Source organism: Cryptosporangium arvum DSM 44712 (assembly GCF_000585375.1).
GTDB lineage: Bacteria > Actinomycetota > Actinomycetes > Mycobacteriales > Cryptosporangiaceae > Cryptosporangium > Cryptosporangium arvum.
On the sequence record NZ_KK073874.1, the window covers coordinates 6,601,165 to 7,062,537 of the forward strand.

406 protein-coding genes and 3 pseudogenes (2 of these 409 cut by a window edge) are annotated in these 461,373 nt (G+C 71.7%); 186 read left to right on the forward strand and 223 right to left on the reverse strand.

Annotation, left to right across the window (positions count from 1 at the left end; all coding sequences use genetic code 11):
• Window positions 1–1,239, forward strand: partial view of an RNA polymerase sigma factor gene (locus CRYAR_RS49835; protein WP_245620529.1) — the 3' portion only. 363 nt of this gene lie to the left of the window's left edge; 1,239 of the gene's 1,602 nt are visible here — the last part of the coding sequence; the start codon falls outside the window, past its left edge; the stop codon is at window positions 1,237–1,239.
• A gap of 35 nt (window positions 1,240–1,274) precedes the next feature.
• On the opposite strand, the gene CRYAR_RS43855 is transcribed toward CRYAR_RS49835, so the two are convergent.
• The gene (locus tag CRYAR_RS43855; RefSeq protein ID WP_051571132.1) at window positions 1,275–1,868 is read right to left on the reverse strand and encodes a hypothetical protein; all 594 of its coding nucleotides are present in this window, start codon (window positions 1,866–1,868) and stop codon (window positions 1,275–1,277) included.
• Between the two features lie 652 nt (window positions 1,869–2,520).
• Here CRYAR_RS43855 and CRYAR_RS30320 point away from each other — a divergent pair.
• The gene (locus CRYAR_RS30320; protein ID WP_169745097.1) at window positions 2,521–3,393 is read left to right on the forward strand and encodes a helix-turn-helix domain-containing protein; all 873 of its coding nucleotides are present in this window, start codon (window positions 2,521–2,523) and stop codon (window positions 3,391–3,393) included.
• 169 nt (window positions 3,394–3,562) lie between these two features.
• Window positions 3,563–3,748 (forward strand): DUF397 domain-containing protein, encoded by a 186-nt coding sequence (locus tag CRYAR_RS46140; RefSeq protein ID WP_084701123.1) that lies wholly within the window; start codon window positions 3,563–3,565, stop codon window positions 3,746–3,748.
• Window positions 3,749–3,760: 12 nt separating this feature from the next.
• Here CRYAR_RS46140 and CRYAR_RS50960 read toward each other — a convergent pair whose 3' ends face one another.
• Entirely contained in the window at window positions 3,761–3,943 is a 183-nt protein-coding gene (locus CRYAR_RS50960; RefSeq protein ID WP_084701125.1) for a DUF397 domain-containing protein, read from the reverse strand.
• A 294-nt stretch (window positions 3,944–4,237) separates the two neighbouring features.
• On the opposite strand from CRYAR_RS50960, the gene CRYAR_RS30325 reads away from it, so the two are divergent.
• On the forward strand, window positions 4,238–5,788 hold the full coding sequence (locus CRYAR_RS30325) for an amino acid permease (RefSeq protein ID WP_035856727.1): 1,551 nt from the start codon (window positions 4,238–4,240) through the stop codon (window positions 5,786–5,788).
• A 115-nt stretch (window positions 5,789–5,903) separates the two neighbouring features.
• Here CRYAR_RS30325 and CRYAR_RS30330 read toward each other — a convergent pair whose 3' ends face one another.
• From CRYAR_RS30330 to CRYAR_RS43865, 4 genes are all read right to left on the reverse strand, one after another.
• A complete protein-coding gene (locus tag CRYAR_RS30330; RefSeq protein WP_035868154.1) occupies window positions 5,904–6,107 on the reverse strand; it encodes an EF-hand domain-containing protein in 204 nt (67 codons plus the stop codon).
• A 14-nt stretch (window positions 6,108–6,121) separates the two neighbouring features.
• Window positions 6,122–7,327: a cellulase family glycosylhydrolase gene (locus tag CRYAR_RS43860; protein ID WP_051571133.1), complete on the reverse strand. Its 1,206-nt coding sequence runs from the start codon at window positions 7,325–7,327 to the stop codon at window positions 6,122–6,124.
• A 147-nt stretch (window positions 7,328–7,474) separates the two neighbouring features.
• On the reverse strand, window positions 7,475–7,948 hold the full coding sequence (locus CRYAR_RS30340) for a hypothetical protein (protein WP_035856728.1): 474 nt from the start codon (window positions 7,946–7,948) through the stop codon (window positions 7,475–7,477).
• Window positions 7,949–8,040: 92 nt separating this feature from the next.
• Complete coding sequence (locus tag CRYAR_RS43865; protein ID WP_051571134.1) at window positions 8,041–9,948, reverse strand: cutinase family protein; 1,908 nt, start codon at window positions 9,946–9,948, stop codon at window positions 8,041–8,043.
• Window positions 9,949–10,442: 494 nt separating this feature from the next.
• On the opposite strand from CRYAR_RS43865, the gene CRYAR_RS30350 reads away from it, so the two are divergent.
• On the forward strand, window positions 10,443–11,381 hold the full coding sequence (locus CRYAR_RS30350; protein WP_035856729.1) for an exopolyphosphatase: 939 nt from the start codon (window positions 10,443–10,445) through the stop codon (window positions 11,379–11,381).
• Here the strand turns inward: CRYAR_RS30350 and CRYAR_RS30355 are convergent.
• On the reverse strand, window positions 11,378–12,490 hold the full coding sequence (locus CRYAR_RS30355) for a winged helix DNA-binding domain-containing protein (RefSeq protein WP_035856730.1): 1,113 nt from the start codon (window positions 12,488–12,490) through the stop codon (window positions 11,378–11,380). The genes CRYAR_RS30350 and CRYAR_RS30355 overlap by 4 nt on opposite strands.
• A complete protein-coding gene (locus CRYAR_RS30360) occupies window positions 12,487–14,301 on the reverse strand; it encodes a substrate-binding domain-containing protein (protein ID WP_035856731.1) in 1,815 nt (604 codons plus the stop codon). The genes CRYAR_RS30355 and CRYAR_RS30360 overlap by 4 nt, the downstream gene beginning before the upstream one ends.
• Before the next feature lie 154 nt (window positions 14,302–14,455).
• On the opposite strand from CRYAR_RS30360, the gene CRYAR_RS30365 reads away from it, so the two are divergent.
• The gene (locus tag CRYAR_RS30365) at window positions 14,456–20,194 is read left to right on the forward strand and encodes a diguanylate cyclase (protein ID WP_035856732.1); all 5,739 of its coding nucleotides are present in this window, start codon (window positions 14,456–14,458) and stop codon (window positions 20,192–20,194) included.
• Here CRYAR_RS30365 and CRYAR_RS30370 read toward each other — a convergent pair.
• The 3 genes from CRYAR_RS30370 to CRYAR_RS30380 form a co-directional block, all read right to left on the reverse strand.
• Window positions 20,182–22,389, reverse strand: a complete 2,208-nt coding sequence (locus tag CRYAR_RS30370) for a molybdopterin-dependent oxidoreductase (protein WP_035868169.1) — start codon at window positions 22,387–22,389, stop codon at window positions 20,182–20,184. The genes CRYAR_RS30365 and CRYAR_RS30370 overlap by 13 nt on opposite strands.
• 91 nt (window positions 22,390–22,480) lie before the next feature.
• Entirely contained in the window at window positions 22,481–23,341 is an 861-nt protein-coding gene (locus CRYAR_RS30375; protein WP_051571135.1) for a TIGR03620 family F420-dependent LLM class oxidoreductase, read from the reverse strand.
• 47 nt (window positions 23,342–23,388) lie between these two features.
• Complete coding sequence (locus CRYAR_RS30380) at window positions 23,389–25,674, reverse strand: putative bifunctional diguanylate cyclase/phosphodiesterase (RefSeq protein ID WP_051571136.1); 2,286 nt, start codon at window positions 25,672–25,674, stop codon at window positions 23,389–23,391.
• Window positions 25,675–25,866: 192 nt separating this feature from the next.
• On the opposite strand from CRYAR_RS30380, the gene CRYAR_RS30385 reads away from it, so the two are divergent.
• The gene (locus tag CRYAR_RS30385; protein WP_035856734.1) at window positions 25,867–26,886 is read left to right on the forward strand and encodes a saccharopine dehydrogenase NADP-binding domain-containing protein; all 1,020 of its coding nucleotides are present in this window, start codon (window positions 25,867–25,869) and stop codon (window positions 26,884–26,886) included.
• Here the strand turns inward: CRYAR_RS30385 and CRYAR_RS30390 are convergent.
• Together CRYAR_RS30390 and CRYAR_RS47630 are read right to left on the reverse strand one after the other, a co-directional pair.
• Entirely contained in the window at window positions 26,879–28,660 is a 1,782-nt protein-coding gene (locus tag CRYAR_RS30390) for an endonuclease/exonuclease/phosphatase family protein (protein ID WP_051571137.1), read from the reverse strand. The two genes, CRYAR_RS30385 and CRYAR_RS30390, sit on opposite strands and share 8 nt — an antisense overlap.
• 288 nt (window positions 28,661–28,948) lie before the next feature.
• Complete coding sequence (locus CRYAR_RS47630) at window positions 28,949–29,101, reverse strand: hypothetical protein (protein WP_157018181.1); 153 nt, start codon at window positions 29,099–29,101, stop codon at window positions 28,949–28,951.
• 276 nt (window positions 29,102–29,377) lie between these two features.
• On the opposite strand from CRYAR_RS47630, the gene CRYAR_RS30400 reads away from it, so the two are divergent.
• On the forward strand, window positions 29,378–30,133 hold the full coding sequence (locus tag CRYAR_RS30400) for a tyrosine-protein phosphatase (protein ID WP_035856736.1): 756 nt from the start codon (window positions 29,378–29,380) through the stop codon (window positions 30,131–30,133).
• 178 nt (window positions 30,134–30,311) lie between these two features.
• Here the strand turns inward: CRYAR_RS30400 and CRYAR_RS30405 are convergent, their stop codons facing one another.
• Both CRYAR_RS30405 and CRYAR_RS30410 read right to left on the reverse strand, forming a co-directional pair.
• The gene (locus CRYAR_RS30405; protein WP_035856737.1) at window positions 30,312–31,508 is read right to left on the reverse strand and encodes a GNAT family N-acetyltransferase; all 1,197 of its coding nucleotides are present in this window, start codon (window positions 31,506–31,508) and stop codon (window positions 30,312–30,314) included.
• 32 nt (window positions 31,509–31,540) lie between these two features.
• On the reverse strand, window positions 31,541–32,380 hold the full coding sequence (locus tag CRYAR_RS30410) for an SDR family oxidoreductase (RefSeq protein WP_035856738.1): 840 nt from the start codon (window positions 32,378–32,380) through the stop codon (window positions 31,541–31,543).
• 99 nt (window positions 32,381–32,479) lie between these two features.
• Between CRYAR_RS30410 and CRYAR_RS30415 the strand changes: the two genes are divergently transcribed.
• Window positions 32,480–32,848 (forward strand): winged helix-turn-helix transcriptional regulator, encoded by a 369-nt coding sequence (locus CRYAR_RS30415; RefSeq protein WP_051572258.1) that lies wholly within the window; start codon window positions 32,480–32,482, stop codon window positions 32,846–32,848.
• A gap of 91 nt (window positions 32,849–32,939) precedes the next feature.
• Here CRYAR_RS30415 and CRYAR_RS30420 read toward each other — a convergent pair whose 3' ends face one another.
• The 6 genes from CRYAR_RS30420 to CRYAR_RS30445 form a co-directional block, all read right to left on the reverse strand.
• Entirely contained in the window at window positions 32,940–34,217 is a 1,278-nt protein-coding gene (locus tag CRYAR_RS30420; RefSeq protein ID WP_035856740.1) for an ABC transporter substrate-binding protein, read from the reverse strand.
• Window positions 34,218–34,255: 38 nt separating this feature from the next.
• Window positions 34,256–35,317, reverse strand: a complete 1,062-nt coding sequence (locus tag CRYAR_RS30425; protein ID WP_035856741.1) for a branched-chain amino acid ABC transporter permease — start codon at window positions 35,315–35,317, stop codon at window positions 34,256–34,258.
• A 5-nt stretch (window positions 35,318–35,322) separates the two neighbouring features.
• Window positions 35,323–36,189: a branched-chain amino acid ABC transporter permease gene (locus CRYAR_RS30430; RefSeq protein ID WP_035856742.1), complete on the reverse strand. Its 867-nt coding sequence runs from the start codon at window positions 36,187–36,189 to the stop codon at window positions 35,323–35,325.
• Entirely contained in the window at window positions 36,189–36,905 is a 717-nt protein-coding gene (locus CRYAR_RS30435) for an ABC transporter ATP-binding protein (protein WP_035856743.1), read from the reverse strand. Before CRYAR_RS30435 ends, CRYAR_RS30430 begins: the two co-directional genes overlap by 1 nt.
• Entirely contained in the window at window positions 36,905–37,657 is a 753-nt protein-coding gene (locus CRYAR_RS30440) for an ABC transporter ATP-binding protein (protein WP_035856744.1), read from the reverse strand. Before CRYAR_RS30440 ends, CRYAR_RS30435 begins: the two co-directional genes overlap by 1 nt.
• 93 nt (window positions 37,658–37,750) lie before the next feature.
• Entirely contained in the window at window positions 37,751–40,456 is a 2,706-nt protein-coding gene (locus CRYAR_RS30445) for a helix-turn-helix transcriptional regulator (RefSeq protein WP_035856745.1), read from the reverse strand.
• An 84-nt stretch (window positions 40,457–40,540) separates the two neighbouring features.
• Here CRYAR_RS30445 and CRYAR_RS30450 point away from each other — a divergent pair, with 84 nt between their 5' ends.
• Window positions 40,541–41,638: an ABC transporter permease gene (locus CRYAR_RS30450; protein ID WP_035856746.1), complete on the forward strand. Its 1,098-nt coding sequence runs from the start codon at window positions 40,541–40,543 to the stop codon at window positions 41,636–41,638.
• On the opposite strand, the gene CRYAR_RS30455 is transcribed toward CRYAR_RS30450, so the two are convergent.
• Window positions 41,612–42,694: a magnesium and cobalt transport protein CorA gene (locus CRYAR_RS30455; protein WP_084701129.1), complete on the reverse strand. Its 1,083-nt coding sequence runs from the start codon at window positions 42,692–42,694 to the stop codon at window positions 41,612–41,614. The genes CRYAR_RS30450 and CRYAR_RS30455 overlap by 27 nt on opposite strands.
• Before the next feature lie 4 nt (window positions 42,695–42,698).
• Window positions 42,699–43,595, reverse strand: coding sequence for a LysR family transcriptional regulator (locus tag CRYAR_RS50390; protein WP_035856748.1), 897 nt, complete (start codon window positions 43,593–43,595; stop codon window positions 42,699–42,701).
• 116 nt (window positions 43,596–43,711) lie between these two features.
• Here CRYAR_RS50390 and CRYAR_RS30465 point away from each other — a divergent pair, with 116 nt between their 5' ends.
• On the forward strand, window positions 43,712–44,455 hold the full coding sequence (locus CRYAR_RS30465) for an SDR family oxidoreductase (RefSeq protein ID WP_035856749.1): 744 nt from the start codon (window positions 43,712–43,714) through the stop codon (window positions 44,453–44,455).
• Here CRYAR_RS30465 and CRYAR_RS30470 read toward each other — a convergent pair.
• Together CRYAR_RS30470 and CRYAR_RS30475 are read right to left on the reverse strand one after the other, a co-directional pair.
• Window positions 44,450–45,172, reverse strand: coding sequence for a lysophospholipid acyltransferase family protein (locus CRYAR_RS30470; protein WP_051571140.1), 723 nt, complete (start codon window positions 45,170–45,172; stop codon window positions 44,450–44,452). The genes CRYAR_RS30465 and CRYAR_RS30470 overlap by 6 nt on opposite strands.
• Before the next feature lie 38 nt (window positions 45,173–45,210).
• On the reverse strand, window positions 45,211–45,546 hold the full coding sequence (locus CRYAR_RS30475; protein ID WP_051571141.1) for an STAS domain-containing protein: 336 nt from the start codon (window positions 45,544–45,546) through the stop codon (window positions 45,211–45,213).
• Window positions 45,547–45,709: 163 nt separating this feature from the next.
• Here CRYAR_RS30475 and CRYAR_RS30480 point away from each other — a divergent pair, with 163 nt between their 5' ends.
• Window positions 45,710–46,471, forward strand: coding sequence for a tyrosine-type recombinase/integrase (locus CRYAR_RS30480; protein ID WP_035868191.1), 762 nt, complete (start codon window positions 45,710–45,712; stop codon window positions 46,469–46,471).
• Here the strand turns inward: CRYAR_RS30480 and CRYAR_RS30485 are convergent.
• On the reverse strand, window positions 46,436–47,422 hold the full coding sequence (locus CRYAR_RS30485; RefSeq protein ID WP_211247715.1) for a LacI family DNA-binding transcriptional regulator: 987 nt from the start codon (window positions 47,420–47,422) through the stop codon (window positions 46,436–46,438). The genes CRYAR_RS30480 and CRYAR_RS30485 overlap by 36 nt on opposite strands.
• 173 nt (window positions 47,423–47,595) lie before the next feature.
• On the opposite strand from CRYAR_RS30485, the gene CRYAR_RS30490 reads away from it, so the two are divergent.
• From CRYAR_RS30490 to CRYAR_RS30505, 4 genes are read left to right on the forward strand one after another with little or no spacing between them, the layout of a single operon-like run.
• Window positions 47,596–48,891, forward strand: coding sequence for an ABC transporter substrate-binding protein (locus CRYAR_RS30490; protein WP_035856751.1), 1,296 nt, complete (start codon window positions 47,596–47,598; stop codon window positions 48,889–48,891).
• 2 nt (window positions 48,892–48,893) lie between these two features.
• On the forward strand, window positions 48,894–49,826 hold the full coding sequence (locus CRYAR_RS30495; protein WP_035856752.1) for a carbohydrate ABC transporter permease: 933 nt from the start codon (window positions 48,894–48,896) through the stop codon (window positions 49,824–49,826).
• Entirely contained in the window at window positions 49,823–50,629 is an 807-nt protein-coding gene (locus tag CRYAR_RS30500) for a carbohydrate ABC transporter permease (RefSeq protein WP_035856753.1), read from the forward strand. Before CRYAR_RS30495 ends, CRYAR_RS30500 begins: the two co-directional genes overlap by 4 nt.
• Window positions 50,630–50,640: 11 nt before the next feature.
• On the forward strand, window positions 50,641–52,491 hold the full coding sequence (locus CRYAR_RS30505) for a glycoside hydrolase family 127 protein (protein ID WP_035856754.1): 1,851 nt from the start codon (window positions 50,641–50,643) through the stop codon (window positions 52,489–52,491).
• Here CRYAR_RS30505 and CRYAR_RS30510 read toward each other — a convergent pair.
• The 6 genes from CRYAR_RS30510 to CRYAR_RS30530 form a co-directional block, all read right to left on the reverse strand.
• Entirely contained in the window at window positions 52,484–53,938 is a 1,455-nt protein-coding gene (locus tag CRYAR_RS30510) for a serine hydrolase (protein ID WP_157018184.1), read from the reverse strand. The genes CRYAR_RS30505 and CRYAR_RS30510 overlap by 8 nt on opposite strands.
• 167 nt (window positions 53,939–54,105) lie before the next feature.
• Window positions 54,106–54,360 (reverse strand): hypothetical protein, encoded by a 255-nt coding sequence (locus CRYAR_RS30515; protein ID WP_035856755.1) that lies wholly within the window; start codon window positions 54,358–54,360, stop codon window positions 54,106–54,108.
• A 69-nt stretch (window positions 54,361–54,429) separates the two neighbouring features.
• Window positions 54,430–54,699: a hypothetical protein gene (locus CRYAR_RS30520; RefSeq protein WP_035856756.1), complete on the reverse strand. Its 270-nt coding sequence runs from the start codon at window positions 54,697–54,699 to the stop codon at window positions 54,430–54,432.
• Window positions 54,700–54,873: 174 nt separating this feature from the next.
• Window positions 54,874–55,842, reverse strand: a complete 969-nt coding sequence (locus tag CRYAR_RS30525) for an aldo/keto reductase (RefSeq protein WP_169745098.1) — start codon at window positions 55,840–55,842, stop codon at window positions 54,874–54,876.
• Window positions 55,843–55,909: 67 nt separating this feature from the next.
• A complete protein-coding gene (locus CRYAR_RS47635) occupies window positions 55,910–56,050 on the reverse strand; it encodes a hypothetical protein (protein ID WP_157018186.1) in 141 nt (46 codons plus the stop codon).
• 159 nt (window positions 56,051–56,209) lie between these two features.
• Window positions 56,210–57,049 (reverse strand): LLM class flavin-dependent oxidoreductase, encoded by an 840-nt coding sequence (locus tag CRYAR_RS30530; protein ID WP_084701133.1) that lies wholly within the window; start codon window positions 57,047–57,049, stop codon window positions 56,210–56,212.
• 52 nt (window positions 57,050–57,101) lie between these two features.
• Here CRYAR_RS30530 and CRYAR_RS51355 point away from each other — a divergent pair, with 52 nt between their 5' ends.
• From CRYAR_RS51355 to CRYAR_RS47640, 8 genes are all read left to right on the forward strand, one after another.
• Complete coding sequence (locus tag CRYAR_RS51355) at window positions 57,102–58,757, forward strand: GNAT family N-acetyltransferase (RefSeq protein WP_084701134.1); 1,656 nt, start codon at window positions 57,102–57,104, stop codon at window positions 58,755–58,757.
• A complete protein-coding gene (locus CRYAR_RS30540; protein WP_035856759.1) occupies window positions 58,754–59,731 on the forward strand; it encodes an amino acid ABC transporter permease in 978 nt (325 codons plus the stop codon). The genes CRYAR_RS51355 and CRYAR_RS30540 overlap by 4 nt, the downstream gene beginning before the upstream one ends.
• 11 nt (window positions 59,732–59,742) lie before the next feature.
• Window positions 59,743–60,495, forward strand: a complete 753-nt coding sequence (locus CRYAR_RS30545; protein ID WP_035868203.1) for an amino acid ABC transporter ATP-binding protein — start codon at window positions 59,743–59,745, stop codon at window positions 60,493–60,495.
• A 34-nt stretch (window positions 60,496–60,529) separates the two neighbouring features.
• Window positions 60,530–61,486, forward strand: coding sequence for an ABC transporter substrate-binding protein (locus CRYAR_RS30550; RefSeq protein WP_035856760.1), 957 nt, complete (start codon window positions 60,530–60,532; stop codon window positions 61,484–61,486).
• A 43-nt stretch (window positions 61,487–61,529) separates the two neighbouring features.
• The gene (locus CRYAR_RS30555) at window positions 61,530–61,886 is read left to right on the forward strand and encodes a hypothetical protein (protein ID WP_035856761.1); all 357 of its coding nucleotides are present in this window, start codon (window positions 61,530–61,532) and stop codon (window positions 61,884–61,886) included.
• Window positions 61,879–62,274: a hypothetical protein gene (locus CRYAR_RS30560; RefSeq protein WP_035856762.1), complete on the forward strand. Its 396-nt coding sequence runs from the start codon at window positions 61,879–61,881 to the stop codon at window positions 62,272–62,274. The genes CRYAR_RS30555 and CRYAR_RS30560 overlap by 8 nt, the downstream gene beginning before the upstream one ends.
• Window positions 62,275–62,363: 89 nt before the next feature.
• Window positions 62,364–65,144: an ATP-binding protein gene (locus tag CRYAR_RS30565; RefSeq protein ID WP_035856763.1), complete on the forward strand. Its 2,781-nt coding sequence runs from the start codon at window positions 62,364–62,366 to the stop codon at window positions 65,142–65,144.
• A gap of 99 nt (window positions 65,145–65,243) precedes the next feature.
• Window positions 65,244–65,408, forward strand: coding sequence for a hypothetical protein (locus CRYAR_RS47640; protein ID WP_157018188.1), 165 nt, complete (start codon window positions 65,244–65,246; stop codon window positions 65,406–65,408).
• A gap of 199 nt (window positions 65,409–65,607) precedes the next feature.
• Here CRYAR_RS47640 and CRYAR_RS30570 read toward each other — a convergent pair whose 3' ends face one another.
• The 4 genes from CRYAR_RS30570 to CRYAR_RS30585 all read right to left on the reverse strand — a co-directional run bounded on the left by CRYAR_RS30570 (window position 65,608) and on the right by CRYAR_RS30585 (window position 70,185).
• Window positions 65,608–67,062: an ATP-binding protein gene (locus CRYAR_RS30570; protein WP_035856764.1), complete on the reverse strand. Its 1,455-nt coding sequence runs from the start codon at window positions 67,060–67,062 to the stop codon at window positions 65,608–65,610.
• Between the two features lie 12 nt (window positions 67,063–67,074).
• Window positions 67,075–68,742, reverse strand: coding sequence for an NAD(P)/FAD-dependent oxidoreductase (locus CRYAR_RS30575; RefSeq protein ID WP_035856765.1), 1,668 nt, complete (start codon window positions 68,740–68,742; stop codon window positions 67,075–67,077).
• Between the two features lie 73 nt (window positions 68,743–68,815).
• Window positions 68,816–69,313 (reverse strand): NUDIX domain-containing protein, encoded by a 498-nt coding sequence (locus tag CRYAR_RS30580; protein ID WP_035856766.1) that lies wholly within the window; start codon window positions 69,311–69,313, stop codon window positions 68,816–68,818.
• Between the two features lie 14 nt (window positions 69,314–69,327).
• Window positions 69,328–70,185 (reverse strand): NAD-dependent epimerase/dehydratase family protein, encoded by an 858-nt coding sequence (locus tag CRYAR_RS30585; protein ID WP_035856767.1) that lies wholly within the window; start codon window positions 70,183–70,185, stop codon window positions 69,328–69,330.
• Window positions 70,186–70,253: 68 nt separating this feature from the next.
• Between CRYAR_RS30585 and CRYAR_RS30590 the strand changes: the two genes are divergently transcribed.
• Window positions 70,254–70,667: a MarR family winged helix-turn-helix transcriptional regulator gene (locus tag CRYAR_RS30590; RefSeq protein WP_035856768.1), complete on the forward strand. Its 414-nt coding sequence runs from the start codon at window positions 70,254–70,256 to the stop codon at window positions 70,665–70,667.
• Between the two features lie 46 nt (window positions 70,668–70,713).
• Here the strand turns inward: CRYAR_RS30590 and nagA are convergent, their stop codons facing one another.
• From nagA to CRYAR_RS30630, 8 genes are all read right to left on the reverse strand, one after another.
• Window positions 70,714–71,826, reverse strand: coding sequence for an N-acetylglucosamine-6-phosphate deacetylase (gene nagA / locus CRYAR_RS30595; RefSeq protein ID WP_035856769.1), 1,113 nt, complete (start codon window positions 71,824–71,826; stop codon window positions 70,714–70,716).
• On the reverse strand, window positions 71,823–72,644 hold the full coding sequence (locus CRYAR_RS30600) for an N-acetylmuramic acid 6-phosphate etherase (RefSeq protein WP_051571145.1): 822 nt from the start codon (window positions 72,642–72,644) through the stop codon (window positions 71,823–71,825). The genes nagA and CRYAR_RS30600 overlap by 4 nt, the downstream gene beginning before the upstream one ends.
• A 29-nt stretch (window positions 72,645–72,673) precedes the next feature.
• Entirely contained in the window at window positions 72,674–73,684 is a 1,011-nt protein-coding gene (locus CRYAR_RS30605) for an SIS domain-containing protein (protein ID WP_035856771.1), read from the reverse strand.
• Complete coding sequence (locus tag CRYAR_RS30610) at window positions 73,681–74,496, reverse strand: carbohydrate ABC transporter permease (protein ID WP_035856772.1); 816 nt, start codon at window positions 74,494–74,496, stop codon at window positions 73,681–73,683. The genes CRYAR_RS30605 and CRYAR_RS30610 overlap by 4 nt, the downstream gene beginning before the upstream one ends.
• Entirely contained in the window at window positions 74,496–75,434 is a 939-nt protein-coding gene (locus CRYAR_RS30615) for a carbohydrate ABC transporter permease (RefSeq protein WP_084701136.1), read from the reverse strand. The genes CRYAR_RS30610 and CRYAR_RS30615 overlap by 1 nt, the downstream gene beginning before the upstream one ends.
• Window positions 75,435–75,501: 67 nt before the next feature.
• Window positions 75,502–76,800, reverse strand: a complete 1,299-nt coding sequence (locus tag CRYAR_RS30620; RefSeq protein ID WP_051571147.1) for an extracellular solute-binding protein — start codon at window positions 76,798–76,800, stop codon at window positions 75,502–75,504.
• Between the two features lie 104 nt (window positions 76,801–76,904).
• Window positions 76,905–78,356, reverse strand: a complete 1,452-nt coding sequence (locus CRYAR_RS30625; RefSeq protein ID WP_051571148.1) for a glycoside hydrolase family 3 protein — start codon at window positions 78,354–78,356, stop codon at window positions 76,905–76,907.
• Window positions 78,353–79,105, reverse strand: coding sequence for a GntR family transcriptional regulator (locus tag CRYAR_RS30630; protein ID WP_211247719.1), 753 nt, complete (start codon window positions 79,103–79,105; stop codon window positions 78,353–78,355). Before CRYAR_RS30630 ends, CRYAR_RS30625 begins: the two co-directional genes overlap by 4 nt.
• 93 nt (window positions 79,106–79,198) lie before the next feature.
• On the opposite strand from CRYAR_RS30630, the gene CRYAR_RS30635 reads away from it, so the two are divergent.
• Together CRYAR_RS30635 and CRYAR_RS30640 are read left to right on the forward strand one after the other, a co-directional pair.
• Window positions 79,199–80,371, forward strand: coding sequence for a serpin family protein (locus CRYAR_RS30635; RefSeq protein ID WP_035868218.1), 1,173 nt, complete (start codon window positions 79,199–79,201; stop codon window positions 80,369–80,371).
• Window positions 80,368–81,543: a serpin family protein gene (locus CRYAR_RS30640; protein ID WP_035856775.1), complete on the forward strand. Its 1,176-nt coding sequence runs from the start codon at window positions 80,368–80,370 to the stop codon at window positions 81,541–81,543. Before CRYAR_RS30635 ends, CRYAR_RS30640 begins: the two co-directional genes overlap by 4 nt.
• Here CRYAR_RS30640 and CRYAR_RS30645 read toward each other — a convergent pair.
• Window positions 81,540–82,913 carry an NADP-dependent succinic semialdehyde dehydrogenase gene (locus CRYAR_RS30645; RefSeq protein ID WP_035856776.1) on the reverse strand — a complete coding sequence of 458 codons (1,374 nt, stop codon included), beginning with the start codon at window positions 82,911–82,913 and terminating at the stop codon, window positions 81,540–81,542. The genes CRYAR_RS30640 and CRYAR_RS30645 overlap by 4 nt on opposite strands.
• A gap of 159 nt (window positions 82,914–83,072) precedes the next feature.
• On the opposite strand from CRYAR_RS30645, the gene CRYAR_RS30650 reads away from it, so the two are divergent.
• The gene (locus tag CRYAR_RS30650) at window positions 83,073–83,885 is read left to right on the forward strand and encodes a serine hydrolase (protein WP_035856777.1); all 813 of its coding nucleotides are present in this window, start codon (window positions 83,073–83,075) and stop codon (window positions 83,883–83,885) included.
• Here CRYAR_RS30650 and CRYAR_RS43870 read toward each other — a convergent pair.
• Window positions 83,882–85,747: a sensor histidine kinase gene (locus tag CRYAR_RS43870; RefSeq protein ID WP_051571150.1), complete on the reverse strand. Its 1,866-nt coding sequence runs from the start codon at window positions 85,745–85,747 to the stop codon at window positions 83,882–83,884. The genes CRYAR_RS30650 and CRYAR_RS43870 overlap by 4 nt on opposite strands.
• Window positions 85,748–85,805: 58 nt before the next feature.
• Here CRYAR_RS43870 and CRYAR_RS30660 point away from each other — a divergent pair, with 58 nt between their 5' ends.
• Window positions 85,806–86,771, forward strand: coding sequence for an LLM class F420-dependent oxidoreductase (locus tag CRYAR_RS30660; protein WP_035856778.1), 966 nt, complete (start codon window positions 85,806–85,808; stop codon window positions 86,769–86,771).
• Between the two features lie 31 nt (window positions 86,772–86,802).
• On the opposite strand, the gene CRYAR_RS30665 is transcribed toward CRYAR_RS30660, so the two are convergent.
• On the reverse strand, window positions 86,803–87,360 hold the full coding sequence (locus CRYAR_RS30665; protein ID WP_063725791.1) for a methylated-DNA--[protein]-cysteine S-methyltransferase: 558 nt from the start codon (window positions 87,358–87,360) through the stop codon (window positions 86,803–86,805).
• A gap of 119 nt (window positions 87,361–87,479) precedes the next feature.
• Between CRYAR_RS30665 and CRYAR_RS30670 the strand changes: the two genes are divergently transcribed.
• The 4 genes from CRYAR_RS30670 to CRYAR_RS30685 all read left to right on the forward strand — a co-directional run bounded on the left by CRYAR_RS30670 (window position 87,480) and on the right by CRYAR_RS30685 (window position 91,819).
• Window positions 87,480–87,971, forward strand: coding sequence for a cation:proton antiporter regulatory subunit (locus CRYAR_RS30670; protein WP_035856779.1), 492 nt, complete (start codon window positions 87,480–87,482; stop codon window positions 87,969–87,971).
• 127 nt (window positions 87,972–88,098) lie between these two features.
• A complete protein-coding gene (locus CRYAR_RS30675) occupies window positions 88,099–89,313 on the forward strand; it encodes a cation:proton antiporter (protein ID WP_035856780.1) in 1,215 nt (404 codons plus the stop codon).
• A gap of 29 nt (window positions 89,314–89,342) precedes the next feature.
• Window positions 89,343–91,184, forward strand: a complete 1,842-nt coding sequence (locus CRYAR_RS43875; RefSeq protein ID WP_051571151.1) for a PAS domain-containing sensor histidine kinase — start codon at window positions 89,343–89,345, stop codon at window positions 91,182–91,184.
• Between the two features lie 272 nt (window positions 91,185–91,456).
• Window positions 91,457–91,819: a hypothetical protein gene (locus CRYAR_RS30685; RefSeq protein WP_035856781.1), complete on the forward strand. Its 363-nt coding sequence runs from the start codon at window positions 91,457–91,459 to the stop codon at window positions 91,817–91,819.
• Between the two features lie 7 nt (window positions 91,820–91,826).
• On the opposite strand, the gene CRYAR_RS30690 is transcribed toward CRYAR_RS30685, so the two are convergent.
• Entirely contained in the window at window positions 91,827–92,510 is a 684-nt protein-coding gene (locus CRYAR_RS30690) for a hypothetical protein (protein ID WP_035856782.1), read from the reverse strand.
• Window positions 92,511–92,527: 17 nt separating this feature from the next.
• Here CRYAR_RS30690 and CRYAR_RS43880 point away from each other — a divergent pair, with 17 nt between their 5' ends.
• Window positions 92,528–92,908, forward strand: a complete 381-nt coding sequence (locus CRYAR_RS43880; RefSeq protein WP_051571152.1) for a hypothetical protein — start codon at window positions 92,528–92,530, stop codon at window positions 92,906–92,908.
• Between the two features lie 773 nt (window positions 92,909–93,681).
• Window positions 93,682–94,908, forward strand: a complete 1,227-nt coding sequence (locus CRYAR_RS30700; protein WP_157018190.1) for a coiled-coil domain-containing protein — start codon at window positions 93,682–93,684, stop codon at window positions 94,906–94,908.
• Window positions 94,909–95,385: 477 nt separating this feature from the next.
• On the opposite strand, the gene CRYAR_RS30705 is transcribed toward CRYAR_RS30700, so the two are convergent.
• The gene (locus tag CRYAR_RS30705) at window positions 95,386–97,038 is read right to left on the reverse strand and encodes an ATP-dependent DNA ligase (RefSeq protein WP_035856785.1); all 1,653 of its coding nucleotides are present in this window, start codon (window positions 97,036–97,038) and stop codon (window positions 95,386–95,388) included.
• Between the two features lie 124 nt (window positions 97,039–97,162).
• Here CRYAR_RS30705 and CRYAR_RS30710 point away from each other — a divergent pair, with 124 nt between their 5' ends.
• The 3 genes from CRYAR_RS30710 to CRYAR_RS30720 all read left to right on the forward strand — a co-directional run bounded on the left by CRYAR_RS30710 (window position 97,163) and on the right by CRYAR_RS30720 (window position 100,176).
• Window positions 97,163–98,641 carry an MFS transporter gene (locus CRYAR_RS30710; protein ID WP_084701138.1) on the forward strand — a complete coding sequence of 493 codons (1,479 nt, stop codon included), beginning with the start codon at window positions 97,163–97,165 and terminating at the stop codon, window positions 98,639–98,641.
• Window positions 98,642–98,798: 157 nt separating this feature from the next.
• Window positions 98,799–99,590: a site-2 protease family protein gene (locus CRYAR_RS30715; protein ID WP_211247720.1), complete on the forward strand. Its 792-nt coding sequence runs from the start codon at window positions 98,799–98,801 to the stop codon at window positions 99,588–99,590.
• Window positions 99,591–99,747: 157 nt separating this feature from the next.
• Window positions 99,748–100,176 carry an STAS domain-containing protein gene (locus CRYAR_RS30720; protein WP_051571153.1) on the forward strand — a complete coding sequence of 143 codons (429 nt, stop codon included), beginning with the start codon at window positions 99,748–99,750 and terminating at the stop codon, window positions 100,174–100,176.
• A gap of 50 nt (window positions 100,177–100,226) precedes the next feature.
• Here CRYAR_RS30720 and CRYAR_RS30725 read toward each other — a convergent pair whose 3' ends face one another.
• Window positions 100,227–101,420, reverse strand: a complete 1,194-nt coding sequence (locus CRYAR_RS30725; RefSeq protein WP_051571154.1) for an ATP-binding SpoIIE family protein phosphatase — start codon at window positions 101,418–101,420, stop codon at window positions 100,227–100,229.
• 268 nt (window positions 101,421–101,688) lie between these two features.
• Entirely contained in the window at window positions 101,689–102,630 is a 942-nt protein-coding gene (gene ligD, locus CRYAR_RS30730) for a non-homologous end-joining DNA ligase (protein WP_035856789.1), read from the reverse strand.
• 82 nt (window positions 102,631–102,712) lie between these two features.
• Here ligD and ku point away from each other — a divergent pair, with 82 nt between their 5' ends.
• From ku to CRYAR_RS30745, 3 genes are all read left to right on the forward strand, one after another.
• On the forward strand, window positions 102,713–103,684 hold the full coding sequence (gene ku / locus CRYAR_RS30735; RefSeq protein WP_035856790.1) for a non-homologous end joining protein Ku: 972 nt from the start codon (window positions 102,713–102,715) through the stop codon (window positions 103,682–103,684).
• A gap of 94 nt (window positions 103,685–103,778) precedes the next feature.
• Window positions 103,779–104,201, forward strand: a complete 423-nt coding sequence (locus CRYAR_RS30740) for an STAS domain-containing protein (RefSeq protein ID WP_084701142.1) — start codon at window positions 103,779–103,781, stop codon at window positions 104,199–104,201.
• Window positions 104,202–104,280: 79 nt separating this feature from the next.
• Window positions 104,281–104,682, forward strand: coding sequence for a ChaB family protein (locus CRYAR_RS30745; protein WP_035856791.1), 402 nt, complete (start codon window positions 104,281–104,283; stop codon window positions 104,680–104,682).
• Window positions 104,683–104,725: 43 nt separating this feature from the next.
• On the opposite strand, the gene CRYAR_RS30750 is transcribed toward CRYAR_RS30745, so the two are convergent.
• Together CRYAR_RS30750 and CRYAR_RS30755 are read right to left on the reverse strand one after the other, a co-directional pair.
• Window positions 104,726–105,010, reverse strand: coding sequence for a DUF3618 domain-containing protein (locus tag CRYAR_RS30750; RefSeq protein WP_035856792.1), 285 nt, complete (start codon window positions 105,008–105,010; stop codon window positions 104,726–104,728).
• Complete coding sequence (locus tag CRYAR_RS30755) at window positions 104,986–105,429, reverse strand: phage holin family protein (RefSeq protein ID WP_063725947.1); 444 nt, start codon at window positions 105,427–105,429, stop codon at window positions 104,986–104,988. The genes CRYAR_RS30750 and CRYAR_RS30755 overlap by 25 nt, the downstream gene beginning before the upstream one ends.
• Before the next feature lie 264 nt (window positions 105,430–105,693).
• Here CRYAR_RS30755 and CRYAR_RS30760 point away from each other — a divergent pair, with 264 nt between their 5' ends.
• From CRYAR_RS30760 to CRYAR_RS30770, 3 genes are all read left to right on the forward strand, one after another.
• Window positions 105,694–106,134 (forward strand): ATP-binding protein, encoded by a 441-nt coding sequence (locus tag CRYAR_RS30760; protein ID WP_051571155.1) that lies wholly within the window; start codon window positions 105,694–105,696, stop codon window positions 106,132–106,134.
• 97 nt (window positions 106,135–106,231) lie between these two features.
• On the forward strand, window positions 106,232–107,104 hold the full coding sequence (locus tag CRYAR_RS30765; protein WP_084701146.1) for an RNA polymerase sigma factor SigF: 873 nt from the start codon (window positions 106,232–106,234) through the stop codon (window positions 107,102–107,104).
• 75 nt (window positions 107,105–107,179) lie between these two features.
• Window positions 107,180–109,102, forward strand: coding sequence for an acyl-CoA dehydrogenase family protein (locus CRYAR_RS30770; RefSeq protein WP_035856794.1), 1,923 nt, complete (start codon window positions 107,180–107,182; stop codon window positions 109,100–109,102).
• Here the strand turns inward: CRYAR_RS30770 and CRYAR_RS30775 are convergent.
• On the reverse strand, window positions 109,084–109,878 hold the full coding sequence (locus tag CRYAR_RS30775) for a TrmH family RNA methyltransferase (RefSeq protein WP_035856795.1): 795 nt from the start codon (window positions 109,876–109,878) through the stop codon (window positions 109,084–109,086). The genes CRYAR_RS30770 and CRYAR_RS30775 overlap by 19 nt on opposite strands.
• 295 nt (window positions 109,879–110,173) lie before the next feature.
• On the opposite strand from CRYAR_RS30775, the gene CRYAR_RS30780 reads away from it, so the two are divergent.
• The 5 genes from CRYAR_RS30780 to CRYAR_RS30800 are packed head-to-tail and all read left to right on the forward strand — an operon-like array spanning window position 110,174 to window position 114,443.
• Window positions 110,174–110,809, forward strand: coding sequence for a maleylpyruvate isomerase N-terminal domain-containing protein (locus tag CRYAR_RS30780; protein ID WP_051571156.1), 636 nt, complete (start codon window positions 110,174–110,176; stop codon window positions 110,807–110,809).
• A complete protein-coding gene (locus tag CRYAR_RS30785; RefSeq protein ID WP_169745099.1) occupies window positions 110,806–111,975 on the forward strand; it encodes a sensor histidine kinase in 1,170 nt (389 codons plus the stop codon). Before CRYAR_RS30780 ends, CRYAR_RS30785 begins: the two co-directional genes overlap by 4 nt.
• Window positions 111,972–112,628, forward strand: coding sequence for a response regulator (locus CRYAR_RS30790; protein ID WP_035856797.1), 657 nt, complete (start codon window positions 111,972–111,974; stop codon window positions 112,626–112,628). Before CRYAR_RS30785 ends, CRYAR_RS30790 begins: the two co-directional genes overlap by 4 nt.
• Window positions 112,629–112,680: 52 nt before the next feature.
• Window positions 112,681–113,223, forward strand: a complete 543-nt coding sequence (locus CRYAR_RS30795; RefSeq protein ID WP_035856798.1) for a helix-turn-helix domain-containing protein — start codon at window positions 112,681–112,683, stop codon at window positions 113,221–113,223.
• Entirely contained in the window at window positions 113,220–114,443 is a 1,224-nt protein-coding gene (locus tag CRYAR_RS30800; RefSeq protein ID WP_035856799.1) for an MFS transporter, read from the forward strand. The genes CRYAR_RS30795 and CRYAR_RS30800 overlap by 4 nt, the downstream gene beginning before the upstream one ends.
• Window positions 114,444–114,455: 12 nt before the next feature.
• On the opposite strand, the gene CRYAR_RS30805 is transcribed toward CRYAR_RS30800, so the two are convergent.
• The 4 genes from CRYAR_RS30805 to CRYAR_RS47650 form a co-directional block, all read right to left on the reverse strand.
• Complete coding sequence (locus CRYAR_RS30805) at window positions 114,456–115,544, reverse strand: SPFH domain-containing protein (RefSeq protein WP_157018192.1); 1,089 nt, start codon at window positions 115,542–115,544, stop codon at window positions 114,456–114,458.
• Window positions 115,544–115,924, reverse strand: coding sequence for an NfeD family protein (locus CRYAR_RS30810; RefSeq protein ID WP_051572264.1), 381 nt, complete (start codon window positions 115,922–115,924; stop codon window positions 115,544–115,546). The genes CRYAR_RS30805 and CRYAR_RS30810 overlap by 1 nt, the downstream gene beginning before the upstream one ends.
• Before the next feature lie 121 nt (window positions 115,925–116,045).
• Window positions 116,046–116,867, reverse strand: coding sequence for a DUF3097 domain-containing protein (locus CRYAR_RS30815; protein ID WP_035856805.1), 822 nt, complete (start codon window positions 116,865–116,867; stop codon window positions 116,046–116,048).
• A gap of 214 nt (window positions 116,868–117,081) precedes the next feature.
• Window positions 117,082–117,228 (reverse strand): GPGG-motif small membrane protein, encoded by a 147-nt coding sequence (locus tag CRYAR_RS47650; RefSeq protein ID WP_157018194.1) that lies wholly within the window; start codon window positions 117,226–117,228, stop codon window positions 117,082–117,084.
• A 105-nt stretch (window positions 117,229–117,333) separates the two neighbouring features.
• On the opposite strand from CRYAR_RS47650, the gene CRYAR_RS30820 reads away from it, so the two are divergent.
• Complete coding sequence (locus tag CRYAR_RS30820) at window positions 117,334–118,128, forward strand: hypothetical protein (protein WP_035856807.1); 795 nt, start codon at window positions 117,334–117,336, stop codon at window positions 118,126–118,128.
• Window positions 118,129–118,219: 91 nt separating this feature from the next.
• Here CRYAR_RS30820 and CRYAR_RS30825 read toward each other — a convergent pair whose 3' ends face one another.
• The 6 genes from CRYAR_RS30825 to CRYAR_RS30850 form a co-directional block, all read right to left on the reverse strand.
• Complete coding sequence (locus tag CRYAR_RS30825; protein WP_051572266.1) at window positions 118,220–119,194, reverse strand: ferrochelatase; 975 nt, start codon at window positions 119,192–119,194, stop codon at window positions 118,220–118,222.
• A gap of 130 nt (window positions 119,195–119,324) precedes the next feature.
• Entirely contained in the window at window positions 119,325–120,104 is a 780-nt protein-coding gene (fabI, locus tag CRYAR_RS30830) for an enoyl-ACP reductase FabI (protein ID WP_035856811.1), read from the reverse strand.
• A gap of 18 nt (window positions 120,105–120,122) precedes the next feature.
• Window positions 120,123–120,827 carry a 3-oxoacyl-ACP reductase FabG gene (gene fabG, locus CRYAR_RS30835; protein WP_035856812.1) on the reverse strand — a complete coding sequence of 235 codons (705 nt, stop codon included), beginning with the start codon at window positions 120,825–120,827 and terminating at the stop codon, window positions 120,123–120,125.
• 63 nt (window positions 120,828–120,890) lie between these two features.
• The gene (locus tag CRYAR_RS30840; RefSeq protein ID WP_035856814.1) at window positions 120,891–121,841 is read right to left on the reverse strand and encodes a VWA domain-containing protein; all 951 of its coding nucleotides are present in this window, start codon (window positions 121,839–121,841) and stop codon (window positions 120,891–120,893) included.
• Entirely contained in the window at window positions 121,838–122,833 is a 996-nt protein-coding gene (locus CRYAR_RS30845) for a DUF58 domain-containing protein (protein WP_084701997.1), read from the reverse strand. The genes CRYAR_RS30840 and CRYAR_RS30845 overlap by 4 nt, the downstream gene beginning before the upstream one ends.
• Before the next feature lie 5 nt (window positions 122,834–122,838).
• Window positions 122,839–123,951, reverse strand: a complete 1,113-nt coding sequence (locus tag CRYAR_RS30850) for an AAA family ATPase (protein ID WP_051571158.1) — start codon at window positions 123,949–123,951, stop codon at window positions 122,839–122,841.
• 194 nt (window positions 123,952–124,145) lie between these two features.
• On the opposite strand from CRYAR_RS30850, the gene CRYAR_RS30855 reads away from it, so the two are divergent.
• Genes CRYAR_RS30855 through CRYAR_RS30865 form a run of 3 tightly spaced genes read left to right on the forward strand, consistent with a single transcriptional unit; the run spans window position 124,146 to window position 126,570 of the window.
• Entirely contained in the window at window positions 124,146–124,355 is a 210-nt protein-coding gene (locus CRYAR_RS30855; RefSeq protein ID WP_035856815.1) for a hypothetical protein, read from the forward strand.
• A gap of 35 nt (window positions 124,356–124,390) precedes the next feature.
• The gene (locus CRYAR_RS30860) at window positions 124,391–124,897 is read left to right on the forward strand and encodes a PH domain-containing protein (protein WP_035856816.1); all 507 of its coding nucleotides are present in this window, start codon (window positions 124,391–124,393) and stop codon (window positions 124,895–124,897) included.
• 29 nt (window positions 124,898–124,926) lie between these two features.
• Complete coding sequence (locus CRYAR_RS30865) at window positions 124,927–126,570, forward strand: PH domain-containing protein (RefSeq protein ID WP_051571159.1); 1,644 nt, start codon at window positions 124,927–124,929, stop codon at window positions 126,568–126,570.
• A 79-nt stretch (window positions 126,571–126,649) separates the two neighbouring features.
• Here CRYAR_RS30865 and CRYAR_RS30870 read toward each other — a convergent pair whose 3' ends face one another.
• Both CRYAR_RS30870 and CRYAR_RS30875 read right to left on the reverse strand, forming a co-directional pair.
• On the reverse strand, window positions 126,650–127,789 hold the full coding sequence (locus CRYAR_RS30870) for a phosphatase PAP2 family protein (protein WP_211247723.1): 1,140 nt from the start codon (window positions 127,787–127,789) through the stop codon (window positions 126,650–126,652).
• 46 nt (window positions 127,790–127,835) lie between these two features.
• A complete protein-coding gene (locus CRYAR_RS30875) occupies window positions 127,836–128,612 on the reverse strand; it encodes an SIR2 family NAD-dependent protein deacylase (protein ID WP_035856817.1) in 777 nt (258 codons plus the stop codon).
• A 166-nt stretch (window positions 128,613–128,778) separates the two neighbouring features.
• On the opposite strand from CRYAR_RS30875, the gene CRYAR_RS30880 reads away from it, so the two are divergent.
• Together CRYAR_RS30880 and CRYAR_RS30885 are read left to right on the forward strand one after the other, a co-directional pair.
• Window positions 128,779–129,270: a thioesterase family protein gene (locus CRYAR_RS30880; RefSeq protein ID WP_051571160.1), complete on the forward strand. Its 492-nt coding sequence runs from the start codon at window positions 128,779–128,781 to the stop codon at window positions 129,268–129,270.
• On the forward strand, window positions 129,267–130,082 hold the full coding sequence (locus tag CRYAR_RS30885) for an MBL fold metallo-hydrolase (RefSeq protein ID WP_035856818.1): 816 nt from the start codon (window positions 129,267–129,269) through the stop codon (window positions 130,080–130,082). Before CRYAR_RS30880 ends, CRYAR_RS30885 begins: the two co-directional genes overlap by 4 nt.
• Window position 130,083: 1 nt before the next feature.
• On the opposite strand, the gene asnB is transcribed toward CRYAR_RS30885, so the two are convergent.
• A complete protein-coding gene (gene asnB, locus CRYAR_RS30890; protein WP_035856819.1) occupies window positions 130,084–132,015 on the reverse strand; it encodes an asparagine synthase (glutamine-hydrolyzing) in 1,932 nt (643 codons plus the stop codon).
• 88 nt (window positions 132,016–132,103) lie between these two features.
• Here asnB and CRYAR_RS30895 point away from each other — a divergent pair, with 88 nt between their 5' ends.
• The 5 genes from CRYAR_RS30895 (at window position 132,104) to CRYAR_RS30915 (ending at window position 138,457) form a co-directional block, all read left to right on the forward strand.
• Window positions 132,104–133,573 carry an aminopeptidase P family protein gene (locus CRYAR_RS30895; protein WP_035856820.1) on the forward strand — a complete coding sequence of 490 codons (1,470 nt, stop codon included), beginning with the start codon at window positions 132,104–132,106 and terminating at the stop codon, window positions 133,571–133,573.
• Window positions 133,574–133,646: 73 nt separating this feature from the next.
• Entirely contained in the window at window positions 133,647–134,084 is a 438-nt protein-coding gene (locus CRYAR_RS30900) for a hypothetical protein (RefSeq protein ID WP_035856821.1), read from the forward strand.
• 36 nt (window positions 134,085–134,120) lie between these two features.
• Window positions 134,121–134,525 (forward strand): hypothetical protein, encoded by a 405-nt coding sequence (locus CRYAR_RS30905; RefSeq protein ID WP_035856822.1) that lies wholly within the window; start codon window positions 134,121–134,123, stop codon window positions 134,523–134,525.
• A 479-nt stretch (window positions 134,526–135,004) separates the two neighbouring features.
• Entirely contained in the window at window positions 135,005–137,785 is a 2,781-nt protein-coding gene (locus tag CRYAR_RS30910; RefSeq protein WP_035868274.1) for an aconitate hydratase, read from the forward strand.
• 99 nt (window positions 137,786–137,884) lie between these two features.
• Window positions 137,885–138,457, forward strand: coding sequence for a TetR/AcrR family transcriptional regulator (locus CRYAR_RS30915; protein ID WP_035856823.1), 573 nt, complete (start codon window positions 137,885–137,887; stop codon window positions 138,455–138,457).
• On the opposite strand, the gene CRYAR_RS43885 is transcribed toward CRYAR_RS30915, so the two are convergent.
• Complete coding sequence (locus tag CRYAR_RS43885; RefSeq protein WP_084701154.1) at window positions 138,454–139,182, reverse strand: SAM-dependent methyltransferase; 729 nt, start codon at window positions 139,180–139,182, stop codon at window positions 138,454–138,456. The genes CRYAR_RS30915 and CRYAR_RS43885 overlap by 4 nt on opposite strands.
• A gap of 152 nt (window positions 139,183–139,334) precedes the next feature.
• Between CRYAR_RS43885 and CRYAR_RS30925 the strand changes: the two genes are divergently transcribed.
• The 3 genes from CRYAR_RS30925 to CRYAR_RS30935 all read left to right on the forward strand — a co-directional run bounded on the left by CRYAR_RS30925 (window position 139,335) and on the right by CRYAR_RS30935 (window position 143,567).
• Window positions 139,335–140,732 (forward strand): peptidoglycan-binding domain-containing protein, encoded by a 1,398-nt coding sequence (locus CRYAR_RS30925; RefSeq protein WP_035856824.1) that lies wholly within the window; start codon window positions 139,335–139,337, stop codon window positions 140,730–140,732.
• A 216-nt stretch (window positions 140,733–140,948) separates the two neighbouring features.
• Complete coding sequence (locus CRYAR_RS30930) at window positions 140,949–141,170, forward strand: hypothetical protein (RefSeq protein WP_035856825.1); 222 nt, start codon at window positions 140,949–140,951, stop codon at window positions 141,168–141,170.
• A gap of 51 nt (window positions 141,171–141,221) precedes the next feature.
• The gene (locus CRYAR_RS30935; protein ID WP_084701156.1) at window positions 141,222–143,567 is read left to right on the forward strand and encodes a bifunctional polysaccharide deacetylase/glycosyltransferase family 2 protein; all 2,346 of its coding nucleotides are present in this window, start codon (window positions 141,222–141,224) and stop codon (window positions 143,565–143,567) included.
• On the opposite strand, the gene CRYAR_RS30940 is transcribed toward CRYAR_RS30935, so the two are convergent.
• On the reverse strand, window positions 143,532–145,400 hold the full coding sequence (locus CRYAR_RS30940) for an ABC transporter ATP-binding protein (RefSeq protein ID WP_051571162.1): 1,869 nt from the start codon (window positions 145,398–145,400) through the stop codon (window positions 143,532–143,534). The two genes, CRYAR_RS30935 and CRYAR_RS30940, sit on opposite strands and share 36 nt — an antisense overlap.
• Before the next feature lie 57 nt (window positions 145,401–145,457).
• Here CRYAR_RS30940 and CRYAR_RS30945 point away from each other — a divergent pair, with 57 nt between their 5' ends.
• A complete protein-coding gene (locus tag CRYAR_RS30945) occupies window positions 145,458–146,243 on the forward strand; it encodes an exodeoxyribonuclease III (RefSeq protein WP_035856826.1) in 786 nt (261 codons plus the stop codon).
• Between the two features lie 53 nt (window positions 146,244–146,296).
• On the opposite strand, the gene CRYAR_RS30950 is transcribed toward CRYAR_RS30945, so the two are convergent.
• Window positions 146,297–146,989: an enoyl-CoA hydratase/isomerase family protein gene (locus CRYAR_RS30950; protein WP_051571163.1), complete on the reverse strand. Its 693-nt coding sequence runs from the start codon at window positions 146,987–146,989 to the stop codon at window positions 146,297–146,299.
• Window positions 146,990–147,126: 137 nt separating this feature from the next.
• On the opposite strand from CRYAR_RS30950, the gene CRYAR_RS43890 reads away from it, so the two are divergent.
• Window positions 147,127–148,914, forward strand: coding sequence for a hypothetical protein (locus CRYAR_RS43890; RefSeq protein WP_051571164.1), 1,788 nt, complete (start codon window positions 147,127–147,129; stop codon window positions 148,912–148,914).
• A gap of 107 nt (window positions 148,915–149,021) precedes the next feature.
• The gene (locus CRYAR_RS47655) at window positions 149,022–149,948 is read left to right on the forward strand and encodes a hypothetical protein (RefSeq protein WP_035856827.1); all 927 of its coding nucleotides are present in this window, start codon (window positions 149,022–149,024) and stop codon (window positions 149,946–149,948) included.
• Window positions 149,949–150,326: 378 nt separating this feature from the next.
• On the opposite strand, the gene CRYAR_RS44675 is transcribed toward CRYAR_RS47655, so the two are convergent.
• A complete protein-coding gene (locus CRYAR_RS44675) occupies window positions 150,327–150,770 on the reverse strand; it encodes a hypothetical protein (protein WP_157018197.1) in 444 nt (147 codons plus the stop codon).
• Between the two features lie 50 nt (window positions 150,771–150,820).
• Window positions 150,821–152,422 (reverse strand): ABC-F family ATP-binding cassette domain-containing protein, encoded by a 1,602-nt coding sequence (locus tag CRYAR_RS30970; protein ID WP_035868298.1) that lies wholly within the window; start codon window positions 152,420–152,422, stop codon window positions 150,821–150,823.
• Between the two features lie 190 nt (window positions 152,423–152,612).
• Between CRYAR_RS30970 and ypfJ the strand changes: the two genes are divergently transcribed.
• The 8 genes from ypfJ (at window position 152,613) to CRYAR_RS31010 (ending at window position 158,186) form a co-directional block, all read left to right on the forward strand.
• Window positions 152,613–153,494 (forward strand): KPN_02809 family neutral zinc metallopeptidase, encoded by an 882-nt coding sequence (gene ypfJ, locus CRYAR_RS30975; RefSeq protein WP_035856828.1) that lies wholly within the window; start codon window positions 152,613–152,615, stop codon window positions 153,492–153,494.
• Window positions 153,495–153,583: 89 nt separating this feature from the next.
• Complete coding sequence (locus tag CRYAR_RS30980) at window positions 153,584–153,823, forward strand: hypothetical protein (protein ID WP_035856830.1); 240 nt, start codon at window positions 153,584–153,586, stop codon at window positions 153,821–153,823.
• The gene (locus CRYAR_RS30985) at window positions 153,820–154,755 is read left to right on the forward strand and encodes an ABC transporter ATP-binding protein (RefSeq protein ID WP_035856831.1); all 936 of its coding nucleotides are present in this window, start codon (window positions 153,820–153,822) and stop codon (window positions 154,753–154,755) included. Before CRYAR_RS30980 ends, CRYAR_RS30985 begins: the two co-directional genes overlap by 4 nt.
• Window positions 154,752–155,504 (forward strand): ABC transporter permease, encoded by a 753-nt coding sequence (locus tag CRYAR_RS30990; protein ID WP_035856832.1) that lies wholly within the window; start codon window positions 154,752–154,754, stop codon window positions 155,502–155,504. Before CRYAR_RS30985 ends, CRYAR_RS30990 begins: the two co-directional genes overlap by 4 nt.
• Window positions 155,505–155,512: 8 nt before the next feature.
• Window positions 155,513–156,715 carry a sensor histidine kinase gene (locus tag CRYAR_RS43895; protein ID WP_063725948.1) on the forward strand — a complete coding sequence of 401 codons (1,203 nt, stop codon included), beginning with the start codon at window positions 155,513–155,515 and terminating at the stop codon, window positions 156,713–156,715.
• Window positions 156,712–157,317 carry a response regulator transcription factor gene (locus tag CRYAR_RS31000; RefSeq protein ID WP_035856833.1) on the forward strand — a complete coding sequence of 202 codons (606 nt, stop codon included), beginning with the start codon at window positions 156,712–156,714 and terminating at the stop codon, window positions 157,315–157,317. The genes CRYAR_RS43895 and CRYAR_RS31000 overlap by 4 nt, the downstream gene beginning before the upstream one ends.
• Before the next feature lie 66 nt (window positions 157,318–157,383).
• Window positions 157,384–157,956 carry a DUF2975 domain-containing protein gene (locus tag CRYAR_RS31005; protein WP_035856834.1) on the forward strand — a complete coding sequence of 191 codons (573 nt, stop codon included), beginning with the start codon at window positions 157,384–157,386 and terminating at the stop codon, window positions 157,954–157,956.
• Window positions 157,956–158,186 carry a helix-turn-helix domain-containing protein gene (locus tag CRYAR_RS31010; RefSeq protein WP_035856835.1) on the forward strand — a complete coding sequence of 77 codons (231 nt, stop codon included), beginning with the start codon at window positions 157,956–157,958 and terminating at the stop codon, window positions 158,184–158,186. Before CRYAR_RS31005 ends, CRYAR_RS31010 begins: the two co-directional genes overlap by 1 nt.
• A gap of 5 nt (window positions 158,187–158,191) precedes the next feature.
• Here CRYAR_RS31010 and CRYAR_RS31015 read toward each other — a convergent pair whose 3' ends face one another.
• A complete protein-coding gene (locus tag CRYAR_RS31015; RefSeq protein WP_035856836.1) occupies window positions 158,192–158,842 on the reverse strand; it encodes an acVLRF1 family peptidyl-tRNA hydrolase in 651 nt (216 codons plus the stop codon).
• Window positions 158,843–158,907: 65 nt separating this feature from the next.
• Between CRYAR_RS31015 and CRYAR_RS50395 the strand changes: the two genes are divergently transcribed.
• On the forward strand, window positions 158,908–159,033 hold the full coding sequence (locus tag CRYAR_RS50395) for a hypothetical protein (RefSeq protein WP_281174639.1): 126 nt from the start codon (window positions 158,908–158,910) through the stop codon (window positions 159,031–159,033).
• Between the two features lie 30 nt (window positions 159,034–159,063).
• Window positions 159,064–160,278 carry an MFS transporter gene (locus tag CRYAR_RS31020; RefSeq protein ID WP_035856837.1) on the forward strand — a complete coding sequence of 405 codons (1,215 nt, stop codon included), beginning with the start codon at window positions 159,064–159,066 and terminating at the stop codon, window positions 160,276–160,278.
• Window positions 160,279–160,300: 22 nt separating this feature from the next.
• Here the strand turns inward: CRYAR_RS31020 and CRYAR_RS31025 are convergent, their stop codons facing one another.
• From CRYAR_RS31025 to CRYAR_RS31060, 8 genes are read right to left on the reverse strand one after another with little or no spacing between them, the layout of a single operon-like run.
• Window positions 160,301–160,654, reverse strand: coding sequence for a metal-sulfur cluster assembly factor (locus CRYAR_RS31025; protein WP_051571166.1), 354 nt, complete (start codon window positions 160,652–160,654; stop codon window positions 160,301–160,303).
• Window positions 160,651–161,112: a Fe-S cluster assembly sulfur transfer protein SufU gene (sufU, locus tag CRYAR_RS31030; protein ID WP_035856838.1), complete on the reverse strand. Its 462-nt coding sequence runs from the start codon at window positions 161,110–161,112 to the stop codon at window positions 160,651–160,653. The genes CRYAR_RS31025 and sufU overlap by 4 nt, the downstream gene beginning before the upstream one ends.
• Window positions 161,113–161,125: 13 nt before the next feature.
• Complete coding sequence (locus tag CRYAR_RS31035) at window positions 161,126–162,400, reverse strand: cysteine desulfurase (RefSeq protein WP_035856839.1); 1,275 nt, start codon at window positions 162,398–162,400, stop codon at window positions 161,126–161,128.
• Complete coding sequence (sufC, locus tag CRYAR_RS31040; RefSeq protein ID WP_035856840.1) at window positions 162,397–163,164, reverse strand: Fe-S cluster assembly ATPase SufC; 768 nt, start codon at window positions 163,162–163,164, stop codon at window positions 162,397–162,399. Before sufC ends, CRYAR_RS31035 begins: the two co-directional genes overlap by 4 nt.
• Window positions 163,161–163,490 carry a non-heme iron oxygenase ferredoxin subunit gene (locus CRYAR_RS31045; RefSeq protein ID WP_035856841.1) on the reverse strand — a complete coding sequence of 110 codons (330 nt, stop codon included), beginning with the start codon at window positions 163,488–163,490 and terminating at the stop codon, window positions 163,161–163,163. The genes sufC and CRYAR_RS31045 overlap by 4 nt, the downstream gene beginning before the upstream one ends.
• The gene (sufD, locus tag CRYAR_RS31050; protein WP_035856842.1) at window positions 163,490–164,650 is read right to left on the reverse strand and encodes a Fe-S cluster assembly protein SufD; all 1,161 of its coding nucleotides are present in this window, start codon (window positions 164,648–164,650) and stop codon (window positions 163,490–163,492) included. Before sufD ends, CRYAR_RS31045 begins: the two co-directional genes overlap by 1 nt.
• Before the next feature lie 52 nt (window positions 164,651–164,702).
• On the reverse strand, window positions 164,703–166,169 hold the full coding sequence (gene sufB / locus CRYAR_RS31055; RefSeq protein ID WP_051571167.1) for a Fe-S cluster assembly protein SufB: 1,467 nt from the start codon (window positions 166,167–166,169) through the stop codon (window positions 164,703–164,705).
• Between the two features lie 37 nt (window positions 166,170–166,206).
• Window positions 166,207–166,854 (reverse strand): helix-turn-helix domain-containing protein, encoded by a 648-nt coding sequence (locus tag CRYAR_RS31060; protein ID WP_035868308.1) that lies wholly within the window; start codon window positions 166,852–166,854, stop codon window positions 166,207–166,209.
• 272 nt (window positions 166,855–167,126) lie between these two features.
• On the opposite strand from CRYAR_RS31060, the gene CRYAR_RS31065 reads away from it, so the two are divergent.
• Window positions 167,127–167,951 carry an AAC(3) family N-acetyltransferase gene (locus CRYAR_RS31065; RefSeq protein ID WP_211247726.1) on the forward strand — a complete coding sequence of 275 codons (825 nt, stop codon included), beginning with the start codon at window positions 167,127–167,129 and terminating at the stop codon, window positions 167,949–167,951.
• 38 nt (window positions 167,952–167,989) lie between these two features.
• Here the strand turns inward: CRYAR_RS31065 and purU are convergent, their stop codons facing one another.
• Window positions 167,990–168,850: a formyltetrahydrofolate deformylase gene (gene purU / locus CRYAR_RS31070; RefSeq protein ID WP_211247727.1), complete on the reverse strand. Its 861-nt coding sequence runs from the start codon at window positions 168,848–168,850 to the stop codon at window positions 167,990–167,992.
• Between the two features lie 74 nt (window positions 168,851–168,924).
• On the opposite strand from purU, the gene CRYAR_RS31075 reads away from it, so the two are divergent.
• Window positions 168,925–169,881 carry a COX15/CtaA family protein gene (locus CRYAR_RS31075; RefSeq protein WP_084701162.1) on the forward strand — a complete coding sequence of 319 codons (957 nt, stop codon included), beginning with the start codon at window positions 168,925–168,927 and terminating at the stop codon, window positions 169,879–169,881.
• Complete coding sequence (locus CRYAR_RS31080) at window positions 169,881–170,450, forward strand: hypothetical protein (RefSeq protein ID WP_157018199.1); 570 nt, start codon at window positions 169,881–169,883, stop codon at window positions 170,448–170,450. Before CRYAR_RS31075 ends, CRYAR_RS31080 begins: the two co-directional genes overlap by 1 nt.
• Here CRYAR_RS31080 and CRYAR_RS31085 read toward each other — a convergent pair.
• From CRYAR_RS31085 to CRYAR_RS31095, 3 genes are read right to left on the reverse strand one after another with little or no spacing between them, the layout of a single operon-like run.
• Entirely contained in the window at window positions 170,437–171,357 is a 921-nt protein-coding gene (locus CRYAR_RS31085) for an oxidoreductase (RefSeq protein WP_035856844.1), read from the reverse strand. The genes CRYAR_RS31080 and CRYAR_RS31085 overlap by 14 nt on opposite strands.
• 11 nt (window positions 171,358–171,368) lie before the next feature.
• Complete coding sequence (locus CRYAR_RS31090) at window positions 171,369–171,707, reverse strand: hypothetical protein (RefSeq protein WP_035856846.1); 339 nt, start codon at window positions 171,705–171,707, stop codon at window positions 171,369–171,371.
• Between the two features lie 37 nt (window positions 171,708–171,744).
• Window positions 171,745–172,662, reverse strand: a complete 918-nt coding sequence (locus CRYAR_RS31095) for a heme o synthase (protein ID WP_425389401.1) — start codon at window positions 172,660–172,662, stop codon at window positions 171,745–171,747.
• A 306-nt stretch (window positions 172,663–172,968) separates the two neighbouring features.
• Between CRYAR_RS31095 and tkt the strand changes: the two genes are divergently transcribed.
• The 5 genes from tkt to pgl all read left to right on the forward strand — a co-directional run bounded on the left by tkt (window position 172,969) and on the right by pgl (window position 179,952).
• On the forward strand, window positions 172,969–175,098 hold the full coding sequence (gene tkt, locus CRYAR_RS31100; RefSeq protein ID WP_035856847.1) for a transketolase: 2,130 nt from the start codon (window positions 172,969–172,971) through the stop codon (window positions 175,096–175,098).
• Between the two features lie 15 nt (window positions 175,099–175,113).
• A complete protein-coding gene (gene tal, locus CRYAR_RS31105) occupies window positions 175,114–176,223 on the forward strand; it encodes a transaldolase (RefSeq protein WP_035856848.1) in 1,110 nt (369 codons plus the stop codon).
• Between the two features lie 183 nt (window positions 176,224–176,406).
• A complete protein-coding gene (gene zwf, locus CRYAR_RS31115; protein WP_084701168.1) occupies window positions 176,407–178,122 on the forward strand; it encodes a glucose-6-phosphate dehydrogenase in 1,716 nt (571 codons plus the stop codon).
• Window positions 178,119–179,105 carry a glucose-6-phosphate dehydrogenase assembly protein OpcA gene (locus CRYAR_RS31120; RefSeq protein ID WP_035856850.1) on the forward strand — a complete coding sequence of 329 codons (987 nt, stop codon included), beginning with the start codon at window positions 178,119–178,121 and terminating at the stop codon, window positions 179,103–179,105. The genes zwf and CRYAR_RS31120 overlap by 4 nt, the downstream gene beginning before the upstream one ends.
• A gap of 79 nt (window positions 179,106–179,184) precedes the next feature.
• Window positions 179,185–179,952 carry a 6-phosphogluconolactonase gene (gene pgl / locus CRYAR_RS31125; protein WP_035856851.1) on the forward strand — a complete coding sequence of 256 codons (768 nt, stop codon included), beginning with the start codon at window positions 179,185–179,187 and terminating at the stop codon, window positions 179,950–179,952.
• A gap of 43 nt (window positions 179,953–179,995) precedes the next feature.
• On the opposite strand, the gene CRYAR_RS31130 is transcribed toward pgl, so the two are convergent.
• The 5 genes from CRYAR_RS31130 to CRYAR_RS48235 all read right to left on the reverse strand — a co-directional run bounded on the left by CRYAR_RS31130 (window position 179,996) and on the right by CRYAR_RS48235 (window position 183,518).
• Window positions 179,996–180,337, reverse strand: a complete 342-nt coding sequence (locus CRYAR_RS31130; RefSeq protein WP_035856852.1) for an RNA polymerase-binding protein RbpA — start codon at window positions 180,335–180,337, stop codon at window positions 179,996–179,998.
• A gap of 77 nt (window positions 180,338–180,414) precedes the next feature.
• A complete protein-coding gene (gene secG, locus CRYAR_RS31135; RefSeq protein WP_035856853.1) occupies window positions 180,415–180,657 on the reverse strand; it encodes a preprotein translocase subunit SecG in 243 nt (80 codons plus the stop codon).
• A 197-nt stretch (window positions 180,658–180,854) separates the two neighbouring features.
• Window positions 180,855–182,117, reverse strand: coding sequence for a HAMP domain-containing sensor histidine kinase (locus tag CRYAR_RS31140; RefSeq protein ID WP_051571171.1), 1,263 nt, complete (start codon window positions 182,115–182,117; stop codon window positions 180,855–180,857).
• Window positions 182,114–182,776: a response regulator gene (locus tag CRYAR_RS31145; protein WP_035856854.1), complete on the reverse strand. Its 663-nt coding sequence runs from the start codon at window positions 182,774–182,776 to the stop codon at window positions 182,114–182,116. The genes CRYAR_RS31140 and CRYAR_RS31145 overlap by 4 nt, the downstream gene beginning before the upstream one ends.
• A gap of 88 nt (window positions 182,777–182,864) precedes the next feature.
• Window positions 182,865–183,518, reverse strand: a complete 654-nt coding sequence (locus CRYAR_RS48235; RefSeq protein ID WP_051571172.1) for a slipin family protein — start codon at window positions 183,516–183,518, stop codon at window positions 182,865–182,867.
• 436 nt (window positions 183,519–183,954) lie between these two features.
• On the opposite strand from CRYAR_RS48235, the gene CRYAR_RS31155 reads away from it, so the two are divergent.
• Window positions 183,955–184,857 (forward strand): hypothetical protein, encoded by a 903-nt coding sequence (locus CRYAR_RS31155; protein ID WP_035856855.1) that lies wholly within the window; start codon window positions 183,955–183,957, stop codon window positions 184,855–184,857.
• Here the strand turns inward: CRYAR_RS31155 and dxs are convergent.
• Together dxs and CRYAR_RS31165 are read right to left on the reverse strand one after the other, a co-directional pair.
• Window positions 184,831–186,744: a 1-deoxy-D-xylulose-5-phosphate synthase gene (gene dxs / locus CRYAR_RS31160; RefSeq protein WP_211248032.1), complete on the reverse strand. Its 1,914-nt coding sequence runs from the start codon at window positions 186,742–186,744 to the stop codon at window positions 184,831–184,833. The genes CRYAR_RS31155 and dxs overlap by 27 nt on opposite strands.
• A gap of 150 nt (window positions 186,745–186,894) precedes the next feature.
• Entirely contained in the window at window positions 186,895–187,995 is a 1,101-nt protein-coding gene (locus CRYAR_RS31165; RefSeq protein WP_211247728.1) for a sugar ABC transporter substrate-binding protein, read from the reverse strand.
• Between the two features lie 246 nt (window positions 187,996–188,241).
• On the opposite strand from CRYAR_RS31165, the gene CRYAR_RS31170 reads away from it, so the two are divergent.
• Window positions 188,242–189,423, forward strand: coding sequence for an ROK family transcriptional regulator (locus CRYAR_RS31170; RefSeq protein ID WP_051571173.1), 1,182 nt, complete (start codon window positions 188,242–188,244; stop codon window positions 189,421–189,423).
• Between the two features lie 3 nt (window positions 189,424–189,426).
• On the opposite strand, the gene CRYAR_RS50400 is transcribed toward CRYAR_RS31170, so the two are convergent.
• Window positions 189,427–190,785, reverse strand: coding sequence for a class I SAM-dependent RNA methyltransferase (locus CRYAR_RS50400; RefSeq protein ID WP_035856858.1), 1,359 nt, complete (start codon window positions 190,783–190,785; stop codon window positions 189,427–189,429).
• On the reverse strand, window positions 190,782–192,782 hold the full coding sequence (locus CRYAR_RS31180) for an APC family permease (protein WP_035856859.1): 2,001 nt from the start codon (window positions 192,780–192,782) through the stop codon (window positions 190,782–190,784). Before CRYAR_RS31180 ends, CRYAR_RS50400 begins: the two co-directional genes overlap by 4 nt.
• Before the next feature lie 89 nt (window positions 192,783–192,871).
• Between CRYAR_RS31180 and CRYAR_RS31185 the strand changes: the two genes are divergently transcribed.
• Window positions 192,872–193,543, forward strand: a complete 672-nt coding sequence (locus CRYAR_RS31185) for a potassium channel family protein (RefSeq protein WP_035856860.1) — start codon at window positions 192,872–192,874, stop codon at window positions 193,541–193,543.
• Window position 193,544: 1 nt separating this feature from the next.
• A complete protein-coding gene (locus CRYAR_RS31190) occupies window positions 193,545–194,219 on the forward strand; it encodes a potassium channel family protein (protein ID WP_035856861.1) in 675 nt (224 codons plus the stop codon).
• Here CRYAR_RS31190 and CRYAR_RS31195 read toward each other — a convergent pair.
• The 6 genes from CRYAR_RS31195 to dut all read right to left on the reverse strand — a co-directional run bounded on the left by CRYAR_RS31195 (window position 194,208) and on the right by dut (window position 199,900).
• A complete protein-coding gene (locus CRYAR_RS31195) occupies window positions 194,208–195,071 on the reverse strand; it encodes a DUF3159 domain-containing protein (RefSeq protein ID WP_051571174.1) in 864 nt (287 codons plus the stop codon). The genes CRYAR_RS31190 and CRYAR_RS31195 overlap by 12 nt on opposite strands.
• Window positions 195,068–195,463, reverse strand: a complete 396-nt coding sequence (locus CRYAR_RS31200) for an OB-fold nucleic acid binding domain-containing protein (protein WP_035856862.1) — start codon at window positions 195,461–195,463, stop codon at window positions 195,068–195,070. Before CRYAR_RS31200 ends, CRYAR_RS31195 begins: the two co-directional genes overlap by 4 nt.
• Window positions 195,464–195,602: 139 nt before the next feature.
• Window positions 195,603–196,277, reverse strand: coding sequence for a response regulator (locus CRYAR_RS31205; RefSeq protein WP_035856863.1), 675 nt, complete (start codon window positions 196,275–196,277; stop codon window positions 195,603–195,605).
• Complete coding sequence (locus CRYAR_RS31210; protein ID WP_035856864.1) at window positions 196,274–198,727, reverse strand: DUF4118 domain-containing protein; 2,454 nt, start codon at window positions 198,725–198,727, stop codon at window positions 196,274–196,276. The genes CRYAR_RS31205 and CRYAR_RS31210 overlap by 4 nt, the downstream gene beginning before the upstream one ends.
• Before the next feature lie 65 nt (window positions 198,728–198,792).
• The gene (locus CRYAR_RS31215; protein ID WP_035856865.1) at window positions 198,793–199,425 is read right to left on the reverse strand and encodes a DUF3710 domain-containing protein; all 633 of its coding nucleotides are present in this window, start codon (window positions 199,423–199,425) and stop codon (window positions 198,793–198,795) included.
• Window positions 199,426–199,429: 4 nt separating this feature from the next.
• Entirely contained in the window at window positions 199,430–199,900 is a 471-nt protein-coding gene (dut, locus tag CRYAR_RS31220) for a dUTP diphosphatase (RefSeq protein WP_035856866.1), read from the reverse strand.
• A 118-nt stretch (window positions 199,901–200,018) separates the two neighbouring features.
• On the opposite strand from dut, the gene CRYAR_RS31225 reads away from it, so the two are divergent.
• Window positions 200,019–200,501, forward strand: a complete 483-nt coding sequence (locus CRYAR_RS31225; protein WP_035856867.1) for a DUF3093 domain-containing protein — start codon at window positions 200,019–200,021, stop codon at window positions 200,499–200,501.
• Between the two features lie 3 nt (window positions 200,502–200,504).
• On the opposite strand, the gene CRYAR_RS31230 is transcribed toward CRYAR_RS31225, so the two are convergent.
• Both CRYAR_RS31230 and CRYAR_RS31235 read right to left on the reverse strand, forming a co-directional pair.
• Window positions 200,505–201,353, reverse strand: a complete 849-nt coding sequence (locus CRYAR_RS31230) for a hypothetical protein (protein WP_169745101.1) — start codon at window positions 201,351–201,353, stop codon at window positions 200,505–200,507.
• Window positions 201,354–201,542: 189 nt separating this feature from the next.
• Entirely contained in the window at window positions 201,543–201,845 is a 303-nt protein-coding gene (locus tag CRYAR_RS31235; RefSeq protein WP_035856868.1) for a DUF4193 domain-containing protein, read from the reverse strand.
• Window positions 201,846–202,326: 481 nt separating this feature from the next.
• Between CRYAR_RS31235 and rsgA the strand changes: the two genes are divergently transcribed.
• Complete coding sequence (gene rsgA / locus CRYAR_RS31240; protein WP_051571175.1) at window positions 202,327–203,100, forward strand: GTPase RsgA; 774 nt, start codon at window positions 202,327–202,329, stop codon at window positions 203,098–203,100.
• A 93-nt stretch (window positions 203,101–203,193) separates the two neighbouring features.
• The gene (locus CRYAR_RS31245; protein WP_169745102.1) at window positions 203,194–203,694 is read left to right on the forward strand and encodes a LytR C-terminal domain-containing protein; all 501 of its coding nucleotides are present in this window, start codon (window positions 203,194–203,196) and stop codon (window positions 203,692–203,694) included.
• Here CRYAR_RS31245 and CRYAR_RS31250 read toward each other — a convergent pair.
• Complete coding sequence (locus CRYAR_RS31250; protein WP_035856869.1) at window positions 203,691–204,497, reverse strand: inositol monophosphatase family protein; 807 nt, start codon at window positions 204,495–204,497, stop codon at window positions 203,691–203,693. The two genes, CRYAR_RS31245 and CRYAR_RS31250, sit on opposite strands and share 4 nt — an antisense overlap.
• 331 nt (window positions 204,498–204,828) lie before the next feature.
• Here CRYAR_RS31250 and CRYAR_RS31255 point away from each other — a divergent pair, with 331 nt between their 5' ends.
• Both CRYAR_RS31255 and CRYAR_RS46170 read left to right on the forward strand, forming a co-directional pair.
• Window positions 204,829–206,325 carry an RNA polymerase sigma factor gene (locus CRYAR_RS31255; protein WP_035868353.1) on the forward strand — a complete coding sequence of 499 codons (1,497 nt, stop codon included), beginning with the start codon at window positions 204,829–204,831 and terminating at the stop codon, window positions 206,323–206,325.
• A 521-nt stretch (window positions 206,326–206,846) separates the two neighbouring features.
• Window positions 206,847–207,041, forward strand: coding sequence for a DUF7455 domain-containing protein (locus CRYAR_RS46170; RefSeq protein WP_035856870.1), 195 nt, complete (start codon window positions 206,847–206,849; stop codon window positions 207,039–207,041).
• A 133-nt stretch (window positions 207,042–207,174) separates the two neighbouring features.
• On the opposite strand, the gene CRYAR_RS31265 is transcribed toward CRYAR_RS46170, so the two are convergent.
• Window positions 207,175–208,929: a DEAD/DEAH box helicase gene (locus CRYAR_RS31265; protein WP_245620533.1), complete on the reverse strand. Its 1,755-nt coding sequence runs from the start codon at window positions 208,927–208,929 to the stop codon at window positions 207,175–207,177.
• Window positions 208,930–209,169: 240 nt separating this feature from the next.
• Between CRYAR_RS31265 and CRYAR_RS31270 the strand changes: the two genes are divergently transcribed.
• On the forward strand, window positions 209,170–210,357 hold the full coding sequence (locus tag CRYAR_RS31270) for a YihY/virulence factor BrkB family protein (RefSeq protein ID WP_051571178.1): 1,188 nt from the start codon (window positions 209,170–209,172) through the stop codon (window positions 210,355–210,357).
• On the opposite strand, the gene CRYAR_RS31275 is transcribed toward CRYAR_RS31270, so the two are convergent.
• A complete protein-coding gene (locus CRYAR_RS31275; protein ID WP_035856872.1) occupies window positions 210,330–210,563 on the reverse strand; it encodes a DUF3039 domain-containing protein in 234 nt (77 codons plus the stop codon). The two genes, CRYAR_RS31270 and CRYAR_RS31275, sit on opposite strands and share 28 nt — an antisense overlap.
• Before the next feature lie 78 nt (window positions 210,564–210,641).
• Here CRYAR_RS31275 and CRYAR_RS31280 point away from each other — a divergent pair, with 78 nt between their 5' ends.
• Both CRYAR_RS31280 and CRYAR_RS31285 read left to right on the forward strand, forming a co-directional pair.
• Window positions 210,642–211,616, forward strand: coding sequence for a pseudouridine-5'-phosphate glycosidase (locus CRYAR_RS31280; protein WP_425389402.1), 975 nt, complete (start codon window positions 210,642–210,644; stop codon window positions 211,614–211,616).
• A gap of 21 nt (window positions 211,617–211,637) precedes the next feature.
• The gene (locus tag CRYAR_RS31285) at window positions 211,638–212,531 is read left to right on the forward strand and encodes a carbohydrate kinase family protein (protein ID WP_035868361.1); all 894 of its coding nucleotides are present in this window, start codon (window positions 211,638–211,640) and stop codon (window positions 212,529–212,531) included.
• 16 nt (window positions 212,532–212,547) lie between these two features.
• Here CRYAR_RS31285 and CRYAR_RS31290 read toward each other — a convergent pair whose 3' ends face one another.
• The 3 genes from CRYAR_RS31290 to CRYAR_RS31300 form a co-directional block, all read right to left on the reverse strand.
• Window positions 212,548–212,964: a DUF3099 domain-containing protein gene (locus tag CRYAR_RS31290; protein ID WP_063725950.1), complete on the reverse strand. Its 417-nt coding sequence runs from the start codon at window positions 212,962–212,964 to the stop codon at window positions 212,548–212,550.
• Window positions 212,965–213,068: 104 nt separating this feature from the next.
• Entirely contained in the window at window positions 213,069–213,782 is a 714-nt protein-coding gene (locus tag CRYAR_RS31295) for a GNAT family N-acetyltransferase (RefSeq protein WP_051571180.1), read from the reverse strand.
• Window positions 213,779–214,360 (reverse strand): HhH-GPD-type base excision DNA repair protein, encoded by a 582-nt coding sequence (locus tag CRYAR_RS31300; RefSeq protein WP_035856874.1) that lies wholly within the window; start codon window positions 214,358–214,360, stop codon window positions 213,779–213,781. The genes CRYAR_RS31295 and CRYAR_RS31300 overlap by 4 nt, the downstream gene beginning before the upstream one ends.
• Window positions 214,361–214,437: 77 nt before the next feature.
• Between CRYAR_RS31300 and CRYAR_RS31305 the strand changes: the two genes are divergently transcribed.
• The 3 genes from CRYAR_RS31305 to CRYAR_RS31315 all read left to right on the forward strand — a co-directional run bounded on the left by CRYAR_RS31305 (window position 214,438) and on the right by CRYAR_RS31315 (window position 218,169).
• Window positions 214,438–215,919: a DUF7782 domain-containing protein gene (locus tag CRYAR_RS31305; RefSeq protein WP_051571181.1), complete on the forward strand. Its 1,482-nt coding sequence runs from the start codon at window positions 214,438–214,440 to the stop codon at window positions 215,917–215,919.
• A complete protein-coding gene (dtd, locus tag CRYAR_RS31310; protein ID WP_035856875.1) occupies window positions 215,916–216,338 on the forward strand; it encodes a D-aminoacyl-tRNA deacylase in 423 nt (140 codons plus the stop codon). The genes CRYAR_RS31305 and dtd overlap by 4 nt, the downstream gene beginning before the upstream one ends.
• Before the next feature lie 109 nt (window positions 216,339–216,447).
• Window positions 216,448–218,169, forward strand: a complete 1,722-nt coding sequence (locus CRYAR_RS31315; RefSeq protein ID WP_157018203.1) for an RNA polymerase sigma factor — start codon at window positions 216,448–216,450, stop codon at window positions 218,167–218,169.
• Here the strand turns inward: CRYAR_RS31315 and CRYAR_RS31320 are convergent.
• Together CRYAR_RS31320 and CRYAR_RS31325 are read right to left on the reverse strand one after the other, a co-directional pair.
• The gene (locus CRYAR_RS31320; protein ID WP_051571182.1) at window positions 218,155–219,084 is read right to left on the reverse strand and encodes a M56 family metallopeptidase; all 930 of its coding nucleotides are present in this window, start codon (window positions 219,082–219,084) and stop codon (window positions 218,155–218,157) included. The two genes, CRYAR_RS31315 and CRYAR_RS31320, sit on opposite strands and share 15 nt — an antisense overlap.
• Window positions 219,085–219,093: 9 nt before the next feature.
• Window positions 219,094–219,468 (reverse strand): BlaI/MecI/CopY family transcriptional regulator, encoded by a 375-nt coding sequence (locus CRYAR_RS31325; RefSeq protein ID WP_035856877.1) that lies wholly within the window; start codon window positions 219,466–219,468, stop codon window positions 219,094–219,096.
• Window positions 219,469–219,807: 339 nt separating this feature from the next.
• Here CRYAR_RS31325 and sigB point away from each other — a divergent pair, with 339 nt between their 5' ends.
• On the forward strand, window positions 219,808–220,899 hold the full coding sequence (gene sigB / locus CRYAR_RS31330) for an RNA polymerase sigma factor SigB (protein ID WP_342673836.1): 1,092 nt from the start codon (window positions 219,808–219,810) through the stop codon (window positions 220,897–220,899).
• Window positions 220,900–222,122: 1,223 nt separating this feature from the next.
• Here sigB and CRYAR_RS31335 read toward each other — a convergent pair.
• Window positions 222,123–225,035 (reverse strand): bifunctional acetate--CoA ligase family protein/GNAT family N-acetyltransferase, encoded by a 2,913-nt coding sequence (locus CRYAR_RS31335; protein ID WP_084701184.1) that lies wholly within the window; start codon window positions 225,033–225,035, stop codon window positions 222,123–222,125.
• A gap of 1 nt (window position 225,036) precedes the next feature.
• Window positions 225,037–226,257, reverse strand: coding sequence for an acetoin utilization protein AcuC (locus tag CRYAR_RS31340; RefSeq protein ID WP_211247730.1), 1,221 nt, complete (start codon window positions 226,255–226,257; stop codon window positions 225,037–225,039).
• A gap of 311 nt (window positions 226,258–226,568) precedes the next feature.
• Here CRYAR_RS31340 and CRYAR_RS31345 point away from each other — a divergent pair, with 311 nt between their 5' ends.
• Window positions 226,569–227,225 carry an iron-dependent transcriptional repressor DtxR gene (locus tag CRYAR_RS31345; RefSeq protein WP_051572277.1) on the forward strand — a complete coding sequence of 219 codons (657 nt, stop codon included), beginning with the start codon at window positions 226,569–226,571 and terminating at the stop codon, window positions 227,223–227,225.
• Window positions 227,226–227,313: 88 nt separating this feature from the next.
• On the opposite strand, the gene CRYAR_RS48240 is transcribed toward CRYAR_RS31345, so the two are convergent.
• From CRYAR_RS48240 to CRYAR_RS31360, 4 genes are all read right to left on the reverse strand, one after another.
• Window positions 227,314–227,475 (reverse strand): hypothetical protein, encoded by a 162-nt coding sequence (locus tag CRYAR_RS48240; RefSeq protein ID WP_169745103.1) that lies wholly within the window; start codon window positions 227,473–227,475, stop codon window positions 227,314–227,316.
• Window positions 227,476–227,567: 92 nt separating this feature from the next.
• The gene (locus CRYAR_RS31350; protein WP_157018205.1) at window positions 227,568–228,224 is read right to left on the reverse strand and encodes a hypothetical protein; all 657 of its coding nucleotides are present in this window, start codon (window positions 228,222–228,224) and stop codon (window positions 227,568–227,570) included.
• A gap of 76 nt (window positions 228,225–228,300) precedes the next feature.
• Entirely contained in the window at window positions 228,301–229,551 is a 1,251-nt protein-coding gene (locus CRYAR_RS31355) for a DUF4192 domain-containing protein (RefSeq protein ID WP_157018208.1), read from the reverse strand.
• A 112-nt stretch (window positions 229,552–229,663) separates the two neighbouring features.
• A complete protein-coding gene (locus CRYAR_RS31360) occupies window positions 229,664–230,287 on the reverse strand; it encodes a serine/threonine-protein kinase (RefSeq protein WP_051571183.1) in 624 nt (207 codons plus the stop codon).
• A gap of 422 nt (window positions 230,288–230,709) precedes the next feature.
• On the opposite strand from CRYAR_RS31360, the gene CRYAR_RS31365 reads away from it, so the two are divergent.
• Window positions 230,710–231,684: an NAD-binding protein gene (locus tag CRYAR_RS31365; RefSeq protein ID WP_051571184.1), complete on the forward strand. Its 975-nt coding sequence runs from the start codon at window positions 230,710–230,712 to the stop codon at window positions 231,682–231,684.
• Between the two features lie 2 nt (window positions 231,685–231,686).
• Window positions 231,687–233,792 carry a RecQ family ATP-dependent DNA helicase gene (locus CRYAR_RS31370; protein ID WP_035856882.1) on the forward strand — a complete coding sequence of 702 codons (2,106 nt, stop codon included), beginning with the start codon at window positions 231,687–231,689 and terminating at the stop codon, window positions 233,790–233,792.
• Between the two features lie 57 nt (window positions 233,793–233,849).
• Here CRYAR_RS31370 and CRYAR_RS31375 read toward each other — a convergent pair whose 3' ends face one another.
• The 6 genes from CRYAR_RS31375 to CRYAR_RS43905 all read right to left on the reverse strand — a co-directional run bounded on the left by CRYAR_RS31375 (window position 233,850) and on the right by CRYAR_RS43905 (window position 241,374).
• Complete coding sequence (locus CRYAR_RS31375) at window positions 233,850–234,566, reverse strand: HNH endonuclease family protein (protein WP_035856883.1); 717 nt, start codon at window positions 234,564–234,566, stop codon at window positions 233,850–233,852.
• Between the two features lie 42 nt (window positions 234,567–234,608).
• Window positions 234,609–235,529 (reverse strand): DUF4184 family protein, encoded by a 921-nt coding sequence (locus CRYAR_RS43900; RefSeq protein WP_084701186.1) that lies wholly within the window; start codon window positions 235,527–235,529, stop codon window positions 234,609–234,611.
• 70 nt (window positions 235,530–235,599) lie between these two features.
• On the reverse strand, window positions 235,600–238,455 hold the full coding sequence (locus CRYAR_RS31385) for a vitamin B12-dependent ribonucleotide reductase (protein ID WP_035856884.1): 2,856 nt from the start codon (window positions 238,453–238,455) through the stop codon (window positions 235,600–235,602).
• A gap of 189 nt (window positions 238,456–238,644) precedes the next feature.
• The gene (gene nrdR / locus CRYAR_RS31390) at window positions 238,645–239,169 is read right to left on the reverse strand and encodes a transcriptional regulator NrdR (RefSeq protein WP_035856885.1); all 525 of its coding nucleotides are present in this window, start codon (window positions 239,167–239,169) and stop codon (window positions 238,645–238,647) included.
• 195 nt (window positions 239,170–239,364) lie between these two features.
• Complete coding sequence (locus CRYAR_RS31395; RefSeq protein ID WP_035856886.1) at window positions 239,365–240,693, reverse strand: B12-binding domain-containing radical SAM protein; 1,329 nt, start codon at window positions 240,691–240,693, stop codon at window positions 239,365–239,367.
• A gap of 33 nt (window positions 240,694–240,726) precedes the next feature.
• Entirely contained in the window at window positions 240,727–241,374 is a 648-nt protein-coding gene (locus CRYAR_RS43905) for a LysM peptidoglycan-binding domain-containing protein (protein WP_157018210.1), read from the reverse strand.
• A gap of 378 nt (window positions 241,375–241,752) precedes the next feature.
• On the opposite strand from CRYAR_RS43905, the gene lexA reads away from it, so the two are divergent.
• Window positions 241,753–242,550 carry a transcriptional repressor LexA gene (gene lexA, locus CRYAR_RS31405; protein ID WP_035856887.1) on the forward strand — a complete coding sequence of 266 codons (798 nt, stop codon included), beginning with the start codon at window positions 241,753–241,755 and terminating at the stop codon, window positions 242,548–242,550.
• Between the two features lie 70 nt (window positions 242,551–242,620).
• Here the strand turns inward: lexA and CRYAR_RS31410 are convergent, their stop codons facing one another.
• Entirely contained in the window at window positions 242,621–244,798 is a 2,178-nt protein-coding gene (locus CRYAR_RS31410; RefSeq protein ID WP_035856888.1) for a hypothetical protein, read from the reverse strand.
• A gap of 238 nt (window positions 244,799–245,036) precedes the next feature.
• Window positions 245,037–246,512, reverse strand: coding sequence for a GTPase HflX (hflX, locus tag CRYAR_RS31415; protein WP_084701188.1), 1,476 nt, complete (start codon window positions 246,510–246,512; stop codon window positions 245,037–245,039).
• Window positions 246,513–246,850: 338 nt separating this feature from the next.
• On the opposite strand from hflX, the pseudogene CRYAR_RS31420 reads away from it, so the two are divergent.
• Window positions 246,851–248,265 (forward strand): annotated as a pseudogene (locus CRYAR_RS31420) (NAD-dependent malic enzyme); the annotation flags it as partial.
• 248 nt (window positions 248,266–248,513) lie between these two features.
• Here the strand turns inward: CRYAR_RS31420 and CRYAR_RS47660 are convergent.
• The 6 genes and pseudogenes from CRYAR_RS47660 to CRYAR_RS31450 form a co-directional block, all read right to left on the reverse strand.
• On the reverse strand, window positions 248,514–248,921 hold the full coding sequence (locus tag CRYAR_RS47660; RefSeq protein ID WP_051571188.1) for a hypothetical protein: 408 nt from the start codon (window positions 248,919–248,921) through the stop codon (window positions 248,514–248,516).
• A 40-nt stretch (window positions 248,922–248,961) separates the two neighbouring features.
• Window positions 248,962–249,795, reverse strand: coding sequence for an inositol monophosphatase family protein (locus CRYAR_RS31430; RefSeq protein ID WP_035856891.1), 834 nt, complete (start codon window positions 249,793–249,795; stop codon window positions 248,962–248,964).
• 1,388 nt (window positions 249,796–251,183) lie between these two features.
• Window positions 251,184–252,038: pseudogene (dapF, locus tag CRYAR_RS50975) on the reverse strand (diaminopimelate epimerase); the annotation flags it as partial.
• A gap of 49 nt (window positions 252,039–252,087) precedes the next feature.
• On the reverse strand, window positions 252,088–253,029 hold the full coding sequence (gene miaA, locus CRYAR_RS31440; RefSeq protein ID WP_051572281.1) for a tRNA (adenosine(37)-N6)-dimethylallyltransferase MiaA: 942 nt from the start codon (window positions 253,027–253,029) through the stop codon (window positions 252,088–252,090).
• Between the two features lie 347 nt (window positions 253,030–253,376).
• On the reverse strand, window positions 253,377–254,216 hold the full coding sequence (locus CRYAR_RS44685; RefSeq protein WP_035856892.1) for a class III extradiol ring-cleavage dioxygenase family protein: 840 nt from the start codon (window positions 254,214–254,216) through the stop codon (window positions 253,377–253,379).
• Between the two features lie 117 nt (window positions 254,217–254,333).
• Window positions 254,334–254,987 (reverse strand): hypothetical protein, encoded by a 654-nt coding sequence (locus tag CRYAR_RS31450; RefSeq protein ID WP_035856893.1) that lies wholly within the window; start codon window positions 254,985–254,987, stop codon window positions 254,334–254,336.
• Window positions 254,988–255,342: 355 nt separating this feature from the next.
• Here CRYAR_RS31450 and CRYAR_RS31455 point away from each other — a divergent pair, with 355 nt between their 5' ends.
• Both CRYAR_RS31455 and CRYAR_RS31460 read left to right on the forward strand, forming a co-directional pair.
• A complete protein-coding gene (locus tag CRYAR_RS31455) occupies window positions 255,343–256,524 on the forward strand; it encodes a DUF349 domain-containing protein (RefSeq protein ID WP_035868398.1) in 1,182 nt (393 codons plus the stop codon).
• A 32-nt stretch (window positions 256,525–256,556) separates the two neighbouring features.
• Window positions 256,557–257,528 (forward strand): TAXI family TRAP transporter solute-binding subunit, encoded by a 972-nt coding sequence (locus CRYAR_RS31460; RefSeq protein ID WP_051571190.1) that lies wholly within the window; start codon window positions 256,557–256,559, stop codon window positions 257,526–257,528.
• On the opposite strand, the gene CRYAR_RS31465 is transcribed toward CRYAR_RS31460, so the two are convergent.
• Genes CRYAR_RS31465 through miaB form a run of 3 tightly spaced genes read right to left on the reverse strand, consistent with a single transcriptional unit; the run spans window position 257,507 to window position 261,211 of the window.
• A complete protein-coding gene (locus CRYAR_RS31465; RefSeq protein WP_051571191.1) occupies window positions 257,507–259,000 on the reverse strand; it encodes a sensor histidine kinase in 1,494 nt (497 codons plus the stop codon). The genes CRYAR_RS31460 and CRYAR_RS31465 overlap by 22 nt on opposite strands.
• A gap of 3 nt (window positions 259,001–259,003) precedes the next feature.
• Complete coding sequence (locus tag CRYAR_RS31470) at window positions 259,004–259,711, reverse strand: response regulator transcription factor (RefSeq protein ID WP_035856895.1); 708 nt, start codon at window positions 259,709–259,711, stop codon at window positions 259,004–259,006.
• A 3-nt stretch (window positions 259,712–259,714) separates the two neighbouring features.
• The gene (miaB, locus tag CRYAR_RS31475) at window positions 259,715–261,211 is read right to left on the reverse strand and encodes a tRNA (N6-isopentenyl adenosine(37)-C2)-methylthiotransferase MiaB (RefSeq protein ID WP_035856896.1); all 1,497 of its coding nucleotides are present in this window, start codon (window positions 261,209–261,211) and stop codon (window positions 259,715–259,717) included.
• 131 nt (window positions 261,212–261,342) lie between these two features.
• Between miaB and CRYAR_RS31480 the strand changes: the two genes are divergently transcribed.
• The 4 genes from CRYAR_RS31480 to CRYAR_RS31495 all read left to right on the forward strand — a co-directional run bounded on the left by CRYAR_RS31480 (window position 261,343) and on the right by CRYAR_RS31495 (window position 264,646).
• Window positions 261,343–262,101, forward strand: a complete 759-nt coding sequence (locus CRYAR_RS31480) for an amino acid ABC transporter ATP-binding protein (RefSeq protein ID WP_051571192.1) — start codon at window positions 261,343–261,345, stop codon at window positions 262,099–262,101.
• A gap of 34 nt (window positions 262,102–262,135) precedes the next feature.
• Window positions 262,136–263,011, forward strand: coding sequence for a glutamate ABC transporter substrate-binding protein (locus tag CRYAR_RS31485; protein WP_035856897.1), 876 nt, complete (start codon window positions 262,136–262,138; stop codon window positions 263,009–263,011).
• Window positions 263,012–263,084: 73 nt separating this feature from the next.
• Window positions 263,085–263,729, forward strand: coding sequence for an ABC transporter permease subunit (locus tag CRYAR_RS31490; protein ID WP_169745180.1), 645 nt, complete (start codon window positions 263,085–263,087; stop codon window positions 263,727–263,729).
• A complete protein-coding gene (locus CRYAR_RS31495) occupies window positions 263,726–264,646 on the forward strand; it encodes an amino acid ABC transporter permease (RefSeq protein ID WP_051571193.1) in 921 nt (306 codons plus the stop codon). Before CRYAR_RS31490 ends, CRYAR_RS31495 begins: the two co-directional genes overlap by 4 nt.
• Before the next feature lie 41 nt (window positions 264,647–264,687).
• Here CRYAR_RS31495 and rny read toward each other — a convergent pair whose 3' ends face one another.
• From rny to CRYAR_RS31525, 5 genes are all read right to left on the reverse strand, one after another.
• Window positions 264,688–266,442 (reverse strand): ribonuclease Y, encoded by a 1,755-nt coding sequence (gene rny, locus CRYAR_RS31500; RefSeq protein WP_211247734.1) that lies wholly within the window; start codon window positions 266,440–266,442, stop codon window positions 264,688–264,690.
• Between the two features lie 1,810 nt (window positions 266,443–268,252).
• Complete coding sequence (locus CRYAR_RS49215; RefSeq protein ID WP_211247735.1) at window positions 268,253–268,771, reverse strand: regulatory protein RecX; 519 nt, start codon at window positions 268,769–268,771, stop codon at window positions 268,253–268,255.
• Window positions 268,772–269,235: 464 nt separating this feature from the next.
• Entirely contained in the window at window positions 269,236–270,282 is a 1,047-nt protein-coding gene (gene recA / locus CRYAR_RS31515) for a recombinase RecA (protein ID WP_035856901.1), read from the reverse strand.
• Window positions 270,283–270,489: 207 nt separating this feature from the next.
• Window positions 270,490–270,684, reverse strand: coding sequence for a DUF3046 domain-containing protein (locus CRYAR_RS31520; RefSeq protein ID WP_035856902.1), 195 nt, complete (start codon window positions 270,682–270,684; stop codon window positions 270,490–270,492).
• A gap of 53 nt (window positions 270,685–270,737) precedes the next feature.
• Window positions 270,738–272,057, reverse strand: coding sequence for an aminotransferase class I/II-fold pyridoxal phosphate-dependent enzyme (locus CRYAR_RS31525; protein ID WP_035856903.1), 1,320 nt, complete (start codon window positions 272,055–272,057; stop codon window positions 270,738–270,740).
• Window positions 272,058–272,092: 35 nt separating this feature from the next.
• On the opposite strand from CRYAR_RS31525, the gene CRYAR_RS31530 reads away from it, so the two are divergent.
• The 5 genes and pseudogenes from CRYAR_RS31530 to CRYAR_RS31550 all read left to right on the forward strand — a co-directional run bounded on the left by CRYAR_RS31530 (window position 272,093) and on the right by CRYAR_RS31550 (window position 283,307).
• Complete coding sequence (locus tag CRYAR_RS31530; protein WP_035856904.1) at window positions 272,093–273,361, forward strand: bifunctional pyridoxamine 5'-phosphate oxidase family protein/GNAT family N-acetyltransferase; 1,269 nt, start codon at window positions 272,093–272,095, stop codon at window positions 273,359–273,361.
• Window positions 273,362–274,140: 779 nt separating this feature from the next.
• Window positions 274,141–279,097, forward strand: a pseudogene (locus CRYAR_RS31535) (ATP-dependent helicase).
• A gap of 833 nt (window positions 279,098–279,930) precedes the next feature.
• Window positions 279,931–280,626, forward strand: coding sequence for a response regulator transcription factor (locus CRYAR_RS31540; RefSeq protein ID WP_051571195.1), 696 nt, complete (start codon window positions 279,931–279,933; stop codon window positions 280,624–280,626).
• On the forward strand, window positions 280,623–281,672 hold the full coding sequence (locus tag CRYAR_RS31545) for a HAMP domain-containing sensor histidine kinase (protein ID WP_051571196.1): 1,050 nt from the start codon (window positions 280,623–280,625) through the stop codon (window positions 281,670–281,672). Before CRYAR_RS31540 ends, CRYAR_RS31545 begins: the two co-directional genes overlap by 4 nt.
• Before the next feature lie 69 nt (window positions 281,673–281,741).
• Window positions 281,742–283,307: a DUF4153 domain-containing protein gene (locus CRYAR_RS31550; RefSeq protein ID WP_157018212.1), complete on the forward strand. Its 1,566-nt coding sequence runs from the start codon at window positions 281,742–281,744 to the stop codon at window positions 283,305–283,307.
• Here CRYAR_RS31550 and CRYAR_RS31555 read toward each other — a convergent pair.
• Complete coding sequence (locus tag CRYAR_RS31555; protein WP_035856906.1) at window positions 283,304–284,218, reverse strand: hypothetical protein; 915 nt, start codon at window positions 284,216–284,218, stop codon at window positions 283,304–283,306. The genes CRYAR_RS31550 and CRYAR_RS31555 overlap by 4 nt on opposite strands.
• 130 nt (window positions 284,219–284,348) lie before the next feature.
• Between CRYAR_RS31555 and CRYAR_RS31560 the strand changes: the two genes are divergently transcribed.
• Window positions 284,349–285,143 (forward strand): Fpg/Nei family DNA glycosylase, encoded by a 795-nt coding sequence (locus CRYAR_RS31560; protein ID WP_035856907.1) that lies wholly within the window; start codon window positions 284,349–284,351, stop codon window positions 285,141–285,143.
• Window positions 285,144–285,146: 3 nt separating this feature from the next.
• On the opposite strand, the gene pspM is transcribed toward CRYAR_RS31560, so the two are convergent.
• The 7 genes from pspM to rimO all read right to left on the reverse strand — a co-directional run bounded on the left by pspM (window position 285,147) and on the right by rimO (window position 290,835).
• Complete coding sequence (pspM, locus tag CRYAR_RS31565) at window positions 285,147–285,986, reverse strand: phage shock envelope stress response protein PspM (RefSeq protein ID WP_169745105.1); 840 nt, start codon at window positions 285,984–285,986, stop codon at window positions 285,147–285,149.
• Window positions 285,987–285,989: 3 nt separating this feature from the next.
• Window positions 285,990–286,853: a PspA/IM30 family protein gene (locus CRYAR_RS31570; RefSeq protein WP_035856908.1), complete on the reverse strand. Its 864-nt coding sequence runs from the start codon at window positions 286,851–286,853 to the stop codon at window positions 285,990–285,992.
• 170 nt (window positions 286,854–287,023) lie between these two features.
• Window positions 287,024–287,623: a TetR/AcrR family transcriptional regulator gene (locus CRYAR_RS43915; protein ID WP_051571198.1), complete on the reverse strand. Its 600-nt coding sequence runs from the start codon at window positions 287,621–287,623 to the stop codon at window positions 287,024–287,026.
• Between the two features lie 13 nt (window positions 287,624–287,636).
• The gene (locus CRYAR_RS46190) at window positions 287,637–288,050 is read right to left on the reverse strand and encodes a helix-turn-helix domain-containing protein (protein WP_157018216.1); all 414 of its coding nucleotides are present in this window, start codon (window positions 288,048–288,050) and stop codon (window positions 287,637–287,639) included.
• A gap of 198 nt (window positions 288,051–288,248) precedes the next feature.
• The gene (locus tag CRYAR_RS31585; protein WP_035856909.1) at window positions 288,249–288,728 is read right to left on the reverse strand and encodes a CinA family protein; all 480 of its coding nucleotides are present in this window, start codon (window positions 288,726–288,728) and stop codon (window positions 288,249–288,251) included.
• Window positions 288,725–289,309, reverse strand: a complete 585-nt coding sequence (gene pgsA, locus CRYAR_RS31590; protein WP_035856910.1) for a CDP-diacylglycerol--glycerol-3-phosphate 3-phosphatidyltransferase — start codon at window positions 289,307–289,309, stop codon at window positions 288,725–288,727. The genes CRYAR_RS31585 and pgsA overlap by 4 nt, the downstream gene beginning before the upstream one ends.
• A 29-nt stretch (window positions 289,310–289,338) precedes the next feature.
• Window positions 289,339–290,835, reverse strand: a complete 1,497-nt coding sequence (gene rimO / locus CRYAR_RS31595; protein WP_035856911.1) for a 30S ribosomal protein S12 methylthiotransferase RimO — start codon at window positions 290,833–290,835, stop codon at window positions 289,339–289,341.
• A gap of 244 nt (window positions 290,836–291,079) precedes the next feature.
• Between rimO and CRYAR_RS31600 the strand changes: the two genes are divergently transcribed.
• A complete protein-coding gene (locus tag CRYAR_RS31600) occupies window positions 291,080–292,072 on the forward strand; it encodes a helix-turn-helix domain-containing protein (RefSeq protein WP_245620731.1) in 993 nt (330 codons plus the stop codon).
• Here CRYAR_RS31600 and CRYAR_RS31605 read toward each other — a convergent pair.
• A complete protein-coding gene (locus CRYAR_RS31605; protein WP_157018218.1) occupies window positions 292,034–292,735 on the reverse strand; it encodes an HAD family hydrolase in 702 nt (233 codons plus the stop codon). The genes CRYAR_RS31600 and CRYAR_RS31605 overlap by 39 nt on opposite strands.
• Before the next feature lie 282 nt (window positions 292,736–293,017).
• On the opposite strand from CRYAR_RS31605, the gene CRYAR_RS31610 reads away from it, so the two are divergent.
• Entirely contained in the window at window positions 293,018–293,674 is a 657-nt protein-coding gene (locus CRYAR_RS31610; protein WP_169745106.1) for a peptide deformylase, read from the forward strand.
• Here the strand turns inward: CRYAR_RS31610 and CRYAR_RS43920 are convergent.
• Window positions 293,653–294,615, reverse strand: a complete 963-nt coding sequence (locus tag CRYAR_RS43920; protein ID WP_281174641.1) for a nucleoside-diphosphate kinase — start codon at window positions 294,613–294,615, stop codon at window positions 293,653–293,655. The genes CRYAR_RS31610 and CRYAR_RS43920 overlap by 22 nt on opposite strands.
• A gap of 494 nt (window positions 294,616–295,109) precedes the next feature.
• Here CRYAR_RS43920 and CRYAR_RS31620 point away from each other — a divergent pair, with 494 nt between their 5' ends.
• Window positions 295,110–295,661 (forward strand): hypothetical protein, encoded by a 552-nt coding sequence (locus CRYAR_RS31620; RefSeq protein ID WP_157018222.1) that lies wholly within the window; start codon window positions 295,110–295,112, stop codon window positions 295,659–295,661.
• A 3-nt stretch (window positions 295,662–295,664) separates the two neighbouring features.
• Here CRYAR_RS31620 and CRYAR_RS31625 read toward each other — a convergent pair whose 3' ends face one another.
• Window positions 295,665–298,226, reverse strand: a complete 2,562-nt coding sequence (locus CRYAR_RS31625) for a DNA translocase FtsK 4TM domain-containing protein (RefSeq protein ID WP_035856914.1) — start codon at window positions 298,224–298,226, stop codon at window positions 295,665–295,667.
• Between the two features lie 157 nt (window positions 298,227–298,383).
• Between CRYAR_RS31625 and CRYAR_RS48245 the strand changes: the two genes are divergently transcribed.
• Window positions 298,384–298,521, forward strand: coding sequence for a hypothetical protein (locus tag CRYAR_RS48245; RefSeq protein WP_169744970.1), 138 nt, complete (start codon window positions 298,384–298,386; stop codon window positions 298,519–298,521).
• Between the two features lie 68 nt (window positions 298,522–298,589).
• Here the strand turns inward: CRYAR_RS48245 and CRYAR_RS31630 are convergent, their stop codons facing one another.
• The 5 genes from CRYAR_RS31630 to CRYAR_RS31650 form a co-directional block, all read right to left on the reverse strand.
• Window positions 298,590–300,308: a ribonuclease J gene (locus CRYAR_RS31630; protein WP_051571202.1), complete on the reverse strand. Its 1,719-nt coding sequence runs from the start codon at window positions 300,306–300,308 to the stop codon at window positions 298,590–298,592.
• Window positions 300,305–301,219 carry a 4-hydroxy-tetrahydrodipicolinate synthase gene (gene dapA, locus CRYAR_RS31635; RefSeq protein WP_035856916.1) on the reverse strand — a complete coding sequence of 305 codons (915 nt, stop codon included), beginning with the start codon at window positions 301,217–301,219 and terminating at the stop codon, window positions 300,305–300,307. Before dapA ends, CRYAR_RS31630 begins: the two co-directional genes overlap by 4 nt.
• A gap of 44 nt (window positions 301,220–301,263) precedes the next feature.
• Window positions 301,264–302,022 carry an FAD-dependent thymidylate synthase gene (thyX, locus tag CRYAR_RS31640; protein WP_035856917.1) on the reverse strand — a complete coding sequence of 253 codons (759 nt, stop codon included), beginning with the start codon at window positions 302,020–302,022 and terminating at the stop codon, window positions 301,264–301,266.
• Window positions 302,023–302,060: 38 nt separating this feature from the next.
• A complete protein-coding gene (locus CRYAR_RS31645) occupies window positions 302,061–302,609 on the reverse strand; it encodes a DUF2752 domain-containing protein (RefSeq protein ID WP_051571203.1) in 549 nt (182 codons plus the stop codon).
• 73 nt (window positions 302,610–302,682) lie between these two features.
• Complete coding sequence (locus CRYAR_RS31650) at window positions 302,683–304,074, reverse strand: winged helix-turn-helix domain-containing protein (RefSeq protein ID WP_157018224.1); 1,392 nt, start codon at window positions 304,072–304,074, stop codon at window positions 302,683–302,685.
• Between the two features lie 56 nt (window positions 304,075–304,130).
• On the opposite strand from CRYAR_RS31650, the gene CRYAR_RS31655 reads away from it, so the two are divergent.
• Entirely contained in the window at window positions 304,131–304,697 is a 567-nt protein-coding gene (locus CRYAR_RS31655; protein WP_035856918.1) for a GNAT family N-acetyltransferase, read from the forward strand.
• On the opposite strand, the gene CRYAR_RS31660 is transcribed toward CRYAR_RS31655, so the two are convergent.
• The 15 genes from CRYAR_RS31660 to rimP form a co-directional block, all read right to left on the reverse strand.
• Window positions 304,694–305,056 carry a TFIIB-type zinc ribbon-containing protein gene (locus CRYAR_RS31660; protein WP_035856919.1) on the reverse strand — a complete coding sequence of 121 codons (363 nt, stop codon included), beginning with the start codon at window positions 305,054–305,056 and terminating at the stop codon, window positions 304,694–304,696. The genes CRYAR_RS31655 and CRYAR_RS31660 overlap by 4 nt on opposite strands.
• 68 nt (window positions 305,057–305,124) lie before the next feature.
• On the reverse strand, window positions 305,125–305,592 hold the full coding sequence (locus tag CRYAR_RS31665; RefSeq protein WP_035856920.1) for a hypothetical protein: 468 nt from the start codon (window positions 305,590–305,592) through the stop codon (window positions 305,125–305,127).
• Entirely contained in the window at window positions 305,589–306,332 is a 744-nt protein-coding gene (gene dapB, locus CRYAR_RS31670; protein ID WP_035856921.1) for a 4-hydroxy-tetrahydrodipicolinate reductase, read from the reverse strand. Before dapB ends, CRYAR_RS31665 begins: the two co-directional genes overlap by 4 nt.
• A gap of 2 nt (window positions 306,333–306,334) precedes the next feature.
• Window positions 306,335–307,645, reverse strand: a complete 1,311-nt coding sequence (locus CRYAR_RS31675; RefSeq protein ID WP_035856922.1) for an insulinase family protein — start codon at window positions 307,643–307,645, stop codon at window positions 306,335–306,337.
• A complete protein-coding gene (locus tag CRYAR_RS31680; protein ID WP_035856923.1) occupies window positions 307,642–309,873 on the reverse strand; it encodes a polyribonucleotide nucleotidyltransferase in 2,232 nt (743 codons plus the stop codon). The genes CRYAR_RS31675 and CRYAR_RS31680 overlap by 4 nt, the downstream gene beginning before the upstream one ends.
• A gap of 210 nt (window positions 309,874–310,083) precedes the next feature.
• Window positions 310,084–310,353 carry a 30S ribosomal protein S15 gene (gene rpsO / locus CRYAR_RS31685; RefSeq protein ID WP_035856924.1) on the reverse strand — a complete coding sequence of 90 codons (270 nt, stop codon included), beginning with the start codon at window positions 310,351–310,353 and terminating at the stop codon, window positions 310,084–310,086.
• 156 nt (window positions 310,354–310,509) lie between these two features.
• Entirely contained in the window at window positions 310,510–311,511 is a 1,002-nt protein-coding gene (locus CRYAR_RS31690) for a bifunctional riboflavin kinase/FAD synthetase (RefSeq protein WP_035856925.1), read from the reverse strand.
• Window positions 311,512–311,580: 69 nt separating this feature from the next.
• The gene (gene truB, locus CRYAR_RS31695) at window positions 311,581–312,468 is read right to left on the reverse strand and encodes a tRNA pseudouridine(55) synthase TruB (protein ID WP_084702004.1); all 888 of its coding nucleotides are present in this window, start codon (window positions 312,466–312,468) and stop codon (window positions 311,581–311,583) included.
• Window positions 312,465–313,520 carry a DHH family phosphoesterase gene (locus CRYAR_RS31700; protein ID WP_051572285.1) on the reverse strand — a complete coding sequence of 352 codons (1,056 nt, stop codon included), beginning with the start codon at window positions 313,518–313,520 and terminating at the stop codon, window positions 312,465–312,467. Before CRYAR_RS31700 ends, truB begins: the two co-directional genes overlap by 4 nt.
• A gap of 86 nt (window positions 313,521–313,606) precedes the next feature.
• On the reverse strand, window positions 313,607–314,113 hold the full coding sequence (rbfA, locus tag CRYAR_RS31705; RefSeq protein ID WP_063725795.1) for a 30S ribosome-binding factor RbfA: 507 nt from the start codon (window positions 314,111–314,113) through the stop codon (window positions 313,607–313,609).
• A gap of 22 nt (window positions 314,114–314,135) precedes the next feature.
• Window positions 314,136–314,432 carry a DUF503 domain-containing protein gene (locus tag CRYAR_RS31710; protein ID WP_035856927.1) on the reverse strand — a complete coding sequence of 99 codons (297 nt, stop codon included), beginning with the start codon at window positions 314,430–314,432 and terminating at the stop codon, window positions 314,136–314,138.
• A gap of 64 nt (window positions 314,433–314,496) precedes the next feature.
• Window positions 314,497–317,601: a translation initiation factor IF-2 gene (infB, locus tag CRYAR_RS50405; RefSeq protein WP_084701208.1), complete on the reverse strand. Its 3,105-nt coding sequence runs from the start codon at window positions 317,599–317,601 to the stop codon at window positions 314,497–314,499.
• A 104-nt stretch (window positions 317,602–317,705) separates the two neighbouring features.
• The gene (locus CRYAR_RS50980; protein WP_084701210.1) at window positions 317,706–318,047 is read right to left on the reverse strand and encodes a DUF448 domain-containing protein; all 342 of its coding nucleotides are present in this window, start codon (window positions 318,045–318,047) and stop codon (window positions 317,706–317,708) included.
• An 8-nt stretch (window positions 318,048–318,055) separates the two neighbouring features.
• Complete coding sequence (gene nusA, locus CRYAR_RS31725; protein WP_035856929.1) at window positions 318,056–319,111, reverse strand: transcription termination factor NusA; 1,056 nt, start codon at window positions 319,109–319,111, stop codon at window positions 318,056–318,058.
• A complete protein-coding gene (rimP, locus tag CRYAR_RS31730; protein WP_051571204.1) occupies window positions 319,108–319,614 on the reverse strand; it encodes a ribosome maturation factor RimP in 507 nt (168 codons plus the stop codon). The genes nusA and rimP overlap by 4 nt, the downstream gene beginning before the upstream one ends.
• A 129-nt stretch (window positions 319,615–319,743) precedes the next feature.
• Here rimP and CRYAR_RS31735 point away from each other — a divergent pair, with 129 nt between their 5' ends.
• Window positions 319,744–320,295 carry a twin-arginine translocation signal domain-containing protein gene (locus CRYAR_RS31735; RefSeq protein WP_063725796.1) on the forward strand — a complete coding sequence of 184 codons (552 nt, stop codon included), beginning with the start codon at window positions 319,744–319,746 and terminating at the stop codon, window positions 320,293–320,295.
• Between the two features lie 31 nt (window positions 320,296–320,326).
• Window positions 320,327–320,764 carry a ferritin-like domain-containing protein gene (locus CRYAR_RS31740; RefSeq protein ID WP_035856932.1) on the forward strand — a complete coding sequence of 146 codons (438 nt, stop codon included), beginning with the start codon at window positions 320,327–320,329 and terminating at the stop codon, window positions 320,762–320,764.
• A 47-nt stretch (window positions 320,765–320,811) separates the two neighbouring features.
• Here the strand turns inward: CRYAR_RS31740 and CRYAR_RS31745 are convergent, their stop codons facing one another.
• Together CRYAR_RS31745 and CRYAR_RS31750 are read right to left on the reverse strand one after the other, a co-directional pair.
• Window positions 320,812–321,525, reverse strand: coding sequence for an HAD family hydrolase (locus CRYAR_RS31745; protein WP_035856933.1), 714 nt, complete (start codon window positions 321,523–321,525; stop codon window positions 320,812–320,814).
• A 41-nt stretch (window positions 321,526–321,566) separates the two neighbouring features.
• Complete coding sequence (locus CRYAR_RS31750) at window positions 321,567–322,760, reverse strand: MFS transporter (RefSeq protein ID WP_035856934.1); 1,194 nt, start codon at window positions 322,758–322,760, stop codon at window positions 321,567–321,569.
• A gap of 119 nt (window positions 322,761–322,879) precedes the next feature.
• On the opposite strand from CRYAR_RS31750, the gene CRYAR_RS31755 reads away from it, so the two are divergent.
• A complete protein-coding gene (locus CRYAR_RS31755) occupies window positions 322,880–323,578 on the forward strand; it encodes a hypothetical protein (protein ID WP_035856935.1) in 699 nt (232 codons plus the stop codon).
• A 13-nt stretch (window positions 323,579–323,591) separates the two neighbouring features.
• Here the strand turns inward: CRYAR_RS31755 and CRYAR_RS31760 are convergent, their stop codons facing one another.
• On the reverse strand, window positions 323,592–324,302 hold the full coding sequence (locus tag CRYAR_RS31760) for a VIT1/CCC1 transporter family protein (RefSeq protein ID WP_035856936.1): 711 nt from the start codon (window positions 324,300–324,302) through the stop codon (window positions 323,592–323,594).
• Window positions 324,303–324,339: 37 nt separating this feature from the next.
• Here CRYAR_RS31760 and CRYAR_RS31765 point away from each other — a divergent pair, with 37 nt between their 5' ends.
• Window positions 324,340–325,167: a YaaA family protein gene (locus tag CRYAR_RS31765; RefSeq protein WP_051571206.1), complete on the forward strand. Its 828-nt coding sequence runs from the start codon at window positions 324,340–324,342 to the stop codon at window positions 325,165–325,167.
• Window positions 325,168–325,180: 13 nt separating this feature from the next.
• Here the strand turns inward: CRYAR_RS31765 and map are convergent, their stop codons facing one another.
• The 6 genes from map to CRYAR_RS50985 all read right to left on the reverse strand — a co-directional run bounded on the left by map (window position 325,181) and on the right by CRYAR_RS50985 (window position 330,086).
• Window positions 325,181–326,032 (reverse strand): type I methionyl aminopeptidase, encoded by an 852-nt coding sequence (gene map, locus CRYAR_RS31770; protein WP_035856937.1) that lies wholly within the window; start codon window positions 326,030–326,032, stop codon window positions 325,181–325,183.
• Window positions 326,033–326,106: 74 nt separating this feature from the next.
• Window positions 326,107–326,940 carry a sirohydrochlorin chelatase gene (locus tag CRYAR_RS31775; protein ID WP_051571207.1) on the reverse strand — a complete coding sequence of 278 codons (834 nt, stop codon included), beginning with the start codon at window positions 326,938–326,940 and terminating at the stop codon, window positions 326,107–326,109.
• Window positions 326,937–328,193, reverse strand: coding sequence for a sulfate adenylyltransferase subunit 1 (locus CRYAR_RS31780; protein WP_035856938.1), 1,257 nt, complete (start codon window positions 328,191–328,193; stop codon window positions 326,937–326,939). The genes CRYAR_RS31775 and CRYAR_RS31780 overlap by 4 nt, the downstream gene beginning before the upstream one ends.
• Window positions 328,194–328,195: 2 nt before the next feature.
• The gene (cysD, locus tag CRYAR_RS31785) at window positions 328,196–329,131 is read right to left on the reverse strand and encodes a sulfate adenylyltransferase subunit CysD (RefSeq protein WP_084701212.1); all 936 of its coding nucleotides are present in this window, start codon (window positions 329,129–329,131) and stop codon (window positions 328,196–328,198) included.
• Complete coding sequence (gene cysC / locus CRYAR_RS31790; RefSeq protein ID WP_051571208.1) at window positions 329,128–329,655, reverse strand: adenylyl-sulfate kinase; 528 nt, start codon at window positions 329,653–329,655, stop codon at window positions 329,128–329,130. Before cysC ends, cysD begins: the two co-directional genes overlap by 4 nt.
• Before the next feature lie 335 nt (window positions 329,656–329,990).
• Window positions 329,991–330,086 (reverse strand): putative leader peptide, encoded by a 96-nt coding sequence (locus CRYAR_RS50985; protein WP_342673837.1) that lies wholly within the window; start codon window positions 330,084–330,086, stop codon window positions 329,991–329,993.
• Window positions 330,087–330,199: 113 nt separating this feature from the next.
• On the opposite strand from CRYAR_RS50985, the gene CRYAR_RS50990 reads away from it, so the two are divergent.
• The 4 genes from CRYAR_RS50990 to CRYAR_RS31805 all read left to right on the forward strand — a co-directional run bounded on the left by CRYAR_RS50990 (window position 330,200) and on the right by CRYAR_RS31805 (window position 334,496).
• Entirely contained in the window at window positions 330,200–330,292 is a 93-nt protein-coding gene (locus CRYAR_RS50990) for a putative leader peptide (RefSeq protein ID WP_342673838.1), read from the forward strand.
• 114 nt (window positions 330,293–330,406) lie between these two features.
• A complete protein-coding gene (locus CRYAR_RS31795; RefSeq protein WP_035856940.1) occupies window positions 330,407–332,074 on the forward strand; it encodes a nitrite/sulfite reductase in 1,668 nt (555 codons plus the stop codon).
• A 160-nt stretch (window positions 332,075–332,234) separates the two neighbouring features.
• Entirely contained in the window at window positions 332,235–332,930 is a 696-nt protein-coding gene (locus CRYAR_RS31800; protein WP_035856941.1) for a phosphoadenylyl-sulfate reductase, read from the forward strand.
• Window positions 332,931–332,987: 57 nt separating this feature from the next.
• The gene (locus CRYAR_RS31805) at window positions 332,988–334,496 is read left to right on the forward strand and encodes a S1C family serine protease (RefSeq protein ID WP_051571209.1); all 1,509 of its coding nucleotides are present in this window, start codon (window positions 332,988–332,990) and stop codon (window positions 334,494–334,496) included.
• Between the two features lie 159 nt (window positions 334,497–334,655).
• Here CRYAR_RS31805 and CRYAR_RS31810 read toward each other — a convergent pair whose 3' ends face one another.
• On the reverse strand, window positions 334,656–336,017 hold the full coding sequence (locus CRYAR_RS31810; RefSeq protein ID WP_035856942.1) for an acyltransferase family protein: 1,362 nt from the start codon (window positions 336,015–336,017) through the stop codon (window positions 334,656–334,658).
• Between the two features lie 71 nt (window positions 336,018–336,088).
• Here CRYAR_RS31810 and CRYAR_RS31815 point away from each other — a divergent pair, with 71 nt between their 5' ends.
• The 7 genes from CRYAR_RS31815 (at window position 336,089) to CRYAR_RS31845 (ending at window position 343,437) form a co-directional block, all read left to right on the forward strand.
• Window positions 336,089–336,583 carry a YbaK/EbsC family protein gene (locus tag CRYAR_RS31815; protein WP_035868463.1) on the forward strand — a complete coding sequence of 165 codons (495 nt, stop codon included), beginning with the start codon at window positions 336,089–336,091 and terminating at the stop codon, window positions 336,581–336,583.
• A 37-nt stretch (window positions 336,584–336,620) separates the two neighbouring features.
• On the forward strand, window positions 336,621–337,328 hold the full coding sequence (locus CRYAR_RS31820) for a DUF3291 domain-containing protein (protein WP_035856943.1): 708 nt from the start codon (window positions 336,621–336,623) through the stop codon (window positions 337,326–337,328).
• Between the two features lie 5 nt (window positions 337,329–337,333).
• Complete coding sequence (locus tag CRYAR_RS31825) at window positions 337,334–337,879, forward strand: GNAT family N-acetyltransferase (protein WP_035868467.1); 546 nt, start codon at window positions 337,334–337,336, stop codon at window positions 337,877–337,879.
• On the forward strand, window positions 337,876–338,646 hold the full coding sequence (locus CRYAR_RS31830; RefSeq protein WP_035856944.1) for a carotenoid biosynthesis protein: 771 nt from the start codon (window positions 337,876–337,878) through the stop codon (window positions 338,644–338,646). The genes CRYAR_RS31825 and CRYAR_RS31830 overlap by 4 nt, the downstream gene beginning before the upstream one ends.
• On the forward strand, window positions 338,643–339,764 hold the full coding sequence (locus CRYAR_RS31835) for a glycosyltransferase family 2 protein (protein ID WP_051571210.1): 1,122 nt from the start codon (window positions 338,643–338,645) through the stop codon (window positions 339,762–339,764). Before CRYAR_RS31830 ends, CRYAR_RS31835 begins: the two co-directional genes overlap by 4 nt.
• Window positions 339,765–339,826: 62 nt before the next feature.
• Window positions 339,827–341,923 (forward strand): Hsp70 family protein, encoded by a 2,097-nt coding sequence (locus tag CRYAR_RS43925; protein WP_051571211.1) that lies wholly within the window; start codon window positions 339,827–339,829, stop codon window positions 341,921–341,923.
• 23 nt (window positions 341,924–341,946) lie between these two features.
• A complete protein-coding gene (locus CRYAR_RS31845; RefSeq protein ID WP_035856946.1) occupies window positions 341,947–343,437 on the forward strand; it encodes a phytoene desaturase family protein in 1,491 nt (496 codons plus the stop codon).
• Here CRYAR_RS31845 and metF read toward each other — a convergent pair.
• Window positions 343,434–344,345, reverse strand: coding sequence for a methylenetetrahydrofolate reductase [NAD(P)H] (metF, locus tag CRYAR_RS31850; protein ID WP_035856947.1), 912 nt, complete (start codon window positions 344,343–344,345; stop codon window positions 343,434–343,436). The genes CRYAR_RS31845 and metF overlap by 4 nt on opposite strands.
• Window positions 344,346–344,383: 38 nt before the next feature.
• Between metF and CRYAR_RS31855 the strand changes: the two genes are divergently transcribed.
• From CRYAR_RS31855 to CRYAR_RS31885, 7 genes are read left to right on the forward strand one after another with little or no spacing between them, the layout of a single operon-like run.
• Window positions 344,384–345,478: a polyprenyl synthetase family protein gene (locus CRYAR_RS31855; RefSeq protein ID WP_035856948.1), complete on the forward strand. Its 1,095-nt coding sequence runs from the start codon at window positions 344,384–344,386 to the stop codon at window positions 345,476–345,478.
• A 51-nt stretch (window positions 345,479–345,529) separates the two neighbouring features.
• Entirely contained in the window at window positions 345,530–346,900 is a 1,371-nt protein-coding gene (locus CRYAR_RS31860) for a Tat pathway signal sequence domain protein (protein WP_157018228.1), read from the forward strand.
• Between the two features lie 43 nt (window positions 346,901–346,943).
• A complete protein-coding gene (crtI, locus tag CRYAR_RS31865; protein WP_035856950.1) occupies window positions 346,944–348,431 on the forward strand; it encodes a phytoene desaturase family protein in 1,488 nt (495 codons plus the stop codon).
• A 13-nt stretch (window positions 348,432–348,444) separates the two neighbouring features.
• Window positions 348,445–349,923, forward strand: a complete 1,479-nt coding sequence (gene mptB / locus CRYAR_RS31870; protein WP_157018230.1) for a polyprenol phosphomannose-dependent alpha 1,6 mannosyltransferase MptB — start codon at window positions 348,445–348,447, stop codon at window positions 349,921–349,923.
• The gene (locus CRYAR_RS31875) at window positions 349,910–350,851 is read left to right on the forward strand and encodes a phytoene/squalene synthase family protein (RefSeq protein ID WP_035856951.1); all 942 of its coding nucleotides are present in this window, start codon (window positions 349,910–349,912) and stop codon (window positions 350,849–350,851) included. Before mptB ends, CRYAR_RS31875 begins: the two co-directional genes overlap by 14 nt.
• Window positions 350,848–351,294, forward strand: coding sequence for an AraC family transcriptional regulator (locus tag CRYAR_RS31880; protein WP_035856952.1), 447 nt, complete (start codon window positions 350,848–350,850; stop codon window positions 351,292–351,294). Before CRYAR_RS31875 ends, CRYAR_RS31880 begins: the two co-directional genes overlap by 4 nt.
• Window positions 351,291–351,743 (forward strand): VOC family protein, encoded by a 453-nt coding sequence (locus CRYAR_RS31885; RefSeq protein ID WP_035856953.1) that lies wholly within the window; start codon window positions 351,291–351,293, stop codon window positions 351,741–351,743. The genes CRYAR_RS31880 and CRYAR_RS31885 overlap by 4 nt, the downstream gene beginning before the upstream one ends.
• Here the strand turns inward: CRYAR_RS31885 and CRYAR_RS31890 are convergent.
• The 3 genes from CRYAR_RS31890 to CRYAR_RS31900 are packed head-to-tail and all read right to left on the reverse strand — an operon-like array spanning window position 351,688 to window position 352,669.
• The gene (locus tag CRYAR_RS31890) at window positions 351,688–351,996 is read right to left on the reverse strand and encodes a lycopene cyclase domain-containing protein (protein WP_035856954.1); all 309 of its coding nucleotides are present in this window, start codon (window positions 351,994–351,996) and stop codon (window positions 351,688–351,690) included. The genes CRYAR_RS31885 and CRYAR_RS31890 overlap by 56 nt on opposite strands.
• On the reverse strand, window positions 351,993–352,316 hold the full coding sequence (locus CRYAR_RS31895) for a lycopene cyclase domain-containing protein (RefSeq protein WP_035856955.1): 324 nt from the start codon (window positions 352,314–352,316) through the stop codon (window positions 351,993–351,995). The genes CRYAR_RS31890 and CRYAR_RS31895 overlap by 4 nt, the downstream gene beginning before the upstream one ends.
• Window positions 352,313–352,669, reverse strand: coding sequence for an Rv2175c family DNA-binding protein (locus CRYAR_RS31900; protein WP_035856956.1), 357 nt, complete (start codon window positions 352,667–352,669; stop codon window positions 352,313–352,315). Before CRYAR_RS31900 ends, CRYAR_RS31895 begins: the two co-directional genes overlap by 4 nt.
• A 204-nt stretch (window positions 352,670–352,873) precedes the next feature.
• On the opposite strand from CRYAR_RS31900, the gene pknB reads away from it, so the two are divergent.
• The 6 genes from pknB (at window position 352,874) to CRYAR_RS31930 (ending at window position 359,038) form a co-directional block, all read left to right on the forward strand.
• Window positions 352,874–354,850 (forward strand): Stk1 family PASTA domain-containing Ser/Thr kinase, encoded by a 1,977-nt coding sequence (gene pknB / locus CRYAR_RS31905; RefSeq protein WP_035868474.1) that lies wholly within the window; start codon window positions 352,874–352,876, stop codon window positions 354,848–354,850.
• Between the two features lie 27 nt (window positions 354,851–354,877).
• Window positions 354,878–355,738, forward strand: a complete 861-nt coding sequence (locus CRYAR_RS31910) for a deoxyribonuclease IV (protein WP_035856957.1) — start codon at window positions 354,878–354,880, stop codon at window positions 355,736–355,738.
• 209 nt (window positions 355,739–355,947) lie between these two features.
• The gene (aroF, locus tag CRYAR_RS31915) at window positions 355,948–356,979 is read left to right on the forward strand and encodes a 3-deoxy-7-phosphoheptulonate synthase (protein WP_035856958.1); all 1,032 of its coding nucleotides are present in this window, start codon (window positions 355,948–355,950) and stop codon (window positions 356,977–356,979) included.
• Between the two features lie 151 nt (window positions 356,980–357,130).
• Window positions 357,131–357,313, forward strand: coding sequence for a (2Fe-2S)-binding protein (locus tag CRYAR_RS31920; protein ID WP_035856959.1), 183 nt, complete (start codon window positions 357,131–357,133; stop codon window positions 357,311–357,313).
• Between the two features lie 126 nt (window positions 357,314–357,439).
• Window positions 357,440–357,919, forward strand: a complete 480-nt coding sequence (gene bfr, locus CRYAR_RS31925; protein ID WP_035856960.1) for a bacterioferritin — start codon at window positions 357,440–357,442, stop codon at window positions 357,917–357,919.
• Window positions 357,920–358,012: 93 nt separating this feature from the next.
• Entirely contained in the window at window positions 358,013–359,038 is a 1,026-nt protein-coding gene (locus CRYAR_RS31930; RefSeq protein ID WP_157018232.1) for a GDSL-type esterase/lipase family protein, read from the forward strand.
• Between the two features lie 68 nt (window positions 359,039–359,106).
• On the opposite strand, the gene CRYAR_RS31935 is transcribed toward CRYAR_RS31930, so the two are convergent.
• From CRYAR_RS31935 to CRYAR_RS31945, 3 genes are read right to left on the reverse strand one after another with little or no spacing between them, the layout of a single operon-like run.
• Window positions 359,107–360,342, reverse strand: a complete 1,236-nt coding sequence (locus CRYAR_RS31935; RefSeq protein ID WP_035856961.1) for a hypothetical protein — start codon at window positions 360,340–360,342, stop codon at window positions 359,107–359,109.
• 58 nt (window positions 360,343–360,400) lie between these two features.
• Window positions 360,401–361,384, reverse strand: coding sequence for a threonine aldolase family protein (locus CRYAR_RS31940; protein WP_035856962.1), 984 nt, complete (start codon window positions 361,382–361,384; stop codon window positions 360,401–360,403).
• The gene (locus CRYAR_RS31945) at window positions 361,381–362,706 is read right to left on the reverse strand and encodes a class II 3-deoxy-7-phosphoheptulonate synthase (RefSeq protein WP_035856963.1); all 1,326 of its coding nucleotides are present in this window, start codon (window positions 362,704–362,706) and stop codon (window positions 361,381–361,383) included. The genes CRYAR_RS31940 and CRYAR_RS31945 overlap by 4 nt, the downstream gene beginning before the upstream one ends.
• An 85-nt stretch (window positions 362,707–362,791) precedes the next feature.
• On the opposite strand from CRYAR_RS31945, the gene CRYAR_RS31950 reads away from it, so the two are divergent.
• Both CRYAR_RS31950 and CRYAR_RS31955 read left to right on the forward strand, forming a co-directional pair.
• On the forward strand, window positions 362,792–363,934 hold the full coding sequence (locus tag CRYAR_RS31950) for a hypothetical protein (RefSeq protein WP_157018234.1): 1,143 nt from the start codon (window positions 362,792–362,794) through the stop codon (window positions 363,932–363,934).
• A 29-nt stretch (window positions 363,935–363,963) separates the two neighbouring features.
• Window positions 363,964–364,350, forward strand: a complete 387-nt coding sequence (locus CRYAR_RS31955) for a phage holin family protein (protein WP_035856965.1) — start codon at window positions 363,964–363,966, stop codon at window positions 364,348–364,350.
• Here the strand turns inward: CRYAR_RS31955 and CRYAR_RS31960 are convergent.
• On the reverse strand, window positions 364,347–365,375 hold the full coding sequence (locus tag CRYAR_RS31960) for a 6-phosphofructokinase (RefSeq protein WP_035856966.1): 1,029 nt from the start codon (window positions 365,373–365,375) through the stop codon (window positions 364,347–364,349). The genes CRYAR_RS31955 and CRYAR_RS31960 overlap by 4 nt on opposite strands.
• Before the next feature lie 105 nt (window positions 365,376–365,480).
• Window positions 365,481–366,017, reverse strand: coding sequence for a polyadenylate-specific 3'-exoribonuclease AS (locus tag CRYAR_RS31965; protein WP_035856967.1), 537 nt, complete (start codon window positions 366,015–366,017; stop codon window positions 365,481–365,483).
• 243 nt (window positions 366,018–366,260) lie between these two features.
• On the opposite strand from CRYAR_RS31965, the gene CRYAR_RS31970 reads away from it, so the two are divergent.
• Window positions 366,261–367,214 (forward strand): glucosyl-3-phosphoglycerate synthase, encoded by a 954-nt coding sequence (locus CRYAR_RS31970; RefSeq protein ID WP_035856968.1) that lies wholly within the window; start codon window positions 366,261–366,263, stop codon window positions 367,212–367,214.
• Window positions 367,215–367,382: 168 nt separating this feature from the next.
• Window positions 367,383–369,578 carry a SulP family inorganic anion transporter gene (locus tag CRYAR_RS31975; RefSeq protein WP_035856969.1) on the forward strand — a complete coding sequence of 732 codons (2,196 nt, stop codon included), beginning with the start codon at window positions 367,383–367,385 and terminating at the stop codon, window positions 369,576–369,578.
• 58 nt (window positions 369,579–369,636) lie between these two features.
• On the opposite strand, the gene uvrA is transcribed toward CRYAR_RS31975, so the two are convergent.
• Window positions 369,637–372,573, reverse strand: a complete 2,937-nt coding sequence (gene uvrA / locus CRYAR_RS31980; RefSeq protein ID WP_035856970.1) for an excinuclease ABC subunit UvrA — start codon at window positions 372,571–372,573, stop codon at window positions 369,637–369,639.
• Between the two features lie 176 nt (window positions 372,574–372,749).
• On the opposite strand from uvrA, the gene CRYAR_RS31985 reads away from it, so the two are divergent.
• The 18 genes from CRYAR_RS31985 to CRYAR_RS32070 all read left to right on the forward strand — a co-directional run bounded on the left by CRYAR_RS31985 (window position 372,750) and on the right by CRYAR_RS32070 (window position 398,036).
• Complete coding sequence (locus CRYAR_RS31985; RefSeq protein ID WP_157018236.1) at window positions 372,750–373,403, forward strand: MBL fold metallo-hydrolase; 654 nt, start codon at window positions 372,750–372,752, stop codon at window positions 373,401–373,403.
• Window positions 373,404–373,973: 570 nt separating this feature from the next.
• The gene (locus CRYAR_RS31990) at window positions 373,974–375,854 is read left to right on the forward strand and encodes an N-6 DNA methylase (protein WP_051572286.1); all 1,881 of its coding nucleotides are present in this window, start codon (window positions 373,974–373,976) and stop codon (window positions 375,852–375,854) included.
• Window positions 375,851–377,812, forward strand: a complete 1,962-nt coding sequence (locus tag CRYAR_RS31995; protein WP_035856973.1) for a type I restriction-modification system subunit M — start codon at window positions 375,851–375,853, stop codon at window positions 377,810–377,812. Before CRYAR_RS31990 ends, CRYAR_RS31995 begins: the two co-directional genes overlap by 4 nt.
• Window positions 377,809–379,074, forward strand: a complete 1,266-nt coding sequence (locus CRYAR_RS32000; protein WP_051571216.1) for a restriction endonuclease subunit S — start codon at window positions 377,809–377,811, stop codon at window positions 379,072–379,074. The genes CRYAR_RS31995 and CRYAR_RS32000 overlap by 4 nt, the downstream gene beginning before the upstream one ends.
• 1 nt (window position 379,075) lies before the next feature.
• Entirely contained in the window at window positions 379,076–382,111 is a 3,036-nt protein-coding gene (locus tag CRYAR_RS32005) for a type I restriction endonuclease subunit R (RefSeq protein ID WP_035856974.1), read from the forward strand.
• 22 nt (window positions 382,112–382,133) lie between these two features.
• Entirely contained in the window at window positions 382,134–383,669 is a 1,536-nt protein-coding gene (locus CRYAR_RS32010; RefSeq protein WP_035856975.1) for a serine/threonine-protein kinase, read from the forward strand.
• Between the two features lie 263 nt (window positions 383,670–383,932).
• Window positions 383,933–385,684: a sensor histidine kinase gene (locus CRYAR_RS32015; protein WP_035856976.1), complete on the forward strand. Its 1,752-nt coding sequence runs from the start codon at window positions 383,933–383,935 to the stop codon at window positions 385,682–385,684.
• Window positions 385,675–386,352, forward strand: a complete 678-nt coding sequence (locus CRYAR_RS32020) for a response regulator transcription factor (protein WP_084701218.1) — start codon at window positions 385,675–385,677, stop codon at window positions 386,350–386,352. The genes CRYAR_RS32015 and CRYAR_RS32020 overlap by 10 nt, the downstream gene beginning before the upstream one ends.
• A gap of 92 nt (window positions 386,353–386,444) precedes the next feature.
• On the forward strand, window positions 386,445–388,208 hold the full coding sequence (locus tag CRYAR_RS32025; RefSeq protein WP_035856977.1) for a sensor histidine kinase: 1,764 nt from the start codon (window positions 386,445–386,447) through the stop codon (window positions 388,206–388,208).
• 187 nt (window positions 388,209–388,395) lie between these two features.
• Entirely contained in the window at window positions 388,396–390,024 is a 1,629-nt protein-coding gene (locus tag CRYAR_RS32030; RefSeq protein WP_169745108.1) for a hypothetical protein, read from the forward strand.
• A 135-nt stretch (window positions 390,025–390,159) separates the two neighbouring features.
• Window positions 390,160–391,488 carry an MSMEG_0569 family flavin-dependent oxidoreductase gene (locus tag CRYAR_RS32035; protein ID WP_157018240.1) on the forward strand — a complete coding sequence of 443 codons (1,329 nt, stop codon included), beginning with the start codon at window positions 390,160–390,162 and terminating at the stop codon, window positions 391,486–391,488.
• Window positions 391,485–392,294, forward strand: a complete 810-nt coding sequence (locus CRYAR_RS32040) for an amidohydrolase family protein (protein WP_035856980.1) — start codon at window positions 391,485–391,487, stop codon at window positions 392,292–392,294. Before CRYAR_RS32035 ends, CRYAR_RS32040 begins: the two co-directional genes overlap by 4 nt.
• An 8-nt stretch (window positions 392,295–392,302) precedes the next feature.
• A complete protein-coding gene (locus CRYAR_RS32045) occupies window positions 392,303–392,830 on the forward strand; it encodes an MSMEG_0572/Sll0783 family nitrogen starvation response protein (RefSeq protein WP_035856981.1) in 528 nt (175 codons plus the stop codon).
• 1 nt (window position 392,831) lies between these two features.
• Window positions 392,832–393,884 (forward strand): MSMEG_0568 family radical SAM protein, encoded by a 1,053-nt coding sequence (locus tag CRYAR_RS32050; protein ID WP_035856982.1) that lies wholly within the window; start codon window positions 392,832–392,834, stop codon window positions 393,882–393,884.
• Window position 393,885: 1 nt separating this feature from the next.
• A complete protein-coding gene (locus CRYAR_RS32055) occupies window positions 393,886–395,280 on the forward strand; it encodes an MSMEG_0567/sll0787 family protein (RefSeq protein ID WP_035868485.1) in 1,395 nt (464 codons plus the stop codon).
• Window positions 395,277–396,113, forward strand: a complete 837-nt coding sequence (locus tag CRYAR_RS32060) for a carbon-nitrogen hydrolase family protein (RefSeq protein ID WP_035856983.1) — start codon at window positions 395,277–395,279, stop codon at window positions 396,111–396,113. The genes CRYAR_RS32055 and CRYAR_RS32060 overlap by 4 nt, the downstream gene beginning before the upstream one ends.
• Window positions 396,114–396,123: 10 nt before the next feature.
• Window positions 396,124–396,948, forward strand: a complete 825-nt coding sequence (locus CRYAR_RS32065) for a carbon-nitrogen hydrolase family protein (protein ID WP_035856984.1) — start codon at window positions 396,124–396,126, stop codon at window positions 396,946–396,948.
• Entirely contained in the window at window positions 396,945–398,036 is a 1,092-nt protein-coding gene (locus CRYAR_RS32070) for an MSMEG_0565 family glycosyltransferase (protein ID WP_035856986.1), read from the forward strand. The genes CRYAR_RS32065 and CRYAR_RS32070 overlap by 4 nt, the downstream gene beginning before the upstream one ends.
• 3 nt (window positions 398,037–398,039) lie before the next feature.
• Here the strand turns inward: CRYAR_RS32070 and ppk2 are convergent, their stop codons facing one another.
• From ppk2 to CRYAR_RS32115, 9 genes are all read right to left on the reverse strand, one after another.
• A complete protein-coding gene (gene ppk2, locus CRYAR_RS32075; RefSeq protein WP_051571217.1) occupies window positions 398,040–398,948 on the reverse strand; it encodes a polyphosphate kinase 2 in 909 nt (302 codons plus the stop codon).
• A gap of 75 nt (window positions 398,949–399,023) precedes the next feature.
• Window positions 399,024–400,217: an ATP-binding protein gene (locus CRYAR_RS32080; RefSeq protein WP_051571218.1), complete on the reverse strand. Its 1,194-nt coding sequence runs from the start codon at window positions 400,215–400,217 to the stop codon at window positions 399,024–399,026.
• Window positions 400,214–401,233 carry a SpoIIE family protein phosphatase gene (locus CRYAR_RS51360; protein ID WP_157018242.1) on the reverse strand — a complete coding sequence of 340 codons (1,020 nt, stop codon included), beginning with the start codon at window positions 401,231–401,233 and terminating at the stop codon, window positions 400,214–400,216. Before CRYAR_RS51360 ends, CRYAR_RS32080 begins: the two co-directional genes overlap by 4 nt.
• Window positions 401,230–401,652, reverse strand: coding sequence for an ATP-binding protein (locus CRYAR_RS32090; protein WP_035856988.1), 423 nt, complete (start codon window positions 401,650–401,652; stop codon window positions 401,230–401,232). Before CRYAR_RS32090 ends, CRYAR_RS51360 begins: the two co-directional genes overlap by 4 nt.
• Entirely contained in the window at window positions 401,636–402,007 is a 372-nt protein-coding gene (locus tag CRYAR_RS32095) for an STAS domain-containing protein (protein WP_035856989.1), read from the reverse strand. The genes CRYAR_RS32090 and CRYAR_RS32095 overlap by 17 nt, the downstream gene beginning before the upstream one ends.
• Complete coding sequence (locus CRYAR_RS32100; protein WP_051571219.1) at window positions 402,000–403,178, reverse strand: PAS domain S-box protein; 1,179 nt, start codon at window positions 403,176–403,178, stop codon at window positions 402,000–402,002. Before CRYAR_RS32100 ends, CRYAR_RS32095 begins: the two co-directional genes overlap by 8 nt.
• 49 nt (window positions 403,179–403,227) lie before the next feature.
• The gene (locus CRYAR_RS32105; RefSeq protein ID WP_051571220.1) at window positions 403,228–404,649 is read right to left on the reverse strand and encodes a purine-cytosine permease family protein; all 1,422 of its coding nucleotides are present in this window, start codon (window positions 404,647–404,649) and stop codon (window positions 403,228–403,230) included.
• Window positions 404,650–404,660: 11 nt separating this feature from the next.
• Window positions 404,661–405,602 carry an isopenicillin N synthase family dioxygenase gene (locus CRYAR_RS32110; RefSeq protein WP_051571221.1) on the reverse strand — a complete coding sequence of 314 codons (942 nt, stop codon included), beginning with the start codon at window positions 405,600–405,602 and terminating at the stop codon, window positions 404,661–404,663.
• Window positions 405,595–406,053 (reverse strand): nucleoside deaminase, encoded by a 459-nt coding sequence (locus CRYAR_RS32115; protein WP_035856990.1) that lies wholly within the window; start codon window positions 406,051–406,053, stop codon window positions 405,595–405,597. Before CRYAR_RS32115 ends, CRYAR_RS32110 begins: the two co-directional genes overlap by 8 nt.
• A gap of 77 nt (window positions 406,054–406,130) precedes the next feature.
• Between CRYAR_RS32115 and CRYAR_RS32120 the strand changes: the two genes are divergently transcribed.
• Window positions 406,131–407,648: a PucR family transcriptional regulator gene (locus CRYAR_RS32120; protein ID WP_035856991.1), complete on the forward strand. Its 1,518-nt coding sequence runs from the start codon at window positions 406,131–406,133 to the stop codon at window positions 407,646–407,648.
• On the opposite strand, the gene CRYAR_RS32125 is transcribed toward CRYAR_RS32120, so the two are convergent.
• Together CRYAR_RS32125 and CRYAR_RS32130 are read right to left on the reverse strand one after the other, a co-directional pair.
• A complete protein-coding gene (locus CRYAR_RS32125) occupies window positions 407,629–408,627 on the reverse strand; it encodes a TerC family protein (protein ID WP_035856992.1) in 999 nt (332 codons plus the stop codon). The genes CRYAR_RS32120 and CRYAR_RS32125 overlap by 20 nt on opposite strands.
• Before the next feature lie 82 nt (window positions 408,628–408,709).
• Window positions 408,710–409,675: a TerC family protein gene (locus CRYAR_RS32130; RefSeq protein ID WP_051571222.1), complete on the reverse strand. Its 966-nt coding sequence runs from the start codon at window positions 409,673–409,675 to the stop codon at window positions 408,710–408,712.
• 321 nt (window positions 409,676–409,996) lie between these two features.
• Here CRYAR_RS32130 and CRYAR_RS32135 point away from each other — a divergent pair, with 321 nt between their 5' ends.
• Window positions 409,997–410,293, forward strand: a complete 297-nt coding sequence (locus CRYAR_RS32135) for an antibiotic biosynthesis monooxygenase (RefSeq protein WP_035856993.1) — start codon at window positions 409,997–409,999, stop codon at window positions 410,291–410,293.
• A gap of 220 nt (window positions 410,294–410,513) precedes the next feature.
• On the opposite strand, the gene CRYAR_RS32140 is transcribed toward CRYAR_RS32135, so the two are convergent.
• Both CRYAR_RS32140 and uvrB read right to left on the reverse strand, forming a co-directional pair.
• A complete protein-coding gene (locus CRYAR_RS32140) occupies window positions 410,514–411,719 on the reverse strand; it encodes a cellulase family glycosylhydrolase (RefSeq protein ID WP_084701220.1) in 1,206 nt (401 codons plus the stop codon).
• A gap of 915 nt (window positions 411,720–412,634) precedes the next feature.
• Window positions 412,635–414,821: an excinuclease ABC subunit UvrB gene (gene uvrB, locus CRYAR_RS32145; protein WP_084701222.1), complete on the reverse strand. Its 2,187-nt coding sequence runs from the start codon at window positions 414,819–414,821 to the stop codon at window positions 412,635–412,637.
• A 522-nt stretch (window positions 414,822–415,343) separates the two neighbouring features.
• Here uvrB and CRYAR_RS47665 point away from each other — a divergent pair.
• Entirely contained in the window at window positions 415,344–416,225 is an 882-nt protein-coding gene (locus CRYAR_RS47665) for a GNAT family N-acetyltransferase (RefSeq protein WP_157018244.1), read from the forward strand.
• Between the two features lie 368 nt (window positions 416,226–416,593).
• Window positions 416,594–417,967 (forward strand): sugar transferase, encoded by a 1,374-nt coding sequence (locus CRYAR_RS32150; RefSeq protein ID WP_211247743.1) that lies wholly within the window; start codon window positions 416,594–416,596, stop codon window positions 417,965–417,967.
• Between the two features lie 81 nt (window positions 417,968–418,048).
• Here the strand turns inward: CRYAR_RS32150 and CRYAR_RS32155 are convergent, their stop codons facing one another.
• The 3 genes from CRYAR_RS32155 to CRYAR_RS47670 all read right to left on the reverse strand — a co-directional run bounded on the left by CRYAR_RS32155 (window position 418,049) and on the right by CRYAR_RS47670 (window position 422,032).
• Complete coding sequence (locus CRYAR_RS32155) at window positions 418,049–419,038, reverse strand: GNAT family N-acetyltransferase (RefSeq protein WP_035856996.1); 990 nt, start codon at window positions 419,036–419,038, stop codon at window positions 418,049–418,051.
• A gap of 339 nt (window positions 419,039–419,377) precedes the next feature.
• Window positions 419,378–420,943 (reverse strand): sugar transferase, encoded by a 1,566-nt coding sequence (locus CRYAR_RS32160; protein ID WP_084701226.1) that lies wholly within the window; start codon window positions 420,941–420,943, stop codon window positions 419,378–419,380.
• 948 nt (window positions 420,944–421,891) lie between these two features.
• Window positions 421,892–422,032: a hypothetical protein gene (locus CRYAR_RS47670; protein WP_157018246.1), complete on the reverse strand. Its 141-nt coding sequence runs from the start codon at window positions 422,030–422,032 to the stop codon at window positions 421,892–421,894.
• 214 nt (window positions 422,033–422,246) lie between these two features.
• Between CRYAR_RS47670 and rfbB the strand changes: the two genes are divergently transcribed.
• The gene (gene rfbB, locus CRYAR_RS32170) at window positions 422,247–423,242 is read left to right on the forward strand and encodes a dTDP-glucose 4,6-dehydratase (RefSeq protein ID WP_035856999.1); all 996 of its coding nucleotides are present in this window, start codon (window positions 422,247–422,249) and stop codon (window positions 423,240–423,242) included.
• A 1,233-nt stretch (window positions 423,243–424,475) separates the two neighbouring features.
• Complete coding sequence (locus CRYAR_RS46205) at window positions 424,476–426,083, forward strand: glycosyl hydrolase family 28-related protein (RefSeq protein ID WP_169745109.1); 1,608 nt, start codon at window positions 424,476–424,478, stop codon at window positions 426,081–426,083.
• 870 nt (window positions 426,084–426,953) lie between these two features.
• Here the strand turns inward: CRYAR_RS46205 and CRYAR_RS32180 are convergent.
• From CRYAR_RS32180 to CRYAR_RS32215, 9 genes are all read right to left on the reverse strand, one after another.
• Window positions 426,954–427,469, reverse strand: a complete 516-nt coding sequence (locus tag CRYAR_RS32180; RefSeq protein WP_157018248.1) for a hypothetical protein — start codon at window positions 427,467–427,469, stop codon at window positions 426,954–426,956.
• Between the two features lie 665 nt (window positions 427,470–428,134).
• The gene (locus CRYAR_RS43930) at window positions 428,135–429,049 is read right to left on the reverse strand and encodes a glycosyltransferase (RefSeq protein WP_169745110.1); all 915 of its coding nucleotides are present in this window, start codon (window positions 429,047–429,049) and stop codon (window positions 428,135–428,137) included.
• Window positions 429,050–429,051: 2 nt separating this feature from the next.
• Complete coding sequence (locus CRYAR_RS46210; protein ID WP_169745111.1) at window positions 429,052–429,978, reverse strand: glycosyltransferase family 2 protein; 927 nt, start codon at window positions 429,976–429,978, stop codon at window positions 429,052–429,054.
• Between the two features lie 35 nt (window positions 429,979–430,013).
• Window positions 430,014–431,498 carry a polysaccharide biosynthesis tyrosine autokinase gene (locus tag CRYAR_RS32190; protein ID WP_084701234.1) on the reverse strand — a complete coding sequence of 495 codons (1,485 nt, stop codon included), beginning with the start codon at window positions 431,496–431,498 and terminating at the stop codon, window positions 430,014–430,016.
• Window positions 431,498–432,913: an O-antigen ligase family protein gene (locus tag CRYAR_RS32195; RefSeq protein ID WP_169745112.1), complete on the reverse strand. Its 1,416-nt coding sequence runs from the start codon at window positions 432,911–432,913 to the stop codon at window positions 431,498–431,500. Before CRYAR_RS32195 ends, CRYAR_RS32190 begins: the two co-directional genes overlap by 1 nt.
• Window positions 432,914–433,022: 109 nt before the next feature.
• Window positions 433,023–434,159, reverse strand: a complete 1,137-nt coding sequence (locus CRYAR_RS46215; protein ID WP_084701236.1) for a glycosyltransferase family 4 protein — start codon at window positions 434,157–434,159, stop codon at window positions 433,023–433,025.
• A gap of 15 nt (window positions 434,160–434,174) precedes the next feature.
• Complete coding sequence (locus tag CRYAR_RS32205; protein ID WP_035857005.1) at window positions 434,175–435,065, reverse strand: glycosyltransferase family 2 protein; 891 nt, start codon at window positions 435,063–435,065, stop codon at window positions 434,175–434,177.
• Window positions 435,058–436,221 (reverse strand): lipopolysaccharide biosynthesis protein, encoded by a 1,164-nt coding sequence (locus CRYAR_RS32210; protein ID WP_035857006.1) that lies wholly within the window; start codon window positions 436,219–436,221, stop codon window positions 435,058–435,060. Before CRYAR_RS32210 ends, CRYAR_RS32205 begins: the two co-directional genes overlap by 8 nt.
• A gap of 1,357 nt (window positions 436,222–437,578) precedes the next feature.
• Window positions 437,579–438,079 (reverse strand): GbsR/MarR family transcriptional regulator, encoded by a 501-nt coding sequence (locus tag CRYAR_RS32215; protein WP_211247744.1) that lies wholly within the window; start codon window positions 438,077–438,079, stop codon window positions 437,579–437,581.
• A 93-nt stretch (window positions 438,080–438,172) separates the two neighbouring features.
• Here CRYAR_RS32215 and CRYAR_RS32220 point away from each other — a divergent pair, with 93 nt between their 5' ends.
• Both CRYAR_RS32220 and CRYAR_RS32225 read left to right on the forward strand, forming a co-directional pair.
• Entirely contained in the window at window positions 438,173–439,060 is an 888-nt protein-coding gene (locus CRYAR_RS32220; RefSeq protein ID WP_035857007.1) for an ABC transporter ATP-binding protein, read from the forward strand.
• Window positions 439,057–440,724: an ABC transporter permease gene (locus tag CRYAR_RS32225; protein WP_035857008.1), complete on the forward strand. Its 1,668-nt coding sequence runs from the start codon at window positions 439,057–439,059 to the stop codon at window positions 440,722–440,724. The genes CRYAR_RS32220 and CRYAR_RS32225 overlap by 4 nt, the downstream gene beginning before the upstream one ends.
• A gap of 22 nt (window positions 440,725–440,746) precedes the next feature.
• Here the strand turns inward: CRYAR_RS32225 and coaE are convergent, their stop codons facing one another.
• Window positions 440,747–441,637, reverse strand: coding sequence for a dephospho-CoA kinase (gene coaE / locus CRYAR_RS32230; protein ID WP_051571225.1), 891 nt, complete (start codon window positions 441,635–441,637; stop codon window positions 440,747–440,749).
• A 70-nt stretch (window positions 441,638–441,707) separates the two neighbouring features.
• Window positions 441,708–443,216, reverse strand: coding sequence for a 30S ribosomal protein S1 (rpsA, locus tag CRYAR_RS32235; protein ID WP_035857009.1), 1,509 nt, complete (start codon window positions 443,214–443,216; stop codon window positions 441,708–441,710).
• Window positions 443,217–443,568: 352 nt separating this feature from the next.
• On the opposite strand from rpsA, the gene CRYAR_RS32240 reads away from it, so the two are divergent.
• Complete coding sequence (locus tag CRYAR_RS32240; RefSeq protein WP_051571226.1) at window positions 443,569–444,426, forward strand: class I SAM-dependent methyltransferase; 858 nt, start codon at window positions 443,569–443,571, stop codon at window positions 444,424–444,426.
• Between the two features lie 64 nt (window positions 444,427–444,490).
• Here the strand turns inward: CRYAR_RS32240 and pgfA are convergent, their stop codons facing one another.
• Window positions 444,491–445,459, reverse strand: coding sequence for a cell envelope lipid trafficking protein PgfA (pgfA, locus tag CRYAR_RS32245; RefSeq protein WP_035857010.1), 969 nt, complete (start codon window positions 445,457–445,459; stop codon window positions 444,491–444,493).
• Between the two features lie 157 nt (window positions 445,460–445,616).
• Here pgfA and CRYAR_RS32250 point away from each other — a divergent pair, with 157 nt between their 5' ends.
• Together CRYAR_RS32250 and CRYAR_RS32255 are read left to right on the forward strand one after the other, a co-directional pair.
• Window positions 445,617–447,521 (forward strand): hypothetical protein, encoded by a 1,905-nt coding sequence (locus CRYAR_RS32250; protein ID WP_035857011.1) that lies wholly within the window; start codon window positions 445,617–445,619, stop codon window positions 447,519–447,521.
• Window positions 447,518–449,065 carry an acyltransferase family protein gene (locus CRYAR_RS32255; protein WP_051571227.1) on the forward strand — a complete coding sequence of 516 codons (1,548 nt, stop codon included), beginning with the start codon at window positions 447,518–447,520 and terminating at the stop codon, window positions 449,063–449,065. The genes CRYAR_RS32250 and CRYAR_RS32255 overlap by 4 nt, the downstream gene beginning before the upstream one ends.
• Before the next feature lie 51 nt (window positions 449,066–449,116).
• On the opposite strand, the gene CRYAR_RS32260 is transcribed toward CRYAR_RS32255, so the two are convergent.
• Entirely contained in the window at window positions 449,117–453,442 is a 4,326-nt protein-coding gene (locus tag CRYAR_RS32260; protein WP_051571228.1) for an alpha-(1->3)-arabinofuranosyltransferase, read from the reverse strand.
• Window positions 453,439–454,143 carry a methyltransferase domain-containing protein gene (locus CRYAR_RS32265; RefSeq protein ID WP_035868524.1) on the reverse strand — a complete coding sequence of 235 codons (705 nt, stop codon included), beginning with the start codon at window positions 454,141–454,143 and terminating at the stop codon, window positions 453,439–453,441. The genes CRYAR_RS32260 and CRYAR_RS32265 overlap by 4 nt, the downstream gene beginning before the upstream one ends.
• 160 nt (window positions 454,144–454,303) lie before the next feature.
• On the opposite strand from CRYAR_RS32265, the gene CRYAR_RS32270 reads away from it, so the two are divergent.
• The gene (locus CRYAR_RS32270) at window positions 454,304–455,422 is read left to right on the forward strand and encodes a glycosyltransferase (protein ID WP_157018252.1); all 1,119 of its coding nucleotides are present in this window, start codon (window positions 454,304–454,306) and stop codon (window positions 455,420–455,422) included.
• A gap of 245 nt (window positions 455,423–455,667) precedes the next feature.
• On the opposite strand, the gene CRYAR_RS47675 is transcribed toward CRYAR_RS32270, so the two are convergent.
• Together CRYAR_RS47675 and CRYAR_RS32275 are read right to left on the reverse strand one after the other, a co-directional pair.
• Window positions 455,668–455,817 (reverse strand): DUF2613 family protein, encoded by a 150-nt coding sequence (locus CRYAR_RS47675; RefSeq protein WP_157018254.1) that lies wholly within the window; start codon window positions 455,815–455,817, stop codon window positions 455,668–455,670.
• 110 nt (window positions 455,818–455,927) lie between these two features.
• On the reverse strand, window positions 455,928–457,799 hold the full coding sequence (locus CRYAR_RS32275; RefSeq protein ID WP_051571229.1) for an MmpA family trehalose lipid delivery protein: 1,872 nt from the start codon (window positions 457,797–457,799) through the stop codon (window positions 455,928–455,930).
• Between the two features lie 80 nt (window positions 457,800–457,879).
• Here CRYAR_RS32275 and CRYAR_RS32280 point away from each other — a divergent pair, with 80 nt between their 5' ends.
• Entirely contained in the window at window positions 457,880–459,133 is a 1,254-nt protein-coding gene (locus tag CRYAR_RS32280) for a polysaccharide biosynthesis protein (RefSeq protein WP_051571230.1), read from the forward strand.
• Between the two features lie 72 nt (window positions 459,134–459,205).
• Here CRYAR_RS32280 and CRYAR_RS32285 read toward each other — a convergent pair whose 3' ends face one another.
• Window positions 459,206–460,597, reverse strand: coding sequence for an alpha/beta hydrolase (locus CRYAR_RS32285; RefSeq protein WP_035857013.1), 1,392 nt, complete (start codon window positions 460,595–460,597; stop codon window positions 459,206–459,208).
• Between the two features lie 106 nt (window positions 460,598–460,703).
• Here CRYAR_RS32285 and CRYAR_RS32290 point away from each other — a divergent pair, with 106 nt between their 5' ends.
• The gene (locus CRYAR_RS32290; RefSeq protein WP_063725797.1) at window positions 460,704–461,198 is read left to right on the forward strand and encodes a YflT domain-containing protein; all 495 of its coding nucleotides are present in this window, start codon (window positions 460,704–460,706) and stop codon (window positions 461,196–461,198) included.
• A 134-nt stretch (window positions 461,199–461,332) separates the two neighbouring features.
• On the opposite strand, the gene polA is transcribed toward CRYAR_RS32290, so the two are convergent.
• Window positions 461,333–461,373, reverse strand: partial view of a DNA polymerase I gene (gene polA / locus CRYAR_RS32295; RefSeq protein ID WP_035857014.1) — the end only. The gene runs 2,638 nt beyond the window's last position; the window shows 41 of its 2,679 coding nt (coding positions 2,639–2,679); its start codon lies beyond the right edge, outside the window; its stop codon occupies window positions 461,333–461,335.

Below are 461,373 nucleotides of genomic sequence, written 5' to 3' on the forward strand. Positions count from 1 at the left end.
CGCGCCGTCGGCGGTCTGACCACCGCCGAGATCGCCGCTGCCTTCCTCGTGCCGGAAGCGACGATGGCGCAGCGGATCTCCCGGGCGAAGGCCCGCCTTCGCGGAGCGGAGTTCGCGTTGCCGCCGCCGGAGTCCCGGGCCCAGCGGCTGTCGGTCGTGCTGCGGGTGCTGTACCTCATTTTCAACGAGGGCTACGTGGCGACGGCGGGTCCGGCCCTCCACCGCGCCGACCTCACCGCCGAAGCGATCCGCCTGACCCGCGCGGTCCGAGCCTCGATGCCGCCCAGCCGGGCCGCGAGCCTCGCGAACCGAGCCGACACCGGCCGTCCACCCGCCCCCACGGAGACCGGCAAGACCGGCAAACCAGGCGACCCGGCCGAAGGGATCGGCGACCCGGCCGGAGGGCTTCACGACCCAGCCGGCGGTCGCGGCGACCCAGCCGGCGGTCGCGGCGACCCAGCCGGTGGTCGCGGCGGCCCAGCCGGTGGTCGCGGCGGCCCAGCCGGTGGGTCCCATGGCACGGCCGATGGGCGCGAAGGCGCGGCAGCCGAGCTCGAAGGTGGGGCCGGGCAGCGTGGCGGCACGGACCGGCGGCTCGGCGGGGCGGCCGGGGAGGTCGACGGCGATGACAGCGGAGCCGGCGGCGCGGCCCGAGGGGTCGCCGCTCCGAGCAATGGCCTCGGCGGCGTGGCCGGGGAGGTGGCGGGGCTGCTCGCGTTGATGTTGCTGACCGAGGCGCGGCGGCCGGCGCGCCTCGGCGTCGACGGGGAGCTCGTACCGCTCGCCGACCAGGACCGCCTGTCCTGGGACGGCGCCCTGATCGCCGAGGGCGTCGCGCTGCTGACCGAAACCCTCCCGGTCGCACCGCTGGGCCCCTACCAGCTGCAGGCGGCGATCGCCGCGGTGCACGCGGAGGCGCCGTCCGCGGACGAGACCGACTGGCCGCAGATCGTCGCGCTGTACACGCTGCTCGAACGGTTCGAACCGGGCCCGATGGTGACGCTCAACCGGGCGGTGGCCGTGGCCCAGGTGCACGGCCCCGAAGCCGGCCTGCACCTCCTGGAGACGCTGCGGCCACAGTTGGATCGTCACCACCGTTGGCACGCCGTGCGAGCCCACCTGCTGGAGCTCGCCGGCGACCCGTCCGGCGCGAGGGAGTCCTACCGCGAGGCCGCCCGCCGCACCCTCAGCCGTCCCGAACAGCGCTACCTGAACACCCGCGCCTCCCGCCTGACGTGATCGAAGGCCGGCGCGAGCCTCCGACCACCCGGCGATCATCCGTGCTGCATGTCGTCACCCGCGTCCGACCACGGCGCGACCTCCGCGCCCGGCGGGAAGCTGACCGGACGGCGCACGACGTGCACCGTGACCAGCTGACGATGGCGCGCGTTGGCCGTCACCGTGATGTGCCGCGCCCAGCACGCCGATCGCAGGATCGCTGCCGCCGCCTCGACGTGACGCTCACACACCCCGGCTGGGCACCAGAGCATGACCGCTTCGCCGTACGGCATCGGGCGGGTCCACAGCAGCGCCGGTAATCGACCGCTGCGGTTGTGCACCCACGCCTGCGCGAGCCCGGTGCGCACCCGGTGCGCCGTGACCACGCACAGAACGGGCGCCGACACGGCTCGCCGTAACGGTGGGATCGCCGCCACCAATACGCCGACGACCGCCGCACCCAGCAGCATCAGCACGCCCGCGCCGGTGCGATAGCCGTACCACCCGCATATCGAAATCCCGAGAAACAGCAGCACCTCGTACCGCCACCGCCAGAGCACCGTGGTGGGCAGCGGACGCCGGACCCGGTCCGGCAGCGGACTGTACTGCGGAGGCTCGCCGGGCGGCGGCACCTGGAACGACGTGCTCACCGTCCACCCCCGACGCCGGAACCGACCGGCCGCCGCACGTGCACTCGCACACGCAGGCGCTCGGCCTCGTCGGGCGGCGGCACCAGCGCCCGAGCGCGCCGGGCGATCCGCGGGTCCCGATAGCGCCGGCCGAGCCCTCCGTGAGTGCGCCGGATTTCCCATCCCGCGGCCCGCGCGGCGAGATCCTGGCGACGGAACAACCAGTCACCGATGACGACCATTCTGTTGTGGAGTCGACCTAGTACTCGGCCGACTCCACGGGTACCGTTGGACACGGCGAACCCCTTTCATTGGCTGGGAAGCCTGGAATGGACGAGCGCCGTGGGCTGGGCCGATGCTGCAACATCGGCTCAGTCACTTTTCTGCGCTCGCCGGAGAAGCCAGAGGCACGGACCACGACGTCATTCCGCGCCGATCGAGGGTAGACGTACCTATCACCCCCCTGCCGCGAACCGGAGCGACGTCTCAGCTCCCCCGCCCGCTCGGGGAAGTGGACTACAGTCGGTCGATTCGCCCACCCTCATGGTGAACTCACGAGTAGCCATTGGCAAGTGCCGCGGCAATTGACATGGCAATTGCAACTCCCGGGCGGCAAGAGCACGATAGGGTCGTGCAGCGTGCAACAACGGCTGACACAGTCCCGGAGAAGGCCATGAGTGCCGAGCCACCGGGCGGCGCGCCCGCGCTCCGGCGGCTGGAAGTAGCCGCCGCCTTGCGCCAGCACCGCAAGGCCGCCCGAATGACCACCGCCGAGGTCACCCGACACCTGGGCTTCAGCTACTCGAAGCTCAGCCGCCTCGAGACCGGCGATCGGCGAATCCGCCCCGAAGATCTCGAGCGTCTCTGCGACCTCTACGGCATCGACGTCGAGGAACGCCACCGCCTGGCCACGCTCGTCGACGAGAGTCACCAGACGAGTCAGTGGCAGAACTTCGACACGTTCCAGAGCGACGAAGCCGATTTCATGGAGCTCGAGCAGGCGGCGTACCGCATCGACGACTACAAGTCCTCCGCGGTCACCACGCTGCTTCAGACCCGCGCGTACTCACGGGCGTACTACGGGCAGCTGAACCCGCATCTCCCAGCCGACATTCTCGATGCACGCGTCGCGACGCGCGACGTCCGGCGGAGCGCCATGTTCGCGCGGAGTCCACTCCCGACACTCAACTTCATTCTCGACGAGGCGGCCGTCCGCCGCCTCGTCGGAGGCCCGGCGACGATGGCGGAACAGGTCGACCACCTGGTGCGACTGGCCGGCCACGAGCAGATCTCGATTCAGGTGTTGCCATTTGCTTACGGTGCGCACATCGGAATGGACAGCCTGTTCGCGATCCTGTCATTCCGTGAGGCGATTCGGGATCGTGTCTATGTGGACGGCCTCGCGCCGCAGCAGTACTTCACCGAGGCCAAAGAACTCGAACGGTATCGCGCCGCATTCGATCAGCTCAGCCGGCACGCACTCGACCGATTCGCGAGTCGCGAGTTCCTGAAGGCGATCCGGAACGACATCGACACCCCGGAGTGAGACCCGCCCCTACCCACGCGCCCGGGTGCTGATGTGACAGGATGCGCGGGGCGTGACCTACGAGACAGCTCTGCCAGAAGTTTTGGTGTGCGTAAACCGGGGTAAATGCCCCAAAGGTACGCAAACTAGGGCTGCGGAGACAGACACGGTGACAAGCGTCGACACGACCATGGCCGGATGGCGCGCTGCCGCAGGGTGCGCACAGGGAAATTGTGTCGAGGTAGCCCCGCTATCGGGCGTTGTCGGCCTTCGCGACGGCAAAAACCCCACCGGACCGGTTCTCGCCTATCCCCCGCTCGCCTGGAGCGCATTCATCACCGCCGCGAAGACCGGCGCTTTTGACATTCCGCGATAAAACGCAGCCGATTCAGGCTTCAGCGGCCTTGATCTCACGCACGAATGCCGCCCAGGCCTCCGGCGAGGCACTGAGTACCCGACCATTGCTGTCGCGGACATGCACCACGTCGCGCGCGCTTCGAACTTCGACGCAGTTCCCCTGGGAACACCGGCGCGCGGTTCGCCACCCTGCACTCAAGTAGTTGGTCGGCACAAAGGCCCCCGATCGACGTCATGCGCCGCGTCTCCACGCGCCTCACTGAGCCCGGATCAGCGAACGGCTTGCCGACTCTGAACAATCAGTGGAACAGGTACGCGCCGCACCACGCAAGTGGGTACGTGTCGGCTGTATCACCATGTTCTGCCGCCCCTACGGAATCCTGCTCGCAGCCGACGTCCCACAAGTGCTTCCGTACGCTCAAGTGACCCGCTATAACGCATTGAGCGGCGCGTCCGGTTCCGGCACGCCACTGAACCCTCGCAGTCCCCCGCTGTATGAGGAGGCGTTATGGCCGTCGCTGACGAGCACTCCGACGAAGCGAGACTCGCGGAACTGGGCTACAAACAAGAACTTCGCCGGACCTGGTCCGGATTCTCCAACTTCGCGATCAGCTTCTCGATCATCTCGATCCTGGCCGGCTGTTTCACCACCTTCGCCCAGGCGTGGAACAACGGTGGGCCGATCGCGATCTCGCTCGGATGGCCGCTGATCAGCGTCTTCATTCTCATCATCGGGCTCTGTCTGGCCGAGATGGGCTCCGCGTACCCCACCGCGGGCGGGATCTACTGGTGGGCGGCGCGGCTCGGTGGGCCGGCGGCCGGCTTCTACACCGGCTGGTTGAACCTCGTCGGCCTGATCGCGGTGACGGCGAGCGTCGTCTACGCCTGCGCGGGGTTCTGGAACATCACGTTGACGCTGTTCTGGCCGGGCTGGGCGGACTCGTTCGGCGGGGACGCGCTGAACCAGCAGTTCTTCTGGTTCGCGATCCTCATGGTGCTGGTCTGCGTGCTGAACATCTTCAGCTCGCACCTGCTGGCGCTGATCAACAACGTCAGCGCCGGGTGGCACGTGGTCGGGGCCGCCGTGATCATCGTCGTGTTGCTCGTCGCGTCCAAGGGCCATCAGGACGCGAGCTTCATCTTCACCGAGCGCATCAACAACTCCGGCTTCGGCGACCAGTCCTTCTGGTTCTACGTGCTGCCGCTGGGCTTCCTGCTCACGCAGTACACGATCACCGGCTTCGACGCGTCCGCGCACATGTCGGAGGAGACCCAGGCGGCGTCACGCACCGTCGCCCGGGGCATCTGGACCAGCATTTTCTACTCCGCGATGGGCGGCTGGCTGCTGCTGCTCGCGTTCCTGTGGGCCGCGAAGGACGTCGGCTTCATCAACTCGCCCGACAACGGCTACGGCGTCGGCAGCGTGATCGCGATCTTCTCCTCGGCGTTGTCGCCGGCTCTGTTCAAGCTGGTCATGGTCATCGCGACGATCGGGCAGGTGTTCTGCGGCATCGCGGCGATGACGAGCCTGTCACGGATGGGCTACGCGTTCAGCCGCGACGGCGCGGTGCCCGGTCGCACGATCTGGAGCAAGGTGTCGCCGAAGACCGGGGTGCCGGTCAACGCGGTGCTCGGCGGCGCGGCGGCCGGCGTGCTCATCACGCTTCCCGCGCTCTACAAGAGCCCGGCCGGCATCCCGGTCGCGTTCTACGCGGTGGTGAGCGTGGCGGTCATCGGGCTGTACCTGGCGTTCCTCATCCCGATCTACTACCGGCTGCGCGCGGGCCAGAAGTTCCAACCCGGACCGTGGAGCCTCGGCAACAAGTACCGCTGGATGAACGTCGTCGCCGCGGTGGAGATCGTCGTCATCAGCATCTACTTCTGCCTGCCGATCGTGCCCGGCGGAGTGCCGTTCAGCGACGGCTTCAGCTGGTTCGACGTCAACTACGCGCCGATCGTGACCGGTGCGGTGCTGCTGGCGATCACGGTCTGGTGGTTCACGTCCGCGAAGACGTGGTTCACCGGTCCACGCCGGACGATCGACGAAACACCGATGTAGCCGAACGGGCCGGGGAGTCCCTTGACGTCCCCGGCCCATGGCTTCCGTTGTCGCTCTGTATCGAGGATGCCTCGATCACTCGTTGTCCTCGATCAGCTACCGGACGCAGCCAATGTCATCGCGCCGACATGTACGCGGTGAACTCCTCCAGCGAGATCTTGCCGTCGCCGTCGGCGTCGACCCGCGCCACCGCGGCCGCCGCGTCCTCCTCGGTGATCGGGTCGCCGAGAACTCCGGTCACCTGGACCAGCTCGGCGGCGGAGATCAGACCGTCGTTGTCCAGGTCGATCAGGCTGAATGTCGTTGAATAGTCAGTCACGACGCACACCCTAATCAACGCGAGGGCGTGGATTCCCGCATCGACTTGAGCATCTTCAGCTGCTCGTGCACGGTGCCGTCGGCCTCGAGCAGGCGGTAGCCGTACTGGTGGGCCGAGATGCCGCTGGCCGGCCGGTAGGCGGTGTAGACGGTACCGACCTGGACCTGCGGGTACTGCGCGGCGGCGAGCTTGAACGAGCGGACCATGTAGTCGCCGGCGATGTGGTCGTTGGCCACACCGAACAGCCAGGTCTGCTTGATTCCGGTGTTCGGGTGCACGGAGGTGCCGAACTCGGTCCACCAGATCGGCTTGGTGCCGTCGCCGTGGGCCTTCATCGCCGCGATCACCGCGGGCATGTTCGTGATGCGCGACTTGCCGGTGATGTCGGTCGACTCCGGAGCCTTGGTCTGGTTGCCCTGGTAGGGGTGCACGGCCATGATGTCGAAGGCGCCCTTGGCCCCGGCGGCGTACGCGGCCTTGATGAACACGTCGTCGGTCTGCGCGGTGCCGCCGAAGATCACCGGCACGGCCTTGTTACCGGCCTTGATGCCGGCGTACGACGCCTTGAGCACGGCGACGAACCGCTTGACGCGGGCGTCGGCGTCGGCGATACCGGTGAACTCGACCAGGTTGGGCTCGTTCCAGACCTCGATGCCGGCGATGCGCGCGCCGTACGTCTTGGCCATGAACGTCATCCAGGGCTTGATCGCGTTCGGGTCGGTCGGCAGCTGCATGAGGTTGCTGCCGGTGCCCGGACGCGCCCACTCCGGCGACTGGTGCAGGGTCAGGAAGACCTTCATGCCCTTCGCGCGGATGCGGTCGATCGCGATGTTCAGACGCTTGTTGTGCCAGGAGCTCGCGGTCGGCGCGGCCTTGGTCGGCTGGCTCGCCGACCAACCCATGTCGACGCGGACGATCTGCACCTTGTTGGCGGCCAGCGCGTTGAGGTGCTTGTCGAACATCGCGTTCGGGGTCTGCCCGTTCCAGTACATCTCCCACATCGCGTGCATCTGCACGCCCAGCTGCGGAACCTTGGTGGCCGTTGCGGCCGGCTTGGCCTCGGCGGCCACGACGGCCAGGGTCTTCTTCTTTTTCTTCGCCGAAGCGTCGGCGGTGGGCTTGGTGGTCATCGCCGTGGTGGCCGCCTGCGCGGTGCCGCCGATGGCGCCTCCCACCAGGCCACCCACGGCCATGACGGCGGCTACCAGCTTCAGCTTCATCCTCGCCCCTCAATTCATCCTTGACTGCCTCTCGATAGACAAGTTCGGCAGGTTCGGTTGCGAAGAGAGAAGCTCGACGGGAGTAGGACGGTTGCCGGTCCGGTGGACAGGCCCGGCGGGAGCGAATCGGGTGCGGGAGCGGTGCGGCTACCGCGATTCGACGGTCAGCGTGACGTCATAGCTTTCGCCCTGCTGGACGGTGAGCGTCAACCGCATGCCGTCGCCGGACGCCTCGGCCGTGCACAGCGGGAACGCTCCGGTCCGGTCACCGGTCGGTCGGCAGTCCCCGTCGACGCCGGGGCTCTCCCAACCGGCGGACTCGATCGAGCGCCGTAGCTCGCCGGGGGTCGGCGGGCGCTCCGCCTGCCAGCGCCGGACCGAGATCGGGCAGCCCGTGTCGAGGCAGCCCGCCCCCGCGCGGTCCTCGATCTCGACCTGCCACCAGCCGGCCAGCGGCCGGAAACGGTTCGCCGCGCTGACGACGTCCGACTCGCCACCGCCGCCGAGCGTGAACACCGCGCCGCCGACCCCGACGGCCACCACGGCCATCGACGTCGCCGCGGCGAGCATCCACGAGCGGTAACGCGGTTCCACGTCGATCGCGTGCCGGGCCTGGCTCATGCTGTCTCCTGCTCCCCCGTACCCGCGTCACCTGTATAGCAACGCCTCTTCAATGAGTTACGTAGCGAACGCGCTGGGTGTTCATTCCGGTCTTAGAAACCGCGTGAGCGGCGGTGTCGGCCGCCCCGACGGGGCCGCACGCCGAGCGTCAGGAGCGTGCCCGCGGTGGCCAGCAGCAGCGCCGCGGCTGTCGCGACCAGGCCGGACTCGAGCTCCGGGTCCGCGTCGGCTGCCCGCGGAGCCGCTACCGCCCGGTTCGGGCGTCCCCCGGCCGCCCGCTGCCCCGTTGGTACCGCCGTGAACCGCGAGGACCCGGCTCCGCGCGGTACGGCCACCGCCGGTGCGCTGCCGCCGAACTCGTTCACCGCCTCGACGGTCAGCGCGGTGCTGCGATCGGGGAGACCGGGCAGGTCGGCCTGCCGCGCCGAGCCCGGGACGTGGGCGAGCAGCCGTCCGGTGGCGTCGTGGACCCGCCACGCGTCGACGCGGCCGGTGGTGGCGCCGGGCGTCCACCGCACGATCGCGCCGTCGGGCCCGTAGGCGGCGCGGACGGTCACGGCCGACGGCCCGGACGGGAGCCTGCGACCCAGCCCGACCCGGTCGACGTGCACCGCCGCGCTCGTGAGCAGCTGCGCCCCGTCGGCGGCCTCGACGCCGACCCGGACCCGCCCGGTGAACGGCTCCGGATAGCGGTGCTCCACGACCGGCCGGCGCGTGGCGCGGTCGACGGCCCCGTCGCCGTCGAAGTCCCAGCGGTACGTGGCGCCCGGCACGCCCGCGACCGCGAACGTGACCGCGCTCCCGGGGCGCGTCCAGTACTCGTCGAGCAGCAGCGTGGAGGCCGTTGCGCCGCGGGGCGGCTTCGGCGTCGGCGTGGCCCGCGTCGGCGGTCCGGTTTCCGTCGGCGCCTCCGGCGCTATCGACGCCACGGAGCCGGACGCGGCGGGACGGTCGCCACCGGCCGCCGGCGTACCCGCACCGGACGCGGTGGGACCGTCGCCGTCGGCCGCCGGCGTACCCCCGCCGGACGCGGTGGGGGGTTGGGGCGTCGGGGGCGGCTCCGCCGACGGCGCTGGGTCGCCCGGCGCCGTCGGCGCGTCAGCGGCCCGGTCCACGGCCACGTCGATGCCCCGGCCGCGATCGCCGAGCAGGCCGCGCACCGCCTCCGCCGCCTCGCGCGCCGCCTGGTCCACCGCCCGCCCCGGCCCGGCGTACCGACCGTGCGTCGAGCGCAGGAAGTCGGCGAGGTTGCTGTTGCAGATCGGATCGTCCCGGTCGCACCACGAACCGGTCCGGTTCGCCAGGTCCGCGGGAACGTACGGTGTGCGCGCGTCGAGGATGCCGTTGTCGGTGTAACAGCTGGCCGTGCCCCGGCGCCACGGCGAGAGCGACGTGCCGCGGCAGCCCACCGGGAAGATTCCCCGCCCCTCCGGGAGCGACAGCTTCGGGTCGCCGAAGAGGCCGACGAACGCCACCCGGTCGCGCAGCTCGCGGCCCATTCCGGCCACCGTGTCGCCGACGACCTGGGCACCCTGCGAGTAACCACCGAGCACCAGCCGCTCGGTGGGGCAGGTCCGCACCCGCTGGGCCAGGTAGGCCCGCAGCTCGGTCACGCCCGCGGCCACGCTCGCCCGGTAGCGGTGGCCCTCGTTCCCGGTCCAGAACGCGCCGGCGTCCAGCAGGTTCGCGAACGCGTCGCTACTGTCCACGCCGACGCCGACCGCCGGATACCGCGCCCCGCCGTAGGCCGCGGAGCCCAGCTCGTAGGCGGTGGCCCGGACGGCGTCACCGAGGCGCTCGGAGAGCGCACGAAGGAACACCGCGCTCTCCCGCTGCGCGAGGTGCTGGCCCGAGCCCCGGGCGAACACGACCGCGACCTCGCCGCAGCCGGGGTTACCGGCGATCGCCGGCGCGGGGCCGCCGGTCAGCACGACCGCGGCGAGCAGGGCGACGACCGCGAGCGCCCGGAGGCGCCACGTGTGAGGGGAGAGCGCAGACACGACCTACCTGGTTCGCCGAGGGGTGGCTAACGGAACAGGTGGGCCGGCTGGCCAGGGAATTACCCAGCCGACCCGCGGCAGCTTATGGCGCCTCGAGCGGCCAATACCCCCGCATCCCTTCCCCTGTTCGGCGCGGAAAATCGCGTCGCACGATCGATTCGTACCGGCCCGGACGGAGGATGGGCGGACGCCAGCAGGCCCGTTAGCTGGGGATATATCCGGCCGGACAGCGACGAACGTCGCTTGTGTCCATCAGCTATCCGTAACTCAGCGCAATTTCCGGCACATCATTCCCGGGCCCCCGCCAGTCCCAGAAGAATCACTGATCTCACGTATTTGAATTGCCGGGAATTGCAAATACACCCGCGCTCTCCGCCTCCCCGGGTGGGGCTCCGGCCGGACCACCCGGCGACCGCGCCGGGAGAAACGTTCAAGCCTCCCGCCCCGCTGCCGATCTGGTCGAAGATAGGAACTGGCGTTCCCGAGGGGCTCTCATGTCGTACCGCCTGGTGACCCGTAGCGACTTCGACGGCCTGGTGTGCGCGGTGCTGCTGCGCCAGCTCGACCTCGTCGACGAGATCACGTTCGTGCACCCGAAAGACGTCCAGGACGGGACGTTCGAGGTCAGTGACCGCGACATCCTCACCAACCTGCCGTACGCACCGGGCGCCCACCTGGTCTTCGACCACCACCACTCGGAGACGCTCCGCAACAGCGGTGACGCCGAGAACCACATCATCGACCCCGACGCGCCGTCGGCGGCGCGGGTCGTCTACGACCACTACGGCGCCAGTGAGCGGTTCCCGATGGTCTCGGCCGAGATCATGGACGCGGTCGACCGCGCCGACTCCGCGCAGTACGACATCAAGGAGGTGCTCGACCCGACCGGCTGGACGCTGCTCAACTTCCTGATGGACAGCCGCACCGGGCTGGGCCGGTTCCGCCAGTTCCGGATCTCGAACTACCAGCTGATGATGAAGCTCATCGACGCCTGCATCGAGCACCAGGACGTCGAGGACATCCTCGACCTGCCCGACGTCGCCGAGCGCGCCGATCTCTTCAACGCCCACCACAAGTTCTTCGTCGATCAGCTCAACCGCGTCGGCACGATGCACGGCGACGTCGTCGTGCTCGACCTGCGCGACGAGGAGACGATCTACGCCGGCAACCGGTTCCTGGTGTACGCCCTCTACCCGCAGGCCCGGGTCTCGATCCACGTCATGTGGGGACGCCAGAAGCAGAACACCGTGCTCGCGGCGGGCAAGTCGATCCTCGACCGCACGTCGCCGGTGGACATCGGTTCGGTGATGCTCAAGTACGGCGGCGGCGGGCACGTCGCCGCCGGTACCTGCCAGGTGCCGCACGAGGACGCCGAGCGGGTGCTCGCCGAGGTGATCGACGCGATCAGCGCGCCGCGCACGGTGTCGGTCTAGGGCGCCGCACCCACGACGTACTCCCGGCGGGACGCATCGGCCGCCGCGAACGCCGTCAACTCACGGCCCTCGGCCTCGATCGCCTCCGCATCCGACGCCGACCAGGGCGCCAGCGGCCGCACGGTCAGCGTGATGCCGCCGCGCTCGCGGGTGAGCACCCAGACGCCGCGGACCTCACCGTCGATCAGGATCGTGCCCGGCAGCTGACCGTTCTTCGTGAACGTGCGCTCCCGGGCCGCCGCCGTCTCCGGCGTCTGGAAGCGGGTGCGCCGCGCGTAGGACAGGTGCAGGTTGTCGAAGTCGTAGAGGAACCGCACCGGCGCCGGGGTGTCCTCGCCGGGCCGGGGCGCGTCCGGCACGTCGAACATTTCCACCCCCTCGTCGTCGGTGTGGACGACGAGACCGGGCCGGAGCCGCTCGAAGACCTCACGCAGCCGGGTGAGCCCCGACCAGACCTGCGCGTCCTTCACCCCGGCCGGGCCGAACGCCGCGAGGTACCGCAGCACCAGTGCGTCGGGGCTCGCGGCCGGCACCGGCGTCTCGAGCCACGCCTCGGCGGTGGTGTGCGCGATCGGGCCGCTGATGGGCCCCGACCCGCCCCAGCTCCCGCGCGGCGGCACCTGGATCAGCGTGAGGTAGCCGCGCACCGCGTACGACAGCGCGTGCGGGTCGTGGTCCGGCCAGCGTTCGGCGAGGTGCTTCTCCAGCGCCGCGAACGTCAGCGGCTGCTCCTCGAGCAGCGTGCGGCCGAGCGCGGTGAGCTCGTCCAGGTCGACGCCCTCAAGTTTCCGCCGGTACTGGGTGAGCGACGCCCGGACGATCATCGGTTGCAGCAGCGGACGCCAGGCCAGGCAGTCCCGCGCCGACACCAGGTGAATGGTGGAGCGCTGCAGCGCCAGCCGGACGACGCGCCGCTCGGTGAGCGCGGCCGAGACCTCGAGGGCCGAGAGCCCGGCGACGCGGGCCCAGAGCCCGTAGTACCAGGAGTGCGGTGTCTGCGCCTGCAGCCCCGCGACGCGTTCGACGGCGGCGTCGACCGGGAGTTCGGCCCGTTCGAGCAGGAGCTGCCGGGCGAGCGTGGCCCGGTTGAGCGCGCGCCGCGAGATCACTGCGGCGCCAGCGTCGACAGGAAGATGCGGTCGATGTCGCTCCCGCTGTCGGCCCGATAGGCCTTGCCGCCGACCGCGGCGGTGATGACGCGCAACTCGTTGAGGTCGGCGTCGCTGCCGAAACCGATCGCGATGACCTGCACCGGACGGTCGGGCTTCATGACCTGGCGCAGCCGCTGCACGAGCTGCGGGCGGGTCAGGCCGCCGTTCTTCTCGTTCCGGCCGTCGGTGAGGATCACCAGCAGGTTGAGCCGGCCGGGCTGCCAGTTCTTCTGCACGTACTGGTAGGCGGCGAGCGTCGTGTCGAACAGACCGGTGGCGCCCTTCGGGGTCAGGTCGCGGCGGATCGCGGTCTCCAGCGCCGCGCGGCGGGGCGTCTTGTCCGGCAGCGCGCCGTTGATCGGCCCGATCGGCACCAGCTGCCGGTAGTCCTTGGCCCCGTCCTGCTTGGTCGAGAACCGCCACAGGCCCACGCCCGACTCCGGGCTGAACAGCGCGATGGCCCGCAGACAGGCTTCCTGCACGACCCGGATCCGGGTCGTCCTGCCGTCCGGAGCCGGGTCGGTCATCGAACCGGACGTGTCGACCGCGGCCAGCACGTTCGACTTGCGCTGCAGCGCCGACCAGAACACGACGGTCTTGGTCATCGCCTCGTCGCTGGGCAGGCCGCGTGCGTCGTCGGAGACCGGGCCGCCCATCCCCAGCACCGGCTGCAGATCCCGGGAGTAACGGGTGGTCCGCTCCGGGTCGCGGAAGCCGGCCCGCCCGTAGGCCCGGCGCCCGGCGTCGCTCCGGAGCACCTCCAGGAAGCTGGCCGCGATCTTCTGGCGGACCGGGTCGACCCACGACGCGGCGAGCGTCACGTACGGGTAGTCGGCGAAGACCGTTCCCTCGGTCGGCTGGACCGCGGCCAGCGGCACCGCCGGGTCGGCCCGGTCGTACGCGGCGACCTGCTGCTCGGTGGCCGGGAAGAGGCCGGCCTCGGCGAGCAGCGTTCCCGGGTCGGTCGTCGCGCGCAGCCGGGCCAGGAACGCCGCCGACGTCGGCTGGTCGAGGGTGTTGGCCCGCGAGAGCATCAGCGCGTTGTGCAGCTCCTCTTCGCTGACCTGCCCGTTCATGTCGGCGTCGACGACCGAGAGCAGGGTGCCGAGCGCGGCCGTCGACTGGCGCGGGTCACCGACGCCGAGGCGCAGCGCCCCCCACTCCGGACGGCCGAAGTCGCTCCAGGTCGCCCCGTTGATGCGCTGCAACCCCAGTTTCGTCCAGGAGATCGGCTGCCTCGGCCAGCCGAGCGCGCTGGCCATCGGCCGCGGAGCGGCGAGAACGACCGGCGAGGACGCCACGCTCGGACGGTTGTAGGCGAACAGGCGGCTCATCCCGGGCCGGGCGGCGGCGCTGGTGATCCACGTCGAGGAGTCGGGCATCCAGACGTCGACCCGGTTCCCCACGGCCACGCCGTTCTGGCTGGGTGTCAGCGCCTGGCCGACCGCCGCGGACTCCTGGCCGCGAACCAGGATCTCCCCGCAGTGCCCGTCGAAGTTGTGGTCCTCGCGCTGCCAGGCGGAGGCCAGCCCACGTACGACGTCCTGCTGATCGGGCGAGGTCACGACCGAGAGCACCACCGGATCGCCGGTGCACTCGCCGGAGCGGCGCACGTAGGCGAACGTGAGCGCGCCGAAGACGAGGACGAGCACGATCGCCGCGGCCAGCCACGGACGTGCCCACCAGCGGCGGCCGCCCGGACGGGACGCCGCCGTGACGGACGCCTGTTGGCGGAGAACCACCGCGCTGCGGTGCCGACCACGCGCCATGAGCGGGAAGGTACCCGATCCGCTCGCATCCGGACCAGAGGCGGACAGCTACCGAATCCCAATAGAAACAGGGGCAACTTCCTCGTCTGTAACTCCACGATCGCGACCGAGTCGGTACGCTCCGAGCGCCAACAGCGAGCTATCGGGAGCGCGGGTGTCGCTCGACCGCCACGACGACGCGGGCGTCCTTCTGGGGTTGGACCGCCTGCGTGCGATCGCTGCGACGCCGGACGAGGCGGACGCACCGACCCTCACCGTGCCCCGGGAACCGGTGCCGGCGCCCCGGCCCTCGCTCGAGGCGCCCACCGGTGGCGTCCCGATCGTGGAGATCCGCGAACCCGACACGCGCGCGGCCGCCGCCGCGAAGGCCACCCAGGCCTCGGCCGGCTACGAGATCCTCGGGGAACTCGGCCGTGGGAGCCGCACGGTCGCCTACCGGGTCCGCCGGGGAGACGGCGTCTACGCGATGAAGATCGCCCGCGAGCGCCCACCCGCGGCCGCCGACCCGGACGCGGACGCGAACGACGCGGGCGAGCGGGCGTTCCGGCGCGAGGCCGCGCTGCTCGCCTGCATCGCGCATCCCGGTCTCGCACGGGTGCACGAGGTCGGCACCGCCGACGGGCGTCCCTACCTGGTCATGGACCTGGTCGAGGGCGACCGGCTGCCGCAGGTGCTCGCCGACGGCCCGCTCGACGTCGGCACGCTGCTGGCGATCGGTGTCGACGTCGCCGACGCGCTGGCCGCCGCCCACCGCGCCGGGCTGGTGCACCGTGACATCAAGCCGGAGAACATCCTGGTCCGCAACGGCGTCGGGCACGTCGCGCCGCAGGCCCGCCTGATCGACTTCGGCATGGCCTCGCGGCTGGGCGCGCCACCGGACGGCACGGTCGCGGGCACGATGCTCTACTGCGCTCCCGAGCAGTCCGGCATGCTGCACCGGCCGGTCGACGGCCGAGCCGACCTCTACGCGCTGGGCGCCGTCCTGTTCGAGTGCGCCACCGGCGCCCCGCCGTTCGCGTCCGACGACGTCGGCGCGCTGCTGCGGATGCACGCGACGGTGCCGCCGCCGGATCCGCTGGTGACGCGCCGCGACCTGCCGTCGGCGCTCGGCGCGGTGATCCTCCGGCTGCTGGCCAAGGACCCCGACGACCGGTACCAGAGCGGCGCGGGCCTGGTCGCCGACCTGCGGCGGATCGCGTCCGGGGCGGACCGGTTCACGCTCGGCACCGACGACCAGCCGGTCGTGGTGAAGTCGGAGAGCCCGCTGGTCGGCCGCGACGCCGAGCTCGGCGCGCTGGCCGCCCGCTGGCAACGCGTCCGCGACGCCGCGACCGGCGGCAGCCGCACCCCGAACCACGACCTCCGCAGCCCCACCGCGGACCACGATTTCCGGCTCCACGCCGCGGACCAGCGGCAACGACTCCGGGACACCGCGGCGGGCAGCCCGCAGGCGGGCGGGGCCGTGCTGGTCACCGGCCCGCCGGGCAGCGGCAAGAGCCGGATCACGGCCGAGCTCACCGGCGCGGTCACCGCGAACCGCGGGCTGGTGCTCTCCGGCAAGTGCGACCCGGACGCCTCGCTCCCGCTCGCCCCGTTACGGGCCGCGCTCGACGACTACGTCGCCACCGTGCGCGCGCTGCCCCCGGCCCGTCGGGTCGCCGCCGCCGTCGACCTCACCGCGGCCGCGGGCCCGGCCGCCGCGCTGCTGCACGGCCTGTCCCCCGCGCTCGGGACGCTCCTCGACGCCGCTCCCCCGCTCGCCGACGAACGGGACCAGCCGCTCTCCGGAGCGGTGGCCGGGTTCCTGGCCGCGCTGGCGCGCTCGGCCGGCGGTCTGGTCCTGCACCTGGACGACCTGCACTGGATGGACGACGCGACCGGCCGGGTGCTGCGCCGGCTGGCCGACGAACTGCCGGACGCCCCCGTCCTCGTGCTGGCCACCTGCCGCGACGACCCCGGCCACGCCGCCGAGCTGGCCACCGTGCGCAACGCGCTCGGGCCCGCGCTGGACCTCACGGTCCGGCTCGAACCGCTGGCCCCGGCGGCCATCGCCGAGCTCGTCTTCGGCATGACCAGCGGCATCCGGATCGACTCCCCCACCGCGACCGCGCTGGCCGCACGGAGCGACGGCAACCCGTTCACGCTGCTGCAGTTCCTCACCGCGATCGTCGACGCCGGGCTGGCCCGCCCGTCCTGGGGAACCTGGCAGATCGACCCCGACCTGCTGCACGACGTCGAGCTGCCGCTGGACGCCGTCGAGCTCGTCCTCGACCGGCTGCGCGGGCTGGACGAGGAGAGCCGGCAGCTGCTGGGCATCGCGGCGGCGCTCGGCCCGCACTTCGATCCGGGTCTGGTCGCCGAGGTCGGGCGCATCGCCCGCCGTCGCGCGATCGAGGTCGCCAGCGCGGCGGCCTGGCGGCACCTGCTGGAACGCCGCGACGGCGACAACTTCCAGTTCCTGCACGACCGCATCCGCGAGGCCCTGCTGGCCCAGTTCGACCCGGCGGCGCTGCGCGGCGTCCACGCCCGGATCGCCGATGTGCTCGCCGGTCAGGACCAGTCCGTGCCGGCCACCGTCTACGCCCGGGCGCGGCACCGTCAGCTCGCCGACGACGGCTCGCCCGACGTCGACCTCTTCGAAGCCTGTGCCGTGGCGGGCCGGCTGGCCCTCACCGAACACGCACCGGACGAGGCGGTGGGTTTTCTCGAAGCGGCCGCGTCGGCCGCGGCGCGCGCCGGTCTCATCCCCGACGCCGCGTTCCTCCTGACGCTCGGCCGCGCCCAGCACCGCACCGGTCGCTTCCGGGAGGCGCTGGGGACGCTCGAGATCGCGCAGCGACGTGCCGCCGACCCGCTCGAGCGGGCCCGGGTGCTCGCGCTGGCCGCGCAGGTCCACGACAGCACGTGGGCCACCGATCGGCAGGTGAGCGCGGTCGACGAGGCGCTCGCGGTACTCGACCACCCGCTGCCGGAGAACCCGTTCGTGCTGGTGGCGTCGGCCGTCGGTACGGCGCTGCTGGGTTGCCTGATGAGCGTGGTGCGGATCGGGTACGGCGGCGCGCGCGGCCGGCAACGCGAGCTGTACGGGTTGCTGACCGAGCTCTACGACATCGGGGCGCTGGCGTACGCCCGGCAGCTGCGTCCGACGGTCGCGCTCGCGTTCACGCTGCGCGGAGTGTTCCTCACCGCGCGGATCGGCCGGGGCCAGGAGAGCGCCCGGATGAGCGTCGCCGCCGCGCACCTGGCGTTCGTGGCCGGGCTGCGCCCGGTCGGGCGGTGGCTGACCCGGCGCGCGCACCGCACCGCCGCGTGGGTCGGTGACCCGCAGCTGATCGCGTTCGTCGATTGGCTGGAGGCGCTCGACCGCCACTTCTTCGGCCTCGACCAGGGCGAGCGGATCCGCGAGGTGCTGGCCGGGCGGGCCCGGTGGCTCGACGCCGGTCGCCGCATCGACCTGCTGTCGGTGCTGTGCTGGGACACGCTGCTGCGCGGCGACGTCACCGGCGCCGAGGACGTGTTCGCCCGGCGGCAGGCGCTCGTCGAGGCCAGCGACGGGGCCGGTGCGCTGAGCACCACCGTGCACGCGTGTCACGTCGGGTTGCTGGCGTTGCAGGGGCGCCCCGCCGAGGCCGCGGCCCAGCTCGAACGGGTCCGCGCCGGCGGTACCGGCACCCGGTGGGAACGCGTCGACGTCAGCTACGCGGCGATGCTCGCCGAGGTGGAGCAGGGCGACTGCGGTCCCGCGTTCGACCGGGCCGCCGCCGACCTCGCCGACACCGGGGTGCCGTGGTGGTGCCTGATCCCGATCCAGCGCGGGCTGTTCGTCTACCAGGCCTACGGGCGGGTCGAGCAGCTGCGGGCGGCGCCCGACCCGGAGCGCCTCGCGCGCGCCCGGGCCGCCGTCCGGGTGCTCCGGCTGGTGGCCAACACCGCGCTGCTGCGCGCGCACTACCGGGTCGTGCGGGCGGCGCTGCTGCTCGCCGAGGGACGCGCCGACGGGGCGCTGCGCGCGCTCAACGCGGCCGAGCCGGCGATCCGCGCGGTCGACGCGCCGCTGGTGGCGTTCGAGGCGGCCCGGCTGCGGGCCCGGGCGTTGCGGTGGCAGGGCGTCGACGGGGAGAGCGAGCGGCAGGCCCGCTACGCGCTCACGCTCGCCGCGGGGCAGCGCTGGCCGCACCGGGCCCGGCAGGTCGCGGCCGAGTTCGACCTCGAGGACACCGGCCGGCTGAGCCTCACCCAGGCGCGGTCGAGCGAGGGCGTCGCGGTCAGCCTGTACCGGCAGCGGCTCGACGCGATCCAGCAGGTCGGGCTGGCCGCGTCGCGGGTGCTGCACCCGTCGCAGGTGGCGGCGATCGCGCTGGACGAGACGATCCGCATCCTCGGTGCCGAACGCGCGTTCCTGTTCCTGGTCGACGACGCCGGGCAGCTGCGCCCGCACGGTGGACGCGACGCCGCCGGAACCGACCTCGGCACGCTCACCGGCTACAGCGCGACGCTCGTCGAGCGGGCCTGGCAGACGCGGACCGCGCTCGTGGTCACCGGAACCGAGGAGGGCGCCGCGCTGGGCGCGGAGAGCGTCGTCCTGCACGGGCTGCGCAGCATCATGGTCGCGCCGATCCTGCTCGAACCCCGGCTGCTCGGCGTCGTGTACCTCGACAGCCGGGTCGCGAAAGGCATCTTCACCGCCGACGACGTCGGGGTGCTGAGCGCGATCACCACCCACGTCGCGGTCGCGCTGGAGACCGCGCGGGCCGCGCAGCTGGAGGTCGCGGTCTCGGCCGCGCACCGCCAGCGCGATCTGGCCGAGACGCTGCGCGACGCGCTCGCCGCGATCACCGGCATCCTGGAGCCGACGCCGGAGCAGGTGCTGCGCCGGTTGCTGACCGTCGTGTTCGGAGTCGTCGGCGGCGACAGCGCCTGGCTGGTGCAGCCCACCGCCGCGCCGCCACTGATCTGGGTGCGCGCCGCGACGCGGACCGGACGCCACCACCGCACCGACGACCTGGCCGCGGTGTTCGCCGCCGTGGCCGACGCCGACGAGCCGGGCGCCGACGACTCGGGGCTCGGGGTGCCGACCGGTTCGCACCCGGTGGCGATGGACGCCGACGGGCGGCTCGCCCGGCTGCTCGCGGCCGACGAGCCGGTGATCAGCCGGGTGGACGCGCCCCGCCTGGTCACCGACGCGCTGCCGGACGCACGCTGCTGGCTGGCGCTGCCGTTGGTCGCCCGGGGTGAACACCTGGGCGTGCTGCTGTTCGCGACCGGCGCGGAGAACGACTACGACGACGGCGTGGCCGAGATCGCCGGTGCGCTGGTGGGCCAGGGCATGGTGGCCTACGAGAACGCGCGGCTGTTCGCCGAGGTACGGCGGCTCGCGACGATCGACGGACTGACCGGGGTGGCCAACCGGCGGCACTTCTTCGAGCTGGCCGTGCAGGACGTCGAGGTCAGCCGCCGGGACGGTGCGGCGAGCTGGCCGGTCGCGGCGATGATGATCGACATCGACCACTTCAAGCGGGTCAACGACGAGCACGGACACCAGGTCGGCGACGAGGTGATCCAGGTCGTGGCGGCCCGGCTACGCAAGAACGGCCGTGGGCTCGGGCTGCTCGGGCGGTACGGCGGCGAGGAGTTCGTGCTGACGCTGCGCGCCGGAGCGGTGGAGGCCGCGCGGGTGGCCGACGAACTGCGTGCCGCGGTGGCCGACGAGCCGGTGCCCACCAGCGCCGGGCCGGTTCCGGTGACGATCAGCCTCGGGGTCACCTATCTGCGCGACGGCGACCTGGAGGGCGATCCCAGCGCGGACGCGCTGGTCAGCACACTGCTCCGGCGGGCGGACCGGTGCCTCTACCTGGCCAAGCACGCGGGCCGCAACCGCGTTCACGTGGGGTAGCCCACCTCCACGGTGAAGCCGTTGAGCACGGCGGTTCCGCTCAGGGCGTCCAGGTGCGTCGGGTCGGTGAGCGCGTTCGCGTTGACCCCCTCGGTCTGCGCGGCGACCCGCAGCCTCGTGCCCGGCAGGCCGTGACCGAAGCCGTGGGGCAGGCTGACCACACCGGGCATGATCGACGCGCTCGGCTCCAGCACCGTGGTCACCGCGCCGACCCGGGAGCTCACCCGCACCGGCTGACCGGGTTCGAGGCCGAGCCGGGCGGCGTCGTCGGGATTCATCTGCAGGGTGCACCGGTTGGACCCCCCGGCCAGCCCGCTGACGTTGTGCGACCAGCTGTTGTTCGTCCGCAGGTTGCGGCGGCCGACCAGCACGAACCCGTCGCGCCGGGCGTCGAGGCCGGACCGCAGCCGCGCCACGTCGGCGACGATCGGCGCCGGCGCGAGCTCCACCCGGCCCGACGCGGTGGCCAGCACGGCGTCCAGGGCCGGCTCCAGCGGGCCCAGGTCGAGGCCGTGCGGGGCGTCCAGCAGGGCCCGCAGTGACAACCCACCGGGGCGGGCGCCGAACGCGTCGCCGAACGAGCCGAGGCGCAGCATCAGGTCGAGACGACGTTCGGTGCCGTCGGCACCGGTGAGCTCGGCGGCCAGCGCGACCGGATCACGACCGTGCACCGGGGACGAGGGGTCCGCGACCGCGCGGGCCAGCGCTCCGCCGATCAGGCCCTCGTCGAGCTGGGCCGGGTCGGCGTCGGCACCCTGGCCGGCGGCGATCAGCGCGAGCCGGGCGAGGATCTCCGACTCGTTCGGACGGTCGGCGGCGCGCTCGAGGACGGGTGGGGAGTACCGGGCGACCCGCCGCACCGCGAAGCCGAGCAGCGCGACGTCGTAGTGGCCGGACTCGAGGATGCGCGCGGGCGGGAGGACGACGTCCGCGTGGCGCGTGGTCGCGTTCAGGTACGGGTCGACGCTGACCAGGAAGTCGAGCGTCGCGATCGCCCGGTCGAGCCCCGGACCGTCGGGGGTGGACAGCACCGGGTTGCCGGCCACCGTGACCAGCGCGCGGACCTGGCCCTCGCCGGGCGTGCGGATCTCGTCGGCCAGCGTGGCCACCGGGAGCTCGCCGATCACCTCCGGCAGGTGCCGGACCCGGCTGTGCCAGCGACCGGTGCGGAACGGCTTGCGCCACCGGGTGCGCCCGTGCGGCGGCATCCCGAACATGCCTCCGCCCGGCCGGTCGAGGTTGCCGGTCAACGCGGTGACGACGTCGACGAGCCAGCTCGTCAGGGTGCCGAACTCGGCCGTGGACGTGCCGACGCGGCCGTAGACGACCGCGGTGGACGCCGCGGCGAGCTCGCGGGCGAGCGTCGCGATCTCCTCGGCCCGGACGCCGCACACCCCGGCGACCGCGGCCGGCGGGAACTCCTTCGCGAGCGCGCGGAGCTCGTCGACGCCGGCGAACCGGTCGTCGGCAGTGGTCAGCTCCTCGTCGAAGAGCGTGTGCACGATGCCGAGCAGGAGGTAGGGATCGGTGCCGGGCCGGATGAACAGGTGCCGGTCGGCGAGGGCCGCGGTGCGGGTGCGGCGGGGGTCGACGACGACGAGCCGGCCGCCGCGTGCCTTCAGTGCCTTGAGCCGGCCGGGGAAATCAGGCGCGGTGCAGAGGCTGCCGTTGGATTCCAGCGGGTTCGCGCCGAGCATCAGCAGGTAGTCGGTACGGTCGAGATCGGGCACCGGGATCGCGGTGGGGTCACCGAACATCAGCCCGGCCGAGACGTGCTTGGGCAGCTGGTCGACGCTGGCGGCGGTGTAGACGTTCGTCGTTCCCAGCGCCTTGCGCAGCGCCGGGAGGTAGAGCTGACCGCCGAGCGTGTGCGCGCTGGGGTTGCCGACGTAGAGCGCCACGGCGTCGCGCCCGTACGCGGACGCGACCCGGCCGAGCCCCTCCTCGACGGCCGCGAACGCCTCGGCCCAGGTGGCGGGCTCCAGCACGCCGCCGCGCCGGACGAGCGGCCCGGTGAGGCGATCGGGGTCCTGGTCGAGCTCGCCGAGCGTCGCGCCCTTCGGACAGAGGAAGCCGCGGCTGAACACGTCGTCCCGATCGCCCCGGACGCGGACGACGTCCCGGCCCTCGAGCGTGATCTCGAGGCCGCAGACGGCTTCGCAGAGCGGGCAGGTGCGGTACGCCGTGCGGGTCAAGTCGACCACCTCCGGACCACAGTCTGGACCGACCCACCGACAAAATCGCCGGTGTTCGGCGAACACCGGCGACTTCACCGATCCACCGGCGTCAGAGCAGCGCGGCCGCCAGGGTGCGGAACGCCTCCCGCGGGAACTCGGGGCGATCGACGCCGAGCACCTGGATCGTCACCTCGTCGGCACCGGCTTCGTAGTGCTTCTCCAGCCCGGCCACGACCTGCTCGGGTGTGCCCCACGGGATCAGCGCGTCGACCAGCCGGTCGCTGCCCCCGTCGGCGAAGTCCGCCTCGGTCCAGCCGAAGCGCAGCAGGTTCTGGGTGTAGTTCGGCAGCGTCAGATAGCCCGCCGTGTACTCCCTCGCGACGGCGCGCGCTCGCTCGGCGTCGGCTTCGAGGACGACCGCCACCTCGGGCGCGAGCAGCGCTCCGGGCCCGAGCGCCGCACGGGCCTCCGCGGTGTGTTCGACCGGGATGAAGTACGGGTGCGCTCCGCGCGACCGGTCGCGGGAGAGCTCGAGCATGCGCGGCCCGAGCGCGGCGAGGACGCGCTGTTCGGGGGCGACTCCGGCGGCGTCCAGCGCGTCCAGGTACTCGACCATCTTGGAGTAGGGCTTCCGGTACTGCCGGTCGTCGTTGTCGACGACCACCGCGTGGCTCGTCCCGAGCCCGAGCAGGAACCGGCCGGGGTGGTCCCGTTCGGCGTCGGCGACGAAGCCGGCGACGTCGGCCGGGTCCGAGTGCCAGATGCTGAGGATTCCGGGGGCGATGCCGATCCGCTTCGTCCCGTCGAGAAGCTCCCGGAAACGGGGCGGAACGCCGTCCCGGAAACCGGCCGAGAACCAGATCCGGGTGTATCCCAGCTCTTCGAGTTCGACGGCGGTCTCGAGAACGGCGTCCCGATCCTTGGAGGCGAGGAAGTAGGGCTGCCAGACACTCACGAGTCGTTCTGCCATACCCCCGACAGTATTACCGGAGTCCGGTGAACGAAGGGCGACGGAACTCAGAGCACGGACACCAGCGGGAACGTGGTCGCGGGAGGCCTCGGGCCGCCGGGCTGGGGTTTGCCGAACAACCACCCCTGCAGACGGTCGGCGCCCGCGGCCACCAGCGCCTGCGACTGTTCCTGGGTCTCCACGCCCTCGGCGACGACCTCCAGCCCCAGCGTGTGCGCGAGGTCGATGCAGGCGCGGGCGATCGCGGCCGCGGCCGGGTCGTCGAGCTTCGCGGTCAGCGACCGGTCGAGCTTGAGTTCGGTGGCCGGCAGCCGCTGCAGGTACGACAGCGCCGAATAGCCGGTGCCGAAGTCGTCGATCGCGACGCCGACGCCGGCCCGGCGCAGCGCCGCGAGGACGTCCCGGCCGGTGTCCAGGTCGCCGATCGCGACCTGCTCGGTGATCTCCACGGTCAGCGCGGAGGGTGGCAGGCCCCGCCTGGACAGTCCGTCCAGGATCTCCTCGACGAGGGCCGGGTGGAGCAGGTCGGAGGCGGCGAGGTTCACCGAGACCTGCACGGTCGAACCCGCCCGCCACCACCGGGCGGCCTGGTTCAGCGCCAGGTCTATGACCCGCCGGGTGAGGAACGGCGTCAGCCCGGTGCGCTCGGCGAGCCCGAGGAACTGGTCCGGCGCGATCGTCCCGTGCAGCGGGTGATGCCAGCGCACCAACGCCTCCACGCGGGGCGGCGCGGTCACGTCGGTGGCCACCAGCGCCTGGTAGTGCAGCTCGAGCGCTCCGTGCGGCGCCACCCCGGACGTCGTGCCGGTCAGCATCGCCCGCAGCTCGGACGCCCGCTCCAGCGAGTCGCGCTGCCGGTCGGGGCCGAGCGAGTCGTAGCGCACCCAGCCGCGCCGCTCGGTCTTCGCGCGGTACATCGCGGTGTCCGCGCAGCGCAGCAGCTCGAGCGTGCGCTCGCCGACGGTGCGGCCGACCGGCGCGTCCCCCTCGACCGCGATGCCGATGCTGACGTCGGTCGGCACCACGATGCCGCCGACCGGGAGCGGGCTGCGCACCGCGGCCAGCAGACTCTCGGCGAGCTGCTCGACCGCACCGTGCGCGGTGAGCACGGCGAACTCGTCGCCCCCGAGGCGCGCCAGCAGGTCGTCCGACTCGAGCGCGCCGGCCAGCCGGGGGGCGAGCGCCGCCAGGAGCTGGTCGCCGACCTGGTGCCCGAGGCCGTCGTTGACCTCCTTGAACCGGTCGAGGTCCAGCAGCAGGATCGCGTGCGTGCGACGGGTGTCAGCGGCCAGCGCCTCCTCGACGCCGCGGAGGAACCCGCGCCGGTTGTAGAGACCGGTGAGCTCGTCGGTGATCGCCAGCCGGTGCTGTTCGCCCGCGTCGAGCAGCGCGCGGACGCCGAAACCGACGCGCGCCAGCGCCGCCAGCACGCAGAAGGCCGCCAGTATTTCGGCCACCGGCGGCTGCTCGGTGAGCGCGCCGACGACGAGCACGATCACCGCCGACCCGGCGCACAGCAGCGGAGCGAGCAGTGTCCGCAGGTCGATCGGGCGGTCGGCCATCCGCCGGGAGCGCTGCCAGGCCGACGCCGCGAGCAGCAGGCCGATCACGCCGGCGAGCTGGTCCACCCGCTCGACGTCCGCACCCCCGTCCGCGAGCACGCGGCTGACCAGGCCGTTGGCGACGGCGAACACGAGAACGGTCGCCGAGAGCAGCCGCCAGCGGTTGTCCAGGCGCCAGCCGGCCAGCGCCGCGATCGAACCGATCATCCCGACCAGCACCATGGTCAGCGCCGGGTACCCGAGCGTCACGATCGCGTCCAGCGGCGACACGCCGGTCCAGTTCAGCACCGAGCGGCCGAGCACCAGCGCCATCACGGCCGCACCCAGCGTCCCCGCGACGACGGCGTCCCAGACCCGGACCGCCCCGACGCCACCGACGAGCGGCCGGGACAGCAGCCAGACGGCGAGGCCCAGCAGCGGTAGCGGGGGCAGCCAGAACGCGTCGGCGAGCGAGAACGACGGGAGCGGGTCACCGGAGGAGAGAAGCCGGTCCCAGACGACGTACCCGGCCCCGTTGAAGGCCGCGACCGCGGCGATCAGCGCCCAGGCCACGCGCTGGGACGGCATCAGGACGCAGCGCAGGCCGACCAGAACGGCGCTGGTCAGCAGGATGATCTCGATCAGGGCCCAGGACGACCAGAGGTGCAGGGGCGAGCGCTCGCCGTGCCCCGTCCAGACCCAGCCGAGGTGGACGACGAGCGCGGTGCCGAGCAGCGCGCAGACCCAGCGGACGGCCCGGGCGACGACTACCGCCCCGGGGCGCTCGGCCATGGCTGATCTCCTCCGGCTCCGGGCGCCGGGGGCGGCCCCTCGTCATCTGGAGTCGTCCGAATCGGCCCCGACCTGAGACGTCCGGACAGGATACGACGGCTATCCCCAGCGAGGTGAACGGTGACTACCTGAAGGCGTTCGATTGGCGTAGCGTAACTTCGAACACGCGTTCGAAAACAACGGGGAGCGCCCATGTCTGCGGTACCGATCGCCGTGTACGGCGCCACCGGCCACACCGGCCGGGTGGTGGCCACCGAACTGCTGGCTCGCGGTCATCCGGTCGTCCTGGGCGGGCGGGACGCCGCCGGCCTGATCGAGTTCGCCACCGATCTGGGCGAAGGTGATCGGGTGACGGTCCGGCCGGCCGCGCTCGACGACCCGGAGGCGTTACGCGCGCTGGCCGCCAGCGCGCCGGTGCTCATCCACTGCGCCGGGCCGTACGCGCTCACCGGCCCGCCGGTCGTCGCCGCGGCCATCGACGTCGGCACCCACTACATCGACCACGCCGTCGAGGTGCACCACGTCCAGGACCTGTTCGGGTCCTACGCCGGGGCCGGGGTGCAGATCGTGCCCGGGATGAGCTTCTACGGCGGCCTCGGTGACCTGCTGGCCGCGCTCGCCGCGGACGGCCTGGAGAACGTCGAGAAGGTCACGGTCGGCTACGCGGTGAGCGGCTGGCGGATGACCACCGGCGCTCGCCGCACCGCCGATCTGCTGATCAACGAGGTCGAGCGGATCACGTTCACCGAGGGTGCCCAGCGGGTCGGCCCGCTGCCGATGTACACCACGACCTACGTCTTCCCCGCTCCGCTCGGTCCGCGGATGATGATCGGCCCGTTCCCCACCGGCGACGCCGTGACGATCCCGCGGCACGTCCCCACCGCCGAGGTCGAGGTGCTGCTGACCGCGACGACGTTCACCGAGCCGCAGGTCTTCACGTCCGAACACGTCGACGACACCGAGCGCGCCGCGACCGCGTTCACGGTGGCGGCCGAGGTGGTCGCGGGCGGCGTTCACCGCACCGCCCACGTCACCGGTCACGACATCTGGTGGGCGGGCGCGGTGGCGTCGGTGGAGGCCGCGCTCGACCTCGCGTCGGACCACCACCGCGGGCCGAAGACCGGCGTCCACAGCCCGGCGGAGGCTTTCCCCGCCGGGCCGTTCCTGCGACGTCTGGAGGAGCTCGGTGCGTTCGTGCTCGCCGTCAGCTGACCGTCAACCGCACCAGCTGCGGGTCGTGGTCGCTGGCCTGATCGGCGTACTCGGCGTTGACGTGCACGACGTCGTAGGAGTACGCCCGCGCCGCCGCGCGGCTGAGCAGGATGTGGTCGAGCACCTGCGAGTTGCCGTCGAAGACGTAGGTGTACCGCTCGGCCACCGGCAGGGTCGCCGGCAGGTCCACCAGTTGCGAGCCGGCCAGCGTCTTCACCGTCGGGGAGAACTCGAAGTCGTTGAGGTCCCCGACGACCGCGATGCGGGCCTGCGGATCCTTCGCCAGCAACTGCTTCACGAACGTGTTCACCAGCGCCGCCTGCCGGCCGCGCTTGGCCGCCGACGACTGCGCCGGGGGCTGGAACCGGCCGAACAGCGGCTGGTCGCCCCCCTTGGAGACGAAGTGGTTCGCGATCACGAAGACCGACCGGCCGCGGAACACGAACTCGCCGGCCAGCGGCTTGCGGCTGTCGGCCCAGGCGGTGTCGGCCGGGGCGATCCGGCCCGGGTTGAGCGACAGGTGCCCGGCGCTCGTCACCGCGACCGGCGTGGCCGCGTCGCCGGCCGGTGCGCTCGCGAACGACACGCCCCGGCTCGCCGCGTACAGGAACCCCACCCGGATGTTGCCGCCCGGCTCACCACCGTCGGCGTTGTTCACCGGGTCGATCTGGCGGTACGCGTAGGCCGGGCCACCGGCGGCCGTGATCGCCGCGATCAGCGCCCCGTACGTGCGGTCGGCGGCCACCGTTCCGTCGTTGGTGGCCCCGGTGTTGTCCTGTACCTCCTCCAGGGCCAGGATGTCGGGCGCGCGCAGGTTCCCGACGATGATCGACGCCAGCCGGGCGAACTTCGCCGGTGGGTCGTTCGGGTCCAGGTTCTCGACGTTGAACGTGGCCACCGAGACCTCGGCCGCGGAGTCGGCGCGGGTCGTCTCGGGGGCTTTCGTGCCGGTGAAGGACACGGCCGCGGTCAGGATCACCTTGAAGTTGCCGAAGCCGTAGCTCACCACGCCCTCCGCGGGCCGGGCCGCGGTGGCACCGACGTCGGCTTTCGGCGGCGCGAAGCCGAGCCCGTCGTCGAGGATGATCCGTTCCGGGTTCGCGTCGTCCGGCCGCACCACGATTCCGCCCCGGACGCTCCGCGGGCCGGCGCCGCGGCCCCGGTCGCCCAGCACCGGCAGTTCGTTGAACGAGTTCGTGGGGCCCACCGCCACCGCGCCGCCGACCCGAACCCGCATCGACTCCAGCGACTCGTAGAAGTCGATGCCGTCGGTGGCCGGGTCGAATTTCCCGCCGGCCTCGACGTCGCCCTTCGCGTCGTCGTCGATCACGGTCGTCGGGGGGCGCCGGCCACCGGCACCGAGCACGGTCGGCGCGGGCAGCGGGTTGCCGGCGGAGGTGACGGTGACGGTCGGCGTCGTCAGCTCGGTGGTCGTCAGGTTGGCGGTGCCGTCGGCACCGCCCGGCCGGAACTCGGTGACGGTGCCCTCGACGGTGACCGCGTCGCCGACCGCGACGGTCGGCGCCGTGCCGGTGAACACCAGGATCGCCTCGGACGTGCGCTGATCCCGGTCCGGCCGCGGGTCCTGCAGGTAGAAGCCGTTGGACGCCTTCGCGGTGACGACGCCCGGAACACTCACCACGGTGCCGCGCAGCGGCGAGACGTGGGCGGTTCCCTGCACGTCGTGGATCCGTGTTGCGGTCGCGGCCTGCGCGGGTGCGCTCACGAGCACACCGCCCACGAGCACCAGGCCCAGAGCAGTTCGTCTCAACATGCGGGTATTACGCCATACCAGTTCCGGACAAGCCCGCACATCCGCGAACTGTTGGCCTAATGGACTATCAGCTCTGGGAATCCGGACACGGGAACGACTGGCCGCACCAGTCACACACTCCGCCGGCCGGAACGTGCAGCCGGCGGAGGGTTTCCCGGGCCGCGGCCCGCTCCGCGGCCAACTCCTCGAGCGTCAGCCCCGCATCCAGCTCGTCACCGGGACGGGTCCCCCACCCGTCCGTCCGGCGCCGATCGTCACCACCGCTCATCACGCCACCGCTCTGGACCGTCAACGGCCCGGCGCCATCGCGACGAGCAGGGCGGGCACCAGCCGCACCAGCCATCGGAGGTCACCCCCCGGCACACCGACCGCGGTCGCGGCGTCCAGTTCGGCGGCGTCCACGACCGCCTGGCGCCCCGGCACCGGGCGACGGCGTGTCACTCGCGCGCGGTCGTCCTTTCCGGAGGCTGATCTGACCAATTCCACCAACACCGTGGTTTCGCGGTTCTCCATGGCGTTTTCCCCCTGGATCTCGACCCTCTCTCCTGGCTTAACGAGACCCTCGGCTCAGAGCGACGATCAACTCGGTCGTTTGACCCAGAAATCTGGTCGAGGTGTCCGTTGAGTGATCAACATTGCTCTGAACGGAGGAACGGCACCACCGTGCACACCCCCAGTCGTACGGTTGACCCGGTCGTGCGGGCGAGAGGGGCACCGATGGCGGAGCGCGTCGTCACGTTGGAGGGCGCGAGCAACGTCCGCGACCTCGGTGGTCTGCGTACCGCCGACGGGCGCCGCACCCGGTTCGGCCGGCTGTACCGCTCGGACTCACCGTCCGAACTCACCCCCGACGACGTGCGCGCGCTGGTCGACGACCGGGGGCTGCGGCACGTGGTGGATCTGCGCTCGCGCGAAGAGGTGGAGCGCGACGGTCCCGGCCCGCTCGAGCGCGCCGGTCTCGCCTACGCCAACCACTGGATGAGCAGCGACCCCGGGGTCGGCCAGGTCGTGCCGGAGATCATGCGCGGCAACCTGTCCGGCCACTACCTGGGCTACCTGGGTTCGGGCGCCGAGCGGGTGGTCGCCGCCGCGCGGTTGCTCGCCGACCCCGGCAACCACCCCGCGCTCGTGCACTGCGCGGCCGGCAAGGACCGCACCGGCACCCTCGTCGCGCTCCTCCTCGACGCGGTGGGCGTGCGCCCCGAGGAGATCGCGGCCGATTACGCGCTGACCGACGCGAACATGGGCGCGGTCTTCGAGCGTGTCGTGCGCCGGCTCGAAGCGTCCGGCGGACCCCTGCCGACGGTGAGCCGTGATCTGCCCGACGAATCCCGGCGTGCCCGCGCGGAGACGATGGCCGAGTTCCTCGACCAGCTGACGACGGTGTTCGGGGGTGGGGCGGGGTGGCTTCTCGCTCACGGCTTCCCCGACGAGGAGCTGACGCGGTTCCGCACGGCGTTTCTCGGTGATTGACGGTGGTCGGGCGTCGTCCGGCCGGGCGCGCCGCCAGGCTCGGTGCGTGTGCGTCGGGCGGGGGCCGCGGCTATGTCACGAAGGCGCCCGGGGTGGCGCTCGGCGTGCCCGGGGGCTTGGCGCGGGTGGCTCTCCCGACCACGAGCTGGCCCCGTTCCGTGGCCGCGCTGGACCCGATTCAGAAGAACGTGCCGCAGAACGGGGCGGTCGCCGTCGCGAAGAGATCGTCGGCGGTCGGTACCAGCGACAGATCGCCGGTCACACGGCCCGCCGCGGCGAGTTGACGCCAGCTCGTCCCCCCGAGATACACCGCTCCGAGCGCGGCGACATCCACCGTGAGCTGGGGCTCCGCGGTCGTGGGCTTCGCGCCGGGCGCGCCGATCCAGTACGACCCCGCGTTCGGCGCCACGACCTCGTCCACGACGCCCACCACGACCTCGCCGGAGCCCCGATACGTCCGCGCGGCCAGTGCCGCACCCACGTCGACGAGGCGGAGCCAGATCTCGTCCTCGATCGACTCGCTCCGTACCGGCCGTTCGTCGACGAGCATGACGCGTAGCGGGTCGTCCAGCGCGAGCCCGTCGAACTTCACGGTCTCGACCAGGTCGATCGAGAACAGGTAACGCAGCAGCGAGGCCCGCGCGGTCCCGTCGGCCGTGACGAGGTCGTCGACGACTACCGACTCCTCGTCGCCGGCCGGGTGGTACCTGACGTATCCGGTCTCGGCGCCGGGCGGCCCGCACACGGCCACCATGGACGGCTGCTTCGCGTCGAGCACCCGTAGCCGCCGGACCGTCCACCACTCGCCGGTCCGGGAGATCGCGCCCGTCCAGGACGGGTCGATCCGCTCGTAGATCTCCCGTTGCAGCGTCCAGGCGTCGGCGGGGCGGGCGAGCCGCACGACCTCACCCCCGGCCACGCCGGGGCGCAGCACCGCCCGGCGGGACGCCACCGCGGCGACCTCGAGGCGCCCGGCCACCCCGTAGCCGTACCGCTCGTAGATGCCACCTTCGGCGGCTCGGAGCGTCGCGATCGCCACGCCCCGCTGCCGGGCGTCGGACAGCTGGGCGTTCATCAGGGCGCGCGCCACCCCGCGGCGGGTGTGGGTCGGCAGGACGCCGACCCGGGTCACCGCGGCGTGCGGCAGCCGCGCGCCGCCCGGCACGACGACGTGGGTGGTGTAGGACGCGGCCGTGCCCACCAGCTCGCCGTCGAGGTAACCGCCGAACGTGCGGCCCGGTTCGCTGATCTCGGTGGCCCGGCCCGGGAGCGGCGGCAGCCCCACGAGCGCGATCCGGAACACCTCGAACGCGGCTTCGACCTCCTCCGGCGTCTCCAGGATCCGGACGGTCGGAGTGGCGGCATCAGAACGCACACCGCCACTCCATCATCTGCCCGGCGGAAGTGTCACGCCGATTTCAGCGCGGCCGCGACGGCCTCGGAGAGGGTGGTCGGGGCGCGGCCGATGAGGCGGTGCAGGTCACCGCTGTCGACGAACAGGTCGCCGATCGACAGGCCGTGGTCGGCGTTGGCGAGCACCGCGGCGAACGGCGCGGGGACGCCGAACCCGGTGAGCGTCTCCGCGTACTCGGCCTCCGCCAGGTTCTTGTAGACGACCGTCCGGCCGCTCTGGCGGCTGATCTCGGCCGCGAGCTCCGCGAGCGTGAACGCCTCGTCGCCACCCAGCTCGTAGGTCGAGCCCGGGGTCGGGTCGACGAGCACCGCGGCCGCGGCGGCGGCCAGGTCGGCCCGGGTGGCGCTGGACACCCGGCCGTCGCCGGCGGCGCCGAGGATCGCGCCGGTCGCGAGGAACTGCTCGATCTGACCGGTGTGGTTCTCCAGGTACCAGCCGTTACGCAGGAACACGGACGGGATGCCCGACGCGGCGATCGCCTGCTCGGTCGGCGCGTGCTTGCCCGACATCAGCGTGAGGCTGCTGGTGTCGGCGCGCAGGCCGCTGGTGTACACGATCAGCCCGACGCCGGCCGCGCGGGCGGCGTCGACCACGTTCGTGTGCTGTTCGAGCGTGTCACCGGAGATGAACAGCAGTTTGTCGGTGCCGGCGAAGGCCGGGGCCAGGGTCTCGGGGCGGTCGTAGTCGGCCTCGACCACGCGGACGCCGAGGTCGGCGGCTTTCGAGGGGGTCCGTACGGCGGCGGTGATCTCACTCGCCGGGACGCCCCGGTCGAGCAGCTCGGCGATGACCAGACGGCCGAGGTGGCCGGTTGCGGCGGTGACGGTGATCACGACGTTCTCCTCTGACGAACCAATCGATCACCCCTAGCTTGTACTAACTTTTCGAAAGTGCAAACTGCGAGTGAGTACACTCGCGGTGTGGACGACGACATGCACGAGCTGGTCGCGGACGTGTTCGCGCGTGGCTGCACGTCGCGGAAGACGCTGGAGAGCATCACCGGCAAGTGGGGTGTGCTCGCGCTGGTCGCGCTGCGCGAGGGCGCCTACCGCTTCAACGCGCTGCGCCGCCGGGTCGACGGGGTGAGCGAGAAGATGCTCGCCCAGACCCTGCAGACGCTCGAGCGCGACGGGCTCGTGCACCGCGAGGTGCTGGCGACGATCCCGGCGCGGGTCGAGTACACGCTGACGCCGCTCGGCACCGAGATCTCCGAGCAGCTGTTCGCGCTCGTCCAACTGCTCGAAGCCCGGGTCCCCCAGGTCGCCGAGGCCCAGGCCACCTACGACGCCCGGCCCAAGTAGGCCCCGGGCACCAGCAGACACCCGGCCCACCAGGCCCCGGGCGACCGCGGACGCCCGGCCCGGATCGGGCCGGGCGTCAAGAAAACACCGCTCAGGCGGACGGGATACCGCTCGCCGGCGGAGCCGCCGGCGTGCCGGTGTAGGGCTCGACCGGCCCACTCCCCGTGTCGGTGACGTACGGGGTGTCGACGAGCGCCTGCTTACCACCCTTGATCACCGAGATCTGGGTGCCGCTGAACCCGGAGTGGTCGTCCTTCGAGTACCGCATCGGCACCAGCGACGGACCCTCGAACCCACCCTTCTCGATCGCCGAGAGCAGGCCCTCGCGCGTGAGGTCCTTGCCCGCCGCCTGCAGTGCCTGCACGAACGTGTAGCCGACCGCCATGCCGAAGAGCGTGTTGACCTCGAACGCGGTGTTGCCGTTGTACTTGGCGTTGACGTCCTTGAACAGCTTCGTCCAGGGGTTCGCCTCGTCCAGCGGGCTGGGCAGGTACCCCGAGGTCACGTAACCCTCGAGCAGGAGCGGCGCCGGCTTGCCGAGCAGCGCGGACAGCCCGACGAAGTCGCCGCCGACGCTGCTGCCGACCCACTGGGCCCGGTAGCCGAGCTTCGCGGCGGTCCCCAGCGTGAGCGCGGTGAACGGGGTGATCGTCGCGAGCACGTTGACCTGGCACCCGGCCGCCTTCAACGCCCCCACCTGCGGTGCGACGTTGGTGTTCGTCGGGACGTAGTTCTGCTTCGCGGCCACCGGCCCGAGCACGGTCTCCACGCCCTTCAGAGCGTCGGCACCGAAGTCGTCGTTCTGGCCGAAGAAGCAGACCTTCCGCCCGGGGAACGTCTTCTTGACGTAGTTCGCCAGCACCTTCGACTCGGTCACGTAGTCCACGTTGAACCCGAACGTCGACGGGTACTTCGACGGCTGGTTGAACAGCGCGCTGCCGGACGAGACGAACAGGTCGGGCACCTTGTTGGTCTTCAGGAAGTCGAGCACCCCGCCGTGCGTGGGGGTGCCGAGCCCGTTGAGGATCGCGAAGACCTTGTCCTGCAGGACGAGCTGACGCACGACCTCCTGCGTCTTCGCCGGGTTGTAGGCGTCGTCGACGACCTTGTACTCGATCTTGCGGCCGTTCACGCCGCCCTTCTCGTTGACGTAGTCGAAGTACGCCTTGGTGGCGGCGGAGATCTTCGAGTAGCCCGCGGCGGCCCGTCCGGTGAGCGGCTGGTGCGTGCCGACGAGGATCGTGGAGTCGGTGACGCCGGGCACGGCGGCGCCGTTCCCGCCCGGCGAGTTCTCGGCACAGGCCGCGCCGGTCAGTACGAGCGCCAGCGCGGCGGTGACGGCGACACCGCGCCGTAGTCGTCGAGGCATTGTCGACCTCTCTCTGGGATGGGGGTGGGACAGCGGCGTCACGCGCCGCCACGCAGGCGGCGGAGGGCGCGGCTGACGAGCGCGTCGAGACCGCCCGGCGCCGTCGTCATCACGACGATCAGGGCCAGGCCGAAGATCGCGAGCGGAAGCGTGCCCTCCAGGCGTTGCTGCAACGCCGGGTCGGCGTCGAGACCGCGGGTGGCCCAGTCGGCAAGCGGCTGCAGCGCGACCAGCACGATCGCGCCCCACACCGCACCCCGGAGGCCGCCCAGCCCGCCGAGCACGATCGCGAGCATCAGGTTGAGCGAGAGCGTCAGCCCGTACGCGCCCGGCGAGACGCTCTGCGCGAGCAGCGCGAACATCCCGCCGCCCAGGCCGGCGCCCGCGGCCGAGAGCACGAAGGCCAGCACGCGCACCCGTCCGACGTGGATCCCGGCGAGCGACGCGGCCACCTCGTCGTCGCGGACGGCACGCAGGGTCCGGCCGAACCGGCTCCGGACGAGGTTCGCCAGCAGCAGGAGCACCACCGCGGCCCCGAGCAGCGTGATCCACGCCTGCCAGCGTTCGAACGGGAAGTACGCGCCCAGCGACGCCGGAGCCGGCGAGACCGCGAACGTGAGCCCGGCGTCGCCGCCGAACAGGCCGTCGAACGTGGTGGTCACGGCGGGGACGGCGACCGCGACCGCGAGCGTCGCCCCGGCCAGGTAGGGGCCGTGCAGGCGGGCGGCGGCGACGCCGATCACGGCGCCGAGCACGGTGGCCACCAGCACCCCGGCGAGCAGCGAGAGCAGGAACGGGAGGCCCGGCGTCAACGCCACCGTGTACGCGCCGGCGGCCATCAGCGCGCCGTGCCCGAGCGAGATCTGGCCGGTGAATCCGGTCAGCAGGATCAGGCCCGGCAGCACGCACAGGTACGCGCCGATCGTCGCCAACTGGTAGTTGCGGAACGGCTCGATCTGGTAGGTCGCGATCACCACGACCACCCCGACCACGGTCGCGATCAGCACGTGACGTAGCAGCGTGTTGCCGCGCCGCACGGTCGCGGCCCGGGTACGCGGAGGCACCGAGGTGACCCTGGCCGTGTCCGTGGAGTTCGCCATCCCGCTCACACCCGCCTCGCCGAAGGAACCGCGAACAAGCCGCCCGGCCGGACCAGCAGCACCACCACCAACAGCCCCAGCACGGCCAGTGGGGTGGCGTCGCTGCGGACGTAACCGCCGACGTAGGACAGCAGCACGCCGACGATCAGCCCGCCCAGCACCGCACCGGCCGGGCTGTCCAGCCCACCCACCACCGCGGCCGTGAACGCGGCCACGAACACGTCGTCCATCGCGGTCGGGTGCAGCCCCAGTTCGGTGGGGACGACGAGCAGCGCGGCCAGCGACCCGACGACCGCGGCCAGCACCCAGCCGAGCGTCCGCATCAGCGCGACGTCGACGCCGAGCAGGCGGGACACCTCGGGCGCGAACGCCGACGCCCGCATCCGCAATCCCAGCGGGGTCCGGGTGAACAGCCAGGTCAGGACGGCCAAAAGAACACCGACGACGCCGAAGACGAAGACGTCGTACGGGGAGACCCCGGCGAACACCGCGTTCTGGCTGAACGGCGCCGGGAACGCCAGGTACTCGTTCGTGTAGATCATTCCCAGCACCGCCTGCATCAGCAGCACCAGACCGATCGCCACCACGATCGCGTTCAGCGGTGGCGCGTCGTGCACCCGCCGGGCCACGACCAGCTCGATCACCGCACCGAGCAGCGCGGCACCGACGAGCGCCGCGGCGAACCCCAGCCAGTAGGAGCCGGTCGCGCCGGAGACCGAGTACGCGATGTAGACGGTGGCGACCGCCATCGCCCCCTGTGCGAAGTTCACCACCCGGGTCCCGCGCCAGATCAGCACCAGCGCGAGCGCGAACGCCGCGTAGATGGCTCCGCGGGTGACCCCGTCCATCGTCAGAAAGAGGAAACGATCCATCAGAACCCCAGGTAGGCGTGGCGGAGATCGTCGTCGTCCTGCAGCCGGGCGGCGGGCGCGGACATCACGACCTCGCCGACCGACAGCACGACGCCGTGGTCGGCGATCGACAGCGCGCTCCGCACGTTCTGCTCGACCAGCAGCACGCTCAGACCGGTGTCCGCGCACCGCCGCGCCAGCAGCGCGAGGATCTGCGCGGTCACCCGCGGCGCCAGGCCGAGCGACGGCTCGTCGAGCAGCAGCAGGGACGGCCGTGCCACCAGCGCCCGGCCGACGCTGAGCATCTGCCGCTCTCCGCCGGACAGCTGGTGTCCCACGCTGCGCCGGCGCCGCGCCAGCGGCTCGAACAGCTCGTACACCTCGGCCAGCGCGGCCCGCGCGTCCGGCCGGTCGCGGCGCCAGAGTCCACCGAGGCGGAGGTTCTCGTCGACGGTCAGCTCGGCGACCACCCCGCGCCCTTCCGGCACGTGCGCGATCCCCCGCCGGACGAGCTTCTCCACCGCGACGCCACGCACGTCGGCGCCGTCGAAGACGATCCGTCCGCCGGTGGGGCGGATCAGGCCGGAGAGCGTGCGCAGCAGCGTGGTCTTACCCGCGCCGTTCGCGCCCAGCACCGCCAGGATCGCCCCGCGCTCGACGCTCAGCGAGACGTCACGCAGCACCTGGACCGGGCCGTAGCCGCAGCTCAGGTCCTCCACCTCGAGCAGCGGCGCCATCAGGACGCCACCCCCAGGTAGGCCTCGGTGACCCGGTCGTCGGCCTGGATCTCGGCCGGTGTCCCGTCGGCGATCCGCTTGCCGAAGTCGAGGACGACGATCCGGTCGCAGACCGACATGACGAGGTCCATGTGGTGCTCGACCAGCAGGACCGCGCAGGACAGCGAGCGGATCAGCTCGGCGAGCTCGTCGACCTCGTCGGATCCGAGGCCACCGGCGGGTTCGTCGAGCAGCAGCAGCCGGGGCCGGGTGACGAGCGCGCGGGCCAGCGCCACCTTCTTCTGCACCGCGTACGGGAGCGCACCCGGGAGACTGGCCGCGGCCGCGCCGATGCCCAGCGATTCGAGCGCTTCGCCGGCGAGACCACGCAGGTGACGTTCGTCGCGGTCGGAGCGCGGAAGGCCGAACAGCGCGGCGGCGAACCCGGCCCGCGACCGGCGGTGCGCGCCGATCATCACGTTCTCCAGCACGGTGAGGCCGGCGAACAGGCCGAGGCCCTGCAGCGTACGTGAGATTCCGGCGGCGGCCAGGCGGTCCGGGCGGGGACGGAACGGCTCACCGTCCCAGCGCACCGTGCCCGCGGTGGGGCGGACGAAGCCGCACACGACGTTGAAGAGCGTGGTCTTGCCGGCGCCGTTCGGGCCGATCACCCCGACGACCGAGCCCGGGGAGACCTCGACCGAGACGTCGTCGAGCGCGACCAGCCCGCCGAACCGCACGCCGACGCCCTGCACGGACAGTCCACTGTTCACCGGCGTCCCCTTCGTCGTCGTCGACGACGAAATACTCGGTGACCAGCGCACTTACCCGCATCGGCGATATCGCCGGTGTAGGTATCGCCCGAATTATCCGGTGAGTAGCCGCACCAGCTCGACCCGGGAGCGCACGCCGAGCTTCACGAAGATGTTGCGCATGTGGTGGTCGACGGTCCGCGGGCTCAGATAGAGCTGCGCGGCCACCTCGCGGTTGGTGGCGCCCTCGGCGACGATCCGGGCGATCGTGAGCTGCTGCGCGGTGAGCGCACCCTCCAGCCGGGTCTCGACCGGGCGGACCGGCTCACCGGTCGCCCGCAGCTCGGCCCGGCTCTGCTCGACCCAGGCCGTGGCTCCGAGCCGGTCGAACGTGTCGTGGGCGGAGCGCAGCGGGGTCCTGGCCGCCGACGGACCCCGGCGCCGGCGCAGCTCGCGTCCGTAGAGCAGCTCGGTACGCGCGTGCTCGAAGTCCGAGTCGCCGAGCTGGTGCAGCCGGATCGCCTCCCGGTAGGCGTCCTCGGCGTCGTCCGGGTCGGTGGCGGTGAGCGCCTGGCAGCGGGCGAGCAGCGCCCGGGCCGCGGTGCTGCCGGTGCTCGTGGCCCAGCGGCCGAACAGCTCGGTGGCCTCGACCGCGCCGGCCCGGTCGCCGCACCGCACCGCGGCCTCGACGAAGTGCGGGGCGGTGAGCACGCGCCCGGTGACGTACCCCGGCCCGCCGCCGGCGGTGGCGACCGCGCGCAGCCGCCCGGCGGCGTCGGCGGCCCGGCCGGCGGACAGGTCGCGGTGCGCCAGCGCCCAGGACGACATCGAGTGCGGCATCGCCAGGCCCCGCTCGGCCGCGATCGCGGTGGCGGCCTGGGCGTGACGCAGGCCGGCGTCGTCGTCGCCCTGGAACATCGAGAACAGCGCGAGCAACGAGCGGTGGAACGCGACCGAGTTGTCCAGGCCGGCCTCCTGGGCGAGCCGCAGGCCCTCCTGGGCCGACGCCAGCGCGCCGTTGTACCGCCCGAGCCAGAGCTGCGCGAACGTGGCCAGCTCCAGCGTGCGCGGCACCAGGGCGAGCTGGCCGCGGGCCCGGGCCACGGCGCCGGACCGTTCGGTGAGCCCGAGCGCCAGCGACTCCTCGCCGAGCATCAGCGCCGCGAGCGTCCCCCAGTTCATCGCGGTCGGGTCGTCGGTGCGCGGCACCAGGTCGACGACGTTGCGCAGGCGTCGGACGGCCTCGCCGTGGCGTCCGCGGAACAGCGCCATCATCCCGGCGGCGTACTCGAACATCAGCTCGCGCTCGGGGGGGTCGCCGCCTTCGCGCAGCGCGAGGACACGCAGCGAGATGTCGACGTACCGCCGCAGGTTGCCGGTGAGGAAGCTCGCTTCACCGGCGTGCAGGAGCGCGACGACCGCGGCGGTGCGGTCGCCTGCCGCGAGGCGGTCGGACGCGCCGAGCAACGTCTCGTGGGCGGCCGCCGGCGACCCGGCACGCAGCTCGATCTGGCCGCGGAGCAGGTCGCGTCGCCCGCCGGTGGTGACCGCGGCCGGCGCCGGGCGCAACCGCGTGAGCAGCACCCCGGCGCGGTGCGGACGCCCGGCGAGCCAGGCGTCGCGGGCCGCGGCGAGCAGCAGCTCGGCGCCGTTCGGGCTGAGCTCGGCGGCCCGCTCGGAGGCGAGGGACGCGGCGGCGTGGTCGCCGCGGTCGCGGACCTCCTCGGCGACGTCGGCCAGTTCCCGCGCGAGCGGCTCGGAGGGTTCGGCCGCGGCCAGGTGCCAGAGGCGGCGCAGCCGGTGCTCGGGCACGGACCCACCCAGCGCGCCGGCGATCCGCCGGTGCACGGCCCGCCGCCGCTCCGGCGACACCCCGCGGTAGACCGAGCCCGCGACCAGCGGGGTCCGGAACCGCATCCGCCCGTCCACCACGTGGACGATTCCCGAGGCCTCCGCCGCGTCGACCGCCTCGGCCGAGAGCTCGGACACGGTGTCCAGGTCGAGGCCCTCCGGGTCGGCGGCGAGGAGGAGCAGCAGCTCGCGGGTGGCGTCGGGCAACGCGCGCAGCCGGGTGTCGTAGGCGCGGCGGATGCGGCTGCCGCGCGGGAACTCGACCGGGAGCGGCGCCCGCCCCCGGGCCTGCTCGACCGAGAGCGCCCCGGCCACCTCACGCAGCGCGAGCGGCGCGCCCGCGCACAGCTGCACCAGTTCGATCGCCACGTCGGGGCTCAGCCCGGCCGACGCGATCAGCTCCGCACCGGCCGCGACGTCCAGGCCCACCAGCGGCAGCCGCTCGACCCCCGGCAGCACCGGCCCGGTCGCCGCTCCACCGGCCGGGTCGGTCGCGGCCGCCAGCACCACCACGTTCGCCGACGCCACCCGCCGCGCCGCGAACGCGAGCACGTCGCGCGACGCCGTGTCGATCACGTCGACGTCGTCGACACGCACCAGCACCGGCTGCCTGCGCCCGGCGAGCACCAGCAGGTTCAGCACCGCGACGCAGAGCGCGAACCGCGGCACGTCCTCGCCGGTCTCCAGCGCGCGGCGCAGCACCGCGGCCTGCGCGGGCGGCAGCTGGTCGAGGTCGGCCGCGAGCGGCATCAGCACCTGCTGCACGGCGGCGAACGGCAGATCGGTCTCGGCCTCGACCCCGGCCGCCTCGAGCACCAGGAACCCCGGTGCGGGCGTCCGCAGCAGCGCGGTCTTGCCCGACCCCGGCGCACCATGGATCAGCAGCGCACCGCCTCCGGAGAGGGCTCGCGCCCGCTCCAGGAGCGCGGCGATCCGACGCAGTTCCCCGCCTCGCCCGACCAGACTCATAGCGAGGATTGTTACCTGCCGGTAATGGCGCCGTCCCCCACTCCGGGAAAGCCTCACTGTCACAAAAATGGGTAAAAGTGATTTATGAGCACACCGATCACCTCGGCCCGGCAATTCCGCCGCATCGCGGCGACGGTGGCCACCATCGGGGTGCTCGTGCAGCTCCTGCTCACCAGCTACTACCTCGGCATGGCACACGCGCCGAAGCCGCACCACCTCCCGGTCGGCCTGATCGCCTCCGACGCCCAGGCGCGTGAACTGCACACCGAGCTCAACGCCACCGGCAGCTACCGGGTGACCCGGTTCGACACCGCCGCCGAACTCGAACGGGCGACGAGACGCCGCGAGGTCTACGGCGGCCTCGACGTCTCCGGAGCCACCCCTCACCTCTACCTCGCCACCGCGGCCGGACCGTCCGCGGCGAACGTCCTGAAGACCACGTTCACCGCCGTCCTGCAGAAGCGGACCGCCGCCGTCGTCGCGACGCTCGGGACGCCGGTGCCGCTCCAGACCGTGCGGGTCCTCACCACCCCGGGCACCGTCACCGACGTCGTGCCGCTGCCCGCCGACGACCGCAACGGCGGGTCGCTCGGCATGCTCGTGCAGGCGCTCGCGCTCGGCGGCACGGTGGCCTCGCTCGGGCTCGGGCGCCTGATCCCGCGGGCCCGGCGGTCCTGGCGGCGCGGCGTGGGGCACGTGACGACGCTCGTCGTCTACGCGCTGGCGTCGGCGGCGATCGTGCTCTGGTCGATGAGCTGGTTCGGCGTCGGCGCGGACGCCGACCACGCCACCCTCTACTGGGGCTTCGGCCTGGTGTCGCTGGCGATCACCGGCTCGACGGCCGGGCTGGTCGCGCTGATCGGCCCGGCCGGCGCCGCCGCCGGGTTCCTCTACTTCACGATCGGCACCGTGATCTCGGGTGCGAGCATCCCGCCGGAGTTCCTGCCGACCTGGGGCCAGCACCTCGGGCAGGCGCTGCCGACCGGCGCCGGCACCCAGTACGTCCGGGACAGCCTGTACTTCCCGGACGCGCCGCTGGGGCACCCGCTGCTCGTGCTCGCGCTCTACGCCGGGCTCGGCACGCTCGCCGTACTGATCACGAACGCGCTCCCGAACCGCTCGGACCGCACCGCCGAACTCCCGATGCCGGGGACGCTAGAGCCAGTCGTTGCGTCGAAATAGGGCCCAGAGCACGACGCACAGCGCGGCCAGCACGCCCAGCACCATCCAGAACCCGTACGGCGAGCTCGCACCGGGGATCCGCTCGAAGTTCATGCCGTAGAGCCCGGCCACCGCGGTCGGCAGCAGCGCGATCGCCGCCCAGGCCGAGATCCGGCGCATGTCCTCGTTCTGACGCATCGCGGTGCGGTTCTGCCGGACGCTGACCTGCGCCAGGTCGGCCTGCAGGACGTCGGTGAGCAGGCTGTCGTAGTTGTCGATCGCGTCGGCGACCCGCATGAGGTGGTCGTGCACGTCGCGGAAGTAGGGCCGCAGCGGGGCGTCGGAGGTGTCTGACAGTTTCACCACCGCACCGGCCAGCGGCTTCACCGCGCGGCGGAACTCCAGCACCTCACGCTTGAGCTTGTAGATGCGCTCGGCGTGGTCGTGCTCGTCGCCGCCGAACACCTGCGACTCGATGTCGTCGATGTTCTCGTCGATGCCGTCGATCGCGTCGGTGTAGCCGTCGACGGCCAGGTCCATGATCCGGTGCAGCACGCCGATCGGGCCGTGCCGGCTGACCTCCGGATCGCCGTCGGCCAGCGCCCGGGCGCGCGCCGGCACGTCGGTCTCGCCGTGCCGGACGATCACCACGAACCGCGGCCCGACGAACAGCGCGAGCTCGGCGACGTCCACGACCTCGTCGGCGTCGACGTAGCGGACGGGTTTGACGATCGCGAACAGGATCTCGCCGTACTGCTCCAGCTTCGGCCGCTGGTGCGCGCGGACGGCGTCGGCGACCGCGAGCGGCGGCAGCGCGAACCGCTCCGCGACCTCCTCGAACTGCTCCGCGGTGGGGTCGCGGAGCCCGATCCAGACGAAGCCGTGCCGCTCACGCAGTGCCCGCGGGGTGTCGCGCAGCGGGATCCGCCCCGGCTTGCGGACGCCGTCGACGTACCGGCCGCAGTCGACGACCGCGTGCTCGGCCGGCCGGCCGGGCTCCGGTGTTACCGGGGCGACCGCCGCGGACGGCGTCGGATCGAGGAACCGCGCCAACCGGCGGAACGCTGACGCACGCATCGGCTCAGAATAGGACCCCGTGTCCGGCGCGGTTCAGGTGCTCGCGGGCCGACTCGGTGAAGGCGTCGACGAGCGGCTCGCGGTCCCCGACGCGCGCGGCGACGACGACCTGGAACGGGTCGAGACCCTCGATCGGGATCGTGACCAGGTCTTCCCGCAGCGTGCTGCGCCGATCGCCGGCCGGGCGGATCGCCACCGCCTCCCCGTCCGCGACCCGCTCGAGTTTGGTCTCCCAGCCGTCGATCCGCGGCGGGGTGTCGGGGCCGGTACGCCCCGGCTCGAGGCGCCAGAACGTGTTCGCGGGCATCGAGGTGACCGGGCACGGGAGCAGCGGCTCGTCCGCGTAGTCGGCCGGGGTGACCGACGTCCGGCCGGCCAGCCGGTGGAACACCGGGACGACGAGCACGGACGGCTCCTCGTAGAGCACGGACACCCGCAGATCGCCGATGGGGAACGGGAACGGGATCCGCCCGACCAGGACGTCGACGCTCCCGTCGAGCAGAGCGGGATGCGCGTCGCACCAGTTCAGGTGACGGATCGCGACCCGGGCCTCCGGATGGCGGCCACGCAGGTCACGCACCGCGGGCGTCACGACGATGCTCTCGATCGTGCCGACGGTGAGCGTGCGCACCGAGGCCCGCGCCGCGCGCGCCGCCCTGGCCGCCGAGCGCAGCAGCGCGTCCGCCTGCGGGAGGAACGCCCGCCCCGCGTCGGTCAGGCGTGAACCGTGCGGCGTGCGGTCGAACAGCCGGGCCCCGAGGCGCTGCTCCAGACGCTGGATCTGGCGGCTCAGCGCCGGCTGCGCGACGTGCAGCTCGGCCGCCGCCCTCGCGAAGTTCTGATGCCGTGCGACGACCGTGAAATACCGCACGAGTCGCAGATCGAGATCGATGTCGGGCACCTCATCGAATCTACCGCCATGCCCGGGCGGCAAGACGGGTTGCGCAACGGGTCTTGGACGGTCCCGGGCCGGCGGGCGTTGACTCGGCAGCACGTAGGCGAGGGAGGACGTCCGACATGGGCACGTACGAGGGAAAGAACGTCGTCGTCATCGGCGGCAGCAGCGGGTTCGGCCGCACGACGGCGGCGGCGCTCGTGGACGGCGGCGCGCGCGTCCTGATCACCGGGCGCACCGGGGCGACGCTCGACGCCGCGGTGGAACGACTGGGTGCCGGTGCGGTCGCCGTCCGGAGCGACGCGGCGTCGCTCACCGACATCGACGCGCTGGCCGACCGGGTCAAGACCGAGTTCGGCACGATCGACGCGCTGTTCGTGAACGCCGGCGTCACGCACTTCGCGCCGTTCGAGGCGACCACCGAGCGCGGCTACGACGAGGTGTTCGCGATCAACGCCAAGGGCCCGTACTTCACCGTGCAACGGTTGGCGCCGCTGCTGAACCCGGGAAGCGGGGTGGTGCTGACCACCTCGGTGGTCAACGTCGTCGGCTACCCGATGGTCAGCGCGTACGCCGCGACGAAGGCGGCGCTGCGCTCGATGGCACGCAGCCTCGGGCGCGAGCTGCTGCCGCGCGGGATCCGGGTCAACGCGGTGAGCCCGGGCCCGATCGACACCGGCATCCTGGACCGGCAGCTACCGCCGGACCTGGTCGCGCCGACGAAGGCGCAGATGGTCGCCGACAACCCGATGGGCCGGTTCGGCGAGGAGGACGAGATCACCAGGGCGGTGCTGTTCCTGGCGTTCGACGCGACGTTCACGACCGGCGCCGAGCTCGCCGTGGACGGCGGCGCCTCCCAGCTATGAGTCCCGGCCGGGCAGCTGAGCGTCCACTCCGGTGTACTCCTGGCCGGAGAGCGACTGGATCACGGCCATCAGCTCGTCGGTGCGCCGGCGCAGCGTCTCCCGGTCGGGCTCCTCGGTGCCCCAGTCCATCGGCGGGGCGAACCTGATCGTCACCCGCCCCGGGCGGGGGAACTTCGCCCCGGGCGGGGCCAGCTCGAACACGCCGACCGTGCCGCACGGAACGACCGGCGCGCCGCTCGCGGCCGCGATCCGGGCCAGCCCGGTGCGGCCGCGGTAGAGACGACCGTCGCGGGTGCGGGTGCCCTCCGGGAAGATGCCGACGACCCGGTCCTCGCGCAGCAGCCGCACCGCGGTGTTCAACGCGGCGTCACCGGCGGAGGCCCCGCCCCGGATGACGGGCACCTGTCCGGTCGCGGTGAAGAAGTACCGCTTCCAGCGGCCGCGGACCCCGGGCTCGGTGAAGTACTCGTGCTTGGCCAGGAAGCTGATCCGGCGCCAGCGCACGACCAGCGGCAGGAACAGCCAGTCCAGGTACGACACGTGATTGCAGGCCAGGATCACCGGACCCCGGGTGGGCACGTGCTCGATGCCCTCGACGCGCGGCCGGAAGTAGAGCGTCATCGGGAGCGTGAGCAGGGCTTTGAAGACCCAGTACAGGTAACCGCTGCGGTCGACCGGGGCCTGGGCGACCGGGGCGGGCGGCGAGTCGGCCGACATGGGGGTGCGGTTCAACCTTTCACGGGGGCAACGCCACCTTACAGGTAGTGCTCCAGGCCGGCGACGCGTAGCGCGATCCGCGCGGGACGCGAGGCCGCGTCGATCGCCGCGGCCCGGCCGGCCGCCCGCACCGCGTGCTGGACCCGGACCAGGAACGCCATGCCGTGCGAACCGAGGAAGTCGACGTCGGCCAGGTCGAGCCGGACGTCGGCCGGTTGAGCGGCGACGACGTCGGCCACCACACCGTCCAGGCGCGGCGCCAGCACGGCGTCGACCGCGCCGGACAGCCGGATCGACACCCGCCCCGGATCGGCCTCGACCGCGACCGCGCCGGGGCGTTCCTCCGGCAGCGTGAACCGAGGGCTGCCGTTCACGCCGGATGCATCCTCCGACCACGCGGCTGAACCCACTGCCGGCCTCCGCTCGGTGTCATCCGTTATCCGGTACATCTCGCGTAGGATACTCGCTGTGGCCTCGAAATCGCGGGGTTCACACCCAACACGTTATCCGGTACATCTGAGACGGCGGTGATCGGTGATGACCGATGGCGTCACCGTCGATTCGGCCGTCGAGTCATATCTGTCGTCACCGCAGCTCGCGAACGAGAACACCAACCGCGCGTACCGCAGCGTGCTCGACCGGCTGGCCGGCTTCCTCGGTGGCCACCGCCCGCTCACCGAGATCGGCGAGGAAGAGCTCACGGTCGCGATCCGCGGTCTCTGGGGCAGCGCGGCCGCCGCGACCTGGAACCGCAACCGGTCGGCCGTCTCGGGGTGGCTGGCCTGGTGCCGCGCGCTCGGCCAGGACGCGCCCACGCTCTCCGACGAGGTCGAACGACGGCCGGACGAGAGCGAGCCGGCCGCCGTCCTGGCCCGGGAGGTCATCGAGGAACTCCTCGCCCGCCCCGAGCTCCCGGTGCGCGAGCGGGCGCTGTGGCGCCTGCTCTACGAGTCGGGCGGGCGGGTGTCCGATGTGCTGGCCCTCAACATCGAGCACCTCGACCTGCGCCGGCGCCGCGCCGGCAGCCTGCACTGGGGTGAGGGCACCGCGTTCCTGCTCCCCCGGCTGATCGAGGGGCGCTCGCGCGGCCCGCTGTTCCTCTCCGAGCGGCGCCCGCCACCGGCCCGGCGCCCGGCCCGGTCGGAGCTCTGCCCCTACACCGGCCGGGCCCGGCTCGGGTACGACCGGGCCCGCATCCTGCTCGACCAGTACACCCGCACGGCGGACGGCCGGCCGGGCTGGGACCTGCTCCAGCTGCGCCGCTCAGCCCTCGCGCACCGGTCCGGCGATAGCGGTTGATTCACGCAGCACCAGCCGGCACGGCCGCACGTGCCGGCCCGGCGCCGGCTCCCCGTTGATCGCGGCCAGCAGCAGGTTCGCCGCCGCGCGCCCCAACCCGTCCAGATCCATGTCGACGCTGCTCAGCGGCGGTTGGCTCGCGGTCACCATGGTGTCCCAGTTGTCGAAGCCGATCACCGCGACGTCCTCGGGCACCCGCCGCCCGGCGGTCCGCAGCGTGTCGACGACCCCGCGGGCGATCTGGTCGCTCCCGGCGAACACGGCGTCGAACGCCGTGCCCTCCGCGAGCAGCATCGCGCCGGCCTGACGTCCCCACGCCTCGCTCCACTCGCCGAAGAGCGGCGGCCGGACCAGCGCCGTCTCCGCCGCGGACGCCCGGACCCGCGCTGACGAGTGGTGCTCCGGCCCGGTGACGTGCACGATCCGGCGCCGCCCGATCGCACGCAGGTGCTCGATCGCTCTGCCCGCCCCGCCGGCCTCGTCCGGCACCACCGAGCAGTCCGCCGGGTCGGTCGAGCTCACGAACGCGTACACCACGGGCACCGGCAGGTCCGGGGCGAGCGGCGGCCGGGCCTGGGCCCGCCGACCGGTGACCACGATCCCGTCGACGCGCCGGGTCAGCAACGTCCGCAGGTAGTACTGCTCGCGGATCGGGTCGTCGCGCGCGTCGCACAGCAGCACGGACATCTGGCCGGCGCCGAGTGCGTCCTCGGCGCCGAGCATCAGCGGGATGCTGAACCGCCCGATGCTGTCGGTGGTGATCATCCCGACCGTGTAGGTGCGGCCGACCTTCAGCGTCCGGGCCACCGCGTTGGCCTCGAAGCCGAGCCGGTCGGCGGCGTCACGCACCCGCTGCCGGGTTTCCGCCCGGAGCGTGCCGCGGTCGTTGAGCGCTTTGGACGCCGTACCCACCGAGACCCCGGCCGCCGCCGCGACGTCCCGAATCGTCACGAGTCGATCAATTTTCCGCACGCGTTTCCTCCGCCGGGCTCGGGCGATCCCGCCAAGAGGCTACTTCATGCCGTTGACACGCCGAGAGGACCGTCCCTATGGTTTCGGCAATCGGTTTCCGAGTTTCCGAATGTTAACGCTCACACGCCCGGCCCCACGTCCAAGGAGGCACGATGGGCCAGCCCCGCCGATTACTGCTCACCAGCGTCGCCGCACTCGCCCTGCTGTTCAGCGCCGCGTGTCAGAGCGCCGGTGACACCACCTCCTCGTCCGACACCAGCGCGAAGGACGACGGCGCCACGATCACGATGTGGACCCGCTCACCGACGGCCGCGTTCACCCAGACGCTCATCGACGCGTACAACAAGTCGCACCGCAACCAGGTCGAGCTGACCGTGATCCCGGCCGACACCTACCAGCAGAAGGTCGGGTCGGCGAGCGGCGCCGAGCGGCTGCCCGACATCCTGGCCACCGACGTCGTCTACGCGCCGAACTACGCCTCGAAGGGCGTCTTCCAGGACCTCACGAAGCGCGTCGGGACGCTGTCGTTCCGGAACACGCTGGCCCCGGCACACATGAAGACCGCGACGTACGAGAACAAGATCTACGGCGTTCCGCACGACATCGACCTGTCCGCGGTCTTCTACAACAAGGTGCTGTTCCGGAAAGCCGGCCTCGACCCCGAGAAGCCCCCGACGACACTCGACGAGCTCTACCGGGACGCGAAGAAGATCGACGCGCTCGGCGGGGGCGTCGACGGCTACTTCTTCGGCGGCGCCTGCCCGGGCTGCACGCTGTTCACGACCTGGCCGATGATCTGGGCCTCCGGTGACACCGTCCTCAACGAGGAGGGCACCGCGTCCACCGTGGACAACCCGGCCGCGGCGAAGATCTACGCGCTCTACCGGAAGATGTACGCCGAGGGGCTGGTTCCCAAGGCGGTCAAGAACGAGGGCGGCCCGACCTGGGTGCAGGCGTTCGGCGAGGGCAAGATCGGCATCCAGCCGCTCGGCGCCACCGCGCTGCAGACGTTCACGGAGGGCCCCGGCCTCGAGATCGGCGTCGCGCCGATCCCCGGCCTCACCGGCGGCGAGAGCTCGTTCGTCGGCGGCGACGTGGTCGGCATCAGCTCCAACAGCACGAAGGCCGCGCAGGCCTGGGACTTCATCTCCTGGACGCTGTCGGAGCAGGCGCAGGTCGAGGTCATCGCGAAGAACAAGAACATCACCGTGCGCAGCGACCTGGCCGACAACACGTACGCCCGGCAGGACCCGCGGCTGAAGGTGTTCAACGACCTCGCGGGCAAGGGCCGGACACCGATCTCGGTGAACTTCGGCAAGACCTACAACGACCCCAACGGCCCCTGGACCGCGACGATCATCGACGCGGTGTTCGGCACCGGGAGTTCGGCCGACGCGCTGAAGAAGCACAATCCGAGCATCACCGAGTCGCTGGCCTCGGGCGGCTGACCGTGGTTTCCGTGCTCCCGTCCCGCCCGGCCACGGGCGGGACCCGGACCGCCGCGCCCGGGCGGCCGACCTCCGGGCTCGCCCGCCGCCGCCAGCGGCTGGGCTGGCTCTACTCGGCGCCGATGGCCGCGGTCGTCGTCCTGTTGTTCCTCCTGCCGCTCGGGCTCATGGTCTGGATGTCGTTCAACCACTGGCCGCTGCTCGGCGCGTCGGCGCCCAACGGCGTGGAGAACTACCGGGCGCTCTCCGACCCGCTGTTCGTGCGTGCGCTCCGGTTCACGGTGAAGTACACGGTGGTCACGACCGTCGTGCTGAGCCTGGTCGCGTTCGGGATGGCGTTGCTCGTGCAGGAGGCCCGGCCCGGCGTCGGGTTCTTCCGCACGATCTACTTCCTGCCGGCCGCGGTCGGCCTCGGGTCGGCGAGCCTGCTGTTCTACGGGCTCTACAACACCGGGGACTCGCCGCTGAACACCCTGCTCGACTCGATCGGCGTCGGCCCGGTCGACTGGCTCGGGACGAACGACAGCGCGCTGCTGTCCACGGTCGGAATGATCACCTGGCGCTTCGCCGGTTTCTACATGCTGATCCTGCTGACCGGCCTGCAGGGCATCAGCCCGACGCTGTACGAGGCCGCACGCACCGACGGCGCCACCCGCTGGCAGACGATGCGCCACGTCACGCTGCCGCTGCTGCGCCCGACGCTCGCGCTGATGCTCGTCCTCTCGGTGACCGGCTCGCTGCTGGCGTTCGAGCAGTTCTTCATCCTGACCGGGGGTCGCCACGACACGACGACGCTGGCGGTCGACATCTACCGGGAGGCGTTCCTCTCCCAGGACCTCGGACGCGCGGCGGCGGTGTCGGTGGCGCTGCTGCTGGTGCTGATCCTGATCAACGGAGCGCAGCTGCGGCTGCTGCGGCGGAAGGACGCGTCATGAGGCGGGCCGGCTACTACTCGACGTCCACGGCGCTCGGAATCCTGTTCCTGTTGCCGATGATCTGGACGGTCTACCAGTCGCTGCACGGCGTCCGGGCCGCGGACGGGCAGGACGGCTGGGGCGTCGCGAACTACGAGCGGATGGTCGGCTACGGCGACGGGATCGGCTCGTACGTGCTGAACACCACGGTGGTCGCGCTGGTGACGGTGACGCTGACCGTCGTGATCACCACGCTCGGCGGGTACGCGGTCGCGCGGCTGTCGTTCCGTGGCAAGAACCTGTTGTTCCTGCTGACGCTGGCGATCCTGATGGTGCCCTACACCACGATCCTGATCCCGCTCTACATCGTGCTCGGCTGGTTCGGGCTGCAGAACTCGCTGATCGGGCTCGGCCTGGTGCTGGTGATGTTCCAGCTCCCGTTCGGCCTATTCATGATGCGCAACTCGTTCGAGGCCCTGCCGTCCGAACTGGAGGAGGCCGCGCTCATCGACGGGTGCTCGATCGGCGGCGCGCTGCGCCGGGTGCTGCTGCACGGGGTCGCGCCGGGCATGGTGACCGTCGCGCTGTTCTCGTTCCTCGCGTCCTGGAACGAGTTCGTGGCTCCGCTGATCTTCCTCACCGACGGCAGCAAGTTCACGTTGCCGGTCGCGCTGTACAACCTGCAGTCCGGGAACCTGGGCTCGATCGACTTCGGTGCGCTGCAGGCGGGGGTGGTGACCGCGGCGCTGCCGTGCGTCGCGGTCTTCCTGCTGCTCCAGCGCTACTACGTCAGCGGCTTCAGCGCCGGCGCACTCAAAGGCTGAAGGGATCGCCAATGAACGGACCCGCCGCACCGACCACCGGCTCGCTGCACCCGCTGGGCCTCGACGCCGTCACGCTGGACCCGGAGGGGCTGCTCGGCGCGTGGCAGGAACGCAATGCCGAACAGACGCTCCCCCACTGCGCCGAGCAGCTGGAGAGCGCGGGCAACCTCGCCAACCTGCGCCGCGTGGGCACGACCGACGGGGCGTTCCAGGGCATGTGGTTCGCCGACTCCGACGTCTACAAGACGCTGGAGGGCGCGGCCTGGGAGCTGGGCCGCCGGCCGGACCCCCGGCTGCGGGCGTTCCTCGACGAGACGGTCGCGCTGCTCGAGAACGCCCAGGACGACGATGGGTACCTCAACTCGTACTTCCAGACCGACCACCGCGACGAGCAGTGGGCCGAGCTGGTGTGGAGCCACGAGCTGTACTGCGCCGGGCACCTGATCCAGGCCGCGGTGGCGGCCGCGCGGGCCGGGGTCGGTGAGCGGTTGCTGCCGCTGGCCCGGCGGTTCGCCGACCTGCTGGTGACCCGGTTCAGCGCGGTCGAGGGCGTCTGCGGGCACCCCGAGATCGAGACCGCGCTCGTCGAGCTCTACCGGGTCACCGGCCACCGGCCCTATCTGGACCTGGCGGCCCGCTTCGTCGATCTGCGTGGCCGCGGCCTGCTCGGCGACGAACCCAAGTTCGGCGCCCGGTACTACCAGGACCACGAGCCGGTACGCGATGCCGACGAGGTCACCGGCCACGCCGTCCGGCAGCTGTACCTGCTGGCCGGCGTCGTCGACGTCGCCGTCGAGACCGGGGACGCCTCCCTGCTGAAGGCCGCGACCCGGCTGTGGGAGTCGGCGTTCGAGACGAAGACGTACCTGACCGGCGCGCACGGATCCCGGCACCGGGACGAGGCGTTCGGCGACCCGTACGAACTGCCGCCCGACCGCGCCTACGCCGAGACGTGCGCGGCGATCGCCAGCTTCTCCTGGAACTGGCGGATGCTGCTGGCCACCGGCGGTCACCGGTACGCCGACGAACTCGAGCGCGTGCTCTACAACGGCGTCGCGGGCTCGACCGCGCTCGACGGACGCCACTTCTTCTACTCCAACCCGCTGCAGCTGCGCACCGGCCACGACGGCTCCCACGAGGACGCGCCGTCGCAGCGGCTGAGCTGGTACTCCTGCGCGTGCTGCCCGCCGAACCTGGCCCGGCTGGTCGCGTCGCTCCAGTGCCACGTGGCCACCACCACCGACGCGGGTGTGCAACTGCACCTGTACGCCCAGGGCCACCTCGGAACGACGCACGGAGAACTCGTCGTGAGCACCGACTACCCCTGGGACGGCCGGGTGACGATCACCGTCAGCCCGTCGCAGCCCGGTGCGACCTGGACGCTCGCGCTGCGGATCCCGGGCTGGTGCTCGTCGGCGACGCTCGACGGCGAACCGGTCCCCGGGGGGTACGCCGAGGTCACCCGCGCCTGGCAGCCCGGCGACACCGTCCGGCTGGACCTGCCGATGCCGCCGCGTTTCGTCGCCGCCCATCCCCGCGTCGACGCGGTCCGCGGGTGCGCCGCGCTGCTGCGCGGTCCGCTCGTCTACTGCCTCGAACAGGCCGACCTGCCCACCGACGTCCTGATCGACGACGTCCGGGTGGACGCCGCGGCGCCGGTGGAGGTGGTGGCCGGGGCGGCGGACCAGATCGCGCCGGTCGTCCTCCGGGTGGGCGGGCACCACCGCCCGTCGGACGCGACACCGCTCTACGGCGCGGCGCCCGCGGCGGCGGAGGTGGACGTCGAGCTCACCGCGGTGCCGTACCACCTCTGGGCGAACCGGTCGCCGGGGCCGATGCGGGTGTGGATCCCGGTCACCTGAGCTCGGCCGTGGGGCGGCCGGCGGTCTTGGTCATCAGCGCGTCGATCTCGGCGCCGAGCGTCGCGAGCTTCTGGGTGTAGCGGCAGGCACCGCCGTACGCGCCGACGAAGTCCACCCACGTGCAGCCGAGGTTGGAGAACACCGACACGACGTACCGCCGGGGCGCACGACCCGGCAGCGCGGTGACGATCCCGGCGTCCGCGCCGGCGCTCGGCACCAGGCCGGTCTTGTGGGCGAACTCCACCTCGGCGTCGGCGGCGCACCGCCGGACGTCCCCGCCGTACCTGCGGTCCTCGACCTCGACCTCGCCGGTCTCCGGATCGACCCAGCGGCTCGGCACGGACTGCGGGATGCCCCGCGCCGGGTAGTCCCGCCCGCACCAGTTCGCGGTGGAGAGCGCCTGGTTGAGGCCCTGCTCGGTGAGGTCGCGGTGGATGACCGCGCGGGACTCGCGGCTGAGCGTGCCGATCGTCACCGGCGCGCCTTTCGGGGTGGTCCACAGCGTCCCGGGCGCCTCGGTGAACAGCAGGAGCAGCCGGGCGGTGTCCAGCGCGGTCATCGTCAGACCGTCGAACGACCAGCCGCCGCCGTCGGCCGCGTCGGTGTCGACGACCCGGAGGGTCGTCAGCCCGAGCGAGCGCAGCGTCGCGTTCAGCGGATCGACGCCGTCGCGCTGGTGCATCATCATCAGCAGCGCACAAGTGGCGCTGTTGCTCGAGTACGTGAGCATCGCGTCGAGCCATTCGGACACCCGGTGCGTGCCGGGCTTGGCCCCCTCGGGGCAGCTGGCCTTACGCGGCTTGTAGTCGTACACCTCGTCGAACTCGACGCCGCCCCGGTCATGCAGCCGGCCGACGCCGAACGCGACCATCAGCTTGAACACCGATGCCGGGTACGGCGCCATGAACTCCAGCGGCGCGCCGCCGCGCCCGGACAGGATCGGCTCGGCCGACCCCTTCGCGGCCCAGATGTCGTTGCTCCAGTGCGTCCAGCGCACGCCCGGCGCGGCCAGGTCGCGGGTGACCGGCACGGCGACGCCGTTCGGGTAGTCCTGGGAGAGCAGCGTGTTCGCGGCCGCGACCGGGCGGCCGGCGTCGTCGAGCTCGATGACGGCCACGTCGACGTTGGGCACCGCGGGCGGGCGCTGCCCGGTCTTCGTGTGCACGACACCGTCGAAATCCTGCGCGTCGACGATGTCGCGGAGCCGCCGTCCGAGCCACTTCGAGCGGGCGGCGTCGGGCCCGGCCGTGCCGGTGCCGGGGCTCGGCGGCCCGCTGGGCCGGGGGTTCGCCGCGCCGGGGCTCGCCGGCGCGAGCGGGGCGGCGGCGCTGCGCGCGGTGTCGTCGGGCGCGTCGCCGGACTCGCAGGCGGTGATCAGCCCGCTTCCCAGTACGGCACCGGCCAGCACCGAGGCGAGTACTGGGACCAGCCGTCGCGTCCGGCGCATGGAGCGTATTGAACCAACGGGAACGCGAGTTCGCGGCGGAACACACCGACACTTAACGCAGATGCGACAAAAGCCGAGCGGCCGGGGGTGATGGATTCACCCCCGGCCGCTCCCGGCTGGTGCGGCGCTCTGCCCAGCGCTACCGGCCCGGGATGGGAACTGCGGTCTCAGGCGTAGACGTTCAACGTCGTACCGGTCGTGGCCTGGACGAGCGCGGCGTGCTGGCGGGCGGCCTCGGCCTCCCGCGCTTCCTGTGCCGCGACCCGCTGCTGTGCGCCCGCCTCCGCGATGGCGCGCACCGCGTCACTTTTCTGCTTCTGCGCGATGGCGGCCTGGTCGCCCTGGCCCTCCATCGCACTGCGGACTAAGGCGTAGGCGGCGGGACGGGGGTCGGAGACGCTGCCGATGGCAAAGCTGGACATTCGAGGCTCCTCGGAACAGGGTCGGGTGGTGGTCGGCGCCGGCGGGAGCGGACTCCCGCCGGCACCGCGTCAGGTGTAGACGTCGAACTGGACGCGGGACTTGGCCTGATTGAGTTCGGCCTGGTCCTTCGCCACGGCTGCTCTCGCCGCTTTCAGTTCGGACGTCGCCTGCTGCGCAGCCATAGCCTTCTTCTCGGCATCGGCCTTGCGCTCCTCGACCTGCTGCTGGTCAGCCTTGACGGCTCGGTTCGCCTCGTCAACGCGTGCGCTGTTGCCCGTCGACCGGGCCGGGGCGAACAGACTCGATAACGAAACCGCGCCTACGGTGCCTACGGACATCAGAACCTCCTCGGGGCAAACCGGCCTTCGGCATCCGTGCCAGCGATCCGGTCGTTGCAACAGAGGTGTCGGCACCCCGAAGAGGTGGATGAGAAGTCGTTCCGGGAATTTTTCGTCGACCAGGTCACGTCGGCCCGGCCGACGAGGCGGGCTCCACCGATCGGCGGAGGCCTTCTACCCGGCAGTAACTTCGACGTCGTGCGGCGCTCCGATCGCCCGGAGCCGAGCCGCGGTGTCCTCGTCGAGGCTCTCCGCGAGCTCGAGCGCGGCGACGTCGGCCTGGATCTGGTCGGGCCGGGTCGCGCCGAACAGCACCGCGGCCACCGCCGGGTTGAGCAGCGGGAACGCCAGCGCCAACGCGGCTGGTGCGACCTCGAGCTCAGCGGCCAGCGCCGCGACCTCACGCCCGGCGGCCACCGCGTCGGCCCAGCGGGGATCCCCGGCCGCCTCCGGATGGCGCCCGGCCGGCGCCCCGGCCTCACCGTACTTACCGGTGAGCACGCCGCCGGCCAGCGCGTAGGAGGCGACGACGGCGGTGTTCGCGGCGTTGAGCGCCCGGATGAGCTGGTCGTCCTCGACGACGTCCCGCTGCACGAGGCTGTACGGCAGCTGGGCGGCGGCCGGGGCGGGGCTCCGGGCCATGTCGGCGATCTGCGCCGCCTCCAGCACCTGGTCGGCGGTCCAGTTCAGGACGCCCCAGGCGCGGGCCTTGCCGACCTCGATCAGCCCGCCGATCTGCTCCATCGCCGCGTCGAGCGGCAGCCCGGCCGGGAGCGACTCGGCGTAGATCACGTCCACGTGATCGAGCCCCATCCGCCGCAGCGAGGCGTCGAGTTCGGCTGCGGCGTCCTGCTCGGGCCAGAACTCCCACCAGAGTTTGTTCGCGATGACCACGTCGTCCCGGTCCCACCCGGACGCGCGGAACACCTCACCGAACACGATCTCGGAATACCCGGTCGGGAGCGGCGCGGACCCGGTCTCGTCGTCGTACCGGGCGTCGTCCAGGAACGTGATCCCCGCTTCGCGGGCGGCCTGGAGCACCGCGACTCCCGCGTCGCGCGGGATTCGCTCGAACGTTCGCCACGAACCGAGCGCGAGCCGGCTCACGGTCAGCCCGGAGGCCCCCAGCGATCTGGTCGGCATGTTCATCCTGCTCAGATTACCCTCGGTAAATTCTCAACCTCGGCGCACGGGGGTACGAAACGGGCTATCAGGGCGTACCGGTCGATGCCGGGGCTTCGGCCGGCGCCGGTCCGAGGTCTTCGGCCAACCGGCCTTCCATGCGGGGCAGTGCGGTGAGCATGGCGCCGACCACGGCGGCGAGGGCCACCAATAACAGGACGATGAACATTCCGCCTCCCGGCAACGGCTGCGGCCCGGCGCCGCGTTCGGGACCTGGTTACCCCGTCCCCGGGAATCAATACCTATCCCTGGCGTGTCCACCCATCTCCGGCGCGTCGGCCGGAACCGTCCAATCCGGACATCCCACCGGTCGCTCCGGTCGCTCCGGTCACCCGGCCGCGACGAGCGCCCTGGCCCGTTCGAGTGCGCGCACCCGGGGAACGATCTCCTGGGCGAACACCGGCAACTCCACTTCCGGATCGGCCGGTTCGAGCACGATCAGCCCGGCCCCCGACCGCCCGTAGTCCGCCAGACGCTCCGCGACCTCGTCGAGATCCACCGCTCCTCGACCGGCGGCGCCGAGGTCGAGCGGGACCGTGACGCCGAAGCCGACCTCGCGGCCGACGGCGGCCGCCGCGCCTTCCAACGCGGCGACCTGGGCCGGGACCTCGGTCCGGGCCGATCCGGGGTGGAGGAACCAGTCGCCGATGCGGGCGGCGAGCGGCTGGGCGGCACGCCAGCCGCCGGAGACCACAATCTCCGGCGCGACGCCGGGCCGCACGCTCGGCCGCAGCCCACGCGCGCGGAAGTGCCGACCGTCCACGTCGACCGACTCCCCGCGCCACAACCCGCGGACGATCCGCGCGAACTCCTCCGCGCGGCGGTCGTCGGGGTGCGGCCCGCTGCGCAGGTCGATCGCGAACCGCCCGCCGGAGACCCGCGCCGCGACCGCGCCGAAGCGGGCGAGCAGCGCCGGGTGCCAGGCCGCCACCGAGATCGGCGCGACGACCGTGAGCCGCCGCGCGGCCCCGAGCAGGGCCAGCGTGGTCTCGCTGGACAACCCGGCGTCACCACCGCTGAACACGTAGTCGAGGCCGAGGATGTCGGCGAGAGCGGTGAGCCGGCGGGCCTGGGCCACGGCGGCGTCACGATCGACCGAGGGCGAGAGCTGCGGCCGACCGGTGCGACCGACGGACAAGCGGACACCGAAACTCAGGGAAACTGCCATGTCCTCACGGTAGCAACAATTCCTATCGATTCAATAGGGATAGGGTGACGGCATGTCCTTGACGCGAGTCGTCCTCGTCGGCGCCGGACCCCGGGGAACCGGTCTGCTCGAGCGCCTCACCGCTCTCGCCCCCGCCCGGTTACCCGGACGCGATCTGCAACTGGACGTCGTCGACCCGTTCCCGTTCGGCAGCGGGCGACTCTGGCGCGCCGACCAGCCCGAGGTGTGGAGCCTCGACGACACGTTCCCGCTCGTGGACGGTCCGGCCGTCCGGGCGTGGGCCGCCGCCAATCCCCGGGTACGGACCCCGCAGCCCGGGGAGCCACTGGCCCGCGCGCTCGTCGGCGACTACCTGACCTGGGCGTTCTGGCGCACGGTCCGGCTCGCTCCCCCGCGCGTGGCGGTGCGGACCTACCGGGCGTCCGCGGTGGACCTGGACGAGCGGGGGGTCGTGCTCGACACCGGCAGCGTGCTGCCCGCCGACGTCGTCCTGCTCACGCAGGGCCGGCCGGGCTCGCTCCCGACCCCCGACCAGCGCGCCCGGGCGCGCTTCGCCGACCGCTTCGGACTGCGGTACGAGCGGCCGCGCGCCGGCGACCCGGCCGCGCTCGACCAGGTGCCCGCCGGCACCGACGTCGCCGTACGGGACGCCGGGACGCTCACCGGCGACCTGGTCGCGCTGCTGACGCTCGGGCGCGGCGGCCGTTACGCCGACGGCGAGTACCACCCGACCGGCCTCGAACCACGCCTCCGGCTACTGCCGCCCGAGCATCCACCATGGACCGACGAGCCCCGCCCCGGCGACGCGTGGCCCCACCGCCGCGCCGCCCTGACCCGCGCCGGCGTGCTCACCTCCGGCCACACCGTGCGGCTCGACGTCGGCCGGAGGGCCTTCGTTCTCGACGACGGCACCGCCGTCCGCACGCTGGTCGAACCGGACATCGGAACCGGCGAGCCCCGCCGGAGCGACGACGCGCTGCTGCGCGCGCTGGCCGCCCGGGGCGAACTGGCCGGTTGGAGCGGCACCGGCGCGCTGCTCGACCGCACCGGCCGGGCCCATCCGCGGCGGTTCGCGTTCGGTCCGCTGCCGGGCCCGGCCGGGCCCCGGGGCGAGAACGACGCGGCCGCGCGACGGGTGCTCGATCTGCTCGCCGCGGTGCCGCCCCGCCGCACCGCGCGGGCCACCACCGCGATCGAAGTGCGGAGGGTACCGCTCACCGACCCCGACGTCGTCCCGATGTTCGCCGAGCTCACCGAGGAGTACGCGGCCCGGTACGGCCATCGCCACGATCTCTACGCGCTGCCGGACGGCGAGTTCGACCCTCCCCACGGGACGCTGCTCGTCCTGCGCGAGCACGGCAAACCGATCGCCGGCGGCGCGTTCCGGCGCTACGACGAGGACACCGCCGAGCTCAAGCGCATCTGGACCCACACCGATCACCGGCGCCGCGGGCTGGCCCGGCGTGTCGTCGCGGAACTGGAGCGGGTGGCCGGGGAACTCGGCTACCGGCACGTCTACCTCACGACCGGCCCCCGGCAGCCCGAGGCGCGGGCGCTCTACCTGGCCGCGGGCTACACGCCGGGCTTCGACACGGCCGCAGATCCCGAGTCGGTGGGCCCGCTGGCGTTCCGCAAGAACCTCGCTATCCCCATCTATCCGGTAGGTATTGACGAGATTGGAGAAACTCCCGTACGGTCCCGCCCATGAGCGCGCCAGCACCGACAAAGCCCGCGCCGATCGACGAGATCAGCGCGCTCCGGGTCGTCCCGGCCCGGCATCCGTGGCGCTGGGTGGCCACGGCGATCGTCGCGGTCCTCCTCGCGATGGCGATCAACGCGCTGATCACCAACCCCGCCTGGGATTGGCCGACGGTCGGCGAGTTCGTCCTCAACGCCTCGATCCTCGAAGCCGTCCGGCTCACCGTCGTGCTGACGCTGCTCGGCGTCGGGATCGGGTTCCTCCTCGGCACCGTGCTCGCGCTGATGCGGATCTCACGCAGCCCCCTGCTGCAGGCGGTGAGCTGGACGTACATCTGGGTGTTCCGGTCGGTGCCGCTGATCCTGCAGCTGCTGTTCTGGTACAACCTCGCGATCCTCTACAACGAGATCCGCTTCGGCGTCCCGTTCGGACCGTCGTTCTTCGGCGTCGGCACGATGGAGCTGATCCCGCCGGTGGCCGCGGCCGCACTGGGGCTCGCGCTGCACCAGGCCGCGTACTCGGCCGAGATCGTCCGTTCGGGGTTCCTGTCCGTCGACGCCGGGCAGCTCGAAGCCGCGGCCGCGCTGGGCATCCCACGCAGCCGCCAGGTGTGGCGGATCATCCTGCCCCAGGCGATGCGGACGATCATCCCGACCGCCGGCAACGAGATCGTCGGCATGGTCAAAGGCACGTCGGTGGTCTACATCATGGCGTTGCCCGAGCTCTTCTACCAGGTGCAGGTCGTCTACACACGCAACGGCCGGGTGATCCCGCTGCTGCTCGTCGCCACGGTCTGGTACCTGGTGCTCACCACGGTGCTCACGATCGTCCAGTACTACGTCGAGCGGTACTACGCCCGGGGCTCGGCCCGCGCGCTGCCCCCGACGCCGCTGCAGCGGGTCCGGCGTTCGGTCGCCGAGGTCCGGGCCCGGGCCCGCCGTCGCCGCGAACAGGGCGAGTTCCTCTCCGGCGGTGCCCGGTGAACGACGAGGTGATGGTGCGCGTCCGCGGGGTCCACAAGAGCTACGGCGCGCTCGAGGTCCTGAAGGGTGTCGACCTCGACGTGCGTACCGGCGAGGTCGCCGTCGTGCTCGGGCCCTCCGGCTCCGGGAAGTCGACGCTGCTGCGCAGCATCAACCACCTGGAGAAGGTCGACCGCGGGTACGTCAGCGTCGGCGGCGAACTCGTCGGCTATCGGCGGGCCGGGCTGAAGCTGCACGAGCTCAAGGAGCGGGAGATCCTGAAGCAGCGCACCCAGATCGGGTTCGTGTTCCAGAGTTTCAACCTGTTCCCGCACCTCACCGCGTTGGAGAACGTCGCCTACGCGCCGGTCGCGTCCCAGGGGCGGCCCCGCCGGGACGTGCTGCCGCTGGCCCGGTCCCTGCTCGAGCGCGTCGGCGTCGGCGACAAGGCCGACGCCTACCCGCGCCAGCTCTCCGGCGGGCAGCAGCAGCGGGTCGCGATCGCCCGCGCGCTGGCCCTGCAGCCGCGGCTGGTGCTCTTCGACGAGCCGACCTCCGCGCTCGACCCCGAGCTGGTCGGCGAGGTGCTCGACGTGATGCGCGACCTGGCCCGCAGCGGCACCACGATGATCGTGGTCAGCCACGAGATCGGGTTCGCCCGCGAGGTCGCCGACACCGTCGTCTTCATGGACGACGGGCGGATCGTCGAGCAGGGGCCGCCGTCGGAGGTCCTCGGCGCGCCCCGCCACGAGCGCACGAAGGCCTTCCTCGCCAAGGTCCTCTGAGTCCGTCCCCCACCCCCGTCGCAAGGAGACCTCCATGTCCCGTGCCCGAATACTCGCCGTCGTGCTGGCGCTGCCGCTGCTCGCGCTCACCGCGTGCGGCGGGTCCGACGCCTCGGCCGGAGCCGGTGAACCGTCGGCGTCGGCGGCGGCCGTCAACATCGGCCCCGACCAGAAGCGGGTCCGGACCGAGAAGGTCGACACGATCGCGAAGCTGCTGCCGGCGGCGATCGTCGCCGAGGGCACCCTGACCGTGGGCACCACCGGCGACGGCACGCCGCCGCTGTCGTTCCGCGCCACCGACGACAAGACCGTGATCGGGGTCGAGCCCGACATCGCGCAGCTCGTCGCGGACGTGCTCGGTCTCGACCTCGACCTGCAGACCACGTCGTGGGAGAACCTGTTCCTGTCGATCAAGACCGGTCAGTACGACGCCGGGTTCTCGAACATCACGGTCACCGAGGAACGTAAGGAGATCTACGACTTCGCGACCTACCGCGTCGACACGCTCGCGTTCGAAGCGCTGAAGTCGAAGAAGCTGAAGATCTCCGGCCCCGCGGACGTCGCGGGCCTGACCATCGGCGTGAGCCCGGGCACCAACCAGGAAGAGGTGCTGCGCCGCTGGGACGAGCAGAACACGAAGGCCGGAAAGAAGCCGGTCAAGTTCCAGTACTACCAGAAGGCGGCGGACTTCTTCCTCGCGCTGCAGTCCGGCCGGCTGGACGCGTACCTCGGCCCGAACCCGACGCTGGCCTACCACGTGGTGACCAACCCGCTGTTCGAGATCGTCGGCAACGTCAACGGCGGCGGCACGATCCCGGCGCAGATCGCCGCGATGACGAAGAAGGGCAGCGGGCTGGTCGAGGCCTACAGCGCGGCCCTCGACGAGGTGATCAGGAACGGCAAGTACGCCGAGGTCCTGAAGCGCTGGGGGCTGACCAACGAGGCACTGCCGAAATCCGAGGTCAACCCGCAGGGCCTGCCGAAGAGCTGACGACACCGCGTAGTAGGTTCAGCCCGGAGATCAGGGAGGGCACGTGGTCGACGGGCTGGCCACCGCGGTCACGGTCGTGGCGCTGCTGCTGGCGGCGTGGGCGTTGATCGAGGTCATCCGCGGTAGAGCGCCACACCGGCCGCTGCTGGCCGGGGTGGCCGCGTTGGAAGCGCTGCTGGTCGTGCAGGCCGTCGTCGGCTTCGTGAAGCTGGCCACCGACCGCACGCCGGACGAACTGGCGACGTTCGTCGGGTACCTGATCGCGTCGCTGATCATCCTGCCGGTCGGGTACTTCTGGGCCTGGTCGGAGAAGAACCGCTCGGCGACCGCGGTCGTCGGGGTGGCGTGCCTGGTGATCCCGGTGCTCGTGGTGCGGATGAATCAGGTGTGGAGTGCCTGAACCGCAGACCGCCCACGGGCCCGGACGCGTCCTCGTCGCCGTCTACGGGCTGTTCGCGCTCGCGGCCGGCGCGCGGGCCGGGGTCCAGCTCGCGACGAAGTTCTCCGAGGCCCCGATCGCGTACCTGCTCTCGGCGCTCGCCGCGCTGGTGTACGTCGCGGCCACCGTGGCGCTGGCCCGGCAGTGGTGGCGCGCCGCACTGGTGTGCTGCTCGATCGAGCTCGTCGGAGTGCTCGCGGTGGGCACCGCCAGCCTCCTCCTCACCGAGGATTTCCCGGACGCGACGGTCTGGTCGGATTACGGCAGCGGCTACGGGTTCGTCCCGCTCGTCCTTCCGATACTCGGACTGATCTGGCTATGGCGTACTCGGCCGGACCGGCGAGCGTAACCCTCGACGGTTTGGCCATCGTCCATACAGGTTCCTAAGCTGGCTGGGTTCGGCTCCACCTCCGTCGTTGTCGCGCCCCGGGGAGCACGATGGACACCGCCAGACGCTCGTTCGTGGGACGCGCCCCGGAGCTGGCGCTCCTGGCCGAGGCGTGGGCTTCGACGCGCGCAGGCAGCCCGCGCGTCGTCAGCGTCACGGGGTTCCCGGGCACCGGCAAGTCGCGTCTGGTCGAGCACTTCGCCGGCGGCTGCCCCGGGGTCACCACGATCTCGGTGTCCGCCGACGAGAACGAGGTCGACCTGCAGTGGGAGGTCCTGCGTCAGGTCGTCTCCCGGCTGCCCGAGCCCGGCACCGCCGAGTCGATCCACACGCTCGACCCGCAGGCCAACCCGGTGTTCGTGGGCGAGGCACTCGCCGCCGACCTGCAGCGCGCCGCGCCGACCCTGCTCGTCGTCGACGACGCGCACTGGGCCGACCGGGCGTCGATCGAGGCCATCCGGTACGCCGCCCGCCGGCTCACCACCGCCGCGGTGATGGTGGTGGTGCTCCACCACCCGGCCGGGTCGGTGCGGCGCATCCCGGACGGGCGCCCCAACCCCGGCCTGCCCGACGGCTGGCGCCGGATGGTGGAGTCCGATCGCGGCGTGGAGCTGCCGCTGGCCGGGCTCGCCCCCGACGAGCTGATGCAGCTCGCCGCGCAGGCCGGCCGGTCCGGGCTCTCGCCGGCCGCCGCGTCCCGGCTCTGGCGTCTCACCGACGGCAACCCCTTACACGTCCGTCACCTGCTCCCGCAGCTCTCGATGCGCACGCTGGCCGCGGACAACAACCCGCTGCCGGCCCCGCACTCGATCTCCGCGACGATCGCCTCCCAGCTGGCGACCTGCCGGGCCCCCGCCCGCGAGCTCGTGTCGGCGGCGGCCGTGCTGGGCGAGCGGTTCCGGCTGAGCGACGCCGCCGCGGTGGCCGAGCTGTCCGGCACCGCGCTGAGCGGCGCGATCACCGAGGCGCTCGAGGTCGGGCTGGTGGCCGAGGTGCCGAACAGCGGCGGGCTGGAGTTCGTGTTCGCCGATCGGCTCACCCGCTCGTCGCTCTACCACGACCGGGCGCTGGCCCACCGCCAGGAGCTGCACCGGCGGGCCGCCCGGCTGGGCGGCCCGGCCGCACTGGACCACCGGCTGGCCGCGGCGGCCGGTGGTCCCGACGAGGCGCTCGCCGACGACACCGAGCGGGCCGCGCGGGAGCGGTGGCGCCGCGGCGACCTGACCGTGGCGGCCGCGCTGTACCGCCACGCGCTGGAGCTGACGCCCCGCGGGCCGGTGCGCTCCGGCCGGGTGCTCACCACCGTCGAGGCGCTGATCGTCGCCGGTGACGCCGCCGGCGCCCAGGACTACGAGATCGACGTGCTGGCCGCGGCGCCCGGCCCCTGGCGCGACTACGTCGCCGGGTACCAGCTGTTGCTGGCCGGCCGCATCACCGGCGCGAAGGACCAGCTGGAATCGGCCCTCGCCGCGGTCCGGGCGGGCACCGAGCCGGAACCGGGGGCGCCCGCGCTCGGCGACCTGCACGCGCGGATCGCGGCGCAGCTCGCGATCATCGGGATCCTGACCCTCGACTACCGGGAGATGATCCGGTACGGCGAGGAGGCCGTCGGGGCTCCGGCCACCGAACCGTGGGTGGCCGCGTACACCCGCTTCTCCCTCGCGATCGGACTGACGCTCTCCGGCCGGGCCGAGGACGCGATCGAGACGCTCGTCGACGCCGACGCCCCCGGCGCGGCCGGTGCGCTCGACGCGCTCTGCGCCCGCGGCATGATCGCGCTCTGGACCGACCGCCTCGCCGACGCCGACCGTGACCTCCGCCAGTCCGTCGCCCGCGCCACCGCCGGCGAGGCGCTCCGCATCGGGCAGGCGCTGGGCTTCCTCGCCGAGGTCGAGTACCGGCGCGGTGAACTGGCCGACGCCGCGCTGCACTCCGAACTCGCGCTCGGCGACGCCGAGGAGAACGTCCGGATCTGGGAGTTCGCGATCCTGCACGCGCTGGCCAGCTATCCGCGTGCGGCCCGCGCCGAGTGGGCCGCGGCCGAGACCCACGTGCGGTCGGCCGCGCACTGGGCCAACCTGGTCGGCGCCGGCAGCGGGCTGGCCTACGCGGCCGGCGGGTTCGCCGCGATCGCCCAGGCCAAGGACGACCCGGTCGCCCTGCTCGCGGCGGCCACCGACATCGAGAAGCACTACGACTCGCAGGAGCCGGGCACCCACCTGTTCGGACCGCTGCGCGCGGACGCGCTGGCCCAGCTCGGCCGGCCGGAGGACGCCGACGAGGCCCTGGACGCCTACCTGTCCCGGCTGGCGCGCCCCGACCGCCGCTCGGCTCTGCTCGGGGTCGCCCGAGTGCGGGCCCGCATCGCGCTGGCCCGCGGCCGGGCCGAGGAGGCGCTGGCCGAGTGCACCGAAGCGCTGGCGCTCGCCACCGAGGTCGGGCTGCCCCTGGAGGTGACCCGGGTCAACCTGCTGACCGCGCACTGCCTGGCCGCACTGGACCGGCCGGCACCGGCGGTGGCCGCGCTGCGTACCGCGTTGCTGCAGGCCCGCGCGCTCGGCGCCACCGCCTACGTCGACCAGGCCACCGGGGCCGCCCGCGGGCTCGGGCTGTCGATCGAGACGCCGGAGGCGGTGTTCGCCGGGCTGACCGCGACCGAACGTGGCATCGCCGGGCTCATCGGCGCCAACCGCACCAACAAGCAGATCGCCGCCGAGCTGTCGCTGAGCGTCAAGACCGTCGAGGGTCACCTCACCGCGATCTACCGGAAGCTCGGCGTCGACGGACGGCTCGAGCTGCGTGAGCTCGCGACCCGGCCCGCGGCCGGATGACCAAGGGTTGGTGACCCCAAACCCCAGGGTCGTCCCCGGAAGACAACGCGGGGTCCGATTTTTTACGCTGTCTCGCCAGTAGCAGCTACGGGGGGCGGAATGCGTCTCATCATTGAGCTAAGCCAAACCCCGCAGGGACGGCTCGAGGGCAGCGTCGCGCGCCCGGATTCGGTCGACGAGCTGCAATTCGAGGGGATCGTCGAGTTGGTCGGGGTGCTGGAGCAGCATCTCCGCGCGCCGGGCACCGGCACCGAACCAGGGTGAGCGGCCGGAAAGTCCGGGGTCGCCCCCGGTTACGCGCAGTCCCCTCGTCACCGTAGGTTTCCAAGCACACCACACCGGGTCCGGAGCAACAGCTGGGGCCGTTGGCGCTCCGGCTCGGTGGGTGGGGGGTGGTGTTCCGGCCCGGGGGGGCCGGCCTGTTCGGTGGACGCCGGCGTCATCGGCGTCCACCGTTCGGGCGTTACTGGGAGACCGCGGCGCCCCGCGTCGGCTCGGTCCGGGGCAGGCACACGATGAAGCGGGTGTCCCCCGGGACGCTCTCCACGCTCAAGTCACCGCCGTGCCGGTTCACGACGATCCGCCACGAGATGTCGAGCCCGAGCCCGGTGCCCTCGCCGACGCCCTTGGTCGTGAAGAACGGCTCGAAGATCCGCTCCTTGATGTCGTCCGGAACCCCGGACCCGGTGTCGCAGACCTCGACCTGCACCGGGCTGTCGGGGTCCTCCGGGCGGCGCAGGCTCGTGCGGATCGTCAGCGTGCCCTTGCCGTTCATCGCCGCGATCGCGTTGACGATGAGGTTCGTCCAGACCTGGTTGAGCTCGCCGGGGTAGGCCGGTACCTGCGGGAGCGTCCGGTCGTATTCCTTGACGACCGTGATGTCCTTCTTGTTGATCTTGCCGGAGAGCATCACCAGCGTGCTGTCGATGCCCTCGTGGACGTCGATCCACTGGTGCGGTGCCCGGTCCAGCTGGGAGTACTGCTTGGCCGCGGTGACCAGCTCGGAGATGCGTCCCGACGCCTGCGAGATCTCCATCATCAGCTGCTCGGTCTCGAGCGTGTAGCCGATCCAGTGCAGCGCGCTGTCCAGGTGTTTGCCGCCGAGCCGCCCCTCGGCGTCGTCGAGCCAGTCGACGTCGATACCGGCGGCCACGAGCGTCGGCGCCAGGTCCCAGGCGAACGGGACGTCCCGCTCCTCCAGCCAGTCGCCCATCTCGTCCTCGCGGTCGTTGGTCTCGACCGGGGTGAGTTCCTTCGCCTTCGCGCACCGCTCGACGGCGTCTTCCTGCAGGTCGACGAGGACCGCGAGCCGCTCGCGGGGGATGTCGCCGCGGGCCAGCGCCGCGAGCTTGTGGCGGGACTTCGCCACGCGCTCACGCAGCAACGACGCCGCCCGTGCGGTCGCGGCCGCCGGGTTGTTGAGCTCGTGGGTGAGCCCCGCGGTCAGCGAGCCGAGCGCCTGCAACTTCTCCCGCGAGCCGACCGTCGCCTGGCTGGCCTGACCGCCGTAGTACAGGCCCTCCAGCAGGTGGACGGTCATCGGGAACCAGGTGGAGACGACCGTCGCCCAGTCCTCGGCGGAGAGGACGAAGAACCGCGCCGTGGTCAGCGCGCTCACCGTCTGCAGGTACCGCTGCGGCACCCGGTCGCCCAGGTAGGCCAGGTAGGCACCGGCGTAGGACCCGGCCTTGTCGGTGCGCGAGATCTCCACCCGCGCACCGCCGACCGTGCGGCTCAGCTTCACCGTCCCGGAGAGCAGGACGAAGAAGCAGGTCGCCGGGTCGCCCTCGGCGTACACGGTGCCGGGCTCGTGCTCCTCCACGGCACCGTGTTCGGACAGCCACGCCAGCTGATCGGCGTCGAGTGCCTCGAACAGGAACAGCTTCTGGAGCTCTTCTGGGCTCACCCGGTCAGCCATCGCGGTGTCCTCCTACGAACTCAGGTAGCGGTGAACGAGCGTCACCGCCATGGCGCCTTCGCCGACCGCGGACGCGACCCGCTTCACCGATTGCGACCGGACGTCTCCCGCGACGAAGACACCCGGAACGCTCGTCTCCAAGGGGAACGGATCGCGGTCGGCATTCCATCCCTTCGGCCGCGCCCCGTCGTCGCCGAGCAGGTCGGTGCCGGCCAGCACGAAACCGGCCTCGTCACGCACCAGCACGCCGTCCATCCAGTCGGTGAGCGGAGCGGCGCCGATGAAGACGAAACAGAAGCCCGCGTCGACCGGCTCGATCTCGCCGGTGTCCTCGTTCTTCAGGTCGATCCGCTGCAGGCGGCCCTCCCCGAGGCAGGCGCACACCGTCGTGCGGGTCTGCACCTGCACGTTCTCGATCTCGGCGAGCTGCTTGATCAGGTACGCCGACATCGATGCCTCGAGGTTCGCGCCGCGGACGACGAGGCGCACCTTCGACGCGTGCCGGGAGAAGAACACCGCCGCCTGGCCGGCCGAGTTGGCGCCGCCGACGATCACGACCTCCTGCCCGGCGCAGGCCGGGGCCTCCACCGCCGCGGACCCGTAGTAGACGCCGCGCCCGGTCAGGTCGTCGATTCCGTCGGCCTGCAGCCGCCGGTAGGAGACGCCGGTGGCCAGCACGACCGCGTGCGCCGTGATCTCGGTGCCGTCCTCGAACTTGACGCCCCTGGCCGAGCCCTTGACGACCAGCTCGCAGGCCTTGCGGGTGGTCAGGATCTCGGCGCCGAACTTGATCGCCTGCCTGCGGGCACGGTCGGTCAGCTGCGCGCCGCTGACCCCGTCGGGGAAGCCCAGGTAGTTCTCGATGCGTGAGCTCTGGCCGGCCTGGCCGCCGGTGGCCTGCTGCTCGACCAGGACGGTCCTTAACCCCTCGGAGGCCGCGTAGACCGCGGCACCGAGCCCGGCCGGCCCGCCGCCGACGATGATCACGTCGTAGAACTTCTCGGTCGGGTTGGTCGCGAGCCCGACCCGCGTGGCCAGTTCGTTCGGCGAGGGGTTACGCAGCACCTCGCCTTCCGGCGTGACCACGAGCGGGATGACGTCGGGCTCCTGCGGGTCGGCGTCGGCCGACTCGAGCAGCCGCCGCCCCTCCGAGGAGTCGGCGAGGTACCAGCGGTAGGGCACCTGGTTGCGGGCCAGGAAGTCACGCAGCTCGAACGAGCCCGGTGAGAACTGGTGCCCGACGACCTTGATCTCCTCGACCGGCGAATCGCCGGCGGCCTGCCAGGTGGCGATCAGCGCGTCGACGATCGGGTAGAGCTTCTCCTCGGGTGGGTCCCACGGCTTGAGCAGGTAGTGGTCGACGTCCACCACGTTGATCGCCTGGATCGCGGCGTCGGTGTCGGCGTACGCGGTCAGCAGCGCCCGGCGGGCCCGCGGGAACAGGTCCATCGCGGCTTCGAGGAACTCGATGCCGTTCATCTGGGGCATCCGGTAGTCGGCGAGGATCGCCGCCACCCGGTCGCCGCGCAGCTTGATCTCCTTGAGTGCGTCCAGCGCCTGCGGGCCGGAGTCGGCCCGCATCACCCGGTAGTCCTCGCCGTACCGACGCCGCAGGTCGCGCGCCACGGCGCGCGACACAGACGGATCGTCGTCGACGGTGAGCAGGACCGGCTTGCCCATCAGCCCTCCCGGACACGCAGGGCGCCGGCGCGCCCTGACCGGTCCTTAGTCTGCCCCGTCGCGGGAGCAGACGCTATCGAGGCCAGCCGGTCTGTTCCCCGACCAGGTCCCGGAGCCGGCCGAACAGTAGTTTCGCCTGGCCACGGGCGTCCGCGATGATCGCGTCCTGCTCGCTCAGGTCGGCCTCGGCACGCCAGACGAACGGATGGTCGGTGGTACCCGCGGTGCCCGAGGCCGCGAACGCGACGAACTGGTGGTCGACGTGCACGTGCGCGGCGTCCGTGTGGCGGTCCGGGCCGACCGGGATCTCGACGGTCCACCACGGCGGGGACACCGGCCGGTGCGGGTACCCGTCGGGGTACCGCTCGTGCCGCGGTGGCAGCAGCGTCGCGGTGAGCCCGGTCTCCTCGGCCACCTCACGCAGCGCCGCCTCGGCCGGGGTCTCGTCGGGCTCGACGTGGCCGCCGGGCGGGATCCAGACCCCGAGCCGCGGGTGGAAGACCAGCCCCAGGCAGTACCGCCCCTCGACGAGCCCGAACGTGAAGACCGTCGCGGTCGCCTCCTTGATCACCGCACGAACGCTACTCAGCGCGAATTCCCCGCCCGCAACCACTCCACGTAGTCGGCGACGGCCGCGTCGAGTCCGAAGGCGGGGCGGTAACCGGTGTCGCCGGTCAGCCGCGAGATGTCGAGGCGGGCCGCCGCCGGGCGAGGGCCGGGGCGGAGCGCCACGGCCGCCTCGGGGACGGCGGTGCGCAGCGCCTCCGCGAAGCGCGCGTTCGTGACGGCCACGCCGCCGCTGACGTTGTAGATGGTGTGCCGCAGGCTCGGCGCGGTAGCCAGGAGCGCGAGCGCACGTCCGCAGTCACGCGCGTAGCCCAGGTCGATCGCGTCGTCGGCGTACGCGTCCGGCGCCGGTGTTCCGTGTACCGCGGCGTGCACCAGCGCCGGCACGGCCATGAACGGCGACGACGGCCGGCCACCCGGCCCCCAGATCGCCCCGATCCGGGCGTGCACCGCGCCGTCGACCGCCAGCGGTGCCAGGATCTCGGAGGCCCTCTTCGACGCCGGGACGGCGAACGGCGCCCCCGGCGGCAACGGCGCGTCCTCCCGCCAGACGGGCCCGGGTACCCCCCCGTAGACGCCGATCGTGCTGGCGAACACGACCCGGCCGACGCCCCACTCGGCCGCGACGGCGGCGACGTTCAGCGTGGCCGCGAGATTAGCGCGGAGTTCATCGGCGACCGGCACCGACGAGAGGTGAACCGCGGCGAGATGAACGATGCCGGTGATCGGATACTTCTCGCCCAGTGCGCGTAACGCGTCCAGCTCGGTGCAGTCCGCCTGCGCACGCCCGGCCGGAAGGCATTCCGCTCCGAGGTCGCGCAGCGCGGCCACGGTGTGGGACCCGATGAAGCCCCGCCCGCCGGTCACCAAGATCATGGCCCGCTCCCTTCATTAGCTAGCTAACGTTAGCGGGCTAATGAACTGCGGGGCAATACGCTCCGGACATGACCGACCTCCTCCGGCTGTTCACCCGGGCGCACAAGCTGCTGCAGGCCGCATCGGACGAGGCGATGAGCGCGCACGGTGTCCGGGTGGGGCAGAACCTCATGCTCGAGGTGTTGTGGGCCGACGACGGGCTGACGCCGGGCGAGTTGGCCGGGCGGCTGCGGGTCAGTACGCCGACCGTCGTGAACGCCGCGACCCGGATGGAGGCGGCCGGGCTGATCACGCGTCGGCGTGACGACGTGGACGCTCGTCTGGTGCGCCTCTTCCTCACCGACGCCGGGCGTGCGGCCGAGAAACCCGTCGGGGCCGCCCGGGCCGCCCTCGCCCAGCGCGTCACGGCCGAGCTGACACCCGAGGAGCGCGCCGCGACCGAGTCGGCCCTGACCAAAATCATCCGGGCCCTCGACGGCTGACCGGGCTTTCGCGCGAGGGCGGAGGGCCGGTCAGCCGTCGAGACCCCTAGATCCAGTCGCCGGCACGCATCACGCGGGAGAGCTCGAGCGCGTCGTCGAGGACGACCAGGTCCGCGTCGAGGCCCGGGGCGATCGCGCCGCACACTCCCCCGAGGCCGAGCAGGCGCGCGGGGGTGCCGGAGGCCGCGATCGAGGCGTCGACGATGTCGAGGCCCACGTCGGTGACCGCCCGGCGCACCGCGACGTCCATCGTCAGCGTGCTGCCGGCCAGCGAACCGTTGCGCGCCAGCCGCGCCTCGCCGTCGCTGACGACCACGTCCTGGCCGCCCAGCACGTACGTGCCGTCGCCCATGCCGGTGGCGTCGATCGCGTCGGTGATCAGCACCAGCGGGCTCCGGAGCAGCAGCCGCGCGGCCGCCGGGTGGACGTGCACCCCGTCGTTGATCAGCTCGCACGGCACGCCGACGTCCAGCGCGGCCGGCACCGGGCCGGGTTCGCGGTGGTGCGCGCCACGCATCCCGTTGAACGCGTGCGTCACCAGCGACGCCCCGCGCTCGAACGCGGTCAGCACGGTCTCGTAGCCGGCGTCGGTGTGCCCGACCGCGGCGACGACCCCGGCCGCGACCAGCTGGTCGATCAGCGCGAGCCCACCGGGCCGCTCGGGCGCCACGGTGACCACGCGCACGTGCCCCCGCCCGGCCTTGAGCAGCTCGGCCGCCGCGTCGGGGGTGGGGTCGAGCAGGTGGGCCGGGTTCTGCGCGCCGCAGCGGGCACCGGCCAGGAACGGCCCCTCCAGGTGCGCTCCGACGACCCCGGTGCCGGCCTCCGCCGCGTCGGCCACCCAGCCCAGCTGCGTGACGAGCGCGTCGATCGGCGCGGTGACCAGCGAGACCAGCGTGCGGGTGGTGCCGCGTGACCGGTGGTAGGCGACGCCGGCCGCCAGGTCGTCGGCCGACGCGGTGAAGTCGTGTCCGCCGCCGCCGTGCACGTGCAGGTCGATGAACCCCGGCAGCAGCCAGCCACCGCCGAGGTCGACGACCTCCCCGTCGGGGTGGGCGCCCGACCCCACCGCGTCGATCGTCGAGCCGGAGAGCGAGACCCAGCCCGGCTCCAGGACGCCGGTGGGCGTCACCACCCGGGCGCCGGTCAGGACGGTCATCGGGACGCCGCCATCGCCGCGCGGAGCGTCCGGTGCCCGGCGGCCAGCGCCGCCGCGTCGTCGGGGCCGAGCCCCGAGCTCAGCACCAGCACCGCCGCCCTGGCGTTGCCGCCGCACTCGTCCAGCACACCCAGCGCCTCCGAAGCGTCGCAGCCGACGATCTCGGCGACCAGCCCGGCGCTGCGCAACCGCAGTTTCGCGTTGGCCGGGACGACGTCGATCATCACGTCGCCGTGGACGCGGCCCAGGCGCACCATCGCCGCCGTCGTCAACGCGTCGAGCAGCAGTTTCTGCGTGGTACCGGCCGTGAGCCTGGTCGAACCACGCAGCGCTTCGGGCCCCATCGGCACCTCGATGGCCACGTCGGCCGCCTCGGCCAGCGGGGACGAGGCCACGGTCGTCACCGACACCACCGACGCGCCCAGCTCCCGGGCCGCCGCCACCGCCGCGAGCGTGTACGGCGTCCGGCCGCTGGCGGCGACCGCGACGAGCGTGTCGCCCGCGCTGAAGCCGGTGTCGAGGAGGTCGGCGCGCCCGGCGTCGGCGTCGTCCTCGTCGCCGTCGGTACCGGTCAGCCCACCGGGGCCGCCGCCCGCGGTGCGTGCGGCCACCCGGTCGACGGCGAGGCCGAACGTGCCCGGCAGCTCCGCGGCCTGCAGCACCGCGAGCCGGCCGGACGTGCCGGCGCCGATCAGCACCAGCCGGCCGCCGCCGGCCATCCGGGCGGCGATCAGCTCGGCGGCCTCCGCCACCCGGGGTGCCGCCGCGCGGACCGCGGGCAGCACCCGCGCCTCGGCGTCGAAGAGCCGCTCAGCCACACCGAGAGCGGACAACTCATCAAGCGGGATCATCGAGTGTGGGTCACTTTCGACAGGCCACGCGGGCGGTCCGGGTTCTCGCCCCGGTCGAGGGCGATCTGACGGGCGAGCCGCTGCAGCGGCAGGATGTCGAGCACCGGGGAGAGTTCCGCCGGAACCCCGTCCCGGACCACGGGAAGGTCGTCGCCGACGACGAGCACGTCGGCCCCGGACTCACGCAACCGGGCCACGACCGGCGCCACGGCGGAACCGCCGGCGTCCGGCGTCGCGACCGCGATCACCGGCACCCCGGAGTCGATCATCGCGAACGGGCCGTGCAGCAGGTCGGCGGTGGAGAACGCCAGCGCCGAGAGGTAGCTGGTCTCCATCAGCTTGAGCGCGGCTTCCCGGGCGGTCGGGTACCCGAACCCGCGGCCGGTGGTGACCAGCCGCTCGGCGAAGCGGTACCGCGCCGCGGCCGTCTCCACGCCGCCATCGAGCGTCGCGGCCGCCGCGGCCGGCAGCGCCGAGGCGTCCGCCGCCGAGCCACCCAGCAGGAGGTAGAGCGCCAGCAGTTCCGCGGTGTAGGTCTTGGTGGCCGCGACCGCGTTCTCCACCCCGGCACGCACGTCGACGCCGAACTCCGCCGCGGCGGCCAGGTCGGACGCCGGGTTGTTCGTCACCGCGACCGTGGTCGCGCCGCACTCCCCCGCGACCGTCAGCGAGTCGACCAGGTCCGGCGAGGCACCGGACTGGCTCACCCCGAGGAAGAGCACGTCACGCAGGTCGGGACGACTGCCGTACAGCGTCATCGAGGACGGGGACGCCAGCCCGGCGGGCAAGCCGAGCCGCGTCTCGATCAGGTACTTCGCGTAGAGCGCGGCGTGGTCGCTGGTGCCGCGGGCGGCCAGCATCACGAACCGCGGGGCCCGGGCCCGCACGGCCGCCGCGACCTCGCCGATGGCGTCCGCCGACGACAGCAGCGACGCGAGGATCTCCGGTTGCTCGCCGATCTCGGCGGCCATCAACGCACCAGGCGCGTTATTTGTCACGAGTGTCATCCTTTCACCGCGCCTGCGGTGAGCCCACCGACCATCCGGCGTTGAACGATCAGGAAGAAAATCAGCACCGGCAGCGTGAACAGGACCGACCCGGCCATCGCGCCGCCCCAGTCGTCGCCGAACGCGGTGCGGAAGGTCGCCAGCCAGACCGGCAGCGTGTAGTGGTCCTCGTTGCGCATGAACACGAACGCGTACAGGTACTCGTTCCAGGCGGTGATGAAGCCGAAGATCGACGTCGCGACCAGGCCCGGCCCGAGCAGCGGCAGCACCACCCGCAGGAACGCCTGCCAGCGCGTGCAGCCGTCGACGAGCGCGGCCTCCTCGAGCTCGGCCGGCACCGCGGCGACGAACCCGCGCAGCGTCCAGATCGTGAACGGCAGGATCGAGACGAAGTACACCAGGATCAGCGCGGGCAACCGGTCGAGCAGGTCGAACTGCCGGAAGACCAGGAAGTACGGGATGAACAGCGCTTCGAACGGCGCGAGCTGCACGGCGAGGATCAGCACCAGGTAGGCCTTGCGCCCCCGGAACCGGAACCGGGCCACCGCGACCGCGGCCAGCAGCGCGGTGATCGTCGAGAGCGCGACCGCGCTCAGCGTGACGAACAGGCTGTTCCGGACGTAGTTCCAGAAGCCCGGCCGGGTGACCGCGGTGACGAAGTGGTCGAACGTCCCGTCGGTCGGGACGAACACCGGCGGGTCGCTCTGGATGTCGATCGTCGGCAGGAACGCCGTGCGGATCATCCAGTAGGCGGGGAACGCGAAGAAGACGATGACAACGACGCCGAGCGCGTTGGGCCAGACCTTCCGCATCAGTCTTCCAACTCCGTTCGCAACATGTGGCGCAGGTACACGACCATCACGACCGCGAGGATCGCCACCATGACGACGGCACCGGCGGCCGCCAGCCCGTACCGGCTGGACGCGATGCCGACGTCGTAGAGGTAGATCGGCAGCGTCACGGTCTGCCCGTCGGGCCCGCCCTGGCGCACCGCCCAGACCTGGGTGAAGACCTTGAAGTCCCAGATCGTCGAGAGGAACGCGAGCACGAACAGGATCGGGCGCAGGATCGGCACGGTCACCGCGCGGAACGCCCGGAACCCGCTCGCGCCGTCCATCCGCGCGGCCTCGTAGTACTCCTCGGGGATCGTCAGCACGCCGGCCTGCACGGTGAACGCGACGAACGGCACGGCCTGCCAGACGATGATGATCACGATGACGCCGAACGTCGAGATCCCGCTCGCGAACCAGTCGTGGCCCGGCGTGCCGAGCAGGAAGTTCACGACGCCGTAGGTGGAGTCGAACATCCACTGCCAGAGCGTCGTCGCGGTGACGATCGGGATGGCCCAGGCCAGCACCAGCGAGATCGACACCGCGATCGTCATCTTCCGGCCCAGCTTCACCAGGAGCAGGCCGATGCCGGTGCCGAGCACCATCGTCAGGCCGACGCAGACCGCGGTGAACGCGACCGTGCGCCAGACGACCTGCCAGAACTCGGGGTCGCCGAGGATCTCGGTGTAGTTGTCGACGCCGGTCCAGATCGTCACCCGGCGGACGAGCTCGCCGAAGCCGAGCTGCTGGAACGACATCCGGAACAGCAGGAAGACCGGGTAGGCGAAGAGCGCGCCCAGCGCGATCAGGCTCGGGACCAGCAGGAGGTACGGCAGTGGCTCACGACGGCCGCGGGCGCGGACGGCCGGTGGCTTCGCGTCCACCTCGGGACTCGGCCGCACCACAGTCGGTGTGCTCATCGGCACCTCCTCTCACAACAAGGGGCCGCCGGGCTCCCCCCGTGAGGAGCCCGGCGACCGGCTGGCGTTACTTGGCCTTGGCCATCGTGTCGGTGATCGACGTGCTGGCTTCCTTCGACGCGGTGGCGACGTCGGTGCCGCGCAGCACCTTCGTCATCGCGTTCTTGATCGGGTTGGTGCCGCTCTCCACCGCGGCCCAGGCCGGGGTGACCGGCGTGACCTTGCCGCCGTTGGTGGCGGCCGCGGCCATCACCTTGGCCGCCTCGTTGTCGCCGTAGATGGTGTCGCCGAGGTTGGTCAGCGCCGGCACGACGCCGTTCGAGGCCAGCTTGGTCTGGTACTTGTCGCCGAGCATCAGCTTCAGCCAGTCGGTGGCCGCGTCCACGTTCGGGCTGGCCGCGGCGACGCCGAGGTTCGAGCCGCCGAGGAAGACCGGCGCCGGGCCGGACGGGCCGGGGATCTCGAACGTGCCGATGTCGTCCTTCAGCTTCGGGTCACCGCCGTCGGGGGCGGTCGCGGTGCCGATCTCCCAGGGCAGGCCGATGAACATCGCGACGTGACCCTTGGCGAACACCGTCGACTGCTGCGGGTTGGCCTCGTCCTGGTCGGCCGGGGCCTTCGACAGCTCCTTGTAGATCCGGGCGTAGTCGGCGAAGCCCTTCTGGGCCTCGGGGCTGTCGAGGGTGCCGGTCCACTTGCCGCCGTCGTCCTTCGCGACGTCGCCGCCGTTGGCCCAGACCCAGCTCAGCAGCGTGTACCAGGACTGACCGGGCAGGTAGAGCGCCTGGAACTGCTTGTCGGCCTTATTCGCGGACTGCAGCTTCTTGCCGGCCGCGATGAACTCGTCGATCGTCTTCGGCGGCGCGGTGATGCCGGCCTTGGTGAACATGCTCTTGCGGTAGACGACGATCCGGTTGGCGGCGTAGAACGGCGTCGCGAACGTCTTGCCGTCGTTCTCGCCGGTCGCGGCGAGGCCCTCGAGCCAGTTCTTGCCGTTCAGGTCGTCCTTGGACTTCGACAGGTCGGCCAGCGCGCCGGACTCGACGAAGCGCGGGGACTGCGTGTTGCCGAGCTCCACGATGTCCGGCGGGTTGTTGCCGGCCAGCGCCGTGGTGAGCTTGTCCTGGATCCCGTCCCACTGCTGGACCTGGTAGTCGACGGTCCAGCCCTCGTGGGCCTTGGTGAACTCGGTGTTGATCTCGTCGACCAGCGCGTCCGGCGCGGAGCCGGTCATCAGCCAGACGGTGAGCTTCTTGGTCCCGCCGCCGTCGCTGCCGCCGTCGTCGCTGCTGCTGCAGCCCGACAACGCCAGGGACGCGGCGACCAGGGTGGTGAGCCCCACGGTCAACGCTCGGCGAACGCGCACGTCGCCTCCTCATTCTGGATTGGGTCCGGCCAGTGGTCCATACCGGTCTAGCCCGGGACTGTGGCACGGCCCACAGTGGGCGTCAAGACATCAGTTCGGTAACGCTACGGACGGTGAGTGACGCCCGTGAGCAGCTCGGCCGCTACCTGCAGGTTCGGCCGTCCGGCACCGCCGACGAACACGCGCTGTCCGTGCGCCGTGACGTCCGGACGGGGCAGGCCGATCTCGACGAGCACCGCGTCGGGACGCTGTCCGGACAGGACGTGCCAGGCCTTCTGCTGCCAGGGATGACGGGCCACGTCCCGGCCCACGACGACGAGCGGACGCCCCTGGGCGGCGGTGAGCACGTCGGACAGCCCCGAGTTGTCGGTGAGCCGGTGGACCGCGTGCGGTGCGACGCCACGGTCGGCGAGCGGGCCGGCCAGATCCCAGTACGCCTCGCCGACCGCGAGGTTCGGTGTCGCCCGGAGCTCGACGACGACCGGCGGGCCGGTGAGCGTCGGATCACCGAACACCAGGGCCGCCCGTCGGGCCGCCTCCAGCCCCGGATCGGAGTCCGCGGGCACGCCGCCGGGGTCGGGGGCCTTGCGGACCCAGGCGAGCAGGGCCTCGACGCGCTCGGCGGCCTCCTCCAGGCGGCGCAGCGGGAGCGCGCCGTCGTCGACGGCGGCCCGTACCGCGGTGCGAACCTCCCGGTAGAGCCCTTCCCCGCCGATCGCGCCGAGGCAGAGTGCGTCCGCGCCCGCCCGGAGCGCGGCGACGGCGCCCGGGCCCAGCCCGACCCCGTCCTTGATCGCGCCCATGTCGAGCGCGTCGGTCACGATGACGCCCGGATAGCCCAGCTCGCCGCGCAGGACGTCGGTGAGCAGTTTCGGGCTCATCGTGGCGGGCCGGTCGTCGAGCGCCGGGACGACGACGTGCGCGGTCATGATCGACCGCACCCCGACCTCGATCGCGGCGACGAACGGCGGCAGGTGGACCCGGCGCCACTCCGCCTCGTCGCAGTCGACCACCGGGAGCCCGTAGTGCGAGTCCGAGCGGGTGTCGCCGTGCCCGGGGAAGTGCTTGGCGCAGGCCGCGACGCCGGTGTTCTCCATCGCCAGCACCCAGGTCGCGGCGTGCCGGCTGACCAGGTCGGGATCGGCGCCGAACGAGCGGACACCGATCACCGGGTTCTCCGGCACCGAGTTCACGTCGACGTCGGGGGCGAGGTTCCAGCCGATGCCGGCCGCACGCAGCCCGGCCCCGATCCGGGTGGCGACCGCGCCGGTCAGCCCCTCGTCGTCGGCGGCCCCGAGGACGTAGTTGCCGGGCACCGGGCTGCCGTTGCGGTAGTGCACCCGGGTGACGTCGCCGCCCTCCTCGTCGACCGCCAGCACGACGTCGGAGTCCTGGTGCAGCAGCGCCGCCAGCCGGGCGGCGTCGGTGTCGCTCCGCAGGTTCTGTCCGTAGAGGACGACTCCCCCGAGGCCGGGCGCGGCGCGGCGGAACCACTCCGGCGGGTCCGGCTCCTCGAAGCCGACCAGCAGCGTCTTGTCGATCAGGTCCTCGATCACGTGCCGCCTCCCGGTGGGTCGATGTCGAGCGAGGCACGCAGCTGGTACCGGTCCGCGCGGTAGGTCGAGACGACGTACTCGACCGGCACCGCACCGGCCCAGGAGCGACGCTGCAGCCGCAGCACCGCGCTGCCGGGCGCGAGGCCGAGCAGCTCGGCGTCGCCGCGGTCGGCGATGCCGGCTTCGATCACCTGGTCACCGCGGTCCAGCGCGAGCCCGTACTCCTGCGCGAGCAGCTGGTACAGCGACCGGTCCTGAAGGGACTGATCGAGCAGGCCCGGCACCAGCCGCGCCGGCAGGTGCGAGCGTTCCAGCGCCATCGGGACGCCGTCCGCGGTACGCAGCCGCTCGACGACGTAGAGCGGCGCCCCGGCCTCGACGCCGAGCTCGCGGGCGACCGCGGCCGGTGCGTCGATCGAGCGGCGGCCCAGGTCGCGCGCGCCGGGGATCATCCCGCGGGCCCGCATGTCCTCGCTGAACGACGTCAGGCGCAGCGGCATGACGATCTTCGGCCGGGCCACGAACGTGCCCCGGCCTTGGACCCGGTACAGCTTGCCTTCGCTGACCAGGTGCTCGATGGCCTGCCGGGCGGTCATCCGGGACAGCCCGTACCGGGCGGCCAGCTCACGCTCGGACGGGACCGGGGCGTCGACGGTGAGTTCGCGCTCGATCAGGTCGAGCAGGATCTCGCGCAGCTGGTAGTACTTCGGCACCGGGCTGCGCGCGTCGATCTGCGCGGGTGGGTTCACGGCGGTCAGAATGCCCTCCGCTCGGCCGTCGAGGTGGTCTGGCCCGGACTAGACCACTTCGGGGAGGTGGCCGTCAAGGGCGAGACTGGGGCGATGGGTTCCCCGAACGCGGTCGCGGCGTACGCGGCCCGACTGCATGCCGCCCTCGGCTCCTCCCACCACGTGGCGTCGCCGCTCGGCGCGTGGCTGGTGCTCGCGCTGGCGGCGCCGGCCGCGACCGCCGCCGAGCGCGGCCCGCTCGAGGAGGCGCTGGGATCACCGGTCGACGAGGCGGCGGCGCGGGCCGCGGCACTGCTCGCGAAACCGCATCCGCTGGTCGCCGCGGCCGCGGCGGTCTGGAGCCGGGGCCGGACACCGGCGTCCGACGCCTGGATCGCCGGGCTCGGCGCGGCGGTCGAGCGGGGCCCGATCCCCTCGCCCGCCGAGGCCGACGCCTGGGCCCGCGAGAACACCAGGGGCCTGATCGACCGCTTCCCGCTGACGCTCGACCCCCGGACCGTGCTCGTGCTCGCCTCGGCGCTCGGCACCGACGTGTCGTGGACCGTCCCGTTCGAGACCACACCGGCCACCGCGCTCGGCGACTCACCCTGGACGGTGTCCACGGCGCTGCGCGCCCCGGCCGGGCACGACGTCCGGATCGTGGCCGACGACGAGGCCGGTGACGTCGCCGTGCACAGCGCGGAGGCGAACCCGGTCGAGGGCTGGAGCGACGGGCTGCGTGTCGTCTCGGTGATCGGCGCGCCGGACGTGGCGCCGGCGACCGTGCTCGCCGCCGCGCACCGGGCCGCGCTGCACGGCGTCCGCGCGCACTCGCTGTTCGACCTGCCGCTCGGCGACGGCCACGCCTGGACGATCACCGAGGAGCAGGCGCCGGTGCGCACGGAGTCCGGCCGCGACGAGGCGTACGACGCGGTGCTGCCGGCCTGGACGGCGTCCTCCGACCACGACCTCCTCGCCGACGCGAGCCTCGGGTTCGACGCCGCGGGGACGGCGGTGGCGCGGCTGTTCGGCTCCGCGCTCGACGTGGCGGCCCGGCAGGTCGCGCGGGCCGAGTACACCCGGGTCGGGTTCCGGGCCGCCGCGGTGACCGCGATGGCCTGGATGACCAGCGCTCCCCCGCCGCCGCGCCCCGGTGTGCTGCGCACCGCGACGGTGCGCTTCGGGCGGCCGTACGCGGTGGTGGCGGTGGCCCGGCAACCGGAGGGGCCGTGGCACGGCCTCCCGGTGTTCTCCGCCTGGGTGGCCGACGCGGCCGAGGCGTCATGACTTTTCCGGACGCGATCGCGGCGTACGCGGAGAAGCTGCACGCCACGATCGGGGACGCCCACCACGTGGCGTCGCCGCTGGGCGCCTGGCTGGTGCTCGCGCTGGCCGCGCCCGCCGCGACCGGCCACGTCCGCCGGTCACTGGAGAGCGTCCTCGGCGAACCGGCCGACGCGGCCGCTGCCCGGGCCGGTGAGCTGCTCGAACACCCCCACCCGGCGGTCGCGTCGGCGGCGGCGCTGTGGACGCGCGAGGACGTCAGGACGCCGACCCTGCGGGCCTGGGAGGACGGGTTGAGCGCGGCCGTCGAGCGGGGCGCGGTGCCCTCCCCGGAAGGCGCCGACCACTGGGCCGCGGACCGGACCCGCGGGCTGATCGAGCGGTTCCCGCTCACGGTCGGCCCGGAGACGCTGCTCGTGCTGGCCTCCGCGCTGGCCACCGACGTGTCGTGGCGGGTGCCGTTCACCACCGCTCCGGCGGCGTCGCTCGGTGGCCCGTGGGGCGGCCGCGTCACCACCGTGCTGCACGCGTCCACCGCCCATGAGGCGTCGATCGTGTCCACCCCCGAGGCCGGCGACGTCGCCGTGCACGTGGTGCGCAGCTCCGACGCCGAACCGCTGCTGGTCACCTCGGTGATCGCGGCCCCGTCGGTCCCGGCGGCCGCCGTGTTCCGCGCGGCCCACCGGATCGCGATCGACGGACCGGTCGCGGACCGGTCGCTGTTCGACCTCCCGCTCGGCGAGGGCCACGCCTGGACGCTCACCGAGGAAACGGCGCCGACGCTCGCTCCCGACGGCCGCGACCAGCGCTGCCTCGCGACGCTGCCGGCCTGGTCCGCGCGGAGCCGGCACGACCTGCTCCGCGACCGGCGGACCGGGTTCGGCGACGCGGTCGCGGCCCTGGCCCCGCTGCTGCCGCCGCAGCGTGACGGTGTCGGGGCCGACGCCGTGCAGAGCGCGAGGGCCGACTACTCCCGCGTCGGTTTCCGGGCCGCGGCGGTGACCGCGATCGCGATGCGGGCCGGCGCGCCGCGACCCCGGCCCGGGGTCCGGCGCACCGCCCACCTCCGGTTCGGCCGGCCGTACGCGGTCGTCGCGGTGGTGGGCGGGCAGGCGGGTCCGTGGCACCGGGTGCCGGTGTTCTCGGCCTGGGTGGCCGAGCCGGTCGACGCTTAGCCGACCCAGACGGTCTTCACGTTGCAGAACTCACGAATGCCCTGCGCGGAGAGCTCACGCCCGTACCCGGACGTCTTGATCCCGCCGAACGGCAGCTCCGGGTATGAGGTGACCATGCCGTTCACGAACACCGCGCCGGCCTCCAGGTCGTTCACGGCCCGCTCCTGCTCGACCGGGTCGGTGGTCCAGACGTTGGACCCGAGGCCGAAGTCGGTGCTGTTCGCGATCGCGATCGCCTCCTCGTAGCTCGACGCCCGGTACACCCCGGCGACCGGCCCGAACACCTCCTCGCGGTACATCCGCATCTCGGGGGTGAGGTCGGCCACGACGGTCGGCGGGTACCACCAGCCCGGCTGGTCGGGCGCGGTGCCGCCACACAGCACCGTCGCGCCCTGCGACACCGCGTCCTGCACGAGCTCGGTCACGTCGGTGCGACCCTGCTCGGTGGCGAGCGGTCCCACGTCGGTCTTCTCGTCCATCGGGTCACCGACGGTGAGCGCGGCCATCCGGTCGACGAACGCGGCGGCGAACGCGTCGTAGACGTCGGTGTGCACGATGAACCGCTTCGCGGCGATGCACGACTGGCCGTTGTTCTGGCAGCGTGCGGTCACCGCGACCGCGGCGGCCCGCTCGATGTCGGCCGACGGCAGCACCACGAACGGGTCGCTGCCGCCGAGCTCGAGCACGGTCTTCTTGAGCTCGCGCCCGGCGATCGCGGCGATCGAGCGGCCCGCGCCCTCACTGCCGGTGAGCGTCGCCGCGACGACGCGCTTGTCGCTCAGCACCGCCTCGACCTGGTCCGAGCCGATCAGCAGCGTCTGGAACGCACCCTCCGGGAACCCGGCCCGGGAGAACAACTGCTCCATGAACAACGCGGTCCGCGGGACGTTCGACGCGTGCTTGAGCAGGCCGACGTTGCCGGCCATCAGCGCCGGGGCGGCGAACCGCATCGCCTGCCAGAGCGGGAAGTTCCACGGCATGACCGCGAGCACCGGGCCGAGCGGCTGGTAACGCACGTAGGCCTGGCGCGCTTTCACGGCGGCGGGATCGGTGGGTTCGTCGGCGAGGAACGCCGGCGCGTGCTTGGCGTAGTACCGGCACGCGACCGCGCACTTGGCCACTTCGGCCTTCGCCGCGACGAGCGTCTTGCCCATCTCGACGGTCATCGTGCGGGCGATCTCGTCGCGCTCGGCGTCCAGAATGTCGGCCGCGGCCCGGAGCCACGTCGCACGCTGGTCGAACGTGGCGGACCGCAGCGCCGCGAAGCCCTCGACCGCCCGGGCCAGGCGCTCGTCGATTTCGGCTTCGGTCAGCGGTTCGAAGGATTGCAGAACCCGGCCGTCGGTCGGGTCGATCGTCGCGATCGGCACCGTGCCACCTCCCCTTTTCCGGTATGCGCGCAGCAATACCCGTTTTCGCGGCGGGATTCCCCGAAGCCGACCCGCCGCGAGTGGTTCTCACTTTTGGTACAAATCGGCATTAGCGTGACTTTCAAGGACTTGAGAGACGGCTCTTCCCGGAGGGTAACCGTGCACGTCCGCCTGTCGATCTGTCTTCTCGTGGCCACCCTGCTGGGTGGCCTGCTCGTCGCCGTGAGCCCCGCGTACGCGGACGGCTGCGTCGACGACGCCACCGGCTTCGACTGTGACTTCGCCGAACGGGTGCGCCGCGCCGACGCCTATCTGGAGACCCGGCCGGGCTACACCGGCCTGGCGGTCTCGGACGGCTGGCGCAACCGGGTCTGGCGCAACGAGTACGCCGACCGTCCGATCTACGCGGCGTCGACCGCGAAGCTCGCGATCGCGCTGGACATCCTGATGCGACAGCACCGCGGCGAGATCGAGCTGACCACCGCGGACGCGCACTGGCTGTACACCGCGCTGGTGAGCAGCAACAACGCGGCCGCGAACCACCTGTGGAACCGCTACGGCGGCGCGTCGATGGTCTCCCGCTGGGCGTCGTACGGGATGACCGACACGGGATTCGTGCCCGGCCTCGCCCGGCACTGGGGGTCGATGAAGACGACCGCGGCCGACCTGCGGCGGCTGGTGCGCTACGTCGTCCGGGAGACACCGGACGAGGTGCGCCGGTACCTGATCGCGCGGATGCGCGGCGTCGCCGGGAACCAGCAGTGGGGTGTGTGGGCGGCCGGTTCCGGCTGGATCCGCGGCAACAAGAACGGCTGGTTCCGCTACCGGGCCGGGTGGGTGATCAACTCCGCCGGATGGGTCGGCGCCCACCAGCGTTACCTCGTCGCGGTGATGGCCGACCAGCGCGCGAAGGGCACCTACGCGAGCGGCGTCGAGACGACGTCACGCGTCAACGAGATCCTGTTCCGCTAGGCCGGTGGGTCGGGCAGCGTGAACCAGAACACGCTGCCGCCGCCGGGGTCCGGCTCGACGCCGATCGCCCCGCCGTGCCGCTCGACGATCTTGCGGCAGATCGCCAGCCCCAGGCCGCTGCCGGAGAACTCGCCGCTGCCCGCGCCCCGGTGGAACGCGTCGAACACGCCCTCGCGCTCCTCCGGCGGGATGCCGATCCCCTGGTCGGCCACCTCGATCCGCCAGGCCCGCTCGCCCCGCCGGGCCCGCACGCTCACCCGCGGCGGCCGTCCGGGCGCGGTGTACTTGACCCCGTTGCCGATCAGGTTGTCCAGCACCTGGCGCAGCATGCCGGGGTCGCCCGAGACCACCGGGAGCTCGCCGACCGTCACCCGGTGCGGATCGGGTTCGAGGCGGTCGGTGCGCTCCGCGATCACCTCGGCGACGAGCAGGTTCAGGCTCACCTGCGTCCGGTGGAGCTCGACGTGTTCGGCGGTGGCGTACTCCAGCAGGTCGGTGAGCATCCGGTCGGTGCGTGCCACCGCCGAGCGGGCCCGCCCGAGGAAGTCCCGGCCCTGGTGGCCCAGCTCGTCGGTGGCCTCGTCGGCGAGCACCTCGAGGTAGGCCGACGCCGCGGTCAGCGGGCTGCGCAGGTCGTGCGCGGCCACGCCGGCGAACCCGGCCAGCTCCCGTTCCCGGCGGCGGAGCTCGACCTCGACCTCCTCGCGCCGGGCGACGTCGGCGCGCAGGGCCGCGGTCGCGTGCTGGACGTCGACCAGAGCACGGTCACGGGAGCGGGTCAGGACGCCGACCAGCGAGGCGAGCAGCAGGCCGATCAGCGTGCCCGCGACCAGGACCACCGTGTCCAGGGTCCCGTCGGGCTGGACGAACGAGTCCATCGGCGCCACCGAGAGCAGCCAGGTACGCCCGGCGACCGTGACCCACCGGTGCTCGATCCCGTCGGCCCGCCAGGTCGTGGCCGGCGCGGGGGTCGGCGTCGCGCCGGCGGCGTCCGCGCGGCCCGCGGCGCCGATCGTGGTCAGCAGGTCGTCGCCGCCGCGCGGCCAGCTCGCGACCCGGCGGGCCTTCGTGCCTTCGACGTCGCGGAGCTCGACGCGGACCTGGCCGGCGGCGGCACGGCGCAGCGTCCGCTCGAGGAAGTCCTGGCCGCGCATGCCCATCACCAGCCAGCCGCGCGGTTCGCCGGTCCCGGCGTTGCCCGCGAGCCGGACCGGCGAGGCGACCACGAACGACGACTGCCGCTGCGCGGGCGGCAGCGTCTCGGCGTCCTTGGTCAGCACGTACGTCCGGCTGGCGATCGGCCGGCCGAGGCGCATCGAGGCGTCCATCGCGTCCCGGGCCGGGGCGATCCGGGCGACGTCCCGCCCGACGCGCGCGGTCGACCCGTCGAGCGTCCGGTTGAGGACGACGTAGCGGTGCGGCAGCGCGAGCGCGGCTCCCACGGCGTCGGGGACCAGCGCGTCGGACTGGACCCCGGGGCTCCAGTCGGTGGCCAGGTCAGGGAGCTCGGCCGACGCCGAGGGCATCACGAGCGAGACCGACGACGCACCGTAGAGGCGGTCGGCGCTCAGCCCGGACATGATCGCCACGAAGTCCTCACCGGTCAGGCTGGTCTGCGCGCTGATCGCGGCGGTCAGATCGGTCATCGTGTCGACGTACCGGTTGGCCTCGGCGGTGATCGCCGCCTCGACGCCGGTCGCCTGGCGCTCCAGCAGCGTCCGGGCCCGCCGCTGCTCGGACTGGTGCAGAACGCCGGTGACCAGCAAGGTCACGCTCAACCCGAACACCGCGACCACGACCGGGAGCGAGGCCCAGTGCGGCAGCCTCGCGTGACGCCCGACCACGGCCGGATAAACGGACATATGCGTAGCTTAACGACATTCGCCCGGGCTCGGAACGGACGCTGCTAGCGTCGCGCGCGTGCCTCGCTGGGGATTGACCTTGCCGCTGGACTCCGTGCCGCTGCACCGCCACCGCGCGGTGATCGAGGCGGTGACCGACCTCGGGTTCACCGACGTCTGGTCGGCCGAGACCGCGGGCTCGGACGCGTTCGGCCCGCTCGCGCTGTTCTCGACGTGGTCGTCGTCGCTGCGGTTCGGCACCGCGGTGGTGCCGGTCCAGACCCGCGGCCCGGCGCTGATCGCGATGAGCGCCGCGACGCTCGCCGACGCCGCCCCCGGCCGGTTCGCGCTCGGCATCGGCGCGTCGTCGCCCGCGATCGTCGAGTCGTGGAACGGGATCCCGTTCGAGCAGCCCTACCAGCGGGTGCGCGACACGCTGCGGTTCCTGCGTCGCGCGCTGGCCGGCGAGAAGATCGACGAGGAGTTCGAGACGTTCGCCGTGCGCGGGTTCCGGCTCGCACGGGTACCGGAGGTGTCACCGCCGATCCTGCTCGCGGCGCTGCGGCCGGGGATGCTGCGGCTCGCCGGGCGGGAGGCCGACGGCGTCATCCTGAACTGGCTGGCGGCGACCGACGTGCCGACCGCGCTCGCGGAGGTGGGGGCGGACACCGAGGTGGCGGCGCGGATCTTCGTGTGCCCGTCGACCGACCGGGAGTACGTCGGCGCGCTCGGACGGCGGCTGATCTCGTCGTACCTGACGGTGCCGGCGTACCGGGCGCAGCACGAGTGGCTCGGACGGGGCGACGTGCTCACGCCGATGTGGGACGCCTGGAGCGCGGGCGACCGAGCCGCCGCCAACGCCGCGATCCCGGACGAGGTGATCGACGCCCTGATCGTGCACGGCACCCCGGACGAGTGCCGCGCGCACCTGCGTGCTTACGCCGACGCCGGCGTCACCACCCCGATCGCCGCCCTGCTCCCCACCCCCGGGATGACCACCCCGGAAGGCCTGCTGGCCGCTGTTCAGGCGGTTGCTCCGGCCTGAGCCCTGGGCTGGGGACGTGAGGCGCGGACCGCTAGAACAGGACGTCGGGGACGGCGCCTTCCAGGGCCAGCAGCCGGCGTTTCATCTCGAGGCCGCCGCCGAAGCCGTGCAGGCTGCCGTCGGCGGCCAGCACCCGGTGGCACGGCACGATCACCGGCACCGGGTTCGTGGCCATCGCGCGGCCGACCGCCCGTGCCGCGCCGAACTCGCCCTCGACGTCGGCGTCGCCCACCCGGCGGGCGAGCGCGCCGTAGCTGATCGTCTCCCCGTAGCCGACGCCCGCGTACAGCGCTTCCCGAACCTCGCGGGCGTAACCGCTGCTCAGGCGCCAGTCGATCGGCACCGTGAAGCGCCGAAGACGACCGGCGAAGTACGCGTCGAACTCACCCCGGACCCGCTCCACCGGGCCCGGCAGCGGGCCCTCCGTCAGCCCCGGCAGCCCGGCCGCCGCCTCCTCCGCGGCCGCGAGCCCGGCGAGCCCCACCGCGAGCACGCCGCGCGGCGTGACCAGCACACCGAGCGGCCCGATCGGCGTCGTCAACTCGACGGCCGCGCACGTCTCGGGCTCGACCCGAGGTTCACCCGTCACGCGCCGCAACGTACCGCTCCCCTCCGACAGTCCTGCTCAGAGGCGCCGGCGGTGCACGATAAGCTGACGGACAAGTGTCGGGTCGGGGGGCCGCGGGGGCAATGAGCCGGAGGACGAGGATGAGTGCGCGGGTAGAGCAGCGAGCCCTCCCCGGGATCGGCGTCGTGCAGGACGTGGTGACCAAGTGCGGTCGCCGCATCGGCGTGCTGACCCACCGGGACGGACATCGCGAGCTCGTCGTGTACGACGTCGACGACCCCGACGCCGCCAGCGAGACCGTTCCGCTCACCGGTGACGAGGCGAACGCGATCGCGGAGCTCCTCGGGGCGCCCCAGCTGGTCCGGCACCTCGCCGAGATGCAGGAGCAGGTCATCGGAGTGCTCACCGAACAGCTGCCGATCCTCAAGGGGTCGGCGTTCGCGGGGCGCCCGCTCGGTGACACCCAGGCCCGCACGCGCACCGGCGCCTCGATCGTCGCGGTTCTCCGGCAGGGCGAGGTCATCGCGTCGCCCGGGCCGTCGTTCGTGTTCGAAGCCGGCGACTCGATGGTCGTCGTCGGTACTCGGGAGGGTGTCGACGGCGTCGCGTCGATCCTCCGCGGGGACGCCTGAGCGTTCCCGGGAAAAACAACGACACAGGTAGGAACGAGCCACCCGTCCGGGGTGGCCATGTAGCTATGCCGCGGCCGACGAGGGTCCGGGCAACCAAGAACTGCACAAAGTACGACGAGGGAGGCCGGTGCATTCCTCCGCGACGTTGTTGATCGAGGTCGGCGGGATCCTGCTCGCGCTGGCTCTGCTGGGCAGAGCCGGCCGACGCGTGGGCTTGAGCCCCATCCCGCTTTACCTCCTCGCGGGTCTGGCATTCGGCCACGGCGGCCTGGTGCCGCTCTCGTCCAGCGAAGAGTTCATCGAGGTCGGCGCCGAGATCGGCGTCGTGCTGCTGCTGGTCACGCTGGGGCTGGAGTACACCGCCTCCGAACTCGTCAGCAACGTCCGCGCGGCGGCCCCGGCCGGTCTCGTCGACGCGCTGCTGAACGCGATCCCCGGCGCGCTCCTGGCGCTGGCGCTGGGCTGGGGGGTGGTCGGCGCCGTGGCGCTGGCCGGCGTCACCTGGGTGTCGTCGTCGGGCGTCATCGCGAAGACGCTCAGCGACCTGGGGCGGCTCGGTAACCGCGAGACGCCGATCGTGCTCAGCGTGCTCGTGATCGAGGACCTGGCGATGGCTCTCTACCTGCCGATCCTCACCGCGCTGCTGGCCGGTGTCGGGTTCGCCAAGGGGTCGGTCGTGCTCGGCATCGCGCTCGGCACGGTCGCGGTGGTGCTCGTGCTGGCCCTGAAGTTCGGCGACTGGATCACAAAGCTGGTCTCCGCCGACGACGCGGAGGCGCTGCTGCTCGGCGTCCTCGGCCTGACGTTGCTGGTGGCCGGCATCGCGTCGGAGCTGCAGGTGTCGGCCGCGGTCGGCGCGTTCCTGGTCGGCATCGCGCTCTCCGGCGAGGTGGCGCACTCGGCGACCGCGCTGCTCAGCCCGTTGCGTGACCTGTTCGCCGCGGTGTTCTTCGTGTTCTTCGGGCTCTCCACGGCGCCGGAGACGATCCCGCCGGTGCTGCTGCCCGCGCTCGGCCTGGCCGCCGTCACGATGGGCACGAAGGTCCTCACCGGCTGGTACGCCGCCCGCCGGGCCGGCATCGCCTCGAAGGGCCGGCTGCGCGCCGGGCTCGCGCTCATGCCACGCGGCGAGTTCTCGATCGTCATCGCCGGTCTGGCCGTCGCCTCCGGGGTCGACGAGCAACTGGGCGCGCTCGCCACCGCGTACGTCCTGATCACGGTCGTGTCCGGCCCGCTGCTCGCGCGCCTGTCCGACCTCGACCGCTCGAAGCGCCCGCCCCGCCGGCTCTTCACCCGCAAGCGGGTGGAAACTGCGCCGGTTCCGCAGCCAGCCGTCGACTAAAACTCGCGAAACACCCCATAATCGCCGGTATGACCGAACCGGTCCGGGTCGGGGCCCGGGGCGCCGCGCTGGCGGCTGCGGTGGCGGCACTGGGGGTCGCGCTCTCGGTGCTGGCCGCCGGCGGGCTCCGAGCGCTCGAGCAGCGCGGGCTCGACCGGGTGTCCGAGCAGCGCGCGGTGGCCGCCCGCGCCGCGACCGCCGCCGGAATGCGCCGGTACACCGACTCGGCCCGGCAGGCGGCCGCGGCTCTGGGCGCGCTCGGAACGCTCGACGCCACCGGGTTCAGCGCGGTGACGTCGACGCTGGCGAACCTGCCCGGCGTCAGCGGCGTGAGCGTGGTCGTGCCGGCCGCGATCGCGCGGAAGTCCTGGCCCGGGGTGCGGCTGGACCCGGCACGCAGCGCGGCCGACCACTACTACGCCGTGCTCGACCGTCCGCTCGACGGCACGCTCCCCCGCGCCGGCCGTGATCTCGGCGGCGTGCCCCAGGCCGCGGCGACGCTCGGCTCGGACGTCGTCGTCTCCGACCCGTACCCGGCGTCGTCCGGCGCCGCGCTCGCCGTGGCCGCACCGATCTCGCGCACTCGCGGCTGGGTCGTCCTCGGCCTCGACCGCGACGACTTCCTCGCCGCGACACGCCCCGCCGTCACCGGCGCGCCGGTGGATTCGCATTTCGACGAGGTCGTGCTCGCGACCGGCGCGTCGCTGAGCGTGCTGGCCGGCCTGTTCGCCTACCTCCTGGCGCTCGGCCGGGCCCGCGACCGCGCCCGCCTCGCCGCCGCTGCCGCCGACCTCCAGCGCACCGAACGGTCCGCCCGCCAGCAGGCGACGCTGCTCCACGCGGTGCTGACGAGCATCGACGAGGGCGTCGCGGTCGCCGACGAGGACGGCACCGTGGCGCTGCTCAACCCGCCGGCCCAGGCGATGCTGGCCGAGGCGCCCAACGGCGTCTACCGCGTCGACGGAGTCACCCCCTACCCCGGGCCCGACCTGCCGTTGCGTCGCGCGCTCACCGGCGCGGCCTGCACCGACGAGTTCCTGGTGCGCAGCTCCGCCCGCCCCGACGGCGTCCGCGTGCGGGTGGGGGCGCAGCCGCTCGACCTCGGGTCGGACCGGCCGGGCGCGCTCGCCGTGTCCCGCGACGTCACCGCGCTGCGTGCGCACGAGGCCGACCTCACGGCCTTCGCGGGGATCGCGGTGCACGAGCTCCACGCGCCGCTCACGGCCGTCCTCGGCTACCTCGACCAGGCCGGCCCCACCCTGAGCGGCGATCGGCTCGCCCGGGTCCGGGCCGCCACCGAGCGGATGCGCCGGCTCGTCGACGACCTGCTCGCCTACGCGGCCACCCGCGACGCCGACCTGCGCCTGACCGACGTCGACCTGGACCGGCTGGTGACCGAGGCACTCACGGTGGTGCTGCCCGCGGCCGGTACCCGCGCCCCGCACGTCATCGTGCGCAGGCTGCCGCCGGTGCGTGGTGACGCCCACCTGCTCCGGCGGCTGTTCGCCGGGCTGCTGGGCAACGCGTTGAAGTACACCCCTCCGGACGAGACGCCGCGGATCGCCGTCCGCGCGCACGCCGTGCCGGGCGGCGAGTGGATCCGGGTGGAGATCGCCGATCACGGCATCGGCATCCCGGCCGGCCGCCACGCGCAGCTGTTCAGCCCGGGTGACCCCGGCACCGGTCTCTACCCGGAGAGCGACCTGACGCTGGCGATCTGCCGCCGTATCGTCGAACGCCACCACGGCACGATCGCCGCGACCGACAACGCCGGTGGCGGCACGATCGTCCGGTTCACGCTGCCGGCCGCGCCGGACGCCGGACACGTCGTCGACGTCGGAACGCACCTGGTGGGAGCGGTCGCGGGGTGAGCAGGGGCACCCCCGACGCCGGTCACCGGCTCGACCAGCGTTCACACCGCAGCGCGACGGCGTGGTAGCAGGTATGGTTGGTAGCGGGTCCCCATCGCGAGGCCGCGACCCCCACTAGACGGCGCGCCGGCCGTCCTCGAGAAGCCGAAAGGCAGAGCTCAGCCGCTCCCGTGATCGAACGGGCTGTTTCCACGGCGGCATGCCGGCGCACCGAAGCATCGACCCGAAGGGACGATATGTCCTCAAGCCCGTCTGCACCACCCAAACCGGCCATGCTCTTCCTGGCACCGCCGAGCGACCCGTCCGCAGACGGTGACGACTCCACGGTCTACGCCGAAACCCCGCCCGTCCAGCGTCAGCGCAGCGCCGCCACGGGCCGTTCGGACGCCGGCCAGCGGCGTCGGCCGCAGTCCTCCGGCAAGAGCGCGGAAGCCGTGCGGATGACCCGTGGTGCGCGGCGCTCCGCCACTGATTTCGGGATCACCGACGCCGAGGTGGCCGAGGTTCTCGCGTCGCCGGCCCGGGTCTCACCCGAGCAGGACAACCCCGACCGCACGCGGTTCTCCGGCAGCGGGCTGACCGTCGTGACCGGCGCCGACGGCACGGTTCTGCACGTCTCCCGACGCCGCTCCTAGCCGGATCTCAGTCGAGCACGACCTCGATCTCGTCGCTCAGCCGGGCGCCGAGCTGCAGGTCGAGCTTGTCGCCGCTCCAGAAGCTGCCCGGGTCGTACGAGTCCGAGGCGCGGCTGGTCGGCAGCAGACCCATGGCCTGGTAGGTCAGGGCGACGACCTCGGCGCAGTACGCGGACTCCAGCGCGTTGTCGAGGCGCTGTTCCTCGGTGCGCTCGATCCCCAGCGCCTCGCGGCCCTTGGCGCTGACCGCCCGGACGCGCTGACGCGTGCGCCCGCGGGCCCACCGCCCGGCGAGGCCCGCGGTGGACGGGAACGGGGTGCCGTCCAGGCGGGCGATCGTGCGCAGGACCGCGTCCTCCATCGGGCGGGTCACGTCGGCGTCGAGCTGGCGCAGCCAGGCCCGCTGGCCGTAGCGGTTGCCCCAGACCCGGACGGCGTCCGCGAGCACGTGCAGCTGGACGCCGCGGACGTGCGCGCCGGCCCACATGTCGGGCAGCGAACGGCCCAGCTCGGCGTGCCACATCAGCGGCGGCATGTCGTCGAGCGTGACCGCCATGCCGACGTGGTTCACGGGCGCGTTCGTGAGCGTCTGGATCGCCCGGTCGGCGGCGGTGCGGCCGCGGAAGAGCCACAGATCGCCGGTGCGAGTGGCGTCGACCGCCTCGGTCAGGGTCATCCGGGTGCCGGGCATGCCGATAGCCTAGGCAGATGCGTCTGTGGAAGGTGATCGGCCTCGCGGGACTGGCCGGTGTCGCGGCGACGGGTGTCGCGGTGGCGCGGGCGGAACGTCGGCGGAGGGCGTACACGCCCGAGGAGATCAGAGCGCGGCTGCATCTCCGCATCGAGGAGGCGTCGGGCGCCGACGACGTCCCGGCGGGCCCTGGCGGCTCCGGGCCCGCTCCCGAACCGGCGTCGCGCGGGCGCGAGGCGTACCGCACGGTCACCGGTCGCCTCCGCGCGTTGCGCGACCGCGCCACGGAAGCGTCCGGCCCGCGCCCCGGCCAACTCGACGCGCTACGCGAACGGGTGGTACGCGGCGGCGGTCACGACGCCGGCCGCCGTCCGGGTCGGCACCGGGGTTCCCGGTAGCTCCCGTGGATCGTTCGCTCGAGACGGATTCTGTCGCCCCCGCTGGTGCCCCGGCTCCTCGTGCGGAGCCCGGTCCGGACGCCGGCGCCCGGCCCGACAGTGATCCGGCCGCCGGTGTGCCGGTTGGTCGCCAACCGGCCGCGCCCGGGGGTGGCTCGGCCACAGCCCTGGGCGGAGGCGAGTCCGGTGGGATGGCCCTGCGTGGCGTGGGCTCGGGGGCGCAGGCTCCGAGCCCCGTGGGCTCGGGGTCGCGGGCTTCGAGCCCCGTGGGCCCGGGGTCGCGGGCTTCGAGCCCCGTGGGCTCGGGGTCGCGGGCTTCGAGCCCCGTGGGCTCGGGGTCGCGGGCTTCGAGCACCGTGGGCTCGGGGGCGCGGGCTCCGGTCGGCGGCGGCCCGATGGTCGAGGGACCGGTCGGTGGCCGCTCGGCCGCTGCCGCGGGAGAGCCGAGCGGTCGACGCCCGGAAACGGCGTCGGCGCTCGGCGACCGCGCGGCCGCCGGAGCTTCGGGCGATGGCCGGCCGGACACGGCGCCGTCGGCCGGCGCGGGGGCGGGCGGTCGGGGGATCAAGTTGTGCCGGTACCCGGGGTGCGAGCGATCGGCGGCTCCCTCGTCGGGGCCGGGGCGGGCCCCGGAATACTGCGCGGATCCGGGGCACAACCGCGCCGCGGCGTTCGCGGAGCGGCGGCGGCGAGCGCTCGACCAGTCGGCGGCGGCGGCCGCGGAGGACGTGGCTGCGGTCGCCGATCGGCCGGTCACCTCCGCCGGTGAACGCATGGAGCGGGCAATCGAACGTTTCGCCGCCGCGGCCACGGAGCTGCGCTCGCTCGGCGACCGCGTGCTCGACGATCTGCGCGTCGGCCGCGACCCGGCCGCGGTGGTCACCGAGGTGAACGCGGTGCGCGCGGCGTCGGACGCCGCGGTGGCCGCCGCCGAGGCACGCACGCTGCAGGTGGAGCACGCCGCCAGCGAGATCCGCGCGGCCCGGCGCCGCGCCGACGCCGCGCTCGACACCGCGCTGAGCCGGGTCGACGAGCTGACCGGCGAACTCGCGTCCGTCCGCGACGAACGCGACCAGGCCACGAGCGAACGCGATGCCGCCGACGAACGGGCGGCCGCCGCGGAAACGTCCGAGAGCCGGCATCGGTCCCGGGCCGAGGCCGCCGAGCGCGAAACCGAGTCCCACCGCACCGCCGCCACCGACGCCGAGCGCCGCGCCGCCCTGGCCGAGGAGCGCACCGGCCATGCCGAGCAGGCGCTGACGCTGCTGCGCGACCAGGTCGACCGTCTCCGCTCCGACCTGGACAGCGCCCAGCACCGCGCCGACACCGCCACCACCGCCCACCGCGACGCCGAACGCCGCGCCGAACGAGCCGAAACCGACCTTCACCACTCCCGCGCCGAAGCCGAGCGCGCCGAAGCGGAAACCGCTCGCGCCCGCCTCGAAACGGAACACGCACGAGCCGACGCCACCCGCCTCGCAGCCGAACTCGACCGCACGAAGGGGGAACTCGGCGGCACGAAGGCGGAACTCGATCGCACTCGAGCGGACGCCGAGCGAACGACGGCGGAACTCGACCGCGCCCGAGCGGATACCGAACGAACGACGGCGGAACTCGATCGCATGCGGGCGGATACCGAACGAACGACCGCTGAGCTCGACCGCGCGACAGCGGAACTCGACCGCGCGCGAGCGGACACCGAACGGACGACGGCCGAGCTCAATCGTGCGAAGGCCGACACCGAGCACGCCACCGCGGACGCGGCCCGCGCCGAAGCGGAAGCGGAACGGCTCCGCGCCGCCGCGGCCGAGACGACGACCCGATCCCGCGCCGAATTGACCTCCGTCACCGCCGAACGCGACGCGCTCCGCGCCCAGCTGGCGGCCGCCGCCGAGCACGCCGAACAGCGCCTCACCGACCTCCGCGCGTCCTATGCCGAACGCCTGGCCGAGTACCGCGCCGACCGCGACGCCGCCCTCCGCGCCGCCCGCCCCGACTAGAGCCGCCCCGACTAGAGCCGCCCCCGAGGGCCACGGCGCACCCTGAGCCCGCACGACAGCCGACCCGCACGACAGCCGACCCCATCGGCGTTGCTCAACGGCAGCCGGCCCGGCCTTGGCCGCGGCTAATCGCGGCCCGAACCGCACCGCCGTGGCCGGAGATCACACCGCCGTGGCTCACACCGCACCGCCGTGGCTCACACCGCACCGCCGTGGCTCACACCGCACCGCCGTGGCTCACACCGCACCGCCGTGGCGGCCCAGACCCCCCGCCCTAACCGCACCGGCCATGGCCCAGGCTGCGGCCCTAACCCAGACCCGCAGCCCGAACCCGTCGCCCCACCCCGGGCCGCGGCCCGAGCACCCCGCTCGGGCTCGGGCTCGGGCTCGGGCTCGGGCTCGGGCTCCGGCTCCGGCTCCGGCTCCGGCTCCGGCTCCGGCTCCGGCTCCGGCTCCGGCTCCGCCGGCTCCGAAAGCCTACGAACCGTGGATCGCCTGCACCGCCTCCAAGGTGTCGGCCTCGGCTACCGGCTTGTCGGTGCGGTATCCCTTCACACGCGCGAACCGCAGAGTCACTCCCCCGGGATACCGCGTACTCGCCTGCACCCCGTCGAACGCGATCTCCACCACCAGCTCCGGCCGCACGTACACCGTGTACGCATCGCGGCTCACGGCGCGTTCCAGCAGGTACTCGGTCTGCCACTTCAGCATCGCGTCGGTCATGCCTTTGAAGGTCTTGCCGAGCATGACAAAACCGCCCGCCTCGCCCACCTGGCCCGACGCGTCGCGGGCGCCGAGGTGCAGGTTCGACAGCCAACCCCGGCGGCGCCCGTGGCCCCACTCGGCGGCGAGCACGACCAGATCGAGCGTGTGCCGCGGCTTCACCTTCCACCAGCCGCCCCCGCGCCGCCCGGCCGCATAGGGCCGGGCCAGCGACTTCACCACGACCCCCTCGTGCCCCCTGGCCAGCGTCGCCGCCACGAACGCGGCCGCCGCCTCGGACCCGGCACCACCCCCGGAACGACCGCCACCTGGCTCCAGGCCCGCCGGCCCGGCGCCGTCCGGCTCCCCGTCCGCAGGATCGGCGGGCGCCCGACCCTCGTCGGCACCGGACTCGGGAACCAGCACGCGGCGGACGACGCTCTCGGCCGGCGCCACCGCCGACAACGCGGCGAACCGGTCGCCCGCCGGGCGGTCGAGCAGGTCCTCGCCGTCGAGGTGCAGCGCGTCGAACAACACCGCCGCCAGCGGGATCTTCTCGCGCGCGGTGGCGACGTCGGCCCGGCTCCCGACCCGAGACGCCGTCACCTGGAACGGCTCCGGCCGCCCGTCGGGCCGCAACGCGATCGCCTCGCCGTCGAGCACCGCGGTGTGCACCGGCAACGCCAGCGCCGCCTCGACGACCTCGGGCACCCGCGCGGTGATGTCGTCGAGGCTGCGGGTGACGACCAGGACGTCGGAGCCCGACCGGTGCACCTGCACCCGCGCGCCGTCGAGCTTCTCCTCGACGGCCGCGGCGCCGGAGCGCGCGAGCGCCTCGGCGAGATCTTCGGCCGGCTGCGCGAGCATCGGCGCCAGCGGCCGCCCGACCTCCAGCCGGAAGGCCGCCAGCCCGGACGCGCCGTCGCGCAGCGCCGCCTCGGCCACCGCACGCAGGTCGCCGCGCAGCAGCAGGGCCCGGCGCAGCGCGGCCAGCGGCAGCCCGGTGGCCGCCGCGACCGCGTCGATCATCACGCCGGCCAGCGCGCCCTGCCGGACCTCACCGACCAGCAACGCACGCAGGAACGCCTGCTCCTCGGACGTGGCCCGGGCGAACAGCTCCGCCAGCGCCGACCGCCGCGCCGCCTGCGACCCGGGCCCGGCGAGCCCACCGATCTCGGCGAAGCGCGCGTCGACCTCGCGCACGGTGAGCGCCGGCTCGCCGGCCGCGGACGGCGGCAGATCACGCAGCGACGCCCAGCCGACGCCGATCTGGCGCTGCCGCAACTCACCGCACAGCCAGGCGACGCCCGGCACGACCTCGTCGCCCGAGAGCTGACGCAGCACCACCGCCAGCCGCTCGGCCTTGGCCTTGCGTGAACTGACCGCGGCGACGTCACGCCCGGCCGCGGCGACCTCCGCGAGAAGCATGGCTCATTAGAACCCCACCCACCGACAGAAAGCCGGAACGCCCGGCGACGCCCGCTAGTTCCGCCAGGATTCGCCGCAGATTTCGTTGGGTAGAGCAACTCCCAGTTCCCTGGGGAGGTGGACGATGGCGTCAACTGAGACGGAGCCGGAAGCGAGAACCTTCCGGAGTCTGGTGCCGGCACGAATGGACCGCCTACCGTGGTCGCGCTTCCACTGGCTGGTGGTGATCGCGCTCGGTGTGACCTGGATCCTCGACGGTCTCGAGATCCAGATCGCGTCCACGGTGGCCGACAAGCTCACCGAGGACGGCGCGCTGGGGCTGAGCGCCCAACAGGTGACGCTCTCCGCGTCGGTCTATCTGTTCGGTGAGGTCGTCGGCGCGCTCTGGTTCGGCCGGATGGCCGACCGGCTCGGGCGTCGCAAGCTGTTCCTGATCACGCTGACGCTCTACCTCGTCGCCAGCGGTCTGACCGGGTTCTCGTTCACGTTCTACGAGTTCCTGCTGTTCCGGTTCCTGGCCGGCATGGGCATCGGTGGTGAGTACGCCGCGATCCACTCCGCGATCGACGAGCTCATCCCGTCGCACTACCGCGGCCGGGTCGACCTCGCGATCAGCGGCACGTACTGGGGTGGCGCCGCGCTGGCGTCGGCCGCGCAGATCGTCTTCCTGAACCCCGACTTCTTCTCCGACAACATCGGCTGGCGGCTGGGCTTCTTCCTCGGCCCGCTGATCGGTCTGGCGATCTGGCCGCTGCGCCGGCACATCCCGGAGAGCCCGCGCTGGCAGATGACGCACGGCTACCAGAAAGAAGCCGAACGCACGGTCGACGAGATCGAAGCGCGCATCAAGGCCGAAGGCAAGCACCTCCCGGACGTCCCGGACAGCGAAGCCTCCGAGGTCAAGCCGCATCCGCCGGTCACCTATCGGCAGATCGCGCAGGTGATGATCAAGCAGTACCCGAGCCGCACGATCCTCGGGTTCACGCTGATGACCACGCAATCCTTCCTGTACAACGCGATCTTCTTCACGTACGCGCTGGTGCTGGGCACGTTCTACGACGTCGATTCCGGCACGATCCCGTACTTCTTCTTCCCGTTCGCGATCGGCAACCTGATCGGCCCGCTGGTGCTGGGGCCGTTCTTCGACACGATCGGGCGGCGGAAGATGATCGGGGGGACGTACGTGTCGTCCGGCATCCTGCTGGCGTTCACCGGTTACCTGTTCTATGCCAACGTCCTGACCGCGGTGACGCAGACGATCCTGTGGTGCGTCATCTTCTTCATCGCGTCGGCGGCGGCCTCGGCGGGGTACCTGACGGTCAGTGAGATCTTCCCGCTGGAGCTGCGGAGCCAGGCGATCGCGTTCTTCTTCGCGATCTCCCAGTTCTTCGGCGGGGTGATCGCGCCGTGGCTGTTCGGCCAGCTGATCGGTGACGGCGAGAGCCGCGGGCCGTTGTTCGGCGGTTATCTGCTCGGCGCCGGGCTGATGATCGTCGGTGGTTTCGTGGCCTGGTTCCTGGGGGTGGACGCCGAGCGCAAGTCGCTCGAGTCGATCGCGAAGCCGCTGGGCATCGTCAAGACCCGGGTCGCCGAACCGAACTGATCGACCGCGTGAAGGGGCGGCTGCCGGGGAACGGTAGCCGCCCCTTTTCCGTCGAAATAATGACCCCGTACCGGGGGTAGCGACCCCGACCTGACGGGCAGAACGTGCATCAGCGAGGCAGGATGGTCACGAAAGGGCCACAGCGCGAGGGAGAACAGTGACGACCGGAGAGCCGGTACGCCAGCGGCCGGGGGCCTCGGTGAGCCGGTGGCCCAGCCCGATCTTCGTCGGATTGGTGCTGGCCACGGCGGTTTCCGGATGGGCGCTTTGGAACCGCAGCGGGCCGACCGGCCTGACCGCGTTCGTGTTCGTCGCCTGCGCCTGGGTCGTGTCGCTCTGCCTGCACGAGTTCGCGCACGCGATGGTGGCGTTCCGGAGCGGCGACCGCACGGTGGCCGAGCGCGGCTACCTCACGCTCGATCCGCTGAAGTACACCCACTTCGCCTACAGCATCCTGCTGCCGCTGTTGTTCGTGCTGCTCGGCGGCATCGGCCTGCCCGGTGGGGCGGTGTTCATCGACCGCCGTTACCTGCGTAGCCGGCTCGCCAACAGCCTCGTCTCGCTCGCCGGGCCGATGACGAACATCCTGCTCGCTGCCGTCCTGGCGGTCGTGTTCACGACGTTCGCGCCGAACGACATGCTGCACGTGGAGTTCTGGGGCGCGTTCGCGTTCCTGACCTTCCTGCAGGTGACCGCGGCGGTGCTGAACTCGCTCCCGGTGCCGGGGCTGGACGGGTTCGGCGTGATCCAGCCCTACCTGTCGAACAAGGTGCTGCGGAAGGTCGCGCCGGTCGCGCCCTACGCGGTGCTGCTGCTGTTCGTGCTGCTGTGGATCCCGCCGGTGAACCAGGCGTTCTTCAGCATCGTGGGGTGGTTCCTGGCGCTGCTGGGCATCCCCGAGGTGTACATCGCCCTCGGGCAGAGGCTCTTCCAATTCTGGATGGGGTGAAATCTCCATCCTGGGATCGAATTCTGGGTCTACTGAGAGAAAGATAGGGGAGGCACGATGACGGTCCGTTACGCGATTAGACTGCCCGCGTGACCGATCCCGGGGACCGGCAGCAGGACAGGCAAGAATCGGGAACCGTAGAGGAAGGTCGGGTTCCATGCGTGAGCGTCAGGGTCGGGCCGTAGGGGCGAGGAGCGCCGCCCGGTCCAAGCCGGAGAGTTTCGGCCGGCTGCGGGTCACCGTCGACGACCGCGAGCACTACGCCTTGGTCACCGTCGCCGGCGAGGTCGACGTCACCACCGGCTCGCAGCTGCGTGATCCGCTGCACGAGCTGGTCGAGCAGCGCAAGCACCGGCACGTCGTCGATCTGCGCGAAGTCACCTTTCTCGACTCGACCGGGCTCGGCATCCTGGTCAGTGACCACAAGAGACTGCGCGACCGCGACGGCTCCCTGCACGTCGTGGTCACCACGCCCGGCATCGTCGCCCGGGTCTTCCGCCTGACCGGCGTGGACCGCGTGGTCCCGCTCGTGACCACGATCGAGGACGCCGAGAAGGCCCTGGGCCTGAGCGCGGCCGGCGGCTGACAACCGGGCCCGCGACGGCTAGGTCCGCCTAGCCGTCGTAGGCCCGGGAGCTAGCCGGCCGCCTCGAGCGTCGGCTCGTTGGGCTCGTCGTCCGTGGTGCGCGGGGGTGCGTTCAGGTCGAACTCGGCCCAGACCGCCTTGCCGCCCGGCACCGCGCGGGCACCCCAGCGGGCCGCCACCCGGCGCACCAGGAACAGCCCGCGGCCGCTCTCGGCGTCGGCGTCGGCGATGCGTGGCCTTGGCATGGCCGGCTCGCGGTCGAACACCTCGATCACGATGCGGCTCGCCGAGCGGCGCAACCGCAGCTGTTCGGCCGCGCCGCCGTAGAGCAGCGCGTTCGCGACCAGCTCGGAGACCGCCAGCACGATGTCGTCACGCACCAGAGGCGTCAGCTGCCAGGTGCTGAGCACGCCGTAGCAGAACGCGCGCGCCCGGCGGGTGGGGTCCTCCCCCTCGCCGAGTTCCAGCTCGATCACCCGCACCGGCCCGACCGTCAGCCCGGTGGGCCACCCGGCGGCCAGCACGCTGCTGCCCGGAGCGGCGCCCACGACGACGTCGGCGACCGCGACCGGGTCGTGCACACCCGTGCCCAGCGCGCCGGCGACCGCGGGGGCCACCGCGTCGACGGCCGCGGACCGCCGGTGGGTGTCGAGCGAGAAGCCGCCGACGGCGTACTCCTCGTCGTCGGCGAGCGCACCCGGCAGCGCCACGACGACGCTCCCGCCCGGCGGGATCGCCACGGTCTGCTCGCCGTAGGACGCGTTCATGCTGACGAATCCGCCCAGCGGGCCACCCTCCGGCGCGGGCGGCGCCACCGCCGCCCCCTTCACCGAGCAGATCACCGGCCCCGGGTGCCCGGCCTGGGCGAAGCAGAACGCCCCGTCCACCGGGTCGAACACCCCGTAGAGCAGGCGGGCGCGGAACGGCTCCTCCCACTCGGCCACCAGGCCGTCGAGCTGCCCCAGCGCCTCGGCGGGCGCCAGATCGACCCGGGCCATCGCCCGGACCGCCATCCGCAACTGCCCGGCGAACCGCACGGCCGCGTCGACGCTCGGCGCGGTGCCGTCCGCGAGCACGCGCCCGGAGATCAGCACCGTGCGGCCCGCGGCCGCGGGCAGTGCCTCGCACCACGCGCTCGGATCGGCGACCCGGCGTTCGACCACCAGGTCACCGTCGGCCGGGGCGTCCAGGGAGGGCACGGGGCTGCCCGACAGCGTCGGCGAGACTGCGTCGACCGGCGTCATGATCGCGCTCCGTGCACGGCCAACTCGCCACTGGTCATGGTCAGGGTCTCCTCCTGTACCGAGCGTGTTCTCACGCCGACCTCCGGTTGCCACCCAGCCTAATGGCCCGCGCCGGCGAACCTGTCGGACGTCCCCCGCCCGGCCGACCGACCGAGCCGTCCGTTTGGAGGCCGCGTGCCCGCCGTGACCGCTGCGTCACGGAGGGAACGGCTCGGATTATCCTCGCCGAGACCGCCCGTGCAAGAGCCCTCCACGCGTTCGCACCCGTTCAACGACGCGGCAGCGCCGGGCGTTCACGGGTGAGCAGATCGAGAAACAGATCACCGTCGTCGGCCGCGCGCGCCAGCACGTCGCCGAACGTGAACACGAGCTCCTCCGGGCGTTCGCAGGCAGCCACCTCGTCCCACCGCAACGGGGTGGAGACGGTCGGCGCGGGCCGCGCCCGCAGGGAGTACGGCGCGACCGTGGTCTTCGCGGTGTTGTTCTGGCTCCAGTCGATGAACACCTTGCCGGGGCGCACGGCGCGGCGCATGACCGACGTCACCCGGGTGGGGTCCTCGTGTTCGAGCTGCTGGGCGACGGCCTTCGCGTAGTCCGACGTGCGCCCGGGCTCGGCCGGCTTGATCGCCGCGTAGACCTGCATGCCCTTGGAACCCGACGTTTTGGCCACCGCGGTCAGCCCGTCGTCGTCGAGCACCTCACGCAGGCGCAGCGCGACCGCACAGCACTCGACGACGGTGGCCGGCGCGCCCGGATCGAGGTCGAACACCAGCAGATCGGTGCCGCGGACGCCGCCGCGCGGGCCGACCTGCCACTGCGGGACGTGCAGCTCGAGCGAGGCGAGGTTGGCCAGCCAGACCAGCGTGGCCAGCGCGTCGCCGTCGTCCGGCGGCAGCACGACGTAGTCGATCTCGTCGCGGTTCTTCGTGCTGCCGGGGGCGGGCAACCGTTCGGTGCGGACCCAGTCGGCCGCCCCGTTCGGCACGTTCTTGGCGAAGAAGCCCTGGCCCGCGACACCCTCGGGGTACCGCTTGAGAGAAAGCGGACGACCTGCCAAATGAGGTATCAGAACGGGCGCGATCCGCGAGTAATAGTCGATCACCTCGCCTTTCGTGGTACCCGTCTCCGGGTAGAGAATCTTGGAGAGGTTCGACAAAGCGAGCTGACGTCCGGCCACGGCGACCGTGGTCGTTCCCGAAGCTTTCGCCACGCCGACACCTCCACGCTGGACTTCCCCCCGGCGGTAAACGCAGAGTGGATTCGAGCACATTTACCCACAGGGGGCACCAGCCATGCGTGCGATCTGGAAGGGCGTCGTCTCGTTCGGGCTCGTCACGATCCCGATCAAGCTGTTCTCCGCCACCGAGCAACACGACGTCCAGCTCCGGCAGGTCCACGCGGCCGACGGCGGCCGCATCCGTTACCGGCGGGTGTGCGAGGCCGAGGGCGTGGAGGTCCCCTACAGCGAGATCGCCAAGGGGTACGAGCTGCCCGACGGGCAGGTCGTCGTCCTCGACGACGCCGATTTCGAGAACCTGCCGATCGCCTCCGGGCGCAACATCGACGTGCAGAAGTTCGTCCCGACCGAGCAGGTCGACGGCCTGTACCTGTCCAAGGGCTACTTCCTGCAGGCCGACGGGCCGGGCGCGAAGCCGTACGTCCTGCTCCGCGAGGCGCTGGAGAAAGCGGGCACGGTCGCGCTGGTGAAGGTCGCGCTCCGGCAGCGCGAGGCGCTGGCGCTGCTGCGCCCCTACGGCGAGGTACTGCTGCTGCAGACGATGCTCTGGCCGGACGAGATCCGCGACCCGGCCGAGCTGGCTCCGGACTCCGACATCGCGGTCCGCCCGCAGGAGATGCAGATGGCGGAGTCCTACATCCAGACGCTCACCGGCGACCTCGACATGGACGAGTTCACCGACGACTACGCGGTGGCGCTCCGCGAGGTCGTGGACGCCAAGATCCAGGGCCACGAGGTGGAGCAGCCGGAGGCCCCGGCCGAGGGTGGCGGCGCCGTGCTGGACCTGATGGCCGCGCTGGAGGCCAGCGTGGCCGAGGCCAAGCGGGCGCGCGGCGAGACCGTGGAGGAGAGCCGCCCGGCGGCCAAGAAGGCGCCGGCGAAGAAGGCCGCACCCCGCAAGGCGGCGCCGAAGAAGGCCACCACGGCCAAGAAAGCCCCGGCGAAGACCGCGGCGAAGAAGACCGCGGCGAAGTCGACGGCCAAGAAAACCGCCACGAAGGGCACAAGCCAGCGCAAGACCGCTTGAGTCACTGCGGTTTACTCCCGAGTGCCTTCCGGCCTCTGCCGCAGCGATGCGGCGTCCGGGCTAGGGTTCAGGGCAGCGATGGAGGGAGTACGTAATGGTCGACCCCGCTGGTTCGGCGGTCCCGCAGCGAAACGGTGCCGCGACCGGTGCGCTCGGAGACGCGACGGACGCGGTTCTGTCGGTGGAACAGGTTCCACCGTCGGACGACGGGCGGCAGGTAGTACGGGTCGGCGGCGAGATCGACATGCTCACCGCACCCCGGCTCCGTGACGCCCTGACGCCGGTCGTGGCGATACCCGGTTCGGACGTGGTGCTGGATCTCGACGCGGTGACGTTCCTCGGCTCGAACGGCCTGGGCGTCCTCGTGGAGCTCTCCCAGCAGGCCGAGACGGTCGGGACGAAGTTCCGGCTGGTCTGCGCGAACCGTACGGTGAGCCGCCCGCTCACTCTCACCGGCCTGGACCAGGTGCTCGACTTCTACGAGTCGTACACCGATCTGCCGCCGGCCGGGAGCTGAGCTCGGTCCTCGGGCGTTTTGTCACCGATGCCACGGGCAAACCCTGTGGCATCGGTGTATTCGTCCCGAGGAGGTAGTGATGCCCGGCCGTCAGGAGTTGCCGTCCACGCTCAAACGCTCGCCGAAGAAGGCGCAGGAGACGTGGATCCAGACGCACGACTCGGCCGTCGAGCAGTACGGCGAGGGCGAACGGGCCCACCGCACCGCGTTCGGTTCGGTCAAGCACTCGTTCGAGAAGGTCGGCGACCACTGGGAGCCGAAGAAGCGCAAAGGCCCTTCCGACAAGCAGTCGGAGAAGACCGGCGCGGCCGCCCGGCGCGGCGGCAAGACCGAGGAGGGCGTCGACGCCAACGCGTCGAAGACCCATCTGCGTGAGGTCGCCCGCAGGCTCGAGATCCGCGGTCGCTCGACGATGACCAAGAGCGAACTCGTCGACGCGATCAAGAAGGCCAACCGCAGGAAGACGGCCGCCGCACGCTGAAAAGGCGGGGCTCCTCGAGAGGGGCCCCGCCTTCAGCGTTCGTTCATCGCCGGGCGCGGACCCGCCAGACGACCGTGACCAGCGTGAGCACGGTGAGCCCCGCGCCGACGCCGAGCAGCGCCGGCCGGCTGAGCACCTGGTCCCGGCCGTTGCGCAGCAGCGGTCCCACCGAGGCGAGCGTGCCCTGGGCCCGCTGCGTGAGCTTTTCGGTCTGACGAGCGACCACGGCCTTCGGGCGGACCCGGCCCACCAACTCGTCCACGTCCCGCCGCAGTTGCTCGCGGGCGAACGCGATGTCGCGTTCTAAATCTTCCGGTCGCGGACCCACCGCACATCCTCCTTCACCGCTTCGATCGCCTGCGTCGGGACGGGCTTGACCCGGCGCAGGCGCAACGCACCGAACAGGCCGGCGATCCCCGCGATCAGCGCCCAGACCCCGGCGACGATCAGCGCGGCCCAGTAACCGGCCATCACCTCGCGCAGCGCGTACACGGCGGCGAGGGAGAGCAGCGGCACGATCATCAGGCCGGCGGCCGCCGCGACGGCCAACCCGGCCACACCCGCGACGGCCTTCTTCGCTTCCTGGGCCACCTCGGCCTTCGCGAGCGCGATCTCGGCCTTGACCAGGCTCGAGACGCCCGCGGCGACGTCGTTGACCAGCTGCCCGATCGAGGGTTCCCGGGCCCGCTCCACCGCCGGCCGCGGGGTGGACCCACTGTTGCTCCTGGTACTGGTATCCGACGTCACCACTGCATCCTCCCCACCGCAGCCACCCGCCCGAACCGTGCCGGTCGAGGCGCGCACGCTGTACCCGCCAGCCAGCACCGTCAACCGGAACGTGCCAGGAACCACCCTCCCACGGATCGGGCGCAATGCTCACCGCGTACGGCCCGACGCCCCGGCGAACCCGCGAGGGCGGTAGGTTCGGGCCTGCGAGGCCTGGGTAAGGCCCGCGTGTGCGCCCCGGGTCCCCGCCCGGGGTTTTGGATGGAACAGCAAGGAGCGAGCTTGATGGCGGTGCCCGAACGGACCAGCTCGGAGCCCGTTGAGGCCCCACCCGTTTCCGACGATGCGGGCAGCGACATCGAACTGACCCTGCCCGCCGACCCGGTGCACGTCCCCGTCGCGCGCGCGCTCGCCGCCGACCTGGCGGTCCGCCTCGACTACGACCTCGACGAGGTGTCCGACCTGCGGATGGCGGTCGACGAGGCGTGCGCGGAGCTGGTGGCCAAGGCCGCAGCGCCCGGCCGGCTGCGGTGCGTCTTCCGGGCCGACGAGCACGCGCTGCGGGTGTCGGTCTCGGCCACCACCAAGGACGGCACGGTGCCGGGCCAGAACACGTTCGGCTGGCGGGTGCTGACCGCGCTCGTCGACGAGGTGAAGACGTGGACCACCGACGGGAACGTCGTCCACATCCAGCTGGTCAAACACCGGCTCGAGGCGCACGCGTGAACGAGCGTTCCCCCGGCACCACCGAGCGCTCGCGTGAGGTCCGGCCGGCCGAGTCGCCACGCGGTCACGCCGGCTCCGACCGTAGGGGGGAACCGGCGTGACCGCGCCGCAGAGCGAACAGCCGAGCGTCGAAGAACCGGCGGCGGTGAAACCGGACGAGGCCGAGGTCGACATCACCGAGGTGGCCGACAACGAGGTCGCCGACGCCCGATCGGAGTCCCGCCGGGAGGCGGCCGCGCTGTTCGCGGAGCGCGACACGCTGCCCGAGGGCTCGCCCCGCCGGCAGCAGATCCGCGACCAGCTCGTCACCATGCACCTGCCGCTGGTGCGGCACCTGGCCCGGCGGTTCAACAACCGGGGCGAGCCGCTGGAGGACCTGGTCCAGGTCGCGACCGTCGGCCTGATCAACTCGGTGGACCGGTTCGACGCCGAGCGCGGCGCCGACTTCCTCTCCTACGCGGTGCCCACCGTCGTCGGCGAGATCAAGCGGCACTTCCGCGACCACGGCTGGGCGGTGCGGGTGCCGCGTCGCCTCAAGGAGCTGCACCTGTCGCTGACCGCGGCCACGGCGGAGCTCTCCCAGCGCAACGGACGGGCGCCGAACGCCTCGGAACTGGCCGAGCACCTCAAGCTCTCCCGCGAGGAGGTGCTGGAGGGCCTGGAGGCCGCGAACGCCTACCGCAGCTCGTCGCTCGACGACCCGGTGCGCGGCGACGGCGAGATGCCGTCGCTGGCCGAGACGCTCGGCGACGAGGACGCGGCGCTCGAGCACGTCGAGTTCCGGGAGTCGCTGCAGCCGCTGCTGGCCCAGGTGCCGCCGCGCGAGCGGAAGATCCTGATCCTGCGCTTCTTCGGCAACATGACGCAGTCGCAGATCGCCGAGCGCATGGGCATCTCGCAGATGCACGTGTCGCGTCTGCTCTCCCAGACCCTCGTCAAGCTCCGCGAGAGGCTGCTCGTCGACGAGTAGGTGTGGCGCACGTCACCCGTTCGGGGCACAGTAGCTACCGGTAGGTAACTACTGTGCCCCGGAACGGAGACGTCCATGACGACTGCCCCCACCGAACGGGAATCCCGCCAGGTCGCCGAAGCCGCACGTCAGACCGAGTGGACGAAGCCGAGCTTCGCGAAGGAACTGTTCCTCGGCCGGTTTCCGCTCGACCTGATCCACCCCGAACCGAAACCGAGCGACGAGGCCCGGAAGGTCGGCGAGGAGTTCCTCGCCCGCCTGACGCCGTTCCTGGCCACGGTGGACGCGGCCGCGATCGAACGCGACGCACGCATCCCCGACGACGTCCTGACCGGGCTGATGGAGCTCGGCGCGTTCGGCATGAAGATCCCGGTCGAGTACGGCGGCCTCGGCCTCACCCAGGTCTACTACAACAAAGCGCTGATGCTGGCCGGCTCGGTGAACCCGGCGATCGGCGCGATGCTCTCGGCGCACCAGTCGATCGGCGTCCCGCAGCCGGTCGTGCAGTTCGGCACCGAGGAGCAGAAGCGGGAGTTCCTCCCCCGCTGCGCCACCCGCGCGATCAGCGCGTTCCTGCTCACCGAGCCCGACGTCGGCAGTGACCCGGCCCGGCTGGCGTGCGCCGCGGTTCCGGACGGGGACGACTACGTGCTCGACGGCGTCAAGCTGTGGACCACGAACGGCGTCGTCGCGGAACTGCTCGTCGTGATGGCGCGGGTACCCAAGAGCGAGGGGCACCGCGGCGGCATCACCGCGTTCGTCGTCGAGGCCGACTCCGCGGGCATCACGGTGGAGAACCGCAACGCGTTCCTCGGCCTGCGCGGCCTGGAGAACGGCGTCACCCGGTTCCACCAGGTGCGGGTGCCGGCGGCGAACCGGATCGGCCGCGAGGGCGAAGGGCTCAAGATCGCGCTGACGACGCTGAACACGGGCCGTCTCTCGCTGCCCGCGATCTGCGCCGGCACCGCGAAGTGGTCGCTGAAGATCGCCCGGGAGTGGAGCAACGCGCGTGAGCAGTGGGGCCGCCCGGTCGGCCGGCACGACGCGGTCGCCGGCAAGATCGCGTTCATCGCCGCGACCGCGTTCGCGCTGGAGGCCGTGCTGGATCTGACCAGCCAGCTCGCCGACGAGAAGCGCAACGACATCCGGATCGAGGCCGCCCTGGCCAAGCTGTACTCGTCGGAGATGGGCTGGTTGGTCTCCGACGAGCTGGTGCAGATCCGCGGCGGGCGCGCGTACGAGACCGCGGAGTCGCTCGCCGCCCGGGGCGAGCGGGCGGTACCGGTCGAGCAGGCGCTGCGTGACCAGCGGATCAACCGCATCTTCGAGGGCTCGACCGAGATCATGCACCTGCTGATCGCGCGCGAGGCGGTGGACGCCCACCTGTCGGTGGCCGGTGACATCATCGACCCGGACGCCTCGCTGGGCGACAAGGGCAAGGCGGCGGCGCAGGCGAGCAAGTTCTACGCGGGCTGGCTCCCCACGCTGGCCGTCGGCGCCGGCCAGCTCCCGACGTCCTACTCGGAGTTCGGGCCGCTCTCCCGGCACCTGCGCTTCATCGAGCGCGCCAGCCGCAAGCTGGCCCGGCAGACGTTCTACGGCATGTCGCGCTGGCAGGGGCGGCTCGAGCACCGGCAGCGGTTCCTGGCTCGCATCGTCGACATCGGAGCGGAGCTGTTCGCGATGAGCGCGGCCTGCGTGCGTGCGGCGTCGACGAAGGAAGCCGGACCGCCGCAGCGGGGAGCCACCGCGATGGAGCTGGCGGACGCGTTCTGCCGCCAGGCCACCGTGCGGGTCGACGCCCTGTTCGAGGCGCTCTGGACCAACAGCGACGACACCGACCGGATGCTGGCCGAGCGGGTGCTCGACGGCCGGTACCAGTGGCTGGAGGAGGGTGTCCTCGACCCGTCGGACGACGGGCCGTGGATCATGCCTGCTCCCCCGGGGCCCTCCGAGAAGGAGAACGTGCGGCGCGTGGTTCAGCCGCCGAGTTCGTAGCAGGCGACGGCCGCCGCGGTGGCCACGTTGAGGCTGTCGACGCCCCGGTGCATCGGAATGCGCACCCGGGCGTCGGCGGCCGTCAGCACCGTGCCGGACAGGCCGGGCCCCTCGGCGCCGAGCAGGAGCGCCGGCCGTTCCCGCTGCTGGGGGCTCAGCTCGCGCAGGCTGGTCGCGCCCGGATCGGGGGTGAGGGCAAGCAGCGTGAACCCGGCCTCGCGGATGCTCTCCAGCGCCGTCGGCCACGGGTCCAGGCGGGCGTAGGGCACCGCGAAGACCTCGCCCATGCTCACCCGGACGCTGCGCCGGTACAACGGGTCAGCGCACGAGGGGCTGAGCAGGATCGCGTCCATGCCGAGCCCGGCTGCGACGCGGAAGATCGCGCCGACGTTCGTGTGCGTGTTGACGTCCTCGAGCACCAGGACACGCCGGGCGGCCGCGAGCAACTCCGCCGACGCGCTCGGCGCCGGCCGGTGCACCGACCCGAGCACACCGCGGTGGACGTGGAAACCGGTGATCGCCTCCAGCACCGTCGGCGTCGCCGCGTAGAGCGGCGCCCCCGGCGCGATCGTGTCGACCTGGTCGACCCGTTTGGCGTCGACGAGGATCGAGCGCATGCGGTAGCCGGCCCGCACCGCGCGTTTCAGGACCAGCTCGCCCTCGGCGATGAACAGCCCGTGCGGCGGCTCGAACGCCTCGCGCAGCGCCACGTCGGTGAGCGCGCGGTAGTCCGCGATCCGCGGGTCGTCGGGGTCGGTGATCTCGATGTGTGTCATGCGGTGCTCTCGGGACGTGGACCGGTGCGGACGACGGCGATCAGGCGGTCACGGGCGGCGGGGTCGGCCGCGGTGCGCTCGCGGTCGGGCACCCGGCCGGCAGCGCCGTGACGTCGGCGCCGGCAGCGGCGGCCGGCAGCCGGTGGCGTCGGCGGCCGCGTTCGATGTCGAACGCGCGACCCCCTCCGGGACGAACGGGATGGCGATGCCGAACATTACCGGAGGTGCCGGTACGGCCGCCCGCTGCCCACAACGCCGAGCTCACCGGGGTCGACCAGCGGCTACCCTCGGCGCGGTGACGATAGCGCTCAGCGAGGCCAAGGACGCGTTCGAGACCGCGGCGGTGGACCTCGCCGCCTTCCTGGACGGGCGCACCGACGACGACCTGCTCGCGCCGAGCCGGTGCCGGGGCTGGGTCGTCGCGGACGTGATCGCGCACCTGCACCTCGGGCTGAGCGAGATGATGACCGGCTTCGCGTACCGGGTGGACGGTCCGCCGGACACCGACTTCCGCACCTACTGGTCGGGGTATCCGCAGCCCGACCCGGACGCCGCTGTCGCGCAGATCCGGTTCGCCCGGCTGCTCGCGTCGGCCTACGGCCGCCCCACCGGCCTGCTCGACCACGTCCGTCCGACGCTCGACGCGCTGCGCCGTTTCGTCGCGCAGGCCGACGACGGGTGCGTGCGGTTCCAGGGGCACGTGCTCCCGCTCGGCGACTTCGTGGCCACCTGGGTCGTCGAGATCGTCGTGCACCACCTCGACGTGCTGGTCGCGCTGCCGGGGCCACCGCCGGAGCTCACCCTCGCCGTGCGCACGCTCGACGGGCTCCGCGGGGACCTCGCCCGGCCGGCCGACTGGGACGATCTCACGTACGTATTGGCCGGTTCCGGACGGATTCCGGGGCCGAAGGGGTATCCCCTGCTGGGGTGACTAGGCTGCCGGGCATGTGGGAGTCGGCTCGGCGTCGGGTGCTGCGTCCCTGGCGAAGCCTGGGAGTCCTGACGCGCGACACCGTGCTCGCGGCCGGCCTGCTCGGCGTCGCGTACCTGCCGACGGCGAACGGCCTCGGCATGGACCTGGCGGAGTTCTCGGCCCACCGGCCGGCCGACGTGTTCGCGACCGTGCTGATCGTCGCCATGTGCGTGCCGCTGGTCCTCCGGCGCACCGCGCCGATCGCCTGCGCCCTGCCGGTGTTCCTCGCCACCGGGATCCACCAGAGCCTCACGTACCCGCGCAACGCGGCGAGCGTCGCCGTCCTGGTCGCGCTCTACAGCCTGGGCGCCTACCAGCTGCGCCACCGGCGGGTGCTGGCGGTCGTGCTGACCGCGGCGTACGTGGTGTTCGTGCTGGTGCTCATGCGGGGCGGGTCGGACGAGCCGGCGTTCTCGTTCGTGACGTTCTACGGCGTGCTCCTGGTGGCGTTCGTCGCCGGTGACTGGATGCGCAGGCAGCGGAACACCGCCGAGGCGCTGCGGACGGCGAGCGTCGCCACGGCGCTCGCCGCCGAGCGCGCGGTGATCGCCCGGGAGCTGCACGACGTCGTCACCCACCACGTCACCGCGATGGTGGTGCAGGCCGACGCGGCGGCCTTCCTGATCGAAGCCAAACCGCAGAAGGCGGCCGAGAGTCTGTCCACGGTGAGCGGCACCGGCCGGCAGGCACTGACCGAGCTGAGAGCCCTGTTGCAGGTGATCGACCCGGCCGAGGACGCCACCCGCGAACCGGCCGCCGGAAAACTGGAGGACCTGATCGAACGCACCCGCGCGATGGGCCAGCCGATCGAGTTCGTCACCGACGGCGGCGAGGTGACCCTGGCGCTGCACCGGGTGGTGCAGGAGGCGCTGACCAACGCCGTGAAGTACGCCAACGGGTGCCCGACCTCGGTCCGCGTCGAGCGCTCGTCGTCGGCCGTCACGGTCGAGGTGACGACCACCGGCACGGCCACGATGGCCGGCGGCGCGAGCTCGAGCGGGCGTGGTCTGACCGGCCTGCGTGAACGGGTCGCGGCGTTCGGCGGCACGTTCGACGCCGGTCCCACCGCCGACGGTTTCCGGGTACTGGCGTCGATCCCGGCGGCGGCGGAGGTGGCGGCATGACTCGCGTATTGGTCTGTGACGACCAGGCGCTGATCCGCACCGGCTACGTCACGATCTTCGACGCCCAGGACGACTTCGAGGTCGTCGGCGAGGTGGGCGACGGCGCGGCGGCGGTGACGGCCGCGCGCGACCTGCGCCCCGACGTCGTCGTCATGGACATCCGGATGCCGGTGCTCGACGGCATCGAGGCCACCCGGCAGCTGGCCGGGCCCGACGTCGCCGATCCGATCCGGGTGCTCGTCGTGACGACGTTCAACCTCGACGAGTACGTCTACGAGGCGCTGCGGGCCGGGGCGAGCGGGTTCCTGCTCAAGGACTCCCCGCCGGCCGAGCTGGTCGGGGCGGTACGCACGATCGCGGCCGGGGAGGCGCTGGTGGCGCCGTCGGTCACCCGCCGGCTGATCGGCCACTTCGGAGAGCGCCTGCGCCCGGTGGACGCCGGCCCGGCGCGGCCCGACGTGCTCGCGCCGCGGGAGGCCGAGGTCCTGACGCTCATCGCGCAGGGCATGTCGAACGCCGAGATCGCGGCGGCGCTGGTGCTCAGCCACGAGACCGTGAAGACGTACGTGTCGCGCATCCTCACCAAGCTCGACCTGCGCGACCGGGTGCAGGCCGTGGTGTACGCGTACCGGAACGGGATCGTCAGCGCCTGAGTTCCCAATAACTGTTTGACACCCGCGGCCGTCGCGGCCCATAGTTTCCAACATGTCTTTGGAACCGGATCGAGTCACCGTGCTCCGGGTAGCCGCGCACCCCCTGCGGCTGCAGATCCTGTCGTTGCTCACCGGCGCGGCCATGACCGCGACCGAGGTGGCCGACGAACTCGGGATCACCCACGCCAACGCCAGCTACCACCTGCGCAAGTTGCTGGTGCTGCCGTCCGTCGTCGTCGACCACGAGGGCGGCCCCGGCCGGGGCGGCCGCAAGCGCTACCGGTACGACGTCTCCCGTGAGCGTCCGGCCGGCGCCGCGAGCGGTCCCCGCTCCCCCGACGAGGTCGACGCCCAGCGCGGCGCCTACCTCGTGCTCGCCGAGGAGCTGAGCCGGCGGGCCGGCCTGCTGGCCCCCGACGGGCCCGGCGCCCAGACCGACGCCGAGGTCTGGGTGGCGCCGGAGGACTGGGAGCGGGTCGTGACCGCCGTGCGCGAGGCGTCCTACGCCCTGCACGAGGCGGCGAAACCGCCGCGCTCCCCCGGCACGGTGCGGGTCAACGCGACGGTCGCGCTGTTCCGGATGGTGCAGCCGTGAACCCGTTGCGTCACGCGTCGTACCGGCGGCTGCTGACCGGGCGCACGATCACCACCGCGGGCAACGCGGTCGCCCCGATCGCGCTGGCGTTCGCGGTGCTCGACCTCACCGGGTCGGTCTCGATGCTCGGGCTGATCGTCGGGGCCCGGTCGTTGGCGAACGTCGCGTTCCTGCTGCTGGGGGGCGTGCTCGCCGACCGGCTCCCCCGCCCGCTGGTGCTGGTGGGCTCGAACCTGCTGAGCGGTCTCACCCAAGCCGTGGTGGCGGTCCTGGTGCTGATGGACGTCGCCCACGTGCCCGTGCTCGTCGTACTGTCCGCGCTCAACGGGGCGCTCGCGGCGCTCAGCCTGCCGGCCACCGCCGCGCTGACCCCGCAGACCGTGCCGGGCGACGTGCTCCAGCAGGCCAACGCGGTGATGCGGATCGGGGCGAACAGCGCGCTGATCGTCGGGTCGGCGGCCGGCGGTGCGCTCGTGGCGTTCGTCGGGCCCGGCTGGGGGCTGGCCGTCGACGCCGCCTCGTTCGTCCTGGCCGGCCTGGTCTTCGTCGGCCTGCGGGTGCCGCGGGTGGCGTCGGAGCCGAGCGGGAACGTCGTCGCGGACCTGCGCGAGGGCTGGGGCGAGTTCACCGCACGCACCTGGCTCTGGGTGGTCGTCGTCGCGTTCACCGTGATCAACGCCACGATCGGCGCGATGCAGGTGCTCGGCCCCGCGGTCGCCGACGACACGATCGGGCGCGGCGGCTGGGGCATGGTGCTCGCGGCGCAGACGGCGGGCTTCGTGGTCGGGGGCGTGGTCGCGCTCCGCACGCGGTTCCGGCGCCCGCTGCTGGCCGCGATGCTGTTCATGTCCCTCGAGTCGTTCTTCCTCGTGGGGCTGGGCGTCGCGCCCTACCTGCCGCTCCTGCTCGGGCTGGGGTTCCTCACCGGCATCGGCGTCGAGCAGTTCAGCGTCGCCTGGGAGACCGCGATGCAGCAGCACGTCCCGGCCGACAAGCTGGCCCGGGTGTACTCGTACGACATGCTCGGGTCGTTCCTCGCGATCCCGGTCGGCGAGGTCGTGGCCGGGCCGATCGCCGGGGGCGCCGGGGTGAGCGCGACGCTGCTCGGCGCCGCCGCGCTGAGCTTCACCGCCGCGGTGACCGCGGCGTTCGTGCCCAGCGTGCGGCGCCTTCGCCGAATGGAGACGACCGCGCCGGTGGAGGCGCGGTCGTCCTCGTGACCGGTGCGGCGGTTACGGGCGCTCGAGCCCGAGCGCGCCGCTCGTGCCGCCGGGCGTGCTGCTCGTGGCGTCGGCGACGGCTTGGGCCGCTGCCCGGGCCGCGGCCTCGGCTTCGGCCTCGGCCGCCGCGGTCTGCTCGGGCGTCGCCGCGGTCGACCGGGCCGGGGGCGCGGGCGGTGCCGGAGGCGCCGGCGGCTTCGGGACGATCCCGTTCTCCGACGCGGCCGCGCCCGGGTTGAACGCGCGGCCGAAGCCGTCGAGGGCCTTGCCGAGCTCGGCCGGCACGATCCACACCTTGTTCGCGCTGCCCTGCGCGATCTGCGGCAGCATCTGCAGGTACTGGTACGACAGCAGCTTCTCGTCGGGGTTGCCGGCGTGGATCGCGGCGAACACCGTCTCGATCGCGCGGGCCTGGCCCTCGGCGGTCAGCACCCGCGCCTCCCGGTCACCCTGCGCCCGGAGGATCGCCGACTGCTTCTCGCCCTCCGCGGTGAGGATCTGCGACTGCTTGACGCCCTCTGCGGTCAGGATCGCGGCCCGCCGGTCACGCTCGGCGCGCATCTGCTTTTCCATCGAGTCCTGAATCGAGTGCGGCGGGTCGATCGCCTTCAGCTCGACCCGGTTGACCCGGATGCCCCACTTGCCGGTGGCCTCGTCGAGCACGCCGCGCAGCTGACCGTTGATCTGGTCGCGGCTGGTCAGCGTCTCCTCGAGGTTCAGACCACCGATGACGTTGCGCAGCGTGGTGACCGTGAGCTGCTCGATGGCCTGGATGAAGTTGGCGATCTCGTAGGTCGCCGCCCGCGGGTCGGTGACCTGGAAGTAGATGACCGTGTCGATGCTCACGACGAGGTTGTCCTCGGTGATCACCGGCTGCGGCGGGAACGAGACGACCTGCTCGCGGAGGTCGATCAGCGGCCGGACCTTGTCGATGAACGGCACGACGACGGTGAGGCCGGGCGTCAGCGTCCGGCTGTAGCGACCCAGTCGTTCGACGACGGCCGCGCGCGCCTGCGGAATGATCCGCACCGCGCGGACCAGCACGAACAGGACAACCAGGATGATTATGGCGAAGACTATGAGCAGCGCGGCGCTGTCCATCAGGGCACCCTCCAGACGAGCGCGGTCGCGCCCTTCACTTCCACTACCTGGACCGTCTGGCCAGGTTCGATCACCTGCGTGCTGTCGTAGGCGCGAGCGGTCCACTGCTCGCCGCCGATCTTGACCAGCCCGTGGTGCTCGTCGACGGCTTCCAGCACCAGTGCGTTGGCGCCTTTGACCGCTTCGATGCCGTGTTTCACCGGATCCTGGGCGACGTCGAGTTTTCGTTTGGCCAGCGGACGGACGACAACCAGCGACGCCACCGAGACCAGCGCGAACACCAGCGCCTGCACGAGCAGCGGGCTACCGACACCCGCCGCGGCCGCAGCCGCCAGCGCACCACTGGCGAACATGACCAACACGAGGTCGAGAGAGAACATCTCGGCAACGAGCAGCCCGACACCGACGATCAACCAGATCACCCAAGCGCTCACCCTTTGAGCATCCCACGCTTGTGCACAGTGGCAACTTCACGCTTTGATGACGAAAAAGACGGTCAGATCACGCGTCGCCGTAAACGTCGGCCGTGACGTGGTCGATGAGACGCTCGACCGCGCCGAGGAGCTCCGTCTCGAGATCGGCGTAGCTGTGCACGCTGCGCTGGATCCGGCGCCACATCTCCTGGGGGTCCTCGACGCCCAGAGCGTCGCACACGCCCTGCTTCCAGTCCTGGCCCTTCGGGACCGTCGGCCACGCCCGGATGCCCACCGCGGCCGGCTTCACCGCCTGCCAGATGTCGACGTAGGGGTGGCCGGTGATCAGCACGTGCGGCGAGCCGACCTCGGCGACGATGCGGCTCTCCTTGCTGCCCGGCACCAGGTGGTCGACGAGCACGCCGAGCTTGCGGTGCGCACCCGGGGAGAACGCGCGGATCAGCCCGGGCAGATCGTCGATGCCGTGCAGAGGCTCGACGACGACGCCCTCGATCCGGAGGTCCTCACCCCAGACGCGTTCGACGAGCGCCGCGTCGTGCACACCCTCGACGTAGATGCGGCTGGCCTTCGCGACGCGGGCCTTGGCTCCGGTCACCGCGATCGAGCCGGACGCGGTCCGCTGCGGGGTGACCGGGGCGCTCGACGCCGGGCGGGTCAGCGTGACCGGCTCGCCGTCGATGAGGAACGCCGCCGGGCCGAGCGGGAACATCCGCCGGTTGCCGTACCGGTCCTCGAGGGTGACCGCATCCTTGGCGCAGGAGATCACGGCACCGCAGAAGCCGGAGTTGGCCTCCTCGACGACGAGGTCGGCCTCGGCCTCGACGGTCGGGACCGTGCGGCGTTTGCGCCAGTTCCCCGCGAGCACGTCTCGGTAGTCCTTGCTGCGCACGGGCCGCACCGTAGCGAACCCCGGCGCGCTACGCCCGCAGGCGCGCCGGGAGCCGCCGAGGTCCGGTGTGGACACGAAAGATCCCCCGGGCGGCTGGGTGCCGCCGGGGGATCGGAGTGGGGGTTGGGGGTTGTGGGGATGGGGGAATCGGCCCCGCAGGGGGTCGAGGGGGCGCCGTGTCCTAGGGCCGGTCAGGCCGGCCGGAGGACACGGCTCAACCGAAGATGCTGTAACCGCCGGGGCCGACGAGGAGGCCGACGACGATGAGGACGATGCCCCAGAGGAGGTCGCCCCGGACGATCCGGAAGATGCCGTAGATCACGAGGATCGCCGCGATGATGGTGAGCAGGATGCCGATCATGCGGGATTGGTTACCGGTGCAACGGAACTCTAAACCGGGCCCACATCACGCTTACCGAACGCCGTCCCGGGGCATGGTTCGAAGTCCGCCGGATAGGCTCTTCGGGTGCTCCCCCGCAGCTCCGACCAGCAGGCCCCCGCCCCTCCGGGCCGGCGCAGCGCCACGCTCGCCGCCTGGGCCCGTGCGTGGCGCGCCGGCCTGGTCTCGTTCGACGAGGTCCTCGACGAGACGACGGGTGACGAGGAACACCTCGTCCGCCATCCGGACGGCAGCGAAGAAACACTTTCGTCCGCATTGGTGGGTTTTTCGACAGTGCCCCCGGACGAGATCCGCGTGGTGCTCCCGGCCGCCGGTGACCCGCGCGGTCTGCCCGGCCCCGGTCCGTTCACCTCCGCCGCGCTGCTCGCCGGCGAAGGCGTCGTCCTGGGAACGTCCGGCCTCGTCCCGGAGGCCGAGCTCCACCCGCACCTCGACCCGGCCGACCGGTGGGCGGGCACGTGCTGGCTGGCCCATCCGCTGCCGGCGACGCCGGTACCGGCCGAGTCGATCACGCTGGCCGAGGCCGACCACGACCTGTCGATGGCGCTGACCGAGGCCATCGGCGCGCTCCGCGACCTCGACGTCGCACGGCTGCCCCCCGGCCTGGCGAAGGGGCTCGCCTCCCTGCGCGGCTCCGAGGGTGCGGGCCCGGAGCTCCCGGTGGGCTACAGCGCCCGGGCCCGGCGCCTCTCCGCCCGCGCGACGACGATCGCCGGAGTACTCACGCTCGCGTCCACCGACACGTCCGGCGCGGCCGTGAACGCGTTCGAGGCCGCCGCCCGCGACGCCGCGTTCCGCCCGCTGGCCACCGCCGCGCGCCGTGCTCGCGCCGCGGCGATCAACTCCCCCTTGGAGCGCTAGCCCGCTGTTCTCCGGGCCCACCACGAGTGTTCGGGCCTACCCGGGCCGCCCTCGGCCCGACGAGCCGTCGTCGGGCCGAGAACCCGCAGCCTCAGCGCGCGGCGGTCGGGCGGCGCACCGGGGCCGGGCAGCAGCTCGTGCCGCACGACGGCCCGGACGCGTCCCACGGGGCCAAGCGGCGCCCCGACGACGACGCGAACAGCCGCTCGGTCACCAGTTCACGCACCATCGCGACAAAGCGCGGGTCGGTGCCGGGCGTCGCGGCCCTGGCGAACCCGAGTCCCAGCTCCGACGCCGTCTCGGCCGCCTCGTTGTCGAGGTCCCAGATCACCTCGAGGTGGTCGCTGACGAACCCGATCGGGCTCACGACCACGTCGGTCACCCCCTGCGCGGCCAGCGTGCGCAGGTGGTCGTTCACGTCCGGCTCGAGCCACGGCACCTGCGGCGGCCCGCTCCGCGACTGCCACACGAGATCCCACGGCAGGTCGGGCGCGGCCGCGGCCGACACCAGCCCGGCCACCGTCCGCAGCTGGGCGGAGTACAGCCCGCCGTCCGGCCCGGCCGCCGCGTCCATCGAGGTCGGGATGCTGTGCGCGGTGAACACCAGCCGGGTGTCACCCCGGGAGGACAGCGAGGTCAACGCGGCCTTCACGGCGTCCACGTGGGGCTCGACGAACCCCGGGTGGTCGTAGAAGTGACGCAGCTTCTCCACCGCCGGGGCGCCGTCGCCGACCTCGGCCCGCGCGGTCACGATGTCGTCGCGGTACTGCCGGCACGACGAGTACGACGAGTACGCCGACGTCGCGAACGCCAGCGCGCGCTGGACGCCGTCCGCGCGCATCTGGCGCAGCGTGTCGGCGAGCATCGGGTGCCAGTTGCGGTTGCCCCAGTACAACGGCAGATCGATGCCGTGGGCCGCGAACTCCTTGCCGAGCGCGGCGAGCAGCTCGCGGTTCTGTTCGTTGATCGGCGAGACACCACCGAAGTGCTGGTAGTGCTCGGCGACCTCGGCCAGCCGAGCGGCCGGGACACCCCGGCCGCGGACGACGTTCTCGAGGAACGGCATCACGTCGTCCGGCCCTTCCGGGCCGCCGAAGGAGAGCAACAGCACAGCGTCGTACGCACCGGTCACGCGTCGATCCTCCCACCACGTGGGAGGATCGGCGCGCCGAGCACTCCGGAGCGTGACCGCCGTCTCAGAGCGCGCCGAAGCCCACCGCGTGGAACCCGCCGTCCACGTGCACGATCTCGCCGGTGGTCGCCGGGAACCAGTCCGACATCAGCGCCACGCACGCGCGGGCGGCGGCCTGCTGGTCGTTGAGGTCCCAGCCCAGCGGAGCCCGCGGACCCCACGCCTCTTCCAGTTGGTTGAAGCCGGGGATGCTCTTCGCCGCGATCGTCCGCAGTGGGCCGGCCGCGACCAGGTTCGCCCGGATCTTGCGCGACCCGAGGTCACGCGCGAGGTACCGGTTGGCCGACTCCAGGCCGGCCTTCGCCACGCCCATCCAGTTGTAGGCCGGCCACGCCTGGGTGGCGTCGAACGTCAGCCCGACGAGCGAGCCGCCGGTCTCCGGGATCAACGGGAGCGCCGCCTCGATCAGCGACTTGTACGAGTACGTCGACGCGTGGATCGCGGTCGCGACGTCCTCCCAGGGCGCGTCCATGAACGGCGCGCCGAGGCAGGAGGCCGGCGCGAAACCGATCGAGTGCAGCACCCCGTCCAGGCCGTCGACGTGCTCGCGCAACCGGTCCGGCAACGTCGCGAGATCGTCCGCCGACGTCACGTCCAGCGGGATGACCGGGGCGGGCGAGGGCAGCCGCTTCGCGATCCGCTCCACCAACGACAGGCGCCCGTAGCCGGTCAACACGACGGTCGCGCCCTGCTCCTGCGCGAGGCGGGCCACCGAGAACGCGATCGAGGCATCGGTGATCACACCGGTGACGAGGATGCGCTTACCTTCCAACAAGCCGGACACCCGGCCCCCTTTCGAGAGTTAGTGGCCCATACCTAGGCCGCCGTCGACCGGGATCACCGCGCCGGACACGTACGCGGCCGCGTCCGAGGCCAGCCAGGTGACCGCGCCGGCGACCTCGGCCGGCTGGGCGTAGCGCGCCAGCGGGACCTGGGCCAGGATTTCCTTCTGCCGCGCCTCGGGCAGCTCCGCGGTCATGTCGGTCTCCACGAAACCGGGCGCGACGACGTTCGCGGTGATGTTGCGCGACCCCAGCTCGCGCGCGATCGAGCGGGCCATCCCCACCAGGCCGGACTTGGACGCCGCGTAGTTCACCTGGCCCGCCGAACCGGTCAGGCCGACCACCGACGAGATGAAGATGATCCGCCCGAACCGCTTGCGCAGCATCTTCGACGACGCGCGCTTCGCGACCCGGTACGCCCCGGTCAGGTTCGTGTCGACCACCCGCGTGAACTGGTCCTCGGACATGCGCAGCAGCAGCGTGTCGTCGGTGATGCCGGCGTTCGCCACCAGCACCTCGACCGGGCCGTGCGCCTCTTCGACGGCCGCGAACGCGGCCTCGACCTGCTCACCGTCGGTGATGTCACAGTGGACGCCGAACAGCCCCTCCGGCGCGCCGGATCCCCGGTGCGTGATGGCCACCTTGTCGCCCTGTGCCGCGAACGCCTGGGCGATCGCCAACCCGATCCCCCGGTTACCACCCGTGACGAGAACGCTGCGAGACACCGAACCTCCAGTAGCTTCTTCAACCGCGCCCGAGGCTACCGGTGACCGACTCAGCCCCGCAGGTCAGGGCAGCCGCGAAGTCCACAGCAGGCTCATCGCCGCGCCCGCGAACCCGAAGATCAGCGCCGCTCCGACGAACCACTGCGTGATCTCCCGCGGCGTCGTCCGGTAACCGATCGAGCTGCCCAGGTCCCGGTAGACGTCCTTGAGCTGCTGCGCGGTCACCGCGGAGTAGAAGCGGCCGTCGGTCTGCTGGGCGATGGCCTGCAGCGCGTCCCGGTCCACCGGCACCGGCGTCCGGGTGCCGTTCAGGTCGACGATGCCCTCCTGGGTACCGAACGCGATCGTCGAGACCGGCACCTTCGCGGTCGACGCGGCCTTCGCGGCCTCCTCGTTCGGCCGGCCGTACGTGGTGTAACCGTCGGAGAGCAGGACGATCCGCGCCGGCGGCGCACCGCTGGCCCCGTCCGCGGGCACCGACTGGACGGCCTGCAGCGAGGCGTAGATCGCCTCGCCGATCGCGGTCGACTCCTGCAGCTCCAGCCCGTCGATCGCGGACTTGATCTGCGAGTGGTCCTTCGTCGGCGACACCACGACCGTGGCGCTCTTCGCGAACGAGACGAGCGACAGGTTGTAGCTCTCCGGCAGCTCCTCGACGAACTGCTTCGCCGCCGCCTTGGCCGCCGTGATCCGGTCCGGGTCGACGTCGGTGGCCTGCATCGAGAGCGAGACGTCGAGCGCGAGCACGATCGTCGCGCGCTCCAGCGGCTGCTTGACGTCGGTCGACGGCTTGGCCATCCCGAGCGCCAGCACCAGCAGGCACAGCAGGAACGCGGTCGCACCCAGGTGACGCCGCCAGCCGGGTGCCTTCGGCGCCACCGACTTGAGCAGCGCGACGTTCGTGAACCGGACCGCGTACGTCCGCCGGTGCAGCTGCACCCAGACGTAGGCGGCGGCCAGCAGCGCCACCGCCACGAGCAGGAGCAGCCACCACGGGTTGAGGAAACGGATCATCGGGTGGTCCCCCTGCTTCGCCCGCGCCGTTGCGCGGCCACGAACCGGACGATGTCGAGCAGCCAGTCGGAGTCGGTGGCCAGCCGGAGGTGCGCCGCACCGGCCCGGCGCAGCGCACCCGCGATCGCGCCCCGCTGCGTCGCGGCCGCGTCCGCGTAGGCCTTCCGCACCTTCGCGTCGGTCGAGACCTCGTGCACGGCGCCGCTCTCCGGGTCGACGACGGTCAGCACGCCGACCGCGGGCAACGAGAGTTCACGCGGGTCGACGATCTCGATCGCGAGCACGTCGTGCCGGACGGCCAGCTTCTTCATCGGCCGCTCCCACGCCGGTTCGCCGGGCGAGTCGGACTGCACGATGTCGTCGGTGAGGAAGTCCGAGATCACGACGGCCTGCCCGCGCCGGCGCGGGGGCCGGTTGAGCGCGTCGATCGCGTCGGCCAGATAGTTCGCGTGGTCGGCGGTGCCGCCGGCCGGTGCGCGGGGCGTCAGCGCGACCCGGCGCAGCATGCCGTGCGCGTTCATCCGGCCGGGCCGGGCTGCCAGCCGCTTGAGCGACTCACCGTTCGTCACCACCGCACCCACCCGGTTGCCGCCCCGGACGGTGAGGTGCCCGATCGCCGCGGCCGCCGCGATCGCGAGGTCACGTTTCTCGCACCGCGCGGTGCCGAAGTCCAGGCTGGCCGAGAGGTCGACGCAGAGCCAGGTCTCGAGCTCGCGGTCGGAGATCGTCTGCCGGACGTGCGGCACGGTGGTGCGTGCGGTCACCGGCCAGTCCATCCGGCGGACGTCGTCACCGGCGCGGTATTCGCGGCTCTCCCCCGCCTCGCTGCCGGGCCCGGGCAGCAGCCCGAGGTAGTCGCCGAGCAGCAGCCCGTCGAGCTTGCGCGTGATCGTCAGCTGCAGACGCTTGAGCACCGCCTCGGCCGCCGCGGTCTCCGCGACGAGATCCGCCGCGGGTGCCTGCGCCTGCGGCGCGGCCGCGCGCCGGGCCAGCCGAATCACGCCGGCCGCTCCCCGGCGTTGCCGGACGCCGTGGGCCACGAGGCCGGCTGCTGCGCGGCGAACGACGCCACCGGCACGGCCGGCGACCCGGGCGCCGACGACATCGGCCGCGGGTCGGCCTGCTGGCGCGGCGAGACCGTCGGCAGCGGCACGGTCTCCAGCACCCGCTGGACGATGTGCTCCGGCGGAACCCCGTCGGCGATCGCGTCGTAGGAGAGCACCAGGCGGTGACGCAGGATGTCGGGCGCCAGGTCCACGACGTCCTGCGGGAGCGCGTAGTCGCGCCCGCGCATCAACGCGAGCGCCCGGGTGGCGGCCACCAGCCCGAGCGACGCCCGCGGCGAGGCACCGTAGGAAATCCACTGCGCGACGTCGGGCAGCCCGTGCTCGGCCGGCGTACGGGTGGCGAGCACCAGGCGCACCGCGTAGTCGACTAGCGCGTTGTGCACGAACACGTTGTCGGCCGTGGTCTGCAGCCGGATCAGCTCCTCGGGGCTGAGCACCGTCTCCGCGGCCGGCGGGTTGACCCCCATCCGGTAGACGATCTCGCGCTCCTCCATGTCGGTGGGGTATCCCACCACGACCTTCATGAGGAACCGGTCACGCTGGGCCTCGGGCAGCGGGTAGACACCCTCCTGCTCGATCGGGTTCTGCGTGGCCAGCGTCAGGAACGGGTTGGGCAGCTTGTAGGTCTGCCCGCCGATCGAGACCTGCCGCTCGGCCATCACCTCGAGCAACGCGGACTGCGCCTTGGCCGGCGCCCGGTTGATCTCGTCGGCCAGCAGGAAGTTCGCGAACACCGGGCCGAGCTCGACGTCGAACGCCTCGCTGCTCGGCTTGTAGATGCGGGTGCCGAGGATGTCGGCCGGCACCAGGTCGGGCGTGAACTGGATGCGGGCGAACGTGCCGCCCACCACCCGGGCCAGCGTCTCGACCGCGAGCGTCTTCGCCACGCCGGGTACGCCCTCCAGCAGGCAGTGCCCGCGGGCGAGCAGACAGACCAGCATCCGCTCGACCATTCGGTCCTGACCGACGATGACCCGCTTGACCTCGAACAGGGTCCGCTCGAGCTGGGTCGCGTCTTCCGCCGGTGTGTGCTGCTCGGACACCGATCGCCTCCGCCAGGTTCTCGTCCGCCGGGTTTGTCGGCTCCTACTCTGCCAGGCGAAAGCGACTGGTCGCCGTTCGCGGCACCGACTGACCAATCGTGAACAGAATTCGGATCTGGACAGCGCCTGCACGGCGCGGTGTAAGATTCAGGCGACGTCAGGCGGCTTCCCCCGTGGTCGCCTGGCGTCGCTTTGTGTCTGGGGGAAATTTCGTGGACGACGTGGTGTGCAGCGCCAAGGGGTGTCGGCAACCGGCGCAGCATCTGATCGTCTGGCGCAACCCCAAACTCCACACCGCGGACCGCCGCAAGACCTGGGTCGCCTGCGACGAACACCGCGAACACCTGTCGAACTTCCTCGACCTGCGCGGTTTCCTCCTCGGCGTCGAGCCGCTGGCGCGCTGACGGCCGTATTCGGCGTTCACCACTAGGCTGAACCCATGGCGGCCCCCGTATCGACGAACCCGGCGCTCTGGCCGGAAGACGCTCCCTGGCAGCCGGTCAGCCCCCGCCTGGCCTGGGTCCGGCGCGCCGGGCTGCTGACCCTGCTGGTGCCGATCGTCGCCGCCGTCGCCTCGACCGCGATCTGGACCGACGTCACCTGGCTCCCGTGGACGATCGCCGTCCTCGGCCTCGGCGCGATCGGCTGGGGTCTGGCCGCGGTCAGCCGCAGCGTGCGGTCCTGGGGGTACGCCGAGCGCGACGACGACCTGCTGGTGCGCCACGGCATCCTCGTCCGCCGGCTGTCGGTGGTGCCGTACGGGCGGATGCAGTACGTCGACGTGAAAGCCGGGCCGCTCGAACGGGCGCTGAGCATCGCCACCGTCCAGCTGCACACGGCGGCCGCCGCCTCCGACGCGGCGATCCCCGGTCTGCCCACCGAGGAGGCCGCCCGCCTCCGCGACCGCCTGGCCGCCCTCGGCGAGGCCCGGGCCGCGGGCCTGTGACCGGCCCCTCCCCGACCGGCCCGGGTAGCGTGCCTTCTCCGGCGGGGCCGGGGCCGGCGCTCGCTCCCGAGGCGGTCGACGGTGAGTTCCGGCGGTTGCACCCGCTGAGCCCGTTGATCCGGGGCGCGCGGGGCATCGGTGTGGTCGGCGCGCTCGTCTCGTACCAGGCGTGGGGTTCCGCGGGCTGGCGCGCGGTCGCGATCGCGGCGGCCGTGATCGTGCTCGGCTGGTTCGTCGTCGCCTGGATCGCCTGGCGCTTCACCGGCTTCCGGGTCGCGTCGCGCGAACTGCACGTCCGCGACGGCATCCTCTCCCGCCGCCAGCGCACGATCCCGCTGGAGCGCGTCCAGGCCGTCGACGTGGTCCGGCCCGCGCTGGCCCGCCCGTTCGGGCTGGCCGAGGTACGGATGGAGGTCGTCGGCGGCGGCAAGGACGCCGAAGCGCCGCTCGCCTACCTCACGATCGGCGAGGCCGAACGGCTCCGGGTCCACCTGCTCCGGCTCGCCGCCGACGCGGGCGCACCCGCCCGCGCGGTCGCGTCCCCCGAGGGCGACGCCGAGCAACCGGCCGACGCCCCGGCGGTGACCACCGCGGTCGGCGGACTGTTCAAGGTGAACCACAAGCTGCTGATCCTCTCGCAGCTGCTCACGTTCAACACGCTCTCGGCCCCGCTCCTGCTGGTCTTCCCGATCCTGGAGTTCACCAGCGAGGACCCGTCGACCGCGACCGTCTTCACGTTCGTTTCCGGCATCGTCGGCCTGATCCAGGTGCCGGTGCGGCGGCTGCTCGGCGAGTGGGGGTTCACCGTCGGCCGCGACGCCGACGGGCTGCGCGTCCACCGGGGCATGCTCGACGTGCGGAACCAGACCGTGCCGATCTCGCGGATCCAGGCGGTGCGGATCCGGCGGCCGCTGCTGTGGCGGCCGTTCGGCTGGGTGCGGATCGAGATCGACGTCGCCGGGTACGGCGAGGGCGGGCAGCAGGAGAGCGGACGCAGCGCGCTCGTGCCGGTCGCGTCGGCCGAGGAGGCGTTCGCGGTGCTGCACGCCGTGCTCCCGGCGGTGCCGGCGGCCGGGCCGGACGCGCTCGGGCTCACGCCGGCGCCGCCGCGGGCCCGCAAGCGCGCACCGTTCCAGCACCGCCGCCTCGCGTACGCGATCACCGACGTCGCGCTGGTGACGCGGTCCGGGTGGCTGACCGCGCGGCACGACGTCGCGCTGTTCGCCCGCGCGCAGAGCGTCCGGATCTCACAGGGGCCATGGCAGCGGTCGCTGGATCTGGCTTCGGTGCACCTCGACCCGGCCGGCGGTCACACCACGCCGACGGTGCTCCACCAGGCCACCGCGGACGCCGGGTACGTCGCGACCCGGCTGGTGGACCTGGCCAGGGCCCACCGCACCCCCGCCCCGGTGACGGCAACCCCGGCCGAGCCCCCGTCCCCGGCCACCGCCGTGGCGAGCCCCACCCCCGCGGAGCCCGCCACGAACCCGGAGCCCACGGAACAGTCCGCGCCTCCCGAGCCCACGGAACAGCCCGCGCCCGCGGAGTCGGCCGGACCCGATCGGAACGGCGCAGCCGGGGAACCTGCCGCACCCACGATCCCCGAGGGGTCCGCCGAGCCCGCTGCGGCCGATCGGGATTCGGCCGCGGAGCCTCCGACCGCGTCGCGCTGAGCCGGAGCTCGATCAGGGTCGTCGCCGGGCCGGTCGCGCCCGTGCGACGCCGGCCACCCCCGGACGGGTGCGAGGCGCGTCAGTCCGTAGTGGAGCGTTTGACCGGGTCGGCGGTCTCCGCCCGCGGAGCGGCAGTCTCCTCGTGGGGGATCGCCGGGGCGGCGCCCACCTCGGCCGCCGCGGCGTCCGCGGACACCGCGTCGCTCGCGGCCGGAGCAGCCGGAGCCGCCGCCCGGAGCAGGGACTCGGCCGCCTCCCCGACCCGGCGCCCGCTGCGCCGGGCCCACCACCGCTCGCCGAGCCACACCACCAGGTACACGATCCCGACGTACGCGTACCCGACGATCGCGTCGATGATGTAGTGCTCACCGGTGTACACGAGCGTCAACGACATCAGCACCGGGTACGCCAGCAGCAGCGGGATCCAGCGCTTCTTCACGCGGGTCAGGAAGAACGCCACCGCGCACATCGCGAACGCCGAGTGCAGCGACGGCATCGCCGCGACCGGGTTCGACATCGACTGCCCGACCGCCAGCAGCTTCGAGCCGCCGTGCAGGCCGATGGCCTCCCAGCCCCGCCCGGACATCCGGACGACCTCCTGGGCGATGTACCCGTGCTCGTGCGCCCACCACGGCGGCGCGGCCGGATAGACGAAGTACGTGATTAGCCCGGCGGCGGTGAGCGTGAACCAGCGACGCATGAACGCGGCCCACCGCGGCCGGCTGCGGAACCACAGCACGGCCGCGATCGTCAGGCACACCACGAAGTGCGAGAAGTACGTGAACGACGCCAGGACGTCCCACCAGTGGATCTGGTCGGCGTCGTAGAGGTGCTCCTGCGCCCAGAGCGTCGGCAGGGTGCCGCCGAACAGCCACTCGTCGGCGTGGATCATCTCGGTGACGTGCGGCGCCGTGCCGTTGTCGGCCAGGCCGCGGCTGAAGTCGTACGCGACGAGCAGCAGGACGATCGGGATCCAGTCCCGCGCGAACCCGAGGTGGTAGCGCCACGGCTGCTCGGGCCGGAACGCGATCGTGCCCATCCAGAGCCAGATCGCGGCGAGCATCGGGTCGGTGGGCAACCCGACGAAGTACCAGTACACCGCGAACGCGACGACGAACACGGGCACCGACACCCGGCGGCTGGAGAACAACTCCCGCAGACGACTCCTCGTCTCGGGTTTCGGCTCCGGCGGCTGGGTGGCGGTGTCCTCCAAGATCACCCGGACGAGGGTACAGCCGCCCGGCACCTCACCGGACGGCCGGAGTTCACCCCGCGGACGCCGCCCGGGACGATCCGCCCCCGACCAGACGCGGGAGCAGCGTGCCGAGCGGCTCGGACAGCTTCGCGTCCGCGACCTCGTCGTACGGGGTCGGTTCCGCGTTCAGGATCACGATCTTCGCGCCCTGTTTCTTGGCGACGTCGATCAACCCGGCGACCGGCTGCACCGACAGCGAGGTACCGATCGCGAGGAAGAGATCACAGTCCGCGGCCGCGGCCCGGGCTTTCGCGAACACCTCGGGTACCAGCGGCTGACCGAACGAGATCGTGCCCGCCTTGAGAATGCCGCCGCAGCGCAGGCAGGCCGGGTCCTCGTCGCCGCCGGCCACGCGCTCGAGCGTGTCGGACATCGCGAACCGGGAGCCGCAGGAGAGGCATTCCACCTCGTAGAGCGACCCGTGCACCTCGATCACCAGGTCTTCGCTGGTGCCGGCGAGCTGGTGCAGCCCGTCGATGTTCTGAGTGATCACCGCGCGTAGCCGACCGCCGGCCTCCAGATCGACGAGCGCGTAGTGCGCCGCGTTCGGTCTGGCCGTCCAGGCGGCGTGCGCCCGGCGGATCTGCCAGGCCTCCCGCCGGATATCGGGATCGGACACATAGTCCCGCAACGTAAACAGGCGCTGAGCGCCCGGATTGCGGGTCCACAAACCGTTTGGTCCACGAAAGTCTGGAATGCCGCTATCGGTACTGATTCCCGCACCTGTCAGTGCGGTCACCCGATTTGCGTCCGCGATCCAGCCCGCGACCGCCTGCCCGTCCCTCATGCGCACAAACGCTATGCGTACACGACGCCGAGGGCCAGCCGTACGTGCGTGTCCGGTGGACGTCAGTCACCGAAATTTCTGTGCGGAGACTACTCCGGACGCCGCGCGGGACCGAGCACCCGCCTCCCGCGGGTCGCCGGCCGGCCCACCGAATAGGCTTCGCGGCATGTACCTGCCGCTGGGGCTGACCGGTCGTGCCGCACTCACGGTGACCGACGCCGACACCGCGGCGGCCGTCGGGTCCGGTGACGTCCCGGTGCTCGCGACGCCCCGGCTGCTCGCGCTGGCCGAGGCCGCCACCGTCGACGCTCTCCGGGAGGCCCTGCCGGCGGAGACGACGTCGGTCGGCGTCCGGGTGGAGCTCTCCCACCGGCTGCCGACGCCGATCGGCGCGACGGCGACCGCGACCGCGACGCTGGAGACGGTCGACGGCCGGGCACTGCGGTTCGCCGTGGTGGTCCACGACGACGTCGAGGCCGGGTACCCCGACGACCAGGGCGACGCTCCGGACGGGCGGGTCGTCGCCGAGGTCGCGGTGGAGCGCGCGGCGGTCGACCGCGCCCGGTTCCTGGCCCGGCTCCCGGTGGCCGGGCGCTCCGACGATCAGGATCCGGCCGGCCGCGGCGCGGTCCCGGCCACGGACGAGGGAGTGCGATGACCGACTGGGTCGAGGTGGCCGACCGGGTGCTGGTGTGGCGCCAGCCCGTGCTGGACGTCAACGCGGTGCTCGTGGTCGGCGGCGCGGGCGCGCTCGTCGTCGACACGCTCTCGACGCACGCGCAGGCGCGGGAGCTGGCCGACGCCGTCCGCCGCGTCACCCCGCTGCCCTGGCGGGTCGTCAACACCCACCACCACTTCGACCACTGCTACGGCAACGCGGTGCTGGCCCCGGACGCCGGCACCGAGATCTGGGCCCACACCGAGTGCGTCGCCCGGTACGAGCGCTGGATCGCCGCCGACGGGGGCGCGGCCCGGGTGGCCGAGGTGGCCGCCGAGTACGCGTCGATCCCGGACGTGGGCGGGGTCACGCTGCGCGGCCCGAACCGTCAGGTCTCCGGCGAAGCCACGCTCGACCTCGGCGACCGTGCCGTGGGCCTGCGCCACCTCGGCCGCGCCCACACCGACAACGACCTGGTGATCGTGGTGCCCGACGCCGACGTGGTGGTGGCCGGCGACATCGTGGAGAACGGCGCGCCGCCCTCGTTCGACGACTCGTGGCCGCTGGAGTGGGCCGGTACGGTCGCCGCGCTCGTGGAGCTGGCGCCCGGCACGGTGGTTCCCGGCCACGGCGTCGCGATGAGCCTGGCCGAGGTCCGGGCCCAGCACGCCGACCTGACCGCGCTCGAGTGGGCCTGCCGGGATGGTTGGCGCGACCACGCGCCCGCCGCCGAGGTGGCCGCGAAGGCGCCCTTCGGGTCCGAGCTGGCCGTCCAGCGTGCCTACGACTTCCTGAACGGCCAGCTGCAGTGAGTTAGCGCTGGCGCACGGCCCGCTTGGTCAGCAGGGCGGACTCGGCGGGCGCCGGGCGGGGGTCGATGCGTCCCTCGACGAAGATCGAGTGCCAGACGCAGAACACCAGCACGGTCCACACCTTGCGCGAGTTGTCGGCCTCCCCCGCCCGGTGCGCCTGCAGCAGCTGGTCGACGTACTGCAGGTCGAGCAGGTCGTCGGCCTTGGAGTCGGCCAGGATGCCGCGGGCCCAGTCGTACATGACGCCCTTGAGCCACACCCGCGTCGGCACCGGGAAGCCCAGCTTCGGCCGGTTGACGATCTGCGGCGGCACGACCTGCTCGAGCGCCTGCCGCAGCGCGAACTTCCGGATGCCCTTGCTGGTGACCTTCAGCTCCTGCGGGATCTTCCGCGCGACGTCGAACACGCCGATGTCCAGGAACGGCACGCGGCCCTCGAGCGAGTGGGCCATCGTCATCCGGTCGGCCTTGACCAGGATGTCGCCGCGCAGCCAGGTGAACAGGTCGATGTACTGCATCTGGGTGACCTCGTCGAGGTACGCCGCGTCCCGGTAGTGCTGCTCGGTGACGTCGGTGTACTGGAACGCCGGGTCGTAGTGGCGCATGAGCTTCTGCTTCTCGGCCTCGGTGAACATCCGCGCGTTGCCGTAGTAGCGCTCGGCCAGCGGCGTCGTGCCGCGCTCCAGGAAGCTCTTGCCCTTCACGCCCTCGGGGATCACCTTGCTGACCGCGCGCAGGCCCTTCTGCAGCGGATCGGGCAGCGACGTGATCGGCTTGAGCGAGAGCGGTTCGCGGTAGATGCCGTAACCGCCGAAGAACTCGTCCGCGCCCTCGCCGGAGAGCACGACCGTCACGTGCTCGGAGGCTTTCTTGGCGACGAAGTACAGCGGCACCAGCGCCGGGTCGGCGACCGGGTCGTCGAGGTGCCAGACGATCCGCGGCAGCGAGTCCATCATGTCGTTCGCGGTGATCAGCGCGGGGATGTTGCGCACGCCGAGCCACTTGGCCGACTGCTCGGCGACCGTGATCTCGGAGTACCCGTCGACCTCGTAGCCGGCCGTGAACGTCAGGATGTCGGGCTTGTGCTCGCGGGCCAGCGCGACGATCGCGGTCGAGTCGATGCCGCTGGACAGGAACGACCCGACCGGCACCTCACTCTGCAGGTGCAGGCCGACCGATTCGCGCAGCACGTCCCGGATCTCGGCGTAGAGCCGCTCGGGGCTGTCGGTCGGCGTCGGCCGGAAGTCGGGCTTGAAGTAGCGGTTGCGGGTGACCGGCTGCCCGGGCTTCCAGGTCAGCGACTCGCCGCACTCCAGCCGCTGGATGTCCTTGTGCAGGGTGCCGGGCTCCGGCACGTACTGCAGCGTCAGGTAGTAGGAGAGCCCGGCCGGGTCGAGACCGCTGTCGCCCGACGCCGCGGCGTGCGAGAACGGCAGCAGCGCCTTCTTCTCACTGGACACGTAGATGCCGGTCTCGGCCGTGATGTAGTGCAGCGGCTTGATACCGAACTGGTCGCGGGCGGCGAACGCGGTGCGCTCGAACCGGTCCCAGATGATGAACGCGAACATGCCGCGCAACTTGCCGACGAACTCCGGGCCCCAGTAGTGGTACGCGGCGACGATCGCCTCGGTGTCGCCCTCGGTGGCGAAGCTCGCGCCGACCTCGGACAGCTGCTTGCGCAGGTCGAGGTAGTTGTAGATCTCGCCGTTGAACGTGATGACGTACCGGCCGTCCGCGTATTCGAGCGGCTGGTGGGAGTTCTCGACGTCGATGATCGAGAGGCGCTTGAAGCCGAGGACGACGTCGTCGCCGGAGACCACGACGCCGGTCTCGTCGGGCCCGCGGTGGTGGATGCTCTCCAGCGCACTGGCGAGGCCGTTGCGGCGATGGGAGGCGTCGCCACAGGCGCTGACGTAGGTGAGCAGTCCGCACATGGCGGCTATTTTTCCACTGTCCGCCCACTCCGTCCGCGCGCGGGCACGGGCTACTCGATCGCCGCAGGTGCACGGTACTTTCGAGGGCATGACCGAGAATCAACTCGAGGGCGAGCTGGCCGAGACCGACCCGGCGGTCACCACCGCGAGCCACGATCTCCCGGTCCCCGAGCGGCTGGCGGAGTTCATGCGCACCGGGTGGGCCGATCCGGTCGCCGGTCCGCGCGAACCCGACGCCGCCGCCGCGTTCACCGCCGCGCGCCGCGCCCGGCTGGCCGAGCGCTTCCCGGGCGAGACGCTCGTCGTACCGAGCGGCACCGCGAAGGTCCGCAGCAACGACTCCTCCTACGAGTTCCGCCCCGGCTCCGACCTGGCCTGGCTCACCACCTGCTACGAGCAGGACGCGGTCCTGGTCGCCGGCCCGGGCGGCGCGACGCTCTACGTCCGGGTCCGGGCGTCGCGGGAGTCCGACGAGTTCTTCCGCAGCCGCGGCGGTGAGCTCTGGGTCGGGGGGCGCCGGACGGCCGGCGAGTGGTCGGCCGCGCTCGGCGTGGAGACCGTGTCGCTCGACGGGCTCGACAAAGCGTTGCGCGAGCTCGATCCCGCCACCACCCGGGTGGTGCGCGGCTACGACGCTCAGGTCGACGCCGCCGTGGCCGCCACCGACGACGGGCTGCGTGACGGGCAGCTGGTCGCCGCGCTCAACGAGCTGCGGCTGGTGAAGGACGAGTGGGAGATCACCCAGCTCCGGGACGCCGTCGACGCGACCGTCCGCGGCTTCGCCGACGTCGTGCGCGCGCTGCCGGCCGACCGCGAGTCCTCCGAGCGCCTGGTCGACGGCGTGTTCGGGTTGCGTGCCCGGCACGACGGCAACACGATCGGGTACGGCACGATCGCCGCCGCCGGCGCGCACGCCTGCACGCTGCACTGGTGGCGCAACGACGGCGTCTGCCGCCCCGGTGAGCTGCTGCTGCTCGACGCCGGTGTCGAGAACCGGCACCTCTACACCGCCGACGTCACCCGCACCCTGCCGGTGAGCGGGCGGTTCTCGCCGGTCCAGCGCCGGGTCTACGACACCGTGCTGGCCGCGCAGGAGGCCGGGATCGCGGTGATCCGTCCGGGTGTGTCCTGGCGGGAGATCCACCGGGCGTGCATGCGGGTGATCGCGGGCGCGCTCGCCGACTGGGGGCTGCTGCCGGTACCGGCGGCCGAGTCGCTCGACGACGAGGTGGGGCTGCACCGCCGCTGGACGCTGCACAGCTCCGGGCACATGCTCGGGCTCGACGTCCACGACTGCGCGAAGGCGCGGGCCGAGACCTATCTGGATGGTGTGCTGGCCGAGGGCAACGTCCTCACCGTGGAACCGGGCCTCTACTTCCAGCCCGACGACCTGACCGTGCCGGCGGAGTACCGCGGCATCGGCGTCCGCATCGAGGACGACGTGCTGGTGACCGCGGACGGCGCGGAAGTGCTCTCGGCGGGGCTGCCCCGGGCGGCCGACGACGTCGAGGCGTGGATGGCGTCCGAGCGGGCCGCCGGGGTCCGTCTGCCCGGTTGACCGACGGGTTCCAGGTTAAGGATGGCGTAGGAACCCGCACAGGATGGGGTCTGCGAGCCCCGGACGTGGTCAGATGGAGAACGTGCGTGCCACGTCCTGGGCCCTTCCGGTCCTCTCCGTAGTCTCCCTGCTCGTGATCGGCGGTTCGGTCGCCTACGCGGAGGCGACAAATGCCAAACCGCACGTCACCGAGGCGGCGGCCGACGCCGAGGACGCCTCGGAGGCCGATCCCGCGGCGGGTGACCCGGCTGCGGCCGCGTCGTTTCAGCTCTGCGCGACCGGCAAGTACGCCACCTACGTCGTGCTGCCCGACGACGGCAACAAGAAGAGCGCGACCGCGCAGCCCGGCAAGTGCGTGACGCAGGCCCTCGCGGACGAGGAGGAGCACAGCGTCAAGATCTACGGCCTCGAGGGCACGACGCCGTTCGAGGTCGGCGAGGACGAGATCGGCGCGGACGGCAAGGTCACCGCGATCGGCACGATCGAATCGCCCGATTACACGGTGGAATAAACGTTCATTGGTGTATGAAACGGGCACGCTGATGGTGTGCGTACCTGTGCTCTGCTGACCGTGCTGGTGCTCGCGGCGTGCTCGTCGACCCCGCGGGAGGCTCCGGAGCCGTCGTCGGCCGCTCAGCAGCAGATCTCGGCGTCCGCGTCGGCCTCCCCGACCGGAACCCGGTACGGGAGTCGGTTCACGCTCTGCGCCCGGGGCTCGTACGCGAGCTACGCGGTGTTCCGCGACAGGTCCCGCTCCCAGACGGTGACGCCCGGAAAGTGCACGACGAAGGCTTTCGCCCTGGAGGACGGCCCGCACCGCGCCTATCTCTACGGCATCGACGCAGGCCTGGACCGCGCGTTCCTGATCGGCACCGACTGGTTCGGCAGCGACTACGACGCCAACCTCCAGACCACCGGCACCCCCGCCGACCCCGACTGGTCCGAGTTCTGACCCCTCGACGGGGTGGCGGCGGCCGCTGCGCCGAACGAGCGGGCGTCCGGCCCGAGCGGGAGATCCGCCGACGACCCGGGCCCCGCCGACCCGTCGGCACGGTGCGGCACGCGACCTTCCGGGCGGATCTCCCGTGGCCCGTCGAGGCGATCGGGAGCGCCCGGGCGCCGTGACCGGGCGCGAGGCGCGCTCGGTCGCCACGACGGTGGAGCGGGACGACTCGGCCCGGGCCGGCACGCGTCGGACGCGGACGGGCCGGGCTCCCGCCCGGTCGGCGTAATCATCGCGGTGAACCGACAGAAGCCAGGTCGAGTGGGTAAGCCGAATACAAGACGTCGGCCGCATCGGGTACTATGCAAGACGGACGTACGGTTTTAATGCCAGAGGCCAGCCGCCTGCAGCGGAGCGTGACCGGTAGGCGAGACTGGCGACGAGAACCGACGAAGGAGTGCGACGTGTCAGAGGGCTCCCCCCCGCGCATCGACAGTTTCGGGTCGGCCGGCTCGCTCACGGTCGGCGACGAGAATTATGAGATCTTCCGGCTCAGCGCCGTCGAAGGTCTCCAGGACAAGATCGCGAAGCTTCCGTACTCGCTGAAGGTCCTGCTCGAGAACCTGCTGCGGACCGAGGACGGCGCGAACGTCACCGCCGATCACATCCGCGCGCTGGCGAACTGGGATCCGCAGGCCGAGCCGGACACCGAGATCCAGTTCACGCCCGCCCGGGTCGTGATGCAGGACTTCACCGGCGTTCCGTGCGTGGTGGACCTCGCCACGATGCGCGAGGCCGTCGCGGAGCTCGGCGGCGACCCGGCGAAGATCAACCCGCTGGCGCCGGCCGAGCTGGTCATCGACCACTCGGTGATCGCCGACGTGTTCGGCGCGCCGGACGCGTTCGCGCGCAACGTCGATCTGGAGTACCAGCGCAACCTCGAGCGCTACCAGTTCCTGCGCTGGGGCCAGGGCGCGTTCAACGAGTTCAAGGTCGTGCCGCCGGGCACCGGCATCGTGCACCAGGTGAACATCGAGCACCTGGCGCGCGTGGTCATGGTCCGCGGCGAGGCGAAGACCGCCTACCCCGACACCTGCGTCGGCACCGACTCGCACACCACGATGGTCAACGGGCTGGGCGTCCTGGGCTGGGGCGTCGGTGGCATCGAGGCCGAGGCCGCGATGCTCGGCCAGCCGGTGAGCATGCTGATCCCGCGGGTCGTCGGCTTCAAGCTGAACGGCGAGCTGCCCGAGGGCACCACCGCCACCGACCTGGTGCTGACGATCACCGAGATCCTGCGCAAGCACGGTGTGGTCGGCAAGTTCGTCGAGTTCTACGGCGAGGGTGTCACCGCGGTGCCGCTGGCCAACCGGGCCACGATCGGCAACATGAGCCCCGAGTTCGGCTCCACCGCCGCGATCTTCCCCATCGACGCCGAGACCGTGAACTACCTGCGGCTGACCGGGCGTCCGGAGCAGCAGCTGAAGCTGGTCGAGGCCTACGCCCGCGAGCAGGGCATGTGGCACGACCCGTCGGTCGAGCCGGTGTTCTCCGAGTACCTCGAGCTGGACCTGGCGACGGTCGTCCCGTCGATCGCCGGCCCGAAGCGCCCGCAGGACCGGATCGTGCTGGCCGAGGCGAAGTCCCAGTGGCGCGGCGACATCCGCACCTACGTCGACGACGTCGCGCAGTACGGCCCGGCCGACGAGGCCTCCGAGGAGTCTTTCCCGGCGTCGGACTCGCCGGCGAACGGGCGCAACACCGAGGCCGACAAGCCGCACCACGGCGCACCGGGGTCGGAGCGCCCCTCGAAGAAGACCTCGGTCACGATGGCCGACGGCACCACGTTCGAACTCGACCACGGCGCGGTGACGATCGCCGCGATCACGTCGTGCACGAACACCTCGAACCCGTCGGTGATGATCGGCGCGGCGCTGCTGGCCAAGAAGGCCGTCGAGCGCGGCCTGACCCGCAAGCCGTGGGTGAAGACGACGCTGGCCCCGGGTTCGAAGGTCGTCAGCGACTACTACGACCGCGCCGGGCTCACGCCGTACCTCGACAAGATCGGGTTCAACCTGGTCGGTTACGGGTGCACGACGTGCATCGGCAACTCGGGCCCGCTGCAGGACGAGATCTCCGCGGCGATCAACGAGGCCGACCTCGCGGTGTCCGCGGTGCTCTCCGGCAACCGTAACTTCGAAGGCCGGATCAACCCCGACATCAAGATGAACTACCTGGCGTCGCCGCCGCTGGTCGTGGCGTACGCGCTGGCCGGTTCGATGGACATCGACATCACCACCGAGCCGCTGGGAACGGGGTCGGACGGCAAGCCGGTGTACCTGAGCGACATCTGGCCCTCGCCGCAGGAGGTCGAGGAGGTCATCGCCTCCGCGATCCACAGCGAGATGTTCTCGCGTGACTACGCCGACGTGTTCGCGGGTGACGAGCGCTGGCAGAACCTGCCGACGCCGACCGGCAACACGTTCGAGTGGGACACCGAGTCGACGTACGTCCGCAAGCCCCCGTACTTCGAGGGCATGCCGGAGAAGCCGACGCCGGTGACCGACATCGACGGCGCCCGGGTGCTGCTGAAGCTCGGCGACTCGGTGACGACCGACCACATCTCCCCCGCCGGGGCGATCAAGGCGGATTCGCCGGCCGGTAAGTACCTCACCGAGCACGGCGTCGAGCGGCGCGACTTCAACTCGTACGGATCGCGGCGCGGTAACCACGAGGTGATGATCCGCGGCACGTTCGCGAACATCCGGCTGCGCAACCAGATCGCTCCCGGCACCGAGGGTGGTTTCACCCGGGACTTCTCCGCCGACGGCTCGGTGACGACCGTGTACGACGCCGCGCAGAACTACGCGTCGGCCGGTACGCCGCTGGTCGTGCTGGCGGGCAAGGAGTACGGCTCGGGGTCCTCGCGTGACTGGGCGGCCAAGGGCACGGCGCTGCTCGGCGTGCGTACCGTCATCGCCGAGTCGTACGAGCGCATCCACCGCTCGAACCTGATCGGCATGGGTGTGCTGCCGCTGCAGTTCCCGGCCGGGGAGTCGGCCGAGTCGCTCGGGCTGACCGGCGAGGAGACGTTCTCGGTCGCCGGCGTGACGGCCCTGAACGACGGCTCGACGCCGCGCACGGTGAAGGTCACCACCGACACCGGCGTGGAGTTCGACGCGGTCGTGCGGATCGACACGCCCGGCGAGGCCGACTACTACCGGCACGGCGGCATCATGCAGTACGTGCTCCGCAGCCTGCTCGGCTGATCGTCTTTACTGGAGGGGCCCCGCCGTCGGCGGGGTCCCTCGCTTTGTAAACCAGACGTACGGATTGCAAGAATTCGAGTCGGCTGTCACGATCGGTTCATGCCCAAGGTCAGCCAGCTGCACCTCGACGCCCGACGGCAGGAGATCCTCGCCGGCGCCAGGGCCTGCTTCGCCCGCCACGGGTACGAGGGCGCGACCGTGCGGCGCCTGGAGGAGGAGACCGGTCTCTCCCGGGGCGCGATCTTCCACCACTTCCGCGACAAGGAATCGCTGTTCCTCGCGGTCGCCGAGGACGACGCCGCCGAGATGGCCGCGGTCGTCGCCGAGCAGGGTCTCGTGCAGGTGATGCGCAACCTGCTCGACGACGAGTTCAGCCCCGAGCAGGCGGGGTGGCTCGGCACGCAGCTCGAGGTCTCCCGGCGCCTGCGCACCGACAAGGACTTCGCGGCGCGCTGGGCGGCCCGGTCCGAGGCGATCTCCCAGGCCACCCACGACCGCCTGGTACGCCAGCGCGAGGCCGGCGTCCTGCGCGAGGACGTGGACCTGCAGACGCTCCAGCGGTTCCTGGAGCTCGCCCTCGACGGCCTGGTGCTCCACCTGGCCATGGGCCGTCCCGCCGGCGAGCTGGGCACGGTCCTGGACCTCGTGGAAGAGGCCGTCCGGCGCCGTTAGCGGCGCGCCTGGATCACCGGTCCCCCGACGTCCAGGCCGTCCTTGACGACGAAGCCCGCGTCGGTGAGCTCTTCGCGGAGCTCGTCGGGCGTCACCGGCCAGGTGTAGAACTCGGTCTCGGCCTCGGAGACGACCTCACCCTCGGCGTCGAGCACCGTGTACCGGTACTCCCACCACTGCCGCTGGCCGGCGGGCTCTCCGCGCACCGACCCGACGACCGTGTGCGTCCCCACGGTGGCCCGGCCGAGCTCACGCGGCTGCTGCACGACCGGCTCGGTCAGCCGCGGCTCGTCGAGCAGGAACAACCCACCGGGGACGAGCGCGTCACGCACCCGCTCCCAGATGTCGGGCCGGTACGGCGGCGGGAACGCCGGGCTGGTGTCGAGGCAGACGGCCAGGTCGGCGAACTCCGCGACCGTGAAGCGCTCGGCGTTCTCCGGCAGCACGGTGGTGCGTGCGCGCAGGGCCGGATCCGCCGCCAGCCGGGCGTAGAGCGCCGTGCGCATCCCCACCGACGGCTCCACCGCCACGATCGGTACCTCGGGCACCTCGGCGGCCAGCGCGGCCAACGCCGACCCGGTGCCGGCGCCCAGGTCGAGGACACCGTGGGTGACCTCGCTCCCGACCGCCGCGAGCAACGCCGACGCCCTGGCGGCCGACCGCTCCGCGTGCAGCAGGTCGTAGTACTGCGCCGCAGCCGCGTACCCGTCCACCCCGGCCCCCACCCTTCAGCTTCGACCCATCTGTGCGGACCCTAAGCGCAGCGTGCGGCCCGGCGGCAGGCCCGATCCCAAATCTTGAGGCAGTCATAGGGCTGCCCGCCCGATTCGTCCGGTTGTCGTGACGCTCGGTGAGCACACGGGAGTGCGACGGGTGCGTGACCGCCGTTCGGTTCAGCCCGCACCCGTCCGGCGCCGACGAGGTCACCGTGACGATCTCGACGACTCGCCGCCGTGTCCGTGCCCTCGGAGCCGCGCTCGCCCTGTCCGTGGCCACCGGCCTGGGCGTCGCCCCGGTCGCCGCGGCCGCCGCGACGCCGGCCGCGAAGACCCCGGCCGCGCCGGCGAGCCTGCCGACCGGCATCGAGGCCCTGGCGCCGTACGTGGCGCAGTCGTCCTGCGAGTGGGTCGACAAGCCCGGCTCGATCGCGCTCGGCACGCTGCTCAAGACCACGTACCCCGACACGTCGTACGGCGTCACGCGCGGCTGCACCGGGACGATGAACAGCGAGCACTACGACGGTCGCGCCGTCGACTGGATGAACTCGATCCGCAAGCCGACCCAGGCCGCGCAGGCCACCGCGGTGCTCGACTGGCTGTTCGCCACCGACGCCGCCGGCAACAAGTTCGCGAACGCCCGCCGGCTCGGCGTCATGTACGTCATCTGGGACGGGAAGATCTGGGGCAGCTACAACCAGGTCTGGAAGCCGTACTCGACCTGCGCGTCGCACCCCGAGGCCGGGTGGGACACCACGTGCCACCGCGACCACGTGCACTTCAGCCTCTCCTGGGCCGGCGCGATGAAGCGGACCTCGTACTGGACCGGGTCGGTCGCGGCGAACGACTACGGGCCGTGCCGGACGTCGGACCTCAACTACGCGGCGCCCTACCGTGGAGTCAACCCGACCCGGTGCGCCTCGTACGCGAAGCTGACCGCTCCCGCGGGGTCGGGCGCCGCCTACGCCGGCCTGGTCAAGTTCTCCGGCGCGCAGTTGCAGGCCGGTGCGAGCGGCAACGCGGTGAAGGCACTGCAGACCGGGCTGGGGCTCAGCGCCGACGGGTCGTTCGGAGCGAGCACGACCGAGGCCGTGACGCAGTTCAAGTCGACGCACGGGCTGCCGGCCAACGGTGTGGTCGACGCGGCGACCTGGCGCGTGCTGCTGGCCGCGCTCAAGCCCGGCGCCCCGGCCGCCAAGCCCACCACGCCGGTGGCCCCGGCGACGCCCGCGGCAAGCCCTCCGAAGCCCGCCGCGAGCCCCGCGAAGCCCGTCTCGAGCCCCGCGAAGCCCGTCTCGAGCCCCGCGAAGCCCGCCGCGAAGCCTGCCGCGGGCCCGGCGAAGCCCGCCAACGCGCTCGCCCAGTACCGGAACACGACGCTGAAGGTCGGCTCGAGGGGTGCGGCCGTGACCGCGCTGCAGCGGCGGCTGAAGCTGCCCACCGTGACCGGCACGTTCGCCACCAAGACCCAGAACGCGGTGAAGATCTTCCAGCGGACGCACCGCCTGCCGGTGACCGGCGTCGTCAACCGGGCCACCTGGATCGCCCTCGGCGCGTAGTACGTCACTCAGGGTAGCGAAAGTCGATCCGTCCGGACGTATCAGGCCTCCGAACAGCTAGCGGCACGGCACCGGAATGACGAGGAGTAGCGCACCTTAACGGTAAGCTGACGAGGATATGTCAGCATTCGGATCCGAGCGGGTGACGGTTTTGGGCGCTTTGTTAAGCCTGTGAGTCCGATTAGCACGGTTCATCACGCTTCTAGGCTTGATCCCATGGACCGCACTGAACTACTCACCGTCACTCATGGCCCCGTCTTCGTGGACAGCTCCGGGCGCCGTGCCCGCCGGTTACGGATCCTCGCGGTGGTGCTCTGCCTGGCCTTCGTCGCCGCGTTCGGCGTGCTGGCCGGCGGGCTGTTCGGCTCGTCGGTCGACCTCTCGACCGCGATGCCGACGCCCACCGCGTCGGTGACCGCGAGCGCGACCGCGAGGTAGCCCGGGCCCGGGTGTGGCGGCCGTGACCCGCCCGCCGACCGAAGGACTGCGATGCCCCGGTCCGACCGCCTCGACCCCGCCGAGCCGTCCGGCCCGTCCGGCCCGGACGGCCCGGACTCAGCCGGCGCAGCCGCCACACCCGGCGCAGCCGGCGCAGCCGGCGCACCGAACGTGTCAGGCGCCGGGGAACCGCGGCCGCCCGCGGCGTGGCGGTTCCGGCGCGGGCGCAGGAACCGGAACCCCAGCCCGCACGAGGAGAAGCGCGGCGAGCGCAAAGCGCGCGGACGCGTGCCGCTCGTCGTCATCCTTCTGGTCTTTCTCTGCGCGATCCTGTTCCTGAACGCGGTCGCCACCGCCTCGGTCGGCGCGTCCAGCACCGTCCACGAGGCCGGCAGCTCCACCGACGTGCCGGATCAGATCACCGACGGCGGTCCGGTGATCGACACGACGCTCGGCCGGACGACCTCCTCCTTCCGCATGAAGGAGAAGACGATCGCGCTGACGTTCGACGACGGCCCGGACCCGACCTGGACCCCGCAGATCCTCGACGTGCTGAAGAAGCACGACGTCGACGCCACGTTCTTCATGGTGGGCGCCCGCATAACCGAGGACCCGTCGATGGTCGAGCGGGTGCACCGCGAGGGCAACGAGATCGGGATCCACACGTTCACCCACCGGGACATGTCGACGATCGGCGCCTGGGAGCGGCGCCTGCAGTACTCGGCGACCCAGATGGCCGTGGTCGGCGCGACCGGCGACACCACCTCGCTGCTGCGCTTCCCGTACTCCTCCACCGCCGACGCGATCGACAACACCTACTGGCCGATCATCAAGGAAGCCGGTGGCCTGGGGTACGTGACGGTCGTCGCGGACGTGGACGGCGAGGACTGGGCCCGCCCGGGGGTGCGGAAGATCGTCGAGAACGCCACCCCCGAGGGCACCAAGGGCGCGGCCGTCCTCATGCACGACGCCGGCGGCAACCGGGCCGAGACCGTCGCCGCGCTCGACATCTACATCCCGACGATGAAGAAGCTCGGGTACTCGTTCACGACGCTCTCCCGAGGCATCGACTTCGGCGACGCCGAGGTCACCGCCGACGTGCACCGGACCGCGGACGGCAGCGAGGTGCTGCGCGGCCGCGCGGTGCTCTACGGCATCTGGCTGGCCCACCAGTTCGTGCTCTGGTGCACGGTGCTGATCCTGATCGTCGGCGTGCTGACGATCGGCCGGCTGGCGCTGATGCTGCTGCTGACCGTCCGGCACCTGGTCAAGCGCCGCAAGGGCTACCCGACGCCGGTGACGCTGCCGGTGACGGTCGTGGTGCCGGCCTACAACGAGAGCGCCGGGATCGAGGCGGCCGTGCGATCGCTCGTCGCGAGCGACTACGTCGGCCGCGACGCGGACGGGAACGAGGTGCCGGTCAAGGTCGTCGTCGTCGACGACGGCTCCACCGACCGCACGGCCGACCTGGTCGAGGCCCTCCGGTTCCCGAACGTGAAGGTCATCCGGGTGGCGAACGGCGGCAAGGCGCGCGCGCTGAACATCGGCGCCGCCGAGACCGACTACCCGATCGTCGTGATGGTCGACGGCGACACCCTGTTCGAGCCGGGTTCGATCAGCGCGCTCGCCCGGCCGTTCGCCGACCCGGCGGTGGGCGCGGTGGCCGGGAACGTGAAGGTCGGCAACCGGCGCAGCCTGCTCGGCCGCTGGCAGCACATCGAGTACGTCACCGGGTTCGCGGTGGACCGCCGGGCCTACGAGATCATGCGCTGCATGCCGACGGTGCCCGGCGCGATCGGCGCGTTCCGGCGCGAGGCGCTGGCGCAGGTCGGTGGCGTCAGCGACGACACGCTCGCCGAGGACACCGACCTGACGATGGCGCTGAGCCGGGCCGGATGGCACGTCGTCTACCAGGACCAGGCACGCGCCTGGACCGAGACCCCGGCCACGATCGGGCAGCTGGCCACCCAGCGCTACCGGTGGACCTACGGGACGATGCAGGCGATGTGGAAGCACCGCCGCGCGTTCCTCGACCGCGGGCCGTCCGGCCGCTTCGGACGGATCGGGCTGCCGTTCCTGGCGCTGTTCGGCGTGGTGCTGCCCCTGCTGGCGCCGCTCATCGACATCTTCCTGGTCTACGGCCTGCTCTACTACGACGCGGCGCTGACCGTCCTCGGGTGGCTGGGCATGCTGGCCGTGCAGCTGGTCATCGCGGTGGTGGCGTTCCGGCTCGACAAGGAACCGCTGCGGCCACTGTGGGCGTTCCCGCTGCAGCAGATCGTCTACCGGCAGCTGATGTACGTCGTGCTGATCCAGTCCGTGGCGACGGCGCTCACCGGCGCCCGGCTGCGCTGGCAGAAGCTACGTCGCACTGGGAACGTGAGCACCGCCGGCTGAGTACAGCGTCGCGTAGAGGCCGCCGGCGGCGAGCAGCGACTCGTGCGTGCCGCGTTCGACGATCCGGCCGTCGTCGACGACGAGGATCAGGTCGGCGCCGCGCACGGTGGACAGGCGGTGGGCGATGACCAGCGCGGTGCGATCGGCCAGCGCCTCGTCGAGCGCCTGCTGCACGGCCCGCTCGGAGTCGGTGTCGAGGTGGGCGGTCGCCTCGTCCAGAATGACGACGCCGGGCGCCTTGAGCAGCAGCCGGGCGATCGCGAGCCGCTGCTTCTCCCCGCCCGACAGCCGGTGGCCACGCTCTCCGACGACCGTGTCGAGCCCGTCCGGGAGCGAACGCACGAGCGGCTCGATACGGGCCCGGCGCAGCGCATCCCAGAGCTGGTCCTCGGCCGCGCCGGGCCGGGCGAACAGCAGGTTGGCCCGGATCGTGTCGTGGAAGAGGTGCGCCTCCTGCGTGACGACGCCGACCGCGTTGCGCAACGACGCCGTCGTCGCGTCACGCACGTCGACCCCGCCGACCAGCACCGCGCCGGAATCCACGTCGTACAGGCGCGGTACCAGCGACGAGATCGTGGTCTTCCCGGCCCCGGACGGGCCGACCAGCGCGACCAGCTGCCCCGGCCGGGCCTCGAAGTCGATGTCGTGCAGCACCGGGGTGCGCGGGGCCGTGTCCAGCACGGCGACGTCCTCGAGCGAGGCGAGCGACACCTCGTCGGCGGCCGGGTAACTGAACGACACCCCGCGGAACTCGACGCTGCGCGCGCCGTCCGGAATCGTCGCCGAACCCGGGGTGAGGGCCGGTTCGAGGTCCAGCACCTCGAAGACCCGGTCGAAGCTCACCAGCGCGCTCGCGACGTCGAGCTGGACGTTCGACAGCGCCGTCAGCGGGCCGTAGAGGCGGGTGAGCAGCAGCGCCAGGCTGACCACGGTGCCGGCCGACAGGCCTCCGGCCAGCGCCAGCCAGCCGCCCGCCCCGTAGACCAGCGCCGTGGCCAGCGCGGCGACGAGCGTCAGCGCCGCGAAGAACGCCCGGGAGTAGACCGCGGAGAGCACGCCGACGTCACGCACGCGGGCGGCGCGACGCCCGAACGCCTCCTCCTCGTCCTCGGGGCGGCCGAACAGCTTGACCAGCATCGCGCCGGCGACGTTGAACCGCTCGGTCATCGTCGTGTTCATCGACGCGTTGAGCTCGGCCGCCTCCCGGGTGATCCCGGCCAGCCGCCGCCCGACCCGCCGTGCGGGCAGGACGAACACCGGCAGGAGCACGAGCGCGGCCAGCGTGATCGGCCACGACAGCGTCAGCATGACCGCGAGCGTCAGCACCAGCGCGATGACGTTCGACACCACGCCCGACAGCGTCGAGGTGAACGCTCGCTGCGCCCCGATCACGTCGTTGTTCAACCGGCTGACCAGCGCGCCGGTCTGCGTCCGGCTGAAGAACGCGACCGGCATGCGCTGCACGTGGGCGAAGACCCGGGTCCGCAGCGAGAGGATGATGCCCTCGCCGATCCGGGACGAGAACCAGCGCCCGACCATCGAGAGCACGGTGTCGACCACGGCCAGCCCGGCGATCACCAGCGCCACCGTGACGACGGCGCTGCGGGGCCCGCCGCGGTTGATCGCGTCCACGACGCGGCCGGCCAGCACCGGCGTCACGACCGCGATCACGCTCGAGACCACGGTCGCGGTCAGGAACACCGCGATGTCGCGCCGGTAGGGCTGCGCGAACGCCAGGATGCGCTTCCAGGTGCCCGGTGGGAGCTTGCGCTGATCGCCACGGTCGCGACGCAGCGACCGCATCATCTCCATCGCGGCCATCGGTTGGGTCATGGCTGCTGCAACGCTGTAATCAGCGGGCTGATTCCGCCGCGCTGGCAGGATGGGGGCGTGCGCCTGGCGACCTGGAACGTGAACTCCGTGACCGCGCGGCTCCCCCGGCTGCTCGAGTGGCTCGCGGAGACCGAGCCGGACGTGTTGTGCCTGCAGGAGATCAAGACCACGACCGAAGCGTTCCCGGCCGAGGCGGTCGCCGAACTCGGCTACGAGACCGCGGCCCACGGCGACGGACGGTGGAACGGGGTGGCGCTGCTGTCCCGCGTCGGGCTGGCCGACGTCACCCGGGAGCTGATCGACCAGCCCGGGTTCCCCGGCCCCGAGCCCAGGGCGATCGGCGCGACCTGCGGCGGCGTCCGGGTCTGGTCGATCTACGTGCCGAACGGCCGCGAACCGGAGAACCCGCACTACCAGTACAAGCTGGCCTGGCTCGAGGCGCTGCAGCGCACCGTGAAGTCCGAGCTCGGCGCGGGCCCGTTCGTCGTCACCGGCGACTTCAACGTCGCGCCGACCGACGACGACGTCTGGGATCCCGCCGTCTTCGTCGGCGCGACGCACGTCACCCCGCCGGAGCGGGCCGCGCTGGCCGCGCTGCGCGAGGCGGGCCTGGTCGACGTCTTCCCGCGGCCGTTGAAGTACGACCACCCGTTCACCTACTGGGACTACCGCGCCGGGGCCTTCCCCAACAACAAGGGCATGCGGATCGACCTCTTCTACGCCGACGCCACGCTGGCGGGCGCGGTGACCGACGCGTACGTGGACCGCAACGCGCGCAAGGGCAAAGGCCCCTCGGACCACGCGCCGGTCGTCGTGGACGTCTCTTTGCCGCCGCGAGGTTAGGGCTCCCCGCCGACGCGGGGTGCAGGGCTCCCCGCCGCCGCGCGGTTGAGGGCTCAGCCGGGGTCGAGGCCGCGGGCCCGGCGCGCGAACGAGCCGCGTTCGGCGGCGGCGCCCGGGGCCGCGAACAGGGCCTTGGTCTCGGCGAGGACGGCGCGGTCGGTCGCGAGGAGACCGGCGACCAGGTCGTCGGTCGCGGCCCGGAGATCCGAGCCCGGGACCACCCGGGTCGCCAGACCGAGCCGCTCCGCCTCGGCGGCGGTCACCGGGCGGCCGGTCAGCGCGAGTTCGGCGGCCCGGCCGGACCCGATGAGCGCGACGAGCCGATCGGTCACCCCGAGTAGCGGCGGGCCACCGAGCGTCACCGACACGTCGTGCGCGAACACCCGGAGGTCGCAGCTGAGCGCGAGGTCGACGGCGGGCCCGGAGAGCGGGCCCCGGGCGGCGGCCACCGAGACCGTGTCGGCCCGGCGCAACCACGCCACCGCGTCCTGGTAGCCGGCGAGTACGGCGTCGCACTCCGCTTCGGACAGATCGACCAACCCGCTCCGCACACTCTCCGTAGTGGATCGAGCGCCTGTCGTGATCGACCCGTCGAGCACCAGGACGACCACCCGAACGGCCCCGGTGAGCTCGCGCCCGGTGGCCGCGAGCACGTCCAGGACCTGGACCGCCTGTTCGTCCCAGCGCGAGACGTTGCCGACGACAACGGTCCTGACCCCCGGCCGGTCGACGTCCACCCAGCTCACCCCACCTGATCGCCGCTGTCCGGGTCGAGACTACGCACCGTCGGGGCTGAGCGAACGTCGCTGGTTGACCGGCCGAACGGACCGAACTGTCACCACCAGATCGTGAGCCGCACACCGAACGCTTTACCCTGAAAGCCATGGCTCCCGGCTATCGGTATGACGACGCCCGCTCCAGCGGTGGGACGTACGACCTTCCCCGCGGTGCGGACGCTGACGCGACGGCCTACCGTCAGGCGCGTTCGTCCGAGGGTGACGCGTACCGTCCGCGCGGCCGTTCCAGCTCCGAGCCGACCCGGCAAGCTCCGCCCCGTCCACCGGCCCCACCCGCACCACCGACCCCGCCGGCACCGCCGCAGGCCCGTCCGTCGCGGGAGCGGTACTCCGACGACGAGTTCTCCGACCGCCGTCACGAGACCGGCCGTCGCGGGGACGACCGGTACGACGAGCGGAGCGGCCGCGGTGCCCGCGACTCGCGGGACGGGTACGACGACCGGAGCTCCCGGGACGACCGGGGGGCGGACGACCGCGGCGGATACGACCAGCGCGGCGGATACGACGACCGGGGCTCTCGCGACGACCGGGGCTCTCGCGACGACCGGGGCTCTCGCGACGACCGGGGTTCCTACGACGACGGTGGCCGGGACGGGTACGACGACCGGGGCCGGTACGACGACCGCGGGTACGAGGGTCGCGGCCGTGGTGGCCGGGACGACCGCGGGTACGACGACCGGGCCCGCTACGACGACCGCGGCTCCCGGGACGACCGGGGTCCCCGCGACGACCGTGGTCCCCGCGACGACCGGGGCGGGTACGACGACCGAAGCCCCCGGGACGACCGCGGCGGGTACGACGACCGCGGCCGGGGACGCCGGGACGACTACGGCGACCGGGGACGCGGTCGCGGCGACGACCGTGGTTACGACGAGCGCGGTTACGACGAGCGCGGTTACGACGAGCGCGGCCGTCGCGGCGGTTACGACGACGACGCGGAGCAGGCCACTCGACGCGTCCGCCCGGACGAACTCGGTCTCCCGTCGCTCGGCCCGGGCGCGGGCCCGGAAACCCGCCCGATCCCGGCCGCCCGCCCGCCCGCGGACGGCCCGCCGCCGCGCCGCGATCTCCCGGCGCCCCCGCCGGACATCGACTCCGAGTCGACGATGATCCTGCCGAAGGCCGGCGACCGCTCCCCCCTCGACCGCGCGTTACGCGACGAGGACGACCAGGCCACGCAGATGTTCGTCCCGCGGCCGTCGTCCGGCGCCGCCGGTGGTCCCCCGCCGCCCGGCCTCGGCGCCACCCGGGTCGGCGGCCCGCCCGCCAACGACGCCGCCACCCAGATGATCCGGCGCCCGGAAGAGATGCCGCTGATCGAAGGCCTGCCGGCCGGTAGCGACGACCAGGCCACGCAGATGTTCTCCCGGCCCGACGACCTGCGGCCGGTGTTCGTGGACGGCAGCGGCAAGCGGCAGAAGCGCATCAAGTTGCTCTTCCGCCTGGTCGGTGTCATCGCGCTGCTGTTCCTGATCGGCATCGTCATCAGCCTCATGGCCGGCCCGGACGTCATGAAGAGCACGATCGGCGAGAAGGACGAGAAGACGCCCTCACCGTCGGCGTCGGCGTCGGTGGCGCCCCCGAAGAAGCAGCCGTCCGCGTCGGCCAGCGCCGGGGGCCCGGCCGCCGAGCCCACCCGCCGGAGCGGCCAGGACACCGACCCGGTCGCTCCGACGAAAGCGGCTCCCCCGCCCGCGGCGGAGGAGGAAGAGCCCACCGAGCCCAGCGAGCCCGCGCCGACCCGCACGCGCACCCGCAGCGCGTCGCCCGACGCGAGCCCGAGCGCGGGCGACCCGAGCGACCCGGACACCGGCGGCAACGGAAACGGGAACGGGAATGGGAATGGCAATGGGAACGGCAACGGGCGAGGCTGACGGCCGTTGGGGGCACGACGAATGCCCCCAACGAAAGTAATCGATAAGTAGGACATATCCGGTTACGTGGAGCCGTGGGGCCTCGCCCCAGCGCATAGCCTGGGACCATGCCTCTCGTCCCGACCGACGACACCGCAGGCGTCGCTCCGGCGTTCTGGACCCCTTCGATCGCGAAGTCCCCCGGCGACAGCGACGAAGTGCGGGACACCAGCGCCGGCTCCCGTCCGGAGCCACCGGCCGCCGACACCCGACCGGCCACGGCCCCTTCGCCGACACTCTCGCCGGCCCTCTCCCCGGCCACGGCCCCTTCACCGGCCCCCTCGCCGGCCACCGACACCTGGGCCGACACCTGGGCCGACACCTGGGCCGACGCTCGGGCCGACGCCCGGGCCGACGCCCAGACCGACGCTCGGGCCAACGCCCAGGCCGACGCCCGCGCCCGCGCCCGCGCCGAACCCGAGGTGAACCCGACCGCGGACACCCAGGCGCTGCGCAGCATCGGCGACGACGCCTTACCCGTCTTCCTCGACACGACCGGTCGTCGCCGTCGCCGCGTCCGCGCGTTGCTCTGGCTGGTCAGCCTGGCCGGTCTCACCTACGCCGCGGTGCTCGTGCTGAGCCTCCTCTCCGGCCACGACTCGCAGTCGCTCGGCGCCCCCGAATACCGGCCGGGCAACCGTTCCCCGGCCGCCACCGGAGCCCCGGTCGCCAGCACCAAGGCCGTGATCCCCCGCACCACCGCCGCCGCCGACGCCGACGCCGCCGCCGCCAAGCGCCCGGTCGCACCCGGCACCGGACCGGACACCCGCCGGGCCGGGACACCGCGCGCGGACGCGCCTCGTTCCCGGGCCGCCTCCCCCAGCGCCCCCGCCGCAGCCGCTCCGGCCACGTCGTCACCCCCGTCGGCCCCGGCCGCCACCTCCGCGCCCGCGAACCCGGCGAACCCGGCCCAACCGTCCACACCGGCCACGTCCCCGTCGGCCGGCGATCAGGGCGGAATCGTCGACCGTCTGCTCGACACACTGTTCCCCTGAGCCCGGTAAATCACCTATCGCAAGTGGTCAGACACTCTCAGTAACCATGTGTCACACACCCGACACAAATCAACTGTGAGTTACCAGATAGCCAATCTCGTTATCCCATCTCGGCTTTGTCCGGACTTAGTGCGGATTGGCGGCGAAATCTGTCCGGATACCACCCTGATTGCCCCTTACTAAGCGTGAGCCCAGCCCACTCCAAACAGTCATTACTCTCGAATTCGTGAACCCTGTCGCCCCCTCCGACGTCACGCAGCGTCTCGAACCGGTCGGTGATGAACTCACCTCCAACGCACCGGTCTTTCTCGACACCACCGGCCGACGCCGGCGCCGTGTCCGCTTCGTCGGCGTCGTCGTTTCCAGCGCCTGTCTCCTCTACATCGGACTCCTGGCGTTCAGCCTCTTCACCGGGAGCTCGGTCGGCCTGAACACGCTCTTCCCCGACGGGCAGCGCGCGGTCGGCGCCGATGCCTCGGCCGAGCCGTCCCCGTCGGCCTCCGCGTCGCGGTCGACGTCGGGCAACCTGACTCGCCGCACCTCGCCGTCGGAGGAGAGCAGCAGCCAGCCGGTGACCGCCGGTAGCGCCGCGCCGCGCGCGGCCGCAGCCCCGAAGCCGACCCCGACGAAGGCCGCGGCACCGAGTGCCGCACCGACGACGGCCGCCCCCACCACGGCACCGACGACCGCACCGACGACCGCCGCGCCCACCACGGCACCGACGACCGCTCCCATGCCGTCCACGGCGCCCTCGGGCGGCAGCAACGACGCTCCGGGCGTCGGAGCCGGCACCACCCCGTAAGCAACCGGGCGACGGCTCACGCGAAAGGGCTCCTACCCCGCGGGGTAGGAGCCCTTCGTCGTCGGCCGGCTCAGGCCAGCGACACCAGTTCCATCAGGTCGTCGGACCAGTTGTCCTCCACCCCGTCGGGCAGCAGGATCACCTTCTCCGGCTTGAGCGCCTCGACCGCGCCGGGGTCGTGCGTCACCAGCACGACCGCGCCGGTGTAGGTCGTGAGCGCGTCCAGCACCTGGACGCGGCTGGCCGGGTCGAGGTTGTTCGTCGGCTCGTCGAGCAGCAGCACGTTCGCCGCCGAGCTCACCAGGCCGGCCAGCGCCAGCCGGGTCTTCTCCCCGCCGGAGAGCACCCCGGCCGGCTTGTCGACGTCGTCGCCGGAGAACAGGAACGCACCCAGCAGCCGCCGGATCTCGCCGTCGGAGCTGTCCGGCGACGCGGAACGCATGTTCTCCAGCACGGTGCGCTCGGTGTCGAGCGTCTCGTGCTCCTGGGCGTAGTAGCCGAGCCGGAGCCCGTGGCCGGGCTCGACCGCGCCGGTGTCGGGTTGCTCCATGCCGGAGAGCAGCCGCAGCAGCGTGGTCTTCCCGGCGCCGTTCAGCCCGAGCACGACGACGCGCGTGCCCCGGTCGACCGCCAGGTCGACGTCGGTGAAGATCTCGAGCGAGCCGTAGCTCTTGGAGAGCCCGGACGCGGTGAGCGGTGTGCGCCCACAGGGCGCCGGCGTCGGGAAGCGCACCTTCGCGACCTTGTCCGACACACGTTCGTCGGCCAGCCCGGCCAGCAGCTTCTCGGCCCGCTTGGCCATGTTCTGCGCCGCGGTGGCCTTGGTGGCCTTCGCGCGCATCTTGTCGGCCTGCGTCATCAGCGCGCCGGCCTTCTTCTCGGCGTTGGCACGCTCACGCTTGCGGCGCCGCTCGTCGGCCTCCCGCTGCGCGTGGTAGGCCTTCCAGCCGAGGTTGTACTGGTCCACCTCGGCGCGGTTGGCGTCCAGGTACCAGACCTTGTTGACGACGGCCTCGAGCAGATCGCCGTCGTGGGAGATGACGATCAGGCCGCTCTTGTGGCCCTTGAGGTAGTCGCGCAGCCACGTGATCGAGTCGGCGTCGAGGTGGTTGGTCGGTTCGTCGAGCAGCAGCGTCTCGGCGTCGGAAAAGAGAATCCGAGCCAGTTCGACGCGGCGGCGCTGACCGCCGGAGAGCGTGCGCAGCGGCTGACCGAGCACCCGGTCGGGCAGGCCGAGGTTCGCGCAGATGCGCGCGGCCTCGCTCTCGGCGGCGTACCCGCCGAGCGCCGCGAACTGGTCCTCCAGGCGGCCGTACCGGCGGACCAGCTTGTCGCGGTCCTTGTCGGTGGCCGCCTCGGCCATCCCGACCTGCACCTTGTCCATGTCGTGCAGCAGCACGTCGAGCCCGCGGGCGGAGAGCACCCGGTCGCGGGCGGTGACGTCGAGGTCGCCGGTGCGTGGGTCCTGCGGGAGGTAGCCGACCTCGCCGCGCCGGCTGACCTCGCCCGCGTACGGCAGGCCCTCGCCCGCCAGCACCTTGAGCGTGGTCGTCTTGCCGGCGCCGTTCCGGCCGACCAGGCCGATCCGATCACCGGGCTGCACGCGCAGCGTGGTGTCGGAGAGCAGGATGCGCGCACCCGCGCGCAGCTCGAGGCCGGTAACGGTGATCACGGTGAAGATTCCTCGCAGACGGACGGGCCGGACGGACACAAGGCGAGGGTCGGTCTACGAGCGCACAGAGCCAGTCTACCCGGCCGCCCCGAGCGAGTTCCGAGGCCGCGGCCGGAGTAGGTTGGCACGGCCTCCGGCGGGGTACCGGATCGGCGGCGGACAGGCTGGCTTCGGTAGGACGGTGCGAACGATGGACTTCGACGACGACGCCAACCTTGACCTCTCCAAGGTCGAAGACGGACGGGGAGGCGGAGGTGGCTTCGGTGGCCCGATGGTCGTCGGCGGGGGCGCGCTCGGGCTGATCGTCACCGTGGTGCTGGCGCTGCTCGGCTACAACACGCTCGGAAGCGACTCGTCGAGCCCGGCGCCCAGCGGCTCGGCGAACCTCGCGCAGGAGTGCGCGGCGACGAACGAGAAGCGGTTCGATCTCGTCCAGTGCCGGCAGGTCGCGGTCTTCGACGACCTGCGCGACTACTGGGGCACCGACGGCGCACCGGCCCTGAACGCGAAGTACAGCGACCCCACGCTGCGGTTCTTCACCCAGGGTGTGAACACCGCGTGCGGTCAGGCCACGTCGGCCGTCGGGCCGTTCTACTGCCCCGGTGACCAGCGCATCTACATCGATCTGGGGTTCTACGACGAGCTCGCGAAGCGGTTCGGGGCACCCGGCGAGTTCGCCCAGGCCTACGTGCTGGCGCACGAGTTCGGGCACCACGTGCAGTACCTGACCGGGTTCGAGGGCGAGGTCCGGAAGCTGCAGCAGCAGAACCCCGGCAAGGCCAACCAGTACTCGATCGCGCTGGAGTTGCAGGCCGACTGTTACGCCGGGGTGTGGACGGCGAACGCGACCGGCGGAGCCCAGAGCCTCGTCGAGGGCGTCTCCCAGGAGGACATCAAGTCCGCTCTCGGGGCCGCCGGTGCGGTCGGTGACGACCGGATCCAGGAGCAGTCCGGGGGCCAGGTCAACCCGGAGACGTGGACGCACGGTTCGGCCGCCCAGCGCGAGCAGTGGTTCGACGTCGGCCGCAACAGCGGTGACCCGCAGTCCTGCACCACGCTCAAGCGGGCATGACAAACCTCATGGGTCGGCCGTGAGCCGCACCCGAAAGGTCGTGTAACCGCGCACGGGCCCGGAGCCGGGATCGCCACCAGGCTTGAGTCATGGCCAACAACGCGCTGTCGAACTACCTCGCCGACTCGATGTCGCTCACCTCGGCTCCCACCGTGCGCCGGGAGCTGGCGGTCACGATCACCACGCTGGCCCTCCTCGGGGGAGCGTGGCTGATCGTCGACAACCAGCGGTTCCTCACGATCTTCAGCTTCGCGATGGGCGCCTACATCGTGACCCGCCTGGTCCTGGCGGCCCGCACGCAGGCCTCGGCCACCCGGAACCCGCGATGAACGCGGTCGACGTCCGCGACCTCACCCGGACCTACAAGTCCGGCGCCGAGGCCGTCCGGGGCATCAGCTTCCAGGTGGCGCCCGGCCAGGTGTTCGGCCTGCTCGGCACGAACGGCGCCGGCAAGACCTCCACGATGGACGTCGTCGCCGGCCTCGCCGCGCCGACGTCCGGAACCGTGCGGGTGCTGGGCCACGACCCGATCCGGGAGCGCCGGGCCGTCCGGCACCGCACCGGGGTCGTGCTGCAGTCCGGCGGCTTACCGGGCGAGCTGACCGTTGGCGAGGCCGTGCGCATGTGGGCCGGAACGATGCGCGCGCCCCGGCCGGCCGACGAGGCGATCGAGGCCGTCGACCTGGCCGACCGGATGGGCGTGCCGATCAAGAGCCTCTCCGGCGGCGAGCGCCGCCGGCTGGACCTCGCGGTCGCGCTGCTCGGCCGCCCCGACCTGCTGATGCTGGACGAGCCGACGACCGGCCTGGACGCCGAGAGCCGCCGCCGGATCTGGACGCTGATCCGCGCGCTCGTCGACGCCGGCACGGCAGTGCTGCTCACCACCCACCATCTGGAGGAGGCCGAGGAGCTCTCGGACGCACTCGCGATCCTGCACCGCGGCCGGATCGTCGCCGAGGGCACGCTCGACGAGGTCGTCGCCACCTACCGGGCCGAGATCCGCTGGGGCGACACCGTAGGCCGACCCCCGGCCGGAGTCCTCGACGCCGGTGAGGCCGTGGAGGTCGAGGGCAGGCACGTCGTGGTGCGTACCGGCAGCCTGCAGCGCACGCTCAGCCGCGTGCTGCGCTGGGCCGACGACACCGGGATCGCGCTGCCCGAACTGCGCGCCACCCCGGCGTCGCTGGAGACCGCGTTCCTCGCCTTGGCCCGCAGCACCGACGACCCCGCCCCCCGTGAGCTCGAGGAGATCGCCCGATGACTGCCGTACTGCACCGGACCTACTCGCTCGGACGCGCCGAGGTGCTGCTGCTGCGCCGCAACAAGACGCTGCTGTTCACCGCGGTGCTGGTGCCGCTGGGGCTGGTCGCCGCGCTCGCGTCCGCGCAGGACGGCCGGACCGACGACAACGCCGCGGCCGGCATGGTCAGCCTGTTCACCGGCATGGTGCTGCTGTTCGTCGTCTACTACACGGTGCTGAGCGCGTCGGTGGCGCGGCGGGAGGAAGGTGTCCTGCAGCGCCTGCGCACCGGTGAGGCCGGCGACGCGGAGATCCTGAGCGCGCTCGCGCTGCCCGGCACCGTGGTCGCGATCGCCCAGGTGGTGCTGTTCGGGGTGGTCGGGGCGCTGGCACTCGGCCTGCCCGCGCCGGGCAACCCGCTCGTCGTGCTGGTCGCGCTGCTGCTCGGCGCGGTGATGCTGTCGGTCGTCGCACTGCTCACCGCGGTGATCTCGAAGACCGTCGAGTCGGTGCAGATCACCAGCCTGCCGGTGCTCGCGATCTGCCTGTTCGGCGGCGGCCTGGCCGTGCCGATCGACTCGATGCCGGAGAACCTGGCGCGGGTCGCGCAGTTCACCCCGCTGGCCCCGGTGCTCGAACTGGCGCGCACCGGGTGGCTCGGCACCGCCGAACTGGCCGGCACCGCGGGGCAGATCGGGATCCTGCTGGGCTGGATCGTCCTGGGATCCCTGCTGGTCCGGACGTCGTTCCGCTGGTCGCCCCGGGCATGATCGGACGCATGAACCCATGGCGGTGGTGGCAGAGCACCGACGACCTCGGCCGGGTGACGCTCTACACCCGGTCCTCGATCCTCCCGCTGTTGGTCGTCGGCCCGCTGGTCATCGCGTCGGTGCCGGCCGTGCAGCGGGGCGAGATCAGCGAGCCGGTGGTGATCACGCTCGTCGCCACCGTGGTCGGGATGTCGCTGCTGGCCGCGTTCCTCGTCGATCGGCAGGTGATCGGCCGGGCGCTGGGCCGGCCGCACCTGACGCTGCTGGCTGGAGCCGCGCTGGTCGCCACCGTGATCGTGAGCCTGCTCCCGATCGGGAACATTCGCGGGCCCGCGCTGCTGACGGTCGCGGCGTTCACGATGGCTCCGATCGGCGCCTTCGGCTCGCGGTTCTACGTACCGATCGGCCTGGCGTTCGCCGGCGCGATCGCGCTGCAGTCGAACGTGCGGGACCAACCGGAACAGCTCGTCCCACTGACCGTGCAGATGGTTCTGCTCCTGTACGTGGTCGCGGGCACGGCGCAGCTGTCGGTCTGGCTGGTCAACGTGGTGCGTCGGCTGGCGGACGCGGATCGGACCCGGGCCGAGCTCGCGGTGGCCGAGGAGCGGCTGCGGTTCGCGCGTGACCTGCACGACATCGTCGGGCGCGACCTGTCGGCGATCGCGGTCACCAGCGACCTGGTCGCCGAGCTCGCCCGGCGCGGTCGTCCGGAGGCGGCCGAGCGGGCCGAGGAGGTGCGCACGATCGCGCAGGAGTCGCTGCGTCAGGTGCGCGAGGCCGTCCGCGGGTACCGGACGATCGACCTGCGGACCGAGCTGGAAGGCTCGGCGGCGCTGCTGCGCTCGGCCGGGGTGAAGAGCCGGATGAGCGCCGACGTCGGCACGCTGCCGGACGACGTCCGGACCGCGACGGCCTGGGTCGTGCGCGAAGGCGTGACGAACGTGGTGCGGCACTCGAACGCCACGCTGTGCCGGATCGAGGTACGGGAAGAAGGGGGCACGGTGCACGTGCGGCTGGAGAACGACGGCGTGAGCGGGCCGCTCGGGCAGGGGTCCGGGCTGGTCGGGTTGGCCGAGCGGCTCCGCCCGCTCGGGGGTGAGCTCACGTCCGAGCAACGCGACGGGTCGTTCGTGCTGCGCGCCGAGATACCGGCGGCGGGTGCCCCGGCGGCGGTCTCGGGGGCCGACGGTGGGCGGGAGGTGCGCGCGTGATCCGGGTGTTGCTGGCCGACGACGAGAACCTCGTGCGCAGCGCCATCGCCGGCCTGCTCGACCTGCAGGACGACCTGCTGATCGTGGCCCAGGCGGCGTCCGGAACCGAGGCGGTCGCGATGGCGAGCAAGGAGCTGCCCGACGTCGCGGTGCTCGACCTGCAGATGCCGGGCGCCGACGGGCTCGCCGCGGCCACGCAGATCCACGCCGCCGTGCCCGGCTGCGCGACGATGGTGCTGACCAGCCACGGCCGGCCCGGCTACCTCAAGCGGGCGCTGGAGATCGGCGTGCGGGGGTTCCTGCCGAAGACCTCGTCCGGGTCGGTGCTGGCCGCCGCGATCCGCACCGTGGCCGGCGGCGGCCGGTACGTCGACCCCGAACTCGCCGCGGACGCGATCGCCGCCGGCGAGAGCCCGCTCACCCCCCGCGAGGCCGACGTTCTGGAGCTCGCCGCCGACGGCGCGACGGTCGAGGAGATCGCGGTGCGCATCTCGCTCTCGCCGGGCACCGTGCGCAACCACCTGTCGTCGGCGACCGGCAAACTCGGCGCAGCCAACCGCCACGAGGCCGTCGCCGCCGCCCGCCGCTCCGGCTGGATCTGACCGCTTGACAACGGAGACCACCTTATCGAATATCGATGTTATCGACTTTCGATAAGGGAGACGGCCATGCGACGACGAGGGCACCTCGGGGAGTTCGAGATCCTGCTGATCGTGGCGCTCGCGGCCTGCGGCGTGGGACTGATCGCGGGAGCCTGGCAGCTCGTCGCCCGCGTGCCGATCACGGTCGCGGTCCAGGGCACGCCGACGCTGTCCGGCCTGGCGCCGGGGGTCCGCCCCGAGCAGGCCGGTCCGGTGGCGGTGATCGTGGACGACCCGACCGGGTCGCAGGTCGCGTGGGAAGCGCTACGCACCGCGCCCTGGTTCGCGCTCATCGTGTTCACGCTGGTGATGCTCCTGCTGGTGGTGCGTTCCGCGCGCCGGGGCGAGCCGTTCTCGGACGCGAACATCCAGCGGCTCGCGCTGACCGGCTGGGTGCTGCTGGTGGGGAGCGCGCTGGCGTTCGTGCTCGAACTGATCGCCGTGACCGAGCTGTCGGAGAGCGTGTCCGTGTCCGGGGCGCTCAGCGGAGGCGCGACCTACTCGTTCGTCTGGGCGTTCTCGAGCCTCGGGTTCCTGGCCGTGGCCGAGGTGCTGAAGCGGGGACGGGCGATCCAGGCCGACCTCGCCGGGGTGGTGTGATGCCGCCGGACGAGCAGCACCGCGTCGACGTGCACATCGACCGGTTGCTCGCCGAGCGGGGCATGACGCTCACGGAGCTGGCGGGCAAGGTCGGCATCACGCTGGCGAACCTGTCGATCCTGAAGAACGGGCGGGCGCGAGCGATCCGGTTCAGCACGCTGACCGCGCTCTGCGAGGTGCTCGACTGCCAGCCCGGCGACCTCTTCACCGTCCCGGCGACGCCACCCTGAGTGGACTACGGCGCCACCCGGATGCGGGCCGCGCGGAACGCCTCCGGGGTGGCTTCGAGGATCGTGCGGCGGGGGTCGGGGACGGTGAGGAAGCGCTCGACCGCCAGCTGACGCAGCGGCGCCAGCGTGCGGTTCTCGAGCGTGGTGTCGACCGCGGCCCGGTCGCCGCCGAGCACGACCGCGTCGAGCGTGCCCGCTTCGGGGAGGAGCACGCGCTCGGCGACGGCCGCCGCCGCCTCGGTGAGCTGGCGCGCCTGCCCCTCGCGACGCCGGGCGAACCGCTGCTGCGACCAGCCGCCGGCCTTGTTGCGGCCGTGCACCGGCCGGGTGTCGACCTTCGACACGACCAACCGCGTGCCCTCGAAGATCCCGGCCGCGTAGCCACCGAGCCGCACCAGCAGCACCCCGACCCGCCGGTCGGTCGCGGTGTGCGTCACCAGCGCCTCGAGCGGGTCGCGCACGCCGATCACCAACGGTGGGAACGGGGCGTGGCACTCGGCGATCGCGCCGTCGGCCCCGTGCACGGTGACGACGTCCGCCGCGACGTCGGTGCGGCCCTCGCCGTGGCGTTCGGTGAAGCCGGCCAGCCAGCGCTCCAGGCGCTCGGGCGGGACCTCGACCCAGCGTCCGCCGCCGGCGGCCGGCTTTCCTCCCATGTCAGGTCACCCTACGGTTGCCGAGGAAGGCCAGCACGGCCAGGACACGGCGGTGGTGCTCACCGGTGTCGGCGACCCCGAGCTTGCCGACGATGATCTACGGGCTGGGCCTCGGCCCGGTGGCGCTCGGGGCCCGGCTGCGGGCACGCCGTGAGGGCCGCCGGACCGCGCCGGTCGGGTTGGCCGGGTAATTCGCTTGCCGTCCGGTGTCTCCTGGCGCTGTGGCGGCTTACCGGGTGTACCTCGGGATCTCGTTCGCGCTCGCGGCGACCACCGGGCTCGTGTACACGACGATCGTCGTCTACCGGGTGGAGGCCGCCGGGCTGGACCCGTTGCAGCTCGTGCTGGTCGGGACGGCGCTCGAGGCCGCGTACTTCACGTTCCAGCTGCCCACCGGCGTGCTCGCCGACCTCGGCAGCAGCCGGACGTGTGTGGTGCTGGGGGTCGCTGTCCTGGGCGTCGGGCTGGTGGTGGAGGGCTCGCTACCGACCTTCGCCGGCGTCCTGGCCGCGCAGGTGGTCGGCGCGCTGGGGTACGCGCTGGTGAGCGGAGCGTTGGAAGCCTGGATCGCCGGGGAGGTCGGCACCGGCGACCTCACCCGGGTGTACCTGCGTGGGTCCCAGGCCGGGCTGGTCGGCACGCTGCTGGGCACCGCGGTGAGCGGCGTGGTGGCCGCGCGGCGCCTCGATCTGCCGCTGCTGGCCGGCGGTGGCCTGCTGCTCGCGACCGCGGCGTCGCTCGTCGTCGTCATGCCCGCACGGACGCGCGCCCGCGTCCCGGCCGAGGGTGATCTCTCGGCGCTGGGGACGGTGCGGGCGGCCTGGGCGCTGATCGTGCGGCGGCCGGCGTTCCTGCTGGTGTTCGGCGTGGTCGCGCTCGTCGGGGGGTGGAGCGAGGCGATCGACCGGCTCTGGGGCGCGCATCTCCTGGAGAACTTCCGGCTCCCCGGCCCCGACGCCACCCTCTGGTTCAGCGTCCTGGGTGTGGCCGCGACCCTGCTCGGGCTCGCCGTCACCCAGTCGCTCGCCACCCGGACCGGCGACACCATGCGGACGCTGCTCGTCGTCGTCGCCGCGCTGCTCGTCACCACGATCGTGTTCGGACTGGCCACGAACGTCTGGGTGGCGATAGGCGCCGCGCTGGCGCTCTCGGCCGCGCGCACCGCGTTCGCCCCGGTGCTGAGCGCCTGGCTGGTCGAACGCACCGATCCCGGCGTCCGCGCGACCGTGCTCTCGGCCCGGGACATGTTCGACGCCACGGGTCAGGTCGCCGGTGGCCCCGCTCTCGGCGCCCTCGGCACCTGGTGGTCCCTGCGCGCCGCCCTCGTCGTCGGCTCCACCGCGCTGGCCCCCGCCGCGGCCCTCCTGGTCGTGGCCCGGCGCCGCCTCCGGACCGCGGCCGCCGGGAACACGAACTCCCCGCCACCCGGAGGGTGACGGGGAGCTCGCGAGGCGATCGTCAGACGTTGAAGCCCAGAGCGCGGAGCTGCTCGCGGCCGTCGTCGGTGATCTTGTCCGGGCCCCACGGGGGCATCCAGACCCAGTTGACCCGGAAGTCCTCAACCAGGCCACCGCTGACCAGCGCGGCCCGGGTCTGGTCCTCGATCACGTCGGTGAGCGGACACGCCGCGGACGTGAGCGTCATGTCGATCGTGGCGATGTTCGTGTCGTCGACGTGGATGCCGTAGACGAGCCCGAGGTCGACCACGTTGATCCCGAGCTCCGGGTCGACCACGTCACGCATGGCCTCTTCGACGTCGTCGATCTTGGCGATGTCCAGGGCGGCACCGCCGCCGGCTACCGGCTCAGTCATGCCTCAGCCCCTTCTTTTGAGACGGCCTGCGCCGTCGCGTCCTTGAACGCCATCCACGCGAGCAGAGCGCACTTCACCCGCGCCGGGTACTTGGCGACGCCGGCGAACGCGATCGCGTCCTCCAGCACTTCCTCGTCGGGCTCGATCTGCCCGCGCGACTGGAGCAGCTCGACGAACGTGTCGACGGTGCTGAACGCGCCCTCGACCGACTTCCCCACGATCAACTCGTGCAGCACCGACGCCGACGCCTGGCTGATCGAGCACCCGGCGCCGTCGTACGAGACGTCGGCCACCGAGTCACCGGACAGGTGGACCCGCAGCGTCACCTCGTCACCACAGGTCGGGTTGACGTGATGCACCTGCGCCTCGAACGGGTCACGCAGACCGCGCCCGTGCGGGTGCTTGTAGTGGTCCAGGATGATCTCCTGGTACATCGCGTCCCCGAACAAGCCACTCATACGAAAAACTCCATCACCCGAAGAACCGGACTACCTGGTGCAACCCATCGACGAGCGCGTCAATTTCCGCTTCGGTCGTGTACAGGTAGAACGAGGCGCGCGTGGTGGCCGGAACCCCGAACCGGACGCAGGTCGGGCGGGCGCAGTGGTGCCCCACCCGGACCGCGATACCCAGCTCGTCCAGGTACTGGCCGATGTCGTGCGGGTGGATCTCCCCGAGCGAGAACGAGATCGTGCCGCCCCGGGCCTCGGTGGTGTCGGGCCCGACGATCGTCAGGCCCGGAACCGACTTCAGGCGCGGCAGCGCGTACTCCACCAGCCGGTGCTCGTGCGCCTGGATGTTCTCCAGGCCCAGCTCGGTCAGGTACCGCACGGCGGCACCGAGCCCGACGGCCTCGGCGATCATCGGCGTACCGGCCTCGAACCGGTGCGGGATCCCGGCGAACGTCGAGCCCTCCATCGAGACGGTCTCGATCATCTCGCCGCCACCGAGGAACGGCGGCATCGAGTTGAGCAGATCCGCCCGGCCCCAGAGCACGCCGATGCCGGTCGGCCCGACCATCTTGTGCCCGGTGAACGCGATGAAGTCGACGCCGAGGTCGGCCACGTTCACCGGCATGTGCGGCACCGACTGCGACGCGTCGAGCATCACCAGCGCGCCCACCTGGCGGGCCCGCGCCACGATCGGCTCGACCGGGTTCTGGGTGCCGAGGATGTTCGACTGGTGGACGTAGGAGACGAACCGCGTCCGCTCGTTGATCAGCGTGTCGAGTTCGGACAGGTCCAGCCGGCCGTCGTCGGTGATCCCGAACCACCGCAGCGTCGCGCCGGTGCGCTCGCAGAGCAGCTGCCACGGCACGATGTTGGAGTGGTGCTCCATCTCCGAGATCACGATCTCGTCGCCCGGGCCCACCAGCGGGAACGCCGTGCCGGCGGGACGACCGGCGGTGTTGCCGAGCGAGTACGCGACGAGGTTGAGCGCCTCGGACGAGTTCTTCGTGAAGATGACCTCGTTGCGGCTCGGCGCGTGGATCAGGCCGGCCACCGCGTCCCGGGCCGCCTCGTAGGCCAGCGTCGCCTCCGAGCCGAGCGTGTGCACGGCCCGGGCGACGTTGGCGTTGTGGCGGGCGAGGTGCTCGCTCATCGCGTCGATGACGGCCTGGGGCTTCTGCGAAGTGTTCGCGGAGTCCAGGTAGATCACCGGGACGCCTTCGCCGCCGCCCTCGGTGTGCAGGCGACGCGAGAGGATCGGGAAGTCCTTCCGGATCAGCTCGACGTCATAACTCATGAGACAGCCCCCGCGGCGGTGATGAACCGCTCGTAGCCCGAGGCCTCCAGCTCGTCGGCGAGCTCCGGGCCGCCCTCCTGGACGATGCGGCCGCCGACGAACACGTGCACGAAGTCGGGCTGGATGTAGCGCAGGATCCGCGTGTAGTGGGTGATCAGCAGCGTGCCGATGTCGCCGTTCGCCCGCGCCCGGTTGACGCCCTCGGAGACCGACTTGAGCGCGTCGATGTCGAGGCCGGAGTCGGTCTCGTCGAGGATCGCGATCTTCGGCTTGAGCAGCTCGAGCTGGAGGATCTCGTGCCGCTTCTTCTCACCGCCGGAGAAGCCCTCGTTGACGTTGCGCTCGGCGAACGACTGGTCGACGCCGAGCGTCTCCATCGCGGTCTTGACTTCCTTGACCCAGAGGCGGAGCTTCGGCGCCTCGCCGCGGACCGCGGTGGCCGCGGTGCGCAGGAAGTTCGACACCGAGACACCGGGCACCTCGACCGGGTACTGCATCGCGAGGAACAGGCCGGCGCGGGCCCGCTCGTCGACGCTCATCGCGAGGACGTCCTCGCCGTCGAGCAGCACGGTGCCGCTGGTGACCGTGTACTTGGGGTGGCCGGCGATCGAGTAGGCCAGCGTGGACTTGCCGGAGCCGTTCGGCCCCATGATCGCGTGCGTCTCCCCCGACTTCACGGTGAGGTCGACCCCGCGCAGGATCGGCTTCGCATCGTCGCCGGTCAGGACGCTGACGTGCAGGTCGCGGATCTCGAGCGTGCTCACTGGGGGGACTCCTGGTTCGTGTTCAGAGATACGAGAACGTCGTCGCCGTCGACCCGGACCGGGTAGACGGGCACCGGTTTGGTCGCCGGCAGGCCGGTGGGTTTGCCCGACCGCAGATCGAAGCGGGATCCGTGCAGCCAGCACTCGATCGCGCAGTCCTCCACGTCGCCTTCGGAGAGCGGAACGATCGCGTGCGAGCACTCGTCGCGGATCGCGAAGAATTCGCCGTTCGACCGCACGACCGCGACCGGCTCACCGTCGACCTCGACGGCGAGGACTCCTTCCTCCTCGACGTCGTTCACGGCGCAGACCCGGGTGTACGTCATTACGCGCCCGCCTTGGCCAGCCGCGCGTCGATCGTGGAGGTGATGGCCTCGACCAGCTCCGGGTTGCCGATCTTCTGGGTGATCTCGGCGAAGAAGCCACGGACCACCAGGCGCCGGGCCTCGTCGGCCGGGATGCCCCGGGACTGCAGGTAGAACAGCTGCTCGTCGTCGAAGCGGCCGGTGGCGCTGGCGTGCCCGGCGCCGACGATCTCGCCGGTCTCGATCTCCAGGTTGGGCACCGAGTCGGCGCGGGCGCCGTCGGTGAGCACCAGGTTGCGGTTGATCTCGTACGTGTCGGTGCCGCTGGCTTCGTCCTGGATCAGCACGTCGCCGACCCAGACCGTGTGGGCGTCCGCGCCCTGCAGCGCGCCGCGGTAGACGACGTTCGAGCGGCAGTCGGGCACCGAGTGGTCGACGAACAGCCGGTGCTCGAGGTGCTGACCGGCGTCGGCGAAGTAGATGCCGTACGCGTCGATCTCGCCGCCGCGGCCGGTGAACTCCACCGACGTGTACTGGCGGACCAGGTCGCCGCCGAGCGTCACCGCGATGTGGGTGATCCGCGCGTCGCGGCCGAGCTTCACCCGCTGGTGCTGCAGCTGGACCGAGTCGGCCGACCAGTCGGTGCGGGTCACGAACGTGAGGCTCGCGTTGTCACCGACGAGGATCTCGACGTTGTCGGCCAGCGCGACGTTACCGGCCTGGTCGAGCAGGATCTTGGCCTCGGCGTTGGGCTTGATGTCGAGGACGAGGTGGCCGTGGCTGGCGCCGTTGGCGTCCCGGCCGGTGCGGTCGATGACCACGTACTCGCGGACGACGTCGGTCACCGTGACGACGGTGGCGGCCTTCACCTTGCCGTACGCGTCCGCGGAGGGACGGTCGAACGGTGTCAGCGCGCTCCCGACCCGCGGGTCGTCCGTTCCCACGTGCTCGACGCGGACGCCCTCCGCGGTGCCGACGCGCTCGTCGAGCGCGTCGGCGGCCGGCTCGGCGCTGCTGTCGTGCAGGCCGCGGAGCCGGTCGAGCGGCGTGAACCGCCACTCTTCCTCCCGGCCGGTGAGCCGGGGGAAGTCGGCCACGTCGTAGGAGCGCAGCGCCTCGGCCTTGCTGGCCGGCGGCTTGCCGTCGGCCGGGCCACCGTGGCTGTGCGCTCCGGCGAGCACAGGAGCATCGCTAGACACTTGCTTTTACCTCTTATCGCTGTTCGAACGGGGACTAACCGACTGCGCCTTCCATCTGCAGTTCGATCAGGCGGTTGAGCTCGAGCGCGTACTCCATCGGGAGCTCGCGGGCGATCGGCTCGACGAAGCCGCGGACGATCATCGCCATCGCCTCGTCCTCGGTCAGCCCTCGGCTCATCAGGTAGAACAGCTGGTCGTCGCTGATCTTGGAGACCGTGGCCTCGTGCCCCATCGCGACGTCGTCCTCGCGGACGTCGACGTAGGGGTAGGTGTCGGAGCGGGAGACCGTGTCGACGAGCAGCGCGTCGCACTTCACCGTCGACTTCGAGCCGACCGCACCGTCGAGCACCTGCACCAGGCCGCGGTACGAGGTGCGGCCGCCGCCGCGGGCCACCGACTTGCTGACGATCGTCGACGACGTGTTCGGCGCGGCGTGCACCATCTTGGCGCCGGCGTCCTGGTGCTGGCCCTCGCCCGCGAACGCGATCGAGAGGACCTCGCCCTTGGCGTGCTCGCCGGTCATGAAGACGGCCGGGTACTTCATCGTCACCTTGGAGCCGATGTTGCCGTCGATCCACTCCATGGTGGCGCCCTCGTGGCAGACGGCGCGCTTGGTGACCAGGTTGTACACGTTGTTCGACCAGTTCTGGATCGTCGTGTACCGGCACCGGGCGTTCTTCTTCACGATGATCTCGACGACCGCGGAGTGCAGCGAGTCCGACGAGTAGATCGGCGCCGTGCAGCCCTCGACGTAGTGCACGTACGCGCCCTCGTCGACGATGATCAGCGTCCGCTCGAACTGGCCCATGTTCTCGGTGTTGATCCGGAAGTAGGCCTGCAGCGGGATCTCGACGTGCACGCCCTTCGGCACGTAGATGAACGAGCCGCCGGACCAGGTGGCGGTGTTCAGCGCGGCGAACTTGTTGTCGCCGACCGGGATCACCGAACCGAAGTACTCCTTGAAGATGTCCTCGTGCTCGCGCAGCGCGGTGTCGGTGTCCATGAACACCACGCCCTGCTCCTCGAGGTCCTCACGGATCTTGTGGTAGACGACCTCGGACTCGTACTGGGCCGCGACACCGGAGACCAGCCGCTGCTTCTCCGCCTCCGGGATGCCCAGCTTGTCGTAGGTGTTCTTGATGTCCTCGGGAAGCTCTTCCCAGCTCGCCGCCTGCTTCTCGGTCGAGCGGACGAAGTACTTGATGTTGTCGAAGTCGATGCCGCCGAGGTCGGCGCCCCAGTCGGGCATCGGCTTCTTGCCGAACAGCGTCAACCCGCGCAGGCGGCGGCGGAGCATCCACTCGGGTTCGCTCTTCTTCGCCGAGATGTCCCGGACGACGGCTTCGTTGATTCCGCGCTGCGCGGCGGCGCCGGCGACGTCGGAGTCGGACCAGCCGAACGCATAGTTGCCCAGCGCCGCGATCTGCTCGTCCTGCGTGAGGGGCACGGTCGCGACGGGCGCGCCGGCCTCCGAGCGGTTCTCGGGCGTGATGGCGGTCATGAGGACGTCCTCCCGGGACGGGTGTGGGTCAGGTGGTTCAAACTGCTTTGCGCACCGGTATGTGCGTCGTACAGACGCCGTCTCCGTGCGCGATCGTCGCGAGCCGTTGGACGTGGCTGCCGAGCAACCGGGAAATGACCGCGGTCTCGGCTTCGCAGAGTTCCGGGAACTCGGCCGCGACCTGGGCCACCGGGCAGTGGTGCTGACACAGCTGGCCACCCCCGGCCAGCGCCGACGCGCTGGCAGCGTAGCCCTCCGCGGAGAGCGCCCCGGCCAGGGCCTCGGCCCGGGCGAGCGGATCGTCCCCGGCGTCGGCCATCGCCGTCCGGCAGCGCTCCTCGAGTACCCGGACGCGTTCGGCGGCGAACGTCGCCACCGCGTCCTGCCCGTGGAGGCGGGCCAGGAACCGGAGCACCTCGGCGGCCAGGTCGTCGTACGTGTGCGGGAACGTCTGCCGGCCGGCGTCGGTGAGCACGAACTCCTTGGCCGGGCGCCCGCGGCCGCGCGGACCGCGGCCGGGCTTCTCCCGGCTCTCGACCGCCCCTTCGGCCAGCAGGGCGTCGAGGTGGCGGCGGACCGCGGCCGCGGTGAGGCCGAGCCGTTCGCTCAGATGCGTCGCGGTGGCGCCGCCGTCTTCCAACAGCATGCGGGTGATCCGGTCGCGGGTTTTCACGTCGGAGCCCAGCCGGACGTCGGCACCCTGGGTGGGTGCCGCCGTGGCGGGCGTCTCGACGTTTTTCACAACATCATTGTTGCGGATATCTGACCGACCGGCCAGCTGAGGTCACGAGGGCATCGCAGTGAACAGGATCACGCAGGGTAGCCTTACCTGATCGCGAGACCTCCGTTATTGCCGTGATCTGGGGGGATTCCCGCGTGGCGCTCGCGTGCACCGTTCGCTCCCACGGCACGATGGCCCCCGTGATCGTCCCGTCGAATTTCGCAACATCGCCGGCCGTGGACCGCGAGGCCGAGGTCGTGGCCCGCACGCCGGCCCCGCGGACGCGCCGGACGCTCGCCGACGACCTGCGCGCGCTCGGGGTGGAACCGGGCGACGTCCTGCTGGTGCACACCGCGCTGTCGGCGCTCGGCTGGGTGGCCGGGCGCGAGCAGGCGGTCATCCTGGCCCTGCAGGACGCGGTCGGGCCGACCGGCACGCTGGTCGTGCCGACGCAGACCGGCAGCAACTCCGACCCCGCCGAGTGGCACGCGCCGGCCGTCCCGGCGCCGTGGTGGGACGCGATCCGCGACGGGTTGCCGGCGTTCGACCCGGCCCGCACCCCGTCCGACGGCATGGGCTGGCTGCCCGAGACGTTGCGTTCCTGGCCCGGGGCGATCCGCAGCGGGCACCCGCAGACGTCGTTCGCCGCGCTCGGTCCGGCGGCGTCGGCCCTGCTGCGCCGCCACGACCTGGACTGCCGGTTCGGGGACCGCTCGCCGCTCTCGGCGCTGGCCGCGGCCGGGGCCAGGGTGCTGCTGCTCGGCGCCGGCTACGACACCTGCACGGCGTTCCACCTGGGCGAGGCCCGCTCGGCCGGGGCGCCCCGGGAGCGCCTGTCGTGCGCGGCGCTGGACTCCGACGGCGAACGCCGCTGGGTGCGCTACGTGGACGTGGTGGCCGACGAACGCGACTTCGGTGCCCTGGGCGAGGCGTTCGAGGCCACCGGCGCGGTCGCCTCCGGCCCGGTGGGCAGCGCCCGGGCTCACCTCTTCGACCTGGAGACCGCCGCCCGCTTCGCGTCGACGTGGATCCCGGCCAACCGGGCGGGGTGGAGCGGCTAGGCCGTTTTTCCAGGCCGTCGTGGGCGTGGAAACCGGGGCTAGTCGAAGACGACCGTGCGGTCGCCGTTGAGGAGCACCCGGTGCTCCGCGTGCCACCGCACCGCCCGGGAGAGCGCCAGGCACTCCACGTCCCGGCCCACCGCGACCATCTCGTCGGGGCTGTCGGTGTGGTCGACCCGGGCGACCTCCTGCTCGATGATCGGGCCTTCGTCGAGCGCACCGGTGACGTAGTGGGCGGTCGCGCCGATCAGCTTGACGCCGCGCGCGTGCGCCTGGTGGTACGGGCGGGCACCCTTGAAGCTCGGCAGGAACGAGTGGTGGATGTTTATCGCCCGCCCGGCCAGGTGCCGGCACAGGTCGTCGGAGAGCACCTGCATGTAGCGGGCGAGCACGACCAGGTCGATCCGCTGCTCCTCGACCAGCGCACGCAGCTTCTCCTCCTGCTCCGGCTTCGTGTCGGGCGTCACCGGCAGGTGGTGGAACGGCACGTTGTGCCAGCGGGCGAGCGCGGCGAAGTCGGGGTGGTTGGACACGATCGCCGGCACGTCGATCTTCAGCGCCCCGGTCTCGCGGCGGAACAGCAGGTCGTTGAGGCAGTGCCCCTGCTTGCTGACGAGGATCAGCACCCGCGGGCGCACGGCCAGGTCGTGCACCGCCCACTCCATGCCGAACTCGGCCGCGGTCGCGGCGAACTCCTCGCGCAACGCCGCGACGCCCGAGCCGGCCGGCCCGCTGATGTGCACCCGCATGAAGAAGCGGCCGGTGAACGGGTCGCCGAACTGCTGGCTCTCCTGGATGTTGCACCCGGCGCCGGCCAGGCGGCCGGCGACCGCGTGGACGATGCCGGGACGATCAGCGCAGGAAAGCGTCAGGACGTACTGGGGGGACGATTCGGGCACGAGGTGCAGGCTACTCGGCGAGGCCGCCGATGCCGTTCTCGGGGAGAACGTCTACAGCCCATAGAATGCCCGCCATGAGCACCGCGACCGCGCGATCCTCGGCAGCCCAGCCCCCGACCCCGTCGGCCCCGCCCCGGGAGCCGGGGCGGCTCGACCGGCTGCGCGACGCACCGAAGCTCGTGCGGTGGCTCGCGTTCGGCACGATCGTCGGCAACGTCGTCGTCGTGCTCACCGGGGTCGCGGTGCGGCTGTCCGGGTCGGGCCTCGGGTGCCCCACCTGGCCCAAGTGCACCGACGACAGCTACACGAACACACCCGAGTACGGCATCCACGGGTACATCGAGTTCGGCAACCGGCTGCTGACGTTCGTCCTCGCGGCGATCGTCGGCGCGGCGATCATCCTGGTCTGGCTCCAGCGGCGGCGCCGCCGGTCGCTGGTCTGGCTGTCGCTGGCCCAGTTCGGCGGCATCGTCGCGCAGGCGGTGGTCGGCGGGGTCACGGTGCTCACCGGACTCAACCCGTGGACGGTGTCCGCGCACTTCCTCGTCTCGATGGTCCTGATCTACGCCGGCTACGTGTTCTGGCACCGCACCGGCGAGGGCGACGGGCCGCGCGAGTGGCGCGTCGGGGTGCCGCTGCGGTGGCTGGCCCGGGCGATCACGATCGCGGCCGGGCTCACGATCGTGGTCGGCACCGTGGTCACCGGCAGCGGCCCGCACTCCGGCGACGGTGACGCCCCGCGCACCGGGTTCGACCCGGCCCTGGTCAGCCAGCTCCACGCCGACGCGGTGTTCCTGCTGATCGGGTTGACGATCGGCGGGGTGTTCGCGTTCCGCGCGGTACCGGTGGCACGCAACGCCGTGCTCGCGCTGCTCGTCGTCGAGCTGGCGCAGGGGCTGGTCGGGTACGTGCAGTACTTCACCCACCTGCCGGTGCTGCTGGTCGCGCTGCACGTGCTCGGCGCGGCCGTGCTGTGGGTGTACGCGGTGCGGGTGCTGTTCACGGTGCGGGAGCGTCCTACTCTCGCGTAGTGGAGTTAAGACCCGAACAGGGTGGCCGGGGGCGCGGCGTCGCGGCGGTCATCGAAGGTTTCTTCGGCGCGATGTGGTTCGGCTGGGCCACCAGCGACGCGCCGGGCTGGCTGCTGCCGGTGCTGATCGCCGGTTCGGTCGCGGGCCTGGCCGTGGTGGTGCTGGGCGTCGTGCTCGCGAAACGCAGCCCCGCCGGCTCGTCGCCGATGGCCGACCCCGCGGTACGCAAGCGCTACAACATCATCGTCGCGATCGAGTTCGGGCTGATCTTCGCCGGCGCCGCGGTACTCGGGCAGGTCGCCGAGGACTACATCGCGGCCTGGATCGCGCTGATCGTCGGGCTGCACTTCGTGCCGCTCGGCCGCGTCTTCGCCCAGCGGCTGCTCGAGGTCGCGGGCTGGGTGATCACCGCCGCCGCGATCGTGGCCGGGGTGGTCGCGCTGACCACGGACGCCGACACCAGCACGGTCGCCGGCGTGGGAGCGGGCACCACGCTCGTGGTCACCGGCGTGCTGACCGTCCTGGGCGTCCGCGTGTTCGCCGACCGTCAGCCGGTCACGGGAAGCTGACGCCGGTGGCGCGCTCGGAGATGTCCCAGAGCCGCCGGGCGAGCGTCTCGTCGTACCCGGTCGCGGTGTAACGCACCCGCACCGGGTGGCCGCGGTACTCCCCCGGCCCGGACGGCCCGTAGTACTCGCCACCCCCGACGGCCGGGTCGGTCGCCGCACGCAGCGTCGACAGCGCCCCGACCCGGTCGGACTGCCCGAGCACCTTCGTCGCCGCGCTCGACACCCGGGTCCAGAGCGTCGCTCCGTCCGCGCCCGGCCCCGTGGTGACCAGGTTGGTGTCGGTGTACCCGGGGTGCGCGCCGACGCTCAGCGACGCCGCGCCGGCCGCACGCAGCCGCCGGTCGAGCTCGAGCGTGAACCACGCGTTCGCGAGCTTGGAGAAGCTGTACGCGCCGGTCGCGGAGTACGACTGCTCGCTCTGCGGGTCGTCGAGCTGCGCGGCCCGGCCGAACCGGTGCATCACGCTGCTCACCGTCACCACCCGGGCGCCCTCGCGGTCACGCAGTCGTGGCAGCAGCAGGCCGGTCAGCGCGAAGTGACCGAGGTGGTTGGTGCCGAACTGCAGTTCGAAGCCCTGCGCGGTGGTGTGCCGGCTCGGGACGTGCATGATCCCGGCGTTGTTGACGAGCAGGTCGACGTCGTCCGGCGTGGCCGCGGCGAACGCGCGGACCGAGTCGAGGTCGGCCAGGTCGAGCGCGCGCACCTCGGCCGACGCGTCCGGCACCGCCGCGCGCAGGCGCGCGAGCGCCTCGGCACCGCGGCCGGCGTTCCGGACGGCGAGCACCACCGACGCCCCGGCGCGGGCCAGCCCCTCCGCGGTGCGGTAGCCCAGCCCGCTGTTCGCGCCGGTGACGATCGCCACCCGACCGGTCTGGTCGGGCACGTCGGCTGCGGTCCAGCGGGCCATGGCCGGCCTCCTCAGCGCGAGCCGCCGCCACGCGGTGTCCGGTGGCCACCCATGTAGTCCCACTCGTACGAGCCGGTCTTGATGCCGGTAACCAGGTCGCGCTCCCACTCGTCCCGGACCGTGACCCCGGCCTCGGCGCACGCCGCGCGCGCGGCGTCGACGCCCCCGGCGACGACCTGGTCGCCCCACCGTCCGTCATCCCCGACGAGAACGATGCGTGCGCCCTTCTGCCCGAGGTACTCCACCACCGCGGTGGCCCCGCCGTGTGCGCCCGCGAAACTCTTCAGGCGCTTGACGATCGGCCCGATCTTGGGTTGGGGGGTGGTGGTCTCTTCCACGGTCTCCGCCATGGACGCATGTTACCGACCGGTACAGCGAAAAGGCACGTTACGACAGCAGAGCATCGACGGCGACGGCGACGAACAACACGGTGAGGTACGTGATCGAGAGGTGGAACAGCCGCATCGGCTTGACCTTGAGTTCACGCCGCACCTGCGAGTGGAGCCGGTGGGCCTCGAGCAGGAACACCCCGCCGACGACGAGCGCGGTGCCGCCGTAGATCCAGCCGGTGGCCAGCGGCCAGAGCAGCAGCGAGCACACCACCATCGCCCACGAGTACGCGAGGATCTGTCCGGTCACGACCTTGGGCGCGGCCACCACCGGGAGCATCGGCACGCCGGCCTTCGCGTAGTCGTCGCGGAACTTCATCGCCAGCGGCCAGTAGTGCGGCGGCGTCCAGAAGAAGATGACGCCGAACAGCACCAGCGGCGCCCAGTCCAGCGAGTTCGTGACCGCGGCCCAGCCGATCAGCACCGGCATGCAGCCGGCCGCCCCGCCCCAGACGATGTTCTGGCTGGTACGCCGCTTGAGTACGGCGGTGTAGACGAGGACGTAGAACAGGATCGCGGCGAGCGCGAGCCCGGCCGCGAGCGCGTTGGTCTGCCACCAGAGGAAGCCGACCGCGACGACGCCGAGCAGGATGCCGAAGATCAGCGCGTTACGCGGCTCGACGGTGTGCTGGGCCAGCGGGCGACGCTTCGTCCGGGACATCTTCTCGTCGATGTCGCGGTCGAGGTAGCAGTTGAGCGCGTTGGCGCTACCGGCGGCGAGCGTGCCGCCGAGGACGGTCGCCACGATCAGCCAGAGCGAGGGCATGCCCTGCTCGGCCAGGAGCATCGTCGGCACCGTGGAGACGAGCAGCGTCTCGATGATGCGGGGCTTGGTGAGCGCGATGTACGCCTTGACGACGCCCAGCGGCTTCAGCCGCTTCGAGCCACGTGGCCGCTCGAGCTGAACAGTCACGATGACTCCTGGATGCGGGGGGTCACAGCAGACCGTCCACCTTCCGATCGTTCCAGCCGCGCTCCGCCGAAAAACCGGGCAACTGGCCGGGCACTGTCGCGCCTGGGTCATGGTAGACCGCGCCGAATCGTCTACACGCTGTGGGTGGGTGGGACGCGCCGAACGCGGGTCCTTCATTCACACGACACCAACCAGAGACGCGTCGTTACTTACTGGGTGGGTAGGGTTTTCAGAGGAGCCGGTCGCGGAACTCCCCCGGCCGGAACGGCATTCCGTCCTGAGAAGGACAATCGGACGAGGGACAAGCCTGTGAGCAGCTCGGAGAACGACGCAGTACTGGACTGGAACGATCAGGACGGCCGAGCGGTCGACACCGTCCGCCTCCTGGCCGCCGACGCCGTCCAGAAGTCGGGCAACGGCCACCCGGGCACCGCGATGAGCCTGGCCCCGCTGGCCTACCTGTTGTTCAACAAGGTGCTCAAGCACGACCCGACGGACCCCAACTGGACCGGCCGCGACCGTTTCGTGCTGAGCGCCGGGCACTCGAGCCTGACGCTCTACATCCAGCTCTTCCTGTCGGGCTACCCGCTGACGCTGGACGACCTGAAGTCGCTGCGCCAGTGGGGCAGCCAGACCCCGGGTCACCCGGAGCACGGCCACACGCCGGGCGTCGAGACCACCACCGGCCCGCTCGGCCAGGGTGTCGGCAACGCGGTCGGCATGGCGATGGCCGCCCGCCGCGAGCGCGGCCTGTTCGACCCGGACGCCCCGGCCGGTCAGAGCCCGTTCGACCACAACATCTGGGCGATCGCCTCCGACGGCGACCTGGAAGAGGGCATCAGCGGCGAGGCGTCGTCGATCGCCGGCACCCAGCAGCTGGGCAACCTGACGCTGATCTGGGACGACAACAAGATCTCGATCGAAGACGACACGAACATCGCGTTTACCGAGGACGTGGCCAAGCGCTACGAGGCCTACGGCTGGCACGTCCAGACGATCGACTGGGCCGCAGGCGACAAGTACCACGAGGACGTCGAGGCGCTCTGGAACGCGCTGCAGGCGGCCAAGGCCGAGACCAGCCGCCCGTCGTTCATCCAGCTGCGCACGATCATCGGCTGGCCGGCACCCAAGCTGCAGGGCACCGGTAAGGCGCACGGCGCCGCGCTGGGCGAGGACGAGGTCAAGGCCACCAAGGAGATCCTGGGCTTCGACCCGGCGCAGTCGTTCGCGGTGCCCGAGGCCGCGCTCGAGCGGGCCCGCGAGGTCGTGGCCCGCGGCCGGGCGAACCACGAGGCCTGGGACACCGAGTTCGCGAAGTGGGCCGAGGCCAACCCGGAGCGCAAGGCGCTGTTCGACCGGATGGCCACCCGCACGCTGCCCGAGGGCTGGGCCGACAAGCTGCCGTCGTTCCCGGCCGACGCCAAGGGCGTCGCCACCCGCAAGGCGTCCGGTGACGTGCTCACCGCGATCGCGCCGTCGCTGCCGGAGCTGTGGGGCGGTTCGGCCGACCTGGCCGAGTCCAACCTCACCACGCCCAAGGGCGAGCCGTCGTTCCTGCCGCCCGACCGCCAGACCAAGATGTTCAGCGGCGGCCCGTTCGGCCGGGTGCTCCACTTCGGCATCCGCGAGCACGCGATGGGCTCGATCCTCAACGGCATCGCGCTGCACGGCGGCACCCGCCCCTACGGCGGCACGTTCCTGGTCTTCAGCGACTACATGCGACCGGCGGTCCGGCTCGCGGCGCTGATGAAGCTCCCGACGATCTACGTCTGGACGCACGACTCGATCGGTCTCGGCGAGGACGGCCCGACGCACCAGCCGGTCGAGCACCTCACCGCCCTGCGGGCGATCCCGGGCCTCGACGTCGTCCGCCCGGCGGACGCCAACGAGACGGTCATCGCGTGGAAGCAGGCGCTGGAGCACACCGACCGGCCGACCGCGCTGGCGCTGTCACGGCAGAACCTGCCGACGTTCGACCGCACCAACGGCGAGTACGCGCCGGTGGAGAACGCCGCGAAGGGCGCCTACGTGCTGGCCGAGGCCAGCGGCGGCACCCCGAAGGTGATCCTGCTGGCCACCGGTTCCGAGGTGTCGATCGCCGACGAGGCCCGCAAGCGCCTGGAGGCCGAGGGCACCCCGACGCGGCTGGTGTCGGTGCCCTGCATGGAGTGGTTCGAGGCGCAGGACGAGTCCTACCGCGAGTCCGTGGTGCCGCGGGGCGTCAAGGCCCGGGTCAGCGTCGAGGCCGGCATCGCGATGTCGTGGCGCGGCCTGATCGGCGAGTCCGGTGAGTCGGTCTCGATCGAGCACTTCGGGGCCAGCGCGCCGTACACCGTGCTCTACGAGCAGTTCGGTTTCACCCCCGACCGCGTCGTCGCGGCCGCGCACGCCAGCCTCACCAAGGTCGGCGCCATCACCGGCAGCCCGACCGGTAACTGAAGGAAGGACGCCCACATGTCCGATGCACTCGCTGACCTGTCCGCCGCCGGCGTGGCAGTGTGGCTCGACGACATCTCCCGCCAGCGACTCGTCAGCGGAAGCCTGGCGAAGCTGGTCGAGGAGAAGCACGTCGTCGGGGTCACGAGCAACCCGACGATCTTCGCCAAGGCGCTCGAGGACATCGACACCTACTCCGAGACGCTGACCGACCTCAAGGCCCGCAAGGTCTCGGTCGACGAAGCGATCCGGATGGTCACCGCCACCGATATCCGCGACGGTGCCGACCTGCTGCGCCCGGTCTACGACGCCACCGACGGCGTCGACGGCCGCGTCTCGCTCGAGGTCGACCCGCGCCTGGCGCACGACACCACGGCGACGATCGCCGAGGCCAAGGCCCTCTGGTGGCTCGTCGACCGGCCGAACGTGCTGATCAAGATCCCGGCCACGAAGGCCGGTCTGCCGGCCATCACCGCCGCGCTCGCCGAGGGCATCAGCGTCAACGTCACGCTGATCTTCAGCCTCGAGCGGTACGGCGAGGTCATGGAGGCGTTCGTCGCCGGCGTCGAGAAGGCCAAGGAGAACGGTCACGACCTGACGAAGCTCGCGTCGGTCGCGTCGTTCTTCGTGTCCCGGGTCGACTCCGAGATCGACAAGCGCCTGGACAAGCTCGGCTCCGACGAGGCCAAGGCGCTGCGCGGCAAAGCCGCGATCGCGAACGCGCGCCTGGCCTACCGCGACTACGAGCAGGTCTTCTCCACCGACCGGTGGAAGGCGCTCGCGGAGGCCGGCGCGAAGCCGCAGCGTCCGCTGTGGGCCTCCACCGGCGTCAAGGACCCGGCCTACGACGACACGCAGTACGTCGTCGAGCTGGTCGCCCCCGGCACCGTGAACACGATGCCGGAGGCCACCCTCAAGGCCGTCGACGACCACGGTGTGGTCCGCGGCGACACGATCACGCCGTACTACGCCGAGGCCCAGGCCACGCTCGACGCGCTGGCCGGCATCGGCGTCGACTACGACGAGGTCGTGAACCTCCTCGAGAAGGAGGGCGTCGAGAAGTTCGAGCAGTCCTGGACCGAGTTGCTCGACTCGGTGAAGAAGCAGCTCTCCGCGGTAGATGCCTGAGTTCAGACGTTCCACCGCCGGCCCCGGCACGCGCGAGTCGCGTGCCGGGGTCGACGTCACGCTCGCCCCCTCGCCGGCCGCTGCGGCCGGCACCTTTTCGGACCCGGGCGGCCGCCCGCGTGTCCGGCTTCACCTCGCCGACCGGGCCGCCGGCCCGGCCCAGCTCCTTTCCGAGGCGGTGCGATGACCAAACCGGCCGCGGACGCACCCGAGGCGTCCGCCACGACTCCCGAGACCATTGACGCCGGGGCACCGCCGCCCGGCACGCCCGCCGAGGGCTCCCCGGCGACGAACACGGCTCCACCCGGAGAGCTCGCCGAGAGCTCCACCGCCACCGACCCGATCCCGCCGGGGCAGCTCACCGCCACGCCCGGCGGCCGCGCGGCCAACCCGCTGCGTGACGCGGCCGACCGGCGCCTCCCGCGGGTACCGGAGCCGTGCGCGCTGGTGATCTTCGGCGTCACCGGAGACCTGTCCCGCAAGAAGCTCATCCCGGCGATCTACGACCTCGCCAACCGCGACCTGCTGCCGCCCGGCTTCGTCGTCCTCGGGTTCGCCCGGCGCGACTGGGGCGACGGGGAGTTCGAGGAGGTCGCCCGCGAGTGGGCCAAGAACGGCGCCCGGACGCAGTGGCGTGAAGACGCCTGGGAGCGCCTGAGCGAGAACATCAAGTTCGTCGCGGGTTCGTTCGACGACGACGACGCGTTCGACCAGCTGCACGCCACGCTCAAGGAACTGCACGACGAGCACGGCATCCTCGGCAACGCCGCCTTCTACCTGTCGATCCCGCCGTCGCTGTTCCCGGTCGTGCTCAACCAGATCGAGCGCACGAAGATGGCCGACACCACGACCGACGGCGGCTGGCGTCGCGTCGTCGTGGAGAAGCCGTTCGGCCACGACGTCGAGTCGTCGAAGGAACTCAACCGCCTGGTCGACAACGTCTTCTCGCCCGAGAACGTCTTCCGCATCGACCACTACCTGGGCAAGGAGACGGTTCAGAACCTGCTGGCGCTGCGCTTCGCCAACCAGCTGTTCGAGCCGATCTGGAACGCCCACTACGTGGACTCGGTGCAGATCACGATGGCCGAGGACGTCGGCATCGGTACCCGCGCCGGGTTCTACGACAAGACCGGCACGGCCCGCGACGTCATCCAGAACCACCTGCTGCAGCTGCTCGCGCTGGCCGCGATGGAAGAGCCGGTGAGCTTCACCGCCGACGCGATCCGCACCGAGAAGCTCAAGGTGCTGCACGCGACGAAGCCCCCGGCCGACCTGGAGCACGACGCGATCCGCGGCCAGTACGAACAGGGCTGGCTGGCCGGTCAGCGGGTGCCGGGCTACCTCCAGGAGAAAGACATCCCGGAGGACTCCACCACCGAGACCTACGCGGCGATCAAGCTGGGCATCCACACCCGGCGCTGGGCCGGCGTGCCGTTCTACGTCCGGGCCGGCAAGCGGCTGCCGCGCCGCGTCACCGAGATCGCGGTGCTGTTCAAGAAGGCGCCGCACCTGCCGTTCGCGAACACCGACACCGAGGCGCTCGGCCGCAACCAGCTGGTGATCAAGGTCCAGCCGGACGAGGGCATGACGCTGAAGTTCGGCTCGAAGGTGCCCGGCTCGGCGATGGAGGTCCGCGACGTCGCGATGGACTTCCTCTACGGCGAGGCGTTCACCGAGTCCTCGCCCGAGGCCTACGAGCGGTTGATCCTCGACGTCCTGGTGGGCGACTCGACGCTGTTCCCGAACGCCGACGAGGTCGAGGCCAGCTGGGTCGTCATCGACGCGCTGGAAGACTTCTGGCAGGGCACGACACCGCACAGGTACCGGGCCGGAGAGTGGGGCCCGCGGGCCGCGGACGAGATGCTGGAGCGCGAAGGCCGGAACTGGAGGCGACCGTGACGACACTCTGGGACACCACCGGCACCGACGTGGTGAGGGCACTCGGCGAGTCGCGGCGGGCCGCCGGGTTCGTCGCGAGCGGCGTCGCGCTGACGCTCGTCGTCGTGGCGAACGAGAAGCACGTCTCGGCCGCCGAGGAGGCCGCCAGCGTGGCGGCCGCCGCGCACCCCTGCCGCCTGCTGATCGTCGTGCGGCGCCAGATCGACGCCCCGATGCCCCGCCTGGACGCCGAGATCTCGGTGGGCGGGCGGCTGGGCCCCGGTGAGGCCGTCGTGATGCGGATGTACGGCCGGCTGGCGCTGCACGCCGAGTCGGTCACGCTGCCGCTGCTCGCGCCGGACGTCCCGGTCGTGACCTGGTGGCACGGCGAGCCGCCGGAGAGGATCGCGTACGACCCGCTCGGCGTGTTCGCCGACCGCAGGGTCACCGACTCCCGCGAGTCGGCCGACCCGATGAACTGCCTGCACGCGCGGGCCGAGGACTACGCCCCCGGCGACACCGACCTGGGCTGGTCGCGCACCACGCCCTGGCGGACGCTGCTGGCCGGTGCGTTCGACACGGTCACCGGGCGCCCGAAGTCGGTGACCGTGGTCGCCGCGCCGAAGAACGTCACCGCGACGCTGCTGGTCGGCTGGCTGAAGGCCCGGCTCGGGCTGCCGGTCGACGTGCAGGAGACCGCGAAGCGCGGGATCGGCGAGGTCACGATCGAGATCGACGACGGCACCCGGATCCAGGTGACGCGGCAGGACAGCAACCACGCGGTCCTGCGCCGCACCGGTGTCCCCGACCGGATCCAGCCGCTGGCCCGCCGCACGCTCGGCGAGCAGCTCGCCGAGGAGATCAAGCGGCTCGACCCCGACCAGCCCTACGGCGAGGCACTCGGCGCGGCCACCGGCCTGACCGGGCTCAACAACCGCTCGCCGTTCCGTTCCCACGTCTGGAAGGACCCGATGCCCACCGCCGCCCCCGCCACCCCCTCGTGACCGTGTACCCCGGCACCCTCCTCCGCTCCGCTCCTCGGTCGCCAGGGCTCCCTGCGATGCTCACTTCGGAGGGCGCCTCATGACGGTCGGCGAACTGTCCGTCGTCGTCCACCGCGACGCCGAGGTCCTGGCCGCCGCGGCGGCGGCGCGGCTGATGGTGCGGATCGTCGACGCGCAGCACGCCCGTGGCCGCGCGTCGATCGTGCTGACCGGGGGTGGCGTCGGCATCGGCACGTTGAAGGCGCTGAACGCGAGCCCGGCCCGGCACGCGATCGACTGGGGCGCTCTCGACATCTGGTGGGGTGACGAGCGGTTCGTCGCGCCCGGCGACCCGGAACGCAACGAGCGGCAGGCCGACGAGGCGCTGCTCGACCACGTCCCGGTGGACCCGGCGCGGGTGCACCGGATGCCCGCCGACACCGGCGGATCGCCGGAGAGCGCGGCCGAGCAGTACGCGGACGAACTCTCGAAGGCCGCCCGCGCCGGGGCCGACCTCCCCCGGTTCGACGTGCTGATGCTCGGCGTCGGGCCGGAGGGTCACGTCGCGTCGATCTTCCCGGAGTCCCCGGCGGCCTACGACGAGGGCCTGGTCACCGCGGTGCGCAACTGCCCGAAGCCGCCGCCGACCCGGGTCTCGCTGACGTTCGGCACGATCACCAGCGCGGACGAGGTGTGGCTGCTGGCCGCGGGCGAGGGCAAGGCCGAAGCGGTCGGGCTCGCGCTGGCCGGCGCCGGGCGCGTGCAGATACCGGCGGCGGGGGCGCGCGGCGGCGTCCGCACGCTGTGGCTGGTGGACGAGGCCGCGGCCGTGAACGTGCCGCCGGAGCTGCGTCTACGCCGGTCCTGAAACGGAGAACCCCCGCCCGGAAGGGCGGGGGTTCTCGGTTGGATCATTCGCCGCGGCGCGCGCGGACCTTGGCCAGAGCCTCTTCGAGGATCGCCTCGCCGTCCGCATCGCTACGCCGTTCACGCACGTAGGCCAGGTGCGTTTTGTACGGCTCGTTACGCGGAGCCGCCGGAGGAGCTTCCCGGTTCTTCCCGGCGGGCAGCCCGCAGCGCGGACAATCCCAGTGCTCCGGCTCCGCCGCCTCGACCGCGAACGACACACGGGTCATGTGCCCGTTCGCGCAGTAAAAGGGGATGTGACGGCGGGGCGCTGATTCCCCCCGCTCCGCCTCACCCATCGGCCCCGCACCGACGCGGGTACCTCGGATGGCATTTCCACCAGCCACGGTTACAGCGCTCCGTTCCTTCCCAGAGGGGGTGGGGGTGGGTTGATCGCTGTCGACGGACCGACCGCAGCCCGGACTCAGGCGCCGGCGGTCGACTTCAGCAGCAACCCGAGCGTGATGATGCACGCCAACCAGATCACGCCGGTAGCGATCGTGATCCGGTCGAGGTTCTTCTCCGCGATCGAGGAGCCGGAGAGGTTCGAGGACACCCCGCCGCCGAACATGCTGGACAGGCCTCCACCCTTACCGCGGTGGAGCAAAATCAGCAGAATCAGCGCCAAGCTCGTCAGGACGAGCACGGTCGACACGGCGATGGTCATTGCGGGTGGAGGTTCCTCTCGCTCTCGCGGGGGTCGTCAACACAGGCCCGGTTCTCCGGAGTGCCGCGCTGGGGCCGCAGCACCACTCGCACAGGATAACTGCCGCGACGGCGGAGACGCGCCATGGTCACCATCCACCCCGTTTTTCCACCGACGATGCAGCCGTTTTCGGGTTCGGACCACCCGATGGGTTGAGTTCAGCGGGGCTGGGGCCGAGCCACCCCGCGCACGCGTGCCGGGGCGGGCTCGCGGGCCGGAGCGGTGAGCGTGGCCGCGACCGCCGGATCGGCCGCCGGGATCAACACGGTCACCTCCAGGCCGCCTCCGGGCCGGGCGACCGCCTGCACGGTGCCGCCGTGCGCACCGGCCACCGCGCGCACGATCGACAGGCCCAGGCCGGCTCCGCGCGTCCCGGTACGTTCCACCCCGCCGCGCCGGAACGGCTCGAACAGCCCCGGGACCTCGCGCTGGTCCAGTTCCGGCCCGTCGTTGGCCACCACCAGCCAGGCCTGCCTGCCGTCACCGCCGGTGCGCACGTTCAAGACGCCGTGGGTGACGTTGTAGCGCACGGCGTTCTCGACGAGGTTGCCGGCCAGGCGCTCCAGCAGGCTGGGGTCCCCGATCACGACGGCCGGGGCGAAATCCGTGCTGACCTGCAGCGAGAGCCGCTCGGACTCGGCCTTCACGGCGGCCAGGGTCGAGGGCACGCCGCGCGCGAGGTCGACCGGGACCTGCTTGGCCAGCCGCCCGGTCTGCGCCTCCGTGCGGGCCAGCAGCAGCAACGCCTCGATCAGCTCGTTCGCCCGGCTGGACGCGTCACGCACGACCGTGCCCATCCGGCGCAGGTCGTCGACGGTCGCGTCCGGGTCGGCCATCGTCACGTCGATCTCGGTGCGCATGACCGCGAGCGGCGTCCGCAGCTCGTGGCTGGCGTTGGCGACGAATCTCTTCTGGCTGCCGAACGCGGCCGACAGCCGGTCGAGCATGCTGTCGAACGTATCGGCGAGCTCCTTGACCTCGTCGTCGGGGCCGGTGTGGTGCAGCCGGTGGTCGAGCGTCTCGGTGGACAGCCGCCGCGCGGTGGCGGTGACCTGGTGCAGCGGACGCAGGGCCCGGCCGGTCAGCAGGTGGCCGCCGACGACGCCGGCGACCCCGATCGCCAGCAGCGCCAGGAAGCCCTTCACCATCAGCTCGGTCGTCGTGGTGGACGCCATGCTCGCCTGCCACGCGGTGGCGCTCTCGGTGTGCGTGCTGCCGTCGGCGTCGACGAGCGTGACGCTGGAGCCCGGCGCGAGCTGGTCGGTGGACATCAGCTGGTCGCGGACCAGGAGCCAGGCCAGGACGAGCAGCAGCAGGCCCGCACCGAAGAGCAGGACGCCGTTGAGCAGCGTCAGCCGCAGCCGCAGCGTCGGCCGCAGCCGCGCCGGCGCCGGGCCGGTCGTGGCGCCGTAGACCGTCATCTCGGGGTCACCCGGTAGCCGGCACCGACCACCGTCTCGATCAGCGGCGGGTCACCGAGCTTCTTGCGCAGCGTCATCATCGTCACCCGCACGGTCGTGGTGAACGGGTCGGCGTTGGCGTCCCAGACGCGTTCCAGCAGTTCCTCGCTGGAGACGACCGCTCCCCGCGCGGAGAGCAGCACCTCGAGGACGCCGAACTCCTTGCGGGTGAGGTCGACCGGGCGGCCGGCCCGGCTGACCACTCTGCGGGCCGGGTCGAGCTCGACGTCGCCGACGGTCAGCACCGGGGGCGCCGGCGGCGTGGCCCTGCGCCCGAGCGCACGCACCCGGGCCACCAGCTCCTCGAACGCGAACGGCTTGGCCAGGTAGTCGTCGGCGCCGATACCGAGACCCTCGACGCGGTCGGCGACCGTCCCGCTGGCGGTGAGCATCAGCACGCGGGTGAGCGACCCGGAGGCCGCCAGCTCGGTGCAGATCACGTCGCCGTGGACGCCGGGCAGGTCGCGGTCGAGCACGACGACGTCGTAGCGGGTGACGGTGGCCATCTCCTGGCCGTCGGTGCCGTTGTACGCGGTGTCGACGGCCATTCCCTCACGGCGCAGCCCGCGCGCCACCGCGTCGGCCAGGTTGCGCTCGTCCTCGATCACCAGCACCCGCACGTCCGTGCCCCTCACCATCGTTCAGAACTTCCGTCACGACGGTAAGCGGTCGGGTCACGCCGCGGCCAGGATGCCGCGGCGTGACCACTCAATTACCCGGTGGTTCGAGCACGATCGTGGTGCCGGGTCCGCCGGCCACCTGCAGCGTGCGCAGGTGCAGCAGTGCCGGGTGCTCCTCGAGCAGCCGGGCGGTGTTCGCCAGCGCGCGCAGCGCCGCCGCCTCGCCCCGGGCCCGCTCGAGGTCGGCGCGGGCCCGCTCGGTGGCGAGGGCCGTCTCGGCGTACGCGCGCCGCAGCTCCGCCCCGAGCATGAGGTCCTTGACGTCCACCGCGTCGACCGTGACGCCGAGCGGCTCGGTGGCCGCGGCCACCGTCGCCGTCAGACCCTCGCCGAGGGCCGCACGATCGCGCAGGGCGTCCGCGAGGGCCAGGACGGTCACCCGGTCGCGCAGCGCCGCCTGCACGGCCGCGTAGAGCATCTGAAGGGCGTCGGTGGCGGCCGCGTGGAACGCCGCCGGGTCGGCCACCCGCCACCGGACCGTCGCGCTCACCTTCACGGCCAGCCCGTCGGCGGTGAGCAGTTCCTGGCCGGGCACGGTCAGCAGCTGCGGCCGCAGGTCGACCGGGAACAGCTGGGTCCGGCGGCGCCGGTAGGTGTGCCGCCCCGGCCCGAGCACCGGGCCGGCCACACCGTCCCGATAGGTGACCACACGCTCGTACTCCATCACGGTGACCTTGGCCATCGTCGCCTCCTTCGGCCGGTGTGGACACGGGCCCGCGACCTCCGACGCGGTGGTGGGGGCATTCGCCTGTGGAGCGAGCCCGCAGGACCACCGAACCGGGGGTTCGGCCACGGACCCGTGCCGGGATGGGGTTGAACCCCTGCTGGGTGTTATGAGCACCTGGAGAGGAGCGCCTACCCGCGGGACGAGGCCGGTGATACCGGTTCGCCGCTGGCCACCCCGGAATGACGGTAAGCCGGACCGGGCGAAGCGGCAATTGATAAACGGTGCATCACGACTTCGCACGGGCCCCACGACGTATGCCCGATACGTCCACGTTGGACATCGTCTGTCGCCGACCGTGCGTGAAGCGGCGTCGGCGCGGTGTGGTATCGATCGCGGGGTGCGCATGCTGTCGACTCCCCCACCACCGCCCCCATCGACCCCGACACCACTCGTGGGCCTCGATGCGGTCCCGTGGAACCGGCTGCACCACGCCTACGGTTCCGCCACGGACGTCCCCGGGCACCTGCGATCGTTGCGGTCGAGCGACCCCGACGTCCGGCAGAACGCCTGCGCGGCGCTGCTCGGCACCGTCTACCACCACGGGACCCGCTGGCAGGCGACCCGTTACGTGGTGCAGTTCGTCGTCGGGCTGGTGGAGGCGCGGGACACCCCCGACCGCGCGGTGCTGATCGGCCTGCTGCGCGCGCTGTCGGTCGGCGACCGCGAGGACGGCGAACTCCCGTTCTCGTCCGCGGCCGCGTTCGCGGCGGCGAGCGGCGTCACGTCGGAGACCGAGCGCACGGTGCTCACCTGGCTCTACGACGAGGAGACCCGTCCCGACGAGGCGCAGCTCGCCGCCACCGACGCGGTGGCCGCCTACTGGGCCCAGGCGGCCTACGAGGCCGGCGCACGGCACGGCTACCGGTACCTCAACTGGCTCTCCGACCCCGACCCCGCGGTCGCCGCCGGCGCCGCCGAGCTGCTGGTCTGGTTCCCCGAGACGCCCGGCATCGTGCCGTCACTGCTGGCCGTCCCGGCCGACGACGCGCACGCGCTCGCCCGCTCGTCGGCGAACCTGAGCCTCGGGCACCTGGCCCGCAGCGCCGAGGGCGGGAACGTCGAGATCGACTCCCGGCTGGTCGACCTCCTCGGCGCACCGCACGTCACGGTCTCGCTGACGGCCGCCGTGGCACTGGCCTACCGGCACGGCACCTCGCTGCCGCCCGGGGCGCTCCAGGTGCTCCAGAACGCCCGCAACCACAAGGTGGGGCGTCGCGAATGGGCCGACAGCTGGCCCTGGGACCGGCCGCCGGCCGCGTTCGCCGAACTAGCCCTCCGCCGGGCGACCCGCTGAGAACGACTCGTCGGTGGGTTGCTCGGCCAGGGAGGCCACCCACTCGGTGATCCGGCGGGCGACGTCCTGCGCGGTGAGCCCCAGGTCGGCCAGGATCTCCGAGCGGGAACCGTGCGGGTGCCACGCGGCGGGCACGCCGATGTCGCGCACCGGCACCGACACCCCGGCGTCGGAGAGGGCCTGCACCAGCGCGGTGCCGACGCCCCCGGCGCGGACGCCGTCCTCCAGCGACACGACCAGGGCCGCGTCCTTCGCGAGCGTCACGAGCGCGTCGTCGACCGGGCGCACCCAGCGCGGGTCGACCACGGTGACGCGGATCCCGTGCTCGGCGGCCCGCGCGGCGACCTCGACCGCGGTGTGCGCGAACGCGCCGACCGAGACCAGCAGCACATCGGGCTTCCGGCCGGCGTCGACGAGCACGTCGACCCCGCCGACGCGCGCCACCGCGGGCAGGTCGACCGGCACCGCGCCGGTCGGGAACCGCACCACGGTCGGTCCGTCGGAGACCGCCACGGCCTCGCGGAACTCCTCGCGCAGGGTCGCGGCGTCACGCGGGGCCGCCACCCGGATCCCGGGCACCACGCCGAGGATCGACAGGTCCCAGATGCCGTAGTGGCTCGGCCCGTCGGGGCCGGTGATGCCGGCCCGGTCCAGCACGAACGTCACCGGCAGGCCGTGCATCGCGACGTCGAGCAGCGTCTGGTCGAACGCGCGGTTGAGGAACGTGGCGTACACCGCCACCACCGGGTGCATGCCGCCCATCGCCAGGCCGGCGGCGGAGGTCACCGCGTGCTGCTCGGCGATGCCGACGTCGAACGCCCGCTCCGGGTACTTCTCCGCGATCCGGTTGATGCCGGTCGGGATCGCCATCGCGGCCGTGATGCCGACGACGTCCGGCCGCTCGTCGGCGACCGCGACCAACTCCTCGGCGAAGACCTTCGTCCACTTCAGCGCCGGAGCCGCGAGCGGCGTGCCGGTCGCCGGGTCGAACGCGCCGGGCCCGTGGAAGTTGTCGGCCTCGTCGGCCTCGGCCGGCGCGTACCCGAAGCCCTTGCGGGTGACCGTGTGCACGATCACCGGGCCGCCGAACGACTTGGCCCGGCGCAGCGCCGACTCGAGCGCGCCCAGGTCGTGCCCGTCGACCGGGCCGACGTACTTGAGGCCGAGGTCCTCGAACATGCCCTGCGGGCTGATCGCGTCCTTCAGGCCCCTCTTGACGCCGTGCAGCGCGTCGTAGAGCGGCGCACCGACCAGCGGGGTGCGCGAGAGCGAGTCACGCACCAGGTCGAGCACGCGCTCGTACCCGGGGTTGAGGCGCAGCGTCGCGAGGTGGTTGGCCAGGCCGCCGATCGTCGGCGCGTAGGAGCGGCCGTTGTCGTTGACCACGATGACGACCTGCCGGTCCTTGCCCGCGGCGATGTTGTTGATCGCCTCCCAGCACATACCGCCGGTGAGCGCGCCGTCACCGACGACCGCGACCACCGCCCGCTTCTCCTCACGCAGCGCGAACGCCTTGGCCAGGCCGTCGGCGTAGGAGAGCGCGGTGGAGGCGTGCGAGTTCTCGATCAGGTCGTGCGGCGACTCCGCCCGGCTGGGGTAGCCGGAGAGGCCACCGCGCTGGCGCAGCTTCTCGAAGTCCTGCCGACCGGTGAGCAGCTTGTGCACGTAGGCCTGGTGACCGGTGTCGAACAGGATCTTGTCGGTCGGCGAGTCGAACACCCGGTGCAGCGCGATCGTCAGCTCGACCGCACCGAGGTTGGGGCCGAGGTGACCTCCGGTGCGTGACACCTTGGCCACCAGGAAGTCACGGATCTCCGCGGCCAGCGTGGGCAAGGCCTCCGCGGGCAGGGCCCGCAGGTCCTCAGGAGTGGACACGCTGGCCAGCAGCTCATGGGCCTGGTCGGTCACGGTGGCGGCAACTCCTCGCGCTGCGGGGTGTGGGGGGCGAGGTTTTCGAGTCTAGCTACGCCCTGCTCATCTGCATCTCGAGCCCGGTGACGCGCACAGAAACTTCACAAAACGAAAGGCCTCGGGCCGTCACTGCAGGCCGGCCGCCTTGCAGGCCGCCGCGTAGTCGGCGGTGCAGATCTGCGCCACCGTGTAGAACTGGTCGTTGACCACGGTGTTCTTGATGTTGTCCTTGGTGACCGCGATCGGGGTCAGCAGCACCGACGGCACCTGCTTGGCGCCGTTGTCGACCTTCGAGTCGGCGCCGACGACGTCACTGCCCAGGACCAGGGCCACCGCCATCTCGGCGGCTTTCTCGGCCTCCGGCTGGATCGCCTTGTACACGGTCATGTACTGGTCGCCGTTGATGATCCGCTGGATCGCGGCGAGCTCGGCGTCCTGGCCGGTGACCGGCGGGAGCGGGCTGACGCCGGCGGCCTTCATGGCGGCGATCGCGCCACCGGCGGTGCCGTCGTTCGCGGCGTAGACGCCGACGAAGCCGTCCTTGCCCAGCGTGGAGATCTGGCCGTCCATGAACGTCTGGGCGTTCTCCGGCTTCCACTCCGGCGTGAAGTAGTCGTCGGTGGGCCGGAGCGTGAAGCCCGACGTGCTCAGCACCGACTTCGCGCCCTTGTTGAACAGCCGCGCGTTGTTGTCGGTCGGCGAACCGTTGATCATGACGACGGTGCCGCTCGTCGTGCCGTCTTCCTTGAGCTTGTCGACGAGCGAGGTGGCCTGCAGGGCACCGACCTTCTCGTTGTCGAACGAGATGTAGTAGTCGACGTCCGCGCCGGTGACGAGCCGGTCGTAGGAGATGACCGGGACCTTCTTGGCCTTGGCCGCGCGGACGATGGTGGCGGCCGCGGCCCCGTCGACCGGGTCGAGGACGAGCACCTTGGCGTCGTCGTTCAGCGCGGACTCGGCCTGCTGCTGCTGCGTGTCGGTCTGCTGGTTGGCGTTGCTGTACACGACCTCGCAGCGGGCGCAGAGCGCCTTGACCTTCGCCTCGAAGAGCGGCTTGTCGAACTGCTCGTACCGGGTCGTCTGCGATTCCGGGAGCAACAGGGCGATTTTGGCGGTGTCGCTGCTCCGGTCCGAGTCGGAGCCCTCGTCCGAGCTCTCGCAGGCCGTCGTGCCGAGCGCCAGCAGCACGGCGGCGGCAACAGCGACGCCGCGACGCAGAGTGAACACCAATCCTCCCGATGGGAACGCCACGGTAACACCGGATCGACGCGCAGGGCCGATGGTCTGCACCTTTCGCTTCGGACGCGGGTTCCGTCAAGGAGCACCCATAACGGTTTGGTTTCGTCACAGACCCGACAGTCAGCTGGATCGATAAAGGCGGCGAATGCCTCTAATCTCGCAGTTGAAGCCGCAGGGAGTGACCGGGTTTTGTGTCGCGTTGACAGAACTGACGACACGCCCGAATATTCCTCCATGACTGACCAGGTGTCCGGTGTCATCGCGCTGGGCGGAAACCAACGCCGCCTCGCCGATGCCCTGCGGGCGATGGGACCGAGTACCCGAGCGGATCTGGCCGCGGCGACCGGTCTCTCCAGAGCCACCGTCTCGACTACGCTGAGTGATCTCGCGGACGTCGGCCTGGTCGTCGAACCCGGGGGCACCGCACCCGCCGGGCCCGCCGGTGGGCGGCCCGCGGCCGTCGTCCAGCTCGCGCCCGGAGCGGGCGTCGTCGCCGGGGTGGACATCGGGCGGCGGCACGTGAACGTCGCCGTCGCCGACCTCGCGCACACCGTCATCGCCGAGCGTGGCGAGCGACTCGCGCCCGACGGGGAACCCACCGCCGAGCACACGCTCGACCTCGCCGCGTCGCTCGTCGTCGCGGCGGTGGAGGAGTCCGGCCACCGCATGGCCGACGTCATCGGCGTCGGCCTCGGTCTGCCGGCTCCGGTCGTGAGCGGCACCGGGCTGCTCGGCGCGTCGAACATACTGCCCGCGTGGGCCGGGCTGGCCCCGTCACTCGAGCTCGGGCGGCGTCTCGCCCTCCCCGTCCACGTCGAGAACGACGCCAACCTGGGCGCGCTCTCCGAGCACACCTGGGGCGCCGGGCGTGGCAGCGAAGCACTCGTCTACCTGAAGCTCGGCACCGGGATCGGCGGCGGGCTCGTCGTCGGCGGCCGGTTGTTCCGCGGTATCTCCGGCACCGCCGGGGAGATCGGCCACCTGAGCCTGGACGCGGCCGGCGACGTGTGCCGGTGCGGCAACCGCGGCTGCCTCGAGCTGGTGGCCGGCGGGGCGGCGCTGGTCTCGGTGCTGGGACGCGGGCGACCGGAGGTGCGGACGCTGGCCGACGTCGTCCGGCTGGTCGCCGACGGTGACGCCCCGTGCCGGCGGATCGTCTCGGACGCCGGCACCGCGATCGGCATCGCGCTCGGCGGCCTGGTCAACCTGCTCAACCCGGACCGGGTCGTGGTGGGCGGCGAGCTGGCCGCCACCGGCCGCGTCCTGCTCGATCCGCTGCGCCACGCGCTGGGCCGCAGCGCGGTGCCGTCGGCCGTCGACGCGGTGGACGTGGTGCAGGGCACCCTGGGCGGGCGCGCCGAAGCCCTGGGCGCGGTGGCCCTGGTCCTGCGCGAACCCTCCCCCGCCGTCCCCTGAGCGCTACCCGCCCGCGGGGACGAGCGTGCCGACGCACTCCACGTGGTGGGTCATCGGGAACGCGTCGAACGCACGCACCCGGGTGAGCACGTACCCCTCCTCGGCGAAGGTCGCGACGTCGCGGGCGAACGCCGCCGGGTCGCACGCCACGTAGGCGACGGCCCGGGGGGTTCGTGCCGCCACCTCGCGCACCACCGCGGCGCCCGCTCCGGACCGGGGCGGGTCGAGCACCACCAGGTCGTGCTCGCCGGCCAGCCCGCCGTCCAGCGCCTTGTCGACCCGCGCGGTGACGACCTCGACGTTGGCCAGGTCGCGGAGGTTGCGGCGGGCGTCGTCGCAGGCGCCCTTGTCGGCCTCGACGGCCACCACCCGGCCGCCCGGCCCCACCCGCTCGCCGAGCACCCCGGCGAAGAGGCCGGCTCCGGCGTACAGGTCGAGCACCGACTCGCCCGGCTGCGGTGCCAGCGCTTCGAGGACGGCGTCGGCGAGCGCGCCCGGTGCCTCCGGGTGCACCTGCCAGAACCCGTCGGCGCGCACGTACCACCGACGCCCCGCGGCGACCTCGCGCACCCGGCGGTGCCCACGCACCGCCTCGGCGGCCGGCCGGCCGGTGTTGCGCACCGGCGAGGACGCCGCCAGCACCGCCACCGACTCGGGCAGTTCCTCGGGCAGCTCGACCACGACCGGACGGCGCGGCGCGGGCCGGCCGTGTGACCGGCCGTGCGGCCGGCGCCGGTGGTCGCGCCCACCCGACGGCTTGACGTCGAGGACCACCGCGTCGTCGCCGGCGCCGGACGCCACCGCCTCCACCGCGGTCAGCCCCGGCCACGGCAGGTCGGTGACCCCGAGCGCCTCGATCCGCGGGTCGGCGATCAGGCAGCGCTCCACCGGCAGCACCTCGCGGGAGCGGTGCGGGTGCAGCCCCGCCCGACCGGCGGGGTCCACCGCGAACTGCACGCGCGTCCGCCAGCCCAGCGCGCCGCCGGGCAGTTCCTCGACACCGCCGAAGATCTCGTCGACCCCGGACACCCGGCCCAGCCGCGTCAGCTGCTCGCGCACGACCGAGGCCTTCAGCGCGCGCTGCGCCTCCGGAGCCACGTGCTGCAGGTCGCACCCCCCGCACCCGCCCGGGTGCGCGTACGGGCACGGCGGCTCGACCCGATCCGGGGAGGCACGCACCACCGACACCGCGTCCGCCCGGCAGAACGCCCCGCCGCGGTCCTCGGTCACCTCGGCGACGACCCGCTCCCCCGGCAGCGCGTGCCGGACGAACAGCACCCGGCCCTCGTGCCGCCCGACGCAGTGCCCGCCGTGCGCGAACGCCTCGACGTCCACCTCGAACGACTGCCCGACCCAGCTCACGGCGTCCCCGTGCGGTCGAGACCCCGCCGGACCGCTCCGGGGCCGGTCACCCGGTCCGCCCGGTCCGGGTCACGGCCCTCGGTCGACGACAACTGCCACGGCACACTCGTCACCATCACTCCGGGTTCGAACAGCAGGCGGCCCTTGAGCCGCAACGCGCTCTGGTTGTGCAACAGGTGTTCCCACCAGTGCCCGACGACGTACTCGGGGATGAACACGGTCACCACGTCACGCGGCGACTCCCGGCGCAGCCCGTGCACGAAGTCGAGGATCGGCCGGGTGATCTCCCGGAACGGCGATTCCACCACGGTCAGCGGCAGCGTGATGCCCCGCCGGTCCCACTCTTCCTGCAGCGTGCGCGTCGACTGGTCGTCGACGTTCACGGTGACCGCGGTCAGCGAGTCGGGCCGGGTCGCCTTCGCGTACGCCAGCGCGCGCAGCGTCGGCTGGTGCAGCGTCGAGACCAGCACGACCGCGTGGTTGCGGGAGGGCAGGATCGGCCTCTCCTCGGTGGGGCGCAGCTCCTCGGCCACCCGGTTGTAGTGCTTCCGGATCCCCAGCATCAGCAGGTAGATGAACGCCATCGCGGCGATCGCGATCCAGGCGCCCTGCAGGAACTTGGTGGCCAGCACGATGATCAGCACGGTGCCGGTCATGACCAGGCCGAACGCGTTGATGGCCTGCGAGCGGCGCATCCGGCGGCGCGTCACCGGGTCGCGCTCGACCCGCAGCAGCCGGTTCCAGTGCCGCACCATGCCGATCTGGCTGAGCGTGAACGAGACGAACACCCCGACGATGTAGAGGTGGATCAGCGCGCTGGGGTCGGCGTCGAACGCGACGAGCAGGATCCCGGCGGCCACCGCGAGGAACACGATGCCGTTGCTGAACGCCAGCCGGTCACCGCGGGTGTGCAGCTGCCGGGGCAGGTACCGGTCCTGCGCGAGGATCGAGGCCAGCACCGGGAAGCCGTTGAACGCGGTGTTGGCCGCCAGCACCAGGATCAGCGCGGTCATGAACGTGACGAAGTAGAAGCCCGGCGTGAAGCCGGCGAAGATCGTCTCGCCGAGCTGGGCCACCACGGTCTTCTGCACGTACCCGTCGGGCGCGCCGGCGAGCTGGGTGGCCGGGTCCTCGACGTACTGCAGGCCGGTCAGCCGGGCCAGCCAGATCATGCAGAGCATCATCGCGACCGAGATCAGCCCGAGCATGAGCAGCGTCGTCGCCGCGTTCTTGCTCTTGGGCTTGCGGAACGCCGGCACGCCGTTGCTGATCGCCTCGACCCCGGTCAGCGCCGCGCACCCGGACGAGAACGCCCGGGCCAGCAGGAACACCAGCCCGATGCCGGCCAGCGTCTCCTCGCCGTGGAACTCGAAACCGGCGCTCTCGGCCCGCACCTCGTCGCCGGAGACGAAGATCCGGAACAGGCCCCAGAGCACCATGCCGAAGATCGCGACCATGAAGCCGTAGGTCGGGATCGCGAACGCCACCCCCGACTCCCGCACCCCGCGCAGGTTCAGTGAGGTCAGCAGAGCCACCAGCAGCACCGCCACCAGCATCTGGTGATCGTCGAGCGCGGGGATCGCGGACGCCAGGTTCTGCACCCCGGAGGCGACCGACACCGCGACCGTCAGCACGTAGTCCACCAGCAGCGCGCTGGCCACGACGAGCCCGAACCCGGGGCCGAGGTTGGTGTTGACCACCTCGTAGTCACCGCCGCCGGACGGGTACGCGTGCACGTTCTGCCGGTAGGACGCGACGACCGTGAGCAGGACGACGACGACCGCCAGACCGATCCAGGGCGAGAGGTGGTAGGTGGCCAGGCCGGCCGCGCTCAGCGTCGCGAGGATCTCGGCGGGGGCGTACGCGACCGACGAGAGGGCGTCGGACGCGAAGACCGGCAGCGCGACACGCTTGGGCAACAGGGTTTCGGCGAGCTTGTCGCTCCGGAGCGCCCGTCCGATGACGAGGCGCTTGAACACGGACGTCGGGGACGGCACGGCGATAGCGTACGTCTGCCCCCTGCACGCGGCCGGATAGGGATGCAGGTAGTAGCCTCCGAGCCAGTCAGCGCTGGAAGGATGCGCACGTGCACATCGTCATCATGGGCTGCGGTCGCGTGGGATCGACGCTCGCGCAGAGCCTGGAGAAGCGCGGGCACACCGTGGCCGTCATCGACCAGAACCCCGACGCGTTCCGCCGTCTCGGCCCGAACTTCGCCGGTTCGACGGTCACCGGGGTCGGGTTCGAGCGCCGCACGCTCGAGGAGGCCGGCATCGAGCGGGCCGACGCGTTCGCGGCGGTGAGCAGCGGCGACAACTCGAACATCATCTCCGCGCGTCTGGCCCGCGAGACGTTCGGCGTGCAGCGCGTGGTCGCGCGCATCTACGACCCCCGCCGCGCCGCGGTCTACGAGCGGCTCGGCATCCCCACCGTCGCCACCGTGCGCTGGACCTCCGACCAGGTGCTCCGCGCGCTCACGCCGGAGAGTTCGGTCGAGGTCTGGCGGGATCCCTCCGGCTCGATCGTCATGATCGAACCGCCGCTCCACCCGGGCTGGCTCACCCAGAAGATCTCCGCGCTGGAGGAGGCCACCGGCTTCCGCGTCGCCTACCTCACCCGGTTCGGCGTCGGGCACCTGTGCAGCAACTCGACGGTCATCCAGGAGGGCGACCGGATCTTCATCCTGGCGTCCGAGGGTCAGGTCGAGAAGGTCAGCGCGATCGCCGGGTCCGCCCCGGCCGAATCCAGGGGGCACTAGCATGCGCGTCGCGATCGCGGGTGCGGGCAACGTCGGACGTTCGGTGGCCAACGAGCTGGTGGAGAACGGTCACCAGGTGCTGCTGATCGACCGGGACCCCCGCCAGATGCGCAGCCACCTGGTGCCGGAGGCCGAGTGGATCCTGGCCGACGCGTGCGAGCTCGCGTCCCTCGACGACGCCGGGCTGGCCGGGTGCGACGTCGTGGTCGCGGCCACCGGTGACGACAAGGTCAACCTGGTCGTGTCGCTGCTGGCCAAGACCGAGTTCGCGGTCGCCAGGGTCGTGGCGCGGGTCAACCGGGCCGAGAACGAGTGGCTGTTCACCGACCAGTGGGGCGTCGACGTCTCGGTCAGCAAGCCGCGGCTGATGGCCGCGCTGGTCGAGGAGGCCGTGACGGTCGGCGACCTGGTCCGGCTGATGACGTTCCGCCAGGGCCAGGCCAACCTGGTCGAGATCACGCTGGCCCCCGACGCGCCCTACGTCGGGCGTCCGCTGCGTGAGGTTCCGCTGCCGTCGGACGCGGCGCTGGTGGCGATCCTGCGGGGCACGCGCGTGCTGGTGCCCACGCCCGACGACCCGCTGGAGACCGGCGACGAGCTGATGTTCCTCTGCCCGCCCGACGCCGAGGACCGGATCCACGCGGTGGTCAGCGGCGACGGCACGTCAGGAGACTGACGCCGGCTCCGACTCGGTCGCAGCGGCGATCGCCCGGCGGCCGTACCAGACCGTGAACAGCAGGCACGCGCCGAACATCGGCCAGCCCATCGCCAGCGACGCCCAGCCGAGCGCGTCGGCGTTGTGCTGGGACCAGAGGTAGATCTGCACGCCCGCGCGGATCGCGAACATCAGTGCCCACACCAGGCTGATCAGCGAGAACGCCCGCACGAGCGGCTTGCTCTCGCGCCAGGCCGGCGGGATCTCGGAGATGAACCGCCACGCGTACCCGATGACCGGGCGCCGGATCAGCACGGACCCGGCGCAGAGCAGCGCGCCACCGGTGTTGCGGGCGATGTTGAGCAGGTAGAAGTCCTCGGCCTGCCCGGTGCGCGCCGCGATGAACGCCGCGATACCGACCGCGAACAGCCCGTTCAGCGCGTGCCGCACGGAGTCCTTGCGGATCAGCCGGTACGCCGCGATCAGCGCCGCCGACCCGACCGCCGCCCACAACGCCGGCTTCAGCGACGTCGCCATGTTGGCCAGGACGAACACGAGGACCGGCAGCGAGCTCTCGATCAGCCCGCGCAGACCCCCGAGCTGCTCGCGGACCTGGTCGGCGATCGAGATCTGCTCGTCGTCCTTCGTGCCGTCGTCGGCCTTCGCCTCCGCGGGCGCCCCCGGCGGGGTGATGACGACGCGACGGCGTGGCGCGGGATCGCCCGGCGGAACGCCCGTGACCAGCTCGGCCGCTTCCTCGGCGATGATGTCCGCCGCTCGCGACGCGGGGAGCGCCTCCTCGACCCTGCGCTGCTCGGCCTCTGATGACTGATCGGTGTGGTCTCCGGTCGGCCGGGCGCGGTGGTCGGTCACGGTGTGGTCGGCTCCAGCGTGTAGAAGGGGTTGAAGATCACTTTACGACCATCCCGCAGGGCCAGACGCCCCTCGGCCGACAACGAGCGGCCGGGCTCGATCCCGGCGATGCGGCGCCGGCCCAGGAACACCAGCGTGACCGAGCCGGTGCCGTCGAACAGCTCGGCCTCCAGCGTCGGCTGGTTGGTGCGAGGCGTGTACCGCACCGACGTCAGGCGGCCGGCGACGGTGGCGACCCGGCCTCGCGGGCAGTCACAGGCCTTCTGGGCTCCGGACCGGACGCTGGCCTCTTCGAGGGCCTCGGCGTCGAGTTCGCGGTCGGAAGCGGTGAAGCGACGGAACAGGCGTTTCAGACCCGATTCTTCGTGGGTCCGCGGCAGCGTGTCAGTCATGGTGGGCACCTCAGCGACGAGTCGGCGCGGCTATGCCGTACAACGCGTCAGCGTCTGTGAGGCATACCCGGTACCGCGCCGTCGTCAATCAGGGTACGCACCGTTTCGTCCACCACAATGGGGAACCGTGTCAGCCGCGTCACGGTTCGAACCGGTAGCCCATACCGGCTTCGGTGATCAGGTAGCGGGGGTGCGCCGGGTCGGGTTCGAGCTTGCGGCGCAGCTGCGCGATGTAGACGCGCAGATAGTTGCTCTCGTCGGAATAGGCCGGCCCCCACACCTCGCGCAGCAGCTGCTTGCGGGCCACCAACCGGCCGGGGTTGCGCACCAGCACTTCGAGCATCCCCCACTCGGTGGGGGTGAGCCGCACGTCGTTCCCGCCCGCCGTGACCTTCTTCGCGGCGAGATCCACCGTGAACGCGTCGGTGGCCACCACCACTGAATCCGGTGCCGGGGTGGCCCGGCGCAACGCCGCACGCAGCCGCGCGAGCAACTCGTCCATCCCGAACGGCTTGGTGACGTAGTCGTCGGCACCGGCGTCCAGCGCGAGCACCTTGTCGTCGCTGTCCTGCCGGGCCGAGAGCACGACGATCGGCCCGGTGAACCACGGCCGCAGCCCCTCGATGACCTCGATGCCGTCCAGGTCGGGCAGGCCGAGGTCGAGGACGATCAGCTCCGGGTGCTTGTGCGCGGCGGCCTCGAGCGCGGCCGCACCGTCGGCGGCGGTCTCGACCTCGTAGCCCCGCGCCTTCAGCGTGATCCGCAGCGCCCGGAGCAGCTGCGGTTCGTCGTCGACCACCAGGACCCTGGTCATCGGGCCACCTCCAGCGAGATCACCATCGTCAACCCTCCGCCGGGAGTGTCCTCCGGCTCCAGCGTGCCGCCCATCGCCTCGACGAACCCCCGCGCCACCGCCAGCCCGAGCCCGACGCCGTTCCCGGCCGGGCGGTCCCCCAGCCGCTGGAACGGCGCGAAGATCCGGTCGCGGTCCGGCTCGGCCACGCCCGGGCCGGCGTCGACCACACGCAGTTCGACGCGGTCCCCTAGCGCGCTCCCCCGGACCACCACCGGCGCACCGGCACCGTGGCGCACCGCGTTGCTCACCAGGTTCGCCAGCGCGCGCTCGAGCAACCCGGGGTCGGCGAGCACCGGCGGCAGCGTCTCCGGCACCTCGATCCGCACCCCCGGCGCTCCGGCCACCGCCCTCGGCACGACCTCGTCCACGCTCGTCGCGCGGTGCAGCGGGTTGACCGCCCCGGTCTGCAGCCGGCTCATGTCGAGCAGGTTGTCGATGAGCGCGGCCAGCTGATCCGCCGACTCGTCGATCGTCGCGTGCAGTTCGTCGACGTCGCCGGGCTCGAGTTGCACGGTCGTCATCCGGAGCGCCGAGATCGCCGCCTTGATCGACGCCAGCGGCGTCCGCAGGTCGTGGCTCACCGCGGCCAGCAGCGCGGTACGCATCCGGTTGCCCTCGGCCAGCTCGGTGGCCTCGGCGGCCCGGACGCTCAGCCGGGCCTGCCGGAGCGCCACCGCGGCCTGAGCGGCGAACGCGGCCAGCACCCGGCGGTCGGAGGCCGGCAGCGGGCGTCCACGCAGCACCAGGTGGAGGGTGTCGGTGACCGGGACGTCGGTGCCGGGAGGGCCGATGGGTTCGCCGGCCGCGTCGATCGTCAGCCACTGCCCGTCGACACGCTCCTGCAGCGTCACCGAGTCCTGCCCGAACGCGTCCCGGACCTGGGTGAGCAGGGCCGGCAGCGCCCGCTCGCCGGCGAGCACACCCCGGCTGAGCGCGGAGAGCATCTCCGCCTCCGCCTGCGCCCGCGCCGCCTCCCGCCGCCGCCGGGCCGACAGGTCGACGACCCCGGCCACCGACATCGCCACCAGCGCGAACACCACGAGCGCGACGAGGTTGTCGAACTCGGCGATCGTGAAGGTCCGTACCGGCGCGGTGAAGAACCAGTTCACCAGCAGCGTTCCGGCCGCCGCCGCGAACACGGCCGGGTACCCGCCCCCGACCAGCGCGACCGCGACCGTGAACCCCAGGTAGAGCAGCAGCTCGCTGGACAGGTCCAGGTTCGGTTCGACCAGCTTGAGCAGCAGCGTGAGCAGCGGGAGCCCGGCCGCCGCCAGGCCGAACCCGAGCAGCCGGCGCCGGGTGGTGAGGCCACCGGTGAGGGTGGGCAGGCGGCCCCGGCCGGCGGCCTCGGAGTGCGTGACCATGTGCACGTCGATCGGCCCGGACCTGGCGGTCACCCGGGAACCGATGCCCTCCGACAGCGCCCGCTGCCAGCGCGGACGGCGGCTGGTGCCGAGCACCAACTGGGTCGCGTTGGCGCCCCGGGCGAAGTCCAGCAGCGCCGCCGGCACGTCGTCGCCGACCACCGCGTGGAACGTCCCGCCGAGCGACTCGACCAGCTCCCGCTGCTTCTCCACCCGGGCCGGGTCGGCGCCGGTGAGCCCGTCGCCGCGCGAGACGTGGACCGCGAGCAGGTCGCCGCGCCGGCTGCGGGCGGCGATCCGGGCGGCGCGGCGGATCAGCGTGTCGCCCTCGGGGCCACCGGTCACCGCGACGACGATCCGCTCGCGCGCCTCCCAGATGCTCGTGATCTCGTGCTCGTCGCGGTACTCACGCAGTGCGTCGTCGACCTTGTCCGCGGTCCAGAGCAGCGCGAGCTCACGCAGCGCGGTGAGGTTGCCGACCCGGAAGTAGTTGCCGAGGGCGGCGTCGATCTTGTCGGCTTGGTAGATGTTGCCGTGGGCCATTCGGCGGCGCAGGGCCTCGGGCGCCATGTCGACGAGTTCGACCTGGTCGGCGGCGCGCACGACGGCGTCCGGGACGGTCTCGCGCTGCGGAACGCCGGTGATCGTCTGGACGACGTCGTTGACCGATTCCAGGTGCTGGACGTTGACCGTGGACAGGACGTCGATACCGGCGTCGAGCAGCGCCTCGACGTCCTGCCACCGCTTGCCGCCCCGGGCCTTGGTGTGGGCGAGCTCGTCGACCAGCACGATCTCCGGGCGCCGGGCGAGGACCGCGTCGAGGTCCATCTCCTCGAAGCCGGCGCCGCGATAGGTGACCCGGGCGCGCGGGACGATCTCCAGGTCCCGGATCTGGGCGGCGGTCCCGGAACGGCCGTGGGTCTCCACGAACCCGATGACGACGTCGGCCCCACGCTCGGCGCGCCGCCGCCCTTCCTCGAGCATGCGGAACGTCTTGCCGACCCCCGGTGCCGCCCCGAGGTAGACGCGCAGGGTCCCCCGCACCGCGCTCCCCCCTCACCACGACGCCCGGTGCGCCGTCGGCACACCGGGCGTCCCTCGATCGTGCGTCAGTCCTGGTTGGCCGCCTGCTCGACGACCTCGCGGGGCAACCGCAACGGCAGCGGGTCGCGCACCGGCATCGGGTCGGAGCCCCGCGCCACCACGGTCTGGCGCACCGATTCGGCCAGCTGCGGCCCGGCGTTCACGTCCGCGGCGGCCGCACCGGTGAACGTCGCCCGCAGGAACCACCGCGGTCCGTCGATCCCCACGAAGCGCAGCGTCTGCTTGCTGCCGTCGGGCGCCTTCACGGTCGCCCGCAGCTCGGGGCCGAACTCGCCGACCTCCTGTTCGACGACGCCGTCGTCACCGCGGATGTTCGCCTGCAGCTCCTCGCGCACCTCGTCCCAGATGCCCTCGGTCCGCGGAGCGGCGAAGGCGGCCAGCTCCAGCGCGCTCGTGCCGTCGGTCAGCACGACCGACGCCACCTGGCCGTTCTGGTCGGCTTCGACCCGCAGCTCCACGTCCGGCAACGTCGGGACGAGCAGCGCGCCCAGATCGACGCGCTGAACCTCGTCCTCGGGCGCCGCCTCGGCGTCCCAGGGGCCGGGCCCGTAGTCCTCTGCCATCGATCCGGTGCCGCCGGCCTCCAGGTCTTCCTCCCGGCCGGCCGCAGCATGCCGGCCACGCCGACGTCGAAACACCCCGTCACTCCTCTCGTGCGGTGACCAAGCCGCGATGTCCACCGGTCGAGCCGTGGCCGCCCGTCCCGCGAACCGACTCGGGCAGCTCGCTCGCCACCCGGAATTCGGCTCGCTCGACGCGCTGCACCACGAGCTGGGCGATCCGGTCGCCTCGCGTGAGTGTCACGGTCTCGGTCGGATCGAGGTTGATCAGGTTGACCTTGATCTCACCCCGGTATCCAGCGTCGACGGTACCGGGTGCGTTGACGATCGAAACGCCGAACCGCGCCGCCAGGCCGGAGCGCGGGTGGACGAATCCGGCGTAGCCCTCGGGGAGCGCAATCGCCACACCCGTTCGGACCAGCGCGCGCTCGCCGGGGCCGAGCCGGACGTCCTCCGCCGTGACCAGATCGGCACCGGCGTCGCCCGGCCGGGCGTAGGCCGGAGGGGACAGCTCCGGGTCGAGCAGTTGGACGAGAACCTCTAGGTCGGGCAATGAATTCTTTTCGACCGCCCTCGGCGAGAGATGCTCACCCTGCGGAGGCACCTGAGGTTGAAAAGAGTTCATCGGCATCCGTTCGGTATCCGGGTGGGTCGGTGGCACGATACCCAGCATGGGCTCCGCGACGACGATCACCGACACGTACCGCGAGCGGTGGACCGTGCCGTGGTGGGGATGGGTGGGCGCGGGCGCGGTCGCGGCGCTGCTGGCGGCCGAGATCCATCTCGGGCACGACGGCCTGCGGTCCTGGTTGCCGTACGTGGCCCTGATCCCGCTCGCCCTGCTCGCGGTCGCGGCACTCGGACGCCTCACGGTCGTGGTGACCGACGAGGAACTCCACGTCGACGACGCGCACGTCCCCCGCCGCTTCCTGCTCGCCGCCGAGGCGCTGGACGCCGAGGAGCGCCGGGACGCGCTCGGCCCCGAACTCGACCCGGTCGCGTTCGTCGTCCACCGCCCCTGGGTGCGTGGCACGGTGCGGGTCTATCTGGACGACCCGGACGACCCGACGCCGTACTGGATCTTCTCGTCCCGGCGCCCGCAGGCACTGCTCGACGCGCTCGACCTGCCGCTCCCGGCCCCGGACGAGGACTAGGGCCTAGTACAGCGCGGGGCGGCCCGACGCCGGCGGCAGCGGGCGGTTCTTGCGCAGGTCGGCCCGCACCTCGTCGCCGAGTTTGCGGGTGGCCCTGCGGTTGAGCTCGGCGCCGATCGCCGCGCCCGTGAAGAGCGGGCCGAGCGTCGTCAGGTTCCGGCCCATCCGGCGCAGCAGCCGGTCGCGCAGCTCTTTGCGCATGGTGCCACCGAGGATGGTGGTGAAGCCCCGCCCACCCTGCAGCAGCGTGACGCCCCGGCGGCGGGCCCAGGCCGTCAGCAGAGCGCTGGCGCGCTCGCTCGCCGAGCCGCGGACCGGCGTGCCGTAGACCTCGTGCAGCTCGGCCAGCAGTTTCACCTCGACGGCGACGACCGCGGCGGTCTCCACCGCCAGCAGGATCGGGGCCGAGAGCAGCGACGGGGGCACCGTCCACTCGACCGCGGCGATACCGCCACCGGCGGCGCCGAGGCTCGCGGTGACCCGGGAGGCGTTGCGGATCACGGCGTCGGCCAGCTCGTCACCGGACTTGCCGCCGTAATGGCGCTGCAGCGTCTCGAGGTCGCGGACGGTCAGGTGCGGTGCGGCGGCGATCAGCAGCTCGGTGGCCCAGCCGGCGGCGGCGCGTGGTCCGCGCATCGCCCGGCCGGCACCCCGTCCGAACCCGGAGACCGCGCGGCCGAGCAGGCGGCGCCGGTCCGTCGTGGACAGGTCCGAATCGGTCAGCCGGGCCAGGGCGCTCGAGGCCTCGGCGCTGACGGCACCGGACCCGGACGCGTCCGCATCGGTCTCGACGGACGACGGAGCCGGATCAACGGGTGGGGTGGAGTCGGACGACTTCTCCGGAAGAGTCATGGCGGCAGTCCCTCGGGGCTCGTGGAGCGGATGCCGGCGCGGCACCGACAATTGTCGGATACCCACGCCACTGGCACCGCTCCTGATCTACCCCGAACGGTCGGGGTCGTACCCCCCGGACCCCCGACCGCTCCGTGCTTACGGGACGCCCGGTGGACGTCCCCCGATGACGCGGACCCGACCGGGGAGTCAGGCCGCGCATTCGGTGCAGACGTACTGGCCGTTCTTCTCTTCGGCCAGCTGGCTGCGGTGGTGGACGAGGAAGCACTGCGAACAGCGGAACTCGTCATTCTGCATCGGCAGTACCTTGACGGTGAGCTCTTCGCCGGACAGGTCAGCGCCCGGAAGCTCGAAGCCTTCGGCAACTTCAGCCTCGTCGACGTCCACACTGCCGGACTGCGAATCCGTCCGGCGTGCCTTCAGCTCCTCGAGGCTGTCCTCGCCGATCTCCGATTCCTCGGTTCGACGTGGCGCGTCGTAGTCGGTGGCCATCGTGATGGTCCTCTTCTTTCGTTCGGATGACAGCCGGGTCACGCCGTCAACGGCCAGGTCCCCCGGCCAGGAAGGAAACCCGTTCGACCCGGCGAGCGCGGAACCTTACCGTTTCCAGCGCCCCTAATACGCACAGCCCACCGGATGTGTTCCCGATGTGATCGAGGTGACACCGATGCCCGTCTTTCCTGCACCGGGCCCGCCGGACCAGGAACAGGCCGCCGGTCCGGTGCCCACCCTCGGTAGCCGGCGTAGCCGCTTCCGGCTCCGCCGCCTCGGGTGGTCGGACGAATGGGACGCACGGTACCGGATGGCTACGGCAACTGGCAGATGCCCCACGACGCCGGATCCCCGGGTCGCGGATGGCGACCTTACCCAACCGTCCGACCCCGGCGGGGACCGTCGCACGGCCCGCTCACCAGGCGGGACATCCCGTTCCCGGTGGGCGGAGCCGCGTTGGCCCCCGTCCGGCGGACAGCCGGTGCCCGCCCAGCGGTCGTTCGTCCCGGCCCGGGTGACCGACGTCGACGGCCCGGAGTGCGGATGTCTGGCGCCGGCCGGGCCGGTCCGGGCCGTCGCACGACCGGGCCTGGCCCCGGTCGCCGGCGACTGGGCGGTGGTGTCGGGCACCGAGCTGGTCACGGTCCTGCCCCGCCAGACCGTCGTCCGGCGCGGCTGCGGTCCCGACGACGTCAGCGGCGAGGTGCTGGCCGCGAACGCCGACCTGGTCCTGATCGTCCAGGCCTTCTCTCCCGAGCTGACGCCGTCGCGCACCGAGAAGCTGCTCGCGCTGGCCACCGCCGGCTCGGCCAGGCCGGTACTGGTGCTCAGCCAGATCGACCGGGCACCCGACGGCGCGGCCGCGCGGTCGGTACTGGCCGACCTCGCGGTCCTGGCGGAGAGCTGCCCCGGTACCCCGGTCCTCGGACTCAGCACCGCACCGGGGTACCTCGGTCTGCAACGGCTACGCACGCTCGTCGCCGATTCCGTGACCGCCGTCTTCGGCGCGCCCGGCTGCGGCAAGACCAGCCTGGTCGCGGCGCTCACCGGCACCGTGCCCGCGGCGGCGGGGGGCGCCCGGCTGGTGCCACTGCCCGGAGGCGGAGCGCTCATCGACACCCCGGGCTGCGATCCGGACGCTCCCGACTGGCTCGCCGAGCGCTATCTGAGCCGTCTGCGGGCCGCACAGCGGGCGCGGTGGCGGGCGGCCTCGGTGTCCCGGCGCCGGCTCCGTCCGCTCGCCGGAGGCGCCTGAACCGCCCCTGGTCACCGGCGCGTCGCCGGGACGTCACCGCGGATGACCGGGGACGCTAAAGTTTGGCCCCATGACGACCGGGGTGGTGGGGCGGTGAGCCTGGCGCGAGTCAGGGCGCTGACGGTAATCGGGGTATTGGCGCTGGTCGCCGTCATCACCGTGGTGTGGGCGATCGTCACCGACGACCAGACCGGCACCACGGCGATCGGTTGCAACACCGTGCAGACCGACATCCCGGAGCCCTCAGCGGTGAAGGTGCGGGTCTACAACGGCACCGACGAGGCCGGGCTGGCGAGCAAGGTCGCGAACGCGCTCAAGAAGCGCAAGTTCCAGATCGTCACCACCGGCAACGACCCGCAGGGCGAGCCGGTCACCCAGACCGCCCAGATCCGCTACGGCCCCACCGGCGCCGGCGCCGCCCAGCTGCTCCAGGCCACCGTCCGCGGCAGCGTCATCGTCGACGACGGCCGCGAGGACGGCAGCGTGGACGTCGTGATCGGCATCGACTTCAAGGACCTCACGCCCGAGAAGGACGTACCGGCCGAGCTCAAGACCCTCGACCCGCCCCAGCCGTCGACGCCGGCCGGCTGCTAGGCCGTGTCCTGGGCGAGCAGGTCGTGGAGCGGGCCGTGCAGGGCCGGGGGCGCGGCCAGCGTCATCGCCTCGCCCGGGCCCTCGCCGCGCAGGCCGGTCACGAGCAGGCCGGCCTCCTCGGCGATCAGGCCGCCGGCGGCGCGGTCCCAGGGGTTGAGGCCGCGCTCGAAGTAGGCGTCGAGGCGTCCCTCGGCGGCCGCGCACAGGTCCAGCGCCGCCGACCCGATCCGCCGGATGTCGCGGATCTCCGGCAGCAGCCGTAGCAGCACCTCGGCCTGCTCCCGGCGGCGCTCCGGCGCGTACCCGAACCCGGTGCCCACCAGCGCACCGGCGAGCGTCGTCTCCGCCGACCCGCGCAGCCGGACCTCGCCGCGCCAGGCGCCCCGGCCGCGCACCGCGGTCCACTCCTCACCGGTCACGACGTTGCGCACCACACCGGCGACGACGACCCCGTCCACCTCGGCCGCCAGCGACACCGCGTACGCCGGGATCCCGTAGACGAAGTTGACCGTGCCGTCGATCGGGTCCAGCAGCCAGCGCACGGCGGCCGGGGCCGCCGCCGGACCCACCGGCCGGAAGCCGCCCTCCTCGCCGAGCACCAGGTCGCCGGGGCGCGCCGCGGCCAGACCGTCCACCACGAGCTGCTCGGCGGCCCGGTCGGCCGCCGTCACCGGATCCGTCGGCGTCGATTTGGTCTCGATCGAGGTCACCGCGGCTGTGCGCTGCTCGGTGATCCCGACCGCGGCCTTCCGGACCAGCTCGACCGCGAGGCTCAGGAGTTCGGTGGGTTCCACTACTGGCATTTCGGTTGTGCTCCCTGGCTCGAGGACTGCTGCTGAATCGTTCTGTTCAGGTCAAGTGAAGGTTGGGTCGTGGCGGTCGTGGCCAGAACCCGAGCGGCGACGTACAGTCCAGCACGGCGTCGAGCCCCGTCAGGCCGGTCAGCCCCCACCAACCAGACACAACGGATGGATCGATGGTGGGAGCCGTCTCCCCCGACCCGGCGGTACAATTCGTTGCCATGCCACCGGGGAAGACAGTCCCGGAGGAAATAGCTCCTGGTAGATCAGCCCCCCGGTCAGCCCCCTGACTGGTGAGGTGTGCCCGCCGCACCGACACGTGGAAGGTCACTTCGTGACAGACGCCGACCGCACCCCTCCGCGGGCCGACATCGTCCGTTCCCTCGTCGACACGCTGACAGCGCGGGCGGGTGATACCGCCTCCCTCACCTCCGACGAGGTGGCGCGGATCCTCGGTGGTGCGGAGGTGTCACCCGCTCAAGGAAAGAAGATCTTGCAGGGCCTGTCTATGGCGGGCGTCACCGTGGTCGTGAACGGCTCGGCCGACCCCCGCCCGGCCCGTCGGCGAGTAGCCGCCGCCCGCTCGGCCACCACGCCGGCGTCGAAGGCGACGACCGCCAAGGCGGCGCGTCCCGCCGCGGCCCCCGCCGCCGCGACCGACGCTCCGGCCGCCGCCGCGGCGCCGAAGCCCGGCCCGACGAAGCGGGCTCCGGCCAAGAAGGCCGCCACCCCCGCCGCCGCGAAGGCGGCCGCGGACGGCGCACCGACCGCCGGCCCGGCCAAAGAGGGCGGCCTGGCCGTCGACGAGCCGGTCGTGCTCGCGGACGGCGAAGAGGAAGAGTTCGCGTTCGACGAGGAAGAGGAGGAGTCCGAGGCGCTGAAGCAGGCGCGTAAGGACGCCGAGCTCACCGCGTCGGCCGACTCGGTCCGGGCCTACCTCAAGCAGATCGGTAAGGTCGCGCTGCTCAACGCGGAGGAGGAGGTCGACCTCGCCAAGCGGATCGAGGCCGGTCTCTACGCCGCCGAGCGGATGCGCCAGGGCGAGGACCGCGGCGAGAAGATGCCGCACCAGCTCCGCCGGGACCTGCTCTGGATCATCCGCGACGGCGAGCGCGCCAAGAACCACCTGCTGGAGGCCAACCTCCGCCTCGTGGTCTCGCTGGCCAAGCGCTACACCGGCCGCGGCATGGCCTTCCTCGACCTGATCCAGGAAGGCAACCTCGGTCTGATCCGCGCGGTCGAGAAGTTCGACTACACCAAGGGCTACAAGTTCTCCACGTACGCCACCTGGTGGATCCGGCAGGCGATCACCCGGGCGATGGCCGATCAGGCCCGCACCATCCGTATCCCGGTGCACATGGTCGAGGTCATCAACAAGCTCGGCCGCATACAGCGTGAGCTGCTCCAGGACCTGGGCCGCGAGCCCACGCCCGAAGAGCTCGCCAAGGAAATGGACATCACCCCGGAGAAGGTGCTGGAGATCCAGCAGTACGCCCGGGAGCCGATCTCGCTCGACCAGACCATCGGCGACGAGGGCGACAGCCAGCTCGGTGACTTCATCGAGGACTCCGAGGCCGTGGTCGCGGTCGACGCGGTCAGCTTCACGCTGCTGCAGGACCAGCTCCAGTCGGTGCTCCAGACGCTCTCCGAGCGCGAGGCCGGCGTCGTACGGCTCCGCTTCGGCCTGGCCGACGGCCAGCCCCGGACGCTCGACGAGATCGGCCAGGTCTACGGCGTGACCCGCGAGCGGATCCGCCAGATCGAGTCCAAGACGATGTCGAAGCTGCGCCACCCGTCGCGGTCGCAGGTGCTGCGCGACTACCTCGACTGACGACCCTGCGGTACCCGGCCCCGGAGTTGGTAGCGGCTCCGGGGCCGCACTCTGCCCGAGGGCGTCCGCAGCGCTACGTTCTGTGACGAAGCCGGGCAGATTCCGGTTGCCGGCCGGGTCAGCGGGCCCGGCGCACGGAGCGGGTTCCGAAGCCTCAAGGGGACAAAAGTCCGCCTTTCGCGGGGGATTTCGGCTCCTCGCGTGTGTTCCAAGTTGATGACCGCAGCATGTCGGAACGTTGTCGGAGCCCCAGTTTTGCGTAGTTTGCACCGCATGTACCGGAAGTGTTTTGACGGGCCCGGATGTCTGTCCGAGATCCGATCTCCGGAACTCGTATTCGCGTGGCACTCTGGTGTTGGGACCGCCGAATATCGTGCGCGGCGAGCCCGAGACACCCGGTTACTCGCTGTGTGACATGGAACATGGCGGTCGGCCGGGAACGTCTCAGCACACTGATGTGTTGGACGATGTGTGAGCGGTAAGCACAACGAACAGCACGGTGAGAGCAGAGGAGGAGGCCAATGACCCCGACCCTGACCCCGCCGCCGACCGAGGCGCCGTCAGCTGGCGAGCGTTGCGACCGGTGCGGTGCGGCTGCCAAGGTCCGGGCAGTTCTGCCCGGCGGCGGAGACCTCGTCTTCTGCGGACATCACGGAGCCAAGTACGCCCCGGACCTCGAAAAGGTCGCCGTCCAGATTTTGAAAACAGAAGACTGAGGCCTGACAAAAAGAGCCCCCGATGCCTAGCGGCATCGGGGGCTCTTTTCGCGGCCTCAGTCGGTGGGCGGCCCGGGTCAGTGCGCGCGCCTAGCGGCGCTTTTCCGCGGCTGAGCCGTGACAGACGAGCGGGCTAGCGTTCCCACGTCTGAATGGTGGCTATTCGCTCTTCGAGTTGCTCGATCGTGGCTTGGGCGCTCGGCGGGCCGCCGCAGAGGCGGCGGAGCTCGGCGTGGATCTGGCCGTGCGGCCGGTTCGTGCGGTGGTGCTGCGCGGCCACCAGCGTGTTGAGCTGCTTGCGTAGCGTCTGCCTGCGCACGAACGTCGACGACGGGACAGCCTCGGGCTCGGGCACGTCCGGAGCGCCGGCGGACTTCCGCGCGGCGGCCGCCTTCTTCTGCGCCGCGACCTGGTCGGCCTGGCGCTTCGACAGCAACGTCGCGATCTGGTCGGAGGAGAGCAGCCCGGGCAGACCCAGGTACTCCTCCTCCTCGGCCGTGCCGGGCGCCGCGCCGGTGCCGAACGAGGCCCCGTCGTAGATCACCTGGTCGAGGTGTGCCTCCGAGGACAGCGCCATGAACTTCGGCTTGTCGTCGGTGTCCTCGTCCTCCTGCTTGTTCGCGGCCGCGACGAGGTCGTCGTCGAGCAGCTTCTCCCGGTGCGGCCGGTCGAGCACGTGATCGCGCTGGACCTCCATCTCGCCGGCCAGCCCCAGCAGCACCGGCACGCTCGGCAGGAACACCGTGGCGGTCTCCCCCGCGCGGCGGGCCCGGACGAAGCGCCCGATCGCCTGCGCGAAGTACAGCGGCGTGCTGGCGCTGGTGGCATAGACGCCGATCGCGAGCCGCGGGATGTCGACCCCCTCGGACACCATCCGCACCGCGACCATCCAGCGGTCCGCGGAGTTCGCGAACGCGGCGATCTTGGCGCTCGCCGTGCCGTCGTCGGAGAGCACGACGACCGGGGCCTTGCCGGTGACCCGGCGCAGGATCTCGGAGTAGGCCTTGGCGGCGGCGTGGTCGGTGGCGATGACCAGCCCACCGGCGTCAGGCATGCCGTGCTGCCGGACGACGCTCAGCCGGGCGTCGGCGGCGCGCAGCACCTGGGGCATCCAGTCGCCCTTGGGGTCGAGCGCGGTGCGCCACGCCTGCCCGGTCTGTTCGGCCGTCAGCGGCTCCCCCAGGCGGGCGGAGAGCTCCTCCCCCGCGCTGGTGCGCCACTTCGCCTCCCCGGAGTAGGCCAGGAACAGCACCGGGCGCACGACCTGGTCGCGCAGGGCGTCGGCATAGCCGTAGCTGGAGTCCGACCGCGAGCGGGTGAGGCCGTTGCGGTCCTTCTCGTACTCGACGAACGGGATCGGGTTCGCGTCGGACCGGAACGGGGTTCCGGTGAGCGCGAGGCGCCGGGTGGCGGGCTCGAACGCCGTGCGCACCCCGTCGCCCCAGGTGCGCGAGTCACCGGCGTGGTGGATCTCGTCCAGGATCACCAGCGTCGGGCGGGTGGTGCAGCGCCGGCGGTGGAGATCGGGGTACAGGCCGACCTGCGCGTACGTCACGACGATGCCGTGGAAGTCCGACGAGGTGATGCCCTGCGAGGTGTACGTCGGGTCGAGCTGGATACCGACCCGGGCCGCCGCCTGCGCCCACTGCGTCTTGAGGTGCTCGGTGGGGGCGACGACCGTCACCTGACTGACCGTGCGGTCGGCGAGCAGTTCGGCCGCGATGCGGAGCGCGAACGTCGTCTTGCCGGCGCCGGGGGTGGCGACCGCGAGGAAGTCCTGCGGGGACTTGCGCAGGTATTCGACGAGGGCTTTGCGCTGCCAGACGCGAAGTGGCGGAGCGGCTCCGCCGACCGTACCGGCGGACGCAGCCACTGGGTTCGCGGTCAAGCCACAACCTCCACGCCAAGTAACCGAACACCAGTGCGCCCCCGAGCGGCATCCGCTGCACGAGGGCTTCACAGACACTACCCGGCGTTCGTGCGGGATGATGGAAAGCGGCCACCGCCCCGTCGGCGGAGAAAGATCACCCGTCCGGCCGATCGGACTTGGCGTCGCCGCGACATGCTGCGACGACACCGGGTCCGGACGCGACTCCCGCGACCCGACCCCGTAATTTGATCGGTTGACATGCTCACACTTCCCGCCGGGCGCGTCGCGCGGTTGCGCGCGACGGTCTCGAGAGCTGCGCGACGCGCGCTCGGGCCCGCGTTCCGCCCGGTGGCGAACACTCTGCGTCTCGTCCTGACCACGCTGCGGTTCATCCGGTCGATGCTGGCGAAAGCGTGGCAGGACCGGATCCTCGGGCTCTCGGCCGAGGCCGCGTTCTGGCAGCTGCTGTCGGTGCCGCCGCTGTTCCTCGCGATCCTCGGTGTCCTCGGGTACGCCGGCCGGTGGACCGGCACCGACCTGGTCGACCGCACCGAGTCGCACGCGCTGCGGCTCACCGCCCGGCTGGTCAGCCCGGCGGTGCAGCACGACGTCGTGACGCCGATCGTCGGCGAGCTGCTGCGGCACGGACGCGGTGACGTGGCGACGCTCGCGCTCGTCCTGTCGCTCTGGGCCGGCTCGTCGTCGACGGCGACGTTCGTGAACACGGTGTCGATCGCGTACGGGCAACGGGATCTGCGGGGCGCGGTGGCGAGCCGCCTGATGGCGCTCTGGCTCTACATCTTCACGCTGGCCACCGCGGTGGTGGCGGTACCGCTGGCGATCCTCGGGCCCGACTTCGTGGTGAACCGGCTCCCCGACGGCTGGCACTCGGCGGCCGAGGCCGTGATCCGGCTGGTGTACTGGCCGCTGACGGTGGCGATCGTGTTCACCGCGCTGTCGGCGTTCTACCACTACGCGACGCCGCTGCGGCTGCGGTGGCGGCGGGCGCTGCCGGGGGCGGCGCTGGCCCTGCTGCTCTTCGTCGGGCTCTCGTGGGTGCTGCGGTTGTACATCGGCCGCCTGGCCGGCGACATGCTGCTGTTCTCGACGCTCGCGGCGCCGATCGTCGCGCTGCTGTACTTCTACGTGCTGGCGTTCGCGGTGCTGCTCGGCGCGGAGCTCAACGGCACGCTCGAGCAGGAGCACCCGGCCGGGCCCCGGCCCCGCCACCTGCACCGCGTGGCCTACCTGGGCCGCCGGATCGCCGCCGCGTTCCGCGGCCGCCGCCCGCCCGACCCGGCCGAACTCCCCCCGGACGAACCGGGCGCCGAGGAGTCGAACGCCGACGAACCCCGCGACGAGAAGACGGGCACCACCGAGCCGGCGCGTTCAGCGCCGGCCGGCGCCACCGCGGCGGGTCACTCGCCGGTGGGCAGCGACTCGTAGATCTCCTTGCAGGCCGGGCACACCGGCGAGTTCGGCTTCGGAGACTTCGTCACCGGGAACACCTCGCCACAGAGCGCCTGGACCATCGTCCCCATGACCGCGCTCTCGGCGATCTTGTTCTTCTTCACGTAATGGAAGACCTCGGGGGCGTTGTCTGTCGTGCTCTCACGGGTCTCCGGCCGCTCCAGCGTCTCGGCGAATCCCACGATGCTTCCTCCCTGCGATCGATGTGTCTCCTCCAGTTTGCCGCATGCCCGCGCGGACGGCCGCGCGGCAGCCACGTAATCACCAGGAAGTACGGTGTTCGCGTGGACATCGAACCGCCGCTAGGGCGATACCGGATCCGAATCGGCGCCGAGGTCGCGGAGGCGCTGGGCACCGGAGCCCCGGTGGTGGCGCTGGAGAGCACGATCATCTCCCACGGGCTGCCCCGTCCACGCAACCTCGAGGTGGCCGCCGAGATCGAGCGCACGGTCCGGGCGACCGGCGCGGTACCGGCCACGGTCGGCGTCATCGGCGGCGAGATCGTCGTCGGCCTGGACGAGGCGCAGCTGCGCCACCTCGCGCTGACCGACGGCATCGCCAAGGCCAGCGTCCGCGACCTGCCGGTGCTGGCCGCGAAGCGGCTGGACGGGGCCACCACGGTGGCGAGCACCGCGGCGGCGGCGGCCGCGGTCGGTATCCCGGTCTTCGCGACCGGAGGGCTCGGGGGTGTGCACCGGGACGCGTCGACGACGTTCGACGAGTCGGCCGACCTGGGCACGCTGGCACGCACGCCGATCGCGGTGGTCTGCGCGGGCGTGAAGTCGATCCTCGACGTGCCGGCGACGCTGGAGCGGCTGGAATCCTCCGGGGTGACCGTGCTGGGCTACCGCACCGACCGGTTCCCCGGGTTCTATCTCTCCGACTCCGGCCACCCGGTGGGCTGGCGGGCCGACGACCCGGGCGAGATCGCCGAGACACTGCGCGCCGCCCGGGAGCTGACGCTCGGCACGGGCGCGGTCGTCGTCGCGAACCCGCTGCCGGTCGACGAGCAGCTCGACCCGGCACTGCACGACCGGGTACTCGCCGAGGGCCTGGCCGGGCTCGAACGGAACGGCATCACCGGCAAAGATGTGACCCCGTACCTGCTGGCACATTTCCACTCGGCCACCGAGGGGCAGAGCTTGACCGTCAACACACGCATCATCCTGCGCAACGCGGAACTGGCCGGCCTGATCGCCGTCGCGTTCGCCGGCACGCGGACCGCGCTCGCATGACCCCGGGCTGCTGACGCCGTGATCACCGACCCCCGCCGCGTCGCCGTCGTCGGTGACCTCGCCACCGACATCGTGATCGCCACGGACGGGCCGCCCGCGGTGGGCTCGGACCGGCCGGCCCGGATCCGCTACAGCGGCGGCGGGGCCGCGGCGAACACCGCCGTGTGGCTCGCGCGCGTCGGGGTGCCGGTGACGCTCGTCGCCCGGGTCGGCGACGACGCGCCCGGGCGGGAACGGGTAGCCGAGTTGGTCGAGGCCGGGGTCGAACCGGCCGTCGCCATCGACGCCGAACTGCCGACCGCGTCGATCGCGGTCCTGGTCGACGGGGACGGCGAGCGGACGATGTTCCCCGACCGCGCCGCCGCCGACCGGCTGGAGGCGGCCGACGTCACCGCGGTCGTGGGCCGCGGCGACGTCCGGCACCTGCACCTGTCGGGCTACGCGCTGCTCGACTCCGGGTCACGCAAGGCCGGTCTGGCCGCGCTGGACACCGCGAAACAGCGCGGGCTGACGATCTCGGTGGACGCCGCGTCGGCGGCACCGCTCGAGGCGGTGGGGCCGGGCCGGTTCCTGGACTGGATCTCCGGGGTGACGCTCGTGCTGGCCAACACGGCCGAGGCCGCGGTGCTCACCGGGTTCTCCGACCCGTCGGTGTCGGCCGCGCGGCTGGCCGACGCGGCCGAGATCGCGGTGGTGAAGGACGGCGCCGGCGGGGCCTGGTGGCGCGGTACGAGCGGCGCGGCCTGGGTGGCCGCCGAACCGGCCCGCCGCGTGGTGGACACGACGGGTGCCGGCGACGCGTTCGCGGCCGGGCTCCTCGCCGCCTGGCTCAGCGGCGCCGGCCCCGCCGGTGCGCTGGCCGCGGGCGCGCGGGCCGGGACGCTCGCGGTCGGCCTCCCCGGCGCACGGCCCTAGGCCCGGCTCGGCCGGTCTACTCCTGGTCGATGACGCGTGCTCCCGGCGGTAACTCGCGCTGGGTGAGCTCGGGACGCGCGGGGGGCTCTTCCCGGCGTTCGGGCTCCGGCTCGGGCTCGGACGACGTGCTCACCAGCGCCCGCGCCGCGGCCGGAACGCGGCGCAGCCGGGTGGAGAACCGGTTCTCCTCACGCGGCGGGCGGTCGTTCGCGACCATCACCGCGATCCACGGGAACAGCACCATCCCCACCGTCAGCACACCCACCCAGGCCAGTGCGTACGGCACCTCGAGGCTGACCAGGACCGCGGCGAGGATCAAGCACACGACCCGCAGCATCATCAGGCCGAAGTACCGCCACTGACGATCGCGGAGCTGATCGGCGGGGCTCCGCTCGGCCCCGGTGATCACTTCGACCCGAGAACGCCTTTGCACGCGCTCCACCCGCTTCGCTCGGGGGCGCCCGGTCGCCCTAGGGCCGGGTACCGCATCAACCCATCGTTGCACTGCGCACCCGGCGCCGCCACGTGGGCCGTGGGTCAGGCGGGCGCCGGTGCTCCTTGCCGGACGATCGTGCGCTTACCGTTGTTGGCGGGCTCCGGGTCGGTCAGCGGGAGACCGAGCAGCCGCCGGCACCCGTCGACGCCCTCGACCTCGACCGGCGCCAGGCCGTAGCCCTGCTTGTGCAGCGCCCAGCGCTCCCGGGTCAGCCGCGACCAGAGCATGTGGGTGACGATGCCGTCGTGCAGCTCGTAGGTGTCGCCGCACGGGCTGTAGCCGAGCGAGCGGGTGACGCCCAGCGCGGCGTCGTTGCCCTCGGCCGACTCGCTCTCCACCGAGACCGCGCCCAGCCCTTCGAACGCGAGGTGCAGCGCGAGCGCACGCATCGCCTTGCCGTGGCCCTGCCGCCGGTGCTCCTCACCCAGCCAGGAAGACGTCTCGACGATGCGGCGGCGCGGGAAGTCGTCGGCCTTGAGATCCTGCTGGCCGACCAGCATGCCGTCGACGTAGGCGGCGAGACAGATGCGCCACTGGGTGGGCGCGAGCTCCGCCCGCGAGCGCCAGACCTGTCGCAGCACGGCCTGGCCCGCGATCTCCTGGGGCGTGCTCACGCCGCTGATCGGCAGCGTCGGGTCGTGACCGGCCTCGACCGGCACCAGGGCGGCCAGCGCGGGCAGGTCGTCGTCGGTCGGCGGGCGCAGTTCGATGGAACCGGCGCGTACCCGTAGTCCGGACAGTGGCCAGAGCGTCACCGTGCGGCCTCCTTCGCCTTCGCCTTGGCGGCCTTCTTGAACTCGCGGACGGCCTGGAGGGTCTCCGGACCGGTCACGTCGGCGACCGAGCGCGTCGAACCGTCCTCGCCGTAGGCACCGGCGGCCTCGCGCCAGCCCTCCGGCCGGACGCCGAGCTGCTTGCCGAGCAGCGCGACGAAGATACGCGCCTTCTGGTCGCCGAAGCCGGGCAGCGCCTTCACCCGCCGGAGGAGGTCCTGGCCGCTCGTCGCGTCGAGCCAGAGGCGCGCGGTGTCGCCGTCGTACGCGTCGAGCACGTGGGCGGCGACCGCCTGGACGCGGCCGGCCATCGCCTGCGGATACCGGTGCAGCGCCGGCGGGGTCGCGAACAGCGCCGCGAATTCCTCGGGGTCGAACGCGGCGATCGCGGCCGGGTCGAGCCGGGTGACGCCCATCCGGCGCACGAGCTCGTAGGGCGAGGAGAACGCGCGCTCCATCGGGAACTGCTGGTCGAGCACCATGCCGACGAGCAGCGCCAACGGGTCGTCGGCCAGGAACGCGTCGGCATCGACGTCCTGACTCAGACGCAGCGTCACCATGGGACCAGCCTGCCACGTCCGAGGCCCTTCGCTCCCCCGGGGGCGCGAACGCGAATTCGACGGGAGAGGATGGCCGGGTGACGAATCCGTTGCTGACCGCCGACCAGATTCCGGAACTGCGCGCCGCTCTGCGGGACGCGAATTTCACGCCGACCGGTGTCGCCGACCGGCTCGGGGAGACCGCGAGCGGCGCGCTCGGCCGCGGTGAGTTCCTCGCGGTGCGGCACTCGTTGCGTGAGCGCGGCGGCGACGATCCGCTCGGCACGCTGATCGCGCTCTTCCCGACCGGCGGGACCGTGTCCGAGAAGGCCGCCGATCTCGCGTTCGGGACGTTCGGGCTGGCGGGAGCCATCTCCACCGGGTTGGTCGAAAAAGTAGACGACGGCGTCCGCGCGGCGCTCGACCTCTCGCCCTACGGCGACGACGACGGCGACTGGTGGGTGCTCTCGGACCTCGGATCGGACGTCCGCCCCGGCCCGGTCCGCGCCGACCACGTCCTCGGGATCGGCGGCGCGTCGGTGACGCTGGCGCAGTCGACGGTGCGCCCGCGGGTGTCCTCCGCGCTCGATCTGGGCACCGGGTGCGGAGTCCAGGCATTGCACTTGTCCCGGCACGTCGAGGCCGTCACTGTGACGGATCTCTCCGAGCGCGCGCTGCGCTTCGCGGCGACGAATGCCCTGCTTAATGGGTTCAGCTGGGAGTCGCTGGCCGGCGACATGGCCTCGCCGGTGGCGGGGCGGACGTTCGACCTCGTGGTGAGCAACCCGCCGTTCGTCGTCGGGCCGGCCCGGCGCGACCGCATGGTCTACCGCGACTCCGGACGCGCGGGCGACGGGATCTGCTCGGAGCTCGTCTCGGCCCTGCCCGGGCTGCTGAACCCGGGTGGGTACGGCCAGTTGCTGGCGAACTGGCTGCACGTCGAGGGCGAGCCCTGGGAGGAGCGGGTCGGCGGGTGGCTGGAGGCCACTAGGCTCGACGCCCACGCCGTCCAGCGCGAGGCGCTCGACCCGGCCGGGTACGTGGCGCTGTGGCTGCGCGACGCCGGGGAACTGAACACGGCGCGGCGCACCGACGAATGGCTCGAGTGGTTCACCGAGAACCGGATCGACGCGGTGGGCTTCGGGCTGATCAGCGTGCACGCCTCGGGGTCCGCCTCGCCGGTCGTCCGGGTCGAGGAGGCGATGCAGGAGCACGACACGGTGATCGGCCCGGAGGTGGCCGCCTGGTTCGACCGGGTCTCCTTCGTGCGCGGCGCCGACCTGCTGGGGACACGGTTCGTGGCCGCTCCGTCGCTGCGGCTGCGTCAGACCGCGTCGCCGGGCTCCGACGGCTGGGAGGTGGACAAGCAGATCCTGGCGCTGGAATCCGGGTGGCGCTGGGCCCAGGAGGTCGACCCGGTGACCGTGGCGCTCGTCGGCGGGTGCGACGGGTCGGTGACGCTCGCCGACCAGCTCTCGGTGCTCGCCGTCGCGTACGACGCGGAGCCGGTGGCGCTGGCGACGGTGGCGATCCCGCTGGTGGGACGGCTGGTCGAGCGCGGAATGCTGCTGCCGGCATGAGGGCGGTGGTCCAGACCGTTGCGGAAGCCTCGGTGACCGTGGACGACGCCGTGGTCGGGGCCATCGGACCCGGGCTGCTGGTGCTGGTCGGGGTGTCCCGGGACGATTCCGCCGCCGAGGCGTCCGCGTTGGCTCGCAAGATCTACGAGCTGCGGGTGCTCGACGGTGAGAAGTCGGCCTCCGACGTCGGCGCACCCCTGCTCGTCGTGAGCCAGTTCACGCTCTACGGCGACACCCGCAAAGGGCGGCGTCCGTCGTGGAGCGCGGCGGCACCGGCCGAGCAGGCCGAGCCGCTCGTGGACGCGGTCGTCACGGCGCTGCGCGAGCGTGGCGCCACGGTAGAAACAGGTCGATTTCGGACACACATGCTCGTTGCGTCGGTCAACGTCGGTCCACAGACCATTCTTCTCGAGACTTAAGGCGTGTTAAGCCGCCCCAGAAGCCTAGTTAAGACCCGACTCACCGATTCGGTCACTCGTTCCTCCCCCGCCTTCTTTTGCGACCGCGTTACGAATACCGTGCCGATACATGGACGACGTGGCCCTTGTTGCAGCGGTGCAGCGTGGTGATGAAGAAGCGCTGGCCGACCTGTTCGAGGAGTGTCATGCCTGGACCTACTCCACCTGCCTGAACGCGCTCCGCGACACCGACGCCGCCGAAGAGGCGACGGCCCGGGTGTTCGAGACCGCGATCCGGACCCGGCTGGCCGGTGCGTACGCGTTGCGTCCGGCGATGATCCGGTTGATCCACGAGCAGTGCACCGAGGTCGAGCAGGAACGCCAGGCCGGCCGGAGCCGCCGCAAGGCCTCGCCGCCGCCGGCCGCGCCCGACCCGACGAACCTGCGGCTGGTCGCGTGGCGCGCGGCCGGTGACCTCCGGCCGGACGACCGGATCCTGTTCGCGCTCGCGGCCGGGATGGCGCTGAGCAACGAGTCGATCGCGATGGCCGTGTCGCCCGACAAGCCGGCCGCCGTCGTCAAGCGGCTGGACGTCATCCGGGAGCACGTGGTCGCCGACGTCCTCGCCGCGCGGTCGCTCGACGACTGCGAGGCCCTGCGGGACACGCTGCGCTACTCGGCGAAGGAGCCGGACGCCGCCGCGCGCAAGAAGGTGCACGCCCACCTCGCGGGCCGGCGGGGCACGCCCCCATGCCCGAAGTGCGTCACGGCGTACGGGCGCTGGCCGCTGGGCGCGCTGGCGGCACTGCTGCCGCTGACCGCGGTGCCGGCGGGGATGAGCGACCGGCTGCTCGACCGGATGGAGCTCGCGCTGCGCGCCGGGCCGTCCGCGGGGAAGGGCCGCACGCGTGTGGTGATCGACGGGACGATGGCGTCGCCGGGAGCTCCGTCCCGCCCGGCGCCCCCGTCGCCGCCACCCGCGCGCCCGTCGGCACCGGCGTCTCCCGGGCGTCGGACGTCGGTCGGCACCGAGTCGCGGTTAGGCGGAGCCGCGGCGCGCGCGGGTGATGTCCGCTCGGGTGACGTGCGCGGGGACGACGTGCGCGGGGACGACGTGCGCGGGGATGACGTGCGCGGGGATGACGTGCGCGGGGACGACGTGCGCTCGGGTGGGGCCGCGGCGCGCTCGGGTGACGCGCCGGACGCTCGGGGTGGCCGGGTGGGCCCGGTCAGCACGACCGCGGTGCTCGCGGCCACGGTGCTGGTGCTCGGTGTCGCGGGCGTGGTCGCGCTGGCCACCCACCGCTCTCCCGTCACCCCGGCCGAGAGCCTGGTCGCCGACCCGATCCCGCTTCCGCGCTCAGCCGGCGGAACCCTGGTGCCGCGCCCGGTGCCCTCGATCGAGGTCCGCAAGACCACCCGGCCCCCGACCGCGGCGCCCACCCGGACGAAGACTCCGAAGACCTCCCCCGCTGCCTCGATCCGCCCGGTCGCGGGCTCGGCCGCCCCCACCAGGCCCCCGAACCCGTTCGACGGCTTCGGCGCGCTGACGATCCTCGCCCCGGGTTCGGTGGCGTTCTCCGACCCCGACGCGCGGACCGCGGACGTGACCCTGTCCGTGGCGGTACCGGACGGCTTCGACACCGGCCTCCTTGACTCCACGCTCAGCTGGTCGGGCTCCTACGTCCTCAAGCAGGAGACGCAGGACGTCGACCTGGGCAGTGGTCAGGACCTGGCCGCGACCCTCACCGGCGCGGCGCGGTGCACCACGGTCTGGACGGTCACCGCGACCCTCACCCCGCCCAACGGCGCGGCCCAGTACGCCACGACCGAGATCTCAGTGGACTGCTAGGGGCACCAGCAGGGCCCAGAACGGCACCGTGATCGTCACCAGCGCGGCCGCGTAGGACACCGAGCGCAGCAGCAGCGAGGGCGCCGGCGGTTCCAGCAGCCGGCGCACCCGGGGCAGCACGGCGAGGTCGGTGGAGCCGAGCGCTCCGGACGGCGCCCCACCCGCACCCGCCACCCCGACGCGGGCCAGCGCCGCGGCCAGCACGGCCCGGTCGCGCCCGAGGCAGGCCCGGTCGTCGGCGAGCATCTCGACGAGCTGCGCGACCGCGGTGCGCACCCGCTGCGTGCCCGCGAGCCCGAACATCGCGTCCGACCAGGCCGCGAACGGGAGCAGCAGCAGGTCGTGCCGCTCGGCCAGGTGGGCGTGCTCGTGCGCGAGGACGGCGTCCAGCTCGTCGGCGTCCAACAGGGAGAGCGCGCCGGTGGTGATGACGACCCGCGAGCTCGGCCCCGGCAGGCAGTACGCCGCCGCCGCCGGGTGCTCGATCAGCCGCGCGCCGGCCCCGGTCGCCCGGGCCGGGCTCACCCGGTTGGGCCACGGCGTGCTCACCAGGTCGACCAGCTCGCGCTGGCGCGACCGGACCCGGGTGGCCTTCCACGACGACACCGCGGTCATCGTCAGCAGCCAACCCAGCAGACCGACGGCGGCGCCGAGCAGGAAGAGGTGGAATCCGTCGAGGTCGCCGCCGCGCCAGTAGGCGGCGATCGCGGCCGGGAGCGAGCCGCCGAGCGGCGCGAGCGCGGCCGCCAGCACGGCGCCGACGGCGGCCAGACCACCGGCCAGGCCGAGCGCCTGCCACAGCACCAGCACGGCGCGCGGTTCCCGCTGCACCCACTCCGCGCGGGAGAGAACAGCGGGAACCGGACCGATCAACAGGACGGCGACGATGCCGAGACCCGCAATCGTGGGGAGCACGTCGCGGGCCTAAGCCGAGGCCTTGCCTGCCCGGCGCAGAGCCTGATCGAGGGCCCCGGAGAGGGCTTCGGCCTCCTCCGGGCTCACCCGACCGGCGAACCGGACCAGCGCGGCGGTGCGGTCAGCGGCGTCGCCGAGCGCCTCGTCCATCAACTCGGCGATGTAGTCCTCGCGGGTCGCGGTGGGCGTATAGGTGTGGGCCCACCGGTCGCGGCAGCGCTCGACTCTGCCTTTGGACTCGAGCCGGGACAGCACGGTGAGCACCGTGGTCTTCGCCAGCTCACGATTGGCCAGCGAATCGGCCACCTCGCGGGCCGTTCTGGGAGCGTCGGCGGACCAGAGGACCTCCATCACCGCACGCTCGAGCTCGCCCAACCGGGCCATGGGGGGTCTCCTTCCGCCGCGACGGACGCGATCCTCAGTCTACGGAATGTAGAAAGCGAACGAGGAATCGTCCGAACGGACCGCTCTGTCCGGTGGCCGCAGCCGGTTCCCGAAATCGGTGTCGGGTAGCCGACAGTAATCATCGACGGGGCGGGCCAGACGGCGTTAACGCGGATAGCGGCAGGTCATCGCAGTTGCCCTGGCCTGCGGAAGCGTGCACCTCACACGGATCTCACATCTGCCTTACTTCGGCTTCACGGCGAGAGCGCGAATCTGGTTTCCACGACAGACGGTACGCGGGGGCGTCCACCTCTCCCGCGGCACAAGGAGGCGAGCCGGGTGTCCGTTCCGCTCATGTTCGAGGAAGCGTTCGACGTGTACCTCGTGCCTGGTGATGTCGACGCCGACAACGCCGATGTCCCCCGTAGCGACGACGCTGTCTCGCAGTCCCGCATCGACGGGGCCGAGGACGAGCCCGAAACCCCGCGCCGAAGCCGCCGCGGATCCGACGACACCGGCCGCGGCGTCTCCGCCGACCTGGTCCGGGCGTACCTGAACGGGATCGGCAAGACGAAGCTGCTGACCGCGGTCGAGGAGGTCGACCTCGCGAAGCGCATCGAGGCGGGCCTCTTCGCGGGCCAGGCGCTGCTGCGCGACGGCCTCGCCGACGACTACCGCCGCGACCTGGGCGAGGTCGCCCGGGACGGCGTCGCCGCGAAGAACCACCTGCTGGAGGCCAACCTCCGCCTGGTCGTCAGCGTCGCGAAGCGCTACACCGGCCGGGGCATGTCGCTGCTGGACCTGATCCAGGAAGGCAACCTGGGGCTCATCCGGGCGGTCGAGAAGTTCGACTACACCAAGGGCTTCAAGTTCTCGACCTACGCCACCTGGTGGATCCGCCAGGCGATCACCCGGGCGATGGCCGACCAGTCACGCACGATCCGCCTCCCCGTTCACCTGGTGGAGCAGATCAACCGCCTGGTGCGAGCCCGCCGCGACCTCTCGGTCACCCTGGGCCGCGAGCCCTCGCCGGCCGAGCTCGCCACCGAACTGGGCATCGAGCCGTTCCGCGTCGTCGAGCTCCTCGGCTACGACCGCGAGCCGGTCAGCCTGGACCAGACCGTCGGCGACGACGGCGAAAGCCAGCTGGGCGACTTCATCGCCGACACCGACCCGATGAGCCCCGTCGACAACGTCTCCTACGCCCTCCTCAAGGCCGAGGTCAACAAGGTGCTGGCGACGCTGTCCGACCGCGAGCGCGAGGTCATCCGGCTGCGCTTCGGCCTGGACGACGGCCGCCAGCGCACCCTGGACGAGATCGGCCGCGACTTCGGCCTCTCGCGCGAGCGCATCCGCCAGATCGAAAAGGGCACGATGGCCAAGCTCCGCGACCCGCTGCGCGCCGAGCCGCTCCGCGCCTACGTCAGCTGACGGTCCCCACCATCGGCGGCCGCCCCTCCGGGGACGGCCGCCGTTGCTGTTCCTCACGCCGCCCCGGTCAACGCCGAGGGGAAGGGGACCTCGGCGCATTGTGACCTCGCGCCGGTGCGGTGGAACGCGCGTCAGCGAGGGCCGGGCACGCCCCCTGAACGCCGCGGCGGGCGCCGTTCAGGGCGCAGCATTATGTGGACCGAGGGACGGCGGAACGCGGGCCGTTGCCGGGCGGGATCCTTCCGGCACAGAGCGAGGGTGCTCGGGCGGCGCACGAGCCAGCCCACCCAACGCGGCGCGATGCGGTGCGGTGCGGTGCGGTGCCGTCAGTGGCGCGTGCCGGTGCGGGGACGGGCGGCACAGGAGCGGCACGGGTCAGGAGCCGGCGCAGGGCCTAGCAGCGCACGGCCTCGCAGCGCACGGCCTCGCAGCGCACGGCCTCGCAGCGCACGGCTGGGCGGCACAGGAGCGGGGCGTCGCACGGGCAGGACGGCGCGGGACGGCACGGCGCGGGACGGTGCAGGAGAGCGGGGCAGCACTGCGCAGGGCGGGGCAAGAGCGGCGCGGCACTGTGGCAGGGCGGCACAGCGTGGGGCGGTGCAGGAGCGGGCAGCACTGCGCAGGGCAAGAGCAGGAATGGACCGGTGGGGTGCGGGCGCAGTGATTCACACGGGGCGCATGGGCCTCATGAACTGCAGTGATCACTCGGTGAGCATTGGCCTTGCGCACGCAGTGCCCACGCTGAACATAGGGCCATGCTGCGCTTGAAAATCACATTGAGCACAAGGCCCTAAGAGGCACCCGAGCCGCGATGGGCACCGTAAAACGCAAGGCCCACGCCCGGCCCCACAGCCCCGGGGGCCCCAGCCACCCCGGGCCCTACAGCCACCCCGGGCGCAAGGGCCACGCCGGGCGCAGCGCCGTGTACACCGTCGCCCCCAGGGGGTGCGGCGCGTACGTAGGCTTCGCACACGCGCGCGCTCCGTGCGTGGGCCGTGTACACGCGGGTGGTCTGTGCGTGGGGGGCTGTGTACACGCGGGTGCTCCGTGCGTGGAGCTGCGTACACGCGGGTGCTCCGTGTGTGGAGCTGCGTACACGCGGGGCGCTCCGTGCGTGGGCCGTGTACACGCGGATGCTCCGAGCGTGGAGCTGCGTACACGCGGGTGCTCTGTACGCGGGCGCACGCGCTCGGCCTGTGCTCCCGGCAGGCCGGCGGGCGAGGTCAGCGGAGGCGGCGGGCGCCCTCGTCCAGGCGGGGACCGGCGGCGCGTTCGACTCGCACCGTGGAGTGCAGGACCGTGATGCCCTCAGGCGAGGCCAGCACCGGGTTGAGCGTCAACGCGCGCAGCGACGGCAACTCGTCGGCGAGGGCACCGACCCGCAGCAGCAGGTCTTCGCAGGCGGCGGCGTCCACCGGCCGCGCACCCCGGTAGCCGAACAGCATCGGCGACGCCAGCGGCTCACGCAGCAGGTCGGCGGCGTCCCGATCGGTGAGCGGCGCTGCCCGCCACGCACGGTCGCCGATCAGCTCGGTGGCGATCCCGCCCAGCCCGAACCCGACCACGGGCCCGAACGCCGTGTCCTGAACGACCTCGACGACGCAGACCACGCCGCCACGCGCCATCCGCTGCACCAGCACGGTGGGGCTCGGGTTCCCCGACGCCGCCGCGATGCCGTGGTACGCCGCCCACGCATCCCGCGGGGAGTCGACGTCGAGCCGCACCGTGCCCAGATCGGCGCGGTGCCGCAGCGTCTCGTCGGCGGCCTTCACCGCGACCGGGAACCCCAGCTCGGTCGCGGCGGCCACCACCGCGTCGGCCCCGACGACCCGGCGACTCGGCCACACCGTGATGCCGTACGCCGCGAGCAGTTCCGCGGCCTCGTTGTCTTCGAGGTCGACCCCCTCGGGGTGCCGATCGACCGTGCGGCCGACGATCGTCCGCGCCCCGCCGGGATCGATGTCCGGCAGGGACGGCACCTGCCCCGCCGGGGTGCTGCGCCACTCCGCGTACGTCGCCACCTTGCCGAGCGTGCGGGCGGCGGCCTCCGGCGTCGCGTACGACGGCACCGACCCCCTCGCCACCATGAACTCCTGGCTCGGCAACAGCACGGTGCGGTCGGGGTCGAACCCCGTGGCGGCCGGCGTCACGGCGACGGCGGCTTGATCGGCGTCGGGAGGAGCAAGGGGTGCCGACGCGCTGACCGGAACCAGGCGCCGGAGGCGCTCGGGCATGCCGTTGGCGGCCAGGAACGAGGCGATCACCGGGATACGCGCGTCGGCGCCGACCTCGCGCAGCACGTCGGCGTACGCGGACTCGGGCACCGCCAGGGCAGGGACGAACACGACGAGCACCGCGTCGATGTCGGTCGCGTCGACGGCGGAGCGCAGGGCCGCGCGCAGCTCGTCGGGGGTGACGTTCGGGCCCACGTCGACGCGCCAGTCGAGCGGGACCTCGAGACGGTTCGCCTCGCACGCGTCGGTGGCCAACGCGACCAGCACCGCCGAGTTGCCGATCACCGCGGTGCGGCGGCCGGTGGGCAGCGGCTGGTACGCGAGCAACTGGCCGATGTTGAACATCTCGCCGAGCGCCTCGGCCCGGATGACGCCGGACGCGCGGTACAGCGCCTGCAACCCGCGCTCGCCCGGTCCGCCGGTGAGCCCGGGCGTCACGCCGCGGCTCTTGAGCACGACGACCGGCTTGCGCCGGGCGAGCCCCCGCGCCACCCGGGTGAATTTGCGGGGGTTGCCGAACGTCTCGAGGTACATCATCACGACGTCGGTGGCCGGGTCGTCGCGCCAGTACTGCAGCAGATCGTTGCCGGAGACGTCGGCGCGGTTTCCGGCCGATGCGAACGTCGAGATGCCCAGGCCGCGGCGTTCGACCTCGGCCAGCAGCGCGATGCCGAGCGCGCCGGACTGCGTGAAGAAACCGACCCGGCCGCGCCCCGGGACGTGCGGAGCGAGCGTGGCGTTGAGCGAGACCGCCGGGTCGGTGTTGGCCAGGCCGAAGCAGTTCGGGCCGATCACCCGCATGCCGTTGATGCGTGCCATCTCGACGAGCCGGGCCTGGGCGTGGGCGCCCTCCTCGCCGGTCTCGGCGAAACCGCTGGTGAGGATGACCAGACCGGCGACCTGTTTGGCGGCGCAATCCTCGACGACGGCCAGGACGCGCTCGGCCGGCACCGCGATGACCGCGAGGTCGACCTGGCCGGGGATGTCACGGACGGACGCGTGGGCGGGGACGCCGTCGATCTCGGTCGCGGACGGGTTGACCGGGTGGAGCGCCCCCGCGAACCCGGCCGCACGGATGTTCTCGAAGACCGCGCGGCCCATCCCGTCGGGGGTGCGGCTCACGCCCACCACCGCGACCGCCGACGGGTTCATCAGGCGCCGGATCGAGCGGGCCTCGGTACGCCGCTCGCGGTCGTGCAGCACCTCGAGCACCTGCGGGGTCTCACGGGTGTCGAAGGTGAGGTGGACGACGCCGTCGGCGAAGCTGCGGTCGACGTCGTACCCGGCGTCGGTGAAGACGCGGATCATCGCGCCGTTCTGCGGCAGGATCTCGGCCACGAACCGCGTGATGCCTTCTTCGCGGGCGGCCTCGGCAAGGTGCTCGAGCATCACCGACGCGATGCCGCGACCCTGATGGGCGTCCTCGACGACGAACGCGACCTCGGCGGTGTCGGGATCGGACAGTTGCTCGTACCGGCCGACCGCGATGAGGTCGTTGCCGAGCACCGCGACGAGCGCCTCGCGGCCGGCGTGGTCGACCTCGGTGAAGCGCTTGAGGTCGCGCGCGGGGATGCGCGGGTAGGGCGAGAAGTACCGCAGGTAGCGGGTGCGGTCGGAGAACCGTGAGTGCAGCGCGACGATCGCGTCGGCGTCGTCGGGCCGGATCGGCCGGATGTGCACAGTTCCGCCGTCCGACAGCACTACGTCGGCCTGCCGGTGTTCCGGGTACGGCATGGTCTCCCCCGCTTCCACGGCTCCATCATGAGACGTGGTGACGTCCGGGGTGGCCTGCGCCGCGCCGTCGTGCGCCGTCGCCCCACCGCCGCCGGGCGGCGCCGAACCGGCGCCGGGGCCGGCAGAGGTGGGTGAGGCGGAACCGGTGTCGGGCGGGTCGGCGGCCATGTCAGTCGCGGGGGTCGTCGGGGTCGAGGCCGTGGAGCGGGAAGACGGCGCGGCGGGTGGCCAGGATCGCGCGGTCGACCGGGTCGGTGCGCGATCCCGGATCCCATGGCTGGAACGAGGCGTCGGCGCCGTCGCCCATCACGGTGGGCACCTTTGCGGCGGGCCGCTTGGACGACGCGAAACCCCGCCAGGTGTTGGGCGTGGCGCTCGCCGTGCTCATCGGCTCGCCGGTGGCGGTGGCCAGCAGGTGCGACCACGTCCTCGGCACCACGTCGACCAACCCGTAGCCGCCTCCGCCGAACACGACCCAGCGCCCGCCGGTGAGCTCGTGCGCGAGCCGGCGCATCTCCAGCTGCGCCGCGCGCTGGCCCTCGACCGACAGCGTGAGGTTCGCCAGCGGGTCGCGGAAGTGCGAATCGCACCCGCACTGGCTCACCAGCACCTGGGGCCGGAACGCCCGGACCACCGACGGCACCACCGCGTGGAACGCGCGCAGCCACCCCGCGTCACCGGTGCCGGCCGGGAGCGCGACGTTCACCGCGGCACCCTCGGCGTCGGCCCCGCCGATCTCGGTGGGGAACCCGGTGCCGGGGAACAGGGACACCGGCGACTCGTGCAGGCTCACCGTGAGCACGCGCGGGTCGTTCCAGAACACGGCCTGCACACCGTCGCCGTGGTGCACGTCGATGTCGACGTAGGCCACGCGCTCGGCGCCGAGCTCCAGCATCCGCGCGATCGCGATGGCCGGGTCGTTGTAGACGCAGAAGCCGCTCGCGCGGTCGGGCATCGCGTGGTGCAGACCCCCCGACACGTTCACCGCGTGCAGGGCCTCTCCCCGCCAGACCGCCTCGGCCGCGCGGACGCTCATGCCGGTGATCAGCGACGCGGCCTCGTGCATCCCGTCGAAGAGCGGGTTGTCGGACGTGTTCAGCCCCCACCCGCGGAAGAACGGGTCGTGCGGCGCGGCCTGCACGGCGTGGAGATAGGCGTCCTGGTGGACCAGGCGCAGCGTGTCCCGGTCGGCCGGCGGGGCTGCCATGACCGAGACGTTCGGCCGGTCGAGGACGCCCAGGTCGCGGGCGAGCGCCATGGTGAGCTCGACCCGCACCGGATCGAGCGGATGGTCCCCGAAGTTGTAGGTGGCCACCGCCGGATCCCACAGCACGGTGACCGGTGCGGCCTGGGTCTGCGCGGTGATGTCCCGATCCGACGTCTGCGTCACACGTTCATCTCATCACGCGGGGCGGGCGGGCGGACCGGCTGTCCACAACCCGTGCGCGGAGGCCGTGGCTGTGGACGGAACAACGGCGGCGCGCTCGACGCTGGTACGGTGCCCGCGCCGGGGAATCGGAGCAGGTCGTGGCCATCACGAGCCAAATCTTGAACCATTCAAGATAATGGTGGCGGCGGGGTATGCTTGCGGCCTAGAGAAGCCCATGCCTCGCCGGCCCGACCCGGTGAGCTCCTCGGTACCTGGGCAGCGGTGAAAGAAGCGAGGCGGCTGACGTGAGTGACCTGATCGACACCACGGAGATGTACCTGCGCACCATCCTCGAACTCGAGGAGGAAGGGATCACGCCGCTGCGCGCTCGGATCGCCGAACGCTTGCACCAGAGTGGTCCCACGGTGAGCCAGACGGTCGCGCGGATGGAGCGTGACGGGCTTCTGACCGTCCAGGGCGACCGGCACCTCGAGCTCACCGACCACGGCCGCCATCGAGCGGTGTCGGTGATGCGCAAGCACCGGCTCGCCGAACTGCTGCTCGTCAACGTGATCGGGCTCGAGTACGAGGCTGCGCACTCCGAGGCCTGTCGCTGGGAGCACGTGATGAGCGCCGAGGTCGAGCGGAAGGTCTACCAGCTGCTCGGCCGGCCGCGGGTCTCGCCGTACGGCAACCGCATTCCCGGCCTCGCGGAGCTCGACACGACGATCGACGACACCGAGCTCGCGCCTACCGGTGAGGTGACGCTCGCGTCGGCGCCGACCGGTGACGAGGTCGTCATCGAGCGGCTCTCGGAGCAGCTGCAGGGCGACACGAACCTGATCCACGACCTGCACTCGGCGGGAGTGGAGCCCGGGGTCTCGGTCGTGGTCGACCGGTCCGACCGCGATGTGACGCTCACCCACGGCGGCACCACGGTGAAGATTCCGCGGTCGCTCGCGAACCTGGTCTTCGTCACGTCGTCCTGATCCTCGACGCTCCGCGTCCCCGGTCATCGGTCGGGGGCGCTGTCGTTTCTCCGGTCGCGGAGCTCGAAGCGTACGGCGCCGCGTTCGGCTAGGCCGGATCGGGATCGTGCAGCGCGACGTACTCCTCGACCTCGTGCGGCGTCGGGTCGATGCCCGCGTTCTCGGCGAACTCCTCGGCCACGTCCGCCTGGTTGTCCGGATCGACCTCGACGGTGTCGTCCGCTACCGAGTGCAGCTCGTTGTCCGGCATGGCGACGGCCCCTTTCGACGGTGCTGGAGACCGCCCGGTTACCCGGCCCCACCGCGCACATGCGCCCCGACCGCCTCGAAATCAACGGGCGATCAGGTCGGGATGACCTTCGGGGCCAGCGCCTGGAGCTTGGGCAGGTACGCCTTCGCCTCGGTGCTGCCGGTGCCCTGTTCGGTGGCGAGCGAGAGCGTGTACACGTTCTTGTCGCCGAGCCAGCCGATCCGCGCGACCGGGCCCGCGGATCCGGTCGCGGCGATCAGCTGCTGGTAGCCCGCACGACCCAGACCGTCGATCTCGCTGGTTTTGTCGGGCACGAAGTCCTTCTCGTAGTCCTCGGCGCTGACCTCGTCGTCGCCCAGCGGCGTGGCGACGAACGTCAGGTCGGGCAGCGCGGCCTCCAGCGGCGTCAGCACGCACGTACGCGCGGAGCCGGACTTCCCGCTCGCGGCCGCGATCTGGAACGTCAGGCCGAGCGCCTGGCGGACCTCGGTGAACGTCACCGAGGCGCACAGTCCACCGGCCGCGGCCGCCGGCGGCAGGCTGGGCGGCGGAACGGACGGCGAGGGGGACGCGGAGGTCGCCGCCGCGGCGGGCTCGGAGGCACTGGGAGCGGCCGCCTCGGTCTTGGACGGCGAGGACTTGCTCCCTCCGTCGTCGCCGCTGCAGGCCGCCGCGGTCAGCAGCCCGCTGAACGCCAGCGCCAGGCCGGCCACCCGGACGAGCCGACGCGCAGTGGTACGGGGACGCATGACCAAGTTCCTCCGGCTCCTGCCTGGGCGCGGCACACGGCCGGCCCACACGGCCCGCGCGCTCGTTCGGCGGACATCATCGCGCATCCGTGCCGCCGCTCGGGCTCGGGGCGGAACCTGACCCCGGCCACCGGACCTCACGCGCCGGCCCGAGGGCATCCGGCTCGCCGTCCAGGCCGAGTGCCGCCTCGACGTCGGCGGGCCCGAAACCGTTCTCCAGGCCGGTGAGCACGAGTTCAGCCATCCGGTAGTCGGGATCGTCGTCGAGCGCCCTCCGCAGGCACGCGTCGGCGAGGGCGCCGTCGCCCCGACGATAGGCGCTGACCGCAAGCAGGGTGGCCGGTGCCGCACCGTACGGCGCGGGCACCCGGCGCACCATCTCGTCCCACAGCGCGGTGGCGGCTTCCGCGAGCGGACCGCCGGTCCAGGCGAAGCACGCGTCACGCACCGCGCGATGCGTGAGGCCCACGGCGACCTGCGCGATGGTCCGATCGTCGTGCGCGCGCGTCTCGGGCGGCGCGGGAGCGGTCGCCGCCGGAGCCGGTCCCTCGATCGCCGGTCGGGCCGAAGTGGAATCGGGAACGGCGGAGTCGGGCGGCACGGCGAGCCGGGCGGTGTCGCGGATCAGGAGGTTGTGGAGGTCGACGAGGTCCCGGGCCGCTCGTGTTCCCGCGCGCAGGCCCGTGAGCACGGCCTCCCGGTCGTGGATGGCCGCCAGCAGCGCGTCGGTGGGTTCGCCGGGGTGGCGCCCCACCGATGCCACCAGCGCCGGCCGGTCGGCGAAGACCGGACGCCCCGCGGCCACCCGGAGCACGTCCAGCAGCGTCGTGGGGGCCGGCCCCACCGGCAGCCCTTCCGGTGGGCAGCACGGCTCGGCGCAGGTGTACGACCACCACCGTCCGCTCTCCGCCCGGAGCATCTCGCGCACGTCGAGCCCGGCTTTCCGCAGCGACTGCTCGGCCGCGTACGCCACGTCCGCGCCGGGAAGGGACGCCCGGCCCCGGGACGCCGGCACCGCCGGGCGCGGCCCCGGCACGGCGCGCGGCCCGGCGTCGGACGTGGCCGTGAACAGCACCACGACGCACGCGGACACCTTCTCGCCGCGCAACCGAGCGGCGACCTGGTCGGCGACCGCGGCCTCGAGGCCGGGCGGCGGCAGGTCGGCCCGCACCGTCACCCGCAGGCGGAGACGGCGACCGGTGAGGCCGAGCGCGACGAGGCTGGACCCGGGATGGAACCCGAGCAGCGAGGGGATCGCGCGCACGATGTCGGGCGGGGAGCTCAACCGCACCGTTGGGTGGTCGGGCGGTGGCGGCAGCGTCGTCATGACCAGCAGCCTCGCCGCGCGGGCGGCGCCGGCCCAGCCTCCGCGCACCGGGCTGGGGACAACTCCTGCGCCTGTGCGTTCCGGCACGCACCCGGCCCGATGCGCTACCGCGTCAGGGAAGGGAGCCGTCGCGCCAGCCGTCAGCGGCGCGGCCGAGGCCGTCGGCACAGGCCCGGTTCCGCCCGGCCCGGTCGCGCTCGGCGTCGCCGTCGGGCCCGTCGGCCGCCAGGAACTCCCGCCCGGCCGCGACCACGCGGAAGAACGCGGCGCCTCGCTCGAGCGCCACGTCCAGGTCGCCCTGGTAGAGCCCGTTCAGGACGTCGTCGGCCACGGCCGCGATCGCGTTCGGGTCCGCGTCGTCCCGGACGCCGGCGACGACCTCGTCGACCGGCGCGAGCGACCGCCCGGTGCGGTAGAGGCGCGCCACCTCCGAGCCGTTGTCGGTGCACCACGTGCGCAGCAGGTAGAGGGCCCAGAGCGCACCCGGCAACGAGTCCGGCGGGGCACCGCGCCACAGGTCCGCGAGCGTGTCCAGCCCCACCGTGTCGGCCAGGCGCACCAGCCGATCGGTGGGCTCGTCGTCGCCCGCGCTGTCACGCCCCACCGAGACCAGCGCGGCGGCGGTGGCGTGCGCCAGCTCCATCCGGGCTGACGGCTCACCCTCGACGGAGCCTTCGACGAGTCGCTCCAGGTCGGCGGCGACGATCGGACGATGATGACGGGCGGGTTCGGACACGAAGGCGGCCTCCTGAACTCAAGGCCCAGTTGGGAGGGACAGGGCTGTACGAGTTCCAGCGTAAGCACGACTCGGGCGACACGCGGCACCTCTGGGCGATCTGACGGCGACAGGATTCTCATCCGACCCTGTACCGTGGTGTTCAGTGCGCCGGTCCGATCCAGGCCCCCGGTCCCAACTAAGTCGCCGCGAGCGACCTTCCGCCGAGAGGCGACCCGGCGGGTCGGCGTACTACTCAAAGGCCGTCCCCTCCGGGGGGCGGCCTTTGCTTTATCCACAGGTAGCGCGTCCCCGCTGCCACCGTTGCCGGTTGCCGCTACCGTCTGGAGATCGTGACGCGACCCACCCCGACCGGAGTGCCTCGGGCCACGGTCTGGCTACCTCAACGCCGGCCGTCCCCGCTGCGCGCGCTCGGCATCCGGATGTTCGCAGCGATGTCGTTGGTGCTGCTCACGGTGGCCGTGGTCTACATCGACCGAGACGGCTACCACGACAACACCGGCAGCCCGCTGAGCCTGCTCGACGCGGCGTACTACTCGGTGGTGACGCTCTCGACGACCGGCTACGGCGACGTCGCTCCGGCGTCGCCGTCCGCCCGGCTGGTGAACGTGCTGTTCATCACTCCCGCGCGGGTCCTGTTCCTGATCATCCTGGTCGGCACCACCCTCGAGGTCCTGACCGAGCAGTACCGTGGGCAATTCCGGCGGGAGCGGTGGAGGAATACCGTGAAGGACCACTACGTGGTGTGCGGGTACGGCACCAAAGGTCGGAGCGCGGTCGATGCGTTGCTCGAGAACGGCGTCGCCCGGGACAAGATCGTCGTCGTCGAGCGTGACCACCGCGTCGCGCAGCAGGCCGTCAACGCGGGTCTCGCGGTCGTCGAGGGTTCGTCCAGCCGGTCGGCCGTGCTCGCCCAGGCGCACGTCGACCGGGCCACCGCGATCATCGTCGCGCCCGACGCCGACGACGCCGCGGTGCTGACGACGCTCACCGCGCGCCAGCTGACCAACGGCCAGGTACGCATCGTCACGACGGCCAGGGAGGCGGAGAACGCGCCGCTGCTGCGTCAGAGCGGCGCCCACCAGGTCGTCGTCTCGTCCGCGACGGCCGGGCGGCTGCTCGGCCTGGCCACCACCGACCCGCCGGTCATCGACGTCGTCGAGGACCTGCTGACGCCGGGCCACGGCATGGCGTTCGCGTGCCGGTCGGTGGTGCGCGACGAGGTCGGCCGATCGCCGCGGACGCTCGACGAGGTCGTCATCGCGGTGGTCCGGCGCGGGCGGGTCGTGCCGCTCGTCGAGCCGGAGACGCAGAAGCTCGAGACCGGGGACCTGCTCGTCTACATCCGTGACGACCGGCCGGCCAACAACCAGTCCGCACCCGGCTCCGGCGACTGACGATGTCGCTCCGCGCCCGCGCCGAACAGCACCTTCGCGATCTCGTCGGCAACCCCGACGCGACCCTTCGCGACGACCAGTGGACCGCGATCGAGGCGCTGGTCGCCGACCACCGCCGTGCGCTCGTCGTCCAGCGCACGGGGTGGGGCAAGTCCGCGGTGTACTTCGTCGCCACCGCGCTGCTGCGTGCGTCGGGCGCCGGGCCCACCGTGATCGTCTCGCCGCTGCTCGCGCTGATGCGTAACCAGATCGCCGCGGCGAACCGGGCCGGCATCCGGGCCACGACCGTCAACTCCACGAACGCCGACGACTGGAAACAGATCTACGCCGAGATCACCAGCGGCGCCATCGATGTCCTCCTGGTCTCCCCCGAACGGCTCAACAACCCGGAGTTCCGCGACGAGGTGCTCCCCCAGCTGGCCGCCGGGGCCGGTCTGCTCGTCATCGACGAGGCGCACTGCATCTCCGACTGGGGACACGACTTCCGCCCCGACTACCGCCGCATCCGGACGATGCTCGCCGATCTACCGGCCGGCATCCCCGTCCTGGCCACCACGGCCACCGCCAACGAGCGGGTCACCCGGGACGTCGCCGAGCAGCTCTCGGTCACCGGCGCGCGGACGCTCGAGGACGTGCTGGTGCTCCGCGGCAGCCTCGACCGGTCGTCGCTCCACCTCGGCGTCGTCGCGCTGCCCGATCAGGCTTCCCGGCTGGCGTGGCTGGCCGATCACCTCGACGAGCTCGAGGGGTCCGGCATCATCTACTGCCTCACGGTCGCGGCCACCCAGGACGTCGCCGACTACCTGCGTGACCGCGGCTACGCGGTGGCCGCGTACTCCGGCCAGACCGAGCAGACCGAACGGCTCGCCGCCGAGGACGATCTGCTCAACAACCGCGTCAAAGCCCTGATCGCGACGTCGGCGCTCGGCATGGGTTTCGACAAGGGTGACCTGGGCTGGGTCGTGAACCTCGGGGCGCCGCCGTCGCCGATCGCCTACTACCAGCAGGTCGGGCGGGCCGGGCGCGCCACCGAGCGGGCCACCGTCGTGCTGCTGCCCGGCCGCGAGGACCGCGACGTCTGGGACTACTTCGGCTCGCTGGCGTTCCCGCCCGAGCACGAGGTGCGTGAGACGCTGCGGGTGCTCGCCGAGCAGGACCGTCCGCTCTCGACGGCGGTGCTGGAGACGTTCGTGCCCCTGCGCCGGACGCGCCTGGAGATGATGCTCAAGGTTCTCGACGTCGACGGGGCCGTCCGGCGGGTGAAGGGCGGCTGGACCGCGACCGGCCGGGACTGGAGCTACGACGCCGAGCGCTACGCGCGCGTGAGCGAAACCCGGCGCACCGAGCAGCAGGCGATGCTCGACTACCTCACCACCGAGGAGTGCCGGATGCGGTACCTGCGGCGCGCGCTCGACGACGCGGACGCGGAGCCCTGCGGCCGGTGCGACAACTGCGGTGGGCTCAAGCTCTCGGCGGCCACCGACGAGGCCAGCCTGGCCGCGGCCACCGACCGGCTCCGGCGGCCCGGGGTGCCGGTCGAGACCCGTCGGATGTGGCCCACCGGCATGGGGTCGATGGGCGTCGAGCTGAAGGGCAAGATCGCCAAGGACGAGCAGGCCGAGCCCGGCCGGGCCATCGCCCGGCTCACCGATCTGGGCTGGGGCAACCAGCTCCGGGAGCTGTTCCGCCCCGAGACACCCGATGGCGAGTTGCCGGTGCCGCTGCGTCACGCGCTGGTACAGGTCTTCGACGCCTGGCGGTTCGGTGCGCAGCCGGACGGCATCGTGTACCTGGACTCGCTCACCCGTCCGACGCTCGTCGCGCACGTTGCGAACGGGCTGTCGCGCTACGCGAAGATCCCGGTGCTGACGCGGTTCGACATCGTCGGGCCGGCCGGCACCGGGGAGGGGGCGATGAACTCCGCGCAGCGGCTTCGGGCGGTGGCCGATCGGTACGTGCTCGATGACGCGTCCGCGGTCGCCGGTCGCACGGTCCTGCTCGTCGACGACCGGGTCAACACCGGGTGGACGCTCACGGTGGCGGCGCGGGCCCTGCGCCGGGCCGGCGCCGGGGCCGTGTACCCGTTCGTGCTCGCCGCCGAGAGCTAGCTGGCGGTTCGCGGGCCCAGCACCCCGTGCCCTCGGCGAGGACGATCGCTGGGCCGGTCAGCAACCGTCCAACATCGACTTCAGCGCCGACTTGTCGGTCGACGTGATCGGCAGCGAGTACTTCGACACCGCTCGCACGTACCGCACCGCGTAGACGCACTGGTACGGCTGCGCCGGGCGCCAGGCCGACGGTCCCTTGTCGCTCTTCGACTGGTTCGAGGAGCCGTCGACCGCGATCAGGTTGTCGGGGTCGTTCGCGAACGCCAGCCGGCGATCGGCCGGCCACTTCTTCGCGCCGGACGCCCAGGCGCGGGCCAACGGAATGATGTGGTCGATCTGGATCTTCTTCGTGCTCTTGTACGTGGCGCCGTTGTACGGGGAGACCCAGGTGCCGCCGGTCACCTTGCAGCCGGTGGTGCCGGACTTCGTGCGTACGGTGCCGGGTTTCGCGTCGCGGCGGAGGATGTCGTTGCGGGTGTCGCAGCCGTTGCCGGCGAACTTCACGCCCTTGGCCGCGTCGCTCCAGGAGTCGCCGAACTTGTCGCGCTCGTAGCTCGCGTCCTTACCGGGGATTCGCTTGACCTGCAGCTTCCCTAACGTGGACTGCGCTTGCGAGACCGACGCCGCTGACGGGTCGGCGACGCTGCCGGGCTCGGCCACGACCGAGGTGTCGGCCGTGCCGGTGGCGGTGGGGTCGACGACGCTGATCTCGCCGCAGCCGGCGCCGAGCAGCAGCACCGCGGTGGTGGACACCGCGAGTACGAGCTTTTTCAAGGAGCACCTCCAGCGCTGCCATACCCGGCCGCCGCGAGATCCTCACCCGACGGTCGTACGCTGGTTGGCTCCGCGCAGCTTACGGTGGGCGAGCAGCGCTCCGGCGACCGCTCCGGCGGCTGTTCCGAAACTGGTACGGATGACGAGGACCGCGAGGTTGAAGCGGCCGTCCCAGCCACCTCGGGTGCCCCACGCCGCCCCGGCCGCGGTGCCCGCGGCCACCGCGGTCCAGAAGCGCCCACGCCCCGCCGGCGCGGCCTCCCCCGGCTCCACCGCCACCCGCGCCAACTCCGCCGCACTCCGCACACCACCCCGAGCGCCGGCCCCCGATCCGTCCTCGATCCCCGCGCCACCAGAAAACGCCACCCCCGAAACCGGCCCGGAAACCGGTCGCTGGCGCGACCAGCCGGGCGGCTTCGCCTCGACCCACCCCGGCAGTTCACGCAGCACCCGCGACAGCAACACCAACCCGACGACACCACCCACCACCGTGCTGGTGTGCTGCGCGAGAAACGCGCCGCTCACCGGCCGCCCACCCACGTGGTGTGACGTCGCGAGCCACGGCACGCGCCGCGCACCCCACCGCCCGTCGTGAGTGAACGAGTCCCAGGCCACGTGACTCCACGCCCCGGCGAGCGCGCTCACCACCGTCGCGCCCAACGGCGGCCGCCGCGACTCCAGCAGGGCCAGCTGCCGCAGCGGCAGCCCGGGGAAATCCGGCAGGTACGCGGCCGCGAACGCGAGGCGACGCGCGGCGACGGCCGCGACGACCGACGCCGGTACGCACAGCAGCATCACCCCGCGCGTGTTGTGCGCGTTGGTCTCCCAGCGCGTCCCGGCCAGCGCGAACGGCCAGTCCGGCGACATCGACCCGAGTGCCAGCGCGGTGCCGTCGAACCACCCGGGCTGTACGAGCTTCGCCGCCAGCGCCGGCACCTGGTGGGATACGTACGTCAAAGGCATGGGACCAGTGTTGCCACTGGGACCAAAAAAGCGGCCCCGGGACACCCCGGGGCCGCTTTTTGCGGTCAGGTCAGCTGCAGCCGGACGTGCTGCCGCAGCCCTCGCACACGAAGCACGAGCCGGCCGGCCGCATCTTCGTACCGCAGGTCAGGCACAGCGGCGCGTCGGCGGCCATTCCCTGCACCAGCTCGAGCAGCTCGGTCGACGAGTGCGCGGTGGTGACGTCACGCGGCACGGGCGCCGATGCCGGCACCGGCGTGGGGGCGGGCTCCGACACCGGGGCCGACACCGCCATACCGGCGATGTCCACCTCGTCGGCCGACGACCCGTCGAGCTCGGCCGCCCGCTCGGAGTTGGTCAGGATGCCCATCTCCGCCCGCGTCTCGCGGGGCAGGTGATCGAGAGCCAGCCGACGGAAGATGTAGTCGATCACCGAGCTGGCGATCCGGATGTCCGGGTCGTCGGTCATGCCGGCCGGCTCGAACCGCATGTTGCGGAACTTCTCGACGTACTGCTCCAGCGGGACGCCGTACTGCAGCGCCACCGAGATCGCGACCGAGAACGCGTCCATGATCCCGGCCAGGGTCGAGCCCTGCTTGCCCAGCTTGAGGAAGACCTCGCCGACACCGTCGTCCGGGTAGCGCGACGCGGTGAGGTACCCCTCGGCACCGGCCACCGAGAACGACGTCGTCGTGCTGGGGCGGGTCTTGGGAAGCCGCTTGCGCTTCGGCGCCTGTTCGACGACGACGGTCTGCACCGTGGCCGCAGCCCGCGCCGCGTCGGCCTTCTTGCCGCCGACCGACAGCGGCTGGCCGACCTTGCAGTTGTCGCGGTAGACGGCGAGAGCCTTGAGGCCGAGCCGCCAGCCCTCCGCGTAGACCTTCTCGATGTCCTCGATCGTCGCCGTCTCGGGCAGGTTGACGGTCTTGGAGATCGCGCCGGAGATGAACGGCTGCACCGCGGCCATCATCCGGACGTGGCCCATCGGACGGATCGACCGCTCGCCCATCGCGCAGTCGAACACCTCGTAGTGCTCGCGGCGCAGGCCGGGAGCGTCGACGACGTGGCCGTGCTGGGCGATGTGCTCGACGATCGCCTCGATCTGCTCGTCCTGGTAGCCGAGCGTGCGCAGCGCCTGCGGGACCGTCTGGTTGACGATCTGCATCGAGCCGCCGCCGTCGAGCTTCTTGAACTTGACCAGGGCCAGGTCGGGCTCGATACCGGTGGTGTCGCAGTCCATCATCAGACCGATCGTGCCGGTCGGAGCCAGCACCGAGGCCTGCGCGTTGCGCCAGCCGTTCTTCTCGCCGATCTTCAGGCCGCCCTGCCACTCGGCCGTCGCCAGTTCGAGGATCCGGGCCGAGTCCGCACCGACCGGACGCACCGCGTCGTTGGCCGCGGCGTGCTTGCGCATGACCCGCTTGTGGCCCTCCTCGTTGCGGGCGTAGCCCTCGTACGCGCCGACGATGCCGGCCAGCTCGGCCGAGCGACGGTACGCGGTACCGGTCATCAGCGACGTGATCGCCGCGGCCAGCGAACGGCCGCCGTCGGAGTCGTAGGCGTGCGCGGTGGCCATCAGCAGCGCGCCGATGTTGGCGTAGCCGATGCCCAGCTGGCGGAACTTACGGGTGGTGTCGGCGATCGGCTCGGTCGGGAAGTCGGCGAAGCAGATCGAGATGTCCATCGCGGTGATGACCAGCTCGACGGCCTTGACGAACGTCGGTCCGTCGAACGTGCCGTCGGCGCGCAGGAACCGCATCAGGTTCAGCGACGCGAGGTTGCAGGACGAGTTGTCCAGGTGCATGTACTCCGAGCACGGGTTCGACGCGGTGATGCGGCCGGACTCCGGCGTGGTGTGCCAGTCGTTGATCGTGTCGTCGTACTGGATGCCCGGGTCGGCGCACTCCCAGGCGGCCTTGGCGATCTTGCGGAACAGGCCCTTGGCGTCGACGGTGTCGATCACCGAGCCGTCCAGGCGGGCGCGGAGGTGGAACTCCCCGCCGTCCTCGACCGCGTTCATGAACTCGTCCGAGACGCGGACCGAGTTGTTGGCGTTCTGGTACTGGACGGAGTTGATGTCCTTGCCGCCCAGGTCCATGTCGAACCCGGCGTCACGCAGGGCGCGGATCTTGTCTTCCTCGCGCGCCTTGGTGTCGATGAACTCCTCGATGTCGGGGTGGTCGACGTCGAGCACGACCATCTTCGCGGCCCGGCGGGTGGCGCCACCGGACTTGATCGTCCCGGCGCTGGCGTCGGCGCCACGCATGAAGCTGACCGGGCCGGACGCGGTGCCGCCGCTGGCCAGCAGCTCCTTGGACGACCGGATGCGGGAGAGGTTCAGGCCGGCTCCGGAGCCGCCCTTGAAGATCAGGCCCTCCTCGCGGTACCAGTTGAGGATCGAGTCCATCTCGTCGTCGACCGACAGGATGAAGCACGCGCTCACCTGCTGGGGAGCGGCCGTTCCGACGTTGAACCACACCGGCGAGTTGAAGCTGAACACCTGGTGCAGCAGCATCCAGGCCAGCTCGTGCTCGAAGATCTCGGCGTCCTCCGGCGTCGCGAAGTAGCCGTGGTCGACCCCGGCCTTGCGGTAGACGCGGACGACCCGGTCGATCAGGTGGCGCAGGCTGTTCTCCCGCTGCGGCGTACCGAGCGCACCCCGGAAGTACCGGGTGGTGACGATGTTGGTGGAGTTCAGCGACCAGAAGTCGGGGAACTCGACACCGCGCTGCTCGAAGTTGACCTTGCCGTCGCGCCAGTTCGTCATGACGACGTCGCGACGCTCCCAGGTCACCTCGTCGTACGGGTGGACGCCCGCCGTGGTGAACACCCGCTCGACAGTCAGGCCCACCGGCTTGGACGCGCCCTTGCGCGTACGCGGAGCCGGAGCAGCTCCGTTCGTTGATGAGCCAACCGTCTCGGTCATCGGCGTCCCCTGTCCCTCGTGATCATTCTCGCCTGTACGAATTTCGGAAAGCCCGCATGCGGGCATGGCGAAGCGCACGCCTTCGATGCGCTCGCGTTTACTGCATGGAGTTACCGGGCGCGCCCACAAGGCTGCGCCCACGACGTTTCGGATCCGCCCCGAGCCGAACCGCCGTACGTGTAGGTACTGCTACGGACTGGCGTTCACCAGCTCGCTGTCGCCGGGCGGAGACGCGGTGACCGCCACGACCGGCCGGGGAGCCCCGGCGCCGTGGCTCTGCCGGAGCGTCGCGATCTCCGCCTCGAAGTCCTCCAGTGAGGAGAACGAGCGGTAGACGCTGGCGAACCGGATGTAGGCCACCTCGTCGAGCTCACGCAACGGGCCGAGGATGGCCAGGCCGACCTCGTGTGACGGAACTTCGGCCGCGCCCCGCGACCGGATGGCGTCTTCGACCTTCTGGGCCAGCACCGCCAACGCGTCCGCGTCGACCGGCCGTCCCTGGCACGCCTTGCGGACGCCCGCGACGACCTTGGCGCGGCTGAACGGCTCGCTGACCCCACTGCGCTTCACGACGGCCAGCACAGCTTCCTCGACCGTGGTGAAGCGCTTGGAGCACCGGGTGCACGAACGTCGCCGCCGAGTGACCTGCCCGTCCTCGGCTTCGCGGGAGTCGACCACCCGCGAATCCGGGTGCCGGCAGTACGGGCACTTCACGACGCGCTCCCATCCCCGGTCGAGGCGAACACACCATCTATAGGTGAGTTACACGCTCGTAAGCACTAGATCTAGTGGCAACCGTAGGCCTGCAGTCCCACGACCGCAAGCCGACCCGCCGGGTTCTTCCCATAACACGGACAACTTCTACAACCGGTGGGTCGTTCACGACACAGCGTGTCGCTCGGACGGGAGTTATCCACAACCTGTTGTGGTGTCGTCAGTATCGGCCCACGACCGGTAGCGTGGCTGCGGGTCCTCGACCGGCTCGTCCCGGTACCGCCGGTAGGTGGCCAGCACCCGTTCGTAGTCGATCCCGAGCACCGGCCCCTCCCCCCGCGCGGCGATGTCGGTGTCGCGCCAGATCGAGTAGTCGTCCGGGTCGCGCAACAGGCCACGCGCGGCGCAGTAGTCGTACATCTCGGTGCCCGGCAGCGGGTTGAGGATGTTGGGGTTCGGGAACGTCGGCTTGATCGTGTCCATGAACGCGTGGTGGGCCGTGTAGTCCTCGTCGGTCTCGGTCGGCACCCCGAGCAGCAGGTTGGCGCCCACTTGCACGTCGTGCTGGCGGCAGAGCTCGGCCACCGCCACGCCGTCGGCCACCGTCGTGCGCTTGCGCATGAACTCCAGCAGGCGCTGGGAGCCGCTCTCGAAGCCGAACCAGACCGTGATCCGCTGCCCCTCGCGGTCGCGTCCGGCCTGGGCTTCGCCCAGACACTCGGCCAGGGCCGGGCTGAAGCGGTTGACGTGCCCGTTGAACATCAGCCCGACGTCGGGCAGCTCGGCGTCCATGCGGCGGACGACCCCCATGAGCAACGGAAGGTTCAGCGTGGCGATCGGGTCGGCGATCGTCACGAAGTCCACCCCCCAGCGCCGGACGTACTCGTGCAGCTCGGCCATCACCGTGTCGACCGTGCGGAAGCGACGCCGGGGCGGCTCGAACACCGACCGGTTGGGGAGCTCGCAGAACGTGCACTGCATCGGGCAGCCGCGGCCGAGCTGCAGGTAGACCGGCCGGTACGCGTCGGACTCGGCGTAGACGCCCCGGTAACAGTCGAAGTCGGCGTAGGGCGGGAGCGCGTCGACGTCCGGCCAGGGCGCGCCGTCGACGATCGACGGGAGCGCCTCACCGGCGACGACCCGGTCGTAGAGGTCGAGGATCGCGGACTCGCCCTCGCGCCGGACCACGCAGTCGAACGCGCCGGTGGCGACGGTGGCCTCGGTGTGGATGCTGGCGTGCACCCCGCCGGCGACCACGACCCGGCCGGGACCGCGCACCGCCCGGGCCAGCGCGACCGCCTCGTCGGCGTTCGGGGAGAGATAGCTGAACCCCACGAGCCGGGGATCGAAGTCGTCGAGGGCGGCCAGTAAGCGGTCGGCCGGCTGCAAGCGGGAGTCGAACAGTTCGACGTCGGCTCCGTGTTCGAGCAGGAGCGAACCGAGCAGCTGCGGGCCGATCGGCGGGCTCATCACCGGGCGGAGTTCGCTCTCCGGCTGCCCGACGTAAACCAGGGCCACCCGCATGTGCACGCTCCGATCCGAGGTCGGAACGCCACCCTACCGATGCGCCGGGATCAGGATCCGCTGGCCGACGCGCACAGTGGCGTCGGGCATGTCGTTGAGCTCGCGGATCTCGTCCATCGTCTCGCTGCGGGGCCGATCGGGCGCGACCTCCTCGGCGATCGTCCAGAGCGTGTCGTGCTCGGTGACCACCATGCTGCGCGAGGACACCGGGGTGACGTCGTCGGCCCGCGTGGCGACGGTGAGCGAGACGGCGGCGAGCACGACACCGAGCAGTACCGCGCTGCGGATCAGGGCCCGGCCGCGCCGGGTCAGCCGGAGCGGGACCGTGCCCGCGCCGGCCGCCGGGCCGGCGACGGGGCCACGCCGCCGGGACCGGCTCCCGCTCCCGGCCGGAGGCCGGGCGTCTCTTCGCGGCTCCGCCGACGGCCCGCTCACCCGCCGACGCGACGGGACCGGACGGCACTCCGGCCCGGACGCGGGCCGCGGCCCGCGCTGCTGGGGCACCCGGGCCTCGCCGGACGGCGGGACCACGCGCAGACCGGCCGCGCGCCGGGCGAGCGCCTTGCCCGCCGGGTGCGCCGCGCGACTCGCCGCGAGCGCCCGCTCGGCGGCCGCCGAGCGACCGGCGCCGGCCCGGACCGCCTGCTCGAACGGATCGGGTTCGACCGCGGAAGCAGACACCGCCGGCACCAGTTTGAGCGTGACCACACGCACCCCCCGGGGAAGCCGTACACGTACGGGCGTTCGAACGAACGCGTGTACGATCTTTACCACGTTCCCGAACCCGATACCAGGCTTGCCACACCATTAGTTCGACCGTATGTTCGGCACCGGTTGCACGACACCTCCTCGGTCGCGCGGCCGAACCGAAATCATCAGCCGACGAGCAGCCCCGCACCTTTTCCGACCCGTCCCACGACGCGCCGATGTCGTACGTGTGTTTGAAATCCGCGTCCACAGTGGTTACGGTCAACAGATGAGGTGACGGCGGCGGTGCCGTCAGACGAGGAGGTAACCGTGACGCGACAAGGCCGCAGCTCGACGGATGGAGACGGTGGCGTGACCGCCGCGCCGACCGCCGGCGCCGGCCAGGTCGAGGCCGTCTCCGACCCCGTAGCCGCCGACGACGCCGCTCCGGCCGCCCCCCGCCGCCGCGGGCGCCGCAGCACCACCACCGCCGGAACGCCGCTGAGCCCGCGCCAGCGCCGCATCCTCGAGGTGATCCGCGACTCGGTGGAGAAGCGGGGCTACCCGCCGAGCGTCCGCGAGATCGGCGAAGCGGTCGGCCTCACCTCGCCGTCAAGCGTCGCGTACCAGTTGCAGGCGCTGCAGGAGAAGGGTCTGCTCCGGCGCGACCCCAACCGGCCCCGCGCGGTCGACATCCGCACGCCCGGCGCGTCCGCGAACGGCCGGGACACCGTCGTCGGAATCGGTGGCGGTGTCGGTTCGTCGAACGTCGCCGCCGAGGTCGACGGGCATCCGGCCCCGGTCAACGTGCCGGTGCTCGGCCGCATCGCCGCCGGTGGCCCGATCCTCGCCGAGCAGGCCGTCGAGGACATCTTCCCGCTGCCGCGCGAGATCGTCGGCGACGGGAACCTGTTCCTGCTGAAGGTCGTCGGCGACTCGATGGTCGAGGCCGCGATCTGCGACGGTGACTGGGTGGTCGTCCGGCAGCAGCCCGACGCCGACAGCGGTGACATCGTCGCCGCGATGCTCGACGGCGAAGCCACCGTGAAGCGTCTGCGCCGCCGCGACGGCGAGGTGTGGCTGGTGCCGCACAACGCCGCGTACGAGCCGATCCCCGGGGGCGAAGCCACGATCCTCGGCCGGGTCGTGACGGTGCTCCGCCGCCTCTGAGCGCCCGTCCTACGAACGACGGCCCGGTCCCCGCAGCGAGCGGGGGCCGGGCCGTCGTCGGTCAGAACGTTCAGTAGTCGCCACCGCGATCCGGGGGCGGCGGCGGGCGGCGTCCGGCACCCGGCGGAGGCGGCGGACGCCCGTCGTCCTCGCGGCGGCCACGGCCGCGGTCACTCCCGCCCGGAGGCGGCGGCGGACGCATGCGGTCACCCGGTGGGCGGGCGCGCCCGCTGCCGGTCGTCTCCCACTCCCCGTCGCCACGGCCGCCGCGACCACCGGTGGTCTCCGACCGGTCCCGGCCGCGACCGTCGGGGTCGGCACCGCCGCCGTACGTCGTCCCCGGCGGAGGCGGCGGTGAGGCGCGGCGAGCCCGGGTCGGTGCGGACCGGTCGACCGGCGGGGGCGGCGGCGCCGACCCCGAACCCGGCCGGGCCGAACCGCGGGTACCGCCACCCGGCCGCGCCGATCCGCTCATCCGGCCGCTGCCGGTCGTCTCCGGATCACGGGGCAGGGCCTCACGGCGCACCCGCCCTCCGCCGGTCGTCGTCGGGTCGCCGGGCTCCGGCCGCTGGGGCGGGCGCCGCACCCGGCCGTTCCCGGTCGACTCACCGTCGAACCGGCGTCCACCACCGGTCGACTCACCGTCGAACCGGCGTCCGCCACCGGTCGACTCCGCGTCGTAGCGACGGCCGCCGCCGGTGGACTCGGCGTCGTAGCCCCGCCGCCCACCGGTGGATTCCGCGTCGTAACGCCGGGCGCCACCGGACGATTCGGAGTCGTACCGCCGGCCACCGCCGGACGATTCGGAGTCGTAGCCACCCGGGCGGGCCGCGCCCGGCCCACCGCCGTACACCGTGCCCCGCCCGGCCGGTCCCGAGACCGAGGCCGCTCCCGACACCGACGCCGCCCCCGAGACCGAGGCCGCACCGGACACCGACGCCGCCCCGGACACCGAGGCCGCTCCCGACACCGACGCCGCCCCGGACACCGGGCCTTCCGACCGGAACCCCGCGTTGGCCGGAGCCGCGCCGCCCGGCCGCGCCGAACCGCGCGGAGACGGCGGAACCGCCGCCCCGCCGCGCGCCGGCTCGGGCCGCCCGCCGTACACCGCGCCCGTGACGCGAGGCAGGTTCATCGTCTCCGACGAGGACTCCGGAGCATCCGGATCCGGGCCGCCGACCCGCGGCCCCATGCCCACCCGGGGACCGGACCGCGGCGGCCCGCTGACCGGGCCCAGCGCCGCGGCTTTCCGGAACCGCACGATGCCGACGATGCCGACGGCCAGCAGCGCCAGGCCGATCACCCCGACCACGGCGACGAGCGTGGTGATCTGGGAGAAGCTGATGCTGGAGAGGAAACCGCCACCGGCGTCGGAGTCGGCGCCCTTCGGGTCGGCCGCGGCGGTGTCGGAGCCGGTGTCGCCGACCGCGAAGCGCTGGATCGACGCCCCGGCGGACTTCGAGATCGTCAGGAACGACTTGCCGTCACCGGAGTACGCGACCGCCTCGCCCGTCTGCTCGCCCTGCTGGCCGGTGAGCGCCACCTTGCGTGACTTCGCGGAGATCAGCGTCTTGGCGATGTCGCCGCCGGCCACGTTCCACTCGTAGATCGAGTTGTACGTGCGCAGCGCGACCTTCTTGCCGTCGGGCGACATCGCGCCCCCGGTGACCTGCTCGGTGCCGCCCAGCGTCAGCGTGCCGACGAGCGTCAGCGGCACGGCCTGGTCGGCGGACTTCGACGGCCCGCTGATGCCTTGGCTGGCCTTGTAGACCTTGGCCTGGCCGGTCGTCGTCTTGGTGACGATGACCGGCACGTTGTTGTTCTGGACGAGCAACGCCTCGGCGTTCTTCGCTCCATCCGGATAGCGCATCCGCTGGATCGTCGGGTCGCCCGACGCGGGGAACAGGTGCACGGCGATCGTGTCGCGCTCCGGCGCGGAATCGCTGTCACCGATGTCAGCGACCCAGTACGAGCCGTCGGAGGTCCGCGTGAGGTCTTCCGGGGCGCGCGGCTTGTTGGTCGAGGTGAGCGTCTCTTTCACCGCGCACTTCGAGTCGAGCACGTAGATCTGGGCCTGCGCCACCGAGTCGTCACCCTCAGCGACGACCGCATAGCCGTCGTCGACCGCCACCAACCCGCTGATCGTCGACAACTTCTGGTCGTTCACCGTGCAGACGTTCTCCGGCGCGGCCCATGCGACGGAACCACCCGGAAGCAGGCCGAAGCCCACCCCGAGCAGTAGCGCCACCAGAATCCGTCCACACCGTGTCACGCCCCCAGTCTTGCAGACGTGCGGGGGCCGATCAGTGTCGTTACGAAGGACGCCGCGAGAGCCGCCTCACGGGGTCATCTCTTCAGTGGGAACGACCAACCCAACGGAGGACGTAACGGCGGGCCGACCAGTGGATCGACCCGCCGCCTGTGGCGTTCAGTCACTCACCGTAAGCGACAAAACGCAATTATCGTTGTTACTCAACCGGAACCCGTCAGGCGTGCTGTGCGGTGCCCGCATACGGCTGAAGCGCCGCCGCCAGCCCGGGGTGCACCCGGACGTGGAGCTCGGTGCCGTCCTCGGTGTGCTTGCTGGAGAGCACCTCGCCCTCCGCGTGCACCCGGGACACCAGGCCGCCCTGGTCGTACGGCAGCCGGACGTGCAGCTCCAGCGCCGGCCGGGGCAACCGCTCCTCGATCGTGGCCCGCAGCTCGTCCAGGCCCTGCCCGGTGTGCGCCGAGACCACGATCGCACCCGGCAGCGCCTGACGCAGTTGCAGCAGGGCCTCCGGTGACGCGGCGTCGGACTTGTTGACGACGATCAGCTCGGGCACCTTCGCCGCGTCCACGTCCGCCAGCACCGCCCGGACGGCGTTCACCTGGGCGATCGGGTCGGGGTGCGAACCGTCGACGACGTGGACCAGCAGGTCGGCGTCGGCGACCTCCTCCAGCGTCGAGCGGAACGCCTCGACGAGCTGGTGGGGCAGGTGCCGGACGAACCCGACGGTGTCCGACAGCGTGTACTCGCGCCCGTCCGCGGTCTCGGTGCGCCTGGTCGTCGGATCGAGGGTGGCGAAGAGCGCGTTCTCCACCAGGACACCGGCACCGGTGAGCCGGTTGAGCAGGCTCGACTTGCCGGCGTTGGTGTACCCGGCGATCGCCACGCTCGGCACCTCGTGCCGCCGGCGCTGCGCCCGCTTGGTGTCACGCGCCTGCTTCATGCCCTTGATCTCGCGCCGGAGCTTGGACATCCGCTCGCGGATACGCCGCCGGTCGGTCTCGATCTTCGTCTCACCGGGGCCACGCGTTCCCACGCCGCCCCCGGCACCACCGCCGGCGCCACCGGCCTGACGGGACATCGACTCACCCCAGCCGCGCAGGCGGGGAAGCATGTACTCCATCTGGGCCAGCGAGACCTGCGCACGGCCCTCCCGGGTGTGCGCGTGCTGCGCGAAGATGTCGAGGATCAGGGCCGTCCGGTCGATCACCTTGACCTTGACGACCTTCTCCAGCGCGGTCAGCTGCGCCGGCGAGAGCTCACCGTCGCAGATGACGGTGTCGGCGCCGCTCGCGAGCACGACCTCGCGCAGCTCGGCCGCCTTACCGGATCCGATGTACGTGGCCGGGTCGGGCCGGTCGCGCCGCTGCATCAGGCCTTCCAGCACCTCGGAACCGGCCGTCTCGGCCAGCGCCGCGAGTTCGGCGAGCGAGTTGTCGGCGTCCTCGGCGCTGCCCTCGGTCCAGACACCGACGAGCACGACGCGCTCCAGGCGCAGCTGCCGGTACTCGACTTCGGTGACGTCCGCGAGCTCGGTGGAGAGCCCGGCGACACGGCGCAGTGCGTTGCGCTCTTCGAGATCGAACTGGTCACCGTCGTCCGGCAGCTCCGGGGACAACTCGGGGCGGAGCCGGATGGCGCTGTCGCCGAGTGAGCCGGCTCGACGTCCGGCGCTAGCAGGGGTCGGGCTCATCGGCAGATCAACTCCATCAGTAGTCAGTGCGGGGTCCTCTCGTGGGGGACGGATGCAACGCATCGTGACACGGTCGTGGCCTCCCGGGCATCCGGAATACGCCCTACGAACTCAAGTTTCGGATGGTTCACCGAGGTGTCCACCCGGGTCTACGGTTGGTAACGACGTCCAAGCTCCCGGGATTCCTTCCCCGGTCGGATTCCCGTAATCCGGCCGCCCATACCTCAGCGCACCGCCGCAGCGGGTTCTGGAAGGATTCCGACGCCAACGCGTGCCGCACCAGACGACCCCGGCCCCCGCACGGGCCGGCCAGACGGAGGAAACCCGTGTCCACCCCGATGCCCAGTGCCGGTTTCTCGATCACCATCCGGATCGCCGCTCCCGCTGACCCCACGGGTGTCGGGCGGCTCACCACCGCGGTCGGCACCGCGGGCGGTGTCGTCCGGGCGCTGGACGTCGTCGACTCGGACGCCGACCGCGTCGTCGTCGACCTCACCTGCGACACCTCGGACGGGCCGCACGCCGACAGCGTCGTCTCGGCGCTGCGCGCGCTCGAGGACGTCGACGTGCGCAAGGTGTCCGACCGGACGTTCCTGCTGCACCTCGGCGGGAAGATCGAGGTCACCCCGAAGGTGAACCTGCGTACCCGCGACGAGCTGTCCCGCGCGTACACACCGGGCGTGGCCCGGGTCTGCCTGGCGATCGCGGAGAACCCCGAGGACGCCCGCCGGCTGACGATCAAGCGCAACACGGTCGCGGTCGTCACCGACGGCTCCGCGGTGCTCGGCCTGGGCAACATCGGCCCGGCCGCGGCCCTGCCGGTGATGGAGGGCAAGGCCGCGCTGTTCAAGCGCTTCGCCGGCGTCGACGCCTGGCCGATCTGCCTGGACACGCAGGACACCGACCAGATCGTGTCGATCGTCAAGGCGCTCGCGCCGGTCTACGGCGGCATCAACCTGGAGGACATCGCCGCGCCGCGCTGCTTCGAGATCGAGGCGCGGCTCAAGGACGAGCTCGACATCCCGGTCTTCCACGACGACCAGCACGGCACCGCGATCGTCGTGCTCGCCGCGCTCACCAACGCGCTGCGCGTCGTCGGCAAGGAGATGAAGAACGTCCGGGTGGTCGTGTCCGGCGCCGGTGCGGCCGGCACCGCGATCATGAAACTGCTGCTGGCCGAGGGCGTCGGCGACATCATCGCGTGCGACCGGGACGGCGCGCTGCACGCCGGTTCGCAGGGTCTGAACCCCAGCATGCAGTGGCTCGCCGAACACACGAACAAGGACGGCTACTCCGGTTCGCTCGCCGGGGCGGTCCGCGGCGCGGACGTGTTCATCGGCGTCTCCGCGCCGAACCTGCTCACCGGCGACGACATCGCGACGATGGCCGACAAGTCGATCGTGTTCGCGCTCGCGAACCCCGACCCGGAGGTCGACCCGCGCGAGGCCCGGGAGCACGCCGCGGTCGTCGCCACCGGTCGTTCCGACGAGCCCAACCAGATCAACAACGTGCTCGCGTTCCCCGGCATCTTCCGGGGTCTGCTCGACGCCCAGGCCCGCGAGTTCACGCTGCCGATGGCGCTGGCCGCCGCCGAGGCCATCGCGAACGCCGTCGGCGCCGACAAGGTCAACCCGAGCGTCATCGTGCCCTCGGTCTTCGACCCGGCCGTCGCACCCGCGGTGGCCGCGGCGGTCAGCGAAGCCGCCCGCCGTACCACGGCCTGATTCCCACGCCGCCCGGCGAACCACCGCCGGTACGCCCGCTCCCTCATCAGTGGCGCGCGACGTGCGCCTCGCGTCCGCCGGCCGGGACGTCCGCACCGCCGCGCGCACGGGCGCGCGCCGGCGGTGCGCTGATGCGGGCGGTGGCGCGCTGACGCGGGGGCGGTGGCGGTGGCGCGCTGACGCCGGGGGCGGAGCACTGACGCGGGACCGGAGCACTGACGCGGGGGCGGTGGCGCGCTGACGCCGGGGGCGGAGCACTGACGCGGGACCGGGTGCGTCAGGCGACGGTGTTCGCGGGTGGGCGCAGGTGTGGGGTGGGTGTGGCGCGGATCGGAGGCGGCGTCGGGGTGGGGATCTCCGCGGCGCCGGCGGCGGGGCGGGGTTTGGGGCGGCGGCGGGCGCGTTTCCCGCTGCTTCCCCCCGGCCCCAGGTAGATGAACAGACCGTTCACCGGATCGGGCACCGCGTCCAGCGCGGCCGTCACCGCAGGGGTGGCCCGGAACCGCACCCAGTCGTCCACGTCGTCGAACTCGACCTCGAGGACCAGCCCCCAGTCGCGTCGAACCCAGCGCCAGTCCTTGGCTCCGTGGGTTACCGCCGCCTCCACCAGGTGCTCGCGGTGCGACTCGGACCACACGTCCGCCGAGAACTGGCCGTCGAGAACCTCGATCGTCCAGATCTCCATACCCCCACGGTGAACCTCCCCCGCAACCCGGGCAAGGGATTCACGCGTACGAGGCGGGATCTCCCAGCGCGGCGATCAGCTCGCTGAGCTCGTCGACGACTCCCCGCCGCCCCACCAGGATCGAGCGGCTCCGGAGACTCCACTCGTCACCCTCGAGGTCGCGGAGCACACCGCCGGCCTGACGCACCATCAGCGCACCGGCCGCGTTGTCCCAGGCGTGGTTGCCGAAGTTCAGCGACGCGCCGACCGCACCGGCCGACGCCCACGCCAGTTCGACCGCCGACGACCCGAACATCCGGACCCGCATCGCCTGGTGGGCGACCGCGTTGGCCAGCGCCATCCGGAAGCGGAACGGGTAGCGCGGCGTCGGCCCGCCGTGGGTGCCTTTCGGCGCGACGTTGCCCAGCGCGATCGTGACGTCTTCCAGGCGGGCGGGGGCCAGTTCGGGCAGCGCCTCCCCGTTGCGCTCCAGCGGTCCGCCGTCGATCGCCTGGTACGACTCGCCGAACAGCGGGAGCCGGATCTGGCCGATGACCGGACGGCCCTCCTCCAGCAGCGCCAGCGCGATCCCGGTGAGCGGGATCCGGGCGCTGTAGTTCGCGGTGCCGTCGATCGGGTCGAGGACCCAGGTGACGCCGGTGTGCAGGTCGTGGCCGCCGAACTCCTCGCCGTGCATCGGCAGGCCGGTGCGCTCGGCGAGCGCGGCGGTGATCGTCCGTTCCAGGGCGAGGTCGGCGGCGGTGGCCCAGTCGCCGACGCCCTTGACGACCTCTTCCTTGGCGCCGATCTCGTCGACGAAGAACGGGACCGAGTCGTCCAGGATCTGGGCCGCGGTACCGGCCAGTTCTCGCAGTTGTGATGCGTCGAGGCTCACGCGCGGGGCCCTAGGGTTGCGGGTTCGCCCGGGGTTCCGGACGGTGGGGGTGGGGTGTGCGGGGGTCGGCCCGACCCGGTCGGGCGGGAGAAGGCGGGCGACCCGGCCGGGGGCTGTTCGTCGGCCGACTCCTCGGCGATCGCTTCGACGACCGGGGCGGTCACGGCTTTGAACAACGCTCCCAGACCCGGGGTCACCACCGGTTCCCCGGTCACGACGCCCGGGTCCACGGTGTTCCACGAGCCCGTGTGTTCGTTGCCCGGCGCGACCGTCGGCCACGAACCGGTCGATTCGGACCGGGACGACGCGGCGGGGTTCCGGTCCGCGGGAGCGTTCCGGTCCGCGGGGGACGCGGAAGCGTTCCGGTCCGCGGGAGCGTTCCGGTCCGCGGGCGACGCGGAAGCGTTCCGGTCCGCGGCAGTGTTCCGGTCCGCGGGGGACGCGGGAGCGTTCCGGTCGGCGAGCGGCGCGAAGGTGTTCCGGTCGGCGGGGGGCGTGATCGTGCGCCAGGAGCCGGTGTCGGACGACGGCGAGGTGGTGCCCCAGGAGCCGGTCGTCTCGCCGCGGCGGCGCGAGCCGACCGGGCGCATCGGAGGCGCCGCGCTCGTGGGCCGCACCGGTGCGGCCGGTGACACCGGCTCCACCGAGGGAACCGGACCGGCCGGTGCCACCGAGCGGGCCGGGCCCTTCGAACTCCGGGCCGGTGCGTACTGCGGCCGCCCGCGGCTGGGATCCCAGGCCTGCGCGGGGTCGGGCTCGGCCGGTCGCTCGGCGGCCTGCGGCCGGGGCGGCGTGTCCCACCCCTGCACCGGCCCCTCGGCCACCCACTCGACGATCGGGTCGACCCTCGGAAACTCAGGAGCGCCCTCGTTCGGCGCGGGCCGGGACGGCGCACCGTCGGCCGAGGCCGCGTGGGGCGCCCCGGCGTGGGACGGTCCGGCGTGGGACGGTCCGGCGTGGGACGACCCGGCGTGGGACGACCCGGCGTGGGACGACCCGGCGTAGGACGGGCCGGCATCGGACGGCCCGGCGTGCGTCGACACGGGCTGGGACGGGCCGGGCTGGGACGGGCCGGGCTGGGACGGGCCCGGCTGGGACGCGGCGGCCTGGGACGGCGCGGGGTGGGACGGGCCGTCTTCGGCCGTGGCCGCGCGCGATGCCACGGGGCGCGACGGCTCGGGCTGCGACGGCTCAGGCTGCGACGGTCCGGGATGGGACGGGACCGGGTGGGACGGGACCGTGTCGGACGCGGCGCGGTGGGACGGGGCGGCGTGGGACGGGGTGTGGGTGGCCGGCGGGGTGGGCTCGACGACCTCACCCAGCAGCGCACGCGGTCCCTCGGGCTCCGAAGGCGCCTGCGCGATCACCGGCCGCGCCGCCGCGGCGGCGAGCCACTCCGGGGACAGCTGGCCGCCCGCCACCAGCACGGCGGGCCCTTCGAGCAGCGTCGTCGCGGTGGTGACCGTGATCGCCACCCGCCCGCCGGGCACGTCGACCGCGACCCGGCCGGTGGTCTTCCCGGCCGACCGCAGCGCGACCGCGCCGACCGCGCAGGCACCGGTGCCGCACGAACGCGTCTCCCCCGAGCCGCGCTCGTACACGCGCATCCGGACCCGCAGGTCGTACCCCTCCGGCGACGGCACGCCGGGCGTCGTCCGCGCGTCCCCGGCGAGAACGTTCACGATCTCGACGTTGACCCCGGTCGGAAACGCCGCGGGATCGAAGTCCGGCGGCGAGGTCAGGTCGAGGTCCTCGACCGGCAGCACCGTGCCGCACACCAGGTGCGGGTTGCCCATCGACACCGAGATACCGGCGAACGAACGGCCACCCACCTGCACCACGGCCTCGGTGCCGATCACCGCCGGCCCCATGTCGACGGTGATGTCGCTCTGCCCGTCGGGCACGACGACGAGCTTCGTCCCGGCCCGGGTGGAGATGCGCATCGTGCCTGGCTTGGCCAGCCCGGCCTCGACCAGGTACCGCGCGAACACCCGGATGCCGTTGCCGCACATCTCGGCGATCGACCCGTCACCGTTGCGGTAGTCCATGAACCACTCGCCGTCGAGCCCGAGGCCCTCCGGGATACGGGTGGTGCGCACGACCCGCAGCAGCCCGTCGGCGCCGATGCCGGCGCGGCGGTCGCACAGAGCCCGCACGAGCTGAGGCGGGATCTCCAGGACGCCGTCCGGGTCGGGCACGATGACGAAGTCGTTCTCGGTGCCGTGGCCCTTGGCGAACGGCACGGGGCCGCTCACAGGGGTGCCGGGGGTCGGCGCGGAATCGCTCACAGCATCAGATCCTACGAGGGCTGTCGCGTGATTCCGGGGTGAGCCGGTGTGACTCATGAGGTATCAGTTTTCGCGCCTCTTCCAGCGCGTGCGTCCCGTCGGTCGGATCGAGCCAGCGGACCCGGTCGTCGCGCCGGAACCACGACCGCTGCCTGCGCACGAACCGCCTCGTCGCGGCCTGGGTGGCGGTGATCGCGCCGAGCTCGTCGAACTCGCCGTCGAACATGCGCAGCACCTGGGCGTATCCCAAAGCGCGGGACGCGGTCCGGCCGTCACGCAGGCCGTGCTGTTCCAGGGTGCGTACCTCGTCGATCAGACCGGCGTCCCACATCACCCGGACGCGTTCCTCGACCCGGGCGTCGAGCTGGTCGACCGGGCGGTCGAGGCCGATCCGGACCGCGTCGTAGTACGGCTCCGGCTGCGCGGGCAGTGCGGCGGTGAACGAGCCGGTCAGCGTGATCACTTCGAGCGCGCGGACGATCCGCCGCCCGTTGCTGGGCAGGATCGCGGCCGCGGCGGCCGGGTCCGCCGCGGTCAGCCGGGCGTACAGGGGTGCCGGGCCGACGTCGGCGAGCTCGGCCTCGAGCGCGGCGCGCACCTCGGGGTCGGTGCCCGGGAACTCCATCCGGTCGAGCACCGCGTCGACGTAGAGGCCGGAGCCGCCGACCAGCACCGGGACCGTTCCGGCCGCGCGCAGCGAGTCCACCGCGGCCCGGGCCAGCCGCTGGTACTCCGCGACCGACGCCGTCTCGGTCACCGACCAGACGTCGAGCAGGTGATGGCGGACGCCGTCCTGCTCGGCGGGCGTCAGCTTCGCGGTGCCGATGTCCATGCCCCGGTAGAGCTGCATCGAGTCGGCGTTGACCACTTCGCCGCCGAGCGCCTTCGCGAGCGCCACCCCCAGCCCCGACTTCCCAGTGGCCGTAGGCCCGACGACCGCTATCACGGGCGGCCCCGTCTCCACCCCACCGGATGTCACCGCGCCACCGGCAGTCTTCGCCCCACCCGCTGTCTCCGCGCCATCGGCCGCCTTCGCCTCAACGGCGGTAGTCGAGCCACCGGCCGTAGTCGCACCACCGGCCGTAGTCGCACCACCGGCCGTAGTCGCACCACCGGCCGTAGTCGCACCACCGGCCGTAGTCGCACCACCGGCCGTAGTCGGCCGTCCCGAGCCGGCCACACGATCCGGCGTCACCGGAGAGGTCACAGCGTTCGGAGAGGCCGGAGCCGCAGGAGAGATCGGAGCCGCAGGAGAGATCTTGGCCGCCTGGGGGTTCGGGGCGGCCGTGGGCGTCACGCTGGGGACCAGGTGGCTACCAGGTAGCCGACGCCGTAGGGGGCCTCGGCGGAGCGTAGTTCGCCCTTCCAGGGGCGCGCGTCGGCCTCGACCGCACCGGCGAGGATCTGCCACGGTGCCCGGCCGGCGGCGAACAGCTCGCGGGCCAGGGCGGGGTCGAGCGCGGCCAGTGCGGCCGTGTCCACGGACGCCAGCGCGTCGGCGACCGCGGTGTCGAACGGGACGGCGCGGGGGTCGAGCGAACCGGGTGCCTTCTCGTCCCGGCTCGCCGAGCCGTCGCCCATCACCAGCAGCACGGTCGGCGCGGGGTACCCGGCCAGCCGTGCGCCCAGATCGGCGCACTCGGTCGGAGTGGCGTTCTCGGTGACGACCCGGGCGCGCACCGGCCCGCTCCAACCGGCCTGCCGGAGCAGCCAGACCCCGACGGTCACCGAGAGCGGAAGCGTCGCCGCGCCGATGGGCCCCACGCCGGTAGGCCCCGCGCCAGAAAGACCCGTGCCAGAAAGACCCGAGCCGGTAGGCCCCGCGCCGGAAAGTCCCGTGGGGGTGGGATTGGTGTCGGTGGGCTCCGGGGTGGGGACCACGCGGGTCAGGGCTACGGTCACGTCTGCTCCGTAGCCCGACAGCGAGCCGATCGCGTCCGGTGCGGCGCTGCCGGGGGTTGGGCCGGTACCGACGACTACGACGTCCAGCGCGTCGCCGGACGGCTCCCCCGCGGCGAGCAGATCGCGGACCGCGGCCACGCACGCCTCGCGGAGCTCCGCGGGACCGGTCGCACCGGTCAGCGCCGGAACCAGCAGCGGCGGATGGGGACAGACAGTGGCGGCGAGCAGCACCCCGGAAGGGTAACCGGCACTAGGGTGGGCACCGGCGCCGTGTCAGCCAGGTATCCGACAGCCACGCGAAATGTGCTGTTCGTGACGCGGTTGATCGATGATCTAGCAGCAGTTGCGTCACCGATCGCCGCATCGATGCGAAGTAGTTCGCCTGAACCTGTGACAATGCTCGTCAGGCAGCCCGAGAACCGGCCTGCGGCCCACGGACGGCCGCATCCGGCTCACGCAGGGTGGCGCAGCAGATGCGGTGGTGAATATACCCGCCACCGGAACGGGAACGAGGATGGTCATGGACACTTCCGGCAGCGACAGCACCGCGGCCACGCCCGCGGGAACTCCTGCGGAGTCGTCAACCACGGAGTCCGGTGACGTGCGGTCGGCCCCGGTCTCGCCCGCCGACACGCCGTCGGCCGAGGCACCGGTCGAGGAATCGGCGGACGCCACGGCGTCCGCGGGAAGCTCCGACACGCCGAGCACGTCGGACCAGCCCGAACACACCCCGGCCCCGCCCGCCGTGACCCCGGCCGTGATCGCCGCAGCCATCACCCCGGCCGCCACCGCACCCTCGGCGCCCTCGGCGCCCACCCCGGCTGAGTCGACCACCCCGGCCGAGTCGCCCGCGACCACCCCGGCCCCTCCGGCCGAGTCGAGCGCGACCCCAGCGACCGAGCCCGCATCCGGCTCGAGCGCGTCGCCCGCGGCCGAGTCGAACACCGCGTCCGAGTCCGCGTCCGAATCAAGCGCGGCACCCACCCCGGCGGCCGTGCCCACCCCGGCTCCGCCGGCCACGCCGACCCCGGCTCCGCCGACCGCGACCCCGACTCCGGCCGTCCCCAGCCCGGCGTCGCTCGCCGCGCAGGCTCCCGCCGCCACCACTCCGGCCGCCACCACTCCGGCCGACGCGACCCCGGCCACCGCGACCCCGGCCACCGCCAACCCGGCCACCGCGACGGCGAACCCCACCCCCGCGACGGCCACCCCGGCCACCGCGATCCCCGCCGCAGCGACGCCCGCGACCACCACGCCCGCCACAGCCACCCCCTCCACGGAGAGCCCCGCCGCAGCCGCCGCCACCCCCGCTGCGGCGAGCGGATCGGGAGGGACGGCGTCCAGCGAGTACGGGCGGATCGACGCCGACGGGAACGTCTACGTCCGCACCGCCGACGGCGAGCGGGCGATCGGCTCCTGGCAGGCCGGCACCGCCGACGAGGGTCTGCACCACTTCCAGCGCCGCTACGACGACCTGGTCACCGAGGTCGAGTTGCTCGAGGCCCGCCTCCAGGGCGGCATGAGCGACGCGGCCCACACCAAGTCCTCGGCCGCCCGGCTGCGTGAGTCGCTGGCCGACGCGCACGTCATCGGCAACCTCGACGCGCTGGCCACCCGCTTGGACGCGCTGATCGAGCAGTCGGCCGCGAAGGCCGACGAGCAGAAGGTCGCGAAGGCCAAGGCCCGCGAGGAGGCCACCGAACGCAAGCAGGCGCTGGTCGCCGAGGCCGAGGACATCGCGAACAACTCCACCCAGTGGAAGGTCGCCGGCGACCGGCTGCGCGACATCCTCACCGAGTGGAAGACGATCCGCGGCGTCGACCGCAAGACCGACACCGAGCTGTGGCGCCGGTACGCGGCGGCCCGCGACGGGTTCAGCCGTCGCCGCGGCTCCCACTTCGCGGGCCTCGACCAGCAGCGCAAGCAGGTCCAGGGCGTCAAGGAGCAGCTGGTCGTCGAGGCCGAGTCGCTGGCCGAGTCGACCGACTGGCAGTCCACCGCCAACCGGCTCAAGCAGCTGATGAACGACTGGAAGGCCGCGGGCCGCGCCCCGCGCGAGGCCGAGGAGCAGCTCTGGAAGCGGTTCCGGGCCGCCCAGGACACGTTCTTCGCGCACCGCTCGGCCACGTTCTCCGAGCGCGACGCGGAGCTGAAGACCAACCAGACGAAGAAGGAAGAGCTGCTCGCCGAGGCCGAGCGGATCGACCCGGCGACCGACCTGCGCGGCGCCCAGACCGCGATGCGTGACGTCCAGGCGCGCTGGGACGACATCGGCCGGGTGCCCCGCGAGGCCGTCGCGCAGCTCGACCGGCGTCTGCGTGCGGTCGAGGAGCGGGTGCGGGTGGCCGCCGACGCCGAGTGGCGCCGCGGCAGCGTCGAGAGCAACCCGCTGCTGGCCCAGATGCGTGAGCAGGTGGCGAAGGCCGAACGTCAGCTCGAGCGGGCCAGGACCCAGGGCGACCAGCGCCGGATCGCTGAGGCCGAGAAGGCGCTGGCGTCCAAGCGCCAGTTCCTCGACCTCGCCGAGCAAGCGGGATAGTCCTGCCCGTCCTGACCCGGCGACGACGCTGGGTGCTGCTGGTCACGGTGGTGGCACTGGCCATCGCCGCGGTCGGGATGGTCGCGTTACGTGGGTGCCGCGAGCCGGTGTGTGATCCGGTCCAGTACCCGTCGGGTGGGATCCGGATCAGCACCGGCGGTGCGGGGGGCGTCTACGAGGCGTACGGGCTGGCCCTTCAGGACGTCCTCCGCGACGAATTGCCCGACGTGACCGTCCGCGTCGACAACAGCAGCGGGTCGGTCGACAACCTCGGCCGGGTCGCCGCCGGCCGGGCCGACCTGGCGTTCATCTCCGCGGACACCGCGTTCAAGGTGCCGGCGCTGGAGCGGAAGGCCGGTGCCCCACCCGGGCGGATCCGCGCGATCGCCCGGGTCTACGACGAGTACGTCCAGGTCGTCGTGCGACGCGATTCGACGGTGCTGGCGCTGTCGGACCTCCGCGGCAAACGGGTGTCGGTCGGGGCGGAGGGCTCGTCGGTCGAGATCACCGCCCAGCGGCTGCTGGACGCGGCCGGCATGGGCCACGCGAACGACATCCTGCGCCGCAGCTACGGCGTCAGCGAGTCCGCCCGGCAGCTGAAGAACGGCACGCTCGACGCGTTCTTCTGGGTCGGTGGCCTGCCGACCCAGGCGCTGGCCGAGCTGGCCGGCACACTCCCGATCCGGCTGCTGCCGCTCGACCGGTACGTCGAGGAGCTGCACCGCCAATACGGGTCGTTCTACCAACTCGCCACGGTTCCGGCGGGCACCTATGCGGGTGTGAGCGACACCCGCACCGCGGCGGTGCCGAGTTACCTGCTCGCGAGCCTCAAGCTGGACGACGACCTGGTCTTCCGGCTCACGTCGGCGTTGTTCGCGCACCGTCGGCGCATCGCCGAGGCGGTGCCGAGCGGCCGGGTGCTCGACGTCCGCTCAGCGATCAGCACGGCCTCGATCCCGCTCCATCCCGGCGCGATCCGTTACTACCGCTCGATCAAACCCTGAGCGGCGGCCGGCTCGCCCGCGGCCGGCGGCTCCGGAGCGTCCGCGGCGGGCAGTTCGGGGGCTGCCGGCGACGGTGGGCTCGGCAGCACACAGGTGACCGACAAGCCGCCCTGGGGACCGGTGCCGACCTCCAGGCGGCCGCCGAACGTCTGCAGCAGCGACGTGACGATGCTCAGGCCGAGGCCGGTGCCGGGGATGTTCGCATGGGTGGGGCTGCGCCAGAAACGGCCGGCGACCTTGTCGAGCTCGGTGATCGGGAGGCCGTCGCCGTCGTCGGAGATCGACAGCCGCACAGCGCCCGGTGAACCCGCGCCCGCCCGGAGCGCGGCCACGATGACGCCGTCGTCGCCGGCGTAGCGGCTGGCATTGTCGAGCAACTCGTCGAGCACCCGGCCCAGCGACTCGGGGTCGACGAGCGCGTCGGCGGTGGCCACCCCGGACCGCACCAGGATCTGGCCCCGTAGGTCCGCCCGCACCCGCCAGGACAACAGCCGCTCGTCGAGGACCTGACCGACGTCGACGCGGCGCACCGCCCCCAGGTGACGTTCGGCGCGGGCCAGCGCGAGCAGCTCCTCCAGCACGCGCTGCAACCGCTGGCCTTCGCGCATGGCCTCGTCGTACTCGGCCTTCGCCCGGTCGGGCAGATCGCCGGCGTTCTCGTCGGCGACCGCGTCGGCGAGGTTGCCGATCCGCAGCAGCAGCGCGGTCAGCGGGTTGCGCATCTGGTGGGACGCTTCGGCGACGAACGCGCGCTGGGCGTCGAGCGCGCCGCTCACGGTGGCGGCCATCTCGTTGAACGACCGGGCCAGCCGGCGTAGCTCCGGTGGCCCGGTGCCGACCGGGGCCCGCGACTCCAGGTCACCGGAGGTGATCGCGTGCGCGGCGGCGTCGAGGCTGCTCACCGGACGCAGCACCCAGGTGGCCAGCGCGTCGGCGACCGCGACGAACAGCGCGACCGCGCCGAGGCTCAGCGCGGCCAGCACGATCCAGACCGTGCCGACGCGGGTGCGCAGCGCGTCGGTGGGCGACACCGTGACGACGACGCCGGCGACCCCGGCGCCCTCGCCGGCCAGGAAGGGCACCGCCACGACCAGCGGATGGTCCTGCCAGGGCCAGATCGACATCTCCTCGGTGCTGCGCCCGGAGAGCGCGGTGTCGATCCGGTCGCTGACCGTCGGGTCGTCGATGTCGACCGGACCCGAGCTGAGCATCACCTGGCGGTGCCCGTCCAGGACGACCGTCGGGATGCCGTAGACGTCGTGGTAGCGCTCGATCTCGTCGCGCAGGGCGGAGAGCTCCGAGGTGCCCGTGCCGTCCCGGAGCAGCAGCGCGAACCGGTTCGTGTCCTGCAGCCGGTCGATGTACACCTGACGCTGGGCGTTCGTGGCGTAGTTCGTCGCCAGCGGCGTCAGCAACGCGACGACGACGAGCGCGATGAGCGTCAGCAGGAGTACGAACAGGCGGGCCCGCATGGGTCAGCCGGCCGGATAGCGGTAGCCGACCCCACGCACGGTCTCGATGATGCCGGCGACGCCGAGTTTCGCCCGGACCGCGGCGACGTGCACCTCGAGCGTCCGCTGGTTGCCGATCCAGGCCGAATCCCAGACCTCGGCGAGGATCCGCGACCGGGTGAAGACGATGCCGGGCTGGCGCGCCAGCATCGCGAGCAGATTGAACTCCTTGCGGGTCAGCGCGACCGGCGCCCCGTCCACGGTGACTTCCCGCCGTTCCACGTCCAGTTCGACGCCACCGGGGCCGGCGATCGTGGTGGTGGGCGCCGCGGACGCGGGGGCGTCCTCGATCGGGAGCTCCGGCACCGCGCGGGCGGCCCGGCGGGTGACCGCGTGGATGCGCGCCACCAGTTCCCGCGGGTCGAACGGCTTGGTGACGTAGTCGTCGGCGCCGACGTGCAGGCCGTGCAGCCGCGTCGACATGTCGGTGCGCGCGGTGACCATGATGACCGGGACGTCGCAGAGCTCCCGGATCCGCTTGCAGAGCGCGAGCCCGTCCAGGTCGGGTAATCCGAGGTCGAGCAGGACGACGTCGTGGCGGGCGCCGGTGCGTAACCGCTCCAGCGCCCGCTGGGCACTGCCCACCCGGTCGACGTCCATCTGCTGCCGGGTGAGGTTCACCGACAGCGCGCCGGCGACCCGGTCGTCGTCCTCGATCAGGAGTACTCGCACGGGCTAGCCGCAGACCGGGGCGGGAAGCGCGGCGGGCGGGCCGAGCGTCGGCATGCCGAGCCCGACGCCGCTGGTCTTGGCCCGTCCCGTGGTCGGATTCAGCCGGCCGGCTTCGACGTTGTCGCCGGCGCGGGTGCGGCGGTGGGAGTGGATCGGCCCCTCGGCGATCGCGTGGTGCGGAGCGGCGTACGTGACGGTCGTCGTCACGATGTCGCCCGGGCGGACCACGCTCGGGTCGCCGGCGAAGTGCACCAACCGGCCGTCGCGGGCGCGACCGCTCATCCGGCCCGTCCCGGAGTCCTTGCGGCCCTCCCCGGTGGCGACGAGCAACTCCACCTCACGGCCGACGAGCTTCTTGTTCTCGTCCCAGGAGATGTCTTCCTGCAGCGCGATCAGCCGCTCGTAGCGCTCCTGCACGACCTTCTTGGGCAGCTGGTCGGGCATGGTGGCCGCCGGGGTGCCGGGGCGCTGGGAGTACTGGAAGGTGAACGCCTGCGAGAAGCGGGCCGCGGCCACCACGTCGAGCGTCGCCTGGAAGTCCGCCTCGGTCTCGCCGGGGAAGCCGACGATGATGTCGGTCGTGATCGCAGCGTCGGGCATCGCGGCCCGGACCCGCTCGAGGATGCCGAGGTAACGCTCCGAACGGTACGAGCGGCGCATCGCCTTCAGCACCGCGTCGGAACCGCTCTGCAGTGGCATGTGCAGTTGGTGGCAGACGTTCGGCGTGGTGGCCATCGCGTCGATGACGTCGTCGGTGAAGTCCTTGGGGTGCGGGGACGTGAACCGGACGCGCTCGAGGCCCTCGATCTCGCCGCAGGCGCGGAGCAGGTTCGCGAACGCGGAGCGGTCGCCGAACTCGGCGCCGTAGGAGTTGACGTTCTGCCCGAGCAGCGTCACCTCCAGCACACCCTCGGCGACCAGCGCGCGCACCTCGGCCAGGATGTCCTCGGGACGCCGGTCGGTCTCCTTGCCGCGCAGCGACGGCACGATGCAGAACGTGCAGGTGTTGTTGCACCCGACCGAGATCGACACCCAGCCGGAGTAGGCCGAATCGCGCCGGGCCGGCAGCGTGGAGGGGAACGCCTCCAGCGACTCCTTGATCTCCACCTGGGCCTCGGCGTTGTGCCGGGCGCGTTCCAGCAGCACCGGCAGCGACCCCAGGTTGTGGGTGCCGAAGACGACGTCGACCCAGGGGGCCTTCTCGACGATCCTGCCGCGGTCCTTCTGGGCCAGGCAGCCGCCGACGGCGATCTGCATGCCTTCCTTGTGTCGTTTGACCGACGCCAGGTGGCCGAGGTTGCCGTAGAGCTTGTTGTCGGCGTTCTCGCGCACGGCGCAGGTGTTCAGCACGACGACGTCGGGGTCGGTGCCGGGCTCGGCCGGGCGGTATCCGGACGCCTCCAGCAGCCCGGAGAGGCGCTCGGAGTCATGGACGTTCATCTGGCAGCCGAAGGTGCGCACCGAGTAGGTGCGTGCTGCCGCTTCAGTCGGGGCGCTCATAACAGGTCACAGCCTACGGCCTGGGCGTTGCTCGTTACTCGTCCGTGATCGCTCAGGCCTCAAACGCGGTAGTCAGGTCGCATAGGGTTCGGCACTACGCGAGATCCCCTTGTGCTGACTTGAGGAGCCCGATGCCGGATCAGCCGACCACCGATACTCCCCTGGTAGCCGTCGAAGGTGTGAACAAGTACTTCGGCGACCTGCACGTTCTGCGGGACATCAACCTGAACATCGGTCGGGGCGAAGTCGTCGTCGTGGTCGGGCCGTCCGGGTCCGGCAAGTCGACGCTGTGCCGCGCGATCAACCGGCTCGAGCCGATCGAGGACGGCGAGATCCGGATCGACGGCACGGCGCTGCCGGCCGAAGGAAAGGACCTGGCCCGGCTGCGCGCGGACGTCGGCATGGTCTTCCAGTCGTTCAACCTGTTCGCGCACAAGACGATCGTCCAGAACGTCATGCTCGGGCCGACCAAGGTCCGCAAGGAGTCCGGCGACGCCGCCCGCAAGCACGCGATGGAGCTGCTGGAGCGCGTCGGTATCGCCAGCCAGGCCGACAAGTACCCGGCTCAGCTCTCCGGCGGCCAGCAGCAGCGGGTGGCGATCGCCCGCGCGCTCGCGATGCGTCCGAAGGTGATGCTGTTCGACGAGCCGACCTCGGCGCTCGACCCCGAGATGGTCAACGAGGTGCTCGACGTCATGACCTCGCTGGCGCGGGAGGGCATGACGATGGTCGTCGTCACGCACGAGATGGGCTTCGCTCGCCGCGCGGCCGACCGGGTCGTGTTCATGGCCGACGGCCAGATCGTCGAGGCGGCCGAACCGGACACGTTCTTCACCAACCCGACGTCCGACCGGGCCAAGGACTTCCTCTCCAAAATCCTCACTCACTGACCCGCCTACCGACGGATCCCCTGGAGGACAGCACATGAAGCTCCGGAAGCTCGCCGTACTGGCGATCGCCGGCGCCCTCGCGCTCACCGCGTGCGGCAAAGAAGGCGACAGCGGCAACGACGCGCCGACCTCGTCGGTCGAGAGCGCCGTCGCCGTGTCGGGCTCGAAGACGTTCGACGCGATCAAGGCCCGCGGCTCCGTGGTCATCGGGGTCAAGGAAGACCAGCCGAACCTCGGCTACAAGGACCCGACGACGAACGAGTACTCCGGCTTCGACATCTCGATGGCGAAGCTGATCGCCGCCAAGCTCGGCTACGGCGACGACAAGGTCACGTTCAAGGCGATCCCGTCCGCGAACCGCGAGCAGGCGATCGTGAACGGCGACATCGACTACTACGTCGGTACGTACTCGATCACCGACAAGCGCAAGACGCAGATCTCGTTCGCCGGCCCGTACTACATCGCCGGTCAGGACCTGCTCGTGCGCAAGGACGACTCGACGATCACCGGCCCGGAGACGCTGAAGGGCAAGACGGTCTGCTCGGCCACCGGTTCGACCTCGATCCAGCGGATCAAGGACGAGCACAAGGACGCGAAGACCGTCGAGTTCGAGAAGTACTCGCAGTGCGTCGACGCGGTCCTCAACAAGCAGGCCGACGCGGTGACCACCGACGACGCGATCCTGCTCGGCTACGCGGCGCAGCAGCCGGAGAAGCTGAAGGTCGTCGGCAAGCCGTTCTCCGAGGAGAAGTACGGCGTCGGCCTGAACAAGGACGACAAGGCCCTGCGCGACAAGGTCAACGACATCATCGAGGCGTCCGCGAAGGACGGCGAGTGGCAGAAGATCTACGACGCCACGCTCGGTAAGTCGGGTTCGAAGGCGTCGCCGCCGGCGATCGAGCGGTACTAATCCGTTTCTTGGTGGGGCCGTCTCGGTTGCCGAGACGGCCCCCCTCTTTACCGGGAGACCGATGAGTGACTTCCTGCCCACGCTGACCGACAACTGGTCGCTGTTCGGTAAGGCGTTCTGGAACACCGTTGTCCTGTTCGTCCTGTCCGGGCTGCTCGCGTTGATCGTCGGCACGATCCTCGGGGCGTTCCGCGTATCGCCGGTCCCGGCGCTGCGCTGGTTCGGCACCGGCTACGTGACCTTCCTGCGCAACACCCCGCTGACGCTCGTGTTCTTCTTCGTCGCGTTCGGCTTTCCGTACCTGGAGATCAACTTCTCCTTCACGACGTTCGCGGTGATCGCGCTGTCGGCGTACACGTCGGCGTTCGTGTGCGAGGCCGTGCGGGCCGGCATCAACACGGTGCCGGCCGGTCAGGCCGAGGCGGCGCGGGCCGTCGGGCTGACGTTCGCCCAGACGTTGCGGTTCGTGATCCTGCCGCAGGCGTTCCGGGCGGTCGTGCCGCCGCTGGCGTCGATCCTGATCGCGCTCTTGAAGAACACGACGATCGCCGCCGGGTTCAGCGTCGCCGAGGCCGGTTCGATCCGGGCCAACCTCTCCGAGCTGGGCTATCCCGCGCTGAGCGGCCTGCTGTGGGTCGTCGTCGGCTTCCTCATCCTCGTGCTGCCGCTGTCGGCCGTGCAGCGCAACCTCGAGCGTCGGTGGAGTGTGGCGCGGTGACTCTTGTTGCTCCGGCGCGGCGTAAACCGCGTACTCCGACGACGTCGGTGCTGTTCGACGTGCCCGGGCCGCGGGCGCGGCGACGGAACCTGCTGATCGGTGCCGTCGGGTCGCTGGTGATCCTGGGCGGGCTGTTCTACGTCGTCTACCGCTTCAACGAGACCGGGCAGTTCTCCGGGACGAAGTGGGAGATCTTCGCGTACAAGCAGCCGCAGATCACGATCCTCGAGGGCTTCCTCAACACGTTGAAGGCGGCCGGGATCGCGGCGGTGCTGGCGCTGCTGCTGGGCATCGGGCTGGCGGCCGCGCGCGTGTCCGACCACGCCTGGCTGCGGGCGCCGTCGTTCTGGTTCGTGGAGATCTTCCGCGCAGTGCCGCTGGTCCTCCTGATGTTCCTGTTCTACTACGGGACGCCGTCGCTGGGCCTGCGCGTCTCGCCGTTGTGGGCCGTCGTCCTCGGTCTGACGCTCTACAACGGCTCGGTGTTCGCGGAGCTGTTCCGGGCGGGCATCGCGTCGGTGCCGCGCGGGCAGTCGGAGGCCGCGTACGCGCTGGGCATGCGCAAGACCCAGGTGATGATGTCGGTGCTCGTGCCGCAGGCCGTGCGGGCGATGTTGCCGGCGATCATCAGCCAGCTCGTGGTACTGCTCAAGGACACCGCGCTCGGGTTCCTGGTGACGTACGACGAGTTGCTGAAGCAGCTCAAGCAGCTGGCCACCGCCCCGCAGTTCGAGTACCCGCTGATCCCGCTGGTGATCGTGGGCGGGGCGATCTACGTGGCGACGTGCCTGCTGCTGTCGTGGTTCGCGACGTGGCTGGAGCGGCGGTTGTCGCGGAAGGGCTCGCGCTCGGCGGCGCCGGTGATGGAGGCCGACCAGGGCGCGTCGATGGGTGGCGGCGGCGCGGCCACGATCTGATCCCGGGCCCTCCCCGCCGCGCAGCGGGGAGGGCCGTTCGTTCAGCGGGCGACGCCGGTCGCGCGTGATTCGCGCACCACGGTGACGCGGATCTGGCCGGGGTAGGTCAGCTCGTCCTCGATCTGCTTGGCGACGTCACGCGCGAGCACCTGGGCTGCGAGGTCGTCGACCTGGTCCGGCGCGACCATCACCCGCACCTCGCGCCCGGCCTGCATCGCGAACACCTTCTCCACGCCGGGCAGGCCGGCCGCGATCTCCTCGATGCGCTCGAGCCGCTTCACGTAGGTCTCCAGGCTCTCCCGGCGGGCCCCGGGGCGTCCGCCCGAGCAGGCGTCCGAAGCCTGCGTCAACACCGCTTCGAGCGTTCGCGGCGGCACCTCGTCGTGGTGGGCCTCGATCGCGTGCACGACCTCGTCGCTCTCCCCGAGCCGGCGGGCCAGATCGGCGCCGATCACCGCGTGGCTGCCCTCCACCTCGTGGGTGAGCGCCTTGCCGATGTCGTGCAGGAACGCCGACCGCTTGACCAGCGCCACGTCCAGCCGGAGCTCGGCAGCCATGTGGCTGGCGATGTGCGCGGTCTCGATCAGGTGCTTCAGCACGTTCTGCCCGTACGACGTGCGGTAACGCAGCCGACCGAGCGTGGCGATCAGATCGGGGTGCATGTCGGCGATCCCGACCTGGACGAGAGCCTCCTCGCCGGCCCGCACGCAGAGCTGCTCGACCTGCTCCTTGCTGCGCTCGTAGATCTCCTCGATGCGCTGCGGATGGATCCGCCCGTCGAGCACCAGCTTCTCGAGCGTCAACCGCCCCACCTCCCGCCGGACCGGGTCGAAGCACGAGAGCAGGACGGCTTCCGGGGTGTCGTCGATGATCACGTTGACACCGGTGACCGCTTCGAACGCGCGGATGTTGCGCCCCTCGCGGCCGATGATCCGGCCCTTCATGTCGTCGCCGGGCAGGTGCAGGACGCTGACCACGCTCTCCGCGGTCTGTTCGCCCGCCACCCGCTGGATCGCGTCGACGACGATGCGCTTGGCCCGCTCCTCGCCCTTCGCGCGGGCCTCGGCCTCGATGTCGCGCACGAGGATCGCGGCTTCCCGCTTGGCCTGGGTTTCGACCTCGTGGACGAGCTCGGCCTTGGCCGCGTCGCTGGACAGCCCGGCGATCCGTTCGAGCTCCGCCCGACGCTCGGCGGCGGCCCGCGTCAGCTCCTGGTTCTTGGCCGCGAGTTCGTCGGCCAGCGCGGCGAGCTCGGTCTCGCGCTCGGTGAGGCGGTTCTCGGTCTGGTGGGCGCGCTCCTCGCGTTCGGCGACGCGCGTCTCCCGGCGCTGCGCCTCGTCCCGCCGAGCAGTGGCGTCGGCCTGGAGGTTGGCGACGTCCCGCTCGGCCCCGCGCCGGGCGTCGGCGAGGAGTTCTTCCGCTTCCCGCGCAGCCCGCCGCCGAGCGCGAGCGACGAGTTCGATGGCCTCTTCGTGAGCCGCCTCGAGGACGCGGCGAGCTTGGGTGTGGGCGGTGGTGAGGTCGGGGTGGGTTTGCGAGTGGGTTTCGCGGTGGTCGGGGTGGGTTTCGCGGTGGTCGGGTGCTTGGCGGGGGGCGACGAGTTGCCGGGAGGGTGGGGTGGCGGTGCCGTGGGTGGTGCCGCTAGCGGCCTCCGAGCCGACGGTGTATTCGCGGGCCGGGTCGGGGGTGTGCCCCTGGGCGGGAACAGCAGCGCCCGAAGCTGCGAAGCCACTGGTGCTGGCAGGTGCGGAGCCGGTCGGGTCCTCTCGCTCAGAGTCGATGGCACCCGCCCGCACCGAGCCAGTGGCGCCCGTAGCCGCGGAGCCGGTAGCGCCTTCCCGGGCAGAGCCTGTGATGCCGTCCCCGGCAGAGCTCATGACGACTTCCGCGGCAGAGCTCGTGACGCCTCCCCACGCGGAGTCCGTGGTGTGCTCTCGCGCAGACCCGGTGGCGCCCGCAGAGGCGGAGCCGGTGGCGCCCGCAGAGGCGGAGCTGGTGGCGTCCTCAGAGGCGGAGCCGGTGGCGTCCTCGCGCGCGGAGCCGATGGCGCCTGCGGGTCCGGGGGCAGAGTCGCCCGCGGGCGGAATTCCGGGTGGCGGGGTGGTGCCGTTCGCGGGGGCGTAATCGGTGGGGGTCGCGGGCGGGGAGCCAGATCCGCCGGTCACGCGCGTGGCGCTGGAAGTGACTGGGAAATCGGCGGTATCCGCCCGGGCCGGGTCAGCAACACCGGCGGGGCCGGTCGCATCGGCGCGCGAGGCAGGTGGGTGGGCACTCGTCGCACTCGCGAGGAGTGCCGAGCTTCCGGTGGCGGTCGGATCGGCGGCCGGGGATCCGGCGTCGGTGCCGTCGCACTGGGTGGGAGTGCCCGCAGCAGGCACGCCCCTCATCGCCCCGAAACCATCCTCGTCCCGCGCACGGGCACCGTCCCCACGCACCGGAGCGGAAGCACGGTTCGCGCGGGCTTGAGCAGGAGCACTGTCCGCGCGGGCTTGGGCAGAGGCAACTTGAGCAGGGGCGCTTTTGTCACCGACGTGGGCGGGGGCCACACTCTCGGCGGCCGGGGCCGAGGCGACTTCAGCGCGGGCACCACCCTGCACGAAGACACCATCCCCACTGGGCTGGGCAGAGGCCCCATCTCCACGGGCCAAGGCGGAGGCATCGTCCCCACGGGCCAAAGCAGAGGCCTCGTCCCCATGGCCCGAGGCGGAGGCGCCCTCCCCGCGGCCCGGGACCAGGGCGGGGGCACCTTCGGCGGAGACCGAGGTGGAGTCACCGTTCCCACGGGCCGCGGCGGAGTCACCATCCTCACGGACCGGGGCGGAATCCCCACCCTCACGGACCGAAGCGGAAGCCCCATCCTCACGGGCTGGAACGGAAGCCCCATCCTCGCGGGCCGAGGCGGAGGTACCAATGCTGCGCGCCGGAGTATGGGCGTCACCACCCTGGGCAGGGGCGGGGACGCCTTCGGGGGCGGGGACGCCTTCGGGGGCGGGGACGCCTTCGGGGGCGGGGACGCCTTCGGGGGCGGGCGGGAGCAGGGCAGGGGCCCGGAGCCGGGGCGTCAGTACGCGGAGGACGACGAGCGCTGTCACGACGGCGATCACCACCGCCACCAGCAGAACGACCACGGCGAAACCGACGAACGCGGCTCCCGACATCATGGCCCCTCTCGTCCCGGCGCACGGCCGCAGCGGGGAGCAGTCCGGAGACCGGGCCGTCCTCGTGCGGGGGCACTCACCCGAGCCCGAAGTACGGGACACGCCTCAGCGCAGCCCGAACGAACGAAGAACGGCCGGCGGCTGAAAGCACGACAGAGCGCGATCGGACCCCGCAGGGCCGTTCAGCCTCTGAGGACACGGCCAGCCCGCAGAGGGACCACCGAACCTCGACGAACTCAGTCAGCACATTCAGCACGAAGCACGCTTCGTGGAGTTATGGGTATCGCAGGTGCGTATCAGGAGATGTCACGTACACGGGCTCGATCTCAGTACCCGTGAGGCTATGTGGAGGTTACCGGCCGGTCAAGGAACGTTCATCGGCCTCACTCTCGACGAGAGGTCAAGGCCCGACCACTTTGAGTGACCAGATCTGGGGACGAATCGCCGCTCAGTCGTCGGTGAGCGTCGGGTCGGGCACGCCCGTCAGATCGGGGTCGGCACCCTCCGCCGCGAGCGCCTCACGCACGACCCGGTAGGCCACACCGGCGGGATGACCACGCCGCGCGAGCATTCCGACCAGCCGGCGGGCCCGCTTGTCGGGTGGAAGCCCGCGAGTGCTCGGGAGCTTCTTCTCGACCAGTCGCTGAGCCGCCGCGAGGTCGTCGCCGGCATCGACGGTCTCGAGTGCTTCCTGCACGACCTCCCGATCAACGCCCTTTTTGCGCAGCTCACCGGCGAGCGCGCTGCGGCCGAGCCCGCGCCCGCGCTGGCGGGTCTCGACCCAGGCCCGCGCGAAGGCGGCGTCGTCGATCAGGCCGACCTCGCCGAACCGGTCGAGCACCGCGTCGGCCGCCTCGACCGGGACGTTCCGCTTGGCGAGCGCCGCGGCGAGTTCGGCCCGGGTGCGGGGCCGTCCGGTCAGCAGCCGCAGACAGATGTTCCGGGCCACCTGCTCGGGGTTGGCCATCGGGATGTCGTCGGCCGGACCTCCGCCGTCGTCACCGTCCGTCCGTTCCGGCGCCTCGTCACGCCCCTCGGAGCCCTCGCCCCGCCGATGGTTTCCGCCCCGCCGCGAACCCCACCCCGTACTCCCCCGCCGCGATCCCGGACCAGCGCTCCCGCGCCGCGAACCCCGGCCACGCGCACCGGACGCAAGCTCCGAGAAACCCTCATCCCCGGAGCCGCCGTCCCCAGAACTGCCGTCCCCCGCACGGCCGATGCGCCGCCGACCGGAGGCCGGGGCCGGAGCCGGGTCGGAGGAAGGGCGGGAGCGCGCGAGGCGCTCGGCTTCCTCCAGCGCCGCCCGGGCGATCGCCGCACGATCGGCCGCCGGGTGGGACCGGGCGGCGTCGGAGCCACCGCCCGGGGCCGGTGCGGTGCCCGCCGGAGTGTCTCCGGCGGGGTCGTTACCGGCCCGGGGCCGGTCGGTGCTCAGAAGTCGACCGGAGCCGGTGCGACCCCGTTGACGTCGACCGCCGGCAGGGCGCCGATGCCGAGCTTCTCCTTGATCTTCTTCTCGATCTCGTCCGCGAGATCGGGGTTGTCGACCAGGAACTTGCGGACGTTCTCCTTGCCCTGCCCGAGCTGGTCGCCCTCGTACGTGTACCAAGCGCCCGACTTGCGGATCAGCGCCTGGTCCACACCGACGTCGATGAGCGAACCTTCACGGCTGATGCCGTGGCCGTAGACGATGTCGAACTCGGCCTGCTTGAACGGCGGCGAGACCTTGTTCTTCACGACCTTGACGCGGGTGCGGTTACCCACCGCGTCCGAGCCGTCCTTGAGCGTCTCGATGCGACGGACGTCCAGCCGGACCGACGCGTAGAACTTCAGCGCCTTACCACCGGTGGTGGTCTCCGGCGAGCCGAACATGACGCCGATCTTCTCGCGCAGCTGGTTGATGAAGATCGCGGAGGTACCGGAGTTGCTGAGCGCACCGGTCATCTTCCGCAGCGCCTGGCTCATCAGCCGGGCCTGGAGGCCGACGTGGCTGTCACCCATCTCGCCCTCGATCTCGGCGCGGGGCACGAGAGCCGCCACCGAGTCGATCACCAGGATGTCGAGCGCGCCCGAGCGGACCAGCATGTCGGCGATCTCGAGCGCCTGCTCACCGGTGTCGGGCTGGGAGACCAGCAGCGCATCGGTGTCGACGCCGAGCGCCTTGGCGTACACCGGGTCGAGCGCGTGCTCGGCGTCGATGAACGCGGCGATACCGCCCGCGGCCTGCGCGTTGGCGACCGCGTGCAAGGCCACGGTGGTCTTACCGGAGGACTCCGGACCGTAGATCTCGATGACACGGCCCCGCGGCAGGCCACCGATGCCGAGGGCCACGTCGAGGGCGATCGAGCCGGTGGGGATCGAGGCGATCGGCGGGCGGTTGTCCTCGCCGAGGCGCATGACGGAGCCCTTGCCGAACTGCTTGTCGATCTGGGCTAGCGCTACCTCGAGCGCCTTGTCGCGGTCAGGTGCTGCTGGCATGGCTGCCGCCTTGGGAAGTCGTCGGGAAGTTTTCATCGCGGCTGACGCTAGAGGCTGGGTACGACAGTTTCGCGCTGCGGCGCGAATCTGTGGACACCAGCACTCCGGTGGACGGTGACGATGCGCGTAGAGCCATGCTAACCGAACTTATGTTCGATTGCGCAACACCTTCCACAGGCGTGTCGGCGTGAGTACGCAGAGTGAAAGTCAGCGCTGCGTGGCCGGGAGCTCGAACGCGGCGTGCACCGCACGCCACACCCACTTCGCGTCCTCGCCCTGGGCCAGGGCCTGTTCGACGGTCCGCCCGCCGAGGGTGGCGAGGACCTGGTCCGACGCGACCGACCGGGAGTAAATGGGACCGAAGGCGGCGTCCATCCGCTGCCAGAATTCCGTGAGCCGCACGGCGGCCAGGCTACCCGCACCGGACGGGTACCCGGCGGATCGCCCACAGTGCCTCAGCGGTGGGGCGCCAGCCGGGCGGTGACCGCCGACGCCACGGCCGAGGCCACCCCCGCCGCGTCGGCGACCGGCAAGGCGCTGGCGGTGATGCGGATTCCGGGCCCGGTGTCCACCCGGTAGCGCGAGCCGGGCGCGACCACGATTCCCCCGTCACGCAGCGCTGTCACCGCCGCGGTCTCGTCGGCGACCGGCACCCAGACGTTCAGGCCGGTACGGCCGGTCGCGCTCACGCCGGCGGACCGCAGTGCGCCGAGCAACGCCCCGCGACGAGCGTCGTACTCGCTCGCGGCGCGCGCGATCACGGCGTCGACCGCCGGGTCCTGCCAGAGCCCGGCCACGATCTGCTGGGTCAGCCGGCTGACCCAGCCCGGCCCCAGCCGCCGGCGGCCGTCGACCCTGGCCACCGTCGCGGGGTCACCGGCGAGCAGGGCGCAGCGCAGATCGGGGCCGTACGGCTTGCTCAGCGAGCGCACCAGCACCCAGTGCGGTGTGGCGCCGGCCAGCGGCGCGAGCGGGACACCGGCCAGCTCGGCGGCGTGGTCGTCCTCGATGACCAGCACGTCGCTCCCGGCCAGCTCCGCGCGCAGCTCGACGGCCCGCGATCCGCTGATCGCTCCCCCGGTGGGATTGTGGGCGCGGCTGGTGACCACCATCGCGGTGACCCCGCGCCGGACCGCGGCGGCGACGGCCGACGGCAGCGGCCCTTCCTCGTCCACTGCGACGCCCACCGGCTCCACACCCAGCGCGGCGAGCAGGTCGAGCAGGTTCGCCCACGCGGGGTCCTCCACCGCGACCTTGTCGCCGGGGCGCACCCGGGTGACGAGCGAGCGCTCGATCGCGTCCAGCGCACCGTGGCACAGCGTGAGCGCCTCGACCGGCACGCCGTCGGACTCCAGCCGGTGAACGGCGAGCGCGCGGACGGTGGGCAGCACCATGTCGTCGGCGTACCCGTACGGCTGCGGTACCAGCCGGGACAGCACCGGCGCCAACGGCGGGAGAAGCGCGGGGTCGGGCTCACCGTGGGACAGGTCGCGCGCACCGGGCGGGACCGCGATCGCGACCGCCGACCGCGGCGCGGTGGCCGGGCGGGGCCGGATGCGGGTGCCGCGCCGACCGGCGGTCTCCACCAGGCCTCGGCGGCGCAGGATCGCGTACGCGGCGGCGACGGTGGTGGGAGCGACACCCAACTCGGACGCCAGCCGGCGCACCGGCGGCAGCGCGGAACCGGGAGCCAGCTCGCCCTCCCGGACCCCGCTTTCCACAGCCGAGGAAATCTCTTCCGCTCCGCGGCCGGTGATCCGATATTGTGACGTCACAAAGTCAAGTATGTACCAGAACAAAAGGCGGCCCGATGGACGCTCCCAGTCTCCGCACCGTCCCCACCCGGTACGCCGACCGTGCGCGCTACGACTCCGACACGATCAACGCGATTCTCGACGAGGCGCTCGTCGCCCACCTGGGCATCGTGATCGACGGGGCGCCGCGTGTGATCCCGACCCTGCACGCGCGGGTCGGTGACACGCTCTACCTGCACGGTTCCACCGGCAGTCGTCCGCTGCGCGAGGCCGACGACGGCGTGCCGGTGTGCGTCACCGTCACGCTCCTCGACGGTCTGGTGTTCGCACGCTCGGGGTTCAACCACTCGGTCGACTACCGCTCGGTGATCGTGCACGGGCAGGCCCGCCCGGTACACGACCCCGACGAGAAGCTGCGCGCGCTCGACGCCCTGCTCGAGCAGGCCGCGGCCGGTCGGGCGGCCGACTGTCGCGCGCCGAGCGCCAAGGAGCTGGCCGCGACCGCGGTGCTCGCGCTGCCGCTGGCCGAGGCCTCGGCGAAGATCGGGGACCGCTTGGTACCCGGCGCGATCGTCGAGGACGAACCGGAGGACCTGTCGCTTCCCTACTGGGCCGGTTTCCTGCCGCTACGGATGGTGCCGGAAGCGCCGGTGGCATCGGCCGACCTGCCGGGCTTCGAGACGCCCCCGTACCTGAGGACCTACCGGCGCCCCGGCTCGGCCGGCCCGAAGAGCGCCTGGTTTCGTGCTCCGGTGCTGGAAGGCCGGTACGTCCGGTTGGAGCCGCTCGGCCCGCAGCACGTCGACGACCTGCTCGCCACCGCGAGCGATCCCGAGGTGCACGAGCACATCCCGCACCCCGTTCCCGCCACGCGCGAGCAGATGCGCCGGCTGGTCGAGGTCGCACAGGCCGACGCCGACCGCGGTGTACGGGTGCCGTTCGCGCAGATCGACCGGGCCAGCGGTCGCGCGGTCGGCAGTACCTCTTACTACGAGATCGAGCCCGACCGGCCGTCGCTCGCGATCGGGTACACGTTCCTCGGCCGGGCATGGTGGCGATCGGCGATCAACACCGAGGCCAAGGTGCTGTTGCTCGAGCACGCCTTCGAGACGCTGGGGGCGGAACGGGTCACCTGGCACACCGATATCCGCAACGTCCGGTCGCAGCGCGCGATCGAGCGGCTGGGTGCACTCCGGGAAGGGGTGCACCGGCGGCACCGGAAGCGGCGGGACGGCTCCTGGCGGGACACCGTCATCTACGGGATGACCGCGCCGGAGTGGCCGGCGCACCGCGAGCGGCTGCTCACCCGCATCAGCGAAGGCTGAAAGCAGCTGAAAACACTGGCGGCGGTACCGAGGACGGGAGTCACTCGGTACCGCCGCTCGCCGAAGCGCCGCTCCATCGGTGGTGCGCCCCACACACCCGCCGATGGCCGCCTCGGAATGTCTGTGTCGTGCCCCCCGTGCGGGGAGGGCGCGGCTGGACGACGGAACCCCCTCGATTCCGCCGCCCAGCCGCTGGACGGCCGTGCTTCCCACTGAACCCCGCGCCCGAAGGCGGCAGAGCTCGGCATCCCAGCTTCTCCCAGCGTCCCCTCTCCGCGGAAGAACGGGACTGCCGATGCGATGCTTCCCGGTCCAACCAGCGCCGTCGTACTAGCCGGACCCCCATCCGACCAGCTCACCGGCTTAACCGCGCGGCCCCGAAGGGCGGCGTCACATCGTCAGCAGTTGCCGACCGATCACCGCGTCCCCGCGGTGGTTCCTTGCCGTGTCGGTCCGGGGAGGCCGGACCTCGTGCCGGGTTACCGGGGCCAGTGCCTGGGTCGGAGGTGGGTCCGGCCCAGCTTTCGCGCCCGGTGGATCAGGAACGCCACGGCGTTCTCGCACCTGATCCTGTCGTCGCGGTGATTAACACCCCGCACCGCCCTTTCGCCCGGTTTACACGCCTTCGTTCGACCGACCCCCCGCCGTTCGAACGCTCAGCGTGTTAAGACCGTAACGGTGGGTTGAACTCGTGTGCGTCGACCCCAGGGTGGATCTTGATCGGTTCGCCGGCCGCCGGCCCTCCGATTTCTGTCGGTGGGTCGAGGCACCATGGGGACGTGGCTCAGAGACATGCCGGGGAGGACCCGGTCGAAGCGTTCGGCGAGCCCGCGCGGGCGTGGTTCCGGTCGGCGTTCGCCGAGGCGACGGCGGCTCAGCTCGGCGCCTGGTCGGCGATCGGCCGGGGCGACGACGTCCTGGTGGTCGCCCCGACGGGCTCCGGCAAGACCCTCGCCGCGTTCCTGTCCGCGCTCGACCGGCTGAGCCGGGAGCCCCTACCCGAGGACGCGTCCCGCCGTTGCCGGGTGCTGTACGTCAGTCCGCTCAAAGCCCTCGCGGCCGACGTCGAGCGCAACCTGCGTGCGCCGCTGGCCGGCATCCGGCAGGCCGCCCACCGCCTCGGCCACCAGGAGCCCGACGTCACGGTCGCGATGCGTACCGGCGATACCCCGGCGGTCGACCGGCGGGCGTTCACCCGCGCGCCGTCCGACATTCTCATCACCACGCCCGAGTCCTTGTTCCTCCTGCTCACGTCCCAGGCCCGGGAGGCGCTCAAGGGCGTCGAGACGGTGATCCTCGACGAGGTGCACGCGGTCTGCGGTACGAAGCGCGGCGCGCACCTGGCGCTCTGCCTGGAACGGCTGGACGAATTGCTGGAACGCCCGGCGCAGCGGGTGGGGCTCTCGGCCACCGTGCGTCCGGTGGAGGAGGTCGCGCGGTACCTCGGGGGGTCCCGGGCCGTCACGGTCGTCCAGCCGCCATCGTCGAAGCAGGTCGAGCTCACCGTGGAGGTCCCGGTCGAGGACATGTCGCAGCTCGGCGAGCCGTCCGGTGAGGTGGAGGGCAACGCGCTCGGCGCGCCCAGGCGCAACTCGATCTGGCCGGCGGTCGAGGAGCGGGTGCTCGATCTGGTCGGGGCACACCGGTCGACGATTGTGTTCGCGAACTCCCGGCGCCTGGCCGAGCGTCTCTGCGCCCACTTGAACGAGCTCGCCGAGGAACGTTCCGAGGAGGCCGCGGGTGTCGCCGAGGCGTCTGCGGGCATCGGCCCCGGAGGGCACGGCAAGGGGTCTGGCGGGCGGATGCCGGCGGAGTTGATGGCACAGGCCGGCGCGGCCGCCGGGGCGGCGCCGGTCGTCGCGCGGGCGCACCACGGCTCGGTGTCGCGGGAGGAACGGCGCGACATCGAGGAGGACCTCAAGGCTGGGCGGCTCCCCGCCGTGGTCGCCACCTCCAGCCTCGAGCTCGGTATCGACATGGGCGCGGTCGACCTCGTCGTCCAGGTCGAGGCACCGCCGTCGGTGGCGTCCGGCCTGCAGCGCATCGGCCGGGCCGGGCACCAGGTGGGCGCGGCCTCACGCGGTGTCGTCTTCCCCAAGCACCGGGGTGACCTGGTGTCCTGCGCGGTGGTCGCGGAACGGATGGCGACCGGCAGCATCGAGGCGATGCGCTACCCGCGCAACCCGCTCGACGTCCTCGCGCAGCAGATCGTGGCCATGGTGTCGATGGAACCGTGGACGGTCGACGACCTGGCCGGGGTGCTGCGGCGGGCCGCTCCGTACGCCGAGCTGCCCGACTCCGCACTGGAGTCCGTGCTCGACATGCTCGCCGGCCGCTACCCCTCCGACGACTTCGCCGAGCTGCGCCCGCGGCTGGTGTGGGACCGCGTCTCCGGCGTCCTCACCGCCCGTCCCGGCGCACACCGGCTGGTCGTCACCAGCGGGGGCACGATCCCCGACCGGGGGCTCTTCGGCGTCTTCCTGGTCGGCACACCCGGCGAGACCGGCCGGAGGGTCGGCGAGCTCGACGAGGAGATGGTCTACGAGTCGCGGGTCGGCGACGTGTTCCTGCTCGGCTCGACGTCCTGGCGCATCGAGGAGATCACCCACGACCGGGTGCTGGTGACGCCGGCTCCGGGCCAGCCCGCCCGGATGCCGTTCTGGAAGGGCGACACCGCCGGGCGGCCGGTGGAGCTGGGCCGCGCGATCGGCGGATTCCTGCGCGAGCTCTCCGGGCTCGACTCCGAGGCCGCCGCCGCCCGCGCGGCCGCCGCCGGGCTCGATCAATGGGCCACCACGAACCTGCTCGCCTACCTGGAGGAGCAGCGCCAGGCCACCGGCCGGCTCCCCGACGACCGGACGATCCTCGTCGAGCGGTTCCGGGACGAACTCGGCGACTGGCGGGTCGTCGTGCACTCGCTGTTCGGCACGCCTGTCAACGGGCCCTGGGCGCTGGCGATCGCCGCCCGCCTGCGCGAACGCACCGGCCTGGACGTACAGGCGCTGCACTCCGACGACGGGATCGTGCTGCGGCTGCCCGACGTCACCGGTGAGCTGGCCACGCCCACGGCCGACCTCGCGCTGTTCGAACCCGAGGAGATCGAGCCGCTGGTCACCGACGAGGTGGGTGGCTCGGCCCTGTTCGCCGCCCGCTTCCGCGAGTGCGCGGCTCGCGCCCTGCTGCTGCCCCGGCGCAACCCCGGGCGGCGCACCCCGCTCTGGCAGCAGCGTCAGCGTGCGGCTCAGCTGCTCGGCGTGGCGTCGGAGTTCGGGTCGTTCCCGATCGTGCTGGAGACCATGCGCGAGTGCCTCCAGGACGTGTTCGACGTGCCGGGGCTGATCGGCCTCGCGAAGGATCTGCAGTCGCGCTCGCTGCGCGTGGTCGAGGTGGAGACACCGGCGCCGTCGCCGTTCGCCCGATCGCTGCTGTTCGGGTACGTCGGAGCGTTCCTCTACGAGGGCGACGCCCCGCTGGCCGAGCGTCGCGCGCAGGCGCTGGCGCTGGACTCGTCGTTGCTCTCCGAGCTGCTCGGCCGGGCGGAGCTGCGCGAGCTGCTCGACCCGGCCGTGATCGCCGAGACCGAACTGCAGCTCCAGCGGCTCACCGAGGAACGCCGGGCGCACGACGCCGACTCCACCGCCGACCTGCTGCGGGTGCTCGGTGGCCTGAGCACGGCCGAGGCGGTGGAACGCGGGTCGACTCCGGAGTGGCTCGCCGCACTGGAGTCGGCGCGGCGCGCGATCCGGGTGCGGATCGCCGGCGAGGAGCGCTGGCTCGCGATCGAGGACGCCGGGCGCGTGCGTGACGCGCTGGGCGTCGCGCTGCCGGTGGGGGTGCCGGAGGCGTTCACCGAACCGGTCCGGGACCCGCTGGGAGACCTGGTGAGCCGGTACGCACGCACGCACGGGCCGTTCCGGGCGGCCGAGTGCGCGGAACGGTTCGGGCTGGGCGTCGCGGTCGTGCAGGGTGCGTTGCAGCGGCTCGCCGCCGGGCGCCGGGTCACGTCGGGTGAGTTCCGCCCGGACGGCGCGGGCACCGAGTGGTGTGACGCCGAGGTGCTGCGGACACTGCGGCGGCGGTCGCTGGCCGCGCTGCGCAAGGAGGTCGAGCCGGTCGGGCCGTCCGCCTACGCGACGTTCCTCGCGCGGTGGCAGCAGGTCACCGCCGCGCAACCCACCGGCGGGCGGAAGCAGCCGCGCACCGGCGCCGCCGACGCTCTGCTGCGCGCGGTCGAGCAGCTGCAGGGCCTGGCGATCCCGGCGTCGGCGCTGGAACAGCTGGTGCTGGCCTCCCGGGTGCCCGGCTACTCCCCCGCGCTGCTCGACGAACTGTGCACGGCCGGTGAGGTGGTGTGGAGTGGGGCGGGGTCGCTGCCCGGCGACGACGGGTGGGTGACCCTGGCCTACGCGGACGCCGCGCCGCTGCTGCTGTCTCCCCCGGCAGAGTGGAGCACGACGCCGGTGCACGACGCGGTGCTCGACGCGCTCGACGGAGGGCGGGCACTGTTCTTCCGGGCGCTGTCCGACGCGGTCGGGGCGTCGGTCGGCACCACCGACGACGCCGACCTGGCCGCGGCGGTGTGGGACCTGGTCTGGGCGGGCGTGGTCACGAACGACACGCTGGCCCCGCTGCGGGCGCTGCAGAGCGGAGGGCGCACCCGGCACCCGGTTCGCCGGGGCGCGCCCGCGACGCGGTTCCGGCGGCTCGGACGCGGCAACCTCACGGGGTTGAGCAGTGCGGCTCCGGGGGTGCCCCGGCCAGCGCTGCCGAGTCGCAGCGGGCCGCCGACGATGGCGGGGCGCTGGTCGTTGGTCGGTGAACGAGAGCTCGACCCGACGCGGCGCACACACGCGGCGGCCGAGGTGATGCTCGACCGCTATGGGGTGGTGGTGCGGGGAACGGTCGGGCCGGAGCGGCTCCCGGGTGGCTTCGGAGGGCTGTACCGGGTGCTGGGGGCGGCGGAGGACACCGGTCGGGTGCGGCGGGGCTACTTCGTCGAAGGGCTCGGTGGGGCCCAGTTCGCGGAGCCCGGTGCGGTGGAGCGGCTGCGAGCGGTGGCCTCGGAACTGGAGGCCGACGACCATCGGGCGCAGGCGGTGGTGCTCGCGGCCACCGATCCGGCCAACCCGTACGGTGCGGCACTGGCGTGGCCGGCCCGGGGCGCCGACGGCGAGTCCCCGGGCGCCGCTGCGGATGCCGACGGGTCGGTCACCACGTGGGCCGACCTCGGGTCCGGAAGCGTGAGTTCGCGTGCGGGCGGCGGGAGCGCGGCTGCGGCCGGTTCCGGAGCGGGCCCGGCCGGGGCTGGTTCTGGGGTGGGTTCGGCCGGGGCCGGTTCCGGGGTGGGTTCGGCCGGGGCCGGTTTAAAAAAAAATCTCTGCCGGAGCGGGCTCGCGTGCGGCTGGTTCCGGAGGTGGCCGGGAGAACGGTTCCGGGCGGGGGCGGGCCCGGGGGCATCAGGCCGGGCGCAAGGCCGGGGCGGTGGTCGTGCTCGTCGACGGGGCGCTGGTGCTCTACGTCGAGCGCGGCGGCAAGACGCTGCTCTCCTACCGGGAGGAGAGCGAGGTGCTGGCCCTGGCGGCCGGGGCGCTCGCGGAAGCCGTCCAGGCCGGCCGGCTCGGTGGCCTCACCGTGGAACGGGCCGACGGCACGCATGTCGGCGGCAGTCCGCTGGCCGATGCCCTCGAAGCAGCCGGCTTCCGCGCCACCCCGCGAGGCCTCCGCCTACGCGGCTAGCACGGTGACCACTCGGATCCACCGGCTCCGGGCGGCAGGCTCCGAGGCACGGGCTCCGGATGGCGGCTCCGGGCGGCGGGTGGCGGATCCGGGCCAGGTGGCGGGTCCGGGCCAGGTGGCAGGTCCGGGCGGGTCCGGGCCAGGTGGCAGGTCCGGGCGGGTCCGGGCCAGGTGGCGGGCGCGGCCAGCGGACGTCGGGCCACGGGCAGCTGGCCGCAGGTGAGGGGAGGCAGGTGAAGGGCTCTGGGCCGCGGGTAGCGGTCACTGGGCCGGGTGGCGAGCTCCGAGCCACGGGGGCCGAGCGACGGGCTCTAGGCGGCGGGCGGCGGGCGGCGGGCTCCACGCCGGGCGGCGGGCGGCGGGCTCCAGGCGGTGGGCGGCGGGCTCCACGCCGGGGGCGGCGGGCTTTAGGCCGGGCAGTGGGCGGCGGGCTTTAGGCCGTGGGTGGCGGGGGCCGAGCGACGGGCTATAGGCGGCGGGCTCCATGCCGGGCGGCGGGCTCCAGGCAGCGGGGCACAGGCAGCGGCCAGTGGGTGGCGGGCGGCACGGCTTTCTCGGGCCTACGACGTATTTTCGGCCCTACCGTGCGGAAAAACAGGCCCGGAAACCTGTCGAGGCCCCGGGAACTCGTCGGTGCCGAGGACCCGGCACCCGGGCAGCCCCCACGAAAATCGCCCCACGGACAGCACCCCGCTAACAGTGCCCCACGGACGGTGCCCTGCTGACAGCCCTCACTGATCGTCACCGGCACCCCGCGCACAGCACTTCGATCTGCACAGACTCTCCACACCGTCTGACGGGAGTGAACACTGGGGGCTCCTACAGTCAGCGGCATGAGCGAGCGCCGGGTTCTCGTGGTCGAGGACGAGCAGACGATCGCCGAGTCGATCGCGACCCGGCTGCGGGCGGAGGGGTTCGTGGTCGAGCTCGCCGGCGACGGGCCGTCCGCGGTGGCCGCGTTCACCGCCGACCCGCACGACCTGGTCGTGCTCGACATCATGCTGCCCGGCTATGACGGGCTCGAGGTCTGTCGCCGGATGCAGGCCGAACGTGCGGTGCCGGTGCTGATGCTGACCGCGCGCGACGCGGAGACCGACCTGCTCGTCGGGCTCGCGGTCGGCGCCGACGACTACCTGACCAAACCGTTCAGCATGCGTGAGCTCGTCGCCCGGGCGCACGCGCTGCTCCGGCGCGTCGACCGGGCGCACGAGCTGGCCGGGATCGCGCCGGCGGCAACCGAGAACCTCGCGCTCGACGACGTCGAGATCAACCTCACCGAGCGTCGGGTCCGGGTCGCCGGGGACGAGGTGCACCTCACCCGCACCGAGTTCGACCTGCTGGTCTGCCTGGCGTCCCGGCCCCGGGCGGTGCTGCCCCGGGAACGCCTGCTCAGCGCGGTCTGGGGCTGGGCCGACAGCGCGGGCAGCCGTACCGTCGACAGCCACATCAAGGCGCTGCGGCGCAAGCTCGGGGGCGACCGCATCCGCACCGTGCACGGTGTCGGCTACGCCTGGGAGACCGCGCGGTGAGACATCTCTGGGACGTCGTCGCCGGCCGGCTGCGCCGGTTGCCGCAGCCGCTCGGCCGGATCCGGTCGATCAAGCTGAAGCTGGCGATCCTGCTCGTCGGGTCCGGCGGGGTCGGGTTCGCGTACTTCTCGCTGGTGCTGGGCTTCTTCCCGTTCTGGACGATGGCGTCGGCGTTGACGGTGGCGCTCGTGACGTCGCAACTGCTGGCGCACGGCACCACCAAACCGATCCGGGCGATGACGGCGGCCGCCCGGACGATGAGCCGCGGCGACTACAGCCAGCGGGTTCCGGCCTCCTCCCGGGACGAGGTGGGCGAGTTGGCCCGCGCGTTCAACCGCATGGCCGCCGACCTGGAGGCTGCGGACCGGCAGCGTCGCGAGCTGATCGCGAACGTCTCGCACGAGCTGCGGACGCCGATCACCGCGCTGCAGGCGGTGCTGGAGAACATCGTCGACGGGCTGGCCGAGCCGGACCCGGCGACGCTGAGCACCGCGCTCGGCCAGACCGAGCGGCTGACCCGGCTGGTCACCGAGCTGCTCGACCTGTCCCGCCTGGACGCCGGGGTGGAGCCGCTGCGCCGCAGCCCGGTGAAGCTCGGGCCGTTCCTGGCCGCCGCGGTCGACGCCGCGACCGTCGGCAGCGACCGGGTGGCGATGGAGGTCGACGTCCTGCCGGCCGGCCTCGAGGTCAACGCCGACGAGGCCCGGCTGCACCAGGTCGTCGCGAACCTGCTGGACAACGCGGCCCGGCACAGTCCGCCGGGCGGTCGCGTCGTGGTTCGTGCCCGGGGTCTGCCCTCGCTGGGGACGGAGACCGGCACCGGGCTGCTCCTCGAGGTGACCGACGAGGGCCCCGGAATCCCGCCGGAGGAGCGCACCCGCGTCTTCGACCGGTTCAGCCGTGGATCGACGCCCGCGATCGCTCGCGACGGCGGCACCGGTCTGGGGCTGGCGATCGCCCGCTGGGCGGTCGAGTTGCACGACGGCACGATCTCGGTCGCCGACACCGGCCCGGGCTGCCGGATCCAGGTCACGCTGCCCGCCTGACCCCCACCGCTTTCCGCCGACGGCCACCCCGGCCGCCCGGCCGGACCGCCATGCCCCGAAGGAGCCTCCGTGCCCGATTCCGACCCACCCGCCGACAAGCCCCGCACCGACGACGAGGGGTCATTGAAGTCCGCGCGGCACGTGATCGCCTCGGTCTACGACGGCCCGACGCCGAAGCCGGTCGAGCTGTGGCCGGGTGCGCATCCGGTGCCCCCGCTGTGGTCCGACCGGATCTGGCCGGTCTCCACCGCGCCGGCCCCGCGAGCGGCGCTGATCGCCGCGGCCGGTTCCGGCGTTCTCGGCGCCCTCGTGCTGTCCGCGGACGAGATCGGCGTCGGGCTGGTGCTCCTCGCGTCCGCCGCCCTGCTCACCGCGCTCGCCACCGCCCCGCGCACCGTCACCCTGCGTCAGGGTGCCTTCGCCGCGCTGGCCACGGCGCTGTTCGGGGTCGCGACCTTCCGCGCGGCGCCGTGGCTGATCGGCCTCTGCCTCCTCGCCGGCCTGCTCACCGCGCTCCTCGCGATCACCGGGGGCCGCAGCTGGACCGGCCTGCTGCTCGGGACGTTCGCCCCGCTCGGCGCGTTCAGCCGGGCCGCCCGCTGGACCAGCCGGGGCGTCACGCCGCACACGAAAGGCGCGACCATCGGCCGCGGGGTCGTCATCGGCACGGTCTCGCTCGTGCTGCTCGTCGTGTTCGGCGCGCTCTTCGCCGGCGCCGACCCGGTGTTCGCCGATCTCCTCGGCGGTCTCGTCCCCGAGGTACCGCCGGCGCTGGCGATCGTCCGCACGATCCTGTTCGTCCTGGTCGCGGCGGGGGCGCTGATCGCCGCGTGCCTGGCGCACCAGAAGCCGGACTTCGACGCGATCACGCCGGGCCGCGGGGCCGGGCGGCCCCGGCCGGAGTGGGCGGTGCCGCTCGGCGCGCTCAACGCGCTGTTCGCGTGCTTCGTCGGGGTCCAGCTCGTCGTGCTGGCCGACGGGAACCAGCACGTGCTGCGCACCGCCGGGCTCACCTACGCCGAGTACGCCCGGCAGGGCTTCTGGCAGCTGCTCGCGGTCACCGCGCTCACGTTGCTCGTCGTCGCCGTCGTCGTGCGCGTCGCCCGCCGGGAGACGGCGGCCGACCGGACCACGCTGCGGGTGCTCCTCGGCGCGCTGTGCCTGCTGGCGGTGCTGGTCGTCGCGTCGGCGCTGCGCCGGATGTGGCTCTACGAGGACGCGTACGGCTTCACCCGGCTGCGGGTGCTGGTCCAGGCGGTCGAGTTCTGGCTGGGCGGGGTGTTCGTGCTGATCGCGGTGGCGGGGATCCGCCTGCGTGGACGCTGGCTGCCGCGGGCGGTGATCGCGACCGGCGCGCTGACGCTGCTCGCGCTGGCCGCAGTGAACCCCGACGCGTTCATCGCCGAGCGCAACGTGGTCCGCTACGCCGAGACCGGCCGGATCGACGTCGCCTCGCTCTCGGACCTGTCACCGGACGCCGTACCGGCGCTCGATCGCCTTCCCGCGCCGCAGCGGGCCTGCGCTCTCCAGCTCGTGCAGTACCAGCTGACCGATGACGAGGCGTGGTACACCGCCAACACCAGCCGGGCCCGCGCCCGCGAAATACTGCGGGCCCGCCCGGCGACGAACTGCTAACAGCCGGTCGGGAACGAGGTGAGCGGGGTCGTCGCGATGAAGACGGCCTCGTTGCCCTCAACCGGGTCCTTCACCGGCGTCTCCGGTAGCGCGAGCGCGCCCTGCAGGTACTTCGGGCAGTCGGCGTTGAAGACCGCGCGTTCGCCCGCACCGGGCCGGGCGCCCTGGTCCTCGTCGGCGAAGCCCTTGGACGGGAACCACTCGTAGCTCTCGACGGTGTGCAGCACGACCAACCGGACGCCGGCCCCCTTCGACGCCTCGGGCAGCGGACCGGCCAGCGGATACACCCAGACGACGTCGGCGCGCACGACCAGCTGCGCCAGCGATCCGGTGGTCACCGTAAGCGACCCGACCGCGCGGATCGGCTTCGCCAGCGTGTAGCCGGGGCCGAGGTTCGTCACGTAGCCGAGCGTGTCCTTGCCGGTGATCTCCTTCTTCACCTGCGAGCGGACGTTCGGCGCCAGGGCGTCGACATAGGCGCTCGAGTCACCACCGAGGACCTTCGGGTCCGTCCGGGCCGCCAGGAGCACGGTCTTGGTCTTCTCCAGGACCGCGGCGACCTCCTTGGAGGACCAGCCGCCGGTCTTCGTCGCGTCGGGGAGCGTGATGCCCTGTTCGGCCGGGGTGTAGTTGAGGGCGGGGGTGCCGTCGAACGGGTCGTTCGGGTTCAGCGACGGGGTGGTGGGCACCGGGGACTCGGCGACCAGCTCCGGGTCGGTGACGCTGCCGGTCATCGTGCTGAACAGCGACTTGGCCGCGAGCAGCGCGGCCGGGACGAGCAGGAGAATGACGACGAGCGTCCCGATCAGCTTGCGGCGCGGACGCCGCCGGACCGCGACCACGCGGTCCTGACCGTGACGGGCCTCGGTGACCGCGGAGCGGCGGTAGCGGTATCCGGGCTGGGTCGGCATCGAACGTCGGTCTCCCTCTCGTCTTCGGTGACCGGCCGCCCCGCCGGTCACCCCATAGTGCCCTGCCTACGTCCGAAACGTGCAGCCGCCCGGGGCGGCTCAACCGTTCAGGGGAAGGCACGATGGGAGCATGCCTGAGGGAGACGTGGTGTTCCGCACCGCCGCCCGGCTGCATGCCGCGCTGGCCGGGCACCCGATCGTCGCGTCCGACCTGCGGCACCCGCGGCTGGCGCTGGTGGACCTGTCCGGGCGGACGGTCACCGAGTGCGTGCCGCGGGGCAAGCACATCATGCTGCGGCTCAGTGACGGCCTCACGCTGCACAGCCACCTGAAGATGGACGGCAGCTGGTGGATCTACCGGCCGGGTCAGCGGTGGCGTTCGCCCGGGCACCAGGTCCGGGTCGTGCTCACCACCGACGACGTGGTCGCGGTCGGAGCGCGGCTGCACGACCTCGAGGTGGTGCGCACCGACGACGAGGCGACGCTCGTCGGGCACCTCGGTCCGGACCTGCTGGGCCCGGACTGGGACGCCGACGAGGCCGTGCGTCGGCTGGCCGCCACCCCGGAGCGACCGATCGGGCTGGCGCTGCTGGACCAGCGCAACCTGGCCGGGATCGGCAACCTCTACCGGGCCGAGGTGCTGTTCCTGCGCGGCGTGCACCCGGCGACGCCCACCGGCGAGGTCGCCGACCTGCCCGCGCTGGTGAAGACCGCGCAACGGCTGCTGTACGCGAACCGTTCGCGGGTGGAGCAGTCCACGACCGGTTCGCTGATCCGCGGCCAGGAGCGTTACGTCTACGGCCGCCGCGGCCGACCCTGTCTGCGCTGCGGCACCCGGGTCACGGCCGAACCACTCGGCGCCGGTGCCGAGGGCACCGACGCCGAGCGAACCGTCTTCTACTGCACCCGCTGCCAGCCGGGCTAGTGACTAGTGCTGGACGCCGCGGCGGGGCTGCGGTGCGGTCGTGGTGTTGAGGGGCAGCGTGCCGAGATCCACCTCGTCGATGCCGCGGTCGCGGTTGGTGTCGTGCACGGTGTTGAGGCCGTAGGACAGACCGGCGAGACGGTCGGCCGCCTCGGTGAGGCGCATGCTCACGCTGTTCTCACCACCGCGGGACACCGCGGCGACGCACTCGGCCGTCGCGGTGGTCAGCGCCTCGTACGCGTCGACGCCCTCGACGAAGCGCGCCACCAGCTCGTCGCGCGCCACGATCAGCGACGGACGCGCCTCGGGCGCCGCCGACGCGAGCGTGCGCTCCACCAGCGCGAGCCGGTTGCCCAGATCGCGCAGAGCGACGTGGGCCGACTCCGCCTCGGCGGGCAGCTGCCCGCGGTAGGGGCCGAGCCGGTCGAGCATCTGCGGAAGTACCCGCGCGGCGTTGTTGAGACGCTGCGCGGCCTCGTAGCCCGGCGACCCGACCGGCAGCACGACCCGGTGCGGGTGGTCGATGAGCGCCCCGAACCGCGGACCGAGCAGCGGCGCGAGCCGCTGCCCGATCGTCAGGTCACGCCGGAGCTCGGGTTCGGGTACCGGTGCGGCCGCGAGCTCGCGGTGGTCGCGACGGCGCAGCACGGCCATCGCGGTAGCGCCGCCGGCCGCGCCGGCCCAGAGGATGTCGGGTAGCCCCAGCCCGGCGTACGGGACGGCGACGAGGGCGCCTCCGCCGATGGTGGCGGCCCACACACCCCAGGCCCTGGCCTTGTTCCGGGCCTTACGCAGTGCGCGGAGATGTCGTTCCCGAGCGTCCGGACCTCGTGATCCCATCATCGATCACGCCGGCGGACGGCTCGACGACGCGTCGGTCTCGCGTCGCAGCTCGGCCAGGCGCTGCTCGGCCAGCGGCAGCGATCCGTTCGTGGACGCCGCCGGGGTGGAATCCACCGCCGGTGCCGACTGGCCCGAACCGAGCTGGCCGCCGGCCATGCTGGCGCGGATCTGGTCGAGCCGGGACGCCCCGGCCATGTCGAGCGCGGACTTCTGCACCTCGAGCATCCGGCCCTCGACCGAGTTCTGGGCGAGCTCGGAGCGACCCATCGCGGTCGCGTAGCGGGCCTCGATCTTCTCCCGCACCTCGTCCAGGCTGGGGACGTTGCCGCTGGCGGTGAGCTGCGACATGCCCTGCAGCGAGTCGGCGACGCGCTCCTGCATCTTGGCCTGCTCGAGCTGGTTGAGCAGCTGCGCCCGCTCGGCGAGCCGCTGCTGCAGCAGCATCGCGTTGCTGTCGACGGCCTGCTTGGCCTGCTGGGCGGCCGACAACGCCTGGTCGTGCAGCGTCTTGAGATCCTCGAGCGCCTGCTCGCCGGCCACCAGCTGGGTGGCGAACGCCGTCGCGGTCTGCTCGTACTGCGTGGCCTGCTGCTCGTTGCCCTCGGCGCGGGCCTTGTCGGCGAGCACCAGCGCCTGCCGGGCCGAGCCCTGCAGCTTCTCGACCTGCGTCATCTGGCGGGACAGCTTCAGCTCGAGCTGGCGCTGGTTGCCGATCACGTTCGCGGCCTGTTCGACGAGCGCGCGGTGCTGGTTCTTCGCGTCGTCGATGGCCTGCTCGATCTGCACCTTCGGGTCGGCTTTCGCGTCGACCGTGGCGCCCAACGACGCCATGAAATACTTCCAGGCCTTGATGATCGGGTTGGCCATCGCTTCCCTCAACTCCCCTGTGGCGCGTGCGACCAGAGCGGGGCCGGCCGCGGCTGCCAGTCGTGCTCGACCCTCGACATGCGGTGTGTTACCCCCATCGTCTCAGGCCTGCGCACCATCGTCACCTGCTCGAGACCAGGCTCAGGGGAACCTCAGGGTGCACGTCAGGGTCAGACCGTAGCCAGCACCCGGAGCGGGAGCACCGCCGCGAACAGGCGCGCGGAGGCCTCGGCGTCGTCGGGGTCGGGCGCGGCGAGGTGGCTGGCCAGCCAGCGGACGACCAGCTCGGCCCCGCGCGGGTCGCGGCCGCACGCGGCGAGCACGTCGGCGGCGCAGGCACGCGCCACCCGCCATCCCGCGGAGTCCAGCGGGGCCCCGACCAGGGCCGCCAGCGCGGCCGGGTCGTCGTCGGCAACCCGACGCAACGCCGGGTGGGTGTCGAGCCGGATCGCGGCGACGGCCAGCGCGTCTTCCAGGTCGACGCCGCGGCACTCGTCGGCGATGAGCGCGATCTCGGCCTCGACGAGGGCGGCGAACACCTCGTCCTTGTTGCGGAAGTGGTTGTAGAGGGTTCCCTTGGCGATGCCCGCGGCCTGCGCGATGTCGGTCATCGACGTCCGGCGGGTGCCGCGCTCGGCGATCAGGCGGACGGCCGCGTCGAGCAACGACACCCGGGTGCGCGCCATCGCGTTGCCGGCACGGACCCGGGTTCCCCGCGTGCGGTCGACGTCGCTCCAGTCGAGCGGGAGCTCCCCGGTCTCCCGGGTCACGCTGACTCCCGGATCACGCTGCTGCGACTACCCGGTGGCGGCCACGCGCGTCCAGATCGAGGTGGACTTCGAGCCGGCTCGGACCGTTGTTGCCCACACCGGCCCCGACGACCTCGAGCTCGGCACCGTCGCCGCCGACCGCGTTGAGGACGCTCGCGGACGCCGTGGCGCTCGCGCTGGCGGCCGGAGTGGTCTCGGCGACCTCGAGCGTGTCGCTCACGTCGCGCAGCACTTCCGACAGCGGAACACCGAGCGCCTCGCAGATCGAGGAGAGCAGCTCCGAGGAGGCCTCCTTCTGCCCGCGTTCGACCTCGGACAGGTAACCGAGGCTGACCTTCGCGGCCGAGGAGACCTCACGAAGAGTGCGTCGCTGGGCGAGCCGCTGCGATCGCAGCGTGTCGCCGAGGATCCGGCGCAGCAGGACCATCAGGCACCCCTCTCGCACAGCTGCCAGGGATCAGGCATGGAGTCACCGTACTCCGGGCTCGCAGCCGGAGGCACGGTGACGGGCCGTCGAGAGGGCGAGGTTTGCCCAGGGCGTAACCGCTGGCCGTTCATCGCCGGGTCGGGTACCCGTCGGATTTCGTCTGCTTCAGGCATCGGAGTACGTAACGTCCGGAGCAGCTCAGGCCTTCCCCAGCTCGGCGGCCAGCAGCGCGACGGCCTCGGCGACCGTCGCGGCCCGGATCGCGGCCCGGTCCCCGGTGAGCCGCAGCGCCCGGGTGACGGCCCCGGACGGACCCGTCACGCCCACGAACACGGTCCCGGCCGGCTTGCCGTCCTGCGGGTCGGGGCCGGCCACACCGGTCGTGCCGATTCCCCAGTCCGCGCCGCAGCGGCGGCGGGCGCCCCCGGCGAGCGCGGCGGCGACCTCGGCGGCGACCGGGCCGAGCCGGTCCAGCAGCGCCTGGTCGACGCCGACGAGCGTCGCTTTGAGATCGGTGGCGTACGCGACGACGCCGCCGCGGAACACCCGGGACGCGCCCGGCACGTCGACCAGGTGCGCGGCGAGCAGCCCGCCGGTGAGCGACTCCGCGGTCGCCAGCGTCTCCCCCCGCGCGCGCAGCGCCGCCAGCACACCGGCCGCGGTCGGCTCGGTGCTCACCGCTCCCGTCCGGTGCGGCGCAGCGTCAGCGCGCGGACGACGTAATCCGCTCCGGTCACGACGGTCGCGAGCACCGCCGCTCCCATCACGACGGACCCGACGTGGTCGATCGGATCCGGGATCGGGCAGAGGTACCAGATGATCGCGATGATCTGGAGCAGCGTCTTGAGCTTCCCGCCGCGGCTGGCCGCGATCACGCCGTGCCGCATGACCCAGAACCGCAGCGCGGTGACGCCGAGCTCGCGGACGATGATCACCACGGTGACCCACCACGGCAGCAGGTCGTAGGCCGAGAGCCCGATCAGCGCCGCACCGGTGAGCGCCTTGTCGGCGATCGGGTCGGCGACCGCGCCGAACGGCGTCACCAGGTCGTGGGCGCGGGCGATCCGGCCGTCCCAGTAGTCGGTGATCGACGCGATCGCGAACAACGTCGCCGACGTCCACAGCCACCCGGTGTGCGTGCCGTCCGAGACGATCAGCGCGGCGACGAACACCGGCACGAGCACGATCCGCAGTGCGGTGAGCACGTTAGCCGCGTTCAGCAGGGGCGCCTGCTTCTTGGGGACGTCCTCGGAAGGCATTGGCGACTCAGCGCCGGCCGCCACGCCGCTCATCCGCCAGAGCCGACGGGCGCGAGGGCCCGCGCGAGGAGCTCCGGCTCGACGCCGACCCGGTCGACGACGCCGAGCACCTCGGCCTCCAGATCGACCCCGAGGCTGCCGGTGACCCGCGCGCGCACCAGGTCGCCGACGGCGGGACGGCCGAGCACCGGACACTCGCCGTGCAGCGTCACCGACCCGTCGACCTCGGGCGCCTGGTGTTCCCCGCGCCCTTCCGCGACACCGTCGTCGCCCACCGATTCGACGAGCACCTCGACGATCGTGCCGTGCCGTTCCTCGGCGCGTTGCGCGGTGAGCTCCTCGGCGAGCCGCGAGATCCGGTCGAACCGGCGGTCGATCGTGTCGCGGCGCACCTTGCCGGTCAGCGTCGCGGCCTCGGTGCCGTCCTCGTCGGAGTAGCCGAACACGCCGATCGCGTCGAGCCGCGCCGCGGTCAGGAACCGGGCCAGCTCGGCGACGTCGGCCTTGGTCTCGCCGGGGAACCCGACGATGAAGTTCGAGCGCACCCCGGCCTCGGGCGCCAGCCGGCGCGCGGTCGCCAGCAGCTCCAGGAAGCGCTCGGTGGAGCCGAAACGGCGCATCCGGCGCAGCACCGGCTCGCTGGAGTGCTGGAACGACAGGTCGAAGTAGGGGACGACGCCGGGCGTGGTGGCGATGACCTCGATCAGCGACGGCCGGGTCTCGGCCGGCTGCAGGTAGGACACCCGGACGCGGACGATGCCGGGCACCGCCGCCAGCTCGGGGAGCAGGGCCTCCAGCAGCCGGGGGTCGCCGAGGTCCTTGCCGTAGGACGAGGAGTTCTCGCTGACCAGCACGAGCTCGCGGACGCCCTGCGAGGCCAGCCACCGGGCTTCCTCGACGATCTCGGTGGGGCGCCGGGAGACGAACGCGCCGCGGAAGGACGGGATCGCGCAGAACGCGCACCGCCGGTCGCACCCGCTGGCCAGCTTGAGCGGCGCCACCGGGCCACCCTCGAGCCGGCGACGCAGGACGCGCGGGCCGCTCGCCGGGGCCAGGCCGGCCGGGAGTTCGGCGTGCCCGGGGACGGCGACGTCGGCCGCCGAGCGCTCCACCGGGCTGATCGGCAGCAGCGTGCGCCGGTCGCGCGGGGTGTGGGCGGTGAGTTCCTCGCCGGCCAGCACGCGGTCGAGCCGGTCGGAGATCGACGCGTAGTCGTCGAAGCCCAGCACGGCGTCGGCCTCCGGCAGCGCGGTGGCCAGCTCGTTGCCGTACCGCTCGGCCATGCACCCGGCCGCGACGACCTTGGCACCGCCGTCGGACGCGGCGAGCAGCGTGTCGACCGAGTCCTTCTTGGCTTGCTCGACGAACCCGCAGGTGTTGACGAGGACGACGTCGGCATCCGAGGCGTCGACCAGTTCCCAGCCGTCACCGGCCAGGCGACCGGCGAGCTCTTCGGAGTCGACCTCGTTGCGCGCGCATCCCAGCGTGACGAGAGCGACCCGGCGGTCGCCGGCATTCCGAGGCATGCGGCGAGCCTACCGGCCGATGCTGGGTTCGCCCGCCGGACCGGGACCCTCGCACCCGGGTCCAGCGGAACCCGAAGGGGGCGAAGGTGACACATTCGACGGGATGAATTGCCATAAACCGGATACACGTCGCCGCCTGACGCTCGTACGGCTTACAGTGTGTGGAGTAAGTCCACGCACTCAGTGAGGTGCGCACATGGACCATGACGTCACGACTACCCCGGTGACGCAGGTGACAGCGGCGATGGATGCGTTTCGCACGGAGCTGACGAGGCGTCGTGTCGATGCCGGTTTATCGAAGAAGGCGCTCGCCCGACGGATGTCGTTCGATCCGTCGTACGTCAGCCACATCGAGAGCGGGCGGCACCGCCCCACCGAGGATTTCGCGCGCCGCGCGGACGACGTCCTCGGGCTCGGCGGGCGGCTGTTGGCGCTCTGGCGGGAGTACGACCGCACCCGGCAGAACGCGGCCGCCGGCGCGGCCGTGCCGGTGTCGGTCACCGCGGACCCGTCCTCCGATCTCGTGGTCGAGCGCGAAGAGGCCTCGCTGCGGTTCGACGGCCGGGACTACGTGATGACGATCCGTCGTCACCTGCACAACGTGGGCAGCAAGCCGGTGACGCTGTACTGGATCAAGATCAGCAGCGACGACCAGTCCGACGCGCCGCTCACCTGGGACACGATCGACCTGCGCGCGGTGTGCGAGGGCGAGCCGATGGACTGGCGGGTGACGAACGACCAGCCGTTCGCCAAGCAGGTCTGGCTCCAGTTCCGCAACGGCGACTACGAGTTCCCGCTCTACCCGGGCGCACGCACCTGGATCGAGTACTCGTACACGGTGCCGGAGAGCATCTGGGGCCGCTGGTTCCAGCGCGCGATCCGGCTGCCCACCCGGTACCTCTCGGTGCGGCTCACGTTCCCGGCCCACCTCGAGCCGCGGGTGTGGGGCACCGAGACCTCGATGACCGCCGACGGGTCGCCGCTGGGCGTCACGCCGCAGGTGACGCACACCACCGAGGGTGAAGTCGAGTGGTTCTGGGAGGTTCCGCAGCCCCAGCTGAACGCGCGGTACCGCCTGCTCTGGCAGTTCCAGAACGGGCCGGGCGCCGGCCTGCGGTCGGGTCGCGCGACCGATCGGGCCGAGCGGTCGGAGCGCGGCGAGCGCCCCGACCACTCCGGAAGATCAGGCACCCGACGCTCAACCCTGAACCGGCGACGGCCGGCCGTGCTGCAGTGATCGCAGGAGGTCGAGGTCGACCTCCGCGATCCCGCCCACGGTGAGGCACTCCCCCGTCACCGGTGTCACCACGACGACCCGGCAGCCGGCGGCCAGCGCGCTGGCCGCGCCGATCGCCGAGTCCTCCACGACCGCGCACTCGCCGGGCGCGACGCCCAGTGCGTCGGCCGCGCACAGATAGGGCTCCGCGCTGGGCTTGGGCGTCAGCACGTCGTCGCCGGAGACGATGACGTCGAACCGGCGCCGGTCGGCCTCGGCCAGCGCGGCGTCGACGTGGTCCCGGCTCGACGAGGTCACCAGACCGGTCCGCAGGCCGGAGCGCCGGACCGTGCGGACGAGCTCGCGCGCACCCTCGAACCAGCGCGGTGGCGTCACGCTCAGGAGCGTCAGCACGCGGTTGTGCACCCAGCGCAGGTTGTCGGGAAGGTCGTCGTCGGGCAGGCCCAGCGCCTCGTGGGCGATCACCATCGCTTCGGCGGCGGCGAGCCCGATGCTGCGGACGAAGAACTCGGACGGCAGCCGGCCGCCGTAGGCGGTGGCTAACTCGATCATGGCCTGGTCCCAGACACCGTCACTCGCGACCAGCGTGCCGTCCATGTCGAACAGCACCGCCCGCAGGGGTAACGGGTTGTCTTCTTGTGGGCTCTCATCACTTCCCGGCAAGTGCGACACACCCCAGAGTGAGTTGACTCCGGGCGAGTCGCAATCGATCCGGCGTCCGCGACGGATGAGTGAGCATGAGAATCACACCTCGCGATCAGCGATTCAGCGGCGTTTTCCTCCCATGTGGACGCGACCGGCGGCGGGACGGCGCGCGCTGATCGCGCCCGCTAGTGTGTCGAAGTCTCATGAGCCTCTGCTGTCCCATGAGAATCACTCTTCTCGGCGTTCCGGGCCGCCCGGGAGCCCTTACCGCCCCGCCTGATGCCGTGGAGCCGTCCGGACATGTCGCTACCCCCTGCTGTTCCCGTCACCGACGCCCCCGGCGGCGGCTCCGGCTCGCCCGCCTCCCGTCCGGCGGCCGTGCCGGCCGGACCGTCGAGCACCCTCATGCGGCAGCTGGGGATCGCACAGCTGGGCGAGGAGCCGATGCTCCACACGATCGCGGCCCCGTTCGCGCTGCCGGCCGAGGCCGGAGCGGCCAGGACCGTCATCCGGGCGCTGCACGAGCACCTCGGCGCGATCCGGCAGGTGCACGCGTTCAGCAAGGGCACCGGGCTCGCCGCGCCGCAGATCCGGATCGACCGCAGGGCCACCGTGGTGATCGACCCGGACGGCAAGCGGATCGAGCTGATCAACCCGCGGCTGATCGGCGAGTCGGCGGAGGTCGACGAGCCGAAGTTCGAGGGGTGCCTGAGCTTCTTCGACGCCAGGGGCCGGCTGGCGCGGCCGCTGTCGATCACGGTGGAGCACCAGCGCTACGACGGTTTGTCGCTGGTCAGCGTCTTCACCGAGAGCGTCGCCCGGCTGGTGCTGCACGAGATCGATCACCTCGACGGCAAGCTCTACACCGACCGGATGGACGCCACCGAGCACCTGATCGCGGCCAGCGACTACCGCGGCACCGGGCACCGCTGGGACTACGGCAACTCCGGCGGGTGAGCGGACCCGTCCGGCAGGAGCGGGGCGACCCCGGCCAGTGTCGGCACCAGGAGAGAGGTGCCGAGCACGATCCGTTCCCAGTCCCCCAGGGTGACGCCCGACCGCTCGGCCGCGCGTGAGACCGCGGACCAGGACACGTCCTCACCCGCACCGAGCCGGGTGAGACAGGTGTGCAGCTCGCTCGCCCCGGCGGCCCGGGCGAGCACCTGCTCGACGGTGCCCGACAGCGTCAGGTCGAGCGGCTCCTGGGCCGCCTCGAGCGCGTGTGCCAACGCGAACGCCTCACGCCAGGCGTCCGCACCGTCGGCGAGCGCCGCGTAGAGCGCGCTCCGCTCCTCGGCCGGGAAGCAGATCCCGATCTCGCGGACCAGGTCCGCCGGTTCGTCCGCACTGTGGACCAGGTTCAGCTGCTGGTTCAGGGTGCCCAGCGCGTACCGCAGCTGACCGGGGCGGCAGCGCAGCGGGTCGGACCCACCTTTGGCGTGGGTGAGCTCCGTGCACGCCCATTCCGGGGATTCACCGGCGATACGGAGAATGAGTACGAGTGAATCCGTTGCCGTCATGTAGCAGTCGGCCATTTCCCGGCGATCGCGGGTCGCGGTGTTCCACTGATATTGCCACAGTGCGCGCACGGCCCACCGGTTCACCCGGAATCGGCGCGCGTGCACGACCTCCCACCCCTCCGCGGAGAGCCATTTGAGCGCCGCGCTCAATTGACGCCTGACCACCGCGTCCGGCTTGAGCAGGAGAAAAGCGTGACGCTCCGCAATTTCCTCGGCCCGGGAATTGCAGACCCCGACGAGGTCCTCCCAGGAATCCCGGAAATAGGTGTCGACGGAATAGAGTTGTTGCTTGGCGGCCGAACGGGTGAGGAGTGACGAAACGCGTTCAGGCGGAAAGACGTGCTCGGGGAGAAATACCGATGGGTGCGGAACGGCCACTAGATTCCTCCAGGCGGTAGGCGTGCCGATGCCGGCCGAACCTCGTCGCTCTGGCGCCGGGCGCCAGCCTCACACACCGGATCGGTCTCCGCGCTTTCCGTCAATGTATCCGGTCAGCCAGGGCCGATCCCAGCGGTGGATACTCCCGTGACGAATAGTCACGACAGTTCCTGCCGTGGATTCGACACCGCTCCGATCCGTCGCAACCAGCGCTCGTATCATCGCGATACGTCGAGGTATCCGGGCAGGGGTTCGTGCGTGCCCGAGAGGTCATTGCGTAATTGTCGACGCCGGGTATTTTGGTGGCGCACAATGAACGATCAAGAAAGGCCCCTCGGGTGACCGACTCCAGAATTCCGCCGTCCCTCGTCGACCTGATATCCGTCCGGGGCGTCGGCTGTACCGGCGTTACCGGGATGGCCATCGAGGTGTTGAAGAAACTTACCGACGAGCCGGATCGCGTCACCGAATGCGTGCGTTTCCTACGTCGGGAATTGAGTGGATACGCCAGCCTTTGGCACCTGGAGCGGGCCCTCGCGTCCGGTGCTCCGGCGGCGACGCTGGAGGCCTTCGGCGACCGCCTGGAACTCGACGCCCGCACCGCGATCGAGACGGCCCACGCGCTCCTTCGTGACCGCGAGGGTGGCTTCGTGACGGCGCCGAGCAGCAGCCTGACCCGGCGGGTGCTCGCCGAACTCGGCGCCGACACCGCGACCGGGGCCGGTGGTTCCGACTCCGGAGTCGGAACCACCGGAGTCGGGGCCACCGGAGTCGGGGCCACCGGCCTGTGCGGAGCCGACGCCGTGGGGCCCACCGAGATCCTCAACATCGTCAGCACGCGTGAACTGGCCCAGCGGCTGCCCACGGTCGTCGTCACGACGCCGGACCGGCTGGTCCCCGGCGTCGTCTTCGAGACGCTGGGGTCGCCCCTGTTCGAGCGCATCCCCCTGTCGATGTTCGAAGCCGTGGTCGTCGGTGGCCAGGTGCTCACCCCGGCCGAGGCCGGCGCCAGGGCGGCCGCGCTGGCGGCCGCGCACCCGGCGTGACACTCACTCCGCGGGGGTGCCCCCGCGGAGCACCACGAGCACCGAATCGAGCTCGTCCGGCTTCACCAGCACGTCCCGGGCCTTGGAGCCCTCGGACGGCCCGACGACGCCACGCGACTCCATCAGGTCCATCAGACGCCCGGCCTTCGCGAAGCCGACGCGCAGCTTGCGCTGGAGCATCGAGGTGGACCCGAACTGCGTCGTGACGACCAGCTCGACCGCCTGGACCAGCAGGTCGAGGTCGTCGCCGATGTCCTCGTCGATGTCCTTCTTGGCGACGGCCGGCGCGGTGACGTCCGCGCGGAACTCCGCCTCGCGCTGCTCCTTGCAGAACTTGACGATCGCCGCGGTCTCGTTCTCGGTGACCCACGCGCCCTGGATGCGGATCGGCTTCGACGCACCCATCGGCAGGAACAGCCCGTCACCGCGGCCGACGAGCTTCTCCGCGCCCGGCTGGTCGATGATGACCCGCGAGTCGGCCAGCGACGAGGTGGAGAACGCCAGCCGTGACGGCACGTTGGCCTTGATCAGACCGGTGACGACGTCCACCGACGGCCGCTGGGTGGCCAGCACCAGGTGGATGCCGGCCGCCCGCGCGAGCTGGGTGATCCGCACGATCGCGTCCTCGACGTCGCGGGGGGCCACCATCATCAGGTCGGCGAGCTCGTCGACGATCACCAGCAGGTACGGGTAGGGCTTGTAGACCCGCTCGCTGCCCGGAGGCGCGGTGATCTGGCCCGACTTCACCCGCTTGTTGAAGTCGTCGATGTGACGCACGCCCGAGGCCGCCAGGTCCTCGTAGCGCATGTCCATCTCGCGCACGACCCACTGCAGGGCGTCCGCGGCCTTCTTGGCGTTCGTGATGATCGGCGTGACCAGGTGCGGGATGCCCTCGTAGAGCGTCAGCTCGACCCGCTTCGGGTCGATCAGGACCAGCCGCACCTCGTCCGGCGTCGACCGGGTCAGGATCGACACCAGCAGCGTGTTGATGCAGCTGGACTTACCGGCGCCGGTCGCGCCGGCGACCAGGATGTGCGGCATCTTCGCGAGGTTCGCGACGACGTACCCGCCCTCGATGTCCTTGCCCAGGCCGACGAGCATCGGGTGCTCGTCGCTGGTGGCCGCGTGGCTGCGCAGGACGTCGCCGAGCGACACCGTCTCCCGGTCGGTGTTGGGGATCTCCACACCGACCGCGGACTTCCCCGGGATCGGGCTGATGATCCGCACGTCCGGCGACTTCACCGCGTACGCGATGTTGCGGGAGAGCTGCGTGATGCGCTCGACCTTCACCGCGGGGCCGAGCTCGATCTCGTACCGCGTCACCGTCGGGCCGCGGGTGAAGCCGGTGACGGCCGCGTCCACGTCGAACTGTTCGAACACGCCGGTCAGCGCCGAGATCACGGTGTCGTTGGCGCGGCTGCGTGTCTTGGCCGGCGGGCCGGCCGCGAGCAGGTCGGGGGGTGGCAGCCGGTAGTCGCCCTCGGTCGCGGTCAGCGCGAGCTGCTCCGAGCGCGTCGGCGCCGGGGAGTGCTCGGGCGCGGCCTTGGGCGGCGTCGCGGGGATGTCCGACGGCTTGGGACGCCGCTCGCCCGGGCGGGGGCCGGGCACACCGGAGGCGGGCACACTGTCCGGACCGGACCGCCGGATGGCGCCGGTCTCCTCCGGATCGCCAACCGGGCCGTTGTCCGGCGCGATCTCCTCGGCCACGCGGCGCCGACGCCGGGGCTTGGGCGGCGCGACCGCGTCCTCGACCACTTCCAGGCCGGCCTCGTCGTACTCGACGTCGGGCTGGATCGTCGGGACCCGGCCCTGGGTGAGGCCCCAGAGCTGGTCGAGACGAGCCGGGATGGCGGCGATCGGCGTCGCGGTGACGACGAGGACGCCGAAGATCACGACGAGGATCAGGATCGGGATCGCGACCCAGGCGGTGACCGCCGCGACGAGCGGACCGGCCGAGAACCGTCCGATCACGCCACCGGCGTGCGTCCAGGTGTCGGGGTCCGCGGCGTCACCGGCTCCGAGGTGGAACAGGCCGAGTAAACCGATCGTCAGCGCCGACCATCCGACGAGCATCCGGCCCCGGTGCTCCGGGTCGGACGGCGTGCGCATCATGCGGACGGCCGCGGCTCCGAACAGGATCGGGAGCGCGACGGCGGCCGACCCGACGAGCCAGCGGACGCCGATGCGGATGCCCTCACCGGTGGGGCCACCGGCGTCGAACCAGAGCGCGGCGGCCGCCACGATCGCCAACGCGAGAACGGCCAGCCCCGCGCCGTCGCGCCGGTGCTCCGGAGGGAGCTCACGGGCCGACGACGCCTGCCGCCCTGCCGCACGCACTCCCCCGCCGACGCCCCGCGCGACCAGCAGCCACGCGTTGACGAGGACCTGGCCGGGACCGGGTACGCGGGAAGGAGCGGCCTTCGCCCGCGCGGCGGGGCGCTTCCCGGTCGTCGCCTTCCGGGGCGCCGCCTTGGCCGCGGTGGCCTTGCGGGCGGCCGTCTTGCGCGGGGCAGCCTTTTTCGCGGGTCCCCTCGATCCGGACACACGTGAACCACCACCAGCCATGGTGATGACCGTATCGTGCCGACACTCGTCTCTCACGCAAGCGCGCCGGGGAGCGACACGCCGCGACGACGGGTGTCGGAACGATTACAGGTTGCTCGGACGTTGTTCCCTGGGAGAGGCATATTCGCCACCAGGGAGGCAACCGATGGCGTCGATCATGAACCGACTCCGTGCGTTCGCACGCACGCCCAAGGGCCAGCAACTGATCAACCAGGCTCAGCGGGAGCTGTCCAAGCCCTCCAACCAGCAGAAGCTACGCAAGCTCTCCAGCCGGTTGAAAGGCCGTCGCTACTAGACGCGGCCGGACCTCGACAACGGTCGATACGGGGCAGCGCCGAACCTCGGCGCTGCCCCGTCGGCGATTCAGACCTCGAGCACCGTCGGGACGATCATCGGGCGACGCCGGTAGGTGTCGGACACCCAGCGCCCGACCGTGCGCCGCACGGTCTGCTGGAGCTGCCGCGGCTCGATGACCCCGTCGGCCGCGGCGGCGTTCAGCGCCTGCTCGATGAGCGGGAGCACCGGGTCGAACGACGTCGGGTCGTCGGCGAAGCCGCGGGCGGCGACGAACGGGCCACCGACGACCTTGCCGGTGGCTTCGTCGACCACCACGGTGACCGCGATGAACCCCTCGTCACCGAGGATGCGCCGCTCGGTCAGCGCGGTCTCGCCGACGTCACCGACGGCCAGACCGTCCACGTAGACGTAGTGCGTGTCGATGTGGCCGGTGATCCGCGCGCGGCCGCCGACCAGGTCGATCACGTCACCGTCGGACGCGAGCACGATGCGGTCGGCCGGGACCCCGGTCTGCGCACCGAGGCGGGCGTTGGCCTGCAGGTGCCGCCACTCGCCGTGGACCGGCATGTAGTTGCGCGGCTTCACGGCGTTGAGCAGGTACAGCAGTTCGCCGGCCGGCGCGTGGCCGGACACGTGGACCTTCGCCACTTCCTTGTGGATCACGTTCGCGCCCCATCGGGCGAGCCCGTTGATGACCCGGTAGACCGCGCTCTCGTTCCCCGGCACCAGCGACGACGCCAGGATCACGGTGTCGCCCGGCTCGATCGTGATGTGCCGGTGGTCGCGCGAGACCATGCGGCCGAGCGCGCTCATCGGCTCGCCCTGGGAGCCGGTCGACATGAAGACGACCTTCTCGGGCGGGAGGTTGGCGGCGTCGTCGAGCGAGACGACGAGACCCTCGGGGATCTTCAGCAACTTCAGGTCGCGGGCGACCCCCATGTTGCGGACCATCGAGCGCCCGACGAACGCGACCCGCCGGCCGTGCACGTGGGCGGCGTCGAGCACCTGCTGGACGCGGTGCACGTGGGAGGCGAAGCTCGCGACGATGATCTTGCGCTTGGCCGACCGGAACAGGTCCTCGAGCACCGGCCCGATCTCCCGCTCGGAGGTGACGAAACCCGGCACCTCGGCATTCGTCGAGTCGGCCAGCAGCAGGTCGACGCCCTCGCGCCCGATGCGGTGGAAGCCGCCCAGGTCGGTGAGCCGGCCGTCGAGCGGCAACTGGTCCATCTTGAAGTCGCCGGTGTGCAGCACGGTGCCGGCCGACGTGCGGATCGCCACCGCCAGCGCGTCGGGGATCGAGTGGTTGACCGCGAAGAACTCGCAGCCGAACGGGCCGAGCTGCTCGGCCTGCCCCTCGCGCACGGTGAGGCTGTAGGGCTCGATGCGGTGCTCACGCAGCTTCGCCTCGATCAGCGCGAGCGTGAAGCGGGAGCCGACGAGCGGGATGTCGGGCTTGAGCCGCAGCAGGTACGGCACACCACCGATGTGGTCCTCGTGCCCGTGGGTGAGGACGATCGCCTCGATGTCGTCCAGACGGTCGGCGATCGGTGTGAAGTCCGGGAGGATCAGGTCGACGCCCGGCTGGTCGGCCTCGGGGAACAACACACCGCAGTCGACGACGAGCAGGCGCCCCTCGGACTCGAACACGGTCATGTTGCGCCCGATCGCGCCCAGACCACCGAGCGGCAGCACACGCAGGCCCCCGGCCGGAAGCGGTGGGGGCGGTCCGAGTACCGCCGGTGCCACCGGCTGCCCCTTCTTGCTCCCCGGCGGGTTTGTCATGCGCGCTCCTTGCTGTCTAGGTCCACTCCGCCGCGCGCGAGGTCGTCCCGGAGCACGGCGATCTGCTCCGGGGTCGCGTCGACCAGCGGGGACCGCACCGACCCGCCGGGCAGGCCCAGCAGGTTGTACGCGGCCTTGGTGAGAATCGCTGCCTGGGTACGGAAAACGCCGATGTCGATCGGCAACATGCCTTGGTGCAGGGCGGTGGCTCCGGCGACGTCGCCGCGCTCGAACGCGTCGATCATCGCGCGGATCCGCGGCGCGACCAGGTGCCCGGTGACGCTGACGACGCCGACCGCGCCCACCGACAGCAGCGGCAGCGTGAGGATGTCGTCGCCGCTGTACCAGGCCAGGTCGGTGTTCGCGATCACCTCGGCGCTGGCGGCCAGGTCGCCCTTGGCGTCCTTGACCGCGACGACCCGCGGGTGCTCCGCGAGCTCGACGAGCGTCTCGGTGGCGAACGCCACACCGGTCCGGTGCGGGATGTCGTAGAGCATGATCGGCAGACCGGTGGCGTCCCCGAGCGTGCGGACGTGCCGGGCCAGACCCGCCTGCGGCGGCTTGTTGTAGTACGGCGAGACGATGAGGACGCCGTGCGCGCCGGCCTTCTCCGCGGTACGCACGAGCTCCAGCGAGTGCTGGGTGTCGTTGTTCCCCGCACCGGCCACGATCGTCGCCCGGTCGCCGACGGCCTCGAGGACCGCACGCAGCACCGACTCCTTCTCGGCGTCGGTCATCGTGGGGGCTTCACCGGTGGTGCCGTTGACGATCAGACCGTCGTTGCCGGCCACGTCCACCAGGTGCTCGGCCACGGCCTGCGCGCCCTTGAGGTCGAGAGACCCGTCCGCCGCGAACGGCGTGACCATGGCGGTGAGAACGCGGCCGAACGGCCGCCGTGGATCGGCACTCATGCTGCTCACGCTACCGTCCCGGCGGCCATGACGCGTCGGCGGACTCAGCCCTCGGTGACCAAGGGACTGGTGGCTACCTCAGTGCCGTCCGGCAGTGCCGTGATGGTGAAGTCGGCGAACGCGTTCGCCGCGATCCGCTGCAGTTCACGCAGGCACGCCACGGCCAGCGCACGGATCTCGACGTCAGCGTGCTCGGTGGCACGCATCGCCACGAAGTGCCGCCACGCACGGTAGTTACCGGTGACGACGATGCGCGTCTCGGTGGCGTTCGGGAGCACGCTCCGGGCGGCCTGGCGGGCCTGCTTGCGCGCCAACGTGCGGTTGGTGGCGCCTTCCTCGGCGAACTTCTTCTCCAGGCCCTCGAGCAGCTCGGTGTAGGCGGCGACGCTGGCCTCGGCGGCCTTGGCGAACGCCGCGTGCAGCTCGGGGTCCTCGGCGATGATCTCCGGCTCGACCATCGCCGCGTCGCGCTCGGGCACGTACCGCTGGGAGAGCTGGCTGTAGCTGAAGTGCCGGTGGCGGATCAGCTCGTGGGTGAGCGAGCGGGAGACGCCGGTGAGGTAGAACGTGACGCTGCCGTGCTCGAGCACCGAGAGGTGGCCGACGTCGAGGATGTGGCGCAGGTAGCCGGCGTTGGTGGCGGTGGCCGGGTTCGGCTTGCTCCACGACTGGTAGCACGCACGGCCGGCGAACTCGGCGAGCGCCTCGCCGCCCTCGGCATCGGTCGACCAGTCGACGTCGGCCGGGGGTTCGAAGTGCGTCCAAGCGATCGCGCGGACAGACAGCGGCACGATCTCGGCCACGATTGCTCCTTGCTGTTAACCGGGGAGGGGGTCGCCGGTCAGCTTACGTAGAACCAGTCGAACGGAGCCCACGGAAGGTTGCGCAACACCGCGAAGACCACCCAGAAGAGGAGGTAGCCGAAGACCGCGAGCAGCGGGATGCGCTTGCTCGGCAGTTTCACCTTGAACAGGCGGTTGGCGGCGAAAACGACGTACGCCCAGGCGAGGATCGGGATCGCGATCAGCGCGACGACGTGGTAGCGCACCGCGTTGAGGATGTCGCCGTGCAGCAGGTACCAGACCATCCGGGTGCCGCCGCAACCCGGGCAGTCGAGCCCGGTGAGCAGCTTGAACGCGCACGGGCCGAGCGGGTCGAGCTGCGCGTCGGTGGGGTTGTTGCTCAGCACGTACGTGCCGGCGGCCCCCACGCAGCCCAGGATCGCCAGCGGGGCGAGCCAGGACGGCTTGGTCCAGGCGGCCATGGCGATGCGCTCGAAGCGGCTCGGCGGGGTGGGCTCCCAGCCGTAGTGCGCGTGCTCGCCGTGCGGAGGCGGCACGGGCGCACCCGCTGGCGCCACCGGCCCCGGTGCTCCGGCCTGCTCGAGCATCCGTCCTCCTCTGGAAACGTGGCTCTCCGGCCGACGATACACGCGGTTCGCGATCGCCGATCGGGCGTTGCGGTCACCCGACCGCGGTGATCAGCGGGGCCGCGAGATCGCCGTTCGGGGCGACTTCGACGCCCTCCAGACCGAGCCAGCCGGCCAGCGACCACAACTCGGCCGCCAGCGCGGCCACCGCCTCGTCGGCGAAGGCCCGCCGCCGTGCGGCCGCACCGCGGACCGCTCCGGTGGCGCCCCCGCGGACGGCGGTGCCATCGGCCCCCGGCCGCACGGTCGCGCCGCGCGAGGCCGGCAGCCCCGTCCCGCCACTCGAGGCCGGTAGCGGCAGCGCGGTCTCGCCGTCGCCGGGGGGCACGAGCGGGGCGGTGAGCGCCGGTTCGCCGAACGCCCCCGGTACCCGCAGCACCCCGGCGGCCCGGTCGGCTTTCAGGTCGACCCGGCCGACGAGCTGACCGCGGAACAGGAACGGGAGCACGTAGTACCCGTGCACCCGCTGCGGCGCCGGGGTGTAGAACGCCAGGCGGTAGTGGAACCCGAACAGGCGCTCGGTGCGCGGCCGGAACCAGATCAGCGAATCGAACGGGGAGAGCAGCGCACTCGCGGAGACCCGGCGCGGGATGCGCGCGCCGACGGCCAGGTACCCGACGTCACGCCAGCCCTCGACGGCGACCGGGATCAGCGCACCCTCCTCGACCAGCTCGGCCACCGCGGGCTTGGACTGGTGCGGCTTGAGCCGGAAGTAGTCGCGCAGATCGGGCTCGGTGGCCACGCCCAGCGCCCGGGCCGAGCGGCGGATCAGCTCGCGGTACGCGTCGGCGGGGGCCGGCGTGGGGGTGGCGATCACCTCCGGGGGCAGCACCCGCTCGGTGAGGTCGTACCGGCGCTCGAAGTTGCGCCGGTCGAACGTGCTGACCTCGCCGGCCCAGAACAGGTACTCCAGCGCGAGCTTGCTCTCCCGCCAATCCCACCAGGGGCCCGAACGCGGGGCTTTCGCGCCGCTCTCGGCTTCGAGCTCGCCCGCGCTCATCGGGCCGCGTTCGGCGATCGTGTCGCGGACCTTCGCCACCAGCTCGGGTTTCTCCGCCGCGATGCGCCGCATGCCGCCCCAGGACTTCTCGGCCGCCTGCGCCATCCGCCAGCGCAGGAACGGCTGGGTGTCGACCGGCAGCAGCGAGGCCTCGTGCGCCCAGTACTCGAACAGCTGCCGCTTCGGTGCGTACGCGGCCCGCTCGAGCAGCTCGGGCCGGTAGGCGCCGAGGCGGCTGAAGGCCGGGAGGTAATGCGAGCGGACCAGCACGTTCACCGAGTCGATCTGGAACAGCCCCACCCGGTCGAGCACGCGGTGCAGCGCGCGGGCGCCGGGGTTGCCGCTCGGCCGCGGATCGGCGAAACCCTGGGCGGCGAGCGCGGCCCGCCGCGCCTCGCCCGCCGACAGACTCTGAAGCGTCGTCACGGCGCCCATCCTGCCCGGCCCCACCGACAGAATCGCCGCTGACTACGCTGCGCAGCGTGGTTGATGCTTTCGTGCGGCCGGCACGGTCGGAGGATGCGGACTCGGTGGCCAGGATCCAGTTGGAGACCTGGCGCACCGCCTACGCGCGGGTGGTACCGGAGGCCGTGCTGGCGGCGCTGGACGCCGACGACGTCGCGGCGCAGTGGCGCTCGGCGATCGTGGAACCGCCGACGCCGCGCCACCACGTGCTGGTGGCCACCGAGGGCGAGGTCGCGGTCGGCTTCGCCGCCGCCGGGCCCGCGACCGCGGAGGACCTCGTCGGCCCGGGCTACACCTCCGGTGAGCGTCCCGACGGCGAGTGGGACGCCACCACGCTGGCCGTGAGCACGCTGCTCGTCGAGCCCCGCTGGGGACGCCGCGGCCACGGCAGCCGATTGCTGGCCGCCGTGGCCGACGTGGCTCGCGAGAACGGTTTCACCCGGGCCGTCACCTGGGCCCTGGACGCCGATCAGGCGAGCCGGAACTTCCTCGAATCCGCCGGGTGGGCCCCCGACGGGGTCGGTCGGGTCCTCGACATGAACGGCACCGAGGTACCCGAACTCCGCCTCGCGACGGAGTTCTAGCCGAACAGGTCGTCGAAGACGCTCTTGTGACGACGGTGGCCGCGGTGGCGACGGTGGCCGTGGTGCCCGTGGCCGCCGTAGCCGGAGGCGTGCGACGAGTGGCTCGGGTACGCCGGTTGCCCGTAGCCGGGCTGGCCGTACGCGGGCTGCTGGCCGTATCCGGGCTGGGGCGGGTAGCCCTGCGCGGGCGGCGGAGCGCTCGGCGCACCGCGTCCGCGGCCGTACTTGTCTTCCGCGTCGACCAGACGCTCGAGTTCGCCTCGGTCCAGGAAGATTCCCCGGCACTCAGTGCACTGGTCGATCGTGACTCCGGCTCGCTCGTACTGTCGCATCGGTGCCTGGCACTTCGGACAGATCATGACCGGGAGGCCTCCTCAGTGGTGAATGGACACCCTGCCAACGGCTGAGCGCCGTTCACAGGTTCCGCTCACTGATTGTGCCCGGTACGTGCATCCCCGAGGTCGTTGCGTAGTGCTATCGCTTTCCGTGCCGCCTGGCGCGCCCGGCGCCGGTCGCCGGCGTCGTCGTAGGCCAGGCTGAGCCGGAACCAGCGACGCCAGTCCTCCGGCGCCGCCTCCACCTCGGCCTGCCGCTCCCGGAACCGCTCGTCGGCGGCTTCGCGCACCACCCGGCCCGACGGTCGCCGCGGCAGGTCGTCGACCGGCAGGCCCCCTTCGGCGGCGAGCTCGTCGGCCAGCCGCTCAGTCGCCCGGCCGAACTTGATCTCGAGCCAGATCAGCCACCCGCCGAGCACCGGCAACAGCACCATCCCGACGCCCAGCGCGATCAGCACGGGGTCGCCGGTGCGCAACAGGATCACCGCACGGTTGAGCGCGAGGGCCAGGTACACCACCAGCACCGCCACCAGTACGGCGACGGTGGCTTTGACCTTCACCGGTCCAGGAGCGGGTCGAGGCCGATCGTGAGCCCCGGACGCGACACCACGGACCGCACCGCGAGCAGCACGCCGGGCATGAACGACGCCCGGTCGAACGAGTCGTGCCGGATCGTCAGGGTCTCCCCCGCCGCGCCGAACAGCACCTCCTGGTGCGCGACCAGCCCGCGCGCACGCACCGAGTGCACCGGGATGCCGTCGATCGACGCGCCCCGGGCCCCGTCGAGACCGGAGGTGGTCGCGTCCGGGATCCCGCCCAGCCCGGCGGACGAGCGCGCGGCGGCGATCCGCTCGGCGGTCAGCCGCGCGGTGCCGCTCGGGGCGTCGACCTTCTGCGGGTGGTGCAGTTCGACGATCTCCACCGACTCGAAGTACCGGGCGGCGGTCTCGGCGAAGCGCATCATCAGCACCGCGCCGAGCGCGAAGTTCGGCACCACGGCGACGCCGACACCCGGGGCGTCGGCCAGCCAGCCGCGCACGGTGTCGAGCCGCTCGGGCGTGAACCCGGTCGTGCCGGTCACCACGTGGATCCCGTGCTCGACGCACCACTTCACGTTGTCCAGCACGACGTCCGGGCGGGTGAACTCGACGGCCACCTCGGCGCCGGTCAGCGTGTCCAGCGCGTCGCCGGACCCCACCGAAGCCACCAGGTCCAGGTCGTCGGCCGCGGTGACCGCGCGGACCGACTCCGCGCCCATCCGCCCGTGCGCTCCGATGACGCCGACCCGTGTCGCTCCCACGTCTACGCAACCCCTTCGGATGACGGAACCAGATCGAACCCGTCGAAGTCGTTCTCGGCGAACGGCCCGACGACACTGAGCGAGGCCGGGCGGGTGAACAGCTCCGCGGCGAGGGTCCGGACGTCCTCCGGGGTCACCGCGTCGATGCGTGCCAGCACCTCGTCGAGCGAGAGGATGTTGCCGTGCACCAGCTCGGCCTTGCCGATGCGGCTCATCCGGGAGTAGGTGTCCTCCAGCCCGAGCACGCTCGCGCCGCGCAGCATGCCCTTGCCCCGGCGGACCTCCTCGTCGGTGATCCCACCGGCGGCGGCCCGGTCGAGCTCGACCCGGATCAGATCGAGCACCTCGTGGGCGCGGCGGGGCGCACACCCGGCGTAGACGCCGAACAGCCCGGCGTCGGCGTACTGGGTGTCGAACGAGTAGACCGAGTACGCGAGCCCGCGCTGCTCCCGGATCTCCTGGAACAGGCGGCTGCTCATGCCACCGCCCAGAGCCTGGTCGAGGACGCCGAGCGCGAACCGGCGGTCGTCGAACCGGTCGATCGCGGGCACGCCGAGCACGAGGTGGGCCTGTTCGGTCTCCTTGGACCGCACCGCGAGGGCCGAGCCGACCGACCGCACCGCCGGGCCGCGGCGCGGCGTCGTGGGCTCCCCCTCGGCGAAGCCGTCGAACGCCGCCGCGATCAGCTTGACGGTCTCGTCGTGGTCGAGGTTGCCTGCGGCGGCGACGACGAGCTGGCGCGGCGTGTAGCGGCGGCGGTAGAACCCGGCCACCTGGTCACGCTTCATCGCGGTGATCGAGTCGGTCGTGCCGATGACCGGCCGGCCGAGCGGGTGGTCACCGTAGAGGGCGGTGGTGAACAGGTCGTGCACGACGTCGCTGGGCTCGTCGTCGTGCATGGCGATCTCTTCCAGGATCACCTGCCGCTCGACTTCCAGGTCGTTCGCCGAGACCACCGAGGACGTCAGCATGTCGCAGATGACGTCCACCGCCAGCGGCAGATCGCTGTCGAGCACGCGCGCGTAGTAGCAGGTGTACTCCTTCGCGGTGAACGCGTTGGTGTCACCGCCGACGGCCTCGATCTCCGCGGAGATCTCCCAGGCGGTGCGCCGCTTGGTTCCCTTGAACAGGAGGTGTTCGAGGAAGTGCGACGCACCGGCCAGGCGTGGGGTCTCGTCCCGCGAGCCGATCCCGACCCAGACGCCGAACGAGACGCTGCGCACGGTCGGCAGCGCCTCGGTCACGATCCGGAGACCGTTGGGGAGAACGGTACGGCGGACGGTGCCGCCGTACCGTGCTTCGCCAGATGTCACGCAGGCGTCTCAGCGGGGGCGGATTCCGCGGTCTCGGCCGACTGCGCCGCCGGTGCGGCCTCGTCCTTGACCGGCACCAGGCTGATCTTGCCGCGGGCGTCGATGTCGGTGATCTCGACCTGGAGCTTGTCGCCGACCTTGACGACGTCCTCGACCTTGCCGATCCGCTTCCCGTTGCCGAGCTTCGAGATGTGGACCAGACCGTCCTTGCCGGGGACCAGCGAGACGAACGCACCGAAGGCGGCGGTCTTGACGACCGTGCCCAGGTACCGCTCGCCGACCTTCGGCATGGTCGGGTTCGCGATCGCGTTGATCCGGTCGACCGCCGCCTGCGCCGACGGACCGTCCGAGGCGCCGACGTAGATCGTGCCGTCGTCCTCGATCGTGATGTCGGCGCCGGTGTCGTCCTGGATCGAGTTGATCATCTGGCCCTTGGGGCCGATGACCGCGCCGATCTTGTCGACCGGGATCGTCACCGTGGTGACGCGCGGCGCGAACGGGCTCATCTCGTCCGGACCGTCGATCGCCTCGCCCATGACCTCGAGGATCGTCAGGCGGGCGTCCTTGGCCTGGGTGAGCGCACCCGCGAGCACCTCGGACGGGATGCCGTCGAGCTTGGTGTCGAGCTGGAGCGCGGTGACGAACTCCTTGGTGCCGGCGACCTTGAAGTCCATGTCGCCGTAGGCGTCCTCGGCTCCGAGGATGTCGGTCAGCGCGACGTACTCGGTCTTGCCGTCCACCGTGTCGCTGATCAGGCCCATCGCGATGCCCGCGACCGGCGCCTTCAGCGGGACACCGGCGTTGAGCAGCGACATCGTCGAGGCGCAGACCGACCCCATCGAGGTGGAGCCGTTCGAGCCCAGCGCCTCGGAGACCTGCCGGATCGCGTAGGGGAACTCCTCGCGGCTCGGCAGCACCGGCACGAGCGCCCGCTCGGCGAGCGCGCCGTGGCCGATCTCGCGACGCTTCGGCGAGCCCACCCGGCCGGTCTCACCGGTCGAGTACGGCGGGAAGTTGTAGTTGTGCATGTACCGCTTGCGCGTCTCCGGCGCCAGCGTGTCCAGCTGCTGCTCCATGCGGAGCATGTTCAGCGTGGTGACGCCCAGGATCTGGGTCTCGCCGCGCTCGAACAGCGCCGAACCGTGCACCCGGGGCAGGATCTCGACCTCGGCCGAGAGCGTCCGGATGTCGGTGAGGCCACGGCCGTCGATACGGACCTTGTCGCGCAGCACGCGCTGGCGGATGAGCTTCTTGGTCAGCGCCTTGAGCGCGCCGCCGATCTCCTTCTCGCGCCCCTCGAACTGCGCGCCGACCCGCTCCACGGCCAGGCCCTTGACCCGGTCGAGCTCGGTCTCGCGCTCCTGCTTCGGGGCGATCCGCAGCGCGGCGTCCAGCTCGGTGCTGACCGCGGCGGAGACGGCCTCGAACACGTCGTCCTGGTAGTCGAGGAAGACGGGGAACTCGCCGGTCGGCTTCGCGGCCTTGGCCGCCACCTCGGCCTGCGCCTCGACCAGGGCCTTGATGGCCGGCTTCGCGGCCTCGAGACCGGCGGCGACGACCTCCTCGGTGGGCGCGGGCGCGCCCCCGGCGATCAGCGCGACGGTGTCGGCGGTGGCCTCGGCCTCGACCATCATGATCGCGACCTCACCGGCCTCGGTGACCCGGCCGGCGACGACCATGTCGAACGTGGCGGTGGCCAGCTCGGTGTGGGTCGGGAACGCGATCCAGTCGCCACCGACGAACGCCATCCGGGTGGCGCCGATCGGGCCGTTGAACGGCAGGCCGGCGAGCTGGGTGGAGAGCGAAGCGGCGTTGATCGCGACGACGTCGTAGAGCGTGTCCGGGTCGAGCGACATGACCGTCACGACGACCTGGACCTCGTTGCGCAGGCCCTTGACGAACGTCGGGCGCAGCGGGCGGTCGATCAGGCGGCAGGTGAGGATCGCGTCCTCGCTGGGCCGGCCCTCGCGGCGGAAGAACGAGCCGGGGATACGACCCGCGGCGTACATCCGCTCCTCGACGTCGACCGTGAGCGGGAAGAAGTCGAAGTGCTCCTTCGGGCTCTTGGACGCCGTGGTGGCCGACAGCACGAGCGTGTCGCCGAGCTGGGCGGTCACCGAACCCGCGGCCTGCCGGGCGAACCGGCCGGTGCTGAAGCGGATCTCCCGCGACGGGTGGTTGCCGTTGTTGATGGTCGCGACGACCTCGGTCACGGTGTGTTCTGACATATTTCAGGATCCTCCTGGTTGGCGTACCAGGCGATGGGGAGGACCCGAGCGGCATCTCGTGCCGGTCTTCGATCGAACCGACTTGTAGGAGCTCCACAAGTGGGTACTACCGAGGACCGGCTCGCACGGGGTCCGCGGATCACCCGGTACTTCGGTTACTACGTAGTTACTGCGAACGGGGAGCGCCCGGTGGGCGCTCCCCGTGAGACGTCAGCGACGCAGGCCGAGCCGCTCGATGAGCGACCGGTAGCGGTTGATGTCGGTCTTGGCGAGGTAGTTGAGCAGCCGACGACGACGGCCGACCAGCAGCAGCAGCCCACGGCGGCTGTGGTGGTCGTGCTTGTGCGCCTTCATGTGCTCGGTCAGGTCGTTGATGCGCCGGGACAGCAGCGCGACCTGGACCTCCGGGGAGCCGGTGTCGTTCTCCACCGTCGAGTACTCGGCGATGATTTCCTTCTTGACGTCTGCGGCGAGCGCCACGGACTCTCCTTGATCTCTTCGGTGTGGCCCCCGGTCGTGGTCACGAGGGCAGCCTGCACACCGCCGGGGTCAAACCCGGCGTCGATGCAACGCTACCAGCCCGTACACCTGACGACGAATCACCGCCCACGTCCGAGCGCGGCGACGGCGGCGTGGCTAGCCGCCGAGGAGCAGTTCGCGTACTCGCGCGACGTCGGCGTTCATCTGGGTGATCAGCGCGTCGACCGACGAGAACGCGACCGTGGGACGCAGGCGCGCGGCGAAGTCGACCGCGACGCGCTCGTCGTAGATGTCCTCGTCGAAGTCGAGGATGTACGCCTCGACCCGGCGCGCGCGCTCACCGGCGAACGTCGGGTTGGTGCCGATGCTGATCGCGGCGGGCAGCGGGACCTCCCGGTCGCCCGCGTGGCGGGCCGGGTCACGCACCAGCCAGCCGGCGTAGACACCGTCCTCGGGCACCGAGGTGAACGCCGGCGACGACAGGTTCGCGGTCGGGAAGCCGAGCTCACGTCCGCGCTGATCACCGCGAACGACCACACCTTCGACGCGGTGCGGGCGCCCCAGCGCGGCCGCCGCGCGCTCGACCTCGCCCTCGGTGACGTCGGCCCGGATGCGGCTGCTGGAGACCGTGCCCGCGCCGTCGGTGAGCAGCGCCACCGTACGCACCTCGAACCCGTGCTCGGCACCGAGCCGCCGCAGCAGCGCGACGTCGCCCTCGGCCTTGTGGCCGAACCGGAAGTTCTCGCCGACGACCACGGCCGCCGCACGCAGGTGCTCGACGAGCACCGCGCGGACGAACTCCTCCGGCGAGAGCCGGGCCAGTTCGGGCGTGAACGGAAGCGTGCACAGACCGTCGACGGTCAGGCCGTCGGCCGCCAGCGCCTCGAGCAGGACCGCGCGGTGGTCGAGCGTGGTCAGCCGGTCGGGAGCCGACGCGGGGTGGAGCACGGCCGCCGGGTGCGGGTCGAACGTCACGACGACGACCGGGGGCGCGCCGGTACCGGACGGGTGCGGCACCGGGAGCAGCGCCGCCGACTCACGGACCGCGGCCTCGATCAACGCCCGATGACCTCGATGAACGCCGTCGAAGACGCCGATCGTGACGACGGTCCGGTTCCAGTCCGGCGGGTCGTCCGCCAGCCCGCGCCACCGCAGCACGCTCGCCTGCCTCTCGTCGGCGTTACTGATCCAGGGTCAGCCTAGTTCGTCGGTCGGGAGGCCCGGCGCTCAGCCCGAGGGGCGCAGCACCACTTCCGGGCGGGCCGCGCCGTCGGATTCGACGACGAGCGCCACCACCCGGCCGTCCGGCCCGAACACACCGTACGGGCCGGTCAGACCGGTTGCCGACAGGCGACCGCCGTGGCCGAGCACGGTCGCGGTGGGCGCGTCGACGTCCCGGCGCGGGAACGCCGCGTCCACCGCCGAGTCGAGGTCGAGTGTGACCGGATCCTCTTGTTCGGCGAGCTGATCCAGCGTCCGCGCCTGGGTGAGCGTGAACGGACCGACCCGGGTGCGGCGCAGCGCGGTCAGGTGGCCGCCGGTGCCCAGCGCCCGGCCGAGGTCGCGGGCGAGCGCCCGGATGTAGGTACCCGAGGAGCAATCGACGATCACGTCGAGGTCGAGCAGGTCGGGCTCCGGCCGGCGATCGGCGAGCAGGTCGAACCGCGAGACGGTCACCCGCCGCGACTTCAGCTCGACCTCCTCGCCGGAGCGCACCCGGTCGTAGGCGCGGCGCCCGGCGACCTTCACGGCCGAGACCGAGGAGGGCACCTGGTCGATCACCCCGGTCAGGTCGGCGATCCCGGCGCTGACCTGCGCCGTCGTCACGGCGGAGGCGGACGACCCGTCGAGCCGGTCGCCTTCGGCGTCGTCGGTCACGGTCGCGTACCCGAGCCGGATCGTCGCGACGTAGGTCTTCGCGGTCAGCGTCAGGTGCCCGAGCAGCTTGGTGGCCCGTTCGACGCCGAGCACGAGCACGCCGGTGGCCATCGGGTCGAGCGTGCCGGCGTGCCCGATCTTGCGGGTGCCCGCGATCCGGCGCATGCGCCCGACGACGTCGTGCGAGGTCATCCCGGCGGGCTTGTCGACGACGACGAGCCCGCTGTGCGCGCTCAGCTCCTCACCGCGACCGGAACGTCGTCGAGCGCCGCCCGTACCGACGCGACGACGTCCTCGAGCGGCCCCCGGCCGGTGAAGCCCGCGGCGAGCCGGTGGCCGCCACCGCCCAGCCGGACCGACAGCGCGCCGACGTCGATCGAGCCGCGCGAACGCAGCGAGATCGACCATTCGCCGGGCACGGACTGCTTCGCCATCATCGCGAGCGTGCTCTCCTCGGCGCCGCGGATCATGTCCACCACGCCCTCGACCCACTCCATGCCCAGACCGTGCCGCTCGAGGTCGTCCTGGGTGACGTAGGACCAGCTCAAGCCGGCTCCCCCGGCGACGTCCGGTTCGAGCACGACCCGGGCGAGCACGTCGGCGAGCAGGTGCAGCGAGCGCATCGGGCGGGCGTCGTAGAGGCGCCGGCTGATCTCGTCGGGCCGGATGCCGGTCGCCAGCAGGCGCGCCGCCAGCTCGTGCGTCGACGGCGACGTCGCGGCGCCCCGGAACGAGGCGGTGTCGGTGGAGAGGCCGACGTAGAGGCACTCGGCGATCGCGGCGTCGAGCCGCACGCCGAGCCGGGTCAGCAACTCCTCCACGACGACGGCGGTGGCCGCCGCCTGCGGGTCGATCAGGTTGAACGTGCCGAACCCGCTGTTGGTGACGTGGTGGTCGACGACGATCACCTCGGTGGCCGCGGCCACCAGCGGAGCCAGATCACCCAGCCGGTCGACGCTGCCGGTGTCGAACGTGACGAGCACGTCCGGACTCGGCGAGACCTCTTCCGGGCGGACCAGGAGCTCGAGGCCGGCGAGCTGGGCCAGCGCCTGCGGCAGCCGGAACGGGTTGCTGAACGACGCCTGGACCCGGATGCCGAGCTGACGCAGCCCCAGCGCGGTGGCGAGCATGCTGCCCAGCGCGTCCCCGTCGGGGTTGATGTGGCAGGCCAGCACGATGGTGCGGCCGGTATCGCTCAGCCGGCCGAGCACGTGCGCCCACGCGTCCTCGGAGATCGCCCCGCCCGCCGGCGGCACCGGCGGGGTCGACGCGCTCCGGCTGTCGGTCACGTCCGGACCGTACACCGTACGCGCGGACGGCGCCCGGCGATGGGCCCGCGCGGGACGGAGCCCGGTCTCGTCGAGAACCGGCGGGTTCACCGGCCGCCCCGGCCCGCGATGTCGATACCGGCCTCGACGGCGGCGGCGTCGGGGGCGGGCACCGGCGCGTCCTCGTCCTCGTCCTCGTCGTCGTGCTTGTACGGGTCGGCGTCGCCGGCGTAAGTGGCCCCGGCCGCCTTCCGCTGTACCTCGGCGTCGGCCGCCTTGGCCTCGGCGAGCAGCTCGTCGATGTGCTTGGCGGTGTCGGGCACCTCGTCGAGGCTGAACGCCAGCGTCGGCGTGAACCGCACGCCGGTCTGGCGTCCGACCGCGCTGCGCAGGACACCCCGGGCGCTCTCCAGCGCCGCGGCGGTGGCGGCGCGGTCGGCGTCGTCGCCGTAGACCGTGTAGAACACGGTCGCGTCGTGCAGGTCCGCGGTGACCTTGACGTCGGTCACCGTCACCATGCCCAGGCGGGGGTCCTTCACCTGCGTGCGGAGGTTCTCCGCGACGATTTCCCGGATCCGGACGGCGAGCTTCCTCGCCCGTGCTGCGTCAGCCATCGTGTCTCTCCTGGACAGGCAATTACTCGTCGTCGCCCGAGTGCAGCCGACGACGAACCGAGAGCAGTTCCAACTCCGGACGACCCGCGACCAGCCGTTCGCAGGCATCCAGGACCTCGCCCACATGCTTGGCGGTACTGGCGACGGCCGCCACCCCGATCGCGGCCCGGCCGTGCAGGTCGAGCTGGTCGACCTCGGCCGCCGAGACCTCGAGCCGGCGTAGCGCGGCCACCACCGGCCGGACGTAACCCCGCTTGGCCTTCAGGCTGCGGCTGTCCGCGGGCAGCACGACGTCGAATTCCAACGTGCCGGTGAACACAGCTGTTTTCCTCCGCGAACAAGCAGTCGGCCGGGAGATCCCCCGGCCGACTGCCTGCATCAACTCACGACCGGGGCTTTTCCCGCATCTCGAAGGTCTCGATGACGTCGTCGATCTTGATGTCGTTGAAGGAGCCGAGACCGATACCGGCCTCGTAGCCCTCGCGGACCTCGGTGACGTCGTCCTTGAACCTCTTGAGCGAGTGCACCTGGAGGTTGTCGGCCACCACGGCGCCGTCCCGGATGAGGCGGGCCTTGGAGTTACGCCGGATGTCGCCGCTACGGACGAGCACACCGGCGATGTTGCCGAACTTGCTGGAGCGGAAGACCTCACGGATCTCCGCGGTACCCAGCTGGACCTCTTCGTACTCCGGCTTGAGCATGCCCTTGAGGGCATTCTCGATGTCCTCGATCGCCGCGTAGATGACCGAGTAGTAGCGGATGTCGACGCCTTCGCGGTCGGCCAGCTCGCTCGCCTTGCCCTGGGGCCGGACGTTGAAGCCGATGATGACCGCGTCGGAGGCCGACGCCAGCATGACGTTGGTCTCGGTGATCGCACCGACACCGCGGTCGATGATCCGCAGGGACACCTCGTCGGAGATCTCGATCTTCGCCAGAGCGTCCTCGAGGGCCTCGACCGCACCGGAACCGTCACCCTTGAGGATGAGGTTGAGCTGGGTCTTCTCGCCTTCCTTCATCCGCTCGAGCAGGGTCTCGAGAGTCGGGCGTCCACGGCTCGCCGCGAGCTGGGCATTGCGCTCGCGCGCCTGCCGCTGCTCGGCGATCTGCCGGGCCACCCGGTCCTCGGAGACCTCCAGGAACGTGTCGCCGGCACCGGGAACGGCGGTGAAGCCGAGCACCTGCACCGCGCTGGACGGACCCGCCTCGGCGACCTGGGAACCGCTGTCGTCGAGCATCGCCCGGACTCGGCCGTGCGCCTCACCGGCGACGATCGAGTCACCGACGCGGAGCGTTCCGCGCTGGACCAGGACGGTCGCGATCGGGCCGCGGCCACGGTCGAGGTGACCCTCGATCGCGACACCCTGGGCCGGCACGTCGACCGGCGCCCGGAGGTCCAGCGACGCGTCCGCGGTGAGGCAGACCGCCTCGAGCAGACCGTCGATGTTGATCCGGGACTTCGCGGAGATGTCGACGAACATCGTGTCGCCGCCGTACTCCTCGGCGACCAGCCCGTACTCGGTGAGCTGCTGGCGCACCTTCGCCGGGTTGGCGCCTTCCTTGTCGATCTTGTTCACCGCGACCACGATCGGCACCTCGGCCGCCTGGGCGTGGTTGAGCGCCTCGATCGTCTGCGGCTTCACACCGTCGTCGGCCGCGACCACGAGGATCGCGATGTCCGTCGACTTCGCACCGCGAGCACGCATGGCGGTGAACGCCTCGTGACCCGGGGTGTCGATGAAGGTGATCGACCGGTCTTCGCCGTTGACGTGCGCGTCGACCTGGTAGGCACCGATGTGCTGGGTGATGCCGCCGGCCTCGCCCTCGGCCACCTTCGTGTGCCGGATGGCGTCGAGCAGCTTGGTCTTACCGTGGTCGACGTGGCCCATGACGGTGACCACCGGGGGCCGCGTGACGAGCTTCTCGTCCGCGTACTCCTGGTCGAGGTCGATGTCGAACCGGGCCAGCAGGGCACGGTCCTCGTCCTCGGGGCTGACGATCTGCACCTCGTAGCCGAGGTGCACACCGAGCAGCTGCAGCGTCTCGTCGGTGCACGACTGGGTCGCGGTCACCATCTCGCCGAGACCGAAGGCCTCCTGGACCAGCGAACCGGGGTTCGCGTTGATCCGGTCGGCGAAGTCGGACAGCGACGCACCACGCGGAAGCCGGATGACCTCGCCGTTACCGCGCGGGGCACCCGAGCCCATCGTCGGCGCGGAGAGGTTGTCGAACTCCTGACGCCTCTGCTTCTTGGACTTCCGCCCACGGACCGGGCCACGCCCGCCGGGACGGCCGAACGCACCCGCGGCACCGCCGCGGCCACGACCGCCACCACCGGGACGGCCACCGCCGCCACCGGGACGGAAACCGCCACCGGGAGCACCGGTACCGCCGCCACCGCCACCGCCACCGGGGCGGAAACCGCCACCGCCACCGGGACGACCGCCACCGCCACCGCCACCGCCGGGACGGAAACCGCCACCGCCACCGGGACGACCGCCACCGCCACCGGCGCCGGGACCACCGGGACGGCCACCGGGGCCGCCACGGCCGGGGCCACCACCGGCCGGACGACCGGGCATCATGCCCGGGTTCGGCCGCGGCGGCATCATGCCGGGGTTGGGACGGGGGCCACCGGGGCCACCGGAACCGCCCGGACGGGGACCGCCCGGACCGCCGGAACCACCCGGACGCGGACCGCCGGCGCCCGGACGGGCGCCACCGGGACGGTCACCCTGACGCGGGCCACCGGGACGGTCGCCACCCTGCTGCGGGCTGGGACGCGGACCCGGACGCGGGCCGCCGGGGCCCGGACGCGGACCACCCTGGGGACCGGCCGGAGCCTGACCGCCGGCACCGCCCTGGCCTGCGGCCGCAGCCGGACGCGGACCGGGCCGCGGGGGCTGCTGCGCCGGAGTGCCGGGGCCGACCCCGAACGGGTTGTTGCCCGGACGCGGCGCGGAGCGCTGCGCGGGGCCGGGACGCGGACCGGGACGCGGGTTGCCGCCCTGGCCGGGCGCCGGACGCTCGGCCGCGGGCGGAGCCGCAGCCTCGGCCGGAGCCGGGTTGGGGCGCGGACCCGGACGCGGACCGGGCGTGGGACGCCGGTCGGCCGGGGCCGAGGCCGCCGCACGGGCAGCCGCCGCCTGAGCCTGCTGGGCCGCCTTCAGTTCAGCGGCCCGGGCCTGCTCGGCCTTGACCTCGATGTCCTGGGCGCTGGCCGTGCCCTGCGGGCGGGCCATCACCGACGGAGACGGGGTGTTGCGGGGCGGCCGGGGGCCGCTGGGCGGACCGGGCTTGCGCCCGCCGCCGTTGCCGCCGGATGACGACGGCGAGGTGTATGCCTCCCGCAACCGACGCGCCACTGGCGCCTCGATCGTGGATGAGGCCGATTTCACGAATTCGCCGAGCTCTTTGAGCTTGTTCAGCACATCTTTGCTGGGGATACCCAGTTCCTTGGCGAGTTCATGTACGCGGGCCTTGCCTGCCACTGCTCTCCTCTTCCGAGGCCGGGCGGCACGACCCGCTCGACCTACTAGTTACTCACGAAGCTTGCTCATCGCAGAGACTTCATCGCACGCTCATACCGGGAGACCTACTTTTCGTCCGTGGGTCCGGGCAGGTTGCCCAGTCCCGTCTTGAGCTGTGTCACATACTCACCGACGGCCTCGGCGTCGATGACACCGGGGACCCGGAGCGCACGCCCGAAAGCGCGGCGCCGTTCCGCTAGTACGAAACACGCTGGGTCGGGGTGCAGCCAAGCGCCCCTTCCCGGCAGCCGACGCGCCGGATCGGGAATCGTGACGCGGGTTTCCCCACGTTCGACCGCGACGACGCGTAGCAGCTCAGTGGCTGCCGCTCGCTGCCGACATCCCACGCAAGTCCGCGTTGGGAAGCGGTCATGCGGGGACGGCGCCGGACGGGTGCGGCGAACCACAGGCCAGTCTACCCCGCGCTGCCTGGGACCGAAGCGTCCGGTTCCCCCACTGTTGCCGCAGTGGTCGCTTCCGGCACGTTCGCCTCAGTCGGTTCGGCGTCGCTGTGGATGTCGATGCGCCAGCCGGTGAGGCGCGCGGCGAGGCGGGCGTTCTGGCCCTCCTTGCCGATCGCCAGCGACAACTGGAAGTCCGGCACGGTCACCCGGGCCGAGCGGGCCTCCAGATCGACGACCTCGACCGACTTCACCTGAGCCGGCGACAGCGCCGCGGCGACGAACCGCGCGGGGTCCTCGGCCCAGTCGACGATGTCGATCTTCTCGCCGTGCAGCTCGCTCATGACCGCGCGGACGCGCGCCCCCAGCGGGCCGATGCAGGCACCCTTCGGGTTGACGCCGGCCACCGTGGCCCGGACCGCGATCTTCGAGCGGTGCCCGGCCTCCCGGGCCACCGCCGCGATCTCCACGGTGCCGTCGGCGATCTCCGGTACCTCCAGCGCGAACAGCTTGCGCACCAGGTTCGGGTGCGTCCGGCTCAACGTGACCTGCGGGCCGCGCATTCCCTTCGCCACGTGGACGACGAGCGCCTTGATCCGTGCGCCGTGCTGGTAGGACTCCCCCGGCACCTGCTCGGCGGGCGGCAGCGTGGCCTCGATCTTGCCCAGGCTGACCGAGACGATGCCGCGCTCGGCCCGGGACTCGTGCGCCTGGATCACACCCGCGACGACCTCGCCCTCGCGGGAGGCGAACTCGCCGAACGTCATCTCGTCCTGGGCGTCGCGCAGACGCTGCAGGATGACCTGCTTGGCCGTCATCGTCGCGATCCGGCCGAAGTCGTCGGGGGTGTCGTCGAACTCACGCTCGAGCGTGCCGTCGTCCGCGCGCTCGGCGGCCCACACGGTCGCCACGCCGGTCTTGCGGTCGACCTCGACGCGCGCGTCGTTGTGGGCGTGACCGGTGTGCTTGTACGCGGTCAGGAGCGCGGTCTCGATCGCCTCGATGATCGTGTCGAAGGAGATCTCGCGCTCTCGCTCGACCGCGCGCAGGGCAGCGATGTCGATGTTCATCGGTCTCCTCCTTCTGTTTCGTCGTTCTTGGCCGATTCGCCGGTGGGGCGCGCGAACTCGACCTGGACCTTGCCCGGGCCGAGCTCGGTGAACGTGACCGTCCGCTCGCCCTTGTCGTCGGTCAGCCGGACGCCCTGGTCGTCGACGGCGGTGATCCGCGCGGTCACGCTGCGGTCGCCGATGCGGACGGTGACCAGACGGCCCACGTTGCGCCGCCAGTGCCGCGGCTCGGTCAGCGGCCGGTCGACGCCCGGCGAGGTGACCTCGAGGGTGTACGGGCCGCTGCCGAACGAGTCGGTCTTGTCGAGAGCGGTGGAGACGTCCTTCGACACGGTCGCGATGTCGTCGAGCGTGATGCCCCCGTCGGTGTCGACCACGACGCGCACGACCGTACGGCGGCCGGCCTGGTTGACCGCGACCTCTTCCAGGTCGTACCCGGCGGCGCTGACCACGGGTTCGACCAACGCCACGATTCGGGAGCGCATCGCCTGTGGGGCTGGCATCCGACACCTCCGAACGGTGGTCACTGTGCAGTTGTTGGGAGTCCCCGAACACCTGGGACACAGCCTAACGGTTCGTTCCGAGCGCCCCTCCATCCGGCACGCACGGGCCCGGCTGGGAAACTGTCGGGCGTGCCCTTCGCAACGCGCCGTGTCGGCCCGCTCACCACGTTGAACAGACGCCAGGTGCTCGGCGGCCTGCTGGCCGCCGGTGCGGCCGGGTCGCTGGCCGGCTGCGTGCTGGTCGAGCCGGGGCCGGCGGTACCGGCCGTCGCGGCCGACCCGCTGGAGAAGCTGACCGTGGAGAAGCAGGCTCTGGTCGACCTGTACGACGCGACGATCGGCGCGCACTCTTCGCTCGCCGGGCGGCTGCGGCCGCTGCGCGACGCGCACCGCGAGCATCGGGACGCCCTGCTCGAACTGCTGGACGCCCGGCGGCGGGCCGCGCTGGCGCGGGCCACCCCACCGGTGCCGAATCCGCCGGGTGATGCGGAGAGCGCGCCCCGCGGGAAGCCGGCCGGCGCTTCGCCGACCGCGGCGCTGACCGCGCTCCGCGCCGCGGAGAAGGTCGCGTCGGCGGCGTCGCGGACGGCCTGCCTGGCCGAGACCGGGGGTGGCGAGCGGATCACGGTGCTCGGCAGTATCTGCGCCGGGGAGGCGTCGCACGAGGTGGCGCTCGCATGAGCGCGCCCGGGTGCCGAACAGAAGGGCAGGCATGAGCGGTGAAGCGGACCGTCTCCAGCTCGCGCTGGCCGCGGAGAACGCCAGCGTGTACGCCTACGGGGTGATCGGGGCCTGGCTGACCGACGACGAGCTGAGCTGGGCCCGGTCGGCCGACCTCGCCCACCGCCGGCAGCGCGACGCCGTCTCGGACCTGATCACCGCCGCGGGTGGCACCCCGACGCCGGCGGCGCCCGCCTACCAGCTGCCGAAGCCGGTGACCGGGCGGGCGGAGGCGGTGGTGCTCGCGGTGGACGTCGAGACGCGCGCGGCCGCGGTGTGGCGCTCGGCGCTCGGCGCGCTCACCGGGAACGGACGCGAGGTGGCGCTGGACGCGCTCGTCGGCGCAGCCGTGCGGGCGGCCCAGTGGCGCACCGCCGCCGGGCCCGGCAAATCCCCGATCGTGCCCTGGCCCGGCGGGGCCTCGTCCTAGGCCATGTCCTGCGGATCTCGCTGCGAGCGGGATCCGCAGGACACGACCTAACCGCGCCAGGAGTCGATCAGCGGCACCAGCTCGGGGAGGCATCGGATCACCGCGTCGGGGGTGCCGATCGTGTGGCCGACCTGGTGGGGCGGGACAGGGCTGTGGGGCACGTGGACCGCGCGCATCCCGGCAGCCTGGGCGCCGTAGATGTCGTCGAAGAGGCGGTCGCCGACGAACACACAGGACCCCGGGTCGTCGACGCCCACCGCGCCCATCGCGGCCCGGAACGCCTCCGGGTGGGGTTTGGTCCACGGGATCTCGCTGGTGTAGACCGCGCCGTCGAACAGGTCGAGAACACCGTCGCGCTCCAGGACGCGCTCGTGGTGCTCACGCCCCCAGATCGTGTTGGAGAGCAGGCCGACGCGCAGGCCGCGCGACCGCAGGGCGGCGAGCGTCTCGGCGGCCTCGGGATCGGTGTAGGTGTGCGGCGCCCAGTGCCGCTCGTGGGCGGCGAGGAGCTCGGCCGTGAGCGCGATGCCGGCCGCCGCGCACACGTCGGCCATCGTCGTGGACGTGTGGTCGTCGCGGGAGCGCTGCCAGGCCGCGTCTTCGGCGGCCAGCATCGCGTCGACGAGTTGCTCGGGGGTGGCCCGGCCCTCGAGCGCGGCCATCCCGCACTCGTCGGCGATCGTGCGCCAGAGAGCGCGGGCGTCGATCGTGTGCCACGGGGTGAGCGTGCCGCCCCAATCGAAGAGAACCGCCTTCACCATGCCCGCCACTGTCCCACCCCCCACCGACAGTTCCCGGGCGGTCAGGCCAGCGCGCGCAGCGGACGCAGCGCCGCCGCCGAGGCTCCCAGCACCAGCAGACCCGCGGCCAGGTAGGCCGCGCCGTCGGAGCCCGCCGCCACCGCCACCAGGCTCAGCGCCAGCACCCCGACGCCCTCGAGGAACACGTTCGACGCGACCATCGCCGCCTCGAGCTGCCCCATCCGGCCGGGCGGAGCGAGCCGCGCGAACGTCGCCTGGGCCCCGACCGTCCACCCGGTCGCGCCCCCGATCACCAGGTTCACCAGCACGAGCAGCAGTGGGTGCCCACCCGCGAACAACACCAGCGCGCCCGCGACGAGCGCGAACCCGAGCACCGCGGACGTCCGCGCCTGGTTGAGCGGACGCTCCAGGAACACGGTCCGGCCGGCCACGAACGTGAACGCCGCCCCACCCAGCGCCGACGCCGCCATCACGGCCGGGATCCAGCCCCTCGGCGCGTTCGTCGCCACCGTCTCCGGCAACACGCTGCACACCAGCGTCGCCCAGGTGAGCAGCGCCAGCAGCCGCAGCGTCGGCTCCCGCCAGATCAGCACGAACCCGGCGCCGGGCGGCAGCCGGTCGCGACGGGTCCGTTCCCCGGCGATCGGCAGCACCGCGAGGATCGCCGCGGCCAGGACGAACGACGCCAGGTCGACGAGCAGCGCCACCCGCGGCCCGAGCGCGATCGTCAGAGCGGAGCCGACCACGATGCCGCCGACCTGCACCAGCAGGTTGATCACGGCCGCGAGGCCGAAGTACGGCAGCTGGATCTCCCGCTCGACCGACTCCGCGACGACCGCCGTCGTCACCGCCAGGTACGCCGCCCGCACCGCGCCGAGCAGCGCGGACGCGGCCAGCGCGGTCGAGGCGGACGGGAACGTCGCCGGCAGTATCAGCGCGCAGGCGCCGGCGAGCGCGAGCAGGCTCAGCGTCGGGCGGCGCGGTGGAACGTCGAGCCAGCCGCCGAGCAGCGTGGCCACCAGGATCGCCGGCAGTGCCCGCGCGGTGTAGACCGCCGCCGCGCCCAGCAGCGAACCGGTCTGCTGGTAGCCCAGCAGCAGGAGAGCGGCGAGGCCGACGAAGTCACCGAGCTCGGAGATCGCCTTGACGCCGATCAGGCGCCCGGCGACCGGGTGCCGAAGGACCGTGCGGTACCCGCGCCGCACGTCGGTGCGGGTCGCCCCGGATCCCGTCATAGTCCCCATATAGTGGGCACAATCGGTCGGGAACTCAAGCGGAACCCGAAACAGCCTCATATTTCGCTGAAGGGCTGTGAGGTGCTCCCGAGGAACAGCCGACACGGCAGGATATCGGTGTGGCCTCTCCCCACACTCCTGAGCCGGAATCCCGCGCCGAACTCGCCGCCGATCTCGCCCGTCGCATCCGCCGCCGATGGCGTGCCGACGTGGTGGCGATCGGTGTGACCGGCGCCCTGGTGCACGACGACGACCGCCACGGCACCGGCGTCGAACTCGTCGTCGCGACGTACCGGCCGGGTGGCGGCCCGGCGCCGGCCCGTCGTCAGCGGGGCGGGCACGTGGTCACGCTGGTCGTCGGGGCGCAGGCGGACCTGCTGGCCCGTGCCCGCGCGCTCACCCCGGAGTGGCCCCTGCACGCCGACCGCCACCTGCACGTCCGCCCGCTCGACGACGACAGCGCCTGGATCGCCACGCTCCGCGACGCCCACCGGGCCCGGCTCGCGGAGGCCACGCTGCGTGAGTTCAGCGCGCTGGCCCGGGAGGCGTGGTGCGAGGCCTGGTCGCTCCTCGACGCGGCCGCCCGCGCCGGTCAGTGGCACGACGACGACGGCGCGATCCTCCTGCTCTCCCGGGCCCGGCTCGCCACGGCCGTCACCGACGGTCTGCTCACCCGCACGTACTTCCGTGGGCCCGTCGACGCCGCGCGCCGTACGGGCACCGTCGGGCTGGACCTGGTCGAGCTCCGCGCCCGTCTCCAGGCCCAGGCCACCGAACTGGCCAAACGCGGCTCCCCGGTCGACGCCGACCTGTTCTAGGGCGCGCCCGCGGCTACGCCACGCCGGAACCGATCAGGGAGCCGATGCCGAACGTGATGCCGGCCGCGGCGGCGCCGAGCACCAGTTGCCGGAACCCGCCGAGCCACCAGCGCCCCGCGGTCGCGCGCGTGGCCAGGGCCCCGGCGGCGAACAGGCCGACGCCGCCGATCGCGAGGCCGAGCCAGAGATCGTCGGAGCCGAGCAGGAACGAGAGCAGCGGGATCAGCGCACCGACCGAGAAGCAGACGAACGACGACACGGCCGCGGTCCACGGCGAGGGTTTCTCCTCCGGGATGACGCCGAGCTCGGTGAGCGCGTGGAGCCGGAGCTGCAGGTCGGGCTTGGTGGCGGCCTCGGCCGCGATCCGCTCGGAGAGGTCGGGGGATAGCCCGGCGCGCTGCAGCATCAGCACGAGCTCGCGCCGCTCGGCGGTGCCGTTCAGGGTCAGCTCGCGCCGCTCCTTCGCCACCTCGGCGTCGAGCTGCTCGTTCGCCGTCCGCACCGAGCTGTACTCACCGAGCGCCATCGAGACGGCGCCGGCGACCAGACCCGCCACGCCGGTCAGCACGATCGCCTCCCGGCCGACGCCACCACCGCCGACCCCTGCGATCAAGGAAATGTTCGTGACCAGCCCGTCCATCGCCCCGAACACCGCGGCGCGCAACCAGCCGCCGGACACGTCCCCGTGGTGCGGAACCAGCAGCACCTCGTCGTCGACCGGCATCGTGGACCTCCTCTGCTCCCGGGGTAAGTTTCGCGGCATGCCCCGCGCCACCTCGGAGAAGGCTCCCCTCACCCTGCTGCTTCCCCCGTCGGAGACGAAGCGGCCCGGTGGCGACGGACCGGCGCTCGATCTGTCCACGTTGGCCTTCCCGTCGCTCCGCGACGTCCGGGAGCGCGTTCTCGGCGCGCTGGCCGAACTCGTCGCCGGTGACGAGGCGACCGCGCGCAAAGCCCTCGGCCTCTCCCCCGGCCAACGCGACCAGCTCGAACTCGATGCCGCCCTGCGTACAGCACCGACCAGTCCGGCGCTGTTCCGCTACACCGGTGTGCTCTACGACGCGTTCGACGTCGCGGGGCTCACCCCCGCGCAGCGCAAGCGGGCGGCCGACCGGGTCGTGATCGCGTCGGCGTTGTTCGGGGCGGTGCGCGGCGGTGACCTCATCCCGGCGTACCGGTTCTCGGCCGGAGCCCGGCTACCGGGTTTCGGCACGCTCGGCGCGCTCTGGAAGCCGGTTCTCGGCCCGGCGCTGGCCGCGCTGCCCGGGCTGGTCGTGGACCTGCGCTCCGGCGCGTACGCGCAGCTGGCCCCGGTGCCGGGTGCGGTCACGGTGCGGGTGCTCTACGTCGCGCCCGACGGCAGCCGCTCGGTCGTGAGCCACTTCAACAAGCACGCCAAGGGCCTGCTCACCCGCGCGCTGGCCACCACGACCGCGACCGTGACCGACCCCGCGGGCGTGGTGCGGGTGGCCGCGAAGGCCGGCCTCGCCGCCGAACGCCACGGCCCCCACGGCGTCGACGTGCTCCTCTACGAACCCCCGGCCGGCACCCCGGCCGCCAAACGACTCGCATCAACCACCCGGGCATGAACCTGGAGCCCACCTAGGGCAGCGTGAGGATTTCGGTTCCCGAGTCGGTGACGACCAAGGTGTGCTCAAACTGGGCGGTCCACCTGCGGTCCTTGGTGAGGACGGTCCAGCGGTCGGGCCACATGTCCCACTGGTAGGTGCCGAGCGTGATCATCGGCTCGATCGTGAACGTCATCCCCGGCTCGATCTCGACGTCGAGGTCCGGGTCGTCGAAGTGCGGCACGTGCAGGCCGGAGTGGAACGTCTCGCCGATGCCGTGCCCGGTGAAGTCACGCACCACGCCGTACCCGAACCGCCGCGCGTAGGACTCGATGACCCGCCCGACGACGTTGAGCTGCCGCCCGGGCTTCACCGCGTTGATCGCCCGGCGGGTGGCCTCCTCGGTGCGCTCGACGAGCAGCCGCACCTCCTCCGACGGCTCGCCGGCGAAGAACGTGGCGTTGCAGTCGCCGTGCACGCCCCCGATGAACGCGGTGACGTCGATGTTGACGATGTCGCCGTCCTCGATCACCGTGCTGTCGGGGATGCCGTGGCAGATCACCTCGTTCAGCGAGGTGCAGCACGACTTCGGGAACCCGCGGTAACCGAGCGTCGAGGGGTACGCGTCGTGCTCGATCAGGAACTCGTGGACGACCCGGTCGATCTCGTCGGTGGTGGCGCCCGGCGCGACGTGCTTGCCGCCCCACTGCAGCGCCTGGGCGGCGATCCGCCCGGCCACCCGCATCTTCTCGATCGTCTCGGGGGTCTGGACGTCCGAACCGGTCCACCGTCGCGGCGCGGGCTTCCCGACGTACTCCGGGCGCGGAATCGACGCCGGGACCTCGCGCCGAGGGGTCTGCCGGCCGGGAACCAGGGGTGCACGCATGCGCCCAAGATTAGGTCAGGACACGCCGGGCCGGGCGGGGCCCGGCAACACCCCGGACGTTAGCCGGACGACACTCACGCGGGCGGCGCGGCGGCGTCGGCCGGGTGCGTGTGCGGCTGCTGGAGCTGGGCGACCCTTTTCTCCCGGCCCGGCCACGGTGACCGGTACTGGCAGGTGTCGCAGTTCATCAGGACGCTGCCGCCGACCGCTTCGGCGTACCGCTCGAGGACCAGCCGGGCCACCGACGGGTGCGCGCCGAGCACCTCGGCGACCCGGGCCCCGGCCGCCAGCGCGTCCCGGCGCACCGCGCCCGGCAGGCGTCCCGGCGCGAGGAAATACGGCACGACCAGGACGTCGTCGTGGCCGAGGCGGTGCAGGCGGTCCACCGCCTCGGTGACGCTCGGCCGGGTGGCCCCCGCGTACGCGACCTCGACCGGGGCCTCGGCCCGACGCCACTCCCAGAACAGCCGCGCCGCGCGCCAGATCTCGGCGTTCGCGTCCGGGTCGTCGGCACCGGCCGACGCCAGCACCAGCGCGGTCGACGCCGACGCCCCGGCCTCGCGCACCCGGTCGTCCAACGCGGTCAGCAGCAGCGGATCCGGGCCGAGCGGGCGCCCGTAGCTGACCACCAGCCCGGCGTCCCGGGCGATCCGCACCGCTCCGGCGATGTCGCCCTTGCTGTGCGACGCGGCGGTGAGCAGCAGCGGCAGCGTCGCCACCGGACGCCCTTCGGCGGCGAACCGGCGCAGCGCTCCGGTGACCGACGGCGGTTCGTGGTCGACGAACGCCAGCTCGACCGGCAGCTCCGGGGCCAGTTCACGCACCCGCTCCAGCAGCGCGTGCAACGTCGCGATGCCGGGCGGGTGCGAGGTGCCGTGGGCGACCGCCAGCAGGACCGGTGCGTTCATACCCCGGCGGGCTGCTCGACCATGCCGGCCGCCACGGTGGCGCCGGTGGCTTCGTCGATCAGCAGGAACGAGCCGGTTCCGCGGGAGAGCACGTACGGGTCGACGGCGACCGGCTCGGCCAGGCGCAGCGTCACGTCGCCGATGTCGTTGAGCTCCAGGGCGTCGGCGTCGGCACGTTTGAGGGTGGTGACGTCGAGCCGGTCGGCGACGGCACCGACGATGGCCTTCACCTCCCGGGTGCCGGCGCGCAGCCGGAACCGGTCGCCGGCCCGCACCTGGCGCTCGGCCAGCACGCAGACCCGGCCGGTGAGCTCGCGCACGGGTGCGGGGGCGTCGGGGGCGGCCGCGATCAGGTCGCCGCGCGACACGTCGACGTCGTCGGCGAGCCGCACCGCGACCGAGCGGCCGGTGCCCGCCTCGGAGAGCGTCTCGTCGTGGGTGTCGATCCCGGCGATCGTCGAGCGGCGTCCCGACGGCAGGACCACGACCTCGTCGCCGACCCGGAGCGTGCCCGCGGCCACCCGCCCGGCGTACGCGCGGTAGTCGGGGTGCTCGGCCGAGCGGGGCCGGATCACCAGCTGCACCGGGAACCGGGCCCCGACCTGCCCGCCGCGCGGCGGCACCGGGACGGTCTCCAGGTGCTCGAGCAGCGTCTGACCGGCGTACCAGCCGAGGTTGGTCGACGGTTCGACGACGTTGTCGCCGTGCAGCGCGGACACCGGGATCGCGGTGAGCGACCGGAGGCCGAGCTCCGACGCCAGCACGTCGAAGTCGGCGACGATGCGGTCGTAGACCTCCTCGGAGAAGTCCACCAGGTCCATCTTGTTCACGGCCAGCACGACGTGGCCGACGCCGAGCAGCGCGGCGACCGCGGCGTGGCGGTGCGACTGCTCGACCAGGCCGTGCCGGGCGTCGACGAGCACGACCGCGACGTCGGCGGTGGACGCGCCGGTCACCATGTTGCGGGTGTACTGGACGTGCCCGGGGGTGTCGGCGAGCACGAACGTCCGGCGGGGCGTGGCGAAGTAGCGGTAGGCGACGTCGATCGTGATGCCCTGCTCCCGCTCGGCCCGCAGGCCGTCGGTGAGCAGGGCCAGGTCGGCGGCGTCCAGGCCACGACGCTTGGACGCGGCCTCGACGGCGTCGAACTGGTCGGCGAAGACGTTCTTGGAGTCGTGGAGCAGGCGCCCGATCAGCGTGCTCTTGCCGTCGTCCACCGAACCCGCGGTGGCGACCCGCAACAGGTCGGACATGGTTAGAAGTATCCCTCGCGCTTGCGGTCCTCCATGGCGGCTTCGCTCGCGCGGTCGTCGGCGCGGGTGGCGCCCCGCTCGGTGAGGCGGCTGGTCGCGGTCTCCGCGATCACCTCTTCCACCGTCGACGCGGTCGAGCGCACCGCGCCGGTGCAGGTGGCATCGCCCACCGTGCGGTAGCGCACGGTCTCGAGGCGCACCTGCTCGCCGTCGCGCGGCGGGGTGAACGGCGTCACCGCCAGCACCATGCCGTCACGGTCGAAGACCTCACGCTCGTGGGCGTAGTAGATGCCCGGCACCTCGATGCCGTCGCGGGCGATGTAGCGCCAGATGTCCAGCTCGGTCCAGTTGCTGAGCGGGAAAATCCGGACGTGCTCACCGGGGGCGATCCGGCCGTTGTAGAGGTCCCAGAGCTCCGGGCGCTGGTTGCGCGGGTCCCACTGGCCGAACTCGTCGCGGATCGAGAACACCCGCTCCTTGGCCCTGGCCTTCTCCTCGTCGCGGCGTGCGCCGCCGAGCACGGCGTCGAAGCGGTGGTCGGTGATCGCGTCGAGCAGCGGGACAGTCTGCAGCGGGTTGCGCGACTGCCCCGGACGCTCGGAGACCCGGCCGCGGTCGATCGCGTCCTGCACCGAGGCGACGACGAGGTCGAGGCCCAGCTCGGCGGCGCGCCGGTCGCGGAACTCGATGACCTCGGGGAAGTTGTGGCCGGTGTCGACGTGCATCACCGGGAACGGGATCCGGCCCGGCGAGAACGCCTTCTCGGCCAGGCGGAGCATGACGATCGAGTCCTTGCCGCCGGAGAACAGCAGCACCGGGCGCTCGAAGCTGCCCACCACCTCGCGCAGGATGTGGACCGACTCGTCCTCCAGCGCGGTGAGGGCGGCGTCGTGGGCGTCGGTCAGGTGCTCGAGGTGCAGGTCGGAGATGGTGGTCACAGCAGACCCCTTTCGGACAACGCGGCGAGCACCGCGTCCACGGACGCGTCGAGACTTTCGGGCTGGAGCACGAGTTCGGGTGCGGTCGGCGCTTCGTAGACGTCGTCGACGCCGGTCAGGCCGGAGATCTCACCCGCGCGCTGTTTGGCGTAAAGGCCCTTCACGTCGCGCACGCTGCAGATCTCGACCGGCGTGGCCACGTGGACCTCGACGAACGGCGTGGCGCCGGCGTCGTGCCGGGCGCGGACGGCGTCGCGGGCGGCGGCGTACGGCGAGATGACGGCGGCGAGCACCAGGACGCCGTTACGGGCCAGCAGCTCGGCGACGAACCCGATCCGGGCGACGTTCGTGTCGCGGTCGGCGCGGCTGAAGCCGAGCCCGGCCGAGAGGTGTTCCCGGACGGCGTCGCCGTCGAGGACCTCGACCCGGCGCCCGCGGGCACGCAGGCGCTCGGCGACCGCGGTGGCGACGGTGGTCTTCCCGGCGCTGGGAAGACCGGTCAGCCAGACGGTGGCGCCCGTCACTGTGGGATGCGCCACATCGAGCGTGTCGGACGGGCCACTCTGCGTAGGAGCGGCAGGCACGCCTGCGGTGGCGGCGGAAACGATCGGCATCGCGCGATCTCTCCTGACCTCGGGGAGGAACTTCACTTCACGGGACGACTAGCCAGATAGTGGGCAGCGTTATTGTCCCGCCGGAAGCTCCGCGACGGGGGCACGACAACCGGTCAGTGGCTCGCCGATGAGCCGCTGATCAGCGGTGGTACCAGGGGATCCGGGTGCGCGGGCCGGTCGTGGCCGGTGCGTCGGAGATGCCGACCGAGGGCCTCAGAGGCCGTCGTGGGACGCCGGGGCCGCGCTCAGATGGCGCGACACACTGCGCTGGAGACGCGCAGCAGGTCGACGTGCCGACGCGAGGTCAGCATCGCCGAAGCGGGGCGGGTACGGCCGGTCATGGTTGCCGATGATGACACAGCAACGGGACGCAGCCAACCAGGATCGGATTACCTACTATTCCAGTAGGTGAGCACCGTTTCCCAACATCTGGCTGGCGCCGCGTCGCTGTGCGATGCTTTTGGACGTGACGACGCGAGGCACCCTCTTGGTCGCCCGCCTGCATGTCGACCTGCAGCGGGTGATCAGCGCTGCCTGTCCTAGCTGACAGGTCCGCCGCGCCCCTCGTCCGTCTCTCGACCGTTTTCGGCCTCCAGCTCCCCGATGTCACCCGGGTGAGCGCCGCAGGCTGCGGTCCGACTCCCCTGTGAGGTAACCAGAGATGCCTGCCCGTACCACTAGTGGTCGACCTCGCGGCCAGGGCCAGTGGGCCCTCGGCTACCGCGAGCCGCTCAACAAGAACGAGCAGATGAAGAAGGACTCGGACGGCCTGAGCGTCCGGGACCGCATCATCAACATCTACGCGCACGGCGGGTTCGACTCGATCGACCCGCAGGACCTGCGTGGGCGGATGCGCTGGTACGGCCTCTACACCCAGCGCGCGCCCGGCATCCCCGGCGGCAAGACCGCGGTGCTGGAGCCCGAGGAGCTCGACGACCGCTACTTCATGCTGCGGGTGCGCATCGACGGCGGGCGGATGACGTCCGAGCAGCTGCGCACGATCGCCGGCATCTCATGCGAGTTCGGCCGGGACGTGGCCGACGTCACCGACCGGCAGAACATCCAGCTGCACTGGATCGCGATCGAGGACGTCCCCGAGATCTGGCGGCGGCTCGAGGGCGTCGGGCTCTCCACCACCGAGGCCTGCGGAGACACGCCACGCGTCATCCTCGGTTGTCCGCTGGCCGGCGAACTCGAGACCGACGTGCTCGACGCGACCGAGCCGCTGCGCAAGGTCGTCGACCGGTACATCGGCGACCCGGCGTTCTCGAACCTGCCGCGGAAGTTCAAGAGCTCGATCTCCGGCTGCGCCGAGCACTGCACGAACCACGAGATCAACGACGTCGGCTTCGTCGGTGTCATCGGCCCGGACGGGTCACCCGGCTACGACCTCTGGGTCGGCGGCGGGCTGTCCACGAACCCCCGGTTCGCCGAGCGGCTCGGCGTCTTCGTCCGGCCCGACCAGGTCGAGGCGGCCTGGGCCGGCGTAGTCGGCATCTTCCGCGACTACGGCTACCGCCGCTCCCGCACCCACGCCCGGCTCAAGTTCCTGCTGGCCGACTGGGGTCCGGAGAAGTTCCGCGAGGTGCTCGAGACCGAATACCTCCAGGAGAAGCTCCCGGACGGACCGGCACCGGCGAAGCCGATCCAGGACCAGCGTGACCACGTCGGGCTCACCCCGATGCGCAACGGGAAGCTGGCCGTGGGCTTCGCGCCGCGTGCCGGGCGGCTCTCCGGCTCGACGCTGACCGCGGTGGCCGACCTGGCCGACCGGCTCGGCGACGGGCGCGTCGCCGCCACCGCTCAGCAGAAGCTCGTGATCCTCGGCGTCGATTCCGCCGACGTGGACGAGCTGAGCGACGAGCTGGCCACCCACGACCTGCAGGTCAAGCCGAGCGCGTTCCGCCGCGGCACGATGGCCTGCACCGGGCTGGAGTTCTGCAAGCTGGCGATCGTCGAGACCAAGGCGCGCGCCGACGTGCTCTACCGGGAGCTGGAGAAGCGCCTGCCGGAGTTCGACGAGCCGCTCACGATCAACATCAACGGCTGCCCGAACTCGTGCGCCCGGTTCCAGACCGCCGACGTCGGCTTCAAGGGCTCGATGGTGCGCGACGACGACGGGAACATGGTCGAGGGCTTCCAGGTGCACCTCGGCGGTCACTTCGGCGCCGAGGCGGCGTTCGGCCGCAAGTTCCGTGGCCTCAAGGTCACCGCGGACGGGATGCCCGACTACGTCGAGCGGATCCTGCGGGTGTACCTGGAGCGCCGCGAGCCCGGTGAGCGGTTCGCGGCGTACGTGGCCCGGGCCGAGGAGGCCTGGCTCCTGTGAGCGAGCGGGCCGCGCCGTTCTACTGCCCCTACTGCGGTGACGAGGACATCCGTCCCGATGGTGAGCACCACGGTCAGTGGCGCTGCGGTGCCTGCACGCGCGTGTGGACGTTGAAGTACGTCGGCTTGGGCCGTCCGTCGTTAGAGCAGGAGGAGGCGCGATGACCCTCGAGGTCACTGATCTGCGTGGGCTGGCCGATTCCGCGGCGGCCGAGCTCGAGGGTGCGCACCCGATCGAGGTCATGCGCTGGGCCGGCGAGACGTTCGGCGACCGGCTCTGCCTGACCTCGTCGATGGGTGACGCGGTGCTCGCGACGCTGGCCGCCGAGGCGGTGCCCGGTATCGACGTGGTGTTCCTGGACACCGGCTACCACTTCGCGGAGACCCTGCAGACGCGCGACCGGGTCGCCGCCGAGCTCGACGTGAACGTCGTGACGGTCAAGCCGGAGCTCACGGTCGCGCAGCAGAACATCCAGTTCGGGCAGAGCCTGTACGCGCGTGACTCGGACGCCTGCTGCGGGATGCGGAAGGTCGAGCCGCTCGACCGCGGGCTGGCGCCGTACGACGCGTGGGCGTCGGGGCTGCGCCGGGACGAGTCGTACGCGCGCCGGCACACGCCGGTGGTCGGGGTCGACGCCCGGCGCAACAAGATCAAGGTGAACCCGCTGGCGTGCTGGACGCAGGCCGACGTCGACCGGTTCGTCGCCGAGCGGGGAGTGATCATCAACCCGCTCGTCGACCGGGGCTTCCTGTCGATCGGGTGCGCGCCGTGCACGCGTCCGGTGCAGCTCGGGGAGGACTCACGGTCCGGTCGGTGGTCCGGGTCCGAGAAGACGGAGTGCGGGATCCACCTCTGAGTCACCCCTCAGGGAGGACACAGGGAGCTCACAGCTTTCCGAGCGATCGTTGCAGACATGGACGAATCGCACCGCTCACCCGCAGCCGGCGGTGACCAGGCCGGCACCCCGTCGACCCCCACCCCGGGGACACCGGACTCGCTCGGGAACCCGCGCCCCTCGGACGCGTCCTCCCCCTGGGCGGCACCCCAGCCGCCCGTTTCCTCCCCCACCTCTTCTCCGGTCGAGGGCACGCCGCCCCCCGCGGCGTCCTCGGCGGCACCCTCGGCTCCGGCCGAGCCGGCCGGGTACTTCACCGGCCCGGCCGCGTTCACCTCGGGGCCGCACGGCACCGAGTCCCCCGTCGGCCCGGCGTACGACTCCGGGCCGCACCGGGGCGGGGCGCAGCCGACCGGCGCACACCAGACCGGGCCGTTCCCCGCGTGGACCTCGGGCGGTGCGTACGGGCACCCGGTCGGCACGATGGCGCCACCGGCGAAGCGCCGGGGGCCGCTGGCCGTGGCGATCGCCGGTGGAGCGCTGGTGCTCGCGCTCGTCGCCGGCGGTACCGGTGCCGCGGTCGGCGTCGCGGTGAGCGACCACTCGGGCAGCGGCGTCACGATCAACCAGGAGTCCGGCACCGCGGTCACGAAGGCCGGCGAGGCCGGCACCGTGGAGGCCGCCGCCGCGACCGCGCTCAAGAGCGTCGTCACGATCCAGGTCACCGCCAACTCGGGTGCCGGCACCGGATCCGGCGTCGTCCTCGACTCCTCCGGCCACATCGTCACCAACAACCACGTGGTCGAGGCCGCGGCCGACGGCGGCACGATCACCGTCACGCTGGCCGGGGGCGAGACCCGCACCGCGACGATCGTCGGGCGTGACCCGTCGTCGGACATCGCGGTGATCAAGCTCACCGACACGGCCGGGATCACCCCGGCGACCTTCGCCCGGTCCTCGACGGTCAAGACCGGGCAGACCGTGCTCGCCGTCGGCGCCCCGCTCGGCCTGTCGAACACCGTCACCGAGGGCATCGTCAGCGCGCTCAACCGCCCGGTGCGCACCGGCTCGTCGGCCGACCAGAACACCGTCCTCGACGCCGTGCAGACCGACGCCGCGATCAACCCCGGTAACTCCGGCGGCGCGCTCGTCGACCTCTCCGGCCGGGTGATCGGCATCAACTCGGCGATCGCCACCGTCTCGAGCGGCTCGTCCGGCGGGCAGGACAGCCAGTCCGGCAACATCGGCGTCGGCTTCGCGATCCCCTCCGACACCGCGCTGAACGTCGCGAAGCAGCTGATCGAGGACGGCACCGCCGAGCACGCGGCGCTGGGTGTCAGCGCCCAGGACACGCAGAGCGGGACCGGCGCGCAGATCGCCCAGGTCAGCAGCGGCTCGGCGGCGGACAAGGCCGGTCTGCGGGCCGGCGACGTGGTCACCGCGATCGACGACCGGAAGGTGACCGACACCGACGGGCTCGTCGCGGCCGTCCGGGCGCACAACCCCGGCGACGCGGTGACGGTGACCTACCAGCGGGGCGGGCGGTCCGCCACGGCCACCGTGGCCCTCACCAGCAGCGCGACCTGACCCGGACCCCCGCGCTGCGAACCCGGGCGGCGTCCCCTTCGCCGCCCTCGCGTGCCCCACACCCCGAACCCGGGGGTGGGGCACGCGGTTTCCCGGGCCCACGACGGGTTTCCGGGGTCGAATCGGCCGTCGTAGGCCCGGGAAGCGTCGTAGGGCCGGTCAGCTGCGGCCGGCCGCCCGGACGAGGGCCCAGCCGAGGCCGAGCGCCACGAGGCCGATCCAGGCGGTCACCGGCACCACCACGAGGTGCGCGGTCCGCTCGGCCAGCATCCCGTTGAGGCCGGTCACCGCGACCACGAGCATCCCGAACGTCGCCAGCACCACCCCGGTGGCCGCGCCGACCCCGTCCAGCGACCGGCTCCGCGAAGCCACCCCGGCCCCTGGGGAAGCCACCGCGGCCCCCGGCGAGGACGGGGCCCGCCCCGGGCGCTCGAACCGGCGGAAGACCAGCACCAGCGGGAGAAGCAGCGCGGCCAGCACGGCGAGCCACACCGGGCGGGTGACCCACCACAGCGCACCCCCGGGAGCCGGCGTCGGCAGCCCCACCGACACCGCTGCCGCCAGCGCGAACAGCGCCGTCAGGTGCCACAGGAACACCGTCATGACGACGCCGTTGGCCGCGACGACGCTCGTCCACACGGACGGACGCGCCAGCCACCGCGTCACCGGCCGCCGGGCCAGCACGACCAGACCGGTGAGCCAGGCCCCGTGCGCCACCAGCGCCAGCGTCGGCGGGTTCATGTTCGAGACGCCCGCGCCGGGCAGCCCCACCATCGATACCGGGTACCAGCCCAGCACCACCGTGAGCGTCACCGTGGAGACCAGGCCGCCGAGCACGAGGCCCACCCCCACCCGCCGGGTCAGCACGCCGTCGGCGTAGAGGAAGCCCAGCTGGTGCGCGGCCAGCCAGACCAGCGCCACGTTCAGCGCCCCGACCGCCTCGACGTCGCCGAGCAGCCGGATCGCGTCCACGACCCCGGCCGCGGCGACCAGGGCGACCGGAACCCGGACGCCCCACCGCCGGTGCGCGGCGTACATCAGCGGCGCCAGCCCGACGACCCCGAGGTACACCCCGAGGAACCAGAGCGGCTGCACGATCGTCCGGGTCGCCAGGCGGAGCACCTCGCTCGACTGCCAGCCGGCCAGCTCGGTCGCGGCCGCCACCGACGCCCAGACGGCCAGGAACACCGCGGTGGGCGCGAGCAGACGACGCAGCCGGGCGGCGACGAACGCCGCGTACGTCCGTCGTCGCGAGGTCAGCGCGGCCGCGTGCGCGGCTCCGCCGACCAGGAAGAACAGCGGCATCACCTGGAAGATCCAGGTCAACCCCTGGGCCGCGGGCAACGACGCGAGCACGTTCCCGGCGCGCAGCTGCCCGTCGTCGACGCTGAGCGTGAGCATCGACCAGTGACCGACGACCACCACACCGATCGAGACGACACGCAGGAGGTCGACGTAGCGGTCGCGGGTCGCCGGGGTGGCCGCGGCGAGCTCGGCCGCCGACAGACTCGAGGTTGTCATGCGTCCACGGTCCCGGCTCGCCGACGGGCAACGCAGAGCAGAACTACTCGGAAACCGCCATGATGTCGGCCATGACCACGACATCCACGACGTCCGAGCCCGTCCACCCGAACGTCGCGGCCGTCAACGCCGTCCTCGAGGCGTTCGGCTCGGCGAACCGCGTCCGGATCCTGCCGGACGCCGCACGCACCGCGGCGCAGGCGGCCGAGGCACTCGGTGTGACCGTGGGGCAGATCGCGAACTCGCTGATCTTCGACGCCGACGGCGTGCCGCTGCTGGTGCTCGCGTCCGGTGCGCACCGGGTCGACACCGCGATGGTGGCCGCGCTGGTCGAGGTGGAGACGGTCCGCCGCGCGAGCCCGGAGTTCGTCCGCGACGCCACCGGTCAGGCCATCGGCGGCGTGGCCCCGGTCGGGCACCCGACCCGCGTGCGCACGCTCGTCGACGTCGCGCTCGCGGCCTACGACACGGTGTGGGCCGCCGGCGGTATCCCGCACGCGGTTTTCCCCACCACCTATGACGAACTGCTGCGAATCACCGGTGGTGTCGCGGCCGAGGTCGCCTGACGCTGCCGTTCGCCACGCCCACCCGTAGGCTGACGACATGCCATCCCCGGCCGTCGTCACCGTCCACGTGTGGAACGTGCCGAACCGCCGGGTTCCGGCCGCGTTGACCCGGATGGCCACCGACCGGCTGCGCCTCAAGCGGGTGCCGGGGCTGCGGTTCGCGCGCCTGCTGGGCACCGGCCACGGCGACACGTTCACGATCCGGGACGCGGATCCGAACCGCTGGGCGCTGCTGGCCACCTGGGGGTCGGAGGCCGAGGCGGCGGCGTTCGAGCGCGCGCCCACCGCGAGAGGCTGGGACCGCCTGGCCGACGAGCGGTGGCGGGTCGAGCTGACCCCGCTGGCCTCACACGGCCGCTGGTCGCGCCGGGAGCCGTTCGGCGCCCCCACCCCGCGTAAGTGGGAGGGTCCGGTCGCCGCGCTGACCCGGGCGCGCCTGTCGGCGCGGAAAGCGGTCAGGTTCTGGCGCGCGGTGCCGCCGGTGGCGTCGGCGTTGGACGACCATCGCAAGGACGGCGGCCTGCGGGCCGCGATCGGCGTCGGCGAGGCCCCGGCCGGTTGGCAGGGCACGCTGAGCGTCTGGCGGAGCGCGGACGACCTCCGCGCGTTCGCGTACCAGGGAGCCGCCCACGTGGCGGCGATCCGTAGAACTAAGGAGACCGGGTGGTACGCCGAGGAACTCTTCGCCCGTTTCGGCGTGGTGCGGGCGGACGGCTCGCTGGACGGCAGAGATCCGCTGACGTGACCCCGCTGACCCCGGTGCGCTGGTCCGCCCGCGACGTCGTCTCCCACCTCGACGAGGTGCTCAACGTCTACGGCTCCGCGATGAACTACTCCCCCAGCCTGGTCGAAGGCCGGCGGGGCATCCTCGTGGCGCACACCCGGCGGCCGGAGTTCCGCGCCGTCGGCACGTTCGACGCGGAGGGCCACGTCGTCGGGTTCGGGTACGGCTACCGGGGCGAGCCGGGCCAGTGGTGGCACGAGCACGTGCGTTCGCGCCTGGATCCGAACGGATACCGGGCCTGGCTCTCGGACTGCTTCGAGGTCGTCGAGCTGCACGTCGCGCCGGGCGTCCAGGGCCAGGGCATCGGGGAGAAGCAGATCCGGCTGCTGCTCGAGGGCGTGAACCGGCGCACCACGGCGCTGTCGACGCCCGAGGGCGGCGAGTCCAGGGCCTGGAAGCTGTACCGGCGCCTCGGGTTCCTCGACGTGCTGCGCGACGTCGTGTTCCCCGGTGACGACCGGCCGTTCGCGGTGCTCGGGCGAGGACTCCCGCTCGACGACCCGACACCGTGACCACCCGGCGGCTCCCGGTCGTCCTGGTCGGGCTGACCGTCCTGGCCCAGATCGCCTATCCGCTGGTCAGCGGCTCCACCCGGAGCGCGCTGACGGTCCTGACGGTGGTGCTGGGGTTCGCGGCGGCGGTGACGCACGCGGTCCTGACCCGGGGCGCGCGGGTCGCCGCCGTCCTGGTCGTGGTCACCGCGGGCGGCGGGCTGCTGGTCGAGGCGCTGGGTACGGGCACCGGCTTCCCGTTCGGGGAGTACACGTACGCCGGGTCGCTCGGGGGCAAGGTGCTCGGCGTCCCGTGGGTGATCCCGCTCGCCTGGACGATGATGGCCTGGCCGGCCTGGCTGGTGGCCGGTCGGCTGACCTCGGGGTGGGCGCGGGTGCTGGTGTCGGGATGGGCGCTCGCGTCCTGGGACCTGTTCCTCGACCCGCAGATGGTCGACGCCGGTCACTGGACCTGGGCCTCGCCGGGCGCCGGTCTGCCCGGCGTCCCCGGCATCCCGGTCTCCAACTACGCCGGGTGGGTGCTGGTCGCGGTGATCATGTCCGCGTTCCTGCACCTGCTGCTGCCCGCGTCCGACGACGACCGGGCCGCGCCGATGCTCGGGTTCTACCTCTGGACCTACGCGTCCTCGGTGCTGGCCCACGCGGTCTTCTTCGGCCTGCCGGCGTCGGCCGCCTGGGGTGCGCTCGGCATGGGGCTAGTGGCGATTCCCCTGGCGGTGCGCCTCGCGCGCACCACCCGCCCGGCCCCGGTGGCGAGCGCCCGATGAGCCGGCGGCGTTGGGCGACCAGCCCGGTCGCCTTGGCCACGGCCGGTGCGGTGGCGCTCGCGGTGCACTCGGTGGTCAACGCCCGGCGGCTGCGTCGCCCGCCCGCGCATCCACCGGTCGCCGACGTGCGGGTGTCGGTGCTGCTGCCGGTGCGCGACGAGGAGCAGCGGGTCGAACCGTGCCTGCGGGCGCTGCTGGCGCAGCGGGGCGTTCCGGCGTACGAGATCGTCGTGCTCGACGACGGCAGCACCGACCGCACCGCCGACGTCGTCCGCCGGGTCGCCGGCGGGGATCCCCGGGTGCGGCTGGTCGCCGGGGGACCGCTCCCGGCCGGCTGGCTCGGCAAGCCGCACGCCTGCCAGCAGGCCGCCGACGCCGCCGACCCCTCGTCGGACGTGGTGATCTTCGTCGACGCGGACGTGGTGCTCGCGCCGGACGCGGTCGCGGCGGCGCTCGCCGTGCTCGACGAGTCGGGGCTGGACCTGATCTCGCCGTACCCGCGCCAGGTGGCCGACTCCCCCGCCGAGCGGCTGGTGCAACCGCTGCTGCAGTGGTCGTGGCTGACCACGCTCCCGCTCGGACTGGCCGAACGGTCCCCGAAGCCGTCGCTGACCGCGGCGAACGGACAGTTCCTCGTCGTGCGCCGGACCGCCTACGACGCCGCCGGTGGCCACGCCGCCGTCCGCGACGACGTCCTCGAGGACATCGGCCTGCTCCGCGCGGTGAAGCGCAGCGGCGGCCGCGGTGTGGTCACCGACGGCTCGACGCTCGCCGAGTGCCACATGTACGGCTCGTGGGCCGAGCTGCGCGACGGGTACGGCAAGTCGCTCTGGGCCGCGTTCGGGTCGCCCGCCGGTGCGGTCGCCACGGTCGGAGCGCTGTCGTTGCTCTACGTCCTGCCGGCCGTCGCCGCACTGCGCGGAAGCCGCCTCGGCCTGCTCGGCTACGCGGCCGGCGTCACGAGCCGCGTGGTGGCCGCCCGCGCCAGCGGTGGCCGCGCCTGGCCGGACGCGCTCGCCCACCCGGCGTCGATCCTGGTGTTCGGCTACCTGACCGCGCGGTCGTGGCGTGGACGGCGCCGGGGCACGCTGACCTGGAAGGGCCGCACCGTCGTCTGAGGGCGGTGCGACTTCGCTGATGTTCCTCCCCGAGTGGGGCCGGACTCCCTAAGGTCTCGGCCGTGCGCGGGTACTCCGGACCTGACCTGGCCATCGACTTCGGTTCGACCCACACCGTCGCGGCCCTGCGCGGACGGGACGGGCGGGCTCAGCCGCTGATGTTCGACGGCAGCTTCCTGCTGCCGTCCGCGGTGCTGGTCGGATCGGCCGGCCGGGTGAGCGTCGGGCGCGACGCGGAACGGGCAGCGCGGCTCGAACCGTCGCGTTTCGAGCCGAACCCGAAGCGCCGGGTGGACGACGGAACCGTGCTGCTGGGATCGCAGCAGGTGCCGGTGGCGCGTCTCGTCGCGGGGGTGCTGCGCCGGGTCGCCGACGAGGCCGCCCGGGTCGCGGGTGGCCTGCCGGCCCGGATCGTGCTGAGCCACCCGGCCCAGTGGGGTGCCCGGCGTCGTCAGCTGCTGGTGGACGCCGGGGCGGAGGCCGGGCTGCCCGCGGTGTCGCTGGTGGCCGAACCGGTCGCGGCGGCCCGCTACTTCACCGGCGTGCTGGGGCGCTCGGTGCCGGAAGGGGCCGCGTTACTGGTGTACGACTTCGGCGGCGGCACGTTCGACACCGCGGTGCTGCAGGCGGCCGGTGCGGGCTGGCGGGTGCTCGCGTCCGACGGTCTGCCCGACGTGGGCGGGCTGGATCTCGACGCGGCGATCGTCGAGCACCTGGGGACGACGGTCGGGGCCCGGTCGCCGGACGTCTGGGCCCGGCTGATGCACCCCGCCGACGACGCCGCCCGCCGCCGGAACCGGATGCTCTGGGAGGACGTGCGTGCGGCGAAGGAGCAGCTGTCGCGGACGTCGGTCGCGACCCTGCTGATCCCGATGCTCGATCTGGACGTGCACGTGACGCGGCCGGAGTTCGAGCAGCTGGCCCGGCCGTACCTGGAGCGGACGGCGGACGTCACCGCGGGTGCGTTGCAGCGCGCCGGGGTGCGTGCCGACCAGCTCGCCGGGGTGTTCCTGGTCGGGGGATCCAGCCGGGTGCCGCTGGTCGGCACGATCCTCCACCACCGCATCGGGGTGGCCCCCACCGTCATCGAGCAGCCCGAACTGGTGGTGGCAATGGGCAGCCTCGACGAGCCACCGGCCGCCGTTCCCCCGACCGCCGTTCCCCCGACCGCCGGGCCACCACAAGCCGGGCCATCGCCGGCCGGGTCACCTCTGCCGACGCCGCCGGACCAGGAGTCCGCCCCGGAACCGCCCCGGGGCCTGGCGGAGCGAAGACGGGGAATCGCCGCCGCGGCGGGACTGCTCGCGCTCGCGGTCGTGGCCGGAATCGCGGCCTGGATCAACTGGCCCCGGGGCGGATCGGACCCCACCGACCTCGCGTCGGCCTCCCCCGGCGCCGGACACCAGGAGGTCGCCGTCGACAAGACCGCCTGGTACGGCCCGCTGAAGATCACCCTCGGCCGGCTCACCTACGACCAGAACCGGCTCACCCTCGAGACCACGGTCCGGAACGAAGGCGCGGACCCGTTCAGCCCCGACGTCACGATGACGTTCACGCTCGACGGCGTCCAGACCGCCCTCGACCCGACGACCTTCGACCCGGTCGCGGGCGGACGCACGACACGCATCAGCTACACGGCCCGCTCGGTGAACGTCGACGCGAGCATCGCCGACGGCCTCGTCACGATCGGCCGCGGCGACGAGGCCAGGGCCACCGTTCCCGCGGGCGACAAGGGCGAACTCGTCGCCCACGAGCCACGTAGCGTCCTGCCGAGGCCGGTGAAGCTGGCCCTGCGCGACCTGGTCGTCACGGTGCGCTCGTGCCACCTCCGGGGCGGTTTCTTCGACTACAACGGCCAGGCCGACGCCGGCTACCAGGCCCTGACCTGCGTCGTGGACGCCCAGTACACCGGTAGCGCGGGCGCGGGCCACTACTTCGGCACCGACAACCTCGTGCTCGCCGAGCCCGGCGGCACCGAGACCGGTTCGACGACCTCGGTCAACGAGGCGCTCTACGGCCCGGAGGTCCACCGCAACGTCACGCCGGGCTTCCTGGTCGCCTCCCCCGCGACGGGCCGTTACCGGCTCCGGCTGGTCGACGTCCACGCCGGCGAGACCCGCACCCCCGCGATGACGAGGGACCTCGACCTGCCGCTGTGAGCCGCATCGACGACAATCGCACTGTGGCTGATGTCGTGGTGGTCGGAGCCGGAGTCGGTGGGCTGGCTGCGGCCGCCCGGCTGGCGGTCGGTGGACATCGGGTCACGGTGTGCGAGCGTGCCGACGAGGTCGGCGGCAAGCTCGGGCTGCTGACCCGCGACGGGTTCCGCTTCGACACCGGTCCGAGCCTGGTCACGATGCCGCAGGTGTTCGCGGACTTCTTCCGGGAGACCGGCGATCCGCTCGAGTCGGTGCTCGATCTGGAGCCGCTCGACCCGATCGCGCACTACCGCTTCGGCGACGGTACCGAGCTGAGGTCCTGCGCCGACCCCTACGAGTTCCGCCGGCGGATCGACGACGCGTTCGGCGGCGGGGCCGGCCGCGACTGGGCGGCGTTCTGGGCCCGCGCCGAACGCATCTGGGACGCCACCTACGAACCGTTCCTGGCCTCGACCCTGGACGGCCCCCGCACGCTGGCCCGCTACGCGACGCGCACGACCGACCTGCTGACGATCGCGCCCGGCCGCTCGCTGCGCGGGCTGGCCCGGGCCTACCTCCGCGACAAGCGCCTGCGCCAGTTCGTCGAGCGCTACGCGACCTACACCGGGTCCGACCCCCGCCGGGCACCGGCCGCGCTCGCCTCGGTGCCGTTCGCCGAGCTGAAGTACGGCGGCTGGTACGTGCGTGGCGGGCTGCGCACGCTCGCCGACGCGCTGCTCGATCGCTGCACCGAGCACAAGGTCACGATCCGCACCGGCACCGAGGTCACCCGCATCACCGCGAACGGCGCCGGGGTGACCGGGGTCGAGCTGGCCGACGGCGCTCACCTGCCGGCCGACGTGGTCGTGGCCAACGCGGACGCCGCACACGTCTACTCGGACCTGATCAGGGTGCCCTCGGCGGCCCGGCGGCTGCGGCGCACCACCCCGTCGCTCTCCGGCTTCGTGGTGCTGCTCGGAGTGCGCGGGCGGACGCCCGGCCTGGCCCACCACACGGTGCTGTTCCCGCCGGGTGACCTGCCCGGCAGCTACGACGCCGAGTTCGACCACGTCTTCGGCGACCCGGGCCGTCCGGTCCCGGACCCCACGCTCTACCTCTCGGTACCCGACGATCCCGCCGTGCGGCCCGACGGGCACGAGGCGTGGTTCGTGCTGGTGAACGCCGCGCGGCAGGGCGTCGGTAGGGGCGCGGTGGACTGGCGGACGCCGGGCCTGGCCGAGCGGTACGCGGACCTGCTGGTGCGACGCCTGGCCGAGCGGGGGTACGACCTGTCCGACCGCATCGTGTTCCGCGAGATCCGCACGCCCGCCGACCTCGAGGCGCGGACGCACGCGGTCGGCGGCGCGATCTACGGCACGTCGAGCAACGGCGCGAGCGCGGCGTTCCTGCGCCCGGGTAACCGCAGCGCCGTCCCCGGGCTGTTCCTGGTCGGCGGGAGCTCCCACCCCGGCGGCGGCCTTCCCCTGGTGACGCTCTCGGCTCAGACCGTCGCGGGGCTGATCGGACCGGCCTAGCGGACGGCGACCGAGGCCGGGGCCAGGTTCGCCCACACCTCACGGGTCGAGGCCGACCGGTTGAGCGTGATGAAGTGGATGCCGGGCGCGCCTTCGGCGAGCAGCTTCACCGACAGCTCGGTCGCCACCTCGACGCCGATCGCCCGCACGGCCAGCGGGTCGTCGGCGACCGCACGCAGCCGCGCGGCGAGGTCGGCCGGGAACTCCGCCCCGGACAGCACGGCCATCCGCTCGATCTGCGACACGTTCGTCACCGGCATCACGCCCGGCACGATCGGCACGTCGCACCCGGCGGCCTCCACCGCGTCGCGCAGCCGCGCCCAGTCCTCCCAGTTGAAGAAGAACTGCGTGATCGCGAAGTCCGCGCCCGCACGGCACTTGTCCACGAAGAACCGCACGTCGGACTCGAAGTCCGGCGACCGCGGGTGCTTCTCCGGGAACGCGGCCACCCCGACGCAGAACTCGCCGGAGTCACGCACCAGCCGCACCAGGTCGCTGGCGTACTCGTAGCCCGAGGGGTGCGCCACCCACTCCGCCTGCGGGTCACCCGGCGGGTCGCCGCGCAGCACCAGCACGTCGTGCACGCCGGCCGCGGCGTAGTGCCCGATCACGTTGCGCAGCTCGGACACGGAGTGGTCCACCGCGGTGAGGTGCGCCATCGGCAGTAGCGTCGTCTCCGACGCGATCCGCTCGGTGATCGAGACCGTGCGGTCGCGGCTGGACCCACCAGCCCCGTAGGTGATCGACACGAACGAGGGCTGCAACGCCTCGAGCTCGCGGATCGCCTGCCAGAGCTGCCGCTCCCCGGCGTCGGTCTTGGGCGGGAAGAACTCGAACGAGAACGTCGGCGCCTCGTTCCGGACGAGGTCACCCACGGACGTCCGCCGAACGGAGACACCGGTTGCCATGTGCCAAGACTGTAGTCCTGTCGACCAGCTACCTTGACATGAACCCGTCAAAGAAGGAGTTCCGCGTGCCCGTCTCAACGCTCGACCGGGCCGACCTGCGCACCCGCGTCAGCGCGTCCCTCCGCGCCCAGCTCCACCGTCAGCGCGGACACCTCGCGCTGGTCGGCCCGGAGCTCGGTCCGGTCGCCGATGCCCTCGTGGACTTCCTCGACGGCGGCAAACGCCTCCGCCCCGCGTTCGGGTACTGGGGGTTCCGGGCCGCCGGTGGCCACGACTCGGAGGCCGTCGTGCGCGCCGTCGCCGCGCTGGAGTTCGTGCAGGCGTGCGCGCTCATCCACGACGACGTCATGGACGGCTCGGACACCCGGCGCGGGAAGCCGGCCGTGCACAAGCGGTTCGCCGCGCTGCACCGGGCCGAGGGGTACGAGGGCGACGCCGAGAAGTTCGGCACCGCGGCCGCGATCCTGCTCGGAGACACCTGCCTGATCTGGGGCGACGAGATGCTCGACCGCTCCGGCCTGCCCGACGACGCGTTGAAGCGGGCCCGCCCGGTGTGGGACGAGATGCGCACCGAGATCATGGCCGGTCAGTACCTCGACGTGCTGGCGCAGGCGCAGGGCGACCACTCGGTCGACCGGGCGATGCGTGTCGTGCGCTACAAGTCGGCGAAGTACACCGTCGAGCGTCCGCTGCACCTGGGCGCCGCGCTGGCGGGCGCCGGCGCGGACCTCACCGAGGCGCTGAGCCGCTACGGCCTGCCGGTCGGCGAGGCGTTCCAGCTGCGCGACGACGTGCTCGGGGTGTTCGGTGACCCGGCCGAGACCGGCAAACCGGCCGGCGACGACCTGCGTGAGGGCAAGCGCACGCTGCTGCTCGCCTACGCGGCCGAGCGGGCGACGACCGCCCAGACCGAGCTGATCGACCGCCACCTCGGCGACCCCGAGCTGACCGACGACGGGGTCGAGGCGCTGCGCGGGGTACTCGTCGAGACCGGTGCGCTCACCCGCACCGAGGAGCGCATCGGCGCGCTGGCCACCCGCGCGCTGGAGGTGCTCAGGACCGCGGCGTTCGACGCCGAAGCCGCCGACGCGCTGGGCGAACTCGCCGCCGCCGCCACGGCCAGGACGGCGTGACCGTCGGCGTGTCGAAGCCGATTGCAACCCGGCCCGGGCCCAATGAAGACTGTGATCAGTCGACGGGGAGTGCTCGCCGGTAGCGCCGCGCTGTTCGGCCTGGCCGCGGTGGGCGTCGGGGCGGGCCGGGCCGAGGCCGCGAACCATCCGGCGCTGCGGGCCGGCTACCGGTTCCTCGACACCGCGATGGACGTGCACTACCCGGCCTACGGCGAGCTGCGGCTTCCGCAGTCCTACACCGACGAGGCGGGGTTCTACGCCTCCGCGTACACGGCCGACGCCGCCCTGGCCGCGCTGGCCTACCTGGCCGACGGCACGGACGCCTCGCTCGCCCGGGCGAAGACGATCGGCGACGCACTGCGCTACGCGCAGCAGCACGACCCGGCGTACCGGGACGGCCGCCTGCGCGAGTCGTACACGGTCGGGCCGTACGACAACAGGAACGGCGTCGTGCAGGCCAACGGGTTCGTGCAGCCGGACGGTCTGGTGAACGCCGGCAACGTCTTCGACCACAGCGGCAGTGGCACCGGCGACCAGGCGCTGGCCGGGCTGGCGTTGCTCGCGCTGGCGCGCCGGGGCCTCGGTGCGGCCTACGGGACCGCGGCCGTGGCGCTCGGCGACTGGGTCGTCGCGAACTGCTCGTCCGACGCTCGCCTCGGCGGCTTCCGGGCCGGCATCGACCGGGCCGGAAGCGTCCTCACTCGCACCGACACCGCCCAGAACGCGGCGCTGGCGGCGTTCTTCGGCCAGCTGGCCGCGTTCACCGGCGCGAAGGGGTGGACCGAGCGCCGGGACCGGGCGGCCGCGTTCGTGGCCGCGATGTGGCAGGGCACCTTCTACGCGTCCGGCTCGTACGACGGCGTGCTGGCCGCGGCCTTCCCGGTGACCACCGAGGCCCAGACCGTGCCGGTGCTCGCGCTGCGCCCGGCCGCGCGGACCGCCGGGCTGGACTACGTGACCTCGGCCCTGACCACCACCGACACGCCCGGCAGCCCGAACAGTGTCCTGACCGCCGACCAGACGGCCACCGGCGTGACGTTCAGCGACTGGAGCCGCCAGGCCGACCCCGACCAGCCGATCGAGCCCGGCCTGAGCCGGCCCGACCCGGACGCGGTCTGGTACGCCGGGTCGGCCCAGCTGGCGGCCGCGCTGCTCAGCCGGGGCAACACCGGGGACCGCACGGCCGCGTACGCCCGGCTCACCGCGCTCGTCGACGTGCAGGCGCGGTTCGTCGGTGGCCGGACCGCCGGCGCGAAACCGGCGCCGACCGGCGAGGGCCTGATCGCGGCGTCCGGCCCGCTGCACACCGGTGTGACCGAGTCGGGCTACTACCCGTACCGGCACGTCGGCACGACGGCCTGGTTCCTGCTCGCCGCGACCGGCCGCAACCCCTACGCGCTCGACCGGAAACCCCCGGTGTAGCTCCCGAAATGCCGATCACATCCGCGTGCCATACGGTTCGAGCGTGCGTACGGTTCAGGGGCCAACAGATCACGTCGTCGTCGTCGGAGCCGGCCTCGCCGGCCTCTCGTGCGCGCTGAGACTTCTCGGCGCGGGACGGCAGGTGACGATCGTCGAACGTGAGGACGTACCGGGCGGGCGCGCCGGGCGTCTGACCGTCGACGGCTACCAGTTCGACACCGGCCCGACCGTCCTCACGATGCCCAACCTGATCGAGGACGCGTTCGGCGCGGTCGGCGAGCGGATGGACGACTGGCTCACGCTCGATCCGGTCAGCCCCCTCTACCGGGCGTTCTACCCGGACGGTTCGACGCTCGACGTCCACCCGGAGACCGAGCGGATGGCCGCGGAGATCGCGAGCGTCTGCGGGCCGGCCGAGGCCGCCGGGTACCGCAAGTTCGTCGACTTCGTCTCCGAGCTCTACCGCCTGGAGATGGACGAGTTCATCGACCGGAACCTCGATTCCCCGCTCGACCTGGTCGGCCCCGGCGTCGCCCGGCTGCTCGCGCTCGGCGGTTTCCGGCGCCTCGCGCCCAAGGTCGGCCAGTACCTGAAGGACCCGCGGACCCAGCGGATCTTCAGCTTCCAGGCGATGTACGCCGGGGTCTCGCCGTTCCAGGCGCTCGCGATCTACGCGGTGATCGCGTACATGGACTCGGTCGCCGGCGTGTTCTTCCCCCGCGGCGGTATCCACGCGGTGCCCTCGGCGCTGGCCGCGGCGGCCGAGAAGCACGGCGCGCGGATCCGGTACGGCACGACCGTCACGCAGGTCGAGACCCGCAACGGCCGCGCGACCGGGGTGCGCACCAGCGACGGCGAGCGCATCGCGGCCGACGTCGTCGTGCTCAACCCGGACCTGCCGGTCGCCTACCGCGACCTGCTCCCCTCGTCGGTGGCTCCGCGGCGGCTGGGGTCGCTGCGCTACTCCCCGTCCTGCTTCCTGCTGCACGTCGGTTCGACCGCCACGTACTCGAAGACCGTGCACCACAACATCCACTTCGGACGGGCCTGGAAGCGGACGTTCACCGAGCTGATCGACCGCCAGGAGCTGATGAGCGACCCGTCGCTGCTGGTGTGCAACCCGACGCGCTCGGACCCGTCGCTGGCCCCCGACGGGCGGCAGACCTACTACGTGCTCGCCCCCACGCCGCACGCCGGGGCGCCGATCGACTGGTCGGTGGTCGGGCCGCGGTACCGCGACGAGCTCCTCGCGGTGCTCGAGCAGCGGGGTTACGTCGGGTTCGGCGACGGCATCGAGGTGGAGCGGACCGTGACCCCCGCGGACTGGCAGGCCTCCGGGCTGGCGATGGGGGCGCCGTTCGCGGCCGCCCACACGTTCTTCCAGACCGGCCCGTTCCGGCCGACGAACCTCGCCCGGGGGCTGGAGAACGTGGTGTTCACCGGGTCGGGCACGCAGCCGGGCGTCGGCGTCCCGATGGTGCTGGTGTCGGGTCGGCTCGCGGCCGAGCGGATCACCGGTCCCCAGGGCTGACACCATGGTGGTCGTGTCCGCGCCCGCCACCGCCGTCGGAGTCGAACGCGACCGGCTGACCCGGTCGCGGTGGCTGGGGCTCGCGGGGTCCGCGCTGGTGGCGGTCGGCGGGCTGGGCGCCGGTGCGCTGCCGCGCCCCGATCCGCTGTCCGACGCTCCGGTGCTGCGGTTGTTGCGCCACGGCGCCGGGCCCGGCGTCTGCATCGCGCTGGCCGCCGTCGGAATGGCGCTGCTCGTGCTGGCCTGGTGGCGGGTCCGCCCGGCCGACGCGCCTTGGATCACGCGCACCGCCGCGCTCTGGGCCGTCCCGCTCGCGCTGACGCCGCCGCTGTTCAGCCGGGACCTCTACATCTACGGCGCACAGGGCCTGCTGCTGGCCCGCGGGTACGACCCGTACCAGGTGGGGCCGGACGCGATGACCAGCGGGCCCGGCGTGGACTGGCTCACGTCGATCTCCCCGACCTGGGCCGGGACACCCGCGCCCTACGGTCCGCTGTTCCTGTTCTTCAGCAGCCGGATCGCCGACGCCGCGCACGGCAACCTCGTCGTCGCGGTGTTCGGGCTGCGGGCGCTGGCGGTGCTCGGCGTCCTCGCGCTCGCCCTGCTCGTGCCCCGGCTGGCCACCGCGTTCGGCGCCGAGCCGGGCCGCGCCCAGTGGCTGGTGATCGCGAATCCCCTGGTGCTGAGCGTGTTGATCGCCGGTGGGCACAACGAGGCCCTGATGCTCCCGTTCCTCGCCGGCGCGCTGCTGGTGGCCGTCCGGGCCGGTGACCGGCTGTGGGTCGCGGCCGCGGGGGCCGGCGCGCTGGCCGGGTTCGCGGTCGCGACGAAGGTGTCGGCGGTCGTGGCGCTGCCGTTCGTCGTCCTGCTGGTCGCCGCCGCGCGGCCCGCCGCCCCCGGGTGGCGGTGGTGGTGGCACCGCGTCCAGGTGGGGGCCGTCGCCGGCGCCGCGACGGTGCTGGTGGTCGCGCTCGTGTGCCTTGCGGCCGGCCTCGACGCGGGCTTCGTCCACGCGCTCTCGGTGACCAACGGGATGAGTACGCAGTGGACCTCGATCCCGACCGGCTGGGGCCTGGCCGCGGGCTGGTTCACCACCGCCGACGACACCGTCCTGGACGCCGCCAGGGCCCTCGGCACGCTCGTCACCGCGGTGCTGCTCGTCGTCCTCTGGTGGCGGGTGCGCCACGACGGACCCGGGCGGATCGCGGGGGCGTGCGCGGCCGCGTTCCTGGTGCTGGCGTTCCTCGGGGCCTCGTTCCACCCCTGGTACCTGGTGTGGGCGCTGGTGCCGCTCGCCGCCGCGACCGACGCGTGGCCCCGGTTCACCCGGGCGATCGCGGTCCTCAGCGCCGCGCTCTGCTTCCTGGTCCTCCCCAACGGCTACAACCTCGCCCGCGCCACCGAGGTGCCGGGCACCATCCTCGACCTTCTCCTCACCGCGGCCGCGGTGGGCTACGTCAGCTGGAAGGCAGCGAGCCATGAGCGAGCGTGAACTGGACGCCGCCGGAATCACCGATCCGAAACTGCGCGCCTCCTACGCGGAGTGCCGCGACCTCCTCGCCGAACACGGCAAGACCTACCACCTGGCGACGCTGCTGCTCCCGCCCGGCAAGCGCCCGTACGTGCAGGCGCTCTACGGCTTCGCCCGCTACGCCGACGAGATCGTCGACGACCTGAGCTCCACGCTCTCGGACGCCGAGAAAGCCGCGACGCTCGACGCGTTCGCCGCCGAGGTCCGCGCCGACCTCGACCGCGGGTCGTCCGACCACCCGATCACCCGGGCGCTCGTCGACACCGTCACCCGCTGGGACATCGACCGCCGCTACCTCGACGCGTTCCTCGACTCGATGCGGATGGACCTCACCGTCACCGAGTACGCCACCTACGACGACCTGATGACCTACGTCTACGGGTCGGCCGCCGTGATCGGACTGCAGATGGTGCCGATCCTGGAGCACCCGGGCGTACCGCGCGCGGTCGTCGAGCCGTACGCCGCCGACCTCGGCGTCGCGTTCCAGCTGGCGAACTTCATCCGGGACGTGGGTGAGGACCTCCGGCGAGGGCGGATCTACCTGCCGATGGAGGACCTCGCGCTGTTCGGCGTCGACCGCGAGCACCTGGAGCGGGGCGTGGTGGACGGCCCGGTCCGGCGGCTGCTGGCGTTCGAGGTGGCCCGCTGCCGGGAGGTCTACCGCGCGGCCTGGCCCGGCCTGCGGCTGCTGCACCCGGCCAGCCAGGAGTGCATGAAGACCGCGTTCCGGCTCTACGGCGGCATCCTCGACGCGGTCGAGCGCGCTGATTACCAGGTGCTCGACCGCCGGGTCGCGGTCAGCAACACCCGCCGCGCGGCCGTCGCGCTGCCCGCGCTGGCCCGCGCGATCCGGGCGCGGCGAACGTCGCCGGTGGCGCCGCGCCCGTGAGCACGCACCCGGTCAGGCACCTGCAGCGCGCGCGTGACCTGGCCGACGTCCGGTACGCCGAGCCGATCACGGTCGGTGACCTGGCCCGCGCGGCCGGGCTCTCGCCCGCGCACTTCAGCCGCGAGTTCCGCCGGGTGTTCGGCGAGGCGCCGCACCAGTACCTGCTCACCCGGCGCCTGGAGCGCGCCGCGGCGCTGCTGCGCGACACCGACTGGACGGTGGCCCGCATCTGCCACGCCGTCGGGCTGACCAGCGTCGGTTCGTTCACGACCGCGTTCGGCCGGGCGTTCGGGCGCTCCCCGGTCGCCTACCGGGCGTCGTTCCCGCCGGCGACCAGGCACATCCGGATACCGCTCTGCGTCGCGCGCAGCTACGCGCGCCCGGTTTACCGCACGTTTCGAGAAGACGTGCCGCCGTCACCGTCCGTAGATTCGCCGGTATGACCACACGGATCGTGAACGCGCAGTTCTGGGTGCACGACCAGGACGAGGCGCTGGCCTTCTACGTCGGCAAGCTCGGGTGGGAGGTGCGCTCGGACGTCACGATGCCGGAGTGGGCGTTCCGCTGGCTCGTCGTCGGTCCGGTCGGACAGCCCGACGTGGGGCTGGTGCTGATGCCCGTCCCGGGCGCGCCGCTGCTCGACGGCACCGCGTCGGCGCAGCTGGCCGAACTCGTCGCCCGGGGCGCGGGCGGGACGCTGTTCCTCGAGACCGACGACTGCCGGGCCACCTACGACGAGCTGTCCGCGCGCGGCGTCGAGTTCAACGACCCGCCGACGCCGCAGGCCTACGGCATCGACACGTCGTTCCGGGATCCGTCCGGCAACAACGTGCGGCTCACTCAGATGACGGAATTCTCGCCCGGCCGAGCCGAATCCACGTCGACACCGTGAGCAGCACCATCGCGAACCCGAACAACAGGTCCTCCACCGGCGCGTAGACGAGCCGCCACCCGATGATGTCGTCCGGGTTGTACAGCACGATCCCACGTCCGGTGAGGAACCCGTTCGTCAGCAGCTGGAAGAACACGACGATCGCGTAGGAGACCCACCAGACCCGGCGGGTGATCAGCCGGGTCCGCCAGACGAAGAGGTCGACGACGAGCGCGCCGACGACGCCGAGCAACGCGGCCTGCGTGTACGTCACTCGTCGCCGGCCTTCCACTGGGTGACCTTCCGGACGGCCTCGAACGACAGGATCGCCGCGACCGGCACCACCAGGAAGAACAACAGCTCCTCCAACGGCAGCGGCCCGAACCTGACCCCGGTCATCTGGCCGAAGTCGAACGTCCAGTGGTCGGCCGCGATCGCGGCCAGGTCCCAGGCGACGAAGATCACGACCGTCGGAGCCAGCGCCAGCAGCAGCCGCTTCCACCGCCGGTACACCCGTACGCGCAGGAACACCTCGAGCCAGCCGGAACCGATCACCACGAAGACGAGAACGGCCAGGTAACTGAGGTGTCTCAAAAGCCCAGTGCCTGCGCTCGGCGCTTGACCTCGGTCGGCCGTTCGCTCAGCGCGGCCGCCGGCGTGCCCTCGGGCAGCGTCGAGTCGGGGGTGTAGAGCCAGGTCAACGCTTCCTCGGCCTGGTAGCCGGCGTCGTGCAGCACGGTGAGCACCCCGGCCAGGTGGCGCGCCAGGTTGGAGTTCTGCCCCGCCTCCGAGCGCAGGTCGGGGACGAGGTCGGCGGGCAGCTTCAGGACACCGTCCCGGCGGACCGCGATCAGCGTGTTGCTCTTCACCATCTGGTGCACCCGCGTCACCCGGACGTCGAGCCGCTCGGCGGCCTCGGGGACGGTCAGCCATTCACTCGGTTCCACGCCACCACGATCCCACGACGTCTCGGTTGAGCGACGAACGGCGTCCGGCGCGAACCATTTGTCGTCGCAATCCGTGTGCTCGGACATGAAACTCCGTGGTCATATCATGACCAAAGGTCACCATCGAGCCTGGGGGGCGACGTTCTGTCGGCCGGGATGGCAGGTCGCCTGTCTCGTCGACAGTCTCTCCGTACACTGATGCCCGTGGACAGGACGCTGGCCGACCCCATGGTGGGTTCCGTGCTCGAGGGGCGCTACCGAATTCGGGGGCGGATCGCGCGCGGTGGCATGGCGACCGTGTACGACGCCGTCGACGAACGTCTGGAACGAACCGTCGCGGTCAAGGTCATGCATCCGGGGTACGCCTCCGACCCGGCGTTCGTCCACCGTTTCATCCAGGAAGCCCGCTCGGCGGCCGCACTGAGCCATCCGCACGTCGTCGCGGTCTACGACCAGGGCGTGCACGAGGGCCTCGCGTTCCTCGTCATGGAGCAGGTGCAGGGCCGCACGCTGCGCGACGTGCTCACCGCGCGGGGCCGGCTGCCCGCGTCGGACGCGCTCGCGATCCTCGACCCGGTCCTCGACGCGCTGGCCGCCGCGCACCGCGCCGGCATGGTCCACCGCGACGTGAAGCCGGAGAACGTGCTGATCGGCTCGGACGGTCGCGCGGTGAAGGTCGCCGACTTCGGCCTGGCCCGCGCGGTCGCGTCGGTGGGTCCGACCTCCACCCGCGGTGTCGTGATGGGCACTGTGGCCTATGTCTCACCCGAGCAGATCACCTACGGCCAGGCGAGCACGCGCAGTGACGTCTACTCGGCCGGGATCATGCTCTTCGAGATGCTCACCGGCTCGGTGCCCTACGGCGGCGACTCCTCGGTGAACATCGCGTTCCAGCACGTCCACGCGGACGTGCCGCCGCCGTCGTCGCGTGCACCGCTGGTTCCGCCGGCGATCGACGAACTCGCGATGCGCGCCACCCGGCGCGATCCGAACGCGCGCCCGGACGACGCCGGTGCGTTCCTCGACGAGCTGCGCGTGGTGCGTGACGAGCTCGAGGGCCGCAGCACGCGCAGCGTGTCGGGCACCGGCATCCTGCAGGGCCTGAACCAGCCGAGCGGGCCGCCGACGATCACCGCGTCCGCCGCCGTGCCGGTGCCGCAGTCCCCCGGCCAGCACACCCAGGTCGTCCCGCGCGGCCACGAAGCGCGCGGCACCGCGATGATGCCGAACGTCGCTCCGCTGGGCGGCGGTCATCGGGCCAACGGGCCGTCGCTGCCCGGTCCGCTCGGTCGGCTCAGCCCGCAGCACCGCCGGCTCGCGCTGATCGCGGCGATCGTCGTGGTCGCGCTGATCGCCGCGAGCACCGGCTGGTATCTCGGCGTCGGCCGGTACACGTCGACCCCGTCGTTCGACGGGCTCAACCGGGAAGACGCGATCAACCGCGCGAAGACGCAGGGCCTGCGGATCGAGGTCCTGGAGAAGAACGACGACAAGGCGTTGAACGGCCGGGTCTTCGATCAGTCACCGGACGCCGACGGGCGGATCCGCAAGGGCGGCACCGTCACGGTGACGATCTCCAAGGGCCCGAACGTCGTCACGATTCCGGCCACCCTGGCGAAGAAGAGCAAGGGCGAGGCCAGGACCACACTGGAGAAGGCCGGCTTCAAGGTCGCGGAGGACTACGACTTCAGCGACGACGTCGAGTCCAACAAGCTGATCTCGACGACCCCGTTGCTCGGCACGAAAGCGAAGTACGGCTCGACCGTGCTGATGCTGATCAGCCGGGGCAAGGGCGTCGAACTGCCGGATCTGGAAGGCCGGTCCCGCGAGGAGGCCGAGCAGCGCCTCCAGGAGCTCAACCTCCAGTTCACGATCGAGATCGTCGAGTCCGACAACCCCGATCAGGCCGGCAAGGTCATCGAGCAGACGCCGGACAAGGGCCAGGTCAGCGGCGACACCACGATCAAGCTGGAGGTGGCGCAGGGCCAGGCCCAGGTCGAGGTGCCCGACGTCGTCGGCAAGCGGTTCAACGAGGCGCGGGACATCCTGGAAGAGGCGGGGCTGCGCGCCGATCGCCAGGGCGGCGGCCGCGGTGACGACGAAGCGCGGGTGTTCTTCCAGGTGCCGTCGGCCGGGGACAGCGTCGCGGGTAACAGCCGGGTCCGGCTGTTCGTCGGCTGAGCCCACCGGCGGTTAAGCTCGGCGATCGTGTCTCCCATCCTCGGCGCGCACGTGCCCGCTTCCGGAGGGCTCGCCAAGCGCGCGATCCCCTACGTCGAGCGCGTCCGGGCCGGCACCCTGCAGGTGTTCGTGTCGAACCCGCGCGGCTGGGCGCTGGCCCCCGGCGTACCGGCGCAGGACACGAAGTTCGCCGCCTGGGCCGCCGAGCAGGACGTACCGGTCTTCATCCACGCGACGTTCCTGGTCAACCTCGGCTCGAACGTGGAGGCGACGGTCGAGAAGTCGGTCGCGTCGCTGCGTCACGCGGTGGCCCGCGGGCGGGTGATCGGCGCGCGTGGCGTCGTGTTCCACGCCGGGTCGTCGCTGGCCACCGAACGGCGCGCGGAGGCGTACGGGCAGCTGCGCGCGCACCTGCTGCCGCTGCTCGACGAGCTGACGCCGGACGACCCCGACCTGCTGGTCGAGCCGACCGCCGGCGGTGGGTTCGCGCTGGCGTCCCGGGTCGAGGATCTCGGGGAGTACTTCGCCGCCGTTGACGGCCACCCCCGGCTGCGGGTGTGTCTCGACACGTGCCACGCCCACGCGGCCGGGCACGACCTCTCCGAGTCCGGCGGCCTGGCCAAGGTCCTCGACACGCTCGTCGACACGGTCGGCGCCGATCGTCTGGCGCTGGTGCACGCGAACGACTCGCGTGACCCGGCGGGCTCGTTGCGCGACCGGCACGAGACGCTCGGCCGGGGCACGATCGGCGCGGAGGCGTTCGGGGCGCTGTTCACCCATCCGGCCGCGGCCGGGGTGCCGATCGTCGTCGAGACACCCTCCGAGGACGACGGCATCGGCCACGCGGCCGACATCGGCCTGCTCCGCGGGCTGGCCGCCCGCCGATGACGCAGCGGGCTGGCAGCTACCCGACAGCACGTTTCCCGCGTCATCGGTTAGGCTTCGCGTCATGCAGCAGCGCTTCTACTTTTGGTATGGCTACCGCCCGGGCTCTCCCCGGCGGCTAGTCGCGCTGCACTAGAGCGCAAAGCCGCTAAGGAACTCTCGCCCCGGGCCCCAGGCCCGGGGCTCTTTCGTTTTCTAGGAGAAACACCGCAATGGTCATCGTGATGAGTCCCGACGCTTCGGAGAGCGCCCTCTCCACGGTCGTGTCGACGGTCGAGGAGGCCGGCGGCTCGGCGTTCGTCTCCCGTGGCGTAACCCGCACGATCATCGGCGTGGTCGCCGGCGAACCCGTGCTGGCCTCGCTGGAGGTGCAAGGTCTGCCCGGCGTCGCCGAGGTCGTCCGGATCACCTCGCCCTACAAGCTGGTCAGCAGCGAGAACCATCCCCGGACGTCGACCGTGCACGTGCGCGGCGTCCCGATCGGCCCCGACAGCGTCACGCTGATCGCCGGCCCGTGCGCGGTGGAGACCCCCGAGCAGACGCTCGCGGCCGCCCGGATGGCCCGTGGCGCCGGTGCCGCGCTGCTGCGCGGGGGTGCCTACAAGCCGCGCACGTCGCCGTACGCGTTCCAGGGGCTGGGCGTCGACGGCCTGAAGATCCTCGCCGACGTGCGTACCGAGACCGGCCTGCCGGTGGTGACCGAGGTCGTCGACCCGGCCGACGTCGACGTGGTGGCCGAGTACGCCGACATGCTGCAGATCGGCACCCGCAACATGCAGAACTTCCCGCTGCTGCAGGCGGTGGGCGCGATCGGCAAGCCGGTGCTGCTCAAGCGTGGCCTCACCGCCACCTACGAGGAGTGGCTGATGGCCGCCGAGTACATCGCCCAGCGCGGCAACCTCGACATCGTGCTGTGCGAGCGCGGGGTGCGCTCCTTCGAGTCGGCGATCCGGAACATGCTCGACGTGTCGGCGGTGCCGATGATGCACCAGCTCTCGCACCTGCCGATCCTGATCGACCCGTCGCACGCGGCCGGGCGCCGCGAGCTCGTCGTGCCGCTGTCGCGGGCCGCGATCGGCGTCGGCGCGGACGGGCTGCTGATCGACGTCCACCCCCATCCGGAGACCGCCAAGTGCGACGGGCCGCAGGCCCTGCACGGCGACGACCTGGCCGAACTGGAGCTCGCCGTCCGCACTTTGCCGCCGGCGCTCGGTAAGACGCTGACCCCCGCAACTACGCTCTGAGCACCTGATTCGACGAGGCGCCGCCCTTGGGGCGGCGCCTCGTTCGGGTTCGGGAGCGAATTCGCACAACCACTTGCATCCCGCGCACCTTTAGGTGACCCTTACTGAGCCAAGCCTTACCAATGGCCCAGCCGCTCCCGGAGGTGAGCTCATGTACGTCTGCATCTGCGCGCGAGTTCGCGAATCCGAGGTGCGGTCGGCGATCTCCGCCGGCGCCCGCGACGAGTTCGACGTCGGCGAGGCCTGCGGGGCGGGCACCGGGTGCGGGTCCTGCGTCGAGCGGATCTGCGGGTTAATCCAGGACGGAGAAGCGCCGCTGGCCCGAGCTTCCTGACCGCGGGACAACCTCCGATCGTAGACGCCACTCGCTCTACGGTCGGCGAGTCGTGTCCGGCAACAGGAAAAACCTCCGTTTCGACGATAGGGTGGTTGTTCCACACCCGAACGGAGGGCCTCCGGCATGCAAGGCGACGCGAGGACCATCGAGTTCCTCAACGAGCAGCTCACCGCCGAGCTGACCGCGATCAACCAGTACTTCCTGCACGGAAAGATGCAGGAGAACTGGGGCTACACGACTCTGGCTTCGCACACCAAGGCCGAGTCCATCGACGAGATGCGCCACGCCGAGGTGCTCACCGACCGGATCCTGTTCCTCGAAGGGCTTCCGAACTACCAGAAGCTGCTGGCGCTGCGTATCGGCGAGACCGTCCCGGAGATGTTCCGGTGCGACATGCTGATCGAGCAGGAGGCCGTCACCCGGCTGCGCGAGGGCATCGCCCACATGCGCTCGGTCGGTGACCACACGTCGGCGAACCTCTTCGAGGCGATCCTCAAGGACGAGGAACACCACATCGACTACCTCGAGACCCAGCTCGATCTGATCGAGAAGCTCGGCGAGCCGCTGTACCTCTCCCGGTTGGCCCAGCACCCCGAGTCCTGAGCCATTCCTCGAGGCCCACTCCGGCAGCCGCCGGGGTGGGCCTCGATTGTTTCACGCCGCGTATTCGTCTGATCACTGTGCGACGATGACGTCGTGCGATTCCGTGCCCTGACAGTGGTGTTGGCGGTCGTCCTCGGTGTCCTGGTCGCGCCGCCTGCGGATGCTGCCGCGCGCCGGCCCGCGGTCGTGGGGATGGGCGACAGTTTCGTCTCCGGTGAAGGTGCGGGGAACTACCGTCCGGGCACGAACCGCCGCGGCAACTTCTGTCACCGCTCCCGGGCCGCCGCGATCGAGCACACCGCGCTGCCCGGGGTCCGGCGCCCGGCCCGGGTGAACCTGGCGTGCGCCGGGGCGAGCACCGCCGACGTCCGGCTCGGCGGGCACCACCGGTACGGCGAGGCGCCGCAGGCCGAGCAGCTGCGCGCGGTGGCGCGGCGGTACGACGTGCGGCTGATCGTGTTGACCGTCGGCGTCAACGACATCGGTTACGCCAACCTGGCCTACGACTGCATCGTCGCGTACCTGCGGCTCGCTCCGCGCTGCCAGGACGCCTGGACGCCGATCGTCCGGAAGCGGTTGAGCGCGGCCGAGCCCCGGATCGCGCGGAACGTGCGTGACATCCGGTCGGTGATGCGTGACGCCGGGTACGGGCGGAACGACTACACACTCGTGCTGCAGTCGTACGCGTCGCCGGTCACGGGCGACATCCGGTACGGCGGCGCGGCCCGGGGGCTGTTCGGGTGCCCGGTGCGCGACGACGACGGCAACTGGGCCAAGAACTGGGTGGCCGGCCGGTTCAGCGCCGCGTTCGCGCGGATCGCCGCGACGCAGGGCGTCCGCTATCTGGACCTTTCTCCGGCCCTCCGCGGGCGGGAGGCGTGCGCGCGTGGCATCAGCCGGTACCAGGAGTGGTCGCGCGGCGTCTCGGTCGATCTGGCCGGGATCCGGCACGGGCTGGGAATGAACATGCTGCAGCAGTCCGCCCACCCGAACGCCCGCGGCCACGCCCAGTTCGCGACCTGTCTGAGTGCGTTCGTCGCCCGCGACCTGCGCTCCGCGCAGTGCGCCCGCCAGGCCGACGGCAACCTGGCCCCGGTGACGACGGCCGCGGCCGCCTAGGGACAGGTTCCCGGGGCCTCGACGCGTTCCCGGCCTGGTTCGACCCGTCATAGGCCCGGGAGGACGCGCTAGCCCGGTACCCCGTGGCGGGGGCGGCGGTGGTGGCGGGGTTCCACGGCGGCGTGCCGGGCGGGCTCGGTGCCGCGGCGGCGACGCTGGTCGAGCACCGACCGGGCGTCGGCACGCAGGCCGTCGGTGCCGTGCCAGCGGGCGATACCGGCGGTCGCGGCGTCGCCGAGCGTGGCGTCGGCGCCGGCCGGCTCCCCCGGCTCCACCGACATCCCGTCGAGCACCCGCACGAACGCGTCCGCGACCAGCGCGGCCACCGGATCACCCTCGGTGTGCACCACCGACGCCCGGCGGAATGCCGGCTCGGCCGTGGTCACGCCCTCCAGCACGGCCGTGTAGCGCACGATCCGCACCGGCTCGTCAGCCTGCACGAGCGCCTCCAGCTCCGCGCTGGTGGCGGGCCCGAGCCGGTCGCCGTCACCCTCCCGGACGACCGCGGGCAACCCGTCCGCGAGGTCCTGCCAGCGGTCCTGGTCCGCGGCCAGGCGGCTGACCAGCCGCCCCAGGTCCTCGCCGGCCGGCACGCTCCAGAACGCGACCTCCCGCCGGGCCCGCGCGTCCGCGAACCGCTCCTCCATCGCGAGCAGGTACTCCGGGCCGGAGCCCCAGTCCGGCGCGCTCATCCGCGTCCGCCGGATCACCAGCATCGGCCCCTCGGAGGAGGCCACCCAGAACACGTCGACGTAGACCGCCAACCGGTCCGGGCCGCCGCCGAGCTGGGTGCGCCACCGCTCGACCCGCTTGCGCCCGCGTTCCTGGGCCGCCCGGCGCCCCCGGAACCGCGCGAGGTCGTCACGCGCCGACGAGCCGTTGCGCTCGGTGGACGGCCGGAACTGGACGGTGTTGGTGACGGGGCTGCCGGCCACCTCCCTCGGCCAGCGGGTCAGCAGCGACAGCACGGTCTCCAGGCGGCTCACCCGCTCGGTGAGCTCGGCCACCTCCCGGCGGGCCTCCTCGCCGATACGCACGCGCCCGCGCACCTCACGCAGGTCGGCGTCGGCCCGGTCGGAGCGCTCGGCCAGTTCGGCGAGCCCGCTCTCCGCGATCAGCCGACCGTCGACGACGTCGCGCAGGGTCAGCAGCACGACGAGCACCAGCGCGCCGAAGCCGAGAGCGACCACGACCGGGAAGAACGGCTCGAGCAGCCACTCGGCGAAGAGCAGGGTCAGCGTGGTGCCCAACGTCCACGCGAGGATCAGCGGTTGCTCACCGACAACCCGGCGTAAGGTGCGCATGACGCATCGTTGCGCCAGTCGTCAGCGAAAAGAAAGTCTCCGTTCGGAGGGTTTTGGACTAGCCACCCAGCACAGAGGACAGCACCCGAATCGCCTGATCGAGGCCTTCGTCGTCCACGTCCAGGTGCGTGATCAGGCGCACCGTACGCGGTCCGAACAGCGACGTCAGCACGCCCTGCTCGGCGGCGGCCGCCACCACCGCGGCCGGATCGTCGACCGTGAGCAGCACCAGGTTGGTCTGCGGAGCGTCCGCGCCGAGCGCTTCGGCCAGCCGTTTTGCCCGCGCGTGGTCGTCGGCCAGGCGGTCGACGTGGTGCTCGAGCGCGTACCGCCCGGCCGCGGCCAGGATGCCGGCCTGCCGCATCGCTCCGCCGAGCTGGTGCCGCCGGGCCCGGGCCCGCGCGATGCGCTCGGCGGTCGAGACGACGAGCGAACCGACCGGCGCCCCGAGCCCCTTGGACAGGCAGACCGACAGCGTGTCGAACAGGGCCCCGTACCGGGCGAACGACACCCCGGACGCCACGCTCGCGTTCCAGATGCGCGCGCCGTCGCAGTGCAGCGCCGGAACGCCCGCGCGCAGCCGCACCAGGTCGTCGTAGGGCAGCACCGCGCCGCCGCCGCGCATGTTCGTGTTCTCGACCGCGACGGCGGTGGTCGGCAGCCCCGGGTACCCGGGCAACCGCACCTGCGCCAGCCAGGCGTCGACGTCGAGCGCGCCCGGCGTGGGGCCGACCACGGTGCGGGTGCTGAACCCGCCGATCGCGCCGGCCGCGCCGCCCTCGTAGGTGACGATGTGCGCGTCGGCGTCGCAGAGCAGTTCGGCGCCGGGGTGCAGGAGCGTGGTCAGCGCCAGCTGGTTGGCCATCGTGCCGGACGGCACGAACAGTGCCGCCTCGTGGCCGAACATCGCGGCGACGTCGGTCTCCAGCGCGACGACCGTGGGGTCCTCGCCGTAGACGTCGTCGCCGACCTCGGCTTCGGCGATGGCCTTGCGCATGCCGTCCGTCGGCCGGGTGACCGTGTCCGACCGGAGGTCGATCATCCGCGCAGCATCTCCGCGATCAGGAAGGCGAGCTCCAGCGACTGCTGGCTGTTCAGCCGCGGGTCGCAGGCGGTCTCGTACCGGTTGGCGAGGTCGGCGTCGAGGAGATCCTGCGCGCCGCCCAGGCACTCGGTGACGTCCTCGCCGGTCAGCTCGACGTGGACGCCGCCGGGGTGGGTGCCGAGCGCGCGGTGCACCTCGAAGAAGCCGAGCACCTCGTCGACGATGCGGTCGAAGTGGCGGGTCTTGTACCCGTTCGATGCCTCGTGGGTGTTGCCGTGCATCGGGTCGCACTCCCAGACGACCAGGTGCCCGGTCGACCGGAGCTTCTCGACGAGCGGCGGCAGCGCGTCGCGGACCTTGTGGTTGCCCATCCGCGAGATCAGCGTGAGCCGGCCGGGGACGCGCTCCGGGTCGAGGCGCTCGGCCAACTCGACGACGTACTCCGGTGAGGTCGTCGGACCGAGCTTGACGCCGATCGGGTTCGCGATCCGGGACACGAAGTCCAGGTGGGCGCCGCCGGCCTGCCGGGTGCGCTCGCCGATCCAGATCATGTGCGCCGACAGGTCGTACGCGACGCCGTTCTCGTCGCGCCGGGTGAGCGGGCGCTCGTAGTCGAGGATCAGCGCCTCGTGCGAGGCGTACAGGTCGGTGGCGCGCAGCGCCGGGTCGTTGACGCCGGCCGCCTGCATGAACTTCAGCGCCCGGTCGATCTCGGCCGCGATCGTCTCGTACCGCTCGCCGGCCGGGGAGTTCTTGACGAACTCCTTGTTCCAGTCGTGCACGGCGTGCAGGTCGGCCATGCCGCCCCGGCTGAACGCGCGCAGCATGTTCATCGCGGCGGCCGCGTTGGCGTACGCGCGGACCATCCGGTTCGGGTCGGGGATGCGCAGCTCGGGGTCGGGCGTGAACGCGTTGACCATGTCGCCGCGGTAGGAGGGCAGGCCGAGCGCGTCGATGTCCGACGAGCGGGGCTTCGCGTACTGCCCGGCGACCCGGCCGATCTTGACGACCGGCATCGACGCGCCGTACGTCAGCACGACCGCCATCTGCAGCAGCACCCGGGTGAGCGCACGCAGGTGCGGCTCGGTGTTGTCGTCGAACGTCTCGGCGCAGTCACCGCCGCGGAGCACGAACGCGCGGCCCTGCGCCACCTCGGCCAGGCGGGCCCGGAGCGCGTCGACCTCGTACGGGGCGACGATCGGCGGAACCGTGGACAGCGTCCGGCCGACCTCGGCCAGGGTGTCGGGATTCGGCCAGGTCGGTTGCTGTGCGGCGGGCAGAGAGCGCCAGATATCCAAGTCGTCGACGACGGTGTCCATCACGTTCCCCAGGGTAGTTGGCCGTGGCTTCGGGTTGCGGTCCCACCGGCGTGACCGGCGCCACGTGGTTTCGAGAGGTATGCAGATGAGTGTCGAGGCGCTTCCCGAGTCGATCGGCTCGTTCGGCCGGTCCGCGGTGCCCGCCGGGCGGGCGGACACCACGCTGCGGATCGCGATCGCCGGCCGCCGGCCGGTGCGCCGGGTGGTGCGGGCGGCCCGGGTCGTGCTCGGGCTGACCTCGGTCGTCGGGTTCGCCGCGTGGCCGCTGACCGACCACGCTCCGTGGACGTTGTACGTCGCGTTCGGCTCGCTGGCCGCGATCGCGCTCGGTGGGCTGACGTCGTGGCCGCTGGAATCGTACGGCGGATGGGGCCTGCGGGCCGAACGCGCCCGGGTGATCGGCGACTGGTTACAAGCGGTGACGCTCGGGCTCGGGTGTCTCGGGCCGATGGTCGCGCTGCTCGACCCCGACACATCGTGGGCGGTGGTGGGCGGCGTCGGCGGCGTGGTGGGCCTGACGCTCGGCTGGCTGTGGCCGCCGACCGTGTGGCTGGTGCTCGGCTCCGGCGCCGAAGCGCGGGAGCGGCCGCGGCTCGAGCGCTACCAGCGGCTGGCGCAGCGCGACGAGATCCGGGCACAGGTCGAGCGGGAGCCGCAGCGGTTCCCGGTGCTGCCTCCGCCGGTCGTGCTGCGACCCGAGGTGGACGAGCCGGTGACGCTCACCTACGACGAGGACCTCGACCCCGACGAGGTCGCCGAGGCTCCCCTGCTCACCGTGCGGGCCGATCGCCGGTCGATCGTGCTGAGCGACGACGAGGGACACCGGCGCACGCTGACGATCGGCAACCGGACGGTCCCGGACCTCGACGGGCCGGGTGGACCGGTGGCGTCGGTCGTGGTGCTCGTGGCGGCCGGCCTGTCGGCCCCGGCCGCGGAGCCGGTGTTCGACGCCGGTACCGAGGCCGGGCTGAAGCGGCTCGTCGGCGACGTCGACCGGGTCGCATTGCTGGACGCCGCCGGGCGCCGGGTCGCCGACCTGCCGGAGCTCGCGTGGTCGCTGCGCGAGCTCGCCCGGCTCGCCGGCGCGGCCGGGGTGCCGTGCGTCGGCTACCGGGTGGACGAGGACGTGCTCGACCGGGCCGAGGGCTCGACGCCGACCGGGGTGACGTTCGACCTGCTGGCCGCACATCACCCGGCGGCGCCGGACCTCCTCGACCTCACCGATTGAGTAGACCCGGTCTGCCAGGATCGACAGCTGTGAAGCTCATACTCACGGTGCTCGTCACCGCGGTGGCGCTCCTGGCGTCGACGTACGTCGTCGACGGCATCGACGTCACCGAGACAACCTGGCCGGCCAAGGTCGGCACGCTGCTCGTCGTCGCGGTGATCTTCGGTGTGATCAACGCGATCGTGAAGCCGGTCGTGAAGGCGATCGGCTGCGGGATCTACGTTCTGACGCTCGGGTTGTTCGGGCTGATCGTGAACGCGCTCCTGTTCCTGCTCGTCGGCTGGTTCGCCGAGCAGTTCGGGCTCGGCTTCGAGGTCGACGGCTTCTGGGCCGGCTTCTGGGGCGCAATCGTCGTCTGGATCGTCAGCTTCGTCCTGAACCTCGCGCTCGACCTCGCCGGCCGCGAGGAGGACTAACCGAAGAACACTTCCGCTTCGGCGTAGCGGGACAGGGGAACGGTCTTCAGTTCGCGGGTGGCCTCTTCGATCGGCACCCGGACGATGTCGGTGCCCTGCAGCGCGACCATCTTTCCCCAGTCCCGCTCGTGGGCGGCGTCGATCGCGTGCAGGCCGAACCGGGTGGCCAGCACGCGGTCGAACGGCGTCGGCGAACCGCCGCGCTGGACGTGCCCGAGCACGACCGCCCGCGACTCCTTGCCGGTGCGCTCCTCGATCCGCTCGGCGAGCCACTGCCCGATGCCGCCCAGCCGCACGTGCCCGAACGCGTCGAGCTCGCCGCTCTTGAGCACCTCGGCGCCTTCCTGCGGCACCGCGCCCTCGGCGACCACGAGGATCGGCGAGTAGTGCTGGGTGGCGAACCGCGACTCGACGTGCTTGATCACGTCGTCGAGGCTGAACGGCAGCTCGGGGACGAGGATCACGTTCGCGCCGCCGGCCAGCCCGGAGTGCAGCGCGATCCACCCGGCGTGCCGCCCCATCACCTCGACGACGAGCGCGCGGTGGTGCGACTCGGCGGTGGTGTGCAGCCGGTCGATCGCCTCGACCGCGACCGTCACCGCGGTGTCGAACCCGAACGTGTAGTCGGTCGCGCCCAGGTCGTTGTCGATCGTCTTGGGCACACCGACCACCGGGATGCCCTCGTCGGTGAGCTTCTTCGCCACGCCGAGGGTGTCCTCGCCGCCGATCGCGATCAGCGACTCGATGCCCCGCCGCTCCAGCGTCTCCCGGATCTTCTCGACGCCGTACTCCACTTTGTACGGGTTGGTCCGCGACGAGCCCAGGATCGTGCCACCCCGCGGCAGGATGCCGCGGACCTGCTCGATGCCCAGCGGCCGCGCGTCGTCCTCCACCGGACCGCGCCAGCCGTCCCGGAAACCGGAGAACTCGTGCCCGTACACACTCACGCCCTTGCGGACGATGGCCCGGATGACGGCGTTGAGGCCGGGGCAGTCTCCCCCGCCGGTGAGCACGCCGATGTGCATGGTGCGGTCCTTTCGTAGCACGCGGGCGGCGGAAGGGAACCGCGTCACGGTGCTACGAGGGGTGTCGATCCGACGCGGTAGCCGCCTCGGTGCACACGGTAGTCGTCAGAGCGATCCGATGCGGACACCTTCCGGCGCGGAAACGCGCGCCTTCTCCATCGCCCGCCAGCGGGCCAGGTTGTGCCGGGCGTCGGCGACCGCGTCGTGCTGGTCGACGCCCGCCGGGGGCAGCTCGGGACGGCCCAGATCGTCCCAGCGCTGACGCAGGTCCTTGGTGAACCGGGGAATCGCGCGCGGCAGCGCGGGCATCGGACCCCACAGCTGGCAGAGCGCTACGTGGTCGTACGCGGCGTACCAGGCCCACAGCTCCACCGAGCCGCGCGCCGGTACGCCCGCGGTGAGGAACTCCAAGAGTTCAACTTTGATTCGTTCGCGCGACATCCACGCCTTCGACGATGGGCCGGGCAGCTTGTCGAGGACGTTCTTACGCACCCAGGGAATCGCGCGGGTGTCGTCGAACTCGGTGGATACGGCGTAAAACTCGTTGCCGTCCTCGTCGACCGCTCCGATCGAGACCAGGTCGATGGTGTGCCCGTCCTCGATGAATTCGGTGTCGTAGAAGATGCGACGAAGCGGTGCCATCCCTTCATTCTGCCGTGCCGTGTTCCCCGCACAAATCCCCGTATTAAAACGATCCAGAAAGGGTACGACCGGGCTGCTGTCCGGGGCCGGACGTGCTGCCCCCTCCAAACCGGTCACAGTCGGTCACTTGAGTGACCACAGGACGAAACTCGCAAGAAACTATTGTCCGACAGCGTGGTTGTTCTCACCCGTCACACTGGGCTGGCCATCCCCCAGCTCGGTCCTGACCGGAAGGGGTCGCCGATGAGAGCCGATACCCGTAGTTGGTTCTCCCGCCGGACCTCCACCGCGAGTGACTGGCCCGTCGAGGCTCTTGCCGACCGCAAGGGCTCGACGAGCGTCGCCGTGGTGCTGCCGGCGCTCAACGAGGAAGACACCGTCGGCACGATCGTCGAACGCATCGTGCATCTGGCGGCACAGACCGACCTCATCGACGACATCGTGGTCGTCGACTCGGGGTCCACCGACCGAACCGCCGAACGGGCCGCGGCCGCCGGCGCCCGCGTCGCCCATCGTGACGCGATCGTCCCCGACCTGCCCAGCCGCCCGGGCAAGGGCGAGGTGCTCTGGCGGTCGCTGCACGCGACCAGCGCGGACATCGTGGTCTACGTCGACGCCGACCTGACCGATTTCCGCCCGCACTACGTCACGGGCCTGCTCGGCCCGATCCTGAGCGATCCGTCCGTCCAACTGGTGAAAGCGTTCTACGACCGGCCACTGGCCGGCGTCTCACCGGTCGGTGGCGGGCGGGTCACCGAGCTCACCGCACGACCGTTGCTCAACGCGTTCCTGCCCGAGCTGGCCGGTGTCGTCCAGCCCCTGGCCGGGGAGTACGCCGGACGGCGCTCCCTGCTCGAACGACTGCCGTTCGCACCCGGCTACGGGGTGGAGACCGGCATCCTCATCGACACGGTGCTCGCCCACGGCATCGACGCCGTCGCCCAGGTCGACCTGGGTGAACGCGGGCACGGCCACCAGGACACCGCCGCACTGGGGCGGATGGCGGCCACGATCATCCAGACGCTGACCGCACGGATCGGGCCGGGCCGGCCCGAAGGGCACGAGCTGGTCCAGTTCAGCCGGGTGGAAGGCGAGGTCGTCCCGGTGACCTGGGACATCCCGTGGGAGGAGCGGCCACCGATGGTCTCGCTCCCCTCCTACCAGGCCACGCGGAAGGCGTCCTCCACCCTGAGTTGACGTCCGCATTACAGCGAGGGCCCCGAACCGCTGGTTCGGGGCCCTCGTTGCGTCCGGGGCCTTCCGGGAACACCCGCGAGCCTTTAGCCTGATTTGGGGCAAAAGCCTCATTACTGATGCTCCATGAATCTTTCGGACTGAAACGCACGCGACCCTGGAGGCCGCGCCATGCCCATGCCCGAAAAACTCACCACCCTCTTCCGGCACGACCTGCCGGCCTCGCTCGTGGTCTTCCTGGTCGCGGTGCCGCTCTCACTCGGTATCGCCGCCGCATCCGACGCCCCGATCATGGCCGGCTTGATCGCCGCCGCCGTCGGAGGCATCGTCGCCGGCCTGCTGGGCGGAGCACCGCTGCAGGTCAGCGGCCCGGCCGCCGGTCTGACGGTGATCGTCGCCGAACTGGTCGCCCAGTTCGGCTGGGCCACCACCTGCGCGATCACCGTGATCGCCGGCCTGGTGCAGATCGTGCTCGGCCTGAGCCGCGTCGCCCGCAGCGCGATGGCTCTCTCCCCCGCCGTCGTGCACGGCATGCTCGCCGGCATCGGGCTGACGATCGCCCTCGGCCAGCTGCACGTGGTGCTCGGCGCCGACAGCCCCGGCAACGGCTGGGACAACCTGATCGAACTGCCCGGCCAGCTCCTGACGCCGCACGGCCCGGCGACCTCGGTCGGGCTTCTCGCGATCGGTGTCATGGTCGGCTGGCGCTGGATGCCGGCCGCGGTCCGACGCGTCCCGGCCCCCCTGGCCGCCGTCGGCTGCGCGACCGTGCTCTCGATGGTCCTCGCGCTGCCCGTCGACCGGGTCGACCTGCCCGGCGACCTGTTCGCCGGGCACGTGCTGCCCGCCTTCCCGGACGGCAAGTGGGCCGCGTTCGTCGTCGGCGTCCTCACCGTCGCCCTGGTCGCGAGCGTCGAGAGCCTGCTCTCGGCCATGGCCGTCGACGGCATGCACCGCGGGCCCCGCGCGTCGCTCAACCGCGAACTGGTGGGTCAGGGCGTCGCCAACACGCTCTCCGGTGGGCTCGGCGGCCTGCCGGTGACCGGTGTCATCGTCCGCAGCACGGCGAACGTGACCGCCGGGGCCCGGACCCGGGCCTCCACGGTGCTGCACGGCGTCTGGGTCGTCGTCATCACGCTGTTCCTCACCGCGGCGATCGAAGAGGTGCCGCTGGCCGCGCTGGCCGGGCTGCTCGTCGTCATCGGCGTCCGGCTCGTCGACCTGCGTCACGTCCGCGCGGTGCGCCGGCACGGCGACCTCTCCGTGTACGTGGTGACCGCGGGCGGAGTCGTGTTCCTCAACCTGCTCGAGGGGGTGCTGGCCGGGCTGGCCCTGGCCGTGGCGCTCACGCTGCGTCGCGTGTTGTGGGCCGGCATCCACGCCGAGAGCGCCGACGGAGGGCACCGGGTCGTCGTGGAGGGCACGCTGAGCTTCCTGGCCGTGCCGCGCCTGTCCCGCGTGCTCGGCTCGATCCCGGAGGGCAGCGACGTCGTCGTCGAACTCGTCGTCGACTTCCTCGACCACGCGGCCTACGACCACCTGAGCCTGTGGATCGACCGGCACCGGGCCGGCGGCGGGACGGTCGTCGTGGAGGAGGTGGGGCAGCCCGCGCTCGACGGCGACCCGGGGGCCCGCAGCCGCACCGGTCCGACGGCCACGCTGCCGCGGTGGTTCTCACCCTGGGGCGAGTGGCAGGCCGGTGAGCCGGGCGACCGGCTGCTCGTCGGCGCGCGCGAGTACCAGCGCCGGGCCCGGCCGCTGGTCCAGCCGTTCCTCGCCGAGCTCTCCGACCACCAGGCGCCGACCGCGCTGTTCATCACCTGCGCCGACGCCAGGGTGGTGCCGAACCTCATCACGACGAGCGGCCCGGGCGACCTGTTCACGGTCCGCAACGTCGGCAACCTCGTGCCGCCGTACTCGGCCGGCGGCGAACCGTCGGACCCGGACGTGTCGGTGGCCGCCGCGGTGGAGTACGCGGTCGACGTCCTGCGCGTCCCGACGATCGTCGTCTGCGGCCACTCCGGCTGCGGCGCGATGAACGCCCTGCGCAGCGGCGGGGACCGGGGACGGGGCGCGCTGGCCTCCTGGCTGCGTACCGCGCGGGCCAGCCGGGCGCGCTGCGAACGTGACGAGCGCGCGGGAACGCTCGACCGGCACCTCGAGCCGCTCGACCGGCTGGTGCAGGCCAACGTGCGCCAGCAACTGGACCACCTCGCGACGCACCCGTCGGTGGCCCGGGCCCTGGACGAGGGGCGCGTACGGCTGATCGGCATGTTCTTCGACATCGGCCCGGCCGAGGTCTACGTCGACCTGGACGGCCGCTTCTCCCCGGTCGAGGACGTCACCGCGCTCACCACCCCGGCCTGACGCCGGACACGCCGATGGCCGCCCCACGTCAGCAGGGCGGCCATCGGCGGATGGTGCGTCAGCCCACGGTGGCGGGCTTGCGGGCACGCTTGGGGCGCTGAGCGGCGACGCTGGCGCGCAGGGCCGCGGCCCCGGCACCCTCGCCACGCAGCAGCGGCTCGAGGAACCGGCCGGTGTGGCTGGCCTCGACCTCGACCACCTGCTCGGGCGTGCCCTCGGCGACCACCGTGCCGCCCTTGTTGCCGCCCTCCGGACCCATGTCGATGATCCAGTCGGCGGTCTTGATCACGTCGAGGTTGTGCTCGATCACGATCACCGTGTTGCCCTGGTCGACCAGGCGCTCCAGCACGCCGAGCAGCTTGCGGATGTCCTCGAAGTGCAGCCCGGTGGTGGGCTCGTCGAGCACGTACACCGTGCGGCCGGTGGACCGCTTCTGCAGCTCGGTGGCGAGCTTCACGCGCTGCGCCTCGCCGCCGGAGAGCGTCGGCGCCGGCTGACCGAGCCGCACGTACCCGAGACCGACGTCGACGAGCGTCGACAGGTACCGCTTGATCGCGGTGATCGGGGCGAAGAACTCCGCGGCCTCCTCGATCGGCATCTCGAGGACCTCGGCGATCGACTTGCCCTTGTAGTGCACCTCGAGCGTCTCCCGGTTGTACCGGGCGCCCTTGCACACCTCGCACGGGACGTAGACGTCGGGCAGGAAGTTCATCTCGATCTTGATCGTGCCGTCACCGGTGCACGCCTCGCAGCGCCCGCCCTTGACGTTGAACGAGAACCGGCCGGGGCCGTAGCCGCGCACCTTCGCCTCGGTGGTCTCGGCGAACAGCTTGCGGATGCGGTCGAAGACCCCGGTGTAGGTGGCCGGGTTCGACCGCGGCGTGCGCCCGATCGGCGACTGGTCGACGCCGACGACCTTGTCGACCAGGTCGAGCCCGTTGATCCGCTGGTGGCGCCCCGGCACCAGCCGCGCGCCGTTGAGCGTGTTGGCCAGCACCGAGTAGAGGATGTCGTTGACGAGCGTCGACTTGCCCGACCCCGAGACCCCGGTGACCGCGGTGAGCGTGCCGAGCGGGAACGCGACGTCGAGCCCGCGCAGGTTGTGCTCGCGCGCGCCCTTCACCAGCATCCGGCGCTTCGGGTCGACCGGGCGGCGCACGGCCGGCACCGGGATGTTCTGCCGCCCGGACAGGTACGCCCCGGTCAGCGAATCCTTGCTGGTCAGCAGATCCTGCACGGTGCCGGAGACGACGACGTGGCCACCGTGCTCACCGGCGCCGGGGCCGATGTCGACCACCCAGTCGGCGGCCGCGATCGTGTCCTCGTCGTGCTCGACGACGATCAGCGTGTTGCCGAGCTTCTTCAGGCGCAGCAGCGTCTCGATCAGCCGCCGGTTGTCACGCTGGTGCAGCCCGATCGACGGCTCGTCGAGCACGTACAGCACGCCGACCAGCCCGGACCCGATCTGGGTGGCGAGCCGGATGCGCTGGGCTTCGCCACCGGAGAGCGTGCCCGCCGGCCGGTCGAGCGAGAGGTAGTCGAGCCCGACGTCGAGCAGGAAGCGCAGGCGCTCGTTGATCTCCTTGAGCACCTGACCGGCGATCATCCGCTGCCGGTTGTCGAGCTGCAGGTCGGCCAGGAACGCCGCGCACTCGTCGATGGCCAGCGACGACACCTGGGCGATGTTCTTGCCCGACAGCCGGACGGCCAGCACCTCGGGCTTGAGCCGCGTGCCCCGGCAGACCGGGCACGGGACGTCACGCATGTAGCCCTCGTACCGGTCCTTGCTCCACTCGGACTCGGTCTCGGCGTGGCGGCGCTCGAGGAACGGCATGACGCCCTCGAAGCTGGCGTAGTACGAGCGCTTGCGCCCGTACCGGTTGGTGTACTGGACGTGCACCTGGGTGTCGTGCCCGTGCAGCACCGCCCGCTTCTGCTTGGCGGTGAGCTTCTCCCACGGCGTGTCCAGGTCGAAGCCCAGCGCGTCGCCGAGGCCGGAGAGCAGGCGGAGGAAGTACTCCAGGTTGTGGCCGGTCGACCACGGCTGGATCGCGCCCTCGCCGAGCGTGCGCTCCGGATCGGGGACGACCAGCTCCGGGTCGACCTCCTTGCGGGTGCCGATTCCGCTGCACTCGGGGCAGGCACCGTACGGCGCGTTGAACGAGAACGTGCGCGGCTCGAGATCCTCGATGGCCAGCGGGTGGTCGTTCGGGCAGGCGAAGTTCTCGGAGAACTTCCGCTCCCGGTCGGCCGAGTCCTCCGGCAGGTCGACGAAGTCGAGCACGACGATGCCGCCGGCCAGCCCGAGCGCGGTCTCCACCGAGTCGGTGAGGCGGCGCTGGGCGCTCTCCTTCACCGCGAGCCGGTCGACGACCACCTCGATGGTGTGCTTCTCCTGCTTCTTCAGCTTGGTGTTGCCCTCGGTGAACTCGGTGAGCGGCTGCACGACGCCGTCGACCCGGACCCGGGCGTACCCCTTGGCCTGCAGCTCGGCGAACAGATCGAGGTACTCACCCTTGCGACCGCGGATCACCGGCGCGAGCACCTGGAAGCGCGCGCCCTCGGGCATCGCCAGCACCCGGTCGACGATCTGCTGCGGCGTCTGCCGGCTGATCTGCTCGTCGCAGACCGGGCAGTGCGGCACCCCGGCGCGGGCGAACAGCAGGCGGAGGTAGTCGTAGACCTCGGTGATCGTGCCGACGGTGGAGCGCGGGTTGCGGTTCGTGGACTTCTGGTCGATCGAGACCGCCGGGGACAGACCCTCGATGAAGTCGACGTCGGGCTTGTCCATCTGGCCCAGGAACTGCCGCGCGTAGGCGGAAAGCGACTCCACGTAACGACGCTGGCCCTCGGCGAAGATCGTGTCGAACGCGAGGCTCGACTTGCCCGAACCGGACAAGCCGGTGAAGACGATGAGGGCATCCCGGGGAAGATCGAGGTTGACGTCCCGCAGGTTGTGCTCGCGTGCTCCACGCACGAGGAGCCGGTCGGCCACGGTGTTTCTCTTCCAGTTGTCGACGGAGATTCCAGGCGCTTCAAATCTAACTGCGGGGTCCGACAGTTTCTGCCCGGCCTCGACCGTGTGTTCGAGAATACGTGCGGTCCCGGTGACAGGGATCACTATGCCGCGACCCGTAGCGCACGCAACTCGGGATGCACGACGATGAAGCCATGAGCTACAGCGGACACGTGGATCCCCAGGGAACGCCGGCCACCCGCGAGGCGGGTCCGCTGACGATCACCAAGGTGTCGGTCGGCCCGATGGACAACAACGCGTACTTCCTGCGTGATTCCGCCACTGGCGAGACGCTGCTCATCGACGCGGCCAACGACGCCGACACCCTACTTCGCGTTCTCGGCGACGCCGAGTTGGCGACGATCGTCACCACCCACCGTCACGGTGACCACTGGCAGGCCCTGGCCGAGGTGGCCAAGGACACCAACGCCCGGCTGGTGGCCCACCCCGCCGACGCCGAGGCACTGCCGGTCGTCGCCACCGACCTGGTCGGTCACGGCGACACCGTCACCGTGGGCGGCGTTCCGCTCGAGGTCATCCACCTGGTCGGTCACACCCCCGGCGCGATCGCGCTGCTCTACCGCGAGCCCGGCGGACGTCCCCACCTGTTCACCGGTGACTCGCTGTTCCCCGGCGGCCCGGGCAAGACGAACTCGCCGGAGGACTTCCGGTCGCTGATGAACCACCTGGAGAGCCGCGTCTTCGCCCAGCTGCCCGACGACACCTGGGTCTACCCGGGCCACGGCGACGACACGACACTCGGCCAGGAGCGCCCCCACCTGGACGAATGGCGCGAACGGGGCTGGTAGCCCCGGACGACGCTGGTCAGCATCCGATCGGCGGTCTCCAGGCTCCCGGTCCGGCCTGGATCAGTCCCAGCAGCCCTTCTCGGTCCGGAGTCGCCACGCCGTGTCCAGAACGCCGACGCGGCACACGGGCACAGCCGGCCACCGTCGGTCACGTGCGGATCGAGGACAGATCCGCCGTCCACCCGGCGGCGGCGCCGCTGGTGCCCGTAACCCCGTACGGCACCCTCCGCCTCGAGCGCGCCCCACGTCGGGTAGCGGCTCGTCCGCGACATGCCGGGCCGCGGCCACCGCACGAGCGTCGTCGGCGCTGACGTCCGCGCCGGCCAACGCTTCCAGCGTGGGGGCCGGCCCGCCGTGGAGCGCCACGAGACCGCGGTCGCTCGTCGGCGAGGCGGGCAGCCGCGTGGCCAGGTCACAGTAGAGCCTGATCGAGTTGTCGTCTCCAGGCCCGATTCTTGGCTCAAGCCGGGCCGAAGGACGCTCGCCATCGCTCCGAGCCACCCCAGACGGTAGCGTCATTGAAAGCAGTGTCAACAAACATTCTCGGCCATGACTATGTACACTGCCTTGGTGCAGCGATCAGCGAGGGTCACGGCGGCCGACATCGCGCGGCTCGCGGGCGTGGGGCGCGCGGCGGTCAGCAACTGGCGGAAGCGCTACCGGTCTTTCCCGGCCCCGGTGGGCGGCACCGCAGGCAGCCCGCAGTTCGACCTCGAACAGGTCGAGCAGTGGCTCGTGGAGCAGGGCAAACTTCCCGCGGTGACGGCCGAGGACCGGCTCTGGCGCAACCTACTGGCCGCCGAGGGCGAGCCCGCCCAGGCCTTGGCCGCCGCCGGTGACCACCTCCGCGGCGCCCGGCTCATGCCGGCCGCGGAGCTGCGGCCGGACCTGGATGCTCTGTCCGCGGAACGGGGCGTGCCGGACACGTTCGCCCAGCTGTGGTCGCGCTTCGCCGAGCTGCCGGCCCAACGCTCGGTGACCACCCCGGACGCCCTGGCCGAACTGATGGTCACGCTCGCCGGGGTCGGTGGCCGCACCGTGCTCGACCCGGCCTGCGGCACCGGTCGACTGCTGCGCGCCGCCGTCGACGCCGGCGCCACCGCCGTCTACGGCCAGGACAACGATCCGGACGCCACCCGCCTGGCCGACCTCTGGCTCGGGTTCGGGGGGCTGTCCGGTGAGATCCGGACCGGCGACTCGCTCCGCCACGACGCTTTCGCCGAGCTCACCGTCGACGCGGTAGTGGCCAACCTTCCGTTCGGCCTGACCGACTGGGGCCACGAGGAGCTCGGCTACGACCGCCGCTGGGAGTTCGGTGTCCCTCCGCGCACCGAACCGGAACTGGCGTGGGCGCAGCACGCGTTCGCCCATCTACGCCCGGGCGGCACCTCCGTGCTGCTGATGCCGCCCTCCGCGGCCAGCCGTCGCGCCGGGCGGCGCATCCGCGCCGAGTTCCTCCGCCGCGGAGCCCTCCGCGCCGTCGTCGCGCTCCCGCCGGGCGCCGCGGCGCCGCACGGCATCGGGCTCCACTTGTGGATCCTGCAACGGAGGCCGACGCCGACGCCGGCGGTACTGCTCCTCGACACGTCCGAACTCGACCTGGCCGCCGCCGTTCAACGGGCGGGCACCGCCGTCGGGCGATTCCTCGACGGCGTCGAACCGGCCGAGCCGCTCGCGTATCCGGTGCCGGTGATCGACCTGTTGGACGACGAGGTCGACCTCCGGCCGAGCCGCCGGGCACCCGTCGATTCGCCGCATCGGAGTGTGACCGATGAACTGCGCACCGCCGGTGGCCGACTGTCCGCGCTCGTCGAGCGCCTCCCCGCGCTCCTACCCGGCCGCACGATCGAGGCACCCGCGGACACTCCGTCGCCGAGCATCTCGATCGCCGAACTCGCCCGCAGTGGCGCCGTCGAGATCATCGGACCGCTGCGGGGCGGTGACGACGGTGAAGCGGTGGATGCGCCCCTCCTGAGCGCGTCGGACATCATCCGGCGCGGACCGGCCACCGCCGGCACCGACCGGGTGAGTCAACGGATACCGCTGCGCGCCGGGGACGTGGTCGTCCCGATGATCGCCCGGCCGGTGACCGCCGGAGTCGTCACCGAAGACGGCGCGCTCCTGGGTCGCAGCATCTATCTGATCCGCCCGGACCTCGACACGATCGACCCGTGGTTCCTCGCCGGGCACCTCCCGACCGCCGGGAACGAGAGACGAACGAGCAGCCTCTCCGGCACGCTGCGCCTGGATGTCCGGCGGGCGCAGGTGCCGCGGATCCCGATCGCGGAGCAGCGCCACCACGGTGAGGTCTTTCGACGCCTCGATGCGTTGAACGACGCATTGCGACAGGCCACGGCGCTGAGCGCGGAGATGACCCGGTTGACGGCCGACGGCCTGGCGTCCGGCAAGCTGCGTCCCACTGAGAACGGCCCGAAGGAAGGACCCCGGTGAGCACGGATCACCAGAAACTGGCCAACTTCATCTGGTCGGTCGCAGACCTGCTGCGCGGCGACTACAAGCAGTCCGAGTACGGCCGGGTGATCCTTCCGCTGACGGTGCTGCGCCGCCTCGACTGGGTCCTCGAACCGACCAAAGACGCCGTGCTGGCTCGGTATCAGCAGCTCAAGGCGGCCGGGGTGCAGAACATGGACCCGGCGCTGCGCAAAACGGCCGGGTTGACGTTCTACAACACGAGCAAGTTGAACTTCCGAGGGCTGAAGGCCGACCAGGACAACGTCGCAACCTACTTGCGCTCGTACATCGGCGGCTTCTCGCCGGGCGCCGTCGATGTCCTCGAGAAATACGGCTTCGACGCCCAGATCAGCCGTCTGGACGAGGCGGGTCTGCTCTACCAGGTGGTCAGCAAATTCGTCGAGATCGACCTGCGGCCCGCGCTGGTCAGCAATCACCAGATGGGCTACCTGTTCGAGGAGCTCGTCCGGAAGTTCTCCGAGATCAGCAACGAGACCGCGGGTGAGCACTTCACTCCGCGCGAGGTCATCAACCTCATGGTCAACCTGTTGCTCGCCCCGGACGAGGACGACCTCGTCGTACCCGGAATCGTCCGCAAGATCTACGACCCGGCGTGCGGAACCGGTGGCATGCTCAGCGAGGCCCAGACGCACATCGAGGCGCACAACGCGAACGCCACGGTCGAGGTCTACGGCCAGGAACTGAACGGTGAGACGTATGCGATCTGCCGCTCCGACATGATGATGAAGGGCGGCGACCCGAACAAGATCGCGTTCGGGAACTCGTTCAGCCAGGACGGTCACGAGGGCGAAAAATTCGACTACCTGCTCGCCAATCCACCCTTCGGTGTGGAGTGGAAGAAGGTCGAGAAGGTCATCAAGGACGAAGCGACGCGTGGCTACGCGGGGCGCTTCGGAGCCGGCCTGCCCCGCATCAACGACGGGTCGCTGCTGTTCCTGCAGCACATGATCTCGAAAATGAAGCGGCCCGAGGAGGGCGGCAGCCGCCTGGCCATCGTCTTCAACGGCTCCCCGCTGTTCACCGGCGCGGCCGGCTCGGGTGAATCGGAGATCCGCCGCTGGATCCTGGAGAACGATCTGCTCGAGGGCATCGTCGCCCTGCCCGACCAGCTCTTCTACAACACCGGCATCTCCACCTACTTCTGGATTCTGACCAATCGCAAAACCCCGGAGCGTCGCAGGAAAGTGGTGTTGCTCGACGGGCGCGACTACTGGGTCAAGATGCGCAAGAGCCTCGGCGACAAGCGCAAGATGCTCAACGACGACCACATCGTCGCGTTGACGCAGGCGTACGTCAGCGCGCTGGCCATCGCCGACGACCCCACGCACGAGCAACACGGCCGGGTGAAGAGCTTCCGCACCACCGACTTCGGCTACCAGCGCATCACCGTCGAGCGTCCGCTGCGCCTGCGCTTCGCGGTCACCGACGAGACGCTGGCGCTGCTCGCCGACGCCAAGGCCGTCCTCAAGTACGCCGAGCGGGAGTCCCTGCTGTCCGCAGCGCGGTCGCTCGTCGGAACGACGGCGAGCAGCCGCGCAGACTTCGCGATGACGCTGGCCGTACTGGGCAAGCTCCCGGCGGCCGTGGACAAGGCGGTATGGGAGGCGTTCTCGGTCAACGACCCGGAGGGTGAGGTGCAGACCGACCGCAAGGGCAACGCGCTCCCGGACGCCGACCGGCGCGACAACGAAAACGTGCCGTTGAACGAGGAGATCGACGACTACCTCAAGCGCGAGGTGCTCCCCCACGTCCCCGACGCCTGGATCGACGAGACGAAGACCAAGGTCGGGTACGAGATCCCCTTCACCCGCCACTTCTACGTCTCTCAGCGGCCTCGCCCACTGGCCGAGATCGACGCCGAGATCAAGACCCTCGAAGTGGAGATCCAGGAGTTGCTCGGCGAGGTGACCAAGTGACGACGGGACTCGCCGGCCTGGACCTACCCGCCGGCTGGCAATGGTGGCCGCTGAAGCACGCCGCCCTCGCCGTCAATCGCGGATCCGCGCCCGACTACGTCGACGACGGCCCGGTCTGGGCGGTCAGTCAAGCGGTGAACCAGCCCCATCGGCTCGACTGGGATCGAGCCCGATTTCACGGGGGGTCGCGGGCCGCCGGCCTCAAGGGACTGTTGGCGCCCGAGGACATCCTCATCAATTCCACCGGGCGCGGCACCCTGGGGCGCGTCGGCTACTTCTCGAAGAGCCCCGACGACCGCCCGGCCATGGCGGACGGACACGTCACCCGGGTCAGGACCGACAAGCGAGTCCTCCATCCACGGTTCGCGTTCCACTACTTCTCGTCCGAGCCTTTCCAGCACTACATCTACTCAGCCTTGATCGTCGGCGCCACGAACCAGATCGAACTGGTCGGGGAACGGCTCGACAGTGCGCCGGTCATGATTCCGCCGATCGAGGAGCAGCGGCGCATCGCCGACTTCCTCGATGCCGAAACACGGCTCATCGACGCGACCCGATCCGCGCGCTCGCGGATGATCAAGCTCCTCGAGCTCAAACGGGACCGCCTCGTCGACGAACACGTCACCGGCGGCCAGGACGTCGGCGGCTTCGTTCCCCTGAAATACCTGGTCTCTTCGGTGAGCGTCGGCATCGTCATCACGCCCGCCGCGTGGTACGTCGAATCGGGCGGAGTTCCGGCACTTCGCGGCCTCAACGTCAAGCCCGGGAAGATCACCACCAGCGATCTGGTGCAGATCAGCCACGAGGGCCATTCCCTGCATCGCAAATCTCGTCTGGCCGCGGGGGACCTCGTCGTGGTGCGGACCGGACAGGCCGGCGCGGCGGCGGTCGTGCCTCCTGAGCTGGACGGCATCAATTGCATCGACCTTGTCATCGTCCGGCCCGGCAGCGCGTTCGTCCCTCGATTCGCCGAGTACCTGCTCAACTCGAGCTACGCCAAGCGCCGGGTGTCGGAGTTCTCGGTCGGCAGCATCCAGGCGCATTTCAACGTCGCCGCGATGAAGGCCATGCCGGTCCCCCGGTACTCGATCGCCGAGCAGAAACGGCGGGTGGACGCCATCGAGGAAGCCACGCGGCGGATCGAGTGGGCCGTGGCCCGGATGCGCGAACAGGACCGGCTCCTGGCGGAGCGACGCCAAGCTTTGATCACGGCGGCGGTCACCGGACAGATCGATGTGACGACAGGGCGGGGAGTGGACTGACGTGAAGGTGCACGGCGAAGGCGCGTTCGAGAGCGCTATCGAACAGTCGCTGCTCGACTCCGGCTGGCGACCTGGAATCCCGGCGCGCTACGACCGGCAGTTGGGGCTGGACACCTCTGAGCTGTTCGCCTTCCTCGGGGATACCCAGAACGACGCCTGGCTGAAGCTCGTCGCCTACCACTCCAAGGACGTCGTCGAGACGCAGCGGCACTTCGCGGAGTACCTCGCCAAGCAGATCGACGAGCGGGGGCCGCTCGACGTGCTCCGGCGTGGGATCAAGGACAAGGGCATCCCGTTCCGGCTGGCCTACTTCAAGCCGGCGCACTCGATCACCGACGACGCGCTGACGCTCTACCGCGCCAACCGGCTCACCGTCACCCGGCAGTTGCGCTACTCGGCGCGGGACGACAAGAGCCTCGACCTCGCGCTCTTCGTGAACGGGATCCCGCTCGCCACCGCGGAGCTCAAGAACCCGCTGACCAACCAGACCGTCGAAGACGCCAAGAAGCAGTACCGCACCGACCGGGACCCGAAGGAACTCCTGTTCGCGCGCCGAGCCCTGGCGCACTTCGCCGTCGATCCCGATCTGGTCTTCGTCACCACGAGGCTGGCCGGGGACGACACCCGGTTCCTCCCGTTCAACACCGGATCCGCTGGACCCGGGAAGTCCGGCGGTGCCGGTAACCCGGCGGTCGACGGTTACCGGACCGCATACCTGTGGGAGCAGATCTGGCACCCGGACACGTGGATGGACCTGGTCCGCCGGTTCATGCACACGGACAAGGAGTCGCGGGCGCTGATCTTCCCGCGCTATCACCAGTGGCACGCGGTCACCGCGCTCACCGACCACGCGGCCGCGCACGGGTCCGGCGACAACTACCTGGTCATGCATTCGGCCGGGTCGGGCAAGTCGAACACGATCGCCTGGCTGGCCCACCGGCTCTCCAGCCTGCACACCGCCCGGGCGATCCCGGAGAAGAACATCGCGGCGAACGAGCCGGTGTTCGACAAGGTCATCATCATCACCGACCGGGTGGTCCTGGATCGGCAGCTGCAGGACACGGTGTTCCAGTTCGAGCACGTGCCGGGGGTCGTGCAGCGCATCGACAAGGACTCCAACCAGCTCGCCGCCGCACTGAGCGGCGAGACCGCCAAGGTCGTCATCAGCACGATGCAGAAGTTCGGCTTCATCCTGGAGAAGGTCGACGGGCTGCGCGGCAAACGGTTCGCCGTGATCGTGGACGAGGCACACTCCTCCCAGTCCGGTGACAACGCGACCGCGTTGAAGAAAGTGCTGCTACGCAAAGGCAGTGACGACATCGACGACGACGGCGACCCGCTCACCGCGTCGGCGCTGGCCCGGGGGCGTCACGAGACGCTGTCGTACTTCGCGTTCACCGCGACGCCGAAGTCGAAGACGCTGGAGCTGTTCGGCACCCGGGAAGCGGACGGCAACGTACGCCCGTTCCACACCTACTCGATGCGGCAGGCCATCGAGGAGGGGTTCATCCTCGATGTACTGCGCCAGTACGTGACCTATCAGTCGTACTGGAAGCTGGCCAACCAGAACCCGGACGACCCGGAAGTCGACCCGAAGAAGGCGGCGTCGCAGCTGGCCCGGTTCGCGGTGCTGCACCCGACGATGATGGCGCAGAAGGCGGAGATCATCGTCGAGCACTACCGCAGGCACACCGCGTCCCGACTCGGTGGACGGGCCAAGGCGATGGTGGTGACCGGCTCTCGGGAGGCCGCCGCCAAGCTCTACACCGCGATCAAGAAGTACGTCGAGACCAACGGTTACTCCGGATGCGCGCCTCTGGTCGCGTTCTCCGGTGACCTGAGCCTCGACGGCGTCGAGGTGACCGAGGCCCGGCTGAACGGCTTCGGCGAGAGCGAACTGCCGGAGCGGTTCGCCTACACCGCGGCCGATGACAAACACGCCGGCACGCCGAAGGCGAAGCAGCCGGTGGAGTACCCGATCCTGGTGGTGGCGGAGAAGTATCAGACCGGGTTCGACCAGCCCTTGCTCACCACGATGTACGTCGACAAGCCGCTCAAGGGCGTGGCCGCGGTGCAGACGTTGTCGCGCCTCAACCGCACCCACCCGCTGAAGGCGCAGGGCGACGTGTTCGTGCTGGACTTCGTGAACGAGTCCGCCGACATCACCGAGCAGTTCAAGCCGTACTTCGAAACCGCCGCGACCGTCCCGACCGATCCCAACCTGCTGTACACCGCGGAGAACGCGGTGACGTCGTACGCGTTGCTGGTGCAGACGGAGATGCAGGCGTACGTCGAGGCTCTGCTCGACGCCGAAGGCAAGGCCACGACCGACGCCGCGCTCCACAAGGCGCACGCGGCGCTGTACCGCTTCACCGACCCGGCCCGCGATCGCTACGTCGCGCTCGCCGCCGACGATCCGGAGAGCGCCGACGGCTTCCGGGCGGCGCTGCGTGACTACACCCGGATGTACGCGTTTCTCGCTCAGGTGGTGCCCTACCAGGACCGCGAGCTGGAGCGGCTCTACCTGTACGGACGGGCGCTGCTCAACCGGCTTCCCCGCCGGCAGGACCCGGCGGTGGACATCGGCGAGGTGCAGCTCACCCATCTGCGGGTCAGTAAGACGGGTACGCACGACGCGTCGTTGGACGCCGAGGGTGAGCAGATGCTGCCCGGCTTCACCGGTGGCGGCGCCGGGCCGCAGAACGACCTGGCCACGATGGCGCTGTCCGAGCTGATCGACGAGCTGAACGACCGGTTCGGGATGGGCCTCGGCGAGGCCGACAAGGTGTGGTTCGAGCAGCAGGTCGCCGCGCTGGCCGAGGACGGGGCGGTCGAGGCCGCCGCGCTCGTCAACGACGAAGGCAACTTCGGGGTCGTGTGCGAGAAGCGGATCGAGGACGTGATCTTGTCCCGGCACGACGACAACGGAAAGCTGATGCAGCGTTACCTCGACGACGACACACTGCGCAATCACATGAACCAGTTCGCGCGTAGCCAGGCCTACCGGCTGATCCGCCGTAAGCACGGCCTCGCGTGAGCACTCACCGCGGGAGTGATCAGTGCGGGCGGGAACGCGGATCGCCGACCGGTACGAGCTGACCGAGCCGATCGGCAGCGGCGGCATGGGCCAAGTCTGGGCCGGCTACGACGAGCGGCTCGACCGGCCCGTCGCGGTCAAGTTCCTCAAGCCCGGGCTGGCCGACGAAGCCGACCGGCACGACGTCGCCGAGCGGTTCCGGCGCGAGGCCCGCATCACCGCACGGCTCGATCACCCCGGCGTGCCCACCGTGCACGACGCCGGGGTGGTCGGCGACGACCTGTACATCGTCATGCAGCTGGTTTCAGGCACTCTGTTCGCCGACCTGATCGCCGAGAACGGACCGCTTCCGGTCCCGTGGGTGGCGGCAATCGGTGCGCAGATCTGCTCGGTGCTGGCCGCAGCACACGCCGCGTCGCTCGTCCACCGTGACTTGAAGCCCACAAACCTCATCCTCGGCACGACCGGCCTGGTCAAGGTGCTCGACTTCGGGGTCGCGGCGATACTCGACACGGACCTGCCCAAGCTCACGATCACCGGCGATCCCATCGGCACGCCGGTGTACATGGCTCCCGAGCAGGCCCTCGGAAGTTCGTCGGTCGGCCCACGGGCCGATCTGTACGCCCTCGGCTGCGTCCTCTACGAGTTGCTCGCCGGCCGACCGCCGTACGCGGCCGACACCGCGCTCGGCCTGCTCCACCAGCACCTGGAGGCCGAGGTCCCGCACGTAGCCGATGCCCGGGCCGACGTGCCCGCGAAACTCGACGACCTGATCGTCGCGTTGCTCGCCAAGGATCCCTCGGACCGGCCGGAATCGGCCGCCGCCGTGTACCGGCATCTCTTGGCCTGGGCTGCCGACGACGTACTCGACTCGGTCACCGCCCCGCCCGAGCACAGCGCCGCCGACCCCACGTCGCCCCATCGGTTTCCGTTGGGACCGCTTCCCCGCGACACGGTCGCGCGCACCCGCCCCGCGGCGACGGCGGCGGCACCCACGAGCGTGCCCAGCGCCGAGGACGTGCAGGTCGTCCGTGATCGAGCGCTGGCTCTGGCCGACGAGGAACGGTTCGGGCAGGCCGCGGACGCGCTGCAGTCGATGCTCCGCCGGGCCGCCCCGGTCTACGGGTCGCGGTCACCCCAGATCCTGGAAGCTCGCCTGGACTACGCCGGCATTCTCTTGCTGGCCGGCGATTTCCGCACGGCCATCCTGGTGTTCGAACAACTCGTCGACGACCTGACGGCACGGTACGGGCCGGACCACGAAGCGGTCCGGGCCTGCCGGCTGCAGATCGCCACCTGCCAGGCCGAACTCGGTGAGGCCACCGAGGCGCTCCGTAGCCTGCGCGCCCTCCTGGACCACTCGCCGGGTGCGGAGGGCTTCCCCCTCCGCCTGCAGATCGCGGTGATCACGGCTGGGCTCGGGCAGGTCGACGACGCGCTGCAGCAGCTCGATGGCCTCGTGAGCGACATGCGATCGACGCCGGGGGCGCCCCCGGACGATCTCGACGACGTCACGGCACTTCGCGAACATCTGCGCCTTCTCCGGGAGGGCGGTTGACCGCCTGGAACCACGGTGGATGAGACGGTCGACCGGCACAGGGGCCGCCGGACGCTGGTGCGATCCGTCTCCCCGGACACAGCGCGACCCAGCGACCGTCGGCCCCACCCCTCCGCGGCCGGTCGACCGTGAGCAAGAGCTTGCCAATTCCACTCGCGACGGACTCCCGTGCCGACCCCGAACCCGCACCCGTGGCCCCACCACTCCCGAGTTGGGGGTAGGCCCTCTGTACTCGCACGTGGGCGGGGGATAAGCATCGTGGCATGTATGCGGAGCGCGTCTCGCTGACCCGTCCCGCTCGGGCTTCGCTGCCCGAGCGGGTCCGGTTGGCGACCACGGTGGTCGCGGTCGTGGTGGCCGCCGCCACGATCTCGACCGCGCTCCAATGGCCGGTCTGGCGGGTGAACCCGCTGCTCGCGACCGTGGACACGCTGCTGGCCGTCGCGTTGGCCGCGGTCACCCCCCTGCTGCGCGAGACCGGCCTCGGCCGGCCGCGGCGGATCGTTCCGTGGGCGTTCGGCCTGGCCGGCATCTGCCGGGCCGGAACCTGGGTCTGGCTCTGGGGCGATCAGGTCCCGCGGATCGTCGGCTATCTGTTCGACTCCGCGTTCTGGATCTCGATGACCGTCGCCCTGTTGTTCTGGACGCACCAGGTCAACCGCTGGGAACGCCGCTACCTGATCTTCCTCACCGTCACGCTGGTGATCGGTGACGTCGCGATGGCGGCGAGCGGCGGTGCGTCCTGGGCGCGGGCCTACTCGAACATCGACGGCCTGCTCTGCCTGGCCTGCTTCCTGACGCTCGTCGCCCGGCGGCTGGGCCGGGCCCGCGGGCTGGAACGCCGTGCGCTGCGCACCGCGCAACTCCCGGCCGTCGTCACCGGCGGCACCGTGCTGATCACCTGGGTGCTGGCCGACTCGTTCACCCGGCAGGGCCTGCTCTCGGTGCAGGCCGTGGTCAGTGGGGCGCTGCTGGTGCTGCCGATCACGGTCGTGGCCGCGACGGCCCGGCTGGCGGCCGAGCGGGCCGAGGTCGCCGACTCGGTCACCAGCATGTCCTGGCCGGTCAGCCCGCAGCGGCTGCGCTCGGCGCTGCGCCGGGCGCTGCGCGACCCGTCGATCGAGCTCGGCTACTGGGTCGAAGGGCTGCGCCGCTACGTCGACGCCGACGGCAAGGAGCTCGAAGCCCCCATCGACGATCGCTACTCGGTCGTCTGCCAGGACGGCCGCACCCTCGACCCGGAGTTCGATCACCTGCCCGACGTCGACGACGACGAGCAACCCGTCGCGCTACTCGTGGGCAGCCCTCACCACCGTCACCGCACGGACCTGGTCGCGGCCGCCGTCCGCGCGGCCGGACCGGCGCTCGCGCTGGCCGGCCTGCAGGTCGGCCTCCGGGCCGAGAGACAGGACCTGACCGCGGCCCACCGCCAGGTGGAGGAGTCGCGGTGGGCCGAGCGAAGACGCTTGGAGCAGAACCTGCACGACGGCGCGCAGCACCGGCTGGCGGCCCTGACCATGAGGCTCGGGGCCGCCAGCGCGACGGTTCCGCTGGATTCCCGGACCCAGGACCTGGTCGGGGAGATCCAGGACGAGATCCGCGAGGTGCTGCGCGAACTGCGTGAGCTCGCCGACGGCATCCACCCGACGACCCTGACCGAGGCCGGCCTCGGGCCGGCGTTGGAGGCCGTCGCCGACCGCTTCCCGGTACCGGTCACGATCATCGCGCCCGCACGCCGCTTCACTCCGGTGGTAGAAGCTGTGGCGTACTACTCCACAACCGAGGTGCTGACGATCGTGACGCGACAGTTGCACGCCGCCGAGATCCGGGTCGAGGTGACCGCGCCGGGCGGTGACCTCTGGGTCCGGGCCAGCGGGGTGGGCGCCCGCGCCGAGGCCGGCGAGCGCTACTTCGCCCCGCTCGCCAGCGGCCTGCGGGCCATCGGCGGAGAACTCTTCATCCCTTCAGAGAACGGAACCGACTACACCGTGGCCGCGAGAATTCCATGCGAGTAGCCGTCGCCGACGACGCGGCGCTGTTCCGGGACGGTCTGGTCCTGCTGCTCTCGGCGGCCGGCGTCGAGGTGGCCGCGCAGGCCGCCGACGGTGACGAACTGTTCGAGCAGATCAAGACCGACCTGCCCGACGTCGTCATCCTGGACATCCGGATGCCCCCGAAGCCCGACGGCGGGCTCGCCACCGCGGAACGGTTACGCGAGGCCTATCCCGACCTGGGCATCCTGATGCTCTCGCACTACACCGAGACGCCGTACCTGATGAAGCTGCTCGAGATCGGCTCGCGCGGGGTCGGGTACCGGCTCAAGGAACGGGTCGCCGACGTGGCCACCCTGCAGGACACGCTGACCCGCATCGCCGCCGGGGACACCGTGATCGAGCCCGAGGTCGTCGAGCGGCTGCTCGAGCAGCGCCGCAAACGCGCCACCAGCCCGGGCATCGCCCAGCTCACCGAGCGCGAGAAGGACGTGCTGCGGCACATGGCCGAGGGCCGCTCCAACGGCGGCATCGCCGAGGTGCTGGTGCTCAACACGAAGACCGTCGAGAAACACATCGCGAGCATCTTCGCCAAGCTCGGCCTGCCCGCCAGCGAGACCAACCACCACCGCCGGGTCTCCGCCGTGCTGGCCTACCTCCGCGCCCGCCAGGACGGCGCCGAGAACCTGTGAGGACGCCCAGCGAACCTGTGCGCGGCACCGAGCCGGACGCAAGGCGGGCACAAGCGAACACGGCACACAGCTCCTAGCCCTAGGGTGACCTCGTGGTCACGGAGTTCGGCGGAGCGGGCGAGCGTCAGCGCGCCCGCTGGTACCCCGCTCCGGACCGGTACCCGCGGCAGTGGGCCGCGCTGGCGGCGATCGTCGCGGCGCTGGCCGCGGCGGCGGCCGGGTGGCCGCACTGGCACGTCCACACGCTCGCGGCGACGATCACCCTGCTGGAGTGCGCGACCACCGCGGCGGCCGGCGTGCTGCTGGCCACCGGGCGCGGCACGCGTCCGACCGGGCTGTGCCTGCTGGTGGCGTCGTTCTGCTGGGCGCTGACCTGGCTGGCCGCGTGGAACGCCGGACCCGGTCCGCTGATCGCGGTGTTCGCGCAGTCGCTCTTCTTCACGACCGGCGCGATCGGGATCCTGTACTACCCCGACGGTCGCCTGCACGGGCGCCCCGAGCGCTGGTGGGCCACCGGGGGCGCGATCACGCTGATCGGTGGCCAGGCCCTGCTCTGCCTGGCGACCCCGCCGACGCTCTACGGCTTCGCCGGCGACGTCTTCTGGCCCCGCCTGTGGCACTCCGGCCGGTCCGAGACGATCGTGCTGATCGCGGTCACCGTGGTGTCGGTCGGGGCGGCCGCGAGCTTCGCCGGGGTGATCTGGTGGCGGCAGCGCCGGCTGCACGGCGTCGAGCGCGCGTTGACGCTTCCGGTGCTCGCGCTGGTCGCGTTCGTCGGGTTGCTGTCGGCGTTCGTGCAGACCGGGGCGATCACCGGCCTCGACCGGCAGCTCGACACGTACCTGCTGCAGGGAACGCTGGCGTTGTCGGTACCGCTGGCGCTGCTCGCGGTCGGGCTGCGGCGCCGCTGGGCCGAGGTCGCGGTCGCCGATCAGCTGCTGCAGCTCACCCGTCCCCCGTCGGCGGTGCGGGTGCGTGACGCGTTCCGCACGGTCCTGCGTGACCCGACGCTCGACGTGTGGTTCTGGGTGCCCCGCCAGGGCCAGCACGTCGATCACACGGGCCGGGTGGTCACGCTGCCGGCTGCCGACGACAGCGGGCCGGCCGCCGACAACGGGCGCTGGCGCCTGCCGGTGGTCACCGAGCACGGCGCGCCACTGGCGATCGTGGACACCGACCCGGCGCTGCGCCGGCACGAGGGGCTGGTGACCTCCGCGCTGCTCGCCGGGCGCCGGGCGCTGGAGAACGCGCAGCTGCAGACCGAGGTGCAGGCCCGCATCGAGCAGGTGCGTGCCGCGCAGATGCGGCTGCTGCAGGCCGAGGCCAGCGAGCGGCAGCGGATGGAGCGCGACCTGCACGACGGCGCCCAGCAGCGGCTGGTGGCGCTGGCGATGCGGCTGGCCGCGGTGGAGGGTACGGTGGTCGAGCCCGAGGCCCGGCGCGCGCTGCGCGAGGCCAGGGACGCCGCGACGCAGGCCCTCGGTGAGCTGCGTGCCTTCGCCCGGGGCATCCACCCCGGCCAGCTGACCGAGGAAGGCTTATCGGCCGCGCTGGAGAGCCTGGCCGAGCGCCTGGACCTCGCGGTGGAGCTGCGGGTCGACGACGTCCGCCCGTCGCCGGGGCTCGAGCGGGCGCTGTACCTCACGCTGGCCGAGGCGCTGACGAACGCGGCCACCCGGGCGTCCCGGGTGGTGGTGCGCGTCCACCAGGCCGACGGCCGGCTCGTCGGCGAGATCGCCGCCGACGTCGGCTGGCACGAGGGCGGGCTGGACGGCATCCGCGACCGTGCCCGCGCGCTGGGTGGCGAGGTCGAGGCGGCCGGTACGACGTTGCGTGTGCGTCTCCCGCTCGACTGAGTACACACCGTTAGAGGGACGTGGCTGTCCCCCACACTTCCGTCACTTCCTTGATACTGAGGGCCATCAGAAGACATTTGGGTCACCTGTAAACGATGGTGGAGGAATGGTGTCAGCCCCCGCACAGAACACCGAGCCAGACACAACCGCCCGTGTCCGGCACGCCGACCGCCTGATCGAGCAGGCGATGGAGGAGCACGATCCGCACCTGCTCGACGAGGCGGTCGTGCTGCTGCGCGGAGTCGCCGCCGAGCTCGCTCCCGACGACCCGAACCGGCTCGCTCCGCTGTGGAGCCTGAAGTCCGCGCTGCAGGTGCGGTTCGGCGTCTACGCCCACCCGGCGGATCTCGACGACGCGGTCGCGCTGCTCCGCGAGCTGCTCGCGGGCACGCCGGCGCAGCACCCGGCCATCGTCGACGCCCGCGCCGACCTGGCCGACACGCTGCTCGGTCGCTACCGCGAGGCCGGTCAGGACAACGACCTCGCCGAGGCGCTCGCCCTCTACGAGGGCGGCATCCCCGACCTCCCGGCCGACCATCCGGCCCGCCCGGGGTTCCTCGCCGGTTACGCCGACGCCCTGCTGGCGCGGGCCGAGGCCGAGCAGGACGCCCAGGCGCTGGACGAGGCGATCCGCGCCGCCGGTACGGCCGTGGACTCGATGGCCACCGGCGACCACCGGACCCCGCAGGCGCTCTGCACGCTCGGGCTGGCGCTCCGGCTGCGCTTCCGGGTCCGGGGCCGCACCGCGGACGCCGACGCGGCGGTCACGACGTTGCGCCAGTGCGCCGAGATCGCCGACGACGCCGACCCGAACCGGCCCGGGTACTTCGCCAACCTGGGGCTCGCGCTGGCCGACCGGCACGCGTTCGGCGGCGACGAGGAGGACCTCGGCCAGGCCATCGACGCGCTGCGCCGGGCGGTCAGCGGCCTGCCGCCGGAGAGCCCGGAGCAGCACGAGGCGGCGTGGTGCCTGGCCGCCGTGCTCAAGGAGCGGTGGGACTCCGACGGGGAGCCCACCGATCTGGACGAGGCCATCGCCAACGCCCGCTCGTCGATCGTCAGCGGGCCGAGCGGCCACCCCGGGCTGGCCGTGCGGCGGTGGCAGCTCGGCGACGCGCTGTTCGAGCGCTTCGAGCTGCACGAGCGTCGCGAGGACCTGGACGAGGCGGTCACGACGCTGCGTCAGGCGTCGGTGTCGGCGCAGCGCACCGGCACGCCGGAGCCCGCGGCTGTGAACATGCGGCTGGGCACGGTGCTCGCCGAGCGGTACGAGCGCTACGGCGCCGAGGCCGACATCGGGGAGGCGCTGGAGCTGGGCCAGGCCGCGGTGGCCGCCACCGCGGACGACCACCCGGAGCTGCCGTCCCGGGTGGCGTCGCTGGGGTACCTGCTGCAGACGAGCAGCCACCGGGCGGGACGGGACGCGGACCTCGACGAGGCCGTGGAGCTCCTCCGCGAGGCCCTGCGCGCCCCGCTGCGCTCCCCCGCGATCGTCGGCGCGCCGGCCGACGCGCCCGCGCAGCCCGACGCCGAGGCGACCCCTGACGCGGCCCCCGACACGGCCGAGGCCCCGGACGCGGGTGGCCGGGGCGAGGAGAGCGAGGCCGACGAGCAGGAGGGGCGCAACGCGGTCACGTTCCGGCTCGGGCTCGCGCTCAGCGAGCGGTTCGGCCGCCGGGGCGCGCTGGCCGACCTGGACTCCGCGATCAACGCGTACCGCACGCTCCGCGACTCCACCGAGCCCGGGCACCCGCTGCACGCGCTGGCCGCGACCACGCTCGCCCAGCTCGAGAGCGTGCGGGCCGAGGAGGCCTGACCGGCACCGGATCGGGCCCGTCCAGCGATGGATGGGCCCGATTCGTACTCCGGGCTTACACGTCCGTTACGCGCGAAACGGGCAGTTGTTCCCGATGAGACACCAGGGAAATAGGCCGCGACTGTACTCGTAGCCATGCGCTTAGTACCGGACACGCTGGACGGTCGTGAGCTACCGGTCGCCGTGGTCGGCGGCGGCCAGGCCGGACTGTCGATCAGCTGGCATCTTACCCAACGCGGCATCGAGCACGTCGTGCTCGAGCGGCACACCGTCGGCCACGAGTGGCGCACCCGCCGCTGGGACTCGTTCTGCCTGGTCACCCCGAACTGGCAGTGCGACCTGCCCGGCCACCGCTACGCCGGGGGCGACCCCGACGGGTTCATGGTCCGCGACGAGATCCTCGACTACCTCTCCGCGTACGCCGCGTCGTTCCCGGTCCCGCTGCACGAGGGCGTCTCCGCGACCCGGCTGCGCGGCCGCCCCGACGGGCGCTACGACCTGACCACGTCGGCCGGCTCGCTGGTCGCCGGACAGGTCGTCGTCGCCACCGGCCCGTACCAGGTGCCGGTGACCCCGCGGCTGGCCGAGCGGCTGCCGCGCCAGGTCACCCAGCTGCACTCGTCCGCCTACCGCAACCCGGCACAGCTCCCGCCGGGCGAGGTGCTCGTCGTCGGCAGCGGTCAGTCCGGCGCGCAGATCGCCGAGGACCTCCACCTGGCCGGCCGCCGCGTGCACCTCGCGGTGGGCAGCGCGCCCCGCGTGGCCCGGTTCTACCGCGGCCGCGACGTCGTGGCCTGGCTCGAGGACATGGGCTACTACCGCCGGACGATCGCCGACTTCGCCGACGCCGACGCGGTGCGGTTCCGGGTCAACCACTACGTCACCGGCCGGGACGGCGGGCGCGACATCGACCTGCGGGCGTTCGCCCGCGACGGCATGCGCCTGCACGGCCGGCTCACCGCCGTCGACGAGGTCCTGCGGTTCGGCGACGATCTCGCCGCGAACCTGGACGGCGCCGACCGCGTGTCCGAGTCGATCAAGGACTCGATCGACGAGTACCTGGCGCGCACCGGCATCGAGGCACCGGCCGAACCCCGCTACACGCCGGTCTGGACGCCCGCCGACGCCGACTACCCGCTGCGCGAGCTGGCCCCGGACACGCTCGCGGCGGTGATCTGGAGCACCGGGTTCGGGCCCGACCACCGCTGGATCGAGGCCCCGGTGTTCAACGGCCGGGGCTACCCGGTGCACGACCGGGGCGTCACCCCGTCCCCCGGCCTGTACTTCGTCGGGCTGCCCTGGCAGTGGACGTGGGGCTCGGGCCGGTTCGGCGGGGTCGGCGCGGACGCGGCGCACGTCGTCGACCGGATCGTGCGCAAGCCGCAGACCAGCGGTGCGCACTGGCTGGCCGGGACGCCGACCGAGACGTACAACACCGACTGGGTGCCGGCGAGGAGCGCATGATCTCCGACGCGCACCGCCACCTCGGGGTCCTGCCCGCGTACCCGTTCTACGGCGGGCCGCCGGTGCACCCCGACGTCACCGCCAGGGCGACGCTCGACGAGCTGGTCGCCGATCTCGACGCCGAGGGCACCGAGCGCGCCCTGGTCATCCCGAACTACGGCGTTCCCGACCCCGCCATCGCGTTCGGCTTCAACGAGCTCTGCGTCGAGGCCTCCCAGAAGGACGACCGGATCCGCGCCGGGCTGTGGGTCTCGGCCAAGGCCGCGGATGCCGAGCGCACCGCGCAGGCGCTGGAGCTGGCCGGTGAGCCCGGGGTCCGCGCGCTCAAGCTGAGCTTCCTGCTCGGCGGCACCGTCCACGACTCGCGTCCCGGCCTCGACCTGATCTTCTCCGCGGCCCGCGAGCACGACCTCACCGTGCACGTGCACACCTCCCCCGGCGCGGCGTCCGACGTCGACGAGATCACGAACCTCGTCGAGTGGTACGGCGACACCACCCGCCTGCACCTCGTGCACTTCGGCGGCGGGATGAGCGGCCACATCAAGTTGCTCTCCGGCCGGTTCTTCGACTGGGTCACGGCCGGCAAGCAGGTCTACACCGACCTGTCCTGGGCGATCGGGTTCGCGCCGCGATGGCTCGCGGCCGAGATCGAGCGCCGCGGCGTCGGCCACGACCGGATCCTGTTCGCCAGCGACGAGCCCTGGGGCGACTTCGCCGGCGAGTACGCCCGCCTGAGAGCCGTCACCGGCGACGGCGAGCTCGGCACGCACGTCTTCACCAGCACCTTCGACACCCTCTACGGATAGGACGAACGATGACCACCGAGACGACCACCGCACTCACCGAGGCCGAGCAGAAGTCGCTCACCGAGATCCCGCACCCGTCGCTGCCCGAGGGCAGCAGCATCTACGGCGGGACGAAGGTGTTCCCGGACTACCAGGCCGAGCCGGGCCAGTCGTACTTCACGCTCGTGCACGGCATCGCCCACGAGTCGTCGGTGAGCTTCGTGGCGATCCTGCAGGCGACGCGGGCCCAACGGAAGGGCTTCGAGTCGGCGATCTACTTCTACGGGCCGGGTTCGCTGAACTGCCTGGCCACCCGCGGTTTCCCGACGACGGGCAACTCGGCGTTCCCCGGCGAGCACAACATCAACGACTCGCTGAAGACGTTCATCGCCGAGGGCGGCAAGGTGTACTGCTGCCGGTTCGGGCTGTCGCTGCACGGGGCCCGCGAGGAGGACCTGATCGAGGGCGTCATCCCGACGCACCCGCTCGACGTCCAGGACGCGCTGATCCACTACGCACGCAAGGGCGCGATCATCAACTCCACCTACATGTTCTGACATGACCCTCGGCACGAGAGTCGACGTCGCCATCCGGGGTGTCCGCCTGGACGCCCCGGTGCGACGGGGAGACGGCGCGGGCCCCAGCGACGACGGACACGTCGTGCTGGACGGAGCCGGCGCGGCGATCCCCCTGGTCCTGGACAGTCCCTACACCGCGCGCGACGGGCGCCTGCTCTACCTCGGCGAGGACACCGGTCTCTCGCTCGAACCGGTCCGCCGCCCGCGCTTCTACGACCTGGAGACCGCCGACGGCGTCCCCTACGAGAAGATCGCCCGGCTGCACGGCCGGGACGTGCTGGCGACCACCGTCGTCCAGACGTGCATCCGGTACGTCGAGGACCAGCGGTGCCGGTTCTGCACGATCGAGGAGTCGCTGCGGTCGGGCGCGACGATCGCGGCGAAGACCCCGGCGCAGCTGGCCGAGGTGGCGCAGGCCGCGGTGCGGCTGGACGGCGTCACCCAGCTGGTGCTGACCACCGGCACGACGACCGGCCCCGACCGGGGCGCGCGTAACCTCGTGCGCTGCGTGCGTGCCGTGCTCGACGCGGTGCCGGGGCTGCCGATCCAGGTCCAGATCGAACCGCCCGCCGACCTCGCGGTGCTCGGCGAGCTGAAGGACGCCGGGGCGACCGCGATCGGCATCCACGTCGAATCGCTCGACGACGACGTCCGCCGGGCGTGGATGCCCGGCAAGGGCAGCGTGCCGCTCGCCGAGTACGACGCCGCCTGGGACGAGGCCGTGCGTGTGTTCGGGCCGAACCGCGTGTCCACGTACCTGCTGGTCGGGTTGGGCGAGGATCCCGACGAGCTGGTCGCGGGGGCAGCGCGGCTGATCGAGCGGGGCGTCTACCCGTTCGTGGTGCCGTTCCGCCCGATGGCCGGGACGCTCGCCCGCCGGGACGGCGCGACCGCTCCGCCACCCTCGCTGGTGCGCGACGTCACCGCGCGCGTCGGCGCGCTCCTGCGGACGGCCGGGATGGCCGGCGCCGACCAGGGCGCCGGGTGCGCGGCCTGCGGTGCCTGCAGTGCCCTGCCCGCCGCCGGAGGCTGAGATGAGACTGCTGGATGTCCCCACGCTCACCGGTGGACGCCGCCCGACGTTCACGATCGAGCGGGCCGAGGACCTCGACGGGTACCGCCGGCTGCGGCGGGCGGTGTTCGTCGAGGAGCAGGGGCTGTTCGCCGGGTCGGACCTCGACGACCGGGACGCCGACCCGCGCACCGTGGTGCTGCTCGCCCGGGACCGCGCGGGCACCGTCGTCGGCGGTGTCCGCCTAGGTCCGGCGACCGACGGCCCCGACCTGGGCTGGTGGACCGGGGGGCGGCTGGCCGTCGCCCCGCCCTGGCGCGCCACCACCGGCGTGGGGCCGGCGCTGGTGCGTGCCGCGTGTGCCTACGCGGAGAACGCCGGCGTGCTGCGGTTCGACGCCACCGTGCAGCACCGGGCGGCCGGGATGTTCCGCCGGCTCGGGTGGGACACGGTGCGGCCGGTGACGGTCGCCGGGCGTCCGCACACGGTGATGCGGTGGCCGATCGGGCGGATCGCCGCGCTGGTGTCGGCCACCAAACGCGACCTGGGTGCGCTGTTGACCGGGCTCGCGCCGGGAGGCGCGGGCTGGGTCGGCGACGACGGCGCGCCGGTGCCCGGGTCGGACCTGGTCGCCGCCTGCGACGCGATCCTGCCCTCGATGGTGGAGCGCGACCCGGAGTGGGCCGGGTGGTGCGGCGTGCTCGTCAACGTCAACGACCTGTCCGCGATGGGCGCGACCCCGGTCGGTCTGCTCGACGCGCTCGGGGCCCGCGACCGGGCCTCCGCGGCCCGGGTGCTCGCCGGTGTCCGCGCCGCCGCGAACGCGTACGGCGCCCCGGTCCTCGGCGGCCACACCCAGCTGGGCGTCCCGGCCTCGTTGGCGATCACCGCACTGGGCACAGTCGACGGCTCACCCGTTCCGGGCGGCGGTGGAGCCCCGGGACACGAGGTGCGCCTCACCGTCGACCTCGGCGGCGGTTGGCGCCCCGGCTACACCGGGCGGCAGTGGGACTCGAGTTCGACGCGGACGACCGCGGACCTGCGCGCGATGGGCGCCTTCGTCGGCGCGTACCGTCCGGCCGCCGCGAAGGACGTGTCGATGGCGGGTGTCGTCGGCACGCTCGGCATGCTCGCCGAGGCCGGCGGTTGCCGCGCGGTCCTCGACGTCGCGGCCGTGCCGCGTCCGGACGGCGTTCCGACCGGCGACTGGCTCACCTGCTTCCCGGGCTTCGGCATGCTCACCGCCGCGGCCCCGGACACCGGGCCGCCCACCGCCGGTCCCGCCACCACGGCGATCTGCGGCGCGCTGGAGACCGGATCCGGCGTCGCCCTCCGCTGGCCCGACGGCGAACTCACCGAGGCGATCGCCGCGGGTGTCACGAACCTCGGCGCCGCACACCCTCAGGAGGATCGATGACCACCCTGACCATGGCCGCCGTCGCGGCGCCCTTCGATCGCGACCTGGAGTCGGACTTCGCGCGGATCGAGCAGCTCACCGAGAAGGCGCGCGCGGACGGCGTCGGGCTGCTGGCGTTGCCGGAGGCCGCGCTCGGCGGGTACCTCGCGAACCTGGACGGCGGGGCCGACGGACCGCCGGCGCTGGCGTTGGACGGCCCGGAGATCGCCCGGCTGGCCGCGATCGCCGGTGACCTGGTCGTGGTGGCCGGCTACTGCGAGATCACCGCCGACGGCACGAAGTACAACAGCGCGGTGTGCGTCACCGGCGACGGCGTCCTCGGCAACCACCGCAAGGTGCACCAGCCCCTCGCCGAGGACGCCTCGTACGGCGCGGGCGACCGGTTCACCGCGTTCGACACCCCGGTCGGCCGCCTCGGCACGATGATCTGTTACGACAAGGCGTTCCCGGAGTCCGCGCGGGCGCTGGCGCTGGACGGCGCGGAGATCATCGTCTGCGTCTCGGCCTGGCCGGGGAGCCGCACCAACCCGTCGAGCGACCTGACGCGCGACCGTTGGAAACGGCGGTTCGACCTGTTCGACCAGGCGCGCGCCCTGGAGAACCAGGTGGTCTGGCTGTCGGCGAACCAGACCGGCACGTTCGGCTCGCTGCGTTTCGTCGGCAGCGCGAAGATCGTCGACCCGGGTGGGGACGTGGTGTCCGACACCGGCGTGGCCGGCGGCATGGCGGTCGCGTCGCTGGACGTCGGGCGGACGCTGGAGACCGCGCGCCGCGCGATGGGGCACCTCCGGGACCGCCGACCGGAGGCCTACCCTCCGGTGGTGACCGGTTAGCCTCGCACGCATGGGCCTGATCCGGATCGCCGCGGTCTCCGCCCACTTCGGGCGCGACCTCGACCACGACCTCGACCGGATCGCCGGGCTGATCGGGACGGCCCGCGCGCAGGGCGTCCACCTGCTGGTGCTGCCCGACGCCGCGCTCGGCGGGTACCTCGCCGACCTGCGCGACCCCGACCCGGAGTCGCTGCCGCCGGCGATCGAGCTCGACGGACCCCGGCTGACGCGGGTCGCCACGCTCGCCGCGGAGATGGTCGTCTGCCTCGGCGTCCGCGAGGCCGCCGGCGACCTGCGCTACAACACCGCGGTGTGCCTGTCCGGCGACGGTGTCCTCGGCACGCACCGCAAGGTGCACCAGCCGGCCGGCGAATCGATCGCGTACACCGCCGGCGACCGGTTCTCCGCCTTCGACACCCCGGTCGGCCGGATCGGCATGCTCGTCGACTACGACAAGACGTTCCCGGAGTCCGCCCGCACGCTGGCCCTCGACGGGGCCGAGATCCTCGCCTGCCTCTCGGCCTGGCCCACGTCGATCACGAACCGGGCGCCGCGAATGGCCGACGACCGCCAGTCGCGGCTGTTCGACCTCTACGACTGCGCGCGGGCGGCGGAGAACCAGGTCGTGCTCGCCTCGTCGAACCAGACCGGCTCGCTGGGCGGGATGCGGTTCCTCGGCCAGGCCAAAGTGGTCGGTCCTGGCGGAGACGTCCTGGCGCGGACCTGGTCGAAGGCCGGCCTGGCGGTGGCCGAGCTCGACGTCGGCGCGGAGATCGCGCGGGCGCGCCGGGTGCTCGCGCACCTGTCCGAGCGGCGACCGGGGGCCTACGCGTGAGGGTCGCGCTCCTGACCTACTCGACGAAGCCGCGTGGCGGTGTGGTGCACACGCTCGCGCTGGCCGAGGCGCTCGCCGCGCTCGACGTCGACGTGACCGTCTGGACGCTCGGGCGCGGTGGGGACGGCGGGTTCTTCCGGGCCGTCGACCCGGCGGTGACGGTCCGGGTCGTGCCGTTCGAGGCGTCGGACCAGGAGTCGGTCGGGGAACGGATCCTGCGGTCGATCTCGACGCTCCGGGCGGCCTTCGACGCGTCGCGGTACGACGTCGTGCACGCCCAGGACTGCATCAGCGCGAACGCGGTCCGCGGGACCCCCTACGTCCGCACCGTGCACCACCTGGACACGTTCACGACGCCGGAACTCGCCGCCTGCCACGAACGCGCGATCGTCGAGCCGGCCGCGCACGTCTGCGTGTCCGCGGCCGTCGCGGCCGAGGTACACGCCGGGTGGGGGTACTCGCCCACGGTCATCCCCAACGGGGTCGACGCCGCGCGGTTCGCCTCCGCCGACGCCGGCGACCCGGCCGGGCTGGGGCGCTACGTGCTGGCGGTGGGCGGCATCGAGCCGCGGAAGGGGTCGATCGCGCTGCTCGAGGCGTACGCGCAGCTCGCGCGGCCGGACGTGGGGCTGGTGTTCGCGGGCGGCGAGACGCTGTTCGACTACCGGGCGTACCGGGAGACCTGGGAGGCGCGGGCCGCGGCGCTGGGGGTCGCGCCGATCGTGCTCGGGCCGGTCGGCCACGAGGCGCTGCCGTCGCTGATGGCCTCGGCCGCGGTGTTCGCGTTCCCCTCCACCAAGGAGGGCTTCGGCCTGGCCGCGATGGAGGCGCTGGCAGCCGGGGTCCCGGTGGTCACCAGCGACCTCCCGGTGCTGCGCGAGGTCTTCGGGGCGGCCGTCCGCTACGCCGCCGACGTCGACGCGCTCGCCGCCGCCCTCGCCGACGCGCTGGACCACGGCACGGACCCCGACGCCGGCCGCGCGCTCGCCGCCCGTTACACGTGGGCGGCGGCCGCCTCCGCGCATCTCGACTTCTACCGTCGTTTCCGGGGTGTCCGGCGCGCGCTCAGCCCGGCCCGCTTCGCCTAGCCGTCAGTCCGGCAGGACGTGGGCGGCGCTGCCGACGATCGCCGGGTCGGGTTTGCGGGCGATCTCGGGGTCCTTGTCCGCGTAGTCGAACCGGGAGAGCACGTAGCGCATCGCCTCGACCCGGGCCCGCTTCTTGTCGTTGCTGCGCACGACCGTCCAGGGTGCCTCGGCCAGGTCGGTGCTGACGAACATCATCTCCTTCGCCTCGGTGTAGGCCCCCCACTTGTCGAGCGAGGCGATGTCGGTCGGCGAGAGCTTCCACTGGCGCACCGGGTCGATCTCGCGGATCGCGAACCGGGTGCGCTGCTCGGACCGGGTCACCGAGAACCACAGCTTGATCAGGTGCATGCCGTTCTCGACGAGCATCTCCTCGAACTTCGGCACGTCCTTGAAGAACTGCTCGTACTGCTCGTCGGTGCAGAAGCCCATCACCCGCTCGACGCCGGCGCGGTTGTACCAGGACCGGTCGAACATCGTGATCTCCCCGGCGGCCGGCAGGTGCGCGACGTAGCGCTGGAAGTACCACTGGGACTGCTCGCGGTCGGTGGGTTTCTCCAACGCGATGACCGACGCCCCGCGCGGGTTGAGGTGCTCCATGAAGCGCTTGATCGTGCCGCCCTTGCCGGCGGCGTCGCGCCCCTCGAACAGGATGACCAGCCGGTCCCCGGTCTCCTTGATGTGGTTCTGCAGCTTGAGCAGCTCGATCTGCAGCAGCCGCTTGACGCGGTTGTACTCGTCGCGCGTCATCCGCTCGGCGTACGGGTAGCCCTCGCGCCAGGTGTCGACGGGCGTTCCGTCGGCGTGGAGCAGGACCGGGTCGTCCTCCGGGTTGTCCTGGACCTTGTAGCCGTTGGCGCGGGCCAACACGAAACGACCGGTCTCGTCGTAGAGTTCGGCGCCGTCGTCGATCATCTCGGTCCCTCCATCGTCCTACGCACTGGATAACCGTTTCCCAGCTGCGTGAACGTCCGGTGAACGAGATCGGGCTCAGGCGAAATGAGCACCGAGAGCGGCGTCGACGGCCGCGCGGAGCTGGGTCCGGCGCACCGGGCTGTGCAGCACCGCGGCGATGCCGGTCGCGCCGGGGTCGGCCGCGCGGCGCGCGGTGAGCGGGGCCACGACCACCCGCGGGACGCCCCGCGCGACGTGTGTGTCGGCGTCGACCACCGCGAACGCCGGTTCGGCCGGCCCCGGGTCGGTACGCACGTCGGCGCCCCAGCTGAGCAGGTGGGCCCGCAGGGCACGGGCGGTGATCGGCTCGGCGTGGGCGAGCAGGACGGTCCGGCCGCCGAGCGGGCGGTCCTCGGGGTCGCTGAGGCTCCCCGGCTCGACGTCCATGCTCACCGTGCTGGTGAACGTCGACCCGACCCCGAGCTCGGACGTGACCGCCAGATCGCCGCTCATCCGCTGGCTCAGTTCACGCGCGATCGAGAGCCCGAGCCCGGTGCCGCCGAACCGGCGGGTGGTGGACGCGTCCGCCTGACCGAACGGCACGAAGATGCGCTCCAGCGCGTCCGGGGCGATGCCGATGCCGGTGTCGTGCACGCCGAACGCGAGGCACGCCCGGTCCGCGCCGGTCCGACGCGTCTCCAGCTCCACCCAGACGTGCCCCTCCGCGGTGAACTTCACCGCGTTGACCAGCAGGTTGACCAGGATCTGGCGCAACCTCGTCGGGTCGCCGCGGACGGTGCGCGGCGCGTCCGGCGTGAACACCGCGGCCAGATCCAGCTCTTTCGACGCCGCCTGGGGCGCCACGATCGCCAGCGCGTCCTCCACGCAGCCGACCAGGTCGAACGGGATGCACTCGAACGTGAAGTGCCCGGCCTCGAGCTTCGAGAAGTCGAGCAGGTCGTCCATCAGGCAGCGCAGGTGGTCGCCGGCGGCCCGGATCGGCGTGAGGTAGTCGACCTGCTCCGGCGTCAGCTCGGTCTCGCCGAGCAACTCGGCGAACCCGATCACCGAGTTCAGCGGGTTGCGGATCTCGTGCCCCATGTCGGCGAGGAACGCGGCTTTCGCGCGCGTCGCCTCCTCCGCGGCCACCCGGGCCCGCTCGAGCTCCTCGGTCTGCGCCGAGAGCTCGGCGTAGAGCGCCATCAGCCCGCGGCTGGTCTCGTCCAGCTCAGCCCGGAGGAGCTCGACCTCCTGACGCAGCGCCGCCTCGTCGGTCGTGCCCTCGGTCATCGCCGGTCCCGGCGGCGGGCGACGACGACCGTCGCGTCGTCGGTGCCGCGCGCGTAGTCGCGGTGCAGGACCGCCGCCGCGACGGCCGGGTCGTGGTCGAACAGGCCGGGATAGCGGTCGAACTCCAGCCGGCTGCGCAGCCCGTCGCTCCAGAGCACCAGCGTCGCGCCCCGGGGCCAGGGGTACTGCTGGACCCGCGCGGACGGCGGCCGGGCGCTCAGGCCGAGGCTGCCGCTGAACGTGACGACGCCCTTCTCGGCGCCGTCCACCAGCACCCGGCCGCTGACGTTGCCGATCGCCAGCGCCGAGAGCGTGTCGGCGCCCGGGTCGAGGACACACACGGTCGCCACCGCGCCCCGGGTTCCCCGTGCGAGTTCGTTGGCCCGCGCGGCGAGGGAGGTCAGCCCGGCGGGGTCATCGCCGAACACGTCGAGCACCACGTCGGCGGCGGCCGACGCGGCGGGGCCGTGGCCCACCCCGTCCACCACCGCGACCGCCTCGCGCCCCACGTCGGCGCCGCGCACCGACCACCCGTCACCGCTGACCTCGGAGAGCCCGACGCACACGCCGGCGCAGGTCCGCCGCTCCACCGGCGAACCACCGAGGTCGACGACGCCCAGCGCGACCGTGCCGGCGCCGGCGCTGGTCCAGACGTCGAACAAGCCGGACGCGCGGGCAGCCGACCGCAGACCGCAGCCCAGCCCTTTGGGGGCCGGTGAGCGCCCGTCCAGGGCGGCCTCGAGGTCCCGGATGCCCGGGCCGCGGTCGACCGCGAGGATCTCGACCTGGCCCGGCGGGACCGGGCGCAGCAGGATCCAGCCGCCGGGCTCGGCGTGGCGCAGCAGGTTCGTGCCCAGCTCGGTGGCGACCAGCTCGGCGCGGGTGACCGCCTTCTCGTCGCCGCCGAGTGCGCCGACCAGCCGGTTCGCGGTGCGCCGGGCCTCCCCGACCGCCGCGTCGTCGGTGACGACGATCTGCCGGTGGGGCGCGAACCGGACCGCGGCCCGGTGGCTCACCGGCCCCATTGGGTGATCACCACCGTCGTGCCCCGGCCCGGGCCGGTGTCGATCGAGAACTCGTCGACGAGCCGCTTGCTGCCGGGCAGGCCCAGCCCGAGCCCGCCGCCGGTGGTGAAGTTGTCGGTCATCGCCGCGTCCAGGTCGGGGATGCCGGGGCCGGCGTCGCTGAACGTCGCACGCACGCCGCGGCGACCGGCCTTGTCCAGGCCTTCGATCAGCACCTCGCCCTGGCCGTGCACCGCGTAGCGGACGATGTTGCGGGCCAGTTCGCTGCCGGCGGTGACGAACTTGGTCGCCGCGGTCAGCCCGAGGCCGGCCGCCTGCGACTCCGCGCGCAACGTCGTGCGGACGCGCAGCAGGTCGGACTCGGCGAGGATCGTCATCGAGTGCGTCTCGCCCTCAGTGGAGACGGTCATCGCGCAGCCCCGTCAGACGCGCCATGCCCTGTTCGGCGTTGAGCGCGGTGTGCACGTGTTTCATCGAGACGCCGAGTTCGACGAGCGTGATCGCGACCGCCGGCTGCATGCCGACGACCGTCGTCTCCGCGCCGAGCAGGCGGGTCATCCCGACCAGCCGGGCGATGACCCTGGCCACGAACGAGTCGACGAGCGTGAGGCCACTGATGTCGATGAGCATGCCCCTGGCCTGCGTGCGGGCCACTTCCCGGGTGACGACGCGCTCGATCTGCTCGACCGTGGCGTCCTCCAGGTCGCCCTGCAGGGTGACCAGGAGGTTCCGGCCGATCCGCATGATCGGGACCTCGTCAGGCATCGACGGGGCGCAGGTCGGGGGAGAGCGGCGCACCGACCAGCCGGAGCGCCAGCTGCAGTGCGTCCTTGAGGTTGCTGCGGCAACGCAGGCTGCCCAGTTCGATGCCCAGGTGGACGATCGCCTGCGCGGTCTCGGGCCGGACGCCGGAGAGCACGCTGACGCTGCCCATCAGCCGGGCGGCCTCGACGGTCTTCATCAGGTGCTGCGCGACCTCGGTGTCCACGGCCGGGACGCCGCTGACGTCGAGGATGACGACCTCGGCCTGGTCGCGGGCGATGCGTTCGAGCAGGTTCTCGGTGAGTCGGGCGGCGCGGGCGCTGTCGAGCGTCCCGATCACCGGCAGCACCAGGACGTCGTCCCAGACCTGGATGACCGGCGTGGAGAGCTCCAGGATCTCGTCGCGCTGGCGTGAGACCAGCTGTTCGGCCTCGCGCCGGTCGCTCTGGTCCCGTGCGACCTTGACGAACCCGATGACGCCGCCGTCGGAGCCGCGGATCGGGCTGAGCACGTCGTTGGCCCAGAAGCGGCTGCCGTCGCGTCGGAGGCGCCAGCCCTCGGCCTCGAAGCGCCCGTTGGTGACCGCGGCCGCCATCTCCCGCTCCGGGACGCCCCGCTTGGCCTCGTCCTCGGAGTAGAACATCGAGACCGGCTTGCCGAGCACCTCCTGCGCGCTGTACTGCCGCAGCCGTTCGGCGCCGGGGTTCCAGGACTGCACCAGACCGTCGGCGTCGAGGCGGATCACCTCGTAGTCGGTGATGCTGCTGAGCATGTCCTCGACGCCGCGCAACGCCAGTTCCTGGTCGCGTCGCTCGGTGAGGTCCCGGACGAGCAGGAGGTAGCCGCCGGTGACCGGCAGCGGGGTGATCGTGATCGTCGCCCAGAAGCGCTCGCCGCCGTTGCGCACCCGCCAACCGTCGGTGGCGCGCCGGCCGGCCGAGTCGACGGCGGCCAGGTCGGCACGGAGCGTCTGCGGGTCGGGGTAGAGCAGCTCCGCGGACCGGCCGACGACTTCGTCCGGCTGGTAGCCGGTGATGTCGCCGATCGCTCCGTGCCAACCTCGGATGACACCGTCGGGGTCGAGCCGGATCAGGCCGAAGTCGGTGATGGCCTCGACCATCTCCCGGTACTCGGTGTTGCTCCCGCTGCTCGCATCCTGTACCGCGTCACCCACGCCAGCCTCCCGCAAAGCTTGCCGTTGGTGACACCATATGTACCAAAAGTTAGATCTGTGAATAAGACCCGTCTTTCCGTCGCACAACAGGCAGACGGAGGGAGAAGTAGACGAAGGCCGCGAGGAGTAATCCGACGATCGGGGTCACGTCGCCGATGGCCGGATTCGACCGGACGACCAGGCCGGTGTACTGCGCCTGGTTGGAGAACAAGCCGATCGAGACGACCAGCCCGGCGACCATCGCGATCGGTCCGGCCCAGTTGGCGTACCGCCGGTCGTAGAGGATCTCCCCGTAGTCCTGCGAGCGGCGCAACCAGAGGTCGACGAGCGTGACCCCGAGCCACGGCGCGATCCAGTACCCGATCACCAGCAGGAAGTTCTCGTACTTGTGTCCGGCGTCCTCGAGCCCGAAGGACGCCACGACGAACCCGACGACGCCGAACGTCAGCGCGACGAGCGCCCGGCGCAGGTGCGCGGGCAGTTTCACGCCCATCGTCAGGAACGACATCGACCCCGAGTAGATGTTCAGCACGTTCGCCGAGACACCGCCGATCGCGATCGCCAGCAGCGTGAGGTTGGCCAGCAGCGAGGGCATCTCGTCGACGAACGCGAGCGTCGGGTTGTCCGACGCCGGCGGGCCGATCGTCACCGACGCCGCCCCGACGATCTGCAGCACCGTGCACGCCACGAAGATGCCGAGCCCGGCGAAGATGCCCACCTGACGCCGGTTGGTGTCCGGCGGCAGGTACCGCGTGTAGTCCGCCGCGTAGGGGTTCCACCCGGAGGCGTACCCGAACACGGCCGCGAGAGTGAGCAGGAAACCGCCCGCGGTGCCGACCCCGGGGATGCCCTCGCCGGCCGGAGCGCCCGGGTTCGACTTGCTCAGCACCACGACGGTGCCGACCAGGAAGATCACCGCCAGCACCGGGAACGCCCACTTCTCGAACGAGTGGACGAAGTTGTGCCCGAGGAACGCGATCACGACCTGGGCGAGCACCACGACCACCAGGCAGAGCCAGGTCGGCAGGTCGGTCAGCGCGTTGAGCGCGAACGACGCGCTGACGCTGTTGACCGCGAACCAGCCGATGCCCGCGGTGACCGAGAGGAACCCGGCCGGGAGCAGGTTGCCCCAGAAGCCGAACGCACCGCGGGAGAGCACCATCTCCGGGACGCCGTGGACGGGGCCGCGCGCCGACAGCACGCCGTGCGCGATCGACGAGAGCGCGTTGCCCAGCACGATCGCGGCCACGGCCTGCCAGAACGTCAGGCCGAACACCAGCGTGGCCAGCACGCCCAGGTAGATCGTGGCGAATTCCAGGTTCGGCGAGGCCCAGGTCCAGAACAGGTTGAGCGGTGTGCCGTGCCGATCGGCGAGCGGGATCTTCTCGATGCCGCCGGGTTCGACGGCGACGACCTTCGTGCCGTACGCCCCCTCCCGGAGGGGTTCGACGCCTTCTTCGACCACTGCCATGGGGGTTCTCCTCAGCCGATCGTGATGGCGTCTAAGCGTTCGCGGATGAAGTCCCCCGAAACGACCGGAGGGTGCGCTACGCGCCCGATGGGAGGCTCCAGCGCCTCCACCACCGCGTCGTGGTTGGCCTCGTAGAAGTAGACGAGCGACACGAGGTCCTCGTCGGGGGCGTCGGCCTGCGGCGGCAGGACGCGGTGGCGGGCGGAGAGCCAGCGGTCCCCGGTCCAGCGCGCGAGCAGGTCACCGACGTTTATCGTGAACGCGTCCGGGTCGTAGGGCGCGTCGACCCACTCCCCGTCGGCGGTGTAGACCTGCAGCCCGCCGCTGCCGTACTCGCGGTCGAGCAGCGTCAGCGTGCCGAAGTCGGTGTGCGGGCCGATCCGGTACTGCCCCTCCTCGGGTTCGCCGACGACACCCATCGGGGGGTACCAGTTGATGTTCAGCGTCCAGGTGGGGTGGTCGGTCGTCGGGGCGAAGAACGCCGTCGGCAGGCCGAGCGCCTCCGCGCAGAGTTCCAGCAGCTGGTCGGCGAGCGTCCGCATCGCGGCCTGGTACTCGGTCAGGGTCCGCTTCAGGGCGGGCCCCTCGTCCGGCCAGACGTTCGGCTGGAACCACGCCTCGTCGACGTCCGGGTCGCCGACCGGGGTGTCGGCGCCGATCGCGAACGTCTCCTTCAGGTCCGGTGGGGTCTCGGTGCCCTCGGCGTAGCCGTTGGCCTCGACGCCGGTCGGCAGCCAGCCGCGGCCGCCGACGATGGCGGCGTACCGATGCTTGACGTCGGCCGGGAGCGCGAAGAACGCCCGGGCGGCGGCGCGGGTCGCCGCACGCAGCTCTGGCGCGACGCCGTGGCCGGTGACCAGCATGAACCCGGAGCGCTGCAGGGCCGCGTCGACCTGGGCGGCGACGGTTTTCCGGTCCCCGGTGAGGTCGATGGAAGGTACGGGCTCAGTCAACTTCGGCTCCGATGTCCTCGGCCCACAGTTCCGGCCGGTTCTTGATGAAGTCGGTCATCAAACCGACGCACTCGGGGTCCTCGAGCAGCGTGACCGTGACGCCGTGCTCGGCGAGCCAGTCGTGGCCGCCGGAGAACGTCACCGCCTCCCCGATCACCACGTGCCCGATCCCGAACTGACGGACCAGGCCGGAGCAGTACCAGCAGGGCGAGAGCGTGGTGACCATGATCGTGTCGAAGTAGGTGGGGCGCCGGCCGGCGTCGCGGAACGCGGCCGTCTCCGCGTGCAGCGACGGGTCACCGTCCTGCACCCGGCGGTTGTGGCCCCGCCCGAGCAGCGTGCCGTCGGTGGTGAACAGCGCCGCCCCGATCGGGACGCCGCCCTCGGCCAGCCCGGCGCGGGCTTCCTCGACCGCCGCGGCGAGGAGCGTGGAAGGATCCAGCGTCGTCATGCCCACACTCTGCGCCGGGTCAGGTGCGGTATACAACTGACGCCGCGTCCACACCGATCGGGTGCTTGACTGACAGAATGTCCTTGACGCTCGCCGAGTTGCTGCAGTTCGACGCGGTGCGCGACGCCCGTCCGGAGGTGCTGGCCGGCCACCGCGCGCTCGACCGGCCGGTGCGCTGGGTGCACTCGAGCGAGATCTACGAGATCGGCCCGCTGCTCTCCGGCGGCGAGCTACTGCTCACCACCGGCCTCGGGCTGGCCGGCAGCGATGCCGGCGCGCGCCGCCACTACGTCCGCGACCTGGCCGAACGAGGCGTGAGCGGGCTCGCGGTCGAGCTCGGCCGCAGCTTCCCCGACGTGCCGGCCGAGCTCATCGACGAGGCGACGCGGCAGGGGCTGCCGCTGATCGTGCTGCGTGCGGTGGTGCCGTTCATCCGGATGTGCGAGGCCGCCAACACCGCGATCGTCGACGAGGCGGCTCGGCGGCTGCGGCTGGGCGACCGGGTCACGCGGGCGCTCAACGACGCCTTGATCTCCGGGGCGGGTATCGCCGGGCTGCTGCGCACCGCGGTCGACGTCACCGGAGCCCCGGTGGTGCTGACCACCGCGAGCGGTGCACTGGTGGCCTCGTACGGAGTTCCGGACGACCACGCGGCCTGGGCCACCGTCGACGCGGCCGCGGCCGACGCGGAAGTGATCGTGCACGGCCGGGCCTGGGGGCGGCTGGTCGCCGGAGCCGGGTCCGCGTTACCGGCCGAGGACCTCGCCGCGACGATCGAGCGCACCGCGACCGCGCTGGCGGTGGAGATCCTCCGCACCGGCGACCCGCCGACCGAACGGGAGCGGCACGCCGCCGCGCTCCTGGCCGACCTGGTCGCCGCCGGTGCGCTGGCCCCGGCCGAGGCGGCGGTCCGCACCGGGCTCGCCGGATTCCGCCCACCGCCGGGGCGGATGCTCGTCGGCGTCGCCGTGGACGCCCCGGAGACCCGGCCCGCGGTGACGCTGATCGACCAGGCCGCCCGGCTGCTGGGCACCTCCGCGCTGCGGGCCCGCGTCCGGGAGTCGGTGCTGGCCCTGGTGGTGGCCGACACCGTGGGCGCGGTGGAGAAAGCGTTCGTGGAGGCGGGCCACCGGTCCGGGGCCCCGCAGATCACGGTGGCGATCGGATATCCGGTTCCGGCGACGAGCACACCGGACTGGGCGGCCTCGCTGGAGAACTCGCGGGCCGCGCTGGCTCTGGCGCTGACCGGCGCCCGGCGCGGTGGAACCCGGCCGACGGTGGTGCCGGCTCGCACGCTGGCCCTCGAACTGGAGCTGCGCCGGGGCGGCGGGACGGACGCCTTCGTCGAGCGGACCATCGGCCCGCTGGTGGCCTGGGACGCCCAGCACCACACCGAGCTGGTGCGGACCCTGGAGCTCTACCTCCGGCACGGCGCGAGCGTCACCCGTACCGCCGCCGTGCTCCACCTCCGGCGCCAGTCGCTCTACCAGCGGCTGGAGCGCATCGAGACGCTGCTGGGACACCCTCCGGCCGACCCCGCGCTCTACCCGGCGCTCCTCGCAGCCTGCCTGCTGGTCACGACGAGGTCGCGCTGAGCTCCTTCTCCGGGGCCGTGCGGCGCGACTTCCACAGGCTCGCGAGCGTCGTCACGGCCAACGTGCCGATGATGACGACGAGCGAGAGCCAGATCGGCACCTCCGGCACCCACTCGATCTCGTGGCCGCCGTTGATGAACGGCAGCGAGTTCTCGTGCAGCGCCTCGAGGATCAGCTTCACGCCGATGAACGCGAGGATGAACGAGAGGCCGATCGAGAGGTAGACGAGCCGGTCGAGCAGGCCGCCGAGCAGGAAGTACAGCTGACGCAGACCCATCAGCGCGAACACGTTCGCGGTGAAGATCAGGAACGGCTCGCGGGTGAGGCCGAAGATGGCCGGGATCGAGTCGAACGCGAACAGCAGATCGGTGGTGCCGATCGCGATGAGCACCACGACCATCGGCGTCCAGATCCGCTTGCCGTTCTCGTGCGTGCGCAGCTTGCCGTCGCCGAAGTCCTTGGAGATCGGCAGCACCCGGCGCGACCACCGGATCAGCACGTTCTCCTTGAAGTCCTCTTCCTCCTCGTGGTGGAAGGCCAGGTTCCACGCCGTGTAGAGCAGGAAAGCGCCGAACAGGAAGAACACCCAGATGAAGCGCTCGATCGCGGCCGCGCCGGCCGCGATGAAGATGCCGCGCAGCACCAGCGCGAGCACGATGCCGATCAGCAGCACCTTCTGCTGGAAGACCCGGGGAACCTTGAACCGGCTCATGATCACCAGGAACACGAACAGGTTGTCGACCGACAGGCTGTACTCGGTCAGCCAGCCGGCGTAGAACTCACCGGCGTAGCGTCCGCCGGCCAGCCAGAGGATGCCGAGACCGAAGATCAACGCCAACGCGACGTAGCCGATGACGCCCATCGTGCTCTCGCGCGTCGAGGGCTCGTGCGGCCGCCGGCCGATCACCCACACGTCGAACGCGAGCAGGACGACGAGCGCGCCCAGCACGCTCCACTCCACCCAGACAGGTATGTCCACCGGTCAGGCCTTCCTCGAGTCCGACCCGCGCCGAGTTACATGGTGCGACAACGGCATCGCCGTCCGTCGCTGAATGCCTGATTTAGCCACGGTCCGCCGTCACTTCGTTGTTGTTCGCTTTTCGCGTGGCCCGAAGGCTGGTGAACGTGGTGATGGCCAGCGTGACGATCACGACCGCCAGCGAGAGCGCGGTGGGGATGTCGGGCACCGCCGGCCAGACGGTGTGCGCGTAGTGGAGGATCAGCTTGACGCCGATGAAGGCCAGCACGAACGCCAGGCCGTAGTGCAGGTGCACCAGCCGGTCGAGCAGGCCGATCAGCAGGAAGTAGAGGGCGCGCAGGCCCAGCAGCGCGAACGCGTTCGCGGTGAAGACGATGTACGCGCTCTCGGTGACGCCGAAGACCGCCGGGATCGAGTCGAGCGCGAAGACCAGGTCGACCGAGAGAATCGTGACCACGACGACGAGCAGCGGCGTCGCCAGGCGCTTGCCGTCCCGCTTGACCGTGAGCGCGCTGCTGTCGGGGTAGTCCTCGGTGACCGGGATGAGGCGCCGGAGCAACTTCACGGCCCGGCTGTTCCCGACGTCCGGCTGCTCACCGTGCGAGCGCACCAGCTTGATCGCGGTGTAGATCAGGAACGCACCGAACACGACGAACGTGACCGCGAAGCGCTGGATGGCCGCGGCGCCGACCGCGATGAAGATCGCCCGCATGATCAGCGCACCGATGATGCCGATCAGCAGCACCTTCTGCTGGTGCTTGTCGGGAACGCCGAACGTCCCGAGGATCACCGCGAAGACGAAGAGGTTGTCGACCGAGAGGCTCTTCTCGATCAGCCAGCCGGCGAAGAATTCCGTCCCGGGTTCGGCTCCGCCGAAGATCATCACGCCGATACCGAAGAGGATCGCCAGCGCGATGTAGATGACCGACCAGGTGGTGGCTTCCTTGAAGCCCACGTGGTGCGGACGTCTGGCGTGCCAGATGTCGATGGCGACGATGATGGCCAGGCCAGCGATGGTCGCGGCCCACACCCACAAAGAAACGGACATTACGCCCCCGGATCACGCGCAGCATTCATTACGTGTCCGAGGTCTCGCCACCCGCTACGCAGAGCGGGCCGGTGCCCGGGGTCCGTGCTTTCGCACTCGCCGTATTGACCGGGTTAACCGCGGGGCTACTCCCCTCGTCGGTTCCCCATAGTAAGGGCCTTTCCCGTCTCCGGCCAAGCGAGGGCCGGTGAGTGATGTGACACCTCACCTAAGTGACGGGTTATTCACGTATGAGTCTTGCAGCCCGCGTGTTGCTTCCAGCGTACGTGCACGGAGCGTGATGCTTCTGTCGTGATTCCGACGCTGTGGGAGGCTCGGACCATGGTGCTGGAAGTAGCTCTCATCGATGTCACCCCCGGCCGCGAGGGCGGGTTCGCCGACGCGTACCGCGAAGCCGTCACCGAACTGAGCGGCGCGGAGGGGTGCCGATCGGTCCGGATGACCCAGGGCGTCGAGACGCCGAGCCGGTTCGTGCTCCTGGTGGAGTGGGACTCGGTCGAGGCGCACGAGCAGAACTTCCGCGCCACCGACCGGTACGGCCGCTGGCGAGGCCTGATCGGCCCGTTCTTCGCCGCGCCACCCCGCGTGGAGCACTTCGTGGACGTACCGGCGTCGTAACACGACGCCGGTGTCGTGGCGAGTCACGACGCCGGTGTCGGCGTGACACGACGCCGGTGTCGTGGCGAGGCACGACGGCCGGTGTCGTGGCGAAGCACGACGGCCGGTGTCGTGGCGAAGCACGACGGCCGGTGTCGTGGCGAAGCACGACGGCCGGTGTCGTGGCGAAGCACGACGGCCGGCCGCTGGGGGTCAGTGGCCGGCCGTCGTGGTGCCCTGGTCAGAGCTTCTGCAGGGAGCCGAACGCCTGGCGGATGCTCGAGAGGGCCGCGAGCTGCGGCTTCGCCGTGCCGTCGGGCTCCATGATGCGGAAGCCGTACTGGTGCCCGAGGCTGTCGGAGGGCGTTTTGTACCCGCAGTAGGTCACCGCGAGCTTCACCTGCGGCCACTGCTGCCAGGCGAGGTAGTAGGAGCGGGAGATGTAGGACGCGGCGGTCTGCTCGTCGGGCACCCCGTTGAGCCAGACCTGCCCGGCCGGCACCGCGTCGTTCGAGTGCACGCTGAAGCCGAACTCGGTCCACCAGATCGGCTTCGCGGCATCGCCGTTGGCCGCCATCAGGTTGATGATCGCGGGCATGTTCGTCATCCGGGCCTTGCCGGTGATGTCGGTCGACTCCGGCGCCTTCATCTGGTTGCCCTGGTAGGGGTGGACACCCATGATGTCGAAGTTGCCCTTGGCACCGTTGGTGTAGCAGTCCTTGATGAAGACGTCGTCGGTCTGGCTCGGCCCGGCGAAGATCACCGGCATCGAGGAGCGGCCGGCCTTGATCGCCGCGTACGACGCCTTGAGGATCGGCACGTACTTCACCGCGCGCTGGTAGGCGTCGGAGATGCCGCAGAACTCGGCCAGGTTCGGCTCGTTCCAGACCTCGATCGCCATGATCTTCGACCCGTAGGTGGAGGCGAAGAACGTCAGCCATGGCTTGATCGAGTTCGGGTCGGTCGGGTACTGCTTCACCTCGCTGCCGGTGTTCGGACGCGACCACGCCGGCGACTGGTGGATCGTCACGAACACCTGCATGCCGCGGGAGCGGGCCTGGTCGAGCACGGTGTTGACGCGCTGGTGGTACCACTGGCTCGCGGTCGGGGCCACGTTCGTGGGCTGCGCGGACGACCAGCCGACGTCGAGCCGGAGGACCTGGACCCCGTTCGCGGCGAGCGTGTCGAGGTGCTTGAAGAACATCGCGTTCGGCGTCGTGCCGTTCCAGTACATGTCCCAGGTGCCGTGGAACTGGACACCGACGACCGGCGGGGCCGGGTTCTGAGTCGTCGCGGCGTCACCCGAGACCTCCTCCGCCTGGCCGGCGAAGCTCTCGGCGCTCTCCGACCGCGGGTCGGGACCGAGGTCCAGGTCGCTGAGGAGTGCGGCTCCCGCGATGGCGGGGACGGCGATCGCAGCGGCACCGAGCAATTTACGACGATCCATCGTCTTTACCTCCGGGAGAACAATCCGTGTTCTGACGGCTGTCTCATCGGAGGCGCACGGTCACGCGCTAAGTGTCGTGCAGGTGCCACTCGGTAGCGCCACCCGACCCGCCCACCCCCGCTCCCTCCCCACTCCCGCGACCCCCGTGTCGGGGGTGGGGTGAGCTGGCCCGCTTTGGAGCGTCAGCGCTCCGCGAGCTGGGTGTTCAGGGCCGGGAGGCCGAGCCGCACATCCCGAGGCACACCTCTCCGCGCAAGCAACGCATCAGCGCCCGAGCCACCCACCCCTGGGCGTCAGCGCTCCGCGAGCTGCGTGTTCAGCACCCCCAGCCCGAGCCGCCTCGTCCTGAAGCCCGCCGTCGCTCTGCGAGGGGCGCATCAGCGCCACCCGGCCGAGCCCCATCACTCCCGCGAGCTTCGTGTCGGCGACCGCCCACCTGAACCGCACACCCCGTGGCCCCGCCCTTCCGCGAGCCGCACGCCAGCGCCCACCCGCCGAGCCGCCCAGGGCCCCACCGGCCCCGCAAGCTTTCCCATCGCTTCGCAATCTGCTCGTCGAGCGCCGCCACCGCTCCACGAGGAGCGCCTCAGCGTCCACCGGCGTCCATCACTCCCGCGAGTTGCACGTCGGCGCCCACCCGCCCGGGCCTCCCGAGCCGCCCGCCCAGGGCGCCACGGTGCCCGCGAGCGGCGAGTCGGCGCCGAGCCGCCCGACCCGGCATCCCCATCGCTCCACGGCGCGCCTGTCCTGCGTCTCGAATAGCCGTAGGGGCACGTCGAGCGCCGCCAGGCGCGAGCAGCTTGAACCTGGAGCCCGTCCAGGGCGGCGCTGCCGATCCGGCGCGAGGTCGCCTCGTATAACTGATACTCAAGACCTCGCGCCGGCTCGGCAGCGTCGTCCTGGACGGGCCGCCCACTAAGAAACGCCGGCGGCGTCCATGCCGCGTAGTTCCTTCTTGAGTTCGCCGATCTCGTCGCGGAGGCGGGCCGCCAGCTCGAACTGCAGCTCGCGCGCGGCGGCCAGCATCTGGTCGTTGAGCTGCTGGATGAGGTCGGCGAGCTCGGCTCGCGCCATCCCTTCGCGGTGTGCCCCGACACCGACCGTGGTCGACTTCGACTTCAGCCCCGGCACCGGCGACTTGCCCCGCGACTGCTGCCGGCCGGACCCACCGATCAGCTCGCCGGATTCGTTCTCGGCGGCCTCGCGGTAGATGTCGTCGAGGATGTCGACGATCTTCTTGCGCAGCGGCTGCGGATCCACACCCCGCTCGGTGTTGTACGCGATCTGCTTCTCGCGGCGCCGGTTGGTCTCTTCGATCGCCCGGCTCATCGACGGCGTGATCTGGTCGGCGTACATGTGCACCTGCCCGGAGACATTACGGGCGGCCCGGCCGATCGTCTGCACGAGCGAGGTCTCGCTGCGCAGAAACCCTTCCTTGTCGGCATCCAGGATGGACACCAGGCTGACCTCGGGCAGGTCGAGCCCTTCACGCAGCAGGTTGATGCCGACCAGCACGTCGAAATCGCCCTTGCGCAGTTCGCGCAGCAGCTCGACGCGGCGCAGCGTGTCGACCTCGGAGTGCAGGTAGCGCACCCGGATGCCGAGCTCGAGCAGGTAGTCGGTGAGGTCCTCGGCCATCTTCTTGGTCAGCGTGGTGACGAGCACCCGCTCGTCGCGCTCGGCACGCAGCCGGATCTCGTGCACCAGGTCGTCGATCTGGCCCTTGGTGGGTTTGACCAGCACCTCCGGATCGATCAGGCCGGTCGGCCGAATGATCTGCTCGACGAACTCACCTTTCGCCCGGCCCATCTCGTACTTTCCGGGCGTCGCCGAGAGATAGACCGTCTGCCCCACCCGGTCCTGGAATTCCTCCCAGCGCAGCGGGCGGTTGTCCATGGCGCTGGGCAGCCGGAACCCGAAGTCGACGAGCGTCCGCTTGCGTGACATGTCGCCCTCGTACATGCCGCCGATCTGCGGCACGGTGCCGTGCGACTCGTCGATGACGAGCAGGAAGTCCTCGGGGAAGTAGTCGATCAGGCAGAAACCCGGCGAGCCGGGCTCGCGGCCGTCCATGTGGCGGGAGTAGTTCTCGATGCCGGAGCAGAAGCCGACCTGGCGCATCATCTCGATGTCGTAGGCGGTGCGCATCCGCAGCCGCTGGGCCTCGAGCAGCTTGTTCTGACGCTCCAGCTCGGCGAGCCGCTCCTCCAGCTCGGCCTCGATGCCGCGGATCGCCCGTTCCATCCGCTCCGGGCCGGCCACGTAGTGCGTGGCCGGGAAGACGTGCAGCTCGGTCTCCTCGTTGACGACCTCGCCGGTGAGCGGGTTGAGGTGGTAGAGCTTCTCGATCTCGTCGCCGAACATCTCGATGCGGACGGCGAGTTCGTCGTACGCCGGGATGACCTCGACCGTGTCACCGCGGACGCGGAACGTGCCCCGGGTGAAGTTCAGGTCGTTGCGCGTGTACTGCACGTCGACGAGCCAGCGGAGCAGCTTCTCGCGCTCGATCTCCTGCCCGACCTTGAGCGGGATCGACCGGTCGATGTACTCCTGCGGGGTTCCGAGGCCGTAGATGCAGGACACGGTCGCGACCACGATCGTGTCGCGCCGGGTCAGCAGCGACATGGTGGCCGAGTGCCGCAGCCGCTCGACTTCCTCGTTGATCGAGGAGTCCTTCTCGATGTACGTATCGGTCTGCGGGACGTACGCCTCGGGCTGGTAGTAGTCGTAGTACGAGACGAAGTACTCGACCGCGTTGTTCGGCAACAGTTCCCGGAACTCATTCGCCAGCTGCGCGGCGAGCGTCTTGTTCGGCGCGATCACCAGCGCCGGCCGCTGGAGCCGCTCGATCAGCCACGCCGTGGTCGCCGACTTACCGGTACCGGTGGCGCCGAGCAGCACGACGTCGTTCTCACCGGCCTTGACGCGACGCTCGAGCTCGTCGATCGCGGCCGGCTGGTCACCGGCCGGGTCGTACTCGCTGACCACCTCGAACCGGCCGGGACGCCGGACGATGGCCGTGGTCGCGCCATGGGCGACGGTGTCGTCACGCAGACCTTCGGGCGCGTTCGGACCGGCGGAGGGGCGGGCTGACGGGCTCATGTTTCAACGGTACGTCGGGGGTCCGACAGAACGCGGCCGCCGCTGGGCCGGTCACCGAGGCGGTCGGCACCGATTTCCCGCGATGATCGGACCGCGCACCGCGGATCAAGACGACGGCCACCAGTGGTGCGGCGACCGTGGCTCCTCCGAACAGAACCCGAGACGTCGCGACCGCCGCGGCTGGCCACTTCTCGCAGAATGCGAACCGAGCTCCTGTTTCGACTCGTTCCGCCAAGCGCCGGGGCAGAATGTGCACGGTACTTCCGAATCGGGCCGAGCCGATCCGTGAACAATTAATTCGCCCGTTAGAAAACATCCCCGTGGGTGAAACAAAGAAACGGGTGGTCGGCACGGATGCAATGCTACCTGGAGTGTTCGTCGGTAATCAGCCAGGTACCCACGCGGGTTAGTAATTCAGGTATGATCCCCGCGACGCGAGGCCGCGCGCGATCCGACCTTCATCGGATTGACGAATCCGAGCCTACCAACCCGTGCCTTTCGTAGAAAATCTGGAGTGCTGGAATGCAGGCCGGAAGAGCGCGTACGGGCGAGCACTTCGCCACTGCCGTATCCGCACTCGAAACTGACTACTGGGAACACCTGTGCTCCGCCCTCGGCCACGACTCGGAAAAATGGCCGCAGCTGGGAGCAGCCGCGAGTCGGGCCGATCGGAGCGGTTCCTTCTTCAACAACGCCACCGTCACCCGCCCGCTCGGCGATTCAGCACTCGGGCCGGCGCTGGATCAAATCGACAAGTATTTCACGATCGGCGACAACCGACGCCGCGAGTTCTCGATCAATAGTTACTGGCCGGATCTCGACCTGACCGGGCACGGCTACCGAATCAGAGATCGCCTTCCGGTCATGCTGCGACCTGCCGCCGGTCGGCCGCCGGAATCGCCAGAGGCCCTGATCATCCGGTGCGTCGACGATGCCGACGGAGTGGCCGCGTTCGAGAAAGTGTTCATCGAGAGCTTTTCGCTCGCCGAGTACCGGCCTCACCGACGAGGAATCCTCTTCGACCAGAGAATCGTTCGGGACCCGAAATGCAAGTTCTGGGTGGGCTGGGAGAACGGCCATCCGGTCGCCTGCGTGACCGCCTTCGTCGCGCACGGCTACGTAGGAGTTTTCAACACCGCGGTCCTTCCGAGCGCTCGACGAAAAGGCTACGGAGCGGCGATGACTTGGTGTGCGACTTTCGCTGATCCCGCGCTACCTGCAGTACTTCAAGCAACCGTGGAGGGCGAGAGCCTCTATCGCAGTATGGGGTACTCGACGGTCGGTACCTTCACGAGTTGGCATCGACGGCGGCGGAGCCCCGGAGCGCTGCTGTCGCGCGCGGCGCGGGTTCTCGGGCCCGTGCGCCGTGGGCTATTTCGTGACACCCGCGGTCCTTTCATCTGAAAAATTAGGCGCCCCGGCGCGCTAATTCAGAAACCGGCGGCCGGTGGCGACCGAGCCGAAAATGTGAGAGTTGCGCTGAAGCGGCGCAACATGGGGGGCAATTCAGTCATGCCTTGCTTTGGCACGTTCGTGGGGGGCGTCTGCGGATGACGACGAGCAGAAGTCAGGAACCCGCCTTGCGCACTCATGCGCCTAATGGGGAGCGCGCGGCGGTCATTCTGGGGCCGCCGCAGCAGTCGTCGGACATGCTTCCCGGTCGGCTAGAAGGCGTTCCGAGCGTCGAATTCGACCCGTTGGACTCCGGCCCGGCCGGGTCGGCCCGCGTCCAAGCCTCCCGATGGCAGCAACGGTACGTCTCGCGTCTGGTGGTGGTCGATGCGGCGGCCGCCCTGGTGGCCGGATCGGCCGCCTACTTCGTACACTTCCGGCACGTACCGACGGTCGACCGGCCCTACTTGGCCGCTGTCGTCGCGCTTCCGCTCGCCTGGGCCGTCTCATTGCTGATGAGTCGGGCGTACGAGACCCGATTTCTCTTCGCCGGTAGCGAGGAATACCGCCGGGTCCTGAATGCCGCGGTGTTCCTCACCGCGACGATCGCACTCGTCGTGTACGGCACCCGAGACGCCGGCTCGCAGGGATTCGTGCTGATGTCCATGCCGCTGCTGCTCGGTTTGGGCCTCGCCGTTCGCTACGCGATGCGTGTCACCCTCACCAGTCGGCGGAGCAACGGCGAATGCATGCACCGTGCCGTCGTCATCGGCAACAGTCGCCAGGTACAGGCATTCGCGCGGCAGCTCCGGCGGGAGCCGCTTCACGGAATGCACGTCGTCGGGTGTTGCCTCCCGGCTGACGAGATCATCGGCGCTTCCGTCCCCGTCGACGTCAACCTCGAAGTGCCCGTGCACGGCTCGTTCGACGACGTGGTGTGGGCGATTCTCCAATCGGACGCGGACACGCTGATCGTCCTGCCCTCACCGGACATGGACCCGGCGGCGATGCGCTCGCTGTCCTGGAAGCTCGAGGGCACCGGAGTCGACCTGCTGCTGGCAAACGCCGTACTCGACATCACCGGGCCGCGAACGAGCATCAGGCCGGTGGACGGCCTGTCGTTGCTGCACGTCGAGCCGGCCGCGCTGACCGGGGCCCGGCGCGTGTTGAAGCGGGCGCTCGACGTGGTCCTCGCCTCGCTTCTGTTGCTGTTCCTCTCTCCTCTTCTGGCCGCGGTCGCCCTGGTGGTTCGGCTCAGCAGCAACGGACCCGCTCTGTTCGTGCAGACTCGAGTGGGAAAGGACGCCAAGGAGTTTCGGCTGTTCAAGTTCCGTTCGATGTACATCGACGCGGAGCAGCGACTCGCGGAACTCCAGGACCGGAACGAGCACAACGGCATCCTGTTCAAGATCAAGAACGACCCTCGGGTCACGCCCGTGGGCAAGTACCTGCGGCGTTTCTCTATCGACGAACTCCCCCAGCTGTTCAACGTCGTCCGGGGCGACATGAGTCTGGTGGGCCCGCGGCCACCGCTGCCGCGCGAAGTGGCCCAGTACGCACACGACGTGCGTCGCCGACTGGCGGTGATCCCCGGACTGACCGGACTCTGGCAGGTCAGCGGACGCTCCAACCTGTCGTGGGACGACTCGGTCCGGTTGGATCTGCGCTATGTGGAGAACTGGTCGCTCGGCCTCGACCTCGTGATCCTGCTGCGCACATTCATCGCTGTGATCCGATCGTCCGGAGCCTATTGACCACCAGCAACGCCGATGCCCGGGATCGCCGTAGCGCTGTGACACGATCTCGGGCATCGGGACGGATCTCCCGACGCGACGTCAGCGGCGAATCAGCGCGATGGCGCGACGCATACCGCTTCGGGCGATCGTGGGAACGAAGGACTGCACACCGAGGTAGTCGTAGCGCTGGCCACCGAATGCCAGTTTGTAGCTCCCGATCCCGTCGTCGACCCACCCGCTGAAGTCCACCGCGGTGTGGCCCCGCTCGACGGCGCCTTCGAGCATGCCGTCGCAGAGCAGCACGTCGGGCGCGGAGGCGCGGAACCGGCGCAGGCATCCGCCCACCCAGGCGATGGCCGTCGGGTGCCTGCCGAGCATCACTTGCGTTCCGGCCAATTCGTCGCCCACCGTCACGACCCACGTCGTGACCCACTCGCGTCCGGCGGCCCACTGCTCGAACCGGGTTCCGACGTCCGCGGGATAGGGCGACGGCTGTTCGCGGGCCCCGTAGGTTTCGTGCAGCAGATGGGGCACGAGTTCGGCGAACTCACCAGGGCGTGCCAGTCGGACCGTGACCCCTTCGCGAGCGGCCCGCCGGACCTTTGCGCGCCGTGACTTCGTGTAGGCCTCGCGAAGCTTCTGCACGGAGCCATGCGCCATGTCGACGATGACCGTCGCATCTTCGCGCACCTCCAGGTGCGCGGCACGCAGCAAGTCCGCGGTATCGCTCCCGACATCGGCGGGTCCCAGGTCGAATCGCGCGACGAGCAGTCCCGATTTCAATTGCCAGTGACGGAACGCCGCGATCGTGGCGGACAACAGCTCCGGCGCGACGAGCGGACCGACGAACGGAAACGGCAGAACACCGGAGACGAGCGACCGGGCCGATCGACGCGGCGCGGCGAACACCCCGACCGGCCGGCCGCCGGCTGCGATCACGAACCGCTCGATACGCACCCCGAGCAGATCAGCTTGGAAGTCGAGCCACTCCCAATCGGAGAAGGCCGTGCTTCCCGGGTGGTCGGCTACGAAGCGCCCCCAGAAGTCCCTGTCCTCGGTCGGATGGAGCCGGACGCCGGACGACATCATTCCTCACTTCCGCTCGGGAGAACCCGTAGGCCGGAGCGGGTGCGCACGCTCCGAGGAGCGGCTGAGCTCGTGGGCCGCTGCTCCGGCATCACCCGGAACCGAGCGATCCGCCGTTTTGTCGCAGCGCAAAGCCCACCCGAATCCCAATGATCAACTACTCGAATTGACCGCGAGAGCAACTCCCGACAATCTGAAGCACAAATCTTCCGCCAGAAAATACCGCATCTGCGGAGACGACGCCGCCCCCTTACCGCCGGCGGTAGTCACCCCGAATTCCACGGCTCGCAGCGCCGCTGGCCGGACGCTCCGCTAAATAGCCGACGCCGACGAAACACCGTCTCAGTACGCTCCGGACGATCGAACGACGGCCACAAACGTCCGCAGCAAAATGACCAGATCGAAGCTGAGCGACCAGTTCTCCACGTACCGCAGATCCAGCCGAACCGAGTCCTCCCACGACAGGTTCGATCGACCGCTGACCTGCCAGAGTCCGGTCAGTCCGGGGATCACCGCCAGCCGTCGGCGCACGTCGTGTGCGTACTGGGCCACTTCGCGCGGCAGCGGCGGCCGCGGGCCCACCAGGCTCATGTCGCCCTTGAGGACGTTGATCAGCTGCGGCAATTCGTCGATTGAGAACCGACGGAGATGCTTGCCGAGTTTCGTCACACGGGGGTCGTCCCTGATCTTGAACAGGATGCCGTTGTGCTCGTTCTGGTGCTGCAGCTCGGCTAGGCGCTCTTCCGCGTCGAGGTACATCGAGCGGAATTTGTAGAGCCGGAACTCCCGGCCGTCCTTCCCGACCCTCGTCTGCATGAAAAGCGCCGGCCCCTTACTGCTGAGCCGCACCGCCAGGGCCACCGCCAAAAGCATCGGCGATGCGCACACCAGCAGCAGACCCGAGACGACGACGTCGAAGATCCGCTTCACCACGCGCCGCGCTCCGGTCAGCGACGCCGGCTCGACATGGAGCAGCGGCAGGCCGTCCACCGGCCGGATACTCGTCCGCGGGCCGGTGACGTCGAGCAACGCATTGGCGAGGATGAGATCGACACCGGTGCCTTCCAGATCCCAGGACAACGCACGCATCGCCGCCGGGTCGATGTCGGGTGACGGCAGCACGATCAGTGTGTCCGCGTCCGCATCGATGATCGCCCGGAGCACATCGTCGAACGCACCGTAGACCGGAACGTCCACCACGTCCGAGTCGCCGACAGCCACCCCCACCGGCAAACAGCAGCCGACCACGCTCATGCCGTGGTATGGCTCCCGCCTGAGTTGCTGGGCGAAGACCTGCACCTGCCGACTGGTCCCGAGGACCACCGCGCGGTGCATGCAGAGCCCCCGCCGACGCTGCCGCGTGAGCGCCATGCGCAGCAAATGGCGGGCGCCGAGATCCAAGCTGAGCAGCAGTGGCATCGAAAGCAACACGTAGCCGCGAGCAAACGCGGTGTTCGTGCAGTAAGCCAGGATGGCGATGAACGCAGTGAGAAAGATGGCCGAATTGAGCACCCGACGGTACTCTTCACCACCCGCAAAAAGAAAGCGCGTCTCGTACGCCCGGCCCATCAGCAGGGCAACGCACCATCCAGCGGACAGGGCGATCGCGGCGACCAGATAAGGCCAGTTCACCGCCGGAACCTCTCCGAACCGGAGTAGATAGGCCGCGAGGCCGGCAGCCAATCCGACCTGAAGGTCGACAGCCACCACCCGATTGACGTATTGGCGCTGCCAGCGGGACGCCTGAACGCGTTCTTCGACGAACCCGTCCGACCGCAACTGCTGCAAATCGGCGATCGGCACCTCGGCCGCCACCGATCTAGGCGCTGGGAGCGAGGCGAGCGCCGCCTGAACATCGGCATTCGAACAGCCACTTTGCAGCACCGGCCGAATCTCACCTACCGACATCAGCCTGCCACCGTACTTTACATACGCCCCACAGATGTGACACCTACATACCCCCACGACGCGTGGCAACCGTGACGCTCTACGCCACTCATTGCCGAGCCAGATGCCCCCACCCGGATCCGGCACTCAGCCTAAGGCGCAGAAGCTTGATTTAAAGCCTCGTCGGTCATACCTTCGGCCGCATTGACAACACCATAAGGACCAATACACATGAGCCGGAAAATGATTCCGGTCGAAACCAAATCAGACAGTCTCTCGAATCAGCTCGATCCGCCCTGCTGACCAGCAAAAACACCTCCACAGGAACAATTTGCGAGCACCCATAAGGAATGGGACGGCATTTCACCCATCTCCTAGCGTGACATGCTCGACCCCCATTTGGTGGCACAGGTCACATTTCACAGAAAGAGAATCGGGCCGTTGAGAATCGGTTCACCCGGGCCGGAAGACCACGCGGGCTCGGAGCACTCGAGGGCTCCGAGCGGTGCTGCGTGACCGCGGCCCGGGCACAACCGGCCTCGGTGCCGCCCCACCGGATCGGCGATGTCGTGCTTCCTTCGGCGACAAGCGCGGGGCCCGACCGCGGCCGTTCTCCGCCAGCAGGAGCAAGCGCCCAATGCCCGGGCAGACCGGCGGGGACGTATCGACGAGTAGCTGGTTCGATTCGCGCAGTGTGGACGCCGACACGTGCCCGCGGCCAGAGCTTGCGGTGGGCTCCTATCGCGGTCAACCCGAGCGCCCTACGGCGGATTGCCGTGCTGCCGATACTCGGGCGGCACCCGCCGGCAGAAGACACCGCGCCAGTTCTGAGCGGCCACCCACCACCCGCTCTCAGGCCGACGCCACCGCGAGCTCGGGAACCGTACCGGTCCCGAGCTAGGCGCCGTGAGGCCTCGCACTCGCGAACAGCGAAGTCAGAGATCGACGTGATGGCGCACGTCCGCCCGGTCAGTCGGCGGCCTTGCTGCCAAGCGACCTCCTCGACGCGGCGATCTTGAAGCCTTGCCGCTCCCCGATCACCCGCACGTGCTCCGCACCGTCGCCCAACGACCGTTCGAACCGGCTCGCGTCTCCGGGAGTAGTGATCACCAGGACCTCGCGGATGCCCGCCGTCTTCGACGTCGCGAGCCGGTACCACCAGCCCGGAGAATGCCTTTCACATAATTGAATAGTCCTCATATCATGAGGTCCGACTTATTCACCTGACGCCGTCGTGCGGTACGGTGTTGCACCACCCACCATTCAAGCGGCGGATTAATCGGCGTCACACGCCGGCCTCAAGACTTCCCTAGTATACGAAGATATGAGGATCTTCGTCACCGGCGGCGCCGGCTTCATCGGGTCGCAGTATGTCCGATCATTGTTGTCCGGAAGCCATCCCGGCATGGACAATTGGTCTATCACCGTATTGGATTCCCTTACCTACTCAGGCAACCTGGCCAATCTGGATCCGGTCGCCGAGAACCCCCGGTACACGTTCGTCAAGGGCGACATCACCGACATCGATCTGGTGAACGATCTCCTTCCAGGCCATGACGCGATCGTTCACTTCGCCGCGGAGTCGCACGTCGACCGTTCCATCACCGGCGCGATGGACTTCGTCACCACGAACGTGCTGGGCACCCAGACGCTGCTCGAGGCGGCGCACCGCCACGGCACCGGCCGGTTCCTGCACGTCTCCACCGACGAGGTCTACGGCTCGATCGACGAAGGCTCCTGGCCCGAGACCCACCCGCTGCAGCCCAACAGCCCGTACTCGGCGTCGAAAGCCTCGAGCGACCTGCTGGCGCTGGCCTACCACCGCACGCACCACGTCGACGTCGTGGTGACCCGGTGCAGCAACAACTACGGGCCTTACCAGTTCCCGGAGAAGGTCATCCCGCTGTTCGTCACCAACCTGCTGGACGACGAGCCGGTCCCGCTCTACGGCGACGGCGGCAACGTGCGCGACTGGCTGCACGTCGACGACCACTGCCGCGGTATTCAGCTGGCCTTGACCAAGGGCCGGGCGGGCGAGGTCTACAACATCGGCGGCGGCACCGAACTGACCAACAAACAACTCACCCGACTCCTTCTGGACGCCACCGGCCGGGACTGGGAGACCCACGTCACCCCGGTGGCCGACCGCAAGGGTCACGACCGGCGCTACTCGGTCGACATCAGCAAGATCAGCACCGAACTCGGCTACACCCCACAGCAGTCGTTCACCGCGGGGCTGGCCGATACCGTCGCCTGGTACCGCGACAACCGCGGTTGGTGGGAACCGCTCAAGGAACGAGCTTCTCTCGCTGTCCACTAGGGCTTGTCTCGCGGATTCCGTCAGCCGGATCACGACCACGGCGACGGTGCGCGACGCGCGGTAGAGGACGACACATTCGGCGTCGTGAGTGGCCATCGCGCGAACTGTTCGAGCCGGTTGAGGCCGCCTTCGTCCAGGTTTCCCTGCCACTGGACGACCCGATCGGACGCCGGACGTACCCTTCGCATCCACCCGGCCGGCCTGGTCCGAACGCCCCGGGATCGTGGCAACGATCTTGCGGCGGGTGTACCGAAGCCGTGACCGGGCCCGGTCGTTTCCGCCGTCGGCCGGGCCCTGGCCGGAGCACTGAAACCGTGGCAGCGGTGCGGGGTTGTCGTTGGCCTGATCTACGGACGGGCCAACGACGACATCGGCCTTCCCCGTTCGTCGACGACCACAGAGATCTTGCTGCTCGGAAACGCCTTGCCCGCGAGCGCAGGAGAGGCGATGCCCGCACGTGCGCTTCGAACCGGATCAGCGGAGCCCTTGTTTCGCGCCGGGTGCCCCGCTGATGCCTTCACGACAGCACGCGTCCGCGAGGCGTGCCCCTTCCCCGAGTTGGCGGGTGATGACCCTCGATCGGTGCTATGGCCGCCTCCGACTCACTCCCGGCAGGCCTTCTCCACGTCAGCGGGCACGGGGCGCGCATACCGGCGATCATCTCCGCACGTCACCGGGGCGGGGAAAGGTTTCCCAACCCCCACCAGGATCGGCACGCTCCGCGACCGATGCGCCAGGGGTTCCTCCCGGCCCCGGTCCAGGTACTCCAGGGCCTTCCCCCAGATATCGGGCCTCGGCGTTCCTTCCGACCCGACCGATCCAACGGCCGAGGAGCTGGCCCGGACTCACCGGCGCGAGGCGGCAATCACGAATGCGCCTACACAAACGAACACCGCGTCATCGGGGCACAAAAAAGATCGAGGCTAATGCTTCTCGCGTTGGATCACACCGGGGGAATAATGTTCACAAAAGAATTTACGTCTCTGGAAAGTAATATGCTGCATAACGCTCGGACGAGTGCGACCTACTCACGACAAAGAAGCTCGCAGCGTGTCACGCTCGTACCGAAGCTCCAACCAGTAGGGTGAGTTACATTCAGGCACCGCCCCGGAGCCGCCCGCAGCGTTTCCAATCTGCGAACACGAGCCCTGGTGCGCGAGTGCCGAATAGGTCTTTATGCCGGTTCACCAGCAGGTACCGACCCGGACAAGTCTCGCCCGATAGGGAGCGATGATGTCTCGCTTTTTGCTGACCAGAAGAGGCTGGCTGCGCACAGCGGCGAGTCTGACCGTCATCCTCGGCTTGAGCAAGAGCGAGGCGGACAGTCCGAATCTGGCACGAAACGCCTCCTTCAATGTGACCGACTACGGCGCCAAAGGAGACGGGCGAACCGATGACACGGCCGCGATTCAATCGACCATCACTGCCGCAGCAGCGGCAAAGGGCATCGTCGTCTTTCCCGGTGGGGAGTTTCTCGTCACCGGCCTCAACGTTCCGGCCGGAAGCCGAGTCGTGCTCCGTGGCGCAGGAATCGGCTACGTCGGCGGCGACTACGGAACACGGATACGGCGGACCACCTCAACCGGCAACAAACCACTGCTGCGGGTCGAAGGAGCGCCCACGGTCGCGGATGTCAACGACACCACCAAACGCGCGCGAGTCGAGATCTACGACCTCGAGCTCCACGGAAACGGTGCTCCCGGCGAGGTCTTGAGAATCTACCGTGGGCAACAATTCCGGATCGAGCGAGTTCGAGTCGGGTTCAGTTCGTCAACCGGGGTGCGGTTTTCTCAAGCATTCAATTCATCGGCGAACCAGCTGTTTGTCGGATACTGCGGCAGGGGACTGGACGCGCCCGCCATGGTCATCGACGGCATCGCCGGCGACGGCATCGCCGGCGGAAGCAATACCCTTCACTTCACGGACTGCGAACTGGAGTCGAACAACGGGGTCGACATCCGGGTTGACGGCCAGAAGGGCGCCCCCTCCGTCGCCGTCACCTTTGTGAGCTTGAAGGTGGAACGTCTGGCCGGGAACTACCCTATCCTCCAGCTGAACGAATGCTCAGCGGTCCAGGTGTTGGGCTCGTACCTCTATCTGGGTGGCACGGCCAATTCACATCTCATCGAACAGAACGGAATCTCCGCCGTTCCCAACAAGTTCATCGGTGGCCACCTCTCGCACGGCGCGAACCCGGATCATTACGTTCGAATCAACAATGGCGCGCTGCATCTCGTCGGCGTCGATTGCGAAGGAAATCCGAAGTCGAGCTATGTGCGGATAGAATCGCCGGTCGGCAACGGTCAGGTTGCCCTGAAGGGGTTCACCGGTACCGATCTGAGCCGCATGGTGTCCGATGCGCGAGGTATGAACGGAATTGGGGCAGACCAGGTCAATCTCCCCATCACCTTCGCGAACGCACCGACGGTCGCGACCGGCCCGAACGGGGCGGGCCATGTATTTACGCCGTCAGGAGGCTCGGGCGCCTACATTTCCGGCGTGCTCACGCTACCTCGCGACACTCTTCCGGGCGCGAAATTCGGAATCGTGGTTCGCTGGGCGTCGTCAACGGGCGGTGGCGGTGCGGTTCGCTGGATGTGCGCGCTGCAATGCGGGCCGGCATCGTCGATTGTCTCGACGACCGACTCGAACGTCGCGGCGGGGACATCGGTGCTCACGGCGGCGAATCAGTTGATCGACACTGTCATCAGCGGACCGGCTGCACAACCCGGGAACATCGTCCGGTATCGAATCTGGCGTGACGGCTCGCACGCGGATGACACCTTCAACGGCGACGTCAATCTCCTCAATCCGCTGCTGCTGCTGCCGCGGGAATTTTGACGCCGGACGGGTATGCCGTCACGCACCTGAAGTCCCTCGTGCGCGGGGAATCCGCCGTGCCGGATTCCCCGCCGAACGGATCGGTGTCGAGCCGTGACACCAAGGTCCGGCCACCGTCGCTCGCGGTGGAGTGCAGTAGCCACTTCGGCCGTCGAGGATGGCCGCGCGGTGTGGTCTGGTTGGAGCTCAGACCGGACCTCGCGGCTTCGTGCACTCGACCGCGCCGCAGCGCGTCGACCGCCATCCGCGCTGCGAGCGGAGGCCGATAGTGCCCATCGTGGGGTCTCCACGGCGCCGACGCTGCGGAACGGTGACCGCCGGTCCGAAGACCTTGGTGGCCAGTGTCGTCCGAGGCCTACTCCCCCGGCCGCCTTCAGCGAGGCGAGGATGCCTTCGCCGCAGGCCCCGCGCCGCCGCGTCCGGCACCGGAAGCGGCGGCGAGAACAGATCGCAGACGGGTTGCAGGGTAAGTCGGAGGGTGCGTGCTGTCCCGGCCGGCGGAGCGAGTCCCTTCCGTGACGGTAGACGATGGTCCAGGCGGGCGTTAGTTCGCCTTGCGCGGGTGAGCGCAACGAGCACGGACTGCCCTGCCGCCGTCGGACACTGCCAGCGGGCCCCCTGGCTACCGACAGCGGACCCGCTCCGCGTCGGCCGGCAGCCACAGCCCTCGGTAGACACGGCCACGCCGGACGGATAGGCAGGCGTTGGCCGCTCCGAGTGTGGCGTGGATCGCCTGCGGAACGCAGTCGCTCCGGAGTGGCCGCCGACATGCCGGTGCCCGAGGCCCGCATCAGCGGCGACGCCACTAGCCACCTCCACCGAGGGCTCCACCACACACCGCGAAGCGGACGATCGACCTTTGCTTCGTCCTCAGGAGGTCACCCGAACACGCGCGAGCCGCCAGCCGGTCATTCGCTGGAAGTGTCGCAGCCCGGACGGCAGATCCCACGGCGCATTGGAGTTGATCAGGTACCGCACTCCGCGCCTAGAGAGCTCATCCACCAATACCTTGGACATGAGGTATCTCGCCAGCGACTGGTGCTCACCATTACCGATGGTCCGAAAATATCGAAGCAGACCACAGGTACCCGCAATCGGGATGACCGCGGCGAAGATCGGGTCACCGTCCCGGGATTCGGCCACCAGCCACAACCCATAGTCGACGAGATCCGCCAGCTCGGGAGCGTCGGACCTGTATCGGGCAATCGGGTGTGATCGCTCCGATTCGACGAAGGACTTCACCAGGTACGCGCGAGCCTCCGGCGAGGTCTCCACGCGCCAAGTGATCCCTGCCTTCTCCGCTGCGCGGAGCTTACGTCGCAATGTCTGCCGACTGGCGCCGACGATGTATTCATCCGAGTCGACGGGTATCGGCAGGACATCCACGATGCTCCGCAGGAAGAACAGCCTGCCCAGCCGCGTGGTCCTTCGTAGCCGCCTACGAATCGCGGGACCCTCACCCGATCGGCCGAGGTGGAGATCAAGTACGGCCAACCGGAAAAGCGAGGTCAGAGCCGGTATCCGGGACAACGCCGCAGCAGCAACGACCAGATAGTCGGGCCTCAGTCCAATGTTTGCGACTTCGTGGTCCTGATACTCTTGAAAAACTCGCGAAAGCCGAGTCTCCCACGCCGGCGGCGCGCCGACCAATCGCTCTTCCGCCGCCGCCCTCGGTAGCTGCGGCAGACGCGTATCTACACGCTCGATGGAATTTTGGTTAGCGAATCTCACTTCTCAATACTTTCGATATTCGAAGACCATTAGTCCTCTTCGCTCGGGGCCCGCACCGCTGGTCGACGGGCAGATCTGGACCGGTCCTCGTTCACCTCCACACAGAATTCTGGAAAGCATTGCCGCATAAGACCAGACCCAGCCGCGCCTCACCAGTAAAGGAGTACTGCGGCGAGAGGATAAAACAGATGTGGCAGATTCCGAACTCAACGGAATCACACTACTGCATCGCGGCAGCTGAGGATGCCCGGACGCCGCCGATCAGCCATACAAAATGGCCCCGCCGCATCCCCGATACTGACCGTTGGTACCGAGCCGATTCAACTGATCTGCGAGTCGCTCCGCTCAACGGTGTGTTGGCCGGTGACGGTCGGCCGTGCTCGTTTCCCTCTGGTCGGCGCGAGACCATGTTTCGCAAAGAAGCGAACAGCCGACCGCACATGGACCCAAAACAGTCGGTTCCGAATCGCGCTCGCGAGGCCGCTCGCCTCACTCGCCTTAGCCAGGCCGTGCTCACAAACCGCATCGGTGGAAATGCCGACCCGCCAGCCCTGTCGCCACATTCTCAGACACCAGTCCACATCCTCGAAATACAGGAAGTACCGGTGATCGAAGGGGCCGACGGAAGCGATTGCCTCGCGGCGGACCAAGAATGCCGCGCCAAGCACCCAGTCCGCCTCCACCATATCAGCGTCACCGGCTTCCACCAAGGCCATCGGCCGGCGGAAGCGGGCCAGATCCAGGCGCCCCTGTGAGGTTCTGCCTAGCGGCGTGCGCCGGTTGAAAACCGTCACCGGCCGGTAGAAAGAAAAAGCGGAGTCCTGCTGGCGGCCATCCGGGAACCTTAGCCTAGGAGCAACCAACCCCACTTCCGGCGACCTGTCCAGAAGGGCAACCAAACTACTGAGAGCACTAGCGGTCAAGGTCGTGTCTGCGTTCATCACGAACACATACTCCGACTTCGTCGACTCGAATCCGGCATTGACCAGCGCCCCATAGCCCACATTCCTGGCGAAGCCTACGTACCGGGCACCTGGAAGGACCGCGTCAATCAACTCTTCCACTCCGGGCTCCGCCTCGGAGTCACAGACCACGACGTCCAGCCCCGCTATGCCTCGGAGAGCTCCGAGACAAACATTCAGGGCGGCCGGACTTTTGTAATGCGTGATCACCACGGAAACGCAATCGACACTCGAACCCGATGCCATCGCGAGCCTCTCTCCAGCAGTCAGCATATTCAGTCCGCAAGTACCGTCGTAGCGACCGCACGAGCTCGAGGCCGCCCAACCGACCACACACCGACTCTCGACGAACGATATGCAGTCGACCGATTCGCGGGAAAAGCCGCCAGACCGGCAGCCACGCCCCGAAGGTAAGCTATACCGACACGTCGCCGCCCCTTCGAAATTGCCAGGCATACCGTCAGCGCCAACCACACCGGAGACAGCAGAATCAGCGAAGTGGTCGAGTAATATCGAGCAGCGAGAATTACTCTGTTCCGGGCGAGGAGGAATACCTTCCGTCCCGACAAGCGTCGGTCAGCACCGAGACTGTGCCCACCGAGATGCCTCAGTCGGAGGTCGACCACCTCGGTTCTGTGCCCGCCCGCGTGCAAACGAATTGCAAGGTCCACGTCCTCACCCCAGGCAAACAAATCCGCATCGAGTCCGTCGGAGCGCTTGTAGAGATCCGTCGGGAACACTGCAGCGCCACCGGACGGACCGATGAGGGCCAATGACGAGTCGAGCTTGCGATCCACGAAATGGCCGGCACGGTTTATCCCGATCCCGCAGAGCACTGCATCCCCCACCTGCAGGCTAACCGCGAGCGGCGACGCCTCGCCTCTGTTCAGGCGCTCGAGTAGCCGCCTGAAGGTGTCGTTCTCCACCCAGACGTCAGGGTTGAGAAGAAAGATGAAGTCGGAGTCCGTCAGACTCGCGCCGAAGTTGCATCCACCGGCGAACCCCAAATTCTCCGGGCAATGGCGATAGGTCACTCGTAGCCCGGAATCCGCGGCGTCGGCGGCCAGGTCGGCACACGTGGGTTCCAGCGAGTTGTCAATGATTACGAATTCCACGTCGCCGGTGCATTCCCGAGCACCCTCCACCCACGTGCGGAACGTCGACATGAATACGTCGCGGGAATTGTAGAGAACGGTGACCACGCACATCGTCTCCATACCTGGTTTTCTCCCCCTGACTATCCCTCGGAGCGGCGGGCCAGACTGTGTGTCCTGGGTTTGTGCTCGTAGTGCCACCGGCGCGAATACGCGCCGTACCTCGCGTTTTCGGCGGGGTCGACAGGTATGCGATTGGCGACCGTACCCAACAGCGACGCGCCCGCCGTTTGCAGCGCGTCCACCGACGCCAAGACATGCTCTTTATAGGTCGAACCGATATACGTCACGAGGAGCGCGCCGTCCGTGACCCGTGCCACGATCGCCGCGTCCGTGACCGGCAGGAGCGGCGGCGAGTCGAACACCACGGTCATTCCCCTCTTACCGAATTCGTCGAGCAGTTGCTGGAGCCGGGTCGACCCGAGCAGTTCGCTGGGATTAGGCGGAATAGGACCTGACGTCATGACGAACAGAGGAAGGTCTGCCTGCCATTGCTGCAAGGCTTCCAATGCCCCAACGTCGCCGAGCAAGACGTCCGTCAAACCCACGCCGGAGGAGAGGCCGAAGATTTCGCCGATCTTCGGGCAACGGAGATCCGCATCGATGAGCGCAACCGGCCTACCCGTCTGGGCGATCGCCAACGCCAGATTCGCCGCGGTCGTACTCTTACCTTCCCTCGCGAGTGAGCCCGTCACCACGAAGCTGCTCACCTTGTGGTTCGCGAAGATGAACCTGATATTGGTGCGCAGGCCTCGATAGGCTTCGCCATCGTGGGACGTCATGTCGGCCACCACCAGGCTGCCGCTAGCCATGACCGGTAGGTTCGGGATGGCCCCCAACACCGGAGCGTCCGTAACCTGCGCGAGAACTTCGCGGCTCCGAATCGTCCGGTCGAGTGCCTCCCGCAGCAGCGCGACACAGAACCCAACGACCAGACCGCCCACCAGTCCGATCGCGAGACTCAGCGCACGTCGTGGAGCAACCGGTGCCTCCGCCGCCACCGCATACTTGGTCACCGAAACCTTCACTAGCGATAACGTCTGACCGGCGGGCGTCTCAATCTCTTGAACTACCCGCGGAAGTCGCTTTGCTATGGCGTTCGCGATATCTCGGGCGCGCGTCGGCGAGGTGTCGTTGACCGAGATGTTCAGAAGCACCGTATCGGTGGGTGTCGATGTCTCTATCTCACGAGCCAGAGTCTCCGCGGACACACTCAGCCCGAGTTCTTTGATCACCGGGGTGAGCACAACCGGGCTGGAGACGATGTCGGCGTACGACTTGACCCTCTGCTGGGTGAACAGACCGCCCTGCGACAATTGCAACAAGTCTGCTTCTCGCGAACTCGTCGATACGAAGAGCTGCACGTCGGCGCTGTAAGTCGGGGCACGGAGCGCCACGAACGCCATAGATGAGCAGGCACCCAGGACGACGCACGTCAGGACCCACAGCCATCGGGCGCGTGCGATCTGCAGATACTGCGCTAGTGACACCTCGCGGCCCTCCGAGTGAGCAGAATTGTTGGATCGAGGCCGGTCCGGGCTCGATCTCTGGAGCTGGCGGTGCCCCACTAGGTTTGCGGAACCACGGCTCGGTGAGCCGGCCCTGGAGAGTGCGCATCGGCCCTCTCTTCGAGATCCTCATGGCCAGACCGGTCGGTCACTCCGAGTCCTTTGCTCGGGAGCGGCAAAGCTGCCCTGCAGCCGAATTTTCTCGACTGCAGCGCGAAACTCAGCGCGATCCAGAAGTACCCATTCCAGGGATTGATGTCGAACAGGTCCACGGAGAATGCACGCCACCCCATGACGACTACCGAGATGATCGCGACTCGGGCGACCACGGATCTGAATATGCTCTCGTTCGACCGGGCGGACGAATAGGCTCGAGCCAAAGCAATGCCGACCAGCGAGAGCAGAGCCATCAGGGCAAAAACGCCGGCTTCCAGGACGAGCTTGAGGTAGGAATTGTCCACCGTCTGCGAGACATTGAGATCCGCTGCGGGCACCGTACCCGCCCGGAACGGAAAGGAATACCCTCCGAAACCGGCGCCGGTAAGAACGCTGGTGCTGCCCGACACGGTTCGCAGCCAATTCCCCTGCCGTGCGTCCGCACTCACATCGGACCCATTGGTGAAGTCCACGATACTGCCCACCAACACCCTGCCCTGCTCGCTTCGCCCCAGAACCAACAGTGCGGCCGAAGCGAGCACCACAGCTGCAAGCAGTGGCTTGACCGGCCGCGTGGCCGCGAGGGAAGCGCAGAGCAGACCTATCGCGATCCCGAGGAGCGCTCCGCGCGAGCCGCTGAGCTGGATCCCGAACAGGAGCAAGGCGATGAACGCCGAGCAGATCACGGTGCGAATCGCTCGATGCGCGCGTTGCTGGAATGTTGCGGCGAGGACGATGGCGAACACGAGAAGCGTAAGGCAGTAGATGAGACCCAAGTCATTGGGATTGGCCACAAATGCGGTGTACCGCTTCATCCAGTGCGAGGAACTGGGGTCGTAGCCTTCGCCGCTCACGACGATGCCACCCCACACACCGCCCAGGTGCCCAGACATTTGCAGCGCGACTCCGACGCTCTGCACGACCGCCGCGACCAGGAGCCCGGCCGCGGCATTCCTTGCATGCCGGTCTTGAAGGTGTAGCAGCAGGACCGGTAGGAAGAGCGCCCAATTCATCAGCCTCAAGAGGCCATAGCCGACGCTGACCGGGCTCAGCAGGGCGGCGGCGACGAGAAACCCCAGAAGCGCTGCGGTCGGTATCCATGGTAGGTACTTCGGGCTCTGCCGGTGGAGATCCAAGGCAGCGAGAAAGTACGCCGCGCCGCCCAAAGCGATCCGCGCAAGAGAGCCAGCGGTACCCATCGCGGGAGCGATCGGGAGGAACACGATCGCCGTGAAGAGGAGCCACCCGGTCGCGTCGGCCGGAATCCACTCCCGCGTAGCCGGCCGAGCGACCGCGGCGATGACGCCCAGCAGGGCCATGATGCACCCCAGCGTGAGCCAGGGTGAATCCGGAAGGCAGAGCGCGACGACCACCAACGGTGTCGCCGCCAATCCGAACGCTGCGGGACGAAGGAGCGGTCCGGCGCCCCTAAGCATTGGCTACACCCCGCAGTACCGACAGGATCGTTTCCGGAGCCCGGCGGTATTCCGCCAGACGCTGCTCATTGTTGGCGGTGGCGTCGGTCAGTTGCTCCAACCGCGAAGGATCACTCGCCAACTGCCCGAGCGCTGATGCAAGCGCTCGTGGATCGGGATCGACGCAGATACCGCCGCCCGCACTGAGTAGCTCAGGCGTACTCCCCCGATCGTATCCGACAACGGGGCATCCGTAGCTGAGTGCCTCGACAGTGACCAGGCCGAATGCCTCGTTTTTCGACAACATCAGCACTACGTCGGCCCACTGGTACAGGGCCTCTACGCCGTTCGTCCACGACTCGATCGTGACCAGGTGGCTCACGCCGAGCGAATCAGCCGATGATTGAATACGCTCGGTCATTCTGTGGTGTCCACCACCCACCAGCCTTAATTCGACGTGATGATTTCGCGCGTAGCATTCGCCAACCGCACGGACCGCATCCATCTGCCCCTTCTCCGGAGAGAAGGATCCCGCTAGCAAGACACGGAGAGGACCCGGTTTCCGCATCGTTGGACGTGGGAGCGGGCCGAGGCGATCGGCGAGCGCTGGTGGGGGGATGACGGACAGCTTCGACGAGATCGGCGGATACGCGGTAGCGAGCTGCGCTGCCACGAACCGCGAGACGGCAATCGTCCGCGCGGACAGATTCGACAGCCGACTCGCTATTTGCCGTGGGTGCAACGCGGAGCGGAGAGTCGGGTTCGTTCCGAAGCTCTCACCGACGTACCAGACGTGCGGCACACCGCAACGGCGCGCCGCATACGCCGGCGCAGGTATGACGGCGCTGTTCGTGAGAACTGCGTCAGGTTTGACGCGGTCGATGAGGCGCTGATAGCTCCGGATGGAGGCGGTCGCCTGCGCGATACGGATCGCACCGACCGGTAGGCTGTGCCGCCGCCCCATCCAGGGTGCCGTGGCGACCACAACGGTCTCGTCACACACCTGGTTCAGGCGCTCCACCAGTGGGCCGGTCGTCGGCACCGACGCAGTCACCCGGTACCCGGCCTCTTTGGCGCACTGGGCCAGGCTGTACATCGAGAGCTCAGCACCGTAGAGCGCGCTCGAGTGTCCGGCAATGTAGACGTGCATGTTCCCGACCCCTCTCTATCGCCAGGAGTGTTTTGCCTTGCCGGAAACACCGCGGAGGCCGTCTCGGTAACCGGCGAGCGCAGCCAGGCTCCTATTTCGGCGGTGCGGCAGGACAAGGCCGGCCAGGCTCCGCAGTACGAGCCGGTAGTGAGTTTTCTGGCCGAGAACATGCAGGAGCGGAGATTTGTGACTCTTCCTGATGTACAGCACCTCGTTGCGGTGCCAATAGTATTCTGCGATAGGTGATTTGTGGGACATACTCCGACCGCACTGGTGCCATACACGCGCGTTGCACGCGAGAACGACACTTCCGCCGGTGGCCGCCATCCGGCGCACCAGGTCGAACTCTTCCTTGTAATGAAAGAAGCTCTCGTCGAAGTCACCCACTTTCCTCAGGCATTCGACGTCGAGCAGGAGAGATGCCCCGGTGACCACGTCCGCCTCATGACGGCCGACAGAGCAGCCCGCGCAGGTGAATTCGCGCACCCGCCCGCGGACGATTCTTGCCGCGGCCACGTAGGGCGACTCATCTGGGTGTTCCGGCGACTCGGAGGTGACCTGGCAGGTGCCGACCGCGACTGCGTCACGACTTTGCTCGAGCATCGCGCTCAACGCACCGCTACGCGGAACGGTGTCCGCGTTGAGCAGCCAGACCCACTGGTAGCCGACCTCCCGGGCGAGCCGGATGCCCGCATTCATCCCGCCGGCATACCCGAGATTCTCCGGGAGCAGAACCAGATCCACGCCGGCCAGGCCCCGCAGCCGGGCTACCGAATCGTCTCCGGAGCCATTGTCCACGACGACGACTCTGAGTGCCGGCTCCTGCGCCTTCAGCGTCGCGACACAGCGACTGGTGTCCTCGAAACAATTCCAGTTCAGCACGATCGCGCATACGTTCTCAGACACCGGAAGTACTCCTTGTCGCTACCTCAGCCGGTTGGGCGAGGCGTCTTCTTTCGGTCCAGCGCAGCGTCGCGTAAGTGATTACCAGGTGAATTAGGTACAAGATCGAAGAAATTATTGCCGCGGCGGCGGCGCCGTATCGCGGCAACAGAATCAGATAGGACACGACCGAGATCCCGCACACGACAAATGAGATCACCGCCGTGAATGACATCTTCCCGATCGCCACGAGGCGCGCACTGAATATTTGGCCGACCGCCAGGAAGAGCGATCCGGGCAAGAGCAGGGCAGCGATGGTCCACGCAGAGTGATACGGCTCGCGGAAGTGACCGAAGACCGCAAGTGCAGCGATGATCGCCAGCCCCGCCGGGGCCGCGAACAGCAGCGCTCTCACGATTCCGGCCCACATCCGTTCGACCGCACCATCGTCTCTATCGCCGATGACTCGCTGCGACGCGACCGCTGATCCGGCTTGGGCGAACTCCACTGCGGACACACCGAGGCTGTAGATGGCCAGGGCGGTCGGGCCCTGGAAGCGGGACAGCACCAATTGGTCAAATCTGAGCATGAAGATCGCCGCCACGACACCAGAATGTGTCCAACCCAGTTGAGCGATGTCATCCGACCGCATCTTGGAATTCATGGTTCTGCTTCTGAGCAGGTTCCCATCGATCAGCCAGAGCACAGTCGCGGCTATGACCTGGCAGGTCAGCCAGACCGAGAGCCACGTCTTGGCGTGCTGCGACTGGAACGCGATGAGGACGATGAAGCTGACGAATATCGCGGTGGAAGTCGCCGCTCTCAGGCGATAGACAAAAGCGAAACGGCCGTTGGCGAAGGCCGCTGCGGCCGGCAGATTAGCGGCGGCCATCGCTCCTGCTCCGAGAACCGCGAACAGCACCTCGGAATGCGCCGAGTAAACTGCGAGGATCGCGGCGGCCAGCCCGGCCATCGGCACGGTCGATGCGAGGATCGTCATTTTCAAGGATCCATACACTCCGCGCAACCACTGCGCGCCGCGGGCCAGCAAGAATGTGTCCATCGACAGTCCACCGAGCGCCGCGCCAAGTGCGATGCTGCCGCTCGTCGCGACGTATATCCCCCGCTCCGCCGGCGCGAGAGCAGCGGTGGCGATAATTGAGAGGCCGTTGATGACCAACGTGAGGGCATATGTCGCGGTGTTCGACGCGGCTAGCTGCAGTGCCGGCCTCAGGCGTATGGGTGCTGCTTTCACAACGACGACGCACCCCATTTGAGTTGGATCGAGGAGTGGTTCGGCAGAGCGGTGTCGACCGGCGAGACATCCGCCGCTCGGGCGATGGAAGGCCCTTGCGCTCCGGCCGGGTGAGCACCGAGGAGAGGGGAACCGGACGGCGACGGAGAACACCGGTGAGGATTCGGCGCGAGCGTGCAATGGCCACGGTGCCGGTTAGGCGTGTTTCCCCGTGCACCACGAATGCTTGTCGGTCGAGCTTTCACGTCGATCCTCGCGTCACACGATCGCTTCAGGAGGGAAGAATTTGTTCCGCCAGCAAGGCGCTGACCCGGAAACGCGCCTGGTCGGACATGCCGCATTATCGTTCGCGCGCCTCGGCATCATGTGCCTTGGATGGGCGTACCACCATCCGGCGAATGGCACGAGTCATTCGAGATCTCTCCCCCGATGTCAACTACTACCAAAGAGATCCTCGAACCTTCCCCTCTTCCCGCGTGGTTACCGACAGGCCTGACAAATTCCCGATCGCGCCACTCGGAGGCGGAATTCGGATCATTCGACCGGCGAACTGGCTATCTCTGCTTTGTTGCGACTGCCGTTATCTCGGCCGCAAACGGGAATTACTCCCCCTCACAGAGTTCAGGCCAGTGAATAGACTCTACGATGTACCGACTAAGCACCCCACCCGTCGGGCCTACATTATTACGTTGCTGGCGCGCTGATTCGCAACCCGCTATTCGGTAACGCGTTCGCCCACCGAGTCGCCAGGGTGACTGTGGATGGTGGGCTCCGGCGGCCGTCAGGACCTGGTCTACAGAGAGCGGAACGCCGAACCCGGCGCCCCGTGCGGGTCGACAGGTCGAATCCCGCGGCGCCGTCGACGAAGACCACCGTGCTCATGCCGCTGGCCATCAGGAACGGCCTTCTGGTCACCCCCGGGCGCCGCCGGGGCCCGGTGCCGATCAACACGACGGCCGGTCGAACTCCGACGTCAGCGGCCTACGTCTGTGCCGCGGTCCGGCGGCGGGGGCGACCGTCACCTCCGCGCGTGTCAGGCGCGCACCGACGGACCAGCGTCAGGCCGCGCGCCCCCGGCGCCCGGCCCCGGCGACGTGCGCGTCTGCCGGGGCAGCACAATCGTTCGGACCTAGCCGCGTTCATTCGTTACTACGCCGGCTAGAGCTCCGGTGGTGTTCGCGACCCGTCAGCGGATTGCTTCTCGGCTCTTCGGCGACGCCTCGAGGCCACTCGGCGCCATCAATCGGAACTCCCCGTCAGATCTTGGTGACACGTCCGGCTACTACGCGTCGGCCTCCCGGGTGGCGCGGCGGGCGTCGCGGGCCTTTTCCCAGTGGGTCAGGAGCTCTTCCATCTCCGACTGGATGAAGGCGTAGAACGCGCGCATCTCGTCGAGCCGATGGCCCGCGACACTGTCCTCGCCCACCGTGTCCACCCCGTCGGCGGCCAGGTCGATGATCGCCTGGGCCATGACGCGGTATTTGTGCATCACGGTGTCGTACCAGCCGTTGTCGGCGATCCGGAAGTGGTCGCGCCTGCTCCCGGGCGCCGGCACGCGCTCGACCATGCCGATCGTCGTGAGCGTCTTCACCGCGCCCGAGATGGCTCCGGCGCTGGCCTGGAGCGACTCCGCCAGTTCCGGCATCGTCGTGGTGGGTGACTCGGCCACCATCAACGCGGCGTAGACGCGGGCCACCATGCGTTGCATGCCGAAGTTCGTCAGCACCAGCGCGAAGCGTTCGCGGTAGTCCGCCAGCCGCGGGTCAATGACCGGTTCCGTCACCCGTTGCTCCTTTCAACCGGTTCTCATCGTGCCATGGGGTTGTGACTCTCGCCAACGTTCACAAATTTGTGAAGACTCGGTACCGTCAGAACCATGTCGACGAATGCGATTGAACTGGCCGGGGTGATCAAGACCTTCGGGGCGGTCCGGGCACTCGACGGACTCGATCTCTCGGTTCGGACGGGTGAGGTCCACGGCTTCCTCGGGCCAAACGGCGCGGGCAAGACCACGACGATCCGGGTCCTGCTCGGCTTGTTGCGTGCCGATTCGGGCGGGGCCCGGCTGCTCGGCGGCGACCCGTGGCGGGACGCGGTGGCCCTCCACCGGCGCCTGGCCTACGTCCCCGGCGACGTCAACCTGTGGCCGACGCTCACCGGCGGCGAGGTGATCGACCTGCTCGGGCGGGTTCGCGGGGGGCTCGACCCCCGGCGACGGAAGGACCTGCTCGAACGGTTCGAGCTCGATCCCCGCAAGAAGGCCAAGACCTATTCGAAGGGCAACCGGCAGAAGGTCGCGCTGGTGGCCGCCCTCGCGTCCGACGTCGAACTGCTGATTCTGGACGAGCCGACCTCCGGTCTCGACCCGCTCATGGAGGCTGCCTTCCAAGAGAGCATCCGCGAGGAGCACCGCACCGTGCTGCTCTCCAGCCACATCCTGGCCGAGGCCGAGAAGCTCTGCGACCGGGTGAGCATCATCCGCTCCGGCCGGGTCGTCGAGACCGGCACGCTCACCGAGCTCCGCCACCTCACCCGCACGTCGATCGACGCCGAGCTCGAGCGGACGCCGGACGCGCTCACCGGCTTGTCGGGCCTGCACGACGTCGAGATCTCGGGCACCCGCTTCGCCTGCCAGGTCGACCAGGCGTCGCTCGGCCCGCTGCTTGCCCGGCTCGAACGGTTCGGGATCCGGAGCCTCACCAGCCAGCCGCCCACGCTGGAGGAGTTGTTCCTCCGGCACTACTCCGACACGGTCGCGTCATGACTACGGTGCTCAGCGCCGAACCCCGGACCCAGGCGCCCGATGCCGGCGGTGGGTTCACCGGCACGGCGAGCCTCTTCCGGCTGGCGCTCCGCCGCGACCGGATCCGCGCGACCGCGTGGGTGCTCGGCGTCGCGGTGTTCATCTACAGCCAGGCCGCTCCGCTCAAAGGCCTCTACCCCACTCAGGCCGATTTGGACGCGCTGGCCCGCGCCTACGGCGGCAGCGTGAACCCCGGGCTGGTCGCGATCACCGGACCTCCGCGTGCGCTGAACACGTACGGCGGCGCGACGGCCTGGCAGGTGCTGACGTTCGCCGCGGTGCTGCTCGCGCTGATGAGCTATCTGATGGTGCTCCGGCACACCCGCGCCGAGGAGGAGGCCGGCCGGTCCGACCTGCTCGACGCCGCGCCGGTCGGCCGCTACGCCCGGCTGGCCGCCGCGCTCGTCTACGTCGGGCTGCTCAACGCCCTGATCCTCGTGCTCGGTGTCGCCGGGCTGTTGACCGTCGGCGACATCCCGTTCAGCGGCTCGCTCGCGCTGGTGGCCGCATGCGTCTCGGTCGGGCTGGTCTTCGCCGCGGTCGGCGCGATCGCCGCGCAGCTCACCGAGCACTCGCGTTCCGCCGGTGGGATCGCCGGTGCGCTGCTGGGAGCCGCTTTCCTGCTCCGCGCGGCCGGCGACTCGGCCGCGGTCAACGGATCGTCGGGGCGGTGGCTGTCGTGGTTGTCGCCGATCGGCTGGGCCGAGGAGGTGCGGCCGTACGCCGGAAATCGGTGGGCCGTACTGCTCGTCCCGGCGGTGGCCGTCGTCCTGCTGCTCGTCGGTGTCGCGGTACTGCGCGCGCGTCGGGACGCCGGTGCGGGTGTCTTCCGGACCCGGTTGGGGCCGGAATCCGCACCATCCACGTTGAGCGGTCCGCTGGGTCTCGCCTGGCGACTGCAGCGCGGCAGCATTCTCGGCTGGGCGATCGGCGCCGGGATCGGCGGCCTGGTGTTCGGGGGTCTCGCGCAGGACATGGTCACCGCGGCGAACGACGATCCGAACACCGCGGAGATGCTGCGTGAGTACACCGGGGCGGGTGGCAGCCTGGCCGACGTCTACCTCGGGATGATCTACCTGGTGATGGGCATGGTGGTCGCGGGTTACGCGGTGGCCGCGGCGCTGCGTCTGCGAGCCGAGGAGGAGTCGCTGCGAGCCGAGCCGGTGCTCGCGACCGCGGTCAGCCGGGTGCGGTGGGCCGGAGCGCACGTGGTGTGGGTGGTGGTCGGATCGGCGGTGATCCTGGCGTCGTCCGGGGTGCTGGCGGGGCTCGCCCACGGGTTGCGCACCGGTGCGGTCGGTACCGAGGTGTCCCGGCAGCTCGGCGCGGCGCTCGCACAGTTGCCGGCGGTGCTGGTGCTGGCCGCGGTCGCGGTGGCGCTGTTCGGGTTGCTGCCGCGGTTCACGCTGCTCAGCTGGGCGGTGCTGCTGCTGGCGATCGTGATCGGACAGTTCGGGGAGATCCTGCAGCTCCCGACGGCGGTCATGGACCTTTCTCCGTTCACCCACCTGCCCCAACTGCCGGGTGCCGACGTCACGCCGGCGCCCTATCTGTGGCTGCTGGCCCTGGCGGCGGTCCTCACCGGGGCCGGGCTGACCGCTTTCCGCCGCCGCGACCTGGGCTGACGCCGCCCCGGCCCGGGCGGGCTCAAGCGGGCGTGCGGAGGTGGAGGACGCCGGGGTTGCCGGGGTCGGCGGAGTGCGCGGTGACGTGATCGGAGGCCACGATCCAGCCGGACCCCGGCAGCGCCCCGGCTACCGCGCGCACCTCGTCGGCGTCGGCCAGGAATGCTTGGAGCTCGAGCGGGCCGGACTTGTCGGCGCACTCGACGCGCAGGTCGGGGCGGTGCAACCAGCTGCGTAGCCGGGCAGCGGCGCGGTCGAAGTGCGCGTCGGTCACCGTCCCCGGGGTGGCCGAGGACGGCACACCCTTGGCGATGCCGGACGCGTAAGGCACCAGCCGGTCCTCCCAGAGCGCGTCCACGGCCGCGCGGAGCTCGGCCAGCCCGCCGGAGTTGTCGAGCAGGACGTCGGCGGCGGCGACCCGCTGCTCGTCGGTGGCCTGCGCCGCGATCCGGGCCCGGGCGTCCTCGAGCGGCATCCTCCGCAGCTCGGTCAGGCGGCGCAGCCGGACCTCCTCCGCGGCCATCACCACGACCACCAGGTGGAAGCTCGCCCCCGAGCCGCCCTCGACGATCAGCGGGATGTCGTGCACGACGATCCCGTCGGGCGGCGCGGCGGCCGCACGCTCGGCGGTCAGCGCCCCGATCAGCGGGTGCAGGATGCCGTTGAGCCGCGCCCGCGCCGCGTCGTCGGCGAAGACGATCTTCCCGAGCTTCGGCCGGTCCAACGAGCCGTCCTCGGCCAGCACGTCGGCGCCGAACGCCGCCACGACCGCGGCCAGGCCGGGCGTGCCCGGTTCGACCACCTCACGGGCCAGCCGGTCCGCGTCGACGACGACTGCCCCCGACTCGGCCAGCCGCGCGGCGACCGCGCTCTTGCCCGCCCCGATTCCACCGGTCAACCCGATCCGCAGCATGCGCCCATCCTGCCGCACAGAACGAGGCCCTCCCGACCGGAGTCGGAAGGGCCTCGATCACTGCTGGGACTTAGCTACGGCCGCCCGCGAGCTTCTCGCGGAGCGCGGCCAGCGCCTCGTCGGTCGCGAGCGTTCCCGTCGCGGCCGAGTCGTCGCGGCTGCTGCTGCTCGAGCTGCTGCTGCTCGAGCTGCCGCTGGCTGCGGCGCCGGAGTCGGACGAGTACGAGGTCTCCTCGGCAGCGTTCGCCTCGGCCGCGCGGGCCTCGGTGATCTGCTTCTGGTGGGCCTCGAAGCGGGTCTGCGCCTCGGAGTACTGGCGCTCCCACTCCTCACGCTGCTTCTCGTAGCCCTCGAGCCAGTCGTTCGTCTCCGGGTCGAAGCCCTCCGGGTAGACGTAGTTGCCCTGCTCGTCGTACGTGGCCGCCATGCCGTACTGAGTCGGGTCGAACGAGTCGGGGTCGATGGCCCCTTCGTTGGCCTGCTTCAGCGACAGCGAGATCCGGCGACGCTCGAGGTCGATGTCGATGACCTTGACCATGATCTCGTCGCCGACGTTGACGACCTGCTCCGGGATCTCCACGTGGCGCTCGGCCAGCTCGGAGATGTGGACCAGACCCTCGATGCCCTCGTCCACGCGGACGAACGCACCGAACGGCACCAGCTTGGTGACCCGGCCGGGGACGACCTGGCCGATCTGGTGCGTGCGGGCGAACTGACGCCACGGGTCTTCCTGGGTGGCCTTCAGCGACAGCGAAACGCGCTCGCGGTCCAGGTCGACGTCGAGAACCTCGACCTCGACCTCCTGGCCGACCTCGACGACCTCGGACGGGTGGTCGATGTGCTTCCAGGAGAGCTCGGAAACGTGGACCAGACCGTCGACGCCGCCCAGGTCGACGAAGGCACCGAAGTTGACGATCGACGAAACGACGCCCTTGCGGACCTGGCCCTTCTGCAGCTTGTTGAGGAACTCGCTGCGGACCTCGGACTGGGTCTGCTCCAGCCACTGGCGGCGGGAGAGAACCACGTTGTTGCGGTTCTTGTCGAGCTCGATGATCTTCGCCTCGAGCTCGCGGCCGACGTACGGCTGCAGATCGCGGACGCGACGCATCTCCACCAGCGAGGCGGGGAGGAAGCCGCGGAGGCCGATGTCGAGGATGAGACCACCCTTGACGACCTCGATGACGGTGCCGGTGACGACGCCGTCCTCGTCCTTGATCTTCTCGATCGTGCCCCAGGCCCGCTCGTACTGAGCGCGCTTCTTGGAGAGGATCAGTCGGCCTTCTTTGTCCTCCTTCTGGAGGACTAGTGCCTCGACGTGGTCACCCACGGAGACGACCTCGGCCGGATCGACGTCATGCTTGATCGACAACTCGCGCGAGGGAATGACGCCCTCGGTCTTGTAGCCGATGTCGAGCAGAACCTCGTCGCGGTCGACCTTGACGATCGTGCCCTCGACGATGTCGCCGTCGTTGAAGTACTTGATGGTCTCGTCGATAGCGGCGAGGAAGGCCTCTTCCGAACCGATGTCGTTGACCGCTACCTGCGGGGTGGTCGGCTGGGCCTCGGTGCTGCTCGTCATGTGGGCGGTTGCTCCGGATTGGGACAATGGGTCGTGCCGCGCGTCAAGGGCCCGCCGCGTACGCGGGTCGAAACACTCCAGCCACACCCCGGTGCCAATCGGGCGCGACTCGGGCGCACTCAGACCCGATCACGCATACGGCTGCGAGCCTGCTCCCTACTGAGGCACGGTCAGCCCATAACGCGTTCTCAAGCCTACCGTGCAGGCGGGCTTAAGGTCCAACGCGAGGTGCGGTGCACCTTCGCATGCTGGCCAACAGCCGATCCGGCGGTGCTATTCCGCCTCCCGTAACCGGAATTCCGGGTATCAGGGGGCCGCGCAACCGACGCGATGCGTCGATCACACTGGGAGCGTGCAGAACACAACGGAGACGGACGACGGCCCCGAGAAGTTCACCGCCGTCCAGGCGCTCGGCACCACCGGCATCACGCACCGCACGGTCGGGCCGGCGGAGAGCCGGTCGGCGAGCCGGCTCTGGTGGGACGCGGACGCCGACGACTACCAGGCCGCGCACGGGGACTTCCTCGGCGACGTGCGGTTCCGCTGGTGCCCGGAAGGGCTCACCGAGGAAGGGGCCGGCCTGCTGGGTCCGGTGGCCGGCCGGGACGTGCTCGAGGTGGGCTGCGGCGCGGCGTCCTGCTCCCGCTGGCTGCTGACGCGAGGCGCGCGGCCGGTGGCCCTCGACCTCTCCGCCGGCATGCTGCGCCACGCGGCCGAAGCGAACGCCCGGTCCGGGGTGTCGGTGCCGCTGGTCCTGGCCGACGCCACCGCGCTGCCGTTCCCGGACGCCAGCTTCGACATCGCCTGCTCGGCGTTCGGCGCGGTGCCGTTCGTCGCCGACTCCGGCGCGGTGATGCGTGAGGTGCACCGGGTGCTGCGACCCGGCGGCGCGTGGGTCTTCGCCACCACGCACCCGCTGCGGTGGGCGTTCCCCGACGACCCGGGGCCGGAAGGGCTGACCGTCTACCACTCGTACTTCGACCGGACGCCGTACGCCGAGTTCGACGACGACGGCCGGATCACCTACGTCGAGCACCACCGGACGCTCGGCGACCGGATCCGGGAGCTGGTCGCGGCCGGGTTCGAACTGGCCGACCTGGTCGAGCCGGAGTGGCCGGACGACCACCAGGAGGTCTGGGGCCAGTGGAGCCCGCTGCGCGGCGCGCTGGTGCCCGGCACCGCGATTTACGTCTGTCGCCGGGCTGAATAGCGAATAGTGCCGCCCCCGGTCGGGGGGCGGCACTATTACGCGGTACGAACCCGTACCTAACGGACTACGACTTCACCGGGGTCCGGGTGTCCGACGACTTGGTGGACCGAAACGACGATTCCGTCTTTCCGCCCCTGCGCAACACCAGGAAAAGCCCGACGACGATCAGGATCACGCCGAGCACACCGACCACGATCGGCGCCACCGAGCTCACCAAAGTGATCTGCGAGATCGAATCCTTGGCCAGGTTCACGGCCTCGTTGACGGTCTGGTCGTCGAACGTGAGCGTCGCGGCGAACAGCGTCACCTTGTCGGCGCCGGCCGCGTCACGCAGCGTCTGCGACTGCTTTTCCTGGCCCTTGAGGATGATGCCGGTCTTCGGCTCCACCCACACCGTGCGGGTGTTGCTGTAGTACCGGTCCGCGGTGACCGCGGGCTCGGTGCTGCCCACCAGCTCACCCGGCACCTCGAGCTGGCCGATCTTGGTGGCCGGGATCTGCATCTCGTACTTGTACGTCTCGAGGCCGTCGACGTCCTCGCTGGTCACGTACTTGGCCTCGTAGGTCTTCTTGGTCGTGGTGTCGAAGTAGTCGTACGACTTCTTCTCCGCACCGAACGGCCACTTGTAGATCAGGCCCTCGTGGTCGGTGGGCTCGTCGTCCACCGCCGCGTCGAAGCCGGGCTGGGCCTCCGCGGTACGCCGGTCGAGCCCCACCCGGTCACTCGTGAACGTGATCTGCTTGTCGTCCCGCGAGTCCTGGACGACGAGGAACGCATCGAACACGACCACGTCGTCGGTGCTCTTCTCCGGATCGGCGCGAACCGTACGGGTCGCCTCGACCGGAACGTTCTCCTGCACGGTGAGAGAAGCAACGTCGAATACGGTTGCGTTGTCGGACGTGGCCACGCTGACCGTGTACTGGTCGAGCGGGGTTTTCACCAAATTCCCGGCCACGTAGGTGGGCAGCAGAATCGCTGCGACCACCAAGAAGCTTCCGAGTGCCAAAACCACGGCACCCACGGTGCGACGCATGAGGTTCCTCCCAGGAGACCTGCACTTCAACGCTGTTTTCCCCGAGCGATCCCGCAGAGGTTACCAGTGAGTAAACTCCCCGTGGGCGCAATCGCATGGTTCCCTCGAGGCAGTTTTCCGGTGCCATCTCCGCAGCTCCAGGACGGTGTGTGAGGACATGACGACGTACTCGCCGACGGCTCCGGCGCGCAAGCGCCCGGGGTCAGGGGCCGGCGGGAAACGCGGGTTACGGCCGTGGACGCTCGCCGTCGGGGCGATCATCGCGCTGCAGGGCGTGGTGATCGGCGCGCTGGCGCTGAGCGGCTACTTCTACCTCGACGACCTGGACATGAGCGCCGAGGCCGCGAAGCACCCCTTCGGCTGGGACTACGTCACGCTCGCCCTCAACGACCACCTGACGCCGGGCCTGCGGACGTTCTACTGGCTGAGCGCCCACCTGGCCCCGTACGACAACACGACGACGGTGGTGGTGCGGCTGCTGGCCCAGGCGGTGGCCACCGGGCTGATGGCCTACCTGCTGGCGCAGCTGCTGGGCCCGGGAAAGGCGGCGCTGCTCGGGCTCGGGCTCTACGCGTTCTCGCCGCTGCTGGTGCCGTCGCTGCTCTCGCTCTCCAGCGGCGTCAACCTGCTGCCGACGCACATCGGCATCCTGCTGCTGCTGGTCATGCACGTGCGCTACGAGGCCACCCGCGAGCTGCGCTACGCCGTCTTCGGTGCGCTCGGCGTCCTGCTCGCGCTGGTGTTCTGGGAGAAGGCCGTGCTGAGCGTCGGGCTCGCCCCGCTGCTGACGCTGCTCTACCTGAGCTCCGGCGGCGTGAAGGCCCGGTTCCGCGCGGTGGGCCGTTCCTGGGCGGCCTGGGTGGCGTACGCGACGCCGGTCGTCGTGTTCTTCGCGTTCTTCGTCCTCGGCGACTACGCGAAGTCCGGATCGTCGCCGAAGGTGGGCGACATCTGGAACGTCTTCTGGGACGCGTGGATGCACTCGCTCGCCCCCTCGCTGTTCGGGGGGCCGTGGAACTGGTACTCGGCCGAGATCATCTACTACAGCGCGGCGCATCCCGGCCCGATCACGACCGTCGCCGGACAGCTGACCGCGATCGTGCTCAGCGCGGTGGCCGTGCGCCGGAACGGTTACCGCGCGCTGCGGGCCTGGCTGCTGCCGTTCACGGTCCTGCTCGGCACCGCGGTGCTGCTGGCCGCCGGCCGCTTCGAGTACGTCGGCGTGATCCTGGCCCGCAACTTCCACTACCTCTCCGAGCTGACGATCCCGCTGGTGCTCGCGGCCGTCCTGCTGCTCGTGGTGCCCGACCCGGCGGCGGTGGCCGAGCGGGGCCGCTCCGGCCTCTTCCCGGGCGACGAGGAGCCCGCGACCAGAACGGTCAGCCTCGGCCTGGTCGCCGTCCTGCTCGTCTACGCGGTCAGTTACGGCGTCACCGTCCGCGGGTTCGAGGACCGCTGGGTGGAGAACCCGATCCGGGACTACCTCACGACCGGGATCCACGATCTGCGGACGAACGCTGCGGATCGTCAGATCGCGATCTACGACAACACGGCGCCGCCGGCCGTCGCGACGCTGTTACAGGTCAACCGCCGGGTCTCCGATATCTTCCGGCCGATCGAACGGGGTTTACCGAACGCCGTCCGATGGGACGATGCATCACGACCGCTGTACATGTTCGACCAGGGAGGCCACCTGCTCCGGGCCCGTCTCGTGGAGGAGGCCACCAGTGCTGATCAGCCAGGCGTGTTCTGCGCGCATCCGTTACGCGGGGTCGGGTCGGTGACCGTGACGTTGAGCAAACGCATTACTCGTCCGGACTCGTTCGTCCGGTTGGACTACCTGTCGCGGTTACCGTCCACGGTGTCGATCCGGCTGGCCGACGGGGACCGCACGTTCGCGCCGCGCCGGTTCGCCACGCCGACGCTGACCGCGGGCAAGTACTCCTCGGTGCTGCTCGGCACGCCGGGCAAGGCGTACGACCGCGTCACGGTCTCCACCACCGACCCCGACGCCTCGATCTGTCTGGCCGCGAAGGCCGGGCACCCGGAGCCGATGTCATGAGCACCCCGAAGGCCGGTGGCCACCTCGACGTCCTGGACGGCGTCCGCGCCCTGGCCGCGTTCGCGGTCGTCGGCACGCACGTCGGTTTCCAGACCGGTCGCGCGGTCGAAGGGTTCTGGGCCCCGTTCCTGGCCCGGCTCGACTTCGGCGTGACGCTGTTCTTCCTGCTGTCGGGCTTCCTGCTCTACCGGCCGTTCGTGGAGGCCGCGCTCGACCTGCGTCCGCGGCCGGAGAGCAAGGCGTTCCTGTGGCGGCGGTTCGCCCGGATCTTCCCGGCCTACTGGGCCCTGCTCGTGCTGACGATGCTGATCCGGCCGTGGGAGCACGACGTCGGCTTCACCGTGCAGAAGACGACGTGGACCGACTGGATCGAGTACGCGACGCTCACCCACATCTACTTCGGTGACAACCCGCACCAGGCGCTCACGCACATCTGGAGCCTCACCGTCGAGATGTCCTTCTATCTGGCGCTGCCGCTGATCGCGGCGGTCTCGCTCAAGGGCAGGCGGCCGCGGCGGATCATGCGGCGGCAGACGATCGCGCTCGCGGTGCTGTTCGCGATCGGCCCGCTGTGGGGCCTGGTCATCCACCAGATCCCGGCGATGCGTGACCAGCTGGCGCTGCAGTGGCTGCCGGCCTACCTGGACTGGTTCGCGCTCGGCATGGTGCTGGCCTGCCTCCCGGCCGCCGCGTCGGTCGACGCGTGGCCGCGCCTGCGCACGCTGGCCGAGGACCTGGCGACCGCGCCCGGCACCTGCTGGATCATCGCCGGCATCCTGTTCGCGCTCTCGATGACGCCGGTCGCCGGACCGTACACGCTGGAAGCGGCGACGACGTCGCAGTGGCTGGCCAAGCACCTGCTCTACGGCGCCACCGCGTTCTTCATGCTCTTACCCCTGGTGTCCCCGGCCCCGGCCGGTACCCGCACCCACCCGCTGCGCGCGGTGCTCACCGACAAGCGGGTGCGGTGGCTCGGGGAGATCAGCTACGGCGTCTTCCTGTTCCACCTCGTGCTGATGTTCACGCTCGTGGACGCGCTGAACCTCGAGTTGTTCCGCGGCGGCTTCAGCACGCTGTTCCCGCTCACGGTGCTGGCCGCGATCGTCGTCGCGGCGATCAGCTACCGGGTGCTGGAGCGGCCCGCGCAGGCCTACGTCCGGCGCCGTACCCGGCGGGGCGCGGCCGACATCCAGGCCACCGAGGCGGCCGTCCCGGCACCCGACGCCCCGCCCGTGCCGCCGGCCCCGCCCGCGCCGCTGACTCCCGTCGCGCCGCCGACCACGGCCGCGGCCCCCGAGCCGGTCGCGGAGCGGGCCTCGGTCGCGGAGCCGGAGCCGGCTGCGTGGTGGGACTACGACCAGCCGGTTCAGCTCGGCCCCTGGGTGCCGGAGCCCGCGGCCGAGGAGCGCACCACCGAACCGATCCCCCAGCTGCCCCCGCCGTCCGCGCTGCCCCCGCCGCCGATCGAGTGGCCGACGATCCCGCACGGATCGCCGGCTTCCTCCCACTCCGTCCCGCCCGCTCAGCGGCGTCCGGCCGACTGACCCCCGGCCCTACCGCCCGCCGCATGAGCCCGGAAACCTGTCGTAGGCCACCTATTCGTCGCCGGTGAGCTTCTCCGGGGCGTCCTCGGCCGACGTGGGATGCACCGCGACGACGGCCACGATCACGACCGCCGCCAGGCAGAGGGCCTGCACCGGCCACGAGTCGGCCCACGGCTCGTGCTCGCCGGCGAACGGGCGGTACGCGCTCGCGATCCCGGCCGCCACCAGCGCAGTGCCGCCCACCAGTGGCAGCCACCGCACCAGCGCGCGGCCCCGGCGCAGCTTGCGCACGACGAGCCAGAGCACGGCCGTGCCGATCAGGCCGGGCATTCCGCCGATCACCGCGGGCAGGAACAGCGGCAGCCGCCGGGCGAGCGGTGTCCGCCCGGCCCCGACCGGCTCCAACGCCTCTGGCGAGCCGGCTTCGGCGGTCGCCGGCGTCGTCCGGCCGAGCGGCCGGCCCCACCGGGCGAGCGCGAGCAGCGCGATCACCGCCAGCAGCCCGGCGAGCAGGCCGCCCCAGTAGATCCACTTCGGCCGGTAGCTGAGCGTGACCGTGCCGCCGTCACCGGCCGGGACGATCCACGCCTGCTGCCAGCCGTCGACCCGGATCGGGACCAGCTTCTGCCCGGTGAGCTTCGCGACCCACCCCTCGTTGTAGTTCTCCGGCACGACGAGCACGCTGGGCCGGTCGGACGGGCCGAGGTCGACGCTGCGCGAGGTCGATCCCCAGTCGCGGACGTCGGCGGTGCGCTGGGCGGAGCGGATACCGGTGGCTCCGAGCGGCGCCATCATCACCGACACCGGACGGAGGTTGTCGGTGCCGACCAGCTGCAGACGGTGTTCACCGGCGCTCAGCTCGAGATCGGCGCCCGGTCGGCCGTCGTCCGCGCACGGCTCGATCTTGACCGGCCGCTCCTCCAGCAGGTCGCCGACGGTCAGCGGCCGCTGCTTGGCCGCGCCCTCGAGCTGGGTGTCGGCGCGGGTTCCGGTGGCCGGCCCGACGACCCGGGTCGGCACCGTGCGGCCGTCGATGCGCAGTGTCGGCCCCTTGCCGCAGGGCAGGTCGACGACCGTGTCGGCCGGCACCGATTTCACCGTGTCCTCGGCCCCGACCAGCTGCAGCTCGGCGATGCCCGGTGGCAGCAGCTCCTGGAAGCCGTTGGCCGCGTTCGTCGTCGCCACCGGGGCCGTCTCGACGACCGTGACCTCGAACTCCCGGCCGGTCAGCGGCTTGGCGAAGCGCACGGAGCCGGTGACGCCGTTCGGCACCACGGTGCCGAACTGGGTCTGCCCGGTGTCGCTCGTCACCTGGAGCGTGCGTGGCGGCGCGGCGGTCGCGGTGCCGTCGAGCCGCAGCGTCAGCCCGGTGATCCGGCGGCGCTCGGGCAGCGTCACCGTGAGCTTCGGCGCCTGGACGCCGGGCGCGGCGATCCAGACCGTGTCCGGATCGCCGTCGAACACCGCCTGGGGGCGGGTCCTCGGGTCGTTGTACCCGGTGTCCTCGCTGGACGCGATCGCCGCGTCGTCCTCCTCCGGCGCGAGCAGCGCGTCGAGCGCGTCGCCGGAGATCGGCTGGCCGGCGATCGTCACCGCGTAGTCGGCCTTGGCCGGCAGCGTGAACGTCCGGTCGAGACCGGTCGGCTCCTCGGCCGGAGTGGACAGCCCTGGCAGGCACACCGGGCGCTCGTCGAACGTCAGGCAGTCGCCGTGGCCGCTGGTGGCCGCGCGGAAGACGACGATGGCCGGGTTGGTACCGGTCACCGGCGGGGTCACCAGGGTTCGGGTGGGCCGGATGCCCGGCACCGTGATCTCGGAGATCGCCACGCCACCGGCCTTCGCCGGGTCACCGTCGACGTCCCGGACGGTCAGGCGCAGCCGGCTGGTCGTCCCGGCCGGGACGTCGATGCGCTGCGGGTCGCCGGTGGGGCGCACGTCCACCGGGCGGCTCCCCGCGTCGGTGGTGACCTCCAGCCGCGTCGGCATCGGTCCCAGCTTCAGCGCGGCGTCGAACTGCACGGTGATCGACGTCAGATCGACGTCGTGGTCGAAGCGCAGTTCGAGCCACTGACCGACCGCTCCGGGCGAACCGGTCGCCCAGCTGCTGCGCGGGTCACCGTCGACCGCGAACCAGGGCGCGTGGGCCGCGTCGTGCGAGACCGCCGCGTCGACGTCGGACCCGGAGGACGACGCCCGGAACCCCGACACCCCGCTGTAGCGGGCCACGGTGAGCAGCGAGGGGTCGTCGCTGTTGAGGTAGTCGTGCGCGGACCGGTCGGCGATGAACGGTTCGTCCTCGGTCATCGTCGCCGAGACGTTGTGCCTGACCTCGCCGAAGTTGACCTCGCGGCGACGGAGCGTGTCGGTGACGACCGGCGTGCCGACCCCGTCGCCGAGCAGCCGGTCGTCGCCGGCCAGCACCGAGGGCCGACCGACCTGGAGGCCCTGTTCGGCCAGCGAGAGCGTGGCCTCCGGGCCGCCGGCCATCCGCAGGACGTTCTCCAGCGGCACGCTGCGTACCGTCGCCGGTACGCCGGTGACCCGGTAGATCTCGACCGCGCGGTACGCGGCCACCTTGGGGTCGTAGAGCTTGCGGTCGACCAGGTCGCCGGCCACCGTCAGCTCGGGCCCGAACGCCTTGACCCGCTCCAGGCCGGGGGAACCGTCGAGCGCCTCGTGCACGAGTTCGGGCCGGGTGGCGCGCCCGCGGCGCCAGTCCAGGTCGTTGCGGACGACCACGTAGCCGATGCCGGCGCCGGCGAGCGCGGTGGCCAGGCCCGCGGACGGCTGGCCGTCGGCGAGCAGCTGGTCGAACGCGTCGAGCAGCCGGATGTTGCCGGCCGAGCTCAGCGGCACGCCGTCGCGGACCAGCCAGCCGCTCTTGGCCAGCGGCTGGAGGACGTCGTCGTTGGTGCGTCCCCAGTAGTAGAGGCCGAACGGCGCGCCGGGAACGACGAGCCCTCGGCTCTCCCCCGCGTTCTCGGCGAGCCAGTCGGCGGTGTCGGCCCAGTACGTCGGGTACTCGGTGGGCCGGGACCGGTTGACCAGGTCGCCGCTGACCGCGGGCACGGCGCTGACCAGCAACATCGCGGCCACCGCGATCCGGACGAGCGCCGCGACCGGGAGGTCGCGCCACTGGATGCCGCGCAGCGGCCGGATCGCGGCCAGCAGGTGCGCCAGCCCCAGGCTGAGCATCAGCCGGATCACCGGGTCGAACTTGTGGATGTTGCGGAACGGGCTGAGTGGCCCGTCCAGCAGGTCCTGGGCGAACGGCGCCCACGGCGGGGCCAGCGGCCCGGTGTGGCCGAACGTGATGAGCGCGAGGCCGATGACCAGGCCACCGCCGAGGAACAGGCGGTGCGGGTTGCTGCGCTGCACGGCGCCGACCAGCCCGACCGCCGCCACCAGCACGGTGGCGATGATCGCGGCCGGCGCGGTGAGCAGCACCCAGCCCGCGGTCCACTCGGGGCCGTCCGGACCGGCGATGCGCGCGACCCACTGCGTGGTGCCCCGCCACGACTCGATCAGGCTGGTGGCCGACGTCGTGAACGCGCTCGACTCGATCCAGTCGAGGAACGGCGGGCTGTAGCGGCCGAGCACGAGCAGCGGCACGACCCACCAGAGCGACGCCAGCCCGATCGCCAGCACCCACCAGCGGATGAGCTGGTTCTTGCGCTTGCCTTTCGCGCGGGTCAGCAGCCACCAGGCCGGGAGCGGCAGGATCGCGATCGCGGCGGCCGCGTTGACACCACCGGCGAACAGGAACGCGACGCCGGAGGCCGCGGCCGCCCGCCGGGGCGAGCCTCGCCGGGCGCCGAGCACCAGCGGCGTGAGCACCCACGGCGCGACCGCGAACGGGATCACCTCGGCCGAGATGCCGCCCAGCTCGGTGAGCATCCGCGGCGCCAGCGCGTAGGTGAGCGCGGCGATCACGCGGACCGTCGGCGTGCCGATGCGCAGCGCGTTCAGCAGCCGGTAGGTGCCGCCCCACGCGCCCACGAGCAGCGCGGCGAACCAGAGGCGCTGCACCATCCAGGCGTCGATGTGCAGGATGTCGCCGAGCGCGAAGAACGACCCCATCGGGAAGACGTAGCCGTACGCCTGGTTCTGCAGCTGACCGGCGTAGCCGGTCGGATCCCAGAGCCCGAGCGCGCGGCCGAGGAACGCCAGCGGGTCGACGACGAGGTCGAGCTTGGTGTCCGCGGCGATCTCGCCCGGCTTCTGCAGGAAAGCCAGCACCACCAGAGCCAGTGCGACGCCGATCAACCGCACGCGGCGGACGGTCGGCGTCGTCTGCGTGGTGCGCCCCGGCCCCGGGCGATCCACGGTGTGTTCGTCGGACGTGTCGTCAGGACCGGTGACCGCGGTGGCGGTCACCGAACCCTCAGCACGAGAACGAGGTTCCACGTCACGAGCTCCCGCACACCAGGTACGCGAACCACCCACTTGGCTCCGTCGGGGTGGTAGCGCGGAACGACGTCGAGGAGGTCGAACCTACCCGCTGAGCGACCCTCCTTGGCCCAGCGGATCATCCGGCCCGCGGTAATTCGGAAGAGGCTCTCACCGAAGACGTTCTTGGGCTGATGACCCTGTTTTCGGGCGTAACGGCGTGCGGCGTAGTCCCCGCCCAGGTAATGCCAGGGCGACGTCTCGTGGCCGCCGTGCGGGCCCCACCACAGCATGTACGACAGGAAGACGGTGCCGCCGGGCTTGGTCACCCGCACCATCTCGTCGGCCATCAGCTCGGGCCGGTCGACGTGCTCGAGCACATTGGACGAGTAGCAGACGTCGATCGAGCCGCTGCGGATCGGCAACGCCATGCCGCTGCCGAGCACCGTGCCCGGTCCCGGCTCGGTGCGCGCCGCGAGTTCTCCCAGGTCGGCGTCGATCCCCACGTAGTTCGCACCGGCCTTGCGGAACGCGTCCGCGAAGTAGCCGGGGCCACCACCGACGTCCAGCACGGTCTTCCCGGCCAGCTCCGCGTAGCCGGCGACCTGTCTGGCCGAATCAGCCGCGAGCATCCCGTAGAAGAGGTCGGGATCGGTCTGCTCGACGCGGAACGCGCGGAACAGCGCGATCGAGCGACGGAGCGTTCCGGGCGGCGGCACGATCAGCTGGCGCCCGTCGGCGGCGGTGCCGGTCGAGCTCCCTGAAACGTCGATCAACGCGATTCGTCCCTCCGGACGGGCCAAGTGTCGTACGGTGTCGCGGCAAGGTTACTGATTGGTAGGGAGATGCGTGGTGGAAACCGCTGCTCTACCCGCCGTACTCATCTTGAACTGGCGGGATTTACGTAATCCCGAGGGCGGTGGCTCCGAGTTGTACGCGGAGCAGGTCGCCGCGGCGCTGGCCCGGAGGGGTCATTCCGTCACGATGTTGTGCGCGGCGCACGCGCACGGGGCGCCGGAGGAGACCACCGATTCGGGCGTGCGGATCGTGCGCCGCGGCGGGCGCCACACGGTGTACGCCCGGGCCGCTTGGGAGTACGTGCGCGGGCGGCTGGGTCGTCCCGGCGTCGTGATCGACGTCCAGAACGGGCTGCCGTTCCTGTCCCGTCTCTACGCCCGGACGCCCGTCGTTCTGCTCGTGCACCACGTCCACCGGGAGCAGTGGCGGGTCGTGCTCGGTCCGGTCGCCGCCCGGTTCGGCTGGTGGGTCGAGTCCTGGCTGTCCCCCCGCGTCCACCGCGGCTGCCGCTACATCGCGGTCTCGGAGTCCACGCGCGACGAGCTGACCGAGCTCGGGGTCGACGCCGAGCGGATCACGATCATCCACAACGGCACACCGCCGCCGCGGTATCTGTCCACGTCCCGCGCGGCGGTGCCGACGCTCCTGGTCCTGGGTCGCCTGGTACCGCACAAGCGGGTCGAGGTGGCGTTACGGACCGTGCAGCGCCTCGCGGCCGACCACCCGGACATCCGGCTGGTCGTGGCCGGCCAGGGCTGGTGGCTCGACCCGCTGCGTGACGAAGCCTCCCGGCTGGGCATCAGCGATCGCGTGCGGTTCGCCGGGTTCGTCGACGAGGACGAGAAGCAGCAGCTGCTGGCGTCGGCGTGGGCCATGCTGGTGCCGTCGTTGAAGGAAGGCTGGGGCTTGTCGGTCATCGAGGCGGCCGCGCACGGCACGCCCGCCGTCGCGTTCCGCACGGCCGGCGGCGTCGCCGAGTCGGTCGTCGACGGTGAGACCGGCTTCCTGGCCGACGACGAGGACGAGTTCCTCCGGCACTGCGCCCGTCTCGTCCGGGACGACGAGTTACGCAGCGCGATGGGCGAGGCCGCGCGGGCTCACGCCGGGCGTTTCACCTGGGACGAGACCGGCAAGCGATTTGCGGCCCTGGTGGACGACGTCACGGGCTGAATACGCCACTTTCGTACCGCGCGCTCCGGGTTGGGACCGCGCGGTACCAACCGTGTTCCCCGAATTGGCGCAGCGTATTTGTCATGCGGCTCGCAAAAGCGTTCACGCGGAATTGATGGTGCGCTTAAATGCGACATATTGACCAGCGTAAATGACAAAGGTCGGCGTGGCCGTAGTCGATCCGACTCCGGCCACGCCGACCTTCGACACTGATCGGCCGCCGCCCCGCGAACGGCGGCGGGAACTCAGCGGTGCCCGTACTGGACCAGCGGCTTACTCACCGCCGGCGTGTTCTCGGGCGACTGCTTGCTGACACTCACGATCCCGATAGTGGTCGCCACCGCCAGCACGACGCCGATGACGGCGGCGACGACGATCGAGAGAAACGAGCTCATGGGGGCTCCCTCCACGTACGAAGCGGGGATGACGTTACCAAGCAGTAGCTTGGTAAGGGAAGTCTTGTCGTGAATACCCTCGCGCGATTCCGGAAAACAGATCTGTGCTCTTACTCAGATCGTTCGACGTGCCTCCGCGACCGGGTGAGCGCCCATGATGCCAAGGCGCCGAGCAAAATGCCAATGGGAACCGTGTATCCGAACACAACCGTTACCACCCGGGCCGTTTCAGGATCCCCCGACGACGCCGTGGCTGGACCCGCGCGGTAGAGCGCGAGGTCCCGGCCTTTCCAGAACGCCTGGTAGCCGGCCAGGGCGCTCGCCGGCACCGGCCCCGGAGTGTGGCGCTCCACCACCACCCACCGGATGCCGACGCTGGTGAGCGACCGCCCGTCGGCCAGCGCGCCGCGCACCGCCGCCGCCCGGGGACTCTCCCCGCTGATCGTGACCCCGGCGACGATCAGCGTGTCCTCGGTGACCACGTCGACCGGGAAGTAGCGCGGCGCCGGGTCCAGCACGGTGCGCTCGTCGTTCCAGGTGAAGGCGCGGAAGGTGACGAACGGCAGCACCGCGAGCTCGCCGTGGGGGTCGGCGGCGATCTTCGCGGCGACGTCCTCCCAGTCCTCCGGGTACTGCGTGGAGGCGAGTCGGCCGGCACCGCCCCAGGCCAGGTCGGGGAGCGCGGCGATCGGGAACAGGAGGGCCGCGACCCCGACCGCGACCGCGGCTCCGCGTGCTCCCCGGATGCGGAGGGCGTCGGCGATCCGCTCGATCCCGAGCGCGAAGGCGAGCGTGGTCAGGAGAGCGAACGGGGCGAGGAACTTCTGCCCGTCGCGGAGGAGGCCGGCGCCGGGGAGGTGGGCGACGAGGGCGCCGAGGAGACGGTCGCCGCCGGGGACCACTCCCAGGAGCGCGACCACGATCCCCCCGACGGCGACGGTCGCCAGGGCCGCGGTCCGGATCGGGCTGCTGCGGAGGAGGGGGCGGAGACCGAGCCAGGCGACGACGAGAACGATCAGGGTGAAGAGGGGTGCGGCGGGGAGGGTTCGGCTGGTCGGGACCACCTCGGCGTTCCAGATGCCGCCGAGGCCGAGCACCGCGCCGAACGGGCCCGACCAGTTCTCCGCCCGGGCCGCGAAGGCCGCGACGCCGTCGGGATCGGACACCGCGCTCACCCGCGCCACCGCCCCGGCCAGCACCCAGGGCGCGTTCAGCGCGATCACCGCCAGCGCCAGGACGACGCGCTGCCCCCGGCCCACACCCGCTCCGAGCTCCGCCTCCCACCCCGGCCCTGGCTCCACGCCCCGATCGGGAGGGGCCGGATCGGATGCGGCGGGCGGACCGGCCGGAGCGGAGCCGGGTGCGGTGGGTGACGGGTGGCGCTGGGCGTCGGCCGGGCGTGGTGCGGGCCAGAGGAGCACCGCGGACGCGGTGACCGCGGCGATGATCCCGCCGGTGGGCGTGAGCGCCGCGAGCGCACACCACGCCAGGAGCGGCGCCCCGCGACCCAGTGCGGCGACCGTGCCCGCGCTCCCACCTCCGGAGCGCACGCGGTGGGCGGCGGACACGATCCACGGGAGCGCGGCGTACGCGAGGAGCAGCCCCCAATGGCCGATCAGCAGGCGTTCGGCGACGAACGCGTTCCAGCCGTAGAACGCGCCCGCCACCAAGCGGACGACCAGCCGGTCGCTCGGCACCAGACGCGCCGCCCCGACCACGGCGAGCCAGACCACCGCGACCAACGCGACCAGCTGCACCACCGACCCGGGCACCACCGTGGTGAGCACCGCGAGCACCGCGTCCTGCGGCACCGCGCGCGGCAGACCGTCGCCCCAGCCGAGCGTCGCCGCGGTGAACGGCACCCGGGGGGTGGCCACCATGTCGTAGCTCAGCACGTAACCCGGCCACAGCACCGGCGCGAGCACCAGCAGTGCGAGAGCGACCGCGAGCCCGTGCTCGGCCGCAGCACGGCGTCGGCGCACGCACCCTCCCGATTCCGAACCGAAGCTACCCATGAGTAGCTAGGCTGAGCCCCTTCACCGTATCGAGTGCGAGGGAGCACATGTCCGAGCCGCAGCCGACCGGCGTCTCCGGGCCCACCACCGCGGCCCGGTTCGCAGCCGGAGCCACTCTCGTCGCGGTCGCCGCGATGGCGGCGAACGTCCTCGCGTACGGCCTCCGGCTCGGCGGCAACTGGCTCCTCGACACCGACGAGAACGGCGCGCTCGGTGCGCTGATCGCGCTGCTCACCGTGTCGTCGGTCCTCCAGGTCGGCACCCAGACCGTCGCCGCGGTCCGCACCGCGAGGGGCAACAGCGACCCCGAACGCCTGGTGACGATCGGGGTGCGTCTCTCGCTCGCGTCCTCGGCGGTGTTGCTGCTGGCGTCGCCGCTGCTCGTCGCCGTGCTCCACCTGCCGAGCATCTGGCCGGCCGTGGCGCTGGCGGCGGCGGTGGGACCGCTCAACGCGATCGGCATCCACATGGGGCTGCTGCAGGGCTCCGAGCGGTTCGGACGGCTCGCCGTGGTGACCGCGGTGGCAGCGTTCGGCCGCTCCGGCGGTGGGCTGATCGGTCTGCTGATCGGCCGCGACGCGTTCTGGACGCTGCTCGGGGTCGCGATCGGCGGGGCGCTGGCGCTGGTCGCGGCCTACGCGTTGTCGCGCCCGGTGCGGCACGCGGCCGGGGCGGGCGCGCCGCGGATCGTCGAGGTGCTCGGGGCGTGCAGCGCGATGCTGGCCATGCTCGCGCTCGTCAACGCCGACCTGCTGCTGGCACGAGCGGTGCTGCCCGCCGACGTCAGCGGCGAGTACGCGGTCGGCGCGATCCTGTCGAACGCCGCGTACTGGGCGCCGCAGGTGGTAGCGGTGGTGGCGCTCCCCCGGCTGGCGCAGGGTCAGCGGCGGGCGCTGGTGGTCGGTGCGCTGGTCGTGGGCACGACCGGGCTGATCGGGGTGCTGGCGACGGTGTTCGCCGGCGATCTGGCGGTACGCGTGGCCGGCAAGGGCGACTACGCCGGGCTGGCCGACGAGGCGTGGCTGTTCGCGGCGGCCGGAGCCGGGTGGGCGCTGGTGAACCTGTTCCTGACCGCCCGGATCGCCGCCGGTTCGCGCTGGGTGGCGGCGCCGCTCTGGGCAGCCGCGCTGGTCGAGGCGCTGGGGGTGCTCGCATGGCGGCCGTACTCGCTGACCCACACCGCCACGGTCGCGCTGCTCACCGCGGCCGGCAGCGTCGTGGTCGCGCTTCTCCTCACCCGCTCCCGCACGAACGCGACTCCCCGCGTCCCCGTACCGGCCGCCGGCGTGAGCGCAGGCTGAGCTCGGGCTACGCCGGGTTTCCGGGCCTATGCGGGCTGTCGTGGGCCCGAGAACTCGTCGTAGTGCCGGAAGCTAGCCGGAGGGCCACGGGCCCGGAGCGAACAGCGGGTCGAAACCCGAGCCTTTCGACGTCCCGCGCAGCGCGATCGCCACCTCGGTGAGCGACGGTCGCGCCCCGGTACGCACCCAGCGATTGAGGCTCGTCACCGCACCGACCCGCTCGTCGGCCGTGAAGTTGCAGTGCCCGGCCCCGTACGGCGCCCCCGACCCGGTGTACCTCGCCGGCGGCGTCGTCGAGAGCTGCATCAGATCACCGGTGCGCCCGGTCGATCGCAGCGCGCGATTCGCGAACACGGTCTCGTTCGCCACGATCGCCGCCGCGTCGTATCCGGTGTGCAGGGTGAGCGTCGGCACGCGCAGCGCCCCGGTGGGGTCGCCGAGCAGATCGGCGCGTCGGCGCGCGGCCGCGTCCGCGGTGACCCGGGGAGCGCGGGCCAGCTCGGCGAGGTGGCGGGTCAACCCACCCGGGTCGACGAACTCCATGTCCTGTCTCTCCGTGGCGGAGACCCGCTCGTCGTAGCGCGCTCCCGTGTTCGACGACGGGTTGCCGAACACCCGCTGCTCCAGGTCGTACCGGACGATCGTGGCGTACCCCATGACCTCGAACAGGACGTCCAGTCCGGCGTCGTTGCGCGACCCGATCGTCGCGTCGTCGTGATCACGCGACTTCCAGGTCTGGTTGCCCAGCGCGCTCACCAGCATCAGGCGCCCCACCTGGTCGGGGCCGCCGGACAGCGCGGCCGTCGCACGCCGACGCACCTGCGTCCACACCGCCCTGGCCTCGGCGTCGCTGCGGTAGCCGGTCAGCTTCATCTCCGGGTACAGCAAGGTCTTGAACGCGAAGGCGACGTCGAGCGCGAGGTCGAAGTTCGCGTTCGTACCGGCCAACGCGGCGCACATCGGGAGCGCACCGTCCACCCAGTCCTCCTGCTCGGCCAGCAGTTCGCTGACGACACCGCCCAGCGACTCGCCCCACACGTACGTGCGCTCGGGGACACCGACGGTCTCGTGGAAGAACCAGTAGAGGTTCCGGCCGGCCTCGACCCCTTCGCGGAGCGCGTACCCGCCGGCGTCGCGTGTGGTACCGGCCAGGGCGTAGCCGGCCTCGAGCAGTGCGTTCACGGTCCTGCCGTCGCCGGCCACGGGCGCGTCCGTGCGGGGACGCGCGAACGCGGGCGGGAACGGGCCCGCGGCGCGGAACTCGTGCGCGTAGAGGAGCAGGGTGCCGTTCCAGACCTGGGGCAGGCGGATCTGGTACTTCACGCCGTTGAGCTCGCCGGTGCAGGCGACCTCGTCGCAACTGCGGAACGACGGTGGCGCGGCGCCGTCCCGGCCGGCGCAACCGGCCACCGCGAGCACCAGCGCGAGGCCCGAGGCCACCACCTTACGCGCGAGTAAGGACATGCGCGTGAGTGTCGCACGGCCTGCACGGTTCAGTGCCGGATCGCGGGGTACTGGGCTGGTGAGGCGCGGTGCTCACCGCGCCGAAGAATCCGTCCGGGAGCACACGATGACCATCCCCGTCGGGCCGGCCGCCGGCCCACCCGTCAGCGCGAACGACGTCGACCGGACCCTGCTCGCCAGCTACGGCGACTACCTGTCCGCGCAGCGTGCGGTGGACTACCTCTCCGATCAGAAGTTCCCCGTCGAGCACACGACGATCATCGGCAGCGACCTGCGGCTCGTCGAGCAGGTGATCGGCCGGATGACGTTCGGCAAGGCGGCCGCGGCCGGTGCCGGGTCCGGCGCCTGGTTCGGTCTGTTCTTCGGCCTGCTGCTCGGCCTGTTCAGCGACGACAGCTTCGGCTCGTGGATCGCGCTGATCCTCACCGCGGTCGCGATCGGAGCGGTGTGGGGCGCGATCTTCGGCCTGGTCGCCCACTCGCTGACCGGCGGCCAGCGCGACTTCGCGTCACGCAGCTCCCTGGCCGCGGGCCGCTACGACGTGCTGGTGAGCAGCGCCCACCTGAGCGACGCCCAGCGCCTCCTAGAAGGCCTGCAGTAGGCCTTCGCAATTGGCTTGAACCTGGAGCCCGCCCAGGGCGGCGCTGCCAGTCGAGCGCGAATCCGCCGCGTATAGCTGATACTCAAGGGTTCGCGCTCGCCTGGCAGCGTCGTCCTGGGCGGGCCGCCCACGGTTCAGTGGGCGGCGTCGTCCCAGGTGCGGCCGGAGCCGACGC

Bases quoted from the DNA above. Each gene is read 5' to 3' on its own strand.
- CRYAR_RS30320 (WP_169745097.1), top strand. From the start codon at position 2,521: ATGAGTGCCGAGCCACCGGGCGGCGCGCCCGCGCTCCGGCGGCTGGAA.
- CRYAR_RS46140 (WP_084701123.1), top strand. From the start codon at position 3,563: ATGGCCGGATGGCGCGCTGCCGCAGGGTGCGCACAGGGAAATTGTGTC.
- CRYAR_RS30325 (WP_035856727.1), top strand. From the start codon at position 4,238: ATGGCCGTCGCTGACGAGCACTCCGACGAAGCGAGACTCGCGGAACTG.
- CRYAR_RS43860 (WP_051571133.1), bottom strand. From the start codon at position 7,327: ATGAAGCTGAAGCTGGTAGCCGCCGTCATGGCCGTGGGTGGCCTGGTG.
- CRYAR_RS30340 (WP_035856728.1), bottom strand. From the start codon at position 7,948: ATGAGCCAGGCCCGGCACGCGATCGACGTGGAACCGCGTTACCGCTCG.
- CRYAR_RS30350 (WP_035856729.1), top strand. From the start codon at position 10,443: ATGTCGTACCGCCTGGTGACCCGTAGCGACTTCGACGGCCTGGTGTGC.
- CRYAR_RS30360 (WP_035856731.1), bottom strand. From the start codon at position 14,301: ATGGCGCGTGGTCGGCACCGCAGCGCGGTGGTTCTCCGCCAACAGGCG.
- CRYAR_RS30375 (WP_051571135.1), bottom strand. From the start codon at position 23,341: ATGGCAGAACGACTCGTGAGTGTCTGGCAGCCCTACTTCCTCGCCTCC.
- CRYAR_RS30380 (WP_051571136.1), bottom strand. From the start codon at position 25,674: ATGGCCGAGCGCCCCGGGGCGGTAGTCGTCGCCCGGGCCGTCCGCTGG.
- CRYAR_RS30385 (WP_035856734.1), top strand. From the start codon at position 25,867: ATGTCTGCGGTACCGATCGCCGTGTACGGCGCCACCGGCCACACCGGC.
- CRYAR_RS30390 (WP_051571137.1), bottom strand. From the start codon at position 28,660: ATGTTGAGACGAACTGCTCTGGGCCTGGTGCTCGTGGGCGGTGTGCTC.
- CRYAR_RS30400 (WP_035856736.1), top strand. From the start codon at position 29,378: ATGGCGGAGCGCGTCGTCACGTTGGAGGGCGCGAGCAACGTCCGCGAC.
- CRYAR_RS30415 (WP_051572258.1), top strand. From the start codon at position 32,480: ATGCACGAGCTGGTCGCGGACGTGTTCGCGCGTGGCTGCACGTCGCGG.
- CRYAR_RS30420 (WP_035856740.1), bottom strand. From the start codon at position 34,217: ATGCCTCGACGACTACGGCGCGGTGTCGCCGTCACCGCCGCGCTGGCG.
- CRYAR_RS30425 (WP_035856741.1), bottom strand. From the start codon at position 35,317: ATGGCGAACTCCACGGACACGGCCAGGGTCACCTCGGTGCCTCCGCGT.
- CRYAR_RS30430 (WP_035856742.1), bottom strand. From the start codon at position 36,189: ATGGATCGTTTCCTCTTTCTGACGATGGACGGGGTCACCCGCGGAGCC.
- CRYAR_RS30435 (WP_035856743.1), bottom strand. From the start codon at position 36,905: ATGGCGCCGCTGCTCGAGGTGGAGGACCTGAGCTGCGGCTACGGCCCG.
- CRYAR_RS30445 (WP_035856745.1), bottom strand. From the start codon at position 40,456: ATGAGTCTGGTCGGGCGAGGCGGGGAACTGCGTCGGATCGCCGCGCTC.
- CRYAR_RS30450 (WP_035856746.1), top strand. From the start codon at position 40,541: ATGAGCACACCGATCACCTCGGCCCGGCAATTCCGCCGCATCGCGGCG.
- CRYAR_RS30455 (WP_084701129.1), bottom strand. From the start codon at position 42,694: ATGCGTGCGTCAGCGTTCCGCCGGTTGGCGCGGTTCCTCGATCCGACG.
- CRYAR_RS30465 (WP_035856749.1), top strand. From the start codon at position 43,712: ATGGGCACGTACGAGGGAAAGAACGTCGTCGTCATCGGCGGCAGCAGC.
- CRYAR_RS30470 (WP_051571140.1), bottom strand. From the start codon at position 45,172: ATGTCGGCCGACTCGCCGCCCGCCCCGGTCGCCCAGGCCCCGGTCGAC.
- CRYAR_RS30480 (WP_035868191.1), top strand. From the start codon at position 45,710: ATGACCGATGGCGTCACCGTCGATTCGGCCGTCGAGTCATATCTGTCG.
- CRYAR_RS30490 (WP_035856751.1), top strand. From the start codon at position 47,596: ATGGGCCAGCCCCGCCGATTACTGCTCACCAGCGTCGCCGCACTCGCC.
- CRYAR_RS30500 (WP_035856753.1), top strand. From the start codon at position 49,823: ATGAGGCGGGCCGGCTACTACTCGACGTCCACGGCGCTCGGAATCCTG.
- CRYAR_RS30505 (WP_035856754.1), top strand. From the start codon at position 50,641: ATGAACGGACCCGCCGCACCGACCACCGGCTCGCTGCACCCGCTGGGC.
- CRYAR_RS30510 (WP_157018184.1), bottom strand. From the start codon at position 53,938: ATGCGCCGGACGCGACGGCTGGTCCCAGTACTCGCCTCGGTGCTGGCC.
- CRYAR_RS30515 (WP_035856755.1), bottom strand. From the start codon at position 54,360: ATGTCCAGCTTTGCCATCGGCAGCGTCTCCGACCCCCGTCCCGCCGCC.
- CRYAR_RS30520 (WP_035856756.1), bottom strand. From the start codon at position 54,699: ATGTCCGTAGGCACCGTAGGCGCGGTTTCGTTATCGAGTCTGTTCGCC.
- CRYAR_RS30525 (WP_169745098.1), bottom strand. From the start codon at position 55,842: ATGCCGACCAGATCGCTGGGGGCCTCCGGGCTGACCGTGAGCCGGCTC.
- CRYAR_RS47635 (WP_157018186.1), bottom strand. From the start codon at position 56,050: ATGTTCATCGTCCTGTTATTGGTGGCCCTCGCCGCCGTGGTCGGCGCC.
- CRYAR_RS30530 (WP_084701133.1), bottom strand. From the start codon at position 57,049: ATGGCAGTTTCCCTGAGTTTCGGTGTCCGCTTGTCCGTCGGTCGCACC.
- CRYAR_RS51355 (WP_084701134.1), top strand. From the start codon at position 57,102: ATGTCCTTGACGCGAGTCGTCCTCGTCGGCGCCGGACCCCGGGGAACC.
- CRYAR_RS30540 (WP_035856759.1), top strand. From the start codon at position 58,754: ATGAGCGCGCCAGCACCGACAAAGCCCGCGCCGATCGACGAGATCAGC.
- CRYAR_RS30545 (WP_035868203.1), top strand. From the start codon at position 59,743: ATGGTGCGCGTCCGCGGGGTCCACAAGAGCTACGGCGCGCTCGAGGTC.
- CRYAR_RS30550 (WP_035856760.1), top strand. From the start codon at position 60,530: ATGTCCCGTGCCCGAATACTCGCCGTCGTGCTGGCGCTGCCGCTGCTC.
- CRYAR_RS30565 (WP_035856763.1), top strand. From the start codon at position 62,364: ATGGACACCGCCAGACGCTCGTTCGTGGGACGCGCCCCGGAGCTGGCG.
- CRYAR_RS47640 (WP_157018188.1), top strand. From the start codon at position 65,244: ATGCGTCTCATCATTGAGCTAAGCCAAACCCCGCAGGGACGGCTCGAG.
- CRYAR_RS30570 (WP_035856764.1), bottom strand. From the start codon at position 67,062: ATGGCTGACCGGGTGAGCCCAGAAGAGCTCCAGAAGCTGTTCCTGTTC.
- CRYAR_RS30575 (WP_035856765.1), bottom strand. From the start codon at position 68,742: ATGGGCAAGCCGGTCCTGCTCACCGTCGACGACGATCCGTCTGTGTCG.
- CRYAR_RS30585 (WP_035856767.1), bottom strand. From the start codon at position 70,185: ATGATCTTGGTGACCGGCGGGCGGGGCTTCATCGGGTCCCACACCGTG.
- CRYAR_RS30590 (WP_035856768.1), top strand. From the start codon at position 70,254: ATGACCGACCTCCTCCGGCTGTTCACCCGGGCGCACAAGCTGCTGCAG.
- nagA (WP_035856769.1), bottom strand. From the start codon at position 71,826: ATGACCGTCCTGACCGGCGCCCGGGTGGTGACGCCCACCGGCGTCCTG.
- CRYAR_RS30605 (WP_035856771.1), bottom strand. From the start codon at position 73,684: ATGACACTCGTGACAAATAACGCGCCTGGTGCGTTGATGGCCGCCGAG.
- CRYAR_RS30610 (WP_035856772.1), bottom strand. From the start codon at position 74,496: ATGCGGAAGGTCTGGCCCAACGCGCTCGGCGTCGTTGTCATCGTCTTC.
- CRYAR_RS30615 (WP_084701136.1), bottom strand. From the start codon at position 75,434: ATGAGCACACCGACTGTGGTGCGGCCGAGTCCCGAGGTGGACGCGAAG.
- CRYAR_RS30635 (WP_035868218.1), top strand. From the start codon at position 79,199: ATGGGTTCCCCGAACGCGGTCGCGGCGTACGCGGCCCGACTGCATGCC.
- CRYAR_RS30640 (WP_035856775.1), top strand. From the start codon at position 80,368: ATGACTTTTCCGGACGCGATCGCGGCGTACGCGGAGAAGCTGCACGCC.
- CRYAR_RS43870 (WP_051571150.1), bottom strand. From the start codon at position 85,747: ATGTCCGTTTATCCGGCCGTGGTCGGGCGTCACGCGAGGCTGCCGCAC.
- CRYAR_RS30670 (WP_035856779.1), top strand. From the start codon at position 87,480: ATGAGTGCGCGGGTAGAGCAGCGAGCCCTCCCCGGGATCGGCGTCGTG.
- CRYAR_RS43875 (WP_051571151.1), top strand. From the start codon at position 89,343: ATGACCGAACCGGTCCGGGTCGGGGCCCGGGGCGCCGCGCTGGCGGCT.
- CRYAR_RS30685 (WP_035856781.1), top strand. From the start codon at position 91,457: ATGCTCTTCCTGGCACCGCCGAGCGACCCGTCCGCAGACGGTGACGAC.
- CRYAR_RS30690 (WP_035856782.1), bottom strand. From the start codon at position 92,510: ATGCCCGGCACCCGGATGACCCTGACCGAGGCGGTCGACGCCACTCGC.
- CRYAR_RS43880 (WP_051571152.1), top strand. From the start codon at position 92,528: ATGCGTCTGTGGAAGGTGATCGGCCTCGCGGGACTGGCCGGTGTCGCG.
- CRYAR_RS30700 (WP_157018190.1), top strand. From the start codon at position 93,682: ATGGAGCGGGCAATCGAACGTTTCGCCGCCGCGGCCACGGAGCTGCGC.
- CRYAR_RS30705 (WP_035856785.1), bottom strand. From the start codon at position 97,038: ATGCTTCTCGCGGAGGTCGCCGCGGCCGGGCGTGACGTCGCCGCGGTC.
- CRYAR_RS30710 (WP_084701138.1), top strand. From the start codon at position 97,163: ATGGCGTCAACTGAGACGGAGCCGGAAGCGAGAACCTTCCGGAGTCTG.
- CRYAR_RS30720 (WP_051571153.1), top strand. From the start codon at position 99,748: ATGCGTGAGCGTCAGGGTCGGGCCGTAGGGGCGAGGAGCGCCGCCCGG.
- CRYAR_RS30725 (WP_051571154.1), bottom strand. From the start codon at position 101,420: ATGACGCCGGTCGACGCAGTCTCGCCGACGCTGTCGGGCAGCCCCGTG.
- ku (WP_035856790.1), top strand. From the start codon at position 102,713: ATGCGTGCGATCTGGAAGGGCGTCGTCTCGTTCGGGCTCGTCACGATC.
- CRYAR_RS30740 (WP_084701142.1), top strand. From the start codon at position 103,779: ATGGTCGACCCCGCTGGTTCGGCGGTCCCGCAGCGAAACGGTGCCGCG.
- CRYAR_RS30745 (WP_035856791.1), top strand. From the start codon at position 104,281: ATGCCCGGCCGTCAGGAGTTGCCGTCCACGCTCAAACGCTCGCCGAAG.
- CRYAR_RS30760 (WP_051571155.1), top strand. From the start codon at position 105,694: ATGGCGGTGCCCGAACGGACCAGCTCGGAGCCCGTTGAGGCCCCACCC.
- CRYAR_RS30770 (WP_035856794.1), top strand. From the start codon at position 107,180: ATGACGACTGCCCCCACCGAACGGGAATCCCGCCAGGTCGCCGAAGCC.
- CRYAR_RS30775 (WP_035856795.1), bottom strand. From the start codon at position 109,878: ATGACACACATCGAGATCACCGACCCCGACGACCCGCGGATCGCGGAC.
- CRYAR_RS30790 (WP_035856797.1), top strand. From the start codon at position 111,972: ATGACTCGCGTATTGGTCTGTGACGACCAGGCGCTGATCCGCACCGGC.
- CRYAR_RS30795 (WP_035856798.1), top strand. From the start codon at position 112,681: ATGTCTTTGGAACCGGATCGAGTCACCGTGCTCCGGGTAGCCGCGCAC.
- CRYAR_RS30805 (WP_157018192.1), bottom strand. From the start codon at position 115,544: ATGGACAGCGCCGCGCTGCTCATAGTCTTCGCCATAATCATCCTGGTT.
- CRYAR_RS30810 (WP_051572264.1), bottom strand. From the start codon at position 115,924: ATGTTCTCTCTCGACCTCGTGTTGGTCATGTTCGCCAGTGGTGCGCTG.
- CRYAR_RS47650 (WP_157018194.1), bottom strand. From the start codon at position 117,228: ATGATCGGCATCCTGCTCACCATCATCGCGGCGATCCTCGTGATCTAC.
- CRYAR_RS30825 (WP_051572266.1), bottom strand. From the start codon at position 119,194: ATGCCGTTCCTCGAGAACGTCGTCCGCGGCCGGGGTGTCCCGGCCGCT.
- CRYAR_RS30840 (WP_035856814.1), bottom strand. From the start codon at position 121,841: ATGATCCGTTTCCTCAACCCGTGGTGGCTGCTCCTGCTCGTGGCGGTG.
- CRYAR_RS30860 (WP_035856816.1), top strand. From the start codon at position 124,391: ATGGCGGCCCCCGTATCGACGAACCCGGCGCTCTGGCCGGAAGACGCT.
- CRYAR_RS30875 (WP_035856817.1), bottom strand. From the start codon at position 128,612: ATGAGGGACGGGCAGGCGGTCGCGGGCTGGATCGCGGACGCAAATCGG.
- CRYAR_RS30880 (WP_051571160.1), top strand. From the start codon at position 128,779: ATGTACCTGCCGCTGGGGCTGACCGGTCGTGCCGCACTCACGGTGACC.
- CRYAR_RS30885 (WP_035856818.1), top strand. From the start codon at position 129,267: ATGACCGACTGGGTCGAGGTGGCCGACCGGGTGCTGGTGTGGCGCCAG.
- asnB (WP_035856819.1), bottom strand. From the start codon at position 132,015: ATGTGCGGACTGCTCACCTACGTCAGCGCCTGTGGCGACGCCTCCCAT.
- CRYAR_RS30895 (WP_035856820.1), top strand. From the start codon at position 132,104: ATGACCGAGAATCAACTCGAGGGCGAGCTGGCCGAGACCGACCCGGCG.
- CRYAR_RS30900 (WP_035856821.1), top strand. From the start codon at position 133,647: ATGGAGAACGTGCGTGCCACGTCCTGGGCCCTTCCGGTCCTCTCCGTA.
- CRYAR_RS30915 (WP_035856823.1), top strand. From the start codon at position 137,885: ATGCCCAAGGTCAGCCAGCTGCACCTCGACGCCCGACGGCAGGAGATC.
- CRYAR_RS30930 (WP_035856825.1), top strand. From the start codon at position 140,949: ATGGACCGCACTGAACTACTCACCGTCACTCATGGCCCCGTCTTCGTG.
- CRYAR_RS30935 (WP_084701156.1), top strand. From the start codon at position 141,222: ATGCCCCGGTCCGACCGCCTCGACCCCGCCGAGCCGTCCGGCCCGTCC.
- CRYAR_RS30940 (WP_051571162.1), bottom strand. From the start codon at position 145,400: ATGACCCAACCGATGGCCGCGATGGAGATGATGCGGTCGCTGCGTCGC.
- CRYAR_RS43890 (WP_051571164.1), top strand. From the start codon at position 147,127: ATGGCTCCCGGCTATCGGTATGACGACGCCCGCTCCAGCGGTGGGACG.
- CRYAR_RS47655 (WP_035856827.1), top strand. From the start codon at position 149,022: ATGCCTCTCGTCCCGACCGACGACACCGCAGGCGTCGCTCCGGCGTTC.
- ypfJ (WP_035856828.1), top strand. From the start codon at position 152,613: ATGGACTTCGACGACGACGCCAACCTTGACCTCTCCAAGGTCGAAGAC.
- CRYAR_RS30980 (WP_035856830.1), top strand. From the start codon at position 153,584: ATGGCCAACAACGCGCTGTCGAACTACCTCGCCGACTCGATGTCGCTC.
- CRYAR_RS30985 (WP_035856831.1), top strand. From the start codon at position 153,820: ATGAACGCGGTCGACGTCCGCGACCTCACCCGGACCTACAAGTCCGGC.
- CRYAR_RS30990 (WP_035856832.1), top strand. From the start codon at position 154,752: ATGACTGCCGTACTGCACCGGACCTACTCGCTCGGACGCGCCGAGGTG.
- CRYAR_RS43895 (WP_063725948.1), top strand. From the start codon at position 155,513: ATGAACCCATGGCGGTGGTGGCAGAGCACCGACGACCTCGGCCGGGTG.
- CRYAR_RS31005 (WP_035856834.1), top strand. From the start codon at position 157,384: ATGCGACGACGAGGGCACCTCGGGGAGTTCGAGATCCTGCTGATCGTG.
- CRYAR_RS31010 (WP_035856835.1), top strand. From the start codon at position 157,956: ATGCCGCCGGACGAGCAGCACCGCGTCGACGTGCACATCGACCGGTTG.
- CRYAR_RS31015 (WP_035856836.1), bottom strand. From the start codon at position 158,842: ATGGGAGGAAAGCCGGCCGCCGGCGGCGGACGCTGGGTCGAGGTCCCG.
- CRYAR_RS31025 (WP_051571166.1), bottom strand. From the start codon at position 160,654: ATGACTGAGCCGGTAGCCGGCGGCGGTGCCGCCCTGGACATCGCCAAG.
- sufU (WP_035856838.1), bottom strand. From the start codon at position 161,112: ATGAGTGGCTTGTTCGGGGACGCGATGTACCAGGAGATCATCCTGGAC.
- CRYAR_RS31035 (WP_035856839.1), bottom strand. From the start codon at position 162,400: ATGAGTTATGACGTCGAGCTGATCCGGAAGGACTTCCCGATCCTCTCG.
- CRYAR_RS31045 (WP_035856841.1), bottom strand. From the start codon at position 163,490: ATGACGTACACCCGGGTCTGCGCCGTGAACGACGTCGAGGAGGAAGGA.
- sufB (WP_051571167.1), bottom strand. From the start codon at position 166,169: ATGACCGCCATCACGCCCGAGAACCGCTCGGAGGCCGGCGCGCCCGTC.
- CRYAR_RS31075 (WP_084701162.1), top strand. From the start codon at position 168,925: ATGAGCACCGCGACCGCGCGATCCTCGGCAGCCCAGCCCCCGACCCCG.
- CRYAR_RS31085 (WP_035856844.1), bottom strand. From the start codon at position 171,357: ATGGCCCGCTGGACCGCAGCCGACGTGCCCGACCAGACCGGTCGGGTG.
- CRYAR_RS31090 (WP_035856846.1), bottom strand. From the start codon at position 171,707: ATGGCGGAGACCGTGGAAGAGACCACCACCCCCCAACCCAAGATCGGG.
- tal (WP_035856848.1), top strand. From the start codon at position 175,114: ATGTCCGATGCACTCGCTGACCTGTCCGCCGCCGGCGTGGCAGTGTGG.
- zwf (WP_084701168.1), top strand. From the start codon at position 176,407: ATGACCAAACCGGCCGCGGACGCACCCGAGGCGTCCGCCACGACTCCC.
- pgl (WP_035856851.1), top strand. From the start codon at position 179,185: ATGACGGTCGGCGAACTGTCCGTCGTCGTCCACCGCGACGCCGAGGTC.
- secG (WP_035856853.1), bottom strand. From the start codon at position 180,657: ATGACCATCGCCGTGTCGACCGTGCTCGTCCTGACGAGCTTGGCGCTG.
- CRYAR_RS31140 (WP_051571171.1), bottom strand. From the start codon at position 182,117: ATGACGGTCTACGGCGCCACGACCGGCCCGGCGCCGGCGCGGCTGCGG.
- CRYAR_RS48235 (WP_051571172.1), bottom strand. From the start codon at position 183,518: ATGGCCAAGGTCACCGTGATGGAGTACGAGCGTGTGGTCACCTATCGG.
- CRYAR_RS31170 (WP_051571173.1), top strand. From the start codon at position 188,242: ATGACTGACCAGGTGTCCGGTGTCATCGCGCTGGGCGGAAACCAACGC.
- CRYAR_RS31190 (WP_035856861.1), top strand. From the start codon at position 193,545: ATGCGCGTCGCGATCGCGGGTGCGGGCAACGTCGGACGTTCGGTGGCC.
- CRYAR_RS31200 (WP_035856862.1), bottom strand. From the start codon at position 195,463: ATGACTGACACGCTGCCGCGGACCCACGAAGAATCGGGTCTGAAACGC.
- CRYAR_RS31205 (WP_035856863.1), bottom strand. From the start codon at position 196,277: ATGACCAGGGTCCTGGTGGTCGACGACGAACCGCAGCTGCTCCGGGCG.
- CRYAR_RS31225 (WP_035856867.1), top strand. From the start codon at position 200,019: ATGGGCTCCGCGACGACGATCACCGACACGTACCGCGAGCGGTGGACC.
- CRYAR_RS31230 (WP_169745101.1), bottom strand. From the start codon at position 201,353: ATGACTCTTCCGGAGAAGTCGTCCGACTCCACCCCACCCGTTGATCCG.
- CRYAR_RS31235 (WP_035856868.1), bottom strand. From the start codon at position 201,845: ATGGCCACCGACTACGACGCGCCACGTCGAACCGAGGAATCGGAGATC.
- CRYAR_RS31250 (WP_035856869.1), bottom strand. From the start codon at position 204,497: ATGCCAGTAGTGGAACCCACCGAACTCCTGAGCCTCGCGGTCGAGCTG.
- CRYAR_RS46170 (WP_035856870.1), top strand. From the start codon at position 206,847: ATGACCCCGACCCTGACCCCGCCGCCGACCGAGGCGCCGTCAGCTGGC.
- CRYAR_RS31270 (WP_051571178.1), top strand. From the start codon at position 209,170: ATGCTCACACTTCCCGCCGGGCGCGTCGCGCGGTTGCGCGCGACGGTC.
- CRYAR_RS31300 (WP_035856874.1), bottom strand. From the start codon at position 214,360: ATGGTGACGCTGCGTCTGAGTCAGGACGTCGATGCCGACGCGTTCCTG.
- dtd (WP_035856875.1), top strand. From the start codon at position 215,916: ATGAGGGCGGTGGTCCAGACCGTTGCGGAAGCCTCGGTGACCGTGGAC.
- CRYAR_RS31315 (WP_157018203.1), top strand. From the start codon at position 216,448: ATGGACGACGTGGCCCTTGTTGCAGCGGTGCAGCGTGGTGATGAAGAA.
- CRYAR_RS31325 (WP_035856877.1), bottom strand. From the start codon at position 219,468: ATGGCCCGGTTGGGCGAGCTCGAGCGTGCGGTGATGGAGGTCCTCTGG.
- CRYAR_RS31335 (WP_084701184.1), bottom strand. From the start codon at position 225,035: ATGGCCGCCGACCCGCCCGACACCGGTTCCGCCTCACCCACCTCTGCC.
- CRYAR_RS31345 (WP_051572277.1), top strand. From the start codon at position 226,569: ATGTACCTGCGCACCATCCTCGAACTCGAGGAGGAAGGGATCACGCCG.
- CRYAR_RS48240 (WP_169745103.1), bottom strand. From the start codon at position 227,475: ATGCCGGACAACGAGCTGCACTCGGTAGCGGACGACACCGTCGAGGTC.
- CRYAR_RS31350 (WP_157018205.1), bottom strand. From the start codon at position 228,224: ATGCGTCCCCGTACCACTGCGCGTCGGCTCGTCCGGGTGGCCGGCCTG.
- CRYAR_RS31355 (WP_157018208.1), bottom strand. From the start codon at position 229,551: ATGACGACGCTGCCGCCACCGCCCGACCACCCAACGGTGCGGTTGAGC.
- CRYAR_RS31365 (WP_051571184.1), top strand. From the start codon at position 230,710: ATGTTCGCAGCGATGTCGTTGGTGCTGCTCACGGTGGCCGTGGTCTAC.
- CRYAR_RS31370 (WP_035856882.1), top strand. From the start codon at position 231,687: ATGTCGCTCCGCGCCCGCGCCGAACAGCACCTTCGCGATCTCGTCGGC.
- CRYAR_RS43900 (WP_084701186.1), bottom strand. From the start codon at position 235,529: ATGCCTTTGACGTACGTATCCCACCAGGTGCCGGCGCTGGCGGCGAAG.
- CRYAR_RS31385 (WP_035856884.1), bottom strand. From the start codon at position 238,455: ATGACCGAGACGGTTGGCTCATCAACGAACGGAGCTGCTCCGGCTCCG.
- CRYAR_RS31395 (WP_035856886.1), bottom strand. From the start codon at position 240,693: ATGCGGGTGGCCCTGGTTTACGTCGGGCAGCCGGAGAGCGAACTCCGC.
- hflX (WP_084701188.1), bottom strand. From the start codon at position 246,512: ATGAGCCCGACCCCTGCTAGCGCCGGACGTCGAGCCGGCTCACTCGGC.
- CRYAR_RS47660 (WP_051571188.1), bottom strand. From the start codon at position 248,921: ATGGAGATCTGGACGATCGAGGTTCTCGACGGCCAGTTCTCGGCGGAC.
- CRYAR_RS31465 (WP_051571191.1), bottom strand. From the start codon at position 259,000: ATGCGGGCCCGCCTGTTCGTACTCCTGCTGACGCTCATCGCGCTCGTC.
- miaB (WP_035856896.1), bottom strand. From the start codon at position 261,211: ATGAGCGCCCCGACTGAAGCGGCAGCACGCACCTACTCGGTGCGCACC.
- CRYAR_RS31480 (WP_051571192.1), top strand. From the start codon at position 261,343: ATGCCGGATCAGCCGACCACCGATACTCCCCTGGTAGCCGTCGAAGGT.
- CRYAR_RS31485 (WP_035856897.1), top strand. From the start codon at position 262,136: ATGAAGCTCCGGAAGCTCGCCGTACTGGCGATCGCCGGCGCCCTCGCG.
- CRYAR_RS49215 (WP_211247735.1), bottom strand. From the start codon at position 268,771: ATGGCCAACCCCGAGCAGGTGGCCCGGAACATCTGTCTGCGGCTGCTG.
- recA (WP_035856901.1), bottom strand. From the start codon at position 270,282: ATGCCAGCAGCACCTGACCGCGACAAGGCGCTCGAGGTAGCGCTAGCC.
- CRYAR_RS31530 (WP_035856904.1), top strand. From the start codon at position 272,093: ATGGACGCTCCCAGTCTCCGCACCGTCCCCACCCGGTACGCCGACCGT.
- CRYAR_RS31540 (WP_051571195.1), top strand. From the start codon at position 279,931: ATGAGCGAGCGCCGGGTTCTCGTGGTCGAGGACGAGCAGACGATCGCC.
- CRYAR_RS31555 (WP_035856906.1), bottom strand. From the start codon at position 284,218: ATGCCGACCCAGCCCGGATACCGCTACCGCCGCTCCGCGGTCACCGAG.
- CRYAR_RS31560 (WP_035856907.1), top strand. From the start codon at position 284,349: ATGCCTGAGGGAGACGTGGTGTTCCGCACCGCCGCCCGGCTGCATGCC.
- pspM (WP_169745105.1), bottom strand. From the start codon at position 285,986: ATGATGGGATCACGAGGTCCGGACGCTCGGGAACGACATCTCCGCGCA.
- CRYAR_RS31570 (WP_035856908.1), bottom strand. From the start codon at position 286,853: ATGGCCAACCCGATCATCAAGGCCTGGAAGTATTTCATGGCGTCGTTG.
- CRYAR_RS46190 (WP_157018216.1), bottom strand. From the start codon at position 288,050: ATGGTCCTGCTGCGCCGGATCCTCGGCGACACGCTGCGATCGCAGCGG.
- pgsA (WP_035856910.1), bottom strand. From the start codon at position 289,309: ATGCCTTCCGAGGACGTCCCCAAGAAGCAGGCGCCCCTGCTGAACGCG.
- rimO (WP_035856911.1), bottom strand. From the start codon at position 290,835: ATGCCTCGGAATGCCGGCGACCGCCGGGTCGCTCTCGTCACGCTGGGA.
- CRYAR_RS31600 (WP_245620731.1), top strand. From the start codon at position 291,080: ATGGATGCGTTTCGCACGGAGCTGACGAGGCGTCGTGTCGATGCCGGT.
- CRYAR_RS31610 (WP_169745106.1), top strand. From the start codon at position 293,018: ATGTCGCTACCCCCTGCTGTTCCCGTCACCGACGCCCCCGGCGGCGGC.
- CRYAR_RS31625 (WP_035856914.1), bottom strand. From the start codon at position 298,226: ATGGCTGGTGGTGGTTCACGTGTGTCCGGATCGAGGGGACCCGCGAAA.
- CRYAR_RS48245 (WP_169744970.1), top strand. From the start codon at position 298,384: ATGAACCGACTCCGTGCGTTCGCACGCACGCCCAAGGGCCAGCAACTG.
- CRYAR_RS31630 (WP_051571202.1), bottom strand. From the start codon at position 300,308: ATGACAAACCCGCCGGGGAGCAAGAAGGGGCAGCCGGTGGCACCGGCG.
- dapA (WP_035856916.1), bottom strand. From the start codon at position 301,219: ATGAGTGCCGATCCACGGCGGCCGTTCGGCCGCGTTCTCACCGCCATG.
- CRYAR_RS31645 (WP_051571203.1), bottom strand. From the start codon at position 302,609: ATGCTCGAGCAGGCCGGAGCACCGGGGCCGGTGGCGCCAGCGGGTGCG.
- CRYAR_RS31660 (WP_035856919.1), bottom strand. From the start codon at position 305,056: ATGATCTGTCCGAAGTGCCAGGCACCGATGCGACAGTACGAGCGAGCC.
- CRYAR_RS31680 (WP_035856923.1), bottom strand. From the start codon at position 309,873: ATGTCAGAACACACCGTGACCGAGGTCGTCGCGACCATCAACAACGGC.
- rbfA (WP_063725795.1), bottom strand. From the start codon at position 314,113: ATGGCTGACGCAGCACGGGCGAGGAAGCTCGCCGTCCGGATCCGGGAA.
- nusA (WP_035856929.1), bottom strand. From the start codon at position 319,111: ATGAACATCGACATCGCTGCCCTGCGCGCGGTCGAGCGAGAGCGCGAG.
- rimP (WP_051571204.1), bottom strand. From the start codon at position 319,614: ATGCCAGCCCCACAGGCGATGCGCTCCCGAATCGTGGCGTTGGTCGAA.
- CRYAR_RS31740 (WP_035856932.1), top strand. From the start codon at position 320,327: ATGAGCGGTGAAGCGGACCGTCTCCAGCTCGCGCTGGCCGCGGAGAAC.
- CRYAR_RS31745 (WP_035856933.1), bottom strand. From the start codon at position 321,525: ATGGTGAAGGCGGTTCTCTTCGATTGGGGCGGCACGCTCACCCCGTGG.
- CRYAR_RS31750 (WP_035856934.1), bottom strand. From the start codon at position 322,760: ATGACGGGATCCGGGGCGACCCGCACCGACGTGCGGCGCGGGTACCGC.
- CRYAR_RS31760 (WP_035856936.1), bottom strand. From the start codon at position 324,302: ATGCCGGTCGACGACGAGGTGCTGCTGGTTCCGCACCACGGGGACGTG.
- CRYAR_RS31765 (WP_051571206.1), top strand. From the start codon at position 324,340: ATGCCCCGCGCCACCTCGGAGAAGGCTCCCCTCACCCTGCTGCTTCCC.
- map (WP_035856937.1), bottom strand. From the start codon at position 326,032: ATGCGTGCACCCCTGGTTCCCGGCCGGCAGACCCCTCGGCGCGAGGTC.
- CRYAR_RS31775 (WP_051571207.1), bottom strand. From the start codon at position 326,940: ATGAACGCACCGGTCCTGCTGGCGGTCGCCCACGGCACCTCGCACCCG.
- CRYAR_RS31780 (WP_035856938.1), bottom strand. From the start codon at position 328,193: ATGTCCGACCTGTTGCGGGTCGCCACCGCGGGTTCGGTGGACGACGGC.
- CRYAR_RS50985 (WP_342673837.1), bottom strand. From the start codon at position 330,086: ATGACCGGCCGTACCCGCCCCGCTTCGGCGATGCTGACCTCGCGTCGG.
- CRYAR_RS50990 (WP_342673838.1), top strand. From the start codon at position 330,200: ATGCTTTTGGACGTGACGACGCGAGGCACCCTCTTGGTCGCCCGCCTG.
- CRYAR_RS31795 (WP_035856940.1), top strand. From the start codon at position 330,407: ATGCCTGCCCGTACCACTAGTGGTCGACCTCGCGGCCAGGGCCAGTGG.
- CRYAR_RS31800 (WP_035856941.1), top strand. From the start codon at position 332,235: ATGACCCTCGAGGTCACTGATCTGCGTGGGCTGGCCGATTCCGCGGCG.
- CRYAR_RS31805 (WP_051571209.1), top strand. From the start codon at position 332,988: ATGGACGAATCGCACCGCTCACCCGCAGCCGGCGGTGACCAGGCCGGC.
- CRYAR_RS31810 (WP_035856942.1), bottom strand. From the start codon at position 336,017: ATGACAACCTCGAGTCTGTCGGCGGCCGAGCTCGCCGCGGCCACCCCG.
- CRYAR_RS31815 (WP_035868463.1), top strand. From the start codon at position 336,089: ATGACCACGACATCCACGACGTCCGAGCCCGTCCACCCGAACGTCGCG.
- CRYAR_RS31820 (WP_035856943.1), top strand. From the start codon at position 336,621: ATGCCATCCCCGGCCGTCGTCACCGTCCACGTGTGGAACGTGCCGAAC.
- CRYAR_RS31835 (WP_051571210.1), top strand. From the start codon at position 338,643: ATGAGCCGGCGGCGTTGGGCGACCAGCCCGGTCGCCTTGGCCACGGCC.
- metF (WP_035856947.1), bottom strand. From the start codon at position 344,345: ATGGCAACCGGTGTCTCCGTTCGGCGGACGTCCGTGGGTGACCTCGTC.
- CRYAR_RS31855 (WP_035856948.1), top strand. From the start codon at position 344,384: ATGAACCCGTCAAAGAAGGAGTTCCGCGTGCCCGTCTCAACGCTCGAC.
- CRYAR_RS31875 (WP_035856951.1), top strand. From the start codon at position 349,910: ATGAGCGAGCGTGAACTGGACGCCGCCGGAATCACCGATCCGAAACTG.
- CRYAR_RS31885 (WP_035856953.1), top strand. From the start codon at position 351,291: ATGACCACACGGATCGTGAACGCGCAGTTCTGGGTGCACGACCAGGAC.
- aroF (WP_035856958.1), top strand. From the start codon at position 355,948: ATGGTCATCGTGATGAGTCCCGACGCTTCGGAGAGCGCCCTCTCCACG.
- CRYAR_RS31920 (WP_035856959.1), top strand. From the start codon at position 357,131: ATGTACGTCTGCATCTGCGCGCGAGTTCGCGAATCCGAGGTGCGGTCG.
- bfr (WP_035856960.1), top strand. From the start codon at position 357,440: ATGCAAGGCGACGCGAGGACCATCGAGTTCCTCAACGAGCAGCTCACC.
- CRYAR_RS31935 (WP_035856961.1), bottom strand. From the start codon at position 360,342: ATGCGCACCTTACGCCGGGTTGTCGGTGAGCAACCGCTGATCCTCGCG.
- CRYAR_RS31940 (WP_035856962.1), bottom strand. From the start codon at position 361,384: ATGATCGACCTCCGGTCGGACACGGTCACCCGGCCGACGGACGGCATG.
- CRYAR_RS31945 (WP_035856963.1), bottom strand. From the start codon at position 362,706: ATGGACACCGTCGTCGACGACTTGGATATCTGGCGCTCTCTGCCCGCC.
- CRYAR_RS31950 (WP_157018234.1), top strand. From the start codon at position 362,792: ATGAGTGTCGAGGCGCTTCCCGAGTCGATCGGCTCGTTCGGCCGGTCC.
- CRYAR_RS31960 (WP_035856966.1), bottom strand. From the start codon at position 365,375: ATGCACATCGGCGTGCTCACCGGCGGGGGAGACTGCCCCGGCCTCAAC.
- CRYAR_RS31965 (WP_035856967.1), bottom strand. From the start codon at position 366,017: ATGGCACCGCTTCGTCGCATCTTCTACGACACCGAATTCATCGAGGAC.
- CRYAR_RS31970 (WP_035856968.1), top strand. From the start codon at position 366,261: ATGAGAGCCGATACCCGTAGTTGGTTCTCCCGCCGGACCTCCACCGCG.
- CRYAR_RS31975 (WP_035856969.1), top strand. From the start codon at position 367,383: ATGCCCATGCCCGAAAAACTCACCACCCTCTTCCGGCACGACCTGCCG.
- CRYAR_RS31985 (WP_157018236.1), top strand. From the start codon at position 372,750: ATGAGCTACAGCGGACACGTGGATCCCCAGGGAACGCCGGCCACCCGC.
- CRYAR_RS32015 (WP_035856976.1), top strand. From the start codon at position 383,933: ATGTATGCGGAGCGCGTCTCGCTGACCCGTCCCGCTCGGGCTTCGCTG.
- CRYAR_RS32020 (WP_084701218.1), top strand. From the start codon at position 385,675: ATGCGAGTAGCCGTCGCCGACGACGCGGCGCTGTTCCGGGACGGTCTG.
- CRYAR_RS32030 (WP_169745108.1), top strand. From the start codon at position 388,396: ATGGAGGAGCACGATCCGCACCTGCTCGACGAGGCGGTCGTGCTGCTG.
- CRYAR_RS32035 (WP_157018240.1), top strand. From the start codon at position 390,160: ATGCGCTTAGTACCGGACACGCTGGACGGTCGTGAGCTACCGGTCGCC.
- CRYAR_RS32040 (WP_035856980.1), top strand. From the start codon at position 391,485: ATGATCTCCGACGCGCACCGCCACCTCGGGGTCCTGCCCGCGTACCCG.
- CRYAR_RS32045 (WP_035856981.1), top strand. From the start codon at position 392,303: ATGACCACCGAGACGACCACCGCACTCACCGAGGCCGAGCAGAAGTCG.
- CRYAR_RS32050 (WP_035856982.1), top strand. From the start codon at position 392,832: ATGACCCTCGGCACGAGAGTCGACGTCGCCATCCGGGGTGTCCGCCTG.
- CRYAR_RS32055 (WP_035868485.1), top strand. From the start codon at position 393,886: ATGAGACTGCTGGATGTCCCCACGCTCACCGGTGGACGCCGCCCGACG.
- CRYAR_RS32060 (WP_035856983.1), top strand. From the start codon at position 395,277: ATGACCACCCTGACCATGGCCGCCGTCGCGGCGCCCTTCGATCGCGAC.
- CRYAR_RS32065 (WP_035856984.1), top strand. From the start codon at position 396,124: ATGGGCCTGATCCGGATCGCCGCGGTCTCCGCCCACTTCGGGCGCGAC.
- ppk2 (WP_051571217.1), bottom strand. From the start codon at position 398,948: ATGATCGACGACGGCGCCGAACTCTACGACGAGACCGGTCGTTTCGTG.
- CRYAR_RS32080 (WP_051571218.1), bottom strand. From the start codon at position 400,217: ATGACCGAGGGCACGACCGACGAGGCGGCGCTGCGTCAGGAGGTCGAG.
- CRYAR_RS32090 (WP_035856988.1), bottom strand. From the start codon at position 401,652: ATGACCGTCTCCACTGAGGGCGAGACGCACTCGATGACGATCCTCGCC.
- CRYAR_RS32095 (WP_035856989.1), bottom strand. From the start codon at position 402,007: ATGCCTGACGAGGTCCCGATCATGCGGATCGGCCGGAACCTCCTGGTC.
- CRYAR_RS32105 (WP_051571220.1), bottom strand. From the start codon at position 404,649: ATGGCAGTGGTCGAAGAAGGCGTCGAACCCCTCCGGGAGGGGGCGTAC.
- CRYAR_RS32115 (WP_035856990.1), bottom strand. From the start codon at position 406,053: ATGACGACGCTGGATCCTTCCACGCTCCTCGCCGCGGCGGTCGAGGAA.
- CRYAR_RS32120 (WP_035856991.1), top strand. From the start codon at position 406,131: ATGTCCTTGACGCTCGCCGAGTTGCTGCAGTTCGACGCGGTGCGCGAC.
- CRYAR_RS32130 (WP_051571222.1), bottom strand. From the start codon at position 409,675: ATGTCCGTTTCTTTGTGGGTGTGGGCCGCGACCATCGCTGGCCTGGCC.
- CRYAR_RS32135 (WP_035856993.1), top strand. From the start codon at position 409,997: ATGGTGCTGGAAGTAGCTCTCATCGATGTCACCCCCGGCCGCGAGGGC.
- CRYAR_RS32140 (WP_084701220.1), bottom strand. From the start codon at position 411,719: ATGGATCGTCGTAAATTGCTCGGTGCCGCTGCGATCGCCGTCCCCGCC.
- uvrB (WP_084701222.1), bottom strand. From the start codon at position 414,821: ATGAGCCCGTCAGCCCGCCCCTCCGCCGGTCCGAACGCGCCCGAAGGT.
- CRYAR_RS47665 (WP_157018244.1), top strand. From the start codon at position 415,344: ATGCAGGCCGGAAGAGCGCGTACGGGCGAGCACTTCGCCACTGCCGTA.
- CRYAR_RS32155 (WP_035856996.1), bottom strand. From the start codon at position 419,038: ATGATGTCGTCCGGCGTCCGGCTCCATCCGACCGAGGACAGGGACTTC.
- CRYAR_RS32160 (WP_084701226.1), bottom strand. From the start codon at position 420,943: ATGTCGGTAGGTGAGATTCGGCCGGTGCTGCAAAGTGGCTGTTCGAAT.
- rfbB (WP_035856999.1), top strand. From the start codon at position 422,247: ATGAGGATCTTCGTCACCGGCGGCGCCGGCTTCATCGGGTCGCAGTAT.
- CRYAR_RS46205 (WP_169745109.1), top strand. From the start codon at position 424,476: ATGTCTCGCTTTTTGCTGACCAGAAGAGGCTGGCTGCGCACAGCGGCG.
- CRYAR_RS43930 (WP_169745110.1), bottom strand. From the start codon at position 429,049: ATGCTGACTGCTGGAGAGAGGCTCGCGATGGCATCGGGTTCGAGTGTC.
- CRYAR_RS32195 (WP_169745112.1), bottom strand. From the start codon at position 432,913: ATGGCCCTGCTGGGCGTCATCGCCGCGGTCGCTCGGCCGGCTACGCGG.
- CRYAR_RS46215 (WP_084701236.1), bottom strand. From the start codon at position 434,159: ATGCACGTCTACATTGCCGGACACTCGAGCGCGCTCTACGGTGCTGAG.
- CRYAR_RS32220 (WP_035857007.1), top strand. From the start codon at position 438,173: ATGTCGACGAATGCGATTGAACTGGCCGGGGTGATCAAGACCTTCGGG.
- CRYAR_RS32225 (WP_035857008.1), top strand. From the start codon at position 439,057: ATGACTACGGTGCTCAGCGCCGAACCCCGGACCCAGGCGCCCGATGCC.
- coaE (WP_051571225.1), bottom strand. From the start codon at position 441,637: ATGCTGCGGATCGGGTTGACCGGTGGAATCGGGGCGGGCAAGAGCGCG.
- rpsA (WP_035857009.1), bottom strand. From the start codon at position 443,216: ATGACGAGCAGCACCGAGGCCCAGCCGACCACCCCGCAGGTAGCGGTC.
- pgfA (WP_035857010.1), bottom strand. From the start codon at position 445,459: ATGCGTCGCACCGTGGGTGCCGTGGTTTTGGCACTCGGAAGCTTCTTG.
- CRYAR_RS32250 (WP_035857011.1), top strand. From the start codon at position 445,617: ATGACGACGTACTCGCCGACGGCTCCGGCGCGCAAGCGCCCGGGGTCA.
- CRYAR_RS32255 (WP_051571227.1), top strand. From the start codon at position 447,518: ATGAGCACCCCGAAGGCCGGTGGCCACCTCGACGTCCTGGACGGCGTC.
- CRYAR_RS47675 (WP_157018254.1), bottom strand. From the start codon at position 455,817: ATGAGCTCGTTTCTCTCGATCGTCGTCGCCGCCGTCATCGGCGTCGTG.
- CRYAR_RS32280 (WP_051571230.1), top strand. From the start codon at position 457,880: ATGTCCGAGCCGCAGCCGACCGGCGTCTCCGGGCCCACCACCGCGGCC.
- CRYAR_RS32285 (WP_035857013.1), bottom strand. From the start codon at position 460,597: ATGTCCTTACTCGCGCGTAAGGTGGTGGCCTCGGGCCTCGCGCTGGTG.
- CRYAR_RS32290 (WP_063725797.1), top strand. From the start codon at position 460,704: ATGACCATCCCCGTCGGGCCGGCCGCCGGCCCACCCGTCAGCGCGAAC.